At 27.0% G+C, this 461,373-nt stretch carries 386 protein-coding genes, 2 tRNA genes, 1 other RNA gene, 6 pseudogenes and 3 riboswitches (1 of these 398 only partly in view); of the genes and pseudogenes, 213 read left to right on the forward strand and 182 right to left on the reverse strand.

The window, feature by feature from the left end:
- The first annotated feature begins 44 nt into the window (after positions 1–44).
- From BRSU_RS02375 to BRSU_RS02400, 8 genes are all read left to right on the forward strand, one after another.
- Complete coding sequence (locus BRSU_RS02375; RefSeq protein ID WP_048595120.1) at positions 45–791, forward strand: MerR family transcriptional regulator; 747 nt, start codon at positions 45–47, stop codon at positions 789–791.
- A gap of 155 nt (positions 792–946) precedes the next feature.
- Positions 947–1,138 carry a hypothetical protein gene (locus BRSU_RS14760; protein ID WP_245158033.1) on the forward strand — a complete coding sequence of 64 codons (192 nt, stop codon included), beginning with the start codon at positions 947–949 and terminating at the stop codon, positions 1,136–1,138.
- A 75-nt stretch (positions 1,139–1,213) separates the two neighbouring features.
- The gene (locus tag BRSU_RS14765; RefSeq protein ID WP_245158034.1) at positions 1,214–1,474 is read left to right on the forward strand and encodes a hypothetical protein; all 261 of its coding nucleotides are present in this window, start codon (positions 1,214–1,216) and stop codon (positions 1,472–1,474) included.
- A gap of 126 nt (positions 1,475–1,600) precedes the next feature.
- Positions 1,601–1,831, forward strand: a complete 231-nt coding sequence (locus tag BRSU_RS14770; protein WP_245158035.1) for a hypothetical protein — start codon at positions 1,601–1,603, stop codon at positions 1,829–1,831.
- Between the two features lie 666 nt (positions 1,832–2,497).
- A complete protein-coding gene (locus tag BRSU_RS02385) occupies positions 2,498–3,622 on the forward strand; it encodes a chorismate mutase (RefSeq protein WP_048593619.1) in 1,125 nt (374 codons plus the stop codon).
- On the forward strand, positions 3,615–4,142 hold the full coding sequence (locus tag BRSU_RS02390) for a shikimate kinase (protein WP_048593620.1): 528 nt from the start codon (positions 3,615–3,617) through the stop codon (positions 4,140–4,142). Before BRSU_RS02385 ends, BRSU_RS02390 begins: the two co-directional genes overlap by 8 nt.
- A gap of 88 nt (positions 4,143–4,230) precedes the next feature.
- Positions 4,231–4,929: a DUF554 domain-containing protein gene (locus BRSU_RS02395; RefSeq protein WP_048593621.1), complete on the forward strand. Its 699-nt coding sequence runs from the start codon at positions 4,231–4,233 to the stop codon at positions 4,927–4,929.
- A 45-nt stretch (positions 4,930–4,974) separates the two neighbouring features.
- On the forward strand, positions 4,975–6,099 hold the full coding sequence (locus BRSU_RS02400) for a hypothetical protein (protein ID WP_048593622.1): 1,125 nt from the start codon (positions 4,975–4,977) through the stop codon (positions 6,097–6,099).
- Between the two features lie 392 nt (positions 6,100–6,491).
- On the opposite strand, the gene BRSU_RS02405 is transcribed toward BRSU_RS02400, so the two are convergent.
- From BRSU_RS02405 to fusA, 3 genes are all read right to left on the reverse strand, one after another.
- Entirely contained in the window at positions 6,492–6,902 is a 411-nt protein-coding gene (locus BRSU_RS02405) for a hypothetical protein (protein ID WP_014488657.1), read from the reverse strand.
- An 8-nt stretch (positions 6,903–6,910) separates the two neighbouring features.
- A complete protein-coding gene (locus BRSU_RS02410; RefSeq protein WP_048593623.1) occupies positions 6,911–7,729 on the reverse strand; it encodes a PTS sugar transporter subunit IIA in 819 nt (272 codons plus the stop codon).
- Between the two features lie 87 nt (positions 7,730–7,816).
- Positions 7,817–9,907 carry an elongation factor G gene (gene fusA, locus BRSU_RS02415; RefSeq protein WP_048593624.1) on the reverse strand — a complete coding sequence of 697 codons (2,091 nt, stop codon included), beginning with the start codon at positions 9,905–9,907 and terminating at the stop codon, positions 7,817–7,819.
- Between the two features lie 298 nt (positions 9,908–10,205).
- On the opposite strand from fusA, the gene BRSU_RS02420 reads away from it, so the two are divergent.
- A complete protein-coding gene (locus BRSU_RS02420; RefSeq protein ID WP_048593625.1) occupies positions 10,206–11,528 on the forward strand; it encodes an MATE family Na+-driven efflux transporter in 1,323 nt (440 codons plus the stop codon).
- 77 nt (positions 11,529–11,605) lie between these two features.
- Here the strand turns inward: BRSU_RS02420 and BRSU_RS02425 are convergent, their stop codons facing one another.
- On the reverse strand, positions 11,606–13,300 hold the full coding sequence (locus BRSU_RS02425; RefSeq protein WP_048593626.1) for an amidohydrolase: 1,695 nt from the start codon (positions 13,298–13,300) through the stop codon (positions 11,606–11,608).
- Between the two features lie 169 nt (positions 13,301–13,469).
- Here BRSU_RS02425 and pcp point away from each other — a divergent pair, with 169 nt between their 5' ends.
- The 5 genes from pcp to BRSU_RS02450 all read left to right on the forward strand — a co-directional run bounded on the left by pcp (position 13,470) and on the right by BRSU_RS02450 (position 22,098).
- The gene (gene pcp, locus BRSU_RS02430; RefSeq protein WP_048593627.1) at positions 13,470–14,075 is read left to right on the forward strand and encodes a pyroglutamyl-peptidase I; all 606 of its coding nucleotides are present in this window, start codon (positions 13,470–13,472) and stop codon (positions 14,073–14,075) included.
- 108 nt (positions 14,076–14,183) lie between these two features.
- Positions 14,184–17,930 (forward strand): phosphoribosylformylglycinamidine synthase, encoded by a 3,747-nt coding sequence (locus BRSU_RS02435; RefSeq protein WP_048593628.1) that lies wholly within the window; start codon positions 14,184–14,186, stop codon positions 17,928–17,930.
- Between the two features lie 238 nt (positions 17,931–18,168).
- A complete protein-coding gene (locus BRSU_RS02440; protein ID WP_048593629.1) occupies positions 18,169–18,984 on the forward strand; it encodes a Cof-type HAD-IIB family hydrolase in 816 nt (271 codons plus the stop codon).
- 18 nt (positions 18,985–19,002) lie between these two features.
- Positions 19,003–20,229 carry a M20 metallopeptidase family protein gene (locus BRSU_RS02445; RefSeq protein WP_048593630.1) on the forward strand — a complete coding sequence of 409 codons (1,227 nt, stop codon included), beginning with the start codon at positions 19,003–19,005 and terminating at the stop codon, positions 20,227–20,229.
- A gap of 126 nt (positions 20,230–20,355) precedes the next feature.
- A complete protein-coding gene (locus BRSU_RS02450) occupies positions 20,356–22,098 on the forward strand; it encodes an LTA synthase family protein (RefSeq protein WP_245158036.1) in 1,743 nt (580 codons plus the stop codon).
- A gap of 62 nt (positions 22,099–22,160) precedes the next feature.
- Here BRSU_RS02450 and BRSU_RS15065 read toward each other — a convergent pair.
- A pseudogene (locus BRSU_RS15065) lies at positions 22,161–22,558 on the reverse strand (PepSY-like domain-containing protein).
- 203 nt (positions 22,559–22,761) lie between these two features.
- On the reverse strand, positions 22,762–23,199 hold the full coding sequence (locus BRSU_RS02460; RefSeq protein ID WP_048593632.1) for a PepSY-like domain-containing protein: 438 nt from the start codon (positions 23,197–23,199) through the stop codon (positions 22,762–22,764).
- 208 nt (positions 23,200–23,407) lie between these two features.
- Here BRSU_RS02460 and BRSU_RS02465 point away from each other — a divergent pair, with 208 nt between their 5' ends.
- Positions 23,408–23,647 carry a hypothetical protein gene (locus tag BRSU_RS02465; RefSeq protein ID WP_012671924.1) on the forward strand — a complete coding sequence of 80 codons (240 nt, stop codon included), beginning with the start codon at positions 23,408–23,410 and terminating at the stop codon, positions 23,645–23,647.
- A 28-nt stretch (positions 23,648–23,675) separates the two neighbouring features.
- Here BRSU_RS02465 and BRSU_RS02470 read toward each other — a convergent pair whose 3' ends face one another.
- The 4 genes from BRSU_RS02470 to dhaK all read right to left on the reverse strand — a co-directional run bounded on the left by BRSU_RS02470 (position 23,676) and on the right by dhaK (position 27,328).
- Entirely contained in the window at positions 23,676–24,149 is a 474-nt protein-coding gene (locus BRSU_RS02470) for an ankyrin repeat domain-containing protein (RefSeq protein WP_048593633.1), read from the reverse strand.
- Positions 24,150–24,227: 78 nt separating this feature from the next.
- A complete protein-coding gene (gene dhaM, locus BRSU_RS02475; protein ID WP_048593634.1) occupies positions 24,228–25,673 on the reverse strand; it encodes a dihydroxyacetone kinase phosphoryl donor subunit DhaM in 1,446 nt (481 codons plus the stop codon).
- A gap of 23 nt (positions 25,674–25,696) precedes the next feature.
- Positions 25,697–26,308 (reverse strand): dihydroxyacetone kinase subunit DhaL, encoded by a 612-nt coding sequence (dhaL, locus tag BRSU_RS02480; RefSeq protein WP_048593635.1) that lies wholly within the window; start codon positions 26,306–26,308, stop codon positions 25,697–25,699.
- Between the two features lie 24 nt (positions 26,309–26,332).
- On the reverse strand, positions 26,333–27,328 hold the full coding sequence (gene dhaK, locus BRSU_RS02485; protein WP_048593636.1) for a dihydroxyacetone kinase subunit DhaK: 996 nt from the start codon (positions 27,326–27,328) through the stop codon (positions 26,333–26,335).
- A 260-nt stretch (positions 27,329–27,588) separates the two neighbouring features.
- Here dhaK and BRSU_RS02490 point away from each other — a divergent pair, with 260 nt between their 5' ends.
- The 6 genes from BRSU_RS02490 to BRSU_RS02520 all read left to right on the forward strand — a co-directional run bounded on the left by BRSU_RS02490 (position 27,589) and on the right by BRSU_RS02520 (position 33,831).
- Entirely contained in the window at positions 27,589–28,302 is a 714-nt protein-coding gene (locus BRSU_RS02490; protein WP_048593637.1) for a HEAT repeat domain-containing protein, read from the forward strand.
- Positions 28,303–28,558: 256 nt separating this feature from the next.
- Positions 28,559–29,557, forward strand: a complete 999-nt coding sequence (locus BRSU_RS02495) for an ABC transporter ATP-binding protein (protein WP_048593638.1) — start codon at positions 28,559–28,561, stop codon at positions 29,555–29,557.
- Positions 29,558–29,593: 36 nt separating this feature from the next.
- Complete coding sequence (locus BRSU_RS02500; protein WP_008732202.1) at positions 29,594–30,301, forward strand: ABC transporter permease; 708 nt, start codon at positions 29,594–29,596, stop codon at positions 30,299–30,301.
- 24 nt (positions 30,302–30,325) lie between these two features.
- Positions 30,326–30,901 (forward strand): ankyrin repeat domain-containing protein, encoded by a 576-nt coding sequence (locus BRSU_RS02505; protein WP_048593639.1) that lies wholly within the window; start codon positions 30,326–30,328, stop codon positions 30,899–30,901.
- Positions 30,902–31,387: 486 nt separating this feature from the next.
- Entirely contained in the window at positions 31,388–32,164 is a 777-nt protein-coding gene (locus BRSU_RS02515; RefSeq protein WP_048593640.1) for an ankyrin repeat domain-containing protein, read from the forward strand.
- An 83-nt stretch (positions 32,165–32,247) separates the two neighbouring features.
- Positions 32,248–33,831: a hypothetical protein gene (locus BRSU_RS02520; RefSeq protein ID WP_048593641.1), complete on the forward strand. Its 1,584-nt coding sequence runs from the start codon at positions 32,248–32,250 to the stop codon at positions 33,829–33,831.
- 71 nt (positions 33,832–33,902) lie between these two features.
- On the opposite strand, the gene BRSU_RS02525 is transcribed toward BRSU_RS02520, so the two are convergent.
- Positions 33,903–34,847 carry an alpha/beta fold hydrolase gene (locus BRSU_RS02525; RefSeq protein WP_048593642.1) on the reverse strand — a complete coding sequence of 315 codons (945 nt, stop codon included), beginning with the start codon at positions 34,845–34,847 and terminating at the stop codon, positions 33,903–33,905.
- A gap of 164 nt (positions 34,848–35,011) precedes the next feature.
- On the opposite strand from BRSU_RS02525, the gene BRSU_RS02530 reads away from it, so the two are divergent.
- From BRSU_RS02530 to BRSU_RS02545, 4 genes are read left to right on the forward strand one after another with little or no spacing between them, the layout of a single operon-like run.
- On the forward strand, positions 35,012–35,791 hold the full coding sequence (locus BRSU_RS02530; RefSeq protein WP_048593643.1) for a hypothetical protein: 780 nt from the start codon (positions 35,012–35,014) through the stop codon (positions 35,789–35,791).
- A gap of 28 nt (positions 35,792–35,819) precedes the next feature.
- The gene (locus tag BRSU_RS02535) at positions 35,820–36,590 is read left to right on the forward strand and encodes an outer membrane beta-barrel protein (RefSeq protein ID WP_048593644.1); all 771 of its coding nucleotides are present in this window, start codon (positions 35,820–35,822) and stop codon (positions 36,588–36,590) included.
- Between the two features lie 18 nt (positions 36,591–36,608).
- Positions 36,609–37,388: a hypothetical protein gene (locus BRSU_RS02540; RefSeq protein WP_048593645.1), complete on the forward strand. Its 780-nt coding sequence runs from the start codon at positions 36,609–36,611 to the stop codon at positions 37,386–37,388.
- Positions 37,389–37,413: 25 nt separating this feature from the next.
- Positions 37,414–38,259 (forward strand): hypothetical protein, encoded by an 846-nt coding sequence (locus BRSU_RS02545; protein ID WP_048593646.1) that lies wholly within the window; start codon positions 37,414–37,416, stop codon positions 38,257–38,259.
- Positions 38,260–38,381: 122 nt separating this feature from the next.
- On the opposite strand, the gene BRSU_RS02550 is transcribed toward BRSU_RS02545, so the two are convergent.
- Genes BRSU_RS02550 through pfkA form a run of 3 tightly spaced genes read right to left on the reverse strand, consistent with a single transcriptional unit; the run spans position 38,382 to position 40,918 of the window.
- The gene (locus tag BRSU_RS02550; protein WP_048593647.1) at positions 38,382–39,137 is read right to left on the reverse strand and encodes a class I SAM-dependent methyltransferase; all 756 of its coding nucleotides are present in this window, start codon (positions 39,135–39,137) and stop codon (positions 38,382–38,384) included.
- A gap of 11 nt (positions 39,138–39,148) precedes the next feature.
- The gene (locus BRSU_RS02555) at positions 39,149–39,907 is read right to left on the reverse strand and encodes a WecB/TagA/CpsF family glycosyltransferase (protein WP_048593648.1); all 759 of its coding nucleotides are present in this window, start codon (positions 39,905–39,907) and stop codon (positions 39,149–39,151) included.
- Between the two features lie 30 nt (positions 39,908–39,937).
- The gene (gene pfkA / locus BRSU_RS02560; protein ID WP_048593649.1) at positions 39,938–40,918 is read right to left on the reverse strand and encodes a 6-phosphofructokinase; all 981 of its coding nucleotides are present in this window, start codon (positions 40,916–40,918) and stop codon (positions 39,938–39,940) included.
- A gap of 138 nt (positions 40,919–41,056) precedes the next feature.
- Between pfkA and mgtE the strand changes: the two genes are divergently transcribed.
- Complete coding sequence (gene mgtE / locus BRSU_RS02565) at positions 41,057–42,421, forward strand: magnesium transporter (RefSeq protein WP_048593650.1); 1,365 nt, start codon at positions 41,057–41,059, stop codon at positions 42,419–42,421.
- Between the two features lie 107 nt (positions 42,422–42,528).
- On the opposite strand, the gene BRSU_RS02570 is transcribed toward mgtE, so the two are convergent.
- The 8 genes from BRSU_RS02570 to BRSU_RS02605 form a co-directional block, all read right to left on the reverse strand.
- Positions 42,529–43,914, reverse strand: a complete 1,386-nt coding sequence (locus tag BRSU_RS02570) for a sodium-dependent transporter (RefSeq protein WP_014487156.1) — start codon at positions 43,912–43,914, stop codon at positions 42,529–42,531.
- Positions 43,915–44,338: 424 nt separating this feature from the next.
- The gene (locus tag BRSU_RS02575; RefSeq protein WP_048593651.1) at positions 44,339–44,935 is read right to left on the reverse strand and encodes a hypothetical protein; all 597 of its coding nucleotides are present in this window, start codon (positions 44,933–44,935) and stop codon (positions 44,339–44,341) included.
- Positions 44,932–45,597, reverse strand: a complete 666-nt coding sequence (locus BRSU_RS02580) for an LOG family protein (RefSeq protein ID WP_048593652.1) — start codon at positions 45,595–45,597, stop codon at positions 44,932–44,934. Before BRSU_RS02580 ends, BRSU_RS02575 begins: the two co-directional genes overlap by 4 nt.
- A gap of 19 nt (positions 45,598–45,616) precedes the next feature.
- Positions 45,617–45,943: a YbjQ family protein gene (locus tag BRSU_RS02585; protein ID WP_048593653.1), complete on the reverse strand. Its 327-nt coding sequence runs from the start codon at positions 45,941–45,943 to the stop codon at positions 45,617–45,619.
- A gap of 16 nt (positions 45,944–45,959) precedes the next feature.
- Positions 45,960–46,286, reverse strand: a complete 327-nt coding sequence (locus tag BRSU_RS02590) for a YbjQ family protein (protein ID WP_012671948.1) — start codon at positions 46,284–46,286, stop codon at positions 45,960–45,962.
- Positions 46,287–46,482: 196 nt separating this feature from the next.
- On the reverse strand, positions 46,483–47,004 hold the full coding sequence (locus tag BRSU_RS02595) for a hypothetical protein (RefSeq protein WP_048593654.1): 522 nt from the start codon (positions 47,002–47,004) through the stop codon (positions 46,483–46,485).
- Between the two features lie 405 nt (positions 47,005–47,409).
- The gene (locus BRSU_RS02600; RefSeq protein WP_048593655.1) at positions 47,410–47,697 is read right to left on the reverse strand and encodes a hypothetical protein; all 288 of its coding nucleotides are present in this window, start codon (positions 47,695–47,697) and stop codon (positions 47,410–47,412) included.
- 237 nt (positions 47,698–47,934) lie between these two features.
- Positions 47,935–48,876, reverse strand: a complete 942-nt coding sequence (locus BRSU_RS02605) for an SMP-30/gluconolactonase/LRE family protein (protein ID WP_048593656.1) — start codon at positions 48,874–48,876, stop codon at positions 47,935–47,937.
- 709 nt (positions 48,877–49,585) lie between these two features.
- Here BRSU_RS02605 and BRSU_RS02610 point away from each other — a divergent pair.
- Positions 49,586–50,026, forward strand: coding sequence for an Rrf2 family transcriptional regulator (locus BRSU_RS02610; RefSeq protein ID WP_048593657.1), 441 nt, complete (start codon positions 49,586–49,588; stop codon positions 50,024–50,026).
- Positions 50,027–50,039: 13 nt separating this feature from the next.
- Here the strand turns inward: BRSU_RS02610 and BRSU_RS02615 are convergent, their stop codons facing one another.
- Positions 50,040–50,753: a Crp/Fnr family transcriptional regulator gene (locus tag BRSU_RS02615; RefSeq protein ID WP_083997855.1), complete on the reverse strand. Its 714-nt coding sequence runs from the start codon at positions 50,751–50,753 to the stop codon at positions 50,040–50,042.
- A gap of 240 nt (positions 50,754–50,993) precedes the next feature.
- Between BRSU_RS02615 and BRSU_RS02620 the strand changes: the two are divergent.
- Positions 50,994–52,527: pseudogene (locus tag BRSU_RS02620) on the forward strand (sodium:solute symporter family protein).
- A gap of 31 nt (positions 52,528–52,558) precedes the next feature.
- A complete protein-coding gene (locus BRSU_RS02625; RefSeq protein WP_048593658.1) occupies positions 52,559–53,716 on the forward strand; it encodes a cyclically-permuted mutarotase family protein in 1,158 nt (385 codons plus the stop codon).
- A 461-nt stretch (positions 53,717–54,177) separates the two neighbouring features.
- Here the strand turns inward: BRSU_RS02625 and BRSU_RS02630 are convergent, their stop codons facing one another.
- The 8 genes from BRSU_RS02630 to BRSU_RS02665 form a co-directional block, all read right to left on the reverse strand.
- The gene (locus BRSU_RS02630) at positions 54,178–54,396 is read right to left on the reverse strand and encodes a putative Se/S carrier-like protein (protein ID WP_008728110.1); all 219 of its coding nucleotides are present in this window, start codon (positions 54,394–54,396) and stop codon (positions 54,178–54,180) included.
- A 2-nt stretch (positions 54,397–54,398) separates the two neighbouring features.
- Positions 54,399–55,514, reverse strand: a complete 1,116-nt coding sequence (locus BRSU_RS02635) for an aminotransferase class V-fold PLP-dependent enzyme (protein ID WP_048593659.1) — start codon at positions 55,512–55,514, stop codon at positions 54,399–54,401.
- 13 nt (positions 55,515–55,527) lie between these two features.
- Positions 55,528–56,100 (reverse strand): sulfurtransferase-like selenium metabolism protein YedF, encoded by a 573-nt coding sequence (yedF, locus tag BRSU_RS02640; protein ID WP_048593660.1) that lies wholly within the window; start codon positions 56,098–56,100, stop codon positions 55,528–55,530.
- A gap of 107 nt (positions 56,101–56,207) precedes the next feature.
- Positions 56,208–56,702, reverse strand: a complete 495-nt coding sequence (locus BRSU_RS02645) for a CvpA family protein (RefSeq protein ID WP_048593661.1) — start codon at positions 56,700–56,702, stop codon at positions 56,208–56,210.
- On the reverse strand, positions 56,695–58,671 hold the full coding sequence (locus tag BRSU_RS02650) for a methyl-accepting chemotaxis protein (RefSeq protein ID WP_048593662.1): 1,977 nt from the start codon (positions 58,669–58,671) through the stop codon (positions 56,695–56,697). Before BRSU_RS02650 ends, BRSU_RS02645 begins: the two co-directional genes overlap by 8 nt.
- An 11-nt stretch (positions 58,672–58,682) precedes the next feature.
- Positions 58,683–60,617 (reverse strand): methyl-accepting chemotaxis protein, encoded by a 1,935-nt coding sequence (locus BRSU_RS02655; protein ID WP_048593663.1) that lies wholly within the window; start codon positions 60,615–60,617, stop codon positions 58,683–58,685.
- A 187-nt stretch (positions 60,618–60,804) separates the two neighbouring features.
- Complete coding sequence (locus tag BRSU_RS02660; RefSeq protein ID WP_048593664.1) at positions 60,805–62,205, reverse strand: MATE family efflux transporter; 1,401 nt, start codon at positions 62,203–62,205, stop codon at positions 60,805–60,807.
- A 158-nt stretch (positions 62,206–62,363) separates the two neighbouring features.
- Complete coding sequence (locus tag BRSU_RS02665; RefSeq protein ID WP_048593665.1) at positions 62,364–62,909, reverse strand: hypothetical protein; 546 nt, start codon at positions 62,907–62,909, stop codon at positions 62,364–62,366.
- 181 nt (positions 62,910–63,090) lie between these two features.
- On the opposite strand from BRSU_RS02665, the gene lepB reads away from it, so the two are divergent.
- The 3 genes from lepB to queA are packed head-to-tail and all read left to right on the forward strand — an operon-like array spanning position 63,091 to position 66,903.
- The gene (lepB, locus tag BRSU_RS02670; RefSeq protein WP_048593666.1) at positions 63,091–64,140 is read left to right on the forward strand and encodes a signal peptidase I; all 1,050 of its coding nucleotides are present in this window, start codon (positions 63,091–63,093) and stop codon (positions 64,138–64,140) included.
- 16 nt (positions 64,141–64,156) lie between these two features.
- Positions 64,157–65,803: a hypothetical protein gene (locus tag BRSU_RS02675; RefSeq protein ID WP_048593667.1), complete on the forward strand. Its 1,647-nt coding sequence runs from the start codon at positions 64,157–64,159 to the stop codon at positions 65,801–65,803.
- Between the two features lie 23 nt (positions 65,804–65,826).
- Entirely contained in the window at positions 65,827–66,903 is a 1,077-nt protein-coding gene (gene queA, locus BRSU_RS02680; RefSeq protein ID WP_048593668.1) for a tRNA preQ1(34) S-adenosylmethionine ribosyltransferase-isomerase QueA, read from the forward strand.
- A gap of 416 nt (positions 66,904–67,319) precedes the next feature.
- On the opposite strand, the gene BRSU_RS02685 is transcribed toward queA, so the two are convergent.
- Entirely contained in the window at positions 67,320–69,203 is a 1,884-nt protein-coding gene (locus BRSU_RS02685) for an alkyl/aryl-sulfatase (RefSeq protein WP_048593669.1), read from the reverse strand.
- 103 nt (positions 69,204–69,306) lie between these two features.
- On the opposite strand from BRSU_RS02685, the gene BRSU_RS02690 reads away from it, so the two are divergent.
- Positions 69,307–69,912 carry a TetR/AcrR family transcriptional regulator gene (locus BRSU_RS02690; RefSeq protein WP_048593670.1) on the forward strand — a complete coding sequence of 202 codons (606 nt, stop codon included), beginning with the start codon at positions 69,307–69,309 and terminating at the stop codon, positions 69,910–69,912.
- 513 nt (positions 69,913–70,425) lie between these two features.
- On the opposite strand, the gene BRSU_RS02695 is transcribed toward BRSU_RS02690, so the two are convergent.
- The 5 genes from BRSU_RS02695 to BRSU_RS02715 all read right to left on the reverse strand — a co-directional run bounded on the left by BRSU_RS02695 (position 70,426) and on the right by BRSU_RS02715 (position 75,013).
- A complete protein-coding gene (locus tag BRSU_RS02695) occupies positions 70,426–71,142 on the reverse strand; it encodes a hypothetical protein (protein ID WP_048593671.1) in 717 nt (238 codons plus the stop codon).
- 77 nt (positions 71,143–71,219) lie between these two features.
- Positions 71,220–72,170: a dipeptidase gene (locus BRSU_RS02700; RefSeq protein ID WP_048593672.1), complete on the reverse strand. Its 951-nt coding sequence runs from the start codon at positions 72,168–72,170 to the stop codon at positions 71,220–71,222.
- Positions 72,171–72,194: 24 nt separating this feature from the next.
- Positions 72,195–72,776, reverse strand: a complete 582-nt coding sequence (locus BRSU_RS02705) for a hypothetical protein (RefSeq protein ID WP_048593673.1) — start codon at positions 72,774–72,776, stop codon at positions 72,195–72,197.
- A 143-nt stretch (positions 72,777–72,919) separates the two neighbouring features.
- Entirely contained in the window at positions 72,920–73,492 is a 573-nt protein-coding gene (locus BRSU_RS02710) for an ECF transporter S component (RefSeq protein ID WP_048593674.1), read from the reverse strand.
- A 162-nt stretch (positions 73,493–73,654) separates the two neighbouring features.
- Positions 73,655–75,013 carry an FAD-dependent oxidoreductase gene (locus BRSU_RS02715; protein ID WP_048593675.1) on the reverse strand — a complete coding sequence of 453 codons (1,359 nt, stop codon included), beginning with the start codon at positions 75,011–75,013 and terminating at the stop codon, positions 73,655–73,657.
- A 465-nt stretch (positions 75,014–75,478) separates the two neighbouring features.
- Between BRSU_RS02715 and mtnK the strand changes: the two genes are divergently transcribed.
- Complete coding sequence (gene mtnK / locus BRSU_RS02720) at positions 75,479–76,693, forward strand: S-methyl-5-thioribose kinase (RefSeq protein ID WP_048593676.1); 1,215 nt, start codon at positions 75,479–75,481, stop codon at positions 76,691–76,693.
- Positions 76,694–76,778: 85 nt separating this feature from the next.
- Positions 76,779–77,834 carry an S-methyl-5-thioribose-1-phosphate isomerase gene (locus tag BRSU_RS02725; RefSeq protein ID WP_048593677.1) on the forward strand — a complete coding sequence of 352 codons (1,056 nt, stop codon included), beginning with the start codon at positions 76,779–76,781 and terminating at the stop codon, positions 77,832–77,834.
- A 4-nt stretch (positions 77,835–77,838) separates the two neighbouring features.
- Here BRSU_RS02725 and BRSU_RS02730 read toward each other — a convergent pair whose 3' ends face one another.
- Positions 77,839–79,290 carry a hypothetical protein gene (locus BRSU_RS02730; RefSeq protein ID WP_048593678.1) on the reverse strand — a complete coding sequence of 484 codons (1,452 nt, stop codon included), beginning with the start codon at positions 79,288–79,290 and terminating at the stop codon, positions 77,839–77,841.
- Between the two features lie 208 nt (positions 79,291–79,498).
- Between BRSU_RS02730 and BRSU_RS02735 the strand changes: the two genes are divergently transcribed.
- The 5 genes from BRSU_RS02735 to pth (BRSU_RS02755) all read left to right on the forward strand — a co-directional run bounded on the left by BRSU_RS02735 (position 79,499) and on the right by pth (BRSU_RS02755) (position 82,664).
- Positions 79,499–79,570: transfer RNA gene (locus tag BRSU_RS02735), tRNA-Gln, on the forward strand.
- A 23-nt stretch (positions 79,571–79,593) separates the two neighbouring features.
- Positions 79,594–80,547 (forward strand): ribose-phosphate diphosphokinase, encoded by a 954-nt coding sequence (locus BRSU_RS02740; RefSeq protein WP_048593679.1) that lies wholly within the window; start codon positions 79,594–79,596, stop codon positions 80,545–80,547.
- Between the two features lie 17 nt (positions 80,548–80,564).
- Positions 80,565–81,155: a 50S ribosomal protein L25 gene (locus BRSU_RS02745; protein ID WP_048593680.1), complete on the forward strand. Its 591-nt coding sequence runs from the start codon at positions 80,565–80,567 to the stop codon at positions 81,153–81,155.
- Positions 81,156–81,180: 25 nt separating this feature from the next.
- The gene (gene pth, locus BRSU_RS02750; RefSeq protein WP_048593681.1) at positions 81,181–81,771 is read left to right on the forward strand and encodes an aminoacyl-tRNA hydrolase; all 591 of its coding nucleotides are present in this window, start codon (positions 81,181–81,183) and stop codon (positions 81,769–81,771) included.
- Complete coding sequence (gene pth, locus BRSU_RS02755; protein ID WP_209435131.1) at positions 81,768–82,664, forward strand: aminoacyl-tRNA hydrolase; 897 nt, start codon at positions 81,768–81,770, stop codon at positions 82,662–82,664. Before pth (BRSU_RS02750) ends, pth (BRSU_RS02755) begins: the two co-directional genes overlap by 4 nt.
- Before the next feature lie 13 nt (positions 82,665–82,677).
- Here the strand turns inward: pth (BRSU_RS02755) and BRSU_RS02760 are convergent, their stop codons facing one another.
- Positions 82,678–83,766, reverse strand: coding sequence for a PP2C family protein-serine/threonine phosphatase (locus tag BRSU_RS02760; protein ID WP_048593682.1), 1,089 nt, complete (start codon positions 83,764–83,766; stop codon positions 82,678–82,680).
- A gap of 237 nt (positions 83,767–84,003) precedes the next feature.
- On the opposite strand from BRSU_RS02760, the gene BRSU_RS02765 reads away from it, so the two are divergent.
- Both BRSU_RS02765 and BRSU_RS02770 read left to right on the forward strand, forming a co-directional pair.
- Complete coding sequence (locus BRSU_RS02765) at positions 84,004–84,468, forward strand: NanQ anomerase/TabA/YiaL family protein (RefSeq protein WP_012671980.1); 465 nt, start codon at positions 84,004–84,006, stop codon at positions 84,466–84,468.
- 518 nt (positions 84,469–84,986) lie between these two features.
- On the forward strand, positions 84,987–85,937 hold the full coding sequence (locus tag BRSU_RS02770; protein ID WP_048593683.1) for a flavodoxin family protein: 951 nt from the start codon (positions 84,987–84,989) through the stop codon (positions 85,935–85,937).
- A gap of 88 nt (positions 85,938–86,025) precedes the next feature.
- Here BRSU_RS02770 and BRSU_RS02775 read toward each other — a convergent pair whose 3' ends face one another.
- The 7 genes from BRSU_RS02775 to BRSU_RS02805 all read right to left on the reverse strand — a co-directional run bounded on the left by BRSU_RS02775 (position 86,026) and on the right by BRSU_RS02805 (position 94,535).
- On the reverse strand, positions 86,026–87,774 hold the full coding sequence (locus BRSU_RS02775) for an NADH-dependent [FeFe] hydrogenase, group A6 (RefSeq protein WP_048593684.1): 1,749 nt from the start codon (positions 87,772–87,774) through the stop codon (positions 86,026–86,028).
- A gap of 14 nt (positions 87,775–87,788) precedes the next feature.
- Positions 87,789–89,477 carry a NuoF family protein gene (locus tag BRSU_RS02780; RefSeq protein WP_053082759.1) on the reverse strand — a complete coding sequence of 563 codons (1,689 nt, stop codon included), beginning with the start codon at positions 89,475–89,477 and terminating at the stop codon, positions 87,789–87,791.
- Positions 89,478–89,489: 12 nt separating this feature from the next.
- On the reverse strand, positions 89,490–89,990 hold the full coding sequence (locus BRSU_RS02785; RefSeq protein WP_048593685.1) for an NADH-quinone oxidoreductase subunit NuoE family protein: 501 nt from the start codon (positions 89,988–89,990) through the stop codon (positions 89,490–89,492).
- 222 nt (positions 89,991–90,212) lie between these two features.
- On the reverse strand, positions 90,213–91,097 hold the full coding sequence (locus tag BRSU_RS02790; protein ID WP_048593686.1) for a DUF4261 domain-containing protein: 885 nt from the start codon (positions 91,095–91,097) through the stop codon (positions 90,213–90,215).
- A 178-nt stretch (positions 91,098–91,275) separates the two neighbouring features.
- Positions 91,276–92,379, reverse strand: coding sequence for a hypothetical protein (locus tag BRSU_RS02795; RefSeq protein WP_048593687.1), 1,104 nt, complete (start codon positions 92,377–92,379; stop codon positions 91,276–91,278).
- Positions 92,380–92,698: 319 nt separating this feature from the next.
- Positions 92,699–93,190: a hypothetical protein gene (locus BRSU_RS02800; protein WP_245158039.1), complete on the reverse strand. Its 492-nt coding sequence runs from the start codon at positions 93,188–93,190 to the stop codon at positions 92,699–92,701.
- Positions 93,191–93,194: 4 nt separating this feature from the next.
- Positions 93,195–94,535, reverse strand: coding sequence for an AAA family ATPase (locus tag BRSU_RS02805; protein ID WP_048593688.1), 1,341 nt, complete (start codon positions 94,533–94,535; stop codon positions 93,195–93,197).
- Between the two features lie 149 nt (positions 94,536–94,684).
- Here BRSU_RS02805 and purH point away from each other — a divergent pair, with 149 nt between their 5' ends.
- A complete protein-coding gene (purH, locus tag BRSU_RS02810) occupies positions 94,685–96,214 on the forward strand; it encodes a bifunctional phosphoribosylaminoimidazolecarboxamide formyltransferase/IMP cyclohydrolase (RefSeq protein ID WP_048593689.1) in 1,530 nt (509 codons plus the stop codon).
- A 98-nt stretch (positions 96,215–96,312) separates the two neighbouring features.
- On the opposite strand, the gene BRSU_RS02815 is transcribed toward purH, so the two are convergent.
- The 4 genes from BRSU_RS02815 to BRSU_RS02830 form a co-directional block, all read right to left on the reverse strand.
- On the reverse strand, positions 96,313–96,723 hold the full coding sequence (locus BRSU_RS02815; protein ID WP_048593690.1) for a rhodanese-like domain-containing protein: 411 nt from the start codon (positions 96,721–96,723) through the stop codon (positions 96,313–96,315).
- A 77-nt stretch (positions 96,724–96,800) separates the two neighbouring features.
- Positions 96,801–97,460 carry a TenA family protein gene (locus BRSU_RS02820; protein ID WP_048593691.1) on the reverse strand — a complete coding sequence of 220 codons (660 nt, stop codon included), beginning with the start codon at positions 97,458–97,460 and terminating at the stop codon, positions 96,801–96,803.
- Positions 97,461–97,539: 79 nt separating this feature from the next.
- Positions 97,540–99,147, reverse strand: coding sequence for a peptide ABC transporter substrate-binding protein (locus BRSU_RS02825; protein WP_048593692.1), 1,608 nt, complete (start codon positions 99,145–99,147; stop codon positions 97,540–97,542).
- A 130-nt stretch (positions 99,148–99,277) separates the two neighbouring features.
- A riboswitch (TPP riboswitch) is annotated at positions 99,278–99,399 on the reverse strand.
- 629 nt (positions 99,400–100,028) lie between these two features.
- A complete protein-coding gene (locus tag BRSU_RS02830) occupies positions 100,029–101,720 on the reverse strand; it encodes a hypothetical protein (RefSeq protein ID WP_048593693.1) in 1,692 nt (563 codons plus the stop codon).
- A 369-nt stretch (positions 101,721–102,089) separates the two neighbouring features.
- Between BRSU_RS02830 and BRSU_RS02835 the strand changes: the two genes are divergently transcribed.
- The 6 genes from BRSU_RS02835 (at position 102,090) to BRSU_RS02860 (ending at position 108,566) form a co-directional block, all read left to right on the forward strand.
- Positions 102,090–103,565: an MBOAT family O-acyltransferase gene (locus BRSU_RS02835; protein WP_048593694.1), complete on the forward strand. Its 1,476-nt coding sequence runs from the start codon at positions 102,090–102,092 to the stop codon at positions 103,563–103,565.
- Positions 103,566–103,576: 11 nt separating this feature from the next.
- Positions 103,577–104,332 carry a class I SAM-dependent methyltransferase gene (locus BRSU_RS02840; protein WP_048593695.1) on the forward strand — a complete coding sequence of 252 codons (756 nt, stop codon included), beginning with the start codon at positions 103,577–103,579 and terminating at the stop codon, positions 104,330–104,332.
- 76 nt (positions 104,333–104,408) lie between these two features.
- The gene (locus BRSU_RS02845; protein ID WP_048593696.1) at positions 104,409–104,963 is read left to right on the forward strand and encodes a GNAT family N-acetyltransferase; all 555 of its coding nucleotides are present in this window, start codon (positions 104,409–104,411) and stop codon (positions 104,961–104,963) included.
- Between the two features lie 70 nt (positions 104,964–105,033).
- Positions 105,034–106,464, forward strand: a complete 1,431-nt coding sequence (locus BRSU_RS02850; protein WP_048593697.1) for an SGNH/GDSL hydrolase family protein — start codon at positions 105,034–105,036, stop codon at positions 106,462–106,464.
- 126 nt (positions 106,465–106,590) lie between these two features.
- Positions 106,591–107,520: a leucine-rich repeat domain-containing protein gene (locus BRSU_RS02855; protein ID WP_048593698.1), complete on the forward strand. Its 930-nt coding sequence runs from the start codon at positions 106,591–106,593 to the stop codon at positions 107,518–107,520.
- A gap of 107 nt (positions 107,521–107,627) precedes the next feature.
- Positions 107,628–108,566 carry a leucine-rich repeat domain-containing protein gene (locus tag BRSU_RS02860; protein WP_048593699.1) on the forward strand — a complete coding sequence of 313 codons (939 nt, stop codon included), beginning with the start codon at positions 107,628–107,630 and terminating at the stop codon, positions 108,564–108,566.
- A 106-nt stretch (positions 108,567–108,672) separates the two neighbouring features.
- Here BRSU_RS02860 and BRSU_RS02865 read toward each other — a convergent pair whose 3' ends face one another.
- Entirely contained in the window at positions 108,673–109,686 is a 1,014-nt protein-coding gene (locus BRSU_RS02865; protein ID WP_048593700.1) for an alpha-hydroxy-acid oxidizing protein, read from the reverse strand.
- Between the two features lie 154 nt (positions 109,687–109,840).
- Between BRSU_RS02865 and BRSU_RS02870 the strand changes: the two genes are divergently transcribed.
- From BRSU_RS02870 to BRSU_RS02925, 11 genes are all read left to right on the forward strand, one after another.
- The gene (locus BRSU_RS02870; RefSeq protein WP_048593701.1) at positions 109,841–111,694 is read left to right on the forward strand and encodes a tetratricopeptide repeat protein; all 1,854 of its coding nucleotides are present in this window, start codon (positions 109,841–109,843) and stop codon (positions 111,692–111,694) included.
- Positions 111,695–111,718: 24 nt separating this feature from the next.
- On the forward strand, positions 111,719–114,172 hold the full coding sequence (locus BRSU_RS02875; RefSeq protein ID WP_048593702.1) for a tetratricopeptide repeat protein: 2,454 nt from the start codon (positions 111,719–111,721) through the stop codon (positions 114,170–114,172).
- Positions 114,173–114,483: 311 nt separating this feature from the next.
- On the forward strand, positions 114,484–115,746 hold the full coding sequence (locus tag BRSU_RS02880) for a tetratricopeptide repeat protein (protein WP_048593703.1): 1,263 nt from the start codon (positions 114,484–114,486) through the stop codon (positions 115,744–115,746).
- A 1,248-nt stretch (positions 115,747–116,994) separates the two neighbouring features.
- Positions 116,995–119,709, forward strand: coding sequence for a magnesium-translocating P-type ATPase (mgtA, locus tag BRSU_RS02890; RefSeq protein WP_048593704.1), 2,715 nt, complete (start codon positions 116,995–116,997; stop codon positions 119,707–119,709).
- A 205-nt stretch (positions 119,710–119,914) separates the two neighbouring features.
- A complete protein-coding gene (locus BRSU_RS02895; protein ID WP_048593705.1) occupies positions 119,915–120,835 on the forward strand; it encodes an ABC transporter permease in 921 nt (306 codons plus the stop codon).
- A gap of 33 nt (positions 120,836–120,868) precedes the next feature.
- Positions 120,869–121,852, forward strand: a complete 984-nt coding sequence (locus BRSU_RS02900; protein ID WP_048593706.1) for an ABC transporter permease — start codon at positions 120,869–120,871, stop codon at positions 121,850–121,852.
- Between the two features lie 415 nt (positions 121,853–122,267).
- Entirely contained in the window at positions 122,268–123,245 is a 978-nt protein-coding gene (locus BRSU_RS02905) for an ABC transporter ATP-binding protein (protein ID WP_047117084.1), read from the forward strand.
- Positions 123,246–123,298: 53 nt separating this feature from the next.
- A complete protein-coding gene (locus BRSU_RS02910) occupies positions 123,299–124,261 on the forward strand; it encodes an ABC transporter ATP-binding protein (protein ID WP_048593707.1) in 963 nt (320 codons plus the stop codon).
- 496 nt (positions 124,262–124,757) lie between these two features.
- A complete protein-coding gene (locus tag BRSU_RS02915) occupies positions 124,758–126,362 on the forward strand; it encodes a peptide ABC transporter substrate-binding protein (protein ID WP_048593708.1) in 1,605 nt (534 codons plus the stop codon).
- Positions 126,363–126,434: 72 nt separating this feature from the next.
- A complete protein-coding gene (locus BRSU_RS02920) occupies positions 126,435–126,878 on the forward strand; it encodes a MarR family winged helix-turn-helix transcriptional regulator (RefSeq protein WP_048593709.1) in 444 nt (147 codons plus the stop codon).
- Positions 126,879–126,907: 29 nt separating this feature from the next.
- Positions 126,908–127,711: a hypothetical protein gene (locus BRSU_RS02925; protein WP_048593710.1), complete on the forward strand. Its 804-nt coding sequence runs from the start codon at positions 126,908–126,910 to the stop codon at positions 127,709–127,711.
- Here the strand turns inward: BRSU_RS02925 and BRSU_RS02930 are convergent.
- Positions 127,708–128,913 carry a hypothetical protein gene (locus BRSU_RS02930; RefSeq protein ID WP_048593711.1) on the reverse strand — a complete coding sequence of 402 codons (1,206 nt, stop codon included), beginning with the start codon at positions 128,911–128,913 and terminating at the stop codon, positions 127,708–127,710. The genes BRSU_RS02925 and BRSU_RS02930 overlap by 4 nt on opposite strands.
- A gap of 139 nt (positions 128,914–129,052) precedes the next feature.
- Here BRSU_RS02930 and BRSU_RS02935 point away from each other — a divergent pair, with 139 nt between their 5' ends.
- Positions 129,053–129,910, forward strand: a complete 858-nt coding sequence (locus BRSU_RS02935) for a D-glycero-alpha-D-manno-heptose-1,7-bisphosphate 7-phosphatase (RefSeq protein WP_048593712.1) — start codon at positions 129,053–129,055, stop codon at positions 129,908–129,910.
- A gap of 84 nt (positions 129,911–129,994) precedes the next feature.
- Here BRSU_RS02935 and BRSU_RS02940 read toward each other — a convergent pair whose 3' ends face one another.
- Positions 129,995–132,391: a chemotaxis protein CheA gene (locus tag BRSU_RS02940; RefSeq protein ID WP_048593713.1), complete on the reverse strand. Its 2,397-nt coding sequence runs from the start codon at positions 132,389–132,391 to the stop codon at positions 129,995–129,997.
- A 153-nt stretch (positions 132,392–132,544) separates the two neighbouring features.
- Here BRSU_RS02940 and BRSU_RS02945 point away from each other — a divergent pair, with 153 nt between their 5' ends.
- From BRSU_RS02945 to BRSU_RS02955, 3 genes are read left to right on the forward strand one after another with little or no spacing between them, the layout of a single operon-like run.
- Positions 132,545–133,852: a UDP-glucose dehydrogenase family protein gene (locus BRSU_RS02945; protein WP_048593714.1), complete on the forward strand. Its 1,308-nt coding sequence runs from the start codon at positions 132,545–132,547 to the stop codon at positions 133,850–133,852.
- 2 nt (positions 133,853–133,854) lie between these two features.
- Positions 133,855–134,373, forward strand: a complete 519-nt coding sequence (locus BRSU_RS02950) for a metallophosphoesterase (protein ID WP_048593715.1) — start codon at positions 133,855–133,857, stop codon at positions 134,371–134,373.
- A complete protein-coding gene (locus BRSU_RS02955; RefSeq protein WP_048593716.1) occupies positions 134,366–135,541 on the forward strand; it encodes a DUF6348 family protein in 1,176 nt (391 codons plus the stop codon). The genes BRSU_RS02950 and BRSU_RS02955 overlap by 8 nt, the downstream gene beginning before the upstream one ends.
- Before the next feature lie 3 nt (positions 135,542–135,544).
- Here BRSU_RS02955 and BRSU_RS02960 read toward each other — a convergent pair whose 3' ends face one another.
- Positions 135,545–137,545, reverse strand: a complete 2,001-nt coding sequence (locus BRSU_RS02960) for an FUSC family protein (protein WP_048593717.1) — start codon at positions 137,543–137,545, stop codon at positions 135,545–135,547.
- 144 nt (positions 137,546–137,689) lie between these two features.
- On the opposite strand from BRSU_RS02960, the gene BRSU_RS02965 reads away from it, so the two are divergent.
- Together BRSU_RS02965 and BRSU_RS02970 are read left to right on the forward strand one after the other, a co-directional pair.
- Entirely contained in the window at positions 137,690–138,193 is a 504-nt protein-coding gene (locus BRSU_RS02965; protein ID WP_048593718.1) for a hypothetical protein, read from the forward strand.
- A 2-nt stretch (positions 138,194–138,195) separates the two neighbouring features.
- Positions 138,196–138,609 carry an META domain-containing protein gene (locus BRSU_RS02970; RefSeq protein WP_209435132.1) on the forward strand — a complete coding sequence of 138 codons (414 nt, stop codon included), beginning with the start codon at positions 138,196–138,198 and terminating at the stop codon, positions 138,607–138,609.
- A 75-nt stretch (positions 138,610–138,684) separates the two neighbouring features.
- On the opposite strand, the gene BRSU_RS14580 is transcribed toward BRSU_RS02970, so the two are convergent.
- The 6 genes and pseudogenes from BRSU_RS14580 to BRSU_RS02995 form a co-directional block, all read right to left on the reverse strand.
- A complete protein-coding gene (locus BRSU_RS14580; RefSeq protein ID WP_167336122.1) occupies positions 138,685–138,840 on the reverse strand; it encodes a hypothetical protein in 156 nt (51 codons plus the stop codon).
- Positions 138,841–138,854: 14 nt separating this feature from the next.
- Entirely contained in the window at positions 138,855–139,877 is a 1,023-nt protein-coding gene (gene mglC / locus BRSU_RS02975) for a galactose/methyl galactoside ABC transporter permease MglC (RefSeq protein WP_048593719.1), read from the reverse strand.
- A 21-nt stretch (positions 139,878–139,898) separates the two neighbouring features.
- Complete coding sequence (mglA, locus tag BRSU_RS02980; RefSeq protein ID WP_048593720.1) at positions 139,899–141,404, reverse strand: galactose/methyl galactoside ABC transporter ATP-binding protein MglA; 1,506 nt, start codon at positions 141,402–141,404, stop codon at positions 139,899–139,901.
- Between the two features lie 116 nt (positions 141,405–141,520).
- Positions 141,521–142,570 (reverse strand): annotated as a pseudogene (locus tag BRSU_RS02985) (galactose ABC transporter substrate-binding protein).
- Positions 142,571–142,865: 295 nt separating this feature from the next.
- The gene (locus BRSU_RS02990; RefSeq protein WP_048593721.1) at positions 142,866–143,894 is read right to left on the reverse strand and encodes a galactose ABC transporter substrate-binding protein; all 1,029 of its coding nucleotides are present in this window, start codon (positions 143,892–143,894) and stop codon (positions 142,866–142,868) included.
- 85 nt (positions 143,895–143,979) lie between these two features.
- Positions 143,980–144,996: a galactose ABC transporter substrate-binding protein gene (locus BRSU_RS02995; RefSeq protein WP_048593722.1), complete on the reverse strand. Its 1,017-nt coding sequence runs from the start codon at positions 144,994–144,996 to the stop codon at positions 143,980–143,982.
- 219 nt (positions 144,997–145,215) lie between these two features.
- Between BRSU_RS02995 and aroB the strand changes: the two genes are divergently transcribed.
- A complete protein-coding gene (gene aroB / locus BRSU_RS03000) occupies positions 145,216–146,274 on the forward strand; it encodes a 3-dehydroquinate synthase (protein ID WP_048593723.1) in 1,059 nt (352 codons plus the stop codon).
- The gene (locus BRSU_RS03005; RefSeq protein WP_245158040.1) at positions 146,271–146,912 is read left to right on the forward strand and encodes a hypothetical protein; all 642 of its coding nucleotides are present in this window, start codon (positions 146,271–146,273) and stop codon (positions 146,910–146,912) included. Before aroB ends, BRSU_RS03005 begins: the two co-directional genes overlap by 4 nt.
- 168 nt (positions 146,913–147,080) lie before the next feature.
- Here BRSU_RS03005 and BRSU_RS03010 read toward each other — a convergent pair whose 3' ends face one another.
- Positions 147,081–147,512 carry a flavodoxin gene (locus BRSU_RS03010; RefSeq protein ID WP_048593724.1) on the reverse strand — a complete coding sequence of 144 codons (432 nt, stop codon included), beginning with the start codon at positions 147,510–147,512 and terminating at the stop codon, positions 147,081–147,083.
- 29 nt (positions 147,513–147,541) lie between these two features.
- Complete coding sequence (locus BRSU_RS03015) at positions 147,542–148,123, reverse strand: DUF3793 family protein (RefSeq protein ID WP_048593725.1); 582 nt, start codon at positions 148,121–148,123, stop codon at positions 147,542–147,544.
- Between the two features lie 349 nt (positions 148,124–148,472).
- Here BRSU_RS03015 and htpG point away from each other — a divergent pair, with 349 nt between their 5' ends.
- Entirely contained in the window at positions 148,473–150,392 is a 1,920-nt protein-coding gene (gene htpG / locus BRSU_RS03020; RefSeq protein WP_048593726.1) for a molecular chaperone HtpG, read from the forward strand.
- Positions 150,393–150,648: 256 nt separating this feature from the next.
- Here the strand turns inward: htpG and BRSU_RS03025 are convergent, their stop codons facing one another.
- Positions 150,649–151,074 carry a PepSY-like domain-containing protein gene (locus BRSU_RS03025; RefSeq protein ID WP_048593727.1) on the reverse strand — a complete coding sequence of 142 codons (426 nt, stop codon included), beginning with the start codon at positions 151,072–151,074 and terminating at the stop codon, positions 150,649–150,651.
- Between the two features lie 195 nt (positions 151,075–151,269).
- Positions 151,270–151,491, reverse strand: a complete 222-nt coding sequence (locus BRSU_RS14775) for a hypothetical protein (RefSeq protein ID WP_245158041.1) — start codon at positions 151,489–151,491, stop codon at positions 151,270–151,272.
- A 148-nt stretch (positions 151,492–151,639) separates the two neighbouring features.
- On the opposite strand from BRSU_RS14775, the gene BRSU_RS03035 reads away from it, so the two are divergent.
- The 3 genes from BRSU_RS03035 (at position 151,640) to BRSU_RS03045 (ending at position 155,050) form a co-directional block, all read left to right on the forward strand.
- On the forward strand, positions 151,640–153,076 hold the full coding sequence (locus tag BRSU_RS03035; RefSeq protein ID WP_048593728.1) for a hypothetical protein: 1,437 nt from the start codon (positions 151,640–151,642) through the stop codon (positions 153,074–153,076).
- Between the two features lie 80 nt (positions 153,077–153,156).
- Entirely contained in the window at positions 153,157–154,086 is a 930-nt protein-coding gene (locus BRSU_RS03040) for a sigma-70 family RNA polymerase sigma factor (RefSeq protein WP_048593729.1), read from the forward strand.
- A 94-nt stretch (positions 154,087–154,180) separates the two neighbouring features.
- Positions 154,181–155,050: a hypothetical protein gene (locus tag BRSU_RS03045; protein ID WP_048593730.1), complete on the forward strand. Its 870-nt coding sequence runs from the start codon at positions 154,181–154,183 to the stop codon at positions 155,048–155,050.
- A gap of 67 nt (positions 155,051–155,117) precedes the next feature.
- Here BRSU_RS03045 and BRSU_RS03050 read toward each other — a convergent pair whose 3' ends face one another.
- On the reverse strand, positions 155,118–155,564 hold the full coding sequence (locus tag BRSU_RS03050) for a GNAT family N-acetyltransferase (RefSeq protein WP_048593731.1): 447 nt from the start codon (positions 155,562–155,564) through the stop codon (positions 155,118–155,120).
- Between the two features lie 117 nt (positions 155,565–155,681).
- Positions 155,682–156,428 carry a basic amino acid ABC transporter substrate-binding protein gene (locus BRSU_RS03055; RefSeq protein WP_048593732.1) on the reverse strand — a complete coding sequence of 249 codons (747 nt, stop codon included), beginning with the start codon at positions 156,426–156,428 and terminating at the stop codon, positions 155,682–155,684.
- A 150-nt stretch (positions 156,429–156,578) separates the two neighbouring features.
- On the opposite strand from BRSU_RS03055, the gene BRSU_RS03060 reads away from it, so the two are divergent.
- Both BRSU_RS03060 and BRSU_RS03065 read left to right on the forward strand, forming a co-directional pair.
- A complete protein-coding gene (locus BRSU_RS03060) occupies positions 156,579–157,346 on the forward strand; it encodes a biotin--[acetyl-CoA-carboxylase] ligase (RefSeq protein ID WP_048593733.1) in 768 nt (255 codons plus the stop codon).
- 23 nt (positions 157,347–157,369) lie between these two features.
- Positions 157,370–157,606 carry a hypothetical protein gene (locus BRSU_RS03065; protein ID WP_048593734.1) on the forward strand — a complete coding sequence of 79 codons (237 nt, stop codon included), beginning with the start codon at positions 157,370–157,372 and terminating at the stop codon, positions 157,604–157,606.
- Positions 157,607–157,854: 248 nt separating this feature from the next.
- Here BRSU_RS03065 and BRSU_RS03070 read toward each other — a convergent pair whose 3' ends face one another.
- From BRSU_RS03070 to BRSU_RS03080, 3 genes are all read right to left on the reverse strand, one after another.
- Positions 157,855–159,519 carry an ABC transporter permease gene (locus tag BRSU_RS03070; RefSeq protein ID WP_048593735.1) on the reverse strand — a complete coding sequence of 555 codons (1,665 nt, stop codon included), beginning with the start codon at positions 159,517–159,519 and terminating at the stop codon, positions 157,855–157,857.
- Positions 159,520–159,596: 77 nt separating this feature from the next.
- A complete protein-coding gene (locus tag BRSU_RS03075) occupies positions 159,597–160,613 on the reverse strand; it encodes an extracellular solute-binding protein (protein ID WP_048593736.1) in 1,017 nt (338 codons plus the stop codon).
- 24 nt (positions 160,614–160,637) lie between these two features.
- On the reverse strand, positions 160,638–161,681 hold the full coding sequence (locus tag BRSU_RS03080) for an ABC transporter substrate-binding protein (protein ID WP_048593737.1): 1,044 nt from the start codon (positions 161,679–161,681) through the stop codon (positions 160,638–160,640).
- Positions 161,682–161,873: 192 nt separating this feature from the next.
- Between BRSU_RS03080 and BRSU_RS03085 the strand changes: the two genes are divergently transcribed.
- The 3 genes from BRSU_RS03085 (at position 161,874) to BRSU_RS03095 (ending at position 167,783) form a co-directional block, all read left to right on the forward strand.
- Positions 161,874–162,986, forward strand: coding sequence for a tetratricopeptide repeat protein (locus tag BRSU_RS03085; RefSeq protein ID WP_048593738.1), 1,113 nt, complete (start codon positions 161,874–161,876; stop codon positions 162,984–162,986).
- A 71-nt stretch (positions 162,987–163,057) separates the two neighbouring features.
- Positions 163,058–165,781 (forward strand): DEAD/DEAH box helicase family protein, encoded by a 2,724-nt coding sequence (locus BRSU_RS03090; protein WP_048593739.1) that lies wholly within the window; start codon positions 163,058–163,060, stop codon positions 165,779–165,781.
- A gap of 4 nt (positions 165,782–165,785) precedes the next feature.
- Complete coding sequence (locus tag BRSU_RS03095; RefSeq protein ID WP_053082760.1) at positions 165,786–167,783, forward strand: site-specific DNA-methyltransferase; 1,998 nt, start codon at positions 165,786–165,788, stop codon at positions 167,781–167,783.
- 404 nt (positions 167,784–168,187) lie between these two features.
- Here the strand turns inward: BRSU_RS03095 and BRSU_RS03100 are convergent, their stop codons facing one another.
- Entirely contained in the window at positions 168,188–169,162 is a 975-nt protein-coding gene (locus BRSU_RS03100) for a DNA-methyltransferase (RefSeq protein WP_048593740.1), read from the reverse strand.
- A 22-nt stretch (positions 169,163–169,184) separates the two neighbouring features.
- Complete coding sequence (gene guaA / locus BRSU_RS03105; RefSeq protein WP_048593741.1) at positions 169,185–170,729, reverse strand: glutamine-hydrolyzing GMP synthase; 1,545 nt, start codon at positions 170,727–170,729, stop codon at positions 169,185–169,187.
- A 541-nt stretch (positions 170,730–171,270) separates the two neighbouring features.
- Between guaA and BRSU_RS03110 the strand changes: the two genes are divergently transcribed.
- From BRSU_RS03110 to BRSU_RS03150, 9 genes are all read left to right on the forward strand, one after another.
- Complete coding sequence (locus BRSU_RS03110) at positions 171,271–171,492, forward strand: hypothetical protein (RefSeq protein WP_048593742.1); 222 nt, start codon at positions 171,271–171,273, stop codon at positions 171,490–171,492.
- Positions 171,473–171,889, forward strand: a complete 417-nt coding sequence (locus tag BRSU_RS03115; protein WP_048593743.1) for a PIN domain-containing protein — start codon at positions 171,473–171,475, stop codon at positions 171,887–171,889. The genes BRSU_RS03110 and BRSU_RS03115 overlap by 20 nt, the downstream gene beginning before the upstream one ends.
- Positions 171,890–171,989: 100 nt before the next feature.
- Positions 171,990–173,603, forward strand: coding sequence for a murein biosynthesis integral membrane protein MurJ (murJ, locus tag BRSU_RS03120; protein ID WP_048593744.1), 1,614 nt, complete (start codon positions 171,990–171,992; stop codon positions 173,601–173,603).
- An 80-nt stretch (positions 173,604–173,683) separates the two neighbouring features.
- Positions 173,684–176,578 carry a methyl-accepting chemotaxis protein gene (locus BRSU_RS03125; protein ID WP_048593745.1) on the forward strand — a complete coding sequence of 965 codons (2,895 nt, stop codon included), beginning with the start codon at positions 173,684–173,686 and terminating at the stop codon, positions 176,576–176,578.
- A 118-nt stretch (positions 176,579–176,696) separates the two neighbouring features.
- On the forward strand, positions 176,697–177,080 hold the full coding sequence (locus BRSU_RS03130) for a rod-binding protein (RefSeq protein WP_048593746.1): 384 nt from the start codon (positions 176,697–176,699) through the stop codon (positions 177,078–177,080).
- Positions 177,081–177,118: 38 nt separating this feature from the next.
- Positions 177,119–177,568 (forward strand): DUF2752 domain-containing protein, encoded by a 450-nt coding sequence (locus tag BRSU_RS03135; protein ID WP_048593747.1) that lies wholly within the window; start codon positions 177,119–177,121, stop codon positions 177,566–177,568.
- Positions 177,569–177,669: 101 nt separating this feature from the next.
- Positions 177,670–179,010, forward strand: coding sequence for a TonB-dependent receptor domain-containing protein (locus BRSU_RS03140; RefSeq protein WP_048593748.1), 1,341 nt, complete (start codon positions 177,670–177,672; stop codon positions 179,008–179,010).
- A 44-nt stretch (positions 179,011–179,054) separates the two neighbouring features.
- Complete coding sequence (polA, locus tag BRSU_RS03145) at positions 179,055–181,814, forward strand: DNA polymerase I (protein ID WP_048593749.1); 2,760 nt, start codon at positions 179,055–179,057, stop codon at positions 181,812–181,814.
- A 552-nt stretch (positions 181,815–182,366) separates the two neighbouring features.
- On the forward strand, positions 182,367–182,882 hold the full coding sequence (locus BRSU_RS03150; RefSeq protein WP_083997857.1) for a GrpB family protein: 516 nt from the start codon (positions 182,367–182,369) through the stop codon (positions 182,880–182,882).
- Between the two features lie 147 nt (positions 182,883–183,029).
- On the opposite strand, the gene BRSU_RS03155 is transcribed toward BRSU_RS03150, so the two are convergent.
- From BRSU_RS03155 to BRSU_RS03185, 7 genes are all read right to left on the reverse strand, one after another.
- Positions 183,030–183,629, reverse strand: a complete 600-nt coding sequence (locus tag BRSU_RS03155; protein WP_048593750.1) for a hypothetical protein — start codon at positions 183,627–183,629, stop codon at positions 183,030–183,032.
- Between the two features lie 3 nt (positions 183,630–183,632).
- On the reverse strand, positions 183,633–184,955 hold the full coding sequence (locus tag BRSU_RS03160) for an AAA family ATPase (protein ID WP_048593751.1): 1,323 nt from the start codon (positions 184,953–184,955) through the stop codon (positions 183,633–183,635).
- 345 nt (positions 184,956–185,300) lie between these two features.
- The gene (locus BRSU_RS03165; protein WP_048593752.1) at positions 185,301–186,248 is read right to left on the reverse strand and encodes an N-acetylmuramoyl-L-alanine amidase family protein; all 948 of its coding nucleotides are present in this window, start codon (positions 186,246–186,248) and stop codon (positions 185,301–185,303) included.
- A complete protein-coding gene (topA, locus tag BRSU_RS03170; RefSeq protein ID WP_048593753.1) occupies positions 186,194–188,344 on the reverse strand; it encodes a type I DNA topoisomerase in 2,151 nt (716 codons plus the stop codon). The genes BRSU_RS03165 and topA overlap by 55 nt, the downstream gene beginning before the upstream one ends.
- Before the next feature lie 42 nt (positions 188,345–188,386).
- Positions 188,387–189,661 carry a DNA-processing protein DprA gene (gene dprA / locus BRSU_RS03175; RefSeq protein WP_048593754.1) on the reverse strand — a complete coding sequence of 425 codons (1,275 nt, stop codon included), beginning with the start codon at positions 189,659–189,661 and terminating at the stop codon, positions 188,387–188,389.
- Positions 189,658–190,371, reverse strand: coding sequence for a tetratricopeptide repeat protein (locus BRSU_RS03180; protein WP_048593755.1), 714 nt, complete (start codon positions 190,369–190,371; stop codon positions 189,658–189,660). Before BRSU_RS03180 ends, dprA begins: the two co-directional genes overlap by 4 nt.
- A gap of 143 nt (positions 190,372–190,514) precedes the next feature.
- Positions 190,515–193,910: a UvrD-helicase domain-containing protein gene (locus BRSU_RS03185; RefSeq protein ID WP_048593756.1), complete on the reverse strand. Its 3,396-nt coding sequence runs from the start codon at positions 193,908–193,910 to the stop codon at positions 190,515–190,517.
- 122 nt (positions 193,911–194,032) lie between these two features.
- Between BRSU_RS03185 and BRSU_RS03190 the strand changes: the two genes are divergently transcribed.
- The 5 genes from BRSU_RS03190 to BRSU_RS03210 all read left to right on the forward strand — a co-directional run bounded on the left by BRSU_RS03190 (position 194,033) and on the right by BRSU_RS03210 (position 198,815).
- Positions 194,033–195,151, forward strand: coding sequence for an AI-2E family transporter (locus BRSU_RS03190; protein ID WP_048593757.1), 1,119 nt, complete (start codon positions 194,033–194,035; stop codon positions 195,149–195,151).
- A gap of 28 nt (positions 195,152–195,179) precedes the next feature.
- Positions 195,180–196,169, forward strand: coding sequence for a glycosyltransferase family 9 protein (locus BRSU_RS03195; protein ID WP_048593758.1), 990 nt, complete (start codon positions 195,180–195,182; stop codon positions 196,167–196,169).
- A gap of 67 nt (positions 196,170–196,236) precedes the next feature.
- Entirely contained in the window at positions 196,237–196,887 is a 651-nt protein-coding gene (catA, locus tag BRSU_RS03200; RefSeq protein ID WP_048593759.1) for a type A chloramphenicol O-acetyltransferase, read from the forward strand.
- A gap of 124 nt (positions 196,888–197,011) precedes the next feature.
- Positions 197,012–198,259, forward strand: coding sequence for a DUF6175 family protein (locus BRSU_RS03205; RefSeq protein WP_048593760.1), 1,248 nt, complete (start codon positions 197,012–197,014; stop codon positions 198,257–198,259).
- Positions 198,260–198,269: 10 nt separating this feature from the next.
- The gene (locus tag BRSU_RS03210; protein WP_048593761.1) at positions 198,270–198,815 is read left to right on the forward strand and encodes an epoxyqueuosine reductase QueH; all 546 of its coding nucleotides are present in this window, start codon (positions 198,270–198,272) and stop codon (positions 198,813–198,815) included.
- A gap of 11 nt (positions 198,816–198,826) precedes the next feature.
- On the opposite strand, the gene BRSU_RS03215 is transcribed toward BRSU_RS03210, so the two are convergent.
- From BRSU_RS03215 to BRSU_RS03225, 3 genes are all read right to left on the reverse strand, one after another.
- Positions 198,827–199,189 (reverse strand): helix-turn-helix domain-containing protein, encoded by a 363-nt coding sequence (locus BRSU_RS03215; RefSeq protein ID WP_209435133.1) that lies wholly within the window; start codon positions 199,187–199,189, stop codon positions 198,827–198,829.
- Positions 199,190–199,384: 195 nt separating this feature from the next.
- Positions 199,385–199,573, reverse strand: a complete 189-nt coding sequence (locus BRSU_RS03220) for a putative motility protein (protein ID WP_041177240.1) — start codon at positions 199,571–199,573, stop codon at positions 199,385–199,387.
- A 250-nt stretch (positions 199,574–199,823) separates the two neighbouring features.
- Positions 199,824–200,027 (reverse strand): hypothetical protein, encoded by a 204-nt coding sequence (locus BRSU_RS03225; protein WP_041177241.1) that lies wholly within the window; start codon positions 200,025–200,027, stop codon positions 199,824–199,826.
- A gap of 278 nt (positions 200,028–200,305) precedes the next feature.
- Here BRSU_RS03225 and BRSU_RS03230 point away from each other — a divergent pair, with 278 nt between their 5' ends.
- Positions 200,306–201,994, forward strand: a complete 1,689-nt coding sequence (locus BRSU_RS03230; protein WP_048593762.1) for an FAD-dependent oxidoreductase — start codon at positions 200,306–200,308, stop codon at positions 201,992–201,994.
- A 175-nt stretch (positions 201,995–202,169) separates the two neighbouring features.
- The gene (locus BRSU_RS03235) at positions 202,170–202,775 is read left to right on the forward strand and encodes a metal-sensing transcriptional repressor (RefSeq protein WP_048593763.1); all 606 of its coding nucleotides are present in this window, start codon (positions 202,170–202,172) and stop codon (positions 202,773–202,775) included.
- A 52-nt stretch (positions 202,776–202,827) separates the two neighbouring features.
- On the opposite strand, the gene pyrF is transcribed toward BRSU_RS03235, so the two are convergent.
- The 3 genes from pyrF to BRSU_RS03250 form a co-directional block, all read right to left on the reverse strand.
- Entirely contained in the window at positions 202,828–204,183 is a 1,356-nt protein-coding gene (gene pyrF, locus BRSU_RS03240; protein WP_048593764.1) for an orotidine-5'-phosphate decarboxylase, read from the reverse strand.
- A gap of 70 nt (positions 204,184–204,253) precedes the next feature.
- A complete protein-coding gene (locus tag BRSU_RS03245) occupies positions 204,254–205,165 on the reverse strand; it encodes a dihydroorotate dehydrogenase (RefSeq protein ID WP_048593765.1) in 912 nt (303 codons plus the stop codon).
- A 24-nt stretch (positions 205,166–205,189) separates the two neighbouring features.
- On the reverse strand, positions 205,190–205,957 hold the full coding sequence (locus tag BRSU_RS03250; RefSeq protein WP_048593766.1) for a dihydroorotate dehydrogenase electron transfer subunit: 768 nt from the start codon (positions 205,955–205,957) through the stop codon (positions 205,190–205,192).
- Positions 205,958–206,256: 299 nt separating this feature from the next.
- On the opposite strand from BRSU_RS03250, the gene BRSU_RS03255 reads away from it, so the two are divergent.
- Complete coding sequence (locus BRSU_RS03255) at positions 206,257–206,730, forward strand: CAP domain-containing protein (RefSeq protein ID WP_245158042.1); 474 nt, start codon at positions 206,257–206,259, stop codon at positions 206,728–206,730.
- Positions 206,731–207,339: 609 nt separating this feature from the next.
- Here the strand turns inward: BRSU_RS03255 and BRSU_RS03260 are convergent.
- On the reverse strand, positions 207,340–208,155 hold the full coding sequence (locus BRSU_RS03260; protein ID WP_048593768.1) for an ATP-binding protein: 816 nt from the start codon (positions 208,153–208,155) through the stop codon (positions 207,340–207,342).
- Between the two features lie 237 nt (positions 208,156–208,392).
- Between BRSU_RS03260 and BRSU_RS03265 the strand changes: the two genes are divergently transcribed.
- The 10 genes from BRSU_RS03265 to BRSU_RS03310 all read left to right on the forward strand — a co-directional run bounded on the left by BRSU_RS03265 (position 208,393) and on the right by BRSU_RS03310 (position 219,447).
- A complete protein-coding gene (locus BRSU_RS03265; protein WP_048593769.1) occupies positions 208,393–209,436 on the forward strand; it encodes a vWA domain-containing protein in 1,044 nt (347 codons plus the stop codon).
- Positions 209,437–209,444: 8 nt separating this feature from the next.
- Positions 209,445–210,350: a tetratricopeptide repeat protein gene (locus tag BRSU_RS03270; RefSeq protein WP_048593770.1), complete on the forward strand. Its 906-nt coding sequence runs from the start codon at positions 209,445–209,447 to the stop codon at positions 210,348–210,350.
- Complete coding sequence (locus BRSU_RS03275; protein ID WP_048593771.1) at positions 210,304–212,037, forward strand: BatD family protein; 1,734 nt, start codon at positions 210,304–210,306, stop codon at positions 212,035–212,037. The genes BRSU_RS03270 and BRSU_RS03275 overlap by 47 nt, the downstream gene beginning before the upstream one ends.
- A 26-nt stretch (positions 212,038–212,063) precedes the next feature.
- Positions 212,064–212,735, forward strand: a complete 672-nt coding sequence (locus BRSU_RS03280; RefSeq protein ID WP_048593772.1) for an SH3 domain-containing protein — start codon at positions 212,064–212,066, stop codon at positions 212,733–212,735.
- A gap of 44 nt (positions 212,736–212,779) precedes the next feature.
- Entirely contained in the window at positions 212,780–213,544 is a 765-nt protein-coding gene (locus tag BRSU_RS03285) for a hypothetical protein (protein WP_048593773.1), read from the forward strand.
- A gap of 506 nt (positions 213,545–214,050) precedes the next feature.
- The gene (mnmA, locus tag BRSU_RS03290) at positions 214,051–215,109 is read left to right on the forward strand and encodes a tRNA 2-thiouridine(34) synthase MnmA (RefSeq protein WP_048593774.1); all 1,059 of its coding nucleotides are present in this window, start codon (positions 214,051–214,053) and stop codon (positions 215,107–215,109) included.
- Positions 215,110–215,194: 85 nt separating this feature from the next.
- The gene (locus tag BRSU_RS03295; protein ID WP_048593775.1) at positions 215,195–216,007 is read left to right on the forward strand and encodes a thioredoxin fold domain-containing protein; all 813 of its coding nucleotides are present in this window, start codon (positions 215,195–215,197) and stop codon (positions 216,005–216,007) included.
- Between the two features lie 58 nt (positions 216,008–216,065).
- Positions 216,066–216,893: a thioredoxin fold domain-containing protein gene (locus BRSU_RS03300; RefSeq protein WP_048593776.1), complete on the forward strand. Its 828-nt coding sequence runs from the start codon at positions 216,066–216,068 to the stop codon at positions 216,891–216,893.
- A gap of 143 nt (positions 216,894–217,036) precedes the next feature.
- Positions 217,037–218,044 carry a glycosyltransferase family 2 protein gene (locus BRSU_RS03305; RefSeq protein ID WP_048593777.1) on the forward strand — a complete coding sequence of 336 codons (1,008 nt, stop codon included), beginning with the start codon at positions 217,037–217,039 and terminating at the stop codon, positions 218,042–218,044.
- Positions 218,045–218,316: 272 nt separating this feature from the next.
- Positions 218,317–219,447 (forward strand): DUF362 domain-containing protein, encoded by a 1,131-nt coding sequence (locus tag BRSU_RS03310; protein ID WP_048593778.1) that lies wholly within the window; start codon positions 218,317–218,319, stop codon positions 219,445–219,447.
- Positions 219,448–219,537: 90 nt separating this feature from the next.
- Here BRSU_RS03310 and BRSU_RS03315 read toward each other — a convergent pair whose 3' ends face one another.
- The 7 genes from BRSU_RS03315 to ptsP form a co-directional block, all read right to left on the reverse strand.
- Complete coding sequence (locus tag BRSU_RS03315; RefSeq protein WP_048593779.1) at positions 219,538–221,058, reverse strand: bifunctional metallophosphatase/5'-nucleotidase; 1,521 nt, start codon at positions 221,056–221,058, stop codon at positions 219,538–219,540.
- 152 nt (positions 221,059–221,210) lie between these two features.
- Positions 221,211–222,581, reverse strand: coding sequence for an 8-oxoguanine deaminase (locus tag BRSU_RS03320; protein ID WP_048593780.1), 1,371 nt, complete (start codon positions 222,579–222,581; stop codon positions 221,211–221,213).
- Positions 222,582–222,602: 21 nt separating this feature from the next.
- Positions 222,603–222,699, reverse strand: a riboswitch (purine riboswitch).
- A gap of 46 nt (positions 222,700–222,745) precedes the next feature.
- Entirely contained in the window at positions 222,746–224,020 is a 1,275-nt protein-coding gene (locus tag BRSU_RS03325; RefSeq protein ID WP_048593781.1) for a hypothetical protein, read from the reverse strand.
- A 94-nt stretch (positions 224,021–224,114) separates the two neighbouring features.
- Positions 224,115–224,393 (reverse strand): DUF4253 domain-containing protein, encoded by a 279-nt coding sequence (locus BRSU_RS14780; RefSeq protein ID WP_245158043.1) that lies wholly within the window; start codon positions 224,391–224,393, stop codon positions 224,115–224,117.
- Positions 224,394–224,511: 118 nt separating this feature from the next.
- Positions 224,512–224,880, reverse strand: coding sequence for a hypothetical protein (locus BRSU_RS14785; protein WP_245158044.1), 369 nt, complete (start codon positions 224,878–224,880; stop codon positions 224,512–224,514).
- 187 nt (positions 224,881–225,067) lie between these two features.
- On the reverse strand, positions 225,068–226,510 hold the full coding sequence (locus tag BRSU_RS03335) for a hypothetical protein (protein WP_048595128.1): 1,443 nt from the start codon (positions 226,508–226,510) through the stop codon (positions 225,068–225,070).
- 18 nt (positions 226,511–226,528) lie between these two features.
- Complete coding sequence (gene ptsP, locus BRSU_RS03340) at positions 226,529–228,280, reverse strand: phosphoenolpyruvate--protein phosphotransferase (protein WP_048593782.1); 1,752 nt, start codon at positions 228,278–228,280, stop codon at positions 226,529–226,531.
- Between the two features lie 582 nt (positions 228,281–228,862).
- Between ptsP and BRSU_RS03345 the strand changes: the two genes are divergently transcribed.
- Both BRSU_RS03345 and BRSU_RS03350 read left to right on the forward strand, forming a co-directional pair.
- Positions 228,863–229,972 (forward strand): hypothetical protein, encoded by a 1,110-nt coding sequence (locus BRSU_RS03345; protein ID WP_048593783.1) that lies wholly within the window; start codon positions 228,863–228,865, stop codon positions 229,970–229,972.
- Positions 229,973–230,044: 72 nt separating this feature from the next.
- Positions 230,045–230,230: a hypothetical protein gene (locus tag BRSU_RS03350; protein ID WP_048593784.1), complete on the forward strand. Its 186-nt coding sequence runs from the start codon at positions 230,045–230,047 to the stop codon at positions 230,228–230,230.
- 519 nt (positions 230,231–230,749) lie between these two features.
- Here BRSU_RS03350 and BRSU_RS03355 read toward each other — a convergent pair.
- Together BRSU_RS03355 and BRSU_RS03360 are read right to left on the reverse strand one after the other, a co-directional pair.
- On the reverse strand, positions 230,750–231,466 hold the full coding sequence (locus BRSU_RS03355) for a 5'-methylthioadenosine/adenosylhomocysteine nucleosidase (protein ID WP_048593785.1): 717 nt from the start codon (positions 231,464–231,466) through the stop codon (positions 230,750–230,752).
- Positions 231,467–231,558: 92 nt separating this feature from the next.
- Complete coding sequence (locus BRSU_RS03360) at positions 231,559–232,380, reverse strand: aldo/keto reductase (protein WP_048593786.1); 822 nt, start codon at positions 232,378–232,380, stop codon at positions 231,559–231,561.
- 156 nt (positions 232,381–232,536) lie between these two features.
- On the opposite strand from BRSU_RS03360, the gene fliS reads away from it, so the two are divergent.
- Together fliS and BRSU_RS03370 are read left to right on the forward strand one after the other, a co-directional pair.
- Positions 232,537–233,001, forward strand: a complete 465-nt coding sequence (gene fliS / locus BRSU_RS03365) for a flagellar export chaperone FliS (protein WP_048593787.1) — start codon at positions 232,537–232,539, stop codon at positions 232,999–233,001.
- Between the two features lie 7 nt (positions 233,002–233,008).
- Positions 233,009–233,758, forward strand: a complete 750-nt coding sequence (locus BRSU_RS03370) for an early set domain-containing protein (RefSeq protein WP_048593788.1) — start codon at positions 233,009–233,011, stop codon at positions 233,756–233,758.
- A 93-nt stretch (positions 233,759–233,851) separates the two neighbouring features.
- On the opposite strand, the gene BRSU_RS03375 is transcribed toward BRSU_RS03370, so the two are convergent.
- Both BRSU_RS03375 and BRSU_RS03380 read right to left on the reverse strand, forming a co-directional pair.
- On the reverse strand, positions 233,852–234,559 hold the full coding sequence (locus BRSU_RS03375) for a flagellar biosynthetic protein FliO (RefSeq protein WP_048593789.1): 708 nt from the start codon (positions 234,557–234,559) through the stop codon (positions 233,852–233,854).
- 13 nt (positions 234,560–234,572) lie between these two features.
- A tRNA-Ser gene (locus BRSU_RS03380) sits at positions 234,573–234,658 on the reverse strand.
- A 163-nt stretch (positions 234,659–234,821) separates the two neighbouring features.
- On the opposite strand from BRSU_RS03380, the gene BRSU_RS03385 reads away from it, so the two are divergent.
- A complete protein-coding gene (locus BRSU_RS03385; RefSeq protein ID WP_048593790.1) occupies positions 234,822–237,950 on the forward strand; it encodes a type ISP restriction/modification enzyme in 3,129 nt (1,042 codons plus the stop codon).
- A 67-nt stretch (positions 237,951–238,017) separates the two neighbouring features.
- Here BRSU_RS03385 and nagA read toward each other — a convergent pair whose 3' ends face one another.
- From nagA to BRSU_RS03405, 4 genes are read right to left on the reverse strand one after another with little or no spacing between them, the layout of a single operon-like run.
- Complete coding sequence (gene nagA / locus BRSU_RS03390; RefSeq protein ID WP_048593791.1) at positions 238,018–239,979, reverse strand: N-acetylglucosamine-6-phosphate deacetylase; 1,962 nt, start codon at positions 239,977–239,979, stop codon at positions 238,018–238,020.
- A gap of 13 nt (positions 239,980–239,992) precedes the next feature.
- Positions 239,993–240,766 carry a sugar phosphate isomerase family gene (locus BRSU_RS03395; protein WP_048593792.1) on the reverse strand — a complete coding sequence of 258 codons (774 nt, stop codon included), beginning with the start codon at positions 240,764–240,766 and terminating at the stop codon, positions 239,993–239,995.
- A gap of 27 nt (positions 240,767–240,793) precedes the next feature.
- On the reverse strand, positions 240,794–243,550 hold the full coding sequence (locus BRSU_RS03400) for a hypothetical protein (protein ID WP_048593793.1): 2,757 nt from the start codon (positions 243,548–243,550) through the stop codon (positions 240,794–240,796).
- 20 nt (positions 243,551–243,570) lie between these two features.
- Positions 243,571–245,163, reverse strand: a complete 1,593-nt coding sequence (locus tag BRSU_RS03405; protein WP_048593794.1) for a coiled-coil domain-containing protein — start codon at positions 245,161–245,163, stop codon at positions 243,571–243,573.
- A gap of 223 nt (positions 245,164–245,386) precedes the next feature.
- Between BRSU_RS03405 and BRSU_RS03410 the strand changes: the two genes are divergently transcribed.
- Positions 245,387–245,743 (forward strand): preprotein translocase subunit SecG, encoded by a 357-nt coding sequence (locus BRSU_RS03410; RefSeq protein ID WP_048593795.1) that lies wholly within the window; start codon positions 245,387–245,389, stop codon positions 245,741–245,743.
- A gap of 373 nt (positions 245,744–246,116) precedes the next feature.
- Here the strand turns inward: BRSU_RS03410 and BRSU_RS03415 are convergent, their stop codons facing one another.
- The 4 genes from BRSU_RS03415 to trxA all read right to left on the reverse strand — a co-directional run bounded on the left by BRSU_RS03415 (position 246,117) and on the right by trxA (position 250,264).
- Positions 246,117–246,668: a hypothetical protein gene (locus BRSU_RS03415; RefSeq protein WP_048593796.1), complete on the reverse strand. Its 552-nt coding sequence runs from the start codon at positions 246,666–246,668 to the stop codon at positions 246,117–246,119.
- Between the two features lie 2 nt (positions 246,669–246,670).
- Positions 246,671–248,212: an NAD(P)H-hydrate dehydratase gene (locus BRSU_RS03420; protein WP_048593797.1), complete on the reverse strand. Its 1,542-nt coding sequence runs from the start codon at positions 248,210–248,212 to the stop codon at positions 246,671–246,673.
- A complete protein-coding gene (locus tag BRSU_RS03425; protein WP_048593798.1) occupies positions 248,209–249,840 on the reverse strand; it encodes a LysM peptidoglycan-binding domain-containing protein in 1,632 nt (543 codons plus the stop codon). Before BRSU_RS03425 ends, BRSU_RS03420 begins: the two co-directional genes overlap by 4 nt.
- A 106-nt stretch (positions 249,841–249,946) precedes the next feature.
- Complete coding sequence (gene trxA / locus BRSU_RS03430; RefSeq protein WP_048593799.1) at positions 249,947–250,264, reverse strand: thioredoxin; 318 nt, start codon at positions 250,262–250,264, stop codon at positions 249,947–249,949.
- A 215-nt stretch (positions 250,265–250,479) separates the two neighbouring features.
- Here trxA and BRSU_RS03435 point away from each other — a divergent pair, with 215 nt between their 5' ends.
- Complete coding sequence (locus BRSU_RS03435) at positions 250,480–250,881, forward strand: MarR family winged helix-turn-helix transcriptional regulator (protein WP_048593800.1); 402 nt, start codon at positions 250,480–250,482, stop codon at positions 250,879–250,881.
- Positions 250,881–251,549, forward strand: coding sequence for a YczE/YyaS/YitT family protein (locus tag BRSU_RS03440; protein WP_048593801.1), 669 nt, complete (start codon positions 250,881–250,883; stop codon positions 251,547–251,549). Before BRSU_RS03435 ends, BRSU_RS03440 begins: the two co-directional genes overlap by 1 nt.
- A 130-nt stretch (positions 251,550–251,679) precedes the next feature.
- Here the strand turns inward: BRSU_RS03440 and fabF are convergent, their stop codons facing one another.
- The 12 genes from fabF to BRSU_RS03500 form a co-directional block, all read right to left on the reverse strand.
- Positions 251,680–252,933 carry a beta-ketoacyl-ACP synthase II gene (gene fabF, locus BRSU_RS03445; protein WP_048593802.1) on the reverse strand — a complete coding sequence of 418 codons (1,254 nt, stop codon included), beginning with the start codon at positions 252,931–252,933 and terminating at the stop codon, positions 251,680–251,682.
- Positions 252,934–253,022: 89 nt separating this feature from the next.
- Positions 253,023–253,259 (reverse strand): acyl carrier protein, encoded by a 237-nt coding sequence (acpP, locus tag BRSU_RS03450; RefSeq protein WP_008724300.1) that lies wholly within the window; start codon positions 253,257–253,259, stop codon positions 253,023–253,025.
- A gap of 71 nt (positions 253,260–253,330) precedes the next feature.
- The gene (gene fabG / locus BRSU_RS03455) at positions 253,331–254,080 is read right to left on the reverse strand and encodes a 3-oxoacyl-[acyl-carrier-protein] reductase (RefSeq protein WP_048593803.1); all 750 of its coding nucleotides are present in this window, start codon (positions 254,078–254,080) and stop codon (positions 253,331–253,333) included.
- Positions 254,081–254,317: 237 nt separating this feature from the next.
- Positions 254,318–255,733 carry a phosphoglucosamine mutase gene (glmM, locus tag BRSU_RS03460; RefSeq protein WP_048593804.1) on the reverse strand — a complete coding sequence of 472 codons (1,416 nt, stop codon included), beginning with the start codon at positions 255,731–255,733 and terminating at the stop codon, positions 254,318–254,320.
- Positions 255,734–255,839: 106 nt separating this feature from the next.
- Complete coding sequence (locus BRSU_RS03465) at positions 255,840–257,021, reverse strand: cyclic nucleotide-binding domain-containing protein (protein WP_048593805.1); 1,182 nt, start codon at positions 257,019–257,021, stop codon at positions 255,840–255,842.
- Between the two features lie 69 nt (positions 257,022–257,090).
- Positions 257,091–257,645: a DNA-3-methyladenine glycosylase I gene (locus BRSU_RS03470; protein WP_048593806.1), complete on the reverse strand. Its 555-nt coding sequence runs from the start codon at positions 257,643–257,645 to the stop codon at positions 257,091–257,093.
- 49 nt (positions 257,646–257,694) lie between these two features.
- Entirely contained in the window at positions 257,695–258,195 is a 501-nt protein-coding gene (locus tag BRSU_RS03475) for a hypothetical protein (RefSeq protein WP_048593807.1), read from the reverse strand.
- A 1-nt stretch (position 258,196) separates the two neighbouring features.
- Positions 258,197–259,075 carry a sigma-70 family RNA polymerase sigma factor gene (locus tag BRSU_RS03480; protein WP_048593808.1) on the reverse strand — a complete coding sequence of 293 codons (879 nt, stop codon included), beginning with the start codon at positions 259,073–259,075 and terminating at the stop codon, positions 258,197–258,199.
- Complete coding sequence (locus tag BRSU_RS03485; protein ID WP_048593809.1) at positions 259,065–259,535, reverse strand: DciA family protein; 471 nt, start codon at positions 259,533–259,535, stop codon at positions 259,065–259,067. The genes BRSU_RS03480 and BRSU_RS03485 overlap by 11 nt, the downstream gene beginning before the upstream one ends.
- 64 nt (positions 259,536–259,599) lie before the next feature.
- Positions 259,600–260,538, reverse strand: a complete 939-nt coding sequence (locus tag BRSU_RS03490; protein WP_048593810.1) for a tetratricopeptide repeat protein — start codon at positions 260,536–260,538, stop codon at positions 259,600–259,602.
- Positions 260,528–261,370, reverse strand: coding sequence for a hypothetical protein (locus BRSU_RS03495; protein WP_048593811.1), 843 nt, complete (start codon positions 261,368–261,370; stop codon positions 260,528–260,530). The genes BRSU_RS03490 and BRSU_RS03495 overlap by 11 nt, the downstream gene beginning before the upstream one ends.
- A gap of 267 nt (positions 261,371–261,637) precedes the next feature.
- Positions 261,638–262,909, reverse strand: coding sequence for an L-cysteine desulfidase family protein (locus BRSU_RS03500; protein WP_048593812.1), 1,272 nt, complete (start codon positions 262,907–262,909; stop codon positions 261,638–261,640).
- A gap of 222 nt (positions 262,910–263,131) precedes the next feature.
- Between BRSU_RS03500 and galK the strand changes: the two genes are divergently transcribed.
- The 4 genes from galK to BRSU_RS03520 all read left to right on the forward strand — a co-directional run bounded on the left by galK (position 263,132) and on the right by BRSU_RS03520 (position 267,086).
- The gene (gene galK / locus BRSU_RS03505) at positions 263,132–264,313 is read left to right on the forward strand and encodes a galactokinase (protein ID WP_048593813.1); all 1,182 of its coding nucleotides are present in this window, start codon (positions 263,132–263,134) and stop codon (positions 264,311–264,313) included.
- Between the two features lie 258 nt (positions 264,314–264,571).
- Positions 264,572–265,676, forward strand: a protein-coding gene (gene prfB, locus BRSU_RS03510; protein ID WP_157031447.1) for a peptide chain release factor 2 whose coding sequence is annotated in 2 segments (ribosomal slippage) — positions 264,572–264,643 and positions 264,645–265,676 — 1,104 coding nt in all. Because the reading frame shifts where the segments join, the coding sequence is not laid out codon by codon here.
- A gap of 140 nt (positions 265,677–265,816) precedes the next feature.
- Positions 265,817–266,386 (forward strand): hypothetical protein, encoded by a 570-nt coding sequence (locus BRSU_RS03515; protein WP_048593815.1) that lies wholly within the window; start codon positions 265,817–265,819, stop codon positions 266,384–266,386.
- 127 nt (positions 266,387–266,513) lie between these two features.
- Entirely contained in the window at positions 266,514–267,086 is a 573-nt protein-coding gene (locus tag BRSU_RS03520) for a hypothetical protein (RefSeq protein ID WP_048593816.1), read from the forward strand.
- Positions 267,087–267,145: 59 nt separating this feature from the next.
- On the opposite strand, the gene pgsA is transcribed toward BRSU_RS03520, so the two are convergent.
- From pgsA to BRSU_RS03540, 4 genes are read right to left on the reverse strand one after another with little or no spacing between them, the layout of a single operon-like run.
- On the reverse strand, positions 267,146–267,703 hold the full coding sequence (pgsA, locus tag BRSU_RS03525; RefSeq protein ID WP_048593817.1) for a CDP-diacylglycerol--glycerol-3-phosphate 3-phosphatidyltransferase: 558 nt from the start codon (positions 267,701–267,703) through the stop codon (positions 267,146–267,148).
- A gap of 40 nt (positions 267,704–267,743) precedes the next feature.
- Positions 267,744–268,766 (reverse strand): DUF4340 domain-containing protein, encoded by a 1,023-nt coding sequence (locus BRSU_RS03530; RefSeq protein WP_048593818.1) that lies wholly within the window; start codon positions 268,764–268,766, stop codon positions 267,744–267,746.
- 50 nt (positions 268,767–268,816) lie between these two features.
- Positions 268,817–269,542 carry an ABC-2 transporter permease gene (locus tag BRSU_RS03535; protein WP_048593819.1) on the reverse strand — a complete coding sequence of 242 codons (726 nt, stop codon included), beginning with the start codon at positions 269,540–269,542 and terminating at the stop codon, positions 268,817–268,819.
- A complete protein-coding gene (locus tag BRSU_RS03540; protein ID WP_048593820.1) occupies positions 269,543–270,490 on the reverse strand; it encodes an ABC transporter ATP-binding protein in 948 nt (315 codons plus the stop codon).
- 215 nt (positions 270,491–270,705) lie between these two features.
- On the opposite strand from BRSU_RS03540, the gene BRSU_RS03545 reads away from it, so the two are divergent.
- The 6 genes from BRSU_RS03545 (at position 270,706) to rarD (ending at position 278,690) form a co-directional block, all read left to right on the forward strand.
- Positions 270,706–272,379, forward strand: coding sequence for an AAA family ATPase (locus BRSU_RS03545; protein WP_048593821.1), 1,674 nt, complete (start codon positions 270,706–270,708; stop codon positions 272,377–272,379).
- An 8-nt stretch (positions 272,380–272,387) separates the two neighbouring features.
- On the forward strand, positions 272,388–273,851 hold the full coding sequence (locus BRSU_RS03550) for a VWA domain-containing protein (RefSeq protein ID WP_048593822.1): 1,464 nt from the start codon (positions 272,388–272,390) through the stop codon (positions 273,849–273,851).
- A 113-nt stretch (positions 273,852–273,964) separates the two neighbouring features.
- Positions 273,965–274,699 (forward strand): ribonuclease III, encoded by a 735-nt coding sequence (gene rnc / locus BRSU_RS03555; RefSeq protein WP_048593823.1) that lies wholly within the window; start codon positions 273,965–273,967, stop codon positions 274,697–274,699.
- A gap of 216 nt (positions 274,700–274,915) precedes the next feature.
- Positions 274,916–275,563, forward strand: coding sequence for a ribulose-phosphate 3-epimerase (rpe, locus tag BRSU_RS03560; RefSeq protein ID WP_048593824.1), 648 nt, complete (start codon positions 274,916–274,918; stop codon positions 275,561–275,563).
- Between the two features lie 85 nt (positions 275,564–275,648).
- Complete coding sequence (locus BRSU_RS03565; RefSeq protein WP_048593825.1) at positions 275,649–277,661, forward strand: tetratricopeptide repeat protein; 2,013 nt, start codon at positions 275,649–275,651, stop codon at positions 277,659–277,661.
- A 168-nt stretch (positions 277,662–277,829) separates the two neighbouring features.
- A complete protein-coding gene (gene rarD / locus BRSU_RS03570; protein ID WP_048593826.1) occupies positions 277,830–278,690 on the forward strand; it encodes an EamA family transporter RarD in 861 nt (286 codons plus the stop codon).
- Positions 278,691–278,781: 91 nt separating this feature from the next.
- On the opposite strand, the gene BRSU_RS03575 is transcribed toward rarD, so the two are convergent.
- Positions 278,782–279,528: a hypothetical protein gene (locus tag BRSU_RS03575; RefSeq protein ID WP_048593827.1), complete on the reverse strand. Its 747-nt coding sequence runs from the start codon at positions 279,526–279,528 to the stop codon at positions 278,782–278,784.
- A gap of 23 nt (positions 279,529–279,551) precedes the next feature.
- Positions 279,552–280,211, reverse strand: coding sequence for a hypothetical protein (locus BRSU_RS03580; protein ID WP_048593828.1), 660 nt, complete (start codon positions 280,209–280,211; stop codon positions 279,552–279,554).
- 213 nt (positions 280,212–280,424) lie between these two features.
- On the opposite strand from BRSU_RS03580, the gene BRSU_RS03585 reads away from it, so the two are divergent.
- The 4 genes from BRSU_RS03585 to rsmA are packed head-to-tail and all read left to right on the forward strand — an operon-like array spanning position 280,425 to position 283,734.
- Positions 280,425–280,730 (forward strand): hypothetical protein, encoded by a 306-nt coding sequence (locus BRSU_RS03585; RefSeq protein WP_012669563.1) that lies wholly within the window; start codon positions 280,425–280,427, stop codon positions 280,728–280,730.
- Between the two features lie 10 nt (positions 280,731–280,740).
- A complete protein-coding gene (locus BRSU_RS03590) occupies positions 280,741–281,175 on the forward strand; it encodes a tetratricopeptide repeat protein (RefSeq protein WP_048593829.1) in 435 nt (144 codons plus the stop codon).
- Positions 281,172–282,899 carry a hypothetical protein gene (locus BRSU_RS03595; RefSeq protein ID WP_048593830.1) on the forward strand — a complete coding sequence of 576 codons (1,728 nt, stop codon included), beginning with the start codon at positions 281,172–281,174 and terminating at the stop codon, positions 282,897–282,899. Before BRSU_RS03590 ends, BRSU_RS03595 begins: the two co-directional genes overlap by 4 nt.
- On the forward strand, positions 282,889–283,734 hold the full coding sequence (gene rsmA / locus BRSU_RS03600) for a 16S rRNA (adenine(1518)-N(6)/adenine(1519)-N(6))-dimethyltransferase RsmA (RefSeq protein WP_048593831.1): 846 nt from the start codon (positions 282,889–282,891) through the stop codon (positions 283,732–283,734). The genes BRSU_RS03595 and rsmA overlap by 11 nt, the downstream gene beginning before the upstream one ends.
- Here the strand turns inward: rsmA and BRSU_RS03605 are convergent.
- A complete protein-coding gene (locus BRSU_RS03605) occupies positions 283,731–284,294 on the reverse strand; it encodes a hypothetical protein (protein WP_245158046.1) in 564 nt (187 codons plus the stop codon). The two genes, rsmA and BRSU_RS03605, sit on opposite strands and share 4 nt — an antisense overlap.
- 162 nt (positions 284,295–284,456) lie before the next feature.
- Between BRSU_RS03605 and pyk the strand changes: the two genes are divergently transcribed.
- The 3 genes from pyk to BRSU_RS03620 all read left to right on the forward strand — a co-directional run bounded on the left by pyk (position 284,457) and on the right by BRSU_RS03620 (position 288,534).
- Complete coding sequence (gene pyk, locus BRSU_RS03610; protein ID WP_048593833.1) at positions 284,457–285,890, forward strand: pyruvate kinase; 1,434 nt, start codon at positions 284,457–284,459, stop codon at positions 285,888–285,890.
- A 228-nt stretch (positions 285,891–286,118) separates the two neighbouring features.
- Positions 286,119–287,507 carry a sodium-dependent transporter gene (locus BRSU_RS03615; protein WP_048593834.1) on the forward strand — a complete coding sequence of 463 codons (1,389 nt, stop codon included), beginning with the start codon at positions 286,119–286,121 and terminating at the stop codon, positions 287,505–287,507.
- 607 nt (positions 287,508–288,114) lie between these two features.
- Complete coding sequence (locus BRSU_RS03620) at positions 288,115–288,534, forward strand: PaaI family thioesterase (RefSeq protein ID WP_048593835.1); 420 nt, start codon at positions 288,115–288,117, stop codon at positions 288,532–288,534.
- Positions 288,535–289,139: 605 nt separating this feature from the next.
- Here BRSU_RS03620 and BRSU_RS03625 read toward each other — a convergent pair.
- Both BRSU_RS03625 and BRSU_RS03630 read right to left on the reverse strand, forming a co-directional pair.
- Positions 289,140–292,607: a DUF4132 domain-containing protein gene (locus BRSU_RS03625; protein ID WP_048595129.1), complete on the reverse strand. Its 3,468-nt coding sequence runs from the start codon at positions 292,605–292,607 to the stop codon at positions 289,140–289,142.
- 1,371 nt (positions 292,608–293,978) lie between these two features.
- The gene (locus BRSU_RS03630) at positions 293,979–295,061 is read right to left on the reverse strand and encodes a hypothetical protein (RefSeq protein ID WP_048593836.1); all 1,083 of its coding nucleotides are present in this window, start codon (positions 295,059–295,061) and stop codon (positions 293,979–293,981) included.
- A 205-nt stretch (positions 295,062–295,266) separates the two neighbouring features.
- On the opposite strand from BRSU_RS03630, the gene BRSU_RS03635 reads away from it, so the two are divergent.
- Positions 295,267–296,175, forward strand: coding sequence for a hypothetical protein (locus BRSU_RS03635; protein ID WP_048593837.1), 909 nt, complete (start codon positions 295,267–295,269; stop codon positions 296,173–296,175).
- A 94-nt stretch (positions 296,176–296,269) separates the two neighbouring features.
- On the opposite strand, the gene csrA is transcribed toward BRSU_RS03635, so the two are convergent.
- The 4 genes from csrA to BRSU_RS03660 all read right to left on the reverse strand — a co-directional run bounded on the left by csrA (position 296,270) and on the right by BRSU_RS03660 (position 299,831).
- Positions 296,270–296,515 carry a carbon storage regulator CsrA gene (csrA, locus tag BRSU_RS03640; RefSeq protein WP_008724655.1) on the reverse strand — a complete coding sequence of 82 codons (246 nt, stop codon included), beginning with the start codon at positions 296,513–296,515 and terminating at the stop codon, positions 296,270–296,272.
- A 2-nt stretch (positions 296,516–296,517) separates the two neighbouring features.
- Entirely contained in the window at positions 296,518–296,994 is a 477-nt protein-coding gene (fliW, locus tag BRSU_RS03645; protein ID WP_048593838.1) for a flagellar assembly protein FliW, read from the reverse strand.
- A gap of 70 nt (positions 296,995–297,064) precedes the next feature.
- The gene (locus BRSU_RS03650; protein ID WP_048593839.1) at positions 297,065–298,318 is read right to left on the reverse strand and encodes a flagellar hook-associated protein 3; all 1,254 of its coding nucleotides are present in this window, start codon (positions 298,316–298,318) and stop codon (positions 297,065–297,067) included.
- Positions 298,319–298,994: 676 nt separating this feature from the next.
- Entirely contained in the window at positions 298,995–299,831 is an 837-nt protein-coding gene (locus BRSU_RS03660; protein WP_048593841.1) for a class I SAM-dependent methyltransferase, read from the reverse strand.
- Positions 299,832–300,086: 255 nt separating this feature from the next.
- Between BRSU_RS03660 and BRSU_RS03665 the strand changes: the two genes are divergently transcribed.
- From BRSU_RS03665 to BRSU_RS03675, 3 genes are all read left to right on the forward strand, one after another.
- On the forward strand, positions 300,087–300,857 hold the full coding sequence (locus tag BRSU_RS03665; RefSeq protein WP_048593842.1) for a hypothetical protein: 771 nt from the start codon (positions 300,087–300,089) through the stop codon (positions 300,855–300,857).
- 107 nt (positions 300,858–300,964) lie between these two features.
- The gene (locus tag BRSU_RS03670) at positions 300,965–301,567 is read left to right on the forward strand and encodes a hypothetical protein (protein ID WP_048593843.1); all 603 of its coding nucleotides are present in this window, start codon (positions 300,965–300,967) and stop codon (positions 301,565–301,567) included.
- 66 nt (positions 301,568–301,633) lie between these two features.
- Positions 301,634–303,190 (forward strand): hypothetical protein, encoded by a 1,557-nt coding sequence (locus tag BRSU_RS03675; protein ID WP_048593844.1) that lies wholly within the window; start codon positions 301,634–301,636, stop codon positions 303,188–303,190.
- Positions 303,191–303,196: 6 nt separating this feature from the next.
- Here BRSU_RS03675 and BRSU_RS03680 read toward each other — a convergent pair whose 3' ends face one another.
- Both BRSU_RS03680 and rnpB read right to left on the reverse strand, forming a co-directional pair.
- On the reverse strand, positions 303,197–304,036 hold the full coding sequence (locus tag BRSU_RS03680) for a glycosyltransferase family 2 protein (RefSeq protein ID WP_048593845.1): 840 nt from the start codon (positions 304,034–304,036) through the stop codon (positions 303,197–303,199).
- A gap of 101 nt (positions 304,037–304,137) precedes the next feature.
- Positions 304,138–304,478: RNase P RNA component class A (gene rnpB / locus BRSU_RS14215), an RNA gene on the reverse strand.
- Between the two features lie 329 nt (positions 304,479–304,807).
- On the opposite strand from rnpB, the gene BRSU_RS03690 reads away from it, so the two are divergent.
- Positions 304,808–306,235, forward strand: coding sequence for a PDDEXK-like family protein (locus tag BRSU_RS03690; RefSeq protein ID WP_048593846.1), 1,428 nt, complete (start codon positions 304,808–304,810; stop codon positions 306,233–306,235).
- A 330-nt stretch (positions 306,236–306,565) separates the two neighbouring features.
- Here the strand turns inward: BRSU_RS03690 and BRSU_RS03695 are convergent, their stop codons facing one another.
- Entirely contained in the window at positions 306,566–307,333 is a 768-nt protein-coding gene (locus tag BRSU_RS03695; protein WP_048593847.1) for a sulfite exporter TauE/SafE family protein, read from the reverse strand.
- 235 nt (positions 307,334–307,568) lie between these two features.
- Between BRSU_RS03695 and BRSU_RS03700 the strand changes: the two genes are divergently transcribed.
- From BRSU_RS03700 to BRSU_RS03715, 4 genes are all read left to right on the forward strand, one after another.
- Positions 307,569–308,786, forward strand: coding sequence for a DegT/DnrJ/EryC1/StrS family aminotransferase (locus BRSU_RS03700; protein ID WP_048593848.1), 1,218 nt, complete (start codon positions 307,569–307,571; stop codon positions 308,784–308,786).
- Positions 308,787–309,003: 217 nt separating this feature from the next.
- Positions 309,004–309,957: an Rpn family recombination-promoting nuclease/putative transposase gene (locus tag BRSU_RS03705; protein ID WP_048595130.1), complete on the forward strand. Its 954-nt coding sequence runs from the start codon at positions 309,004–309,006 to the stop codon at positions 309,955–309,957.
- 101 nt (positions 309,958–310,058) lie between these two features.
- Positions 310,059–311,009, forward strand: coding sequence for a glycoside hydrolase family 3 N-terminal domain-containing protein (locus BRSU_RS03710; RefSeq protein ID WP_048593849.1), 951 nt, complete (start codon positions 310,059–310,061; stop codon positions 311,007–311,009).
- Positions 310,973–312,073, forward strand: coding sequence for a glycoside hydrolase family 3 N-terminal domain-containing protein (locus BRSU_RS03715; RefSeq protein WP_048593850.1), 1,101 nt, complete (start codon positions 310,973–310,975; stop codon positions 312,071–312,073). Before BRSU_RS03710 ends, BRSU_RS03715 begins: the two co-directional genes overlap by 37 nt.
- Before the next feature lie 14 nt (positions 312,074–312,087).
- Here the strand turns inward: BRSU_RS03715 and BRSU_RS03720 are convergent, their stop codons facing one another.
- A complete protein-coding gene (locus tag BRSU_RS03720; RefSeq protein ID WP_048593851.1) occupies positions 312,088–312,384 on the reverse strand; it encodes a helix-turn-helix domain-containing protein in 297 nt (98 codons plus the stop codon).
- A gap of 326 nt (positions 312,385–312,710) precedes the next feature.
- Positions 312,711–313,355 (reverse strand): cyclodeaminase/cyclohydrolase family protein, encoded by a 645-nt coding sequence (locus BRSU_RS03725; RefSeq protein WP_048593852.1) that lies wholly within the window; start codon positions 313,353–313,355, stop codon positions 312,711–312,713.
- A gap of 142 nt (positions 313,356–313,497) precedes the next feature.
- Here BRSU_RS03725 and BRSU_RS03730 point away from each other — a divergent pair, with 142 nt between their 5' ends.
- The 5 genes from BRSU_RS03730 to BRSU_RS03750 all read left to right on the forward strand — a co-directional run bounded on the left by BRSU_RS03730 (position 313,498) and on the right by BRSU_RS03750 (position 317,682).
- Entirely contained in the window at positions 313,498–314,106 is a 609-nt protein-coding gene (locus BRSU_RS03730) for a hypothetical protein (protein ID WP_048593853.1), read from the forward strand.
- 450 nt (positions 314,107–314,556) lie between these two features.
- Entirely contained in the window at positions 314,557–315,573 is a 1,017-nt protein-coding gene (locus BRSU_RS03735; protein WP_048593854.1) for a metal ABC transporter substrate-binding protein, read from the forward strand.
- On the forward strand, positions 315,573–316,265 hold the full coding sequence (locus BRSU_RS03740) for a metal ABC transporter ATP-binding protein (protein ID WP_048593855.1): 693 nt from the start codon (positions 315,573–315,575) through the stop codon (positions 316,263–316,265). Before BRSU_RS03735 ends, BRSU_RS03740 begins: the two co-directional genes overlap by 1 nt.
- The gene (locus tag BRSU_RS03745; RefSeq protein ID WP_048593856.1) at positions 316,262–317,089 is read left to right on the forward strand and encodes a metal ABC transporter permease; all 828 of its coding nucleotides are present in this window, start codon (positions 316,262–316,264) and stop codon (positions 317,087–317,089) included. The genes BRSU_RS03740 and BRSU_RS03745 overlap by 4 nt, the downstream gene beginning before the upstream one ends.
- A 17-nt stretch (positions 317,090–317,106) precedes the next feature.
- Entirely contained in the window at positions 317,107–317,682 is a 576-nt protein-coding gene (locus BRSU_RS03750; protein ID WP_048593857.1) for a TIGR03943 family putative permease subunit, read from the forward strand.
- A 100-nt stretch (positions 317,683–317,782) separates the two neighbouring features.
- Here BRSU_RS03750 and BRSU_RS03755 read toward each other — a convergent pair whose 3' ends face one another.
- The 3 genes from BRSU_RS03755 to pyrB all read right to left on the reverse strand — a co-directional run bounded on the left by BRSU_RS03755 (position 317,783) and on the right by pyrB (position 321,235).
- The gene (locus BRSU_RS03755; protein WP_048593858.1) at positions 317,783–318,829 is read right to left on the reverse strand and encodes a DUF3089 domain-containing protein; all 1,047 of its coding nucleotides are present in this window, start codon (positions 318,827–318,829) and stop codon (positions 317,783–317,785) included.
- Between the two features lie 77 nt (positions 318,830–318,906).
- Entirely contained in the window at positions 318,907–320,139 is a 1,233-nt protein-coding gene (locus BRSU_RS03760; protein WP_048593859.1) for a dihydroorotase, read from the reverse strand.
- A 16-nt stretch (positions 320,140–320,155) separates the two neighbouring features.
- A complete protein-coding gene (gene pyrB / locus BRSU_RS03765) occupies positions 320,156–321,235 on the reverse strand; it encodes an aspartate carbamoyltransferase (RefSeq protein WP_048593860.1) in 1,080 nt (359 codons plus the stop codon).
- Positions 321,236–321,564: 329 nt separating this feature from the next.
- Between pyrB and dxs the strand changes: the two genes are divergently transcribed.
- On the forward strand, positions 321,565–323,418 hold the full coding sequence (dxs, locus tag BRSU_RS03770; RefSeq protein ID WP_048593861.1) for a 1-deoxy-D-xylulose-5-phosphate synthase: 1,854 nt from the start codon (positions 321,565–321,567) through the stop codon (positions 323,416–323,418).
- Positions 323,419–323,422: 4 nt separating this feature from the next.
- Here the strand turns inward: dxs and BRSU_RS03775 are convergent, their stop codons facing one another.
- The 3 genes from BRSU_RS03775 to pbpC form a co-directional block, all read right to left on the reverse strand.
- Positions 323,423–324,562, reverse strand: a complete 1,140-nt coding sequence (locus BRSU_RS03775; RefSeq protein ID WP_048593862.1) for a hypothetical protein — start codon at positions 324,560–324,562, stop codon at positions 323,423–323,425.
- A 68-nt stretch (positions 324,563–324,630) separates the two neighbouring features.
- Positions 324,631–325,386, reverse strand: a complete 756-nt coding sequence (locus tag BRSU_RS03780; protein ID WP_048593863.1) for a FecR domain-containing protein — start codon at positions 325,384–325,386, stop codon at positions 324,631–324,633.
- Between the two features lie 79 nt (positions 325,387–325,465).
- Positions 325,466–328,054, reverse strand: a complete 2,589-nt coding sequence (gene pbpC, locus BRSU_RS03785; RefSeq protein WP_048593864.1) for a penicillin-binding protein 1C — start codon at positions 328,052–328,054, stop codon at positions 325,466–325,468.
- Between the two features lie 227 nt (positions 328,055–328,281).
- On the opposite strand from pbpC, the gene BRSU_RS03790 reads away from it, so the two are divergent.
- The 11 genes and pseudogenes from BRSU_RS03790 to yqeC all read left to right on the forward strand — a co-directional run bounded on the left by BRSU_RS03790 (position 328,282) and on the right by yqeC (position 345,234).
- The gene (locus BRSU_RS03790) at positions 328,282–330,117 is read left to right on the forward strand and encodes a methyl-accepting chemotaxis protein (RefSeq protein ID WP_048593865.1); all 1,836 of its coding nucleotides are present in this window, start codon (positions 328,282–328,284) and stop codon (positions 330,115–330,117) included.
- Positions 330,118–330,285: 168 nt separating this feature from the next.
- The gene (locus tag BRSU_RS03795) at positions 330,286–332,124 is read left to right on the forward strand and encodes a methyl-accepting chemotaxis protein (protein ID WP_048593866.1); all 1,839 of its coding nucleotides are present in this window, start codon (positions 330,286–330,288) and stop codon (positions 332,122–332,124) included.
- A gap of 527 nt (positions 332,125–332,651) precedes the next feature.
- Complete coding sequence (locus tag BRSU_RS03800) at positions 332,652–334,493, forward strand: methyl-accepting chemotaxis protein (protein ID WP_048593867.1); 1,842 nt, start codon at positions 332,652–332,654, stop codon at positions 334,491–334,493.
- Positions 334,494–334,697: 204 nt separating this feature from the next.
- Positions 334,698–336,539, forward strand: coding sequence for a methyl-accepting chemotaxis protein (locus BRSU_RS03805; RefSeq protein ID WP_048593868.1), 1,842 nt, complete (start codon positions 334,698–334,700; stop codon positions 336,537–336,539).
- 458 nt (positions 336,540–336,997) lie between these two features.
- The gene (locus BRSU_RS03810) at positions 336,998–337,249 is read left to right on the forward strand and encodes a TM1266 family iron-only hydrogenase system putative regulator (RefSeq protein ID WP_048593869.1); all 252 of its coding nucleotides are present in this window, start codon (positions 336,998–337,000) and stop codon (positions 337,247–337,249) included.
- Between the two features lie 44 nt (positions 337,250–337,293).
- A complete protein-coding gene (gene hydG / locus BRSU_RS03815) occupies positions 337,294–338,718 on the forward strand; it encodes a [FeFe] hydrogenase H-cluster radical SAM maturase HydG (protein WP_048593870.1) in 1,425 nt (474 codons plus the stop codon).
- 111 nt (positions 338,719–338,829) lie between these two features.
- Entirely contained in the window at positions 338,830–340,023 is a 1,194-nt protein-coding gene (hydF, locus tag BRSU_RS03820) for a [FeFe] hydrogenase H-cluster maturation GTPase HydF (RefSeq protein WP_048593871.1), read from the forward strand.
- Between the two features lie 107 nt (positions 340,024–340,130).
- Entirely contained in the window at positions 340,131–340,988 is an 858-nt protein-coding gene (locus tag BRSU_RS03825; protein ID WP_048593872.1) for an Rpn family recombination-promoting nuclease/putative transposase, read from the forward strand.
- 93 nt (positions 340,989–341,081) lie between these two features.
- Positions 341,082–342,203, forward strand: a complete 1,122-nt coding sequence (gene hydE, locus BRSU_RS03830; RefSeq protein WP_048593873.1) for a [FeFe] hydrogenase H-cluster radical SAM maturase HydE — start codon at positions 341,082–341,084, stop codon at positions 342,201–342,203.
- Between the two features lie 87 nt (positions 342,204–342,290).
- Entirely contained in the window at positions 342,291–344,048 is a 1,758-nt protein-coding gene (locus tag BRSU_RS03835; protein ID WP_048593874.1) for a TrkH family potassium uptake protein, read from the forward strand.
- A 2-nt stretch (positions 344,049–344,050) separates the two neighbouring features.
- A pseudogene (yqeC, locus tag BRSU_RS03840) lies at positions 344,051–345,234 on the forward strand (selenium cofactor biosynthesis protein YqeC).
- Between the two features lie 105 nt (positions 345,235–345,339).
- On the opposite strand, the gene BRSU_RS03845 reads toward yqeC, so the two are convergent.
- From BRSU_RS03845 to BRSU_RS03885, 9 genes are all read right to left on the reverse strand, one after another.
- Positions 345,340–346,725, reverse strand: a complete 1,386-nt coding sequence (locus BRSU_RS03845; RefSeq protein WP_048593875.1) for a uracil-xanthine permease family protein — start codon at positions 346,723–346,725, stop codon at positions 345,340–345,342.
- Between the two features lie 27 nt (positions 346,726–346,752).
- Positions 346,753–347,595, reverse strand: coding sequence for an FAD binding domain-containing protein (locus tag BRSU_RS03850; protein WP_048593876.1), 843 nt, complete (start codon positions 347,593–347,595; stop codon positions 346,753–346,755).
- A complete protein-coding gene (locus tag BRSU_RS03855; RefSeq protein WP_048593877.1) occupies positions 347,586–348,074 on the reverse strand; it encodes a (2Fe-2S)-binding protein in 489 nt (162 codons plus the stop codon). The genes BRSU_RS03850 and BRSU_RS03855 overlap by 10 nt, the downstream gene beginning before the upstream one ends.
- Positions 348,074–350,209 carry a xanthine dehydrogenase family protein molybdopterin-binding subunit gene (locus BRSU_RS03860; protein WP_048593878.1) on the reverse strand — a complete coding sequence of 712 codons (2,136 nt, stop codon included), beginning with the start codon at positions 350,207–350,209 and terminating at the stop codon, positions 348,074–348,076. The genes BRSU_RS03855 and BRSU_RS03860 overlap by 1 nt, the downstream gene beginning before the upstream one ends.
- Before the next feature lie 159 nt (positions 350,210–350,368).
- Positions 350,369–351,310, reverse strand: a complete 942-nt coding sequence (arcC, locus tag BRSU_RS03865) for a carbamate kinase (protein WP_048593879.1) — start codon at positions 351,308–351,310, stop codon at positions 350,369–350,371.
- Positions 351,311–351,439: 129 nt separating this feature from the next.
- Positions 351,440–352,630, reverse strand: coding sequence for a knotted carbamoyltransferase YgeW (gene ygeW, locus BRSU_RS03870; RefSeq protein ID WP_041177381.1), 1,191 nt, complete (start codon positions 352,628–352,630; stop codon positions 351,440–351,442).
- Between the two features lie 48 nt (positions 352,631–352,678).
- Positions 352,679–354,010: a YgeY family selenium metabolism-linked hydrolase gene (locus BRSU_RS03875; RefSeq protein ID WP_048593880.1), complete on the reverse strand. Its 1,332-nt coding sequence runs from the start codon at positions 354,008–354,010 to the stop codon at positions 352,679–352,681.
- Positions 354,011–354,068: 58 nt separating this feature from the next.
- Positions 354,069–355,262 (reverse strand): diaminopropionate ammonia-lyase, encoded by a 1,194-nt coding sequence (dpaL, locus tag BRSU_RS03880; RefSeq protein WP_048593881.1) that lies wholly within the window; start codon positions 355,260–355,262, stop codon positions 354,069–354,071.
- Positions 355,255–355,908, reverse strand: coding sequence for a helix-turn-helix transcriptional regulator (locus tag BRSU_RS03885; protein WP_048593882.1), 654 nt, complete (start codon positions 355,906–355,908; stop codon positions 355,255–355,257). Before BRSU_RS03885 ends, dpaL begins: the two co-directional genes overlap by 8 nt.
- A 180-nt stretch (positions 355,909–356,088) precedes the next feature.
- Between BRSU_RS03885 and ssnA the strand changes: the two genes are divergently transcribed.
- From ssnA to yqeB, 4 genes are all read left to right on the forward strand, one after another.
- Positions 356,089–357,420 carry a putative aminohydrolase SsnA gene (gene ssnA / locus BRSU_RS03890; protein WP_048593883.1) on the forward strand — a complete coding sequence of 444 codons (1,332 nt, stop codon included), beginning with the start codon at positions 356,089–356,091 and terminating at the stop codon, positions 357,418–357,420.
- 97 nt (positions 357,421–357,517) lie between these two features.
- Positions 357,518–360,487 (forward strand): putative selenate reductase subunit YgfK, encoded by a 2,970-nt coding sequence (gene ygfK, locus BRSU_RS03895; protein WP_048593884.1) that lies wholly within the window; start codon positions 357,518–357,520, stop codon positions 360,485–360,487.
- 96 nt (positions 360,488–360,583) lie between these two features.
- Positions 360,584–363,154, forward strand: a complete 2,571-nt coding sequence (gene xdh / locus BRSU_RS03900) for a selenium-dependent xanthine dehydrogenase (protein WP_048593885.1) — start codon at positions 360,584–360,586, stop codon at positions 363,152–363,154.
- A 14-nt stretch (positions 363,155–363,168) separates the two neighbouring features.
- Positions 363,169–363,996: a selenium-dependent molybdenum cofactor biosynthesis protein YqeB gene (yqeB, locus tag BRSU_RS03905; protein ID WP_048593886.1), complete on the forward strand. Its 828-nt coding sequence runs from the start codon at positions 363,169–363,171 to the stop codon at positions 363,994–363,996.
- A gap of 374 nt (positions 363,997–364,370) precedes the next feature.
- On the opposite strand, the gene BRSU_RS03910 is transcribed toward yqeB, so the two are convergent.
- On the reverse strand, positions 364,371–366,185 hold the full coding sequence (locus BRSU_RS03910) for an ankyrin repeat domain-containing protein (RefSeq protein ID WP_083997859.1): 1,815 nt from the start codon (positions 366,183–366,185) through the stop codon (positions 364,371–364,373).
- Positions 366,186–366,362: 177 nt separating this feature from the next.
- On the opposite strand from BRSU_RS03910, the gene BRSU_RS03915 reads away from it, so the two are divergent.
- Together BRSU_RS03915 and hydA are read left to right on the forward strand one after the other, a co-directional pair.
- Positions 366,363–367,280, forward strand: coding sequence for an Rpn family recombination-promoting nuclease/putative transposase (locus BRSU_RS03915; protein WP_048593887.1), 918 nt, complete (start codon positions 366,363–366,365; stop codon positions 367,278–367,280).
- A 158-nt stretch (positions 367,281–367,438) separates the two neighbouring features.
- The gene (gene hydA, locus BRSU_RS03920; RefSeq protein WP_048593888.1) at positions 367,439–368,878 is read left to right on the forward strand and encodes a dihydropyrimidinase; all 1,440 of its coding nucleotides are present in this window, start codon (positions 367,439–367,441) and stop codon (positions 368,876–368,878) included.
- An 88-nt stretch (positions 368,879–368,966) separates the two neighbouring features.
- Here the strand turns inward: hydA and BRSU_RS03925 are convergent, their stop codons facing one another.
- Complete coding sequence (locus tag BRSU_RS03925) at positions 368,967–369,962, reverse strand: LacI family DNA-binding transcriptional regulator (RefSeq protein WP_048593889.1); 996 nt, start codon at positions 369,960–369,962, stop codon at positions 368,967–368,969.
- 164 nt (positions 369,963–370,126) lie between these two features.
- Here BRSU_RS03925 and BRSU_RS03930 point away from each other — a divergent pair, with 164 nt between their 5' ends.
- From BRSU_RS03930 to BRSU_RS03975, 10 genes are all read left to right on the forward strand, one after another.
- Positions 370,127–371,548: a PTS transporter subunit EIIC gene (locus BRSU_RS03930; RefSeq protein ID WP_048593890.1), complete on the forward strand. Its 1,422-nt coding sequence runs from the start codon at positions 370,127–370,129 to the stop codon at positions 371,546–371,548.
- A 137-nt stretch (positions 371,549–371,685) separates the two neighbouring features.
- On the forward strand, positions 371,686–373,164 hold the full coding sequence (locus BRSU_RS03935) for a glycoside hydrolase family 32 protein (RefSeq protein ID WP_048593891.1): 1,479 nt from the start codon (positions 371,686–371,688) through the stop codon (positions 373,162–373,164).
- A 69-nt stretch (positions 373,165–373,233) separates the two neighbouring features.
- The gene (gene greA, locus BRSU_RS03940) at positions 373,234–373,698 is read left to right on the forward strand and encodes a transcription elongation factor GreA (protein ID WP_048593892.1); all 465 of its coding nucleotides are present in this window, start codon (positions 373,234–373,236) and stop codon (positions 373,696–373,698) included.
- A 167-nt stretch (positions 373,699–373,865) separates the two neighbouring features.
- Positions 373,866–375,359, forward strand: a complete 1,494-nt coding sequence (glgA, locus tag BRSU_RS03945) for a glycogen synthase GlgA (RefSeq protein ID WP_048593893.1) — start codon at positions 373,866–373,868, stop codon at positions 375,357–375,359.
- Between the two features lie 35 nt (positions 375,360–375,394).
- Complete coding sequence (locus BRSU_RS03950; RefSeq protein WP_048593894.1) at positions 375,395–375,919, forward strand: DJ-1/PfpI family protein; 525 nt, start codon at positions 375,395–375,397, stop codon at positions 375,917–375,919.
- Between the two features lie 142 nt (positions 375,920–376,061).
- Positions 376,062–376,859, forward strand: a complete 798-nt coding sequence (locus tag BRSU_RS03955; RefSeq protein ID WP_048593895.1) for a Cof-type HAD-IIB family hydrolase — start codon at positions 376,062–376,064, stop codon at positions 376,857–376,859.
- A 21-nt stretch (positions 376,860–376,880) separates the two neighbouring features.
- Entirely contained in the window at positions 376,881–377,669 is a 789-nt protein-coding gene (locus BRSU_RS03960) for a Cof-type HAD-IIB family hydrolase (RefSeq protein ID WP_048593896.1), read from the forward strand.
- 25 nt (positions 377,670–377,694) lie between these two features.
- A complete protein-coding gene (locus BRSU_RS03965; RefSeq protein ID WP_048593897.1) occupies positions 377,695–378,480 on the forward strand; it encodes a Cof-type HAD-IIB family hydrolase in 786 nt (261 codons plus the stop codon).
- Between the two features lie 95 nt (positions 378,481–378,575).
- On the forward strand, positions 378,576–379,862 hold the full coding sequence (locus BRSU_RS03970; RefSeq protein ID WP_048593898.1) for a glucose-1-phosphate adenylyltransferase: 1,287 nt from the start codon (positions 378,576–378,578) through the stop codon (positions 379,860–379,862).
- A gap of 191 nt (positions 379,863–380,053) precedes the next feature.
- Entirely contained in the window at positions 380,054–380,482 is a 429-nt protein-coding gene (locus BRSU_RS03975) for a PepSY-like domain-containing protein (protein ID WP_048593899.1), read from the forward strand.
- Between the two features lie 84 nt (positions 380,483–380,566).
- Here BRSU_RS03975 and BRSU_RS03980 read toward each other — a convergent pair whose 3' ends face one another.
- The 3 genes from BRSU_RS03980 to BRSU_RS03990 are packed head-to-tail and all read right to left on the reverse strand — an operon-like array spanning position 380,567 to position 384,084.
- Positions 380,567–382,942, reverse strand: coding sequence for a glycoside hydrolase family 3 C-terminal domain-containing protein (locus BRSU_RS03980; protein WP_048593901.1), 2,376 nt, complete (start codon positions 382,940–382,942; stop codon positions 380,567–380,569).
- Between the two features lie 60 nt (positions 382,943–383,002).
- A complete protein-coding gene (locus BRSU_RS03985; protein ID WP_048593902.1) occupies positions 383,003–383,530 on the reverse strand; it encodes a GNAT family N-acetyltransferase in 528 nt (175 codons plus the stop codon).
- Positions 383,521–384,084: a GNAT family N-acetyltransferase gene (locus tag BRSU_RS03990; RefSeq protein ID WP_048593904.1), complete on the reverse strand. Its 564-nt coding sequence runs from the start codon at positions 384,082–384,084 to the stop codon at positions 383,521–383,523. Before BRSU_RS03990 ends, BRSU_RS03985 begins: the two co-directional genes overlap by 10 nt.
- Positions 384,085–384,731: 647 nt before the next feature.
- On the opposite strand from BRSU_RS03990, the gene kdsA reads away from it, so the two are divergent.
- From kdsA to BRSU_RS04015, 5 genes are all read left to right on the forward strand, one after another.
- A complete protein-coding gene (kdsA, locus tag BRSU_RS03995) occupies positions 384,732–385,547 on the forward strand; it encodes a 3-deoxy-8-phosphooctulonate synthase (RefSeq protein ID WP_048593906.1) in 816 nt (271 codons plus the stop codon).
- Positions 385,548–385,931: 384 nt separating this feature from the next.
- Positions 385,932–386,612 carry a cytidylyltransferase domain-containing protein gene (locus BRSU_RS04000; RefSeq protein ID WP_048593908.1) on the forward strand — a complete coding sequence of 227 codons (681 nt, stop codon included), beginning with the start codon at positions 385,932–385,934 and terminating at the stop codon, positions 386,610–386,612.
- Positions 386,602–386,991, forward strand: coding sequence for a GIY-YIG nuclease family protein (locus tag BRSU_RS04005; protein WP_048593910.1), 390 nt, complete (start codon positions 386,602–386,604; stop codon positions 386,989–386,991). Before BRSU_RS04000 ends, BRSU_RS04005 begins: the two co-directional genes overlap by 11 nt.
- Positions 386,992–387,048: 57 nt before the next feature.
- Positions 387,049–387,846, forward strand: coding sequence for a transketolase (locus BRSU_RS04010; RefSeq protein ID WP_048593912.1), 798 nt, complete (start codon positions 387,049–387,051; stop codon positions 387,844–387,846).
- 31 nt (positions 387,847–387,877) lie between these two features.
- Positions 387,878–388,795, forward strand: a complete 918-nt coding sequence (locus BRSU_RS04015; RefSeq protein WP_048593913.1) for a transketolase family protein — start codon at positions 387,878–387,880, stop codon at positions 388,793–388,795.
- Positions 388,796–388,874: 79 nt separating this feature from the next.
- On the opposite strand, the gene BRSU_RS04020 is transcribed toward BRSU_RS04015, so the two are convergent.
- From BRSU_RS04020 to BRSU_RS04030, 3 genes are all read right to left on the reverse strand, one after another.
- Positions 388,875–389,054: a (2Fe-2S)-binding protein gene (locus BRSU_RS04020; RefSeq protein WP_048593916.1), complete on the reverse strand. Its 180-nt coding sequence runs from the start codon at positions 389,052–389,054 to the stop codon at positions 388,875–388,877.
- A gap of 20 nt (positions 389,055–389,074) precedes the next feature.
- Positions 389,075–389,293, reverse strand: a complete 219-nt coding sequence (locus BRSU_RS04025; protein ID WP_014488343.1) for a (2Fe-2S)-binding protein — start codon at positions 389,291–389,293, stop codon at positions 389,075–389,077.
- 79 nt (positions 389,294–389,372) lie between these two features.
- A complete protein-coding gene (locus tag BRSU_RS04030) occupies positions 389,373–389,903 on the reverse strand; it encodes an HdeD family acid-resistance protein (protein ID WP_048593920.1) in 531 nt (176 codons plus the stop codon).
- Between the two features lie 144 nt (positions 389,904–390,047).
- Here BRSU_RS04030 and rsmH point away from each other — a divergent pair, with 144 nt between their 5' ends.
- Complete coding sequence (gene rsmH, locus BRSU_RS04035; protein WP_048593922.1) at positions 390,048–390,950, forward strand: 16S rRNA (cytosine(1402)-N(4))-methyltransferase RsmH; 903 nt, start codon at positions 390,048–390,050, stop codon at positions 390,948–390,950.
- Between the two features lie 15 nt (positions 390,951–390,965).
- Complete coding sequence (locus BRSU_RS04040) at positions 390,966–391,301, forward strand: hypothetical protein (RefSeq protein ID WP_048593924.1); 336 nt, start codon at positions 390,966–390,968, stop codon at positions 391,299–391,301.
- On the opposite strand, the gene hprK is transcribed toward BRSU_RS04040, so the two are convergent.
- The 11 genes and pseudogenes from hprK to mutL form a co-directional block, all read right to left on the reverse strand.
- Positions 391,295–392,260 (reverse strand): HPr(Ser) kinase/phosphatase, encoded by a 966-nt coding sequence (gene hprK, locus BRSU_RS04045; protein WP_048593925.1) that lies wholly within the window; start codon positions 392,258–392,260, stop codon positions 391,295–391,297. The two genes, BRSU_RS04040 and hprK, sit on opposite strands and share 7 nt — an antisense overlap.
- Positions 392,260–392,724 (reverse strand): PTS sugar transporter subunit IIA, encoded by a 465-nt coding sequence (locus BRSU_RS04050; protein ID WP_048593927.1) that lies wholly within the window; start codon positions 392,722–392,724, stop codon positions 392,260–392,262. Before BRSU_RS04050 ends, hprK begins: the two co-directional genes overlap by 1 nt.
- Before the next feature lie 40 nt (positions 392,725–392,764).
- Positions 392,765–393,541, reverse strand: coding sequence for a ribosome hibernation-promoting factor, HPF/YfiA family (gene hpf / locus BRSU_RS04055; protein ID WP_048593929.1), 777 nt, complete (start codon positions 393,539–393,541; stop codon positions 392,765–392,767).
- Between the two features lie 16 nt (positions 393,542–393,557).
- On the reverse strand, positions 393,558–394,865 hold the full coding sequence (gene rpoN / locus BRSU_RS04060) for an RNA polymerase factor sigma-54 (RefSeq protein ID WP_048593931.1): 1,308 nt from the start codon (positions 394,863–394,865) through the stop codon (positions 393,558–393,560).
- A complete protein-coding gene (locus BRSU_RS04065; RefSeq protein WP_048593933.1) occupies positions 394,858–398,148 on the reverse strand; it encodes a DUF4132 domain-containing protein in 3,291 nt (1,096 codons plus the stop codon). The genes rpoN and BRSU_RS04065 overlap by 8 nt, the downstream gene beginning before the upstream one ends.
- A 75-nt stretch (positions 398,149–398,223) precedes the next feature.
- On the reverse strand, positions 398,224–399,060 hold the full coding sequence (locus BRSU_RS04070; protein WP_048593935.1) for a hypothetical protein: 837 nt from the start codon (positions 399,058–399,060) through the stop codon (positions 398,224–398,226).
- Positions 399,061–399,127: 67 nt separating this feature from the next.
- Positions 399,128–399,886 (reverse strand): ankyrin repeat domain-containing protein, encoded by a 759-nt coding sequence (locus BRSU_RS04075; RefSeq protein ID WP_048593937.1) that lies wholly within the window; start codon positions 399,884–399,886, stop codon positions 399,128–399,130.
- A 77-nt stretch (positions 399,887–399,963) separates the two neighbouring features.
- On the reverse strand, positions 399,964–400,722 hold the full coding sequence (locus BRSU_RS04080; protein ID WP_048593939.1) for a uracil-DNA glycosylase: 759 nt from the start codon (positions 400,720–400,722) through the stop codon (positions 399,964–399,966).
- Positions 400,723–400,857: 135 nt separating this feature from the next.
- A pseudogene (locus BRSU_RS04085) lies at positions 400,858–401,741 on the reverse strand (Rpn family recombination-promoting nuclease/putative transposase).
- Positions 401,742–401,798: 57 nt separating this feature from the next.
- Entirely contained in the window at positions 401,799–403,304 is a 1,506-nt protein-coding gene (locus BRSU_RS04090; RefSeq protein WP_048593941.1) for an ankyrin repeat domain-containing protein, read from the reverse strand.
- Between the two features lie 120 nt (positions 403,305–403,424).
- Positions 403,425–405,287: a DNA mismatch repair endonuclease MutL gene (gene mutL, locus BRSU_RS04095; protein WP_048593943.1), complete on the reverse strand. Its 1,863-nt coding sequence runs from the start codon at positions 405,285–405,287 to the stop codon at positions 403,425–403,427.
- Between the two features lie 280 nt (positions 405,288–405,567).
- Between mutL and BRSU_RS04100 the strand changes: the two genes are divergently transcribed.
- From BRSU_RS04100 to BRSU_RS04115, 4 genes are all read left to right on the forward strand, one after another.
- Positions 405,568–406,755 (forward strand): thiolase family protein, encoded by a 1,188-nt coding sequence (locus BRSU_RS04100; RefSeq protein WP_048593944.1) that lies wholly within the window; start codon positions 405,568–405,570, stop codon positions 406,753–406,755.
- Positions 406,756–406,928: 173 nt separating this feature from the next.
- On the forward strand, positions 406,929–407,705 hold the full coding sequence (locus tag BRSU_RS04105; RefSeq protein ID WP_048593946.1) for an enoyl-CoA hydratase-related protein: 777 nt from the start codon (positions 406,929–406,931) through the stop codon (positions 407,703–407,705).
- Between the two features lie 81 nt (positions 407,706–407,786).
- Positions 407,787–408,629, forward strand: a complete 843-nt coding sequence (locus BRSU_RS04110) for a 3-hydroxyacyl-CoA dehydrogenase family protein (protein ID WP_014488326.1) — start codon at positions 407,787–407,789, stop codon at positions 408,627–408,629.
- A 322-nt stretch (positions 408,630–408,951) separates the two neighbouring features.
- On the forward strand, positions 408,952–409,326 hold the full coding sequence (locus BRSU_RS04115; protein WP_048593948.1) for a group III truncated hemoglobin: 375 nt from the start codon (positions 408,952–408,954) through the stop codon (positions 409,324–409,326).
- A gap of 52 nt (positions 409,327–409,378) precedes the next feature.
- On the opposite strand, the gene BRSU_RS14305 is transcribed toward BRSU_RS04115, so the two are convergent.
- Both BRSU_RS14305 and BRSU_RS04125 read right to left on the reverse strand, forming a co-directional pair.
- Positions 409,379–409,795, reverse strand: coding sequence for a MarR family winged helix-turn-helix transcriptional regulator (locus tag BRSU_RS14305; protein WP_342446850.1), 417 nt, complete (start codon positions 409,793–409,795; stop codon positions 409,379–409,381).
- An 87-nt stretch (positions 409,796–409,882) separates the two neighbouring features.
- Entirely contained in the window at positions 409,883–410,725 is an 843-nt protein-coding gene (locus tag BRSU_RS04125; RefSeq protein WP_209435134.1) for an MBL fold metallo-hydrolase, read from the reverse strand.
- Positions 410,726–410,886: 161 nt separating this feature from the next.
- Between BRSU_RS04125 and BRSU_RS04130 the strand changes: the two genes are divergently transcribed.
- The 7 genes from BRSU_RS04130 (at position 410,887) to BRSU_RS04160 (ending at position 419,510) form a co-directional block, all read left to right on the forward strand.
- Positions 410,887–412,035 (forward strand): ankyrin repeat domain-containing protein, encoded by a 1,149-nt coding sequence (locus BRSU_RS04130; protein WP_048593954.1) that lies wholly within the window; start codon positions 410,887–410,889, stop codon positions 412,033–412,035.
- A gap of 260 nt (positions 412,036–412,295) precedes the next feature.
- Positions 412,296–413,183 (forward strand): DUF58 domain-containing protein, encoded by an 888-nt coding sequence (locus BRSU_RS04135; RefSeq protein ID WP_048593956.1) that lies wholly within the window; start codon positions 412,296–412,298, stop codon positions 413,181–413,183.
- Positions 413,184–413,198: 15 nt separating this feature from the next.
- The gene (locus tag BRSU_RS04140) at positions 413,199–414,545 is read left to right on the forward strand and encodes an MATE family efflux transporter (RefSeq protein WP_048593958.1); all 1,347 of its coding nucleotides are present in this window, start codon (positions 413,199–413,201) and stop codon (positions 414,543–414,545) included.
- A 33-nt stretch (positions 414,546–414,578) separates the two neighbouring features.
- A complete protein-coding gene (locus BRSU_RS04145; RefSeq protein WP_048593960.1) occupies positions 414,579–415,391 on the forward strand; it encodes a DUF4037 domain-containing protein in 813 nt (270 codons plus the stop codon).
- A gap of 110 nt (positions 415,392–415,501) precedes the next feature.
- On the forward strand, positions 415,502–416,521 hold the full coding sequence (gene pheS, locus BRSU_RS04150; protein WP_048593961.1) for a phenylalanine--tRNA ligase subunit alpha: 1,020 nt from the start codon (positions 415,502–415,504) through the stop codon (positions 416,519–416,521).
- A 146-nt stretch (positions 416,522–416,667) separates the two neighbouring features.
- Positions 416,668–419,091 (forward strand): phenylalanine--tRNA ligase subunit beta, encoded by a 2,424-nt coding sequence (pheT, locus tag BRSU_RS04155; protein WP_048593963.1) that lies wholly within the window; start codon positions 416,668–416,670, stop codon positions 419,089–419,091.
- A gap of 20 nt (positions 419,092–419,111) precedes the next feature.
- Entirely contained in the window at positions 419,112–419,510 is a 399-nt protein-coding gene (locus tag BRSU_RS04160; RefSeq protein WP_012669679.1) for a phosphoribosyltransferase, read from the forward strand.
- Between the two features lie 244 nt (positions 419,511–419,754).
- Here the strand turns inward: BRSU_RS04160 and BRSU_RS04165 are convergent, their stop codons facing one another.
- On the reverse strand, positions 419,755–420,699 hold the full coding sequence (locus BRSU_RS04165; RefSeq protein WP_048593966.1) for an Rpn family recombination-promoting nuclease/putative transposase: 945 nt from the start codon (positions 420,697–420,699) through the stop codon (positions 419,755–419,757).
- Positions 420,700–420,991: 292 nt separating this feature from the next.
- Between BRSU_RS04165 and uvrC the strand changes: the two genes are divergently transcribed.
- Positions 420,992–422,833 (forward strand): excinuclease ABC subunit UvrC, encoded by a 1,842-nt coding sequence (gene uvrC / locus BRSU_RS04170; protein ID WP_048593968.1) that lies wholly within the window; start codon positions 420,992–420,994, stop codon positions 422,831–422,833.
- Between the two features lie 340 nt (positions 422,834–423,173).
- Here uvrC and BRSU_RS04175 read toward each other — a convergent pair whose 3' ends face one another.
- On the reverse strand, positions 423,174–424,328 hold the full coding sequence (locus BRSU_RS04175; protein WP_245158047.1) for a radical SAM/SPASM domain-containing protein: 1,155 nt from the start codon (positions 424,326–424,328) through the stop codon (positions 423,174–423,176).
- Between the two features lie 599 nt (positions 424,329–424,927).
- Between BRSU_RS04175 and BRSU_RS04180 the strand changes: the two are divergent.
- The 5 genes and pseudogenes from BRSU_RS04180 (at position 424,928) to thiM (ending at position 430,214) form a co-directional block, all read left to right on the forward strand.
- Positions 424,928–425,827 (forward strand): annotated as a pseudogene (locus BRSU_RS04180) (Rpn family recombination-promoting nuclease/putative transposase).
- A gap of 210 nt (positions 425,828–426,037) precedes the next feature.
- On the forward strand, positions 426,038–426,961 hold the full coding sequence (locus BRSU_RS04185; protein WP_048593970.1) for a helix-turn-helix domain-containing protein: 924 nt from the start codon (positions 426,038–426,040) through the stop codon (positions 426,959–426,961).
- Positions 426,962–427,027: 66 nt separating this feature from the next.
- Positions 427,028–427,129: riboswitch (TPP riboswitch) on the forward strand.
- 96 nt (positions 427,130–427,225) lie between these two features.
- Positions 427,226–428,578, forward strand: coding sequence for a YjiH family protein (locus BRSU_RS04190; RefSeq protein ID WP_048593971.1), 1,353 nt, complete (start codon positions 427,226–427,228; stop codon positions 428,576–428,578).
- A 31-nt stretch (positions 428,579–428,609) separates the two neighbouring features.
- The gene (locus tag BRSU_RS04195) at positions 428,610–429,401 is read left to right on the forward strand and encodes a PhzF family phenazine biosynthesis protein (RefSeq protein ID WP_048593972.1); all 792 of its coding nucleotides are present in this window, start codon (positions 428,610–428,612) and stop codon (positions 429,399–429,401) included.
- Positions 429,402–429,419: 18 nt separating this feature from the next.
- The gene (gene thiM / locus BRSU_RS04200; protein WP_048593974.1) at positions 429,420–430,214 is read left to right on the forward strand and encodes a hydroxyethylthiazole kinase; all 795 of its coding nucleotides are present in this window, start codon (positions 429,420–429,422) and stop codon (positions 430,212–430,214) included.
- Between the two features lie 182 nt (positions 430,215–430,396).
- On the opposite strand, the gene BRSU_RS04205 is transcribed toward thiM, so the two are convergent.
- The 4 genes from BRSU_RS04205 to ilvD form a co-directional block, all read right to left on the reverse strand.
- Positions 430,397–431,335, reverse strand: coding sequence for a bile acid:sodium symporter family protein (locus BRSU_RS04205; RefSeq protein WP_048593975.1), 939 nt, complete (start codon positions 431,333–431,335; stop codon positions 430,397–430,399).
- Between the two features lie 24 nt (positions 431,336–431,359).
- Positions 431,360–432,448 carry an iron-containing alcohol dehydrogenase family protein gene (locus BRSU_RS04210; RefSeq protein WP_048593977.1) on the reverse strand — a complete coding sequence of 363 codons (1,089 nt, stop codon included), beginning with the start codon at positions 432,446–432,448 and terminating at the stop codon, positions 431,360–431,362.
- A gap of 99 nt (positions 432,449–432,547) precedes the next feature.
- Positions 432,548–433,486, reverse strand: coding sequence for a bile acid:sodium symporter family protein (locus BRSU_RS04215; protein WP_048593979.1), 939 nt, complete (start codon positions 433,484–433,486; stop codon positions 432,548–432,550).
- Between the two features lie 314 nt (positions 433,487–433,800).
- Positions 433,801–435,483, reverse strand: a complete 1,683-nt coding sequence (gene ilvD / locus BRSU_RS04220) for a dihydroxy-acid dehydratase (RefSeq protein WP_048593981.1) — start codon at positions 435,481–435,483, stop codon at positions 433,801–433,803.
- A 236-nt stretch (positions 435,484–435,719) separates the two neighbouring features.
- On the opposite strand from ilvD, the gene BRSU_RS04225 reads away from it, so the two are divergent.
- The 5 genes from BRSU_RS04225 to BRSU_RS04245 all read left to right on the forward strand — a co-directional run bounded on the left by BRSU_RS04225 (position 435,720) and on the right by BRSU_RS04245 (position 441,176).
- A complete protein-coding gene (locus tag BRSU_RS04225) occupies positions 435,720–437,654 on the forward strand; it encodes a methyl-accepting chemotaxis protein (protein ID WP_048593982.1) in 1,935 nt (644 codons plus the stop codon).
- A 149-nt stretch (positions 437,655–437,803) separates the two neighbouring features.
- Positions 437,804–438,319, forward strand: coding sequence for a ferritin (locus BRSU_RS04230; protein ID WP_048593984.1), 516 nt, complete (start codon positions 437,804–437,806; stop codon positions 438,317–438,319).
- 288 nt (positions 438,320–438,607) lie between these two features.
- Positions 438,608–438,955 carry an immunity 51 family protein gene (locus BRSU_RS04235; protein ID WP_083997861.1) on the forward strand — a complete coding sequence of 116 codons (348 nt, stop codon included), beginning with the start codon at positions 438,608–438,610 and terminating at the stop codon, positions 438,953–438,955.
- Positions 438,956–439,007: 52 nt separating this feature from the next.
- Positions 439,008–440,456 (forward strand): tetratricopeptide repeat protein, encoded by a 1,449-nt coding sequence (locus tag BRSU_RS04240; RefSeq protein WP_048593988.1) that lies wholly within the window; start codon positions 439,008–439,010, stop codon positions 440,454–440,456.
- Between the two features lie 216 nt (positions 440,457–440,672).
- Positions 440,673–441,176: a flavin reductase family protein gene (locus tag BRSU_RS04245; RefSeq protein ID WP_048593990.1), complete on the forward strand. Its 504-nt coding sequence runs from the start codon at positions 440,673–440,675 to the stop codon at positions 441,174–441,176.
- A gap of 114 nt (positions 441,177–441,290) precedes the next feature.
- On the opposite strand, the gene gdhA is transcribed toward BRSU_RS04245, so the two are convergent.
- The gene (gene gdhA / locus BRSU_RS04250) at positions 441,291–442,643 is read right to left on the reverse strand and encodes an NADP-specific glutamate dehydrogenase (RefSeq protein WP_048593992.1); all 1,353 of its coding nucleotides are present in this window, start codon (positions 442,641–442,643) and stop codon (positions 441,291–441,293) included.
- A 193-nt stretch (positions 442,644–442,836) separates the two neighbouring features.
- On the opposite strand from gdhA, the gene BRSU_RS04255 reads away from it, so the two are divergent.
- The 6 genes from BRSU_RS04255 to BRSU_RS04280 all read left to right on the forward strand — a co-directional run bounded on the left by BRSU_RS04255 (position 442,837) and on the right by BRSU_RS04280 (position 449,030).
- A complete protein-coding gene (locus tag BRSU_RS04255; protein WP_048593994.1) occupies positions 442,837–443,379 on the forward strand; it encodes a BspA family leucine-rich repeat surface protein in 543 nt (180 codons plus the stop codon).
- Between the two features lie 33 nt (positions 443,380–443,412).
- Positions 443,413–444,051, forward strand: coding sequence for a GNAT family N-acetyltransferase (locus BRSU_RS04260; RefSeq protein ID WP_048593996.1), 639 nt, complete (start codon positions 443,413–443,415; stop codon positions 444,049–444,051).
- Between the two features lie 234 nt (positions 444,052–444,285).
- Positions 444,286–445,956, forward strand: coding sequence for a Na/Pi cotransporter family protein (locus BRSU_RS04265; protein ID WP_048593998.1), 1,671 nt, complete (start codon positions 444,286–444,288; stop codon positions 445,954–445,956).
- Positions 445,957–445,975: 19 nt separating this feature from the next.
- On the forward strand, positions 445,976–446,908 hold the full coding sequence (locus tag BRSU_RS04270; protein WP_048594000.1) for a GDP-L-fucose synthase family protein: 933 nt from the start codon (positions 445,976–445,978) through the stop codon (positions 446,906–446,908).
- Positions 446,909–446,921: 13 nt separating this feature from the next.
- Positions 446,922–447,923 carry a GDP-mannose 4,6-dehydratase gene (gene gmd, locus BRSU_RS04275; RefSeq protein WP_048594002.1) on the forward strand — a complete coding sequence of 334 codons (1,002 nt, stop codon included), beginning with the start codon at positions 446,922–446,924 and terminating at the stop codon, positions 447,921–447,923.
- 6 nt (positions 447,924–447,929) lie between these two features.
- Positions 447,930–449,030, forward strand: coding sequence for a glycosyltransferase family 10 domain-containing protein (locus BRSU_RS04280; protein WP_048594004.1), 1,101 nt, complete (start codon positions 447,930–447,932; stop codon positions 449,028–449,030).
- A gap of 2 nt (positions 449,031–449,032) precedes the next feature.
- Here the strand turns inward: BRSU_RS04280 and BRSU_RS04285 are convergent, their stop codons facing one another.
- The 3 genes from BRSU_RS04285 to BRSU_RS14795 all read right to left on the reverse strand — a co-directional run bounded on the left by BRSU_RS04285 (position 449,033) and on the right by BRSU_RS14795 (position 451,309).
- Positions 449,033–450,376 (reverse strand): lytic transglycosylase domain-containing protein, encoded by a 1,344-nt coding sequence (locus BRSU_RS04285; RefSeq protein WP_048594007.1) that lies wholly within the window; start codon positions 450,374–450,376, stop codon positions 449,033–449,035.
- A gap of 302 nt (positions 450,377–450,678) precedes the next feature.
- Entirely contained in the window at positions 450,679–450,969 is a 291-nt protein-coding gene (locus BRSU_RS14790; RefSeq protein ID WP_245158048.1) for an NAD(P)-dependent oxidoreductase, read from the reverse strand.
- A complete protein-coding gene (locus tag BRSU_RS14795; protein WP_245158049.1) occupies positions 450,938–451,309 on the reverse strand; it encodes an NAD(P)H-binding protein in 372 nt (123 codons plus the stop codon). Before BRSU_RS14795 ends, BRSU_RS14790 begins: the two co-directional genes overlap by 32 nt.
- Positions 451,310–451,489: 180 nt before the next feature.
- Here BRSU_RS14795 and BRSU_RS04295 point away from each other — a divergent pair, with 180 nt between their 5' ends.
- From BRSU_RS04295 to BRSU_RS04325, 7 genes are all read left to right on the forward strand, one after another.
- Complete coding sequence (locus BRSU_RS04295) at positions 451,490–451,909, forward strand: Rrf2 family transcriptional regulator (protein WP_048594008.1); 420 nt, start codon at positions 451,490–451,492, stop codon at positions 451,907–451,909.
- 73 nt (positions 451,910–451,982) lie between these two features.
- Positions 451,983–453,545 carry an AbgT family transporter gene (locus tag BRSU_RS04300; RefSeq protein WP_048594010.1) on the forward strand — a complete coding sequence of 521 codons (1,563 nt, stop codon included), beginning with the start codon at positions 451,983–451,985 and terminating at the stop codon, positions 453,543–453,545.
- Positions 453,546–453,570: 25 nt separating this feature from the next.
- On the forward strand, positions 453,571–454,812 hold the full coding sequence (pepT, locus tag BRSU_RS04305; protein ID WP_048594012.1) for a peptidase T: 1,242 nt from the start codon (positions 453,571–453,573) through the stop codon (positions 454,810–454,812).
- Between the two features lie 285 nt (positions 454,813–455,097).
- A complete protein-coding gene (locus BRSU_RS04310) occupies positions 455,098–456,441 on the forward strand; it encodes an MATE family efflux transporter (protein WP_048594014.1) in 1,344 nt (447 codons plus the stop codon).
- Between the two features lie 204 nt (positions 456,442–456,645).
- A complete protein-coding gene (locus tag BRSU_RS04315) occupies positions 456,646–457,524 on the forward strand; it encodes a hypothetical protein (RefSeq protein ID WP_048594016.1) in 879 nt (292 codons plus the stop codon).
- A gap of 224 nt (positions 457,525–457,748) precedes the next feature.
- A complete protein-coding gene (locus BRSU_RS04320; RefSeq protein WP_048594017.1) occupies positions 457,749–458,030 on the forward strand; it encodes a type II toxin-antitoxin system RelB/DinJ family antitoxin in 282 nt (93 codons plus the stop codon).
- Entirely contained in the window at positions 458,023–458,289 is a 267-nt protein-coding gene (locus BRSU_RS04325) for a Txe/YoeB family addiction module toxin (protein WP_048594020.1), read from the forward strand. Before BRSU_RS04320 ends, BRSU_RS04325 begins: the two co-directional genes overlap by 8 nt.
- Before the next feature lie 210 nt (positions 458,290–458,499).
- Here the strand turns inward: BRSU_RS04325 and BRSU_RS04330 are convergent, their stop codons facing one another.
- Together BRSU_RS04330 and BRSU_RS04335 are read right to left on the reverse strand one after the other, a co-directional pair.
- Positions 458,500–459,402 carry an FRG domain-containing protein gene (locus BRSU_RS04330; protein ID WP_048594022.1) on the reverse strand — a complete coding sequence of 301 codons (903 nt, stop codon included), beginning with the start codon at positions 459,400–459,402 and terminating at the stop codon, positions 458,500–458,502.
- Between the two features lie 357 nt (positions 459,403–459,759).
- Positions 459,760–461,373 carry the 3' portion of a valine--tRNA ligase gene (locus BRSU_RS04335; protein WP_048594025.1) on the reverse strand. The gene runs 1,041 nt beyond the window's last position, so the window shows 1,614 of its 2,655 coding nt (coding positions 1,042–2,655); the start codon falls outside the window, past its right edge; the stop codon is at positions 459,760–459,762.

The raw sequence follows: 461,373 nt of genomic DNA on the forward strand, positions 1-461,373 counted from the left end.
GTAAAAATGTTCTTTCAAAATTTAATTATTGGGTAATTGACTGTATGGCTAAAAGAGATGAAAACAACAATATAGATAAAAATGCTAAGAGAGACATAAACAATTTTGATTTATATTATTTTATAAAAAATAAAAAATATTACTTGCCAAGATATTCATTTATTTTGAAAAGCAAAAAAAGATTAATGTCTATAGGAGAATTTTTAAATCTTTTGGAAGAAAATAATATAAAGAATATGAGCATTAATTTATTAAGAGAATGGGATAATAAAGAACTTCTTCTAGCATATAGAGTTGAAAAAGGAATGATTAGAACAGAAAGCAGATACTATATAGTGGAGCATATTGATATTGTAAAAGAGATAGTGAAACTAAAATCCTACGGGCTTGAAATAAGAGAGATAGAAAAGGTTATTTTTGAAAATAAATCTTTTGAAATACTTTTCCTATCAAAAATAATAAAAAATAAAGAGTTATTTATGAAGATGAAAGACATAATAAATAATATAGAAGAGATTGAAAACAAATTAGCAGTTTCGCTTTGTAATGAAATTAAAACAATTTTCAATATTAATGATGATGATTTTAAAGACACTTTTAATGATAAATATTTAAACACTATATTGAATGATTATAAAAAGAGCAATTTAAATACTGATGAATCAAGCATATTATTATTATCTTTAATACTTTTAAGTTTGTATAATTCTTATGATAATAATTCTTTTGACAAGAAAAAATTCTCTAAACAGTTTTATAAAATCATTAGTGAAAATAAAAATCATACCTAACCATACTTAGGTGCATACTTTATTGATTAATAACATTGAATAAAGAGCAAATATATTTAATATAGATAAACGCTTTAAAACATTTGATAATTTAATTAAAGATTATAAAAAATCTTTAATTGTTATAAATAAAAAATATTTAAGGAGCAACTAAAATGAAAAAACAATTATTCAAATTTCTTTTATGCCTCACAGCAGTAATATTTGCAGTAAGCTGCGGAGGAAATAATGATTCCCCTACAAATCCAACTCAAGGAGAATTTACTGTTAATTTTGAGTCTTATCCAGAACCAGCAGACAAAACAATAGGAACTTCATCAGAAAAAACTTCTTTCACAAAAGAATGAAAAATTAGATGTTATCCTGGTACAGATGCTAAAGTTGAGATAAGTAAAGTTACACCTGTTACAGCATCTGGAAGCGTGTCATTAGAGCCTGCAGATTTTGAAGTATTAACTCCTACAGTATCAGCAACAGCAAATGAAATAAGAATAGTATTATCTGCATCAGGAATTGAAAAAGTAAAAAAAGCAACAGCTGGACAAGTATCTGAATATACATTTACATTCTTATTCACAAGAACATCAGATAATAAAACAGCTACATCAGAAACTAAATTAAATATTGTTAATATAGATATAATAAATCAAACTGATATAGAAACAGCAATGAAAAATGCATAAGATGGTGATACAGGAAAAGGAAATCTAGTTGTAGGTACAGGACCTAAATGGGTATTTAGTTTATCTAGTTTTACACTAAATAAAACTTCAGGATTTACAGCTACAGCTCAAAGTACTTCTGGAAGTATGTATGTTAGTAGTGCTGAAAGTGCTATTACTTTGCAAGCTAAAGCAACAGGTTTTTTATTTAGTGCTAAAGGAAAAAAAGATACTGAAAAGCAAGCAACACTTACAATTACTGTAAAACTTAACAATAGCGGATATATGCTTGATGATGCTATAAATTATGTAGCAACAGACTGTTTCAAATTAATTTTAAGTATTGGACAAACAGACGGAACTTGGAAGCAGCTATAAATTAAATCAATCAATATTCTAATAAAAGCCTGTCTTAATATTTTATTATGATAGGTTTTTTTATATCTATAAAGTCGTATTACCACACGCTGAACTAGCTATAAAAATAAAATCAATCAATAATTAAACATTTACTATAAATTTAAATTCTGCTTACCGCGTGCTGTTAAAGCTCTCAAATTTAAAAAACGCTTGGGTGGGCATGCTTTTTCTTAATTGGCTGTAAATTCTTTACAATTTTATATCTAGTATATACTGAAACAAATATATTTTGTAAATTTTGATATTTTTTTTAGATGTATTATCAACTTTTTTGACGCACACGCTCTGCGGACTTCGTCAAAGTTTTTATCCTTCGGATACGCTTTGCCAAAAACGCAATTACTAGAACTTTATATTAAATATATACTTATTAAATATAGGATATAACCTAAATTTAGACCATAAATGCAGTTTTTCGCAAAGCGTATCCGAGCCTGTCGAGGATATAGGTTCTCGCCTGCCGAAGGCACGCACAGCGAGGTGGGCTGTGCCTTATATCAATAAAAGAACTGGGGGTTCGGTGGCTAGTCCCCGAAAATAATAAAAATATAAAAACTATTTTTTGACAAAGTATATTTGTTTAGGTATAATCTTAAATATTAAAAACTATAAAAGGACATAACTATGCTTAATGATGAATTACAGGAATTAAGAAAAGATATTGATAGAATAGATAAGCAAATAGTAAATTTGATAGATGAAAGAATGAAAGTAAGCTTGAAAGTAGGGGAGACAAAAAAGAAATATAATGCCCCTATATTCGATCCAAAAAGAGAAAAAGAAGTTATAGCAAAAAAAATAGAATTGCTTGAAAATAAAGAATTGTCTAGTTTAATTACTACTATTTATAATGATATAATGTATACATCAAAACAGCTTCAGAAACATTTGATTGATGAATGTAATAGTAAAGAAGATAAAAAAGAAGATGATAAAGAAAATATAAAATACGATGAAAAGATAGTGTATCAGGGCAGAGAGGGCGGAAACGGACATGAAGCTGCTTTAAAATTTTTCGGAGAGAATGCTAAACTAATAAAGAAAGAACATTTTGATGATGTGCTTGAGAGTATAAGAAGCGGAGAATGTTATTATGGAGTTTTGCCTTTAGAAAATTCTTCTACAGGAATGGTTAATGAAGTTTTGGATATACTTGCAGATTATAATTGTAAAATAGTAGGTGAGGTTTATCTTCCTATAGAATACGGACTTATGGCAAAAAAAAGTGCTAATATAAAGGATATTAAAAAAGTTATATCTCATCATCAGGCTTTGAAGCAATGTTCTAATTTTATAAAAGAAAATAATTTTGAAGAGATGACAGCATCTAATACAGCAGAAGCAGCATTCATAGTTTCTAATGGAGATGATAAAGAATTGGCTTCAATTTCTAATAAGCATGCTTGTAAAATTTATGATTTAGAAATGCTAGAAGAGAATGTTGAAAATATTAAAGGAAATACAACCCGTTTTATTATAGTTGCTAATTATGATAATGCTTTGAAAAAAGGCAATAAGATGACTATAAGATTCTTACTTCCTCATGAAAACGGCAGTTTGGCAGATTCTTTGAATAAATTGAAAAGTTTTAATTTAACTTCTATAGTAAGCCGTCCGCATATTGAAAGAAAATGGCAGTATTATTTTTATATTGATATGACAGGTGATTTTGAAAAAAGTAAAGAAGAATTTGAAGAGTTCAAAAACAGTGTAGAAAATTTAATTGTTTTAGGTGTGTATAATGAATAATATAAAAAATAATAATATTATATTTATCGTAGGTTTACCCGGATGCGGAAAAAGTGCATTATCAAAAATGCTTGCTGAAAAATTAAATTATGATTTGTACGATATGGATTCTTTTATAGAGCATAAAGAGGGCAGAACTATAACAAATATTTTTGCTGAAAATGGAGAGCCTTATTTTAGAAATATTGAAAGCGAAGTTCTTGAGGAATTAAGCAATTTAAATAATGCCGTTATATCCACAGGAGGCGGTATTGTTCTAGCTCAAAAAAATAGAAACATCATGAAAGATAAAGGATTAACTATTTTTATAGATAGAAATCCTGATATTATACTTGAAAATATTGACCCTAGAGAAAGACCTCTTCTAGCTAAAGATAAAAATAAATTATTAGAATTATCTAAACAAAGAGATAGTTTATACAGAGAATCAGCACATATTATATTCACACATAATACTTGGGAAGATAATATTGATAATACTTTTAAAAAATTTTATGATTGTATCATTAATTATATTTAAAAATTACTATTGATAAAAACAAAAAGAAGTATTATATTATTTTATTTATATAGCAAATTATATATTATAATAATGTTAGGATTAAAATATGATAGCCGTTTTCGTTAATATGATAGCTGTACTTGTTGGTTCTCTTATAGGTTTTGCATTCAAAAATAAATTATCAAAAAGGTATGAAGAGCCTGTTTTTATTGCTGCCGGTATAATATCTCTTACTATAGGTATAACTATGGCTATAACTACAAAGCATATATTAATATTTGCAGTGTCAATTATGCTTGGAGGAGTTACTGGTACATTTTTTAGGATAGAAGAAAAAATAGAATTATTCGGAGAGTTTTTAAAAAATAAATTTGCTTTCAAAGAGAATTCAGGAAATTTTGCTTTAGGTTTTCTTACTTCTTCAATACTTTTTTGTTCAGGTTCAATGTCTATAGTAGGTTCATTTCAGGCAGGAACTCAAGGCGTATATGATTTAATATTTACAAAAAGCGTAATAGACGGATTTGTTGCAGTATTTATGTCTACAGTTTATGGTATAGGTGTTGCTTTTTCAATAATAAGCATATTTGTTTATCAAGGAGCTTTGACTATACTTTCATCTTTTTTAGAGCCTTATGTTTCTGAAACTATGCTTAATGAAGTTTCCGCTGTAGGAGGTGCTACTGTTATGATGATAGGAATAAATTTATTGAAATTAGCCAAAATAAAAACAGGAGATTTCCTTCCTGCATTAATTTATTCTATTTTACTTGTTTTACTTATACCTTATATTCAATTTTTATGATATAATATATTAATATGATATTATAAATGTTAGGAGATATTATCAATGGAAGACATAGTAAAAGAGTATATTGACTACACTAAGCAAAAATCAAATATTGAAGAGGTAGCAAATAAAAAACTTGTATCTCAAAATGAAAAATTTTTAAAATTAAAAGAATATGTAAAAGAAAATCATGATAAAGAATTGGATATATGCAGACAAATAGCATCAGAATTTGAAAATATGGATATACTAAAATCATATTATGCTGCTAATTTTGTAGGACATTCACTTCATCATGAAGATATAATAGATGATGAAATAGGAAAAAATATTATTAATTTATTTTTTAGAAATATAGATAATGCCTGCCGTTTCATAGAAAATGCCGCTCAGCTTTATAATGTAGATGAAGATGATCTTACCGATGATGATATAGCCCGTATTAATATAGATATTATGTACAGACTTGATTATAAACCTTTAGAGGCATTTATTGGAATTGATATGATGATACCTCCTGTTATGACAGTTATATGTTCTAATCAGGATTTAAGAAAATATTTTATAAATTTAGGACTTGAGGATCATATAGAATATTTGGAAGGTTATGTTAATGCTTTATCTTATGTACATATTGGTATAGAGGCTTGCTATAAAACAAAAATTTTAGTTCTTTCTCCTAAAGTACAGAGAGGTTTTTATATAGAGGCTTCAGATATGAGCAATGGCTACTATCTTATAACTTTATTAGAAGCAGAATTATATAAAAAAGGATTATTAAAAAGATACGGTATAGATAATTATGAGTTTAATGAAACTATTTATAATATAGCCGCTGGAAATGAGCATCCTCAGGAATTAATGGAAGCAGAGGCACATCAGCAATACTATACTATATATGCACTTCAAAAAGACGGTACTTATAATATTGAAGATGAGAACGGAGAATTGGATTGCTACAAAATATTATACAGCGATATGTCTCCAGAAGAAATTCCTGATTTGGACGGCACTCATATATTGATTATGGATAGTGAAGGAATGTGGACAAAACCTGTAAAATGGGATATAAGCTACTTCACAAAACCTCATCAGAAATTGAAACCTTATGTAAAAATACTAGATGAGATATCAGATGAAGAATATAATAGTTGGATAGAAAAAATAAAGAATTCTAATTCATAAAAAATATAGTTATGTTATAACTTTTAAAGCTATAAAGGATCAGCTGATAATTTAGTTGTCAGCTGATTTTTTATTATATAAATAAAAAAATAACGGTTTATATTTTATATATACCTGAACAACTATATTTTGTCAATTTTTCTTTTTTATTAATATAAATTATTATTTTTTATAAAATAAAAGATTATCTAATATTGTTTAAATATGTTTTATCTGTAATATAAATTATTAATTTTTGTACAATAATAAGTAATCAGCCGCACGTATAGTTGGCTATCCATAATGATTTACAATACAGTGCGGAAAGACCCTATGGCGAATAGTTGACAAAGTTAAAAATTTTCAGTATAAAACTTATTTTATTATTATTTAAATTTTATATTTATTAGTTTTTATCTTATAGAAGTTTTGAATTCAGCTGTAAATGTGGAATCTTGATTATCTTTTACTGTTACTTTAGCATCATAAACAGCAGATGGAAGATATTTTCCATTTTTATCAAGTCCAGACCATATACAAGTAGCTGTTTTTTTGGAAGCGTCAATAGTTAAATCTTTTGAGTCCATTAAATCGCCGTTTTGAGAGTATATTTCTACTTTAGCACTTATAATTTCTCCACTATTAATAGAAACTTTATAAGTAGTATTCTCTTTAGACGGACTAAATGGGTTAGGATAATTATAAAACTCAGAAATGCTTGAGCTAGGTTTATTAGGCGAGCATGAAATATAAAGGAAAGCTAAAAGAAGTATTATTAAAATATTTCTTTTAGCTGTCCATATTTTTAATAAATTACTTATCATTAATGTTATCAGTCAGTAGTGAATAATATTCTTCCGCAGTGGAAACACATAATAATTTGATTTTGTCTTCTAACTTCATTAACAGTCATTTTAGGTATAGCTACATTACAAGCACTGCATTTGTAATTTTCAATTTTAGCTAAAGCCTCGCCTTTATTTTCTTTGATTCTCTTATAATTTTCTAAAACAGCTACATCAATTTTGCTAAGAATAGTATCTTTATATTTTTTATACTCTTCTAAAACAACATCAGATTTTTGCTGAGAGTGAGTAGAGCTATAAAGTTCATAAGCTTTAATTTGTATTTCAGCTCTTTCAAGTTCGATTAAGAATTTGATTTGTTTTTCAGCTTCAAATTTTTCATCTAATTTTTTGAATGATTCTAAAACGCCAGCAAGTTCATCATAGCTTTTAGTAGCCATTACTTTATCAAGTATTTCTTTTTGGTTAACTAAGAAGAAAATTTGAGAAAGATTTAAAAGGTAATCCTGAGGGTTATCAAGATCTGAAAGTATTGCAAATACAAGTTTAACAGGGCTTTTTTCATCAGAGTCTGAATCATAGTTAATTTCATTTTTTAAGAAACCAACGAATATATCAGTTCTTCCATAACCTTGTATTCTTCCATGAGGAACAGCAACCCCGTTTCCAATATTAGTAGTGTATTCATCTTCACGTTTTTTGAATGCATCAAAGATAGCATCTGCAGATGCAGAAGCAACTGGTGCAATTTTTTCACTTAACGCTCTAAAAAGTGATTCTTTGTCTTTTGATTCCAAATCTTCAAATACATGTTCTTTTGTGATTTTGTCAATTATTTTGAGCATACAATCTCCTAGTTTTATACATATTCTAATATTATATGATAGTATATAAAAAATATCAACTTTATTTTTATATACTAAACCCTAATTTTATTCTCCGCTTCCAAGCAATGCTTTTCTTTCCTCTATAACCTTATCGGCCAAAGGACCTGTAAGCTCTTGATAGTGAGAATGTTCCATTTCAAAAGTACCTCTTCCTGAAGTAGATGCTTTCATTTCTATAGAATAAGTAAGCATTTCAGATAGCGGCACTTCGGCTTTAATCATTTGTATTGTATTAGATGCTGCCTCCATACCCAAAATTTTGCCTCTTTTACCTGTAAGTTCATTCATTATAGAACCAGTAAACTCTTCAGGTACATAGACTGTAACTTTCATCACAGGCTCTAATAATACAGGGCTTGCATTTTTGAATGCTTCTTTTGCTGCCATAGAACCTGCTATTCTAAATGACAATTCGTTAGAGTCTACATCATGGTATTTACCGTCAAATAGTCTTACTTTAATATCAACCATAGGATATTTACCCAAAGGACCTTGTGCTAATGCATCCTGTATACCTTTTTCTACTCCCGGTATATACTGTTTAGGTATAGCTCCTCCAAATATATCGTTTATAAATTCAAAACCGCCGTCACGTGGCAGAGGTGAAACTTCTAAATGAACTTCTCCAAATTGTCCGCTTCCTCCGGATTGTTTTTTATGTCTATATTGAGCCTGAGCCTGTTTTCTTATAGTTTCTCTATAAGCTACTCTAGGAACACTTTGTTCTATTTCTGCTTTAGTAAGAGATACTACTCTTTCTAATGCTAATTTTACCTGTAAAGCCCCCATAGCTTTAATAATAGTTTCTTTAGTTTCGCTGTCATACTCTACATTGAATGTTAAATCTTCCTGAGCTATAGTGTCAAGAACTTCAAGAGCTTTTATATCATTTTTCAATATTTTAATAGCTGTAAAGTATATAGGCTGAGGTATTTTAAGAGGTAAGAACTGGAATGGAGCTGAAGGAGCACTTATAGTGTCTGCTGTTCGGCAGTCTGAAAGTTTTGCTAATACTCCTATATCTCCGGAAGTAATTGTATCTGCCTCAATTTGTTTTTTTCCTCTAGCTATATATATATGTGAAACTTTTTCTTTCTTTCCTGTTCTGGAATTGTATATTTCATCTCCGCTTTTTATACTTCCTGAACGAACTTTAAAGAATGATATTCTTCCTGCATATTGGTCTATTGTAGTTTTAAATACAAATGCTGCAAAAGGATTATTATCGCCTAATATAGTTCTTGTTGCAGGTTCATTAGTTAAAAGATCAGTACCGTCTGTAACAGGTACATAGGAAGGAGAAGGCATATATCTGATAATAGTATCAAGTAAAGCTCCCATACCTATATCTCTTATAGATGTACCGAAAAGTATAGGTACTACTTTATATTGAAGTATAGATTTTGTTAAAGCTTCAATATATTCTTCATCTGTAAATTTACCGCCATCTAAATACCTTTCCATAAGACTGTCATCAACTTCGCATACTAATTCTTTTAATCTGTCGCGTGTTGCTCTGTACTCTTCATAATACTCTTCAGGTATTTCTGCTTCTACAATTTTTCCATGCTCATCTCTAAAAAATGCTTTATGATAAATAACATCTATTATACCTTTAAAATCTTTACCATTACCCATAGGTATTTGTATGGGAACTACAGGCGGTTCTTTAAAGTTATTTTCGATTTTCTCCAATAAAGCTTTATGATCAACCATTTCTTTATCTATTTTATTGATAAATACTATTCTAGGTCTTCTGAAATTATTAGCCATTTGCCAATGTTTTTCAGTTTCTATTTGTATACCGAATTCTGCATCTATAACAACAATACAAGATTCAGCTACTCTTAAAGCAGGATTAATTTCACCGCTGAAATCACCAGCCCCAGGAATGTCCAGCAAATTAATTTTATGATCTTTCCATTCTATAAAACTTAAAGAAGTACGTATAGACATTTTTTGTTTAATTTCTTCGTCTGTATAGTCACTGACTGTAGTTCCTCTTTCGATTTCACCTTTTTTATCTATAGATTTAGCTCTATAGAGTAAGGCTTCATTCAAACTAGTTTTACCGCTTCCTACATGCCCTAGAAGTGCAACATTACGAATACTTTCTGGGTTATAAATTTTTCCCATAAACATTCCTCCTTTGGTAACAGAAATTGTTTTGATATAATAGATTATTTATTATATTATTTGATTTGTTTCTAAAGAAGCTTAAAGAATAAGCTGATTCATAGAAAACTAAGTAATGCATGATAACTCAAGTATAGTAAAAAAAATATCAAAAATCAAATTTTATATACTATTTTTAATATTAAACAATAATGAATAAATTGTTAATAAATACTAATTTTTATTTATTATGCTTGCTATATATTTAAAATATATTTATATATAATATAAAATCAGTAAATTAATCAGGAAATAGATTATGTATACAAATTCGTTAAGGCAAATTAATTTCAGACTTTTTATTGTTCTTATGATACAAGCTTTGATGCCTTCTATATATTCAACATTTAGAATATATTTGCTTGACAGCTATCCAAGTGCAAGTGGTATAAATATTGCATCTCAGCAAATGTGGCTTGGAATCATATATGAGGTATTTGAAGAAGCTATAATAGCACCTCTTTTTTTCTTCTTCGGTAAGATAAAAGATAAAGATTCATTAGAGCAAAAATATATATTTATAAATAAAGTCAGAAGTTCTATATTGATAATAACTTTTATATATATAATAATGGCTTTTATTATAAATGTATTTGCCGGCAATTTAGTTACTGTTATGAAGCAGCAGACAGAACTTTATGCGCAAACTACCACATATATAAGATTAGAATCTTTAGCTAATATTGCTGTTGTATTATTTCATTTGGTAATAATAGTTCATACTGCTTTGGAAAATTATAAATCTATTTTTGTAATAACTACTATAAAAATGTTTTTAACTATTATCCTTGATATAGTTTTTGTTTCTCAATATCCTATATCATTAAATTTCGGAGTTAATGGAATAGCTTATAATAATATAATATCAAATTTAATTTCTATAATAATAGCTTTAATACTATTAAGTAAATGCGGATATAATATTTTTGATAAAATAAAAGTTCAATTCTTATGGAATAAAAAAGTAAGTTCATTAAATGTAATATCAGGACTTGAATCATTTTATAGAAATTTGATTTACAGCATAGTACTTGTAAGAATGATTAATATTGTAGGAGAGCAGGGTAATTATTGGGTGGCAAATTCATTCTATTGGGCTTGGCTTTTGATACCTATAAATCAAATAGGCACATTAATAAGAACAGATTTATCTAAGGATCATAACAGAAGCTTAAAGCCTTATGTTCTTCTTACAACTATATGCGTTCTTATATGGATAGCATTAATACCTACATATAAGTATTTTATGAAGTATATAATGAATGCACAGAATCTTGAATCTGTTATGTCATTGATTATGATACTATTTCCTTTTTATATATTCTATGCATATTATAATATCATATCTAATTTATTGTACGCTATAGGACAGATTAAATATATGCTTTTTCAGTCTTTTATAGTTAATACTTTTTTCAATATACCATATTTTATTTTGTATTTAAAAGGTGCTTATGAGATTACACTTTTGAATATCACTTTAAGATTCGGGCTTGCCATTTTAATATCTACAGTGATTATATATATAATTTATTTTACTAAAATAAGAAAAATTTTAAAATTAGAAAAACATAATATTTGAATATAAAAAAATTACTGCATTTACTATCATAAAAATAATGAATGCAGTAATTTGTTATTTTTATTTTGTTTAATCATTTATAAAGCAGTATTTTTCTTATATAATGTTTTTCCTTCTTTAATAGTTTCAATTACTTCTATATCTTTTATCTTCATAGGATCGCATGTAATAGGATTATCGCTTAATATTACTAAATCAGCCAATTTTCCTTCTTCAATAGTTCCTTTTAAATCTTCTTCTTTATTTTGATAAGCTGCATTAATGGTAATAGCTTTTAAAGCTTCATAAGGCGTAACTTTTTGATTATCTCCTAGTAATACGCCGTTTTTTGTTATTCTATTAACTGCACACCAAATAGTTTCAAGCATATCCGGTTTTATTACAGGTGTGTCCTGATGATATGTGAAAGCTAGATTATTATTCAATGCTGTTTTAGAAGCACTTATTTGAGATGCTCTTTCCATTCCCAAATTTTCTATATGTACATCGCCCCAATGATAAACATGTGCTACGAATATTGAAGGTATGATATTTAGATTTGACATTGATGTATATTGTTCATCTCTTATAATTTGGCTATGAACTAAAACTGCTCTGTAATTGTTAGTGGTATTTCTTCTTTGCATAACATTGCTGAATGCATTTATATACTGATCTGCTGCTGCATCTCCGTTACAATGGGCCTGAAGCTGCATTTCATCATCTAATGCTTTTTCAACGTATTTTTCTACTGCCGCATTACTATATATTCCATATCCTCTGTATCTTGCTGGTCCGCTTACATAAGGCTGTTCTAGCCATGCAGTTTTTGCCTGAGGAGAACCGTCTAAAAATATTTTATAGCCTCCTATTTTAAATCTATTGCTGTACTTTCCTACCATTTCTTTATTAGTTTCTACTATAGAGTCAGAATTTTTTAAATCTATAAATCCTATAATATCTATTCTAAATCTATTATTCTTTATCATATTATTTACAAGAGGAAATTCAGCAGTTGATAATAAAGCATCCTGTGCTGTTGTAATACCGTATCCTAAATAAACATCTTCAGCTTGATTTACAAATCTCATTAAATCTTCATCTGTCAATTCAAAGTTAATAGTATTGGCATAATGTAAAAAAGCTGTTTCTTCCATATATCCTGTAGGCTTTCTGCTGTCAGGATATCTCTCTATTACTCCGCCTTCTATATCCGGTGTATTTTCATCAACTCCAAACTCTTCCAATGCTTTTGAATTCATTGCTCCTACATGTCCTGAAGCATGAGTTATAAATATTGGGTGGGTATCAGAAATTTTATCTAAATCATCTCTATTAGGATTTTTATTATCAGGAAGTAAATTATTATCATAACCAAATCCCACAACCCAAGCATCTTGTTTTAATTTATTTATTTCTATATAATTAGTGATCCTTTGAGCTATTTCAAGTAAATTAGTAGAGCCTGTTAAATCTACTGTAGTGAGGGCTTGAGCAAATCTAACCAAATGGCTGTGAGAATCTATAAATCCGGGCATTAAAGTTTTACCCTGCAAATCTACTACTTCGGCATATACATTGTTCAAAATACTTTTTTCATCTTCTTCTGTATAAGCTACTTTCATTATTGTATTATCTCTTACTTCTATAGCCCTAGCATAAACAGCTTCATCGCCTTTCATAGTAATTATATTTCCATTATGATAAACTTTTATTTTATGAGTAATTTTATCATAACATGAAATTGATAATACAGATAAAATCATTAATAATAAAAAATATAATTTTTTCATTTTAAAGCCTTAAATAAGTTGTGATTAATATTATAACATTAATGTAAAAATTAAAAACACTTAATTACCTTATATAATAGAAATTAATTAAAAAATTATGAACTATTTATTATTTAAGTTTTTATTTTTATATTAAAATATTATATTTTATTAATAAGGAGTTTATAAGATGAAAATATTAATAACGGGCTTTGAACCTTTTGATAAAGAAATAATTAATCCTTCTTGGGAGACAGTTAATAGTTTACATAATATTATAGAGGGTAATGAAATAATTAAATTAAAACTTCCTACTGTATTTAAAAAGTCTTATAATAAACTTTTTGGGAATTTAGAAAATATTAAACCTGATATAGTTATATGTGTGGGGCAGGCTGGCGGAAGATATGAAATATCATTGGAAAGAGTGGCTATCAATATAGATGATGCTAGAATAAAAGACAATGAAGGAAATCAGCCTATGGATGAAATTATATTTAATGACGGAGAGAATGCTTATTTTTCTACGCTTCCTATAAAAAGAATAAAAGAAGAATTAAATAAAATTTCTATACCAGCTGCTATTTCAAATACTGCAGGTACTTTTGTATGCAATCATATAATCTATTCTTTGTTATACTACATAAAAAAGAATGATTTAAATATTAAAGGCGGATTTATACATGTTCCTTATATAATAGAACAAATACTAGATAAGCCTAATACTCCATACATGACTAAAGATATGATAGTAAAAGCTCTTGAAGTAATAATAAAAACTTCTGTATTATATTAAATAAAATCTGTTATACGCTTTTCAACTTATATTATAAGAAGTATTGATATAATAACCATTGCATATATAATCATTATATTAAAAATTTAAAATTAGGAAATTATATCAATGAACTATCGTATTTTCATCGAAAAAAAAGACGGCTTTAATTTGGAAGCTAAAAGATTAGAAAATCAATTAAAAGAAAATTTCAAAATAAAATGTAATGTAAGACTTCTCAATGTTTATGATATTTTTAATATTGAAGAAAATCAGTTAAATAATTCAATTAAAGTAATATTTTCAGAACCTCCTACTGATAAAATTGTTGAAAAAAAAGATTTTGATGGTTTAAAACATTTCGCAGTTGAATATTTACCTGGACAATTCGATCAGAGAGCAGATTCAGCATTACAATGCTTGAAACTTATTTATAATGATATAGAAGATATAACTATAGTAAGCGGAAAAGTTGTCATTTTTGACGGTAATATAGATGACAGTACAATAGAAAAAATAAAAAAATTCTATATTAACCCAGTGGAAAGCAGAGAAAAAGATTTAAACAAATTAGAAATAGAACCTCATCAAAAAGCTGATGATATTAAAGATGTAGAAAATTTCATTAATTTAAATATAGATGAACTTCATAAATATAGAGATACTCTTGATTTGGCAATGACTTATAAGGATATAGAGTTCGTACAAAATTATTTCAAAAATGAAGAGAAAAGAAACCCAACAGAAACAGAAATAAAAGTACTTGATACATATTGGTCAGATCACTGCCGCCATACAACATTCATGACAAAAATCAATGATGTAAAATTAGAGAATGATAAGAGTAATTTTTCAGAAGTTATACTTAATGCCATTAATAAATATCATGATATGAGAAAAGAGCTTTACGGAGAAGATGTTGATAGTAAAAGAGATATTAATTTAATGGACATGGCAACAGTATCTGCTAAATACATAAAGAAAAAAGGAAAACTTGAAGATTTAGAAATTTCAGATGAGATAAATGCATGTTCTATTTATATAGATGTTGATGCCGTTGATGAGAACGGAAAAAACAAAACAGAAAAATATTTATTAATGTTTAAAAACGAAACTCATAATCACCCTACAGAAATAGAACCTTTCGGAGGAGCTTCTACTTGTTTGGGAGGAGCTATAAGAGACCCTCTTTCTGGAAGAAGCTATGTATATCAGGCGATAAGAGTTACAGGAAGTGCTAATCCATTAGAAAAGCTAGAAGATACTTTAGCAGGAAAACTTCCTCAAAAGAAAATCACAACAACTGCAGCATCAGGATATTCTTCTTATGGTAATCAAATAGGTCTTACAACTTGTTTAGTTAATGAAGTATATGATGAAGGATATAAAGCAAAAAGACTTGAAGTAGGTGCTGTTGTAGGTGCAGTTCCTGTAAACTATGTTCGCAGAGAAAAACCAAAAGCAGGCGATATAGTTATAGTGCTTGGAGGAAGAACAGGAAGAGACGGATGCGGCGGTGCTACAGGTTCATCAAAAAGTCATACTGATACATCTTTAAGACTTTGCGGTGCTGAAGTACAAAAAGGTAATGCCCCAGAAGAAAGAAAAATACAAAGATTATTCAGAAATAAAAAGGTTACTAAATTAATAAAAAAATGTAATGACTTCGGTGCAGGCGGTGTTTCTGTTGCTATAGGTGAATTATCAGATGGAATTGACATTAATCTTGATGTGCTGCCTGTTAAATATTTAGGATTAAACGGCACTGAACTTGCAATATCAGAATCTCAGGAAAGAATGGCTGTTGTTGTTGAAAGTAAAGATGCAGATACATTTATAAAACTTGCCAATGAAGAAAATATTGAAGCTACAAAGGTTGCCACTATAACAGATACTAACAGACTTGTAATGTATTTGAAAGGCAAAAAGATTGTAGATATAAGCCGTAAGTTTTTAGATACAAACGGAGCTAAACAAGAAACTAATGCTGTACTTAGAAATATAGATTTTGAAAATAATCCTTTCAGCACAAAGAATGCATGTTCTTTAACATCTCATTGGTTTAATATGATAGAGGATTTGAATGTAGCTTCTCAAAAAGGACTTATTGAAATGTTTGACTCATCAATAGGAGCAACAACTGTATTAATGCCTTTCGGCGGAAAATACCAAATGACCCCAAGCGATGTAAGCATTCAAAAAATACCTATATTCGATAATAATGCTAAAGAAATAAATACTGCTTCTGCTATATCTTGGGGTTATAATCCTTCTATAATGAAATGGTCAGAGTTTCATGGCGGTATATATTCTGTAATAGAATCAATGTCAAAACTTGTTTCTATTGGTGCTGATTATAAAAATATAAGATTATCATTCCAAGAATATTTTGAGAAATTAGGAAATGATGCTAAAAAATGGGGTAAAGTTTATTCTGCATTGCTTGGTACAATATATGCTCAAACAGAATTTGATATACCAGCTATAGGCGGAAAAGACTCTATGAGCGGTACTTTTAATAATATATCAGTTCCTTCAACTTTAATATCATTTGCAGTATCAACTGTAAACTCTAAAGATGTTATATCTCACGAATTCAAATCTGCTAATAATTATGTTTACTTAATAAAACATGATATGCTAGAAAATTATATGCCTAATATTTCCGAAATAAAAGAAAATTTTGAATTCATACATCAAAACATAAAAGACAAAAAAATATTATCAGCTTATACTATTAAATTCGGAGGTATTGCTGAAGCTTTAACAAAAATGTCTTTCGGTAACAGAATAGGTGTTGATATAAAAGATGAGCTTTATTTCTTTAATTTAATGCCTGCTTCATTTATAGTAGAAACTAAAAATGAATTAAATTATAAAAATGCTGTACTTATAGGAAAAACTATAAATGAATACAAAATAAAAGTATGCGGTGAAACTGTAGATTTAGAGGAAATAGAAAAATTATGGCTTGATAAATTATCTCCAGTATTCCCTTATAAAACTTATGAGGACATAGAAACTTACCAGCTAGCTGAATATAAAAGAGAAGCACCATTTATATGCAAGAATAAAACAGCTAAGCCTAATGTATTAATAGCGGCATTCTTGGGTACTAACTGCGAATATGATACTCAAAAAGCATTCTCTGATGCAGGAGCTGACACTGATATTTTTGTATTTAGAAACATTAAACCAGAATACATAAAAGAATCTATTGAAGAGATGTCTAAAAAAATAGATAATTCTCAAATATTTATGATTCCGGGAGGATTCAGTGCTGCAGATGAGCCTGACGGTTCAGGAAAGTTTATTTCTGCAATACTTACAAATGAGAAAATTAAAAATTCTATACATAAATTATTAGAACGCGATGGGCTTGTATTGGGTATATGTAATGGTTTCCAAGCATTAATAAAATCAGGACTTCTTCCCTATGGAAAAATAGGAAACATTACAGAAAACTCTCCAACTCTTACATTCAATAAAATAGGAAGACATATTTCCCAAATGGTAACAACAAAGGTAGTATCAAATAATTCTCCTTGGCTTTATAATATACCAGTAGGAAGTGAATTAGTTGTTCCTGTTTCTCATGGTGAGGGAAGATTCTTTGCTGATGAAAATACAGTAAAAGAGTTAATCAAAAAAGGACAAGTTGCTACTCAATATGTTAATTTAGAATCAAAGCCTACTAATGAGTTTAGATTCAATCCTAATGGTTCAGTTTATGCTATCGAAGGTATAATTTCAGAGGACGGAAAAGTATTGGGTAAAATGGGGCATAGTGAAAGATACGGAAACAATTTATACAAAAACATCATTACAAAGGATATTTATAACATCTTTGAAAATGGCGTAAATTATTTCAAATAAAAATATCTAAACTTATAAAAAATAAAGCTGTAGTCTTTTATAAAGATTACAGCTTTTTATTATTAATAGTGAAAATATGTGTAATTTACATAATTCAATATCAATCAATAAAAAAGTATATATAATTTAATATCTAAAATATTATCAATATATTGAATATTAATATTTTTTATTATAATATATAAGAAAGGTATTTTTTATTAATAAAAAGTTATAAATCATATTCAAGGATAGTATAATGAATATTTCAGATATATCAAAAGATAAAATTAAATTAATAGCTACAGATTTAGATGGTACTTTACTTAATGATAAAAAAGAAATTGGTGATTATACTAAAAAAATATTAAATATACTTATGAATGATTATAAAATAGAACTTGTATTATCAAGCGGCAGACCTTATGAAGGAATCATAAATTATAATAAAATTTTAGAAAATGATAATTGTTCAATAATTTTTAACGGAGCTAATATAGTTGATAAAGAAGGCAAAGTTATATATAAAAAAACTATTGAAGAAAATGCCTGCAGATCTATAATAAATATGTCAGCAAAATATGATGTATGCATACATGTTTATGATAATGGTAAATATATAGTATCAAAGGAAGATTTTCCTATAAAGTCTTATGTACAAAAAGATCAGTCTCTTCCTGCAGTTTACGGCTTAAATAATATAAATAATTATGTATTTGATAAGATGCTTATTTTGGGAGATAGGGGAATTTTAGATAATCTTAAAAGCGAAATAGATTCTCAGTTTGATGTGCATTCTTGTTTTTCTGGTCCTTTTTCTTTAGAGATAACTTCAAAAGGTACTAATAAAGGTAATGCTTTAAAATGGATTTGTAATAATAAAGGTATAGATATAAAAGACATTATTTCATTTGGAGATAATTTTAATGATGTTGAAATGGTTGAGTATGCAGGTGTTGGAGTTGCTATGGCAAATGCTGAAGAAGAGTTAAAACAAAAAGCTGATTATATTGCTCTTTCAAATGATGAAGATGGAGTAGGTAAATTTTTAAGCAATATTTTTTCAATACAATGATATGGTTATTTATATATTATGAAAGAATTAGATTTTATAAAGAATAAAATAAAAAATATAAAAGAAGAATTAATAAATATAAGACGGGATATACATTCTCATCCTGAATTATCAAATGAAGAGTTTAGAACTATGGATATAGTATCTAAATATTTGACATTTCATAATATAAAGCATAGAACAAAAATCGCAGGTACAGGTATTATAGCTGATATTGAAGGCATTGATAAAAGTTTTACCGTTGCTTTTAGAGCAGATATTGATGCTCTTCCTATAGAGGATTTAAAATATTGTGATTATTCTTCTAAAAATAAAGGTATTTGTCATGCTTGCGGACATGATGTGCATACAGCTATTAATATGGGTATAGCAAATATATTTTCAAATAATAATGAAAATAAAGAAAAAATTATACCTCCTTGTAATGTGAGATTAATATTTCAGCCTGCAGAAGAAACTACAGGCGGAGCTTTACGCATGATAAAAGAGAATGCTTTAGAAAATGTTAATGTCATATATGGGCTTCATGTTTCATCTAATGCTGATATTGGATATATACAGATAAATGATAATATAGTTAATGCAAGCTGCCTAGATTTTATAATAAAAGTTTATGGAAAAAGCAGTCATGGAGCTAATCCTTCAGGCGGTGTGGATGCTATAGTTATTGCATCAAAAATAATAAATGATTTACAAACTGTAATAAGCAGGAATATACCTGCAGAAGATAGTGCAGTCATTACAATTGGTACTATTAATGGAGGAACAGCTACAAATATAATATGTGATTATGTTGAAATTACAGGTACTATAAGAGCTTTAAAAGAAAGCATTATGGATAAAATAAAATCAAGAATAAAAAAGATAGTAAAGTTTATATCTAATTCTTTTGATGGGGATGCTGAGTTTATAGAAACCGTTTATTTTGCATCTCTTGTAAATTGGAAAGATGCATCAAGTATTGTAAGAGAGAATGCTTTGTATTCTTTAGGTGAAAATAAAGTATTGGAATTAAGTCCTTCTTTAGGTGCTGAAGATTTTTCTTTCTTTGTACAGAATAAACCAGGAGCATTTTTTTATATAGGTGCTAAAAATGAAAAGAAAGGAATAACACATAAAGCACATAATGGATTATTTGATGTAGATGAAAATTGTATAGAAATAGGATTGATGCTTCAAATAATGAATCTATATAAAAGTTATTCAAAAAAAGACTTGTTCTATATTGGAAAAGAAAGAAATTAATTAGTATTTATTTTTTATCACTAAAATATATTTATATTATATATTTTATTAAATAAAAAATAATTGTATAAAAAAAGATATATTATATAATAATTAGTCAATATTTTAGTTTTTATGGAATTATATATGAAAAATATAAAATTAAAAAATAATAGTTTTTATTTGATTTCTTTATTATTAATAATTTTGCTTTATTATTTTATTACTCAGTTACTATTTCCTATGTTTTCAGTAATGAAAATGAATTTCAGTATTATTGATATATTGTATATTTATTTATTTTCAATAATATCCTATATTCTATCGGACAAAAATAATTATATTTCTTACTTTTTTATAATAGTTGCTGTATTTTCTTTTTTTGCTATAGAACCATTAGGAATTACTATAGAGGCTAAGCCTTTATTTTTTACTGATATGCCGGATTTATATCCTTCTCTTATAGAAGTACTTCCATTATACATGAAAATCATAACAATATCTGCAACTACTTTGTATTTTGGGCTTTTATTTGCCTATGCTTTATATTTTATATATAGATTGATTAAAATGTATAAAATAAATATTAAGAAAGCTGTTATAATGACTTTAATAGTGGCAGCTGTAACTTATATATCATTTTTTAGAAATATAAAAATAGATTCTATATATGTTGATTATATTAATATAGCTAATAAGTATGGTATTATTAATACTATAAGTTATAGAATATCTTATGATAAATTTATGAAAGTAGATTCAGATATAGAAAATGTACAAGAAGCAATTAATATATTAAAAGAAGCACAGAGTAAAAGAGATATATCACATTTAATGCTTTCTTATGATACTGATAAAAAGAGAGATGTATTTGTAATATTTTTAGAATCTTTTTATGATTATGAACATTTTCTGCCTTTAATGGATAAAGATCCTTTTCCTAAAGAATATAGAGAATGGGCAAGCAATTCTACTAAAGTAGGACCTAATGATGGTTACGGAAGCTTATTTGCTAGAACTTCGGGACTCACAGGAACTTCTCCTATATTTCCTAAAAAACAAAAAACACCTATATATACAGCTTTGCCTTATTTAATGAAAGATAACGGATATTATACTATAGCTTTAGAGGAATCAGATGTAACATATTATCTTGATGCTTTATTTCCTAATATTGGTATAGATGAAGTTGTATTTAAATTGGGACTTACAAATATAAAAAATTATATAAAAACAAATGATTTTGATAAGCCTATATTTGTAACAGGATTTACATTTATGGGACATGCTGGAAGTCATGTTGAAAATGATTTAGATGTATACGAAAACAATAAAAGCTTTATGGACAAAATAGATAAAAGAGATATACCTGTATTAGTTGAAACAATGGAAAATTCTGCATTAACTGCTAAAGATATAATAGATACAAAAAACGCTATATTAGAAAAATATCCTGATGCTTTAATAATATTTAAACATGATCATTTGTATCCGTATTTAAAAACTATAATACATAATTCAAACATAGATGATTCAATAAAAGAAGATTTCTTTAATTCTTATGATATTTCTCCTTTACTAATATGGAATGGTACTAATGGATATTATAGATTTGAAGAGAATGGATTTCCTCCAGAAAATATACCTATGTTTGTTGCTGTAAATACAGGAGCTAATTATACGAATTCTATAATATCATTATTGTATAAAGATAAGACAGATGACATCATTAGATTCTATAATTCTTTTTATACTAATGATAATGGAAAGATAGTTAGATTAGAAATAGATAGGAACAGTTTATCATATAAACAGAACAATGCTCAAAGAATATTATCTCAGGATTTATTCAGAGGAAAAAAGTATTTTTATGAATGTATAAATAATTGATTCTTTATAAAAATAAGGACGGACAAATAATTGTCAGCCCTTATTATTATTTTACTTTGTTATTAGTCTAATTTATATCCTACAATTTTACCATTGTTATCAACACAAACTTCTCTGTTATTTCCCAATTTTAATTTGTAGCTTAAATATTATTTGCTTATTTCTAATACAGGTACTTGAGGGTATTTTGTATTTATCGGTTGATTATTTCCAGATACATCAGTCCAATTTCCTTGTCTATCAAAATCAATTTCTAAACAGCTAGCTAATTCTACTTTGTATGATTGTCTATCCTATTCAGCATAAACTATTTTATCATTTGAAAAATTAGCTTTTACAAATTCCTGTGCATTTTTTTGAAGCTGATTTGCTTGTATTGACATGTTAGCAGCAAAAGAACTAACTACAGACAATATTATATAGATGCCACTAAAATAATTTGTTTGAAATGTTTTCTTATAAAATAACTCCTTTTATTTTTTCGTTATACTTATATGATAGTACATAAAAAACTGATCGTTAATTTATTTTACAATATTTTCGAATAAAATTTACTTAAAGTATTAAAAAGTAAATATTTGTATATTTTGTAAATAATTTTTGATAAACAAAAAAAGCCGGCATATATGAATATACCGGCTTTTTTAATGATTTTTTATGCTATTAATCTAATTTATCGCCTGTTATTTGTCCGTTATTAGATACATAAACTTCTCTGTTATTTGCTAATTTTAATTTATAGCTATTATATTCTTTGCTTATTTCTAGAACTTCAATTTGAGGATATTTTGCTTGTACACTCTTTAATACTGCTGTAGGTATAAACTGAGTAGGTATAGGTCTGTTATTTCCAGATACATCAGTCCAATTTCCTTGTCTGTCAAAATCAATTTCTACACCACTAGCTAATTCTACTTTGTATGATTGTCTGTCCTGTTCTGCATAAACTATTTGATCATTTGGGAAATTAGTTTTCACAAAAGTTTGAGCATTTTGAGGTAATTGATTAGCTTGTATAGGCATATCCTCTGCTGTTAAAACTAAACTTGAAATCATCATTAAAGATGCTATAGAGATGAAAAGTTTTAATTTTTTTGTCATACGCTTCTCCTATTTTTGAAATCCTTTTGTAATATTAAAACTCATATATTTTTTTTATGTAAAATATTATTTATAAACAATATTATTTTTTTTACAATTTTAAATAAATTTTGATTATAATTTTATAAAAAATAATTTACAAAAAAAAATATTGACTTTTTGTAAAAAAATATTAAATTCTTTTAAGATATAGCAAAAAGGAGGAAGTATGGCTCATAACATTATAGATGGATATAGAAAAATAGAAGGTAATTATCCAACCTATAGAGAATATTTAATACATTTCTACTGTAAAGATTGTTCTAATTTTTGGGCAGTAGATGATAAAGAAATTAATATATCAGAAGATGATGATATTTCTCAAATTGATGATATAATTGAAGATTCAGTATCACATTGTCCAATATGCGGATCTACAAACATAACAAGGAGCAATAATAATAATTAATAAATAAAAAATATTAGAGAAGGTATTATTATATATCTTCTCTTTTATTTTCTATAAAGTCAACGATTTCTTTGCATCCAAGATCTTGAGCTATATTAAGTGCATCTTTATCGTCTTCATTTTTTATTCTTAAATCAGCACCGTTTTCTATAAGCATTTGAGTGGCTTTTATATTATTGTTTTTTACAGCTATTATTAAAGCAGTGTCTCCTCTCACATCTATGTCATTAATATTGGCGCCATTTTTTATTAGATAATCAATAGTTTCTATAGCCCCATCTTCAGCAGCATACATTAAAGGTGTCTTATTACTAAAATCTTTTGAATTAATATTAACTCCGGAAGCTATTAATCTTTTAATCTTTGAAAGATCTCCATATAAACAAGCTATATGTATATTTTCTGAGCTTTCTATTTTGATATTTTTAGTTATTTTTTTCATAATAGGCCATAATATAACTATGGCTACTATTACGACTATGATGATAGTGTTGAAATTCATTGTTATTTCCAATTTATATAAAATTATATACCCGTAATATGTTTATAAAACAATATAGAATTATTATAGTAAAAGCTATTATTTTTTTAAATAAATAATTTTGCCTTCCTCATTTTTAGTATCTATAACTATATCTTTTCCTTTCAACTGCATAGCAGAGTCATATATAACATAAGGTATATTTAACGATTTTAAAAGTATAGCAGCATGTGATACAGCACTTCCATTGATAGAAATTACACCTTTTATATTTTGTCCTATCTCTGTTACAATAGAAGCATATATATTATCTACCATCAATATTATATCATCTTCTTCGGGCATATTAATTTTTATATCTAATAAATATTTTAAAACTTGATGCAGTATATCTTCTATATCATATTTTCTTTCTTTTATGTATCCGTCATCTAAAGAATCAAAGCTTTTGAATATATTTCTCATTACTTTATTATATGAGTAAGCAGCTGAATATTTTTTATTATCTATTAAATCATATACTTCTTTTAAAACATAATCATCAAATAGCATTGATATATAAGTTTCAAATATTAGATATTCATTATTTTGAAGATTTTTTTCTTCTATAATGGTTTTTTGTTCTAGAAGATCTTTTTTTACATTTTCTATTGATTGATTAAATTTATCTTTTTCTGCCTGCGTATCTTTTATATATTCTTTTTTTACATTGATACCAAAATACATATATGTGGCTTTACCGCTTACATGTCCATCTGAAACTACAATGGCATTATTATCGATATTTTTTTGATGAACAGTTTTCTTTTTAGTTTCGAATTTTCCATTCACTAGATATTCAAATCTTTCTAAAACTTGATCAGCATCAGGACCTTTTGCATATATTTCCATTACATCTCCATATTCTATATTCAATAACGTTACTTTAGTGATACTATCCGCTGATACAGGCGGCTTATGCTTAGTTTTATTAGAAATATATACCTCACTTTTTGAGTTAGCTATCAAATTGATAAACATAAAAACAGGTCTGGCATGAAAACCATTTTCCAATAATATTTTATATTCTCCTTTGACATAATCTTTAAATTCTATATCATCTAATACTTCATTATTTATAGTATAATCGACTTTATCTTTAACATATGATATTTTAGGAGTAAGACTTTCTAGAGATTCATTGATAACTTCATCTATATTTTTACCTAATGAAGCTTGTATAGCGGCATTTATTCCGCCTTCTATGAAAGGTGCTGATGTAATTCTAACATTTGAAGACTTTTCTTCATCCAACATAGATATTGCAAGTTCTGAACTTATCAAAGCACTTCCCAAGTCACAAAATATTATAACTCCATCATCTGAATATACATTTTCTATTGCATTAAAAACATCAACAGCATCTGTACCAACTTCTTGATGATTATCTCCAGCTCCTCCAGAGAATGATATTTTTATATTATTAGCATTAGTAACTTCTTTTATATATTCTGCTGTAGTTCTAGCAAGTTGATAGCTATGTGAAACAAATATTAAACTAACCACATTAATTCCTTTTAATATATTTTTTATAAAATATTTATTAATTCTTTTATCATCATAAATGAAGAGGTAGCTCCAGGATCCTGATGTCCTGCACTCCTTTCAGCTAAATAACTAGCTCTTCCTTTAGTAGCAATCATATCTATAGTAGATTTCATTCCATTTTCTGCTGATATTAATACTTTACTTTTAAAATCTTCTATACTTTCATTATTTTCTTTCATAGCATTTAATGCAGGAAAGAGAGTATCAAGCATAGTTTTTTCACCTTCTTTGGATTTTCCTAATGCGGATATGGCATTTGTACCTTTATTAAATATTTCTGTTATATCTTTCAAAGTTAATTCTTCTTTATTAGTAGAAGCTATACTTGCATTAAGGAAGAATGTACCATACAAAGGTCCTGAAGCTCCGCCTACATTTTTTATGAGAAGTGTGGCAGTTTGCTTGAATATAGCTGATATTGCAGAATCATTATTTTTTAAAGCATCTCTAACACAACCAAAACCTCTGCTTATATTTATTCCATGATCAGCATCCCCTATATCTGCATCTAATTTAGTAAGATAATCTTTATTTTCATCATATACAAGAGATAGATTAATAAGCCATTCTTTTATTTTTGTATTATTGCACATAAATATCTCCTTTATAAATGATTATTAAATGCCCCATCTTAGAGCTGCAGTATATACAGGATAATCCCAAAGTTTTAATATATCATCATTAACTTTCATTAAGCTTATAGAAGCACCTGCCATATCTATAGAAGTAACATAATTACCTATTAAATTTCTTACTATTTTTATTCCTTTTTTTTCAGCTATTTTAACAACATCATTATATAATATGTAAAGTTCCATCAAAGGAGTGGCTCCCATACCATTAACCATACAAATTACTTCATCACCATTTTTATATGGTATATCAGAGCATATAGCTTCCATCATTATTTCTGCTATTTCAGAAGATGTTTTTATACTTGTTCTTTCTCTTCCAGGTTCTCCATGTATTCCGATGCCCATTTCTATTTCATTATCAGATATATCAAATGTGGGGTTTCCAACAGCAGGAACTGTACATGAAGTTAGAGCCATGCCCATAGAACGTGCATTTTTCTTACAATAATTAGCATACTCTAAAACTTTATCTATATTATCCCCTTTTTCGGCAGAAGCACCGCAAATTTTTTCAAAAAATACAGTTGCTCCGACTCCTCTTCTTCCTGTAGTATATAAACTGTTCTTTACAGATACATCATCATCTATGATAATACTTCTTGCATCAATACCTTCAGCTTTGCATAAATCTTCAGCCATTTGGAAATTCATAACATCGCCTGTGTAATTTTTAACTAAAAATATAATTCCTTTATCATTATTTATTGTTTTTGCTGCTTCTTCCATTTGATCAGGAGTAGGAGAGGTAAATATTTCTCCAGGACAAGCAGCATCAAGCATACCATATCCTACAAATCCGGCATGTAAAGGTTCATGTCCGGATCCTCCGCCTGAAATTAGGGATACTTTATTATTTTTATTGGCTCTAATTACATATATAGGATCATAATTAACTTTTAATATATTAGAATATGCTTTTTGCATACCTTGAAGTTCTTCTAATATTATGTTATCTACATTATTAATAATTTTTTTCATGAGTACCCCATTATTTTTTATTTTTATAATATATTATGTTACTTATATATTATAAAACACATAGATCTTTTTGCAATAGATATACAAAGAATTTGTTTATAATTAGTTTAAAAATTAATTATGAAGCAAGGATTTGTATTATATGAAAAATACAGTATTTTTATATATGATTATTTTTTTATAAATTTCTTAAATTTGCTTGCAATTATTGAATAATAATAGTATTATTAGTGGAAGTTAATATATTAAGGGGTTGTATAATGCTCAAGAAAATATTTATCGTAACATTAATGTTTGCATTTTCTTTATCATCTGTTTTTGCTCAAGATACTACTACCACAACTACTACTGATACAGGAACTACAGGCAATAAGCCAAGAGAACAATTAGCTCAAAATTTTGTGGATGCCTTGGCTGCTCAAGATGAAAAACTTTTAATTTCTGCTATAGAAGGCGGCAGTCCTCAAGTTAAAGCTATGTGTTTCAAAGCTTTAAGTGAAAAAGGTGCTAGTTCTGAAAATTTATTAGCAGCAATTAACAGATATGTAAGCTATGGTTTAAATGCACCATCTAGCCAGAACTCTGATTCTATGGTTCGTTATCAAGCTTTACAAGCTGCTAAATCAGCTAAATCAGAAACTTCTGTAGAATATATATCACAAATGTTATATTCTGAACAGGAAACTTCTAATATTATAGCTGCTGCTCAAGCTTTAGGAGAAATAGGAAGTTCTAAAGGTGTAGCTGCTTTACTTTTCCAATTAAGATTGGCTAAAACTCAAGCTATAGTTTATGAAGTTGTTGTTGCTTTAGGTAAAATAGGTGATCAGGCTGCTTTAAGCGATTTGATAGATTTGGCTCAAAATGACCAATATTTTATCGTTGTTAGACAAGCTGCTGTTGATGCTATAAAAAATATCAAACCTTCAACAGGTGGCGGAAACACAACTACTACTGATACTGCAGCTCAGTAATATTAGTAAATAAAAACATTAATTTAATTTTGAATAAAAAAAGTCTGTCTAATTTAGGCAGACTTTTTTATTTGTTTTTTATAAAATAAATAAAAAATAATTATTTCTAAAAATAGAATATATATTATTATTTTTTTTATTACTGAAAAAATATTATTTTGCGATAATATAATAATTAACAAATATATTGATAAATTAGAGTTTTGCTGTATAATACAGCATTCTTTTATTGTAATAAATATTTAAAGGATTTTTAATGATAAAAGTTGATAATATAGTTAAATATTATGGAGAACATATAGCATTAAAAGGGGTATCCTATACTATAAATAAGGGAGAAATAGTAGGATTTTTAGGGCCTAATGGAGCTGGTAAAAGCACTATGATGCGTATAATTACAGGTTATCTTCCAGCTACAAGCGGATACGTTTATTTAGATGATTATGAAGTTTATGATAACCCTATAGAAATTAAAAAAAGAATAGGTTATATGCCTGAAAATGTTTCGCTATATACTGAAATGACAGTTATAGATTATCTTAGATTCTGTGCCAAACTTAAAGGCATACCAAGGAAACATATAAAGACTGCATTAGAAAATACTATAGAAATAACAGGACTTACAAAATACAGAAATAGAATAATAGGACATTTATCAAAAGGTTATAAACAGCGTACAGGAATAGCACAGGCAATAATACATGATCCTGAAGTTTTAATATTAGATGAACCTACAAGCGGTTTGGATCCTAATCAGTTAATAGAAGTAAGATCATTAATAAAAAGTTTAGGCGGAACAAGAACTGTTATACTTTCTACCCATATATTGAGCGAAGTAGAAGATACTTGTGAAAGAGCTTTAATTATAGATAGCGGAGAATTAATAGCTGAAGATACTATTGAAGGTTTGAAAATGGCTATGGACAGAGAAATATTAGGCGGTAATATAGAACTTAAAGTAGCAGGAAGATATAATGATGCTCTTTTATGTGTTAGAGAAGTTAATGGAGTTGTGCAGGCAGAAGCTAATTCTTATGGTGATATTCTTATTGAGTGTGAGAGAGGAAATGATTCAAGAGCGGCAATAGTTAAGCATTTGGTTAATAATAATTTTGATGTTTTAGAGATAAGAGCTAAAGAAAGGTCATTAGAAGAGGTATTCATTTACTTTACTGATAAAAAGAAAAATGAAGATTTTGATAAATCTAAATATATCAGAGATGCCGTTTTGAGTGCAGAAAATAATGAAGAATAAATATAAAAATAAACAATTAATAAGAGGTTAATATAAATGAGAAATATATATGTTGTATTTTCAAGAGAAATTCAATCCTTTTATGTATCGCCATTATATTATATATTAGGATTTATATATCTTGCTTTGACAGGATACTTTTTTACTATAGAAATTTATTATAGCAGATTGGCTGTTATGGAAAACACTATGTATAATATTGGATTTTTTACAATATTATTTCTTTCTATTCTCTGTATGAAGCTTATAGCAGAGGAAAGAGCTTCAGGAACTTTTGAACTTATAATGACAGCGCCTATTACTTCACTTCAGTATGTTTTAGGTAAATATTTATCTGTATTGGTTGTATATGCTTCACTTCTTGTTATGACTTTTGTTTATCCTATACTTCTTATGGTATTTGGTAAACCTGATATAGGTGTAATATTCAGCGGATATTTAGGATTATTTCTTTTAGGTACTGCTATACTTGGATTAGGACTTATAGCAACAAGCATATCTAAAAGTCAGTTAGTAGCTGCTATTTTGGGCGTATCTATGGGTATATTTGCCTATATAATAAATTGGCTTAGTGAAATGTTTACAGGGGCAAGCAAGATATTGAATGCTATTTCTATAACTACATACTTTTCTGATTTTACTAAAGGTATGATAGATATACAGAATGTTATATTCTTTTTAATTTGGGCTGTTGCATGCATATCAATATCTACTATGTTTGTAGAATCTTATAAATGGCAATAATTTTATTAAAAGGGCTTTATCAAAATGGCTGATATAGTTGAGTATGTAAAAAACAATGATATAGATAATGTTAAGAAATGTTTAGAGTCTGATAATACTTTGGCGGATGCCAGAGATGAAGAATCTAAATTTACATTACTTATGATTTGTGCTAAGAAAGGTTATTTTGATATAGCCAAACTTTTAGTAGAAGAAGGTGCCAATTTAAATGCTAGAAGCAGAACTGGAATAACAGCTTTAATGTTTGCCTGTGCTGAGAAGCAAGTTAAAATAGCCGAGTATTTAATAGACAGCGGTGCTGATGTTAATTTAAAAGATAGACCATTATTTTCTGCTTTGCTTTATGCAGTACTTACAAAAGAGTACAATATAATAAAAGCATTAGTTGAAGCTGGTGCTGATGTTAATGTTAAAAATTTTAAACTTGTAACACCTTTAATGTTTGCTGCTGGAATAAATGATATAGAAACGATGAAATTATTAATAGAAAATGGTGCTGATATAGAGCATAAAAATAAAGATGGTGAAAGAGCTTTAGAATTTGCTATTCGTAAAGAGCAGAAAGAAGCAGCAGATTATTTAAAAACTGTTTCTAAATAATTTAAAAGGTATATTTCTATTACTTATAAAAATACAAATAATAGAAATAATTATACTTTCTAATATTAAAGAAAAAGTAAATATTATATTTCCAAGATACACTTGATTATCTTTATCCATAAATGTATTTAAATCTGTTCCATAAGTATTTATTCTATATAAAAGACTAATAAGAAAATAAGCACTAATTATTATATTAATAGATACAAATAAAATTATATGAAGTTTATCTAATAGTTTTTTGTCTATATTGAAGAATTTAATCAAAAAAACATTTATTATTTTTACAAAATAATATAAAAGAATAAAGAATAATAAAATTACCAAACTTTGTGCTATTAGTATGGGCTAAACATTATTAATTCAAATATAGCTGTATTCATATTTTTATTATACCTTGTATGTGTATTTTGTCAATTATAAAATATTTAACATAATTCTATATAATCCGTTATATATATTTGTAAATTTATTACGGATATTGTTATGCAAAAATATTTAATTTTAATATTTATAATATTAAGCAGTTTTTTATATTCAGAGTATATAGGAAATGTCAATGAATATGATATTAATAAAGATGAAGATAAAATTTTTATATATGTTCAGCAAGGTAATTATGATGAAGTAAAAAAATTGTTAGATGATGGAGCTGATCCTAATATATTAGATAGTCATAAAATATCACCTTTAATGATTGCTTCTTTTAATGGATTTATAGATATAGTTAATATACTTATAGAAAATGATGCTGATGTGAATATAGTTAATGATTTTGGATATAGTTCTGTTATGGCTGCTGCCGCTGCAGGGAATTATGATATTTTTAATATATTACTAAACAATGGTGCGGATGTAAAACAAATTAATAATGATGGAAATAATCTATTAATAGAGGCATGTTTTTCAAAAAATATTGATATATTAAAAAAGATATTAGAACTTAATATAGATATAAATCATCAAAATGATATGGGATATACTGCTTTAATACAGGCTGTTATCAATGATTATAAAGATGCCATTAGTATTTTATTAGATAATGATGCTGATATTAATATTTCAAGTAATGATGGTAAAAATGCCCTAATGTTTGCAATTATCAGAGAAAATATTGATATAATTGATATTTTACTTAAGAATAGTCCAAATATTAATTATGAAGATAATGATTCAAATACTGCTTTAGATTATGCTTATGATACTGGTAATGAAAAAATTATTAATATGATCAAAGAATATTACGAGAATAATAAGATTTAAAAAAATACTACTAAGTTATCATATTTATTTGTTTTTATGAAATGCAATCCGATAAATAATCTACTTAATATCGGGATTTTTGCATGGAAGAAGAGCATAATTTTATAAGAAATGAAGAAAATTATGAACCTGAAATAGAAAAATCCTCTTCAAATGGTGTTATGTTAACAGCTTTATTCCTGATTTTATTAATTGCTGGAATATGCTATTGGATATATAGCTCAAATACATATACTAAATTCTATTCATATAAAAATGATATACAAACTAATACTCAATTAAGTAATAAAAATGATATTCTAAATAGAAATAATATAAAGAAAAATTTGGATTATTTACTAGAGATAAAATATAAAGAATATATTGCTCCTCATGTTAATAGCTTCAATTCAATTATAGATAATAGCGGATTATTGAATATAGATACTAGAACTATATCTATTATATTTGCAGGTACTGTACTTACTATTATTGCTTCTATGTTTTTGTTTAGGGGGAATAATTCTAAGGTCTTGGAAAGTGAAGATTCAGATATTCGTTTTTTTGATAAGGATAATAAAAATAATGATAATGAAGATAATAAAAATGAAAGTATTAATAAATTGGATACATCAGGAATCATTAATTCTTTAGATGATGACAAAAAAATTATTGATACAAATAATGACGGAGATAAACTTGTATTAAAAAATAATTACTATAAATATAATAAAAACGCAGACAATGTATATTGGAATGTTGTAAAGAAAAATAAGAATGATGAAAATTTAAATATAAATGAACTATCTCTTATGGCTTTAAGAGAAGTTGAAAACGGAAATGATGATAATGCTATAAATATTTATACAAAAATATTGAGTTTTGATGATGATAATATAGCAGTATTAAAAAGCAGAGCATTACTATTTAATAAAAAATATGAAGAGACTTCTGAGGATAAATATTTTGATGCTGCTTTGAAAGACTATAATAAAATAATAGATATTAACAGTTTTAATGGGTACAGCAATACTGACACATTTAAAGACAGGTCTGTTCTTTATACAAAAAAATATCATTATACATCTAATGAGAATTATTTTAATTTGGCTTTAAATGATTATAATAAGGTAGTTGTTGATAATAATGATAAAGAAGATTTAAGTACATTGCTTATATATTCAGATCTTTATAATGAAAAATATAAAAATACTAAAGATAAAAAATATTTTAAAATGTCTTTAGATAATTATAATAAAGCGCTTACTATAGATGAAAATAATACTTCTATATATATAAATAGAGGATGGTTATATTTAACAGATTATAAAATTTGTAATGATATAGAAAGTTTAGATAATGCTGAAAAAGATATAAAGCATGGGCTTAATTTAGAAAAAGATAATTTTTACCTTTTAAATAACAGCGGTATAACTTCTCTTTATAAATACAAATTAGAAAAACAAGTAAAAGATTTAAAAGAATCAGAATATAGTTTTTTGAAATCTATTAAAAATAATAAATCAAATTCTGTTTTGGCTGAAAGTTATTATTATTTATCATTGGTTTATGATGAATATTCAAAACTTACAACTATTACTGCAGAGAAGATGAAAGAATATACAGAAAAAAGTAAGCGTTATTTTGAAGAATCAAGAAAATTAGGATACTCTAATGCTAATAAATAAATTTATTAAATGCCAATAAATTTTATAAGTATTAGTTAAGCAAATTATTTTTTATTTTAGAATTCATAAAGTTAAAATCCGCTTACTCTGCTGCATATACCTTCTACTATAGTATTATAATCTTTTGTATTTTCTATATTAAGTAGATGTCCTGCATTTTCTACTATAAATAAATCTTTATCCGGAGCTATTATATTTTTATAGTATTCTTTTACTACAACAGTTGGTACCTGCCAATCATTAGCACCGCATATAAAAAACATAGGTATATTAAAGTTTGTGAATTTACTTGTATCATAATTAATTAGATAATATATAATGTTTTGATTTAGCATTAGTGAATTAGTATTAAACATATCTTTAAATGAATATAGAGGGCTTTGTTTTATGATTTTATTTAATTTATTATTGCCTTCATAATATCCGGCTAATTTATATTTTACTTGTACATCTCTAAAATTTTTAAATATTTCAAATACATTATTTTTATTTATGATAAAAGGATAATTTTTTAATTTTTCTATTTTTTTAATATACTTTTGATTATTGCTTTTTTGCACAATATTATAACAGTAGTCAAATCCAGTTTTTTCACCTATTTTAAAATTTACAACCTGTCCCATACCAATATAGGCAGAAATTAAATTAGGAAATTTTTTTATGAACTCAATTCCTAAAACACTTCCCCAAGAATGCCCAAGTAAAATAATATATTTAGAATTATATTTTAGTTTGACATAATTAATTGTTTCTTTTAAATCTATGAGCAATTTTTCTATCGTTATATCTTTATCTTTTGATTTATTTTTTGCCTGAGTTTTTCCTGTACCCCTTTGATCATAGTATACTAAATTGTAGTTTTGAGTTTTTGAATGCATTTTATATAAAAAATATGATTCACTTTCTCCAGGGCCGCCATGTAAAAATAGCAAAGTCATATTTGATTTTTTTGGGTAATGTATAAAATATTGTTCTATACCATTTATATTTGCGTATTCTTCAAAAAATATATCCATAATTTATTATCTTTTTATTTATCAATATTGATTAATTTTATTATATAAAAAATATCCATTATTACAATGATAAAAATGACTAATTAATTTACTAATAATACCGTTTGATTAATATTATAATATGTGCTATTATAAAAATTAGAATTTAAAAATTAAGGGTTACAATGAAACTATGTAAAATATTAGTGGTGTTATTTGTTCTTTCTTATTCGGTATTTGCGAAAAGCGGATTAGAGTTGGGTGTTTTTGTTCCTTTAGGTTTCAATATAGGTATTCATTATTATGACAAAGCTCCTTCAGGCTTGAATAATCAGCAGGCAGCTTCATATAACAAATATGTTACAAATAATACTAGAACTTCCCATATTGGGTTTGATGCGGGGGCTTTATTTCAGGCAGGGTATAGATTAGAATTAAATAAAGAAATTAGTTTTAGTTTTATGGGAGAGCTTGGATACAGCAGAGATACTTTTAATTACAGATTAAAAGATAGTAATACAGAATCTCAGGCACTTAAATTGCAGAATTATCGTTATTATACTTTTGACAGTCTTGTTATTGGTATTTTGCCTAAAGTTAATTATAAAAGATTTTCTTTCGGTATTGGTGTAGGAATGAAAATATTTCTATCAGGTACTATTAATAATTCAAGTTATAATCCAACATTAGGTTATACAACTGAAACCATAAAGATGATTGATACAAAGAATTATAAAGATTATTTTACTTCAAATGTAATGGGGTATTTTAAATTAACTTTAGATTATTCAGTATATACATCTAATAAATTTGATATAGTTTTAGGGGCGTATATTGATTATGATTTTGCTTTGAGATATCAAGTGAAAGGATCAAAATATGAAACTATTGATACTCCTATAGAAAATATATCAAGTGTAGATTTAGGTATACAAGTAGGTACTAAGATAAGACCTATGAATTAAGAATGTTGAAATTAATAAAGAGAAAATTATGAAAAAATTATTTAATATATTTATAATAATGTTTTTAAGCTGCTTTACTCTTTTTGCTAAAAGCGGTCTTGAAATAGGCATATTTGTTCCATTAGGGTTAAGTATTGGAATAAATCAATATACTTTAACTAATAAAAATCCTACTCAGCAGCAGGAAAATGATTTAAAATCAGCAATAAAGCAGTCAGATAGAAAATCAGGTGCCGGATTTGATGCGGGTTTTTTAGTTCATATAGGATATAGATTCGATATAAATAAAGATTTTAGTATCAGTGTTTTAGGCGAATTAGGATATAATCATGATGAATTTTCATATTATAGAATAAGCAGAGATAAGAAAAATGAAAATGTTTATGATTATACATTTGAAAGTATATCATTTGGTATATATCCTAAATTTAATTGGAAGAAATTTTCATTTGGTTTGAATGTTGGAATTAAAGTACCGCTGTTTGCAAGAGCTATGTCAGCTTCTATAAATTATGATACTAAAAATATGAATAGAAATATAGAAGATTTTAATGCATTTCAGATAAAAAATTTATTTGAAGTTCCTATAATACCATATCTTAGATTTTCTGTAGATTATGAGATTTATAGTGATAAAAAATTCGGACTTGTATTGGGCGGTTATATAGGCGGAGATTTCGGTATATCTTTTAAAAATGCTATGTTAAATAATCAAAGCATAGCTAAAATAACAAGACAGACTATATCTAGTTTTGATATAGGTTTTCAAGTTGGCGTAAAAATACTGCCTTATAATTAATATAATCAAGGAAATAATATGATGAGAAAATTATTTTTATTTTGTTTGTTTTTATTATCTTTATTTATATTGAGTTGTAATAATAATACATTAAAGCCTGATGATTTTAGCAAGGAATCTATAAATAAAAAATATCCTTATTGGCAAGTTAGTGTTTCCAGATTTCAGATATCTCAAAATGAAAAAACTTATACTACTATAACTGTAGAAGAGAAGCGTTATATATTAAGAGGAATGGCTCTTTTAAGAATTGTTGTCAATTCAGAGGAATTTCCAGGTGCTGTAAAATCCAAAAAAGATGAATTAATTTCAGGAGTAAGTGATTCATATAATGGAAAAACTTTAAATGTTGGAGACAAATATGATCCTGACAGAGTAACTGAAATAATACGTACAGTAAAATATGATTTTATATATGAAAAAACAAGCGCTAATCAGGCAGGAGGAGTTGGAACTGTAGGTAACTCTAGATATTTACGTTATGGTATTCAGCCTGAAGATCAAATATTTATAGGAGATTGGGTTGGTTTTGTAAATGCTAATTGGCTACCTTGGTCATATAATAACATAGGCAACTTTGCTCCTTTAATGTTTCATGAACATATGCATAATATTGGTTTCGGACATCCTGGTGCTTATGTTCTTGATGATATAGTAAGACAGCTTGGTTATAGAATATTATCTGGGGATTTGAAAGATAAATATGCCAGACAGTTAGATGAGTTAACTGCCTATTACTATACTGAATATAAAAATTTGTTGTTAGAAGATACTATTTTTGATCCTAGTTTAAAATAATAAATAGTTGAAAGCGGAGTTGATTATGTTAAAAAAATTATTTTTATTTTGGTTGTTTTTATTATCTTTATTTGTATTAAGCTGTAATAATGGTGCATTAAAGCCGGATGTTTACAGCAAAGAAGAAATAGATAAAAAATATCCTTATTGGCAGGTTGGTATAGATAGTTTTGAGATAGACAGCAATGTTGATAAATATACCACCATTACAGTAGATGAAAAAAAATATATGTTGGTATGTATGGCACTTATTAGAGTTGCAGTTAATTCTGAGGAGTTTGTAAATCGTGTAAAGGCAGCTGATTCTCAATTAGGCTCTTCTGTAAATGACAGCTATAATGGACATAATCTTAAAGTAGGCGATAAATATGATGCTCAAAGGGTTATTGATTGTGTTCGTTCAGTTAAATATGATTTTGGATATAAAAAAAGAGTAGGAGTTGCTGCAGGAACTGGAGTTGGGCCAGTAGGTAAATCAAGATATCTTCGTTACGGACTTCAGCCGGATAATGAAATACCTATAGGTGAATGGATAGGATTCAGTACTGGTAATTGGGGCAGTTTAAATGATGTTTTATTTGGAAATTATTTTACTTATATGCAAAGTCAAACTTATGCCACTGTAGCAGGTTTAATGTTTCATGAACATATGCATAATATAGGTTTTCATCATGTAGGACAATATGCAGTTCCTTATACTCTTCAGGATGTAGTAACTGGAATTTTAAATGAAATATTGTGGAACCCTACTTGGGGCCCAGCCTTAAAAAATAAATATGAAAAACAGGTTAATGAACTTATAGCTTATTACCTTACTGAATATAAACATTTATTGAATGAAGACACTGTGTTTGACCCTAGTACAAAATAATAATTTATTGTTGTTGCTAGCAAGTTTATATATTTAAAAAGTTTGATATCATAATTGATTGTAATTAGTAATATAAAGGCTTTGATAATTGTTTTGATTATTGAAGCCTTTTTATATAAAGATTATTTCATTGATAGAGTAGCCCAAAAAGTAGGTATATTATATTCATGAAGTATGCCGTATCCGTTTGTATCTTCATATATGTCAATTAGTTTGAATCCGGCTTTTAATTGTCCTCTTATCTGTTCTTCTATTGTATGTGAAAATTGTACTCCGTCATTATTTTTTACAGCATTTTCTAATAGTTTATTATCTTTCAAAGGATTAAAAGGGAGTTTGTATTTTATTTCTTTTTCATTTTCTGAATTTTCATCAAATACAAAATTAATTCCGTTATCCAATCCGGACATAAGTATTCCGCCTTTTTTTAAAACTCTAAAGCATTCTTTCCATACATGCATAACATCTTCTATATAGCAATTAGATACAGGATGAAAAATTATATCGAAACTTTCATCATCAAATGGAAATGTTTTAGACATATCAGATTTTACTAAATTTATATTATAATTTTCTCTTTTTGACACCATTAAATCGCTGTCTATTTGTTTTTGAGAATAATCCATTAAAGTGCATATTGATCCATTAGCAGCAAAAATAGGCATCTGCTGTCCGCCTCCGGAAGCAAGCCCTAAAACTTTTTTATCTATTAAATCAGGATACCATTCTTTAGGAACAGGTTTTGTTGGGGTGAGTAGCATATTCCATTTACCATTTTTGGCATCTAAGAAAGTTTCATGCGTTATAGGTTTTCCCCATTCCCAACCTTCATCTATCCATTTATCTATTGTTTGGGAATTAATATCTGTATAATACATTTATATCCTTATTAGTTATTTGAAGGAATGCTTTGTTTATCTTTCTTAGTTGTAAGTTTTTCAAATAAAACCAATATCCAAAATCTTATATAATCAATATATAAAAATACTCTAAATATATTTTTTTTAGCGTAGAATGATTCATATTTATTTTTATTTAATATTTCCATACTAGGAGGTTTTATTTTTCCTGCAAAACTATCTAATGGTTTTTTGAATGGAATAAAGAATTTCATGTCTAAATTTTGTTTATTATTATTGAACCAATATAAAGATTTTTTAAACTCCATATACATTAAAAATACATCAGGTTCTATCTTTTTAAATCCTATGAATGCTTTATCTAATTCTTCTTTATCTTTTGTGTTTTGATAATTGCCAAGCATATAAATACCTGGATAAATCTTTTTAATTTTTTCTGAGATTGTAAAGAAATATTTTTCTTCATCTCCAAACAAAAACATAGACATCTTTTTTTGTTCTATATAATCTAGAACTTTTGAAAATAAAATAAATTCATTAATATAATTTATTTCTTCTTTATGAATAAATTTATAAGCTTTGGCTATAGATGGGTGTGCTGCAATTACCAAAGATGAATTTTTTATTATTTCTTTTAATTTTTTATTGTATCTTATTTTCAGTAATTTATGCACATCCAAAGATATTATGAGTATGTTTTTTCCATATTTAAGATAGTCAAGTATTTCTTCAAGACTAACTTGGAAACTGTCAATTCTTATTCCTAAAATGGATTTATTTTCTATCATAATAAATTATAGCCTTTATTTTTTAATTAATTATATAGCAAGAGTTCTGCATAATGCCAAGTCTATAGGATCTACTTTAGGTACCTTTTTTACAGCATCAGTTAAAGGAGTGTAAGTATATTCTCCTTTCCAAATTCCTACAGCAACATTTTTCTTTCCTTCTAATAAAGCTTTAACAGCAATATAACCAAATCTAGCAGCCATTAAACGCTCTCTTGAAGTAGGAGATCCTCCTCTTTGCATGTGTCCTAATATAGTAACACGAGTATCGAATCCTGTTTTACCTTCTATTTGTTTGGCTACTTCCATAGCTCCGCCTGATTCATCTCCTTCTGCTACAACTATAATAGAAGATTTTTTACCTCTTTTTTTAGCAATTTGTAATTCTTCTACTATTTTATCTAGATCAGTTGTTGTTTCAGGTATTAATATATCCTCGGCTCCTGAAGCTATACCTACTTCCAAAGCGATATAACCAGCATGTCTTCCCATAACTTCTACAACAAAACATCTTCCATGGCTTGTAGCTGTATCTCTTAATTTATCTATAGCATCCATTGCCACATTAACAGCAGTGTCATAACCTATAGTATAATCTGTACCGAATATATCATTATCTATTGTTCCTGGTATTGCAACTATAGGATATTCAGGATGGTGATTATAAAAGTCTAAAGCTCCTTTATAAGTTCCATCGCCTCCTATAACAATTAAAGCATCGATGCCATGATATTTCATATTATCAGCAGCTTTTTTCATACCTTCTTCTGTTTGGAATTCAGGAGATCTTGCTGAAAAGAGTATAGTGCCTCCATGATTAATGATGCCACCTACGCTTCCGGCATTCATCTGATATACATCATTATACATAAGACCTTGATATCCTTCTTTTATGCCCATTACTTCTAAACCGTTGGCTATTGCAGTTCTAACAACACTTCTTATAGCAGGGTTCATTCCAGAAGCATCTCCTCCGCTTGTTAATACCCCGATTCTTTTTATATCAGCCATATTAAAATAACTCCTTTATATTTATAATATTAAAATTACATTATTGGTTTTTTTTTATTATTAATATATAATATCTATATTATATAATAATAATAAAAGAATTGATATACATAAATATAAAAAAAATATGATAGAAGTATGGTAGAAAACAAAGAATATACTGAAATTATTAATATAATAGAAAATCAAAGATGGGATAAACTCAAATATTTACTTGCCAGCATGCATGCAGCTGAAATAGTAGATGTTATACGAATATTAGACAGCGATAAAAATAGAAGCATAGTATTCAGACTTTTATCAAGAGAAATGTCTGCTTATGTATTTTCCGAATTAGAGCCTGAAGAGCAGGAAAAAATCATAATCTCTATGAATGAGAATGAATTAAAAGAACTTATTCATGAAATGAGTCCTGATGACAGAACATCGCTTTTTGAAGAACTTCCTTCCGACATTACAAAGAAGATTTTTTCTTTGATGGGTGAGAAAGATTTAAATATTACAAGGCAGTTATTAGGATATCCTGAAGACAGTATAGGACGTATAATGACTCCTGAATATGTTGATGTGCTTCCTGACTATACTGTTAAGCAAACTTTGGAATATATTAGAAAATACGGTAAAGATTCTGAAACATTTGAAGTTATATATGTTGTTCAGAAAGATGATACTTTAATCGGTTATATTTTGCTAAAAGATTTACTATTTGCTAATCAAGATGATAAAATAGAATATCTTATGCATACAGATATAATATATTTGTCAGTATATTCGGATCAGGAAGAAGCGGTTAGGGTAGGAAGGAAATATGATTTGCTTTATATACCTGTAGTTGATTCTAAAAATGCTTTGATAGGTATTGTTACAATAGATGATATATTCGATATAGCTGAAGAAGAGGATACAGAAGACTTTCATAAATTAGGTGCTATTAGTATTGATGATGATTTCGACAGCAACATAAAACAAGCTAATCCTATTGTACTTTATAAAAGAAGAATATTTTGGCTTTTTGTTTTGGTATTTGTTAATATTATATCAGGATATGTTATAGGAATGTTTGAAGAGACTATAAGTAAATATGTTTCTTTGATATTTTTCTTACCATTACTTATAGATAGTGCAGGAAATGCTGGTGCTCAGTCTTCAACTCTCATAATAAGAAGTTTATCTGTGGGAGATGTTAAAAAAAGCGACTGGCTTTTTATGCTTGGAAAAGAGATATTAGTTTCTACTACTTTAGGGCTTACCATGAGTATTGCTGTATCTTTGATTGCTGTTTTTAGGGGAGGCTTAATCATAGCATTGGTTGTATCACTTTCTATGATATTGGTTGTTGTTATAGGTAGTTTGATAGGTTTATGTTTGCCGTTTTTATTTGTTAAGTTTAAAAAAGACCCTACCACAAGCAGTGTGCCTCTTGTTACTTCTATATGCGATATTAGCGGTACTGCTATATATTTACTGCTTGCCACTACAATACTCACTAATTTTTCTAAATAGTTTTTATAATTAAAATAGTACAATATTTTTATAGTTAATAAAAATGCATATAGTTATTAATATTTTTCTTCGTTATTAATAAACTATATGCATGTTAATATAAAAAATCATTTCAAGAAAAATCTGTTAATATATTCATATAAAAATATTGCTAATACTATAAAAGGAAGTATATAACTAATATAGAATCTTAATTGACGAGGGAATTTTATACCTTCTCCTGTATTAGCTTCTTTTAAAAAGTTATCGAATCCCCATCCGAAATCTCTTGTACAGAAGAATAGAGTTACCAAAGCACCTAAAGGAAGTATATTATTTGATACTATAAAATCTAGTAAATCCATTATAACAGTACCTTCTCCAAGCGGATTTATATTAGATAGTATATTAAATCCTAAAGTTGTAGGTAAGCTAAGTATGAATAACATTACAAATAATATAATAGAAGTTTTTTGTCTTGTAATTTTGAATTTATCCATAATAAATGAATATATATTTTCTAATACACCTATTATGGTAGTAAGTGCAGCCATTGCTAGGAATAAGAAGAATAATGCTCCCCATAATCTTCCAAGAGGCATAGAATTAAATATATTAGGTAATGTTACAAAAGCAAGTCCGGCACCTTCACCGGGATTTACACCGAAAGCAAAACATGCTGGGAATACTACAAGTCCTGCAAATAAAGCTACCATAGTATCCAATGCTATAATTATTAATGCTTCTCCTGTAAGAGATTGTTTTTTATCTATATAGCTTCCAAATATTGCCATTCCTCCTTGACCTACACTCAAAGAGAAAAATGCCTGACCAATAGCAGCATAGAATATTCCTATGAATCCTGTAAGTCCGTTTCCGAATAATTTATTTAAATCCGGTACTAAATAGAATTTTAATCCTTCTATAGCACCTTTTAAAGTTAATGCTCTGATTATAAGAAGCATTAAAAGTGCGAACAATGATATCATCATGAATTTACTTGCTCTTTCTACACCTTTCTCAAGTCCGAAAGAACATATTATTATACCTATCAATAAACTTATTCCCATCCATAATGTCAATGTAGAAGCACTTCCCAAAACTCCGTTAAAAAAATTACCAACTTCATTTGCATTAAGTCCTTCAAATCGTCCTGAAAGCATAAAGTAAAAGTATGATAGACACCATCCGCATATAGTTGTATAAAACAACATAAGAAGAACATTACCAAGTATTTGAACATATCCTATTTTATGCCAATTATGTCCTTTCTTTTCGAGTTTTTGAAAAGATGTTGCTATGTCATGTCCGCCTGCTCTTCCCACAGCGAATTCCATTACCATAGGAGCTACACCCAATATAATTATTGATATAATATATAATATTACAAAAGCACCGCCTCCGTATTGTCCTGTTATATATGGGAATCTCCAAACATTACCCATACCAACTGCACAGCCGGCAGATACTAATATAAATCCGAATCTGCTTCCTAGTTTTTCTCTTTTTTTCATCGGTATACACTCCAAATGATTATGACAATTTTTGTTTAGATTATACTATATAATATAAATTATTAAAACTTATAATAATAAAATTTTATTCACATACCCCGCCCTTTATATTTTTTAGCCTAATTTACAATTTATAATTTAAATTATATTTACTGCTTTATTATAAATTGCAGCACCCGCCCAAGTGTTAATTAGGTTTAAAAATCTATTTAACGCACGGTTAGCTTCACTGCGAATATAATTAAATTTGTATTATTAATTTATCTTTATTTTTTTATTTTGCTTAGCGTGCGTTGAGAGAATTTTTATTTTTATAGAAAACTAGGGTGGGCTGCTATATTTTATTGATAGGCTATAAGGAAGATGAAGTTAAAATTTTATATAAAGCAATAAAGAAAAAGGGTGGGGAGTTAGAGAAAAGCTGTTATTTTGATGAATATATTTCTTTTATTTTGATCTCATCATAAAAAGAAATTCTGTATGAATAATGCTTCATAACATTTTCTAAAGTATCCAAATCAGGCTTTATATATAATGATACGCTTGCAAGCTCAGATGACCACCATATTATATATTCTTCAAAAGGTTTTTTATAAAATGAATAATGCTTTACATCTGTTTTTGTTATTTGACCATATTGAAAAGTAAGTTCTTCTTTTATATTGTTAATGTCGGACATAGTTACAGGATTGTAGAATGAAGGATTATTATATATATCACCTATATGATTGCATATCTCTATTCTATAAAGTTCATTATTGTAGAAATATAGATAATATGCTAATTTTTGAGTATCATTTTTATATATATTAAGAACAGTATTATTTTTTAATTCAAATGATTCAAAAAAATCAGCATATACATTTAGATTATAATTAGTAATTTTATTATCAGCTTCTTCAATGCTCATTCCAAATTTTAAATCTTTATAACCATTTAGGTCAAAAAGCTCTGGTAATTGAGCAAATACTATATTTATGTTGATTAATAAAATTACTATTATATATCTTATATATTTCATTTTTGTTTATTTTGATGAAAAGAATTAATTATATCTAAAGCAGCCTGAGGAGTTTCAGCATATTTTATTAAATTTAAATCTTCAGGATCTATATAATTTTCTTTAATCATATCTTTTTTTATCCATTCTATTAAGTCAGTGTAATAACTAGAATTCATAACTATAAGAGGCATTCTGTCAAGAACCTTTGTCTGTATTAAAGTTAGAGTTTCAAACATTTCATCCATAGTACCGAATCCGCCAGGAAATATTATTACAGCTTTTGCATATTTTAAGAACATCACTTTTCTAGCAAAGAAATATCTAAATTTCAATTCTTCTTTAACATAAGGATTAGTTTTCTGTTCAAAAGGCAGTTCTATACATAAACCTATAGAACCAGCATTAGCATCAAAAGCACCTCTGTTACCGGCTTCCATTATACCAGGTCCTCCGCCTGTAATTATGTCATATTTATTTTCACCTAATAATTTAGCAGTTTCATAAGCTAATTTATAATGAGGATGATCTTCTGAGGTTCTTGCACTTCCAAATATAGAAACGGCATTTTTGTAGTAGGACATAGTTTCAAATCCTTCTACAAATTCTCCCATTATTCTGAATATACGCCAAGATTCATTAGGCATATCAGAATTCTGTAATTCATAAACTTCTCTTCTCATTAATAAATTTTCCTTATTATTATTTTATTATTACAGCAGTACCATAAGCAATAACTTCTGTAGTACCTTCCATTACAGATGATGAAGAATAATGTATTCCTATTATAGCATTAGCATTTAATTTTTTAGCTTCTTCTATCATTCTTTTAGTTGCTGTTTCTCTAGCTTCATTAATCATTTCAGTGTAGCCTTCAACTTCACCGCCTACAATATTTTTAAGACCTGCAAGCAAATCTTTTCCTATATGTTTAGCCTGAGCTATATTTCCTTTAACCAAACCTAATAATTCATAATTATATCCGCTAGGCAAATAATCAGATGTAAATAATTTTATATCGTTATCCATTTTTACTCCTCATAAATTATTTCAATACAATAGCAGTACCATAAGCAACAACTTCTACAGTTCCAGGAAGTACAGAAGATGAAGAAAAATTAATTCCTATTATAGCATTAGCATTTAACTTTTTTGCTTCTTCTAACATTCTTTTTGTAGCTATTTCTCTAGCTTCATTAAGCATTTCAGTGTAACTTTCAACTTCACCGCCTACAATATTTTTAAGACCTGCAAGTAAATCTTTTCCTACATGCTTAGCTAAAGATACATTTCCTTTAACTAATCCTAACATTTCATAATTATAATTGCTTGGTAAGTAATTGACAGTAAACATTTTAATATCAGCACTCATTTGTGAATCTCCTATATGTATTATAGTATATTATAAAATATTATGTTAATTTCTCGGAAAAGTATAAATATACTTAATGATTTTTTATAATAATGATTATGATTAAAAATTTTGATAATGAAGACTATAAAAAGGGTTAATGCAGTATAAACTACAATAACCCTTTCTATGTTTTATTATTCATTAATTAATATTTTTATTTCATTATACCCCATTCTTTCCATAATCCAACAGTGTAATTTTCTTCTTTCTGAGAAACATCAGTATTTATGAATTGACTATTAGAAGTAGAATTAAACAAAGATTCTTTACTATAGCCTGAATTGAACAAGAATTCACTTTGAGAAGGTGCATTGATGAATAGTTCTAATTTTTGATCATCTAATAAGATATTAATAAATAATTCTGGATTTTGATTAATAATATTAAATAGCTCAGGGTTATTTTCAAGAACTGTGAACAATTGAGGGTTTTTTTCCATATTATTAAATAATATATTTGCCTCTTTTTCAGATTTAAACAATTGACTATTATTTTCTAAAAAAGAAAATAAATATTCATTTTCATTAACTGTATTAAATGTAATAGGATGTCCTTGTTTCTTCAACCAGTCTATCACTGAGTCAGGTATATTATTTTTAGCAACACCGCTTTGAGCATAACAGAATAATGAGAATAATAAAACAAATAAAAATAAGAAAATTATAAACTTTTTCATTGTGATTCCTCCTATATGATAAAAGTTTTAATTATATTTTATAAATATTAAATAAAAAAATCAATACCAAAATATTTTGTTTATTTAAAATATTTTGATAACAATCTTCCTTGTTTATATAAAACAAAAATATAATACATTTGTCAAAAAAATAATAAATTTTTTGTATAAATTTAGTTTATTTAAAAAAAGATGATTGCAATATCTACATTCTAACCATGGTAACTACAAAAAATTGATGTTAATTAGAATAGAAATAGGAATAAAAAAAATAATTTTTTCATAGCAGTTACCTCTTAAATGAAAAATATTTTTTGTTGTTTACTAATAATAAACATAAATATTTAAATAATGTTAAATATTTCAAAAATAATAAAATAAATTTGATAATACAAATTATATTTGCTATTTCATAATTCCCCATTCTTTCCATAATTGAACCATTTCAGGATCATTTATTAAAGATTTATTTAAATTAGTATATGATATTCCTTTATATCTATCCTGTATAATTATTTTATTTGAATTTGTATTATTTATGAATGGGAAGAAGAAGCCTAATAGTTTGTTGTTATCTTTTGAATAGTCATATTCTATATCTATATTGTTAAATTTATATATTCTATTTTCTGCATAAGATATTAATGAAAATGAGAGAATGAATAAAAATAAGAAAATTATAATTTTTTTCATAATTGCATCTCCTTATTATTAAATTCATATTTAAAAGATAACAAAAAAATATAAATCTTAGTAAAACTTTAATGATAATATATAGTATATTGTTATAGTATTGTATAAAGATAATGTATCGTATATCTAATAAAAAATATTGTGATGTATAATAGTTTATGAATTTGCAATTTTAAAAAAGCATCTCCTATATTTTTATAATTTTATATAGGAGATGTATAGAAGAAGTAATTAATTTTATAGTTGTACTTTTTTTATTAAGCTAGTAGAAAGTTCAGGGATATAAATAACTTTATTAACTAAATCTATATCAGCAACACCGCTTAAAGAACCTTCAATTTTTTCTAATTGTTCTTTAGTATTTAAATCAAATACATATATGCATGCATTATTATTAGCACCATTTTCACCCCAATCAGAAACATATAATTTACCATTAGCTATAGCAATGCCGTCTAATGCACCAGCACCTAATCTTGAAGCTGTCCATTTATTTAAACCTGTACCGTCTGTTTTTAAAGTATAAATATCTCCTCCGTTAGCATCGCCTCCGAATGTACTTCCAGCTATATATAGAACTCCATTATCTAAGAATATGCCGTTAGCACCAACTACTCCTGTTACAGATGAAGTTATAGATAAAGCTGAATTATTATCTACTTTAATAAAATGAACTATTGAAGCTCCTGTATCGGTTAATGCTACAGTTGCAGGATCTATTACTACAGTATCATTTAGGAATTTAGAACCTTCTATAGGAAGTTTTGTTATTATTTTATTTTCTTTAACATTAGCTAAAACTAAATTTCCTGTTATAGAGCTATCATTTACTTGATCAGGAATAATGATAATATCATCAGTTAAAAAAGAAAAACCTTTAGGGCTGTCTAATTGTCCTTCAAAAAGTTTTTGAGGATTAGAACCGTCTTCATTAGCTAAAATTATGAATCCGTCTGCTGGAGCATTAGGATCTCCCAAGTTAGCTATATATAATTTTCCATTTCTGAATTTAATGCTTTCAGGTGCAGCTAGTCCTTCAACATTAATAGCTACTGCTTCTTTTTTAGTTGGTTCTGCTTTTGCTGTATTGTCAGTTGTTGTTGTTTTGTCTGCATTATTTGAACATGATACAGCAAATAAAAAAGCTGATAAAAGTATAGTACTCAAAAATTTACTCATTTGTAAATTCTCCTTATTAGTAAAAATTTTTATTAAGACTTTATAATATTTTTATAATTATATCAATGAAAAAGTGTAAAAAGATTGTTACCAAAATGATTACAATTATTTTTTATTCTAATATATACCTAAACAATTATATTTTGTCAAAAACAAATTTATATTTTTGTTTTTATATCTGGGCCTTTTCTGCGAAGCAGACAGTCGTGCCAGACCCTACTTCTTTTGGACGACATCCACCTATCGAAGCGTGCCTCCGGTAGGCGTGCCACATGCGAAGCCTTCCTACAGCGAGAAGCAGGTACAGTCTGCTATATTTAGCTTAAATTTAATAAATTATTTTATATTATATAATACAATTTTAGTATGATTTAATACTAATTTTATACTTGCACTTTCGCGAAGCGTGCCTGTGGCAGCAACTTTTTGCGGCGGGAAAAAGTTGAATAAAAAATATTGACAAACTTAAAAATTTTCAGTATATACCTAAACAACTATATTCTGTCAGAAATAATTTTTTTAAATTTTAAATATATACAGGGCTTTGCCCGCCGCTCTGCATGCTTACGAGCCCACTTCTTTTGCGACTGAAGGAAGTATCTTTAGGTAGGCGTGCGGCTGGAAAAAGAACAAGAATAAAATAGACAAACTTAAAAAATTTTAGTATATTTATTGATTATTATGATTTTTTGATTATATTTATAATACTATGAAAATTAATACTAAATTATCAGTTGCAGCACATATAGTTTTGTGTATAGCATTTTTTGAAAATGAAGGCACTACATCTCATTTGCTTGCCAAAAGTGTAAAAACTAATCCTTCTATAATAAGGAAGATTTTATTAAAACTTCAAGATGCAGGAATGGTTGAAACTAATAAAAAAGGCAGCAGACTCATAAAAGATGAAAAAGATATAACGCTTCTTTCTATATATGAAGCCATATTTACAGAGGATGAGAGGGGGCTTTTTAATTTTCATGAACCTAATCATGTTTGTCCTGTAGGATGTGCAATGTTTGATGTTTTGGGTGAAGAGTTTAATAATGTAAGGCTTGATTTTGAAAAGTCTATGTCTAAAATAACTATTAAACAAATAGCTGATGAAGTGAGAAAAAGAAAAAAGCATTTGGATTTTATGAATAAATAATTTTAATATTAAATTAATTTTTTATATTGATAATGCTTATTCTGTTGCCGTCTAATTCTATAATATTTTCTTTTGATAATCTGTTTAATTCTCTTGATAATGCACTTCTGTCTGCTGATATAAACTCTGCTAATTTATCTCTATTGAATGGTATAATTATATTTTGAGATTTCTGAATATTCGACATATATTTAAGGTATATTATTATTTTGCTTCTTAAACTTTTCTGACTTAGAATATCATTTTTGAAAGCTAGGAATTTATTTTTATCAGATATTACTCTTAATAAATTATGCAGAAATATATTTTTAATATTATTATCATTTGCTTTAAATATATTTTGTATATTTATTTTAATTAATTCTGTATTTTCTAATGCTAAAGCCTGTATAGATGATACTTTATTTGTAGAAAAAGCAAATGCTTCTGCAAATATATCGCCTTGATTTAGTATATTTACAATATTTTTTCTAGCATCATCATATTCTTTTGAAATTTCTATTTTTCCTTTCAATATAATGTATATATTTTCTACTATATCCCCAGTATCTATTATTATATTTGATTTTTTAAAATATTTTTTTTGTATTTTAAAATCATCTAAAATATTAATGATTTCATCTTTACTTATATTGTTAAATACTTCTGATTTTATTAAAATATCTATATAGTCATTCATCATATGTTCAATTAAAATATTAATATTATTGTTAGTTAATGCTAACATTTTTTTATAAAAAATCAATATATTTATTGTTTAATTCTAATTTTTTATATTATTATAATAATTTTTGCAACTTTAAGTAATAATAAGTAATAAATAAATGATTTTTAGTACGTTTTTTGTATAATTCTAATTTTTTTATTATAAAATTTAATTTATTTTAATATTTTATTGACAATGCAAATTTATTTGACTATACTATAATTGTTCACGTGAACAATATTATTTATAGGAGAACTAAATATGGCTTGGCATTGGTTTGACTGGGTAGTCATCGGACTATATTTCATCGTAATGTTTTTAATTGGTATGTTCTTTGCTAGAAGAACAAAATCTACAGATGATTATTTCAAAGCTGGTGGAAGAGTTCCTGCTTTGGTAACAGCTATGAGTATTTATGCTAACAGCGTTATCATCTATTTCATTTATTGCTATACCTGCTTCTGTTTATAATAATAGCTGGCTTCTTGGTATGGCTCCTCTAGGAATTATTTTAATGGTATTATGGGCTGCTTATACTTTTGTACCATTCTTTAGAAGAGTTAATGTTACTACTGCTTATGAATATTTAGGAAGAAGATTTGATAATTCTTTCAGACTTGTCGGCAGTTTAACATTCATACTTTTCCACGTTGTAAGAATGGCAATAGTTATTTATCTTCCTACTTTAGCAATACAGCAGGTACTTCCTACTCTTAACCCTGTTTTAATAACAGTTATAGTATCAATATTCTGTGTTGCTTATACATCTATGGGAGGTATAGAAGCAGTACTATGGTCTGATGCTATACAAACAGTTGTACTTCTTTTAGGTGCTTTCTTAGTAATTATAGTAGGTTTTTCATCTGCACCTGAAGGAATAGGCCAAGGCTTCAAACTTTTAGCTGATGATGGAAAAATCATAAGCCCTGATTTCTTCTCATTAGACTTAGCTAAATCAAGTATTTGGGTTATGATAGTTGGAGGATTTGTTAACTCTATTTACTCTTATGTAGGCAGCCAAGATATAGTTCAAAGATACGCTACAAACAAAGATGAAAACGAATCTAAAAAAAGTTTGTTTATGAACGTTCCTTTACTTTGTACTAGTGTAATAATATTCATAGGTATGGGTTCTGCTTTATACATATATTTCCATTTCAAAACTACATTACCAGAAAATGTTAATGGTAACGCTATACTTCCTTATTTCGTTGTAAATGCTTTACCAGTTGGTATATCCGGACTTGTAATAGCTGCTATATTTGCTGCTGCTCAATCTACAGTATCATCTAGTTTGAACTCTGTTTCTACTTGTATGACTGCTGATATATTAGAATATCTTAAACCTGGAATGGAAGATGCTTCAAAACTAAAATTTGCTAGATTATCAAGCTGGATAGTTGGTATATTCAGTACATTACTTGCTATTTACTTTATATTTAATGGTCAAGGTGATATGTTCTTGTACTTCCAAGCCATAACAGGTCTTTTAGGCGGTCCTATAGCTGCTGTATTCTTGGTAGGTATATTCTTTGATAAAGTTGAAAGTAAAGCTGTATGGGTTGGATTTGCTCTTTCTGTTATAGTGGCATTCTATGTTAGCGATCCTGCTGGTATGCTTACTAAATTTATACCTGGTTATGCTAAACCAAAAATCTTTGAATTTATGATTTCATTCATAATCATAGGTGTTGGTGTAGTGGCTTCTTTATTAGCTTCTTTTGCTTTTGGAAAACCATCTGCAGAAAAAATAAAAGGTTTAACTTATTCTACTACTATTAAAAATAAAAAATAATATAAAGTAGAATTATTATAAGGAAATAGAAATGAAAAAAATTGCTTTAATATTTATATTTACTATATTTGCTTTAAGCTGTTCAACTAATACATCATCTTCTTCATCTAATAGTAATGTATTAGATTCAAAAGTTGATAAAAAAATAGTTTGGGAAATGGGCGGACATTTGCCTGCTCAGACAGGAATGGAAAAAAACATTGGTACTGCCGGAGTTTTATATGGTTCTTTAGGCGGTAAATATATAGTTGTTGGCGGCGGTGCTAACTTCCCTGAAGAGTCTGTACTTAATGGCGGAGCTAAAAAAACTTATTCTGATATTTATATGCTTGAAGATAAAAACGGTGTATTGGAAGTTGTTGAGCATATTAATTGGGAAAACGAATTAGGATATGGTGCTTCTGTAACTGTTACAAATGGAATATACTATATCGGAGGTTCTTCTAATCCTGAAGCTGATGATGATATATTATTCATTACTTTAAAAGATAATAAATTGAATGTTGAGAAGATAGGAGATTTACCTTTCACATTACAAAATGGTGTTGCTGTTTATAAAGATAATAAATTATATGTTATTACTGGTAAACAAGCAGGTAAAGGAAGCAATAAAGTTTGCGAGTATGATTTGACTACTAAAGAAGCTAAAGAATTAGCTCCTGTACCTGGTGAGGCAAGCAGAACTCAGGCTGTTGCTCAGTTATTAAATGGAAACATATATGTATTCAGCGGCGGTGATGCTACTGCTTATACTGACGGTTACAAATATGATTTTGAAAAAAATACTTGGGAAAAAGTTGCTGATGTAGCTTTGAATAATGAAGGTATATCTTTACTTGGTGCTGTATCTGTTAAGCTTAATGAAACAGAAATGCTTGTTATAGGCGGTTTTAATAAAGCTGTTTATGATGATGCTGTTTATAATTTAGGAAATCTTAAAGATGCAGCATTAGCTGATTTCAGAGCTAAATATTTCGGTGCTGATCCTTATGAATTTAATTGGAACAGCAATATATTAATTTATAACTGTGAATCTAATACTTGGAAAACAATAGGGGAAGTTCCTTTCGATGCTCCTTGCGGAGAAGGTTTAATATTGATAGGAAACAAAATATATTCTATAAATGGTGAAATCAAACCTGGTATTAGAACTGACAAAATGTATGTTGGTACAATTATGGCTAAATAAAGACACTATCTATTATTAAAAGTTTTCCATAAATAAGGGCTTACTTAATAAAAAGTAAGCTCTTTATTTTTTTATTATTAATAATAAAAATTTATATTTTAAATCCCGCCCTCTATGCTTTTTATATTATATGCAATATAAAATTTTTATATATTTTTTGCTTAATTCATAAAAGCATGCCCGCCCAAGTTTTATTAGATTTTTTTATTTCATTTAACGCACGGTAAACTTCACTATAAATATAATTAAATTTGCATTATTAATTTATCTTTATTTTTTATTTCGTTTAACGTGCGTTGAGTAGATATTAATTCTAATCAAAACTAGGGTGGGAGTAAAAATAAAAGATGAAAGTTTTAAAATAAATATGAAACAAAAATGACATAATTGATAGAAAACCTAAAGGGTTGGATTATAAGTATAACCCAATAATGTTATTATAATTTTAAAATGTTTAAAAATTATTCCATATCTTTAATAGTTACAACTAATCCAGCAGCTTCAAGTAATGATATAATATATAATTTATCTTTATCTTCTATGTCTATAGCCATATTGCATACGCCAAATACAGGTTCAGGAGCAGGGCGAACAACAACTTCTATTCCTGCATCTAGTAAAATTTTTTCAGCCTTAATCAAATCTCTTGGTGTCTGTAAATAACAAAAACTTTTTACCATAATTATTTTCCTAATACATTTATTAAATATTCTAAATCTTCTTTCGTTGTATAAGGTGAAAAAGAAAATCGTAAAGCACCGTTATCATTTTTATAAAAGTTATGGGCTAAAAATGAACAATGAAAACCATATCGGCATTCTATATTATAATCTTCATATAACATATGAGCAAAATTAGCCATATTTACATTGTTATCAATAATTGCTATAGAAAATAAAAATCCTTGAGTATCTTTATTTTTAGACCATATAATTTTATATTTATTCATAACCTCTATTTTTTTTATTGTGTTTATTATATCATCTATATTTATATTCCAATTTGGTCTGTTTTTTAAAGCTGTTAAAAGACCTATTATTCCAACAGTATTTGGAGTACCAGATTCATATATTTCCGGTATACTGTAAGGTGTTTCATAACCGTCACCAAAACCGCCTCCGAAATATGCCGGATTTAACTTTTCAGGATTTTTAACATAAAATCCTCCAGTTCCTGTAGGTCCTAAAAGTCCTTTATGTCCTGTAAATGCTATAAAATCTATATCCCACTCATCTGCTTTTATATCATGTATGCCTACAGATTGAGTGGCATCTATAAGCAAAGGTATATATCCTATAGTTTCTTTGATTTTTTTTATAGGCTGTATAACCCCGCTTATATTACTTTCCATATTAATAATAACTAATGATATTTTTTCTTTTTTTATTATTTCATCAAGAGCATCTATATCTATTATTCCTCCGTCTAAAGAGGGTATTATTTTGTACTCTACATTTTTGTTTTTGTTCAATTTATATATGGGTCTTACTACGGCATTATGCTCCAAAGCAGATATTAATACTTTACAGTTATTCAAATCAAGACCTATAAGTATATCATTTATTGATCTTGTAGCCCCTGGTGTAAATACTATATTTGAGGCATTTTTTACTCCCAAAAATTTTTCAGCTAATAATTCTCGGCATTCTTCTATTTTTTGAGTGGTTTCTTTTCCTCTTTTAGTATTAACCCTTCCATATGTTCCACCTATGTTCATTAAGAAATTATACATTTCTTCTGCAACTTCTTTAGGCTTTGGAAAACTAGTGGTAGAGTTATCAAAATAATAATTTTTCATAATAATATTTTTGTTATGCTCTTATAACAGCAGAAGCATTAGCCATAGCTTCTATAATACCAAGCATATTAGTTTGTTCTTCAACTTTTATTTCATTTAATTCATAAAATTTAACACAAGTACCGCAGAAAAATATTTTTATTCCTGCATCTCTTAATTCTTGTAATAAAGTTTTATAAGGCTCTTCAACACCTAAATAAACCCCTCCATTATAGCAATATAATGCTTCTGGTTTTGGGTTAGCATCTTTTAATGCTCCTAAAAATGCTTTTAATAATAATTCGCCAAGTTCATCATTTCCCTGTCCCATAACCTTTTTATCTACAACAGCTATAACAGGACCTGAAGATTTTTCTTTATTAGTATCATTAGAAGATAAATCTTTATTTTTAATAATTTTGAAATTTTTACCTTCGTTTGTATATGTTATGCCGTTATTTTTTAAAAAGTCTGTAATATTGTGAAATGCCACTTCATCATCTATCAATACTTCTATTTCTTCATTTAATGCGGCATTTGTTATTGCAGTTTTTGTTAAAATTAATGGTTTTGGGCAAGGTATGCCTCTAGCGTCTACTGTTTTCATATATTTACTTCCTTATAAAAAATTTGTAATAATAGAATATATGATATATTAAAAAAAATTTATTGTCAATTATATGTACTTAAATAAGATTTAATAAACACTTTTTATTATGAAATAAAGTTAAATGTGAAATATACCATATAATGATCTTTTTCAAATGATAAAAATACATTGTGAAATAAAGCAAATATATAATTAATTACAATTGATTTTGAAAATATTTGTGTATTTTCAGGAGATAAAGTTATAATTATACCTACTATAATATAGATTATAGCAGTTGATATAAATAATAGTGCTGCTGCTCCGATTATTCTATCTACCCAAGATAGATATATTATTTTTAAAATATCTTTTATACTTTTTTCTACTTTAGAAAGTATTATTCTTATTATAGAGTAGGTAGCTATCAATGATATTATTTTTAATATTAAAGAATGATCAAAATATTTAGACATGTGATTATATATTAAAGGAGCTATTATAAATGTTATTATTATTGCTATAACAGGTATTATAATTGATATTAATCCTTTATATAATCCGTATACTAAGACAAATACTAATATAGTAATTAATAATATATCAATATTACTAAACATTTGATGATTTCTTCAATAAAGCTATTATAGGAGCAAATGTAAAGCTGCTTTTCTTCCTATGTGTATTAATAATATTTGATAATGCTTCTATATCAGTATGAGAGAATGAAGAATAATTTCCTATTTTTTTAGTTATTTCATTAAGATCATCTTTAGATTTTATTACATTATTAAAATTATTAAATATTTTGTATACATCTTGATTCTGATATTCTATTTTAGAGTTTAGATTATTTTGAACCTCAAGCATAGCGGATATATTTTCTTTTATTGATAATACTATTAAATTCTGATTTACTAATATATTTGACATTACATCATTATACTGCTCTAAAGATTTAAAGTGACTTAATTTTTTTGAGTCAGTATTTATATTATTTTCCATTTCTTCAATGAATTTATCTATAGTATCTGATATTCTATTTATTTCTTTTGCTATTATATTGCATCTGTCTTTTATATAGAATGAAGAATTTTCTATCATAACTAATCCGGCAAATATATCAGTAAGCATTTTTTCTATAGAATCAGTGCCTTTAGATATTTCAAATGATAAAGCACCTATTTCTTTAGCTACTACGGAGAAACTTTTACCATAAAATCCTGCTTTAGATGCTTGAATTCCAGCATTGATAGATAAAAGATTTGTTTTATTAGTAATAGCTTTAATATATTCTATTGTATTATATATAGATTCTGTAATGCTATTTACATCTTTAAATTGATTTGCAGATTCTATTATTGCATTTAAAAATTTATTACAAGTTTCTTTAAAACTTTCTTTTATAAGTCTTAATTCATTTTTCAATGACATTATTTGTTCATTAGAGAAATCAGATTCTTTCATATTGGAAATGGTTTGATTCAATACTCTAAAATGTTCCTGCATTTGTGATTTATATTTATCAAAGAATGTAAATATAGTATTTGTATATTTTAATCCGTCTTTTATAATATTCTTTTTGCTATTTTTTGCCTCTATTAATTTATCATTAGCTTCTAATATAGAATCTATTTTAGAACTTATTATATTATATGCATCTTTTGCTTCTTTATCTATTTCAAAAACGAACATAGATGTATCCATTAGATTTTTATCTATAATGTTTAATTGTTCAGATATTTTATCTATATTATTCAAAGTTTTAAGATTTAGATGTAATTTATTATTCAATACACTTTCTTTCTTTATTGATTCTAAAGCATTTTTAGCAAAAGATGAGAATATTGATATAGATCTAAATGATGATGATATTACTATAGCAAAACCTATTCTATCAAAACCAATGTTATCCATAGTTTTTTCTAAATATAAATATCTTACTATTAGTATTAATGCTATAACTATTGATATAATCATAAGTATATTAGATTTATAATCATAATTCATTATCATATCTGTTAAAGTAGATATAAACATAATTAAGAATACTAATAATATGATATAATTTTTAAATAAATAAAATATTCCGACTGCTTTTATATAATATGAAGTTGTGTTTGTATCTGGTTCATAGTAGTTAATTGTAGCTGTTAAAAATCTTCTCGGATATAGTATACTAGCTATTATTAGGGCAACAGATAACATAAGAACAATTACAAAGATGGCATTATTTAAAGTTATTAAATTTTTGTTTTTTGATATAAAACTTTTAGAGTTGATAGGCATTAGTACTATTGCTATCAGTATTATTATATTATTTGCTAAATATAATACTATTGCTAAATTTGGATTGGTTTTATTTGATCCATAAGTTCCCAAAAATATTATGATAAGAGATATAATATTATATATAAGTATAAATGATAAAGTAACTGAAATAGTGATATATGTAACTTTTTTAGTTTTTATAGATAATAATAAATATATCATAATAAAAACTGACATTAAAGAAATACCAATAATAGGTGCTAATAATTGTATTACTGTTATATTATATCCATATATTAAATTTGAAAATATATTCATAGCTATTCCTTTTACATAACTTTAGAATATTCATCTACTTTAGTTTCTAAATCATCTGTATATTCTAAGAATTTCTTCATTTCCTCATTAAGTTTATTAGTTATAGATTCTAAATCATCAGAGGTTGCCAAAAGCTTGTTCATATCTCTCATAAGGTTTTTTAGCTCAGTGTTTTCTATAGATGCTTTTTCTGATATATCAACTACATAGTCATTAATTTCTTCTATTCTAGTTTTAATATTTAAGAAGTCATTTTCTTCATTAATAATAATATTTGTCATATTTGATATAGAATTATGCATTTTATCAGTATTTTTTATGATATTCATATTATAATCATTTTGTCTTTCCATATTAAGATTAAATTTATTTATTCTTTCATAATGCGTAACAATTTCTTGTGATAATAAAGCTACATTATTATTAATGTTATTACTAGAATATGTATATTTTTTAAATATATCTTCTATTTGAAATAATAAATCCTGCATTCTATTGGTTGCCTGAGATGTTTCGCTAACTAGCTCTGTAACTTCTTTGGATACTACAGAGAAGTTAGTATACCATTCTCCTGCTTTTGAAGCTTGTATACTTGAATTAATTGCAAGTGTTTTAGTTTTATCAGACATGTTTGTCATAAATGATATAATTCTATTGATCTGGAAATTTAATTGTCCAAAAGTTTCTGATTTTGTAAACTCTTTAGTAAAATTACTTTTTTCCATTTCTAATTTATTTTGTAAATCTTCAAACATAGTTACTATGTATCTGCTTTGAGCTTGCAAAGCATATATTTTTTCTACAGAATCATGTAATTTTGAATTTGATTCCTCAAGTGTTTTTTTCTGTAATTCTACAGAAGCTTGTAAATTTGGGTATGTTTCTATTAATTCATTTATTTTTGTTATATTAATTTTCCCATCATTTATTTGGAAATTTTCTATAGTAATAAATTCATTAGTGTATTCTATGACTTTATTGATATCATTTTTTAAATTGTTAATAGTAGAGTATGTATTTTCTACTTTACTTACTAAATTATTAACAGATTCAGAAAAATTTAGTTTTAATTCAGATAATTTTTCAGCTGTATTTATAGCAGTGTTAATTATTATGGAATCTTGGGCTTTTATGCTTTCTAAATCATAATATTGTGTAGTTTTCTTATATATCGCTGAAATAAATCTGCTTACTGATAAATATATCATTATAATATTAAATATAGCATATACTAAAGTAATTCTACTAAATGTAGAATTATTAAAGATTAAGAAATTACTTGAATATTTTGTATATATTGATATTCCATTAAAATCATCAAAAAATGCTAATGATATTAATCCAATTAATATCAATAAAAGAATATTTTCCTTAAATTTTTTATTTACAGTCATTTCATATATAAATGAACATATAATTACAAAATAGTATATTGTAAATACAAAATCTCTTAATATATATACAGTTCCCAATTCTCCTCTGCTTTTTATACTGTATTTCATAGTTTCATTTAATGAACTTATAGGTTGCTCTGTTGATATGAAAAGCTGAGGGTATAAAAGGGCAATAGCAAATAAAAGTATTAATATAAATATAATAGCTATATATAGTTTATTTAAAATAGAATGGAAATATTCGCTTAAAGTCAGTTTATTTCGTATATACATCATCCATGGTATTATAGTTAAAGATAAAGCTAACTGTTCAAATTTATACATATTAAGTGCTAAATTATTATGAGGACTGTGTAAAGATGTTATTATATTTGCTGCTTCTAATCCTGAAAATAAAAAAGATAAAAAACCTACAAGTAATATAATAGCTTGTGATTCTTCGTATAGCTGAAAATATATGTAAGCATATAATATTATACCAACTATTGATATAATAGTTGCTATAACGGGAATTCCTAATTCTAATGTTATAAGAGAAAAATCGTAATTCATAAATCCTCTGCAATTAATCAAATATAATACTATTATAAGTTAATTTTAATATATTAAAAGTAGAAAAATAAAATTAACAAAAAATAAAATACCGTTTATATAATCGGAATTAGTTTATTAAGTATTTACTTACTTATAAGATTTTTTATATGTTCATAATTATCTTACATATAAAAACAAAACAGCATTATTCTGTAAGTTTTCTTACCCATCTTTCTTTTTTTAGCATTATAACACCAACTGCTATTTTAGCAAAATCGCTTAATTTAGCTATACCAAACATAGCAACAGGGCCTACAGTAGTAAATTTTGCTAAAATTAAAGCTAAAGGAGCAAATATTAATAATGATACAGGCACATCTACTGCAAATCCAAATACTGTATCTCCTCCAGCTCTTGAAACTGCAAATTGCGCATTAATATAAGTCCATATAGGCATATAACAGGCTACAAGTATTACTAAATTTCTTGTTATTGCCTGGGCATCTATAGTAAGTTTTGAGAATATAAAAGGTATTAGTAGGGTAGATGACATTTGCACTAATCCGACTACTAAACCTGCTATAACAGATCCATTCAATATCCATCTGGCTTTATTTTTTGCATCTTCTAATTCTCCGCGTCCTAGTGTACCTCCAACAACTACCATAGTAGATACAAATATTCCCTGAAAAACCAAATAAAATATATTGGCTATGGTAAATCCTGAAGCCATACCTGCTACTGTTTCAGCTCCACCTCGGCTATTATATAAAGCTGTCATAAACATTTCGCTTAGTCCCCAGCTTATTTCACTTAAAAATATTAAACTTGATTTTTTTAGCATAGAATAAAATACATTTAATTTTACTTTGAGTATTTCTCTAGTTCTTACATAAAATTTCTCTTTATGTATTTTTATATATACTATAAATAAAATCATTTCTATTATTCTAGCTATCAATGTTGCAATGGCAGCGCCTGTTTCTTCAAGTCTAGGAGCTCCAAAATTTCCATATATAAGTATATAATTTCCAAGAGTATTACAAAATGTAGCTATAACAGATATTATAAGAGGTATATGAGGTTTTCCTATTTCTCTGTATGAAGTACCTATAGCACCGGATATTGATATAGGTATAAAAGTAAATGCTATTATACTCATATATTTTGTACTTGATAATAGTATTTCTTCCTGAGAAGCATTTCCTCTTGTCATTAATCTTATAAATATTTCAGGATTAACAAGCATTAATATCATATATGAAATAGAAATAATAAGAGGAAGTATCACTTTAAATCTGAATGCCTGCTGCATACCTTCTTTATTATCAGCTCCATTATTTTGAGCCATATATATTCCGCCGGCACCATAACAGGTGTTAAGAAGAACTAGATATATAAAATTTAATTGATTAGATACATTTACAGCAGCCATTTTTATATCGCCAAGTTCTGCAACCATAAAGTTATCTATTAATGATACCATACCCATTATAAGCTGCTGTAGCATTACAGGTACTGCAATGGATATGCATAATTTGTAAAAATCAAAATTTCCAAAAAGAGTTTTTTTACCGCCATTAAATTTCATTGAATTGGTATTCATAGTATAATCTCTGTTATATTAATAAAATTAAAGTATAAATTCGGTCTAATGAATAAAAACGAGATGTAATATATAGCTATTTTTATATTTGTCAATATGATTTATATAATTTTTTAGTGTTTTTATAAAAATAATTATATTGAATATATTCTACATTATTATTGATTTTTTGATAATAAAGCCTGCATTTCATTATAAAGTCTAATCAAATCATTTGCGGCATTTTTTTTTACTTTCAAATTTTTGAATCCATCAGCAGTTTCTACTCTTATATCAGTTAAAACTTTCATTTCTTTTATAGTGTTTTCAGCATTTATACTGTAGCTTCTATCTACATAAGATGTATCCATAAAATATATAGAAGTTCCGTATATTATTTCGCTTTCTGTTTTAGGCATAAGAGATGTATAATGAAGAATCAAGTAAGTATTATCTTCAAATTTCAATACTATTTTACTAGTTTCTGCTATATTAAATGAACTGTCTGCTATGTACTGAACTTCTAATATTATGTTATTAGGGTCGTTTGCACTTTTAAGTCTGAATTTAATAGTTTCTGACCAATAACTCATAGAAATATAATCTGTTTGATACATTTTCTGTCCATAAAAAGTATCATTTATTAAATGTACTTTGGCAGCACATGACGATAATGTTATGATAAGTGTAAATAACAATAATATTTTTTTCAATATTATCTCCATAAGATAATCATTTTGTTCTATATTATATAACCTATTTATTTTTTGTAAATAAAAGATTAATGGTTATTAAATATTATCAATTAAATAATTTATACAATATAGTTGTAAATTATAATTGCTATTTTAATAGTTTTATTATATACTTTTACATCAATATTTATTATTGGAAGGGGTTAAATTGATGGAGAATCCTATAAAAAATATTACTGAAACAATAATAGGCGAATGCCGTAATTTTAAACATACATTAAAAGAAATATTATACGCTATAGTAATAGTGCTTCTTATAAATACATTTTTAATACAGAATTATCAAATTCCTACAGGTTCTATGATACCTATAATAATGCCTGGAGATAGGCTTTTTGCTAATAGATTTGTATACGGAGTAAAACTTCCATTTACAGATGGGCTTTTAGGTTACAGGCTTCCAAAAATAAAATCACCTCAAAGGGGAGATTTAGTGGTATTCAGAGCACCTCCTTCTGCTTCTTTCGGATGTGAATCTGCTATGCCTTATTATGAGCCTTCGCCTTTAGTGCAGATGCTCAAACTTCCTGTTATGATATTTGCTCTTACTCCTTTTACTTGGGATCCTAGATTTCTTTTTGCTGATTTTTTAGGAGAGAAACTTACAGGAGGAACTCATTTGGCTCCGGCTCCTTTATTCTTCGGACTTAAAACTGTAGATTTAGACCCTAGAAAAGAATTTGTAAAGCGTGTTATTGCTACTGCCGGTGAAACTGTAGAGATTAGAAATAAGAAAATAATTATAAATGGAAATGAAATAGAAGATAAATGGGGATATTTCTTCTATGGTGATGACAGAGAATTTGTACCTATTATAGATATTTACGGCCCTATATATGTACCTAAAAAAGGCGATGTTATAATATTTAAAAAGCTAGTTGACAGAGCTGACTATTATAATGATCTTAGTTCTTTTGAAGTGTATATTAATGATAAAGTGGTAAGCGATGATATTAAATTATGGTATTGGATGAATATATATGTTCCTAATACAAAAGATAGACCAGATGAATATATATACAATGTTCCTGAGGATTATTTCTTTGTTATGGGAGATAACAGAGATCAAAGTTGCGACAGCAGAATGTGGGGACTAGTTCCTTACAGACATATAAAAGGTCAGCCTATGATTGCTTGGATACAATCAAAAAGACCTGATGATGTGGAACAAGGCTTCTTCAAATATTTTATAATTAAATAAAAGTAAAGATAAAAATATGTATGATCAAATTTCTAAAGATACTTTAAAAGAATTATTCAAAATTTGGAAAGCTAAAAATATAGAAGATTTAGATATTAAGTCTTCAAATGTTTCATTAGTCTCTTTTAAATTTTATTCTTTATCCAAAGAAGCAAAAGATATAGTTCTTTATGTACTTAAAAATGAAAGCAAAGAATTGAACTCTATAGATATAGCATATTCACTTAAGTATAGTCAGAAGCAAGTACCTGCATTTTTTGATTATATAAATGAAATAAAAAAATCAGGGCTTTTATACTTAAAAATAAAAAGAAGAAGATTAAATTCTCATGACGATACTTTGTATTTTTTGCCGAATGTAAAATCAATAATAGAAAGTATAATTTTAAAAGATGATATTAAAATTCCTTATTATGTAGATGCTGCATATACTGCTAATGCTTATAAAAAATATCTTCACAAAATTATTCATATATATGAAAATGGTAATATTGTAGAATATAGTAAGGCAAAAATAGATGATGATGAATTATTCACTTTATGCAAATCTAATATTCTTTCTGTTTATTTTCATCAAAATGATCTCAAAGTTTATGTAGCTGTAAATAATAAAAATGTTGTAGAGAATTTAGAGAAGAGCTTGAAAGAGAATATTGAAAGTTCAGTTTTTATTTATAATCATTTTAATATATTGAATGATATTGAAACTTTTATATATGAATGCGATGTTCAGAAATTATCTACTGATGATATTAATATAAATTTTTTAACTAATAATTTAGAGCCTTCTGCTATAATAAATATATGTTTAAAATTAGATTTAATAAAATTGGATAATAAAAATTTTATATCATTAGAATATGATAATATAAAAAAATATCTTTCATCTTCTATAGAAGAGAGAATGGATTCTATAACAAAGATTGTTTATAAAAAGTATTCGGATTATTATAAGCATATTTTTTCTATTATAGAAAAAGAAAGCATATCAAAATCAGTATTATTTATGAAATTAAAAGAAAAGTATAATCTTTCTATAACAGCTGAAACATATAATAATGTTATTTATTCTATGTTTATTTTAGGAATTGCTGAAGTTTCTTTTTATGAGAATGCTGTACTTGCAATCAGAAATATAAATACTTATACAGAAGAAAATAATTTTAGAAAGTCATTCATTAATGGAAATTTTGAGCTCACATTGATAAATCATTATTTGTTTTCTAATAATTTTATTTATATGTGCAATTTATATTTTGAACTTGATAAGCAGGAAACAGTTTATACTTATACTATGACTGAAGAAAGCGTATTAAAGGGAAAAACAATTATAAGCGATGAAGGGTCAGAATATTGTTTTGATAAATTTTTGGTAGTATTAAAAAATATATTATTAGATAATAATGTAGAGATTCCAAAGCATATAGAAACTAGCATAAAGAGATGGTATGAAAGAGGAATTATTTCTTATGTATATGATAATGTTACTCTTGTTATAATAAAAGATGCAAATAAATTAGAAGAAATAATTTATGAGGCTAAAAGAAAAGGTATTATTATAACAAAGATTAATGATGAATACGCTATAGTAAAATCTAGTTCTTCAACTAAAAAAAGTCTTACTAAATTTTTAAGACAGAGAAAGATAATAGTAACATTCTAAATTTTAAAAAGTGATAAAAAGTTATGATAGATTATTTAAATAAAGAAACCTATAATTTTTATTTACCTGAAAATTTAATAGCTACAACTCCTAATTATGAAAGGGATCATTGTAAGTTAATGATATTAAATAAATTTACAGGAGAAATTGAGCATAAAATTTTTTCTGATATAATTAATTATCTTAATAAAGATGATATTTTGGTATTAAATGACAGTAAGGTAATACCTGCTAGAATATATGCTAAAAAAAATACAGGCGGTAATGTAGAAATATTGCTTCTTAATAAATTCAATAATGATGAAACTACTTGGGAATGTTTAATAAAAGGTAAGAATATAAAAGAAAAAGATATATTATATTTGAATTATTCTCATTTAGAAAATGTTGGAGATATTGAGGCATTAATAGAAAAGGATAATATATCAACTAAAATAATAAAATTTTCAAAACCATTAACAAGTGAAATTTTAGATGCTATAGGTAAAGTTCCACTTCCTCCATATATTATTCAAAGCAGAAAAAAGAAAGGCGAAGAAGAATACAATGATAAAGACAAAGAATTTTATCAGAATGTATATGCCAAAAATGAGGGAAGTATTGCTTCTCCTACATCAGGACTTCATTTTACTAAAGAACTTTTAGAGAAAATAAAGTCTATGGGAATTACTGTTTGTTATGTTACATTGCATGTAGGCTTTTCAACTTTTAATCCTTTAAAAGAAGATGATTTACGTAATCATGTTATGCATGAAGAGAAATTTATAATACCAAAAGAAAGTTATGATATAATAATCAATGCCAAGAAAGATGGTAGGAGAGTTGTGTCATGCGGAACTACTGTTGCAAGAGTTTTAGAAAGCGAATACGATAATTATTATTTTAAAAGAATGGAAGGCTCTACTGATATATTTATTTATCCGCCTTATAAGTTTAAATGCGTTGATGCTTTGATTACTAATTTTCACACACCTCATTCTACATTGCTTGCTATGGTAAGTGCTTTTGCAGGTTATGACAATATAATGAATGCCTATAAAACAGCGGTAGAAAATAATTACAGATTTTTTTCTTACGGCGACGCTATGTTTATGTATTAATAATATTAATTTTTTATTCTTTGATAATAATAAAAATAATAATTTAAGAAGTAAAAAAATATAATTGTTTAAATATACTGAAAATTTTTAAGTTTGTCAACTTATGCACTTTATATAGATATTATCAACTTTTTTGCCGCACAAAAAAGTTGCAAAAACGCAATTGCTAGAACTTTATATTGAAAATATATGTATTAAATGTAGTGTATATCCTAGATTTAGACTAAAAATGCAGTTTTTTTGGTTCTTTTATACCAATAAAAGAACTGGGGTGCAGGGCAAAGCCCTGCAAATATTTCAATTTATAAAATTCATTTTTGACAAAATATAGTTGTTTAGGTATATATTAATTTTTTTATAATAATTACGGCAGGCATTTTATATACCCGCCGCATTCATTTGAAAAAAAGATGTGATTAAGGTGTAACTATGTTAAACCAATATTGGAAAGTGTCAAAGTAGGATAAAAACTCGTTAAATGCATCTTTATTGTTAATATTTAAATCATCAGCATTCTTAGTAAATAATGCCTTTTTAAAATCTGCCATGTTAATATCTATTGTATAGTCAGTATTTTCATTATTATATTTTTTATATTTTAATACAGAGTTTTCTATTTTTACAAGATATTTATTATCATCTGTGATATTGAAAAGTATTGAAATATTTTTATCTTTTACTTTATCAGGATTCAAAGCAACTGATATATATTCAAACATGTTTTCAGCAGATAATGCATTTATCATATCTAATGATGTAGTTTGAGGAGCTTTCATATTTGGATCTATTTCATTTCTAAGTTCATAAGCACCAGTAAGTAAATAAGCCCTCCAAACAGCAGATTCACTTTGATATCCTAATTGTTCCATAGCATCTGCATTGAGTTTTCTTGCATTTTCATTATTAGGATTAGCAAAGATTACATTATTGAGTACTTCAAGAACCCATCTGTAATCGCCTTCATCATAAGATTTTTTAGCCATTTTTATTATATTATCTTCTCCGCCCATAAACTCAACATATCTTTTTGCTGATTCTTCAGGAGGAAGTTTATATAAATTAACAGGATTTCCGTCCCACCAAGCACCGAAATAAAAATCATAAACAGCTTTTACATCATGATTTATAGAACCATAATAACCTCTGTTATAGAATTCTTTTGCTAAATTGTCCGGTATCTGTATTTTTTCTGCTATCTCTATAGGAGTGTATCCCATATTGGCATATCTTAAAGTTTGATCATGAATATATTTATATAAATCTCCATGTTTATTTAGAAAATCATCTATATTGCTTTGTTCCCATATAGGCCAGTGATGCGAACCGAATAATACATCAGTTCTGTTTTTTAAGAATTCTTTTGATTTCTCTATAGCTTTAGACCATACAATAGAATCTCTTGTCTTTGCTCCTCTTAATGTTGATAAATTATGAAGTGTATGATTCATTACTTCAGCACTTGATGCAGCTCTGTATTTTGGTATATAAATCATAAACTCTGCAGGTGCTTCTGTATTTTGTGCCATTAAAAATTGAAACTCTATTCCGTCAATTGTGAATGATTCATAATCTTTAGATATTATTTTATTTGGTTTTATAATACCGGGAGTTCCAGTTGCAACTAATTTACCAAGTCCTGCATCAACTGTACCTTTTTCATCTTTTGGTAAAAGTCCTCCGTACATATAAGAAGAACGTCTGATCATAGCATTGCCTGCTAAAAGATTTTCTGATACAGCTTCTTCAAAAAATCCCTCAGGTGCCACAATAGGTATATTACTGTTTTCAATGACTCCTCTTATTCCTCCAAAATGATCAACATGAGAATGTGTAAATATTACTCCTGTTATTGGATCATTTCCTTTATACTTTCTAAATAATTCTATTGCTTTAGATGCTGATTCTTTTGTTGTCAGTACATCTATTACAATCCAACCAGTATCTCCTCTTACAAAAGTTATATTAGCTAAATCAAAACCTCTTACCTGATATATATCTGGTGTTACTTCAAATAAACCTGATATATTATTTAATTGTGCCTGCCTCCATAGGGAAGGATTAACTGTATCTGGGGCAGGCTGATTTGATATGAAGGGGAAGGATACATTACCGTCAGAAGTTTCAATGAAGCCTCTTTTAGCGTTTTCAAAATCTGTATTGTCATCAAACGGCAAATAGTTTTTTAATTTTTCATTTTCTTTTTTGGTATATTCTGTTGCATCTTTTCTTTCGGAATTGAAATTATTAGAAGAACAGGATATTAAAAAAATACAAAGTATTGAAATTAATATTTTATTCATTAGCTGCCTCCTTATTTTTATAGAATTAATTCGACGAATAAATTCAATGAATTAATTCTATAATATAATTGCAATTTGTCAAGTTATTTGTTATAATTCTTTTATGAAAAAGATGAAAAAAGTAACAAGAAAAGAACAAGCAGAGCAAACAAAGAAAAAAATAGTAGATACCACAATGAATTTATTGAAAGAACATTCATTAAATGATCTTCAAATTAAAGATATTTGTACTAATGCTGATATATCTATAGGAAATTTTTATCATTATTTCACTAATAAGCAGGAAATAATATTTTATATTTTCAATACTAATGCTGAACTATATAAAGAAAAAATATTATCAAAGGATAAAACTAATTCTTATAAAGATATATTATATGCTTTTAAAGAATTTTCTAAATTGGTTGCAGAGTTAGGCGGAGATTTAATACTTGAAATATTTAATTATAGCATTATGAATAGGAATAATGCTTTATTATCAAAAGATGCTTTTTTTTATAATCATATTTTATCTTTGGTTGATTCATTAAAAAAATCTAATTTAGTTATATATGATGATAGTGCAGAGGCTATAACTAAAAGGCTTATAGTGTTTTTTAGGGGATTTTTTTATGAATGGGCTTTATCGAATAGTAATTTTAATCTTGTTAAAGAAACTGAAAAAGAAATGAAATTATATTTATCTTTGTTTATAAAAATAGATGATTAATATTTTATTTTAAATTTTTATCTTTTGTTTCTTTATAGTATATACTAAAAATTTTTAAGTTTCTCAACTGATACACTTTATATAAAATTATCAACTTTTTTGCCGCACAAAAAAGTTGCAAAAAACGCATATGCTACAGCTTAATATTTTGAGAATATATGTTAAATGTAATATAATACCATTATTTTATATCAAAAATGTAGCCTTCGCTGTAGGTGTACGACTGAAAAGAACGACAAAAAATTGACAAACTTAAAAAATTCACTATATACTAAAAATTTTAGAGTTTGTCAAAAAACACAATTTTAAATTTAGTTTTTTGTGGGGACTAGCCCTGTAAAGCACACAGTCGTGCCGTAACACCAACAGTTCTTTTTGTGAGCAAAAGAATCAAAAAGACTACATTTTTAATCTAAAACTAAGTATTATACAATATTTAATACATAATTAATAAAATTTGCTCACCGTGCGTTTAGTGAATTTTGTATAGAAAAAGAATTTTATTTATATGTTTTAAATCTCATAAGTAATTTTTGGAAAATCTTTTTCACTTATTAAACCGTCTCTTATTAAAATAGCTCTTAGTACATCTATATCACTGTAAATATCAATCAAAGAATCAGTATTAAATTCATTAATCATTTTTTGAAATCCTAAATTTATAATGCATATAGAATTTTTTATATCTCTTTTTATTTTTTGCTTTTTGCTATTTTCCATATATGCTTCATCTAATTCTATATATCTGTTTATAAATTTTTCTATTGTTGGTATGTAATAGTCAATTATAGAGTTGTATGTTCTTTTATATGATTTATTATTACATGTTTTTTCTAAAATAAAATTAAGTTTAAATAGTACATCATTTATAATGAGTGCTAAATCAGAATCATCTATTTGGGATATTTTATTTTGAATATTTTTATCAAAGCTGTTTGTTTCATTATTGTCAGCATTTGTTTTATTATTATCAGTGTCGGTTTTATTATTTAAAGGTTCTTTTTTTTCATTTACTTCTTTTTTATTAGCTTTATTAATTTTTATGTTTTTGATATAGCTTTCTAATTTGTCTTGTACAGTATAAAATAAAACTAATAATAAAAATATAAATATTATAATAGATATTAATTTAAAAGATATCATCCAAAATATTAAGCTTGAAAATCCTAATAATGATATTGATATAATAAAATTAATATTATTTGAAAATAAGTTTTGATATTTTTTCATAATATATCCGTATAAATGTAAAAAATATTTACTTTTATATGATACAATAAAAATGAAAAATATCAATTATTAAATAATTATTTTACTATTTCTTTTATGATTCTATGGAAATTTTTATATTCTATCTTTTCTATTTCATCATCATTGAAACCAGCTTCTTTTAATTTGATTATAATATCATAAGATTTTGAGGCATTTTCTAAGCCTTTTATATAAGGAGCATCCTCATCTTCAAAATATTCATTATAATCAAAACCAATTCCTATATGATCTATGCCTATTTTATCGGCTATATATTTTATATGGTCTATACCTCTGTTTATATTCTGTTTTTCTTTGTTTTCATCGATGAAGCCTTTGTAAGAATTAAACCCTATAACACCATTTACATCTCTTATAGCTTTTAACTGCTCATCTGTAAGATTTCTCATGCTATTGCATAATACTCTGGAATTAGAATGAGATGCTATAATAGGCGAGGATGTAATATCTATAACATCAAAGAAAGATTTATCATTTAAGTGAGATACATCAACTATCATGCCTTTATCCTGCATTTTTTTTACAGCTTTTTTTCCTAATTGAGTTAATCCTCTTGAAGAATCTCCTCTAACTCCTGTAGCTAATTTATTTTCTTCATTCCAAGTAAGACTAGCATGTCTTGCTCCATAATTATAATATTCATCTATCAAATCAATATTATCATCTATAGATATAAGACCTTCAAATCCTATGAATATATATAATTTATTTTCTTTCTGTGCTTTTATAATATCATCATAGTTTTTTGCTATTAATATAATATCATTAATATACTCAAGTTCTTTATTTATTGAGTTTTGAATTTCTCTTACTCTTTCCAATGCTCTGTTATAATGTTTAGGTTCAGTCCATATTACAAATATAGACCCTCCTATTTTACCTTTTATCATATTATTATAATGATACTTTTTTATAATATTATTTTCACCTTTGAAAGTTTTTACAGCGACATCAGTCCATATATCAGAATGAGCATCGAAAATCATATTTATTAGCCTTTGTTATGTTAATTAATTTTCATTATTAGTATTTAATTCATTTATAGATTCATTTTTTTGAAAGAGAATAATCTTTTTTATTGCTACATATACAATAAAACATGATAATACTTTATCGATTATATTTGTTAATAATCTCATTAAGAAAGATGCCTGAAAGAACCCAAATCCATTTTCATTTAATAGTTTTATAAAACTGTCTATTGTTGTACCTGTGAATCCGTCAGATAAAATTATAGATATTGGAGTTCCTATTAAAGGCGATATTATTCCAATTATAATTCCTGATATAATAGCTGATATAATACCAAACTTAAATTTTTTTGCCGAAATACCAATTATAATTCCAATCAATGCATTTACTATTGCAAAATTTAAATGTGAATAACTTATAAATACTGATATTATGAGATTTGTTAATATACCTACAATAGCACCATAAATAGGTCCTAGTATAACTGCGGATAAAATAGTACCAACAGAATCTAAAAATAAAAATGGTATTTTTAGTATTAATACTATAAATGTTAAAGCAAAATTTATTACTATTCCTATAAATGCTATCAAAATATTGTATTTTAAATCATTATTCATAATACTAACCGAAAATATAATTAAGTTACTTTAATATACAATGATAAACTTTATTTTTCAATAGCTTTATTTGATATAATCATTTATTTTTATTGAATCATATGTAGTTTTCATAGTTTTGTTGAATTATAAAGCTGATTATTTTATTTATAATGATAATGATGATTATTTTCCTTGCTTAAAAAAGGTATTGATTTAATGGATGTTGTTACTAATATGGAAGATAATATCTTATCTATCATAGAGCTTGATATTGTAGTTATAGTTACAGATATAATAAAACTTTTTCCACTATTATGAATAACTTGGATAAAGTTATCTATTGGCTTATTGGTAACTCCTTTAGCGGCAATTATCACTATAGGTAATGATACAATAGCTGAAACTATTCCTATTATTATTCCTGATATAATTGCAACTTTTATTTTTGAAAAATCATATTTTCTTGCTATTACTCCAGCTGTTAAGCCTATAACAACGTTTACTATCGCAAAATGCAAATTAACATAGTCTATTGTCATGGAAATAATGAAATTTGTGGCAATACCTACAACAGCACTGTATATAGGTCCAAGCATAACAGCAGTCAATATTGTACCGGCAGAATCCATAAATAAAAATGGTATTTTTAGTATTATTATTAAATGTCCCATTATAATATTCGCTGCAATACCAATTACCATTATAGTAATATCATATGTAATCTTTTTTCTCATAAACGATCCAATATATTGTTTTTATATTATAATTTTCGTTTTTAAACTTTATAAATTTATATATATAATATGAAAAATATTTATTAGTTATAAAAAACCCTCTAATAAAATTACTTATTAGAGGGTATAATATTTTTAAACTAAATTATATTTTTGTTATAATTATTTAGCAGTATAAGCAACCATAGTCATCCAAGATAATGGTTTGTTGTAGTGAGGTAGGAAGAAGAAATCTGATAATGCAAATTGATCAACAGTCATACCATTTTGTATAGCAAGAGAGAATGCATGAATAGCTTCAGCATGATTATGTTTAGAAGCTATTTGAGCACCTAATAAACGTCTGCTGTCTTCTTCATAAATGATTTTTACTAAAACATCTTCATAAGTAGGCATGAATTCTGGTCTTTCAGCATCTTTGAAGAAATTAGATTTTACTTTTAATCCTTTTTTCTTAGCAGTTTCTTCAGACCAACCAGTAGAAGCCATATTGTATCCAAATACGCAAATAGCATTAGAACCTTGAGTACCGCAATATTCAACATGTTTTCCTAAAGCGTTATTAGCAGCAACAATACCCATTCTTACAGCATTAGTAGCTAAAGCAATATATTCTTGTTTTTCAGAAGCTCTTGAATATACAGTAGCGCAGTCACCGATAGCATAAACATCAGGATCTTTAGTAGTTTTCATAGTAGTATCTACTACTATAGCGCCATTAGGTAAAGTTTCTAAATAATCTTTATAAAGTTCATTATTAGGTCTGAAACCAACAGACATAACAACCATATCTACCTCGTAAGAACCTTTGTCAGTAACAACTTTTTTAACTCTGTCATCACCTTCAAATTTCTTAACAGTTTCACCTAAATGCATTTCTATGCCAGCTTCTTTGATTCTTTTTTCAGCTTCATCAGTGATTTCTTTATCAAAGTAATTACCCATAACTCTAGGTAAAGCTTCCATTAAGATAACTTCTTTACCATGATTTTTGAATGCTTCTATAAGTTCAACGCCTATATATCCAGCACCAACTACCATAACTTTTTTAACTTCTGGTTTAGCTATTTCATCGATAATATCTTGTCCTTGCTGGTAAAGTTTAGAGAAGAAAATACCTTTTTTAAGACCATAAGTAGTTCCTTCTTGTTTTAATCCTTCAATAGGAGGAGTTACAGGCCAAGAACCAGTAGCAAGAATAAGTTTATCGTAAGTGTCTTCAAACTCTTTTCCTGTTTTTAGCTCTTTTACGTATAATTTCTTGTTAGCCCAATCTATTTTAGTAACATCATGTCCCATATGAACCTCAATGCCTTCAGATTTCAAGCTTTCAGGACTAGCATAGAATAAACCTTTAGGATCTTTAACTACTCCTCCAACCCAAAGTGCAATACCGCAGGCTAAGAAAGATATATTATCGTTTCTATCATAAGTAACTACTTGACAATTAGGATCTGTAGCTTTTAAAGTTTTTACTGCCCATGTACCAGCATGGTTACAGCCTATTACAATAACTTTCATAATAATTTAACCCCTTACTAAAAAATTTAAAATAAAATTGGTGTTTATTATAGTACAAAAAAAATACTTAGTCAAGTTATATTATATGATTATTAGTAATTTTTAATTGTTTCAATACTCTTTTTATATAGTGCTTTCACTAATTATTGTAAAATTATAATGATTAAGATATAGATTATATTTTTATTATACTTATGTATAAAAGTTATATTTCTTTTTTTTACAATAAGATCTAATAAGGATGTTTAAATATTGTAAAAAATATTTAAATTATAATATATAAGCGTTTATATAAAAAAATATCTTGAATATATGCATTATAGTTGTGTAAACAGTGTTTATAATATAAAAATATTATGTGATATAGTAATGTTATATAATAAAAATATTATAATTATAATGTATTGATATTTATACTTTTTATGCTATATTATAAAAAATTGAAATTTATTATGGGTTTAATTTATGACAAATTTTAATGAATACTTTTTGATGGAAGAGAAGGATGTTTTACTTTATGTAAAAAATAAATTAAAATACTTTTCTCAAAATGATAATATAACTTGTAAAGAAATAGGCGATGGAAATATAAATTATGTATATAGAATAAGTAATGGTCAAGATTCCATAATACTTAAACAAGCAGGAGTACATACCAGAAGCAATTCATCAGGAAGAATACTAGATATTAACAGAAATGCAAGAGAGGCTGAGATTTTATCATTTTACGGCAGTATACTCCCTGATTTAGCTCCAAAAGTAATTTTTATAGATAAAGTTATGAATTTATTCGTAATGGAAGATTTGAAATCATTTCTAGTACTTAGAGATGCTTTGATGAAAGGGCAGATATATCATCATTTACAGGAACAGATAACAGACTTTTTAGTTGAAACTACATTATCAACAGCAGATTTTTTTATGGATCCTTTTACTAAGAAAGAAAATGTTGTAAAGTATACTAATAAAGAACTTTGTAAGATAAGTGAAGAACTTGTATTTAGAGAACCATTTTTTAATGTACTTAAAGAAAATGTTTTTTCTGAATCATTAAATAAATTTGTTGAGGATAATTTATATAATAATAAGCAGCTGCAATTAGAAGCGGCAAAATTAAAGTATGAATTTATGAATAATCCTCAGGCTTTAATACATGGAGATTTGCATACAGGTTCTATTTTTGTTGATGATAATTATATTAAAGTCATGGACTGTGAATTTGCCTTTTATGGACCTATAGGATATGACTTAGGTACTATTATGGCTAATTTTATATTTTCTTATGTTTATCATTTATATGTTACTAAAGATAGAAATTATACATCATTCCTTTTTAAAGTTATTGATGATATTTTAAGGCTCTTTAAAAATAAATTTATTGCTAAATTTTTAAATGAAAGTAATGATATCTCAGTACAAAATGATTATTTTATAGAATATTATTTACTTGAGGTACTTAAAACAGGATTTGGTATATGCGGTCTTGAATTATTGAGAAGAACTACAGGATGTGCAAGGGTAAAAGAAATAGAGTCTGTTTCTGATACTGATATAAGAGGTAAAATTGAATATACACTTTTGAATATAGGTATTGAATGTTTAGCTTATAGAGACAGACTTTCTGAAGAAGAAAAGTTTATGAAATTTGTGGATAATATAATTGATAATATTGATTTATAAATTATTATTAATTTTAAGTTATGAATGAATTGTTCATTTTGTTTATTGCTAGTAATATGAATAAATAATTATTTTGGAGTTTTTTATGATTAATAGGGTAGATAAAGAGTTAGCTTTTATGCTTCAATTTGAAAATGTAGCTTGGTATGATGAAGGATGCGTTAAAATATTAGATAGAAGAGTCTACCCTAATAAAGTTAATTTTGTAGAATGCAAAACCCATAAAGAAGTTTCAAAAGCCATAGCAGATATGGTAACTCAAAGTGCCGGCCCTTATTTAGCAGTTGCTATGGGTATGGCATTAGCTGGATATGAATCAAAGCATTTAGAAGGAAATGACAGAATAGATTATTTAACTCATGCTTGTAATACTTTGGCTAACTCCAGACCTACTACAAGCGGAAGAATGATGCTTATAACTAAATCATGTTTAGAGGCAGGTACTGATGCAATAAAATCAGGTAAAGATCCTATAGAAGCTATGTTTAACAGAGGTATAGAACTTTCTACTAAAAGATATTCAAAAATAAAAAAAATAGCAGAAAATTTAGTATCTATGTATCCTGACAAAGGAACTATACTTACTCAATGTTTCGGTGAGTCTATAGTAGGTTTTATGATACAGGAATTCCAAAAAAAGAATAAAGATATAAAGGTTGTATGTGCTGAAACAAGACCTTATTTTCAAGGTGCAAGGCTTACAGCTACAGTTGCCTATGATCAAGGGGCTGATGTTACAGTTATTACAGATAATATGGTGGCATATACTATGCAGGAAAAAAAAATAGATGTGTTTACTTCTGCTGCTGATTTAATATGTTTGAACGGTGCTGTAGTTAATAAAATAGGTACTTTCCAAATAGCAATAGTAGCAAAATATTTAGGCATACCATATTTCGTAACAGGAGCGCCAGATAAAGGCTATAATGGACTTGAAGATGTACATTTTGAATTTAGAGATGAAAAACTTGTTACTGAGGCTATGGGAGTAAAAACATCTAAGGAAGGTGTAAAAGGTTTTTATCCGGCATTTGATTATACTCCTCCTCATTTAGTTAGTGCTGTTGTAACAGATTTAGGTATTTATTCGCCTTATGATGTGTTTAAATATTATGTAGGTAATGATGAGGGAGAATATTAATAAATTAGTCTTTTAATGGGTTTTTTATATCTTCTTTTTTGATGTCTATTAAAAAATCTACAAATAATTCAAATAATATAGGGTCTAATTGAGTTTCTTTAACTATATAATTATCATATATTAATTTTATAGCATCGGCTGTATTCATATCTTTTCTGCTGTAGCTTTTTTGCGGCATTACAGTTGTATCAAATAAATCTATTATTTCTAATACTTTAGCAGGGAAAAATGCTAAGCTTTGAAGCGTTTGAATATCATCTGGAATATCTGATACAAGATATGAAGGATTTAACTCTTTATTTTCATTGAATTGTCTATTTATTATTTCTATTACACCATTTCCATAACCATAATATTCATGATGCATTCCTACAATTAATGATATATTATCATTATAATTTCTGAAAAGTTTTAAAAATTGATAACCTTTTATAGCATGAGATGTTGATTCTTTAGCATATTCTTTTGATTTATTTATATTAAGATAGTCTAATTCTTTTACTTTAACTACATCATGCCAAAATGCTCCAGCTGCAAAAGATGCTATATTTTCTATTGATATTTTTTTAAGTCCATTTTTGAAAATGTCATTAAATTTAATGTTTGATTTGTTTATTTTGTATTTTTCAAAAACATTTTCATAAAAATTTTTATATTTTTTATTGAAATTAATAATAGTTTTTAAATTTAAGTGATTATCTATTTGTTCATTATAGTAAAGCATGAATTCTATAAAAATTATAAATACTCTGTTTCCATGTCCTATAACATTTCTGCAGTTAAAATTATCAAATCCATAAAATAAACTTATATTAGGATATATTTTATCTACAAGTTTTGTTATTGATAGTATTAAATCATTTGATACTATCTGAGTGTCATAATATTCTAAATTATCAAAATATACCTGATTCATTTTATCTCTTGAGGCATTTACCAAATGAATCAAATTTATTCTTTCTATGAAAGCAAGCTGGGTTATTATATCTAATATATATTGTATAGCATCAGCATATAACTGATCATTATAATATTGATTTAATATATCAATGTAATTTTTTATAGATATAAATCTTTCTTTAGGTGTTTCTTCTAGAATTATTTCTAGTATTTTATATTCAAATATTTTTGTATTTTCAGAATCAGGCATACAATCTTTATATACTTTTAAGAATTGATTTATATTTTCAATTTGCCTGTATTGATCTTTATCATTTTTTTCTAATACTAAATCTATAATTGATTTTGAATTTTTAGTTATATAAAAATTATTGAATATGTCGTTATTTATAGAATTTTTATCAAAAAGAATATCTATTTTATAATTAGGTATAGACAAATATAAATTATCATTACTTGTACATATAATTTCCGGAGAATTAAATTTAATAATATCCAGATTATCTTTTATGAAATTTAAATCTATTGGGGTATATTTATCTAAATCAATATCCATATTCAGCCTTTAAAATTATACCAATATTAAGTATAATAATATACTTTTTTTATTTTTTATCAATAATTTTATATTATTAAATTAATTTTTTTGTTTTATAAATTAAAATTGAATAATAAAATTTAAAAAATCATATAAAGGTATTGACAAATTTTTTTTATATAGTAGAATATGAAACTCATAGAACTTAAAGTTCATTTGTTAATACTGGGGTGTCGTCAAGCGGTAAGACAATTGGTTTTGGTCCAATTATTCGAGGGTTCGAATCCTTCCACCCCAACTTTTCTCTTATATGGTACTTAAATGGGAATAACAGACGAAATATTAATTTTAAGCGGTACAGCAAATCCTCAATTGGCAGAAGATGTTGTTAAGAATCTTGGGCTTAAATTAGGTAATATGGAAATACGTAAGTTTGCTGACGGTGAAACTTTTGTTAGAGTAGAAGAAACAGTCAGAAATAAAGATACTTATGTAATACAGCCTACCGGACGTCCTTCTAGTAGTGAAAATTGGATGGAGCTTTACTGTATTATAGATGCTTTAAAAAGAGCTAGTGCTAAAAGAATTACAGCTGTTATTCCGTATTATGGTTATTCTAGACAAGATAGAAAGAATGAACCTAGGGTGCCTATAACTGCTAAATTAGTTGCTAATCTTTTATCGGAGGCTGGAGCTCATAGAGTTTTGGCTTTAGATTTGCATGCAGCACAAATACAAGGTTTTTTTGATATCCCTGTAGATCATATGCTTTCAAAACATGTTTTCTTGGATAAAATAAAAAAAGATCTTGATATGTCTAACTCTATTATTGTTTCTCCAGATATAGGAGGAGTAGGAAGAGCTAGAGCTATAGCTAAACAATTAAATCTTGATATAGCTATTATAGATAAAAGAAGAGACAGAGCTAATGAATGCGAAGTAATGAATATTATAGGCGACGTTAATGGCAAAGATGCTATTATTATAGACGATATAATAGATACAGGCGGTACTCTTATAAAAAGTATGCAGGCTTTGAAAAAAGCTGGTATGAGAAGAATATATGTGTTTATAACTCATGCCGTATGTTCTGGTGACGTTTATGAGAGAATTAATGCCAGTGATATAGAAAAGCTTTATATAACAGATAGTTTGAAAGTTATGAAAGACAGATTAGGCAGCAAAATAGAAGTTCTTTCAGTTGCTCCTGTTATTGCTGATGCTATCAGGCATATACATATGGAGCTTTCTATAAGTGTTCTATTTGATAAGTAAAATTAAAGGAAAGAAAAATGAGTGAGAATTATACTATTAAAGCTTTGCAAAGAGATACTAAATTTAAAAGTGTTGGTCGTAAATTGAGAAATGAAGGTTATGCTTTAGCTACTCTTTACGGCAGAGAAAATCAATACTCTATTGCTGTAGAGTTAAAAGAATTTGTTAAAGTTTTTTCTTTGGCAGGTCAGCATGATATAATCACTTTAGATATACAAAATGATAAAACAAGAGAAGTATTGGTTAAAGATTATCAAATAGACGGTATCAAAAGAAGTATAAGACATATAGATTTTTATGAAATAGATAGAAATAAAAAGATCAAAACTTATGTTCCTATTCACATTGAAGGTACTCCTGAAGGTGTTCGCTTAGGCGGAGGTACTTTAGAGCAGGTTGAATACGGTTTGAATATCAAAGCTTTCCCAGGTTCTATACCTAGAGAATTGGTTGTTGATGTTAGCGAATTAAAAGTAGGTGATAGTTTGCATATTAGTGATATAAAATTCCCAGAAGGTGTTGACCCTGTTGGTGATGCTTCTAAAGCTATTGTTACTGTTGTTACTACTCAAGATGATGACGCTAACAAAGGTGCAGTAGAAGTATAAAATATAGTTCTAGGATTACTACTATATGATGAAATTAGTAATGGGACTAGGCAACCCAGGAGAACAATATAAAAATCATAGACATAATGTAGGATATATGATTTTAGATAGAGTTGCTAAGAAACTTAACGTAGAACTTGACATCAAAAAGAAAAAGACAGTTTTTGGAAAAGGTAAGTCTGGAAAAATGGAGTATTTGCTCCTTAAACCTCAAACTTTTATGAATCTTTCTGGTGAAGCCGCTCTTTATATGGCAAGTTTTATGAAAATCACTGTTGAAAACATTATAGTTATATATGATGATATGGATATACCTATAGGTGAATTTAGAGTGATACCTTCAAAAAATGATGATTCTGAAGCTGAAGTTGATGATATTGAAATAGATCATAATGGTATAAAAAGCATAAGAGATTCTTTAAAAAGCTATAATTTTACTAAAATAGGTGTTGGTATAGGGGCATGTCCTGAAGATGAAGAAAAGGCTGATTTTCTTTTAGCTCCTTTCACTAAAGATGAGAGAAAAAAAATCAGAGATATATCTGATAATGTTGTAGATGCTGCTTGTATAGCTTTATTTGAATCTCCTCAGGCTGCTAAAAAGAAATATCCATGATAACTAAATTAATTATTGGTCTAGGCAATCCTGGAGATGAGTATAAGAATAACAGACATAATGTAGGCTTTATACTCATAGATAAAATAGCTGAAAATTTTAATATCAATTTTGATAATAATAAAAAGAAATCTTTATATGCAAGATCAAAAGAAAGGGATATAGAATATATACTTCTAAAGCCTCAAACTTTTATGAATCTTTCCGGAGAATCTGCAATTTATATATCCAAATTCTTTAATATAAAACCTGAAGATATAATAGTTATATATGATGATATGGATATACCTTTTGGTACTTTTAAAATAAAAAAAGGCGGAAGTTCCGGCGGTCATAATGGAATAAAAAGTCTTATTTCTCATTTACAGAGTGATGATTTTACAAGAATTAGAATAGGTATAGGCAGACCTAGTGCCGGTAAAAAAGTTAATGATTATGTGCTTTCAAATTTCAGTAAGAAAGAAAGAGAAGATTTAGATACTGTAATAGCAAATGATATAATAGATGCAGTTAAAATAGCTTTATTTGAATCTCCTGTAATAGCTCAAAATAAATACAATAAAAAAATAGGTAAAGAAAATTCTGATAAAAGCAAAGGTAATAAAAATATGATTAAAATAGTAGCTAGAAATCCTGTAAGTAGCGAAAATAAATCAAAATTCATTGAAACATCTAAAGAACTTATTGAAAAAAGCAGAAAAGAAAAAGGTTGTATTTCTTATAATTTATATGAAAGTATAGACGGAAAATATCTTACTTTTATAGAAGAATGGAAAGATGAAAAAGCTATAGAAAGTCATAATAATTCAGAACATTTCAAAGCAATAGTTCCTAAATTGGGAGAATTAACTTCCGGCGATAAAGATGTCATTTTATACAAAGAAGTAAAATAAATATTTAAATTTTTTATTTTATCTTAAATGCTGCAATAGTAAAATCATCATCAGGCGACATATATGAAAGATAATCATAAAAATCTTTTTCTATATTGCTTATAATATTTTCAGCTTTATTGTTTCTATTATTAAATAAAACCTTTTTAAATCTATCTATACCATAAAAATCATATTTATTCTTTGATCTTGATGCTTCTGTTACTCCGTCAGTATAAAATATTAATATATCATCTTTTTTTATATTTACAGTTTCTTCTTCATAATATGCCTGAGGAAAAAGTCCAACTATAGTTCCGCCTTTATTGTGTTCTTTTATTTGAGAATTTTGTATTATTAATATAGGAGTATGAGAGGCATTGGAATATTTTACTACTTTATTTTTTAAATCTATTTCTGCTACTGTCATAGTAAGATAATAATTTATAGGAATAATCTTAATTATATAATTATTAATATCATATATAAAAGAAGCAGGTGATTTGAATGATGCAGCAAAATTTCTAAAAACAGTTTTAAACATAGCTGTTATTATTGCAGCCTCAATACCATGTCCACTAATATCTGAAATTATGAAAAGTATTCTGTCATCATCAAGATATATGTAATCAAAAAAATCTCCTCCTATTGTTTCAAGAGGTTTATATAATGACGCTGAATTTATTTTTTTATTATTAGGCATTTTTTTGGGCATCATATTTTCTTGCAGTTTTCTAGCTTTTTTCATATCTTTTTTATATTGTTTTTTGATACTATCTAAAACATCATATCTACCTAATATATAACTATTTTTTTCTTTCAAATCTTTTATTGCTATTTGATAATCATTTATTATTGTACTGTTTATTTTTGAAAATCTATATATTTTTCCATCCGATGATTTTTCTTCTATTTGTTTGTAATCTTTTATTAAATAGAGATTTATTAAATTTTTATATAATATAATACCAGGAATAAAAAATAACATAAATAATATGAATATAAGTATAAAAGTAAATTTATTCTCATAATATGAGATACATGCTATATTTAGAAGTACAAATAGTATGAGAAATACTATAGAAATAAATTTAAAAAGAATTAAAACACGTTCGTTTTTCATATTAATTGTATTTTTTGTATAAAAATAGATTTACGATATAGATTATAACAAAAAGATTATAGTTTGCAAATATTTTTTATAAAATAATAATTATAGATATTGCAAAAATTACACATACTTTATACAATATCTTTATATCAGTAATAGTTAAAATGATTTTGTTATTACTTTAATATTTATACTTGTTCTCGAGTGCATAGCAGCACTTAATTATATATTAAAAACGGAGGAGTTATTATGATATTAAAACCAATAAAAAGCGAATTCAATCAGGATTTTCATGATTCTATTTGGAAGGCAAAAAATTATATAAGAGATCATTATGATGAATTGAAAAAACTTCCTAATGGTAAGCATTTATTAGACAAAGAAATTTGCGAAGGTGCTTTTATCAATGTTACAGAATATGATAATAAAGATAATCCGCCTTGGGAATCACATTTAAAATATGTTGATGTTCAGATAATATTTGAGGGAGCTGAAGATTTTATAATAGCAAATACTTCTACATTGAAACCTAAAAGTTATGATGAAGCAAGCGATTATCATGACTGGGAAGGAGAGGGAACTGTTCGCTTAACTTTATCACAAGGAGAAATTTTAATACTTCTTCCTTATGATGCTCATAGAGTAGGACTTCCTCCAAAATCAGGTAAAAACCATGTTAAAAAAGCTATAGTTAAAGTTCCTTATAAAGGTTAATAATCAATAATCAATAATTGAAATATTAAAGACTGATGCTTATTTTAAGTGTCAGTCTTTTATAATATTTACTGAAACAAATATAGTTTGTAAATTTTGAGTTATTTATAAATCTAATTTTAATTTATTAATAATATAAAATATAACTTAATATTAACAAAATACGTTTTATAAGTAATATAAACTATCTTTTTTGTGTATAATAAATAATCAGCCGCATACTTTACAGTACTTCCTTCAGTTGCGTATAGTTGTCTATCCATAATGATTTGCAATACCGTGCGGAAAGCCTCCGTGAAGCGTACCCAAGGGGTATAGGCGAATAGTTGACAAACTTAAAAATTTTAATCATATCTTGACAATAATTAAAATATATTGTATGCTATATATTAATAATAAGGTAGGGCTTGTATTAGTTCGCTGATATGAGATTTCCGATAAACTTCGATGATACCATAAATACGAAGACTGGTAGCCTATCCAGTAATTATATTTCAATAAAAGGGGAATTATATTCTATGAAAGTTATGGGAATAGTTGCTGGAAGACATAATGGAAACAGCGAAATTTTAGTGAAGCAAGCTTTAACTGCAGTAAAAGATGCAGGGGGAGAGGCTATACTTATTAATCTATTTGATTATAATATAAAACCTTGTTCCGGATGTGAATCTTGTACTATAGCTATGGGAAAGATATTTAAAGAAGGCGGAGAGTACAAAGGATGCATTTACAAAGAAAAAGATGATATGGATAAGATAGTAAATGTAATGAATCAATGTCAGGGAATAATAGTTGGATGTCCCACTTATGATTTACTTCCTTCTTCTTTATATTTATCATTTGCTCAGAGATTTTTAGCTTATGAATTATCATTTAGAATACAAATAGGGCAGGTTAAAGAAGATCCGCACACTGTAGCAGGACTTATAGGAGTAGGCGGTTCTAAACATGATTGGCAGACTATGAGTTTGGAGGGACTTGCTGCTACAATGTTTACTCAATCTATGACTGTTGTTGATATGTATTTAGCTGAAAGTGTTGGAAGACCTGGAAATGTTCTTATACATAAAGATTATTTGGACAGAGCTTATCAAATGGGTAAGAATATAGTTGAAGCAATAAATACTCCAGTCGAAGAAAGAAAATGGCTTGGAGATCCTAATTTAGGATTATGTCCTAGATGTCATTCTTCTTTAATATATCCAGGCGAGGAGCATTGGGACGGAGTGAAGTTTAATTTTGAATGTGCTGTTTGCGGGGCAGGCGGAGATTTAATTAAAGATGAAAATGGAAAATATAAATTCGTACTTGCAGAAAATGGACTTATAAGAGATAGAAATATTAATGAATCAAGAGCAGTACATTTGCAGGAGATAATACATACAAGGGATAATTTCATGTCAAGAAAATCTGAAATAGAAGAAGAATATAAAAGATTTAGAGAAATGAAATTTGAAACCATAAAATAGCCGTTAATAAAACTTTTTCTTTAAATAAAAACAGCACTATGATTAAAATTAATAATCATAGTGCTTACTACTTTTAAATATTTAGTAATTATTTATTATATTTTTCATCAGCTTTGTACGTAGTATGTAAGAAGTGATGAGATCTTTCTCCAAGAGGTTTTCCTAAGAACTCATCATAAAGTTTTTTAATATTTTCATTTTCATGAGAACATCTATGTTTTACAGTGTTTTTATCTTCATTGTATAAACCGCCTGCTCTTTGAAGTCTTACTTCGTTAGTAGGGCCATAAGGCTGACCGCCTCCTCCTACACATCCGCCTGGGCAAGCCATAACTTCTACAAAGTGATAAGGAGGATTTTCTCCTTTTTCTTTAGCGGCTCTTATTTCCTGCATTACAGGATCAACATTATGAAGTCCATTTACAACTGCCACTCTAACTTCTTTATCTAGTATTTTTATTGTTGCTTTTTTTACTCCGTCTAATCCTCTTACATCTTCAAAATCAAGATTACTCATATTAGAACCGGCTATTATATTATAAGCAGTTCTTAAAGCAGCTTCCATAACACCGCCTGTAGTACCGAATATAGTACCAGCTCCGGAATATTCTCCTAATATACTGTCTGCTTCTTCAGGTTCTATTCCGGCAACATCTATACCATAGTGCTTAATCATTCTAGCAAATTCTCTTGTAGTAAGAACAACATCAACATCTTTATATCCGCTTGAATACATAGTTTCATTTTTTCTAATCTCATTTTTCTTAGCAGTACAAGGCATTATAGATACATTGAATATATTAAAAGGATCAACATGAGCTTTATCAGAATAATAAGTTTTAGCCATAGGAGCTAGCATCATATGAGGAGATTTAGAAGTTGATATATTATCTAGTAAATCAGGATAATATTCCTCTGCATATTTTACCCAAGCAGGACAGCATGATGTAGTCATAACAGCAGTTCCATTGCTTTCAGTAAATCTTTTAACGAATTCATTTGCCTCTTCCATAATAGTTAAATCAGCACCGAAATTAGTATCGAATATAGCATTGAATCCCATCAAACGCATAGCCGCATAAATTTTGCCTGTAATATTATCGCCTGGCTTAAGTCCGAAATATTCTCCCAAAGCAACCCTTACAGCAGGAGCCATTTGAACAGCAACATAAGTATCAGCATTATCTATAGCATCTTCAACTTCTCTAGTTTGGTCTTTTTCATATATAGCTGCAACTGGGCAGTGAGCAGCACATTGTCCGCAGTCTACACAAGGAGAATCCTTTAATGAAACAGCACCTGGGGCAAAATAAGTATCAAATCCTCTATTAACAAATCCTAAAGCATGTACTTTCTGCATTTCCTGACAAACAACTACGCATCTTCCGCATTTTATACATTTTTCAGGATTAAGTACTATACTTCCGGCAGATTCATCTCTAGGGTGATTTTGTTTTATATTGTCATATTTTGAGTTTCTAACACCGAAATCAGCAGCAGCAGTTTGAAGTTCACATTCTCCGTTTCTTATACAGTTCAAACAATCATTTGGGTGTGCTGATAATACTAATTCCAAAACCCCTTTTCTTACTGTATTAATCTCAGAATCATGAGTGATAATATCCATTCCTTCTTCAACAACCATAGAACATGATCTTACATATTTATTTCCTTGATTAGCTAACTTTACTACACATATTCCGCATGCTGAAGTAGGCGGTATATCAGGGTGATAGCATAAAGATGGAATTTTTATTCCTAATTTTTTAGCAGCTTTTAAAATTGTAAGACCTTCTTCAACCTCAATTTGTTTACCATTTATTTTTATTTTAACCATTATCTATACTCCTTTTAATTTTTCTTTGGAACAGGAGGAGTAAATATTCCAGCTTTGTACTCTTCCTCAAAATGCTTTAATGTAGACATTACAGGGTTAGCAGCTGTAGAACCTAAAGCACATAATGAAGCATTTTTCATAGTTAAAGCAATATCTTTTAATTTTTGTATATCATCTTCTTTGGCTCTTCTCTTAGTGAATTTTTCTAATATTTTAAGCATTTGCATTCCGCCGACTCTGCAAGGTACGCATTTACCGCAGCTTTCATCAACGCAGAAACCAAGATAGAATTTAGCAAAATCAACCATATTGCTGTCTTCATCAATGACAATCATACCGCCTGAACCCATCATAGAACCTAATTGAACTAAATTATCAAAATCTATATGAGTACCAAATAGAGATTCAGGTAATATACCTCCTGAAGGTCCGCCTGTTTGAACGCCTTTTGCGAATTTATCATTAGGTACGCCGCCGCCAATATCAAATACTATTTCTCTAATTGTTGTTCCCATAGGTACTTCTACAAGTCCTGATACATTTACATTACCTGTCAAAGCGAATACCTTAGTACCTTTTGAATTTTCTGTACCAATAGAAGCAAACCAATCGCCTCCATTATTTATGATAGCAGTTACATTTGCAAATGTTTCAACATTATTAATAACTGTAGGATGTTCAAATAAACCTTTTATTGCTGGGAAAGGAGGTCTAGGTCTTGGAGTTCCTCTGTTTCCTTCTATTGAAGCTAAAAGGGCAGTTTCTTCGCCGCATACAAATGCACCGGCACCAAGTCTTATATCCAAATCAAATGAGAAATTACTTCCTAATATGTTATTTCCTAATAGTCCGTATTCATAAGCCTGTTTCAAAGCTATTTTTACTCTGTCAACAGCAAGACCATATTCAGCTCTTATGTATAGATATCCTTTATTTGCTCCTACAGTATATCCTGCTATAGTCATAGCTTCTATTACAGAATGAGGATCTCCCTCTAGTATACTTCTGTCCATATAAGCTCCTGGATCTCCTTCATCGGCATTGCATACTATGTATTTTTGATCATCTTTTACTGCTTTTGTGAAGCTCCATTTCTTCCAAGTAGGGAATCCTGCACCACCTCTTCCTCTAAGTTCTGAAGTTTGCATTTCTTTAATAACATCATCAGGAGTCATTTCAAATAATACTTTAGATAGAGCTTTATAACCGTCATTTCCTATATATTCATCTATATTTTCAGGGTCTATAACTCCGCAGTTTTTTAATACTATTCTTCTTTGCTTTTGATAGAAGTTAATTTCTTTAGAGAAATCTCTATGTTCTCTTTGTTCTTTATATAGTATTCTTAATAATAATTCGCCTTTCATTATATGCTTTTCTATGATATCCTGAGCATGTTCAGGTCCTACATGAGTGTAAAAAACTCTTCCAGGCATAATCTTAACTACAGGCCCCTGACTGCAGAAACCAAAACAGCCTGTTTTTACTACTAATACATCATCAGAAATACCATTTTTTTCTGCATATTCTCTTAATAATTTTACAATCTCATCACTTTTACCTGATTCACATGCTGTTCCTCCGCATACAAGTATATGAAATTTATGAGATGTAGATGATTCTCTGCCTTTCCTTAAACCTATCTCTTTTTCTTTATTAAGTCTATATTCTTCTAGTTTTTTTCTATCTAATTTTTCTGCCATTTTTATACTCCATTACTCTTTTTTAGCTTCTTCATCTTTGATAAATTTTGCTATATCATCAACTACTACTCTTCCTGAAACTTCATCATTAAAAGTTATTACAGGTGCTAAGCCGCAGCAGCCTATACATCTTACCTCTTCCAACTTATATTTTCTATCAGCCGAATATTTTTGATCGCCTTTTAGATTTAATTTTCTTTTTATTTCTTCTACTAATTGTCCGCCGCCTTTTAAATAGCAGGCAGTGCCCATACAAACGCCTATATTATTTTCAGCAGGCGGTTCCAATGTGAAATAGTTATAAAATGTAAGAATTTCATAAATTCTAGCAAGCGGTATATTGATCTCTTCTGATACGTATTTTGCAACATTTCTAGGAACATAACCATAATGTTTTTGAATTCCATGACAAATCATAATAAGATTTCCTTCAGAATCTTTCCACTTCTCAACTAGTGATTTAATTTCATCAGCAATCTCCTCCTGTGTTAATAGAGAAACATCTTCACTCATTATATACCTCCATTGATACAATAAAATTAAAATTACACTTATTATAGTATAGGAAAAAATATATTTGAATTCAATAAAAATATCACATTTATGTGATTTTTTATATACATATTTTTAGTGCACCTATTTCATAATACTACTATTAGGTATTTTATTAGTTTTATATATCGTAAATTTGTTCTTATTTAGAGCAATAAGTATTGTGTTTTTTATGTATTTTTATTAATTTTGTCTTTTTCCGGATGCATATTCAAGCATATTAATATCTAAAATTTCTCTATGAGGCTTTAGAAGAGATTTTTCATACTGACATTTCCACTGTACATTTTCAAATATGCTTTGTATGGTATCACCACTTTTTATAATATCGCCTTTATCAAATATATAAGCTGCTATATTTAGAGCATGAGATATAACATCATTAGCATTTAAATCATGGAAATGGTATTGTATATCTGGTAAACCTATAGCGTACATTCCCAAAGTATCTACTATAATATCATTAGAATCTTGAACATTAAAGAGTCTTATATTTACTCCTGAAAACATAAATCTGAAATCTTTAGGGTAGGCATTATTTAGAATTTGCTCAGGCAAAAGAAGTTTTCCACTTTGTTCATTATATACTGCTATGCAATTATCAAAAAGCTGTAATGCCGTATAAAGCCAATTGTTAAGCAGAGCTGTTCTGTCTTTATAATCAAGTCCTGCTGCCAAAAAATCACTAAGCATTATTTCATAATTACAGTTTTTTATCACTTCCTTAGGATCTTTTATATCCCACATCTGACTGTAATAATAATCACTTATTGAAGTATAATCAAATTCCATAGCATTAGGCATTAAAATTTGTGCTGGTACTTCCTTATCATCTTGATATTTAACTTTTAAATCATTTATTGCAATACTATAAATACCATTATCTGATGATATAACTTCTATATCATTATAATATTTTTTTATTTTCTGTTTAATTAACTCTATATTAGGTAGCTGCGGTTTTTCTTCAAATAAAAGTTTATAGAAATATACATGTGAGAAATTAGCCTCATCATGATTTACTATTTTATGATTAGTATTTGGATTAACTTCTTTTTTATCTTTCATATTTAAAAAACTCCTATAGATATAAATATTACTATATTTTTTAATAAAAGCAATTTATATTATATAAGTTTTTATTTTTTAATACCGTAAAATATCAAAATTAAAAATTATAAAATAATAGCGATAATCTAGATAATATATTCTAGTTTATCGCTATTGATAATAAAAAACAGATTAATTACTGTTTTATTGGTACTAGATATGTAAAGTCAAATTGTAAAGTTTGATCGTATCTTATTCCTATTTCATTTTTTTCATTTAAGAATAAGCCATTAACTAGAGCAATTCCCAATACTATACCATTATCGAATACAAAATCTTTCTTTAAGTTAAGTCCGAAATAGAAAGGTACTCTATAGAAAGGATCTCCTTCAACGCTTATGAATTTATGCTTTTTATCTATATACCAACCTGAAACAAATATTATAGGCTCTATTTCAAACCAAGTCATAACAGGTATTGTACCTCTTAAGAAAAGTCCATGTCCAAATACTCCAGGCTCATTATCTCTATCGGCAAGATTATAAGAAGCCATATAAAGTATAGACAGATAATAACTATTAATACCTATAGCACCTACATAGTTTTCCGTAATTGCAGGACTTCCAGGAACAAATGCATATTCATGTCCTCCATTATGCCAATAGTGTATGGCAGCATAAGGTGTTGCCATATCATGTACAAAATCCATAGCATAAGTAATACCTACATCGAATCTTTCTCTATGTTTAGCATTATGCTGTATTTGCCAATTCATATATACTTCTCCTTTTCCGCCTTTAAACCATTCAAAAGAAGCTCCGTATTCATAGTAGCCATGTGTGAAAGGTTCATTATATTTATATTCTTCAGGACCTTTTGCTATTAATGTATTATCAGGTGTTGATCTTACAACTGGAGTCATATCCATTAAAGGATCTCTTATAGGAGAAGGTAAATTATGTCCGCCTGTCATAGTACCTATTCTAAGAGAAATATATTCATTTGATAATTGTGTTGTAACTACAGGGAATACTCTTATACCTTGAGGAAATTCAAATGTGAAAGGAAAAAATATAGAAGCTCCGACTCTCAAAGTAATAAGGTTATTGAATTTTATATCAAAAGCTCCCTCTGTGAAATTTTCAAAATATGTTAATGTTGTTCTTGTATCCTGCCATAAAGTGTTTTCAGCATTATATGCATAAGAACTTGAAAACAATCTAAAATCTACTTTTACATCAGCATATATATTTGATATGAATACTATAAAGATAAAACAAAAAGAAAAGAAATGTTTCATAAACTAACCCTTATTTTTAATGAAATATTATATTTAAATGAATTATATAATATGAAAGTTCATTATAACATAGTTAACATAAAATTACAATTATGATAACTTTATAAAAACAATTACTTGTTTAAATAAACTTGTGTAAAGTTATCATAGTTTTAACATTTTTTACTTTTAATAGTTTTCAGTAAATTTTTGTTATTTAATAACATACCTATTATCTAAACAAAATTTAATAAATTTATGCATATTTGAAATATTTTTTACTTTTAAAAGTTTTTTATAAAATTCTTCTATTTGCTTAATATCACTTTCTATATCTTGTTTAGTAATTGGAAATATTTTTATATAATTTTTTTTTATCTTTTTTGTTTTTTATAGTATTTTTATCAATAATTTCAGCCTTAATCAATACATCTTCTAAATTTGTAATATTATATATTGGTACTATATAATCATAAGCCCAATAATTTTTAAACATATTTTTATTTATAAAGTTATTTTTTTCTTCATCATTATTACAGTCATCTGTATCCATTATTATAAAAATTTTAAAATCTTTGTCTATTATTGTTTTATGATTTTTTATTTCTAAATAGTCATTATATGTATTCTTAAAATTATCCAATGTATTAATATCTTTACCGTTTAATCTTTTCATTATGCTAGATATTTGTATAGAATGTTTTCCATTATCTTTTGATATTATATGAATATTATTTAATCTTAATTTATTTTTTATAAAATTACACATTTGTAATTCAGATTTTCCATGAACAATAACTATAGCTTTAAGATAATTTCCTATATATGACATATAGTTATTCCTCCAATATATCTTTAAAATCTATATCAGAAACAATTGGAATACCATAATATATTCCTTTCAAATATCTTTTTCTAAAATTTATATTTGGATGTTCATTTTCATAATCTGTTATAGGAACTAATATTTTTTTTCCTTCGCTGTCTATATTAAATATATATATACATTCTTTTTTTATATCTGACTCTAAAATAGTTGTATTATGAGTTGTTAATATAAATTGTCCCTTAATATCAGCAAATAATGATTTTAGTATTGATGCTGTTAAAATATCATGTATACCGCTGTCTAATTCATCTATTGCTACTACATTATTTTTTTTCGTAGATGATATTATTAATTGGAATAAATCAAGCAGTTTTTGTGTACCTCTTGATTCTAATTTAAAGTCTATATCTATAATTTTTCCGTATATTTGTTTTTTTATAAATAAATTATAATGAAGTTTATTATCTTTTATTTCTTTTTTATAATATACTTCCTTTATATCACTGTAAATAGCCGTAAAAAAATTATTTAATATTTTTTCTGTATGATTAAGCTTTTTTTCCTCATTTATTTTTATAGAACCATTATACATTCTAGGAATAAATTTTTTATCTATACTTATTTTTCCTTTTTCTATATTACTGCTATTTTTCATATAAATAGACATTGATAAAAAATATTTAATAACATCAAAAATATTTTTATTTATATTTTTTGATATATATTGTTTATTTTTCTCTTTTTTTTCAAATAAGAGAATAGATAAAAAAGAATGTTTACCCCAAAACTTATCCACTAAATCTTTTATTTCATTTAAATATTTATCAGATTTAAATAATGATGGATTTATATAATTCTCTTTATTATTATTAGATAATTCAAAATATTTTGTTTTATTTTTATCTAATACATACTCTAATTTTTCTTTTACAATACCTTTATGATCAGTTTCAATATGATATAGTCCATTTTTACCATCTAATTTAAACCCAAATTCCAAAATCATATTATCTTTAGAACCAATAGTTTTGGTTTCTTCTATTATATCAGTTATATTATCCAATATTTTTAAATTTTCTTTTAGCATTTTATTAATTAATAATTCCAATTCTTTTTCATCATCTTTATTTTTCATTTTTTCTAGCATAAACTTATCTAAGACGGTTTTGTATATTTTAGTATTTAATGTGTCAAATAAAGTAAAAAATGCATTTATAAAATTAGTCTTACCAGCACCATTTTCCCCATAAATTATAATCATTTTTTTTGGATTATTTTTTGATGATGTTAAATCTACTTCAAAATCAACTAATGATTTATAATTTTTAAGTTTTACATAAGTAAACATTGTATTTTAACCTTTATTTTATCGATTTTTATTACATTTTATCATAAAATCAACAAAAATCAACCATAAACAATAATTACTCTTTACAATAACAAGTTTTATATTATAATTGTTTCATTATTATAAAAACTATTACTAGGAGTTGTGCAATGATTAAAAGAGCATTGATATCTGTATTTTATAAAGACGGAATATTAGACTTTGCCAAGTTTTTAACTTCAAAAAATGTGGAAATAGTTTCTACAGGCGGAACTTATAAATATTTGAAAGAAAATAATATACCAGTTATAGAGGTTGCTGAAGTTACAGGAGCTAAAGAAATGCTTGACGGCAGAGTAAAAACTTTAGACCCAAAAATACATGGAGCAATACTTGCTATAAGAGATAACCCTACTCATATGGAAACTATTAAGGAAAGAGGTATAACTCCTATTGATATGGTTATAGTTAATCTTTATCCTTTCTTTGAAAAAGTACAAGATGATAATTTGAAATTTGAAGAAAAGATTGAATTTATTGATATAGGCGGCCCTACTATGCTTCGTTCTGCTGCTAAGTCTTTCAAAGATGTTGTTGTTATAAGCGATGTTAAAGATTATGATTTAGTAAAAAGTGAAATGGAAAAAGGCGAAGTTAGTTTTGAAACAAAAAAATATTTAGCTTCTAAAGTATTTAATTTGACTTCTGCTTATGATGCTGCAGTGTCAGAGTTTATGTTTAATTCATTAGAAAATAAAGAAAGCAAACAACTTAATTATTTAAATATGTCTTATGCATTAAAAGAAGAATTAAGATACGGAGAAAATCCTCATCAAGGAGCAAGCTATTATGTATCAACTACAGATAAAGGCTCTATGAAAGATTTTGAACAATTAAACGGAAAAGAACTTTCATTTAATAATATCAGAGATATGGATATAGCTTTAAAAATAGTATTAGAATTTGATGAATCTAAAAAAGAGTATGCTTGTTCTGCTATAAAACACTCTACTCCTTGCGGTGCTGCTTTGGGTTCTAATGTATTAGAGGCTTATAATAGAACTTATGAATGCGATCCTACTTCTATATTCGGCGGAATAGTAGCTTTCAATAGCACAGTAGATGAGGCAACTGCAAAAGAACTTATTAAAATATTTTTAGAAATTGTTATTGCTAAAGACTTTACTCCTGAAGCTTTGGAAGTATTAAAAAGCAAAAAGAATTTAAGAGTTATAAAATATAAAACTAATACTAATGATAAGATCAATCTTGTTAAAGTTGACGGCGGATTACTTGTTCAAGATGAAGATACTACTTTGATAGAAGATTATAAAGTTGTAACAGAGAAAAAGCCTACTGAAGAAGAAATGAAGAATTTAATATTTGGAATGAAAGTTGTAAAATATGCTAAATCAAATGCCATAGTAGTAATAAAAGACTTTATGGCTAAAGGTATAGGAAGCGGACAAACTAACAGAATTTGGGCTTGCGAAGATGCTTTAGAGAGAGCAGGAGATGGAGTTGTAATGGCATCTGATGCTTTCTTCCCATTCAGAGATGTAGTGGACGCTTGTGCCAAATACAATATTAAAGCTATAATTCAGCCAGGAGGATCTATGAGAGATCAGGAATCAATAGATGCTTGTAATGAACATGGTATAGCTATGATATTTACTGGAATAAGACATTTTAAACATTAATAAGTTATTGATTGTAATTTCAAAGCGAAGTTAATTTTCATTAGCTTCGCTTTTTTATAGATTAAAATTTTTAATAAAGGGAAAAAGATATTTTTTAATTATTTTAAACTTGATGAAAGCTGAAAATATCCAGCATGAGTAAGATTATTGATATTAGTAAATCCCAATTTATACATACGCATACAAGCTGCACCTGAACGGCTTCCGCTTGCACAATAAACTATATACTCTTTATTTTTATCTAATTTTGACATTTTTTCATTGAATTTAGAATCGTCTAAAGGAATATTTATACTGTTTTTTATGTATCCGCTTTGCTGAACTTCCATATAGCTTCTTACATCTATTAAACCTATATCTTTATTGTTTTTATAAATTGAGACAGCATCATTTAGATTTATGTTTTTAAATTTTCCTTTACTTCTTATATTGAATATAATTTTTCTTGCTGCGCTTAATATTATAAAAGTTAATATAAGACCAATTATTAAAGTTAATGTATTACTCATTTTGTAAATACTCCCTGTATGTATATTAATATTATAACATACAGGGAAGTAAATTTCAATTAATTTATTTAAAAGTTTTATACATTATGGAAATCATCTAAATCATAAGCATCATTCCAAAATTTATATTCCCAAATAAATGCTATATCAAAAACAGCTATCATTTTTTCTTTTACAGCTAAAGAAGCATTATCGTATAAATTATCTAGAATTTTAATCATATATTCTGTTGCCTTAGAGAATTCCTCATCAGCATAAGTATCAATCCATTTTCTATACGGATTATTTTCAACTTCTGCATTCGCTTTTATGTATTTGCCCAATTCATTATATATCCAAAAACAAGGCAGTATAGATGAAGCGGCAGTTTCAAAAGCTTCAGTATGAGCAGTATTAATAAGAAAACTTGTATACCCTAAATTAGCAGTTGTAATTTTATTTGTATTTTCAAATTTAAAAGTATCTCTAAAGTATTTATGCACAATTTCTTCTTCTACTATATAAGAGTTGATAGATGATTTCAAAAAAACTAATGCATAATCCACATTATGTATTTTTGAAGAAATTATAGCTAAAGCTTTAGAATAGTATTTCAAATATAAACTGTCTTGTTCTATATAGTATGAAAATTTATTTTTATCTAAACTTCCATCCATAAGCTCTTTATTGAAATTTGTATTAATTATTTTATTATATAGATCTTCATTTCTTTTCCACACTATTTCTGAAAATTTCATTTTTATTTCCTCTCATTCATTATAAAAGTATTATTTTTAAATATTATCATTTTATCATTTAAATATTATTTTTTAAATATCATTCTTCTAAATAAGCATAGTTGAATTTATATCTTCCCAAAGGCTCATCAACATAATTTTTAAGTTTAGGATTAACTATCAAAAAATCAGTTCTATATATAAATGGTATAATAGGAACTTCATCAAAAAGAATTGATTCAGCTTCTTTCAAAGCTTCCATTCTTTTTTGTGCATTTGTGGCAGTAGTGGCAAACTCTATCAAAGAATCATATCTTGCATTTGAAAATCCTCCGTAATTTATATCACTATAGCTAGTCATAATTTGAAGCATTGTAATAGGATCATTATAATCACCAGTCCAGCTTGTTCTAGCCATTTGATAATTTCCGGATTCTCTGAAAGGCAAAGTAATTTTTGATTCTTCTGTTCTAACCATTACATCTATATTAAGAGTATTTTTCCACATTTGCTGAATTGCTTCCAAAACAGTAGTATAAAATCCAGATGATACTTTTACTTCTAAAATTGGAAAATTTTCTCCATTAGGATATCCTGCTTCGGCTAATAATTTTTTTGCTTCTTCTACATTATTACTATAATTGTTTGCTATGATATAATTACTGCTTTCCTCTCTGAAGGATTTTTCAAGTCCTTTTACAACAGGAGGGACAAATGCTTCTGCTGGTATTAATTTACCGTATCCTATATTTGATACTATGTAGTTTCTATCTATTGCAAGAGATAATGCTTTTCTTACTCTTTTATCAGACAATGTTTTATCTTTATTATTTAAATCCAAATAATAAACTCCTATAATATCACTTACAGCCATTAAATTATCATTTATTAAATTTTCTATTTCACCAATAGGAGGGGCATTTATAGAAAAATCAACATCTCCTGTTCTTACGGCATTAAGTGAAATATATTCATCAGCTATCAAAACAAAATTAATTTTTTTAGCTACTTGATTAGTATAATTCCAATAATTAGTATTTATTTCAAAAGCAAGCAGTTCATCAGGTTTTCTTTCTACCATTTTGTATGCTCCGTTTCCTATATAAGTTTCAGGATTCCAAGTCCAATCATCACCGTATTTTTCTATTATATCCTTTCTTACAGGCATATAAACTCCTCCGGAAGCTAGTATATCTGTAAAGTATAGTGTAGGTGCTTCAAGTTCTATTGTAAGAGTATTTTCATCTATTGCATTTACTCCTAGATTTTCTACGGACTGTTTCCCTCTTATTATATCTTTTGCATTTTTTATATATTCCATTAAATAACTTATAGGTGATGCAGTTTTCGGATCAACAGCTCTTCTATAGGAATATACAAAATCATCGGCTGTAACTTTTTTACCGTCGCTCCATTTGGCATCATCTCTTAAATGAAATGTATATGTAAGGCTGTCATCGCTTATCTCCCATTTGTCAGAAACGCCTCCTACAATATTTCCGTTTATATCCTTATTAAGAAGTCCTTCAAATGCATGATTAATATAAATATATCCGTAAGTTTCATCATTCAAAGCCGGGTCTATAGTATTAAGTTCATAGCCGAGATTTACATTGATTTCGTCTTTGATATTTTTTGTTTGTTTTTTGCAAGATATAAAAAATGCAAATAAAATTAATAGAATAATAAATGTTTGTTTTGAAGTCATAAAAAGCTCCTTTAAATTAAAATAGAAAATAGAGATTTTTATAACACCGTTTGTCTTGTTTATTTTAGATAATTTAATAAAACAAGACCAACTTTAGAAAAGGTCTCATTTTATTAAAAGTATAAAGAAAATAATAAAAGAGATAATTCCCTACGCTGGCATTACCCAAACAGGTTATAAGGGTCGAAGTTTTTATAAAAAATAATTATGTAAACTTCCTCTCAGCCTTTTCAAGCTCCCCAAGTTGAAAAAATGATATAATATATTTTATTTTTTTCAATAACAAATTATTATTTTTTATTATTGCTAATAAAAATTGTTCGCTCTAAGGCTCTGTCAAGTAAACTTGCCAGAGGTTCACAATTTTTATAATTGGCTTTACAATATTTAAAAATTATTATTATTTATTATTGTTATGCTTATCTACGAAGTCTGCTTTTCTATGTTGCCTAAATAATATTATCAATAAAATTTATATAATGATATTGTTAAGTTTTAAAGCGATAATAAAAATTATTTGCTCTATATCGTGTATATACTAAAAATTTTAGAGTTTGTTAATTTTTTTGTTGTTCTTTTTCCCGCCGTAAAAAGAACCAAAAAGTGCAAGGATAAAATTAGTACTAAATCATACTAAAAATTGTTTTACATGTAATATAAATTATCAATTTAAGCTAAAATATAGCCCTTCGCCGCAGGCGGGCTGTGCCTGCTTCTTTGTGGCAACAAAAGAAGTGGGATATGGGGCAAAGCCCCATATATTAAAAAGAAAATATAATTTTAATTTTGACAAAATATAGTTGTAGTTGTTTAGGTATAACTTAAAAGGCTATGCCAAATAAACTTTTAAACGTTGATGATTTTATGACTAGCTTTCTACTTTATTTATCAAAATGGTATTTAAACTCTATAGTATATGATTCTACTGGTTCATCAGGCAATAAATATGTTTCAGGATTTTTCATCATCATTTGAAGCATATCAGCTTGTGCCTTATAATACATAGATTCATAATAATTACCATTACGATAGTAATTACGATAATACATCATTAATTCGTTTATTACTTGATAATATATAGTATAATTTTGTATTCTTGATTTAATTGCAGTATAATCAACTAATTGTATTATTTTATTATTAATATTAAAGAGCATAGTATCTTTTCCAGAATGCCATATTATAGATTTTTCATCATAATTTATAGGTGTTAATAGACTCCAATCACTTTCTTTAGCATATCTAGGATCAACATCTGTAACCATAAATAGATTTTTACCAGCATTTTTTACATGTTCAGGCTTTATTACAAAGTCGGTTTCTCCTCTATTTAAAGCTGCCTTTATTTCATTTATAGGCGGGATAGGCAGAAAGTATCTATTAAAATCATATGTTACCATATAAGTATTATAAGTTTGATAATATACCTTATTATAATATTCTACCCAGTTAGGAGGTGTAGGAGTTTTATCTCTTTTTTTAACTATTCCTAAATCTCCATGGAAATCATCTACATATGAGTCAATGTCTTTAGGAGTCTCTCCATTGAATTTTTGCCAATCTATAAAATTTTCTGTGACCCATTTATCATTATTTTTTATTGGTGTTAAAGTCCATACATTATTAATCTTTTTATACATACATTGCTTTCCATTTTCCAAATAAAATTTTCCATCATTATATTTAGCCTCAAAATCAGAAACATTTCCCCAAGGAGTTTTTCCTACTTCCTCCCAATTATTTGGATCAGACATATCTTTATCTCTATGTATTCTATAATATTTATCTTTGCTTACAGTATAATCAGGTAAAATTCTTGATCCATCTGGGTTTTCTTCATAAAATGTTTCTCTAAGATCATATAAATAAATATAATCACCTACTAATGCCATTTTTAAATTTGCTAATCCAAATCTTCCTTGCCAGCTTTTTGGTTTAGAACTGTCTAATTGTGTAGGTGAAGGAAGATTCATATATGTATGATATTGACCATATTTTTGCCAATTTAATAAGTCAGTAGATCTATAATAAATATCTGGATATATTAACTCCTTATAATATTCTATATTTACATCTTTATTTAAAGCTTTATCAAAATATTTATATGTTTCTTTAGAACACTTTAATTCTCCATAATTATAAGGCTCAAATATAATTTCATCATCATTTATAACATTTGCTTGATATAAATAATTCCAAGGACTAGTTTCTACAGTTCCTAAATTTTTTGCTACAATGTTTATTTTACCGTCATTATCTAATTCTAAAATTAATGTATGATCTTTATAATTAAATTGTTTCATGTTTTTATCATAGGTATATGAATATTGAGCTAATATATACCATTTTCCTCTAAAAAAGAATTTCTTTTGAAATCCTCCAAATACTAGAGACTCATCATTATTATTTTCAGATACTGTTATGCTTACAGGCTTTAATTTATCAGGTATTCTAAAATCAGTAGGCGGAGGAATTTTGTTAGGTGAAAGTATATTTATTTTTTTACATGAAATAAGAGATATTATTATAAATATTATAATAAAGATATATTTTTTATCTTTTAAATTAAACATAATTTATTTTTTTATCATACCTTTAAACAAATACAATTTATTAATTTTTTAGATTATATCTAAATAGTATTATTAAAGATATTATATTTAGAATGTTTTCTTAAAAATTAATATATATTAATGATACTAATTTTATTCTATATGTGTTGTATAAATATTTAAATTTTACTTAGATTATATTATATAAAATAAAAAAATCAAATTATGTTTTACATGTTTTAAAATTGTTTATTTTGGTATATTATTAGTCAATTATTTTTACTAAAATACTTTAAACTACCGATTAAAATTAATAAAGTTTTCTTAATTTATATTACAATTAACTGTTTTATAAGTTATAAATGTATATTTTATTATGAGTTATGTTAAATGTTATTTAATTCCAGAGATTTTTTAATATTTTTTCCTATAACATTGATTTTGTATTGGATATTTCCAAAAAAATTAAGATATATTTGTCTATTTATAGCAAGTTATATATTTTATATGTTTTGGAATCCTAAATATGCATTATTAATGGGTACTTCTACCATTGTAACTTTTTTAAGCGGCATATTAATAGAAAAATTAAAATATAAAAGAATAGTAGTGGCATTTAGTTTTATAATTAATATTGCTATACTTGTATTTTTTAAATATTTTGATTTTCTTCTATTAAATATAAATATGCTTTTATCAGCATTAAATATACAATTAATAGAGAAGCCTTTTGATATTATTTTGCCTGTAGGAATATCATTTTATACATTTCAGGCATTAAGCTATACTATAGATGTTTACAGAGGTGAAATAAAGTCAGAAAAAAACATTATTAAGTATGCTTTATTTGTGTCATTCTTTCCTCAGTTAGTGGCAGGTCCAATAGAACGTTCAAAACATTTGCTAGGTCAAATACAGAACATGGATAAAATAAAAAGATTCGATTATCATAGAATAACGGAAGGTCTTATTTTAATGCTTTTCGGTTATTTTCAGAAAATGGTAATAGCGGATAGGGCTTCTATATTGGTAGATACTGTATTTAATAGATATTATATTTATAACACTACTGAATTAGCATTGTCGGCGATTCTTTTTGCAGTACAGATATACTGTGATTTTGCAAGCTATTCTCTTATAGCAATAGGAACGGCAAAAGTTATGGGTATAGATTTAATGGAAAACTTTAATACTCCATATTTTGCAAGAAGCATAAAAGAGTTTTGGGGAAGATGGCATATATCATTATCTACTTGGTTTAGAGATTATCTTTATATACCTTTGGGAGGAAATAGATGTTCAAAGATTAGAAGAAGTTTTAACATATTAGTAACATTTTTAGTAAGCGGACTTTGGCATGGAGCTAATTTTACTTTTATAGCTTGGGGTGCTATTCATGGTGTATGCTATTTAATAGAAGATATTACATCGAAATTTAGAAATAATGTTTTAAATAAATTGGGTGTAAAAGTACAAAGTTTTAGTTTTAAATTTCTTGAAGTTATTATTACATTTATAATAGTAGATTTAGCTTGGATATTTTTCAGAGCCGAAACTATACATGATGCCTTTTACTATATACAAAGAATGTTCACTAAAATAGATTTATGGCGTTTATTTGACGGTTCATTATACAAATTAGGATTAGATAATTTTGAAATGAATATACTTATAATATCTTTGATAGTGCTTTTTTTAGTTGATTTGATAAAATATATAAAGAAAGAAACTATATATGAATTTTTAAAAAATCAATGTTTGTATTTCAGATGGGCTGTAATATTTTTCTTATTATTCTTCATTATAATATATGGAAAATACGGTGCTGGTTTTGACCCTAAGCAATTTATATATTTCCAATTTTAGGAGTTATAAAAATGAATGAAGTTAGAAAAAATTATTACGGCAGTCTTTGTACTGAAATGTATGAGATACTGCATGAAAGAGCACCTGAAGATGAATTAAACTTTTATCTATCTTATGCTGAAAAAGGTAAAAAGATTTTAGAACCTTTATGCGGAAGCGGAAGATTTCTAATTCCATTTATAGAAAGAGGGTTTGACATAACAGGAATAGATATGTCCAATGAAATGCTTAAAAAACTAAAATTAAAATTTCCTGATGCCAAAACAGTTCATACTGATATAATGAAATATGATCCGAAAGAAAAATTTGATTATATATTTATTAGTTCAGGTTCAGTATCATTGTTTACAGATATTGATATTTGCAAACAAATTCTAATAAGAATAAAGAACTGGCTTTTAAAAACTGGTAAATTTGTTTTTGCAGTTGATACAATAAAAAATATATGTATAGATGATAATGATTATAATATTGCTGTATCTGTCAAAACAAAAGAAAATTTTGAAATAGTACTTAAATCAAAAAATTATTATGAAGAAAAAACTCAAACTCAGTTCTCGCCATCAATTTATGAAATGTATAATAATACAGAATTGATTCAAAGTGAGTTTATGGATTTTCAGACACACCTTTATAAATATGGTGAAATGGAGCAGTATTTAAAAGAAGTTGGATTTACTCAAGTTAAAACTTTTTCTTCTTTTGAAAAGGAAATTGCAGTTAATGATAAATGTGATATGTTTTTATTTGAATGTAGTTTTTTATAATTATTATAATGTATAATATGATTGATTATTTGATAAATAAAAAAATTATAAATAAATATTTTTTGTGAATAAAATTATGAAGCATAAAGGAACAATACAATTAGAAAGCAAAAGATTATTATTAAGAAGATTTAAAATAGAAGATGCAAAAAACATGTATAATAATTGGGCTAGTGATGATGAAGTTACAAAATATTTAATATGGCAGACTCATGACAGTATTGATAAAACAAAACTCATTTTAACTGAATGGACTAATCAATATTGTTACAAGGATTTTTATCAGTGGGCTATTGTATTAAAAGAAAATAATTTTTTAACAGGAAGCATAGCCGTTGTTGATATGAACGATAGTATAGATATGATTAGTATTGGTTACTGCATATCTAAAAAATATTGGCATAAAGGCATTACATCGGAGGCTTTATCGATATTAATAAAATTCTTTTTTGAAGAAGTAGAAGTTAATAGAATAGAAGCCAAACATAATATTAATAATCCTAATTCCGGAAAGGTAATGCTTAAATGCGGATTGAAAAAAGAAGGAGTATTAAGAAGTATTTATAAAGATAATACAGGACTTGCTGATGCTGCAATTTACTCCATATTAAAAAATGAGTATTTTAATTAAAAAAGAGTTAAGAAAAAAGTTAAATTTTTAGTTTACATAATTTTATATAAAAATAATAGGCTTTTAGAATATGATAAGAAACACAATAAAAATTATTTGCTTTATAGCTATATTTATTACATTGCTCTGGTTTTCAAGCAGAGTTTTAAGATTTAAAAATGATAATGGTATATATCAGGGCGACAGTTTTTATGAACAGAGAACTAACAGCATAGATGTTATGTTTATGGGAAGCAGTCATGTTCATTATAATATTAATCCTGCTATACTTTATAATGAATATGGTATTGCAGCTTATAATTTCACTTCAGGAAGCCAGCCTATTTGGAGTACTTATCATTATTTAGTAGAAGTATTGAAATATCAGAAGCCTAAATTAATTGCATTAGAATCTTATATTGTTGCAGCGAGCAGAACTAATGTTGTAGATTATCAGATTGTAGCAGCCACTTATGCATTAAAATGGTCAAAGAATAGAGTTGAATCTTTAAAAATAACAGCGGCAGAGAGATTTGATGAGTTTATAAATCCTATGTACAGATATCATAACAGATATAAAGATTTAAAAGATGAAGATTTTCTGCCTTATGCTAATAACTATAATCATTATAAATATTTTAAAGGATATTCTTTTCATAATAAAACATTCCCAGTACAAAGACCGAATATAGAAAATATTAAAGATACTTTACCTTTGCTTGAAGAGCAGGAAACTTATTATAGAAAAATATTGGAATTAGCAAAGACAAATAATATACCTATTGTTGTAATAGCTTCGCCTTTTCCTATGACTGATGATGAGGCAAGACATTTTAATAGAGTAGGTGAGATTGCAAAAGAATATGGTGTTCCTTTTATGAATTTCAATCATTATTATGATGATTATGATTTGGATTTTTGGATAGACTATAATGATGCAGGACATTTGAATTATAAAGGCGTTCAGAAATATACTTCTTTTTTGGGTAAATATTTAAAAGATAATTTTGATTTGCCGGATAGAAGAGGAGATACAAATTATGACACTTGGGAGAAAAATGCTTTATATGAGTATAATAAAGTTTATGATATGGCATTAAGAGATATAGAAAATATTAATGATTATATGACAAAAATAACTAATCTTAATGATTATACTATAGTTATTAATATGCTTGGAGAATATTCTACAAATGATAATATTGTAAAAGGATTATATTCTAATTTTAATATAACCAATGAAATGTATACTAATAATGTTTCTTATGTTATAGATAAAAATAAATTAGTATTTTCTTCAATGGGGGCAACTAATTATCTTTATCATAAAGAGCTTAATAAATATAATGATTTAGTAATTGACAGCGGAAGCAGAATAATGATAAGCAGAAGCAACTTAAGAAAAACTACCAATGGAGTTAACATAGTAGTATATGATAATATAACTTCTGAAGTTGTTGATTTTTTTGATTTACCTTATACTAATGATGCTATAAGCGAAGCAATAGAGAGAGATTATTAATATTTGAAAGCACTTTTAATTTATAAATTTAATTAATTTTTCTTAATATTAAAAAGAATTAAAAAATATTAGGTTGTTTACTTTTTTGTAATTTTTATTATCATTATAAATAGAGAGAAAAATAATATGAAGAAAAAATATATATTAATATTTATGTTAGCATTGATATTTGTATCCTGTTCGGCAGTGATAATGTCGCCTAATAATAATACAGAAATTACTGATCCAATGGATCCTTCTAAACCTATAGATCCTCCAGAACCAGATTATCCCCCTTGGACTGAAATACAGCCTCCTTTGCCTGTTTTAGATGATGAGGCAATTAAATACGGAATAGATATTTCTCAAGAAGATAATATAATAAAAGAGCAAATAAAAATAAAATTAAAAGAATATAGAAACGACAAAGGTCAATATAAAGTAATATTTACAGGAAAGCCAAAAGATGATTATTTAGTTTCAGCATCTCTTACAAAATTAACATTAGAAGTTGCAAGAGATTTATCAATTAGTGAGGCAATAATAGATGTTAGTAATGTTTATTTTAATGAGAGAAAGATAAAATCTAGGATGTTTCGAGGAGGAGTTTCTTTAGGTTATTTTAATTTGAGTTTTATATTGCCTGAAAATATCATAAGAGTTATAGAAGGCAATGCTTTTTCATTTTTAAATAATTATTTGAGAGAGATAACAATACCGGATTCTGTTATTGGTATTGATGCTGCTGCTTTTCAGTTATCTGAGGTGCTTAACAAAATAACATTTAGTGAAAAAAGTAAGCTTGAATATATAGGTGAATTAGCTTTTTCTTATTCAACAGTAAAGGAAATAGTAATACCAGCATCTGTAAAATCAATAGGAAGAAAACCATTTGGAAGTTCTTTAACCACTGTTACTTATTTGGGAACTAAGCCTGATACTATAATGAATAATAAAAATGTATTTGATGACTGTGTTAATCTTAAAACTTTATTAATTCCTAATGCTGAAGATCCGGATGATCCTGCTTGGAAAACTTTTTTGGGCGGTAATTTTACTGATATAAGAAAACAGTGATTTTTTATTGAAAAGTATATAGTAAGCTAAATAATTTTAAATATTTTACTTTCTAAAATTTTTTCTTATGCTTAAAGAAATATTTATATTTAAGGATGGAAAGAGTGATGATTAAAAAAATTTTATTAGTATTTGTATCAGTGTTGGTATTTGTTTCATGTTCAAATAATACTACATCACCTAATAGCAGTAATAATTCAGGAGTTACAGATTCTACTGTAGAAGAGCAAGAATTAATAAAAAAATACGGTATAGATATAAGTCAGGAAGATGCATTAATAAGCCAGCAAATAGAACAAAATTTAAAAGCTTATTTTGCTGAAAAGAATTCATATAGAGTAATATTGACAGGAACTCCTAAAGATTACAGTAATAATGAATCTTTATATACTTTAGTTTTAAAAGCAGCATTAAAAGTTAGTTCTTCTATGAATATAGAGTTGGATATAAAAAATATTAATTTTCAAGACGGCTCTGTAAAAACAGGTATGTTTTCTGGAGAAGGTATTAAGAATTCAGAAAATATAGTTATCAATTTTACATTTCCAACAGATAAAATAAAAACTATAGAAATGATGTCTTTTGATCAACTATATAATACAAAAGAAATAACACTTCCTGATTCTATAATTACAATAAAAGAAATGGCATTTCAGAATTCTCAAAGTATAGAAAAATTAACTTTGGGTAAAAATGTTCAAACTATAGGAGATCAGGCTTTTTTTACTTTGGAATTTTTGAAAGAATTAATAATACCAAATTCTTTAAAATCAATAGGTATGGCTGCATTTGCTCAAAGTGAAACAATAGAAAAAATAACTATACCTGCTTCATTAACATCAGTAGGAATGGGAGCATTTTCAAGCTGTCCTAATTTAACTACAGTAATTTACTATGGAACTTCCCCAAGCAGTATAAATAATAATGATGCTTTAATGTATTGCAATAAACTTAAAACTTTAATACTGCCTAATGCTGACACTTTAGATGCTGGAGTTTGGTCAAGTTTCTTAGGCGGTAATTTTACTGATATAAGAAAGCAATAATATTATAAAAATTCTTGAAAGCTATTAATTAAAAAATAAACTCAATATATAGAGTGCCTGCTCTTTATATTGAGTTTTTAATTATAAAAAGTTATAGTAAAGAAAATTAAAGTCTTACTACATCTCTAGTTATTTCTTTTAAGCTGTGAACTCCACACATAGTCATAGCATCTTCAAGTTCAGCACCTAATTGAGCGGCATAAGATTTAACTCCTTCTTCTCCTCCGCCGTAAGCAGCTATTACAAATGTTCTAGCAATAACAATTCCGTCAGCACCTAAAGCAATAGCCTTTAATATATCAGTACCATTTCTAATACCGCCGTCTACTAATATTTTAATTTTGCCTTTAACAGCATCAGCAATTTCAGGTAAAACTTCAGCAGTAGAAGGACATTGATCAAGTACGCGTCCGCCATGGTTTGATACTATTATTGCATCAGCTCCAGCCTCAACAGCTTTTTTAGCTCCTTTAGTAGTCATTATTCCTTTTATTATGAATGGTCTTTTTGCAATTTCTTTTATTTGTTTTAATTCATCTACAGTTTTGCTTCCTGCTTTTGGAGTAAGATTTTTTAAGAAAGGAAGCCCGGCAGCATCAACGTCCATAGCAACAGCAAAAGCATTTGAATCTGCAACTAATTTCATTTTTTCTTTTATAACATCTATATTCCAAGGCTTAACTGTTGGCACTCCTACACCGTTTTGTTTTTTTATCATAGTAGTTGCTGCTATCATTACATTAGCATTAACTCCGTCACCAGTGAAAGCTGCAATTCCTGCTTCAGCACAAGATTTAACTAATATATCATTATATTCTTCTTCTGTGTATTTATTACCATAGTGAAGCTGAACTGCACCTACAGGACCAGCAAATATAGGATATTTAAATTTTTTTCCGAATAACTCAAAAGAAGTGTCAACATCTTCATTAGAACATATTGTGTCCATATTGAGTCTTATTTCTCTCCATTTGTCATAATTTCTAATGGCAACATCTCCTATTCCTTTAGCTCCGGGTCCTGGCATGCTATTTTTACATACTTTACCATTACATATTGGGCATGCCTTACAAAATCCCATACAGTCTTTTGCAACTTCTATAATTTCTTTATAAGTCATAAAATTCCTCCGATAATAATTCAACGCAATAATAATACTAAATATTAAAAATAAAACAAGCAGATTATTAATAATAATAATTTTATATGGTGTTAAATTATTTTTGTATTATAATAATTTATGTAAAATTAATAAACTATGATAGGAATTAAAAATGGCAAAAATATCTAATTATCTTCTTAGTAAACATATAGAAAAATGCAAAATATCATTAGAAGCTTTTGAAAAAAGAGAAATTCCAGATTTAAAAGATGATTTTAAAAAAGAAGCAGAAAAAGTTCTATATGATGCAAATAATTTTTTAAATAGCATTGATCCATTCAATTATTCTGATTTTGATGATTTTAACAGAAAGGCAGAAAAATTTAATGATGAATTAAACAAAATACTTGAAACATTTTATATAAAAGAGCCTGACGAACTTTATACTTATAACAGGTTTATTGAGTATTTTCATTATGATAAAACTATGTTTAATGATGAAAATGATGAAATTGATATTAATGATTTACATACTTTAGATGAATATTTCGATTGCAATACTAATGGAGTTGCTTTAAACAATATGGGATCATATAGATATGCTATAGATAAATATAGTGAAGCTATAGATTTAATTGATTATTATGCATTAGCTTATTATAATAGGGGACTTTCTAGAAGTAATTTAGGATTTTTTAAGAAAGCTATAAAAGATTATGACAAAGCTATAGAATTAAGTAAAAATTATAAAGATGCTTATTATAATAGAGGGTTTGCTAAAAATAATGCTGGCTTACACAAGGAAGCTATTGAAGATTATAATAAGGTTATAGAGTTAGACAATAAAAATATAGATGCATATAATAATAGAGGAGTTTCCAAAAATTACTTACAGCTTTTTGATGAGGCTATGAAAGATTTTAATAAGATTTTAGAATTAGATCCTAATAACTATTGTGCTTATAGCAACAGAGGTAATTCTAAAAATGATTTGGGACTTTATAAAGAAGCCATTGAAGATTATAACAAAGCTATAGAAATTAATCCAAATTATTCAGATGCTTATTATAATAGAGGAAATTCAAAAAAAGAGTTAGGTTTATTTAAAGAAGCTATTGAAGATTATGATAATGCTATAAAATTGAAACCTAGCGATATAAATTCCTATATGAATAGAGGAAATGCTAAATATGATTTAGAATTATATGAAGAAGCTATAAAAGATTATGACAAAATTATAAAATTGGATCATAATTATGTAGATGCTTATTATAACAGAGCAAATGCAAAAAGAGAGCTTGGTTTATATAAGGAATCTATAAAAGATTATGATAAAGCTATATATTTGAATCCTAATTATAGTGATGCATATAATAATAGAGGGCTTGCTAAAAGTGAGTTAGGAATGTATGAAGAAGCTATAAAAGATTATGAAGAATCTATAGATTTATGTGCAGATAATCCAGAAGCCTATTATAATATAGGAAGTGCTAAATATGATTTGGATCTTTTAAAAGAATCAATTAAATATTATGATAAGGCTATAGAATTAAGACCGACTTACAGTGAGGCATATAATAACAGAGGACTTTCTAAAAATGATTTGGGACTTTATAAAGAAGCTATCAAAGATTATGATAAATCTATAGAATTAAACCCTAATGACAGCAATACTTATAATAATAGAGGGCTTACTAAATATAGTTTAGGCTTGTATAAAGAAGCTATAAAAGATTATACTAAGGCTATAGAATTGACTCCTAATTATACAAATGCTTACGGCAATAGAGGAAGTGCTAAAGATGAATTAGGACAGTATCAAGAAGCTATAAAGGATTATGATAAAGCTATAGAACTAGAACCAAATACAGCTTATTTATATAATGATAGAGGATGGGTTAAGAAAAATGCAGGACTATATAAAGAGGCTTTAAAAGATTATAAAAAGGCTTTAGAATTAGATCCTAATAATGAATATGCAAAGAGCAATATTGCAAATCTTAAAAAAGAACATGGCTTGAAATAAAATTAGTTTTATAGGAATTGTATTATGAATGACAATATTAAAGAATTGCTGGATAAAGCCAAAGAAGCTTATGAAAATAAAGAGTATGAAAAGTCCATTGAATATATTGATAAGGTTATATTTTATAATGGCGATTCTTATGATCTTTATCATAACAGAGGATTATCAAAATTAAATTTGGGATTATATAAAGAAGCTATAAATGATTTTGAGAGAGCTATTGAATTGGGTGATGACGGCGAAACTGTATATTATGATAGAGGTTTGGCAAAATTATATTTAGGTAATTATGAAGAAGCTATAGAAGATTTTAACAGAGTTTTGCAAATAAATAATAATGATATTGATTCACGTGTTAATATAGGATTATGCTATCTTTATATGAAAAAATATAAAGAAGCTATAAATATTTATGATGAAGTAATAGCAGATTTTCCTGATAATATTAGTTCTTATAATAATAGGGGATTATGTAAGTTTTATTTATCTAAATTTGAAGAAGCTATAAATGATTTTAATAAAGTTATAGAATTAGATAAAAATGATACAGCAAGTTCGGCATATAATACTATTGGTTTATGTAAATACAATTTGAATGAATTTGATGAAGCTTTGAAATGTTATGAGAAGGCTATAGAGATTAATCCTAATTTAATTAATGCCTATCATAATATTGCTTTGATAAAACATTCTGTGGGATTAGATGATGAGGCTTTATCATATTTGAATAAGGCTTTAGAAATAGATCCTAGTAATATTGAAACATATTTAAAAATTTATTCTATAAAATTAGGTTTAGGTTTAGAGCATGAAGCTAATAAATATTTAAATAAAATTATAGAAATGTATCCTGATGATATTTATGTTTATGATAGAATAGGAAATATAAAAATTGATGCCGGATATATGGAGGAATCTTTAGAATATTTAAAAAAAGCATTAGAAATAAATCCTAATTTTATTGATGCATATTATGATATTGCTTTTGCTTTGCATAAATTAGATTTAAATAATGAGGCTTTGGAATATTTAGAAAAAGCACTTAAAATTTATCCTAATAGTGCAGATACTTATTTCAAAATGTTTTTAATTAAAAGAGCTTTAATAGATTACGGAGGAGCTTTATCTTGTTTAAATAAAATACTTGAAATAGATAATACTGATGTTGTTATTTATAATGAAATTGCTTTGATCAAAATAGAATTAGAATTATATGATGAGGCTTTATATTATTTGAATAAGGCTTTGGATATAGATACTAATAATGCTGAAATATATAATAGTATTGGCTTAGTATATCATTATAAAAAAGATTATGAAGAAGCTATTAAAAATTTTAATAAGGCATTGGAGTTAAATACTTCTATGGCTAGTGCTTATTATAATATTGGTTTGGCATATTATGAAATGCATGATTATGAAAACTCAATTCGATATTATAATAAGGCATTGGAGATAAATCCTCAGTATGCATCTGCCTATATTAATTTAGGACTTATTAAACATAATTTAGGAAACTATAAAGAAGCTATTGACTATTATAAAAAAGCATTAGAAATAAATCCTGATTATAGTTTGGCTTATTATAATATAGCTCTTGCTGAAATGAGTTTAGAAGATTATAAAAATTCTTTGGAAGATTTTAATAAAGCATTAGAATTAGGTTATAATGAAGCAGACATTTATATTAATATAGGACTTATATATTCAAGACAATCTATATATGATAAAGCTATAGAGTATTATAATAAAGTGTTAGAGATAAATCCTAAGAAAGTTAATGCCTATTATAATATTGCTTTTTGTTTATCTAACATGGATAAATATGAAGAAGCTTTAGAAATATATGATAAAGTTATAAGAATGTATCCTGGTAATTTTGATGTTTATTATGAAAGAGGATATACTAAATACAGGGCATTGAAGTATGAGGAGGCTATAAGAGATTTTGATATTATTATAAATGTGAATTCCAAACATTATAATGCTTATTATTATAGAGGCTGTTCTAAAAAATATTTAAAGAATTATGATGAAGCAATAAATGATTTGAATAAGGCTATAGAATATGATCCGAATAATCCTAACTATTACAGTGAAAGGGCTTCTTGTTATGATTATTTAAATAAATATAGAGAAAGTATTGAAAATTATGATAAAGCTATTGAATTAAATGATAATGATTGGTTTTTATATATTTTAAGATCTAAAGAGAAATTTCTTTTATCAAAGGAAAGTAATTTAGAAAATAAAACAAATGATAAGAAATCATTTTTTAATAAAATTATATCAAAAATTGTTTCATATAAAAGTTATACGGATTTAGAAAAGTCAGCATTAAATGATTTAGAAAAATCTTATAAGTTAGCTTTAGAAGATGAATTTTATCTTATGGTATTTAAAGATATTATAAAAGATGAATTTACCAATATAGATTTAGCAACTGAATTTTGTAAGGATAATAATATTACTTTATAAATTATAATATTAGCAGCTGTTTTATTTTTTGTTTTAATTTTGTCAACTACTAGCTGTAGTGGCAACCCGCACGGTATCGTTTATTCTTAATGAATGTCCTTTATACGTGCGGCTGATAACTTATTATTATACAAAATCAATAAATCTATATTACATGTAAAACATATTTCTTAAATATTAGATAATCTTTTATTTTATAAAAAGGTGAAAATTAACAAAATATAGTTGTTTAGGTATATACTATGATATAATTGTATCATATACAAAATTGTAACTTGTATGTTAATAATAAATAGTTATAGGAGTTAAAAATGGCAACAATGACTAATTTTCTATTCAGTCAACATTTAAAAGAATCTAAAAATAAATTAGAGAATTTGCAAAAGGAATTAAATAAATGTTTAGATGAATTTAATGATTTTTTAAATAATATTGATGCAGAAAATTATTCTGATTTTGATGATTTCAATGACAAAGCAAAAACTTTTAATGAAGAATTAAATAAAATAATGTCAGATAAACAAAATTTTATAGTCAGTTTTACAAATATAGTTGACAATAAGAAAGAAGTTGATATTGATCGTTTAAACAATCTTACTGATTATCATGATTATAATTCTAAAGGTATTTATAAAAGTGCTAATGGAGAATATGCAGAAGCTATAAAATATTATGATGAAGCTATAAAGTTAAACCCTAATATGGCAGATGCTTATTATAACAAAGCTGTTGCCAAAACTAAACTTGGACTTTTAAAAGAAGCTATAGAAGAATATGATAAGGCTATAGAGTTAAGAGCTGATTATACTTATGCTTATTATAACAGAGGACTTCTTAAAAGTGATTTAGGACTTTTAGAAGAAGCTATAAAAGATTTTGATAAAGCTTTATCAATAGATCCTAATTTATTTGATGCTTATAATAATAAAGGATTATTAGAAGATGAGTTGGGATTTTCTAAAGAAGCTATAAAAGATTTTAACAAAGCTATAAAATTAAATCCTAATTATGCTCTTGCATATAATAATAGGGGAAATGCCAAAGATAATTTAGGACTTTATGAAGAAGCTATCAAAGATTATGATAAAGCTATAAAATTAAATCCTAATTATGCTCTTGCATATAATAATAGGGGAAATGCTAAAGATAATTTAGGACTTTATGAAGAAGCTATAGAAGATTTTGATAAGGCTATAAAATTAAATCCTGATGATACAGATGCTTATAATAACAGAGGTAATGCAAAATATAATTTAGAGCTTTATGAAGAAGCTATAGAAGATTATGATAAAGCTATAAAATTAAATCCTAATTATGCTTTTGCATATAATAATAGGGGAAATGCTAAAGATAATTTAGGACTTTATGAAGAAGCTATAGAAGATTTTGATAAGGCTATAAAATTAAATCCTGATTATGCAGATGCTTATAATAACAGAGGTCTTACTAAGGAAAATTTAGGTCTTTATGAAGAGGCATTAAAAGATTATAAGAAGGCTTTAAAATTGGATCCTAATAATGAATGTGCCAGAGAAAATGTAAAACGTACTAAAGAAGAATATGGTTTGAAATGAAGTTGTAATATATTGTTTTTTTACTAAAATATAATTTTTTCAAGATGTATTTTTATGATTTTTAAAGTTATTGTTCATCAATATGAAGATGGTTTTTGGGCAGAAGTTCCAGATATAAAGTGGTGCTTTACTCAAGCTGATACTATGTAAGAATTAGAATCAAATATTAAAGAGGCTATAGAAGGTTGTCTTTCTGTTGATATTGAAGAATATTCTAAAGAAAATATGATAAAACTATTGATGTAGTATTATGAAAACTATAAGTGGTAAAAAGTTTTGCAAGTTATTAGAAACTCATGGTGAATACTCGCAAGAATTAATGTAAGTCATTATATACTGAAAATTTTTAAGTTTGTCAATTTTTTATTGTTCTTTTTCCCGCCGCACGCCACAGGCGGACAGCGTCAAAGAACCAGACGAAGTCCGCCTACGGCGAAGTGCAAGTGTAAAAATTAGTACTAAATCATACTAAAATTATTTTACATGTAAAATAATTTATTAAATTAAAGCCATAATCTAGCCTTTCGCGAAGCGTGCCGACGAAGTCCGCCTAGCGAAGCGTGCCTATGGCAGGTGTGCTGCGGGAAAAGTTGATAAAAATAAATAAAGACATTAATTACATGCCCGCCCTTTAAAATTTGAAATTTCATTTTGAATGTTAACTCAATTAACTTTAAAATATATCTAACGCACGGTAAACCAAATTTATTATATAAACAAAATTTGAATTATAAATAAATTAATATTTTTAATTTTATTCTGCGTGCGATGGATGAGATTAGAAATAAAAAAAATTAAACTAATTATATTTTTGTATTGACAATTTTTTTATATTATGCTATATTCGCAAAAATTAAAAATCTATATCATTATAAGGAGGTGGTGCTATGCTAAACAAAAACTTCTATTCTCGCTCACTACTCAGCTTCAAAAGAATCGTCTACCTGATATGTCACTTCAATTAATATATTTTCTATAATTACATTCATATATTAAAAATTATAAAACCGTTTTTGGTTTTTTGATTTGTTATTTTAGCTTTTGTAAATAACAGTATTAGAATAAATTTATTATAAAAAATAATAATTTTTAGATATTAGAATTGAAATATAAAAGCGAGTCGTAGCCAGTTAGTGAGTTTACTCACTAGCTTATTATAGGCGTAGACGAGCATAACAATAATAAAAAATAATAATTTATTAAATAATAAAAAATCGTTTTGAAAATATTATTATTGGAGTTGATATCATGAAAAAAATACTAGAAAACAAAAACAAATTAATTTTTTCAGCATTAAATAATACTGATAAAGTACTAGAAGTATTTAATTCATCATTAGAAGGCATATCAGAAAAAGAAGCAGATAAAAGATTAAAAGAATACGGATTAAATAAAATACCCCATAAAAATAAAAAAACTATTTTTAAAAGAATAACCGAAGGTTTCATAAATCCATTCACTTTAATATTATTTGCATTAGCTGTTATTTCTATTTTTACAGATATATTAATACCTTTTTTCAAGAATGAAGAAATTTCTTTTTTGACAGTAATAATCATTTCTACAATGATAACAGTATCAGGATTAATAAGATTCATTCAGGAATATAAATCAGATAATGCATCAGAAAAACTTCTTAACATGATAAAATCTTCAAGCATAGTTTTGAGAGAAAATATCAAAAAAGAAATAAACAGTGAAAATCTAACAGTAGGCGATATAGTTTTTATTAATGCCGGTAATATAATACCTGCTGATATAAGAATAATAGAATCAAATAACTTTACAGTTTCTCAATCAGTATTAACAGGAGAAAGCGAGCCTTTAGAAAAAAATAATTCTGTATGTAATGAGGAATTAGAATCAGTAACAGATTATTCAAATATTGTCTTTATGGGTTCTAATGTAATAAGCGGAGATGCTAAAGGTATAGTAATCAATATTGGAAAAGATGCATTTTTAGGAGATATCGCAAATGAACTTTCAAATATAAATGAAATAGATACAAGCTTCACTAAAGGAATAAATTCTGTATCTTGGCTATTGATAAGATTTATGTCTATAATGACTCCTGTTGTATTTTTTATTAATGGATTTACAAAAGGAAATTGGATAGAAGCATTATTATTTGCTATATCAATTGCAGTAGGTTTGACACCAGAAATGCTCCCTATGATTGTAAGTGCATGCTTGGCAAAAGGTGCAGTGTCTATGTCAAAACAAAAAACTATAATAAAAAATCTTAATTCTATACAAAGTTTCGGTGCTATGAATATATTATGTACTGATAAAACAGGCACTTTAACTATGGATAAAATTTCATTGAAACATTATTTTGATATCAATGGAAATGAAAATAAAAATGTTTTAGATTTAGCTTATTTAAATAGCTATTTTCAAAATGGTTATAGAAATGTTTTGGACAATGCTATTATTGAATATATAGAACATAATAAAAAAAATGTTAATAATAAAGAATTAGAAAATTACACAAAAATAAATGAAATTCCATTTGATTTTATAAGAAGAAGATTAAGCATATTATTAAAAGAAAATAATAATATAAAAATGATAACTAAAGGAGCCTTTGAAGAAATGATTTCAATTTGCTCTTATGTTTATGATGATGAAAAAATATCAAAAATAACAGAATTACAAAAACAAGAATTAAATAAAAAAATTAACTCTTTAAATGATAAAGGAATGAGAGTAATAGCATTAGCTGTAAAAGATATAGAAATAAATAATGAAAATCAATTAAATGATTTAGAAGAAGTTAAAAAATTAGAAAATGAAATGGTATTAGTAGGATATTTAGTATTCTTGGATCCTCCAAAAGAGTCATCTTACGAAGCTATAAAAAAATTAAATGAATATGGTGTTGATGTAAAAATACTTACTGGAGATAATGAAAAAACAACTATTAATGTATGCAATAAATTAGGAATAAATATAAACGGTATTTTGCTTGGAAATGAAATTGATAAATTAAATGATGATGAATTAAAAATAAAAGCGAAAAAAGCTAATATATTCGCTAAACTTTACCCTCATCAGAAATCAAGAATAGTATCCATATTAAAAGATGATGATAATACAGTCGGCTTTATGGGTGATGGTATTAATGATGTGCTTGCTATGAAAATGGCTGATATATCCATTTCAGTTGACAGTGCTTTTGATATAGCTAAAGAAGCTGCTGATATAATACTATTAGAAAAGGATTTAACTGTATTAGAAAAAGGCATAATAGAAGGAAGAAAAACTTATGCCAATATGATAAAGTATATAAAAATAACTGCTTCATCAAATTTTGGAAATATGTTTTCTGTATTAATGGCTTCTATACTTTTGCCATTCATACCAATGCAAAGTGTGCATTTGATCATACTAAATTTAATATATGATTTAAGCTGCACTTCAATACCTTGGGATAATGTTGATAAAGAATTTTTAAAACTTCCAAGAAAATGGGACGCTTCAAGTATAGGAAACTTTATGTGCTGGATGGGACCTGTAAGTTCTATATTTGATTGGAGCACTTATTTAATAATGTATTTTATTTTCTGTCCATTATTCGTTTCTAATGGAATATTATATAATAAATTAGGCAATTATTATAATGGTGCCGATTTAGCTAATATAAAAACAATGTATACTTCTATGTTCCAATCAGGCTGGTTTATAGAATCTATATGCACACAAGTTTTGGTTATATACATGATAAGAACTGCTAAAATTCCTTTTATAGAAAGCAGACCTTCAAAACAAGTATTTTTATTAACTTTTTCAAGCATTATAATTTTGTCTATAGTGCCTTTTACAAATTTAGGACATCATTTAGGTTTTGTATCATTGCCTAAAACTTATTTTATATTTTTAGTTCCTTGTATATTTGCTTATATATTATTAGTTACATTATTAAAGAAAGTATATATTAGAAAATTCGGTGAATTATTATAATATATTAATAATGAAGCATATACAGATTTTTTTTATTATTTCTGTATATGCTCTTACTATTAATATGTAATTTTTCATTATAAATAGTTTAGTTTATAATTTTGATATTAAATTTGGTTTATTTAAAGTTTGACAAAAGTTAATTTTTATTAGATAATATGATGTCAATAAAAATTTGTCAAAAAATTAATTAAAGGTATTGTTTATGTTTTCTTATGTTGTTAAAAGATTATTAGTATCACTTTTAACCCTTTTTGTTATAGTAACAATAACATTCTTTTTAATGCATACAGTACCGGGCGGGCCTTTTGTAGGTGAAAAACCGCTTAGTAAAGTGGCATTGGAAAACTTAAATAGAAAATACGGACTTGATAAGCCCTTAATAGTTCAGTACGGTAATTATTTAAAGAATGCTATTAAAGGGGATTTAGGTACTTCTCTTACTAAAATAGGCCAGTCAGTTTCCGGTACAATAGTAAGAGCATTTCCTGTATCTTTCAGACTTGGAATATTCAGTATGTTTATTTCTACTACTATAGGAGTTTTATTCGGTATAGTTGCGGCATTAAGGCATGGTAAGTTTGTAGATAGGGCTGTTATGGTGGCAGCTACTTTAGGTATAGCAGTACCTAGTTTCGTTGTTGCTACGGTTTCTATTATTATATTTTCTGTAAAATTAAAACTGCTTCCTGCTTATGGATTCGATTCTTTTGCTCAATATATAATGCCTGGATTTGCTTTATCTTTCAGCTCTTTAAGTTTTATGGCAAGACTTATGAGAAGTTCAATGCTCGATGTTATACACCAAGATTATATAAAAACGGCAAGGGCAAAAGGCATATCAAGAAGCATAATCATATTTAAGCATGCTTTAAGAAATGCTATTATACCAATAGTTACATATATAGGACCTCTTGCTGCAGGTATTCTTACAGGTTCATTCGTTGTAGAGAAAATATTTAATATACCAGGACTTGGAAGATATTTTGTTGAAAGCATAACTCAAAGGGATTATCCTACAATATTGGGTGTTACAATATTCTATGGGGCTTTTTTGATAGCAATGAATTTCTTGGTTGACTTATCTTATGGTATTATAGACCCTAGAATAAAAATACAGGAATAATTTTATAATTCTTATAAAGGCGGATATTAATTGATGGAACAAAGTTTAGATAAATCATTATTTGTAAAAGCAACGGATGAAGAAAAAGCTGCTGCTGAAGTAAAAAGAGAGAGTGTAACATATTGGCAGGATGCATATAGAAGATTTAAAAAAAATAGAGTGGCTTTGGTATCTATTATAGTTATAGGTATTATAGCTATTCTTTCTATTATAATACCCATGGTTTCTGAATATGGATATGCTCAAATAAACAGAGGGGTTGAAAACAGTCTTCCAACTTTAGAGCATCCATTCGGTACAGATACTTTGGGCAGAGATTTGCTTGTAAGATGTATGATTGGTGCTAGAATATCTCTTTTAATTGGTATAGTATCAGCTACTTTAGTTGTCATAATAGGTATAGTTTACGGTTCTATATCAGGATATTTCGGAGGACTTACCGACAGTATTATGATGTGTATAGTTGACATAATAAGTGCAGTACCGACACTTTTGGTAGTTGTATTATTATCTGTTGTTCTTAAGGCTCCTATGGATAAGTTATTTTTACAAAATGAATCATTGAGAGGAATAGGACTTTTAGGGCCTGGACTTTTCAGTATATTTATAGTTATATCTTTGCTTTATTGGACTAATATGGCGAGAATGACAAGAGGACAGATTTTAGCATTAAAGGGACAGGAATTTGTAACCGCAGCTAGGGCTTTAGGTACTCCTCATAGTAGGATTATTTTCAAACATTTGATACCTAATGCAATGGGAGCAATAATAGTATCAGCTATGGTTCAGATACCTAATGCTATATTTGTTGAAGCATTTTTGAGTTTCTTGGGTTTAGGAGTTAGTGCTCCTATGGTTTCTCTTGGATCTTTAACTTCAAATGCTGTAAGCGGAGTTTATTCTTATCCTTATCAATTGCTTTTCCCTGCTGCTTTGATAAGTGTTATAATACTTTGCTTTAATTTGGTTGGTGACGGATTAAGGGATGCATTAGACCCTAGAATGAAGAATAGATAATATAAATTGTGATATTGATGTATTATTGATATACAATTTTTATTAGCAATACATTATAAAAATTGATAGCGTCTGATAAGTTTGCTTGTCGTACACTATTGCCGAAGGCATGCAGAGCAGGCGAACAATTTTTATTAGCAATATATTATAAAAATTGAGAGCGTCCGATAAGTTTACTTGTCGTACACTATTGCCGAAGGCATGCAGAGCAGGCGAACAATTTTTATTAGCAATACATTATAAAAATTGAGAGCGTCCGATAAGTTTACTTGTCGTACACTATTGCCGAAGGCATGCAGAGCAGGCGAACAATTTTTATTAGCAATACATTATAAAAATTGAGAGCGTCCGATAAGTTTACTTGTCGGACACTATTAGCGAACAATTTTTATTAGCAATAAAGGAAAATTGAGTAATGGAAAATAATCATTTATTAGAAGTTAAAAATTTAAGCGTATCTTTCTTTACACCTCTTGGTGAAGTTAAAGCTGTTAATAATATTTCATATAAATTGGATAAATCAAAAGTATTGGGTATAGTAGGAGAATCTGGAAGCGGTAAAAGTGTATCTGCTTATTCTATTATGGGACTTATAGAAGAGCCTGGAAAGATTATAAATGGAGAAATACTTTTTGAAGGAACTGATTTAATCAAGCTTTCAGAACATGAAAGAAAAAAAATAAGAGGCGACTTAATATCAATGATTTTCCAAGACCCAATGACTTGTCTAAATCCCGTATATACTATAGGCGACCAATTAATGGAGGCATTGACTACTCATAGAAAAATAAGCAAAACAGATGCAATAGAGAGAATAGTAGAGCTTTTGACTTTAGTTGGTATAAATGAGCCTAGAAGAAGAATAAAACAGTATCCACATGAGCTTTCAGGAGGTATGCGCCAGCGTATAATGATAGCTATGGCACTTGCAGGAGATCCTAAAATACTTATAGCAGATGAGCCTACAACAGCATTAGATGTTACTATACAAGCACAAATACTTGAGCTTATAAAAGATATACAGAAAAAAATCAATATGGCAGTTATACTTATTACACATGACTTTGGTATAGTTGCAGATATGGCAGATGATATTATAGTTATGTACGGCGGCGGTATAGTTGAGAGGGGAACAGTTTTTGATATATTCGAACGTCCTAAACACCCTTATACTTTGGGACTTTTAAAATCACTTCCTCGTATTGATATAAAACAGGATAGACTTATTCCTATAGAAGGAACTCCTATTGATTTACTTAATATGAAGCCAGGATGTCCTTTTAGTACAAGATGTGAAGAATGTATGAAAGTATGTATTGATAATAAGCCTCCTATAACTGAATTTGAGAAGGGTCATTTTTCAGCTTGCTGGCTTCATCAAATACCTAATTAATTAATGTTTAGTGTGAAAAATAAAAATAGTATTATAGTATAGAGAGAGTTTTTATGGCACCTTTAATAGAAATACAAGATTTGAAACAACATTTTAAGATAAAAGGCGGATTTTTCGGGAGAAATATACAAACTGTAAAAGCGGTTGATGGAGTAACTTTTAGTATAAATAAAGGAGAAACTTTCGGACTTGTTGGGGAATCCGGAAGCGGTAAAACTACATTAGGAAGAACTTTACTTCATTTATATAAACCGACCAGTGGGAAAATATTTTTTAATGGCGAAGAAGTTAATAAAGAAAATTACAGAAATTATGCTAAAAAAATGCAGATAATCTTCCAAGATCCTTATGCTTCTTTAAATCCTCGTATGACAGTTGAAGATATAATAGGTGAGGCATTAGATGTGCATAAGCTTTATTCTACTAAAGATGAGAGAAGAGAAAAGGTAATAAATCTTCTTAAACTTGTAGGACTTAATGCTGAGCAGGCACAAAGATATCCTCATGAATTTTCAGGCGGACAAAGACAGCGTATAGGTATAGCCAGAGCTTTAGCAGTTAATCCAGAGTTTATAGTTTGCGATGAACCTGTATCGGCATTAGATGTATCTATTCAGGCCCAAATTATAAATATGCTTTATGATATGCAGCAGGAGATGAAGCTTACTTATCTTTTCATTGCTCATGATTTAGCAGTTGTTCGTCAGATATCTAAAAGAATAGGTGTTATGTATTTGGGAAATATTGTTGAGCTTACAGATAGTGAATCATTATACACAAAATCTTTACATCCTTATACTCAGTCTTTAATTTCAGCAATACCAATATCAGAGCCTTCAGTGGCAAAGACAAAGAAACGTATAATACTTTCAGGTGAAATACCTTCTCCAATTAATCCTCCTTCAGGATGTAAATTTAGAACTAGATGTCCTAAGGCTGAGGCTGTTTGTGCAGAAAAAGTTCCAGAGTTTAGAGAAGTAGAAAACGGACATTACTGTGCTTGTCATTTAGTATGATTATTGGCGAATTATATAATAAGATACTATATTAAATGCATTGTTTTATTGTTTATTAATATTATATTTGTGATTATACAGCTTAGAATATTTAAACTTTCAAGATATGGAAAAGTGTTGCTAAAGCATTATTATAATATTGCAAATGTAAAGAATTAGCTACTATAGATGTATAGATATATAGTTTATTCTACATATTTGTAATGTAATCAAAATAACTAATTTAATAGAATTGGTACATTGTTGATATCTAAAAATATATAGATAATGGAACTTTTACGTATATAAATATCATAGTTATGAACTATTAAAAAGCCTAGAAAAATATATTTTATTTATGAAATATTATAATGATATTATTTAAGTAATTATATAGTTTTTGTAAAATTACTTTATTTTATAGATTAAAATAATTTATATTATTAATTTTTTCTTGACAATACTTTATTATGAAATATAATTCCAATAAATAAATAACATACTAAGGTTAGGTACAATGAAAAAGTATTTTTATTTAGTTTTTATTATTTCTATTTTTATATCTTCATGTTCAAATAAGTCTAATATTGAAGATAATGTTGTATATGTAAATTTAGGTGCTGAACCTAAAACTATAGACCCTGCTTTGAATATAACATTGCAAGGTTCTACTTATGTAACACATTTATTTGAATGTTTAACTACAAAGTATAAAGATATTGCCATTCAGCCGGGAGCAGCAGAGAGTTGGGATATATCTGAAGACGGACTTACATATATATTTCATTTAAGAACTAATGGAAAATGGTCTGACGGAAAGCCTTTAACGGCACATGATTTTGAATACTCTTGGAAAAGGGTAGTTGATCCTGATACTGCAAGCGAACCTAGTTATTTATTTGAACCTATACTTAATTTCTCTAATGTTAATGGCGGATATATGCCTGTTGATGAATTTGGTATAAAAGCTATAGATGATTATACTTTAGAGGTAAAATTAGAATATCCTACAGCTTATTTTTTGGAGCTTGTTAACTTACCTGTATTTTCACCAGTAAGAAAGGATATGGTAGAGAAAGATCCTGATAATTGGACTAGAAATCCTAAAACTTGTATAGGTAACGGAGCTTTTGCTTTATATGAAAGAAAACCTGATCAAAGTATTACAGTTGTAAAAAATACTAATTATTGGGCATCTGATACTATAGTTGCTGAAAAAATTAAATTTGTTCTTATGGATAATCCTAATTCTGCAGTTGCCGGAGTGAAAGAAGGTTCTTTACATTTTTCAGATCAATTTCCTTATCAGGATATAGATACTTTAAGAGAGGAAGGCTATATTGATACTGCTACTAGAATAGGTACTCAGTATTATGCTTTGAATACAACTAATGAAACTTTAAAAGATAAAAGAGTAAGAAAGGCATTATCTCTTGCAATAGATAGAAACTATATAGTGGAAAATGTTTTAAAATCAGGTAAGCCTGCAGGAGCATTAGTTCCTTGGGGGGTTACAGATGTTGAAGGATATTTCAGAGATAATGCAGGAGAATATATAAGCACTAATAAAGAAGATTATAAAAAGAATGTAGAAGAAGCTCAGAGATTAATGGCTGAAGCAGGTTACCCTAATGGAGAAGGTTTTCCTGTTTTAGAGTTTTTCCTTACTTTCAGTAATGATATACCTATGTTTGAAGCTGTTCAGAATATGTGGAAAGTTAATCTTGGAATAGATGTTAAACTTACTCAAATGGAATTCGCTCCATTTATACATGCATTCAGAACAGAAAGAAATTACACTATGGCTGCTGCAAGCTGGACAGGAAGCTATAATGATCCTACTACTTTCTTGGGTATGTTTGTAAGCTATTCATATAAAAACCATTCTCTATTTACTAATAAAGCATTTGATGATGCAATAATTGCAGCTTCAAGAACTATAGATCAAAATATTAGAATGAGAGAATTGCATAAAGCTGAAAAAATATTGATAGATGATGAGGCGGTTATAATACCTATAGCATATTTTGAACCTGCTGTATTAAAAAGTCCGAATTTGAAAGATGTATTTTATATACCTTTTGCTCAGTATAAATTTTCATATTCTTATTTAGAAAAATAAATATTGATTTATGACAAAAAATGTATATCATGTAGTATGTGTGGAAATTTGATTGCTGGGGAACAATTTATTATGGAAGACATTTTTATAGGAAAATTAATTAAAGAACTGCATACAACTTTAGATAATAGATTTAATAGATTTTTAGATAAACATAAACTAACATCTTCGCAGATGGATATACTGATGTTTCTTTATCGCAATGAAGAAAAAGTCATAAATCAAAGGGATATAGAAAATTTTTTGGGCTTAAGTAATCCTACAATAGCAGGTACTTTATATCGTCTTGAAAAAAAGGGATTTATAAAAAGAAAAGTAAGCTTGGAAGATAAAAGGTATAAGGAAATTTATCTCACTCAAAAAAGTAAAAAATTGAAAGAAATTGTATTTGAAGATATAAAAAAAAATAATGAAGTTATGTTTTCGAACATGTCTGATGAAGAAAAAGAAACTTTAGTTTTTATAATACAAAAACTTCTTAGTAATATACAAGATAAAGATAATACTTTTAACTAGCTTTATATGAGGTAAATACAAATAAAGTTATGCATTCTATTGAAGTTGATAAAAAAGCCAAAAAAATATTATTCAATTATTTCTGGAAAAACGGCTGGATAGATGATAGTAAAATGCATATAAATGAAGAAGATTTTTTATATGCAAAAGAAAAAGGCTTGATGTTTGACTTTTCAAAAGAAATTATTAAATATAATGATCTTATAAAAAATATATTTGGTTTAATAAAAGAAATTGATTTTAATAATACAGTCAAAGCATTTTTATGCAGTTTATCGTCTAGGGCTATTCATTTAAGAAGTTTCATCTCTAGTTATTATTTATCTAAAAAAATGATGTCTTATGATTTTTCAAACACTGAAAATATAGAAAAAGAATTTTATAACAAATACAATATCATCATAGATGATTTTCATTTGGAATATCAGAATGTTTATAATTTTGAGAAGTATAAATGGGGCGGAGTGAGACTTGAACAATTATCGTATATTTATTTTGATTTAAGAGAGTTTAGTAAAATAGATTTTGAGTTTAATCCCACAAAAGAAGATATAAATATTTTTAATGCTATATTAGAAAGAATAGATTCTTATAATATAAAAAATGATTCTGCAAATAAAATGCAGGCAGTATTAAAAGATATATTAAAATCATCAAAAGATGAAAGGATTATTCTTTTAGAAATACTTGCTTATTTAGATATTTTAGAAGCCAAAGAAGAAAGAGAGTACAGAGATACTGAATTATCAGAAAAGTTAATTAATTGGAGAGGGGGAGACTCCTATAATAAAGTTAATGCTAAAAATATATTCGGTAATTATTTATTAATTTAATTTATATACATTATTGGCATTATAAAGCACACAAATACAGAAAATACTAAATATACATATACAAACATTATAGGCTTATTATCTATAACTATATTTAATGTATTATTATCCTCTCTGTTTTGAAATGAACTTATAAAAGATTTAATAGTATTTAATGAAATCAATGTTAAATGTATTAAAAATATAATATTCAAAATGATTAATGTTAATTTATTGGGTGTAAGTCCGTAATTTACTATTCTATATATAGTTGCTGTGATAGTTAATATGTCGAAAAGTAATGCAAATATTGGTACTATCAGATACATTGCTTTTATGAATATATTTGATTTCTTTTCCATTCTTGTAAACATTAAATTAATTATAGTTAATGATAGAATTATATTATATAATATGTATACGAATCTATTATCATATGGTCTTGATTCATAAGGAAGTATAAGAAACATCATTATAAATATAGTAAATAGATTAATCACCAAAATGAATCTTGAAATATACATTGATATTATAGATTTAGTATTATTATATATTTTATATGATATGAATGGTACGAATCCATACAAAAATATTATAAGACATATAACAATTTTTGCTATTGTAAATCCAATATCTGTTGATGATGAAAATAATGCTGCTATAGAAAATCCAACTATAAAAAGTCCGTAAAATAATATAGCCAAGATTGTACTGCTTCCTGTATTAAGTATTAAAAACCATGTAAAAGTATCTCCAAATAAAGTAAAAAAGTCAGATATAGAATCAGTATCCATTACATTAAATGAATTGTATGAAAGTATCATTATTACGAAAAATATAATATTAAAAAATATAATTCTATTCATTAATATTTGAAAATCTGGAGTATCGGTGGGAGGCATATAAACATAGTTAAAAAATATATTAGAAAAACTTGCAATCAAAGATATAAATAAAAATGATAAAAATGTAATTAAAATAAGTTTTTTATTTAAATTATTTAAATGAAAAATTATAGTAAAACAAAATAGATAAAAGCTAATAAAAAAATGCATATTTAAAAATATTGGAAGTATATAGTTTTCATCTATAATTTTTAATGTAATTATATAAATACATGCAGGAATAGTTGATATTGCTGATATTAATATATATTGTAATGTTTTTAAATAATTTTTCTTTTTTGTATTATTTTGAGCAGTTAAATTATTATTATTATTCATTTCATAAACTCCGTAATTTGACTAATAATATATATCATAAACAAAAAAAATCAATGTAAATAATACAATGATTTTTTATTGAAAAAACTATTTTTTTATATTAAACTTAATTAATTATAAAATATTGGGATTTGCAATTATGTATAATGATATAAAAAATTATTTTTATGAGTTTTATAAAAAGTTGGATAAAGATTCTGTATTAATGGCATTAGATTTTAATATGGATAATACATCGTCGTACAATTCTAGCTTATATACTATAGATAAAAATTATAAAGTAATAAAAAATGATATAACAAATATTCTTTCAGGATATTCATTCAATGATAATTTATTAGTTCATAATGGAAAATTGTATAATAAATCAGAAATTGATGATAATAAAGATTATATAAATAAATTGATAAATGAAGCATTCAATAAAAATATATTGTATGGTATACCTTCATATTTTATAGATAATACTAAAAAAATTAATAAGGCTTTATTTTTAGATAGAGACGGCGTTTTAATTGAAGATGTTGGATATATAGGAACTACCGACAGAGTAAAAATAAATTTAGATTTTATTGATATAGTTAAACATGCAAATGATAAAGGATATATCACAATAGTAACAACAAATCAGGCAGGAGTATCATACAATTATTATACCAATGAAGATGTGAATAATGTTCATAGATATATATACGATGAATATAAAAATAAAGGTGCGATTATAGATGATTTTTATTATTGTCCTTATCATATTAAAGGGCATGTAGAGCCTTATAATATAGTTTCTATGCTAAGAAAACCTGAATGCGGAATGCATTTGCTTGCCTCAAAGAAATACAATATAGATTTATTTAATTCTTTTATGATAGGAGACAGAGATACTGATATTGTAAAAATACCTTATCTTCGTACATTATTAGTTGCTACAGATGTTTATGATATAGAAAATAAATACAATATAGTAAAAATAGATGATATATATAATATTATTAAATGAATATCATTATATAAAAATAGACTTATTTTTAAACTAATAAATTGGTAATTAGTTTTAAATAAGTCTATTATATTTAAATCAAATTTATTGCTGTATTTCAGGTATTTCATTATTTTTTAATCTTTCAATAAAGCTTCTCAAATCGTTTTTATTACCTTGATTATTATTAACCTTTCCTCTTTCAATGATTCTCTTAGTACCAAGACTTACTATTGTTTGTATATCCAAAATGAAGCTTACAGTACCATCACCCAAAACAGTAGCACCAGCTAAACCTTCTGATTTTGTAATATTGTCTTTAAGAGTTTTAATAACTATATCTTGTTCACCTATTAAGTTATTAACAAGTAATGCTACTTTTTTACCTTCAGAAGAAAGTATAACAGCATAATAAGATTTTATATTATTGTATCTTGAAGGAAGTCTGAATAATTCTTTAATACTTAATACATTGATAACATCATCTCTAACTTTAATAACTTCTATTCCTTCCAATTCCTGAATATCTTTAACATCTATTTTTACAGTTTCTAATATACTGTTAATAGGAACTGCATAATATTCTTTTTCAGCATCAACTATAAGAGCCTGAATAATAGCAACAGTAAGAGGAATTCTTAAGAAGAAAGTAGAACCTTTTCCCCATTCTGTTTCTATACCTACAGTACCATTGATTTTCTCCAAACTTTTCTTAACAACGTCCATACCAACACCCCTTCCGGATACATTTGTAATTTTAGCAGCAGTAGAGAAACCAGGAGCAAATATATATTCAAGCATTTGTCTTTCTGAAAGTTTAGCATCAGCAGATACAAGTCCTTTTTTAACGGCACTTTCAAATATTTTCTGAGGTATCATTCCTTTACCGTCATCTGATATTTTTATGATGATCAAGTTACCTTCATGCGAAGCACTTAAAACAACCGTACCTGTTCTAGGCTTTCCAGCTTTTTCTCTATCTTCAGGAAGTTCTATACCATGGTCCATAGCATTTCTTATAATGTGTACTAATGGGTCAACTAAGACTTCAATAACGGATTTATCTAATTCAGTTTCCTCTCCATACATTTCTAATTTTACTTCTTTACCTAAATCTCTTGATAAGTCTCTTATAAGACGAGGGAATCTGTTGAAAGTTTGAGCTATAGGAAGCATCCTAATTTTCATTACAGTTTCCTGAAGTTCATTTGTTACCCTTGTAAGAAGCTGATAAGAGTTTCTAAACCTGTCTAAAGTATTTTTAAACTCTTCTTCCATTTTTACAAATTCATTTAATTTATTATTGAATCCGTCAATATATGTATTTCTAATTTCTTTAGCTTCTTTTTTCTGTAAATGCTCTTCAAATTTTCTAAGTATCTGTACAATACTATCTCTATAATATCTTTTTACTTCATTGATGCCAGTACCTATAATTTTTTGATATGAAGTAAGATCATCATCATACTGTACATAAGAACTTTTATTTGTTACAAGCTCTCCAACTTGGTTCATCATAGCATCAATTCTGTCACTTTCTACCCTTAAGAATGAGCTTTGTCTTTCTACTTTATGATCTTTACTGCCTTTAGCAGCATCAGTTTTTTTAGCGGCACCTGAAGGAGCAGAAGCTTCTTTTGCTTTTTGGGCTTCTTCCTTCTGTTTTTTCTCTTGAAGGAATTTCTCATATTCTTCAAGTATTATTTCTTCTATTGATATTTCTTTAGTAACATCTGGTAAAGTAATAGCATCTATTATAGTTTGATCTTCTTTAATAGCTGCTAGTATATAAGTTACATGTTCATAAAACTCATCACCTTCCAAAGCTTCAAGTGGAGGTATACTTCCCATTATTTCGCCTACATCTTTTAATGCAACGAATACTTGAACCCCACCTACAGTTCTCATAGGGCTTTCAGGATCAAAACTTACATGAACTAATTTTGTTTTAACATTTTCTTCTACATTATCCCTTATTATTCCTAATAAATCACTGTCATTTGGAAGAAGTTCATATTTATTTATCTTTTTTTCAGCTTCAGGAGCGGCAGGAGCATTTCCAGACGTAGCTGCAGCAGGAGCATTTCCAGAAGATGGTGCAGGACCTTGTCCCAATTTCATGTTTTTAAAATCTTCTAATTTTTTTATTTCAGCTTCTATATCGCCGGAATATTCACTTTCTTCGCTTGCGGTATTAATAAGATCTTTTAATATATCTATACCTTTTAAAAGTACATCTATAGTAGCATCATCTACTTCTATTTTATTATTTCTTATTAAATCTAATAAGTCCTCAAATCTATGGGCATATTTTTGGGTTTCAACGAGTTCTACAGCACCGGCACTTCCTTTTAAAGTATGAACGGCCCTAAATATTTCCTGTATTGCATCAACATTGTTTCTTTCATTATCCAAAATAAGAATATTTTGTTCAAGTCTATCTAGCATTTCAAATGCTTCTTCAAAGAAATCTTTAAGCAGACTTTTTATATAATCATCCATTTACACGCCCCATAAAATTGAAAATCTTATTATATATTATCGTAAAAACCTAAAAATATCTATAGCAAATAATATTTTGCTTGAAAATATACTATTTTATTATATGATAAAAACAGTTAAATGTCTACTTTTTTATTTTAAAGGGGTATAAAAATGAAAATATGTATAATAGGTACAGGGTATGTAGGACTTATTACAGGTGCTTGTTTGGCAGAAATGGGTAATTACGTTATATGCGTTGATAATGATGAAGAAAAATTAAAAAAACTTAAAAATGGTATTACACCTTTATATGAACCAGGTTTGGAAGAACTTATAATTGCTAATGTTTCTGAGGGAAGATTAGAATTTACAGATGATTTGTCTTATGCTGTAAAAGAGTCAATAGCATGCTTTATTGCTGTTGGAACTCCTTCTGGAGATGATGGAAGCTGTGATTTAAGTTTTGTGCTTTCTGTAGCTAATGATATTGGAAAGGCTATGAATGGGTATAAAGTTATAGTAGATAAATCAACTGTACCTGTTGGAACTCATAAATTAGTAGAAAATGAAATAAAAAAACATTACAGCGGTGAATTTGATGTAGTTTCTAATCCTGAGTTTTTGAAGCAAGGTGCTGCTGTTGATGACTTTTTAAAGCCTGATAGAGTAGTTATAGGCTCCAACTCTGAAAAAGCTATAGATATAATGAGAGATATTTATAATCCTTTTACTAGAACAGGAAATCCTATAATAATAATGGATGTACGTTCTGCTGAGATGACTAAATATGCTGCTAATGCTTTTCTTGCTACTAAAATATCTTTTGCCAATGAAATTGCTAATATATGTGAAAAAGTAGGTGCTAATGCTGATTTGGTAAGAATCGGTATGTCTAGTGATAAGAGGATAGGAAATCAATTTTTATTTCATGGTTTAGGATATGGCGGAAGCTGTTTTCCCAAAGATGTACAGGCTTTGATTAAAACTGCATCTGATTATGGTATAGATTCTGATTTACTTAAAGCTACTCATCAAGTTAATATTAATCAAAGAAAAATTTTTGTTAATAAGATTTTTAAATATTATAATAATGATGTTAAAGGTAAAACTTTCGGTTTATGGGGATTAGCATTTAAACCTAGAACTAATGATATGAGAGAAGCTCCTGCTATCACTATAATAAATATGCTTTTAGATGCCGGCGCTAAAATAAGAGCTTATGACCCTAAGGCTTTTGATAATGCCAAGTCTATATTCGGTGATAAAATATATTATGCTGAAAACTCTTATGATGCTTTGAAAAATGCTGATGCTTTGATTTTAGTTACAGAATGGAATGAGTTTAGAAGACCTAGTTTTGATAAGATAAAGGAACTATTAAAAGAGCCTGTAATATTTGATGGAAGAAATCAATATGATAAGAAAAGAATGAAAGAAAGAGGTATTAAATATTTTTCATTAGGTGTAGCTGATAATTAATAATGATATATTTTACTTCTGATACTCATTTTTTTTATATGCCGGCAAACAGAAAAAAATTATTTAATGATTATCAAGATATGCATGATTGTTTGATAAATAATTGGAATGGTAAAGTAAATAAAAAAGATGATGTATATATAGTTGGTGATTTTTCTAATGATAAAGGATATTTAAAAACTACTGAATTATTAAAATCATTAAATGGAAATAAATACCTTATAAAAGGCAATAATGATAAATTTTTAGATAATGATAAATTTGATAGAACATTATTTAAGTTTATTAAAGATTATTATGTTTTGGATATAAAGGAGTATAGTAATATAATAAAAAAAATAGTCTTGTTTCATTATCCTATAATGGAATGGGAAGGCTATTATAATAATACTATGCTTATACATGGACACTGGCATAAAGATAAAAAATATCATCGTTTAGCATTTAATGCGGCATGTGATATTCATAATTTTAGCCCATTGTCTATTAATGAAATATTAGAAATGGTGCTAAATGAATAATTATAAAGATATACTATTAAATAGACTTCATACTACTATAAATCATAAAAATGAAATAGAAAATGATTGTATAAAATTTTTAAGTTATGATATTACTATAGAGCCTAAAATAGTGCAGATTGAAAAGAAAAAAAGTATATTATGCACAGTATATTTTTATGTTAAAGCACCTCTTTTCGATAATGTTTTTTTTGAGTCTTCCTCTAGTATAGCTTCAGATGAATATAAGGCTATAGAGTTATCCTCTGATAATTTTGTATATTGTGCTTTGCAGGGTATATTAGATTTTCTTTCAGGCATGCATCATCATGAAATAGAAACTTCAATACTAGGTAATAAAAAGGCTTTTACTGTATGCGAAAGTCCTATATTAGGTTTAGGAAATATAGACAATAGTATAAACAATAAAGAAGATTTTTATAATGATTATATAGGTTTTGATGAAAAAAATGGATATGCTAGTTTTTTATGGAATTGTATACATAAAGAAGTTCCTTTTATACTTGCTAATAATAGAGTAAGTTTTATAAAGACTTATGCGGCCAAAATGCCTAATAATGATATTATAGTAGAATGCACAATAAATAATATTCAGAATAAAACATTAGAAAACTGCGTACAAAATGAGATTATTAAATGGGATAATAATGGAGAGTTTTTTTCTATAAAGCAATTTTTCTTTATACTTCAATCAGATACTACTTATATTAAATACCCTTATACAAAAGAAGAAATTGAGTATTTTGTTATGGAGTATGTATTAGAATTTGAGAAGTGTGATTTTGATTATGATAAGGTTATTAAGAATATAAAAAATGTAATATCTGATAATAACTTAAGAGAGGAAATAATAAATTTTGTTCCTGAGATATGTGCTGAATATGCTTTTAAAGATGCTGTTTTTAATGATAGGGTAGATGTTTATATAGAAAATAATCATTATAATGTATTGAAAACTCAGTTTACAAGTTATAAATATATTGAGGATTCTTTGATAGATGGATTTTCAAATAATATTTTTCAAAAAGAAACTTTTAATGAATTAGTTCATATTAGTAATTCTTATAATATAATATATGAGGCTATGCAAAACGATAATAATATAAAAATGAATGATATATTTGTTTCTGTTGCTTTTAATTTTACTAATCAATATCAATTTATATAAAGATTATAATATATTATCTATATTATTTTTTATTGAATCGTTGATAGAATTTATGCTGTCAAAGCAATTTTCTAATCTATAAAATATATACGAATCTGTTTTTATGATATTTTTTTCTTTTTCTTCGCTGTTAAAATCATTAATTTCATTTTTGAATAATTTAGCAGTATTTTCTAAAGTGCTTGATATATTTTCGAGGAATATCAATATATTATGTTTATCCTCAGGTCTATTATATTTTTTCATAAGATTTATTAATTGCTCTGCTTCTACTATAAATTTTCTATTGCTTTCTATTAAGGAGTCTGTTATAGGAGTACCTTTGTATCTTGTTTGATTTTTTTCATGTATTATGATGTTGTTTTTTATCATATATGCTTTTAATAGTATTTCATATAGATATTGAGAAGTTGTTTCATTATTTACAGCTTTTCTCATTTGATTTATTATTATAGTATCTATTTCTATAAGTTCGCTTATTTTGTCAACCATTCCCTTATGACTTTCAGTTCTTATGATGAAATGATCGAATACCCACACAATAGATAGGGCCATTATTATAAATCCAACTCTTGATGAAGCTGACATTAATTTAGGCATATATGGAAATGATGATATTAATGCTGATATTGTACCATATATTTTTTTTAAAAAGTCATTAATAGAGGCAAGCGATAATATGAAGCATACTCCTATAGCTGGTATAATCATATCATAAGGTATATATTTGAAGAAAACCGAAAAAATAAATACGCCTATAAAATTACCTAAAACATTTATTTTTAAATTATGTTTTTGTTCCTCATAAAAAGGATAGAGCATTATATAAGAAAGAATAGGAAGCCAATAACCTCTTATTGCTATTCCTTCAGGAAGAAAATATCTTATGGTAAATGATATGCACATTATGATGCCCATTTTTAGCGAGAATCTGAAATGGCATTTATTTATATTAAATTCTTTTCTTAATCTTATAAATTTTAAATTGAATAATCTTGTTATTTCAAATTCATCTTTCTTATTTTCAAACATATTGGATAATATATTTTTTAATTTCACAATGATATATACCCATTCATAATTACTTTTTTCATTGCTTAAAGAATAATTATCATTAAAATAATCTATATCATTTATTACATTGTTATATTCTTTTTCATGTTTTGCTATATCTTTTTTTAATAGATTGGATATTTTTTCTAGTATCTTTGAAAGCTCTATAAAATATTCTGTATCTTTATCTGTAAAATTAATAATATTCTGATGTTCTTTATCTATTAAAATATTTATTTCTTCCAAAAATAGAACTAGCTGAAAGTGATTAATATTTCTATTATTCATAGTGTTATGTCTTTTTAATGTGTCTATATATATTGCTGAGGTATATCCATTAATAATAGGAAATAGATCATCTTTTTTATTTAATGAGCATGTTTTATTATATAATGATGATATTTTCTTATTTATAGCTTCTATTCCCTTGCAGGCTAAATTATTAGATAATTTATGTCTAGTTAAAAATCTATTTAATACTAAGAATATAAAGATTATGAGTAAAGCAGTTAATATAGCTTCCATTCTTAAATGTATATCTGATATAGGTATGTTATAAGCTTGTAAAAGAACATAAGCGAAACCATATATAAAATAATTTCTAGGAACAAAATCATCTGAAAGCAAATATACTATAGAGAATGGTACTATAAAATTAAGTGTTATAGTAAGAAATAGATTTTGCTCTGCTATAGTTGCTAAAAATCCTAATAAAAGTATTCTAAAAGCTACAGCAGGAAAACTTTCTATTGTGAAACTTTGACGCATTAAAGCACATATAAATATAGAAATTACGCCTATAGTAGCATTTTCTCTGCCGAATAGGTTGGTTGATAATACCATTATAAAAAGACCTACTAATACGCTAGGCAGAAAATCTATAGCTCTTTTTATAAATGCAATTAATATTTCTTTTTGCTTTTGGTAAAAAATTTTATCTGTAAAAAACATTAGAATTAATTTATATTTTTTCTTATATTATATAGTATAGACTATATTACAAATAAAAAATAGTCAATAAAGAATTATATAATTTTTTATTATTGCCGATATTAAAAATGAGATATAATATCTTAATTTTAAGGGGATTAGACTATGCCGCCAGTAATCATAGAACATGAAGAATATCCTTCTGTAGTTGTTATAGAATATAACAGTATATACAGAAATGAATTACAAAACTTTATACATAATATAAAAATAAAAGATAATAAAGAAGAAGTTTTTGTTGAGCCTTATTTTAATAAGATTCTTCATACAAATAATACTAATATAGGACTTTTAACTATAGATGGAAGAATCAATGGATATTATTATATAAATAAAGAAGGTGTACTTAAATATATATATATGAATTATCCATATAGAAGAAATGGTTTTGCTAAATTACTTTTAACACATGCAATCAAAGCTAATCCAAATATACAGTTTGAGAAGAATGCTAATCAAGCCTATACTAGACTTATAAGTTCTCCTATATTTGAAGATGTACTTAAAGGCAACTCTTCAGGAGCATTTGATAATAGTTCAGGATCAATGGATACATTTGAAGATCTCAGCGGCGGTGGAAGTAAAGAAGGGGAGCTTACTTTATTTTAACTTTGAAAAGATTTTTATATGCAAATACTATACTGATCATATTCTTTCTTGTATCATGTGCTCATAATGCAGTTTCAATAGCAGAAGAACCTATAATTGAAGAAAAGATTAAAGTTTATCGTCTTATAAGTATGCATACAGCTATGAATATAACTATAAGTATAGATGATAATAAAATATATGGTAAATCTGCTATAAATGATTATTGGGCTAATTGTAAAATTGATGGAGAAGGCATATCAATAGATATGATAAAAACCACAAGAAAAACAGATAATGCTGAAAAGAGAAGGGCAGAAGGTGATTATTTATCAATACTTCAAACAGCATATTCGATCAAAATAGAGGGAAAAAGACTTATAATATATACAAGGTTTATAGATGAACCTCTTATCTATGAAGAAATAGAAAATTAAATATAAGATTAAAGAAATGAAAAAATAAAGGCTGTACTTAATAACAAGTACAGCCTTTTGTTATATTGCTTATTGTTAGCTATATATTAAACTAGCAATATATCTTACAAACTCAGCAATTAAAAAGATCATAACTATGAAACCCAAGAATATCCAAGATTTCAAAGTTCTTTTTCTAGTTTCCTTTTTATTAAATTCTCTTCTAAAAGGATCGTTATTATCATATTCCATAATAAAACCCTATATCATACTTTTTTCAAATACTTTTGTGTATCAACTGCAACAGCTGCAATTATGATAGCACCCTTAATTATGTATTGCATATATGGAGAAATACCAACGAATGACATACCATAGTTAATAACTTGGAATATTAATACTCCAGATACAATACCTATAATAGAACCTATACCGCCAGAGAAAGAAACTCCTCCTACAACGCAGGCAGCAATAGCATCAAGCTCATAACCGTTACCTAAGTTGTTAGTAGCAGAACCAACACGAGCAACCTCTAATGAACCAGCTATACCATATAAAGCACCAGCCATAGTATATACTATCATAAGAGTAAGAGGAATGTTTACACCAGAAACAGCAGCAGCTTCAGGGTTACCACCTACAGCAAATATATTTTTACCTAATTTAGTTTTATTCCAAATAACCCACATTATCAAGGTTATAATGACAGCAAATATGATCAAATATGATATAGTGAAACCGCCTAATTTTATACCGCCTTGAGCAAGATTAGTAAATCTAGGATCAAGTCCTCCGATAGGCTGAGCACCATAAGGAGGTCTATCAAAATAAGTACTAGTTACACCATAAAGTATAAGCTGCATACCTAAAGTAGCAATAAATGGAGTTACATAAAGTTTAGAAATTATAAAACCGTTTATAAGTCCGAATATCATAAGTATAAGCATAACTAAGAGTATAGGAAGTATAACCGGAAGCATAGGTAAATCCGGATACATTCTAGTAGGGTTAGAAGGAGATTGTAAAAGTGAAGCACTTACAACCGCAGCAAGTCCTACAGCTCTACCAGCACCTAAGTCGTTACCTTGAGTAACAAGAAGTGTTCCAATACCTACAGCTATTATCATACGAGTAGAAGCCTGAGCAAATATGTTTAAGAAGTTGCTCAATCTGAAGAAAGTAGGCTCTTTAATGATAATACCTATAAGTATTACGAGTAATGCTGCAAATATAGCATTGTTTAATATAAATGATTTAATAGTTTTAATGTTTATTTTATTTTTATCCATGATCCTTCCTTTTGATTAAAATTATAAATATTTAGCAGACAATGCCATGATTTCTTCTTGATTAGTATTTTTAGTTTCAACAATACCAGCCACTCTTCCATTACTCATAACCATGATTCTGTCAGTGATACCGAGTAATTCAGGCATTTCAGAACTAACTACTATTACAGCTTTTCCAACAGTAGCTAAATCGATAATAAGTCTGTATATATCGTATTTAGCACCAACGTCAATACCTCTTGTAGGCTCATCAAGCATAAGAATATCAGGTTTACTTAAAAGCCATCTTCCTAATATAACTTTCTGCTGGTTTCCTCCGGATAATGTTTGTATAGCTGTTTTTTCAGAAGGAGTTTTTACCTGCATACTGTCTATAACCCATTTTGTATCTTCCTGCATCTTTTTATTATCCAAGAATCCAAATTTATTTTTATAATGGTCTATATTAGCTATAGTAGAATTAAAGTTGATAGATAGCATGCCGAATATGCCTGTTTGTCTTCTTTCTTCTGTAACTAAAGCAAATCCATTTTTTATAGCTTTTCTTGTAGAAGAATTGTTAACCTCTTCAGCCATTTTAAACACATGACCTGAAGATAAAGTTCTCATACCGAATATACTTTCTAGTACTTCAGTTCTTTTTGCTCCAACAAGTCCGGCAATACCAAATACTTCTCCTTTTCTTACGCTAAAGTTAACTTCTTTAAGAGAAGGCTGATAAAATGCAGTGAAATCTTTTATTTCTAAAATATCCTCTCCAGGAACATTTGTTTTTTCAGGGAAACGATTAGTTAAATCTCTTCCTACCATCTGTTTAATAATCATATCAGTAGTTAATTCTTTAGATGGGGTAGTGGCAACATATTTACCGTCTCTCATTATAGTAACTTCATCAGATATTTGAAGTATTTCTTCCATCTTGTGAGATATGTAGATCATACCTACGCCTCTGCTTTGAAGTTTTTTAATGATTTTGAATAATTTAGCAACTTCTTTTTCAGTAAGAGAACTTGTAGGCTCATCTAGTACTAATATTTTAGAATTATAAGAAACCGCTTTTGCTATCTCTACCATTTGCATTTCAGATACAGATAATGTAGATACTTTTGTTCTAGGATCCAGAGGTATTTCCAAATCATCAAAAATTGCCTTAGTATCATCATACATCTTTTTCTCATCAATAATAACGCCGTATTTGGTAGGATATTTTCCAAGCCATATATTATCTTGTATATTTCTTTGTCTAACTTGGTTAAGTTCTTGGTGCACCATAGCTACACCATTATTCAAAGCTTGTTTGGGTGATATAAAGTTTACTTCTTTACCATCTAAGAATATATGTCCTTCATCTTTACGGTATATACCGAACAAACATTTCATCAAAGTAGATTTTCCAGCACCATTTTCACCCATAAGAGCAACTACTTCGCCCTCTCTTACGGTTAGCTGTACATCATCTAATGCTTTAACACCCGGAAAAGACTTTGAAATACCTTTCATTTCAAGAACAATTTTTTTATTATCCATATATTAAAACCTTTATTTTTCAAACTCTGCTAATATAAAATAAATTTAGATATTAGATAATTAACAAATAAGGGATATTAAAAGATTAATATCCCTTTTTCATTAAAAATTAATTATTATTTATAAGCTTCTTCAGCAACGTTTATATTATCTTTAGTTATAGGTACATAAGGAACGCGAACTGCTTTAACTTCGTCTAAAGTCCAAGTAGTACCATCTAATGGATCTTTTCCAGCAGCAACATTTAAAGTAATGTCAACTAGAGCTTGAGATTGTCCAACTGGGTCATTAAGAACAGAACCTACTATAGTTCCTTTTTTGATTTCATTGATCATATCAGGAATAGCATCAACACCTACTATAGGTATGAATTTAGTAGTATCGCCCTCTTTGTTATATCCTAAAGCTTGTACTGACTGTAAAGCACCTAAAGCCATAGCGTCATTGTTACAGAAGATATATTCAAGTTTATCGCCATATTTCTGTATCCAAGCATCAACTATATCTTTAGCTTTTGCAGTGTCCCACATAGCTGTTTGTTATTCTAATTTTTCTACTTTAAGTCCGTTGTTAGTAACGTATAAAGTAACATGGCTAGTTCTAGCTTCAGCATCTGGGTGTCCTGGTTCGCCTTTTAATAAAGCATATTGTATAATTCCGTCACCATTTTTGTCCCAAGTAGGATTAGCTTTCCAAGTATCTACAACGATTTTACCTTGCATATCGCCTGATTCTTCTGGAGTAGTTCCTACATACCAAGTTTTATCATAGCTAGCCATAGCTTCAGCACTAGGCTGTTTGTTGAAGAATACAACAGGTATATTTTTAGTTTTAGCTTTATCTATGATAGTTTGAGCAGCTTGAGGGTCTACCAAGTTAATAGCTAATGCTTTTGAGTCTTTTTGAATCATAACATCAACTTGGTCGTTTTGCTGAGCTTGGTTGTTTTGTGAGTCATTGATAATTAAATTTGCTTTTCCGCTAATTCTAGTTTCAATGTTTCTTCTGTAGAATGACATAAAGTTGTCATCGTAACGATAAATTGTTACTCCGATAGTTGGACCATCAGTAGTTGTTGTGGATGAAGAAGATCCGCCTCCGCAAGATACCACAAAAAGTGTAGACATTATAAATAATGCCACCATAACGATAAATGACTTTTTCATATTAGAAAACTCCTTAAATTAATTAATATTCTCTTAATTAATTAGTATATAAATTTATTTTATTAAATCAAGTAAAATCACTTTTTTTGATTTTTGGATATTAATATAAAACTATTATTTTAATATTTAGACAATTTTATGTAAACTTTTTGAATTTTATTTTGAAATGTAATAATTTATTAATTAAAAATTAATTGTTTTTTTATTAATAAATTATTTTTAATATTATAAAAGGTAAGATATTATTACAATAATAACATCTTACCTAATATTATAAATTTTTTAATTATTAAAATTATTTATAAGCCTCAGCAGACTCATCTATATTTTCTAATGTAATAGCTCTATAAGGTACTCTTACAGCTTTTACATCATCTAATTGATATTCTGTACCAGTTAATACATCTTTTCCGTTTGCTGCATTCATAACCATATCAACTACAGCCTTAGCCTGATCCTTAGGACTTTGTAAAACAGTTCCTACTACAGTTCCTTTTTTAATTTCTTCTATAATTTCAGGAATAGCATCTACTCCTACTATAGGTATAAATTTATTGCTGTCTCCTATGTTATAACCTTGTTTTTGAATAGATTTTAATGCTCCCAAAGCCATAGCATCATTATTAGAGAATATAAACTCTATACTATTTCCATATTTTTCTATCCAAGAATCAGTAGCTGTTTGAGCCTGAAGTATATCCCAATTTGCTGTCTGTTCATCTAATTGTTCTATATCAATTCCATTATTAGTCAAAACAGCTTTAATTCTTTCTGTTCTAGCTTCAGCATCTGGGTGTCCTGCTTCTCCTTTTAATAAAACATACTGAATTTTTCCATCTCCATTTTTATCCCAATTAGTATTTGATGTCCAAGCTTTAACTACTATATCACCCTGTATATTTCCAGATTCTTCACTCAAAGTGCCTACATACCATGCTTTATCATAAAGCATCATATCTTCCTTGCTAGGCTCTTTATTGAAAAATATTACAGGTATTCCTGTAGGTTTTATTTTATTAATCATAAAACTAGCTGATGCAGGATCTACTAAATTAATTGCTAATGCATCAACCTCTCTTTGAATAGCTGCATCTACCTGATCATTTTGCTTAACCTGATCGTTTTCTGAATCATTCATTATAAATTTTGCTTTTCCATTTAACATAGTTTCAATATTTCTTCTCATAAATGAAATAAAGGCATCATCATATCTGTAAATAGTAATACCAACTTCTATTTCATTATTAGATTGTGAAGAATTTCCGCAGCTGATTAATGATATAAACAATAAAATTGATAAGATAATAACTATTGCTTTATTCATAAAAAACTCCAATTTTTTATATAATAATATCCTAGTTTATTAAAAAAAGATATATAAGTCAAATTAAAATATGAAAAAATATAATTTATTTATATATTTTTATTGCAGTAGCTAAATTATATTTATTTACAGGTATATATGGTATAACAATATATTTATCATTATAAAAACTCACATGTAAACCATCTAAAGGAGCTTTTTTATTTATTATATTACTTGAAACAGAGCATAGAGTTTCAGCCTGTATTTGAGGATTTTGCATAACAGTTGCAAATATACCATAATTATTTATGGCTTCCAAACATTCAGGTATCCCATCTATTCCTACTATAGGTACATAATTAAGCATTCTGCTGCTGTTATTATATCCAAATTCTTTTAATGTATCCAATGCTCCCAATGCTATATTATCATTATTACATATAATATATTCTATTTTATTTCCATATTTTGATATTAAAGTTTTAGTTAGTTTTGCTGCTTCATCTCTTTTGCCCATTGCTGAAACTTCTGCTAGAATATTTAATTTTATATTATTAGAAGCTATATATTTTTTCATATATTCAGTTCTTTTTATAGTGTCATTATCGTTTACATCACCTTTTAATATAATGCATTGTATTTTACCGTCTTCATTTTTATCCCAATTCATTCTCTCTTTCCAACTCTCAACTATTACTCTCCCCTGAGCATATCCTGCTTCTTCGCTTATTCCGCCTATATACCAAGCTTTATCATAAGTTTTTAAAACTTCTAAACCAGGCTCTCTATTAAAAAATATTACAGGTTTGTTATTAATGCTTATTTTATCCAATACTTTTTGAGCCTGAGATTTATCTACCAAATTTATAGCAAGCAGATTTACATTCTTTTGTAAAAACATATCTACTTGTCCATTTTGAGTTGATTGACTGTTATAAGAGTCTACTATAAGCAGAGAAGTATTTCTATTTATATTTTTTTCTATATACTGCTTTAAAAATCTCATATAACTGTCATCATATCTATAAAGTGCTATTCCAATAGAGTTTGTTTTTCTCTGTGTATACAATAATACAGAAGAAGATAATAATACTAATAATAAAATAATAAATTTTTTCATTTATATATACTCCTAATAATGACTTTTAAATTATAGTAAAATAGTTTTTATTGTCAAGTTTATAAATATTCAAATATGATTTTTATATTATGAAAGTTTGTTTTTTATATAAAAAATATAAAACTTTTTTATTTATTAGAAAATATAATTTAATGTTTTTTTATTTTTTAAAATGATTTATAATGAATAAAAATTATAAAAATAATGGATTTTAATGCTATGAATAAAGTAGAAGTAAAAATAAAAAATGATTCAATTATCAATTATGATATTTTAGTTAAGAAAGGATTGATAAAAGATACTGGTAAATTAGTAAAAAACATATTAAGAGGAAAAAGAGCCTTAATAGTTACAGATGATATAGTAGATAAACTTTATACTAATATAGTAAAAGAAAGTTTAGAAAAGGAAGATATTATTACTTCTGTATGCGTTCTTCTAAATGGAGAGCCTAATAAGAATATAGAAAGCATTAATAATATATTTTCATCATTGGCACAAAATGAATTAAGCCGTAAGGATATAATAATTGCATTGGGAGGTGGGGTAATAGGAGATATGGCCGGATATGCTGCTGCTGTTTGGATGAGGGGCATTGATTTTGTGCAGATTCCTACTACATTGCTTGCTTGTGTTGATTCTTCTGTTGGCGGAAAGACAGGTATTAATATAAAAGAAGGTAAGAATTTAGTAGGTGCTTTTCATAGTCCTAAATTAGTTATAATAGACAGCAATACTTTATTAAGTCTTCCAAAAAGAGAGTTTAATGAAGGAATGGCTGAAGTTATAAAGCATGCATTTTTATTTGATGAGGCACTTTTGGAATTGATAGAGGCACATATTCATAATAATACCATTTTGGATATGGATTTTGTGTTAAAGAGAAATTGCGAATTAAAGGCTCATATTGTAGAAATAGATTATAAAGAGCAGAAAGAAAGAATGTTTTTAAACTTCGGACATACTATAGGACATAGTGTAGAGAATGCTGCTGGTTATGGGCTATTGCTTCATGGCGAGGCTGTTGCTATAGGTATGATTTTTGCTATAGAGTATGGTATTAGAAAAGGTATCACTAAAGATAAAAATATATTAGAAAGGGCCAAAAATATATTAAGTAAATTTTCTCTTCCAATATCAATACCTGATAACATGAATTTAAAAGACTCAATTAAACTCGATAAAAAAAGAAGCGATGATAAAATTAATTTCGTATTTTTAGAATCTATTGGAAAGCCTTGTGTTGAAAAAGTAAGTTTGGAGGATATTTTAAAATGAATAAATTTACTTTTGCACTTATGCTTTCTATAGTTATGCTGATATTATGTGCTGCTAATACAAAATCTGATAAAAAAATAAAAGTGGCAGATACCGCTTCAGTTGATATAAAAAATAATAGTTATACTAATATAGATGAATATGTTATGAAAACTTTAAATGCCTACAGAGTGCATGCTACAAATATCATTGATATAAGCGGAAATAAATATTATATTTCTAGTGTAGATATTCTTAATACTAATGATGAAAGTTTTGATGAAAAAAAAGATAAAGAGAATTATATCTATATAAGTATATGGAAATTAAATAATAATAAAGCAAACTTTGTTTCTGGTTTTTATCCGTATACTATATCTGCTGACTGGATAGGTGATATAGTTTCAGAAGTGAGTAACAATATGCTTGAATTTGTATTAGATCGTTATTCAAAGAAATATTCTTGTCTTAATTTTTATAAATTTAATATAGTAAAAAAGAATAATACAGTTAATTTTTATCTTACTAACTTTTCAGAAAGAACTTTTAAGATAAATCCTAATACAGGAGAATTGTCAGCACCTGAATATTTCTTTGATCATGACAATGTTATGATGAATGATATTGGTAAATATTATAAGTATTACAATTTTAATTAAAAAGTAATAAAAACTAAATTTGATTGATGAAAACAAAAAATTACAAAGTTAAAAATTTTTAGTATATTTTAGAAAAATAAGAATGGATATAATAATAATAATAATTAAGAGGCATTAACTTTTTTTATAAGCTAATGCCTCTTTTTTATTTTAGGATTTATTTAAAACTTATGCTTTCAATAGGGCTTCACCCAAAGACTTACATTCATCAATGGCGTCATCATCTGGAGCAAGATTTGTAATGAGTCCGTCTTTTACCAAAGAAGCACCTGTATCTTTCACATCATCTTGCCATATTCTCATCCATTCTCCATCACCCCAATCATAAGAACCGAATAAAGCTACTTTTTTACCTGATAAACTTCCTCTTATGGAATCATAGAAAGGTTGAAATTCTGATTCTTCCAAAACTTCAGCTCCCATAGCAGGACATCCTAAAGCCACTTTTGAATAGTTATTTATATTTGCAGTATCAAAACTAGATACAGGGAAAATATCAGCTTCTCCTCCGGCATTTTCAATACCTTTCTGTACATTCTGTGCCATAATTTCTGTATTTCCTGTACCGCTCCAATATATTATTGCTATTTTATTACTCATATTATTGCCTCCAATCTATATAATAATTATTAATTTTGAATATACATTTTGTAATCGTCCATTATTTCTAATATGCCCTTGCCGTTTAAAAATGTATTTATATAAAAACTTCTGCATTCATTATATCTATTGAATGTTTTTATAGCTTCATTTTTATTATGATACACTTTCCAATATCCTGTATGTAGGCTATTCTTACCGTAATTGTTTATAAAGCCGTATATGTCCATAAGAGGATAGCCTAAAAATATTCCTATCTCATGAGGAAAATCTTTACTGTTCTGCATTCTATATTTTAGCAGTTCTATACACTTATACAAATCTTTAGATTCATATCCGTAAAGCTCTAAAAAATCGAAAACATCATCATTAGAAATATATTCTTCAAGCCTTTTTTTGTTATAAACATAAACTATAACTTTATTATCATAATCTTTTATTATAGATACATTTATATTACGGCTGTTTAATATTTTATTGTATGATGCTCTTTTTTTATAAACCTCCTTTTTAGAGCCGTATTGGTATGTAAATATATTAGCTATCTTTATACCTGACAGAGCAGGGGCACAGTGATTTATAATTAACTCATCAAAACTATATTCTTTCATTGTTAGAGTATTCTAACATATAATTTTAGAATTGTCAATACTTTTGTTAGTATATTCTAACTTTTTATTAAAATTTTTAATTTTATTCTATAAACTTATAATAATATAGAGTTTAATAAACATAAAATAAAAATAATATTTTACATTATTGTCATTTGTACAATTATAATAGTTAATATATTTAATAAAAAATAGATATTATTTATTTTTTTAATATTTGATTTTTTTAATTTTTTGTTATAATATATATGCATTCAATTTTTAGACTTTATATATTCACTTTAATACTTTTATATATTTTATCTTTAACCGTAAAGAATTTTAAATTAATTAAACGAAGGAGTTTATTATGGCAGAAAAACAAATACTTAATTTTGAAGCCGAAACTAAACAAATATTAAATTTAATGGTGCATTCTATATACACTCATAAAGAAATATTTTTAAGAGAGCTTATATCAAATGCAAGCGATGCATTGGATAAAGCAAGATTTGAATCTATAACAAATACAGATAAATACACTGATATAGATAATTTAAGAATAAAAATAGAAGTAGATGAGCAGAATAGAACATTAATTATAAAAGATAACGGAATCGGTATGACAAGAGAGGACGTTATTAATAATATAGGTTCTATAGCAAGAAGCGGAACTAAAGCATTTTTGGAAAGAATACAAAAGGATAAAGAAGCATCAAAAGAAAGCGGAATAGATTTAATAGGACAATTCGGAGTAGGATTTTATTCTGCATTTATGGTTGCTGATGATATTGTAATAGAAACAAAACATGTTGATAGTGAAAAAGGCGTTCGTTGGGAGAGTAATGGAGATGGTTCTTATTCTATAGAAGATATTGATAGACAAGACAGAGGAACTACTATTACATTAAAATTAAAAGGAAAAGATGAAAAATTAGAAGAAGATGGTTTTGTTGATGATGATTACTGCAACAGATACACTTTAGAGAGTTTAATACATAAATATTCAAACTATGTTCATTATCCTATAGTTATGGATATGCCTATACCTAAAAAGGACGAAAAAGAAGTTCAGCAGTATGAAGAAAAAACTATTAACTCTATGATTAGTATTTGGCAGAAGTCAAAAAGCGATGTTAAGCCTGAAGAGTATAATGAGTTTTATAAAGAGCATTTCCATGATTATGCTGAACCTTTTGAAGTTATACATACAAAGGCTGAAGGTACTATAGAATATACAGCACTTTTATTCATACCTTCAAGAGCTCCTTTCAATTTCCTACATCCAGATTTTGAAAGAGGATTAGAACTTTATTCAAGAAATGTATTTATAATGAGCAAGTGTAAAGATTTGCTTCCTGAATATTTAAAATTTGTTAGAGGTTTGGTTGATTCTCCTGATTTCTCACTTAATATTTCAAGAGAGATTTTACAGCATAGCACTCAATTAAAAAGAATAGCTTCTAATGTTGAAAAGAAAATTTTAGATGCTTTAGAAAATATACTTAAAAATGACAGAAAGAGATATGAGAAATTCTTTAAAGAATTCGGCGAATCTATAAAAATAGGTATATATTCAGATTTCAGCAAAAAAGATAAATTAGCTAATCTTTTATTATTCCAATCTTCAAATACAGCTGATGATGAATATACAACATTAGCAGAATACAAGTCAAGAATGAAAGAAGGTCAGGAGTTTATATATTATGCTGCTGCTAAGGATAAATCTGCTATAGAAAAACTTCCTCATATGGAAGGTATGAAAGATAAAGGATATGAGGTTCTTTATTTCACTGATAGAGTAGATGAATTTATGATTACTATGATGAAAGAGTTTGACGGTACTAAACTTCATTCTATACTTCAGGCTGATAATAATGATTCTGAAAACAAAGATGAAAATAAAGAATCTGCTAATAAAGAAATACTCAATGCTATAAAAGATGTATTAGGTGCAGATAGAGTTGCTGAGGTAAGAGAAACTAACAGACTTAAAGAAAGTGTTGTATGTTTATCTAATAAAGAAGATTCTATCAGCTTTAATATGGCTAAAGTTCTTGCTGAAACAGGCAATAATATGTTTGGAATGAAGCCTGAAAGAGTATTAGAGATTAATACTTCTCATGATGTTTTCAAAGCTATGGAAAAAGAATATCAGGCTAATAAAGTTTCAGAAACATTTAAAGAATATAGTGAACTTCTTTATGATGAGGCTTGTATACTTGAAGGACTTCCTCTTGAAGATCCTAAATTATTTGCAAGCAGAATGAGTAAATTAATGCTTAAATAATTATTGTTGATATAGTTTAATTAACATAATAACGATAAAAAATTATTAAAAGGGCTGTATTAAAAATGCAGTCCTTTTTTATTTAAATTTTTATACCTAAATAAAACTTGGTGGCATGCTTTTATTAGTAAATTAAAAAATAAATGAAGTTTAAAATATGTATAGAAAGCATAAAAATCTATAGGGCGGGGAATGTATTTCTATTAAAAAACAAATTAGATTAAAATATAACATATTTTTTTATCTATATTTATTTTTAGTCATCAAATTTCTGTCCTAAGAGCTGGCCATTGCTTGCATCTATATAAAGCTCCATCATATTATTGAGTTTTACTTCATATAGATTCCATTTCTTTTTTATTTTTGTTATTACTGTATTAGGATAAGTTTTTGAAACAGTATTTGCTACAGGCTGAGGCAGTATATTTGAAGGTAATGCCGTGTAATTTCCATCTATTTCTTTTAATTCTCCGTTTCTAAAGAATTCCATTTCAACACCATTATCCAATGCGATTTCATATTTTTTTCTATCCATTTCGGCATACATTATAGAAGAATTTGGAAAGAAAGTATTTATAAATTGCAGTATATTATTTGGAAGCTGATTAGGTGCTATATACATATCATCAGCATATACAGTAATCACTGCAATAAGAAATAAAAGTATTGTTTTTTTTATCATATATCACCTTCAAATTAATTTGGTACTTTTTGTCCTATTAGCATTCCTGCAAAATCTATGAATATATTTATACAATTATCTAAACTTATTACATACATATTCCATATTTCCTTTATATTTTATAGTTGAGACATCAGGATTTATTTTCTTTACAATATTTAATGCTTTCTTATATATGAAAATCATAGGTATAGGCTATGATTTTCTTCTTACCTCCTTCCAATATCTGTTTAGATCATAATTTATTACTATATCATCATTAAATATCACTTCATAAAATTCGCTTATTTTATATATATTTATTATTGTAATTAAAATAGTCATTGATAAAATTAACTGAGTTTTTAGGAAGTACTCATTGTATGAAAATAAAGACATATAAATAAGAATAAATAATAATACTATTGTTTTGTTCATTTTACATAATTTAATACTATATTGTAAATATAACAAAAATTTTATAAATATCAATAAAAATAATTAATTAAAAAAATGAAAATTAACTAGAAATTAATGTAAAATGGTATAAAATATTAACAGGTATAATTTGTTAATGGAATGTTATATGATAGTAGATTTAAAAAAATATTCTTTAATAGATTGGCAGCAAATAAAAACTAATATTGACAGTATAAAAGATATGCAGTTGGATATTATTGTTATTAATGAAGACGGTATATTGAGTGTCATACCTTATGAAAAGATAGAAGATGTTTTGTTTCCGCTTGACGGATCAGAATATATGAGTAAATCTTCAATTTATATAGATAAATCATTAATTTCAATAATAGGAAAACAATTAACTATAGATTTAAATAAACAGCATGCAGATATACATGATATTAATATTTTTTATTCATTATATAAAAACTGCAAATTTGAAATAGATAAAGAATATTATAATAATCATTTTAATGAATTAATATCAATAAGAAATATAGAAAGAATAGATTATTTAAAAGAATTATTTAATAAATTAAAATTATTTACAACTCAGAATAAAATAGATTTAGAATTAGCAAAATTAATAGGAAATATTTTAACAGATATAGGTATAATAGAAAGATTAAATTTAATATATCATTTGAATTATATAAAACAGAATAATATATCTGACTTGAAAAATTATCAAAATGTTAAAAAAGATGATCTTCTTTTTGCTGATATTATAGGTACTATAGTTAATATATTGGAGAAAGAATATAGTGATATATCTATATTCAGTAATATTTCTTCATTTGCAGATGATAATGTAATATGTCATAGCAATAGAGTATTTGTTATGATGGTTGAGTTTTTATATTATTATAATGAGGAAATATCAAGAGGTGTGGCTTCTAAATTAAGGGTAGATTATAAAAAGAAATATTATTCATATTATAATGAAATAGGAAAAAAATATCATTTACTTACTAAGGCTGATAGAATAGAGGATATATCAAAAGTAGGATTTAGAAAAATAGAACAAAATGAAATAAAATATTATGCAAGAGCGGCTTTTTGGCATGATATAGCACTTGTTGATATACTTCCTAATATTCCTATTGTTAGTAATAATGAAGGAGATAATCATGCAGTATTAGGCTTTAATTTACTTAAATACTGTATGGCGCAGAATGAATATACATATGCTACAGTAGGACTTCATCATGAATATTATGGACATGGATATGGTATATTTACAAATATGTATAATAAGCAGTTTGCAAATAAGACTTATAATAATATAGAAAATATATTAACTTATGATTCAAATGATATTGAGAATTTAACTGCATTATCATATTTTCCTGCTAAAGCATTAGAAATAGTTGATTCTTATGATAGTTTATATACCAATATTTCTAAGAATAGCAGAGGAAATATAGCTAATGAAGTCATATCTTATATGTATGAAAACTTTTTGGGATATGATATAAAGATTGATCCTATAATTTTTTATATATTTATTAAATATTTAGAAAATGCCAGGGGAGCTTATATATTTGATTGTCCTTTATAATTAAATATTTATTATATACTTGACAATTTATAAAAATCTTATATCCTAATAGTAATGTTTTTTTGTTTTAGGGAAAGTAATTGTTAAAAAAAGATATTAATCAAGAGTATAAGGGACCTGTTAGCGTATATTTAAAGCAAATAGGTGAAATAAGAAGACTCACTAAAGAAGAAGAACTTGATTTATGGCAGCGCCTTGAAGTTTGCCGGGAGAATAGAGCAGCATTAGAAAATAATAATGATGAAGAGTCTTTAAAAAAAATAGAAGAGATAGATAAAGAAATAGATTCCATACAGCATAAGCTCGTAAAATCTAATTTAAGACTTGTTATAAGTATAGCAAAAAGATATTATAATAGCGGAGTACCTTTTATCGATATCATAGATGAAGGAAATATAGGACTTATAGAGGCTGTTAAAAGATTTGAATATAAAAAAGGATTCAAATTTTCTACTTATGGTGTTTGGTGGATAAAGCAGAGCATAGTTAAAGAAATATCAAGCAAAAGACATATCATAAGATTCCCTATGCATATAGCAAGGCTTATAAAAAAGAGTATACAAACATCAAAAACACTTACTCAGAAATTAGGCAGAGAACCTACTATAGATGAAATATCTAAAGAAATGAAAATAGACAGAAAGACTTTATCTTATATTATGATATTTACTCAGGATACTGCCAGTGTTGACTCTTTTTTCAGAAATTCAGATAATAATGATATGACTTCTATAATAGAAGATAAAAATTTCCCTTCACCTCATCAAAAGGCATTTATGGATAGTTTGAGAGATACTTTAACAGAAGCTCTTAAATGTTTAGATGAAAAAGAGAGAACAGTTATAATATCAAGATATGGTTTATATGGAAAAGAGGCTAAAACTCTTGAAGATACTGGAAAAGAATTAAATATTACCAGAGAAAGAGTAAGACAAATTCAGATAAAAGCTATAAAGAAACTTGCAGGACTTAATTTATCTAAAGAATTAAAAAGCTTCTTATGGGATTAAATAATTTTCATTTTATAATTATATTTTTTTATTAAACAATTTATATTTTTACCGAAAAATTAATATCATAAAATATAATCATGGATGGGAATTTATGTCTAACGAAATGAAAGCAAAATTAAAACCTATAATTATAATAGTAATATTACTTGTAATTTTAGTTGCAGGTTTCTTTATTACTAAGAGCATATTGAGCAGCAATAATATACCTATTTTAGATTTTGGTGCAGCCAATACAAATGATATGCCTGAAGATACTTTGACAACAGATGATATATTCGGTGAGGATATAACTCCTGAAGAAAAAGATTTCTTAGCTACAAATAACACCATATTAACAGATAATAATACAAACACTAAATCAACAAATAAAGATTCTTCTATAAATCTTACAGATAATGGGTTATATGAGGCAGGAAATAATCTTGATATACCAGATATAAAACCTCCTGTTTCTAAACCAAATAATAGCAGTTCAGCTTATACTTATAATACTGATAATACAGTTTTAGTAACAAGTTCTAATACTCTTAGACCTAATGATAATATTATGAATACAATGTCTTCTATAGAAACAAATGTTAGAATAAGTTCATTTATCATCAATTATAATGACAGATTCATTGCTACTAGAACTAACCCTGTTTTAATAACTTTAGCGGTAAAATCTCCTGCTGAAGGAAAATATGCTAAAATAAGAGTATATGCTAGAAGAGTAGATAATAATTATAATATATTAAGCAGAGATTTAGTATTCTATTTGCCTAAAATATATGTATTGGACGGACAGGCACAGACACAATTCTACTTTGCAGGAAGAACTTCTGCAGGCGGAAAGTACTTGCCTAAAGGAAGATACTTATTATATGCCGAAGCAGAAATTACAGATGCTAACGGCAGATCAGTTGGAAAAACAGGAAGATATCCTGTTCCTCAATGGAATTATGTTGTAACATTACAGTAAAAAATATTTTGCTGTGATGCCTAAAACTCCCTAGATATTTTTATAATACTGGGGAGTTTTTATTTTATTATAGATTTTTTAATTTCATATAAATAATAGGAAAATTATTTCCTAGATCATCGTATTCATTTCTTTTATAATCTTCAAAACCTATATGCTTATAAAAATTGTATGCATTTGTATTTTGTTCATTGACTGATACTTCTTCTATATCATAATTGTAAATAGCATATTGTATTAATTTTCTGCCTATGCCATTTCCTATAACTTCAGGATCTAAAAAAAGCATTTCTAATTTTTTATTTTCTGTGCCCATAAACCCTACAATATTATCTTCTATTTCAGCAATTATTAAATGCTTTATATCTATTAAATATTTTTTAATGTATTTGGATATATTTATAATATCATCTTCTTTAAGAAATAAATGAGTTGCTCTTACAGATTTTTCCCATATTATATAAAGTTTATCTATTAATTCATCATCTCTATTTTTTGCTTCATATATTGTCATAATATAAAAGTCCTAATAAAAAGTTTTAATAAAAAATTCTAATAAAAAAATATCTATGCAAATTAATTAAATTAACTTACATAGATAAAATATTTTTTAATTATAACTTATTTTTTGTTATTGGAAATTCTTTTCTATTAATTTTTCATAAGTACCATTTGTCATTATTTGAGAAAGTCCTGCATTAATTTTTTCTAAAAGAGCTGTATCTTCTTTTCTTAATGCAATTGCATAATTTTCTACTATAGCATCACTTTCTATTAATTTTATATCATCATTATATTTAGCAAAATTTTTGCAAGGTTCTTTATCAAATACAATAGCAGCGATTTTCTTTTCTTTTAATGCTAGTACAGCAGCAGCACCTGTATCAAATTTTTCATTATTTACTTCTTTGTTTTCTGTCATTATAGTATCGCCTGTTGTACCTATAACCACACCTATATTTTTGCCTGCTAAATCATCAAATGTTTTTATAGTATCATCATCTTTATGAACTAGCATAACTTGGCTTGAAACATAATAAGGTTCTGAAAAATTAACAAACTGTTTTCTTTCTTCAGTAACAGTCATACCTGCTATTATAGCATCTATTTTTTTAGCCTGAAGTGCTGGTAAAAGTCCTTTAAACTGCATATGTGTGAACTCTACATTCAAACCAGATAATTTTGCGACTTCGCTCATTATATCATAATCAAAACCGCCTATTTTTCCATCACTGTCTAAATATCCAAAAGGCGGAAAGTCAACATCTATTCCAACATATATTTTTTTATTTTCAGTTTCTGTTGTTTTTGCTGAATTACCGCATGATACAATGAGCATTGAAGAAATAATCATTATTAATGTTAGTATTTTTTTCATTTTTACCCTCTTTATAAAAGAATTTATAACTATTAATAGTATTACTATGTAATATAATACTACTAACTAATATAAAAGTCAAGAATAAAAATCATAAAATATAGTTATCATAATATTGATATAATGATTATTTAATTATATAATAAAAAAATGAAAGTTAACATATTTACAGATAATTTAAATACTAAAATATACGGTAAAAATACTTTATTATTTGAATCATTAGAAAGTACAAATAAAAAAATGATAGAAGATTTAAATAATAAAGTAAAGTTAGAAGAGGGTAGTGTATATATAGCATTGCTTCAGACATCAGGAAAGGGCAGCTATGGTAATAAATGGGAATCAAACAATAATTTAGGATTATGGTTTAGTGTTTTAGTTTATTCACCATATAAAAAAGAGGCTTTAAGTTTTTTGCCTGGCATAGCATTGAGTAAATGCTTGAGAGAAAAATATAATGTTGATGCTCATGTAAAATGGCCTAATGATGTTTTGGTTGGAAGTAAAAAGATATCGGGAACTCTTATACAAGTTACTCCTTTTGAAAATGTAAATGCATGCGTTATAGGGACTGGTGTTAATTTATATCAAAGCAAAGAAGATTTTGATTTAAGTATAAGAAATAAGGCTACTTCATTATATATTGAAACAGGAAACAAAGTAGAATTAAGTAATTTTTATAAAGATTTAATTTATTATTTTGAAGAAGTTTATACAGGAAGTACGAAATTATCAGAATATTTTAAAGAGTATAGTAAAATGATAGGAAAAACTATAAAAGCTATAAAAGATAATACTGAAATATATGCTGATGTAAAAGGAATAACAGAAGAAGGATATTTACAAGTTGAAGTTAATGGAAAAGATGAGACTTGGATATCCAGAGCTTCTTTAGATATAGATACAAGCTATTAAAAATTAATAAATGGAAGGAAATTATGAGAAAACCAATACCATACAAGAAACCAGAAGAAAAAAAACATGTGAATAAAAAGAGTATATTTTTGCTTATCATATTTGAATTAATTATTATAGTGCTTTCGATAGTTACTACAGCTATAATATCATTATTATTTGGTATAAATCCTTATATAAGTGCTGGAATAAGTGCTGCTATACTTGTAGTATTTAGTGTATTTGTGGCAAAGGAATTTTTACTTAGTATTAATAAGTGATAAAAAGGAGTAATAAAAATACCTACCATATAATAAATGGGGTTTATTATGGTAGGCTTTTTAAGAAAACATATGATAAAAAATAAAAACAATCTACAATGTATAGTATACTATATATAATTTTTGTCAATATAAATTTTTAAAATATTAAAAAAATAAATAATATAAATTTAAAAAATATGGAGTTTTATTTTACATATAATACAAATAAATAGCATGTTATATAGTTATTATAGCATGTTATATAATCATAGAGTTATTTCTTTTTTATTGCTTATTTTAAAGAATATAATAAGCGATATAATAGTTGTAAATGTAAGTATTGTAGAAAGTGCGGCTGCTGTTCCGTAACTTGCCCTTATAACTTCCTGATAAATAGCCACAGACATAGTTCTTGATTTTGTTGTATAAAGTATAACAGATGAGCTTAATTCATTAATAACAGTTATCCAGCTTAATATGGCTCCGGATAATACGCCTGAAAGCATTAATTTTGCTGTTATATAAAAGAAAGTTTTCATTTCTGAAGCTCCTAAACTTATAGATGCTTCATCTACATTCTTATCTATTTGATAAAGTATTGCAGAGCTTGATCTTAAAGTGTAGGGGAGTCTTCTTATTACCAATGATATAACAATAATTATAGAACTTCCTGTTAATATTATAGGAGGCTTATTGAATGCAGTTAAAAATGTTATTCCAAGTACAGATCCTGGTATTATATATGGAAACATTGATACTATATCTATTATATTGGTTAATATATTTTTTCTTCTGATTGTTATATATGCAGTGAGCATTCCTACAAGTATTATTATTGCTATTGTTATTATTCCATATACGTATGTATTTTTTATTGAAGATGCCAAAGAACGAAATATTGTTTCATAGCTTTCAAGAGAAAAATTACTAGTAAAAACGGATCGGTTTGTCTTTAAAAATGAAGTGTATATTACTGTAATTTGAGGAAGTATAGAAATCAAAACTAAAATATATATTATACTATGAATTAGTATAGATTTTATACCTTTTATATCTTTTGATTTTATGCTGTTCATTGAATTCATAGCATAAGATCTTTTATTTACAATATATTTTTGTGAAATAAACATTATAGTTGTAATTATTACCATTATAACAGACATTGAAGCAGAAAAGTTTGCATTGCTTCCTACTTCGCTTATGAACTCCGAGTATATCATAGTAGGCATAGTTCTGTATCCTTCACCTATAAGCATAGGAGTACCGAAATCAGCCAAAGCATTCATAAATACAATGAGTCCTGCTGAAACTATAGTGGGCTTTATTAATGGTATAGTTACTGTCATATTTCTCATAAAGCTTGAAGCACCCAAATTCTCAGAAGCCTCTAAAAGTATATTATCTATTTTACCCAAAGCTCCATAAACATACATAAATATAAATGGGTATAATTTCAAAGAAAAAACTAAAAGTATTCCATCAAAACCATATATAGTTGGTATGCTAATACCTATATATGAAAAAAATCTAGTAATAACTCCGTTTCTTCCAAGAAGAAGTATCCATGAATAGGCACCTATAAATGCTGGAGACATCATAGATATTATTATGAGAATTTCTATGATTCTTTTACCTTTAAGATTGTACATCTTCATACAGTATGCCAAAGGTGTTCCAATTAATACAGCAAGAATAGTTACAGAAGTTGTTACTATAAAACTATTTATTAAAGTGCTGTAATAATACTTTTTGGTAAAGAATCTTATAAAATTATTTAACGTCCAGGCATCTGTTTTTATATCTTTAAAACTGCTTAAAAATAATGAGAACAATGGATAAACTAAAAATAAAGCAAAAATAAATGTTATTATTATAGTAATATATGTCCAAAAGTCCATTCTTTTTAATATAGTTTTTATTATATTTTTCATAATTATTTTCTCTTTTCACTGCTGATAATTATATCTATTTTATCAGCAGGATTTTAGTAAGAAAATATATAGATATTTTAAATACCTGTAACTATATTTTTAAATCTTTCAAGCCAAGCCTCTTTATTTTTATCAACCATTTCTTCATCTTCTTTTATATCATTTATATTTTCAAGAGGCATAAGTATTTGAGAGCCTTCTAAATTTTTTATTATTGTTCTTGTGAATAATTCATCATTAATAATTTTTTGGGCATCATAGCTTGTTACAAAATCTACAAACTTTTTAGCATTTTCTAAGTTTTTAGCGCCTTTTATTATAGCCATAGAATGTGCTTTAGTTAGTACGCCCTCTTTCATATATATAACATCTATAGGAGAACCTGTATGTATATAGTTTGCAGCTGCACTTTCAAATGTAAGCCCTACAGCATATTCATTATCAGCAACACCTTTATATACTGCAGAAGAACTGCTTAAAAGTTTTCCGTCTAAATTAGCATATAATTTTTCTACATAATCCCAGCCATTTTCAGGATTTCCATTACCCATAGCATAAAGCATATTAACTAACTGTTCAAAAGATGATGATGAAGTAGTAGGATCATTAAAAGCTATTTGTCCTTTTAAAGCAGGATTAAGTAAATCAGCGTATCCTTCTACTTTTATATCTTTTATTAAATTTGTATTTATTATTAATACGCTTGGACTAAGCATAAAGCCTGTTATGTATTTTTCTTTACTTCTATAATCCTCGTATATATTGTCATAATTTGTTGTAACGTATTCTTGAAAAAGCTCTGAGTTGTATTTCAATATATTTTCATTAGCAGCAAAAAATATATCCCCTAAAGGATCATTTTTTTCAGCTTCTATTCTTTTTATTATTTCAGCAGTACCAGCTATAATAATTTCTACATTTATGTCCGGATTTTTTTTACCAAATTCTTCTACAAGTCTATCAATAAAAAATCTAGTTGCAGGAGTGTATATTACTAAACTATTTATATTCTCTTCTTCTTTTTTATTAGAACATGAAAGAATTGATGTTACTATCAATAAAGATACTAAAAATAATTTAATGGTATTTTTCATAATTTTTATCCTCGTTTTTATTTTTTATAATTTATCTGTAATTATATTTTTAAATTTTTCTAGCCAACTTTCTTGATTTTCTTTTACAAAATTATCTATATATTCTAATTCTTCATTTGAAGTTATAGCATTGATATCCTTTATATCAACTAATATAGGAGAAGCTCCTAAATCTTTTCTTACAGCTCTTGCATTAAGTTCGTCATTCATTTTCTTTTGAGTATCAAAGCTAGTCATATAATCCAAAAACTTTTTAGCATTTTCCATATTTTTAGCATTTTTGATTATATATATACCGGCAGGCTCCATTATCACGCCTTCTTTCATATATACTAATTTCACAGGAGATCCAGAAGCAGCATAATTGGCAGCAGCATTCTCAAATGTAAGTCCCACAGTATATTCATTATCAGCAACACCTTTATATACAGCAGAAGAACCTGTGAGTAATTTTCCGTCTAAATTGTCGCATAATTTATCAATATATTCCCAGCCTTTATTAATATCATCTTTTCCCATTGTATATAATATAGTAACTAAATGCTTAAAAGATGATGAAGATGTAGATGGATCATTGAATGCTATTTTTCCTTTTAATTGTTCATTAGTTAAATCAGAATAGCCTTCTATATTTATGTCGCCTACAAGATTTGTATTAACTATTAATACGCTTGGGCTAATCATAAATCTAGTCATTGTACCTTCTACATTTTTATAGCTGTCTAATATTTCATTTTCATTTGTTGTTGTATAATTTTCAAATAAATCCTGATTATTCTTTACCAGATTAATATTGGCAGCCATTAAAACATCGCATAAAGGATCATTTTTTTCTGTTTCTATTCTTTTTATCAATTCACCTGTTCCTGCGATTATTACTTCAACTTCTATATTTGGATTTTTACTTTTGAAATCTTCTATTAATGGATCAATAAAATCTCTTGATGATGGTGAGTATATTACTAATGATGAAGGTTTTGATGTATTTTCATTTTTGCTGCATGAAAATAGCATTATAGAAATTATTAAAATTACAATTATTCTTGTAAAATTGCCAAAAAATCTCATAATTTTATCCCGCAATTAATTTTGCAATAAAATATATTATATTGTGTTTTTGTCAACAAAAAAATAAACTTTTTAGTACTATAAAGTGTAAATTAGTGCAAAAAAGTTTACATAATAAAAAAATGCTAATAAAAGTTATCATAATATCGATAATTATGTTAACACTTTAACATTAGGATTATAATACATAATATGAAAAGCAAAATAGCTGAAAAAGCGTATACTCTCATAAAGAAAAAGAAATATAAAAAAGCAAAAGAGATGCTTCTTAATAATAAAGTTAGGATGTCGCACGATGCAGAAGCTCTTGCTATGCTTTCTTTTGCTGATATATTTTTAAAAGATTTCTATGGTGCTGAAGAAGTTTCAAGAAAAGCACTTAGAGAGGATAGTTTTTGCTTTAATGCTATGCTTGCAAAGGCCTATGTTAGTTTGCATAATGGACACAGAGAAAATGCTTTAAGAGAGTATTTTAGAATATTAGATTTAGATCCTGAAAATAAAGTCGCTAAAGACAATATAGAAAGAATAAGATTTTTAACTAATAATGCTAGGGGCGATGAGATTAATCCAAGAGCATATTTACTAGGCAAGAAAAAATTATCAATGTCTAGATTTTTGGTGCTTATACCTATAGCATTCATACTCACATTTTTATCATACATAACAATAGACAGAGTTTATCCTAAAATAAGATATGTACTTCTTGATAAAGAGCAAAAAGAATTAAGAGAAAAGCTTGAGAATGTATACTTATTTGAAGGCTTGGAAGATGGCAAGATTCCAGAGAGTGCCAAGAGTCCCACATACTCACCGCGTGAAGTAGCAGAGATGTTTGACAAGGCTAAAAACAATATGAGAAGTGCATCTGTTAATGAAGCTGTCATGATAATTAACGGTGCATTGAAAAGCGACATAAACGAATATTTAAAAGAGAGATTCAGAGTGCTTAAACAATTTGTAATAGCACCAGACTATAATATTTTTAGAGAGAGTCCTAACTATCTTACAGTAGTTGAAAATTATGACTTGTACAATGGCGGATATGTGAAATGGAAAGCCGATGTAAACACTGTAAGTCAAACCAATATAGACGGCATACCAAAGAAAAGAGCAAGACTTTTGATTTATGATACAGCCGACAAGAACATTGCAGGCGTTGCTGATTTAATAGTGAATGTTACTGTAACATTAGAGCCTAAAAACTATATAGAAGTGTACGGCAAGATTTTGGGCTATGATGCTAAGCAGAAATCAATACAGCTTGAAGGTCAGATTATAAAGCATTTGCCTAAGAAGAAATAAAAATTAAAATCCTAAATATATTATGTAAACTTTACGATATATTAAAATACTTTATTAATAAAGGTATTTAAATGTTATCTAATATGTTACAAAATATTATACAATCTGAAATAGGAAGAAAAACTATTGAAAAAATTGAAATACCTATTTCTATTACTAAAAATATAAAAAATACTTTAAGACCATATCAGCTAAATAGTTTACAATATTTTATAGCATATTTAAATGAATATGATAATAATAAAAATAAGCATTTAATGTTTAATATGGCTACTGGAAGCGGTAAAACATTAATAATGGCTTCTTTGATACTTTATTTATATGAAAAAGGATATAGAAATTTTTTATTTTTTGTAAATTCTGTAAATATCATAGATAAAACGAGAGAAAATTTTTTTAATATATCAAGTAATAAATATCTTTTTAATAATGAAATTATAATTGATAATAAAAATGTTGAAATAAAAGAAGTTAATAATTTTGATTATTCAGATGAATATAATATAAATATATTTGTAACTTCTATACAATATTTACATAATTTATTAAGAGAAAATAAAGAAAATGCTTTTGATATAACAAATTTACAGGATAAAAAAATTGTTATATTAGCAGATGAAGCACATCATTTTAATGCAGAAACTTCTAAAAATAAAATTCTTCAGAAAGGACTTTTTGAAGAAGAAAAATCAAATGAAAAAGAAATAATAAAAAATGATAGTTGGGAAAGTACTGTACAAACTATATTTCAATCTAACAAAGAAAATTTTTTATTTGAATTTACGGCTACTATAGATTATGAAAACAAATCTATAGTTGATAAATATTTGGATAAAACAATATTTAAATATGATTTATTAAAATTTAGACAAGATTTATATTCTAAAGAAATTGATATAATACAAAATGATGTTGATAAAAAATATTTAATGCTTGGTGCTGTTATACTTAGCGAATACAGAAGAGAAATTGCTTCAAATAATGGTGTAGATTTAAAACCAATAATTTTATTTAAAGCACATAAACTTATAAAAGAATCTCAAGCAAATCAGGAAATATTTAATGATTTAATTGATAATTTAAAAGAAAAAGATATTAATAAATTATACAAATCTAATATTAAAGAAAATGATAAAAAAAATATTATATATAAAGCTATAGAGTATTTTAAAAATAAATATGAAGATTTTGATATTTTTATAAGCAGAATAAAAGAGGCTTTTAAAATAGAATATCAATTGATAACTAATGAAAAAACTAAATCATCAGAAGAAAAGAATGATAAAGACAGTAAGGAAATGTCAAAACAAAATAAATTATTAAATACACTTGAGAATAAAGACAATCCCATAAGAGTTATTTTTAGTGTTAATAAATTAAATGAAGGCTGGGACGTTTTAAATTTATTTGATATAGTGAGATTATATGAAACAAGAGATGCTGATACAAAAAATAAAAAAGCAGGAAAAACTACAATAAGCGAGGCTCAATTAATAGGAAGAGGAGCAAGATATTATCCTTTAAAAATAGATTATTATAATGATGATGAAATATATAAAAGAAAATATGATAAAGATTTGGATAATGATAAAAGAATATTAGAAACCTTATATTATCATAGTATAAAAGACAGCAGATACATATCAGAATTAAGAACTGTATTAAGAGAGCATGGGCTTTTAGATGATGTATATTGCAGAGAAGAAGATTTTAAACTAAAAGAAAATGTAAAAAAATACGCTGATACAAATTTTATATTTTCTAATAGAAAAGAAGAAAAAGCTAGATTTTATAAAGAAGATAAAACGTTGGTAGGAAATAAAAAATCTTTTGCAGATATTAGAGCTGATCTTAATAAGTTTGAATTTCAATATTTTTGTAAAACTGGTTCAATAAAAATAGAGCATGCTATTAATGAAGAAAATAAAAATTTAACAGAAAGTGAAAAATTAAAAAACAGGGTAATAGAATCTTTGGGATGTCCTGAAGATATTGAATTTTATAAAATAAACAAATATATTAGGCTTTATGCTTGGTATAAAATGAATTACGGATTTGACAAACTTAAACAAAAATTCCCAGATTTAAAAAATATAGATGAATTATTTGATCATTTTAGTGATATAAAATTTAAATTTTTTAATTTGAATGATAAATATATAAATACAAATGATGAATATATTAACTTTCTTACAACAGACTTTTATCCGAAATTAATTAAAATAATAGATGAAAATTATAGTGAATATATAGGAACAAAAGAGTTTTACCCACAATTAATAAAAGATGTGTTCAGAGAAAAAAAGAAAAAAATATACGATGAGAAATTATGTGCTGATATGGAAAAGATAGAATATTATGCACAAAATATTTTATATGCTGACAGTAATTTAGAAATAGATTTTTCTACAAAACATATTAATGATGTTATAGAATATTTAAAAGAAAAAGGCTATAACAATATATATTTATTTAGAAATGACCAAGATTTGGCTATATATAATTTTGATAATGGAACAGCTTTTTATCCAGATTTTATTTTAATATGCGAATATAAAAAAGAACAAATTCATTATCAAGTATTTTTGGAACCAAAAGGAAATCATTTAGAATCTTCACCAGAAGAAAAAGCAAAACAAGATTTTTTGCTATCTATAAAAAATGATAGTACTTTAAATAAAGATATTTTTGAGCTTGATACAGATAAATATATTTTATTCGGTATGAGATTTTTTACTGATCAAATGGATATTCAAAAATGGAATGATGAATTGAAAAATGAGTTTAAAGGATAATTAAATGGAATATATACATAATTATTTAAAAAAGTTATTTAAGAAAAATAATAACTATATAGGAAAAGATGGGGATTTGTTAATATCAAAAATAGCTGAAGATGCAAGACTTTATAATTCAGAATTAATAAAATTTCTGCTTAATGATAAAAGATGCCAAGATTATTTTTTTGAAAAAATAGATGATGTAACTATTTTCAAATCAGAAGATTTCAGAATGTGTATAAATGATGCAAGATTTTTAGGAAATAGTTTTACAAAATACGGAAATAAAATAGGTTTGATAACTGATAAAAGTATTGTCAAAATAATGAATGAAGATTATGTGGTATTAAGTTATCCTTATAAAGACTGCACTCTTGACGGAGGAATGACAAAAACAGAGGCAAAAAGAACAAACAGAAAAGAAACGATGATAAATAATATTCTTTTCAAAGATGATATACATAAATTAAAAAGCCATAAAGCATTTAAAAATTTTAAAAAATATAGTTTTGAAAATGAAAAATTAAAAGAGCAAACACCTGAAGCTATAAAAGGCAATGAAAATATAATTATTAATGGTAATAACTTTGCAGCTTTATGCAGTTTGAAAGAAAAATTTGCTAGTAAAATAAAATTAATATATATAGACCCTCCATACAATACAGGAAGTGATACATTTTCTTATAATGATAATTTTAATCATAGTAGTTGGCTTGTATTTATGAAAGACAGACTGCAATTAGCTAGGGAATTATTAAGAGATGATGGGGCGATCTTTGTACAATGCGATGATAATGAGCAGGCCTATTTAAAAGTGTTAATGGACGAAATTTTTGGAAGAGATAATTATCTTAGAACTGTAAGTGTCAAAAAAAAACAATCTGCTGGTGTTGGTCAAGATGCTTTTATTTTAGATGTTGTTGAATTTATTTTAATATATTCAAAAAATAAAATAGACTTTCAATATTCAAAATATTATATAGATACAGAATTTGATGAAAAACAGATGGATAACTATAAAAATTATGTTGTTATAAAATCTAAAACTTTTTTAAAATCTTTTCTTGATAAAAATGATGATGAAATAGAATTATATAAACTTAATTATGAAATTAATACAGTTAAAAATAAAACTCATTCTGACTTTATAAAAAATTTTGAATTGCATTTTACTACTTATAATCCTCAAAGTACATTTGCTAAACGTATAATAAATTCAATTGATAACAATTTTTATATGGTGAAATATAAGCCATTAAGAGGTAAAAATAAAGGTAAACCAGTAGAAGTTTATTTTTATAAAAATAGAATAGTACAATTTTTGCATTCTATGGCTTATATAGAAAAAAATAATAAAATTATAAAAAAGCAAATTATAGATAATTTTTGGTCTGATATGTCATGGGATACAATAGGAAAGCAAGGAGGAATATTTTTTAACAATGGTAAAAAACCAGAAGCTTTAGTTAAGCGTATAATAGAAATGTCTACTAATGAAAATGATATTGTTCTTGATTTTTTTGCGGGTTCTGGCACTACTTTGGCTGTTGCTCATAAAATGAATAGGCGATATATAGGAGTTGAGCAGATACAAGAGCATTTTGATATTTGTGTTGAAAGGCTTAAAAAAGTTATTGAAGGTGAGAATTCTGGAATTTCTAAAAATGTTAATTGGCATGGCGGTGGAGAGTTTATTACTTTTGATATTGCTTCATATAATGCTGATTGGGATAAAAAAATTGAACAAATAAAAGATGATAAAGAGTTAAAAGAAATATTTGAAGATATGAAAAATAAATCTTTAATTAATCATAGGCTTCAAATAGATTATTTTGAGAATAAAAGTTTTGAAGATGATGAAGAATTTTTATCTTTAAAATTGGAAAGAAAAAAAGAAATTTTATTAGAACTGCTTGATAAAAATATGTTTTATGTACCTTTTTCTGAAATGAAAGATAAAACTTTTAAATTATCTGATGATGATATAAAATTATCTAAACAGTTTTATAAAAATTGATTGTAAAAATTACTCAAAAAAAGATAATTTTCTATTTGTGAATTTTTTATTATATAGTATAATATCTAAAGGACAAAGCTATATTTTAAAAGGAGTTTACAAATATGGTTACAGCTATTACGACGACTGATACAACTAATACGTATACTACGTCAATAGGCGGGGTAAATGTTACTGTCAGAAGCAATTTCTCTGACAAAACAGCTACTGTTGAAGTAGAGCCGAAAATCACGGGGGGTGCTTTAAATGTGCAAGGGTGATTTCCCCCTTATCGCATTTATATTATCGGTTCTTTAATTTAATAGTTTAATAAAAAAGTAGTTTTTTGTTCACTTATTAAAAGTAATGGAGTTGTTCGTGGGTGGCAGCTCCATTTTTTATGTGTTAAGAATAATTAATAATAGTTATTGATTGACGTTTTTTATTTTTTTCTGCATTGATATAGTGTTGCGCTCCCAAAATACACTATCTGTATAGCCCTGTATTTCTTTATTTTTTTCTGCATTTTCAATTCTTTTTTCAGCCCAAGCACAATATGTTTTATGCTGTTCTATCCCTGAATAATTTCTCCCTAATTTCTTAGCTACCACCGAAGTAGTACCGCTTCCCAAAAAAGGATCAAATATAAAATCATTGGCATTAGAGCTTGCTAATATCAATTTCGCTATTAACTTTTCAGGCTTCTGAGTAGGGTGAGCAGTGTTTTCTGACATAGACCAATAAGGAACGGATATATCGTCCCAAAAATTAGACGGACAGGTATCTCTAAAATTTCCGTCTTCTGTTTCTGTCCAATCTTTAGGCTTTCCCTCTATTCTGTATGGAGCTATTACCTTTCTCCTTATTTTTACATCATCTACATTAAAAGTGTATTTATTAGATAGGGTAGCAAACCATATATCTTCCATTCCATTCTTCCAATTATTTTTAGCCCCCCTGCCTTTCTCTCTCTGCCAAGTAATTCTGTTTTGTATGTTAAAATATTTTTCTAAAACATTGCCTATTACAAGACTAGACTTCCAATCACAGCATACATATATTGTGGCATCTTTTTTTAATATTGGAATAATGTCTTCCACCCATAGATGAGTATATTTTTCATAACTTAAATTATCTATGTCTTTGAATTTATATCCATGATAATTTTTGGATATATTATAAGGCGGATCAACTATCATTAAATCAGCTATATTTTTTTCTATTTTTTTTAATACATCAAAAGTATTGCCGTTTATAGTTTTATTTATAATATTTTCTTTTTTGTATTCTGTTATATTTTCATTGTCTATAATACATTTGTTTAGATATGATTTACCTTCTTCTGTATTTATATCAAAATCAATAGTTTTATTTTTGACTGATTTAACTTTAGTATTCATGTATTTCCCGCTATTATAAAAATTATTCCCATTCTATAGTAGCAGGCGGTTTTGAAGATATATCATAAACAACACGGTTAATACCTTTTACTTCATTTATTATTCTGTTTGATATTATACCTAAAACATTATAATCAATTTTAGCCCAGTCAGCAGTCATAGCATCAACACTTTCAACAGCCCTTACAGCACAAACTTGTTCATAAGTTCTTCCATCACCCATAACTCCGACACTTTTTACAGGAAGAAGTATAGCAAAAGACTGCCATAATTTTCTATAAAGTCCTGCTTTTTTTATCTCGCTTACAACTATATCATCAGCTTCCTGAAGTATTTTTACTCTTTCTTCTGTGATATCGCCTAATATTCTTACTGCCAAACCAGGACCAGGGAAAGGCTGTCTATATACTATATCTTCAGGTAATTTTAATTCTAAACCTATTTCTCTAACTTCATCTTTGAATAATTCTCTGAAAGGCTCTAAAAGTTCAAATTTCATGTCCTTTGGAAGTCCGCCAACATTATGATGGCTTTTTATAACCGCAGAACTTCCTCTTAAAGATACACTTTCTATAACATCAGGATAAAGCGTACCTTGTGCTAAAAATCCAACATTTTCTATCTTTTTAGCTTCATCATTAAATACGCTTACAAATTCATGTCCTATTATTTTTCTCTTTTGTTCAGGATCAGTAACACCTGCTAATTTATCTAAAAATCTCTTTGAAGCATCAACATAAATCAAATCAATATTGAAATTATCTCTGAATACTTCAACAACCTTTTTATCTTCATCTTTTCTTAATAGTCCATTATTAACAAATATACATTTTAATTGCTTTCCTATAGCTTTTTCTATTAATACTGCAGCTACAGAAGAATCAACTCCTCCGGAAAGCCCTAATATTACATTTTTATCGCCTACAGTTTCTCTTATTCTTTTTATTTCATATTCTATAAAAGAGCCCATATTCCAATTTCTTTCGCATTTACAAATATTAAATAAGAAATTTTCTATTATTTTTATACCATTTTCAGTATGAACTACTTCAGGGTGAAATTGTATAGCATAAATATTTTTTTGTTTATTTTCTATAGCAGCGAGTTCAGTATTTGGAGTTTTTGCTATAAGTTCAAAACCTTCAGGTATAGATTTAATACTGTCTCCATGACTCATCCATACTATATTATTTTTACCGAATGATTTAAATATGCTTTCATGATTAGTAATTTCAATTTCAGCTTTTCCGTATTCTCTTTTGTCAGCACTTTCAACTTTTCCGCCCATAGAATAAACTATTATCTGCATACCATAGCATATTCCAAGTATAGGCACTCCTAAATTAAATAACTCTTTATCTACTTTTGGTGCATCTTCTTCATATACGCTTGAAGGACCTCCTGAAAGTATTATAGCTTTAGGCTTAAATTCCTTTATAAAATCTATTGAAACATGAAATGGATGTATCTCTGAATACACATTCAATTCTCTTATTCTTCTTGTGATAAGCTGTGTAAATTGTGAGCCGAAATCTAGTATTAAAACCTTATCAATATTATTTTGCATATATTCCTCTTTTATAAAAAATAAACTATGAATTTTTTAATATTACATCAAAATAATAAAATTTCAATTAATAGTTATCATAATATTTTGATAATTACGCATGGTAAGTTGATTTTTATATAATGAAAATTGCTTTACTCATAACAATTATTATGTATAAAATATCAATCGTGCGTTAATTAGCATATTAAATTTAAAAAAACTCTAGGGTGGGTGTTATCATTCATATTAAAGCAATAAATATAAAGAAAATTACAAATTCAAAATTAGTCATAAAATATAAAGGGCGGGGAGTGAGAATAAAATTTAAAATCTAATTACATAATAGTTTGTAATATTATGTTAAGTAAAATATATTGATTGTTTTTTATTACTTTTTGATTTGGTTTTAGTTTTTTATTCTGTATGTTTGGTATGGGAAAGCTATATTATAAAAATATTGTAAATATTTATTATAAATCTAAAAAAATAATTTAATAAAATAAATTTTGATATATAATTATTATAGATTTAATATATAATGATTTAAAAGGATATTTAGGTGACAGAGTTAAGAGAAAAAACATTAAATTTAATTAAAGAATTACCAGAAGATAAACTTTTATCAGTAATAGATTTTATAAATAATGATTCAAATGAAAAAATAATAAATGATAAAAAACAGGCTTTAGAAAATTTAAAGAAATATCAATGCAGATTACCTGAAAATTTTGATTATAAAAAAGAACTAGAAGAATATAGAGATGAAAAGAATTTTAATTGATACTAATATAATTTTAGACTATTTAATGAACAGAGAGCCATTTTTTGAAAATTCTAAAAAAATAATAGACTTATGTGTTAATAATATTATAGAGTGTTATATAGCAGCACATACAATAACTAATTTATTTTATATACTTAGAAAATATTATTCATATAGTGAAAGAAAAGAAATTATTTTAGAATTATCTAAAATATTTACTATTATACCTATAGACAATAAAAAAATTAATTTAGTTCTGATAGATAAAGATTGTAAAGATATAGAAGATGGATTACAAATAGAATGTGCTAAAGAATATGGTTTAGATTATATAGTAACTAGGAACACACCAGATTTTTTTAATTCTAAAATAAAAGCAATAGAACCTAACATATTTATAACTATAATAGAATAAAATATTACAATATGGCTTTTATAATATGGTTTATATACTGTTATAATTAATTATATTTTAAAATAAAAACTATTAGCAGTTTATTTATAATAGAGGCAATATGTCAGAGAATAAAACAGTAAGTAAAGAAAAGATAGCTAAATCATCATTAAAAATGTCATTGGTAACTACAGTAAGCAGAGTATTCGGACTTGTAAGGGATCAAATACAGGCGGCTTTGCTTGGTACTACATTTATAGCAGATGCTTTTGCAATAGGATTCATACTTCCAAATTTATTGAGGAGATTGTTTGCTGAAGGTAATATGGTTGCAAGTTTTATACCTGTATTTACAGAGCTTGAAAAAGAAAAAGGCATTGAAGAATCAAAGAAATTTTTTAGGGCAGTTTTTACATTATTAGGATTAATACTTATAGTAGTTGTAGGTATTGGAATAATAATATCTCCTTTGCTTGTAAAAATACTTTATAAATCTGCACATAATAATATAGAAGCACTTAATTTGGCATCGGATCTATCAAGGATAATGTTTCCTTATCTTTTGTTTATATCTTTGGCTGCTTTGATGCAGGGCGTACTTAACATAAGAGGTTATTATTCTATATCTGCGGCAAGCCCTATACTTTTAAATACTGTAATTATATCTATGGCTTTGTTTTTTAAATTCTTTTTGCCTAATTTCTTTAATAATATGGCTTATGTATTTGCTTTTGCTGTACTGCTTGGAGGATTTGTACAATTTGCTTATCAAATGCCTTTTGTACATAAACAGGGTTTTAGTTTCAAGCCTTATTTTCATTTTAAAGAACCTTATGTTATAAAGATGATAAAATTATTTGCTCCCGGTATTTTTGGTGCAAGTATATATCAGATAAATTTACTTGTTTCTACTGCATTTGCCGGTGCTATTGGAGAGGGTAGGGTTTCGGCTGTAACATTTGCTACTAGAATACATGAATTTGTATTGGGGGTTTTTGCTGTAAGCGTTGCAACTGTTATGCTTCCTACTTTAAGTAAATTAATAGCTGACAATAAAAAAGATGAAGCTGTTGAAAATTTAGGATATTCTTTAAGGCTTGTTGCTTTAGTTACTATTCCTGCCACTTTCGGATTTGTGGTACTTGGCAGAGAAATTGTAAGAATGATATTTGAGTATGGAGCTTTCTCTTCAAAATCTACATATTTAGTATCAAGTGCTTTAAGATATTTATCTATATCATTATTTTTTGTGGCAAGCTATAGAATACTTGTACAGTCATTTTATGCTATGAAAGATATGAAAACTCCTGTATATGTAGCATTTTTTACCTTTATTATCAATGCTGTTAGTAATTATTTATGTGTTTACGTATTTAAATTCGATATTATAGGAATATCTATATCAAGTGTTGTTGCAAATATTGTATCTTTTTGTATACTATATACATTGCTTATAAAGAGAATGGCAGTGAAATCGATAATAAATAGAAAAATTGAGGTTGTAAAGACATTGGCTGCTAGTTTATTTATGGCGGCTTCTGTTTATGGAATGAAATATTATTTATTATCCAGCAATGCTGATTCTAGGATATTTTTTATATTAAAAGTATTTATAGTAATATTATTAGGAGTTGTTTTTTATTCTGTAATCAATATTATATTAAGGAATGATGATTTTGTTTCCTTTATTAGCATGTTTAAAGGAAGATTATCAAGAAAGTTTCTAAAAAAATAATATATATCATTCTTAATAATAAGAAAAAAGTATCCGATAATTTAAGCAGTAATTTTTTTATTTAATATAAGGTTTTTTCTATGAGTCTAAAAAATAAGGTACTTTTATTAGTTATTATAGTTGTAATTTTAGCATTATCACCAACAATTTTTATAAATACTAGAACAAATAGAGAAGCGTTATATAATTCTGCTATGAATATTTCGCAGAATTATTTCTATGATGTATCTTCTACTTTTGATAATATATTCACTTCAACGACTGTAGGTACTGTTTCCTTATCAGATATAGCTACAGTATCTTATGATTTATACTCTACAGGAAGTGTTACAGATGTTGCTACTAATTTAAGAAAAATAATATATAGATTCCATAAATCTCAATTAGGTTTGCATCATGTTATAGCAAATGGTATTTATTTTGAACCAGATATCATAAATAATAATCCTTATATGAGAGGACTTTACTCTTTATATTTGTATGATGTAGGCAACACAGGTAATATGCAGCCTAAAATAGAAACAGCTAATGATAATTATAATCAAGAGGAATTTTATTCTTTGGCTCTTCCTGAGAATTGGAATAGAGAGGCTAAAAGACCTAGAACTATTTATTATTCTTCTCCATATTTAAAGAATATTGATAAGCCTCAAAAAGTTATTTCTTTCTCATCTCCTATATATTCAAGTATTAATGATAATCTTATAGGAGTTTCTCTATCAGATGTTTCTTTAGAAATAGTTCATGAAATGTTTACAAATATAGTAAAAACAGGACCATTTAATACAGTTATATTTGATTCTAGAAATAGAAAGATAGTCTATCATGATAATCCTAACTATATATTAAGCGATTTGAAAGATATAGAATGGATAAATAATGCAATAGAAAATACAACATTCTATACTAATACTAGAATAAGAGAGAATTACAAAGTAGGAGATAATACATATACTTTATTTTTCAAACAGTTTGATAATGGTTTTTATAATATATTTATGTATGTGCCTACAAGCTTTTTCTATAATGTATTAGTTACAACAAATAATACAATATTCTTTATATTAATAGTTGCAATTATAGTTATAATAGTAGTTTTGAATATTACTATACCTATATCATTAAAACCTTTGGATAAAATATCTCAAGAATTAGAATCAGGAGTATTTGATAATAATATATTTGTTAATGTCAGTAAGATTAATTCCAGAGACTCCCTCGGAGACTTAAGTACTTGGATAAGAATATTCTTTGATATGGTTCAGCATGTATTTTCAAGCGTATCAAAAACTCTTAAAATATCAAAAGAGCAAAGTAATGCTTTAAAAGTTAAGATGGTGGATATATCTGAGGCCGCAGGTTCTATGACTGAATCTGTAGGTATGATAATAGATAATATATCATCTCAGCAAACAGAATTCAAACATGTAGAAACAAGTAATTTGGAAATATATAAAATTATAGCTTCCAGCTTGGCTGAATTAATTTCCATTGATGATATGACTAATAATCTTCAAAGTAAGATTGATGATCAGTCTGTAAGTATCAATCAAATTAATTCATTAACTATGACTATGCAAAAAGATATGCAGGAAGTATCTCTTTCTGTTGGTAAGGCTAAAGAAGAATCTGAACATGTTGTATCTTTAGCAGAGGACAGTAAAGAAAAAATAGTAAAAACTGAAAATATCACAAAATCATTAATAACTTCTATAAGAGGTATTACTGACTTCGTAAATTCTACTATAGATATATCTCAGCAGACAAACATGTTAGCGATGAATGCTGCTATTGAGGCGGCACATGCCGGTGAACAAGGTAAAGGATTTGCAGTTGTTGCTGAAGAGATCAGAAAATTAGCTACTACAACAAATTTGCAGTCTGAAAAAGCTTGGAAAATATTAAGAGATATAGAAAAAGAAATGAATCAGATTATGTCAAGTATGACTGAAAGAATAATAACTACAGAAGATATGCTAGTTAAACTTCAGAATTTTGTTAATACTATGACTAAAGTTAAAAAAGTTGCAGATGAAAAATATGATTCTACAAAAGAAATAAGTGTATCAATAGAGAGTTTATACAATGCGGTTAAAGAGATTAAAGAGCAATACACTAATTTACATGGCCGAATATCTGTAGCTAAAGATGATTTAGTTAATCTTTCTGATTTCTCTAAGAAAAATGATGAGGCTATGAAACTTGTATCTGAAAATAGTGATGACATAGTTTCTAAAACACAGGATATGGGAAATCAAATAGGAAATGTATTTGGTCTTATAAAAGAAATAGAACAGCTTTCTAATGTTGCTAGTGATTCAGTTGATATGTTAGAAAAAGAAATGTCTAACTATGTTATAAAAGATTTCGAAGATGTTATTAAAGAAAAAATAAAAATTATTAATGAGGGTGACAGAGCATACAGTAGACATGCATTTGTTCAGAGTATTTATAAATTTGTTATCGCTACTTTTGGAAAAGAGAAATTCCAAACACTTTTAGAGCAAATGCCTGATGAATGTAAAAACATATTTAGAGATGTGAAAAAGACTAAATTTAGAAAGAAATATCCTTTATCTACATCTTGTTTCATACCTATGACTTCAATAATGGATGAGTTTTATGATGGAGCAAGAGAAGGTATTAGACAAAAAGCTAGATATGATTTTAAGAAATTCAGTTTTATTAAAAAGATATTTATAAAACTTGCTAAAAAGAATGCTTTGGCTGATGTATTTGTTAATTTCACTAAGAAGATGTTCAAAAATATTCATGTAGAAGTAGTTAAAGCAGAAAAGAAACGCATTATTTATCATCTTCATTATTTCCCTAATTATGATTCTATGATAGAAACTTATTATGATGAGATGATCAAAAATATATTTAGATTCAAATATCCTAATGGTTCTAAAGTGAAAATGACTAAGTCTATAAGTAAAGGTTATATTTATACTGAATATATAGTAACTTGGTAATTTAAATAATATGTAAAATAAAAGTCTGAATCTTTAATGGTTCAGACTTTTTTATTGCTAATATAATTTTTATCATTTCCGATATAAATAATGATATAATTTTATTATGGGAAATATTATGAATATAACTGATAAATATAATTTAAGTATGGGCAGTGCTAATTTAACTAAATTAGATAATGCTAAAAAACAATATGGAAATGCTAAATTTTCTATAGATGAAACTCCAACTGAAAATCTAAATAATGCAATATCTAAATATGATAAAGATTTTGAGAAAAAACGTTTAAGACAAGTATCTGAAGATTTTGAAGCTTTGATGATTAACCAAATGCTTAAAGAAATGAGAAAAACTGTTAATAAAACTGGTTTAATAGACGGAGGTATGGCTGAGCAGATATTTGAAGATATGCTCTATGATGAATATGCAAAAGAATTCTCAAAAACAAAAACTTTTGGTCTTGCTGATATCATATATAATCAAATGGAAAAATATGTATAATATAGTTTTTAATTTATAAGCATAATAATTTTAATATTATGATAAAAATTTTAAAACTTGTATTAATATCTTTTCTAGCATTTTTTATAAATTATGACGGCAATAAACATTCTGATAAATATTCTATACCAATAGATGAATTGTGTATGATTAGAAAAGTTACAGGATATCCATGTCCTGGATGTGGAATGACAAGAGCACATATAGAGATTTTAAAATTAAATTTTAAAAAAGCATTTTATTATCATCCATTATTCATATTTCCAAGTATTATTTTCTTCATAATCATATTTAAAAAAAAGTTAAAAATAGCAAATTATATTTATCATAATAATTATATTATAATGTCTATATTATTAATTTTTATAATAGTATATATTGTCAGATTTGTATTATTATTTCCAAATGAAGAGCCTTTCACATATAATTATGATAGCGAATTTTACAAAATATTTAAAATTATAAAATATATACTTAAATATCGATAATATGTAAATTTGTTTTACAATATTGATTTTTCAAATTCTTATTTTATTGGTTTAATTTTATGCATCGTTTAACGATATAAATGAGATAGGAATTTAAAAATATGACAGCTTTATTAATGATATTGTTATATTTCTTTTTGTCTTTTCCTATTTATGCTGAAGATGAAATTCCGTTTGACTATGAAGCTATACAAGAAGAAACAAATGAAATTCAAGCATCTCATAAAGAAAAACAATTTCTTTTAGACAGATCAATATATATAAGAAAAAGTCAAATAAAATCATCTAAGTCAAGAAATATGGCAGAGCTTATAAAAGAATATTGTAATATAGATATAAAAAATAAAACAGTATATTCACAGTCTACATTTATATTAAATGGTAAAGTACTTAATAATGATGAAAAAAAAATATATTTATTTTTATATAATAAAGATGATATAGATTCAATAAATATTAATTATTATGCATCAAGAGGGAGAATAGTATATGATATTTTAAGTAAGAAGTATTCTAAATCTGAAGAGCTTTTATATACAAAATTATCAAGAGATGTTAAGATTGAGTCGGATAAAACTATTAAATATGTGAAAACTCAAACCAATGAAAGTAAATCTTCTGGTAAAATGAATTTGCTTGAATATAATATAAAAAATCAGAATAATAGTTCATTAAATTTTAATTTGGATACTTCAGGTGAGGAAAGAGGATTCAGCGGTAAAAAAAGTAAAACAGCAGATTTCAGATCTTATGTAAATGGGAATGTTAATTTTAAAGTAAATCCAGTGAAACAAATAAGTTTGACTGGTAAATATTTTGTTAATATGCAGACAGATATTGCTATGCTCAACAAAGGTTATACAAATAATATAAAAAATCAAAATCTTTATCAAGGAGGAAATATAGGACTTTCTATAAAGCCTCATGATATAGTTACATTAGAGGCTTTGTATTTCATAAGTTCAAAAAAAGATTTACTTACAAATAATAATCAATATCTTACAACTCAAGGAAGTAAAACTAGTATAATATTTAATATACCAATAAAAGATATTAGTTCAACTATAAGAATAAAAGGTAATTATTCATATTTAGTTGGTAAGAATTTATATAATGTAAGTGTAAATAATAATGATTTGCCGGGACTTCCAAGGCATCAGTTTAATACATCTTTGGAATATATATATAGCCGAAATAAGGATTTTGAATCAAGCATACTTTTTAATGTACAATATATAGGAGATCAATATAATAATACAACAAAATCTGAAGTTGATAAGGCTTATACTACATTTGATATTATAAGTTCATTTGTATTTAACAAAGATATATCATTAAAATTTGGTGTAAAGAATGTATTAGATGTTAAGTATGAAACTATTAAAGGTTATCCTATATCAAGCAGAGAATATTTTGTAAATGTTTCTGCAAAATTACGATAATAATTAAGTTATGTAATCTATTAAAAAACAATTATGGAAATATTATGAAAAAAACATTTCTTATTATCGATGCATTCGGTATACTTTACAGATACCATTTTATTTTTTTGAAAAGACCTCTTTTAAACTCTAAGGGGCAGAATGTTTCATCTATTAATGGTTTTATGAGAACTTATTTCTCACTTATAAATACATATCCTGCTGAATATGTTGCTATAGCTTTGGACAGCTCAAGAAAAACTTTTAGAAATGAAATATATAAAGAGTATAAAGAGAATAGAGAGAGCATGCCTGATGATTTAAGAAGTCAGATACCTATACTTTATAATCTTATAGATGCTTTAGGTATATCTAGAATAGTACTTGAGAATTATGAGGCTGATGATATAGTTGGTACTATTGCAGAGAAAAATAAAAAAGAGAATATAAAGACTATAATTTATTCTCCTGATAAAGATATACTTCAGCTTGTTTGCGATGATGTAAGAGTGGTTGCTAGCAATAAAGATAATGAGCTTATGGAGTATGATGCCGAGGCCGTTAAAGAAAAGAGGGGAGTTTATCCTAATCAAATAATAGATTTACTTGCCCTTATGGGCGATGCTTCAGATAATATACCAGGAGTTAAAGGAGTAGGTGAGAAGACTGCTTTAAAACTTCTTGAAGAATATAAAAGTTTAGACGGTATATATGAGAATATTGATTCTATTAAGGGTAAGATACAGGAAAAACTGTTAGAATCAAAAGATATGGCATATATGAGCTATAAGCTTGCTACCATTGAAAGAGATATTAAAGATTTTAATTTAGATTATAATGAGATAGCAAGCAGTAAAATAAATATTGATGAAGTCAATAAAATATTAGATGAATTAGAATTAAAACAGATAAGAGATAAAATCAATTCATATATATATGGTTCTTCCAAAAAAGAAGATAAAGTAAAAATATCTGATGAAAAAACAAATAATAATGAAACTGTAAAAGAAGAAAGTCCTATACTTAGTGCTAAAGATAATAAGGCTAGCTATTATTTAATAGAGAATGAAACAGAATTAGAAAATCTTTTAAAAGATATTAAAAGTAAAAAACTTGTATGTGTTGATTTTGAAACTACAGGACTTGATACTTTTAAAGATACTATTATAGGAATTTCATTTGCTATAAGATCTAATGAAGCATTTTATTTAGATTTAAGCGGAAGAACAAATATTGATAAAGATAAATGTATGAATCTTGTATTTGATACTTTAGCTAAAGAAGATATAAAGGTTATAGGTCATAATCTTAAATATGAATACAAGATGATGAGAGCTATAGGCAAAAGTTTAGGCAATATGTACTTTGATACTATGGTTGCTGCATATTTGATTAATCCTACAAGAGGAAGATATAATATGGATGATTTGGCTATGGCCTATCTTTCATACAATACAATCAAATACGGCGATTTAACTGATAATGCTAAAAAGACATTATTAGATGCACCTTTAAAAGATGTTGTTGAGTATGCTTGTGAAGATGCTGATGTAACATTTAGATTCTATGAATGTTTTGCTCCGCTTTTGAAAACTCATAATCTTGAAGAATTATTTTTCAATATAGAAATGCCTTTAGTTAGCGTACTTGCTGATATGGAATTTGACGGTGTTTATATAAGCAGTGAAAAAATGAAATCATTATCTGATGAGTATACTTCACTATTAGAAAAGACAAAAGAAAAAATATATAAAGAAGCAGGAGAAGAATTTAATTTACAATCTCCTAAACAGCTTGAATACATACTATTCGATAAAATGGGAATACCTCCTACTAAAAAAACTAAAACAGGTTTCTCAACTGATGAAGAAGTATTAACAGAGCTTTCTCAAAAATACAAAATAGCAGAATACATGCTTACATATAGAAAATATGCAAAATTAAAAAATACTTATCTTGATGTATTTCCTACTTTGATAAATGAAAAGACAGGAAGAATACATGCTTCATTCAATCAAACTGTAACAGCTACAGGACGTTTATCGTCATCAGAACCTAACTTGCAGAATATTCCTGTGAGAGGTGAAGAGGGCAGAGAGATAAGAAATACATTTATACCTGAAAAAGGCAATTTACTTATAGCAGCAGACTATTCACAAATAGAATTAAGATTATTGGCACATTTTAGTAATGATCCTGTATTAGTAGAAGCATTCAAAAATAATGATGATATTCACAGAAAAACAGCAATGAAAATATATTCTGTAAGCAAAGAGCATGTAACTGCCTCAATGAGAAATATTGCTAAGATAATAAACTTCTCTATCATTTACGGTAAAACAGCATTCGGACTTTCAAAAGAGCTTGGAATAAAAAGAAAAGAGGCAGAAGATTTTATAAAAGGATATTTTTCAACATATTCAAGAGTAAAACCTTTCTGTGAGAAAGTAGTTGAGGAAGTAAAAAATAAAGGCTTTGTAAGAACTATGTGCGGAAGGATTAGGGATTTATCAAAGACTATAAATTCTTCAAATGCTATGGCTAGAAATGAGGCCGAAAGAATGGCTTTGAATACTCTTATTCAAGGAAGTGCAGCTGACATGATAAAGGTTGCCATGGTTGCTATACATAAAGAGTTTAAAAATCATTTAAAGACTGCAAAAATAGTTATGCAAGTTCATGACGAATTAGTAGTTGAAGTTTCTGAAAAAGAGGCTGATAAAGCTATGACTATAATGAAAGAGATAATGGAGCATTCGGTAAAAACTAATGTTCCTATAACAGTTGATATACATAAAGGAAACAGCTGGGGAGAGGTTCATTAATATGTTAATTTTTTTAAGAAAAAGGGTATTTTATTTTTTATATAAAAACTCTTTTTCTTAAATAAAAATTAATAAATTATTGTTATAATTTTTTATATGTTATTAATATGAGTTTGAATTAATTATCAGTTTTGTAAAGCGTGTTCAAGTTTATATATATCTAAATAACTATATTTTGTCAAAAATAATTTTTTTAATTTAAAATATTTCCAGGCTTTGCTCTACGAAGTACACAGCGTGCAGCACCCTAGTTCTTTTACCGATGCTTTGCGTGCCGGCAAGGTACCTTTCGGTATTGGTATAAGGCGAAGCCCGCCTTCGGCGAGAACCTATATCCTCGACAGGCTCGGATACGCTTTGCGAAGAACTGCATTTTTATAGGTTATACCTTATATTTAATAGGCATGTTTGTAATATAAAGTTCTAGCAATTGCACTTTTTGCAACTTTGGCGAAGCCCACCTGCGGTGTGCGGCGGGAAAAAGTTGCAATAAAAAAATTACAAAGTTAAAAATTTTTAGTATATAATAATTTTATTATTTGGAGTTTGTTAATGAGAATAATTGAAATTGTTGATTATGATCCTAATTGGAAGAATTTATATAGAGAGGAAGAATCAAAAATAAAAAATATTATCAATGATATACTCATAATCATTCATCATATAGGAAGCACATCAATAGAAAATTTAAAAGCAAAACCTATTATAGATATATTAGCTGTAGTTGATGATATAAATAAAGTTGATAGTTATAATGATGATTTTGCTAATATTGGTTATAAAGCTATGGGAGAAAATGGAATAGAGAATAGAAGATTTTTTATGAAAGATTATATTGATGATAACAGTACACAAAAAAGATTTTCCCATATACATATATTTGATATTAATAATAAATTCGATATTGAAAGGCATTTAGCTTTCAGAGATTTTTTAAGAGCTAATAAAAATATTGCTGAAGAATATGTTAAAATAAAATTAGAAGCTTTGAAAAATTGTAATAATGATATTGAATTATATTGTAATTATAAAGATAAATTTATAAAAGACATAGAAAAAAGGCGTTAGAATTTTATAGAAAGAATTTATAAATACTATGAGATATTGTTTTATTAAATAGCTTTTAGAAAGATAACTTATTAATATACCTATATAATTTTTATATTGATTTATATAAATTGAAAAAATTTTAAATACTGATTATAAAATATCAAATCAATTTATATGCACATTAATATAATTATTTTCAAATGAACTTGCATTATATGCTGTTACATTATAAAAGAATTTATGTGAGTATTCAGTTTCTAATCTTGAAAATAAACATAGTTTTTCTAATCTATTTCTATTTTGTTCATTATATGAATAATTATTTGCACCTAATTTATCAGGTACTATTATGTAATAATTGATTTTAATAAAATTAAAATCAAATAACTGATTAAATGTATTTATCAATTGTTCTTTTTTTAATAAATTAAATAATACTATTAAACTTTCTATTCCTTGAACTTTTAATTTATTATAATAATTATCTTTTTTACTTGTAATATTTTTGAATTCTATTAAATCTATAGTATCATTTTTTATATGTATCATATCCACTGCTTTAAATTCTGTATTTCCATGAGTTTCTTCAGTGGATTTAAATTTTTTTGATAATTTTGCATCAAAGTTAATAGCTCTTTTATTATTAATTAAAAATAATATTGTTTTATTTTTATCTCTATTATCTGATGAAATTTCAGTTATAGTACTGTAGCAATCTATATAATTATTTTCTAGTATGGTTTTTATTTCATTATAATCAATCATATTTTAACTAAGCGTATCCTTATCTAAAATATTATATGCATCGTATAATGTATCATATATTGATTTTAAATTATTATTAACATTTTTTATTACAGCATAACCGTCATCTTGTTTTTCACTTAAATAAAAATTAGTTTTATCAGCAATTTTTTCTGACTTTTCAGAATATTTTTGTATAGCTTCTATAAAGTACGGGCTATGAGAATTAATTAAAATTTGTATATCCAATTCTTCAGCCATTTTAACCATAAGTTTAGCATATTCAATTTGCCATTTAGGGTGTAAATGTACTTCAGGCTCATCAAGTATTAAAATATGTTTATCATTAAAAATACCAGCTTTTAAAAGTAAATCTATTATAGCAAAAGATTTTATTCCTACAGCAGTATTTGAAAGTTCTATATAGTTATTATTTTTTTTGAAAAATATTAAATCTTTGCTACTGTCGTATTCTATACTACCATTTATATTTTTTTGTATTTCATCTGATAATTTTTTTGTTTTATTTAGTTCTTCAAAAAGAAAATAATTATTGTCTGTTATATATTTTCTTCTATTCTCAATTATTTTTTTTCCTAAATCCACTAAATGATTATCTATATTATAGTTTTTTAATTTATAACGTATAATATTATTTTCTATCATATTAAATATAAACGGTGTTTCTATATATGTTATATCAGAGGCATACACATTTCCTATTAATTCATCACCATTAAATTGATCATAGATGATATATATATTTATAATTTTATTATTATCTTCTAATATAGATATATTTGATTTTTCACAATTAAAAGATTGCACATTATTTTTTAATTCATTTGATATATGCTGTTTTATACTATAATACTTTATTTCATTAATATTTGGTTTATTACTTAATATATTAAAATATTCTTTTATATCATTTTCTATACAGTTATATAAATCATATTCCTGAAGATTTTTTTTATATTCTTTAAAAAAATTATTATTTAAATTATTTGTATCAAAAATAAAATGTTCTAATATTTCACTTATATATTGCTGAAATCCTACAAAATCTAAGTCTCTTATTCTAATTAAAGAATGTTCATCTTTGCATTTTTTTAAAAATTCGTTTTCTAATTTTCTTACTATATTTCTTAATATTGGATATATTTTTATTTCTTCAACATATTCTTTATAGTTTTTTTCAGCATTGTTTAAACCAGCAACAACAGAATACAAAGCCTTTCCTACTGTACTTTTACCTGTATCATTTTCGCCTGCTATTAAAGTAAGTCCGTCTAATATGATATCAGCCTCTTTTATCATTCCTATATTTCTTAATTGAAGTTCCATATTGATTCCAAATATATATTAAATAATTTTGAAAATTATATTCGTTTCAATTTTGTATTTTATATAAAGTTAAGATTATTTAATATGTTAATGCACAAAAATTTATGTCTGTAAAATTAATTATTTATAATTATTTTGGTATTAATAAATACACTACAAATTAATATTGAGAGTGTAAATATGCAGCCTTTTTGCTTCTTTGTGGCAACAAAATAAGTGGGGGTGTGGGGGCTAGTCCCCACAAATACATAAAAATTATAAATAAAAAATAAACTTATTAATAAAATTTAATTCTATACTTTAACTATATACAAAATTGTAACGATTATATTATATATTAAAAAATTATTTTGTAAAACCTTTAGTCTTTTCAAAAAGTTCTATGTATTGTTTTATACCTTCAGCTGTAGCTTTTACCATTTTGAGTCTTGTCTCTTTGGTATTCATAAACTTGGCATCTTCTGGGTTTGTTATGAATCCTAATTCTATTAATGTTGAAGGCATAACGGCACCTTTAAGAACATAAAATAAAGCATTCTGTACAGGTTTAGTTCTTCTTGCCACTCCTGAAACTTTAAGAACTTGTTCTGTTATTGATTCAGCTAATAATTTGCTTTCTTTCTGATACTGTTCTATAAGCATAGAGTTATGAGTTATCTGTGATGAATCTTTTTCATATTTTGAAGTGTCTATATTATCAAATTTTACCAAAGCCTCATTTTCAAACATTGATACTGCTCTTGCATATTCGCTTGACTCCTGAGCACTAACAAAATAAGCCTCAAAACCTCTAGCACTTGGACTGAATGAAGCATTGGCATGAACACTAACAAATAAGGCATTTTTTGCTTTATCAGTATTTATTTTTGCAGCATCATTAGCTATTTCAAAACGCTTTTCAAGAGTAGGGTAGGTGTCTCCTGTTCTTGTAAGTACAATTTTGACATTAGGAAGCAAATCCTCTAATTCTTCTTTTAACTCTAATGAAAAGGCTAAAACTATATCTTTTTCAAATAATTTATTTACTCCAACAGCTCCTGGGTCTTTTCCTCCATGGCCTGGATCTATAATTATTGTAGATATAGTTTTCTCGCTGAATTTACTTACAGCAGGATTAAAAGCCTCTTTCAAATCTTCTACTTTTATATTTAAATTATTTAGTTTTATCTTATCATTATTTTGCGGATAAAGTAAATAACACGTATTAAACAGAGCTAATACAGTAATTAATAGTAATGTTATTCTTCGTCCTCTTTGATTTCCTCCGAATAACCACAATCTTCCTTGATACAAACTTTAAACAATCCTTTGTTTTTAATATTCTTCTCAACCATAAGTCCTCCGCATTTAGGACAAGGTTCTTGAAGAGGTTTATCCCAACTTACAAAATCGCATTTAGGATAATTAGAACAACCATAGAATTCTCTTCCTCTTTTTGAACGTTTTAATGTTATATCGCCTCCGCATTTAGGACAAACGCCAAAAGATATTCCTTTAGTGTTTTTACATTCAGGGAATCCGGAACAAGCTATGAAATATCCATATCTTCCCAAACGCTTAATCATCTTCTTACCGCATTTTTCACATACAAAATCAGTTTCTTCATTGAAAAAATCTTTCATATTATTGATATTTTCAGTAGCTGTTTTCAATGTATCCAAAAAATGAGGATAGAATTCTTTTAATATATTATTCCATTCTATATTATCGTCTTCTATTTTATCAAGTTTACTTTCCATGTCAGCAGTAAAGTTAATATTTACAAGTTCAGGGAAATTTTCGCTTATAAGCTCATTAACAAGTTTTCCTAATTCTGTAGGTACTAATTGTTTTCCTTTTCTCTGTACATAATGCCTTGATATAATTGTTTTAATAGTTGGAGCATAAGTAGAAGGTCTTCCTATTCCTGATTCTTCTAATATTTTTACTAATGAAGCATCTGTATATCTTGGAGGAGGTGTTGTGAAATGCTGCTGAGGATTATTTTCAACAAATTCACATACATCGTCTTTTGATAAATTAGGCATTTTTGAAGCTTTTTCTTTGTCTTCTTTATCTATTGTAAGAACTTTCATAAATCCGTCAAATTCTATTTTTGAAGAAGAAAGAGAAAACTCACAATCGCCTGCAACTATTATAGCTCTTGTATTTTTCATTTTTGCAGGAAGCATTTGAGATGATACAAATCTCTCCCATATAAGTTTATACAGTTTATATTGATCTGTTTTCAAATATTCTTTTATGCTATCAGGAGTTAAAAATACATTAGTAGGTCTTATAGCTTCGTGAGCATCCTGAGCATTCTTTTTTACTGAATATGTAGGAGGTTCAGGAGGTAAATAATTACTTCCGTATTCTTTTTCTATAAACTCTTTAGCCTGTTCTTGAGCAACAGGGGATATCCTTACACTATCCGTACGCATATAAGTTATTAAACCAGTTGCCTCTCCTGCAATGTCAACACCTTCATAAAGTGATTGTGCTACCTGCATAGTTTTTGAAGCACTGTATCCTAATGCACTGCTTGCCGCCTGTTGAAGTTTACTTGTAGTATATGGAGCTGTAGGGTTTCTTAATCTGTCTTTTACCTCTATGCTTGCAACAGTATAAGTTTTGTCTTTAAGATGTTCCATTATATCTTCAACATCTTGTTTAGTTTTTAAATCAGGCTTTTCACCTTTATATTTTTGAAGTTCTGCTAAAAACTCTTTATTTTTATGCTTTAAAAATACTCCGAAAGTCCAGTATTCAACAGGTACAAAAGTTTCAATTTCATCTTCTCTATTACATATTATAAGTAAAGCTACATTCTGTACTCTTCCTGCAGAAAGCCCTCTTTTAATCTTATCCCAAAGCAAAGGGCTTAAATTATAACCTATAAGTCTGTCTAATACTCTCCTTGCTTTTTGAGCATTAACTTTTGCAATATCTATATCTCTAGGCTGATCGATAGCCTCTTTTAAAGCATCTTTTGTTATCTCATGAAATACTATTCTTTTTATAGGTACAGCAGAGTTTACGCCTCTGATTTTATTTCCTATATGCCAAGCTATACTTTCTCCCTCTCTATCATCGTCGGCAGCTAACAATACTTCTTCCGCTTTTTTTGCCTCTTTTTTCAAATCATTTAATATTTTGGCTCTTCCTCTTATAGTAATGTATTCAGGTTCAAATCCATGATCTACATCTATAGCCAGTCTACTTCTAGGCAAATCTATTAAATGCCCCATTGATGACATTACAAGATAATCAGAGCCTAAATATCTATTAATTGTTTTAGCTTTCGCCGGAGACTCCACTATAACAAGTTTTTTCTTTTTAGACTCTTTTTTATCTTTTGTCTTTTTACTTGCTGTTTTTTTTACTTTTTCCTCTGTTGTTGTAGCCATAGTTAAATCTCCTTTTATAAATCCTAAAGTTATATATATTTTTTATTTTTCTATAGTATAATATTTTCCTGAAAGCTGCTTTATAATTCCTTTTATCTCTAATTGCATCAGCATAGAAGTTACAGTCTGCACTTTCATTTTGCTTTCCTCTATAACTTCATCAATATGTATTTTATCATTTTGTTTTATTATATTATAAAGCAATGCCTCATCTTCCTGTAAAGTACTTATAATAGATTCATCATTTTGTTTTGATATTTTATTTTTTTTCTTTTCCTTTTTATCTTTTACTTCTTCTTTTTTTATTTCTTTCTTTTCTTTACTATTATTGCTTTCACTTTTTATAGAATCATTTTTTAAAGATTTAGATTTTATATCTCCGCCCTCAAAATATTTTAATTTCATCTTCACATAATCATCATCATTTGAGAATATTGAATCAAAATCTTCAAGTATATCCATATAATTATATGCTATTTTAGCACCGTCTTTATATAGTTTATGATTTCCAAAATAACAGCTTTTCTTTTCATCATAAGGTGCAATATAAACATCTCTTCCTTGATTAAGAGCATAATCAACAGTAATTAAAGCACCGGATTTGCTTGCAGCTTCAACCATAACAACTGCATAAGAAAGTCCTGATATTATTCTGTTTCTTCTAGGGAAATTCATTCTGTCAGGTTTTCTTCCCACTTCAAATTCGCTTACTATCAATCCTTTTTCTGATAATTTGTTATATATCTGCAAATTTTCAGAAGGATAAACATTATCAATTCCATTTCCTAAAACAGCCACAGTATTAATATGAGATGATATTGCCCCAAGATGTGCTTCTCTATCAACTCCTTTAGCCATTCCTGATACAACAGATATATTCAAAGATGATAATTTACTAGCAAGCTCAAAAGAATATTTATGGCTTTCATTTGTAGGCTCTCTAGTACCTACTATTGCTATAGCATTTCTTCTTAGCTTTTTTAAATCTCCCTTATAATAAAGTATATAAGGCGGATTATCTATTTGTTTTAAATTAAATGGATAATCTTCATCAAATAAACTTAATATTCCTATACCATAGTTATTTGATTTTTCTACTATTGTATTTGCTTTATCTAATATTTCATTTTTATCAAAATTACCTATTTGAGATTTAAATTTTTTTTCTAATAATTCTTTTATATTTTCTTCTTTATCATCAAAAATATTTTCTACAGATTCATAATGATTTATAAGTTCGGATATTCTTTTATCTCCTACTTTATCAATTTGATTCAAGGCAATCAAATAAGTTTTAACATCATTATTTTTATTCAATTTCTCTGTCCTATAATTTGCTCAATATTTTTTAACACTGTTTCTTTTACATTATTTTCAACAGGCAGATTGAGTATTTTTCTATAAGCTGTTACAGCTTCATTATAATTTCCCCTGCTATATTGTATTCTTGCTAATAACATTAAATAATCTGCATTATCAGGACTCATTTCAACAGCTTTTTTTATATTTTCAAATGCTTCTTCATAATTTTCTTTTTGTATTCCCTGTAATGAAGCTAAAGCAGCATAATAATTTGCATTATTAGGATCTTTACTTATAGCAAAAGTTATATTACTTTCAGCTCTTTGTATGAAATTGCTTTTTTTCTCCTGAGTATCAGCACTTTCTGCTAAATTGGCATAAGATAAACCTAATCCATATCTTAAATATGGGCTATTAGGCAGTATTTTTAAAGCCTCATTAAAATATTTTGCTGAATATCCATACTGCTGTTTTACCAAACTTCTTTCTCCCAATGTTCTATATACAGATGCTAGTCTATCCTGAGCATATATTTTCTGATTTATAATGTCATTGTAAGTGGAAGTTATTTCAAGCAGAGCTTTATCATCATCTGCATTTTTTCCTTTTTCATATAAATTATAGGCTCTATTTAAATTAAACCTATTAAAAATTACCTGTTTATCACATGATATGATAGATAAAAAACAAATTATTAATGTAAAATATTTAAAAATTACTTCCATTATTTTCCTCACAATTATAATATATACAATATAATAGAAAAAAGTAAAGAAAATTATTAATATAATAGAAATAATTAATAAAAATATATCATTATAATATAAAAATATACTGTATTTTTTATGTAAAATTTGATATTCGTAATTTATTTTAAGAATATAATATCTGTTTTTATTTTATTTTTATCTATATCAGCATTATTTGTTTTCGTAACTTCTTCAAACATAAACTTATAAATATTTAATTGATCTTGATATTTATTTATATTATATTCGCTTTCTTCTGATACTTTATAGTCTAGTATATAATATTCATCATTTTTATTTTTAGTTATGATATCAATTTTTCCAGTTATTAATTTTTTTCCGTTATCATGTTGATATGTATGCTCTCTTGATACTATTTCCTCATTTCCATTGAGTATATTTTGTATATGATGATTTTCAAATAGCTTTTTGAATGCTGTGTTCAAACTTTCTGTTAATTGCTCTTTGCTATAATGATTATTGCTTTTTATTATATATGATTTTACTTTTTCAAGATATTCTTCTTTTTCTTTTTTATATTTATCAAAATTAAAATATTCAAGCATTTTGTGTATTATTATTCCTATATCTTTATATGATATAACCTCTATATCTTCATTATATTCATTATCTGTGTTATTTATATCATTTTCTAGTTTTGATATTTTTCTATTTAGAAGATCAGATATGTTAACATAATTTTTATTAAGTTTATTATTTTTATTTAAGGACGGATTAATATTTTTTATATATTCATTATTATTTTCTTTTTTGTTTTCTTTTGAAAGGCTATTAATTTTTTGTTTTATTAATTCTGCATCTGTAATATTTGTTTCTTCTTTTGGTATTATAGAAAGACCATATAAATATGAATCAATAAACTTATTTTCTATATCATCAATTTTTATTAAGCCTTCAGTATCTTCACTTATTGCATCAGATTTATAATTTTTTATTGTATCATTGAGATATTTATTTAAATATGATCTGTAGGTCTCTCCTTTAGAATGTTCTCCTGATAGTGTTAGATTATTAGAAGCTCTAGTCAAAGCAACATATAGTAATCTTCTTTTTTCTGATATCTCACTGATTTTATTTTTTTCTGTATTTGATGCTGAGAAATCTATACTATAGTGTTTATTTTTTACAGGAAGTTTTATAAAAGATGAATCTTCTATAAAATCAAAATCTGATAAATTAGGTTTTATATAACTTCCAATTCCAGCAACAAATACATTATTAAATTCAAGTCCTTTAGATTTATGTATAGTCATTATTTTTACAGATTCAACTGATAATTTTGGTATAGCAGAATAAGGTTCATTATCATTAGTATTTTTTAGATTGAGTACAAAATCATAAATATTATTTCCGGTTTGATTTTCAAAATCATTCGCTATAGTTTTTAATTTTTCTATATTAGCATAAGAAATTTCAGCATCATTCATAGTCATTAAATAATTATAGAAATTAGTATCAATGCATATAGTTTCTATTATTTCAGCGGCATTCATCATAGGTATTTGACTTTCTATATTGTTTAATAATTCTTTAGCTGTTTTTAATTGATTATAATAGCTTTTTGATTTGGCTATATTTTCTATTTCTTTATATTTATTTTCATCATAAACCATTTTTGGGAAATAATCTTTTATATCCAAATTTTTAACATACAAGCTGAATAAAAAATCTGATAGATTGCCTATATCAATATCAAATAATTCGCTTCTAAGTATCTCAGGAAGTTTGGCATGGTCTCTTAATATTAAGTATTCTAAGAATGTTTTTATTAATACTATTTCTTCTCTTGAATAGAATTTATTTCCGCCGTCTATATAGTATGGTATTTTATAATCTGATAATGCTTTTAAATATTTATCTAATCTTTTAAATGTTTGAAGAAGTATAACAGTGTTTTTATAATCATTGCTGTAATTATTTTTTATATATTCAGCTATAGCATAGGCCTCTAATTCTGTTTTATCATCTGCATATAAATGAATATTCTCATCTTCTATATTATTATTGAATATTAGTAAAGATACAGCTTTATTCTCAGTTTTTTTATTATAATCCAAATCATCTTCATCTTTATAATTAATGTCATCATTTATAAATACTGTGCTTTTGAATAAATCATTAAAGAAATCTATAAGCATAGAATTGCTTCTGTAATTATCTTTTAAATATCTTACATAATTACTGAAATTTTCTTGTACATTAGTGAATGCATTTACATCAGCATTTCTGAATCTATATATTGATTGCTTTCTGTCTCCTACTATCATCAATTTTTTATCTGTTTTTGATTTGCTTGTTATTTCTCTTTGTCCGAATACTATTAAATTTATGAAATCAAATTGTAAAATGCTTGTGTCCTGTGCCTCATCTAGTATTAATGATGATATATTATCTCTTATTTCTTTTGATATGGCATCGTTTTCTAATGCTTCTATAGCTTTGTACATCATATCTTCATGAGAGTATATGCCTATATTAGATTTTACTTTTTCTATATGATTGTATGTTTCTTTTATAAAATCTATTACTGCTTTATAATTTTCTTCGTTATATAATATATCTATATAATTAAGCATAGAGTTAGTGCATTGTTTTAAATCTTCTAATACAGCTCTGAATTCATCATGTTTTGTATTTCCTAATTTGGCATCTGATACATTGCTTAATGCAATTCTAATATATTCATAATCTTCTGATTTTAATTCCTTTGATTTTTCTTTATTTTTTATCAAATCAATTTTTTGAAGAAGAAGAGATATTCTATTTTTACATTCTGTTATAAATTTTCCGCTTTTTAAATTATCATTTATAAGTTCTATACTATAATTATATATATTATTATATAGCTTATCATATTCTTTATCATCTATTTTTATTATTTCTAATGCTCTTTCTTCAAATCTATTTATATTTTCAAGTCTTGGCTTTATTTTTAGTAAGAAATGAAGTATTCTTTGTGCAAATTTATTTTTACTGTCTTCTGTGGATATTCTATATAGAGAGCGTATGGTTTCAGCATGTTTTGACTGTCTTAAAATATTTAAAATCTCGCTTTTTAATGTTTCCTGAATATCAATGCTATCTTCCAATATTGCCATATTAGGAGGTATGGAAAGATACATTGCATTTTCCATAGCTATAGAATTGGCAAATGCATTTATTGTTGAAATTTTAGCACTTGTTAATATATCTTTATAAATATTCTGCCAGTATTTTTTTTCTTTTAAAGATTTTTCATCATTTGCGTTTTTTATAGAATCTATTTTATTTCTTACTTTCGATCTTATTCTGAAAAGCATTTCATTAGCTGCTGCTTTTGTGAAAGTGATAACTACTATATTTGAAACTTTTTCCTTATTTTCTAATAATTTTATATATATCTCTGTTATTGTGCTTGTTTTTCCTGTTCCTGCCGATGCATTAACAAAGCATAAGCCATTATCTTCAAAACATTTTATTATATCTTTTTGCTTATCATTTAAATTGAATACCATTTTTATATGATAACATAAATATTTAATAATTCAAATTAAAATGCTTGAAAAATATATTATATATATTATTATAAAAACCTAATTAATTTTATTAATTTGGACTATTTTATTTTGGAGATTTTATGAATAAAAACAATATAGGCTATATTTTCTTTATAGCCTTTATATTCCTGTCTATATTTATAATGTATAAATTATTGAGGCCTTTCGGCATGATAATATTTTTTGCCGTTGTTTTTTATGTCATATTAAATCCACTTTTTATAAAGGCTATGGGTAATAGCTATAAAAAAACAGATAAACTTTCTATAATCAAAAAAAATACTTTAGCATTGCTTTTTTCTCTTATATCTTTAATTATATTTTTGGTTCCTACAAGTATATTAGCCTATACTATAATAGTTCAGCTTATAGATATTTCTAATATTGGTATTAAATATTTTATGAATTTAGATGTTAATGAAGTTATGAATAATTCTAACATAAATAATTTTCTTAAATCATTGCCTATAGATGTTTCTATGGAAAGTATATTAAAAAGGATACAAGATTCTTCTCTTTCAAATTTAACATTTATAAGTTCGTATCTTACTCAAAATGTAGCTAGTTTATTAAAAAGTACAGGCGGATTTGTAAGTTCATTTATATTTATGATGTTCTCATTATTTTTCTTTTTTGTAGACGGAGAATATTTAATAGGTCAGGTAAGAACATTAGTTCCTATAGATGCAAAATATCTTGACAGACTTATAAAACAGGTTTCTGAAGGTATAAAAGGAATAGTATTTGGAAATTTGTTTACAGGAATGTTTCAGGGTTTTTGTGCTTTTATAGTATATACTATATTTGGAGTTTCCAATTCATTTACATTTGCATTTCTTACTATAATAGCGTCTTTTATGCCTATAATAGGAACTACTATAATATGGATACCTTTAGGAATATTGTTTCTAATAAATGGTGAAATTATTAAAGCCATTATATTTATAGTATGTTCATGGTTCTTTATTACAATACCTGATAATTTTGTACGTCCTTTGCTTCTTGGAAACAGAATAGAGCTTCACCCATTATTTATTTTCTTTGCTATACTTGGAGGTGTATTATTCTTTGGACTTTCAGGAATCATATTGGGACCTTTGAGTTTTATACTATTCTTTGAGATTATGAAAATATACAATGAAGAAAGATTATTAGAGGCAAAAAAGGAAAGAATGTTAAAAAAACGAAGATTATCATAATGTAAGTAAAATTATTAAGAGTTTATCTATGACAAAAATATTGATTATAGGAATGAATTATATAGGGGATACTATATTTATAACTCCTCTAATAAGAGCTGTAAAAAAACATTATAATGACTGTACTATTGATGTTGTAAATGGTGCTAGAGGAATAGATATTTTAAAAGAGAATCCATATATAAATAATATTATAGTTAGAGATGATAAAGTATCAGAATATATAAAAAATCAGAATTATGATGTAGGTATTACAGCTACAACAGCATTTTACGGTGCTTCACTTTTATATAAAGCAAAAATACCAATAAGAGCAGGAGTAAACAGTGAATGCCGAGGATTCCTTCTTAATAAAAAAACTTCTTGGAAAAAGCATAAAAGACATATAGTAGATACTATACTTTCTATATTGAAGCCTATGAATATAAAAGAAGACGGTATAAATACAGAAATATTTTTATCTGAAGAAGAAAATGAATTTGGTATTGATAAAATGAAAAATTATAAAAATGCTTTGCTTGTTCATGGCGGTGCTACTAGAATAAGTAAAAGGTATGGCATAGACAATTTTTCAAAACTTATAGATATGTTTTATAAAGAAAAACAAGTACCTATAATAGTTATAGGATCTAAAGATGATTTAGATTTTTCTGATGAAATGAAAAAAAGATTAGGAAATATAATAGCTGATGATTTTACTAATAAATTAAGTATCAGAGAACTTATATCTGTAATTAAACATTCTTATGCATTGATTGGAGGCGATAGTGCCCCTCTTCATATAGCTAATGCCAGCAATATATATTCTATAGGCATATTCGGAGATACTTTGCCTTTGATTTACGGAGCCAGAGGAGATAAAGCTATAAATATAGAGGCTAGAAAAAAATATTGCACAGTATTAAAAAGTTTTCATTGTGAGTATATGAAAAGAGGATGCAAAACTATTGACTGCTTAAAAAAACTTGAGCCCGAAGAAATTCTTCCATCGCTTTTGTCTGTTTATAAAGGTATTTAAGATACATTTTATATAAAATTTATTTATTAATTATATAAATAAGAAATCTGTAATTGTAAGGATATACATGTTTAATAAAATAGATTTAAATAATTATAATAGAAAAGAGCATTATGAAATGTATATGAATAATATTCCATGTACATATAGCATAACAGTGCCTTTAAATATTACAAAATTTAAAAAAACTGTTAAAGATAAAAATATTAAATTTTATGCATCTGTTATTTACTTAATATCAAAAGTTGTAAATAAATACAAAGAATTTAAAATGGCATTGAATGATAATAAAGAACTTGGTTATTATGATATTATAAGTCCAAGTTATACTATATTTCATAATGATACAAAAACTTTTTCATCCATTCATACTGAATATAATGAAAAATTTGATTTGTTTTATAAAAATTATATTTCAGATATGGAAACTTATGGAGAAAATAAAACTTTTTTAGCTAAGCCATGCAATATAAAAAATATATTTAATATTTCATCTCTTCCATTATCAACTTTTACTAGTTTTAATCTTAATTTACCCAATAGTTTTGAATATTTAGCTCCGATATTTACTATAGGAAAATATTATACAGATGATAAAAACAATATAATGATGCCTTTATGTTTACAAATACATCATAGTGTATGTGATGGATATCATGTGGGTATTTTCTTTGAAGATTTACAGCATGAATTTGATGAATTCTATTTATTATATTGAATTCTTCCTTGAAAAAATATAACTTTATTATAAAATATATGTTAATAACATTATATTTAATTAAAAATTTGTTTTTTATTTATAATAAGAGTTTTATATAATATTAATTGAGGTTTATGATAGTATGAAATTTACATTGAATAAGTTATATTTATATTTATTTATATTTTTATCTTTATTTTTTATATCCTGTGCTACAACTTCTAAAAACACATCAAGCGGCGGCGTATATGTAGGAGAGGAAACTGGAGAGATTGGAATAGTTAATAATTGGAAGAATCCTGATTTCAAGGGTGGAAAAACCACAAAAATAGTTGCCGAAGGTTATGCATCTGCTGACGGAAGAGGAGAAGCTGATGCTATAGAAAGATCCATTGAAAGTGCTAAAAGAAATGCAGTAGAGCAGGCAGTTGGTTCTATAGTTAATGGAAGTACTTTGGTAGAAAATAACAGACTTATAAGCTCTAAAATATATGATAATACAACAGGATATATATCTGCATATAAAGTTATAAATATATCTAAATCCGGTTCTGTTTGGTATTCTAAAATAGAGGCTACAGTTGGTGTGGACATGCTTCAAGATAATCTTCAGGCTATGGGCATACTTATGGACAGAAAAAATCTTCCTCTTATAGTTGTGCTTGTTACAGATGAAACAGGAAATTTAAGCGAATCTTTTAATGTAGAATTAGAAAAAAATATGAGTGAGAAAGGATTTAAATTTGTTAGTCCTTCATCATTAGAAAATGTAATGAGAAAAGAAAATATAACTTACGAAGATACAAGAGGTTCACGTTCATCTTCTTCGATAAAAAAGATAGCCGATGCTACAGGAGCACAAATAGCTATAATAGGTAAAGCAGATGCAGCTTTCTTTACAACTATACAAGGTACTGCTATGAAAAGTTATAGAAGCGATGTTGCAATAACAGCTATTAATATATCAGATTATTCTACTATAGCCCGTGCTACACATCAGGCAGGCGGTGTTGGAGGAAGTGATAAGGATGCACATTCCATAGCTTTGGTTAAATCAGCAGATTATGTATCAGATGATTTTGTTAATCAGATAGTTAATAAATGGCAAAGCGAAGTTCAAAACGGTACAGAGTATACTATATATGTAAGCGGGCTTGATTTTAATGAATCTATAGGTTTTGAAGAAGCTATGAAAAAGAATATAGGCGGATTAAAAAATATTTATAATAGAGGAGTATCTGGAGAGTCTTCAAGATATGTAGTTACTTATGTAGGAAGCAGCAGAGATTTGGCTGTTGATATTAATTCTAAAGCTAAAAATATGGGCTATCAAATAATAATAAATAGCTTTGATGATAAAACTATCACTTTGAAGGCAAGTAAGAGGTAATTTTTCTGCTATGGATATTAAAGAAAGATTAGTTGTTCATACTTGCTGTGCTGTTTGTATGTCTTATCCTCGTACTATTTTAGAGGATTATGATACTGTGTTTTATTTTTATAATCCTAATATATATCCTATCGAAGAATATAAAAGAAGAAGGGATGAGTTTATAAATTATACAAATACTTTGGGTATAAAAACTTATATATCTGAAGAAGATGATGATGTTGCAAAATGGTACAATGATATAAAAGGTTTTGAAAATGAACCTGAAAAAGGGGCAAGATGCAGCATTTGTTTTAAGCATAGAATGAAAAAGGCTTTTGAATATGCTAAAAGTATAAATGCTAAATATGTTGCTACTGTAATGACTGTAAGCCCGCATAAAAACAGTAAAGTTATTGAGATGATAGGTAAAAGTTTAGCAGAGAATTATGAAGGAATAGAGTATTTGCATTTTGACTTTAAGAAAAAAGACGGATTTAAAAAGACTAATATAATAGCTAATGAAGCTGGACTTTATAGACAAAATTATTGCGGATGTGAATTTAGTATAAGATAATTTAATATATATTATTCGTTTTTTTCTTCGTTTTTTATTATATTGTTTAAATGATCTATCATATTTCCTATAAAATCCAATTTATTTTCTTCAAATTTTTTAAGTTTTTCTGATATTGCAAATATTTTTTCTTCTGAAGATTTTAAATTGTATGGTTTCATGTTTAATAATATATCCGGAGATGTTTCTAATGCTTTACAGATTTTATTTAGATTTTTTATTGATATATTTCTATTTCCAACTTCTACACCCTGAAGATATTTTCCGGAAAGAGAAGATTTTTCAGCTAATTCATCTATAGTCATTTTTTTGTTTTTTCTTAATTCTCTTATATTTTGACCTAAATTTTTTAATACTACTTCTGTATCCATCATAAAAAACTCCATTCATACTTATGTCTATTTATTTATGATATACAAAAATTTTAATTAAAAAAACAATTTATAATTTGATTATTAGTGAAAAAAGTATATTTTTGGTGTTTTATAGTGGGTATGTTTTGTTTATTATAAATAAAAAAGCTGCCAATAATAAATATCAGCAGCCTTATGAAAATTACTTTAATTTAATTAAGCATAAGTGCTTAATCTTTCACCTACACCAGGTCTCATAGGTGCAGAAACAGCTTGAGGCTGCATGCTAGTCATGATTTTATCAACAGCCTGAGCTTGCATGTCTGAAGTTTTTCTTATCATGCTTAAAGAAATATCTTGTTTAAGCATTCCAGTAGAATAAGAACTATAAGCTGAAAGATCCATAGTATATACCTCCATTTAAAATTATAAATTTAAAACTAATTTACTATATAATTGTAAATCAATGCTATATTAAATCAAGAAAAATATTTAAAAATGTTTAAAAATAAACTTTATAGAATGTGTTATGATAACAATATGGTTTACATAATGTATTTTTTTGTTAAAAAAGATGACCAATTATGTTTTCATTATTTTTATTTTTTATCAACTTACAGAGCAGTACTTTCACATAATTGGTCAAAACTAATAATTAAGCATATACATCCAAAGTCTTTCCAATATTGTTGTTTATAGGAGCAGATGATCCCTGAGGAGTTACCATGCTTGCAACTTTATCAGCAGACTGAGCAGAGCCGTAAGCAGAAGAGTTGTAAACATTTAATCCTGCAGAAGTCATATGTCTAGTCAATGGAAACATATCGGATGAATAAATAGAGTTAAGTGAAACACCCATTTAAAACCTCCAAAGACTTATTATACATATAATATCGGAATATTTATTATTAAAATGAACATAAATATAAAAAATGAAAGAAATGTATAAAATTTTGTATGTTTTCATAATTTAAAGTTTAAGTGAAAATACAAAGCATTATTATTACAGCAATATTATTTAATATAGTAAAATAATATTTTTTGTTATATTTTTGTTTAAAAATATTGACTTATTTTTTAATAATACATATACTAGGTATATTATTAAAATAAAATATTATCTGGGAGTTTTGTACTATGAAAAAAATATTAATAGTAGGCGGTGTTGCAGGCGGAGCTTCTGCAGCTGCAAGACTTAGAAGATTAAATGAAGAAGATAAAATAATAATGTTTGAAAAAGGTCCTCATGTATCTTTCTCTAATTGTTCTCTTCCTTATCATGTAGGAGGACTTATACCTAATGAAGAAACTTTACTTTTAATGAATCCTGAAAAGTTTTTAAAACAGTTTAATGTAGATGCAAGAGTTAATAGCGAAGTTGTTGCAATAGATAGAGAAAATAAAGAGGTTGTAGTTGTATCTGAAGGCAGAGAGTATAGAGAAAGCTATGATAAACTTATACTTTCAATGGGTGCTAAACCTATAGTACCACCTATTAAAGGAATTGAAAAAGTTAATGTATTTACTGTAAGAAATGTTGTTGATATAAGCAAAATACATAATTTCCTTAATGGAAAACCAAATGCTAAAGTGTCTGTTATAGGCGGCGGATTTATAGGTATTGAGATGGCTGAGAATTTGAAAAAAGTAGGATATGATGTAACTATAATAGAAGCATTGCCTCAAATAATGAAGCCTTTTGACTATGATATGGTTCAAATTCTTCATAGAGAAATTATGGACAATGGAGTTAATTTAATAGTTAATGATAAAGTTGACAGCTTCGATACAAATACAGTTATTTTAGCTTCAGGTAAAAAAATAGAGGCTGATGCTGTTATTCTTGCTATAGGTGTAGCTCCTGAAACTGATATTGCTGTTAAAGCTGGTATAGAATTAGGAAAAACTAAAGCTATAAAAGTAGATTCTACTTACAGAACTAATGATAAAGATATTTATGCAGTGGGAGATGCTATAGAGGTATATAGTCCTTTATTCAATGATTATTACAGACTTCCTTTAGCTGGACCTGCTCAAAAACAGGCTAGGGCAGTTGCTGATCATATCAATGGAAGAACAGTTGATAATAGAGGATTTATAAGTTCATCAGTTATTAAAGTATTCGGATATAATGGAGCTTCTACAGGACTTTCTGAAGGATTCATTAAAGCTATGAATTTGAATATAGATTATGATACTGTAGAGATTATTCCTTTTGACGGCGTATCAATTATGCCTAATGCTAGATTAATGCATTTCAAACTTATATATGAAGTACCTACAGGTAAAATATTAGGGGCTCAGGCTATAGGTAAAGGAAATGTTGATAAGAGAATAGATGTTATAGCTACTATCATAAAATTCGGCGGCACTATAGATGATCTTAAAGATTTAGAATTATGCTATGCTCCTTCATTCGGTACTGCTAAAGATGTAGTTAATTTTGCGGGTTATGTTGCTTCCAATTTAAGAAATGGAGATTATAAGCAAGTTCATTATAGTCAAGTCAGAGAATTGGTAGAAAAAGATGCTTATTTCCTAGATGTAAGAATGCCTGAAGATTTTGCAGTAGGACATTTAGAAAAAGCTGTTAATATACCTCTTGGAGCTTTAAGAAGCAGATATAATGAAATACCTAAAGACAGAACAGTATATATAACTTGTAAAACAGGCTTAACAAGCTATACAGCATGCAAAATACTTCAAAATATCGGATTCAATAATGTTGTTAATGTTTCAGGCGGATTTATCGGATTATCACAATATGAATATTTTAATGATAAAAGCACTGGAAGAAAACCTATATTAACAGGATATTTCGGATAATTTTATATTTGTATACCTTTATAATAAAAGAGCCGTTTTTTATGAAATGGCTCTTTTTATTGTTAATAATATATATAATTCAAATTTTTTCTTAAAAAAAGATTTTATAATTTTATTTTTTTTATATTTATTATATAATATAAGAAAAGATATATACTTTTAACAAGGATGAAATATGTTAATAGAAAATGATTTAAAAATATTATCTCCTTCAGAGGCTGATGAAATTATCAATAATACAGATAATATAGTAATATTGGATGTCAGAACGGAGATGGAACATAATTATGAGGGTATGATTGAAGATTCTATTTCTATGGATTTCCTTAAGCCAAGAGTGTTTAAAAGAGAAATATCTAAATTAGACAAAGAAGCTCCATATTTACTATATTGTTCCATTGGTAAGTTAAGTATAAAAGCAGCGGAATATATGAAAGAAGAGGGATTTAAGAATCTCTATATATTAGAAGGCGGATTGAAGGCTTGGAATAAACATTTTGGAGATAATAACAAAGTTTCTAAATTTGACAGAGAAGAGGCTGTTGAGAGAAGAAAAAGACTTATTATAAGATTAAACAGAATCGAAGGTCAGATTAAAGGAATGAAAAAAATGCTTGCCAAAGGAGAATATTGCGGTGATATACTTAATCAGTCTTTAGCTGTTAAAGCTGCTATGGGAAGTGTTAATCAGGAAATTATGGAAGTATTTTTGAATACATGTATGATTTCACCTAAAGAAAAAGAAGATTTCTTCAGATATATGAGAAAACTTATCAAGTAATTATTTTTTAAGCAAGGGATAATCCCTTGCTTTTATTTTCTTTAAATTTTATTTATTTACCCCAAGCATCTGGATTTTTATTCCATTCCAAAGCCTTAGATAATTCTTCTTCTGTTATGTATTTTTCATCTTTAGCTATTTCCATAAGAGATGAGAAATTAGAAAGAGATGAGAATTTAATTCCTGCTTCTTCAAAGTTTTTATATGCTTTTTCAAATTCATAAGTAAATATTGATATAATTTCAAGTCCTATAGCCCCTTCAGCTTTAGCTGCTTCAAATGCCTTTATAGAACTTCCGCCTGTAGAAATTAAATCTTCTATTAATATTAATTTTTTACCGTTACATTCAGCACCTTCAATTTGTTTTCCGCGTCCATGTTCTTTTTTCTCTGCTCTTATATAGCATAAAGGTTTATTAAGTTCATAAGCTATGAAAGAAGCCCAAGGTATTCCAGCTGTGGCAGTACCAGCTATAACATCAAAGTCTTTATCTCTCAAAATGCTCACAAAGGCATCAACTATAACCTTTCTAGCCTCAGGGAATCCTATTACATATCTATTATCGCAGTATATAGGGCTTTTTATTCCTGATACAAATGTGAAAGGCTCTTTAACATTAAGTTTAACTGCTTTAGTTTCTAATAAAGCACCTGCTATTAATTTTGATTTTGCTTTTTTATTGTTCTCCATACCTTCAGCAATTTCTTCAACAATCATTTTGCAGGCTTTTACTCTGTCTTCATTTCTTGTAATAGGTCTTCCAACAACAAGATAATCACATCCATTTTCAATAGCTTCTTTAGGAGTCATAACTCTTTCCTGATCATCAGTGCTTGCCCATTTAGGTCTTACACCCGGACAAATTGTTCTGAAATTCTCTCCGCATTCTCTTTTTATTACTGCTGCTTCTTTAGGAGAGCATACAACACCGTCAAGTCCGGATTCTTTTCCTAATTTAGCCCAATTAACTGCCAAATCTGTAAGAGGTAAATTAGAGCTGAACATATTTTTTACATCATTTTCTGAGAGGCTTGTTAATATTGTTACGCCTATTATTAAATTATCTTTATTGAGTTTTTTTATCTCTTGTACAGTTTTTTCCATCATCTTTTTACCGCCGCTTGTATGTACATTGAACATAAATACATTCTGTTTAGCAGCGAATAATGAAGCCATAGCTGTAGTATTAGGTATATCATGGAATTTTAAGTCTAAAAATACTTTTTTATTTTTACTAGCCAAATATTCTATTATTTCGCCTTTAGTGTATAAAAAGAGCTCTAGTCCTACTTTATAAAATACAGCCTCATCTCCAAGCTCATCTATAAGTTTGGTAGCCTCTCCCATAGAATTAAAATCTAATGCTATAATTAATCTTTCTTTTGGGTTTTCAGTTAATTTTGTCATAATTTATCCTTTTATATTTTTTATAATCAAATTATTTATTATATTTTAAAACTTAAATATTTTGATAAAGTTATAAATGTGCTGCACCTATTATATCTTTTATATTGCTTATTTTATTTTCTTTAAGATAATTATCTATTCCATTGATAACTTCTATAGGAAGTACAGGATTAGAGAATATTCCCGCTCCTATAGAAACCAAAGAAGCTCCTGCAAGTATAAACTCTAAAGCATCATTATAATTAGTGATACCGCCCATACCAACAATAGGCACTTTTACAGCTTTATATACTTGATAAACCATTCTTACAGCTATAGGACGTATACATGCACCGGATAATCCTCCGAATATATTTCCAAGTAATGGTTTTCTAGTTTTAGTATCTATTTTCATAGATAAGAATGTATTTACAAGTGATACACTGTCGGCACCTGCATCTTCAACTGCTTTTGCTATGCTTGCTATATCAGTAACATTCGGAGATAATTTCACTATTAAAGGCTTTTTGCTAAGAACTTTTTTTACAGCCTTTGTAGTAGACTCGGCACTTTCACAGCTTGCACCAAATGCCATTCCTCCATTTTTCACATTAGGACATGATATATTAAGCTCTATAAAATCAACTCTTTCTATTTCATTTGCTATTTCAGCTACTTTTACATATTCATCTATAGTGGCACCATTTATATTTAATATTATAGGCGTAGAATATTTTATATTTTTTATTATATTATCTTTAAAATATTCTATTCCTGGATTTTCAAGTCCTATGCAGTTTATCATACCTGAAGGAGTTTCTGCTATACGAGTACCTTTATTGCCGTCTTTTTTATTTAATGTTATGCCTTTTAAGTTCACTGCTCCAAGTTCATTAACATCAAAATAATTGCTGTATTCTTCACCGAATCCGAAACAGCCTGAAGATGTTATAACATTATTTTTTAATTCTTTTCCTAAAAAATTTATATTTAATCTGCTCATAAATTTATCCATATATTTTATAATTTAAAAGTTTAATAATTCGCCGTTGAATACAGGGCCGTCATGACAGACTTTTTTAAGTGTATATCCAGACTTTTCATCTTTTATTTCTATATTGCATCCTAAACATGCATTAACTCCGCAAGCCATTCTCTCTTCAAGTGAAGCATAGCAAAGTATATTATTTTCTTTAGCAACTTTTATTAAAGCTTTCATCATAACTGTAGGGCCGCAAGTGTATATAATATCAAAAGTTTTTTCTTTTAATAATTCTTTAGTTTTATCAACTGTATTGCATTTATCACCAACAGAACCGTCATCAGTTGTAATATGTAAATCAATATTATTGGTATTGAATCTGTCCATTATTTTTATGGCACTTGAATCAGCACCGCCCATTATTAATGTTATAGAGTTGTTGGAATTGTTTAATTTTTCTATTAAAAGTTTAATAGGAGCTATTCCCATTCCGCCTGCTACTATTAATATTTTTTTATTATTAATATTTGTATCAAATCCATTGCCTAATGGTCCTTGAATACTAATAGTATTATTTTCTTTTAATTTTGATAAATACTCTGTGCCTTCGCCTTTTACCTGATAATAAAATTCAAGTATATCATTATCAATATAATGCAGACTTATAGGGCGTCTTAAAAAAGTATTGCTTTTAAGCATGAAAAATTGTCCTGCTTTTGAATGTTTATAGCTTTCTTTTGATTGTATTCTAAGCAGATACTTATCATTTGATATTTGTATATTATTTATTATAATACCGTCTTCTAAAAACATTTTATGAACCTTTATTTTTATAAATATTTTTTATATAAAAAAAGAATACCTCTTCTTTTTATAGAAGATTGTATTCTTTGAAAATTTCTTTTTAAATATTATTATGATGTAAAAAATAAATAATATGTTTCATGAAAACTGAATATATCATATATCTATAAAAATTCAAGTATGGCATTTAAATAATTTTTGTTTTAATATTACACATTATTAATAAAATTGTTATTTTAAAAATTAAACGAATAAAACAAAGGTGTAAAATGAAAAACTATAGTTTAATTTTTTTATTGCTGATTCTAATGTCTTGTAATAACAATACTACTAATCCCGGCAATAATTCCAACAATAACTCTAATAATAATTCCAATAATAACACATCAATAAGTGCAGATGCCAAGGAAGTATTTAATTTAGTTAATCAAGAAAGAGTAAAATCAGGGCTTAAGGAATATAAATTAGATGACAAATTATGTGAAGCTGCAAACCAAAGAGCTAAAGAAATAGTAGAGAAATATGATCATGTAAGACCTGACGGAAGTGATTTTGATACTGTGCTTGATGAATACGGATTTAATTCAAAGGCTTATGTTAGAGGCGAGAATATAGTTGCTATGAGAGAAAGTGCTTCTTCAGCTATGAATGCTTGGATGAACTCTCAAGGACATAAAGATAATATTTTAGCTGATTATTATACTACTATTGGTGTTGGAGTTTATGAATATAATGGAAGTAAATATTGGGTTCAGCTTTTTTTGAGTGATTCTTTTATTTAAGTAAAAGAAAAAATAATTTGATATTAAAACTATAACAATTTGTTAGTTTAAATTTACTGTAATACAATTTTAGTATGATTGAATACTAATGCTTATTTAAAATTGACAAACTTAAAAATTTTCAGTATATAACTAAACAACTATATTTTGTCAGAAATTATTTTATTATTTGTTGGGACTAGCCCCCACACCCCCAGTTCTTTTGTTGGTATAAGGCGAAGCCCGCAGAGCGTGTGCGGCAAAAAAGTTGATAATTCTACATAAAGTGTATTGATTGACAAACTTAAAAATTTTTAGTATATACTTAAACAATTATATTTTGTCAATTTTTGCTTTTTTATGAATATAAATAATATTTTTATAATATAAAATATTATTTTGTATTGCTTAAATGTTTTACCTGTTAAAATAAATTATTAATTTTGTACAATAATAGGTAATCAACCGCACGTATAGTTAGCATTTGATAAGATGAAACTGTACCGTGCGGGAAGGTGCCGCAGCTCGCGGTTGACAAAGTATATTTGTCTCAGTATATACAAAAAAAATACTATTTTCTAGTAAAGTTAGAAAATAGTATTTTTTAATTATTTAATTAAAAATATATTATTAAATTATATTGCCGTCTATTGAAATTACATACTCTTTAATTATTATATTTTTCTTAGCAATCTCAAGAGCCTTCTGCACTATCATCTCAACTCCTCCGCAGCAAGGAACTTCCATTCTTACTATAGATATTGACTTAATATTTTTGTTTGTAAATATGTTAACTAGTTTTTCTATATAACTGTCTATATCGGTATCTAATTTTGGGCAGAACATCAAAAGAGTTTTATTTTTCAAAAATCTTGAATGAAAATTCGGATAAGAAAAAGGCACACAGTCAGCAGCTATAAGTAAATCTGCATTATCTAAATAATTAGCATTAGGATTCATTAATTTTAATTGTATAGGCCAATTTCTTAATTCTGAAGTCATTTGTACATTGTTATTATTATTTTCACCTCTGAATTGATTTCTCATATCTTTCTGCATGCTTCCCGGACAGCCGCAATGTTTATTGTCTTCCATATTAGGAACCTCCATATTATGATCTTTTAAATATTTTACAGCTTCATTAAAGAGCTTATCTTCTCCATGATCTCTTAAATGTTCAAGATGAGCCTTTATAACATTAACTCCGCCTTTTACAATGTTTTCCATTACTTTGCTTTCATTATATTCTTCAGCTTCTCTTTCTTCTATCTTCATGGCGTTTTCAGGACAAGCCTTTATACAAGCACCGAGTCCATCACAAAATAAATCGCTTATAAGTCTTGCCTTTCCGTCTATTATCTGTAAAGCTCCTTCCGGACAATCAGGTATGCATATTCCGCAGCCTGTGCATTTATCTTCATCAATTTTTATTATTCTTCTTTTCATTTATAATATCCTTTATTATATTTTATTATTTTTTGTTATCTTCTAATATCTTATGAAAATAATAATAGAATATTTATATATAAAATTCTATTGCTAAAGCAACATGTTAATTAAAATGATAATATACTTTTTAATATATTCTAAATTTAATGGTTATTATTATGAAAGATTAGCATATTGATATTATACCAAATATAGGTATAATATTAATAATATTTTATTTTTAATGGAAATGATATGTTTTTTGGAGATTTTAAATTTATAGTTTTGTATATATTTATTCCTGTACTTATAATTTTATTTATTATGTCAAGGAGAAAAGTACATAAAGTTTTATCAATATTTACTAAAAACTTGAATTTTCAAAATGATAAAAATTATAAAAGAATATCAAATTTAAGAATATTCTCTATTATATTTATGATACTTGCAGCTGCATGCTTGATATTTGCTTTGATGCAGCCTAAATGGGGAATAATAGAGCAGAAAATAAAAACAGATAATTATATGGTAACTATAGCATTAGATTTATCAAGATCAATGGATGCTGATGATGTATGGCCTTCAAGACTCGAAAGAGCTAAATTGGAAATAGAAAAATTTGTAAAAAAAACCGATAATTTATCTGTAGCATTAGTAGGTTTTGCAGGAACTAGTTTTATAGCTTCTCCTTTTACTCAGGATATGGAAACATTTACTTATATACTTGATAATTTAACAACTAAATCTGTTACGTTACAAGGTACTAGAATAGCTGATGCTTTAGTTACAGCTAAGAATACTTTTAACGTTGATGCTGTTAGTAAAAAATCTATTATATTAATAACTGACGGTGAAGATCATGGCGGTTATTTTGATGATATATTAAAGCAATTAAATGAAATGAATGTCAGTGTATATACTGTAGGTGTTGGAACTGAAGTTGGGGCTAGCATAAGCACTGATTTAGGAGTGAGAGAAAAATCTGTTATTTCAAAAAGAGATGATAATACATTGAAGTTAATAGCAGATTCTACTCATGGAAAAAGTTATATTGCAGAAAATGTTTCTCTTGAAAGCATATTTGATGATATGAAGCAGAGTATGGATAGTGTTTCAGCTGTGAGAAATAATAGAAGCTATAAAGAAAGATTTCAAATATTTTTGGCTATTTCTGCAGGTTTGATATTTTTAGCAAGCATATTTAATATATTAACTCAAATAAGGGTGAGAGAAACTATTAAAGAGAAGATAATAAAAGAAAAAATAATGAATAGAAAATCCGAAGTGAGGAATTATTAAGAGGTATTATGAAAATGAAAAAAATCAGTTTATTGATTATAATATTTTTATTCAGTTTTATTACAAATATATATGCTTTTTCATTCAATGAGTTCACAGCAAAACTTGATGTTGACAGAGCAAACAGACTTATGAAGAAAGGCGATTATGATGGAGCTGTAACTTTATATGAAAAGGCTTTAAGTAAAGTACCTAATTCACCTGAAATATTTTATAATATGGGTACTACTATGTCGTCTATAGGCGATATGAACAGTGCTCTTCAATTATTTGATATGGCTAAAAAAAGCTTTACAGATAATACAAGTAAAGAAATGAAAAGCTCAGTACATTATAATGCAGGACTCACTAGAATTGAGATGGAAGATTATCAAGGTGCTATAGATGAATTGGTTGAATCTCTTGTTAATACTCCAGATGACAGCAATTCAAAAATGGCATTAGAATATGCACAGAAAAAATTAGAAGAACAAAAACAGAATAATAATGCAGGTCCTAGTATGCAGCAGAATCAAGATCAAAATCAGCAAGGACAAAGCGATAATAATAACAGCGGTTCTGGAAATAATGATCAAAATAATCAAGATAATCAGAATAATGATAATCAGGATAATCAAAATAATCAGAACGATCAAAATCAAGATAATCAAAATAATCAGAACAATCAAAACGATCAGAATAATAATAATCAAGATAATCAAAATAATGATGGAAATAATGATAATCAGAATAACAATGGCGGAGATAATAATCAGGATGATCAAAATAATAATGGCGGAAATAATAATCAAAATGACAATCAGGACAGTAAATCAGATATAGACAGATTATTAGAGTCTTTAAGACAGTATAGAAAAGATAAAGATAATGGAGATCAATATTACGGCGGAGGCAGAATTGATAAGGATTGGTAATACAGCTTTAAAATATATATTGGCAGTATTTTTTATTGCTTGTTCATCTTTATTTTCTCAAACCAGCATCAATACAAAAATATCAGATACTAAAGTTGGTGTAGGCGAGGTGTTCACTGTTTCTGTAACTATAGATAATAGTTCAGGAAGAGTTTTAATAGATGATATTCCGGGTCTTACATTAAGAGGCACATCTCAGTCTATTAATATGATGTATTCTTCAGGAACTTTCAAATCTATAAAAACATATAATTTTACTTATGTAGCAAATAGTGAAGGTAAATATAAATTTGATCATATAACTGTTAAAATTAATAATAGAACATATATATCCAATCCTGTAGAGATAGAAGTTGTAAGTGCTCCTACTAGAAATGATGATTCTTATACACCAAGCGGAAACAGATTCAATGATTTTATGAATTATGCTGATGATATATATGTGGACAATAGCATTAATAAAAAAGAAGTATATATGTATGAGCCTATATATATAACACAAAAGGCTTATACTCATATTCCTGTTACAGTTCTTGGATTTTCTAAAATACCAGACAGAACGGATTTTATTTCATATTCTGATTCTTCAAAGTATAATACTTTTACTGAAATAATAGACGGAAAAAGAGTAAGCAGCATACCATTAAAAAGAGAAGTTCTTTATCCTGTGAAAACAGGTACTAAGGATATATTAACTACTCCTTTTGTATTTGAAAAAGACGGTATGTTTTATGATAGGGTACAATATGGAGAGGAAACTTTTTCTATAAAAGTGCTTCCGCTTCCTGATAGAAAAGGTTTTGAAAATTTTTCAGGTGCAGTTGGTAATTTTATTTTTACTACAAAAGTAAATAAAACTAATGTTGCTGTTGGAGAGGAGCTTTTAATTACAATGGAAGTTGCAGGCGAGGGTAATACTTCTATAATAACAATGCCTAATATTAATGATAATATTACAAACTATTTCTCGGTTTATCAGCCTAAAATATATGAAACTAATTGGTTTGATGATAATAAAATGCTTGGAAGAAAAGTTAAAGAATATATTTTAGTAGCTAAAAATGAGGGAGCTTCTTCTATTGATAGTATTAATTTCTGTTATTTCTCTCCTAATGATAAGGCTTATACTAATATACATTCTAATCCTATAAGCTTAACAATATCAGGAAATAAAATTAATAATAATTCATTTGTTAATAATGATGGTGAAGAAATAAATACTATATCTATAAGAAATACTAATCTTAGAGAAGATAAGAATTTCAAAGTGTTAAGCATTAATATAATTTATATTTATATATTAATATTGATAATTGCTTCTTTGTTTATTTATAATGCTAAAAGATTTAGTAATATAAAATTTTCATTTGCTAAAAAAGATAATAAAGATAATAGTATAGATGATATTTTAAATTATTATAATTCTAATAATAGAAAAGAGTATTGTAAATCTGTAGAAAATCTTTTACTTACTGCTATAAAAAATAAATTTAATATACAAGATGATAATGTTTTGTATGATAAATTAAAAGATTATATTGATTATGAAAAATCTAATGAAATAAAAAATATAATTGATAAATGTAATTTTGAATTGTATTCAGGGAAATCATCAGGAAATGAAGATTATCATACAAAATCTATGGAATTAGTAAAATATATAAAAGAATTAAAAATTAAAAAGTAATTTTATATGATAGGTTATATATTGATATGAAAAAATTAATTATAGTATTACTTTTGTTTCAATCATATTATTTATGCATTGCAGCTGATTTGGATAAATTAAATAATTTATTTGAATCTGCTAATAAACTTTATAATGACGGCAAATATTTAGAGGCTAATTATTTGTATAAAGATATTGCGGCATCTAATTTTGTTTCAAAAGATTTGTATTATAATTTAGCTTCATCTTATGCGGCTATTGGAAGCAATGGATATGCAGTTCTTTATTATGAAAAGGCTTTGAATATATCTCCTTTTGATAAGGAAACAAAAGTGATGATAAATTCATTAACAGGCAATAATGATTATGATTCTCAGCTTATAATTATAATGTATGGATTTTTAATATTGTTTTTGATATTTTTTACTTTAATGATAATAATGTTTATAAAAAGAAAAAAAATAAATAAATTTTTATTAATGCTTTCAATAGTTCTTTTAATACCTACTGCAATATTAAATAATAATATAAATTCTGATTATGTAATAACAATAGATGATGCCAATCTATACAGCGGAAGCAGTACAAAATCATCTATAGTTTCACAAATATCTGAAGGCGAGAAATTGAAAGTGCTTGAAGAATATACTAATTGGTATTATGTTAAAGGTAATTTCAAAGGCTGGATAAGTAAAAGTTCTGCTGAAAAAATATAGTTATTTAGGTATATCCTAAAGTTATAGTATAAAAGTAAATTAAAATGAAAAAAGTTTATTTTGATACCAATATATTTATTTACTTCGAAAATAAATACAAACAATATTTAAGTATTATTGATAATTCAAAACTAAATGACTATAAATATTATTATTCTTATGCTCATATAATAGATTTAGAAAATTCCACTAATAGAGAAGATGTTTTGAATATTATAGAAAATATAGCAGATAGTAATTATTTTAATGATGGATTACAAAAAGAGGAAGAAAGAAAACCAACATATTTTTTTAATCATAAAACTGATTTTAAAAAAAATTATATCAGTAATTTAAAATCAAAAGACTTTAAGGATAACTTTTTAAATAAATATAATATTACGGCAAAAGAGTTTGATGAAAACATATATAAACGGGAAAAAATAGTAGAAGATCAAAATGAACATAAAAGCTATCGAGTAAAATTAAGAAATAGTAAAAATAAGATGGGTGATAAAGAATTAATAGGATTAGTAAAATGCCTATTAGATAATAACTATAAAGAAGATAAAATAATATTATTACTTTTTAAAGATATTTTGGATATAAATAAAAATAATCAATTACAAGATAAAAATTCTAAAGATTTTAAAAATATTTCTATGGATGCTTACCATTGTTCTTTTTCAATTCAATTTGACTATTTTGTAACAGATGATGATAAAATTCATGATAAATTTAATTATATTTATAACATTATTAATAAAAGTGGAGGTTGTATAGAAACAAAATTATTAAAATTTAATGATTTTATAAATGAAATAAAATAAATATATAATTAGATTATAAAATGTATAAAGATTAATTCATATACGATTACTAGTATAATTTTAAGAAAAATATTAATGAATGTGGTGGCTGAAAGAAAAAAGAATATGATACATTCAAAAATTATATAGATTGCTTATACTGAAAATTTTTAAGTTTGTCAAATGATACACTTTATATAAATGTTATCTACTTTTTTGTCGCACACATGCAGGTGGACTTCGTCGGCACGCACAGCTAGGCGGACTGTGCCTGCTTCTCGCCGTAGGCGGGCTTCGCCTGTGGCAATACCATAGCCACTTCCTTCGGTCGCAAAAGAAGTAGGGTATGGCACGACTGTGTGCTTCGCAGGAAAGCCCCAGATATAAAAACAAAAATATAAATTTATTTTTGACAAAATATAGTTGTTTAAGTAATATAATAAAATTTAAAATGTTTTCTTATTTGTAATTTTTATTAAATTCAATATGATATAGTTATATTATATAAAGAATAAAAGGAGAGTAGTATGCAAAAAATAGCAGTTGGAATGAGTGCAGGAGTTGATTCTACTACTACAGCAAAACTTTTAAAAGAGCAGGGTAATGATGTATTCGGCGTTACTATGCTTTTATGGAATGGAGATGAAAGAGCACCTTTAAGCGGTTCTTGTTATAGTCCTTATCAGAAAAATATTGTAGAGGAATGCGAAAAATATGCAATGGCAATAGGTATAGATTATTATGCATTCGATGTAAGCGAGATGTTTCAGAAAAAAGTTATAGATTATGTTACTGAATCTTATAAAAAAGGATTCACTCCAAACCCTTGTATAATGTGTAATAGTCAGATTAAATTTATGGCTTTATTTGAGGCTATAGAAAAACAAGGTTTAGAATTTGATAAATTTGCTACAGGACATTATGCTGGTGTAAAATACGATGAAAAAACTAAAAGATATCTTCTTTTAAGAGGAAAAAATTTAATAAAAGATCAGTCATATTTTTTGTACAGACTTACTCAAGATCAATTATCTAAAATAATGTTTCCAATGCATGAAAATACAAAAGAAGATACAAGAAACATTGCAAGAGAATATAATTTAGATGTTGCAGAAAAGAGTGAGAGTCAGGATTTTTTTGCTGGCGAGTATCATAGATTATTTGACGAAGATAAAGAAGGTAACATAATAAATATAGATACTAATGAAATATTAGGACATCATAAAGGAATATGGCATTATACAGTAGGGCAGAGAAAAGGTTTGGGTATAGCCTATAAAGAACCTCTATTTATAGTAGCATTAGACAGTAAAACGAATACTGTTTATGTTGGAAATAAAAATCATACATTTGTTAATGAAGTAAAAATATATGATGTTAATTGGATAGCAGAACCTAAGCAAAAAGAATTTGAAGCATTAGTAAAAACAAGAAGTGCACATAAAGGTACTATGGCTACTGTCATTCCAATAGATGAAAATACTATTAATGTAAAATTTTATGAACCTACAGGTATTATAGCTAAAGGACAATCATGTGTATGTTATGATAATGATGTAACTTTATGCGGAGGCATTGTTTATTGATTTACATTTATAGAATTTGATTGTTTTTTATATAGAAGATTTTTTATAATTTATAAATAGTAAAAATAATTAAGGAAAATATCAGATGAATAAATTATATATACTTATTTTTAGTTTTGTATTGCTAGTATCATGTTCTAATGCTGGTAAAATAAATTGGGAAAGTGATTTTGATGTATCAGTTGAAAAATCAAAATCTGAAAATAAAATAATAATGATGGATATATATACTGATTGGTGCGGTGCATGCAAAGAAATGGATAAAACTACTTTTAAAAATAAAAGTGTAATTGATAGCAGCACAAATTTTATAGCATTAAAATTCAATCCTGAAAAAATGCCTAATGGTAAAGATATACTAAAAAAATATAATATATTAGGTTTTCCTACTATGCTTTTTATAAATAGCGACGGATTTATTTTAAAAAGAATAGTAGGCTATATTGAAAGCGATGAATTAATAAATGAAATGAATGGCATGAAGGAAAGAAATGATAGAGTGAAGACTATATTCAAAGATGATAATATTTCATTGGATAAGTTAGATATATATCTTGAGTCAGGTTATGATAATGAGGCTTTAGATATGTATAATAAATTAACATCAGAAAATAAAATACCTGAAGATAAAATGGCTAAATATATGTCAAGTATTGCTCTTTTGCTTTTAGATAACAATAAACTTGAAGAAGGAATGAAATATTTCAATGAGATAATAAGCAAATATAGTAATTATAATGAAGTTTATATAGCTCATTATTATAAAGCTTTGGATATGATAGTTAATAATGCTCAGACAAATGAAGGTATAAAATATATAGAGAATCTTACAAATCAAGTACCAGATGGGGTAAAAAGTGAATATTTAGATTTTATAGATTATTTTAGTTCTAATTAAACATATTGTTTTATTATATAAATACTTTATAATAGTATAATTACAAAAGGAGAAAACTATGAATAAAAATATATTAATGATACTTTTTATAATGTTTACATCAATTATTTCATGCAATAAAGCAAGTGCCGAAATAAAATGGGAAAAAGATTTGGCTACAGCTATGAAGAAGGCTAAAGAAAAGAATTTGCCAATAATGATAGATGTTTATACTGATTGGTGTACTTGGTGTAAAGAATTAGATAAAAATACTTATTCACATAAAGATGTTATAGATGTTGCTAAGAAGATGGTTTCTGTTAAATTAAATCCTGAGACTTCAGAAGAAGGTGCAGAAATAGCTCAAAGATATGGAGTAAACGGATTTCCTACAATACTTTTTATAAGTGCTGACGGTTTTATATTAGAAAATGTAGGAGGATATGTTGAGGGTGAAAAATTTGTACCTTATATGAAAAATGCTATAGATAAATTAGATAAAGTAAATTCAGTATTAGCAAATAAAGAACCTACTTTGGAAAAGTTAGATTTATATATGGAATCAGGTAATGAAGTAGAATCTCAAAAAATATATGATGCTTTAATTCAGAAAAAAGCTATATCTAAAGAAAAAATGCCTAAATATTTACTTGGTTTTGGTTTGATAAAGGCGCAAAAAAAAGATTATGATAATGCTAATAAATATTTTGATGATATAATAAAAAATTATCCTAATTCTGAAGAGCTTTATATAGCACATTATTACAAAGCTGTTATGATGGCTTTAGCAGGTGAAAAAGATGAGCCTAAAAAATATTTAGAAAAACTTATTAATGATCCTAAAGTTCCTGAAAACATGAAACTTCAATATGAAAATTTATTATCATATATAAATGAAACTAATTAATATTTTTTATAAAATAAAAAAATATTTTCAAAAGAGATGCTTTAATTAGTATCTCTTTTTTATTTTTAATACTTTAAAAAATAAAGTATTATAATATAATAATTTTGTATTTAAATTATTTATGAATATGGATTTAAAAAATTATGATTAGTATAATAATACCTGTTTATAATGTGTCAAAATATTTAAGAGCTTGTTTAGATAGTGTAATTAATCAGACATATAAAGATTTGGAAATAATATGTATTAATGACGGATCTACTGATGATTCTCTTGAGATATTAAAAGAATACGCTAATAAAGATAATAGAATAATTATAATAGATAAAAAAAATGCAGGAGTATCCGCTGCAAGAAATGATGGAATAGATAAAGCTAAAGGTGAATATTTATTTTGTATGGATAGTGATGATTATATAGATAATAATTTTATTGAAGTTTTTTATAATAATGCTAAAAACAATAATAGTGATTTAGTTGTATTAAGTACTTTCTGGAATTTAGATAAAAGGATTAATAAAGATTATCATTCTGCACTTCCAACTTGTTCAATGTTTATCAAAAAGTCTATATTAGATAATTATAAATATTTGAGATATCCATTGAATGTTCAGCCTGGAGAAGATGGTATATTTTCACATGAACTCTTAATGTATACTAAGAATGTTAGTTTTGAATACACTGTAAATTATTATTATGTGAAAAGGGCTGGACAGGATTCACAAAGAGCTGTTAAAGAACCTAAGATATTATTGGAAGCTATACCTAAATGGTTTGAGTTATTAGAGGATTTTTATACTAAATATAATTTTTGGGAGAGTAAGTCTTTATCATTCGCTAAATATATTGAAGGTGAGGCTTTTCTTGCATTTAGAACAAAAAATTTTACTCCTGATGATGAGAGAAAAATTTTTGATATTATAAAAAATACTTTGAATAAAGCTGTAAAAAATATTAATAAAGAAGATTACAATAAATATTTTTCTAAAGAGTTTATTATTTTCATAGAGTCTGATACAATAAAAGAGTATTATAGTAAAATAAAATACAAATATAATTATATAAGATTTAAATTATTCGGAAAAGATGTATCTATACGATACCGAGAAAACAGATACAAATATTATAAGAATGATAAAGAAAATAATTAAATAAAAAATTTAATAATATTAATAATTTTAGGTATTTACAATTACACTAATTTTTATATAATGTATACAAATAGTATTTTTTATACGAAAAATTAAACTATAAAGATTGTGAGCTTTTGATAAGTTTATTTTTACCAACAATTTTTATTAGTAATAATAAAAGTAATAGTTTTAAAGTATTAAAAGCTAATTATAAAAATTGTGAGCGTCCGGTAAGTTTACTTGTCGGAGTATCTATGCGAACAATTTTTATTAGCAATAATAGGAGTTCTATGAGTAAAGTTGCTGTAATAAAATGTGAAAATTATGATTTAGAAGAAGTTAAATCGTATATTAAAAAAGCTATAGATTTGATTGGCGGAATAGATTTATTTGTTAAAGAAAATGATAAGGTATTGCTTAAACCTAATTTTTTAGCTGCTGAAACTGCTGAAAGATCTGTAACAACTCATCCAGTAGTATTTGAGGCTATTGTATCTATACTTCAGGAAAAAACTAAAAATATTTCTTATGGGGATTCTCCTGGAATAGGTAAGGGAAGCAGTGTGGCATTGAAATCTGGTATAGATGAAATAGCCAATAAATTGAATGTTAAATACGCTGATTTTGAAGAGCCTGTAGGTGTTACTTATGAGGACGGAGTGCAGGAGAAAAGTTTTACTATAGCAAAGCCTATACAGGAAGCTGATGTAATAATAAGTTTACCGAAATTAAAATCGCATGCCCTTACAACTATGACAGGAGCAGTAAAAAATCAATTTGGATGCATACCAGGTTTTAGAAAGGCAGAATATCATTTGAAGCTTCCAGATTTTGAAGATTTTTCTACTATGCTTCTTGATTTGAATAAACTTGTTAATCCAAAACTTTATATAATGGACGGAATTCTAGCTATGGAAGGAAACGGACCTAGAAATGGAAACCCTAGAAAAGTTAATGCTTTAATAGTTTCTAATGATGCTGTAGCTTTGGATTATGTTGCTTCTCAAATAATATCATTTGATTATAATACTATACCGACTTTGAAAATGGGATTTAAACATGGATTTTCAAATAAAGAGGAAATAGAAGTTGTCGGCGATGGTATAGAAAGCGTAAAAGTAACAGATTTCAAAAAACCTCATAAAGGAATAGGTATAGGAAGAAGTTTAATGAAGTTAAGCAAATTCCCTATAATTAAAAGACTTTTTGCAACTATAATACCTAAACCTGTAATAGAAAAAAATAAATGTGTGAAATGCGGTGTTTGCGTAAAGGTTTGCCCAGTAACACCACTTGCTCTTAATTTTGATAAAAAAGGTAAAGATTATCCGCCTGAATATTATTATAAACATTGTATATCTTGCTATTGCTGTCAGGAATTATGCCCTCATAAAGCTATAGTATTAAAAAGAAAATTTTAGTATAAAAAAATTAAAGTTAAAAATTTAAAATAAAAAAATATCATACTTAATTTAAATGATCAAGTATGATATTTATATATTGTTTGTTAATTATTGAACATTAATTCTAACTGTCTTATCTATATAACTAGAAGGTATATTGTTTAGAGATTTAATTTTTGATATCATATCATCTCTGCAGTCTTTTCCTGTCATATTAATATTTTTTCCTTTCTGAGTAATATTAACATAATCACTACTACTATATATGAAAGCAGATAAAGCCACTCTGTATGATTGAGATTCATTTATATCTACATTATTTAATTTAGCTGATATTAAATCTCCATTACTGCTATATCTAACTTCCATTCCTTTTGACATCTGAAGGAAACTTCCGCCAGAATTTCCTTGAATTACTGTGCTTTTTTTACAGGCTATCTTTAGTAAATCAAGTATATCTTTTCCTGTTAATGTAACTAATATTACTTCATTATCAAATGATGAAACTGTCATTATATTTGCTAATGTTATATCGCCTTTACTAAATCCAGCCCTTATTCCTCCACTATTGATAAACACTATATCGGCCTTATCTCCTTCCTGATTAGAATCATATATCAAGTCGCATACGAAATTTCCTAAAGGTGTAGATTTAGATCTAATTTCTATAACATTATAAGTTAAATCTTCTGATAAAGTACCTATTCTTACATTAGATTCCTGTTGAACCTGAGCTTTCATTTCATTAACCAAAGCAAGCATATCAGGATCTTGTTTTATACTGCTATCCATTGGAACTAGTTTATAATTAAATTTTAACATACTTCCATTATTAGCATATAAATTGATATTTCCTAAATACTGTCCATAAGATCCAGCCTGCACTATAGGAGTACCATTTACTATATCAGCATTATAAAGTACAGTATGTGTATGTCCGCCTATTATAATATCAAAAGTGTTTGGCATAGCATTAGCAATTTCCCTATCAACATTGTATCCGGCATGGCTCAAAAGTATTGTAACATCATTAGTAGTATTTAAAGGAATTTCTGACATAAATTTTTTTAATGATTGTATTTCATCTTCAAATATTAAATTTTGAGTGTATTGAGGATTGTATCCGGAATCTGTTACAGTTACACCTATTATAGCGACTTTTACTCTATTTATATTTGTAACCATATATGGTTTAGCATAATAGCTATTGTCTGATTTATTTTTTATATTTACTGAAAGAGTAGGAAATTTTCTATCTTTTATTATTTGATTAAAATTATCAAGTCCATAATCTACAAAATGGTTTCCAACTGTTGTAGAACCTACTCCAAGCTCATTCATAATTTTAACTTCATCTTGTCCCTTGAAAACTGTGGAATAAATACTTCCTGTAATGGTATCACCTGCATGAAGAACTAAAACATTATCATTAGTTGCTTTTACTTGTTTAATATAAGCAGCTCTTCTTGCAGCTCCGTACATACCGTTTTCTTCTTCATCTTTTCCATGTGTATCATTCATATGAATTATGATAATATTTCCACTTTCTTTAGGACTTAAAATATTATTTCTTTGGCATGAGGATATTGTTATTAATATAAAAATTAAAATAAAATAAATTTTTTTCATACTATTCATTCTCCATATTGTTCTAATACTATATTATATTGAGTAATTGTCAATTATTTGAAAAGAGAAATTAATTATAAAAAAATAGAAAAACACGGCTCTATAAAATAAAACCGTGCTTATATTTTGTATATTGAACAAGGAGTCAATTATTATATTGATTTACTAAGATATTTATTTTCTGTATCATCTGCAAGTTTATATATTTTTTCTTCGTCTATAGTGATAATTTTTCCTTTTTCCACAACAATTTTTCCATTAACAACAGTATAATCAACAGTATTCTTCCAGCCTATAGTACCAAATAAAGATTTAGGATCGAAATTAGCACCTACCATTTCTAATTTTCTCATATCTATCATGAATAAGTCGCCTGCTTTTCCAACTTCCAAACTTCCTATATCATCTCTGCCTAGAACTTTTGCACCTCCATTTGTTGCAATTTTTAATATATCATAGGCACTAGGAGCTTTATCACTAGAATTGAGTCTATGAAGCAAATAGCATACTCTCATTTCCTCAAGTAAACTAGAACCGTCATTGCTTGCACTTCCATCAACTGCCAAACCAACAGGCACTCCTAATTCAAGCATTTCAGGTATTCTGCAAACTCCGGAACTTAATTTCATGTTTGATATAGGACAATGAGCTACACCTGTTTTTGTATCAGCCAAATATTTTAATTCTTTTTCATTAAAATGTATTCCATGAGCATACCATACATCTTCACCAACCCAGCCAAGAGATTCCATATATTCCAAAGGACGCATATTGAATTTTTCTCTTACAAAAACTTCTTCATCTTTAGTTTCGCATAAATGTGTATGAAGCCTTACTTTCAAATCTCTAGCCAAAACAGCAGACTGCTTTAATAATTCTCCTGTAACATTGAAAGGAGCACAAGGAGCTAATGCCACCATGTTCATAGAATATTTTGATGGGTCATGATATTTTTCAACTACTCTCTGACAGTCTTTTAGAATATCATCTATTGACTGAACCACAGAATCAGGAGGAAGTCCTCCGTCTTTTTTACTCAAATCCATACTTCCTCTTGAAGCATACATTCTTATTCCCAAATCTTTAGCAGCAGCAAATTGAGAATCCAATATTCCTTCTGCATTGTTATTAGGAAATAAATAATGATGATCAAAACATGTAGTGCAGCCTGTTTTTAGTAATTCGCCCATTGCTGTCATAGAACTATAATACACAACATCATTATTAAGATTTTTCCATATTTCGTATAGATTAGTAAGCCATTCAAATAATTCCATATTCTGAACCTGCGGAAGATTTCTAGTGAATATTTGAAATAAATGATGATGTGTATTTATAAGTCCCGGATATACAAAACAGCCTTCAGCGTCAATTACTTTATCAGCGTTTTTTTCTTCTTTCGTTTCTTTACCGATATAAGTTATAACTCCGTTTTCTATAAATAAATTACTAGAGCTATGAACCGTATCATTATTATCGCATGTAACTATAGAAGAAGCATTTTTGATAAATAGACTAGACATATATTGATACCTCCGTTAATTAAAATAAGGCACAAAACTTATAGTCAATTATTGAGGTAATTGGTAGAAACGTTCAGCCATATTATGAACTTATATAAGCTGTATAGTTATTGCCTAATTGCATTATAAAATATTTTATTTTTATGTCAATTCATAATTCATTTTTATTGAAAAAATGAAAATAATACAGGTATTATAAAACATGCTATAAAAGCCCATATACCATAAATATATATATAAAATACTGATTTAGTATCTCCAATGGTGATTTCTTTTATATTTGGAATATTATCAGATTTTTTGAATATTATTAGTATAGACTTTATATTAAAAAATGTTATGAAAATCAAATTACCTAGCATAATTAAATTTGTACCTATTAATGTTATTTTATTTGGGCTTATACCGTATTCTATTAATCTGTACAAAGAAGAAGTTAATACTAATATATCAAAAATAATAGCTATTATAGGAAGAACTAAATATACTGCTTTAGTGAATATACTTGATTTATAATCTATTCTTATAAAGAACATGTTTAATACAATTATAGCAAGCATAATATTATAAAGTATAAAACTTACTCTGTTATCATAAGGACTTATATCAGGCATTAATAGAAGAATCAAAAGTATAAATATAAATAATAAACTAAAAGGCATTAATATTCTTGATAAATATATAGAAATATTAGTTTTCATCTTCCTATAAACTATATATACTAAAAAAGGAAATATTGAACTTAAGAATGATATTGATAATAATATTAATTTAAATATAATTTTTTCATCTAAGCTGCTGATAATATCTTTTATTAAAAATATAACTATCGCTGCAAATATTCCAAATACTGTTGATACTATGCCTGCTATCAAGCCTGCAAATATTGATATATCTGCAGAGAATGTAAAGAACTCTGAAATACTTTTGGAGTTTAATACTTGAAATCCATTATATGATAAAGCTATTATTATAAAAAATATGATAACAGAAAATATATATTTAATATAATAAAACTGTGAATATAGCTCAGTATTTTCAATAGAAGCAATTGCAGCAAAAAAACCAGTACTTAAATTAATAATCAACACAAATAAGAAAGATAAAAATATTATAACAATATTTCTTAAATTAAACTTTGAATTAATATTGAATATCAAACTAAAACAGAAAAAATAAAATATATAAAAATAAAATATGTCTATAAAAAAAATATTAGAATTACTAGTTGAATAAGTACCATCAATTAATTTAGCAATATTTATAATCTTTAAATAAGAATATATAGTCATTGCTAATGATGCGATAAAACCTATAGCAATAATAATTAAATTTGATATTAAATTATTTTCTAATATTTTGCCTATTTTATTGTTTATATCATTTATTACATTTGTTTTTTCAGTTATAATATTATTTTGAATATTGTTTTCTTCCATAATTTAACCCCAAAAAATGCATACCCTATAGTAGTAAATAAAAATCAAGAAAGATTATATAATAATAAATATAAAAGTCAATGAGAAAAACGGATTAATCCCACCAGAAATACCAAACATCAGACTTTAATAATGTACCAGCCAATTTACCATGATCATAATCTTCACCAGATTGATCAACTCTGTCAAAGCAGAAATAATAATGTTCTATAGCAAGTTCTCTGGCTTCTTCTTCTGTTTGAGGCTGTTTTTCTACCCAAAGCTCCCAAGTATCATAACCTACTACAGCAGGATAGGCATTATATTTTTCATACCAATACTTGAAAATGGCAGCCTGTGTTTCAGGATTAGGACAATCATTGAAGCCGCCCATAGGAATATAACATGCCAATTCATAAGGATTAACAGTAGGAATTTTTGCTAATATTAAATCAACTGTAACAGGATTATCTAAGGTATAATCATAATAAGAAGCAAAACTATCAATTACTTCAAAACCTTCTACTATAGGGGCTGAATGATTTTTTTATTTCTTCGATATATTCTTTATCATCATAAATATCTTCAATATTCTGATGCAGATAATCTTTATAGTCTACTTCTTTGGATTTTTCTATATATTCATTTATTAATTTTTTTGAATCTTCAATATCACAGTCATTGTCTTCCAAGAACATTTCAATCGCTTCAGTAAGTATATCTGTAGGTATTATTATTAAAGGGGTATATCCTTCTTTTTTTCCTTTTTCTAAATGTTCCTTGTAGCATTCCATTATTTTAGTATCATCTTCAAGTCCGCCTTCAAGTATTTCATAATCGCATTTTAGAAAATCTGTTATAAATTTTATATTCTCATTCATATATATACCTTAAACAATTATATTTTATCAAAAATTATTTTTTTAAATTTTAAATATTTGCAGGGCTTTGCCCCACACCCCACTTCTTTTGGTGCCCCAAAGAAGCAAAAAGGCTACATTTGAACTTAAATGTAATAAATCATCTTAACATGTAAAATGATTTTAGTATGATTTAGTAATAAATAAATTAATCTACACTGTATTCCGCTTCACTGTCTCCGCTTATAACAAATCTATAAGGATTAGTAGGAAGTATTTTAACTAAATAATTATACAATAAAGTAGAGCTTTGAAGTACATTATTATTTGTATTATAATAAAAATATTTAGGATAGTCTAATACATATTTATAATAAGGATTATTTTTTGAACTTACCAATTCTCCTATTTTGTTATTAACTTTCCATAAGAAATATACTGATTTATCTGTGAAATAGTTTGTCTGCGGATCATTAAGTATATAAGAGAAGAAGTCTGATGATTTTAAATAATCATAATTCTTATATGAATTCATAGCTGCTTTATAATTTTCAAATACATCTTCCATGTTCTGAATATTATTAGTCATATATCTTAAATAACTCCATCCAACTATAGGTCCGTAATAAGTATCATATTTTACTAATGCCCAATCTTCTCTTGCTCTCTCTTTAGGATTGTATACATTTGTTTTATTAAGTACTGTTACAAAATCATAATTATATAATGTATAAAGTTGTTTTTCAGCTCCAGGAGTAATTGCAGGTATTCTATCTCTTATTATTATTCCATTTCCTATAACATAATATTCTTCTTCAAATGCTGCACTTATAGCATCGATTCTTTTTTGTACAGTTTCCATAGTATCTTTATAATTTTTATTTTCAGCTGCAGTTAAAGTAAAAGGCAGTGTATTAGGGAAATATGATTGATTATGTAATATGCTGTCTTGTAATACGCTTGTTCTGTATCTGTCTGAGAATCTTCTTAAATAAGTAATATTTGTAATGAATTTTGCCTTGTCATTTTCATTTTGTATATTGCTGAATCTATGTCTTATGCTGAAATAGTATGCAAAATCTTTTAAAGGAAAAGCACTTTCTTCATCTTGAAGTATTCTGTCAAATACATATCCGTTAAAAGAGTATTGTCCATCTTTTACTATGATGCCCATTTGACTGTATATATTTTTTAATGAAGACTGCAAATTTGTAACTGCATCATCATTATTTTCTTCACCTTCAACTATACCTTCTGATAATAATTGAGTATAAAATTCTTCTATATATGCAGGATCATTTTCAACCATATATATTAATGCTTGTCCTAAAAGATATGATGCTTCGCTTTCATAATAACTTGAAGGGTAGGTGAATAAAAATCTTGCTAAAGTTTCAAAACCTTCTTTATAGCTTGATGATAATATTTGATTTCTTCCTGTAATAAATGTTGTAAGTTCATTATATGGAGATTGTGCATTTTCTTCTTCTGTTTTAGGCAGTGTTTTTAAAAAGTCTCCTAAAGGTCCGTAATCTTCAGTACTTTCTATATCTTTTAATTTTCTATATTCATTTATTGAGTCTGCTGCTTTGCATGAACTAAGCAATACCGCAGATATTAACATAATTATACTTAATAATTTTTTATTCATATTTAAATTTACCTTCATTCATTTATTTATTTTATATGTTTTTCTTAAAAAAGTTCTTAAAATTGATCTTGAAAAATTATTATCACATTTATCAAGCATATTATTTACTAACTCTTCGCATTCTTCTATGCTTATATTTCTTATGATATTTTTTACTTTAGCCACAGATGTTACGGACATAGAAAGATCTCTTATTCCAAGTCCTAATAATACAGGAGTATATTCTGGAACCCCAGCCATTTCACCGCATAATGTTACAGGCTTATTATTTTCATTGGCTATTTTTATAACTCTTTTTAAAGTTCTCAATACTGATATATCTATTGGATTATATAAATACATCAGCTTTTCATTTGTTCTGTCGCATGCCATCATATACTGAACTAAATCATTAGAGCCTATAGATAAGAAATCAGCTTCTTTTACTATTAAATCTATAATTGCAGCAGCTGAAGGAGTTTCTATTAAAGCACCTATTTTTATTGAATCATTGAAATCTTTATTTTCATGTCTTAATTCATCTTTAACATATTCTATGAAATTTTTAGTTTCAATAAATTCTTCTAAAGTGCTTATCATAGGAATCATTATTTCAATATTTCCATAATGAGAAGCTCTAAGCAATGCCTTTATCTGATCTTTAAATAATTCTCTATTAGATAGGCAGAATCTTATAGCACGCCATCCTAAGAAAGGATTATCCTCTTTAAAATCTAATCCTAAAGCAGGTGATATTTTATCTCCTCCTATATCCAAAGTTCTTATTATTACTTTTCCTTTTATTTTAGATGCGATTTTTTTATATACTTGGAATTGTATTTCTTCGCTAGGAAGTTCAGTAGCTATTCCGTCATCTGAAAATATATATAAAAATTCTGTTCTGTATAATCCTATTGAATCTATACCGAATTTTAATAAACTTTCTGTTTCTTCCGGTATATCTATATTAGCATGTACTTTTATTTCTATGCCGTCTTTTGTTGATGCTGCTTCTTTAGCATCTAATATAGATTTTTCTTTTAATTTTTTTAAATTTTCTGACAATGCAGTATAATTTTCCACATCTCTTTTACTAGGATTCATTATAACTATATTGCTTTTGCAGTCTATTATTATTTTTTTTCCATTTTTTATTTTGCTTGATATATCTGCTATGTTGAATATAGTTGTAATACCGAAAGATTTAGCAAGTATTGCAGCATGCGAAGTATAACCTCCGCTTTCTACTATAAACCCTGAAACACCTATATTATTGAATTTTAAAACATCGCTTGGTGTTAGTGTTTTTGCTATTACGATACTGTCTTTAGGAACTTGTGAATAATCTCCTGAATCAGGCTGTATCAAATTTCTTATAAGTCTTGATTTTATATCAATAATATCTCCGCTTCTTTCGGAAAGCATTTTATTATTTATAGATGATAATTTATCGAGATATCCTGATATGATTGTATCGTATATATGTTCTATATTGAATAATTTTTCTTTAACTTCTTCTTTTACCTGTTTAGTTATTACTCTGTCTTGAAGCATTAATATATGAGTATGGAGAATATTTTTGATATTATTATCCACATGATTTTGTAATAATTCTATTTCATTTATAGATTTCTTTACAGCTTCATCAAATCTTTTATATTCTTCTTCTATATCAGATTCTTCTATTTTATATATAGGCGTACTTAAAGATGGCGTATAAAAAAATGAATTTCCTATAGCTACATCATCTCCAACCCCATTTCCATTTAATATCGTTCTTTTATCCGGCATGTATTCTCCGATATTATGTTAATTAATAGTAAAGATTATATTATAAATGTATAATATTTTCAATAGTAAATTTATTGTAAGTAGTAATATTTTTATATCATTAAAATATATGTTAATATAAAAAATGGTTGCAAAAGTATGCAAAATGTATTATACTAATAAAGATAAGTTCTTTGAGATATTTAATTATAAAGTATATAATTTGTGTAAACTTCATAATATATATTATGTTTTTATAGGTCGATGACTGTAAAATTAGCTTACAATCTGATTTGATAATTGTATATAGATATAAAAAAGATATATAATGAAGAAAGATAATAGGAATCAATGATTTGTAAATAAATATTAGATATAATTTACAATAAATTTACAGATTAAGGGACGGTTTTTAAAATCAATTCCCCCACACCGAGTAGGCACTTCGCTACGCTCGTAGGGGGACGAAAACATTTTACTTTCAAAATAATGAGCAGCAAGTCCAAGAGTTTTTAAAATCAACTCCCACACTTCGTGCCGAGTAGGTACTCGCCTAACGGCTCGTATGGGACGAAAACTTTAAGAGAAAAAGGAGAATTTAAAATGATTAAATTTTTATTAACTATAATTATAATTTTATCAATGAATATTTTTACTTTATTTGGAAAAGTATTAGATAACACTAATATAACAATAGGAGTATATAAATATGATGATGAAAAATTTATATTAGATATTAAAGAAACTCCAATTATTTATCAAAATAATACTGGACGGAGAGTTTTGACTATTAAAAATGTTAGAACATTATTTACTATAAATACCAATAATTACAAGATTATAAATACTAAAACTTTAGTAAATGCTAAAGCAAATCTTATTAATAAAGAGAGAGTTAATGTTTATGGTCAATGGTTAAGTCGTTGGAATTATCGAATAGATTGGACTATCAATAATATTTTTAATCCAATCTTTAATAAAAAATTTTCTACCAATGATAGTATTTATTTAGAAAACAGTACTTTATCAATATTGCATGAAAATATTATAAATACTTGTCTTTATCAAACTTATACAAATGAATATTACGAAATTAGAACAAATGAGATTTTATTTCATATATTGACTAATGAGGGTATTAATTTGAAAGATTATTTAGTGTCTAAAAAACATGAACAGCCATTATTTACCAAAAATGAACAAGGGATATGGGTTAAAAAAGGAAAATGGTATGATTTTTGGGAAGATGATAATGTTCTAGTAATAGGAAATAGTAGAATAAATACAAATATTTATAAAACTAGATTTATAGAAGAAATGGAAATAGTAAAAGTAGAGAATATAGAGAAATCACAATTACCGTTAAATGAAAGAGGGTATACAGATGAAAGTGGAGTATATTTTGATGAAATAGATAAAATAAATGAATTTAAAACTAAATATCATTTGGGTTTACAAATATTAAAAGATAATGATAAATGTACAACATATCATGGTTATTATTTAGATATACAACCTCATATTAATTACCCTTCTATAATTTTTACTAATAAACGTTACAGTTCACTTAATGTTTACAAACAATACTCTTATGTAACTAATTACATTAATACTAATATAATTGTAACAAATGATTTAGCTAATTTTCAAAATATTAAAGATAAATATTTTAAATTAATAAATGTGGAGGATTTAGAAAAATATTATGATTAATAATGATTATAATAAAAAACTAAAAAAGAGTCTATTAAAATTAAAACAAACTTTGGAAAACAAAGATAAAAAATGAAAAAGAAATTAGAAGATATGGGTAAAAAATATGGAAAATCAGTTTCTTTTAATGTTAATAATGAAACATATTTATCTATGTTAAAAATTGCTTATGAATTAAATCTCTCTTTTTCTGAATATATTAGAAAATGCATTCAGAGTTTTGTAAGAAAAATTTTCCTAATGAATATAATAAAATAAATATTGTTCTTCCAAATTTTAATAATAAAAATTGGAATGAAATTGAAATATCTGATGATACTATTATTAGAATAAATGGAAGAATATGATTTAAATTCTATTAGGAAAGAAATACAAAAAAGAAGAAGTTTTTAAACTCATTCCTTATGAGGGGATGAAAACGAGTTAATAGTTTGTTTTCATCAAAATGAGCTAATCTATTTATGTTTCAATTCCCACTCGTCTGCTTCTTCGGTCGCAAGTAGGGCTTTACGCAGTGGGACAGAGACTTTCTTAACAATGATATAATTGTGCCACTCGTATGCCTACTTAATATACAAGTAGGTATTTACGATGAGGGACAAATATCAAATTTATTAATACTTTATTCTTAAATATTTTTTACGGTGAAAATCGATTTATAAATTTTATGATTTTATTAAAAGAGAAAAGAATTTATTTTTGATAAAATTACTAACAATTAGCTGATAATCAAGTATATATTCATTGATTATCAGCTTCTTATTTATATTTTAAAAATTATTTCATATTTTCAAGCATTTCTACCACTATTTTCATGGAGTTCTGAGCAGATTTTACAACAAATTTAGGAAAATCCACTACAGCATCACTGTCTGCTTTGTCAGATAATGATCTTATAACTACAAAAGGTACTTTATACATTAAAGCGGCATGGGCAACAGCAGCACCTTCCATCTCTATAGCTCCGGCTTTGAATTTATTATGAATTTGCTTAACTTTATTATTATCACCAACAAACTGATCGCCTGTAGCTATTGTATCAATATATACTTTATTTTCTTTTATCACTTTTTGGGCAGATTCTTTTGCTAATTGTATCAAAGAAGCATCAGCAGGATAGTAATTTTTATCATAACCTTTAACTAGTACAGTAAGTTCATCTCCGTCTAAAGCACTTGTATCGAAGTCATGTTCTATTAAGTCTTTTGATATAACTATATCAGATATATCATAATCAGGATTGCCTGAACCTGCAACTCCTGTAAATATTATTTTTTCAACATTAAATCTTTCTATAGCTATAGTTGTAGCAATAGCAGCATTAACTTTACCAATTCCTGATTTTAATAATACTATATTTTTACCGCATAATGTTCCTTTATAATAAGTAATATTAGCTATTTCAATTTCTTCTATATTTTCTATCATACCTTTAAAATTTGTTATTTCTGAATCCATAGCACCTATTATGGCAATTCTTTTTATATCTGACATATATCAGCCTCCAAAATAAATTTAAAATAATGATGTAAAGAATTATACATTAAAAAATAATTTTTATAAACTTTTAATCATAATTTTTATAATTAAAAATCGAAAGTTAAAGGATCGTCTCCAACTCTAGATCCATTTTCTAATGAATTTATTTTTTCAATGTCATTTTTATCTAATTTAAAATCAAATATATTTATGTTTTCTTCTATTCTTTCTTTATTTGATGATTTTGGTATCACTGATATATTACTTTCTATATTCCATCTTAATATTATTTGAGCGGGAGTTTTATTGTACTTATTTGCTATATCGATTATAGTTTTATTTTCAACCATTTTTCCTCTTCCTAAAGGAGACCATGCTTCTACTACAATATTATGATCTTTACAGAATTCTATCAATTCATTTCTTAGCAAATTAGGATGTCTTTCTATTTGATTTATTACAGGAGCTATATTGCAATGTGCAAATATATCTTTTAAATGTTTTATTTCAAAGTTGCTTAACCCTATAGATTTTGCTTTTTTACTTTGGCATATATTTTCTAATGCTCTGTATGTATCTAAATATCTCTCCTTATTTTGACCAGGCCAATGTATAAGAACTAAATCTACATAATCCATATTAAGTTTTTCCAAACTTTCTTCAAATGATTTTCTTGTAGAATTGTAACCCTGTTTAGTGTTCCATATTTTAGTGGTTATAAATATTTCTTCCCTTTTTATACCCATTTCTTTTATAACTTCACCTAATTCTTTTTCATTATCATAAAACTGAGCAGTATCAAATTTTCTGTATCCAGCTTCTATTGCCCATTTTATAGTATTTGCTAATTCTTTTTTATCTGTTATTTTATATAGTCCAAGCCCTAATATAGGCATTTCTATACCGTTATTAAATTTTACATTAAACATAATTTATCCTTTATTATGGTATTAATTTTATTATATGATATAATAAATATTATTACAGCTATATTTTTATTTTATCTTAAAAAATGTTTTATGCTTTTTATGATTTTCCGATAATATTTAGTAATTAACATAATAATATAAAATGGGGGGATTCAATTGTCAAGTAATAACGGTTACGAAAAATATAAAAAAGTAGATGTGAGTACCGCTTCTCAAAATAGACTTATAGTTATGCTTTATGATGGGGCTATTAAGTTTTTGGAAACCGCTTGTGCTGCTATGGATAAAAAACATGGCACTGAAGAAGCACATAATAATATAGTAAAAGCACAGGAAATCATATATGAGCTTTTATCTTCTCTTAATTATGAGGCAGGAGATATAGCACATAGACTTGCTTCTATATATACATATATGAATCAAAAACTCACAGAGGGTAATATATCTAAAACTAAGCCGCCTTTGTTAGAAGTGATAAGATATCTTAAAGAGCTTAAAACAGCTTGGGAAGGTGTTGAAGAGCAAATGGCTAAGGCTAATAGTGAAAATAAAGCATCATCTAATAATAACAAAGATAATTCTTCATCAAATAGTGATAGTAAATTAAATATAACAGGTTGAGTAAGCAATGAAAAAAGTATATAAATCAACAATATTATTTATTATTTTTAGCATAGTTCTTTTGTCATGCGGAGAGAAAGATACTGAAACTATAGAACAGTATGAAGCTAGAATGAATAGATTGGAAATTTTGAAATATTATAATATACAAGATGTTATGGCACCAAGAGTTGTAAATGACGGAGTATTATTTACATTTGCTGAAAATTATGATTCTGTAGAAATATCTGGTGATTTTAATAATTGGGAGGATAGCATACCTCTTATAAAGAGTTCTTATGGTGTTTATTATTATCTTTGGCAGCAGCCTCTTAAAGCTGGAAAATATTCATATAGATACAGAGTAAATGGTGTTTGGATTAATGACCCTGTAAATGCTAATATCGAATATGATAATAATAATCAGGTTGTAAGCTATTTTGTTTTAACTAATGATATAGGATTCTATGAAAAAAATCCTATTTATAATTCTGATGGTACAGTTACATTCTTCTACAGTAATGATACAGCTAAAGAGGTTATGTTTACTTCTGATAAATTGGGTTTCGATAGTTTAAGATATCCTATGACTTATTCTAATAATTTATGGGTTATAACTTTGAGAGCTGAGGCTGGAAACTACTATTATAATTTTGTTGTAGACAGAATATGGGAAGTTGATCCTCTTAATATGAATGTTTATAAAGGAAGCGATGGAAGACTTCATTCATATACATTGATAAATTATAATCAAACTAATAAAAGAATGGTATATTAATAATATAATTAACTAAGATAAAATAAAAAGGATAAGCTATTTAATTGGCTATCCTTTTTTTATTGCATTTTTTTATTATTTACTCAGTTTTACTTATTTATTTTGATTATCATCATTGTTATTATTTATTGTAGGATTTTCAGCATTCAAATCATGAAGTCTTTCTCTAATTTCTGAAGTTGTTTGTAAAGGATCTTTTTCTTTCATTTTTGGCTGTTTGAATACTGATAATGTTTGATTAAAAATATTTTTAAAACTGTCATCTACAGTATTGTTTTTAGAGTTGATATACATCATTTTTATTTGATCTTTAGTTTCTTTATCTTCAATCTTTGATAATAAATTAATATTATGATCCGAAATAGAAACTAAATACATATCTTCAACAATCTCTATTATAGATATATATCTGTTTGTAGCTACAGGAGTAGTGGCAAGCACTTTAATGATATCGCTTGACCCTGAAACTTTTTTTGACTTATTTTTCAAATATATAAATACAAGATATATACCAACCAAAGTAACTATAAAACCAATTATAGCTCTTATAAACATCCAGCCATTACTTACTTCGGCTCTGTCCTGAATATTTCTAATGTCTTGTAATATAGCAGGTTCATTTGCATTATTGGTATTATCTATAGGGGCATTAAAAAAATTAGTTTCTGGTGCATTATTCGTATTTTCTTCTGTTACAGCAGCCGCATTGTTAGTATTATTTAGATTAGTATCATTTGTGTTTTCTTGAGTAAGTGCTATGCTGAAAATAATTAAGAATATGACAGAAATTTTTTTAATCATATATAAACCGATGCGGAGAGAGCGGGATTCGAACCCGCGGTAGGGGTTGCCTACGACAGTTTAGCAAACTGCTCCCTTCGGCCTCTCGGGCATCTCTCCATAACTATATATTTTTCTCAATAGTTGTATTATGATAACATAAATAAGATTTTTAGTCAAGTTTATATTTGATTAAAGTGTGTTTTTTATTAAATAATATAATGTATGTAATTTTGACAAATGGTATATTTTTTATTATAATATAAAATCAAGGGGCGGCATTATGATTAAAGAATTATCTGCATATTTAGAACGTATAAAAGATATTACCACTGAAGATAAAGAGCATACTTACAGGGGTGCTTTAGAAATTTTATTAAATAATGTAAAAAATAATCTTAATTTTAGTAAAGTAAATATAAAGCATGAACCTAATAATGATAAAGAGGGCAGAGGAGCACCTGATTTTTTAATCACTATTGATTCTCTTGTTTTGGGGTATATAGAAAATAAAAGAGTGAATGCTAATCTTGATGAAATTATTAAAAGTGATCAGATAAAAAAATATTTACTTTTAAGTGATAATATTATACTTACAGATTATTTGAGATTTATATTAATTGATGAAAATTGTAATATTATTGATGAAGTGAGAATATGCGAATTAAGCGAGATTAAAAATTATAAAAAAATTAAACTAGATGATGCAGGCACAAAGCTTTTAGATATATTTAAAATATTTTTCTCAAGAGAACCTAAACCTATAAATACAGCTTTAGAGTTTGCTGATGCTTTAGCTATGCGTACTAGAATATTGAGAGATGATTTATATGAACTTGAAAATAATAATCAGATAGAACGTTTATATCATATATTTAAAACTACAATTTATTCGCAGATAGATTTTGCCGACTTTTGCGATAACTTTGCCCAGACTCTTACTTATAGTTTATTCTTAGCCAGACTTAATACAAATGAAAAAATAGATTTATATAATGTAACTAAGTTTATACCGAAATCTTTTCCATTAATAAGAGCAATGAGTAAATTTCTTCAAGATTTGGAAGAATTAAATACTAATGATTTAAAAACTATAGAATGGCTTTTGAATGAAATAATAAATATTACAAATCATATAAATATTGTTTCTATTGTAGAAGAATTAAATAAATATGATAATACAGCAGTGCAGAAAGACCCTTATATGCATTTTTATGAAACTTTTTTGTATAAATATAATCCAGAGCTTAGAGAATTAAGAGGCGTTTATTATACTCCTCAAAGTGTGGTTAATTTTATTATTGATTCTATAGATATAGTTTTAAAAGATTATTTTCATAAAAATAAAGGCTTAGGCGAGGCATTAGAAAAAGATACTAACATAACACTTTTAGACTTTGCAACTGGTACAGGCACATTTTTGCTTGATTCTTTTAGAAAGGCTTTATCTTATTATCAAAAAAACTCTGTTAAATATAACCCTAAAGAATTAATTAATAAATTTTACGGCTTTGAGTTTATGATAGCTCCATATACAATAGCACATCTTAAAATATCTCAGACACTAAAAGAAGAATTTGATTATAGTTTACAAGATGATGAAAGATTAAATATATTTTTAACCAACACTTTAGAAAATATACATTTAGATGAAGGCAAAGAAAAAAATAATATATTTGAAGAACTTAATGAAGAGATGAATCTTGCACAAAAAACAAAAGAAAAAGAGATTCTCATAATAACAGGCAATCCGCCATATAGCGGAGCAAGTGCCAATAAAGGCATATTTGAGGAAGAAGTAAGAAAAGAATATAAAGACGGTTTAGAGTCTTCTCCTTTAGCTATAACAAGAAATGGCAAAATAGAAAAAGAAAAAAATCCTAAATGGCTTCTTGATGATTATGTGAAGTTTATAAGATTTGCACAGCAAAAAATAGATAATCAGAATGGCGGAGGAATATTTGGCTTTATTTCTAATAATTCATTTTTGGATAATCCTACTTTTAGAGGTATGCGTTATAGTTTATTAAAAAGTTTTGATGAAATATATATTGTAAATTTGCATGGCAATACCAGAAAAAAAGAAGCATGTCCAGACGGCAGCAAAGATGAAAATGTGTTTGATATAATGCAGGGTGTGAGTATAAATATATTTGTAAAGCATAGTCAAAAAATAAAAGATAAAAAAGTTGAAGATAAAAAATTAAATCCTTCATATTATAAATATGGCGGTGATTATGCTAATGTATACTATTATGATTTGTACGGTAAAAGAGAATATAAATATAAATTTCTTTTTGATAATAATATTAAAAGCATAGAGTGGAATAAATTAGAATATAAAGAGCCTTTCTTTTTATTTGTAAAACAAGATGAAAATTTACGCGAAGAATATGATAAATTTTATAGTATAAAAGATATTTTTAGAATTTATAATGTTGGTATAGTAACATCAAAAGATTCTGTGTTAATAGGTTTGAGTGAAGATAAATTGAAAGAACAAGTTAAAAATTATTATGATGAATTTGATAATTCTTTTGTAGAAATTATTAATTATCGTCCTTTTGATAAAAGGTTTGTTTATTATGATACGGATAAAATAGAAAGGGCAAGAAAAGATATTATGGAACATTTTTTAAAAGATGATAATAATATAGGAGTCATATGTGATAGAGGTACAAAATTAAAAGAAATATCGAATATTTTTATTTCTAATAATTTAATTGATTTACATCTTGTAGGTTCTGGAAGTTATATTTTTCCATTATATTTATACAATACCCCTAGTGCTAAAAAAGCTATTCAGTCTGAAAATTATAATGTTGGAGATTTATTTGAGCAGTATGAAGAAAATCCATTTGAAAATTCAGATAAGATAGAAAATTTTACTGTTAATTTTAGAAATTTCATTGATAAAAAATATGATTATAATTTCTCGCCTGAAGATGTATTAGGCTATATCTATGCAGTGCTGTTTCATAAAACTTACAGAACTAAATATATAGACTTTCTAAAAATTGATTTCCCTAAAATTCCTTTTACTGATTCCAAAGATATATTTATAAAATTAAGTGAGTTAGGTACTCAATTATACAATCTTCATCTAATGAAAGATAATAATTTAAATAATGATGTGGGTGAGGGGTTATATAAAGATGATAAGAATAACAAAATAGAAAAGCCTATTTATAATGAAAAAGAAAAAAGATTATTTATTAATAAAAGTCTATATTTTGATAATGTATCAAAAGAAGTTTGGCTCTATAAAATTGGAGGCTATCAGGTATTAGATAAATATTTAAAATCTCATAAGAGTGAAGATATTGATTACTCTTATTTTCAGAAGATTATACAGATTTTAGATAAGTCATTGAATTTAGAAAATGAAATTGCAGGTATTAATTTTTTGTAAATAAATAAGGCTTTACTTAAAAAATTAAGCAAAGCCTTATTTATTTAATGCATTGAAACTTTATAGTTTAAGCATGAGTTACCCATTCATGGTCATAATCGTATTCTTTGTAATTTCCTTTGAATACAACGCCTTTTACAACTAACTTTTCATCCAGTATAACTAAATCGGCAATATATCCTTCTTTGATTCTGCCGTATTTATCATCTATGCCCATAACCTGAGCAGGGTAGAGCGAAGCCATTTTTAAAGCCTCTTCTACTGTAGCACCAACTTCATTAACTACATTTCTTACAGACTGACTCATAGTTATAGATGATCCTCCTAAAGTTCCGTTATCATCTATAAGTCTGTTGCCGTCTCTATGTATTTTTTTACCAGCCCAAATATATTCTTTTATATCTGAAGCTGCAGGAGCTATGGCATCAGTTACTATACATATATGACCTGTTTTTAATTTGTAAGCAAGTTCTACAGAAGCAAAATCACAATGTACTCCGTCACATATTAAACCGGCATACATGTCTTTTGTTTCAAGTACAGCACCTACAGCACCCGGCTCTCTTGAACCCCAAGGACGCATAGCATTGAATAAGTGAGTGGCAAAAGTTATGCCGTAAGGTATTTTTTCTTTTATTTCTGTATAAGTACCATTAGTATGGCCTACAGATACAACCTTTCCAGCCATAGCAAATTCTTCTATAACTTCACCATCAACCATTTCCGGTGCTACTGTTACCATTACGCATTTTGAGGCATTGATTTTATCTATCATTTCCATATTAGGTTCTCTTATAAATTTATCATTATGAATACCTCTTTTTTCATGAGATATATAAGGTCCTTCAAAATGTATGCCTAATACGCCTATTACTGATAAATCTTCTATACTGTTAAACAAGTCTATTATTTTTATCATATATTCATCGCCGTTTGTAATAACAGTCGGCAAATATGAAGTACAGCCGTATCTTTGACAAACTTCATTCATATTTTTTAATGTTTCTATAGAAGGATCAGCATTAATGTCATATCCTCCTATACCATTAACCTGCAAGTCTATATATCCAGGAGCAACTATTTTTCCTCCTAAATCTATTCTTGTAATAACAGCATCAACATCAATTTCTTTTTCTACACTTTTTATAACATTATTTTCTATAACAATACAATGTCCTTCTATAAACTTTTCACCGTCAAATATTTTGATATTTGTAAGTGCATAATAAGATTTATAAAGACCTTTGATAAGTTCTTTAGGGTGTAAACTCTTGCTTTCCAAACTTTTAGCATATTTATAAGTTTTTACTCTTAAATCACTGCTTGATTCTTCATCGGCAACAATTATAAGTTTTTTATGCTCTTGCAGTACAGAAGTAGGGTAGAATTGGCTTATAGCTCCTTCAACACAATGAGCTAAAGCATCGGATACATCATATCCGTTCGCCATGACAAGTATATATTTAGCATTAAAGGCTTCTTCAAAACCTAATGTGAAACCTTCTCTTGGGAACATTTCTATAGGCATATTGAATTTTTTGGATTCATAGCTTCTTATTATTTCACTTATTTTTTTATCTCTTACGCTTCCATCTAATGATGAGCTTGGAGTATTAAGCAAGAAACTTCCATCTTCAGCTAAATTATCTATTAATAAAGTGATATTGCCTAATTCTTTTATTAGATTAGCCATTCTCCTAGCTTCTTCTTTTCTATTTGCTACACTGCTGTCAAATAAATGAACATTTTCTTTAGGTATATCTATAAATTTTAAGAAATTATCTTCTAAATATTTTTGTGATATATTTGAATCTATATATTCACCAGATGAAACTATATGAATATTTTTGAAAGATACTATATTATCATTGTAGAAAGATAATAATTTTTGATAATATGATTTATTGATATATCTTAAAGGAAAAGATAATACAAAAGGCTTGTCTTTATCTGAATAGTCTAATATACATTTTACAGTATAATAAGCAGCCCATTCATAAACGCTTTCATTTGTAATAATGATTCTCATGTATATTCTCCTTTTATTTTATATTTTTTTCTATTTTCATAAATACGGTTTGACTTGATAATCTCAAAGATGATTCATAATCAGCTATAACAGTAACATCACTATGTTTTTGCAATTTGCTTAAAGGCGAAGAGTTGCTTATACCGTATTCTAAACAATCTCTCAAAGAGCATGAATTATTTATTCCAGATGATGTTAATAAAACTGTATCAACCATATCTATAAATCCCATACCCATACTAAATACAGTTGTAGGTACTTGGCTTTCATCTTCAAATTTATATTTAATTTCATTTATGGAATGATCGCTTAAAGTTTTTATTCTAAATAATGAAGATAATGATGACATTCTTTCATTTCCTGCAGAAGTTGAATCAGCAGTAAGCGAATACCATATAACATCGAATCTTCCTATTTTGTTTATTATATCAAGCTGTCTATCCATTTGAGATTCATCGCCTTTTCCGTCAAATAAGAATACATTTTCTTCAGGTATATCTATTTTTGAAAGCAAATTTTCTTTTAAAAAATATGCCTTACTGTTTTTATCTGTCGGAGAAAGCCCGATATATTCCGATTGCTGAAATATAAATATATTTTTGAAATTAATTTTATAGTTTTTAACATTTTCTACTATTTCTTTATATATATCTTTAGTATCATCCTGACTCGAAACAGAAATATAAAGTTTTTCTTTTTTTTCCTGTTTTTTTTCTAAGAAATTTAGAATATGTTTTGCTGTGAATACGGTATAATCTCGATATGAATCAGCTATATATATATTCATTAATAAGTCCTTTATAATTAATAAAAATTAATCTGAACTTATTATAACACTTTCCCTATTTTCTGTATATAGTATATTGTTTATTTTATTTGTATTATCTGAAGTATTTATATAATCTTCTATATTTATATAGTAGTCTTTATTTCCTACTTTGAAATTCAAACTTGTACTATTAAAATTTCCAATAGTTATATTAGGATTTAAAATATTTCTTCTCATAGCTACTGGTACATTATTTTTAGGCATTGTGCTTACTATTATCCAAGGTTCAAATTTCTTAACATTTTCTCTAGTTGATACTTGTGCTGTATATAATTTATTCTGTCCTATATTGGTTTGAATAACATTATATTCTAATTCATTTGATGAAAGTATTTGTATATATGTGTAAGAGTAAGCTCCATCTATAATGAATTTATTGGACTCATTATCAAAAGTGATTGGAAGTTTTGAGTTTACATTCCATTTATATTTATATCCATAAACATGATATTCTCTTGTTATATCAGGTAATGCTTCAATATCTTCTTTTACTACTAAAATATTAGGCTTTAAATAGTAGAATCTTCTGTCATAGTTTTTAAGATTTATTGGGTATGTATATCTTTGATTTGCTTTAGAATGAGCATAGAACATCTTATAATAATTAGTGATATTTTCTATATAAGAGTAACTGCCCATATTTTCTTCTATTTTACTTCCATCTATTGATATGCCATTATGAAAATCTGCATCTTTGAAAATAGTATAATTATTAGAATCAAAGTTATAACCTAATTCATCTATTATAGAATCGCCGTAATTATAATATACAAAACTCATTCTGTCATTATGATTAAGTCCGAAAGAATCATCTGCATTTCTTCCTTTTGCATATACTGCTAAATAAGGAGCATTTAGAGCTTTTATATTTTCATTATAAATAGCTGTTTGTATTTTTTTTAAAAGTAAAGTCTCGTATTGAAAATCGACATTTGAATTTACATTATCTCTTAGATAATAATTATTCCACATCAATGCATAAGGAAGATATTTGATATCAGCAGCTTCGCTTTGGGCAAATACGGCATAATTTTTATATAAAGGATCAGCGCACATTTTACTTAAAAGTTCCATAACTGCATTTCTAGCACCTGTATCAAATCTTAATTTGCTTCTATTATATATAGCTGTATAACCTATAGGCAATGTGTAGCCTGAAGGATATCCTACTATTGATAAATATTTTCCTATATTTCTAAATGATTCTAAAGTGAAAGCATCAAATATACCTACATTTTTTAATGATAATGCATAAGTTAGTATAGGCATAATAGTATCAAATGCTTCACTTATTGAAGATTTAAAACTTCCGTCACTTTCAAACATAGAAAATACCATGCTGTTTATATAGTTCATAGAAAAATAATGCCAATTTCTAATTTGATCCTGATTAACATTTTCATTAAGCATGTTTATTGCTATTAATCCTAATGTTGTAACATATTTGATTGTGTTTTTATTTCTATATTCTGAAGGATTTTCTACTATATAATTATAAAGTGTTTCTCCGTATTTTATAAATTCCTGCTTCATTAATACTATTTCTTCAGGAGAAAACTCATCATACATTAAATCAAACGGCATAAGCAAAGAATTAGCCAATATATTAACAGCATCTATAATATTATAATTTTCTATTTTTGTTTCATCTAGGTTTACTATATCCCTTATCATCTGCTTTATTTCGTATTTTAATAAATTATTATTAGGTTCAAAAGCAGCCTTCAAAGACATAATCATAGTATGAGAAGGCAGATTTTCAAAATATAATTTATTAGTATCATCAGTTGATGAATATGCTATGTTGTTAACAGACCATTTACCCATATTTGCTGAAGTATATGATTTGAATGCATTTATATTTCTTAAAAGTACAGAAGGCTGCAGTCTATTTTGTTTGTATAATAAATTGTATAAAACTTCAAAAGTTTGTTTATCTATAAATACAAAAGGTCTTGGTATATTGAAAGTTTTATTTGTTATAGGTATGATTTTAGTACTGCTGTCATCTATAAAGAAATGATAAATTTTTCTTAAATTTGTATCTCCGTTTTCATCGAAAGCTATATACCATTTACCGTTTTCTAATGTATTAGTTATAGAGAAGAAACTATTATTTCTTAATGTATATTCATAACGTGTTGTAAATGAAAGCTCTTTAGATATTGATATTCTAGTAAGAGTTGTTCTTTTATTTATCATAACGAAAGGAGGATTGCTCTTTGCTATATGTCCGCTTTCAGGAAGTATCAATGCTATATTTTCTCTTGATTTTATTTTGTCATCATATTGATTAATTGCAATTTTTACTTTATCTTTTGTATCAACATTTCCTATTGTTTCTATACTTACGGATAATTTATCCAATTTATCTTTCTCTAATGGAGGATTGAAATTTGTAGCATATAATGTTAGGTTTATATTTCTATTAACTAATGGATTTTCTATAGAAAGTTTTTTTATTATGTTGTTTTCTTCTACTTCTATGTTTAATTGTATAGGTATATTATCAGAATCTATATTATAAGTTAATGATATTCCTTCATTTATTTTTACGCTTTTTCCATATTTTAAATTTATAAATTTAGGATACTGTTTATTATATTCAGGATATGTAATAGTATAAGAATTATCTTTTTTATCGTAAACGGCTTCTATCTCTCTATCTACTACTTTTTTTTGAGAGCATGATAATATAGGTATTATCAATAATGCTAATATAATTCTTATAAGCTTTTTCATTATTCTTTTTATCCTGTCTTTTATTCCATTCTAACTCTATGCAAGCCTCTTAAATAGTAAGTGATATCTTGTATGTTTTTATCTATCATCTGCTTATATTCATCGGGTATATTCTGATCTCTTATAAGTTTGAACATTTCAAGTCCTTCCTGTAAGTTTCCGAACAAACTTATTCTTGCGGCATTTCTTAATATTCTTTTATATTTAGAATAGTAAGTGTTTTCAGGCATATTATCAAAACCATAAGTGATTACAAGTTTCTTTTCATAATCATCTATATCATCTAAAAGCTTCATTCTCATAGTAGGTGTTTCACTGGCTGGTCTTAATTGAGATTCAGGCTTAGCCAATTTAGCACTTTCTTTAGGAGCTTCAACTTTAACAGTGATATTAGGCTGCTGTCCTTGAGGAGCTTGTCCTATTTGCTGAGTAGAGTCAGGAGAAGCCACTATAGCTTGTCCGCCTGCTGGAGGAGTATATCCTTCATTAATTTCTACGCGGCTGTTTTCTATTTTATCAATGATAGTGAAAGGTCTTTTACTTAGATTTTCATCTTTTGTACTTTCAGAATCTTCCAATCTATTTTCAACAAGAGTTTCTAATTCTTCAGAAGCTTTATTTAATCTATCTTCTCCTTCAGATAAAACAGATACAGTTTCTGATTTTTCTTCAAGTTCAGCTTCTTCTCTTTCTTTTTCTTTCTGCTCTCTGTAATCGTCCATAGCAGCACATAGTAAAGTTGCTAATTTAGTAATTCCTTCTTCTGTTTTAGCATTCATATTTGAGAAGAAATCACCGTTGTTAGAATCTTCATCTTCATCATCAGCTGTTATATAACTTTTTCTCATTGTAGAAGCTATGTCTTTAGCAGAACTTTTTATATCGCCTCTTATTTCTTTAAGTTTTTCTTCTTCTTTTTTTAGCAATTCTCTTTTTCTATCTAATGCTTTTGATTCTTTTTCTATCTGCTTTAATATTCTTAAATTTTCTTTATACTGATCTTTATCTTCTTTTGAAAGTTTATTTGTATTTTTCTTAGCATTTTTTAAATCAGCTACAGCCTCTTTTAATTTTGCTCTTAATTCTTTCTTTTCATGTTCTGATTCTAATAATTGTTCTTTTAATGCTTTAATTTCTTTTAGAGCTTCTTTATCTGTTTTGGCAGTTTTTGAAGATATTTCATTTTTTGATTTTAAAGCTTCTCTTGCTTTTTGTTTTAATTCTTCATTTTTTAATTCTATTTTTCTTTTTTCTTCTTCTAGTTTTTGATTGGTTTTTTCTAATTTTTCCAATCTTTTTTGAAGTTTATTTATTTCAGCATTACTAGTTTGAGTTCTAGCAGGTATAGATTTTTTTGATTCTAAATCTTCTATTATTTTTTTATATTTGTCTTCTATTTTTTTCTTTTGTATATCTACTACTTTTTTATATTTTTTATTTAGTTCAGCTATTTTTTCTTCTGATTGCTGCAATTTTAATTTTAATTCTTCAGACAATTCTTTGTATGAAATTCTGCCAGTAGATTTTTCTTCTGCTGTTTTGGATGCAGTTTTTTTGGTGTCTAAAGTTTTTTTAGTAGTTTGTTTTTTAATATCTTTCTTTTTTACAGCCATTATAAAGTACCTGCCATTGTATTATATATATTATAATCCTTATTAGTATTAACGGAAAAAATTTAAATTTACTAATAAAAATATTTTTTTTATTAACATAATACCATATTTCTAAAATAAATTTAAGAGTTTTATGCTTGAAAAATATTTTGTATGATGTTATAATTTTTAGCAATAAAATCGTATTTATAATATAAGAAATTAATTTTAAGGAAAAATATATATGAACGCTTTACTAACTTTAGGAATCGTAGTTTATTCTATAATATGTGTACTATTAATATTGATAATTATCATACAAGGTGGTAAAGCAGAAGGTTTATTTTCAAGTGCTCAGGCTAATGTTTTGGGCAGTCAGAGAGGAAATGCTTTAAGTAAGGCTACTACTTTTCTTTCTACTATATTTGTAGTAGGCGCATTACTTATATCTGTTGCTATAAGTACTCAAAAAACTGCTTTTGAAAATGTTACAAATACTCCTGCTAATACTACAACTACTCAGCAGCAGCCGGCAGCTCCATTAACAGCACCTACCAATGCTGCTCCTATAGAAAATACAAATACTGTTTCTAATCAATAAATATAATTATCTAATTAATTAGATTGAAAATATATAAATAAAAAGAACTGTTTATAAAATAGCAGTTCTTTTTTATTTTTGCTTATTTTTGTAGTATATAGTGAAAATTTTTAACTTTTTGTTGTCTTTTTCCCTCGACTCAAAGAACTTTATATCCTCGATAAACTTAGATACGCTTCGCGAAAGTGCAAGTATAAAATTAGTAACAAATCATATTAAAAATTGTTTTACATATAAGATAATTTATCCCATTTAAGTTCAAATGTACCCCTTCGCCGAAGGCGGGCTAAAGACCAAGGCAAGTGGTGGTGTGGTGGCTAGTTCCCACAAATAATAAAATAATTTTTGACAAAATATAGTTGTTTGCTATAGATCAATATTTTATTTTGATTTTTTTGGTATTTATACTGTTTGTTTTTACTAGATTATTATCAAATTGCAGTATTATTTCTAGTTTATTAGCTTCTTTCCAATAATTTTTATCAAAGTTAAGATTGAATCCTATCCTTTGACCTACAGGGAATCTTATATTATTAAAAGAACGGTTTCCTGAAAATATTAATTTTCTATATTTGTATAATGAGAAAGAAGTTCTTAATACTTCTACGCTTTCAGAATTAGTATAATTAGAATTTTCAAGTTCTATAGTTGTTATTATGACATCATCAATGGACTGTGCTTTATTAATTTTTACTATTATATCAGTTTTAGGCTTTAAAGCTTCAAATAGTGGTATATTATTAAAGAATCCTTTTTTATAAAGAAGCATACCAATTACAGCTAATGTGAGGAAAGTTCCGTATAAAAACATGAACCATCTTCTAGCAAATATGCTTACTTCTCTTTTAGGAGCAGGTGGCTTTACCTCTCTTTTAGCGTAGAATTCTAATTCTTTTTGTTTAGGGTCGTAAACTTCTCTAGGCAAATTTATATCCTTTTTAGTATTTTGTATGAAATATTTGCCAAATCTTTAGGCTGAATATAATCATTTCCAAATTTTTTGGATAATATATTAAAAGATTTAGACTGTATTGTCAATGCCAATTTTGAAGCCTCTAATATATTTAATTTTCTAGCAAGCAATGCCCCTATAAATCCTGCCAAAACATCCCCCATACCTGCTTTTCCCATAGATTCTCTAGGATTATAATTTATATATATATCATTTTCATACATTAAGAAACTTACAGCATCTTTTAATATTATTGAAGCATTAGTTTTTTGTCTATATCTTAATAATGCCTGATATGGATTTTCTAAAGCTTCTATATGATTGATTTGTGTAAGTTTTTCAAATTCATATATATGAGGTGTAATTATAAAATTGTTTTTAAGTTCATTAAGAGTGCTTTCAAACATTAAATATAAAGCATCAGCATCTATAATAGTAGGTATATTTATTTGCTTTAATATACTGTTTATAAAAATTTCAGTAGACATATCTCTGCCTATACCTGAACCTATTATACAAACATCGCTTTTATTTATATCATTTACTATTTCAATATCATTTTCTGTGAAGAATTTTTGATTTTCTTCTCCTATACCTATAATAACAATTTCAGGCATAGAAGACATTACAGCATCTCTAATATTTTTTACTATACCATTAGGTACATATAATCTTATATATCCTACACCTAATCTATAAGCGGCATTTGCAGCTAAAACAGCAGCCCCTATATAATTATCACTTCCTGCCACTATAGCAAGCATTCCCTGTTCTCTTTTGCTGTATAGTGAGTTTCTATTTATATGTATTTTTTCATTATAGTCTATTAATTTAGCTTTATATCCCCAACTATCTAGTATTTCATTTGGGAATATTGATTTTATTATGAATAATTTTCCTATATATTCTCTAGTTCTATATAAGAAGAACATATCTTTAGCAAAGCATATTGTATAAGTTTCATGAGCTTTAAAACATGTATGTATATTGTCATAATCATTTATCTTTGAAGCTAGCCCTGAAGGTATGTCTATTGCTATTCTAAGAACATCTAATTTATTTAAGCAGTCTATAAGAGTTTTTTGTATTCCTTCTAAAGGTCTGTTTCCGCCTGTTCCGAATAATGAATCCAATACTATAGATTTTCTTTCTATATTTTCAACAGCGGATATAGCATCTTCCTCGCTTCCTAAATAATTAATATCTACATTCATAGATTTTAATATATTAAAATTAGTATAAGTATCTTTATTAACTCTATCAAGATTTCCTGTAATATATATTTTAACATCATATCCATTTTTTATTAAATATCTGGCTATAGCGAGTCCGTCTCCGCCATTTCCTCCAACAGATGAAAAAATATAAACAGTTTTTGTATATAATAATTTTCTATGTCTTTTTACAAGCAAATAGAAAATTTCACTGGCTACATGCTCCATTAAAAGTATGGAAGGAATCTTTTCTATTGTTTTTTTATCTATATTAATTAGATCTTCTGTAGTTACAACTTTCATTTTGTTATTCCTAATGTTTCCTTTATGATCTCAAAAATGGATAAAACTACATTTTCATTTAATTGACCGTATTTTATGAGTTCATTATATGTAGTATTTATTGTATTATTATCATTTAAAATTTCCATATATGTTTCTTGAGGTATGATATTTGAATTGTTTTTAAATACATTCAAATCATAATATGCTGATAATTTTAATGCCCATAAAGCATGATTATATTTATTATCATTTGTTAGTATAGGATAAACATATATATAAGATTTTGATAATGTATTATTCAAGTATTTTATCTCTTTTACAGAGTAAAAATCAGGAATATTTCTATATGATATAGTACTTCCTTTTCTTATAACATTGCTTATTTTAAATTTGTCATTATTATATGCATATATTAAAGGCCAATATGTAGCATCTCCATATAAAGTTTTTGCTATATCCCAATAGTACATATCTTTTGAAGTTACATATGATAAATTTGCTGAATCTATTTGATTAAAATATTCATTAACTATATCATAAAGCTTTCTGTTTTCTATATTATTGCTTGATATTACTTTATTGCTGTTATAGTATATTGATGATACTATACCAATTATAAATATTACTATTACTATTATTATTACTCTTATAATACCTACAAGTAATACATTTTTTCTTTTTACATTGTTTTTATCCATTTTTTTATTTCCTGATTTTTTAATATTAGTGTTTAGTGTTTTATTATTGTTATTATTTAATAATTCTTTTTGTATATTTATTTCTAATAAATTATTATTTTCCTCTTTTTCTTCTTCTTTATCCTCCTCATTATTAGGTGGAGTATCATTACTAGATTCTAAATCTTCCTTATCAAAATGATTAATATCCAATAATTCTTCTTTAGAATATTCTTTCATTTCAGGATAATCATTGTTTTTATTATCGGATATATTATTGTTAATTTTTGATTCTTCTAATTTTTCTGATTCTTCGGATTTATTTTTTATATCTTCTTTTTCATTTAAATTTTTTATCATACTATTTAAATCTATAGAATTATAATTTTTCCATATATTTCCTACAACATTATTATCTATAGATTTATTTTCTTCTTCTTTATTTTCTTCTTCAGAAATTTCAATTATTTCTTCAATTTCTTCTTTTGTATTATAATTTACATTTTTATTTTTTATTTGACTATCTAACTCATATAATATATCTTCTACAACTTCATTATTATTTGATTCTTTTATTTTATTTTTTAGAGTATTATCAGCTTCGAAATTATTTTTTGAAAAAGTACCAAAGTTTTTTATATATACATCTTCTTCTTTTGATATATCTGCTATATTTTTAAATATACTTTTATATATTGATTTTTCCAGAAAAATATTTTTTATATTGTTATTTGTAACATTTAGAGATTCTAAAGATTCATCAAAATTTTCATCATCTTTGTTTAATATAATATTATTATTTTGATCTAAACTTAAGATACCGACTTTATGAATATAGAATCTGTTTTTATCTATAATAGAGGATGTTATTTTTGAGAATAATTTTTGAATAATGTTTTCAGCTTCATCATTTTCTATATTGAATTCATTTGATATATTTTCTAGCAATTTATTATTAGTGTTAAGCATATATTATACCCTGAATTTTTTATAATATAATTGCGAATTATATATCAATTTAGAATAAATAAAAGCCTAATTTTTAATAAAATTAGGCTAAAATAAAATATTTTATTTATAGATATTCTTTCAACCATTCTTTTAATTGAGCTTCATTTTTCATACCTTCAGCTCTTTTAACCATTTCTCCGCCTTTGAATACCATTAGAGTAGGTATAGACTGAACACCGTATTTAGCAGCCACTTCTTCAGCATCATCAACATTAACAGCACCAAAATTCATTTTATCAGAATATTGATCTGCTACTTTATGTAATACAGGAGTTTGCATTTTACAAGGTCCGCACCATTCAGCAAAAAAGTCAACTAATATAGCTTTATCTCCTTTTATAGCTGCTTCAAAATTATCTGTTTTTAATTCTTGTACTGACATATTTGTTTTACCTCGCTTATTTTATAATTTACTTTATGTAACTTAGTATACTCTAACTTTATTAAAAGTCAATAACTTTTTTAATTTTTTTATATATACCCATATATAGTATATATGGTTTGACTTTTTAATTTGTTGGTGTATAATGAGTATTGTTATTATACGTATACTTATTATAAGGATTATCACTATTGGAAAATCTGCATTATTTATTAATGAAAACCAATTCTATATTTGCCCGTAAAATAATGTACGAGGCTAATAAAATAGGACTTACATCAGGACAGCCTAAAGTTTTGTATTTTTTATCTAAATTTAAAGAAGCAGATCAAAAAACTATAGCGAATTATCTTGAAATAGAGCAAACAACTGTTGGAAGTATATTGTTAGGTATGGAAAAAGCAGGTCTTATAGAGAGAAAACAGCATGAAGGAAATAGAAGATCTCTTTATGTTTCTTTGACTAATAAAGGTAAAGAAATTTCAAAGTCTATGCTTGATATTTTTGAAAAAATAGAAAATGAAGCAATAAAAAATATACCAAAAGATAAACAGGAAGAACTTAAAAGTTTATTAGCGGAAATATGTAAATCACTTACAGATAATGGAGTCGAATGATGAAAAAAGAAATTTTCAAAAATCATTTTATTGAGAGATGTATTATATTTTTGATAGGGCTTTATTTGATGTCTTTAGGAATAGCATTTTCAATTAAGGCATCATTAGGGACTTCTCCAATTTCAAGTGTACCATATGTTACAAGTTATATATCAGGACTTTCGGTTGGAGAAACTACAATTATTATCAATATTTTATTTATAATAATGCAAATAGTTATTTTAAGAAAGAATTATGATTTATTTCAGCTTTTTCAGATACCGGCATTAATTTTATTTGGAATGATGATAGATTTTTCACAGTATTTGATAAAAGATATCACATATACAAATTATTTACAGCAATGGATTTTATGTATAATAGGAATATTAATGGTTGGCATAGGGGTAAGTATAGAAGTTATGGCTAAATTAGTTACTACTCCTGGAGAAGGATTAGTATTAGCTATATGTAAAGTCTTTCCTGTAAAATTTGGAAATACTAAAATAGCTTTTGATGTTACGTTAGTGTTAATTTCTCTAACTACTATTCTAATATATTTAGGACATTTAGAAGGGGTTAGGGAAGGTACTATTATAGCAGCAATTTTTGTAGGCTTTATAGCAAAATTAGTAAGCAAGCCTTTGAAAGTTTTGGAAGATAAATATTTAATTGAAAAAAGTGTTTAAATATAAATATTTATCAATTTATTTTTGAAATAAGTATAATATATCTCTATTATGATTTACTATTAAAAAATGTTAAAATAAAAAGCCCTATTTATAATAAATAGGGCTTTTATTTTATTAAAAATATTAATTATATTTTCTTGAATACTATAGAAGCATTATGTCCACCGAAACCGAAAGAATTGCTTATAGCATATTCTATCTTGTAATCTTGAGCAGTATTAGCAACAACATCTAAATCGCATTCAGGATCTTGTTCTTCTACATTGATAGTAGGGTGAACTTTACCTTCAATCATACTCATAATAGTTGCAATAGCTTCTATACCGCCTGCAGCACCTAATGCATGTCCTGTCATAGATTTTGTAGAGTTAATTTTTATCTTTTTAGCATGATCTTCGCCTAAAGCCTTTTTAATAGCTTTTATTTCTGCAATATCTCCAACAGGTGTAGAAGTACCGTGAGTATTAACATAGCTGATTTTATCAGGTGAAATTTTAGCACTTTCAATAGCTAAAGACATAGCTCTTGCTCCCATAGCACCATCTTCTAAAGGTGCAGTGATATGATTAGCATCAGCAGTAAATCCATAACCGCAAACTTCAGCAAGTATATTAGCATTTCTTTTCTTAGCATGTTCATACTCTTCAAGTATTAATATACCAGCTCCCTCAGCTATAACAAATCCATCTCTTCCTTTATCGAAAGGTCTTGATGCTTTAGTAGGTTCATCATTTCTAGTAGATAAAGCTCTAGCATTATTGAAACCAGCTATAGTAAGAGGATTAATAGTAGCTTCAGAACCTCCAACTACCATAATATCAGCTTCATTATCTTTAATATGTTTATAACCTAAACCTATAGAGTGGTTTGAAGAAGCACAAGCAGTAACTGTACTGTAATTAGGTCCGTTCATACCATATTCCATAGATATTAAACCAGGTGTCATATTTATTATTTGCATAGGTACAAAGAAAGGTGATACTCTGCCAGGTCCGTCATTAAGTAAAACTTGATGGTTAGATAAAAGAGTAGTCATACCGCCAATACCGCTACCAAGAACACAACCGGCTCTTAAAGGATCAAAGCCTGTTTTAGGTTCTATACCAGCCTGCTTAAATGCATGATGAGCGGCATATATTCCAAAATTAATAAAAGGGTCTAATCTTCTTAACATTTTTTTATCAGAATAATAATCGCCCTCAACTGGTAAAGCTTCAGCACCGATTTTGGTAATAAGCTGCTCTTTTTCAGGATCGAAATATTTACTTAATGTTTTTATACCTGAAACACCATTAAGTAAATTATCCCAAAATGTTTTTACATCATTTCCTAGAGAACTTACTATTCCAAGCCCTGTAATTACAACTCTACGTTCACTCATATATAAAACTCCTATGATTTTGAACTACTATATCAAAAAATTTCCCGTAAAAGACATAATTCTATTTACGGGAAATTTAAATAGTATAATTATTTTTTATGTTCTTCAATGTATTTAGCAGCATCAGCTACATTTTTAATTTTTTCTTGATCTTCTTGAGGAATTTTGATTTCATAACGTTTTTCTAATTCCATGATTAATTCTACTAAATCAAGTGAATCAGCGTTTAAATCATCTACGAAAGAAGCTGTATCAGTGATTTTACTTTTGTCTGAGATGTTTAATTGATTAGCAACAACATCTTTAATTTCATCGATTAATGCCATTTTTAATTCTCCTTAAATTGTATTGTTTATTAATAAAGTGTTTTTTAACACATTTATATACTTTTTAATTATTACATTGACATTCCGCCGTCAACTGCTATTACTTCTCCTGTGATATAATTACTCATATCAGAAGCTAAAAATAATACTAAATTAGATACATCTTCAGGTGTTCCTAATCTTTTTAAAGGCGTAATACTCATAATTCCTTTAACTGTATCTTCAGGCAATACATCTGTCATATCTGTTTGTATGAATCCTGGAGCTATTGCATTTACACATATATTTCTAGGGGCAAATTCTTTAGCCATAGATTTTGTCATTCCTATGATTCCAGCTTTAGCAGCAGAATAATTAGCCTGTCCTGCATTTCCCATTTTTCCTATAACACTGGATATATTGATTATTTTACCTTTTCTAGCTCTAAGCATATTTTTAGCGGCTTCTCTAGACATATAGAAAGTACCTGAAAGGTTAGTTGATATTACATCATTCCAAGCATTATCATCCATTTGAAGCACTAACATATCTTTAGTAATACCTGCATTATTTACAAGTATATCAATAGAGCCAAATTTTTCTATAGTTTTAGCAATAACATCTTTACAAGATTCACTTGATTTTGCATCATGGCAAATTGCCAAAGTTTCAACATTGAAAGATGATTTTATTTCTTCAGCAACTTGAGAGGCTTTTTCAAAGTTTGTAGCAGTGATTACAACATTAACTCCTTCTTTAGCAAGAGTTTCTGCTATTTTCTTTCCTATTCCTCTGCTTGAACCTGTTACTATAGCTGTTTTATTTTTAAGATTTAAGTCCATATTTACCCTTTTTGAAGTATATAAAGATATAACAAAAAAATTATTAGTTAAATATATGATATATTAAAACAAAATATATTGAATTTGTCAAGTAAAAAAGATCATTTTAAAATTTTCGACTTTTTTGGTTTAAAAGTCGAAGTGTCTATTTTATATAATAATTATTTTATGTATGAATTTATAAAAAAACTCTGGAAAATTATAATTCCAGAGTTTTATATATAAAAATAATTATTTTTATTTTTTAGTTTTTTTACTTACTTCTTTTTTCGGTTTGGCTTCTTTTGATTTAGTTTCTTTAGCAGGTTTGACTCCTTTTATCATATTCATAGCAGCAGTAATTAATTCTTTAGCTTCTTTTTTACTTTTAGCCTCAGCAATAATTCTTACTATAGGTTCTGTATTTGATGATCGTACATGAAGCCATCCTTCTTCTAAATCTATTTTTATTCCATCAATAGTTGTGATTTTAGATTTAGGATACTGTTCTTTAACTTGTTTTAAGAATTTATCTTCATCTATTTTTGATACTTCTAATTTCTCTTTCACTATTTCATATTTAGGTATTTCATTTACAAGTTCGGTAATAGTTTTTCCTGTTTTGGCCATTAATTCCAATATCAATGCTATACCCAAAAGAGAATCTCTTCCAGGAGTAACAGCAGGAACTATTATTCCTCCATTTCCCTCTCCTCCGAAATATAATCTATTTTTTACAACATGAGAAGTAACATTTATTTCTCCTATTTTGGTACGATCAACAGAATATCCTTTTTCTTTAGCTAAATCGTCTATCATTCTTGAAGTAGATAAATTTACAGCAGCATTTCCTTTTCCGGCCATCCATAAATATTTAGCACATAAAGCCAAAGTATATTCTTCACTTATGATAGTACCGTCATCAAGAACTAATGCAAGTCTGTCAGCATCAGGATCTTGAGTAAATCCTATATTAACCTTATTCTTTTTAACTAAATCAGATAAATTTTTCATACTTGCTGCGGAAGGCTCTGCAATATGCGCGAATTTTCCTGTATGTTCTTTGTTTATAGAAACTTCTTTTACTCCTAATGCTTTTAGTAGTGGCGGAGTAGCAAATAAACCTGTACCATTAACATAATCGCATGCCACTTTGAAATTAGCCTTTTTTATTTTATCAGCATCTATCCATCTCAATATTCTCTTAATATGTTCTTCTATAGCATTATCTATTTTTTCATAAGTACCTGTTTCTAATGCTTTAACAAATCTTGATGATTTTTTATCATAAAGCTTAATAACTTCATTAACTGATTTTTCATCTAAAAAAAGTCCGCCTTTTCCTATAAGTTTTAATGCATTCCATTCTATAGGATTATGACTTGCAGATATCATTATACCGCCATGTATTTTTAGTTTTTCTACCATATATAATGCTGTAGGTGTAGGTGTTATACCTATATCTATTACATTTATACCTGATGCTGTTAATGTTGCTACAACAGCATTTAATATAGATTCTCCTGTTATTCTTGTATCTCTAGCTACTACAATTTTTGCTTTTTTAGGAAAAAGACATGCAAATGCTGCAGTGTAATCTACTACAGCTTTTATATCTAAACCGTCTCCTATTATTCCTCTGATTCCTGATATACTTGTTTTTAAAGTAGGCATTTGAAACTCCTAAAATATATTCTTTAATTATAAAAATTATAAATATATAAAAAGTAAAATATTATCATTAATATTTTAACAATACTAGAATAATTTTCAATTATTTTTATGAATGATGATTCATATTAGTTACTCTGTTAATAGAATTTTTGTATTCCATTATAAAACCTTTTATATTTGTTATATTTATATAATTATTATCAGATATTGATATTGTTTTTATTTTATTTAATTCTTTTTTTATAATTTCATTATCTCTTATATTCAGCATAGTTTTTATGTCATTGATATTGTATGGAAGATCTATATGATCAATATTATTAGGCAATGTTTCTGTTTTTACAATATAATATAATGTTATTAATATTTTAGCCAACATATCATCTGTATTAATTGCTATTATTTTTAATATTGTATTTCTAATTTTCATGCTTAACATTTTGATATAATAAAGTTTAATAGAATTATCATTTTCTATTACATTTAATAATTCTTCTTTTTTTAACACTTTTATCACAGAATCTTCAAGTATAATTGCTGATGTAGATAAAGGCTGATATTCTAAAATAGGGTTATATCCATCTATTATACTGTTTTTAGAGTATATGCTTCTCGTAATCTGCTTAAGATTGACAATATTATATATTCCTATCTTACCAGATTTTATCAAATATAATTTATCACTTCCTTCTAATTCTGTATATAAACAGTATCCTTTTTTATAATGAAATACATTTTCTTTTTTTGCCAATGGTTCTTCTATAGGATTTATGTTAGATAATTTATTTTTTACATCATCAATATTTTCATTATCATTTGGGAATCTTTTTATGTATTCATTGTATAATTTATATGCGGCGTGATCAAAACCATTTTTGCTGTACACTTGAGCCATATTAAGTATTTCTTCTTGAGTTTTTCCTTTAATGATTTCTTTACTCTCTGATATAAGTAAATAATATCTTCCAAGCCAAGTTTCTAATGAAGAATTTAAATATTCATATATTTTTATTGTTAAATCTTTATTTTTAGTATTAATGATTTCATCTAAAGTTAATTCTATAACTTCCATATCCTCCAATGCTTTCATGTTATAAAAATAAGGTTCATTAAGTACAACATTTACTAATCCTAATATATCACCCTTATTGAATTCTACATTAGATTCTAAAGTTCCATAAGATATGGCTTTTCCTTTAGTTATAATATAAAAAGAATTTTTAGGACTTTGATTTTTTATAAAAATTATAGATGATTTTTTAAAATTTAAAATACTGTATTTATTCATAATTTTACCCAAATAATGCTTTATTCTAGCTTTTTTTACATTATTAGTCAATATTGTAATTAATATTTCTTATTTGTTGTGGCAACTGCAATTAATTGAATGATCATTTACAATTCCTATAGCCTGCATATAGCTGTAAATTATTATGCTCCCTGTGAATTTAAATCCTCTTTTAATCATATCTTTGCTTATAGTATCGGATAATTCACTTTTTGCTGGAAGAGGATTTTCATCATCTAATTTATTATCTATTTGTTTTCCATCAGTAAAAGACCAAATATATTTATCAAAACTTCCAAATTCTTTTTGTACTTCTATAAATTTATTTGCATTTACTATAAGAGCATTGATTTTTCTTTTATTTCTTATAATACCTTTATCATTTAAAAGTTCATCTATTTTTTTTTCATCATATTTAGATATTTTTTTATAATCAAAATTATCAAATGCCTTTCTCATATTTTCTCTTTTATCAAGTACGCATTTCCAGCTTAATCCTGCCTGCATATTTTCAAGTATCAGCATTTCAAATAATTTTCTTTCATCATGGCATACTTGGCACCATTCTTCATTATGATATTTAATTTCTATTTCACTTTTAGCCCATTTGCATATTTCTGACATAATTAAAATATTTCCTATTTTATATATGATTATTTGGTATGTATTTTATTTATTCTATATTTATTGATACTTCATCATTATCAACTTTTATATTATAGTTTCCGTTTTTTAATTCTGAAGAGTAGTTATCTCTTTGACCGAATATATTAACTATTTTTTCTCCATTATATTCTATTACACACCAATTTTTTATGTTGCTGATATTTATATAGTATTGATTGTCGCTTTTATATATTTCTATATTTTTATAAACATAAATATCTTTGATTTTATTATCTTCTTCTCCTCTTGATGCCAATGGAGTTAATTTACTAAAATAAAGCATATAATCAATTATACTGTCTTTTATATTGATGATTGGTTTTATTTTGGATTCTTTAAGCATATTAGAATCTTCTATATTTTCCATAAGAAATAAATCATTTTTAAGGGAAGTTACTTCTCTTTGCAAATCGGAATTCGATTCCAACTCTTGTAAAAAGTCATCAGATACTTTAATACCATTAACATAGTTTATAATTTCTTCTTCTGTATAATTATATTTGCTCATATTATATGTCCGATAAATTATTAAAATGTTCTTTTAAACTAGCTTTTATTTTATTTATAATTTTTGTAACTGCATTGTTCGTAATATTTAAAAGTTTTGCTATAAATTCATATGGAACATTTATCTTTATAGAATGCAGCTTCTTAATATAATTTTGTTTTTTGCTCGCTAAATGTACTGTAAAAAGTCCTCTTTTATTATTGATTTCTATTTGGGCATTTATTTTTGCTATTTTATCCTGCTGTTTTATTATTTCATTATATTTATTTATATATGTTGCTCTTGCCTTTTCTATTATTGAATATGCCTCTTCATGATTTATATTAAAATATTTCATTAGAGGCTGTATTATAAGATTGATAAATAATTCTAAATTATGTATGAAAAATGCTATGGAATCTCTATCTGTGAATTCTTTTTCTATATAATTAAACATATTAAAAGAAAGTTTTTCAATATTGCTTTCATTGTAATTATCAGTATATTCATTCATAACATAAGATTTGCTGTCATAAAGCACATCATGTAATGTTAATGCATCTTTACCGCATAATGGTGCATCTATTGATATTTCATGTTTTTTATACTTATCTTTTCTTTTTTTATGATCTATAAAATTTAAATAATGGCTTCTTAATGTATATGTAAACCAAGTAATAAATTTAGCATCAGTTTCATTATACTTTATTATTATATTATCTATTCTTTCTATATAATAAGAATAAAATTCTAAAGCATCATCATGAAATACTCCGAAAACTTTTCTAGGATAATTATAAATATAATTAGATAAATGCTCATTAATCTCTTTTAAAGCTTCAATGCTTCTGGTAGATTTATATTCTAGAATCAGCTTTTTTATAAATACATCATCTATCATCATTATCCTCGTATTTCAGTATATTAGTAAATATTTCTTTCATTCGCTCATCTTTTATGCCAGATTCTTTTATTGTATTATCTATCCATTCTTTATGTTCTTTTGTTAATTCTTTTTCTTCTTTAATATTTTTGTTATTAGTATTTTCTATTGTTCTATTATTGTTATTATTGACTTCACCGATTCTTGTTTTTAATTCTACTACTTCTATATTAGTTTCTTTCTTGATATTTTTGAATATATTATTTCTGTTCATAAATATTTCATTAGCCCATACACTATCTGTTATGGTTACAGTAAGAACAGCATTTCTATAAAATGAAGGATAGCATATTTTTGAAAGAACTTCTCCCATAATATCATCCCATTTTTGGGATATTTTTATATAATTTGCTAAATTTATATTTTGATATAATTTTCTGTCAGAATATTCTTCCAATGTGTTTTTTATAGTATGCATTATAAATCCTTATGATATAATCATACAATAATTTTTTATATAATCAATATCATTAATTATAATATTAATTATCATTTTGAGTAGCATTTGTTTGAGGAGCTGTAATATTTGTTTCTGTAGCAGCTGTATTTGTTATTATACTATTTGTATTTATTATTGTATTAGTATTTATAATATCATTTGTTATGACAGTGTTTGTATTTAAGATATTATTTGTCATAATAGTATTTGTTGCTGCTAATTCCATTATATCTATCTCTATTGGTTTAGCTTCTACATCTTCATCATAAGTTATATTGTTCTGATTTGTGTTTATTATTGGTTTATCTTCAATAGCTATATTTGTATTTCCTGATATTCTTGCTAATATATTTTTGTTTCTAATTATTGAGTCTTTTAATCCTCTGTAATTAGGATTTATTTTATATGCCTCTTCATAGGTATTAAGTGCTGAACTGAAATTTTTATCTCTTTCATAGGTAGCTGCTAGATTCACCATATAAACTACATTGTTTGGACTATATACTGTAGCTTTTAAAAATGATGATTCAGCCTGTTTATAATCTTCAACATATAAATATAAAAGCCCTAAAAAATTATTCATATAAGCATCATTAGGCTTTAAATTTAACGAATATCTTATAGAGTCTATTGCTTTATTGGTGTCTCCTAATTTGTATAGAGCATATCCTTTTTGAAAATGCAGTTTAGGTGAAAAACTATTTACTATAATACCATTTCTTGCTGCCCTAAGCATATTAGTATAATCTTTTAGGTTCATATAAGAATTGGCTAAATTTTCAAAATATTCTATTTTAAGAATAGGGGAGTATTCTATTTCATATTCAAATAATTCTGCAGCTTTTTTGTAATTTTTTGCATTATAATATCTGTATGCATTAGATAAATTTTTCCTATCATATTGGAATTTTTCATTTGTCTGACAATACAATGATAATGCAAATAATGAAAAAAGTATAAGAACTATCTTATTAACGTGCATCTTTTTTGAAACTTTGCAGCCTAAAATCGTTAATCATAGCATTAGCATAAGCTATAGTAGCATCATACATTTCTTCTTTAGTTTTTCCTTTGAAGAATTTGTATACTCTAGGTGATTGAACATTTAAATAATCAGGAAGAACTATTTCTCCGTCACTGCTTGCTTTAAGAGCTAATTGCTTTATATTATTCATTTTCTCAATGAATGCATGCAAGAAAAATCCTGATTCTTTAAGTATGAATTGTTCTGCTCTGCTTGAGTTATCTCCATTATTTAGTGCAAAAACGTAATCAGAAAATATTTGAGGTACTTTATTTTCACCTATAGGGATTATAAATTTTTGGAATTGATTATCATAATCTTTTATAGCAGTTTCTACTACATAGTCGCTTGCAGGTCCGCATGAAAAGAATCTTATAACAGAAAAACAGTTATATAATTCTTTGAAAGCACCATATAAATGGCAAATTTCCTGATCAGCTTTAGGATTCATATCTTCCAAAGGATACTTTTCTGTAGCACTTTTGAATTTTTCTATCATATTATCTACTTTACTCATAAAAGAATTTTCTTTAGCTTTTTCTTCTTCAGCTTTTTTTCTTTGACGTTCTAATTCTCTGTCTCTTAAAGTAGTTTTTATATCTTCTAGAATTTTGATCTCAACAATTAAAAAATTTGATAAGTCTTGTCTGTTTTGTAATGCTTCTCTGTATCTATCATTAAAACTATTTACATTATATATTCTACTTCCATATTTTTCAGCACCTTGTTCATATTCAGTTCTTATTTTTGTTAAAGTTGCATTAATTTCTTTGTCGCTTAAACTAGCCATTAAAAAACCTCCATTATGAAAAATATTTCTTCATATGTAAAACACTATTACAAATTATATGTTGTTAAATATATCGAAAACTACCGATAATAAATTATACAATTTTTTAAAAATAAATCTAGTATTAAAAAATATTGTTATTTTATATTCAGACACTGAAATAGATATACATATTAAATATATATTTAAAGGTAAAAACTTAAAATAATAAATACATTAATTATTATTAATTCTGTATTTTGTTTTAATGGCTTATAATATTTTATATTATTTATCTATCATTATATTAAGTATTTCAACATCTGTGCTTTTCATACCTTCTTTAGCCATTCTTCCTATACTATCAATGGTAGCTTCTATATCATTTTTTACAAGCCCGTCTCCAGCTTTAAATACTTTTCCATCTCTAGCTAAATTAAAAGCTAATATACCGCAGTCAATAGCCTCTGCAATCTTTGAAGCACATGAAGATTTAGCTCCATCGCAAACCATACCGCCTATTGTACATAGAGCATTTGTAATAGTATCGCATATAACTTGGTAATCACAATCATGTAGATATGCTATTGCTGAGGCAGAACCTGTGGCAGCACAAACAACACCACAAAATGCTGATAATTTACCTATATGTTTTTTTTGTAGTATAGCTATTAAATTTGAAAGTACTAAAGCTCTGTATAATTTTTCTTCAGATACTTTCATATGTTCTGCATATTTTATAACTGGAATTGATACTGTTATACCTTGATTACCGCTTCCTGAATTAGTTACTACAGGCATAGAACATCCTCCCATTCTAGCATCAGATCCTGCAGAAGCGTAAGCTTTAGCTTTATTTCTTATATCATCACCATAATATTTCATCAATGTTTTTCCTATGCCGGAACCATAATCATTTTTTAATCCTTCTTCGGAAATACTGTAATTAAGTTCTATTTGTCTTTTTATAATATCTTTAATATTATCTATATTAACTTCATTGGCAAAATTGAGTATATCTTTTATATTTAATGTGTCTCTAAGATCTTCTTCTTTTTTATTCGAATAGTTATTAGAATTTAATAATTCTTCACCATTTTTAGAGATTCTTGTAATATTAGTATGGGCGTTTTTTATTTCTACTAAGGCATTTGTATCTTTATATTTTGCTTCTATTATGATATGTAAATTTTCATCGCCTTCTATTAATTCGCAAGTGCAGAATTCTTTATTATTTAAAAGTTCTTTAGTTTTTTCTATATTTTCTTCTTTTATAGAAGATAAAACTTCAAGATTTTTACTGGCATCTCCGCCTATTAAACCTAAAATAGCAGCAGTATCTATTCCTTTTAATCCTCCTGAATTTGGTACAGTTACCCCTTTTACATTTTTTATTATATTTCCGCTGCATTTTACAGTGATATGTTCAGGTATATTGCCTATTATTTCTCTGACTTTTGCACCAGCAAAAGCTATTGCTATAGGTTCTGTACATCCTAAAGCTGGTATTAATTCTTCTTTTAATATATTTATGTAATTACTGTATAAAGTTCTATCCATAAAAAAATGATCCTGCTGTATTTGTATTTTGCACATTATATTATTGTTTTTTATCAAAATCAATGATTTTAACAATTATTTATTTTAGTTTTCAGAAAAATTTACGATTTATAGTTTGTATAGTTTAATTAAAATATTATTTTTTTACAATAACTGTGTTTATACTATTGATTTTTTTTTATTTTATGATATTTATAACAGATAATTTTTGAGAGATTTAGCATGATACCTAGATTACATTTAAAAATAGTAGCAAGATTTAGAGAAGTTTTCGGACATAAAGGTGATACAAAACTTTACTTTGCTCCGGGAAGGGTTACAGTTATAGGAGAACTTATAGATTATTCAGATGGAGATACTATAACTTCTGCTGTAGACAGAGGAACATATATAGTAGCTAGAAAAAGACCTGACAATAAAGTTAATATATATGCCCATTCTTTTAAAGCTAGAAAATCATTTACATTAGATGATTTAGAAAAGAATAAGGAAGATGAGTGGGCTATTTATTTTAAGGGTGTTTATTCTGTGCTTTTGGAAAAAGGCTATAAAATACATGGTATGGATATATTTGTCTATACTGATTTACCTTTTAATACATCTTTGGCTTCATCTAGTTCATTATGTGCTTGTTTGACTTTTGCCGCTTTGGACATAAATAATATTAAAGATATTGAACCTATTGAAATGGCAAAATTGTCATATGAAGGCGAAATAAAGTATGCATCACACAGAACATCTTTAAGCGATCATGTTACAATATTTTTAGCTAAAGAAAATACATTATTCTTATTTAATATGAAAACACTTAAATATGAATATTTTGATTTCAATTTAGGTGATTATTGTATGGCAGTTGTTAACAGTAATAAGAAAAGAACTTCCAGTGATGGTGAATATAATGCTAGAAAAAGAGAATGTGAGAATGCATTAAAAAAACTTAAAGAAAAGAAAAGCAACTTAAAATCATTATCTGATTTAAAAGTTAAAGATGCTGATTTTATTAAAGAAACTTTACAAAATAAAGAGCAAAGACGTGCTTTATATGTTTCAGCTGAGCAGGATAGAGTTAATCAGGCAGTTAAAGCTATTAAAAAAGGTTCTGTTAAGGACTTGGCTAATTTAATACTAAAAACACATGATGGTTTAAGTAAATTATATGAGGTTTCTACTGCAGAATTAGATATTTTAGTTGAAGAAGCTATGAATATGGACGGTGTTTTGGGTGCTAGAATGATAGGTACTGGTTTTGGAGGAGGAGTTTTATTGTTCCTTAAGAAAACTGAAGTTGAAAATGTTATAGAGAATTTATATACCCATTATAAAGAAAGAACTAGAAGAGATGCTGATGTTTATATATTAAAATTATCCAGCGGTACTAGAATTTTACCTACAGAAGAATAATTTTTAATAAAAATTTTATTATAAATAAAAAATAATTGTATTTTGGTACAATTCATTGCAAGAATTAGCTTAAATTATAAGCTAGTTTGTATTGTAATGATAACTAAGATATAAACTTGTAGATTATAATAATATTTGTAATCTAAAGTTTATAATTTTATATCATAACAATAATTCAAGATATAAATGAATAGATTATGATGTTGGTTATCATCTATAGTTAGCGAGTTTATATCGTAACAATAATAGGAACGTTTTATGACATTATCAGAAATTAAAGGTATAGTATCTAATATTAAAGAACAATCAGAAATATTAAGGGGGTATCTTTGACCCTGATTCTATTTATAAAAGGGTTAAAGAGATAGACGAAATATCAGCTAAAGATGATTTTTGGAATGATAATATAGCAGCTCAGAAACTTATGAAGGAGAGAATGCTTCTTCTTGATAAAATAGAGCCTGTTGAAAATTTGATAAAAAATTCTAATAATATATATGAATTGGTTGAAATGGCTATGGAGTCAAATGATACTGAAATGGAAAAAGAATTGGAAACAGAATGCTTAGAATTGCAGAAAGTTTTTGAGGAATTAGAAACAAAGAATTTATTTTCAGGTGAGTTTGACAGTAAGAATGCATATTTAACTTTAAATGCAGGTGCCGGCGGTACAGAGAGCTGCGATTGGGCTTCTATGCTTTCAAGAATGTATGTAAGATTCTGTGAAAGACATGGCTTTACAGTTGAAACTACAGATGAACTTCCGGGAGATGAAGCAGGGATAAAACAGATAAGTTTTTATGTTCAGGGGCTTTATGCTTATGGATATTTGCGTTCAGAAATAGGTGTTCATAGACTAGTTAGAATATCTCCTTTTGATGCTAATGCTAAAAGACATACTTCATTTGTTGCCGTTAGTGTTATGCCTGATATAGATGAAGATATTGAAATAGAAATAAACCCTGCAGACTTAAGAATAGATACTTACAGAGCTTCAGGAGCAGGCGGACAGCACGTTAATAAAACTTCATCAGCTATTAGAATAACTCATATACCAACTAATATAGTGGTTCAATGCCAGGCAGAAAGAAGCCAGCATAACAATAAAGATATGGCTATGAAAATGTTAAAGGCAAAACTTTATCAATTAGAAAAAGAGAAATTGGATAAAGAAAAGCAGAAAATAGCGGGAGAGAAAACAGATATAGCTTGGGGCAATCAGATTAGAAGTTATGTATTCCAGCCTTATCAGATGGTAAAAGATTTAAGAACAGGCTGCGAGAGTGGAAATATGAACTCTGTAATGGACGGAAATATTGATGAATTTATATCAGCGTATCTCAAACAGCAAATAAAAAAATGAGATAATAATATAATATTTGATATTTAATGTAGTTTTACTTGTGTAAAAATAAATTAAAGTTGTTAATAATATTATGTTACTTATTGACATTTTTAGACATAAATTGTATAGTGCAGATATATTAAAAAATGGAGAATATTATGTTTAAAAAAATTGCAGTTGTAATTGCTATTGCTTTAGCTTTAACAGTTGCTATGCCTAAAAAAGCTGCTGCCGCTTATTCTGATGGAGCTGCAATAGGAGCTTCTTTATTTTTTGGATATCCAAATCAAGGTTTAACATTAGTTGGTCAATTTGACGGAGTACCTTTGATGTTTGGAGTTCAAGCTGTAGCTAATATTTTTGATACTCGCTATTTATATTTTGGTGTAGGACTCACTATGGATTGGTGGGGATTAAAAATACCTTTAGGTAAGGCTGGAGCATCTGATGTTCATTTTTATTTAGGACCAGGACTTGCTGCTGATTTTGCTATTGGTTCTCATGGTTTATGGTCTGTTAATGCTGGTTTAAGAATGCCTATAGGTTTTTCATTCTTAATCAAAAATCAATGGGAGATATTCTTAGAGCCTGCTCCTGTTGTAAATGTTATACATGCTGACGGTAATGGTTTCTCTTTACTTGGTCTTCATTTCGGTGATGAGAATCATTGGTATCTTGAGCATTTCTTGCATTTGACATTCCAAGTAGGATTCAGATATTGGTTCTAATAGTATTTGTTTAGAATGTTTAGAGCTCCGTTATTTTATTAGCGGAGCTTTTATTTTTTATAATAATTTTTTTACTTTTTTATATTATTTTTTATATTTATATAAAGTAAAATTAGGTTTTGTTTATATGTTTAAAAGAGTAATCATTTATAGTTTATTTTGTATTATTTTAATTTCTTTTTTATCTATTGGATCTAAATTGTATGCTGATTATCCTAATGGTGCTGCAGCTGGACTTTTCTTTAGATTCAGTTTTCCAAGTCAGGCATCTTTGGGTGTAACAGGAAAGATTGATAATTTCCCATTGATGTTTAGCGGTATATTAAATATAGGTATATCAACTAAAGGTTGGGCTTGGTTTGGACTTAGTGCCAATGCTGATTGGTGGGGCTTAAAATATAGAATAGGAAAAGCAGGCGATTCTGATGCTTGGCTTTATTTTGGTCCCGGAGCTGAGGCTATTGCAGAATTTGGAAATAATTATTGGAATTTGGGTTTAGGTTTTAGGCTTCCTTTAGGAGTTTCTTTTATAGTTGATAGAGATTGGGAAATATTTTTACAGATTTCGCCAGGACTTAATGTTATAGCTGTGGGTAGTGATGGTTTTGGAACTTTCGGCTGGTACCCTAGCCATACAGGCTGGACTTTTACCAAATTCTTCAGATTTTCGGGAGATTTTGGATTTAGATATTGGTTCTAATAATATAATTAAAAAGGGTTATTCTAATATAAGAATAACCCTTTTATTTTTTATATATTTTATTTTTTATTTGATTTTCCTGTTATTAAAGGCATATAATCAAAGAATGAATATATCGTTATTATTGTAACAACTAATAAACTATAATATGTTATTTGCTCATAAGGAAGCAATATTTCTGTATATTTCAATATTTTTAAAAGGAATATTATAATTACAGCAGCCGCTCTTGATGCAGTTTTTAATTTACCGCTGAATTTGGCAGCTACAGCAAAACCTCTTAATCCTCCTAATATTCTTATAAACATTGAAAACATATCCCTATAAAGTGAAATTATATACATCCATATAGGCATAGAACCTTCGTAAAGAAATATTGTAAACATTGTTATATGAAATACTGTATCAGCAAAAGGATCAAGCACTTTTCCTAAATCACTTACAAGGTTAAATTTTCTAGCCATAGCACCGTCTAAAGCATCTGTTATCTCTAGTATAATAAGAAATATCAATGCCAATACTGCACTTATCATAGAATTATAAAAGTACAGAAATATAACAAGAGGTGATAAAACTATTCTACTTATACTTAGTAAATTAGGTATTTGCTGTTTCATAAATTACTTCCTTAAAAAAATTATATTAAATTTTATTAATTTATTGCTGCAAATTTTCATCTAATCTCATACTATCTTCTGCTGTATCCATATAAGGATCATTTTCATTATTTGTCTCTTTTTCATCATCTTCAGTTTTTATATAATAGCTTCTGTCACGCATAGCAGCAGAATATATATTATAATCAACTTCATATATTATACCGCTTTGAGGTTTTACATATACTCTGTTATCATTATTATCATATACTATTTGATACTGTGTTTTTGTATTATCTTCCATATATATTGTAATAACAGCATCAGGTATTCTAAATAATCTATTTAAATATTTAAGCATATTTTCATCATATACAAAACCTGTAGCTTTAACTAAAGATAATGCCTCAAAATCTCTGTAAGCTTTATCTAAACTAATTTCTTCATCTATACCATCAACAACCCAATTAGTTCTATTTTCTTTTCTTATTATGTTTGTATAATCTCTTATATTACTTTCTGTTTTTACTACAGAATCTATATATATAGTTTTATCAAATATTTGTTTATCTCTAAGCATATCAATAGTTTTCTTCAATGCTTCTATATAAACGAGTTCTACGCTGAAATATTCATCATTATATTTTACATAATATTTTTCTTCATCAGCTGTTTTATTTCCAACGAATACTTTATATTCTTTATTGCCTTCCCAAACAGTAAATTCATTGCTTGGATTTTCTAAACCGAATGAATCTAATTCAGCAAGATTTGTTATTGTGGAGTCAATATTCAAAGTATTGAAGTTTTTAACGTTTGCAAAAGCCTCTAACTGATCTATTTTATAATCATTAGATGGAGCTATTACTTTCCAAGTTTCATCTATTTTTTCTACAATTATTGGTTCTTCAGCATATTTTAATTCGTATTTTGTAACATTTGTTTCATTAAGTTCAAAAAGCTGAGTTCTAGGTTTGTTTGCCTCTATTTTTTTACGGCTTTGTTTAGTTGTTAGAAATGCTGCAACACTTATTACTGCCAATGCTATAAGCAAAACTATGATTTTTGTAACATTTTTATTCATTTTATTTATCCTATAAGTTTATAATTTCTTTTGATTTTTAATATCGTAAATTATTTTCTGTTTTCAAGCATAATATTTGCTAAATAAAGGAATATTATTGTAACTGATAAGAAGTATATAATATCTCTTAAATCCAATACTCCTCTTGCTATATTAGCAAAATGATAATCACCGCTTATAACTTCTATGAAATTAACAGAAGCAGGGAAAAGTAAGGTTAAATATCTTAAAAACATATTCAAAGATATCATAATTGCAAGCCCTACAATTAAAGCTACTATCTGATTTTTTGTAGTAGATGAAGCGAATATGCCTATAGCACATAAAGCCATAATAAGAAATATACTTCCTATATATCCGGCAATTACAGGTCCTATATCCAATCTTCCCAAAAAAGTTAATGTCATAGGGTAGAGTATAGTAGGCATTAATGCAAAAAGCATAAATATCACTGCTGAAAAGAATTTACCTAGTATAATTTCTAAAGTAGAAACTGATTGTGTGCTTATAAGCTCATAAGAACCGCTTGAAAACTCACTTGATAATAGCCCCATAGTGATAGGCGGAATTATAAGCGATAGTATTAAAGGCAGAATACTGAAAAAATCCTGCATATCATTCTGCTGAAGTATAAAGAATCTTGAGAAGAAATATACTCCGCTAACAATTAAAAATATTGCTGAAAATATATATGCTATAGGTGAAAAGAAAATATGCCTTAATTCTTTTTTTAATATAACATTAGATTTATTTATAGTATAACTTATAGACTGCACTTATTTATCTCCTTTTGTTAATGTATGGAATACTTCTTCTAGATTTTCTCTTTCTCTGAACATTTCATATATTACCCATTCTGTACTTTTGATAAATGAATAAATCTTTTCTCTAGGCTCTTCTTCATTAGAATATATTGTGATGTCTTTTAACTCTCCATTATCTTCTGCTTTAACATCATAAATATTTTCTATTTTCTTTAACTTTTCTATTATTTTATTTTTATCATCATTTGTTTTTATAGATAATTTTATTCTTACAGATGTTTTATTATTTTCTTTGTTATTCAAAGTTAAATGTTTAGGATCAGCATCTGCAATAACATTACCCTGATTGATGATTATAGCCCTTGAACAAGTAGCCTCAACTTCGCTTAATATATGTGTAGATATAAGAACAGTTTTTTCTTTGCCCAATTCTTTTATAAGCTCTCTAATCTCTACTATTTGGTTAGGGTCAAGTCCGTTAGTAGGCTCATCTAATATAAGTATTTTAGGGTCATGTATAATAGCTCCAGCAATTCCTACACGTTGTTTATAACCTTTTGAAAGCTCTCCGATTGATTTTGATATAACATCTTTAAGGCTGCATGCATCTACAACATAATGAAGTCTTTCACTTAATCTGTTTCTTTCAAGCTCCTGAATCTCAGCCATATAAACCAGATAATCAAATACGCTCATATCATCATAAAGCGGTGCTGATTCAGGTAAATATCCTATAACCTTTTTTACTTCTCTTTCATTATTTAATATACTTTTTCCGTCAATAATAGCATTTCCGCTAGTAGGAGAAAGGTAGCAAGTTAATATTCTTAAAGTAGTGGATTTTCCTGCTCCGTTTGGTCCCAATATTCCAACAATTTCACCAGCATTTATTTCAAAACTTACGCCTTTTAAGGCATGAAAATCACCATAGTATTTGTTTAAATTTTCTACTGATATCATTTTCTTCCTTTACTGTTTGATATATTTAAAAATTAATAATCTAAAAAATATATAAGTAGGAAAACATTATAATATATATAAAGTAAAAAAACAATTATAAAATTACAAAAGGTATATGTTTGAAATGTATGATTTTTGTATATGTTTAAATATTATATTGTAAATAACTATTTAATTAATTATAATATTATCATTAAATATTAAAGGCATTAAATATGGAATTAAATAAAGAAAAAATAAATTACATTATAGAAAAACTTTCAGATAGACTTTATGAAAAAGAAGATGCTATATCATTTACTTTTTTATGTGCTTTAGCTGGAAAATCAGTATTTTTATATGGCCCTCCCGGTACTGCTAAAAGTTTAATCGTAAGAAGAATAGCTTCTGCTTTTAGAGATTCCAAATATTTCGGTCAGCTTATGAATAGATTTACAACCCCCGAAGATGTATTCGGTCCTGTGAGCTTATCAAAATTAAAAGAAGATAAATTTGAAAGACAAACTGAAGGTTATTTGCCTAAGGCTGATTTTGTATTTTTAGATGAAATTTGGAAAAGCAGTCCTGCAATATTAAATACATTATTAACTATAATAAATGAAAAAATATACAGAAATGGAATCATTGAAGAAAAAGTGCCTTTAAAAATATTAGTTGCGGCAAGTAATGAAACTCCTCCCAAAGATCAGGGACTTGATGCTATGTATGATAGATTTATAATGCGTTTATTAGTTAATCCTGCTGAAGATATAGACAATTTCAAATCATTGATAGTTGATAAAGATGTTGATTTTAATGCTAATCTAAATGAGGAAGATAAAATATCAGCTGAAGATTTGGAAAGTTTAAAAAGCAATATAGAAGAAGTGGAAGTACCTTCTAATATTCTTAATATTATAATTTCAATAAAAAATGAAATAGATGAATATAATAACGGGAATAATGAACCTATTTATATTTCGGATAGAAGATGGAAGAATATCGTTTATATATTAAAAGCTTCTGCATATTTTTCAGATAGAAAAGAAATACTTCCTTCAGACTGTTTTTTAATTTCTAATTGTATTTGGACATTAGAAGAAAATATTAATGCTGTTAATAGCATAGTGAAAAAATCTATAATGCGTTTTTTGAATGATGATAATGAAGAATTTGATTATGATAAAATATACGATGAAGCAGAAGAACTTAGAACAAATATAGATAAAGATTCTATAAGTGACAGAGATGAGTATAAAAATGAAATTAATATAAATGGTAAAATGTATTTTTCTATAGATGTATTTTATGAATATAAAAATACTTATGGAAATAATAGAGTGAGTATTGTAAAACTCTATATTGAAATTAATAAAATAAATAATAATACTCAATTTAATCCTTTAATGAATATATATGATAATGATGCTTTTAATAATGCAAATGGCAGAAACCCAAAATATAATGATTATTATGATAATTATAGTAATTTAAAAAAATCTACTGATTATGTTGCAGCTGACAATGTATTTTGTTCATTTACAAATGCAAATACTATTCAAGTAAAAACTAATAATTATTATAACCGTTTTGTTGATCAAAATGGAGATATAGTATCATCATTAAATATATCTATTCCTATTAAGTTTAGAAAAGGAGATATAAAACCTATAGAATACAATAAAAGAAATAGTTATATGTATGTTTGTTCGGATTTGCTTAATGCAGTAAATAATAAAATAGAGTCTTATGAAAGTGATTTGAAATCTATGATTGAAAAATGCGACTCTGTTTTTATAAATAAAAGATATATACAAAAATTTATTTATAATAATGATTATTTATCTAGTTTGAAATCTCTTAAAATTAATATTGAGCATTGTATAGATAAATTAAAGAATAATTATTAAGGTTTTGTATGAATATTCATGATATTAACAATATTTTAAAAGAAACTAAATATATATTAAAAGAAAGATTTTCTCAGTATGATATATTTATGAGCAATAATGATATGCAAAAAGAAATTACTAAGAAAATAAATGATTTTAATTATAATTTAGAAAAACATTTAAAAGATGATAATCCATTTAAAGATTCATATTTTATTTATGAAGAAGCCAAAAATAGTTTTACAGAAAATGAAACAGATAAAGAATCACTTTTAAAATATATTGAAAATTACAGATTAATTGCAGGCGATGATAATGCTGACTTTTTCTATTCAAAAATAGATTCTTTAGAAAAAGATGAGTATAATAATGAGATAATAGCTATTAGAAAATCAGTTTTTAATAGTTGGAAAGATGAACTTGATAAACAATATATGAATTGGGTATTAAATGAAATAGATAAATACAGAAATAAATTTTTTCAAGATATGGAAAAATTTTTTGATTATTTGAATAATTTAAAGTATATACAGGATATATTTGGAGAAGATACAGAATTATTATTTGATTTGAGTATAGGAAAATTATTAAAAAAAGATATTGAATATATAAAAAGACTTTTAAATTTATTAAAAGAAAATTCATATATAAAAAGATTATGCGATATGCTCGGAAGGTTTATAAAGTCTGAAGAAACTATAAAAACAGAAAAGATTTTAAGAAAAGAAACATTCAGCAGAAAAATAAGAGATATTAATTCAGAAGAGGAGATTGTAGGAATAACTTATTCTAGAGATATACATAATATACTTCCTCAGGAGAAACTGCTTTTGGCTGAAGGCGTACTTGAAACTTTATTTGGAGTAAAATATTTTGAGAATAGACTTTTAACTTTCAAAAAAGAAGGATATATTGACTCTTATTATGACAGATATATTGAAGAAGAAATTCAAGTAAAAGAAGAAGATAAAAAGGGACCTATTATAATATGCGTTGATACAAGCAGTTCTATGAGCGGAGTGCCTGAAACTGTTTCAAAGGCTGTTACATTATATTTGGCTACTCGTGCAATGAAGCAGAAAAGAAATTGCTATATTATAAATTTTAGTACTAAAATAAAAACTATGGATTTGACATATCCTAATACTATGGATAATTTAATAGAGTTCTTGAGATTGAGTTTCAATGGAGGTACAGATCCCATTCCGGCACTGAGGCATGCTATAAAAACTATGAATACCGAGAATTATAAAAAATCTGATTTGCTTTTTATTTCTGACTTTGTATTTAATGGTTTTACAGATGAAGATTATAAATTGGCTGAAGAACAAAAGAAAAAAGAAAATAGATTTTATTCTCTTGTAATAGGAAGTACTCCTATGTTTAATGTGGAAAACAGTATATTTGATTATAATTGGTGCTATGATTCTTCAATAGGCTCAATTAAAGAGATTACAGGAAATATGTATTCAAGTATATTCGGACATTAATAATATATTAATATATAATAAAATCACAAAAAATATCAAAATTTTATATTATTTTCTTGACTGTTATTTTATTCATTGTATTATAAATACAATACTGTTAGGCAGATATGGGTATGAATATAGATAAAATCTTAAATAATTGTCAGACGGCTATAAAATATGAGTTTAGAAACAGAAATCATCTGTTAGAGGCTATAACTCATAGAACTTATGCTAATGAATCTAAAAAGAAAATGAAATATAATCAGAGATTAGAGTTTTTAGGAGACTCTGTGCTTTCTCTTATTATTTCAGATTATCTATTTAAAAAATATAATAGCAGTAAAGAAGGTTTATTATCTAAAGTAAAATCTTCTTTAGTATCGCAAAAAAGTTTGGCTGATATTTCAAAAGAGCTTAAACTCGGAGATTTTTTACTTTTAGGACATGGAGAAGAGGCTTCAGGTGGAAGGTATAGAGATAATATGCTTGAAGATTTATTCGAGGCTATAGTAGGTGCTATATATTTAGATTCAGGTATTACAAGTGCATCCAAATTTGTTATGATGGCTTATAAAGAAAGGCTTAGCAATTTGGATATTGAAAACTTTGATAAAGATTATAAAACTATATTTCAAGAGCTTATACAGAAAAAACATAAAACTAGTCCTATTTATAAATCTTATGAATATTATGATGATAATAATCATGAGATGTTTAAAGCTGAAGTTTATGTAAATGATAAAAATTTTGCTTTGGGTATAGGTAAAAGTAAGAAAGAAGCGGAAACTAATGCTGCCAAAAAAGCATTGGATAAAATAGAAATGGCTAGTATGGCAATAAAGAAAAATAAAAAAATTAATAAGTAATAATTTGAATGTTGAAATACTAAAAAATATAAATTTTAGTATTTTTGTTAAGATAGCATATCAATTAATAATGAGGCTAATTTATTTAGAAGTTTAGTTGACATCTTATTAATGCTAATGGAATATAGCAAAAGTAAATTATCTGAAATAATTGATAACTGAAGTTTTAGCTTATTAATAGTTTCAGAGAATATAAAAATAGTAAAGGAAAATTTCATGGGTAAAATTAATATAGCACCATCAATACTTACAGCATCATTTTCTAATTTGGATGCAACTATAAAAGAACTTGAAGAAGCAGGAAGTGATTATTTGCATTTAGATATAATGGACGGAGTATTTGTTCCGCAAATTACATTCGGTGCAAAAGTTCTTTCTGATATAAAAAAGGTAAGTAAAATACCTTTAGATGCACATCTAATGGTAGTAAATCCTGAAAAACATATTGATGATTTTGCTAAGGCTGGTGCAGATATTATAAGTGTTCATTTTGAGGGTAATATACATATACATAGATTAATTTATCAGATAAAAGCACATAATATAAAAGCTGGTGTTGTTCTTAATCCTCATACTAGAGTTGATGTAATAGAACCTATCATTGATGATATTGATTATTTGCTTATAATGAGTGTAAATCCGGGATTCGGGGGACAGAAATTCATTGAATCATCTTTGAATAAATTAAAGGAAGCAAAAAAATTAATAGGAAATAGAGATATAATACTTGCAGTTGACGGCGGAGTTAATTTAAAAACTTGTGATAGAGTAGTTGAGGCAGGAGCAAATTTCCTTGTGGCTGGAAGTGCAATAATAGACAGCGATAATAAAAAAGATACTATTAATAAATTGAGAGGAAATTAATTTATTATAATGCCCAATATAGATATTATAAATATTTATTAACTTAGTTTTGATATAAGTCTTATACAACATAAGAAAGGAAAAGATGGAAGAATTAGATAATAGTAACAATAATGAAAATGAAGAAGAAAAACAAAATGAAGATTCTCCAAAAGTATTTATAAATAATGCTCAAATTCTTGAATCAGGTCAAATATTAATAACTCCTCCAAAACCAGATGAAAAAACTTTTGAAGATTGGAAAAGAACGTCAGATGAATATGCTGATAAAGGCGAATATGAAAAAGCTATAGAAGCATATTTTAGAATACTTTGGACTGATCCTAATAATACAGAATATTGGGAGCATTTAAGTTATTTATATTTAAATGGCGGCAGATATAATGATGCAGTATATGCTATATCAGAATGTGTAAAATTAGATACTAATAATCATCAGTATTTATATAAGCTTGGCGGATTGTATATATTAAATGAAAATTATAAAGAAGCAGAAGATTATACATTAAAAGCTTTAAAATTAGATCCGTTAAATTATAAGTATTTTCAAAGACTTGGAATAGTTTATTATTATATTAATCAATATGATAATGCTTTAAGTTTAATTTTAAAATCTATAGAATTAGAAAGTAATGATTATAATAATTTGCTTTTATTAGCTTATATTTATGATGCTAAGAGCGAATATGATGAAGCTATAAAATCTATATTAAAATATTTAGATCATATAAAAGAAAAATCAGATAGTGAATGTTTCGTATATCAATATCTTTCTATACTATATATGAAAAATAAGCAGTATAATACGGCAATAGAAACATTATCAAAAAACTTAGATTTGTATCCTAATGATGATTTTAATTATAACTTGCTTGCAAATGTTTATATATTAATAAATCAATATAAAGAAGCTATAGATTCAGCGTTAAAAGCAGTTAATTTAAATAAAAATAATTTTTGTAATTCTTATGTATTAGCTAATGCATTTTATAAAAATAAAGATTATGATAAATCTATAGAAATATTATTGAATACATTAAAATTATTAAAAGAAAATCATAAAGAAGAAAAATTAATAAATATTAAATCTAGAAAATTAAAAAATAGAATAATCGAATTGAATGATAGATCTATAGAAGAGCTTTGTAAAAATTTAGATTTAGATGAAAAAAATTATGATTATTATCATTTATTAGGAAAATGTTATAATAAAATTGGAGAGTATAATAAATCAATATGTTTTTTCTTACTAGCGTATGAATTAGATAATGAAAATATTTACAATCTTCATTGGATTGGATCTACATACAATCAAAATAAAAATTATAATGCATCAATAAATTTTCTATTGAAAAATATAGATTTAAGCAGCGATATTATAGATAGTTATTATTGGCTTGCTGATTCATATTATAATATAGGTAAATATGATAAAGTTATAAAGAATGCGTCAAAAATAGATAATTTAAAAATAGATGATGAAAACATAGAATACTTATCAATATTAGGAAAGTCTTATTACAAATCAGAAAAATATGAAAAATCTGCTTCCATTTTATCGAAAGTGTTAGAAAAAGATGAAAACAATTTGGAGATTTTAACTTTATTAGGAAAATCATATAGTTCTGTAAATAATCATAAAAAAGCAATAGAAATGTTTGTTAAATATGATAGTTTAAATCCTAATGATACAGATAATTTAAAATCTTTATCAAAATCATATTATGATAGTGGAGAATATAATAGTGCTATAAATATTTTTTTGAAATTAACAGAATTATATCCTAATGAGGCAGAATATTGGTATTATTTAGGTAATTCATTGAAAAATACTAATCAAAATAAAGAAGCTAAAGAAGCATATAAAAAAGCTTTGAAAATAAATCCTTATAATCAAACATATAAAGAAGGCTTAAAAAGTGTAGGAGCAAATTTTTTCAAGTCTGCATATATTTGGGTAACAATTTTGTTTATTTTAGTTCTTATTGTATGCGGTATATTTTTATTCAAAACAAAAGCTAATCTTGGTATGGCATTACCTTTATTTACAGTAATTTTTGTTCTAATGTTTAAGACAGTTTCATTATTAAAAAAATAGTAAGTGATATTTGTTATTAAAAAACTTAAAAATAAACTCTTTAATCTCATATAAAGAAGTTTCATAAAGTATAAGATTGAATTTTTTATAAATATTTGAATTTAATATATTGAAAATATTTTTATTAAATTTTATTATTACCGTCAAAAAAATATGTAGGATATATTGATGTCAAATAATAATAATAATAAATCTATTTTACTAGCTTCGACAGCGTATATAATTTGGGGTCTTCTTCCTCTTTATTGGAAATCAGTTCAGAATTTTGATTCAGCTTTTGTTTTGGGTTTAAGGGTTATAACTACTTTTATATTTACTTTGATAATAATAATATATAAAAGGGCTAATTTATACAGAGGTATTAAGCCATTAATATCTATAATAATAGCGGGATTTTTTTTAGGACTTAATTGGTATTTATATATTTACACTGTTAATTCAGGACATGTTCTTGAGGCAGGGCTAGCTTATTATATAGCACCTATTTTAAGTATATTAGTAGGCATTATAGTTTTTAGAGAGAAAAAAACTCCATTAGAATATGCAGCAATTATTTTAATGTTTATAGGAATGATTTATCAAACTATCACATTAGGCAAGCCTCCTATAATGGCATTTTTTATAGGTCTTACTTTTTCAATATACGGCTTATTCAAAAAACTTACAATATATTCAAGCTGGGAAAGTTTATTTTTAGAAACAACTGCTATATTAATTCCATCAATAATTTTAAGTACAATATATTTTCCTAAAACTCCTCAGCCAATTTATTCTTGGGTATCATTAATGTTTGCAGGAGTTGCTACAGGAATACCATTATATTTATATGCCAAAGCGGCTAAAGGACTTCAAGTTTCTACTCTTGGATTTCTTCAGTTTTTACTTCCATTTTTTGCTACTTTACTTGCAATTTTTGTATATAAGGAAGAAGTTAATTTGAATAGGGCTATTACTTTGTCTATAATAATATTAGCGGCAATTCTTTATGCTATTTCTATATTTAAAAATTCTGCTAATAAAAATAATTGATATTATTATAAAAATATAAAAAAGCCTTAAGTAATTTTTATTAAAAATATTACTAAGGCTTTAATTTTTTTATAACTATTTTATATATTAATTATTTTTGTATTCTCTTTCTAAAATATCCTGATAAATCAACGGGAGTTTCCTCGAGCCATGATGACATAATGCATTCATATTTACCTTTGCTTTTGCTTAATTTGTAAATTTGATATTCAACTCTGTCGTTTCCGCCGTCAATAGTTTCTCTTGACTCAACTAGCATTTCATATATTCCGTCTCCGTCAATATCTTCAAATATATTATCCATTTGAGTTATAACAGAGCTTTTCATAGAATTAATTTCTTTATAAAAAACTACATCAGCAATAAATTTTACACTAGTACCATCTATTCTAAACATATACATGTATATATCTCTATCAGTACCGTCATCATTTATGATATAGTATTTTATTATTCCTATTTCATTTTTTTTATCATAAAAATTTTCTAAATCAATAGCAGCATTTTTTCCTAATCTGTCTGTTTTATAAGAAAATTCTTCATTGTCTTTATTGTATATGTATATTTTATCTCCCTGAGCAGAAGATACTAAAGCTATAAATTCATTACCTTCTTTAGGAAGAACATCAGCAATAACTATAGAATATACTTTATATCCTTTGCTTTGTAATTCTGATTTTAATTTTTCCGCCTGAGTATATTCAGCATTATTTATATTGTCGCTTTTATAATAAACAATTTCTCCATTGCCTGAAAGATTAAATAAACTTTGCACATCAATAGAGTAAAGAGGCATAGTTAATATTAAAGAGATTATAATTGATAATATTTTTTTCATAATTTAGCATCCGTTTTATTTTATTATTTGTAAGTTTTTATATCAACAAATTCTATTTCAGAATTCACCTTTCCGTCAGAACTTTTATATTTTATTATTTTAGGTAAAGTATAATCATCTACTTCTTCGTATGAAATATTAACATCATATATTTTAGATTTTTTATTATAATATTCTGCTCTTTCTATTATGTAAGTATCTTTGTTTACAGTGTAAGTTACACTATAATTCTCATTTTCCCCTTTTGCTCTTAGAGTTATTTTATATTCATCTTTTTTATCCTCTATATTTTCAAAGGTAATTTTTTTTGATATAGAACTATAATCATTGTTATTTCCTACTAAAGCATAAAATCCAACAGTTTCTAAAGCTCCTTCAAATACAGAAAACATATTTCTATAAAAGCTATCTACATTTTCAAGTATTAGGGTAGGCTTGTATCCTTTTTCAAAAGTGAATCTTAATTTTATATCTTCTTTAGTTTTTGTATAACTTTTTGCAGGAATAGTATCTATTTGTCTTTGTACTATTTTTCCGTCTATATAGGATTCAAATTTTCTTGGATAAATTGCAGAATATTTTTCTTTCATTTTTTCGTATATATCCTGAAAGTTTGCATCCTGAGAATATGCATAAGTATATGCAATACATATTGTGATTATTATTAATACTATTTTTCTCATACTATTACTATTCTCGTAATATTTTTAATTAGCAATAATAAAAAATAATTTTATACTTTTTGTAAATTTTATATAGAAAAATAAAATTTAAATGTTATTATTGATAAATTAATACGATTTTATACTAAAACTATTAATACATTAGAATCTTGACTTTAATTTTAAAGTTTGTTATACTTGCAGTATAAAAAATATAATTTATGGTAAGTATTTATGAGCGAAGAACAAAATGAACAATTGTCAGAAACAGGCATATATTGTGCCAATTGCAGATATTGCGTTTTATTCAGAAAAGCTAGTGGTATAGACGGTAATCAATATTTGCTAAGAGTAAAATGTGCACAAGAGCAATGGCGCAAAAAACTTGGCGAAGAAAAAATGTACAAGTATTTTACAGTTGCTAGAAGAACTGTAGAAAAATGCGATGACTATAAGGAAATGGGCGATTTAAGAAGTTTCCTTAAAACTTTGCGTAAAAGTTTGCCTGTACGTGATGAAGTATATACTATAAAGAAATAATGGATTTTTAGTGAAAAAAGGTTTGATTTTTTTAGCTGCGGTTGTTTTTTTATTAATTTCATGTGCTTCAGCGGTTAAAATTTCTGTAGAGGAAGGACAGTATCCTAAAATAATAGCTGAAAAAGGATACACTGAATTTGGTAATAAAAACTATAAAACTGCTATAGCCTATTATCAGTACATAATAGATAATTTTGATAGAGAAAATTATGCTAAAGATGTAGCCTGGGCTTATTATGAGATAGGTTTTTGTTATTATTATCAAAAAAAGTATGAAGAAGCTTTAAAGTATTTTGATATAGTTCTTAATAATTTTACTGTTTTGCCTCCTAAAATTTTAGCTCAAAAAGTTATGCAAGATATTTATGAAGAAAAACCTAAATTAAAACCTGTTGAAATTATAGAAGAGGAAATAGAAGTTATTGAAGAAAATATAGACTCATGAAAAAAGAAAATAGCATCACTAAGAGTATTATATTAAGTTTCCTATTGCTTAGTATTTTAAGTATATTTATTATCCTTTTTGTATATATTTTGTATAGCAGAGGGGAGGGAGAGGATTATTCTCTTACATCATATATATTATATAGTTTAATATTCTTTAAAAGTTATATACCTTATGTAATAGCATTATCAGTTTATTTCTCATTTTTTAAAGCTAAATATTTATATCAGGAAAGTATATCTAAGGTTATAGCTTATCCTATAGGGCTTATTGTATTACTTGTTTGCTTTTATGCTATATATGATTATTCTTTTACTAATTTCTTTATATCTAAACTTAAGGAGCATAATAGTATTAGAGATGCAAAAATATATTATGAATATGAATTAACATTAAAAAATAGAGCTTATGAAGCAGCAAAAGAAGAATTGATGGCTGGTAACTTAGATGCAGCATCTAGTTTAGCTGAGGAAGCATTATTTTATGATAAAAATGATGGAAATACTCTTTTGCTTATAAAATCAATACAAAAAGAAAAAATGATTAAAGAAGCTAAGATTCATGAGGAAAAATTTAATAATATAAATAATTTAATGAGTCTTGGTACAAGAGAATTTAGCCTATCTAATTATAATGCAGCAAATAACTATTTTAATCAAGTGTTGGAATTGGATAAAAATAATCCTATGGCACTATATTATATGAATAGAATAAGTATAGCTATGAATAGAAAACCTCTGTATTATGGTAATGCTACACCTCAGGAAGCTTCCATATATTCAAGATTATCAGAAACTATTGATATGTATGAAAGCGGATATTTATGGAAGGCTTATTATAATATTTCTGATTTGTATTTGAATTATCCTAATATTGCTGAAATAAATAACTATTATTCTATTATAAGAGATGCTATAACTAGATATGATTTCTTTATTAAGGAAGCACAAGAGGTTAGGGAAGCATATATTAATAATCCTGATTTGTTGAAATATTCTTCTGTTTTTAGTCATAATGGTATAAATATAATGTTAAGTAAGAATGTTCTCTTATCTTCATCTACAAGTGCAATGTTTAAAAATAGTTTGTATATATTTGATGTTTCACTTATGGAATTAGATGATGAATTAAAAATTGTAAGATGTGAGAATTTTTTATTCGGAAAAATAGCTGATTCTTTCAATAATACTAATAATACTAAAAATATTATATTAAAAGCTTATTTTGATACTAATAAAAATGAATATATATATGATGATGCTATTAGTAAAGTTATTCCTATTAATATATCATACAGCACATTGGATATTATTAAGAATTACACTTCTTTGAATTTAAGATATGTAAATTTATTAGAATTGTTTACTTTAAGAAAAGAAATTCAAAAATTTGGGTATTCTAATAAGGATATTAATTTTGAGCTTTTAGTGAAAAATATTGAACCCATAGCTTATTTATTATTATTTATGATAATAGCATATTATTCATTTAGATTTAGATTAGCAGCATCTACCGATAAATTCCATTTTTACAATAGAATTACAGGTGTTTTAGGTACATTATTATTTGTTATCGTTTATAAGGTTTTGATAGATTATCTTGGAATGTTGATGTTAATGGCATCGCATATTACAATAAGTGTTCTCATTGCTGTTGTGGTATTTGCATTCCTTATACTATATGTTATATTCCAAATGGCTAGAATTCCTAGAGATGTTAGATAATTTATATTCAAAAAGAGAAGTTACAGAATATTTGAAACATAAGTCCATCTTTCCAAATAAGAATAGAGGACAGAACTTTTTATGCGATAAAAATATAGCATACAATATTGCTAATACCATTCCTGATAATTTATCAAGAGATAAATATGCTTTAGAAATAGGCGGGGGGCTTGGTTCTTTAAGTAATATGCTGTATGATATATACCAAAATAATCTCACTATAGTAGAATATGATAATGCTTTATATAATCATTTAATAGAAAAATTTAATGGTATCAATATAATACATAAAGATATACTTACATTTGATATATCCAATTCAGAAAATAAATATGATGTGTATGGAAACATACCATATAATATAGCGAGCCCTATAATGGAATGGCTTTTATATGAATCATATGATAAATGGAATTATGCTGTATTTATGGTTCAAAGTGATTTTGCTCAAAGACTTATAGCTAAAGAAAATACTGAAAACTATTCTTCTTTAACCTTATTTGCTAATTTTATGTCGCATATTAAATTGGAATTCAATGTTTCAAAAGATGTTTTTTATCCTATTCCAAAGGTTACTTCATCTGTTATCAGTATAATTCCCAAAAAAGTTGATATTGATATAATTGAAATATTTAAATCTGTTTCAAAAACTTTATTTCATAATAGAAGAAAAACTATAAGAAATAATTTTATTAGTTCTCCATATTTAAATATTAACAAAGAATATGTAGATGAAATATTAAATAAAGCAAATATAGATGGAAATATAAGAGGAGAAACCTTACATATAGATAGAGTTATAGAACTTTCCAATATAGTAAAAGAATATATTTAATTATTTGTATTGTTTTGCTCTAAAATTCTTACAGAATTAATAATATTTTCTATTTCTTTATCATCTTTTTTACTGTTGGCATTATACATACATATTATTTGTAGTATTCCGTTATCATGAAGCATAAGAAAAGATTTATGGTATGTTTTATTAGGTCCGTAATAGAAACTACTTAAAACTTTATATGAATTAGACATATTTTCAGGCACTTTTTCTGATACTACTTCGAATTCTTTTATGGCAGGATGATTTCTCAGTCCGTTTATTACACTATTTTTAGCTTTTGCTAAATTTATACTTCCGCTATATGCTGGTTTATATTTTGTATATACTATAGTATATATAGCTGTATTTCTCTCTATACCATAAGATTCATTAAATGCTACGGTATCATCAATAGCTACTGTTCCATCTAAGAATCCTGGTTTGAAATCTTCAGGTACATCTACTGCTATATTTGTAAGCATTATAGTTTTATTTCTTTGAGTACAAGAAGAAATAAATAATACAATTGAAATTATTATTATAGTATTAATTAATTTTTTTAATGTTTTACTCATATTAATATTATATATCATATTATATATTTTTAAAGTAAAAATTATTATATATTCATTTTTTTTTATAAAAATAAAAAATTATTTTTAATTATTAAATTATTTTTTTATATTTAAATATATATTTGACTTTAATTTTGAAGAAATTGATAAGGATATTTAAGAATGAGAAAAACAAAAATAATAGCAACTTTAGGCCCAAGATGGTCTAGTGAAGATATGGTAAGAAAGATTATAGAGAATGGTGCTGATGTATGCAGACTAAATTTTTCTTTTGGAACTTATGATGAGCATTTAGAAAGAATTAATATAATAAGAAAAGTTTCAAATGAGCTTAAAAAACCAGTTGCAATATTAGCGGATTTACAAGGTCCTAAAATAAGAATAGGTAAATTAAAAGAGCCTATTACTGTAAAAGAAGGTGATATAGTAAAACTTAGCGGATACAAAGAAACTAATGATGATAGTATTATACCAACAACACATTCTAATATTGCTCATGATGTAAAATCAGGTTCTATGCTTTTGATAGCTGATGGTACTATACAGCTTATAGTTGAATCCAGTGATGAGGCATCAAAGCTTGTTGTATGTAAGGTTATAACAGGGGGAACTATATTAAGCAGTAAAGGAATTAATCTTCCTGGTGCACATGTTACAACAGAAGTTCTAACTGAAAAAGATGTAAGCGATGCTTTATTTGCTGCTAAGAATGGTGTTAATTATTTAGGAATGAGTTTTGTAAGAAAGGCTGAAGATGTTATAAGACTTAGAAAGATATTAGATGATAATAATCTTCAAGATGTAGGCATTGTTTCAAAGATAGAAAATACCGAATCTCTTGAGAATTTAGAGGAAATTATAAAGCATTCTGATGGTGTAATGGTGGCTAGAGGGGATTTAGGTGTTGAGATACCATTTGGAGAAGTACCTGTTTGGCAGAAAAAAATATTAAGAATGGCAAATGATATAGGAAAAATTACTATTATAGCTACTCAAATGCTTGAAAGTATGACTAAAAGCCCTGTGCCTTCAAGAGCTGAGGCTAGCGATGTTGCTAATGCTGTTTTAGATGGTACAGATGTTGTAATGATGTCTGCAGAAACTGCTTCTGGTGATTATCCTATAGAATCAGTTAAGGCTATGGTTTCAATAGTTGAGGCTGCCGAGAAATCTGTTATGAGAGCTTCACATGAAAATATGTCTTATTTGGATAGAGGTGTAAATGATGCTCTTACTGATAGTGCTTCTTATTTATCATATTGTTTAGATAATAAAGTAATAATAGCTCTTTCAAGATCAGGATATACTGTTAAAAACTTATCTAAAAAAAGACCTAAAACACCTATTGTTTTTATGTCTGCTGATACTGATTCATGTAATAGATTAGCTATATGTCATAATGTTTATACCATACTCATGCCTGAAGATTTGAATTTCAGTGCCGGTATAAGTCACGGAGGTCAGATTGATGTACTTGAAGATACATTAATCAAACATAATTTAGCTAATCATGGCGATAAAGCTATACTTGTCAGCGGAAGCAAATGGCAGGGTAGATGGCAGGAAAATAGTGTACGTGTAGTTGTTATACACTAATTTATATATTATATCTTTTATAAGGATTACTATTAAGTCGTAGTAATCCTTTTATTTTTAATACTTTCTGATATAGATGTAATTAATTTTATTATTTATAAATAGTATATTTTTATATAAAAAATAAAAAACTTAAATAAAAATTTAATATTTTGTTTATTACTTCTTGAAGTAATTTATAAATTTTGTATAATATTATAATTAATAAACTTTATGGAGTGGTTTTATATGAAAAATGATAAAAGAGAGAGATTATCTAGCAGGATTGGTTTTATTCTTGTATCAGCCGGATGTGCTATAGGTCTCGGAAATATATGGCGTTTTCCTTATATAACCGGAAAATATGGCGGAGCTCTTTTTGTTATTATATATTTAATATGTTTGGCTCTTGTAGGGCTCCCAATACTTATAATGGAATTTAGTATAGGAAGAGCCGGACAAAAAGATATAGCAGGTTCATATAAGGTGATAGAAAAAGAAGGTAGTAAATGGCATTTAATTGGTTATGTGCAAATGTTTGGCTGTTTAATATTAATGATGTTTTATACAAGTGTTACAGGATGGACTATTACTTATGCTTATTATATGGCTACAGGCGCTACTTTAGGACTTACCCCTGATGGAATAGCTGATTTCTTTGGAAAAATGCTTTCTAATCCTGCTATAATGCTTTTGAGTTTATTTATAGCTGTATTTTTTGGAACATTAATATGTTTTAAAGGTCTTCAGAAAGGTGTTGAAAGAGCATCTAAAATTATGATGTCTTCATTGTTTGTTATAGTTATAATATTAATAATGAGATCTATTACTTTAGACGGTGCTGTAGAAGGAATAAAATTCTATTTGCTTCCAGATTTATCTAAGATGTTTGATGGTGGAATAGATAATGTTTTTGAAGTAATATATGCAGCTTTAGGACAAGCGTTTTTTACATTGGGAATTGGTGTAGGAAGTATGACTATATTTGGAAGCTATATAGGAAAGGAGAGATCTTTGACTAATGAATCTATAATAATAGTAATATTAGATACTTCGATAGCTTTTCTTGCTGGGCTTGTTATATTTCCTGCTTGTTTTGCTTTTGGAGTTAATCCTGGAGAGGGTGCTGGTTTAGCATTTGTAACATTGCCTAATATATTTAATTCTATGCCTATGCCTAGAGTATGGGGAACATTGTTCTTCTTATTTTTATCTATGGCGGCATTAACTACTGTTGTTACTGTTTTTGAAAATTTAATAGCTTTTACTATGTCTGAATTTAAGATGCCTAGAAATAAAGCTGCCATATTAGTGGGAATAGTTGTATTTATATGTTCTCTTCCTACTGCTTTGGGTTTTAATGTATTATCATTCATACAGCCTATGGGAAAAAATACTAGTTTCTTAGATTTATTTGATTTTATAATAAGCTATAATTTAGTTGAGCTTGGAGGAATATATATAATAATATTTTGCGTATCTAAATATGGTTGGGGATGGGATAATTTTATTAAGGAAGTAGATTCTGGGGCTGGAATAAAATTTCCTAAATTCTCAAGAATATATGTAACTTATTTTCTTCCTCTAATATTATTTGCTATATTTATTATTAATTATATATATAAATTTTTTCTATAAAATATTAAATTAGATTTCATAGCCAAGTATAAAAATACTTGGCTTTTTTATAAAAAATTATTATATACTAAAAAATTTTTAACCTTGTAAATTTTATATTGTTCTTTTTCCCGCTGCAAAAAGAACTAAAAAGTTCAACTATAAAGTTAGTATTAAATCATATTAAAATAGTATTACATATAATATAAATTATTAATTTAAGCTAAAATATAGCTCTTTGCGAAGCGTATCCTAGCCTGTTAATGATATAGCTTCTTGCAGTAGGTGGGCTTCGCCTGTGGCAACAAAAGAAGTTGTGTGTGGTACGTCTGTGTTCTTCGCAGTAAAGCCATGCAAATATTTCAAATTTAAAAAAAATTATTTTTGACAAAATATAGTTGTTTATGTATATTATAATTGACTATAATTAATTTTTATAATTTGTAAATGTTTTAAATTATATTATATATAGAATTTGACTTTAAATGTAAATAATGATAATAATATATTAAACAAATCATAATTGTATTTCATGCTATATATAAATGAATGTTTATTGAATCAATTACTTTATAAAATATATGATTGTTTGAAATTATTATGAAATTTATTTAGAGGAGTTATTAATATGTTGGAAAAAGAAGTTTATGAAAGAATAAAAAAGAGATTTGAGTCTCAGAATTTTTTATCTTTTGTTGGGATGAAGCTTGAGCATATAGATAAAGGTAAAGCTGTTATATCATGTGAAAATAAAAAGGAGTTTTCTCAATATTTAGGCTATATGCATGGGGGTATGGTTTCAGCTATTGCAGATACTGCGGGAGGACATGCTGCCGCTACTATGCTTAAAGAGGGATATAAAACAGTAACTTCTGAATTGAAAATACATTTCTTGAAGCCGGTTGTTTCTAAGAAGGTAATAGCTACAGGTGAGGTTCTAAGTGCTGGTAAAAGATTAATTATAGTAGAAACTACTGTAAGGGATGAAGAAGATAATATGCTTGCTAAGATGATAGCTACTATGTTTGTGATAGAGCCTTCAGAATAATTGTATAAATAGGGTAGGGATAGTTAAAAAGATTTTGAAATTTATTTTCGTTCCCCGCCCATTATCCTTTATTAGTTTCATTTGCAATTTTAATTTTTCTTTCTTATTTGCTTAAAAATAATTTAAAAGCACCCGCCCTAGTTTTAATTAGATTTAAAATTTTTATACCGCACGGTAAACATATTTTTTAATATAATAAAAATTGTATTATTAATCGACTTATATTCCTATTTTTAATTTAACGTGCGTTGTATGCATTCTAAATTTAAAAAAATCTTGGGTGGGCAGCTAAAATAACAGTAGAAGTAAAAAAGAAAAATAATACAAAAATGAGAGAGAAATATTGAAAGCCTAAAGGGCGGGCATATGTAATTAGATTTTAAAACTTTTATTACAATCCCACCCATTATTCTTTATTAACTTCATTTTTAATTTTAATTTATTCTTTCTTATTTGCTTAAACAGAATTTAAAAGCCCCACCCTAATGTCATTTAAATTTTTAGCGAATAAACCGCACGTTAAATAAAAAAGTAGTTAACAATACAAATTGTATTATTAACTACTTTAAGTTTAAAATCTATTTACCGTGCGTTATGATAAAATATTAATCTCCAAAAACACTTTTTACTATGCTATAAATTGAAGAAGCAAATCTCTTATTAACTTTTAAAGGATTAATCAAAGTTTCAATGCCGTCAGTAATTTCACAGAACTCAATATCACCAAAATTAATATCTTCATTAGCATCCATTCCAAAGTACATATAGTCGAATGAGAGATGAACTGCTATGTTGAGATAAGTATCTTTTAATATGTACTCGCAGAAAGTTCCTCCGTCCATAGCTTCGCCTCTAGCCATATCGTACTTAGTAGCTAATGACATTAATACACCAGCCTTTATTGTTTTAGAATCAAGAGAATGAATCTTATCTTCTTTTATGTCTTCTTCTTTAATCTCTTCATATTTGAAATTAAGCTGTTCTATAGGCTGTGATATCTCATAATCTGATAATTGAGTTTTCCATTTCTCTATAGTGTCAGCATCTAATTCTGAAGGGTGAACTAAAGTTATTAAACTGTTCTCAGGTAAAGTGTACTCTTCTTCATCAACTGTATTGAAAGTACCGTCTTCCATGTATCTGAAACTCTGTATTAAATTGTTGTTCTCATCATAAGCACCCCAAATAAGCTTCAAAGCAAATATGTTCATTATTGGGTTCTCAACAAATACTGTTTTGAAATTATTGTAAGTCCATTTTCTGCCATTTAATAAAACTTTTTGAAGTCTTATTTTCTGATTCTGTATCAAAGTTTTTATTTCTTTCTTGAGTGTAGTACATTCTTTCTTAGCACTGTCTGCTTCTGCTTTGTCGTCTTTGCTGTTTGGTGCAGGAAGTGATTTTATTACTTTTTGTTTTTCATTATCTGTTATAGTGAGTTCAAGATTATTGTCTATTGATAATGTGAATGTTCTTCTTGCTTCTCCTCCGTAATTTAGAACTCTTTCACCTTTTTGACTAAATCCAAAATTAGGTATTATTCTGTCTGAAAGTTCATCAGCTGTCATATCAAGCATATAAGCAGCATTCTCCATAGTTTCTATTGCCACTTCTTTTATTTTTGCTGTAGGTGATTTTCTTGTTAGACCGTCTACTAATATTAATGCATAGTTCTTTCCGTTTAATGCCATACATTTTACAATAAATGCTGCCATAACAGTACGTGAACCTTTAGCAAATTCTTTTATAAGAGGATAAACTTTATCTATTTTCAAATCATCAGAATATATTAAATAAGGTATTAAAATATTCTTTTTTGTTGCTTCATAATTAGAATCTTTCCAATGGATATATAACATTTCCAAAGCATTAGTAAATGAAGTAGTATCAAGCATTTCAGCAAGCATATCGCAGTCTTTTAATCTTGCAGGCTCTACTAAATTCATATATTCCATAATAATATATTTAAATATTCTCTCATCAGCCAATGTTCCATTATTGTATAAAACTTTTGTCAAATGAACATCATCTAGGAACTTTATATTTTTTTCATAGTTTGTATTGTAGTAAGTGTCAATAAACTCCAAAGCCTCGTCGATACTTTTGAAATAGTCGCCGTATTTTTTTAAGTTCCAATTCTTAATAATATTTTTTAATGCTCCTTTAAGTTCTGATGATCTTGCTTTCTCTGACATCTTTTCGACATAAGGTCTTGTAATAGCTTCATTATCAGAAATAACTTTAATACAATGCCTTTTTACTTCGGCTCTCTTTGTATTTTCAAGAATCGTATAAACTAAATGATAATCATTATAATGACATTTATTATACAATGTTCTTAATATATCTAAGGCTGTATTTTTATTGCTTGCTATATTATCTTTTATAAACTTATCATCATTTAATATATTTACCACTTCATCAAAATAGCTTTTTAATAATTCATCTTTTACGCTATTTATAATAACATTATTATTTTCATCTACGCATCTAAGTTCTTTATATAATGTAGGAAGAGATTTTCCTCCATAGTCATAATAATAATTTGAAAGATCTCCTGCATAATCAAAATAGTATGATAATAAAATTTCTTTTAATGTAATATTCAATTCTTTATTATTTAATAAACTATCAATAACTTCTTTTAAAGTTTTACTTCCTATAGATGCCTGCACTTCTATATATTTTCTTATTCCAAGCTGAATTGGTAAATATTTAAAAATATCAAGAGCAAACTTTTTATAGTTTTTTATTTCAGGGATATCATAATTAAATAAAGAGAATAAATAATAAAGTTCTGTACTAAGACAATATTCAGGGAGAGTATTTCCCCATCTGTATGTGCTGTATAGATTGTATGTATTTTTTTTGTCTGTATAATAATCTATAAGCGTATCAAATAGTTTATTTTTATCTTTATCAAATATTTCTTCTATTTTTTCTGTAGTAGTAAAAGTAGGTCTTGGATTATATCTATTAGAGTTATCTTTTGTAAATTTATTAACTATAGTTTCTAATACAGTTATAGATTTTTTTAAATTATTTGTATCTAAATTATTATCATTATGTTCTAGTAAAACACCGCTAAGAACTATAAATATTCTTTTATTTCTATCATTATTTCTATTATTATTATACCTATCACTATTTAAACTATTTTCTACAAAATTATAAATTTTATAAAAATCTTCTTTATGATTCAAATATAAATCTCTTGCACCATAAATGAAGGCATAATGAAAATAGTCCTCAAAATGCTGTGCTATAAATGCAAAATCATTTGGATAATTTATTGCATTAAAGAATTTCTCTCTAGCTTTATAAGGATTGTTATAATCTAATGATCTTAAATGGTATCCAAGTATAATATTAATGTCAATGATATATTCTTCATTTTTATTAAGCACTTCTATAAATTTATTTTTTATAGCCTCATTTTTATCTAAGATAGCAGCAATTACATTTAAAGTGTCATAAAGATTAGGAAGAACATCGAATGATTTTATAGCTGCATTTATATATTTCTCATCACATTCTTTATTATTTTTTATAACAGAACATATTGCAATCAATGGTATTACAGCATCTCTATCCATTTTTTTTAATATTTTTTTATTATCATTGTTATTAATAATATCAATATATTTATCTGTGTATTCTTGAAACTCTTTACTGAAGTATTTATTAAAATCTTCAAAAACTGTATATATTAAAGTTTCACCATTTAAAGTTCTTGCCTGTTCTTTATATCTTTTCTCATATCCATAAACAAGATATCTGAGTGACTTTTCAAAATCTCTATTGACTATATAATCAAAAATAACATATCTAGTTCCGCCTTCTCCTTCCTTATCTTTTCCATAAATAAGTATCTTCATGAAATGTTCATATCTTTTTTTTAATTTTTCATCTTCTATAGAAAAGTAATCTTTCAAAAATTCCTCTTTATAATGGAAATAATCATAAGAATTCCTTCTTATTTTACTGAAATCATTTGTAGCTTCACATTTTGCCATATCATCTTCTATAGCAGAGCCTTGATAATATATTGCAAGTTTTTCTTCTAAGTTCATAAATTCACCTCTTATCATTTTTTAATCTATATTAATGTATAGTATATATATTTTTTTATTTATTGTCAACTTCTTTAAGTTCTATTTACCTAACATAACCCCCATCGCACGCAGTATAAATCATAAATATAATTATATTATTATACAATTTATATCATAAATTGATAATGCATTTACTGTGCGTTAAATAGATTTTAAATTTAAAAATAACTTGGGCGGGTGCCTTAATTTCTAATAAAGTATCAAAACAATTTAAATTATAATTACAGAACAAAGCAACAAAGAATTAAGGGCGGGGAATGTAAATAATACTTTAAAGTTTAATTACATCTGCCCACCCTCTTGCTTTATTATTACATTTTACATTTTAGACTTTACTTCTTTACTGCCTCAATTAAAAAAGCATGCCCACCCAAAATGTTTTTAAAGTTATTAGTTTATTTACCGCACGAAAAAATAAAACAAGAAATAAAGAATAATAAAAAATCAAATATTAATTATAAAATAGAATTGACTAACCGTGCGTAAAAAAATACAAAAAATAAAATTATAATAAAAAAACCTATGCAATAAATGCATAGGCTTATGGGAAAAAATAAAGCTTATTCTTCTACATTTTCTATTATGTCGTTATATTCGTTGATTAATAAATTATATTCTTCATCATCTAATAAAATACAATCATTATTCAAACTGTTTAATAATCTGCTCATGTAAATCTCCTTCTTTCATTCATAAATAAACCTTAATTTTTTATGTGATATATTAAGTTTATATTGTAGTTCATTATCACGATTTGTACTAATAATATAAGAAATTAATATATAAAGGCAAGAAGTTTTTTATATTGGTTTTAATAAATAATTTTATATAGATAAACAAGAATAATAAAAAAGCCTATGCATTTATCGCATAGGCTTAAGGAGAAACAAATAATATCATTCTTCTATATATTTCCTCATTATTTCATAATATTCGCTTATTAATAGCCTATAATCTTCATCATTTAAAAAGTTACATTCTTTATTTAATATGTTGAATAATTTAGTCATAATAGACCTCCTTTTTCATCATAAATAAATTTAAATTTTTATGTGATGAACAAGTTGTATCTTGTAATTAATTATCACAAGCATCTATTAATAATATAATAAATTGTGTAATAAATTCAAGAAATTTTTTTATTTAGATTTAAAGTAAATTATAAAATATGAAGTTTATGATATATTTGTTTTTAGCTATTTTAGTATTTATCAGATTTATATTGAAAAGAATAATTAATAAAAATTACATATATTTTTTATATGATATATTAAAAAAAGCAATGCATTTTATTTTTGCATTGCTTTTATTTATTTTTAATTATAACTATTAGTATCTCCAAATTCCCCAAATATCTAATCCGCCGCCGAATGCATTATTTATTTCAAAGTTGGCACTTTTTCTCATTATTCCCTGACCTTCGGCATATCCCGTCAAACCAAATGTTAGATTTTCTATTAAAGTAACTTGAAGTTCTCCTTCCACACCATAATGCAAATTGTATTCTCCATCTACTTTATATAACTGACCTTCAAACATAAGTCTAGGCATTATGTATGTATATATTGCCCCTAATTTTGCCTCAAATTTAGCTGGTAATAATATATAGAAATACATACTGTCAGTAGATCTTCCGCCTTCATCATCATATAAATAATTAATCAAAGCATCTTCTGCATATCCGGCATCTATAGTAGCAAATCTTGACCCGATACCATAATAGAAAGCTAATTTTATAGGAAGACTTATTTGTACCGGATAATTATCAAATCTTGTAAGCATTACACTTCCATATAAAGAACCTCCTATTACCATAGGTGCTATAGAAGTTCCGCCAACATCATTTATAACAGTTGAAAGCTGTATTCCATAATGAAGCGACATAGTAAATTCATCTAATAATCCGCCTCTAAACATAAAAGAAAATTTAGGTGTGGTACTAAATGCTAATTTTCCGCCATAATGATTCTGATCAGCAATATAAAATGAAAAAGGTAAAGTAAATCTATATTTCTCCATAGCTAGACCAAAAGAAAATGAATGGCTATGAGCAATAGGCATATTTTTTTCACTAAGATCATTATATAAATTAAATTGATATCCAAATCCGAATATACCATAGCTTAGTCCTACAAATCCTTTAGGTAAAAATGCTAACTTTCTTTCTCCAGCAGCATTTGTTTTATTATCTACTATATGTGATAAATCTAATATTGATACACCCAATTTTAAAGGCGTATTATGATTCATAAGCGGAGCAAAATCGTATATTGTACTTACTCTGTCAGATCCAAATCTTGTTGAAGTTACTCCTTCTATTAAATTATGCATATTATCTTTATCTAAGATATCATCTATAGCAAAAGCAAAAGAATTTAATATTAAGAGCATCAGGAATATTATTTTTTTCATTTTTTCTCCACTTATTATTAATAATTATATTACAAAACAGATGTTATTTAATAATGTAATAGTATTTTGTATAATTTAATTGCTCTAATAGTTTATAGCAGAAACACTATTATTTCAAGTGCATATTTTCTACATATTTTTTCTATTATCTTAAAAGTAAATTAAAAGGTATTTTCTTCCGATAATTTTACATACGGAATTAAAAATGATAAAAGATTTTTTTTATTTTATAGTTATTATACTATCTAAAACTATAATAGATTTATTTAGATCATTTGGAAGTATTATAATATTCGGATTTATTTTATATGTTCTTTCTTCTGTCACTAGAAGAATATTTGCTAAAACTTTAGGTTCTAAGACAGAAGTTTATATCACAGGCTGGATTGGTACTCCTATACATGAACTTTCACATGCTTTATTCTGCTTATTATTCAGACATAAAATTAATGATATAAAGTTATTTAATACAAAATCTGATACTATAGGATATGTGCTTCATAGTTATGATTCAAGAAGCTGGTATCAGCAAATGGGTAATTTTTTTATAGGGGTAGGGCCGATTATTATTGGAACTTTGATAGTTTATTTACTATTTATATTATTAGCTCCTGAATTAAAAAATAATGTATTTGAAATACCTGTCATTAAATATAAACAAGTATTTAATTCAGATATACTTTCAATATTCTACTATACAATATCAAATATATTTGTATACACTTATAATATTTTTGTGAATATAATAAAGAATGTTATAGAATATTCTTCTTTTAAAAATATTACTTTTTGGATATTTTTGTATTTCTCAATAGCAATAGCTTCTCATATGGAGTTAAGTCCTGCTGATATTTCACATGCTTCAAAAGGTATTATAGTTATATTTGCTTTATCATTGATATTAAATACTTTATTTATAATAATGAAAGTATTTTTTAAATTGGATATTCCTATTTTTATAAATCAGTTTTTTAATAGAATTTTAGAAACATATAATATGCTGTTAATATTTTCAGCCATAATATCATTATTCAATTTTCTTATATCATATATAATTTTGACGCCTATTAATTTAATAAAAAATGGCAGTTTAATTAATCCATTTACTAGCTGATTATAATATTATTTATTCTGATTTCAAAACATAAATATAATTAATATTAGATTTTAGAATAGTTTTAAGAAAAAAATAAGATTATATTTAATTATTATTTTTTACCAAATTTATTTTTAACAAAATTACTTAAAATATTCAATTTATCAGCAGTAGCTTCTTTTGATGCCTCTAAGTTTTGGCTTTCTATTTCTTCATAAACTTCTTTTCTGAATATTTTTACATTTTTAGGAGCATTAATACCTAGTTTTATTTGATCGCCTCGTATATCTACGAGCATTATTTCTATATTATCTCCTATTACTATGCTTTGATTAATTTTCCTAGAAAGTACAAGCATTGTTATGAACTCCTTTCTTCTGTATTACCATTTTCTGAAGAATCATTATCTTCTAAAAGAATTGAATGTCTGGTTGTATATTTATCACCTGAAACGGTACATTGTTTAGCTTTGTGATTTTTGATATTAAAAACTACAGGCGCCACTAGATTAGCACTCATAGATTTAAAATCACTATTAGGAATGCTGACAATAGTAAGCAGGTATAAATCTTCATTATTCTCTATACCTAAATATTTTATATCATCATCATGTACATCAGGTTCATAATTTTTAAATATCAAAAATGGATCTATAAGTATAAAGCATACATTTTTATCATCTTTAGATTGAAGTATTTTAAAAGTTCCTTCCTCGTCCATATTGAGGAGATAAAATTCATCATAGGCCTCAAATGCTAATATAGTACCATTTAAGTGGTATAATGAATCATCTGAAACTTCTATTTTTCCTAGTATCCTAGATTCTATTTCCGGCATATAATTATTTCCTTTTATACAATTAATAATATTTTATATTGTCAGCATTTTATTTCTTATCTTAATTTTATTATCTTAAATAATCCATAAGAGTTCTGCCTAATAATCTTCCTGCTGTTTGTAATGAAGCATTATGAGCATATTGCCACATATTGAAATTAACAATTTCTTCAGCATAGTCTATATTTTCATTTTTAGCCAAAGCTTCTTCAATAGCCAATTTCTGATCTTCAAAACTAGCATAACCCATATCAAGTCTTGTAACTTTAGAAGATGCATTAGCCTGAACAGTAGCAACATTATCCAAAGAACTATCTATATAACCTAAAGCTTCGCTTCCTATAGCTCTTACATCATCATTAAGCATAGCATCTCTTAAATAAATAAGAGTTTCAAATACGCTTTTTCCTGTAACTAAAGCACTAGGTTCATAGTTGTTTTCAGGATTATTAGCAGCTCCAGCTCTTACTAAACCTATATCTTGTAAAACTGTACCACCGGCTAAATCTTGTAAAAGTATTTTATGAGGAGAGCCTGTTTTTAATTGTATAACTTTTTCTCCGCCTCTTAAATCACCTATACTGGCACTTACATTTCCATTAGCATCATTTATTCTTTGAACTATAGCTTCAATATTATCGCCTTGTTTAATATTTACAACCATATCATCTATCATAATATCCTGGTCTTCAGCAGCAATATAAGTTGATGCATCAGTTGTAGATATTATTTCCATATCAGTTCCCCAGAAAGCATAATTACCTGGAGTTGCTACATTAATAACTTGTCCGTTTTCTATTTCTCTGTTCTGAGCATTTCCATCACCTTCATATATAACAGATTTTACTATAGAACGTCCTGCTTTTTCATCATGTCCATAAAGTGCTCTGAAAGGTGCTGTTTTAATGCTTGTTCCTGAGAATATATACTCGCCTTTGCTCTGAGTTTTTGATATGTCGTATATTCTCTCTATCATTTCTTCCACTTCCATAGCCATTTTTGCTCTGTCATCTGCTCCGTAAGTACTATTTGCACCTTGAACTGCTAAATCTCTTGCTCTATTCAAAGCCTGAGTGATAGCTGACATAGAATCATGTGCTACGCTCAATTTTTCTTTTCCATCAACTATATTGCTTTGATATCTGTCTACTGAAGACATTCTAGTTCTATAATATATAGAATTAATAGTTGAAGTAACATTCTGGTGAGGGTACTGCACCCTTTGACCAGTAGATAATCTAGTTTGAGAAGCTTCCATCTCATTATAGTTTCTTTTTATTGTACTAACTGTTCTATTAAATTGGGCTTGTTCAGTAACTCTCATTTTTTATCTCCTGTTTTAATATAGAAATAATTATTATATCGTTTCCATTTTCGTAATAATCTAAAATTCTTTTACTATTTTTTTAGTATTATTGCTAGCTATAAACTCGCTTTTAATAAGCTGACAACTTCCTTCGTCAGTTATCAGCTGCTCGTTTATAGCTTTAAAATTATCACTAATTATAATTTATTTATTACATATAAATAAAAACTTCTGACAAATAACCTTATCAGACACTCAAAATTTTTATTATTGCTATGTTCGCCCACCTGTATGGTGCCTACTTGGTACGCCTGCAATGAGCAAATAAATAAATTTATTTGCTGGCTTCGGCTCACTTTTTATATTTTTTATTATTGCTAGCTATAAACTCGCTTTTAATAAGCTGACAACTTCCTTCGTTAGTTATCAGCTGCTCATTTATAGCTTTAAAATTAGCATTAATTATAGCATTTAAATTTTTATTATTTTTATAACAATAATAAAAACTATTCTTATTTATCGGAATATAAATTATAAAAAACATTTATGCATATATTAAATTCATATACGAAGAAATTATATTTCTGTTAATACTATACCTAAAACGAATATAATACAGATGAAAGTATTATGAAGTATTTTGATAGTTTTGCTTATATATTGGCAAAAAGAAAAGGTAAGTGATTATTATATATTATTCTTTAGTTTTACCTATGATAGCTTGCTGACATATATCATTATATCTAGTATCTCTTTTTCTTTTTTCTATTATTACTATACCGTCATAATAATGAATAGAATATGTGCTGTCTGTAAAAGCATTTGGATATAAATCGTCTTCCTCAGTAGCCCAATAAGCATTAAGTGAGTCTATTAAATTTTTTGTGTATTCTATATATGAGTTAGGATTTTTATAACCGCCTCCGAAATTAGGCCAATATGAAGTATAAACATCTTCGCATAAATAAATTCCATCATCTTTTACATGTTCATACATCTCTTCAAAAGTAGTTATTTGCTGATTCATTCTATGTCCGCCGTCATCTATTAAAATATCTAATTTTGGAATTTGGCTTTTTACTTCTTTTAAAAATTCTCTGTCATCTTGAGAGCCTATGAATATTTTTATATTATCCTGTTCAAATTGTTTGCATTTAGGGTTTCTATCTATTGCATATATGTTGACATTGGCTTCAGGGTTATTGTTTCTAAAATATTCCCTCCACATTTTTACAGCACCACCGCTGCCAACACCGATTTCCATCATATTAATATCTTTACCTCTGTATTTAGAGAAATGTCTTTCATATATATCAAAAAAAGGTAGATGTTTGAAAATAGCTTCTCCTTTATTATCCAAAAAGTAATTATGTAAATCATATTTAGATTGATCTTCATTATCATTTATGAGTATATCTCTAATAATTTCTAATTTTTTTTTATCTTCTTCGCTGTCGCTTTTGACAAGTAAGAGGTTTTTATGTTTTTTCACTCTTAATTTTTTTATTTCATATTTTTTGCCTTTTTTCATCTATTTCCCTTAAGTTAATGAATGTAATTAATATTATGTTAATTCTTTATACTATAAAATTTTAAATTGTCAAGAATGTAAAATATTATTAAAACTGAACATCCATATAATTTGTTTTTTTATTGAATTTTTTTTATATATGCATCAATATTTCATATTTAGTATATGTAAAATAATAATTTTTGTATTGTAAAATATCTTTAAAATGTTAAAGTTTAAATATACATATTAAATTATTAAGGAGTATGAAAACTTATGAGAAAAATAGTACTTTCTATTGTAATGTTTATTTTTATTGTATCTACATCATTTGCAATTGATGGAGGTTTTGAGTTTATATTAAATGTACCTGTTGGAATGAGTGTTGGTATTTATGATTATGATTTAACTGATAGAGCTGAAAATGCTGATGTTTGGCTTAATGGTGAAATAAGAAATAATGTAGGAAGAAATAGCGGAATTGGTTTTGATATAGGTTTAACTGCTCAGCTTGGTTATATGTTTAAGTTTACTGATAATTTGGGATTAAGCGTTCTTGGTGAAGTAGGATATAGTCATGATACTTATTCTTATATTAGTAAACTTAATAAAAACATATCATATACATATTCTTTTGAAAGTATACAGTTAGGTATACTTCCTAAATTCAATTTCTTCAATTTTGCTGTAGGAATTGGAGGAGGTATTAAATTTCCTATGGCTGGAAACTATCATACAAAAGTAGGTTCGCTTACTGCTGATACAAAAATAGATTCAGATTATATGAAAAGAAATTTTAAATCAGGTGTAATTCCTTATATCAAATTTACTTTTGATTATTCTATTTTCTTTACAGAAAGAATGGCATTTAATATAGGTTTATATCTAGGATATGATTTCGGAGTAGAGCCTAATTTATATTCAATCAATGCAGATCTTCCATCAAATTGGTTAGGTAATAATGTTTTAGTAGTTGATGAAGTTAATTACTCTAGTTTTGATATAGGTTTACAATTAGGATTTAAATTCGGACCTAGAACAAAATAAAACAAAATAAAATATTATAATTATTGAATAATAAAAAGAAATAGTTTATCTTTATTAAAGATGACTATTTCTTTTTTATTTTTTAATGTTTAGAGCAGGTTTAAATTATGAATAATAATATTAATGAAATTATAGATATAGCTAATAACAATCAGAAAAAAGCATTTAGTATTATAAAAGATCTTGATATTGAGAACGTTTTCAAAAATATTGGTGCCAGAATTAATTTAGTTGGTTCATTGAGAATGGGACTTTTAATGAAAAATATAGATATTGATTTTCATGTTTATACCGCTGAATTAAATATAGAAAAAAGTTTTTCAGCAATATCAAAAATAGCTTCAAATAAAAAAATAAAAAAAGTTACTTATACAAATTTAATAGATACAGATGAGCATTGTATAGAATGGCATTTATTTTATCAAGACAATGATAAAGATGATAATGAAATTTGGCAGATTGATATTATTCATATTTTAGAAGGTTCTTATTATGACGGATATTTTGAAAAAGTTGCTTACGATATAATGAATATGCTTACAGAAGAAAAAAGAAATACAATATTAAAATTAAAATATGAAACTCCTGATGATATAAAAATAATGGGTATAGAATATTATAAAGCTGTTTTAAAATATCATATTACAACCTATAAAGATTTTATCAAATGGAGAGATAAACAATTATTTAATGGTATAATAGAATTTTAATAGTTGTATTGTAAAAATATTATTATATGATATTATAACCTATAATTTTTTTGGATTATTTTGATTATGAATAATAGTAAAACAACACTTTATATTTCTATATTTTTATTAATAATATCTATTTCTTTAACTATATTTACAAGAGTGTATTCTTTCCCAAAAGCGGGTACAGATTTTGTAGATTTTCTCACACATTTTTATGATATGAAAAGATATTATGATAATAATTCTATGCCGGTAGTAGGTGCTAGATTTCAAATGGGACCGCTTACTGAAGAAGTAGCTCCACGTGTACCGGGCGGATTTTTTTATTTACATTATTTAACTTGCTATAAATTAGCTAGTGAAAATATAGAGTTAACGAGAGTGTTTAATTTTATTACAATGTTTTTACCGGCAGTAATATTTTTATTATGGGTTTATAAAAGATTTGGTATATCTATAATGTCAATATTATCTGTATTAACATTGTTTAATATATATTTTGTATATACCAATAATATATTTTATAATCCTAATATAACGCTTTCATTATCTTTTCTTCTAATACCATTACTTGGAGAATATATTATAGGTGATAAACCATATATTCCAGCTATGATGTTTTTTCCTTTATTGGCATTAATGGGGCAGGCACACTTTGCCGTTTATTATGGAATTGTTCCTACAGTAATAGTTTATCTTATTATAAGATATAAATATACTATTAAAAATATTAAGGCTCTTGCTATGGGTGTGTTTTTAGCATTTTTGACTTATTTACCTTATTTAGTATCCGAAATAAAAAATGGTTTTTATAATACAAATAAAATGCTTAATTTTTCTGTTAATAGTGATTTAAGAAATGTATTTCCTTTTCCTCAGGTTCATTCTTTATTAATGTTTCCTACAAATGAATTTTCTGTTATGTATTCAGCTAATAATTTTGAAAAAATAATGAATTTTTATTTGCAAAATAATCCTTTTTTTGTATTTACTTTAGCTGTGCTTATAATATCTATATTAGTAATATTAACAGCCTTTCTATATTCTGTAATAACTTTTTTTAAATATAAAAGATATAAATTTGATATAAAAACTAATGATAAAACATTGATTTTAGTAAAGGAATTAATGTTAATTTTCTTATTATATTTTCCAGTAACTATAGCTGTAACATTTTTAGGCAGAGGTATAGCAGGTCAATTTAGATATCAATATGGAGCATTTGCTTTATCTTTTGTTCCTATGATGTATTTACTGTATAGCTTGAAAATCAATTTAAAATATAAATATATAAATTATCTCTCTATATTTTATATATTTAGTGCTATAGCCATGACTTTTAATATAGTGGTGTTTTATAAAAATTATCAGGAGCCATATAGATGGAAAAGTTATATTGATACAGTTCAGAATATAGCTAATGATGCTAATGGTGAAAAATTTATTATAGAAAATGGTTCACTTTATTTTAGTCAAATGGGGTTTGTTTATAATAAAAATGGATATTGGAATGAAGTTACAAATAGTGCTAATATTATTTATTATTTGGAAAATACTAAGGATAATACAAATATTATTAATCTGCCAATAATATCAAGTAATAATATTTATATTGTTTATAAAAAAGAACAAAAATAGGTATGTTTATTTTTTATTATCTTTATAAACATTTTCTTTTTTTGATATGTTAAATTTTGAAAGTATATAAACAACTCCTATCAAGAACCTTAAAAAGTACATTGATATTGAATAAATAGGGTGTAGAAGCAGTTTTTTCCATTTTCCTTTTTCTACATATACGCCTATATAACGATAAAACATACCAAATTGTTTCTTTGTTGTTTCATCATGTCCCCATTTTTTGAAGTAATTATCAAAATTAGATGCATAATAACTTTTCTTTACTATATATTGTTTTAAAGTATGATTTTCATGATGATATAATGGTGATTTTATTATGTCAACTTGTCCTATTTCTTTTATTCTTCTGTCTATATCCCAATCTTCTGTGCCATTTAAGTTTAAATCAAAGCCGCCTATTTTTATAAATGCTTCTCTTCTAAAAAACCTTACAGCATCTATAACTGTGGCATCATAAAAAGAACGTTCAAAACTTCTTACTCTATTAAAGAAACTCTCTCCGTAAATTTTTTCTGGTATATAAATAGCCTGAACATCTTTATTATTTTCAAAAATTTCCAAACATTCTGTTATAACATTTTCTGATAAAGTCATATCTACATCTAAAAATCCTATTATTTCACCGCTTGACATTTCAGCACCATAATTTCTTTGTGCAGAACGTTCTGGGCCTTTAATAAAAGTTTTTGCTCCCAATTCTTTTGCTATTTCCACAGTTTTGTCAGTTGAACTATTATCTACTAGTATTATTTCTGTGTCTTTATAATTAGAATTTTTTACTGCATTGATACAATCAGCAATGAAATTTTCTGAGTTTTTAGTTGTTATAATTATGCTTACCATTTATTTACCAATATTTATTTATGATTAATAAATAATATATTCATAATAAAAAAATAACAATATGATTTAATTATTTTAATTTTATAAATGTTTAGATTATAATAAAAAGCGGAGCTATAAGCCGTATTCTGTCATTTAAGGTAAACATTTATCTGCGCATTATATCACTACAATGCTTTAGCGAGCCACCTGAAACATAGGAAAAGGGCAATCCGTTTCTGTTTGCTCTTGCCTCTCATGGGGTTTACACTGCCATTCATGTCGCCATAAATGCGGTATGCTCTTACCATGCCTTTTCACCCTTACCAAATTGGCGGTATATTTTCTGCTGCACTTTCCATAGGCTTTCGCCTTCAAGCCGTTAGCTTGCATGAAGCCCTTTAGAGGTACGGACTTTCCTCAGTATTAGTTAATTAAATACCGCGTTTACCCACTCCGCATAGTCAATTACTCTATTATAAAACTTATAAAATGTCAATCATTATTTTTATTTAATTAAAAAATTCAATACCGCACGGTAAATAAAATAACAAATATAAATTAAGTTATAATCTGCATATTATTAATATTAAAAATACTTTCTTAATCGTGCGTTTAGTTAATTATAAATCTAATCAAAACTTGGGCGGGCATGCTTTTTTTATTTGAAGCATTAAGGAAATAAAGATTAAAATTTAAAATGAAATAATAGAGATATAGAGCGGGGTGTGTAAATAATTTTTTTAATATTAAATTAATTGATTTTTTATTTTTGTTTATTATAATCAATATATGAATAAAGAAATTATTGAAAACACATTATTAACCTTAATAAATGAATTCAAAAAAGATGAAGAAGAAAAATATAACGCTGTAAGCAATACTATATATTCTATTCATAAATCATTTTTATATGAAGAAGAATTAAAAACAAATAGATTAAATGAAATCTTCTCTAAAATTAAAATAATAATAGAAGAAGTAAAAAATGAAATGAAAAAATTTCCTCATCAATTTTGTATATTTGATGTGGTAAATTTACAAAGACATGAGAATTATAATAGTAATTTACTTGCCGAGTTTCTTAAAATAAATATAGAGAATGAAGCTACTAAATTAAGTTTTGTTAAAGATTTTCTAATTTATTTAAATGATAAATTTAAATGGGGTTATTATGGATTTAAGAGTATTGAAGAATTAGAAGAAATAAATCATTCATATATAAAAATAAAAAGAGAAGAATATGCAGGCAGCAGAAGAATAGATTTATTTATATCTTATAAAAAAGACTTTGCAATTATAATAGAAAATAAAATATACGCTGGAGAGCAAGATAATCAATTAGATGATTATTATCAGAATAAGAAAAAAGATAATTATAAAAAATTATATATGATTTTTCTCACTCCTTCAGGCTATGAACCTTATACTTTATCAGAAAAATCCAAAAAAGAACTTGGAAATAATTTTCAAACATTAAAGCATAGCGATATAGCTTTATGGCTTGAGAAAATTTTAGATAAATATAAGTCATTATTTGATGAAAATGATGATGAATCAGGTAATGATAATAAATATATAAAAGATTATAGGCTTTTGAAATCTGCTATGATACAGACTATACATAATGCCAATATGATAAGCAATAATACAAAGGAGCTTGATATGACAAAAGAAAAAATACGAACACTATTGGAAGACAATATTTTTAAAGACATACAAACTGTAGAGGAGGCGGAAGAATATAAAAAAATATTTAATAGTGTTATAGATATTATTAATGAAAAAGAAATAGATATATCACTTGAACCTATATTGTTTTTTACTGATAAAGTAATCAAATATTTAAATGAAAATTCAGATGATAAATCTTATTATTATAAAAAAATAGATGAAATTACTAAAAATATAAAAGACAATCCTTATAGTAAAGATTTTTGTCATAATATAAAATACAATTTAAATAATTATAATGCTGATATATTATTAGAATATCACTATGAATCAGGTACATTTCAGTTTTCTATTTATAGTGACTCAGATAAAAATGAAAAAAGTTATAAAAAATTAAAAAATAAAGAGTCTTCGATAAAGGAAATATTTAGTAATTTTGAAGAAGGAAATCCATATGTATACTATATAGATACAGAAAAAGACAGCCCAGAGGAAATTGCTGAGGCTATGATTAAGCTTTATAATCTTTTGAAAAATAATTTATGATTATTTGATATATACGAAAATTTTTAACTTTGTCAAAATTCGTTTTTATATTGTTATTATTTTCGGGGACTACTCCCCGAACCCCTACTTCTTTTGGTGACCCAGGCGAAGCCCGCCTACGGCGAGAAGCAAAAGGACTACGTTTTTTACTAAAATTTAAGGTATTAAACTACTTTTAATATATATTTTTAAAATATAATGCTGTAGTATATGCGTTTTTTGCAACTTTGACGAAGTCCGCAGAGCGTGTGCGACAAAAAAGTTGATAATATATTTACAAAATATAAAAATTGACAAAATATAGTTGTTTAGGTATATACTACTATATTGTTATCTAATGATATCTAATAAAATTTTTAATGTAGTTAGTAAGGAAATAGTTACGAATATTGGCTTTATAACTTTTATTCCTTTCTTTATAGCGAACTTAGCACCGAAGTAAGTTGATGTCATTATAAAAGGTATAACGAATACACCAGCCATATAGTTAACTTTTCCCTCTATAGCAAATATTATTAATGAACATAAATTACTTGTAAGATTCAAAGCCTTAGCATTACCAGAGGCAAGAAGAAAATCCATTTTATAATAAAGTACAAAAAACATTATTAAAAAACTTCCTGTACCGGGTCCGAATACTGCATCATAAAAACCCAAAAGAAAAGCAAAGAACATTCCTGTTATATAGTTTTTAGTTTTGAGATTATTTTCATCGAATTGATTTTCTGTACCGAAAGTTTTTGAAAATAAAGTGTAAATACCAACAGCTAAAATAAGTATCATTATTAAAGGCTGCAATACTTTTGCATCTATAAGTACAATAACCTGAACTCCAACAATAGAGCCTAATATTGTCATAGGTATCAAAAACTTTATTAGTTTGGTTGTGAGTTTTCCATTTTTGAAGAATGTAAAAGCAGAAACTACAGCTCCTGATGTGGAAGTGAGTTTATTTGTAGCTAAAGCCGTATGAGGAGGAATACCAGCTATCAGATATGCAGGTAAACTTATAAGTCCGCCGCCTCCTGCAGCAGCATCAACGAAACCAGCTATGGAACAGCCTATAATTATTATAATTAAATTTTCTATACTAAGCATATTTTTATCTTATAATGGATTATAAAAATTGAAGGCATCTGTAAATTTACTTAAACAGAGCTTTAAAAAACAATTTTTATTAGCAATAGATATTATATCTTTGATGATTTTTTGTCAAATAATTTATATTAATTCTTATTGATTTATTTTTTATATATTATATAGTAATTATTTAGTAAACATAATTTTTAAATATGTAAACTAAACATAATATTGTATATGAAGGATATGAAATATGAATAAGAAAATACCTTTTTCCCCTCCGGATATAACAGATAGTGAAATAGAGGCTGTAGTTAATGTATTAAAATCAGGCTGGATTACAACAGGACCGGTAAATAAAGAATTTGAAGAAGAGCTTTGTAAATATATAGATGTAAAAAGAGTAAAGTTATTATCCAGCGCTACATCAGCTATGGAATTGGCATTGAAAATATTCGGAGTAGGTGAGGGTGATGAAGTAATAGTACCTGCTTATACTTATGCTTCTACTGCAAATGTTGTAGTTCATTTGGGTGCTAAAGTGGTATTCATAGATGCAAAAGAAGATGATTTTAATATAGATTTAGAAAGACTTGAAAAAGCTATTACTAATAAAACTAAAGCTATTATTGCAGTTGATATTGGAGGAAAACCTTGCGATTATGATGCTATTATAAATATTTTAGAAAGCAACAAAGAATTATTTAAGGCATCAGAAAATAAATATCAAAAAGAATTAAAAAGACCATTATTTTTACTTGATGCAGCTCATTCAATAGGTGCCGTTTATAAAGGAAAAAGAACAGGTTCACAGGCTGATATGTCTTCTTTCTCTTTTCATGCTGTAAAAAATATAACAACTTCAGAGGGCGGCGCATTGTCTTTTAATGAAATAGGAAATATAAATGCTGATGATATATACAAAGAACTTTCTGTATTATCTTTACATGGACAAAATAAAAGTGCTTTCGATAAGAATAAAGGCGGTAAAGGAGCTTGGAGATATAATATAGAATTGCCAGGATATAAATGTAATATGAGTGATTTGCATGCCGCTATTGGTTTATCACAGTTAAGAAGATATGATTCTATGCTTAATCATAGAAAAAAAATAGTGGATATGTATAATTATATTTTAAGTAAAAATAAAAGAATAATACTCCCTAATTTTAAAGATGATTACAGTGAATCTTCATATCATTTATATTTAATAAGAATACAGGATTTTGAAGAAGAAGACAGAGATTTATTTATAGATAAAATGTCAGAATTAGGTATAACATTAAATGTTCATTATTTGCCTTTGCCTGCACATAAGGCTTATATAGATTTGGGTTACAAAATGGATTATTATAAAAATGCATTTAATTTATATAAAAATCAAATAACATTGCCTTTATACAGCATATTAAAAGAAGAAGATGCTGAGTATATAGCACTTAACATAATTAAGTATTTAAATGAATTTTGATATATGATAAAAGTTTTATAAACTATAATTAATTTATAAAATAAAAGGGCTTTAGTTAATTAAAAAACTAGAGCCTTTTATTTGTTATGAACTTTTTCTATATCAAAATCAATTAAAATTTAATATTATTTCTAATCAATTGTTATTTAACTTACATATAAAAGTAAGAAAATAATTAAAACTTTACTTTTATAATTATTTTTTGTATAATAATGTTATGAAAGATTTAGATAAATTAAAACAAATATTAAATGAACCTGTTACAATTGAAAATTTAAATAGAATCAATGATTATTTTGTACGCTATTTATTTTCACATGAAGGAAATGAAAATATAGCTTTAAATTTTATTAATGCTGTATTTAAAGATTTAAATTTTGAAACTTTTAATAAAATAGAAATATTAAATCCGTTCAATATTTCAGAAAATTATGATGAAAAAGAATCTATAGTAGATATTAAGGCTACTACAGAAACAGGAATAACTGTTTTAATAGAAATACAATCCAGAGGAAATGAAGATTTTATAAAAAGAGCTTTATATTATTGGGCTTATAATTATAGTTCTAGTTTAAATAGAGGTTCTTTTTATGATGAATTAAAGCCAACTGTAAGTATCAATATTACAAACTTTATACTAACAGATGAGGATAAGGTTCATAGCTGTTATATATTAAAAGAATTAAGTAATAATAAAATTCTAACAGATCATTGCCAATTACATTTTGTTGAACTTCCTAAATTCAATTTAAAAAATACTTCTGCAATAGAAGGTTTAGATAATATACATAAAGAATTCATTTCTTGGGTTAAATTTTTTAAGGGGGAAGATATGTCTACATTAATGAAAGAAAATACTATATTTGAAGAAGTAGAAAAAAAATGCCGTACATTTGTTAATGATAGTCCTGTAATGGATAAATATAAAAAACGAGAAGTAGATACATATTTCTTTAATAAAAGTATGGAGTTAGATATAAAGAAGGCTAAAGAAGAAGGTATTAAAGAAGGTATTAAAGAAGGTATTAAAGAAGGTATTAAAGAAGGTATTAAAGAGGGCATTAAAGAAAATCAAATATTAGTAGCTAAAAATCTCAAAAAATCTGGTTTAGATATAAAGTTCATAAGTGAAAATACAGGATTGAGTATACAAGAAATAGAAAAACTATAATAAAAAACTTGTGAGTGTCTATCAATTAATTTTCTAAATATAAACTACTAACAAATTTATTATAAAAAAATAAATATTTTTGAAAGTTGTTATAAATAATAATGTCGTATATTATCATAATCACTATAATACTATTTTTCTTATTAGTTTTTTTATTCATCACTCATTTTAATAATAATGAGGAAAAAACATATATAAATAATATTGATAATGCAAAAGAAATATTAAGTTTTATCTCTGTAAAGAATTATGATAATGAATTAATTAACATAATAAATAATACTAAAATATCAGGCATTATAATAAATATTGATAATTTAGATATTGATACACTTTCTAATATTATAAAAACTATTAAAAGAAGTATTAATAGAAAAATATTCATAACATTAGATCAGGATTATAAATCTACTTATAATATAGCATATCATCAGAAGTTTAAAGTTTATCCTAGTTATATAGGAGAGAGAGAAAGCGAAGAATATGCTTATAAAATAGCATATCAAAGAGCATTAAAATTAAAGTCTTTAGGTATTAATATGATTTTATCTCCTATATGCAATACCTATTGTAATGAAAAATCACATTTAAAAGAGAATATATTTACAAATGATAAAATACTTGCTTCAAGACTTATATATCAAACTGTAAAAGCACAAAAAGATGCAGGAATTATAACTGCATTAAAATATTTTCCAAAATACTATGATGATGAGTTATATATAGATGAAAAAATAGATAATGTAGAAAGCGTATTGGATAATAGAGAAACATTCTTAGCAGGAATAAAAGCTAATGCTGATATTATAGTGATGTCGCATATTAAAAATACTGATAAATGCAGAGATTTTCTTATTAACAATATGAAGTTTAAAGGCATTATAATGACTGATTATATTAATGATAATAAAAATATAATTGGTTATGGAATAAATGTTTTTTCCTATAATTATTATAGAAACAAAAATATAAAAAATATGATAAAAAATAATTTAAAAGAAACGGATCTGGAAGTATGCTCAAAAGTCTTAAATTTAATGAAAAAATTGTGAAAATTGTATTGTATTTAATTTTGATATTATTATTTATATATGCATGTAAAACTGCTTCAAATGCAATTGGAGATAGCATGTATATATCTGAATTGAAAAAAAATTATCCTGATTTATCTGATTATATAGATAAAGTTTCTGAAATGAGTGATAAAGAGCGAAAAGGTTTGCTTTTAATGGTAGGTATAAAAGATAAGGTGCTTTCTGAAGAAACTATTAAAACTCTTAAAGATAATCATATAATGGGTGTAATACTATTTGATTATAATATCACAGATGAAAAACAATTAAAGAAGTTAACATCAGATTTAAGAAAATATGTTAATCCAAATATGTTAATTTCTATAGATCAGGAAGGAGGAGAGGTTAATCGCATTAATTTTGATAAATTAAAAAATATATCTCCAAAGAATATAGGAGATTCAAACAGTTCAGAATATGCTTATAATATAGCTTATCAGAAATCTAAGTTCTTATTAGATTTAGGAATTAATATGATATTAGGTCCTTTATGTGATGTTCCTAATGATACAAATTCTTATCTATATAATAGAAGTTTTTCAACAAATGTTAATATAGTTGCGGAAATGGTTTCAAATACAGTGAAAGCCCAAAGGGATGCAGGAATAATAAGTGTATTAAAACATTTTCCAGGACATGGAGATACTGCTGTAAACTCTCATAATGATTTTCCAAGTATTAATAAAACTACAAATGAATTATTATTGAATGAGTTTATTCCTTTTAAAAGCGGTATAGATGCAGGAGCAGAAATGGTTTTAGTTGCTCATATAAAAAATAAATATATAGACAATAAAAATACGGCTAGTATGTCAAAAAAATATACTGATATATTAGAAAAAGACTTAGGTTTTAATGGGGTAGTTATTACAGATGATTTGGCTATGACAGGAAGCATTGATAAAGGAATTAATTTTGGTATTAATTTGATAAGCAATGTATATGAAAATGTAGAGTATATGTTTGAAGATATAGATGCTGATATCATTTCATGTGCGAGATTATTAAAGATAATTTCCGAAAATACTAAATCCCGCACATAGAAATATCATTAATTTCAATTGGCTTGTTTCTTTTTCCTATTACTGTTAGGATTTCTCTTATATGTTAGAGTTTCATCTAATCCTGATTTAACATATTCATTAATAATGTTTACTACAGTGTGGTAAGTAACATTATATTGTTTTGCTATATCAGTATGAGTAAGTCCTGTGTTTTTCTTTTCATTTAATGCCAAAATGATATTTGCTCTAGAAATGAGTCTTTTTGATTTTCCTTCCTTTTTAATAAATTCTTTGATTTTTTCTTTCTCCTCTTCACTTAAGGATATCATGTGTTTAGTTGTTATACTCATTCGAACCTCCTATTAAAAGAATACATATAACTAACATTAAGGATAGAGAGATTTTTAAGAATAAAATTATAAAAATATAGTCAAAGAATAAAATATATTTGTTAAATATCAAAAAATAATTTAGGTAAATTATGTCAAAATATATAGATAATCTAATATATTTTTATTCCAATATATATTTTATAAACCCTTGTTGTATGATAAAGATTATCATAATATGAATAAAATATCAATATGAAAAAATAAAATTAGAATTTTGTATAAAAAGTCTTATATTTATAACATAATTTTATACAAAAAGAAACATAATAAATATTATTATATTATTATATTCTAAATAATAATATTTCTTTTTCTATGTTATAAAAATTATTTTCTATAGTATTGATATATTCTTTTGTATTTATTTTTATGTTATTTAAAAATGTATTATCATCTATAAGAGGTATATTTATATTGATATTAAGTACGGAGCCTTTAGCACATGCAAATGCTAATACATAAGCTGAAGCAATATCTGTAACAACATTGCTATTTCCGTATTTAATTACTATTTCAAAAAACGGCATTAATTCATAACAAGATTTTAAAGCACTGAAAGGAATATCTATAGCTTTTTTTGCAGCTTCAGATATAGCAGTTTTTCTTTTTGCTTTTTCTTCTTCTGTATTTTTAGGGAGTTTCATAGCTTCCATAAATGCATTAAAACTTTCTGCATCTTTATCCACTATCTCCATTAATCTGCTTTTTATATTTTTTATATTTTCTATAGCATTATTAAAATTATCTTGTTCCTCTTGACTTAATTCCAAAAACTTTTTTTTATTAACTGTAAGATGTCCAACCATACCAGCTAATGCACAAGCCAAACTTCCTACAGCTCCCATAACGCTTCCACCTCCTGGAGCAGGAAGAGAACTATCAACATCATTGATATAATCTGCTAATTTTTTATCGATTAATTTTGACATATAATAACTCCGAAAATATTTGTATATTATTTTACCTGATTTTAATATATCATAAAATAAATATCAATAGTAAAAATATAATATTGTATTGTTATTTGTTATTTTTATGGTATTATATATGAAGTAAAATTAAGGATTTTTTATGAAAAATATTATACTTTCTATATTTCTTTGTCTATTTTTTGTAAGCTGTTTAGATTATACTCAGTATGTAACTGTAGATGGGAATAAAAATGTAACAGTTGTGGCAATAGTTACAGTGTCTAAATCTTTAATAGAATTGGCAGCCTATTCAGAAGGTTATGAAGAAGGAGTTCCTGATTATTATTATGAAGATATATTAAGAGATATGGAAAGTGAAGCTAGAGATTCTTATCCTAGAAATTTTAAATTCAAACATATAAATAATGATAATGAAATAGGACTTTATGTAAATGGTGTTTTGAAGGAAAGTGATATAACTGAAGATGATAATTCATTATTGCCTGTAAGAAATGGAAATAAATTTTTATTTACTCCTTTTAAAGATTCTGAAAATACATCTGAATATAAAGAATATGAATCTATGTATAGTTCTATGAAAATGAAATTAATAGTTTCAAAATCTTATATACCGACTGTAAGTTCATGCTATCTTTCTTCTTATGATGATGTAAAAGATGTTAATGTTTATGATTTAAGAGATGCATTTTTAATAGAAATTCCTATATTTTCAGGTATGAATAATCCTGTTTTATATATCGAATTATAATAAAAAATATTATTATATGTATTTCATATTGAACAATAAAAATAAATATTCATAATTGACAATTATTTATTATCTATTATAATAGCAATATTATGAGATTAGTATTAATATTACTTGTTTTTATCCTATCTGTATATGTTTTTCCAGCATTTTATGTAATTCATCATTCGCATCATCATGTACATCATTTAAGCGAAAATTGCGAAACTTGTATGGAAATATTTTCTATAGTGAAAGCGGTAAGTAAGATAATAAAATTTTATAATATATATAATTCTGTGATAATATATTTATCTATTTCATGTATATTTTTTGTAAAAATAAGAAAGTATATATTTTCTTTAAATAATAACCCCACAAGCCTGAAGGTGAAGCTGATCAATTGATTTAAGATCTTTTATATTTTAATGATTTAATTTGTTATATAATTTTAATATAAAGGATTTTTAAATGCAAAAAAAGATATTAATTTTTTTAACTTTATTATTTTCAATTATTATTGTTTCATGTAATAATGCTAATAAAAGCAGTAATGAAAATAATAAAGAAATTGATAATAGTAAATTAAAAGTAGTAACTACAATATTTCCAATATATGATTTTACAAGAAATATAGCTGGAGATAATGTAAATCTTCAAATGATAATAAAACCTGGTATAGAGATTCATTCATTTAATACTACACCTGCCGATGTAATAGATATACAAAATGCTGATGTATTTATTTATATAGGCGGTGAAAGTGAGGCTTGGGCTGAAAAAATTATATCTTCTATGAATACTAATGGTAAAAAGATAATCAGACTTATAGATTATGTAAAAGCATTAGATGAAGAGATTGTAGAAGGTATGGAGCATGACATAGATCATAATCATGAAGAAGAAGCAAATCATGAAGAGCATGAAAATCATATTGAAGAAAGTCATACTCATGAAGGAATTTACGATGAACATATATGGACTTCTCCAAAAAATGCTCAATTAATGGTTACAGCTATATGTGATGCATTATCCGAAATTGATACTAATAATGCTGATGTATATAAAGCAAATGCTGATAAATATAATCAGGAATTAACAGTTTTAGATGAAGAAATAAGAAATACAGTAAACTCATCTAAAAGAAAAAATATAGTATTTGGTGATAGATTTCCTTTCAGATATTTAGCAGAGGAATATGGATTGGAATATAGAGCACCTTTCACAGGATGCAGCAGTCAGGTAGATGCAAGCCCAAAAACTATAGCTTATTTGATGAATTATATTAAAGACAATAAAATACCTTATTTGTATTATATAGAATTAAGTAATGAAAAAATAGCAAATACTTTGATAGAACAAACAGGGGCAGAAAAATTAAAGCTTCATTCAGGACAAAATGTTACAAAAGAAGAATTTGATTCAGGTGTTACATATTTATCTATTATGAGGGATAACTTAGAGAGTTTGAAAAAGGGTTTAAATTGATGTTGAATATAAAAGATTTATCGGTATTTTATGACAGCAATGAGGTATTATCTAATATCAATTTTTCTTTGAATAAAGGAGATTATCTTTCTATAATAGGTGAGAATGGCTCTGGTAAAACCACTTTAATAAAAACAATACTAGGACTAATAAAACCTAAAAAAGGAAGCGTGTCTTTTAACAGCATAAAGAAAAATGAAATAGGATATTTACCTCAGCAGGGAATAGTTCAGAAATCATTTCCGGCAAGCGTATTTGAAGTTGTTATTTCAGGAAGATTAAATAAGAAAAAGTTTCTTCCGTTTTACACTTCTAAAGATAAAAAAATCACTTTAGATAATTTAAGAAAACTTAATATAGAAAATTTAAAAAATAAGTCATATAAAGATTTATCAGGAGGACAGCAGCAGAGAGTGGCATTAGCAAGAGCATTATGTTCTACTAAAGAATTACTTATACTTGATGAGCCTTCTACAGGACTTGATCCAATAGCTACGGCTGATTTATATAATTTAATAAAAAAATTAAATGATGAAGTAACTATTATAATGGTTTCGCATGATATATCGAATGCAGTTAAATACTCTAATAAAATACTTCATATAAATAAAAATATTCTTTTCTTTGGAAGCACAGAAGATTATACAAAAACGGATATATACAAAAGAATATCAGGGGAGGATATGAGATGATTGCTTTGATTCAGGAACTTTTTTCATATACCTTCATCGTGAGGGCTGTTATAGTCGGCATATTAGTATCATTATGTGCGGCACTTTTAGGCGTTAACTTAGTTTTAAAAAGATATTCTATGATTGGTATTGGGCTTTCTAATGTAGGATTTGGAGCATTATCTCTTTCTTTAATGTTTGGATTTTCTACTCTTCAGCTTTCAATACCTATAGTTGCTATTGCTTCAATATTGCTTTTAAGATTAAGTGAAAACAGTAAAATAAAAGGTGATGCTGCTATTGCTTTGATTTCAAGTGTATCTTTAGCGGTTGGTATTATAGCCATTACTGTGAAAACAGGTATAAATACAGATGTATGTAATTATATGTTTGGAAGTATACTTGCTATGAGCAAAAGCGATGTTTATATAAGTATTGCTGTAAGTATTGTAGTTATAGTACTTTATGTTCTTTTCTATAATAAAATATTTTTAGTAACATTCGATGAGAATTTTGCCCGTGCTGTTGGAATAAATGCTGAATTTTATAATATGCTTATATCTATACTAACATCTTTGATTATAGTATTAGGTATGAGAATGATGGGAGCTATGCTTATATCAAGTTTGATAATATTTCCGGCACTTACCTCTATGCGTGTATTTAATACTTTTAAGAGCGTGGTAATTTCATCGGCTATATTATCTGTATTATGCTTTTTTATAGGGATGATAGCTTCTTTTCAGCTTGAATATCCTACAGGAGCATGCATTGTTATGGTAAATTTAGCTATGCTTTTAATTTTTTCTATTGTAGGAAGGTTTATAAAATTAGGGGCTAAATAAAAGGAGGAATATTGTATATGAAAAAAGTATTATTTTTATTTGCTGTATTATTAGCATTTTCTTCTTGCTCAAAAAAAGAATACAATGACGGTTGGTTTGATATAGAAAAAAATTATGTAGATATACCTCAAAAAAAATATGATTACAGCGGTATAGAAAGTAAATCTGCCAATAATTCTCAAAATAATAATGAGCTTAAACAGGATAAAATAGATACATCAAAACTTGATATGAATAATGTAATAGAAATAAAAGAGAGAATGTTTATAAATCAATGCAATGATGTTTATTTGAATCCTGATGATTACAGAGGAAAGATAATAAAATTGCAAGGAATATATGACGGATTTACTGATAAAGAAACAGGTGAGAAACTTAATTTTGTATTTAGATATGGACCTGGATGCTGCGGATATGATGGTGTTGCTGGATTTGAGTTTGATTATAAAGGTAATATACCTAATCCTCAGGATTGGATAGAAGTTGTGGGTGTTGTAGAAATATTAGAGATAGATAATTATGAAACTGTAAGGCTTAATGCTATAAGTTTGAATGTTTTAGATAAAAGGGGCAAAGAATTTGTCGCTAATTAACTTTTGATAATTTCGTATATTTATATTTTATAAACCATGTTGCGGGCAGGATAATAAGGGATATATTATCCTGTCCATTTTTATGGCTTAATTTATATAATTATTTCCAAAAAGCTCCTACTCTTTTTCTTACATTTTCTTTTAAATCATAATAATAAAGAGCAATATCATAAACATGGTAAACGCCTTTTTCAAAAACTCCACCGCCTCTAACATAAAAATCATCAGGGTTTATAGTGCTGCATTTTATAACGCCTCTTGCCTTATCTACTTTAGCATCGGCTATCTTTGAAGGGCTGCCTGCATTTGTAACTATATTAGCATCAGGATTTCCATAATTATGAGATATATTAGCTCCTAAACCCTGTTCTTTAGTTGCTAAAGTTTCATCCAATGTCCAAGTTATAGGATTTATTGAAATTGCTCCTTCAAGAAGTGTAGGGTTATATCCATTAAAATCTGGTGCTTCTGTATTATAAGAAATTATTACTCCTGTATCATATTCACTGTTTGCAAATCTCAAATGAGGATTTTCATCTAAATCTTTTTGAGTAACTGAATATCCTAATATATAAGCTGCTACCATTCTGTTTTTTAAATTTTCATTTGTTTTGAAATAGTCTATTAATATTTCTTTTATCATCATAGCACCCTGAGAATGTCCTGCTAATATGAATGGCTTTCCATTATTATAATTTTTAATATAATAATCGAATGCTGCTATTGCATCTTCTTTAGGTGAAGAATAAAAATATTTATTTTGTTCTTCTTTGCTTATGTTATTATTTGTATTCATTAAATATAAAGCATCAGCCTGTCTGTAAAACGGAGCATATACATTTCCAACTTCTTCAAATATTCCTGTTTGTTCAAGCATTGAATTTGTAACAGTTTTTCTCATTGGCTCATAGTCTATTGGGCATACTATACTGTCATTGCTATTTGCTCTGCTCCATGTTGTAGGGTATAGATAAAATACATCTACTTCATTTGATGTTGAAGGTATACTAAGCCAATTATTTTTGTCTGAATAATCGGTTAATTTTGTTTCTGCTGTATTATTGTTATTTGCAGAACAGCTTAGAATTATAATACTTGATAAAATAGCAATAAAGATTTTAATTTTTATCATTTGAATTCCTCTCATTATTTTTTAATAAAATAAATATTATAATGTATAAAAATTAAAATCAATAACAAATTATTATTATTGTTATACTCGCTTTAATTATTATAAGTTATCTCTTTTCCTATATAATTGTCAGTGAATTTGCCATTATTATATACTATATTTCCGCGTACTATAGTAGTTAAAACTTTTCCGCCTCTTTTGAAACCTATATAAGGCGACCAGCCTGCTTTAGTAATTATATCTTTTTCTTCTATTTCTGAATTATCATTTAAATCTATTATTACTAAATCGGCATCGTAATTTTCTTTTAATAAACCTTTATCTTTCATAGAGAAAATTTCAGCAGATTTTTCACTCATGATTTTTGTAAGTAATTTTAAATCTATAGTATTATCATTAACTTTTTTGAGCATTAATTCAAGAGAATGTTCAACAGAAGGAACTCCGAATGTAAGTTTTTCTAATTTCTCGCTTATCAAATGAGGAGCATGATCTGTTCCTATTGTATCTATAGTGCCGTCTAATATTGCATCCCATAATGCTTTATTGTCTGATTTTTCTCTTAATTCAGGCTTCATTCTAAGCAGCATTTTATTTCTATCATTTTTATTTACATCTTCAGTATTTAAAAATAAATGATGAGGAGTAGCTTCTCCGTAAATTATCATTCCAGAGTCTTTTGCTTTCCTTAATGAATCAATTTCGCTTTCAAGTGATAAATGGCATAAATATAATGGAGTATTAGTATTTTTTGCTATTTTTATTGCCTTATCAACCATTTTATCTTCAGCATGAACAGTAACTATTTTTGATGCTTCAAATAATTTTTCTAATATTTTATCATCTTCTACAAGCATATTTCCTGTAGATGCATTAAAGAATATTTTTGTAGATGCTGCATCATTGATAATATTTTTTATATCATCGCTGTTATCTGCTTTGCTTCCTCCAAAATGAAAGCCGTAATCTACATAAGATTTTCCAATCATCATAGATTTTTTTGAAAGTAAATTTTCTTTTGAAATAGTGTTTGGTACAGTATTAGGCATATCTAAAAATACTGTAACACCTCCTCTGGCACAAGCTTTACTTCCTGAATTAAAATCTTCTTTATGTGTAAGTCCAGGATCTCTCATATGTGTATGAGGGTCTATTATTCCTGAAAGCACATAATTGTAATTAGCATCTATTATATCATCTGTTTTATTATCAGATATATATTTTTCAAAGTTATTATCATAGTCTATATTTTTTATTTTTTCATTTTCTATTATTATAGAAACTATTTTTTCATTATTTGGAATTTTAGCATTTTTGATTATCATAATTTACCTGAATAATTTATTTTCCTATTTCTCTGTTACAGTAATAACAGAAATCTCCATAACCTTTCTTTACAACTCTATTTTTTGTTTCCTCAAAATGTGTAACGCATTTATTATTAGGACAAACTATTTCTTTATTTTCTACAACTTCATAGTTCATTTCTTTTCTTTTTACCTTAGGTTTTATAGCATCTGTAGCCAAAGCCATCATAGCCATTCTTGTAGGAACACCATTTCTAGCCTGTATAAAATATTTAGCGTATTTTGTATCATCTAAATCTATATTAATTTCATCAACTCTTGGAAGAGGGTGAAGTATTATCATATCATCTTTACATTTTCCAACAATATTGTCTTTTGATATTCTGAATGCATGTTTAACTTCTTCATATTCATTGATATCATCAAATCTTTCTCTTTGTACCCTAGTCATATATAAACAGTCTATCTCTTTCAATACTTCTTCATAATTACTAAGTTTTTTATATTTTATATTTGCATTATCTAATTCTTTTAATATATAATCAGGTATTTGTATAACATCAGGAGATATAAAATAGAACTCACCATTAAACATCATTAAACCATCAACTAAAGAGTGAACAGTTCTTCCGTACCTTGTATCTCCTACAAAAGCAATTTTTTGGTTCTCTATAGTCCCTAATTCTTCTCTCAATGTATATAAATCCAATAAAGTTTGACTAGGGTGTTCGTTAGCACCATCTCCAGCGTTTATTATAGGACAGTTTGTAACTTCTTCAGCAAATTTAGCAGCCCCGTCAATACTATGCCTCATAACTATAATATCTGAATAGGCAGAAACCATAATTATAGTATCTCTTAAAGATTCTCCTTTTTTTATCGAACTTTGATCCGGGTTATCAAATCCTAACTCTTTGCATCCCAATCTGTAAGCAGCTGATGTGAATGATAATCTTGTCCTTGTAGAAGGTTCAAAGAATATACTTGTCATTATCATTCCATCCATTAATTTTCTTCTTTCTCTACTATCAGTGTTATCCAACTCCTTAGCTACATCTAATACTTCGATAACTTCCTCTTTTGATAACTCTTTAATAGATATAAAGTTCCTCATTATTTCTCCCTTAAAAAATAGTTAATTGTTTTATTGAAATTTAGCATAAAAAAAAGGAATAAAATTGTTAAAGATAACAACTTTATTCCTTTTTAAAAAATTCCAAATTATTAAATTTAAATAAATAGAATAGGCGTGCAAATAAAAAATTATCTTGTATTTAAGAAACATGTTTTTCATTTTTTATCCTATTCTTTACAAATTGAACGGATTATATCATGTATATTAAAAAAAGCAAGTATAAATTTATAATTTATATATTTTTAGTATATTGAAATAAAATGTTTTATGGTTATAATTAAATTCAAAGTTTAATTATAGGGTTATGTATGTACTTAGAATCTATCAATACTCCTTCAGATATAAAAAATTTAGATATAGAACAATTAAAATTATTAGCTTCAGAGATAAGAGAGTTTTTAATAAATAATGTATCTAATACAGGTGGACATTTGGGAAGTAATTTAGGAGTGGTAGATTTAACTTTGGTACTTCATTATTTATTTGATTCTCCTAAAGATGCATTTATATTTGATGTAGGGCATCAGTCATATACTCATAAAATTCTCACAGGAAGAAAAGATAAATTCAATACTTTGAGAACTTACGGAGGAATATCCGGTTTTCCCAAAAGAATAGAATCTGAGCATGATATTGAAGAAACAGGGCATTCATCTACTTCATTATCATTTGCCTATGGATTAGCATGTTCAAAAGAACTTTTAGAACTTAGAGGTGATGTTATAGCTATTATTGGAGATGGTGCTATGACTGGCGGAATGGCATTAGAAGCTATGAATAATATTGCACATACAAATACAGATATAATAATAGTTTTGAATAATAATGAAATGTCTATAGGTAAAAATATAGGTGCTGTATCTAAATTTTTAAATACTACATTGAATGACAGTTTAGTTCAGGAAGCATCAGAGAAGGTTAGGGGACTTGTATCTACTTTACCTTTCGGAGATATTGCTAATGAATTTATAGATAGAGGAAAAGGGGCTATTAGAACTTTTGTAGCTCCTGGAATTGCTTTTAGAGAAATGGGATTCAAATATTTTGGTCCTGTTGATGGTCATAATTTTGAAGATTTAATCAGTACTTTTCAGAAGGCAAAATCAATAAGAGGACCTAGATTAGTTCAGGTTAATACTATTAAAGGTAAAGGATACAAAGTAGCAGAAGAAAATCCATCTAAATTTCATGGTATAGGACCTTTTGATATAGAAACTGGAGAATTAAAAAGTAAATCTTCTTCAAAAACTTTTTCTAATTTAGCAGGAGAATGCATAATAAAAGTAGCCGAAGAAAATAAAAATGTTGTTGCAATAACTGCCGCTATGGAATCGGGTACAGGTTTAACTGAATATGCAAAACTTTTTAAAGATAGATTTTTTGATGTAGGTATAGCAGAACAGCATGCCATCACTTTTGCTGTTGGACTTTCTGAAAATGGTATAATACCTTTTGTATGCTTGTATTCTACATTCCTTCAAAGAGGATATGATCAGGTTATACATGATATTGGTATAATGAATGCTAATGTTAAACTTATGATAGATAGGGCAGGTCTTGTTCCTGAAGACGGAGATACTCATCAGGGTGTATTTGATGTATCTTTTTTAAGAATCATACCTAATATTACAATTATGGCTCCGGTTGGAGAAAAAGATTTTAAGGATATGGTAAAAAAATCTGTAGAATATAAAGGTCCTACAGTTATGAGATATAATAAATCGGCTGTGAGAGAATTAAAGGCTAATATTGTAGCTGATAATTTTGAGATAGGACATGCTCATATTGTAAGAGAATCTAATAAACAAAAAAATCTTATAATAAGTTACGGTCCTACGCTTATTGATATAGTTGATGCTGTTGATGAAATTAATTTTGACTCTTCAATATTAAATCTTTCTACTTTAAAGCCGCTAGATGAGGAAACTATTTTAAATATGATTAGAAAAGCGGATAAAATTTTAATAATAGAAGAAAGTATAAAAAAGGGCGGTATTGGAAGTGCTATATTAGAATTAATGTCTGATAATGAAATATATAAGAATGTTAAACTTCATGCTTTGCCTGATAAGTTTTTTGAAGTTGCTACTAGAGATGAGCTTTTAAAAATTTACAAATTAGATAAAGAAGGTATAAAAGAAACTATTAAAAGTTATTTTTAATTTATTATAGTTTTATTTTTTTTATTTCTTTTAGATATTCTATAAATATATCAGTCATTATAGGATCAAGCATTATATCTTTTTCCAAGAAATTTTCTGTCATAAAGAAAATAGCTTCTTTAGGAGTTTTTTTCATATTTTTTGTAAGAGTATCATAAACATCAATTACTTCAAGCATTTTTGCTGGAAGATATGTAAGACTTTGTAATGTTAATATATCTTTATAATCATAAGATACTATATATTCTATTTTATGATGAGGGTTTCTTCTTAATACTGCTTTATATAATTCTGTGAAAAGTCCGTATCCATGACTATAATATTCATGATGTAAAGATACTGTTAAGGCTACTCCTTCATTACCCCTCATAAAATATTTAGTAAAACCATAGTCTTTTATAGAATGATTGTCTTTTTCTTCATTTGGCATAGGTATATAATCTTTTTCTTTATCCAAGGCAATATCATGCATTAATACACCTATAGCAATTTCTGAAATAGTATTATTTTCTATTTTTCTTATGCCTAATTTTACATTTGAATCTAATGTATTTACTTCATTAATTAAATTATATCTTTGGTATATCCTTTCTGAATATTTATAATATGTTTTTTTGAAGTCAATTCTCATTTTATTGGCAGCGCCTTGATTAAGTTTATTATTAAAGAAATTTACTGCTTCAATTATCATTATAAATACTCTAATACTATGACCTATAGTAGTATCAGATTTTAAAGCACTAAAATTATTAAACATGCTATCTGTTTCATATTCTTTTGTAGATATTATAATAGCTATTTCCGATATTAGAAGCTGAAGTATTTTTGATAGATTATTTATTTCATAATCATCATTTTTTAATGTATTACTTTCTTTATCTTTTAAATAATCAATATATTGTATTCTTAATACAAAGCTTATTTCCAATAGCATTTTACATATAAGCTCTGCAGTTTCTACATCTAAGAAATTTTTACGATAATAAGTTAATTTGATAATATATTGCCTCATATAGGCTGTAATATCTTTGGTAGACATATTTATTATATTTTCTAATATTTCTTCTTCTTTTTTTGCTATTTCTTTATCGGAAGGAACACAATATCTGAATGTTTTATAAAATTCTGTTGTTTTACTGCTCAATTTTCAATCTCTTTCAATATTTCATTAATAGTATATCGGAATTAATCGATATAAAATGATTTTATAATTTATCTTTTTACTTCATTAGTAATAATGAATGTAGTTCTATTTTCATTAGTATTGCCTACATAATTTATAGATGTAATTTCTGCTACAGTATTAGTTTCAGCACTTACATGGTTTTTAATGTTATTAATATCTATTTTTTCAGGAACAACTGTTTCAATATAAGGCATTGAAGCTATTTCATTTATAGTATTAGTTAAATCTTGATTTAATTCTATATTTTTTATAGATATTTTATTTGAATTATCTATATTAGCTTCCATAAATTGATTAACTTTAGTACCGTTTATTTCTCCGTTTCCATATAAGAATTGTGCTTTTGTATTGCCATTATTATATGTTACAGCAGCTACTCCTGATATTTTAATATTAGCATTTGAAGTAGAAACTATAATAGAATCAGCTTTAGCATTAGATGAAGCTGCAATTAAGAAATCGCCTTTATTTAAATGCAATTTTGTATTGCCTGTTTTGTCATAAGATTCATCAATATTTAATGATGAGTTTCCTTTGACTTTAAATATATTATTGCTCTCTAAATATGAAGTAAGAGAAGAATTTGCTTCAGTGGAAATATTATCTTTGCTGAATAATAAATCGCCGTTTTGTGCAGGTTTTACTATAGCCTTTTGAGAAGATATTTTTACTTTTCCTTTTACATCTACTACTTTCATATATTGATTTGTTTTATAAGCTGACTGCAAACTAAAAGCTATAGAAAGCATTAACAATATAGAAATAATTTTTTTATTCAACATAAATAAAACTCCATAGAAAAATACATATTACACTATTAATATTATCGGTATTATAAAAATTATTCAATACTGTTTTTTTTTACTGTACATATATTTTAACAGGTGAACTTTTTATAGTTTCTCCTTCTTCTGTTTTTGCTTCTATATAAAAAGTGTAATCACCTTGTTTTAAATTCCATCTTATGTATTGTTTTTTTAAATCATCAATATTTGCTATTATTTCTTTATTGCAATATAGATTTGCACTTACAACATTTTTGGGTATATATGAAGATATGAATATATTTTGATATTCTATAGGAAGTGTAGAATCTATTTTATATACAGAGTTGTCTGTAGGCTCTTTTATTGATAGACGTTCTTTTATATTTATAGTTCTTTCAGGTGAGGCATAAGGAACAGCATTTAAATTCATTTGAACTCTTTCAGCTGAATCGTATGCAAAAGCATTTTCTGCATTATTAATATTTTCTGTTGTATTATCAGTATGAGTTTCTAAGCTTCTATTTTGATTATTGATAGTATTTTTCATTCTATTGTATGCATATATGTTATTAACTTTTGTCCATTCTGAAGTAGGGCGTTCTATTTGCTGTTCTCTAATCCAGCCATTATATTCACTTGGAAGGTTTACAAATACTTTTTCACTAATTGATCCGTCATAATTTGTTTTTATATATAGATTATGTACATCGCATTCTTCTTTTGGCACATTTATATGAGAAAACTCTTCCATTCTTGTTTCTTTACAGAACTCTCCTCTAAGTTTTCCGCTTATAAGACAGATTTCTCTTTTTACTATAGTATCAGGCTTATTCCATTTAGTTTCTTTCTGACTTTTATTAAGCATAGTAAATAAATCATAAAGTATAGGAACAGCACCATTACCGCCGGTTATATTTATCATCTCGCTTCCTGCAAAATCACCAAGCCAAATTCCAACTATATAGTCTTTTGTATATCCTATAGCCCAAGCATCTCTTGAACCTTTTGAAGTTCCTGTTTTTATAGCTATAGAAAATGGATAAACTATTCCTTTATAGCTTCTGAATGAACCCATTCTGGCATTTCTATCTGATAATATGCTTGTTATTAAATATGCACTCTCTTCAGATATTACTTTTCTTGTAGTTTTTTTAGGTAGAGTAATAACTTCTCCGTTGGCTTTTTTTAATGAAGTTATAGAGTAATTATTTATAAATGTTCCTGAATTTGGAAATATTGTATATGCTGAAGCTAAATCTATTAAACGCACTTCGGCACTTCCCAAAACCAAAGAATATCCGTAATAATCAGGATTTTTATCTATGGAGCTTAATCCGGATTTTAAAAGTATATTTTGAAAATCTTTTATACTGTATCTTGCCAACCATTTAACTGCAGGTATATTTAGAGAATTAGCTAATGCATCTCTTATGGTAACAGGACCTCTGTATTTATGATCGAAATTTTCCGGTATATAATCTCCGCCCGGTGAATTGATATGTGTTTTAATATCGGCTATAACTGAAGCAGGGGATTCTCCTTTATCAAATAAATATGCATACATAAAGGGTTTTAAAGTACTTCCTGCCTGCCTTAATGCAGTAGCTCCATTAACTGCTCCGTGAGTTTCAGCATCAAAGTAATCCATAGAACCTATCATTGAAAGAACTTCGCCTGTTTTGGCATTAAGTATTACACATGATATATTTCTTACATTGAAAGTATGAAGCGACTGACTGGAATTGCTTATAACTAATACTGCTTCTTTTTGCATTTTATAATCTAATGTTGTTCTTAATTCTGTTACTCCAGTATATTTTAATTGTTCCAATGATTCTTTTGCATACATTGTAAAATGAGGAGCTTTGAAAGTGTATTTTTCTTTATCATCAAAAATTTTTAATTTTTCATTTGTATATTTATTATAATTTTCTTCTGTTATGAAATTATTATTTTTCATTTCTCCAAGTACATATATCCTTCTTGATTTCAATCTTTCTTCATATTTATAAGGATTAAATTTAGTACCGGATTTTATTATAGAAGCAAGCATTGCAGATTCATTGATATTTAAATCTTTTGCTTTTTTATGAAAGTATAAATCGCTTGCAGCACCTACACCATAACAGTTATTTCCAAAGAATACTCTATTTAAATATTCTGTAATTATTTGTTCTTTTGTGAGATTTCTTTCCAATCTTATTGCATCAAGTGCTTCATAGAATTTATTTATATATGTTCTTTCGCGAGGAATAATATTTTTTGCAAGCTGCTGAGTTATAGTGCTTCCGCCTGATACTACTCTTCCGCTTATCAAATTTGATAAAAATGCTCTTATTATAGCTTTATAATCTATACCGTTATGATTGAAGAAATTTTTATCTTCAGCACTTACAACAGCATTTATTAAATTTGTTGATAAATCATTATATTTTACTTCTTCAAAGAATCCTCCATGCTTTGGAAATATTGTTGATATAAGTATTGAGTTTCTATCATATATTTTTAAAGCACGTTCTTCATTTATATTTAATTCATTTTCTGAAAAAGGTTTATTGATATATTCTTTGCAGTATTTATAAAAATTATATCCTTTTGGTATGAATATAATTGAAACTGCTATTATAGATAATAACAAAGTGTATATTATAGTTAATGCTATTCTTCTAATAATTTTTTCCATAATAAAAATATTCTATAATAAAAAAATAATTAGTCAAATTATATCGAATTTGTAGCATTTAAATGATGATTATTAAAACTTAAAACTGTAAAATATTGATAAAAAATAATTATTAATTAACTTTAAAAGTAGTAATGTAATTATATAATAAATAAATTTTTATTGACAATAATATTTTATTTTATATAATGTATATCAATTTTTTAATATATTTTAGGAGTCTTGATATGCTTAAGACAGAGAAAAGAATCAGAAGAAGCAGGATTATATTAAAATTTGTCATTCCATACTTCATATTTTTTGTATTAATTTGTGTTCCTGTATATATAACTTATTATAATCAGTATAGAGAAAATTTTTTGTATAGTATATATGATATTATGGATAATGCTTCATTAGATATATCAGGTTGGATATTAGAATACAAAATTCAATTAAAGACTGTAAGTAGTTTTTTTGAAACAGATATGACAATAAATGATATGATGTCGGCTGTTTATAAAATGAAATCATTAGATAGTGAATTGGTGGATGTTTATTTTGGAGGAGATATTCCTTATGCTAATGGCAGATTTTTTGTAACTGCCATTCCTGATACTATACCAAGTGATTATGATCAAACTACTAGAGATTGGTATGTTAATTCTATAAATACAAATGATGTTTATGTTAGTGAACCATATACAGATGCTTCAACTTCTTCTTCTGTTATTACTTTAGCAATTGCTGTTAAAAATTCATCAGTTGTTAAAGGAGTTGCTGCATTGGATGTGTATTTCTCTAAAATAGAAGAAATAATGAATAAAATAAAAAATGATAAAGGTTATGAGTTTTTTGTAATATTATCTGACGGTAGATACCTTAATCATAGCAATAAAGATTATTTGCTTAATGATAGATATTCTGCTTTTAATATGCCGGAATTTTCAGATGTTAAAAATAACATGATAAATGGAAGTGCAGTATCTATATATAAAGATCAATGGTATGGTATTAAAGAAATAAAAGGTTTTCCTTGGTACATAGTAGCTAAAGGAAATGACAAAGAGTTAAAAAATAATATATATAAATTAACTTTTTACTTATTTTTAGTTATTATTTTATCTATAGGATTGGAAGTTGTTTTAGTAACTGTTATTACTATACCTATTACAGATACTTTAAATGAAGCTATTCATCATATAGATAATATGGCTTTAGGTAATTTTGATACTAAAGAGAATGATTCTAAAAAACATAATAATATAGCTCATGCTTTATCATCTTCTATATATGATATGCAGAAAAATATTAGTTCAGTGATTTATAATTTAAAATTGGATATAGATTCTATTAATAGTGAAATGGAGAAAATATCTTTAGGAAATAATGATTTATCTGATAAAACTATTGATCAGGCATCTTCAATTAATGAATTAGCAAGTGCTATACAATTTCTTTCATCTTCTATAGCTGATACTTATAATAATACAAATAATGCTAAAGAAGTAAGTAAAAAAGCATTGGAATGCAGTATTAGAGGAGTGGAAATCGTTTCTAAAACTTCATCAAATATGGAAGAAATATCGGATGCAAGCAAGCAAATTTCAGAAATCATTAAAATGATACAATCAATAGCATTTCAAACCAATATTTTAGCACTTAATGCAGCAGTTGAAGCAGCTAGAGCTGGAGAACAGGGTAAAGGTTTTGCTGTTGTAGCTAGTGAAGTAAGAAATCTTGCTCAAACTTCTTCTAAAGCAGCAGATGATATAACATCTATAGTTGAAAGTACAATTCAAAAAATAAATTTAGGATATGAAACTGTTGCTGAATCTTCATCATTATTAAATGAAATAAATAATTTAGTAACTGATGTTTCCAATGCGTTGGTAAATATATCAAATGCAGCAGAAGAAGAAAAGGATAACATAGAGCAGATTAATGTAAGTGTTTCTTCTATTAGTAATATAACACAAAGAAATAGCTCGCTTGCAAATGATAGTGCTTTATCAAGTAAAGAAATATTAAATAAAACAGGAAATATAGCAAATAATATATCATACTTTAGATTTAAAAATTAATTATTATATTTCTTATTTTATAAAAATAACTTTTATTTCATAGCTACTATGGTATTTTATATTTTATAATATATAATAGTAATATTGTATAATTTGACAATATTGATAATTTTTACTATATTATAGAATATATCACATTGTAATCTATACTATAAATAATTATTAACTATGAAAAAATTAAATAGTTTAGCGTTTAAAATGCCTTTGTCCATTAGTTGTATAAGTAGCATAATAATAATTGTACTCTTAGTAATTTCGTTGTTTTTTTCAAGTAAAGGTATTACAGAATCAATAAATGTTGGATTTAGAAATACAGTAGAAGGATATGCTTACTTATTGGATGCTTTAACAGAAGCACAAATGTTGCTTGCAAACTCTTATGCAAGTGATGCTAATATTAGAAACTATATGATTTTTAGAGATGATGTTTATAGTGTATACAGTGGAAGAGATATGACTAATTTTATAGAAAAAAATAGCTATGTAGAAAGTCTTTATTTAACAGATATAAATGGAAATGTTTTACTTACTACATCAGAAGCTTTAAGAAATAGAAATATGGCTGATATAAGACCTGATTTATGGAGAAAACTTTCAACAGGAGAAAAAGTTGCATTTGGAAGTCCTAGAGAATCCCCAGTTTCAGGAGAAATAACATTGGGTGTTGGATCTATAGTTACAGATTTCACAAATAATACAATAGGTTATTTAGTTAGTACCATTAAAGGTTCAGTTATACATGATAATTATTTTTCAAAAGTTAGATTAGGAAGAACGGGAAGAATAGTTGCTGTTAATGAGAATTTTATAGTTACTATGGATATGGATCCTGCTAATATCAATAAACCAGCACCTGAAGCATATAAAAATATATTTAATAATGCTTCAGATGAAGGTCCTTATAGTTATAAAAATGGTAATATATTGAGAATAGGATACTATAAGAAAATGGATGTTCAGCCTTGGATAGTAACTTATGCTATGAATGAAGATGAAATATTTGAACAGATAAGAACTACTGTGTTTGTAAGTATTTTAGTTGCTGTTCTTTCTATAATTGCTTTAGTTATATTTATGTTTATGTATGCTAGAAGGATTACAAAACCTCTTCGTATAGTTGTTGAAGAAGCAAAAGAAATAGAAGAAGGCAGACTAATTATGCATGGAAGAAAAATTAATAGAAATGATGAAATTGGAGAATTATCTCGCTCTTTCCATAATATGAAATATAAGCTTATAGATATAATAGAAACTTCTTTGAATGAGTCTAGTAGAATGGCACAAGCTGCTAATAGTCTTGCAACTGGAAATAAAGATTTAGCAGAAAAAGCAGAAAGTACTGCAGGCAATCTTGAAGAAACAGGATCATTTATGGAAGAGATAGCTGCTGCAATCACCGTATCTATCAATAATTCCGTAAAAGGAAATGAAATGATGAATGATTGTAAAATAGCCATAGAAAATGCTGCATCAGTAGTTGAAGAAACTGTAAAAAGTATAAGCGAAGTTAATGCCGACAGTGAAAAAATAAAAAATATCATTAAAGTTATAGAAGGAATAGCATTCCAAACTAATATATTGGCACTTAATGCCGCAGTAGAGGCAGCTCGTGCAGGAGATCAAGGTAAAGGTTTTGCTGTAGTTGCTAGTGAAGTAAGAAGCTTAGCACAAAGCAGCCAAGATTCAGCTAAGGATATAACAGAGTTAATTAATCAGGTATATGAAAAAATTAACAGAGCAAATCAGATAGTAGGAAGTCAGGAACAATTATTTGTAGGAATAAAAGAACAAATAGAAGAAACAGCTGACACTATAAAGAGTATCACTGAAGCAGCAGTTGAACAAAAAGAAGGAGTAGCTCAAGTTAATAGGGCTGTTGAAGAAATGGATACTTTAACTCAGGAAAATGCAGCTTTGGTTGAAGAGTCTACAGCATCTTCTATGTCATTATATGATGATGCCAGACATTTGAAAGAAGTTATTAATTTCTTTAGTATAGAAAAATAAAAATTGTTAGTGTATAGTAAATTTACTGAATATATACAAAGTTATTTACTATACATTTTAAGTAAACAATTTTTATAATAATTTAATTCTAAATATAAATTTGATTATTAAAATCTCTGGCACATTTTTATATTAGTTGCTAGAGATTTTTTATCTATAAGATCTAATAAAATTATACCACAATTTATTTAGTAGATTATTATGATTTTTAAATTAATAATAAAAGAATTTTTTTAATGCTTTAACGCTAAATATAAAAATTATTATTATATTACAAATTATTTCATATAAAGTAATAATTTTGATTAGAAGTAATAAAAAATCAGTACAAAGTTTTTTATAGTATTTTGAATATGTGCTTTAATTTAATGCTTTAAAAATGTATAACAGCATAAATAATAAAAAATCAAAAATATTTTATTGTATTGACAACTATTTTTTTTTAATATACTACATATATAGGAGTTTGTTGATTTTTATCAATCTATGTCTTATATAAAATTTTATAATAATGTTAGGAGTAAATTATGAGTAGGTTTTATAGTCTATCTTTTAAACTGCCAATTACTATTAGTTTAATGTCTATAATAATGTTAGGTTTTTTATTAAGTGCTTCTGTCTTTTTTTCAAATAAGGGAATAACACAAAGTACTGATACAGGTTTTAAGAATACTGTAGAAGGATATGCCAATCTATTTGATTCTATATTAGATGCTCAAGTAATGGTAAATAAAGCTTATACGAGCAGTGCTAATATTAAGAATTTTCTTACAGATATGAGTAATTCCTATAGAAATAATGTTAATCTTGATATAACTTCATATATAGAAAACAATAATTTCATTGAAAATATTTCAATAATGAATACTAATGGTGTAATAGTTTTTGATAAAAATGAAAAATTGATAGGAAGAAATTTTATGGATTTGAGACCGGATATGATGCGAAAATTGTTAGCCGGAGAAGACTTAGCTTTTGGAAATGAAATTAAAGAATCAGCAGCTACAGGTGAACTTACAATATCTTTAGGTGTAAGAGTACTTGATTATAATAATCAATTGATAGGATATTTAGTTTCTATTATAAAAATAATGGTTATATATGATAATTATTTTAGTAATATACAATTAGGAAGAACTGGAAGAATAGTAGCCGTTAATGATCAGCTTAAAGTTGTAATGGATACAGATCCAAAAGAAATAAATAAACAAGCACCAAATGAATATGATAATATAATAAAGAGCGGATCAGTATCTGGAAATATTAGTTATGTTGCTAATAATCATATTAGAGCAGGTTTTTATAAAAAGATGACAGTTCAGCCTTGGATAGTAGCTTATGCCATGGATGAAGAAGAAATTTATGAGATTAATAAATCTATAGTTATAACAAGTGTTATTATAGGTATAATATCTATGCTTCTTATGACATTTGTAGTGTTCTTATTTACTAGAAGTATAATAAAACCTTTAAACATTGTAGTTTCAGAGGCTAAAGAAATAGCATCTGGAAGACTTATTATGCATAATAGAAAATTAAATAGAAAAGATGAACTTGGAGAATTATCTCATTCTTTCCATGATATGAAATATAAACTTATAGAAGTGATAGAAACAACTTTACATAATGCAGATAAGATGTCGCTTGCAGCAAATAATTTAGCAGCGGGTAATAAAGATTTATCAAGAAGATCAGAGAATACAGCAGCTAATCTTGAAGAAACAGCGTCATCTATGGAAGAAATATCTTCAGCAATATCTATGGCTACAAATAATTCTGTTAAAGGCAATGAAATGATGAATCATTGTAGAGAGTCTATAGATAATGCTACATCAGTTGTATCAGAAACAGTTAGAAGTATGAATGAAGTTAATGCTGATAGTGAAAAGATCAAAGATATCATTAAAGTTATAGAAGGTATAGCATTCCAAACTAATATATTAGCTTTGAATGCGGCAGTAGAAGCAGCAAGAGCAGGCGATCAAGGTAAAGGTTTCGCGGTAGTAGCTTCAGAGGTAAGAAGTTTGGCACAGAGCAGTCAGGATTCAGCTAAAGATATAACAGAATTAGTAAATCAAGTATATGAAAAAATCAATAAAGCTAATAAGATAGTAGAAAGTCAGGAAGAGCTATTTATGAATATAAAAACTGAAATAGATGAAACAGCTAATATTATTAAAGATATTAGTTCAGCAGCATTAGAACAGCAGTCAGGAGTAGCTCAGGTAAATAAAGCTGTAATGGAAATGGATTCTATAACACAAGAAAATGCTGCATTAGTGGAACAGTCTACAGCTTCATCACTAGCTTTATATGATGATGCTAAAGAACTACAATCTGTAATGAGTTTCTTTAAAATAGAAAAATAATTAAAAAAATATTATTATATAGAGTAACTTTATATTGAGTTTTCTCTATATAATAATATTAATATTTCTTTTTTATGTATGCATCAAGTGTTATTTAATTGACAAGGCTAATAGTTTTTACTATACTATTTATTATCAGAAATTCTATCATTATTTTCGTATTTATCTAAAATAAATATCTAAAATATCCAAGGAGTTTGCATAATGAGTAGATTTAGTAGTTTATCTTTTAAAATGCCTATTACTATTAGTTTAATGTCTATATTAATGTTAACTTTTTTATTAAGTGCTTCTGTATTTTTTTCAAATAAAGGAATAACAGAAAGTACAGATACTGGGTTTAAAAATACTGTAGAAGGGTATGCTAATCTATTTAATTCTATATTAAATGCTCAGGTTATGGTTTCAGTAGCTTATTCCAGCAGTGCTAATATTAGAAACTATCTTCTAATCAGAGATGAAAATTATAGAAGATTAGGTTTGATTGATTTAAATTTATTCATAAAAAGAAATGAATACTTAGAAAATATTTACGTTGTAGGTGTAGATGGTAGTATATTATTGGATAAAAAAAATGAATTGACTGGTCAGAGTATGGCAGAATTTAGACCTGGTATGTGGAATAAATTAAAGGCTGGTGAGGAATATTCTATTGGAAATAATATGAGAAAATCAGCAGATACAGGTGAGTATACTGTATCTATAGGTACTCAAATATTGGACTTTGAAAATAATATTATAGGTTATTTGGTATTGATAGTTAGATCGTCTATTATACATAAAAATTATTTTAGTAATATAAAGTTGGGAAGAAGTGGAAGAATAGTAGCAGTTAATGATCAGCTTAAAGTTGTAATGGATACTGATATAAATGAGGTGGCTAAAGATGCACCTAATGAATATGATAGCATATTTAAGTCTGGAAGTTTAGAAGGAAATGTGGAATATAGTTTCAACAATCATAAAAGATTGGGGTATTATAAAAAAATGAAAATTCATCCTTGGATAGTAGCTTATGCTATGGATGAAGAAGAAATTTATGAGATAAACAAATCTATACTTGTAACTAGTATTATTATAGGTATAATATCTATGCTTCTTATGACATTTGTAGTGTTCTTATTTACTAGAAGTATAATAAAACCTTTAAACATAATTGTTGAAGAGGCTAAAGAAATAGAAGATGGAAAACTTGTAATTAATAGAAAACCTTTAAATAGAAAAGATGAGTTAGGAATATTATCAAGATCTTTTACTTCTATGCGTACAAGACTTATAGAAGTAATAGAAACAACTTTACATAATGCAGATAAGATGTCGCTTGCAGCAAATAATTTAGCAGCGGGCAATAAAGATTTATCAAGAAGATCAGAGAATACAGCAGCTAATCTTGAAGAAACAGCGTCATCTATGGAAGAAATATCTTCAGCAATATCTATGGCTACAAATAATTCTGTTAAAGGTAATGAAATGATGAATCATTGTAGAGAGTCTATAGATAATGCTACATCTGTAGTATCAGAGACAGTTAGAAGTATGAACGAAGTTAATGCTGATAGTGAGAAGATTAAAGATATAATTAAAGTTATAGAAGGTATAGCATTTCAAACTAATATATTAGCACTTAATGCAGCAGTAGAAGCAGCAAGGGCAGGTGATCAAGGTAAAGGTTTTGCAGTAGTAGCAAGCGAGGTAAGAAGTTTGGCACAGAGTAGTCAGGATTCAGCTAAAGATATAACAGAATTAGTAAATCAAGTATATGAAAAGATTAATAAAGCTAATAAGATAGTAGAAAGTCAGGAAGAGCTATTTATGAATATAAAAACTGAAATAGATGAAACAGCTAATATTATTAAAGATATTAGTTCAGCAGCATTAGAACAGCAGTCAGGAGTAGCTCAAGTAAATAAAGCAGTAACAGAAATGGATTCTATAACACAAGAAAATGCTGCATTAGTGGAACAGTCTACAGCTTCATCACTAGCTTTATATGATGATGCTAAAGAACTTCAGTCTGTTATGAGTTTCTTTAGAATAGAAAGATAAATATTATTATTTTACTTTAAGTTAAAAAATTATTTAAAAATTGAAGTGATATTATAAAATTAAAGTGTGGGTAGACGTAATTAAATTTTTAAATTTTAATTACAACTCCCACCCTTTAAGATTTTTTTATTTAATTATAAAATTATAATTTATATTTATATTTTTACTAAATAAGTAAGTAAAGTGCCCGCCCAAGTGTTATTTAAATTTTTAGTTTTTATTAACGCACATTTAATTAAATTTTATATATAGTTAAATTTAAAATGCATCATTAAGGTATAATTATAGCTTTGCGTGCGTAATATTTTTATCTAAATACCAGTAAAAATTTGATAAACTTAGAAAATATCTATTTACAAATTAAAAATAATTATTATAATATTATTAACCTAAGTGAGTAACTATTAAGGTTTATCATAAAGGTATTTAAAATTTATATTAATCTGATTTATTAGCCTATGGAAAATAATAGAATTGCTGTTATAGGAATAATAGTAGAAAAAACAGAAAATGTTTCAAAAGTTAATGAAATTCTGCATGATTACAGTGATTTTATTATAGGAAGGATGGGAATTCCTTATAGAGAAGAGAATATAAATATAATCAGCATAGTCTTAAATGCTCCTAATGATAAAATTAATAGTTTAACAGGCAAACTTGGTATGCTTGAAGGTGTTTCTGCAAAAGCACTTTATGCAAGTAAAAAGTAAAATTAGGTTAAATATTATCAGTTTAATTATTAGGAGTTTATATCATGTCTTCTGCTACTTTGTTTAAGTACGATTCAAAATCAAGAAATGCAAATGAATTTATTAATGATGAAGAAATTTTAAAAACCATATCTCAAGTAGAAAGCGGTAATTACAATATAAGAAATATATTAGATAAGGCTAAAGAGATGAAAGGCCTTGAACCTAATGAGGCATTGGCTTTACTTCTTTGCGATGATAAAGATGCAGAAAATGAAATGTATGAAATAGCTAAGAAAATAAAATTAGAAATATATGGAAAGAGAATAGTTTTATTTGCTCCTCTTTATTTATCAAACTACTGTATTAATGGCTGTGTTTATTGTCCTTATCATGCTAAAAATAAACATATAGCTAGAAAGCAATTAACTCAAGATGAGATTAGAGCTGAAGTTATAGCATTACAAGATATGGGACATAAAAGACTTGCATTAGAAACAGGAGAAGATCCTGATTATGCTAGTATGGAATATTTACTTGAATCAATAAAAACAATATACAGTATTAAGCATAAAAACGGAGCTATTAGAAGAGTTAATGTTAATATTGCCGCAACTACAGTAGAAAATTATAAAAAGTTAAAAGATGCCGGCATTGGTACTTATGTATTATTCCAAGAAACATACCATAAACCAACTTATGAGAAAGTTCATCCAAGTGGCCCAAAAAGCAATTATGAATATCATACAGAGGCAATGGACAGAGCTATGGAAGGCGGAATTGATGATGTTGGTATAGGGGTATTATTCGGACTTTACAATTATAAATATGATTTTACTGCTATGCTTTACCATGCTAAGCATTTGGAAGATACTTTTGGATGCGGCCCTCATACTATAAGCGTACCAAGAATAAGACCTGCCGATGATGTTGATGTAAAAAGTTTTCCTAATGCTATTACTGATAGCTTATTCAAAAAGATAGTTGCTGTTTTAAGAATAGCTGTTCCTTATACTGGAATAATAGTTTCTACTAGAGAGAGTCAGAAATCAAGAGAAGAAGTTTTGGAAGTTGGAGTTTCTCAGATAAGCGGAGGATCAAGAACAAGCGTTGGAGGATATGTTGAAGAGGAAGAAGAGAATTCCAAACAGTTTGAAATTTCAGATAACCGTTCTCTTGATGATATTATAAAATGGCTTGCTGATATAGATTATCTTCCTAGTTTCTGTACTGCTTGCTATAGAGAGGGAAGAACAGGAGATAGATTCATGGCATTTGCTAAAAGCGGACAAATAAAAAATTTCTGTCAGGCTAATGCTATAATAACTTTAAAAGAATATGAGAATGATTATGCTAAAGAAGAAACTAAAAAATCTATAGATAAAGTTATAATAAATGAAATAGAAAAAGTGCCTAATGAAAATGTAAAGGCAAAATTAGTAGATTCTTTAAAAGGCATAGATGAGGGAAGGAGAGATTTCAAATTTTAATTTTTAGGGTTACTCATTTTATAATTGATTCAGTTTTCTTAATTGCATCTATTGATATATGCATTAAGAAAGCTGAATTGATTTTATTTATGAATAGGATATGTGAAAAATATGAATGATACACCGAATGCAAATAGAACTCATATTGCAATATTTGGAAGAAGAAATGCAGGTAAATCTAGTATTATAAATGCAATAGCCAATCAGGATATAGCAATAGTTTCTGATACTGCAGGAACAACTACTGATCCTGTTAAAAAAGCTATAGAAATAAATGGCATAGGTGCATGTGTTATAGTTGATACTGCAGGTTTTGATGATGAGGGAGAGCTTGGAGCTTTAAGAATAGAAAGAACAAAAAAAATAATGGAGTCATCTGATATAGCTTTACTCGTTTTTGATTCTAGTTTTGTAGATAATGATTATTCGTTAGAGCTTAAATGGAAAAATAAACTTGAAAGTTTAGAGATACCAATTATAGCAGTTTTAAATAAAATAGATTTAAATGCTGATTATAAAAATATAGAACAAAATATAAAAGAAATTTTTAATTTAGAAACTGTTTCAATAAGCGCTATAAATGCTAACAATAAAATTAATATAGATAAATTAATTGATGCTATAAAATTAACGATTCCAAAAACAGAAGAAATAAGTATAACAGGACATATAATAAAAGAGGATGATATAGTAATGCTTGTTATGCCTCAGGATATTCAAGCACCTAAAGGCAGATTGATTCTTCCTCAAGTTCAAACTATAAGAGATATTTTAGACAATAAAGCTGTGATAATGGCTTCTACTTTTGATAAATTTGAAAATGCATTAAAAGCATTAAGCAAAGCACCTAAAGTAATAATAACAGATTCTCAAGTTTTTAAAGAAGTGGAAAAATTAAAACCTAAAGAAAGTTTATTAACTTCATTTTCTGTATTATTTGCCCGTTATAAAGGAGATGAGAAAATATATAAAAAAGGTGCTGATTTTATAGATAATTTAACAAAGGACAGTAAAATATTAATAGCAGAAAGCTGCACTCATATACCATTGGAAGGAGATATAGGCAGAGTAAAAATTCCAAATTTATTAAAAAAGAAATTTGGTTTTGAATTTGATATAGATTATGTTGCAGGTAATGATTTTCCAGATGATTTGTCAAAATATGATTTGGTTATACATTGCGGAGGATGCATGGGTACTAGAAAACATATTTTAAATAGAATAAGAATATGCGAAGAACAGAATATACCTATAACTAATTACGGTATGACTATAGCAAAGATTAATGGAGTTCAATATATATAAAAGTAATTTTTAGTATTACAAATAAAATAAATTATTAATAATATATTTTATATAATTATATTTTTATTATAACTTTACATTTATGATTATTTTAGTATAATAATATTATGAGCCATAGAGATATTAATGTATTAAATGATTATTTTATGAGATATTTATTCTCATCTAAAGATAGTAATTTAATATTGCTTGATTTTATTAATTCCACAATGCTTGATGCTGGTATGAAAACTTTTAGAAGAGTTGAGATTTTGACTCCATTTAATTATAAAGAAAATTATGAGGATAAAGAGACTATTGCTGATGTAAAATGTATTACACAGAATGGAACTGTTGTTATTATAGAAATACAATTACAAGGTAATTCAAGATTTCCAGAACGAATACTTTATTATTGGGCTTCGAATTATAGTAAACTCCTAAAGCATGGAGAAAAATATGATGCCCTTACTCCTGTAATTAGTATTAATTTACTTAATTTTAATTTAGATGATAATGATAATATTCATTCATGCTACATGATTTATGATACTCTTAATCAAAGGTTATTAACTGACCATTTACAAATCCATATAATAGAATTAAAAAAGTTTAAATATAATTTACTCAAGCATGATTTGAATTGCTGGCTAAAATTTTTTACTATGAAAGAGAAAGATAATAAGGAGGTTATTATGTCAGAATTAGTAAAAGAGAAACCTATAATGGAAGAAGTACAATCACGATATAATAATTTTATAAAAAACAGACTTATGATGAATGAATATGATAAAAGAGAAGCATATCTATATGGCAACCAAATAATACTTGAAGAAGAAAGAAGATTAGGTATTGAAGAAGGTTTTAAACAAGGTATAAAAGAAAATCAAATATTAACTGTAAAAAATATGAAAAATAGAAATATGGATATAGCATTAATAAGAGATATTACTGGACTTAGTATAGAAGAAATAGAAAAATTATAATGTAAAACATTTAAAATTATATAGTGATATATTCTATAATTTATTACTCTCCATTTAGTAAAAACTATTCTAAATTATAAAGGAAATGTAAACTTGATTAATATAAATAAAGCAAAAGAAATTATTAACAAAATAGAAATAGAAGAAAAAATATCAAAAGAAGATGCTTTGACTATTTTATCATCTTTTGAATATGATAATAATATAAATATAAAAAAATTACATGATGAAGAAAAAGAAGAAGTAAAGAAATTAAAAGAATATTTAAGAGTAAAGGCAAGAGAAAAAGCTGATAAAGTATTCGGCAAATATGTTTTTATGCGCGGGCTTATAGAATTTACTAATTATTGTAAGAATGACTGTATATATTGCGGAATAAGAAAAAGCAATAAAAATGCAGAAAGATACAGACTAAATAAAGAAGATATTTTATCATGCTGCGAACTTGGTTATGAAATAGGATTTAGAACCTTTGTACTTCAGGGCGGAGAAGACCCTTATTATAATTTAGAAATTATGTCTGATATAGTAGAAGCAATTAAAACAAAATATCCGGATTGTGCTTTAACATTATCAATAGGCGAAAAAGAAGAAGAGTATTATAAAGCATTAAAAGAAAAAGATGCTAATAGATTTTTACTTAGACATGAAACTTCTGATGATATTCATTATTCAAAACTTCATCCTAATAATATGAGTTTAGAAAATAGAAAAGAATGTTTAAGAACTTTGAAAAAACTAGGCTATCAAACTGGTACAGGTATAATGGTTGGAAGCCCTTATCAAACTTTGGAGAATATTGCTGATGATTTAATTTTTATGCAGGAGATAAAACCAGAGATGATAGGTATAGGGCCTTTTCTTCCGCATAAAGATACTCCTTTTGCAAATGAAAAAAAAGGAGAATTGGAACTTACTTTAATACTTATAAGCATACTTCGTCTAATTTTTCCATTGTCTTTGATACCAGCTACTACAGCTTTAGGTACTATTAAAGAAGGCGGCAGAGAATTAGGAATACTTCATGGTGCTAATGTAGTTATGCCTAATTTATCTCCTATGAATGTAAGAAAAAAATATTTGCTTTATAATGATAAAATTGCTACAGGAAGCGAATCAGCTGAAGGTGTTAAAAGCCTTAGAAATAATATGGAAAATATTGGCTATATTCTTACTGGTATGAGAGGAGATTTTGATATTAACAGACATATTTAAACTTTATAAAAAATAAAATTATATATTTACATATAATCTATTATATATTAAAATAGTACAATTATATGATAAGAGTAAAGATTAGTTATGAAAAATATTTTTAATAATAAAGTTAATAATCAAAGTAATCCAAATAAAAGCTTAATTCAGGCTGTAGATGAGTTTTTAAGAAGAATATCAAATTTAATAGCTATAGCTGGTTCAATATTTGCAATATTTGTTCTTTTAATGCAGGTAAGGCAGATTAGTATTTACAACTTTTATATATATAATTATGATAAAATTATTAATATCATAACAATATGTTTTGTATTTATACTTATAGATCAAATAAGAATAGCACCAAGAAAACTTTATATAGTTGTGCCGATTATTCAGCTTATAGGTTTATTGCTTTTAAATTTTTTCAGCAGAAAATATTACGATGTATATGCAAACAGAATAATATGGACTATAGCAGGTTCTATACTTTTCTTTTTAGTTATAGTTATAAATTGGCTTAGGCTTTCATATTCAAAATTTACATTATATCAAATGATTATAGCTTCTTTTATATTTGTTATAACATTAGGAAGTTTACTTTTATATTTGCCTTTAAGTACTGTAACAGGTAAATTATCATTTGTAGATGCTTTATTTACTGCTACTAGTGCTGTATGTGTTACAGGGCTAAGTGTTATAGATATTTCAAAAGAGTTTACTTTATTCGGACAGATTGTATTGATTGCTCTTATTCAAATAGGAGGACTTGGTATTATGTCCATATCAGCAATAGTGCTTTTATTTTCTATAAGTAAGGGTAGTGTTCAGGATAGGGTAAGAACTTTAGAGATGTTTAATACACAGAATAAAGATATAATACAATCTACTATAAAAGTGATCTTTTTATCAACATTTTTAATAGAATTATTGGGTGCTGTTTCTTTATTTACTGTTATGGATACTAATGATAGATTGGGAATGCGTATATTTTCTTCGGTGTTTCACTCTATAAGTGCATTTTGTAATGCCGGATTCTCTCTTTATACAGATAATCTTCATCAATATTCTGATAATGTTGTAGTGAATGTTACTATTATGCTTCTTATCACTCTTGGAGGTATAGGATATCCTGTTATGCTTACTGTTACTAGGGCTATCGTTAATAAGATAAAAGGACAAAGATATGTATTTGATGTTCAGGCTAGAATAGTAATATTTACAAGTATTCTTCTTATAATAATTGGAAGTGCTTTTATATTTTTTAATGAATATTCAAATTCACTTAAAGATTTGCCTTTAAAAGAGAAGATATTGGTTTCTTTATTTCAAAGTGTAAGTCCAAGAACGGCAGGTTTTGAAACTATTGCTTATAATTCCATGAGCAGTGTTACTATAGGAGTTGTTATATTTTTAATGTTTGTAGGAGCTTCTCCAAACAGTACAGGAGGAGGAGTAAAAACTACTACTTTATTTGTATTTATATTTTCAGTAATCACAGCAATTTTTAATAGACCATATATTGTAGTTAATGGCAGAAAAATAAAAGATGATACAGTTAATAAATCCGTTGCTATAGTTACGCTTGCAATAGCTATTTCTGTATTAGCTTCATTTATTATGTTTTATATAGAAAAGTCAAATACTATGATGCCTATACTTTTTGAAGCTATATCTGCAATAAGTACAGTAGGGCTTTCTCTTGGTATAACTCCTACAGTTACAGTATGGAGTAAATTAATACTTATAGTTTTAATGTTTATAGGACGTGTTGGTTATCTTACTTTATTTATGAGTATAGGTTCTATTAATAAAGGCAAATACGGCATAATAGATTTACCTACAGGTGAGGTAACTATAGGATAATTATGTCTGAAATTATTATTGTATGCGGTGCCGGAGGTAAAACCTCATATATAAAAAAATAGCAGAAAATAATAAAGATAAAAAAATAGTAATCACAACTACTACTAAAATATTCAAACCTGATAATTATACAGAAACTATAAATAATCATTCCTTTGATAATGATAATATTATTGTATTAGGAAAAAAGTATGATGAAAAAAAATTAATATATGCAGGAGATGAACAATTAGGGAATGCAATTAAATATGCTGATATTGTTTTGATAGAGGCAGACGGTGCAAAATATCATTCTTTAAAAATACCTAATGATGAAGAGCCTGTTATACCAAGTTCTTTATATGGCAGAATATATAAAATAGTTGTTATTATGGGGCTTCATAGTTTAGGAAGAAAATTTAAAGAGACTTGTTTCAGATATAATTTATGTGATGAAATAGAGCCTGAAAGAATAGTTGATTTAGATACTATTAATTATATAGCTGATAAATATTATATTAATAAACTTAAATATAAATGCAGCAATATAAAACTATATTTAAATGATTTTACAGAGAATAATTATATTTATTATAAAAAAACATCTTTTATTATACTAGCATCTGGTAAAAGCGAACGTTTTAATGGAAACAAATTAATTCATAAATTCAAATCTCTTGATAATAAAACATTATTTGAAAAAACAATAGATAAAATATCTGATGTGAGAAAATTATTTAAAGAAGATGAAAATCTCAAAAATATAGAAACCGATGTAATAGTTGTAAGCGTATACGATGATATAATAAATAAAAAATTTGAAAATAAAGATTATTATGCTTTTTATAATGACAGACATAATGAAGGTATAAGTGCTTCTATAAAACTTGGAATTAATGAGGCATTAAAAGTAAAAGCTGATTCATTTGCTTTTTTTGTATGCGATATGCCTTTTTTAGAAAGTAATGATATATTCAATATGTTAAAATATTTTTATTATAGTCATAAAAATATAGGTGCTATGTTCACAGATAACAGACCTTCTAATCCTGCTATTTTTTCATCTAAGTATATTAATGATATTTTAAGTTTAGAAAATGATGTTGGAGCACTTAGAATTATAAAAAAGAATATAGAAGATTGTTTCTTTTATACTATAGATGAAAATAAATTAAAAGATATAGATACCAGAGAAGATTTATTTTAAATATATTTAATCAATAAAAATTAATTGAAGTTAATAAAAATTAATAAAAGAAAAAGCATAAGCTATAAATAACTTATGCTTTTATATATTAAAAGATATTTTTAATTATTTTTTAGCTTCTTCTTTAGGAAGAATAACGTTAAGTATAATAGCAACACAAGTAGCTATAACAACAGGACTGCTTCCAAATACAGTTTTAGCCCAAGCAGGGAAAGTATCTAAAGCACCGCCAACCTGAACAGTACCCATACCTAAAGCAACAGCAAGTCCAACTATTAATGTGTTTCTAGGTCCCATATTTTCAGTGAATACCAATTTAATACCAGTCATAGCGATAGAAGCAAATACCATTATAGTAGCTCCTCCTAATACACAAGAAGGTATTGTAGTAAGTAAAGCTGAGAATTTAGGGAATAAACCAGCTATTAATATTATGATAGCAGCTATACCTAAAACGATTCTGTTAATAACTTTAGTAGTAACAACTATACCTACGTTCTGACTGTAAGTAGCAGTTGGTAAACATCCGAATACAGAACATAATATATTAGTAAGACCATAAGCAGTGATACCGCATTTTAATTCTTGGTCTGTAGGCATTCTTCCTATAGGACTTCCTGAAGTAGTAGCAGAGAAGTCTCCTATTGCCTGAACAGAGTTAACTGCGAATAAAAGAGCTATAGCTATAGCAGCAGAAGGATCAAATTCTATTCCAAAAGGTATAAGTTTAGGAGCTTGGAAAATACCGGCATTAGCAACACTTGTAAAGTTAATCATACCAAAGAAGAAAGCAGCTATATATCCTACTATTAATCCGAATAATACAGAAGCTAATTTTAAGAATCCTTTAGTAAATTGGTTGAAGAAAATAACTGCAACAAGAGTTATACCAGCAACAGCCCAATACTGCCAAGAACCGAAAGGAACAACTTCACCATTTATTTTGTACAAAGTACTTCCGCCAGCCATATATCTAACAGCTGTAGGGTATAAAGAAAGACCAACAGTGAAAACAACAGTACCAGCAATTAGAGGAGGGAATAGTTTTCTTATTTTATCAACGGCAAAACCAAATATTATAGCAACTACACCACCTATGATTTGAGCTCCAAGTATTATAGCTATACCTCTAACACCAAGACCAGTACCTTCAGGACCTCTAGCAATAGATTGCATAGTAGATACATAAGCAAAACTAACACCCATTATCATAGGAAGTCTAGCACCTATGTGATAATTTTTTGTAATAGGTATTGGGAACAACATAATAATAGTTGAAATAGCAGCAAATACTAAAGATGATTGAACTAGTAATATCTGCTCTGGACTTCCGCTTTTAAGACCTGCAGCAGATGATACAATAAGTGCTGGTGTAACACAACCAACGATCATTGCTACTACGTGCTGAATAGCTAACGGAAAAGCTTGAGACATTTTGGGCATACCTTCGTACTGAAACAAAACGTCTTGAGTTTTTTCATTTGTACTCATAATTAACTCCAATTTTTTTATTATATTTTATAGATTTATATTATCTAAAAAATATTCAATTAAATTTAAAGCGCATTTCTTCCTATATAAGGCTGTTGACCTAGCACTGTTTCTAGGATTCATAATTGAAGAATATGCTTCCTGTATAGATTTAATATTATTCTTCCATTCATTGATATCTGAAGTAATAAATTTTTCCTCTATACCTTCATCTCTTGTAATTGTAATACCTAATGTACAAAAACTTATTTTGAATCTGTACTTGTCATTTTCTTTGCAAACTAATGCACATATTGCAAGTTTTGATAATGCATTAGCTTTTCTAGTTCCTATTTTTCTATAAAAAGAATATTTATAATCTTTTTTCGGTATTATAATATGGGTAAGTATTTCGTCATTTTTTAATATTGTTTTACTTACTCCTGTGATAAAGTTTTTTATTTTTACTTCTCTTTGTGAATTTTTACTTTTTAATACTAGAACAGCATCCATAGCATATAAAGAAGGAAGACTATCCGCAGAAGGAGAGGCATTGCAAATATTTCCGCCTATAGTGGCAATATTTCTAATAGGAGGTCCTGCTATTCCTGAGGCACTGTCTTTCAATACCTGAGGAGTTAAATCTGATTTAATAATTTCATCAAATGTAGTTAATGCCCCTATAATGATATTATTTTCATCTTCTTTTATGCCTTTTAATTCTTCTATATCATTTATAAATAATATAGGCTTATCAAATTTAGCTATTAAATTGCTTCCTCTAAGATGCTCTACCATTAAATCTGTACCGCCTGCAAAAATCACAGAATCATTTGAGGCTCTAAAATCTAATGCTTCATTAATATTTTTAGCTTTTAAAGTTACTGCCATAAATTTTTACCCTCCTTAAAAGCTATATCAGATGCTCTTAATACAGCACTTACTATATGATCATATCCGGTGCATCTGCATAGATTGCCAGATAATCCTTTTCTTACTTCATACTCTGTAGGTTTTCCTTTAGTATCATTCAAAATAGCTTCAGATGACATTATCATTCCCGGAGTACAGAAACCGCATTGAACAGCTCCTTCATCTATAAAAGCCTTTGTTACTATTTTACCTCTTTCAGTTTCAGAATATCCTTCTATTGTTATAATTTCTTTTCCTTCACATAAAATTATAGGTATTAAACAAGAATTAACTACTTTTCCTTCCATAAGTACGGCACAAGCTCCGCATTCTCCTTCTCCGCATCCTTCTTTAGTACCTGTAAGTTTTAATTCATCTCTTATAAAATCTATTAATCTAGTTAAAGGATCTAACTCTGTATTAATTTCATTTCCATTTACTTTAAATTTTATAGGCATTATATCACCTCCGCTATGTTTTCAGGCAGAATAGGAATTTTTGTAAAATGATGTTTCAAAGCATTTTCCATAGCAGATGCATAAGCACTTGCAGCACCGTCAAAAGTAATTTCTCCTATTCCTTTTGCACCAGAAGGACCATATTGATAAGGCTCTCCCATAATATATGTTTTTATTTCAGGCAAGTCTAAAGAAGTAGGTATCATATAATCAGACATTTTTACCTGTAAGAATCTTCCGTCTTTATTCACTATGTTTTCTAAAGCCCCCCAACCAAGTGCCTGAGCAACTCCGCCTTTTATCTGACCTTCAACTATCTTTTCATCTATAGCATATCCGCAGTCAAATACAGCCCAAACACCTACTATTTTTACTTCTAATGTAAATTTATCAATTTCAACTTCAACAACATTTATTCCAAGTCCATAAGTAGGGTAGGCATCTCCTCTTAAATTAGTACTATCCCAATCAACTAAATGCGAAGGATGTTTATAATCTTCAGTTATTTCTATTTCTTCAGATTCATTCCATCTATCTTTTAATTTTTTGCATGCTTCCTGTATTAAATATCCTACTATCATAACTGAACGTGAAGCAACAGTCGGACCTGTATTTGGTATTATATTTGTATCATATACGGATATATCTATATTTTCTAATGGTATATTCAAATTATAAGCAGCTATTTTTCTGAATGTGGTATGAAGTCCCTGACCTATTTCTGTATTTGATGTCAGTATTGTTACTTTATTTCCTTTTTTCTTTAACTTTAATTTAGCTTTGATTATATCTCTTTCTCCGCTTCCTGTGAAAGCACAGCCATGTAAGAAGCAGGAAATTCCTATTCCTCTGTACATATCATCTTTATATTTTTTTACTTTGTTTTCATAATCAGATTCTTTTAAAGCTAAATCAAGCATTTTAGGAAGTATTATATTATCATGGAATATTCCGCCTGTTATTGTAGGATCATTTTGTTTTACGAAATATTTTCTTTTAAGCTCTATAGGATCTACATTTATTTTATTAGCTATATTATCCATAGTTCTTTCTATAGCGAATATAGCCTGAGGTCCGCCGAATCCTCTGAATGCACAGCTAGGTACATTATTAGTACAGTATAATCTTCCCAAAACTCTCACATTAGGAAAATGATATACATTAGCAGCAGTGTAAGTGCATCTTTGCATAATAACTCTTGAGCTTGATTCATAGGCACCAGCATCCATATCTGAAACTACATCAAGAGCAATGATATTATTATTTTCATCAAGAGCAATTTTAGTTGTGATTTGAGCAGGCTGTCTTTTTACACTATAAGCTAAATCAAATTGTCTGTCTAATATAAGCTTAACTGTTTTTTTGAGTTTATGTACAGCAACGGCAACTGCAGCGGATAGTATATCAGGATAATGTTCTTTTCCTCCGAATCCTCCGCCTATAGTAGGTGATATTACTCTTACCTTTGAATCTTCAACACCAAGAACAGGAGCAACAGCTTTTTGTACATAATATGGACATTGTGTAGATGAATATAAAGTTACTCCGTCATTTTCCCAAACACCCACGGTTCCATTAACTTCCATATATAAATGTTCTTGATATGGTGTATGATATGTTTCTTCTATTATTGTTTTAGCTTTTTTGAAAGCTTCATCAACATCGCCGTATCCTGCTTTAAATGAAATGAATATATTATCATCTCCATATATAGGACCGCCTAATAATTTTTTGGAGTCTTCTATATTTAATACAGGTTCCAAATCTTCATATTCTATTGTAACTTTTTCAGCTATATCATATACTATATTTTTGTCAGGACCTACAATAAGAAGTATTGTTTCTCCAATATATCTAACATTATCATCAGCAAAAGGACGCCAGTCAGATATAATCATAGTAGCGGCATTTTTACCCGGAACATCTCTATAGTCTATTATAGAATAACCTTCAGGAAGTTCAGGAATATTGATTTTTAATATCTTAGCCCTGGCTTTTGTAGAATGAACAATTTTGGCATGCAGGACTTCTTTTCCAAAATCAATATCGTTTAAATACTTAGTTTTTCCTGTTATTTTATCAAGAGCATCTACTCTTGCTACAGAATTTTTCAATTCTTTAATTAGAGTTTCCATAAAATAGCCCTCAACTTATTATTTAATTTAAATATTGTTAATATCTATAATATATCAATAGTCAAATATTAATATATTATAGATATTTACAAATGATAAATAAACTAGATAATTTATAGTTTAATATAAATATCTAGTTCATTTATATACTACTAAAAATTATTTTATTACTCTAGTACCAGTTTTTCCATTGATAGCATCTTTAGCTTTTTCTAATAATGTTATCATAGCTTCTTTTCCAGTAGCTTCAACAAACTGCATACAAGCCTGTACTTTTGGAAGCATAGAACCAGGAGCAAACTGACCATCATCGCAATGTTTTTTAGCTTCTGCTATAGTCATAGAATCAAGCCATTTAACATCAGGTTTTCCGAAGTTAACAGCAACTTTTTCTACAGCAGTTAAGATGATAAGCATGTCAGCATTAAGTTCTTTAGCAAGTACAGAAGCAGCAAAGTCTTTATCTATAACAGCAGCCATACCTTTCAAGTGATTACCTATTCTTATTACAGGTATTCCGCCGCCGCCGCAGCAAATTACTAATGCTTTTTCATTAAGCATAGCATTGATTGCAGTACTTTCAGCTATAGCAACAGGTTTAGGAGAAGCAACAACTCTTCTGTATCCTCTTCCTGCATCTTCTTTTACTATCCAGCCTAATTCTTTAGCTTTTGCTTCGCCTTCTTCCTTAGTCATGAATTGACCTATAGGTTTAGTAGGGTTTTTGAAAGCAGGGTCATTTTCATCAACTACTACTTGTGTAATTAATGTAGCTATTGGCGGAACAGCAATCTTTCTATTAGAGAACTCTTCCATAATAGCATTCTGTAAGTCATAACCAATATAAGCCTGACTCATAGCAACACATACTGATAAAGGTATAGGATTTCCAGTATTATGATTGTTAGTATATTCATTCATAGCATTGTTAATGAATCCAACTTGAGGTCCATTACCATGAGCTACAATTACTTCGCATCCGCTTTCTACTAAATCTACTATATTTTTAGCAGTGATTTTTACAGCTTCCATTTGCTCAGCAAGAGTATCACCTAAAGCATTACCTCCCAAAGCAATAACAATTCTTTTCTTATTTTCCATATTTTAATATCCTAAATCAAAAATTAAATTCTTTTTATATTGTAAAAAGTGCTTTTTTTCACAATATAATAGATATAAAATGGTAAGTACTATATATATTATAGATACTTACCATCTATTTAGTTTTAATTATCCAAATATTCTTTGTTTTTTATCAGAAGCTAATTTGCTTAATACAGCTTGAGGATCTCTGAACTTAGATAAGAAGATCATAGCAGCTATAACATAAGGTTTGTAACTAGCTTGTTTGTAAAGAGGTACTCTGTATCTGTCGAATACTGAAGCTTCAACTTCACCATCTTTACAGCTAACATCATTAATATCAGCAGGTAAGCAGTGTAAGTATAAAGCTTTTCCGTCTTTAGTTTTTTTCATTTTTTCTTCAGTACAGCACCAATCTTTATAATTAGCATTTTGTTCTAATAATCTTTTTTCAAGAGCTTTGATACCGTCAGTGTCGCCTTTACCATAAAGGTCAGTTCTTTCCTGCATAGCAGCAAAAGGAGCCCAAGATTTAGGATAAACAACATCAGCATCTTCAAATGCTTCATCCATATTGTTAGTGATAGTTAATTTAACACCAGCAGCTTCAGCGTTTTTCTTAGCAATAGCTTCAACTTCAGGCATAAGTTCATAACCTTTTGGATAAGCTAAAGCAACATCCATACCTAATCTAGTGAATAAACCAGCAGCACCTTGAGGTACAGATAATGGTTTACCGTAAGAAGGGGAATAAGCCCAAGTCATAGCAACTTTTTTACCTCTTAAGTTTTCTAATCCACCTAATTCATGGATGAAGTGTAAAGAGTCAGCCATCATTTGAGTTGGGTGGTCTCTGTCACACTGTAAGTTAACTAAAGTAGGTCTTTGCTCTAATATACCGTCATTGTAACCTTGTTTTACAGATTCAGAAACTTCTTTCATATATTCGTGACCTTTACCGATGTACATATCATCTCTGATACCAATAACATCAGCCATGAAAGATACCATGTTAGCAGTTTCTCTAACTGTTTCACCATGAGCTATTTGGCTTTTACCTTCATCTAAGTCTTGTACTTCTAAACCTAAAAGGTTACAAGCAGAAGCGAAAGAGAAACGAGTTCTAGTAGAATTATCTCTGAATAAAGAGATACCTAAACCAGAATCAAATACTTTAGTAGAAATGTTGCTTTCTCTTAAGAATCTTAAAGCATCAGCAACAGTCCAAACTGCTTGTAATTCATCAAAAGTTTTGTCCCAAGTTAAAAAGAAATCATTTTGATACATTTTGCCGAATTCAAGGCTATCGAGTTTTGAAATGTATTTTTGTATACCCATATTTTTTCATCCTTTTTTATTTATTTTAATTTTTTATTATATTACAAATTATTTATTTGCACAATAGATAGTAGGTACAGCAGCGTATAAAGCAGCACAGTTTACTAAATCTTGTTTCCAAGTTTTTTCATTAGGAGCATGTGCCTGAGCTTCAGCACCAGGTCCGAAACCTATACAAGGTATTCCGTTTCTTCCCATAATAGATACGCCGTTAGTAGAGAATGTCCATTTATCAGTAAGCGGACGAGCTTTTCTTTCTTTATCTATTTCTGGAGTAGGTCCTAATCTTTCAGTACCGAATAAGCCTTTATAAGCTTCTTCTAAAGTTTTAGTAACAACATGGTCTTCAGGTATTACCCAAGTAGGGAAGTAACATTCTATTGGATAAACTAAGTTAGTCCAAGAAGGTCTGTCATAGTTATACATAGATACTTCAGCACCATATTTTTTAACGTTAGGAAGGTTTCTAATTTCTTCTAAGCAGCTTTCCCAAGTTTCGCCAGCTGTCATTCTTCTGTCTAATGAAATAGAACAAGAGTCAGCTACGGCACATCTGCTTGGAGATGTGTAGAAAATTTGAGAAACTGTTACAGTACCTCTTCCTAAGAAGTTAGCTTCTTTGTATTGAGGATTGTATTTTTCTTCTAACATTTTTACTAAACCTTTGATAGGTGTAGAATCTTTAGCATCGTTTTCGTTAAGGCTTCTGATGTCTTGAAGTATGTCAGCCATTTTGTAAATAGCGTTATCTCCTCTTTCTGGAGCAGAACCGTGACAAGAAATACCTTTAACATCTACTCTTATTTCCATTCTTCCTCTTTGACCTCTGTAGATACCGCCGTCAGTAGGTTCAGTAGAAATTACGAATTCAGGTTTAATTTTACTTTCTTTACAGATGTATTCCCAGCATAAACCATCGCAGTCTTCTTCTTGTACAGTACCAACAACAACAACTTGATATTGGTCATTTAAAAGACCTAAATCTTTCATTATTTTAGCACCATAAACACCAGAAACTATACCGCCTTCTTGGTCAGAAGTTCCTCTTCCTCCTATTTCTACATCGTTTTCATAACCTTCATAAGGGTCAAAATTCCAGTTATCTTTGTTTCCTATACCAACTGTATCTATATGAGCATCGATACCTATTAAAGTTTTACCTGTACCCATATATCCTAAAACGTTACCCATAGGATCGATATCAACTTTGTCAAATCCTACTTTTTTCATTTCTTCAGCTATTCTTTCGATTACGCCTTTTTCTTCACAAGATTCACTAGGAATTCTAATTAAATCTCTTAAGAACTTAGTCATATCAGCTTTATAGCCTTCAGCTTTTGCTTTTATTTGTTCAAATTGTTCTTTTGAAATAGCACTCATTGTTTTTATTCTCCTAAAAATTTATAATTTATTTTTTATTTCTTTATTACTTTTATAATTATCTTTCTTTAGCTTCCCAAATGATATTTTTCCATCTTTCAGGATCAGTATCACCTTCTGTGCTGAATAATAATACTTTAGAATTAGAATCAAGTTTTAATTTTTTTCTTAATTCAGCATATTCATCATTAAGCATTATAGTAGCTAAAGCACCAAATGGAGCAGCACCAGATTCACCAGATACTACTTGAGGATCTCCTTTTAATGGAGCAGATAACATTCTCATACCTCTAGCAGCAACTATGTCCTGAGCAGCTATGAAACAATCAGCATGATTTTTAAGTATATCCCAAGAAGTGATATTAGGCTCACCGCAAGCAAGACCAGCCATAATAGTGTCTAAATCACCTTCAACTATTCTTATTTTTCCGTCTCCAGCTTCAGCTCCTTTGTATAAACAAGCAGCAGCATCAGCTTCTACTACTACCATTACAGGAGGATTATCTTTATATTTGTTAGAGAAATATCCAACCATAGCACCAGCTAAAGAACCAACACCAGCCTGTACGAATACATGTGTAGGTCTTTCACCAAATTGTTCATCAGCCTCTAAAGCCATAGTACCGTAACCTTGCATAATCCAAGCAGGTATTTCTTCATATCCTTCCCAGGCAGTGTCCTGAACAACTACACCGTTTTTAACTTTAGCAGCTTCAGCAGCAGCTTTTCTAACGCATTCATCATAGTTGAATTCTTCTATTGTAGCTGTAGCACCTTCAGCCTGAATGTTTTTTAATCTAGTTTCTGTTGAACCTTTAGGCATAAAAATTACAGATTTTTGTCCTAATTTGTTAGCAGCCCAAGCAACACCTCTACCATGGTTACCGTCTGTAGCTGAGAAGAATGTAGCCTGACCGAATTCGTCTTTTAATTTTTTTGAAGTTAATACATCATAAGGGAATTCGCTTACATCTTTACCCATTTTCTGAGCTATATATCTAGCCATAGAGTAAGAACCGCCTAATACTTTAAAAGCATTAAGACCGAATCTGTATGACTCATCTTTTACTTTTATAGTTCCTAAACCCAAATATTTAGCCATTTCTTTTAAATCTGCTAATGGTGTTTCTGTATATTGAGGGAAACTTTGGTGAAAAGCTTTTGCCTTTTTTACTTCCTCAATAGACATAATTGGTAGATTTTTATCTTCTGTTTTAGGCATTTTATTTTCAGCCCATTTAAGATCACTCATTTATATCCTCCTTTTTTGAATCTATATAGTTATATAGAGTGAATTTACTTATTCCAAAATGATTAGATACTTTATCTCCAGATTTAGTTATCAAAAATACTCCAGAGTCATTTAAAAATTTTATAGCCTTTATTTTTTCATCTTTATTCATTATAGAAGCAGGCTTTCCTACTAATTCCTCACTTCTTATTATTAATTTTTCCATAAGTTCCTGAGCACTATTAGGTATTTCTTCTAATTTAGATTTATTTTCAGTTTGTAATAATGTATCTAAATCGCTTTTAAATGGTAAGAAATTAGTTATATCAAAGTTTATGGATAGTATATATTTGTATTTACCATTCATATCCTTTATGAAAACTGTTGAAGATTTCAATATTTTTCCATTTGATGCTTTTGTAAGATATGATAAATGGTCAACTATTGGTTCTCCTTTTTTTAGCTTTTCTATAGTGTTTATAACGATATTAGAGGCACCTTCTCCTGCTTGTCTTCCTGTTATACCTCCATTAATAATAAAAATAATTGTATGTTCTAAGTCATCTTCTTTTAGTTCATGTAAACAAACTTCACAATTATTTCCAAACTGTTTTGCTATACCATGAGCAACGCTTATTAATGTTTCAAGTATTATATTAGAACTCATAAATATTCCAAAATATTTTATAATGTTTAATTACTATGCTTATAGTATACTAATTTTTTTTTAGATTTTCAAGAAAAAATCTAAATTTTTTTTGAAAATTCGTTGACAAATGTACTTTTTTTAATATCCTATTAAAATGTATATAAATAATTACTAGAATATAAATTTAGGAGGCAGCTTATGTTATTAATAGGTGGGGGAAAATTAATTACTAGAGATCCTGCTAAGCCATTCATTGAAGATGGTGCAGTTCTTTGTGATGGTAGATTAATTAAAGAAATAGGTACAACTTCAGATTTGAAGGCAAAATATAAAGATGCTGAGTATATAGATGCTAAAGGAAGCATTATTATGCCAGCTTTCATAAATGTACATGAACATATTTACTCTGCTATGGCTAGAGGTTTCAGCATTAATGGTTATAATCCTAAAGGCTTTTTAGAGATATTAGACGGTATGTGGTGGACTATAGATAGAAATCTTACTTTAGAACAAACTAAACAAAGTGCTATGGCTACTTATATTGAATCTATTAAAAGCGGTGTTACTACTGTATTTGATCACCATGCTAGTTTCGGTCATATAGAAGGTTCTTTATTTGCTATAGAAGAAGCTGCTAAGACTATGGGTGTTCGTTCTTGTTTATGTTATGAAGTTTCTGATAGAGACGGAGAGGCTAAATCTAAAGTTTCAGTTAAAGAAAATCTTGATTTTATTAAACATGCTATGGCTGATAAAACTGATATGATCAAAGGTATGATGGGAATGCATGCTTCTTTCACTATTTCTGATAAAACTATGGAAGCTTGTATGAAAGATTTACCTGAAGGTATAGGCTGCCATATTCACGTTGCTGAAGGTATAGAAGATTTACATGCTTGTTTGAAAGAACATGGTAAAAGAATAGTTGACAGACTTTATGATTTCAAAGTTTTAGGTCCTAAAACTATACTTGTACACTGTATATATATTAATCCTCATGAAATGGATTTAATCAAAGAAACAGATACTATGACTTCTCATAACCCTGAATCTAATATGGGTAATGCTTGCGGCTGTCCTCCTACAATGGAATTAATGAAAAAAGGAATATTAACAGGTTTAGGTACTGACGGATATACTCATGATATGACAGAATCATACAAAGTGGCTAATGTACTTCATAAACATAGTCTTTGTGATCCAAATGCTGCTTGGGGTGAAATACCTACAATGTTATTTGAAAATAATGCTAAAATGGCTAATCGTTATTTCGATACTCCGCTTGGCGTACTTAAAGAAGGTGCTGCTGCTGATGTTATCATTGTAGATTATAAAAACTATACAGAATTAAGTGATAAAAATATCAATGGACATATATTATTCGGTATGAACGGCGGACATGTTAATACTACTGTTTGTAACGGTGAAGTATTGATGAGAGATAGAAAACTTACTAAGATTGATGAAGAAGCCGCTTATGCTAAGATAAGAGAAGAAGCTGATAAGCTTTGGAAACAAATTAATAAATAAAAAATAATATCATGAAATTCTATATAAAATTGATTTTTATATAGAATTTTTTTTGGTATTGTAATAAATTACAGTAAAATTAATTGGAGGAATTATAATGAGTGATGTAATGACACCCATACCTTTTGGAAACCTTATGAATTGGATTCTAGAAGAAAAAAAATCCGGTAAAGTATTTGGTGTTTCAAGAGCGTTTAAAGCTGATAAAGCTAAATATTACGAAATTTTTGGAAGAAAGTTGGAAACTCCTATAGGACCTGCTGCAGGACCTCATACTCAATTGGCTCAAAATATAGTTGCTGCTTATTATATAGGAAGCAGATTCTTTGAACTTAAAACTGTTCAGAAAATGGACGGAGAAGAATTAAGCAAATGTGTTGCTAAACCTTGTATTACAGCTAATGATGAATGTTATAACTGTGAATGGTCTACAGAACTTTATGTTCCTCAGGCTTTTGATGAATATATTAAGGCTTGGGTTGCTTTAAAAGTAATTGCTAAAGAATGGGATTTAGGAGATATGGACGGTTTTCAGTTCAATATGTCTGTTGGTTATGACTATGAAGGCATTAAAACTGAAAAAATTGATACTTTCATTGAAGGCATGAAAGATGCTTCTAATACTCCTATATTTAAAGAATGTAAACAATGGTTAACAGATAATATCAGCAGATTCCAAAACTTCAAGAAAGAAGATATAGATAAAATCAATGCTGATGTATGTAATTCTGTTACTTTGTCTACTCTTCATGGATGTCCTCCTACAGAAATAGAAAAAATAGCTTCATACCTAATCACAGAAAAGAAATTAAATACTTTTGTTAAATGTAATCCTACACTTTTAGGTTATGAATATGCTAGAAAAACTTTAGATGAAATGGGTTATGATTATATATCATTTACTGATTTCCACTTTAATGATGATTTACAGTACAGCGATGCAATTCCTATGCTTCAAAGACTTCAAAAATTAGCTGAAGATAATTCACTTGCATTCGGTGTAAAAATCACTAATACATTCCCTGTAGATGTTAAACAAAAAGAATTACCATCTGAAGAAATGTACATGTCTGGTAAATCTTTATTCCCACTTTCTATGACAGTTGCTTCAAGATTGAGTAAAGATTTTGACGGAAAATTGAGAATTTCATATTCAGGCGGATGTGATTATTTCAATATCAATGATGTTATAGATGCAGGAATTTGGCCTGTAACTATGGCTACTACTTTCTTAAAATCAGGCGGTTATCAAAGAGGCGAGCAAATAGCTAAAAATCTTAAAGAACCAAAAGCATTTACTAAAGTAGATGTAGCTAAAACTGAAAAAATCATTGAATGGAGCAAAAAAAGCAAACATCATATTAAACCTGTTAAGCCTCTTGCTAGCAGAAAAGTTAATAAAAAAGTACCTTTGATCGATTGTTATATAGCTCCTTGTATGGAAACTTGTCCTATTCATCAAGACCTTACTACTTATATAAGACTTAATTCTGAAGGAAAATATGAAGAGTCTTTCAAAGTTATTATAGAGAAAAATGCTCTTCCATTTGCTACAGGTATATTATGTCCTCATACTTGTATGGATAAATGTACTAGACAATTCTATGAAGAGCCTGTAAGCATTAGAGCTTGCAAATTAGAAGCTGCTAAAGCTGGATATAGTAAAGTAATAGGAACTTTAAAACCTGCTGCTTCTATAGGTAAAAAAGCTGGTATCATAGGTGCTGGTCCTGCTGGACTTTCTGCTGCATTCTTCTTGGCTCGTGCTGGTGTTGATGTTACAGTATTTGATAAGAGAGAAAAAGCTGGTGGTGTAGTTGCTAATATTATACCTAGCTTCAGAATAAGTGCTGAAGAGATTGGAAATGATGTTAGCTTATGTAAGCAAATGGGTGTTAAATTTGAATTAGGCAAAGAAATTAAAGATATGAAAGAATTTGCTAAAAATTATGATTACACTGTTGTTTGTATAGGTGCTCATAAAAATATGCCTTTAAAACTTGAAGCAGGCGAATCTATGAATGCTCTTAAATTTTTAGAAGAGTTCAATAAAACTAATGGAAACGTTGCTTTAGGTGAAGATGTAGTAGTAATCGGAGGCGGTAACACTGCTATGGATGCTGCTCGTGCTGCTAAGAAAAATAAAGGCGTTAAAAATGTTAGATTAGTTTATAGAAGAACTAAGAGATATATGCCTGCTTTAGAAGAAGAACTTCAAGAGGCTTTAGAAGATGGTGTTGAGTTCATGGAATTACTTGCACCTGTTAAATTAGAAAACGGCAAACTTCTATGTAAGAAAATGGAATTATCTGATTATGATGAAAAAGGCAGAAGAAACGTTGTTGAAACTAATGAAACAGTAGAAGTACCTGCTAGCAGTGTTATAGCTTCTATTGGTGAGCAAATTGAATCTGACTTCTACAAATCTAATGGCATAGATGTTGATGATAAAGGTAAGCCAAAATGTTCTGCTGCTAATGAATCATCTATCAAAAATGTTTATGTTGCTGGTGATGGTTTATATGGTGCTGCTACTATAGTTGAAGCTATAAGAGATGCTAAAGTTGTTGCTGAAGCTATATTAGGAAAAGCAGTTGCTCCTGATTTACCTTCTGTTTCTACTGAAGAAATATCTTATAGCAAAAAAGGTAATTTGAAAGAAGTATCAAAAGATCCTGAAGCTACTAGATGTTTAAGCTGTGATTATATCTGTGAAAGCTGTACTGAAGTTTGTCCTAACAGAGCTAATGTATCTATAAAAGTTGCAGGACATGCTAAGATATCACAAATCATACACGTTGATTATATGTGTAATGAATGCGGTAACTGTGAAACATTCTGTCCTTATAGTTCTGCTCCTTATAAAGATAAATTTACATTGTTTGCTACTGAAGATGATATGAAAAATTCTAAAAATGACGGTTTCTTATTCTTAGATAAAGAAGGAAATGCTAAACTTAGAATTGATGGTAAAGAAGAATCTTATAAAGTTGGCGGAAAGAACAATGGTGTTTACACTATAGTTGATACCGTATTTAATAACTATAAGTATTTAATATTAAAATAATTGACTTTATATTGATTATTGTATAACATAGCAAAGGGGAGATAAGTATCTTTCCCTTGTTATGTTTATTTGATTTTAATATATAAGGAGGAATATATGGGCGAGAGTGCCAAGATTATCATTAATGGTAAAGAGATGAGCTTTGACTCAGACAGAAAGTTAATGGATGTTCTTAGGAATGACTGTAAATGTAAATCGGTTAAAGACGGATGTTCTGAAGGTGCTTGCGGAACTTGTACTGTTTTGATAGATGGAAAACCTACTAAAGCATGTATACAAACTATAGGAAGATTGCAGGGTAAAAGCGTACAAACTATAGAGGGATTTACTCAAAGAGAAAAAGATGTTTATGCTCATGCTTTTGCAGTTGCAGGTGCAGTTCAATGCGGATTCTGTATACCTGGTATGGTTATATGTGCTAAAGGATTGATAGATAAAAATCCTAATCCTACAAGACTTGAAATTGTTGCTGCTATAAAAAATAATATTTGCAGATGTACAGGATACAAAAAAATCATTGATGCTATAGAATTAGCAGCTAAAATGATTAGAGAAAACATTGATGTTAAAGAATACAAAGGTAAAGTAAAATTAGGCGATAGAAATATTGCTAGAGTAGATGCTAAAGAAAAAGCTTTAGGTATTGGTGAATACTGTGATGATATAGAGTTAGAAGGTATGCTTCATGGTGTTGCTGTAAGAACTAAATATCCAAGAGCTAAAATATTAAAAATAGATATTAGCGAAGCAAAAGCTTTAAAAGGCGTAGTTGATGTAATAACTGCTAAAGATTTACCTGGTGCTAAGAAAATAGGACATATTTTCCATGACTGGGATGTACTTATTGGTGAAGGCGAGACTACAAGATTTATTGCTGACGGTTTAGCTTTAATCGTTGCTGAAGATGAAGCTACTGCTAAAAAAGCTAGAGATTTAGTAAAAATAGAATATGAAGAATTACCATTGGTAAGAAATCCTCATGAAGCTATGAAAGAGGGTGCTCCTTTAGTTCATGAAGAAAGAGAAAGTAATTTACTTACTCATGAAAGATTAGTTAAAGGTAATGCTGATGAAGTAATAGCTAAATCTAAATATAAAGTTACAAAACATTATGAACTTCCTTGGACAGAGCATGCATTTATGGAAGCAGAAGTTGCTGTTGCTATGCCTTTCAATGGAGATGGAATATTTGTATATTCAAGCGACCAAAGTGTTTATGATACAAAAAGAGAAGTATCTATGGCTTTAGGTATAGAACCTGATAAAGTTGTAGTAGAAAATAAATATGTAGGCGGCGGATTCGGTGGTAAGGAGGATATGAGTGTTCAGCATTATGCAGCTATAATGGCATATAGAACAAAAAGACCTGTTAAATTCAAACTTACAAGACAAGAAAGTATAAACTGGCACCCAAAACGTCACCCTATGAGCATAGATATGACTACTGCTTGTGATGAAAACGGTATACTTACAGCTATGAAAGCTACTTTAATTACAGATGCCGGTGCTTATGCTTCATTATCAGGTCCTGTACTTCAAAGAGCTTGTACACATGCTGCTGGTCCTTATAATTATCAAGTTATAGATATAGAGGGTAAATCTTTCTATACTAATAACCCTCCAACTGGACCATTCAGAGGATTCGGCGTACCTCAGTCTTGTTTTGCTACTGAAATGAATATAAACTTGCTTGCTGAAATGTGCGGTTTAGATCCTTGGGAAATAAGATATAGAAATGCTATACGTCCTGGTCAAGTGCTTCCTAACTATCAAATAGCTGATGAGGCTACAGGACTTGTTGAAACATTAGAAGCTGTTAAAGATATTTATTATAATAATAAAAATGTTGGTATAGCTTGTTCTTTGAAAAACTCTGGTGTAGGTGTTGGTTTGCCTGACACAGGAAGAGTTCGTTTGTTAGTAAAAGACGGAAAAGTTAATGTATACTCTGCTGCTTCTTGTATTGGACAGGGTATTGCTACTGTACTTTATCAAATAGCTGGAGAAACTCTTGATTTGAATGATGATGAAATAATAATTCATCAGCCTAATACTGCAACTTCTCCTGATTCCGGTACTACTTCAGGTTCAAGACAAACACTTATTACAGGTGAGGCTTGTAAGAGAGCTTGTGAAGACCTTAAGAAAGATTTAGCTGGTAAAACATTAAAAGATTTAGAAGGAAAAGAATATTACGGCGAATGGCTAACTATTACAGATAAAATGGGCGTTGATAAACCTCACCCTGTTTCTCACGTTGCATACAGTTATGCTACACAAGTATGTATACTTAATGATGACGGTACTATAAACAAAATAGTTGCTGCTCATGATATAGGAAAGGCTATTAACCCTATAGCTTTGGAAGGACAAATTGAAGGCGGTGTTGTTATGTCTTTAGGCTATGCTTTGACAGAAAAATTCCCGCTTGAAGATTGTGTTCCTAAAGTGAAATTCGGTACTTTAGGATTATTCAGAGCTGATAAAACTCCAGATGTTGAATCTATTATTATAGAAAAACCTGGTGTTCCTTATGGTTACGGTGCTACTGGTATAGGAGAGATTTCTAGTATACCTACTGCTCCTGCTGTTGCTTTAGCTTATTATAAGTTTAACGGTGAGTTACAAACAGAACTGCCACTTAAAAATACTCCTTATTCAAGATAATTTATTTTATTATTATGAGTTTATTTAACGATGAACTTGTAATTGTAAGAGGAGCTGGTGATTTAGCTACAGGTATTGTGTATTCATTATATAAGGCTCATTTCAAAGTTATTGTATTGGAAACACAATACCCCTCTTCTATTAGAAGAAGGGTTGCATTATCCGAAGCTGTTTATGATGGTGAAAGTAAAGTTGAGGATATTGAATCTGTATTGGTAAAAAGCTATGAAGAAGCTCTTAATATAATTGCAAATCAAAATTATGAAAAGATTCCTATTCTTATAGATCCTAATTGTGATATACTAAAAAAGATAAAACCAACATTTTTAATTGATGCTATAATAGCTAAAAAAAATCTTGGTACTAATAAATCTATGGCTAAATATACTATAGCATTAGGTCCCGGTTTTACTGCTGGTAAAGACTGCGATATTGTTATAGAAACTATGCGAGGTCATAATCTTGGAAGAATGTATTTAGAAGGCGAGGCTATACCTAATACAGGAATTCCCGGTAATATAGGCGGTAAAGAAGCTGAAAGAGTAATACATGCAAGTTCTGACGGCATTATTGAAAATGTAAAAAACATAGGCGATTTTGTCAAAGAAAAAGAAGTTATAGCATACATAAATAACAACAATGAAAAAATAGAAGTGCTTGCTACTTTTGATGGTCTTTTAAGAGGCATTATAAGAGATGGTTTTAAAGTTCATAAGGGTTTGAAAATAGCTGATATTGATCCTAGAAAATCTGAATATGATAATTGCTTTACTATTTCTGATAAGGCTAGAAATTTAGGCGGTTCTGTGCTTACTGCTATGATGTATTTATATAATAGATAATTAATTTCTATATTATATAATTAATCATATTAAAAAATCTTCATTATAAATTATACTAAAAATTTTTAAGTTTGTCATTTTTTTATTCAACTTTTTCCCGCCGCAAAAAGTTGCTGCCGCAGGCACGCTTCGCGAAAGTGCAAGTGTAAAAAATTAGTACTAAATAATACTAAAATTGTCTTATATGTAATATAGTTTATTAAATTAAAGTCTAAATATAGCCTTTTTGCTTCTTTGTGGCAACAAAAGAAGTGGGGGTGTGGGGGCTAGTCCCCACAAACAATAAAATAAAAAAACTAAAATTGACAAAATGTAGTTGTTTAGGTATATATCAATTTTATTAATGAAGATTTTAATTTATTTAAATATAAAATTTACTTTACATTTCTTGGAGCTTTTTTTAGAATATCTGCAATTTCTCTAAGTTCAAGATTCTCTGCCATATCTAAAGCAGTATCTCCATCGTCATCTTCTATATTTACATCGGCTCCTTTTTCTACTAGAAATTTAACAAATGATTCATTAGATTTTCTTGTACAAGCCCACATTAAAGAAGTGTATCCATTATAATCTTGAGCATTAATATCTGCACCTTTTTGTATTAGAAGTTCTGCCACTTTTATATTATGAAGTTTGGAAGCATACATTAAAGGTGTTTCTCCATCCTCATTTGTTACATTTATATCTGCACCATTATTTATTAAAAATTCTGCAGCAGATGAATTTTCATTTTTATAATAATAATATCTATAGTCAGGATGTTCATTATCTAATGAGAGTAATAGGGGAGTTTCTACTGAGCTATGTTCAGAATGTGTTTTGGCATTTACATCGGCACCTTTTTCAACTAAAAATTTAACCATATCATAGTCATTTCTTAAAGCTGCTATCATTAAAGGAGTATAATCATAATCAGCAGGAGAATAATACTCCCCACCCTTTATTCTTGATTCTAAGTCAAAACCATTTTCTACTAATACTTTAAACATTTCTCTATTTAGTGCCAATTCTGTTGTATAAGCTGTATCAAGAAGTGATGCTCCATAATTGTCTTTAGTATTTACATCAGCACCATATTTTATTAATAAATTAAATATTTTTTTAGCATTTTCTAGCATTTCTTCTTTTTCGTAATGATCATAGCGAATATTATAATATAATACAGTGTTTCCATCATTGTCTTTAGTATTTATATTGGCACCATTTTCTAATAAAAATTTAACCATTTCATAGTCTCCTATCATAGCAGCGTTCATTAATGCTGTAAGACCGTCTTCATCTTTTGTGTTTATATTTGCACCTTGTTGTATAAGTAATTTTGAAATATCAAATTTTCCATAATCATTAGCAATCGTTAAAGCTGTTTTGTTTTCATTATTTGCTGTATTAGGATTGGCACCTTTATCAAGTAAATATTTAACCATATCATAGTCATTTCTTAAAGCTGCTATCATTAAAGGAGTATAATCATAATCAGATCTACCCGTCTTTATTCTTGACTCTAAATCAAAACCATTTTCAACTAATATTTTAAACATTTCTTTATTTTTATCAAAAGATTCTGAAATTCTATAGGATACATCAAGGAGAGATGCTCCATCATTGTCTTTAGTATTTACATCAGCACCATATTTTATTAATAAATTAAGTATTTTTATAGCATTTTCTTGTCCGAAACTATCATGCTGAATACTATAATATAATGCAGTTTTTCCTGATGTATCTCTAATGTTTACATCAGCACCATTTTTTAATAAAAATTCAACCATTTCATAATTTGTATCTCTAGCAGCATACATTAATGCTGTAGCACCTGCATTATCTTTAATATTGACATCAGTACCTTCTTCTATAAGTAATTTTGCTATATCATCATATCCCATTAAAGCAGCGTACATTAATGCTGTAAAACCGTATTCATCTTGAGCATTTGGATTTGCTCCTTTATCTAAATATGATTTAACTTCTTCTATGTTATTATATTGTACAGCTAAAAAGAAAGTCTGAGAATACATAGGATACATTTTTGTAACTTGAACATATTCATTAGTATTTGTAGTTGTTGGATTAATATATACTTGTTCATTTGTTTGAGTTTGATTAGTTTGAGTATTTTCTGTTTGTTTAGTATTGCCGCTGCAGGAAATTATCGAAACTATTAAAACAAAAATAGAAATAATATTTTTCATATATACCCCCTAAGTATATGCTGGATTATATGTTTAAAGTTATTTTATGTCAATATAACTATAATTTATATAATATACTCATTAAAAATATATGATAATTTTATGTATTAGTTTTTTATGAATGAAAATTATATAAATATAAATTGATATTAATAAAATTTTTAGTATAATTAATCTATGAAAGAAATTAACAGACTTAATGATTTATTTGTACGATATCTAATTGGTACTGAAGGTGATGAGGATATATTAGAAAATATTGTTAATGCTGTTTTAAATGATGTAGGATTTGAGTCTGTAAGTAATCTTGAAATAATTAATCCTTATAACTTGCCTGAAAATGAGAATTTAAAAGAATCTATATTAGATGTTAAAGCAAAAACAAAAGATGGTAAAAAAATACTTATTGAAATACAGTTGATAGGAAATAATAACTTTATAAAAAGAATATTATATTATATAGCTAAAAATATAGCTTCTGAATTAAAAGAGAATGAAAACTATATTAATATAAGTCAAATGATTAGTATTAGTTTTTTAAATTTTAATTTAAACATAGGAAGTGAAACTGATATAAAAAAAGAGCATAAATGTCTTCAATTATCAGATATTAATAATCCTAGCCTTAAATTAGATGATTTTCATATACATTTTATAGAGATTAAAAGATTTGCAGAAATATTAAAAAATGCTAGTATAGATGATTATAATAAAAATAAACTTTTATCTTGGATTGATTTTTTCACTACTAAAGATTTAGAAAAAGATATTAATAAACTTATAGGAGGCAATCATATTATGAGTAAAGTAATAGATAAATATAAAAGGTTTGTAGCTGATGAAAAAGAGATGTCTGCCTATAATGAAAGAGATACTTTTCTTTATGGACAGGCTGCTATGCTTCAGTATGAGAGAGCAGAAGGAAAAAAAGAAGGTATGGAAATAGGATTTAAGCAAGGCATAGAAAAAGGTATAGAAAAGGGTTATAAAGAAAGCCAAATAAATATAGCTAAAGAAATGAAAAAAGAAAATATGAATATTGATGTTATAAGCAGAATTACAGGTTTAACTATAGAAGAAATAAAAGATTTGTGAACATATGACAACTTCACTTGACAGATATTTTTAGTGAACAGTTTTTTTATAGATAAATAAAAAAATTATAAGTTATTGAATGTTGTTTGAATATACTTTATTGAATTCATATAAATTTAGTAATTATTTTAATAAACAAATAAATATAGGATTATAAAATGAAAAAGATTATTATAAAAAATGGTACTATAGTTAATGCTTCAGAAACTTATAAGGCTGATGTATTAATAGAAGATGAAAAAATTTCTCAAATAGGTGCTGATTTAAAATGCGACGGAGCAGAAATAATTGATGCTTCAGGTAAGTATGTAATGCCTGGAGGAATTGATGTTCATACTCATATGGATATAGATGTTGGAATTGGGCGTGCTGTTGATGATTTCTATACTGGTACTATTGCTGCTGCTTGCGGCGGTACTACTACTATAGTTGATCATATGGGATTCGGACCTAAAGACTGCGATGTATTTCATCAATTAAAATATTATCATACTCTTGCTGATAATAAGGCTGTTATTGATTATAGCTTCCATGGAGTTTTACAGCATGTTGATGAATATGTACTTAAAGGACTTGAAGTATTAGCGAAAGAAGAAGGTTTGCAAAGTACAAAATTATATTTAACTTATAATTATAAAATAGAAGATGATAATGTTGTGAGAGTATTAAAGAAGATGAAAGAGATTAATGGAGTTTCTGCTTTTCATGCTGAAAACCATTATGTAGTGGAATATTTAAAGAAGAAATTTGTTGAAGAAGGCAAAACATCTGCACATTATCACCCTATAAGCAGACCTGCAGAGGCTGAAGCTGAGGCAGTTAATAGAATTATACATTTATCTGTTGTAGCTGGAAATGCTCCTGTTTATATAGTTCATACTTCAGCTTCAAAGAGTGTAGATGAAATAGTTAATGCCAGAGCTTTGGGACATAAAAATATTTTCTCTGAAACTTGCCCGCAATATTTAGTATTAACTGATAAAGAGTATGACAGAGAAGACGGACTTAAATTTATTATGTCTCCTCCTTTGAGGAAACAGGAAGACTGCGACAGATTATGGAAAGCCATTGCAGACGGACATATACAGGTAATAGCTACAGATCATTGTCCTTTCAATTATGAAACTGATAAGGTGAAAGGAAAAGATAATTTCACTAAATGCCCTAATGGTGCAGGCGGAGTAGAGGAGAGATACCCTTTGATGTTCTCTGAAGGCGTTATGAAAGGAAGAATAAGCATAAATAAATTCGTTGAAACTTTATGCTATAATCCGGCTTTAATATACGGACTTTATCCTCAAAAAGGTGCTATTATTCCAAATGCTGATGCTGATATTACTATAATAGATCCTAATAAAAAATCTGTTATAACAAAATCAAATATGCATGGTGCTTGTGATTATACTGCTTATGAAGGAATGGAACTTTTATGCTCTATTGATAGAGTTATATCAAGAGGTAAAATTGTATGTAAGGATAATAAGTTCTTAGGAAATAAAGGCGACGGTAAATTTATAAAGAGAAAAACTTTAGATCATTATGCCGATTTTACTAATCATTTCAAATTGGGCGATTATATAGATATTGACTGTAATTAATTATTAAAAATATTTATATATATAGAAAATTAAATAAAAAATAACTGGCTATAATTTTTTAGTCAGTTATTTTTATTTATTTTTTATATTATTCTTTATTGCTTACACTGTTTCTTTCTAAGAATTCATAATTAACATAAAGTACTTTTTTTACTTTTATATGATTTATTAAATCTATTAATGTATTTGCTGTGCATACTCCGGCATTAAAAGAATCAAATTTTATTGTTGAAAGTTCAGGTTCTATTATCTCATCAATATCATATCCTCCGAAAGATATTACTGATACATCATCTGGAATTTTTAGCCCCATTTCTTTTAATACTTTATATACTCCTAAAGCTTGTCTATCTGTTGAACATATTATAGCATCTATATTTTTATTTTTTAATAATTTTTCTGTTGCTATTTTTGCTTTATCATAAGAAAAATCTGCTACTTCTATAGTTATGTTTTCTATACCATAGTTTGCCAATCCGTCTAATACCCCATTTCTTCTTGTTATTCCTACAGCAATATCATTTTCATCTACTGTTATAAATCCTATATTTTTATGATTTTTGCTTCCTATATATTCTCCTATATCTATACCAGCATTATAATCATCATTAACTATGCTTATACCTTCACTGCATTCCTGACCATAAATTACTATTGGTATGTCTAATTTTTTTAATACATTTTTATGTTCTTCTGTTATATATGTTGCACTTAATACTATACCATCAACATTTAATCTCTTTAATTTTTCTATATACTGCAGTTCCAATTTATGCTGATGATTTGTATTCATTATTATAGGCATATAATGTTTTTCTCTAAGTGTTTTTTCTAAACCTGTTAATACTCTAGCTCCGACTATAGAGTCCAATGCAGGTACTATTATTCCTATAATATGACTCTTTTTTGCTTTTAATCTTGCAAATGTATTGGGTTCATAATTATACTCTGATATTATTTCTTTAATTCTTTTTTTTGTTTCTTCTTTTAAATACCCGCCGTTAAAGTATCTGGATATAGTAGTTTTTGTAACACCAGCAATTTCTGCTATTTCTTTCATTGTAATTTTTTTATTAGTAGCCATTTTTCATTATCCTGATATTAATAAAGTATATACTTTTTATAGTTAAATACAAATTTATATAATTATTTTATAAAAAAATATATAATGCTTGACAAATATTAAAATATTGCTATAATATATTATGTAACCGGTTACATATAGGTAATTTCAATAGGATTTTTATTATGGCTATTAATTATAAAAAAACTGCTGAAGAAATTATTAGAGTAGTTGATAAGGATAATATTATTTCAGCGACTTTCTGTGCCACTAGATTAAGATTAATAGTAAAAACAAGAGAAAGCATAAAAGATTCAGATGTTCAAAAAATAGAAGGTGTTAAAGGAGTATTTTTTAATTCAGGGCAATATCAAATAATATTGGGTACAGGAGTAGTAAATAAAGTATATGATGAAGTTGTTAATTTAGGTGTTACAGGAGCAGCAAAACAAAATACGCAGGAAACTAAAAAAGTGGGAGAGAAAAATAATTTTAGAAAGTTTATACGTATATTTGCTGATGTATTTGTACCAATAATGCCTGCTATGATTGCAACTGGTTTATTTTTAGGGCTTAAAGGTGCTTTAATTAATGATAGTTTTTTAGGGTTATTTAATTTGCAAATGTCTAATATACCTGTTTCTGTTATGACATTTATGAGTGTTTTAACAGAAACGACATTTGCATTTTTACCTGCTTTGGTATGCTGGTCAACATTCAGAGTATTTGGAGGATCTCCTATATTAGGTATATTATTGGGATTAATGCTTGTTTCTCCTGCTTTGCCTAATGCATATTTAGTAGCCAATCCGGACAGCGGAGTTAAGCCTATAATGTTATTCGGATTTATACCTATAGTAGGATATCAAGGAAGCATACTTCCTGCACTTATTGCCGGCATAATAGGTTCTAAAGTGGAATTAAATTTAAGAAAAGTAATACCAAATATAATAGATATATTGGCAACTCCTTTTTTAACTTTACTCATAATGCTGATATTATCTTTAGCTGTAATAGGACCTATTTTTCATATAGTTGAACAATGGATATTGATAGCTATAAATTTTTCTTTATCATTACCTTTTGGAATAGGAGGATTCATAATAGGGTTTGGAATAATATTCATAGTTGTAACAGGAGTACACCATATAATGAACTTGATAGAAATATCCTTACTTGCTGCTACTACTTTTAACCCTATCAATCCTCTTTTATCAGTTGCCAATTTGGCTGCAGGTGCTGCTTGCTTAGCTGTTACATTAAAAACTAGAAGAAAAACTGTAAAAGCTATGGGATATGGTGCTACATTATCGGCTTGGCTTGGTATAACAGAGCCCGCTATTTTCGGTATAAATATAAGATACGGAATAAAACCTATGGTATGCGGTGCTATTGCTGCTGGTATAACAGGATTGATCGCAAGATTATTGAATTTACAGGCTACTGCTAATGGAGTTACAGGAATACCTGGAGCATTACTTTATATTTATGACGGAAAGCAATTATTTGGTTATGTTATTGTTGCTTTGGTTACCGTTATTTTATCTTTTACTCTTACTTGGTTTTTTGGTGTTCCTGATGAATATATGCAGGAAGATGAGGATTAAAACAAAAAAGACGTTACATAATTTCTACATAAATCCAATAAAATAATTTATTTGCTTAATATCATGTATTAGTTTTAATACATGATATTAAGTCCATTATTTGCTTATTATAAAAATATTTGATATGAGGAAAATAAATGAGGTTGGTTAGTAAAGTATTTGAAGAGGCGATAAAACGAAAAGAAATTGAATATTTTAATGATAATAACAATAAATGGAGATTAAATTTTCATTTAATGCCTCCTGTAGGCTGGCTTAATGATCCTAATGCTTTATCATATTTCAAAGGAGAGTATCATATATTTTTTCAGTATTCTCCATTTGATGTTGATGGCGGATTAAAATTTTGGGGGCATTATATAACTAAAGACTTAATAAATCACAAATATGTGGGAGTATCAATATATCCAGATGAAAAATACGATTGCCATGGTGTGTATTCAGGTTCTGCTTTTATAGAAGATGATAAACTGTACATATATTATACAGGTAATGTAAAGCTTCTAGGAGAACATGATTACATAGAAAGCGGAAGAGAAGCTAATACCATGCTTATAGTCTCCGAAGATGGTATTAACTTCTCTGAAAAAGAATGCTTAATGGAAATGAAGGATTATCCTAAAGATATAACTAATCATATAAGAGATCCTAAAGTATGGAAAGAAAATGATTCTTATTATATGGTTCAGGGTGCTAGAAAATACGGCACAGATAGAGATAATGATATTGGAGAGGTATTAATATTTAAATCTGAAGATAAAAGAAATTGGAATCATACAAGCACTATAAATTCTAAAAATAGATTCGGCTATATGTGGGAATGTCCTGACTTATTTAATTTAGACGGACATAATATTTTAATTACTTGTCCTCAAGGTGTAGAGCAAATTGAAAATGTATATGAAAATATTTATCTTTCAGGATATTTTTTGATTAATGATGATTATAAAAATAAAGAACATATAGAAGTTAATAACTTTACTGTTCTTGACAGAGGATTTGATTTCTATGCTCCTCAGACTTTTTTAGATGAAAATGGAAATAGAATTATAATAGGCTGGATGGGAGTTCCTGATACTGAAGATACTCATAAAAACTTAACTGTTCAATATGGTTGGCAGCATTGTCTTACTGTTGCAAGGGAGTTAAGTTTAAAAAATGGAAAACTTTATCAAAAACCTCATAGAAGTTTAGAGAAATTAAGAGAGAAAAAAATATTTGTAGATAAATGTTCTTATGATTCATTATCTGATAATTTAATTTCTAAAGATATTAACTCTTATGAAGTTTTAATTGATAATATAAAAAGTTCTGAGAATTTTGAATTATTAATTTCTGAAGGTGTTTCTATTAGATATAAAAATAATAGATTCATATTAGAGTTTATAAATGATATAGGAAAGAAAATAGGCGGCGGAAGATATAAAAGAAGTTCTGATTTAGAAAAGTTAGAAAATTTAAGAATATTAATAGATACTTCAGCTATAGAAATATTTATTAATGATGGAGAGATGGTATTTTCTACTAGGTATTATCCAAATGAATATTCTTTTAAGATTATTGGAGATATGAATTTAACAATATATAAATTGTCTGATTTTAAGGTTAATCATTAATCTTTTTTATTTGTAAATATTTAAAAATAGTTTATAATATCAGAATTACTAATTTTAAGGATATTGAAAATGGCTAAACCAATAACAAAAGAAGGATATGATAAAGCTAAATCAAAACTAGCTGAATTAAAGGCTGAGTTTGAAACTTTGCCTGCTATTATTGCTGAGGCTAGAGAAAAAGGGGATTTAAAAGAAAATGCTGAGTATCATGCTGCTAAAGAGAAGCAGGGTTTATTGAATGCTCAAATATCAAAGTTGGAGAGTGATTTGGCAGGCTGCGAGATAATAGATCCCGCTAATTTGGATAAGGACACTGTAACTTTCGGTAAAAGAGTAAAAGTGAAAGATAAAACAAGAAATGCTATTTTTGAATATAGAATAGTCGGCGAATTAGAAGCAGATATGAGTAAGAATGAAATAACTATAGTAACTCCTATTGCTAAAGGATTATTAGGTAAAAAAATTGGTGATGTTGTTACTATAAAGGTACCTGCTGGTGATAAAGTTTTAGAAATATTAGAAATTAGTATTTAATTTGTAATAATTTATTTAAAAAAGGAATTCTATTTAATAAAAAATAGAATTCTTTTGTTTTTTATTAAACTTTTTATTATAATAATATTCTAAAGTCATAATTTCACTTGAAGTTTTTAAATAAAGTTATATATTTAAAAATATATTCCACATTTTAGGAGTTTTATATGTCAAAAATGAAAGTTATGATAGCATCATCTGAAGCAACACCATTTATAAAAACAGGAGGACTTGCCGATGTTGTTGGTGCTTTACCTATTTATCTAAAAAAGCTTGATGTAGAAGCTTGTGTAGTACTTCCTAAATATAGAGATATTAATTTTCAGGATTGTTATTTAGAGAATGTGCTTCCAACTATGGGAGTATGGATGGGTAATGGAGAAGAATGGTGCTCGGTATTTAAGACTGTAAAAGATGGAATTGATTTTTATTTCATAGAACATCATAATTTCTTCAGCAGAGAAGGGCTTTATCATGATGCTTCATTTAATGATTATCAGGATAATGCTTGGAGATTCGGATTCTTTTCAAGAGCTACTTTGCAGTTATGTAAAGATTTGCAATTAAATGTAGATGTTGTTCATGCTAATGATTGGCAGACAGCAGCTATTCCTGCATATATTAAAACTTGGCACTGGAATGATCCAATAGGTCATGCTGCTAGTATGCTTACTATACATAATGCAAATTATCAAGGTATATATAATGCTACTACAACTTATGATTATTTAGGTTTAGGTTGGAATAATTTCAGCCCTGATACTTTTGAAGATCATGGTAATATAAATTTCCTTAAAGGAGGAATATTCTTTTCTGATGTAGTTACTACTGTTAGCCCTACCTATGCAAGAGAAATTGCATCTCCTTACGGCGGACATGGTATGGCTCCTTATTTGCAGAATAAAACTACAAGTTTCTTCGGTATACTTAATGGTATTGATGAAGAAGTTTGGTCTCCTGAAAAAGATAAATTTATACCTGAAAATTATTCAGTAGATAAAATGGAAGGCAAAAAAGTATGTAAAAGAGAACTTCAGAAAAGATTCTTACTTGAAGAAGAAGATGATGTTGTTTTGATAGGAGCAATAGGAAGATTCGTTGATCAGAAAGGATATCATTTTATAGCATCTATAATAGATTCTTTAGTTAATAATATGAAAGTTCAGTTCTGTATACTTGGTACAGGTGATAAAAGTCTTGAAGGTTTCTTTGGTGATATACCTAAGAGATATCCTGGAAGAGTAGGTTCTTATATAGGATACAGCAATGAATTATCACATTTGATAGAAGCAGGATGCGATTTATTTGTAATGCCTTCATTATTTGAGCCTTGCGGACTTAATCAGATGTACTCTCTAAGATATGGTACTTTACCTATAGTTCATGCTACAGGAGGACTTGAAGATACTGTTGAAAATTATAATGAGCAAACAGGAGAAGGTACAGGATTTAAATTCTATGATTCTACTCCTTCGGCATTGTATAATACTATAGGTTGGGCTGTAAGTGTTTATTATGATCATAGAGATAGATTTACTGCTATGCAGAAAAGAGCTATGAAAATAGATAATTCTTGGGAGAAAAGTGCTAAAGAATATGTTAAGGCTTATGAACTTGCTATTTTGAATAAAAATAATTATGATAAAAATTGTGGTTTATAAATATTTTTGAAAATAAATATTGGAGATATAGTATAATGGGAAAAACTAATAATATATTATATGTTATGTCTGGTCAGAATTTCCAAGACGAAGAATATTTTGAGAGTAAAAAAATTTTTGAGGCTGCCGGCTACAAAACGGAAGTATCATCTACATTTATAGGTACAGCTCAGGGAAAATTAGGCGGTATGACAAACATTGATTTACTATTTAGTGAGGTTGATGCAATTGAATTTGATGCCATTGTTTTTGTAGGCGGTATAGGATGCATAACTTTATGGGATGATTGGCGCACTCAGGGACTTGCTAAATTGTTTTTGGATAATCAAAAAATAGTAGCAGGTATAGGAAGCGGTATAGTAATTATGGCTAATGCTAAAATATTAGATGGTATTAATGTTACTTGTTTACCAGCTGATGAATCGCATGTAAGACATGGTAATGCCAATGTTTTGAAAGATAATGTTGTTGTTTCTGGCAATATTATAACAGCTAATGGTCCTACTTCTTCAAAAGAATTTGCCAATGCTATTTTAGGAGTATTGAGTAATATATCTTAATTGATTTTGATAAATAAAAGACCTATAATTTATTAGGTCTTTTATTTTATTAAAGAACAAACTGCATATAATTAATAATAATTGTATTATTATTTAATTCCTAGCAGATTTCAAATTTATAAAATAAAAGATGGTACTAACAATGATAAAAGCAGTATTTTTTGATATAGATGGTACTTTGGTTAGTTTTGATACGCATAAGATTTCAGATTCTTCCAAAGAAGCTATTAGAATTTTAAAAGATAAAGGTATAAAAGTTTTCATAGCAAGCGGAAGGGCTTTATTTCAAATAGATAATTTAGATGGTTTAGAGTTTGACGGCTATGTTACAATAAATGGCGGATGTTGTTTAATCAATGATAATGGAAATCATAAAGAAATATACAGAGTTGCTATAGATAAAAATGACTTATTTTCTTTGGTTGATTACCTCAATAAAGATAAATTTCCTTGTACAGTAATAACAAGTGATGATATACTTATTAATTATACAGATGATATAATTACACATCTTTATACTATGGCTAATGTAAAAGTTCCGGATTCTGTAGATTTTAATGACTATGTAGCAAATAATTATGATAAAATCTTGCAGCTTAATATTTTTGTAGATGAAAATAAAGAAAAATATTTGATGGATAATGTATTAAAAAATTCTAAAGCAAGCAGATGGCATTTTTCATTTGCTGATGTAAATTCAAAATATAGCGGTAAAGAAGTTGGTATAGATAAAATAATAGAACATTATGGAATAGATTTATCAGAAACAATGGCTTTCGGAGACGGAGGCAATGATATAGGTATGATTAAGCATGCTGCTATCGGTGTTGCTATGGGCAATGCTAATGAAAGTGTTAAAAAAATAGCAGATTATATTACAGATGATGTTGATAATGACGGAGTATATAAGGCTTTAAAACATTTTAATTTATTAGATTAATATGTGAATAAAGGTTTTTATATGATTAAGGCTGTATTTTTTGATATAGACGGTACTTTGGTTAGTTTTAATACTCATAAAGTTTCAGATTCTTCAAAAGAAGCTATCAGAATTTTAAAGGAAAAAGGAATAAAAGTTTTTATAGCTACTGGAAGAATTAAAATGCATATAAACAATCTAGATGATTTAGAATTTGACGGATATATAACGGCTAATGGTTTTGATTGTTATATAGGTGATAAGTCTATTTACAGATGTTCCATGGCTAAAGAAGAAATATATTCATTAATAGACTATTTAAAAAATAAAGAACAATTTCCATGCTCTATTATGATGCCTAAAGGTGTATTTATTAATTATATTACTGATGAAGCTTCTAAATATTTAGAGTCTATTAATCTTAAAATAAATGTAGCAGAAAATTATTATGATTTTTTAGAAGAAAATATAGATGATATTTTGCAGATAAATTTATTTGTAGATGAGAATAAAGAAAAAGAATTAATGAGTAAAATATTCAAAAATTGTGAGTCCAGCAGATGGCATCCGGCTTTGACAGATGTTAATACTAAAGGCGGAGGCAAGCATATAGGTATAGATAAGATAATAGAATATTATGGTATAGACTTATCAGAAACAATGGCTTTCGGAGACGGAGGCAATGATGTTTCTATGATTAAGCATGCTGCTATTGGTGTTGCTATGGGCAATGCTAATGAAAGTGTTAAAAGAATAGCAGATTATGTTACAGATGATGTTGATAGTGATGGAATATATAAGGCTTTAAAACATTTTAATATATTAAATTAATGTATAATGGTAAAAGGATTTTTATATGATAAAAGCAGTATTTTTTGATATAGATGGTACTTTAGTTAGTTTTAATACTCATAAGGTTTCAGATTCTTCAAAAGAAGCTATAAGTGTTTTAAAAGAAAAAGGAATAAAAGTTTTTATAGCTACAGGAAGAATAAAAAAACATATAAATAATTTAGGCGATTTGAAGTTTGACGGATATATAACAGCTAATGGTTTTGATTGTTATATAGGAGATAAATCAATTTACAGACATGGTATAGCTAAAGAAGAAATATATTCATTAATAGATTATTTAAAAAATAAAGAACAATTTCCATGCTCTGTAATGATGAATAGCGGTATATATATTAATTATATTACAGATAAAGTTAAAAAAGTTTCTGAATCTATAAATCTTCCTATACCATCAGTTGATAATTATTATGATTTTTTGGAAGAAAATATAAATGATATTTTGCAAATAAATTTATTTGTAGATTCTAAAAAGGAAAAGGAATTGATGAGCAAAATATTTAAAAATTGCGACTCTAGCAGATGGCATCCTGATTTTACAGATGTTAATACTAAAGGCGGAGGAAAGCATATAGGTATAGATAAGATAATAGAATATTACGGTATAGACTTATCAGAGACAATGGCTTTTGGAGACGGAGGAAATGACATTACTATGATAGAGCATGCAGCTATTGGTGTTGCTATGGGTAATGCTAATGAGGAAGTAAAGTTAGTTGCCAATTATATTACAGATGATGTAGATAATAATGGTGTTTATAATGCTTTAAAACATTTTAATGTATTGTAATATATAATTGATAATTCTTGAAAAGTCAATAATTTTTTACTATACTTATAATATATGAATTATTTTAGATAATAAAAAATTATTGGAGTTTTTTTATGAGAGCATTTAATACTGTTGCCTTGATACTTGGAGGAGGTAGAGGAACAAGACTTTATCCTTTAGTAAAAGCACGTTCTAAGCCTGCCGTATCTTTGGGCGGTCAATACAGAATGATAGACATACCTGTATCTAATTGTATAAACAGCGGATTTAGAAATATATATGTTATAACACAATTCAATAGTGCATCTTTGAATAATCATATATACAATGCATACAGATTCGATAACTTTTCAGGCGGTCATGTAAGTATACTTGCTGCAGAACAGACAGATACCAACATAGATTGGTATCAGGGAACAGCTGATGCAGTTAGAAAAAATCTTCCGCATTTTGATAATGAATTTGTTAATAATGTTGTTATACTTTCAGGCGACCAGGTTTATCGTATGAATTATAATGTAATGCTTCAGCATATGCTTGAAACAGGCGCTGATATAGTAGTTGGTACAGTTCCTGTTGTTAGAGAAGATGCTAAAGGTTTCGGTGTTATGTTAGTAAATAAAAGAGGTCAGATTACTAACTTCATGGAAAAACCTAAAGAAGATGAAGAGCTTGATGCTTTAAAATTAAGCGAAGATCAAAAGAAAATGTTTAATATAGAAGATCCTAATAAAGAATATTTGGCTTCTATGGGTATTTATGTATTTAGAAGAAATGTACTTAAAGAAATTTTAGCAGATGTATCTATGATAGATTTCGGTAAAGATATTATTCCTGAAGCTATCAAAAAATATAAAGTATTCAGTTATGCTTTCCAAGGTTATTGGGAAGATGTAGGAACTATTAAAGCTTATTTTGAAGCTAATATATCTTTCGGAAGTAAAAATCCTCCTTTCGATTTCTATGATGAAAATGCTCCTATATATACTCATGTTCGTTACTTGTCTCCTTCTAAAGTTGAAAAGGCTACAGTAACATCTAGTATCATAGCAGATGGATGTAGAATAGAGAATGCTACTATAAAAGAATGTGTTATAGGTGTTCGTTCTGTAGTTCAAAGCGGTTCTACATTAGAAAGAGTAGTTATGATGGGTAGTGACTATTATGAAGATAGTGATGATATTGAGAGATTAAATGTTAAGCATATTCCTAAAATTGGTATCGGTAAGAAATGCACTCTTAAAAATGTAATTATAGATAAAAACGTAAGAATAGGTAATGATGTTGTTATTACTAATAAAAAGAAAATACAGCATCAGGACAGCGAATTCTATTGTATTAGAGATGGTATTGTAATAATTCCTAAAAATACAATAGTTAAAAGCGGTACAATTATCTAATATTTGTTAGTTTAAGTTTGTTTGTTATGGGTAGGAGTTGATCTTCTACCCATATTATTATATAATATAATTAAAAAAAATGTAAAAAAATAGTAAAAATATTGTAAATAAACTTGACAAATAATATAAAAATGCTATACTTATAATTGTAAATATAATTTACATGTATCAATATTTAAGGAGAGTAAATCATGAAAAAATTATCTATCTTTTTAGCATCATTACTTATTTTATCAGCTTCTAGTCTTTTTGCTGATATGGTAGTTCCGCCTTCAGCATTGCCTCAGCAAGCTACAGCTTTTATAAATAGAGTTTTCCCTGGTGTTCAGATTTGGAAAGTTGAAAGAGATGGAAGAAAATTTGATGTAAATTTGTCTAATGGAGTATCTATAGACTTTTTAGCTAATGGAGATTGGCAGAATATAGACAGCGAATATGCTCCTATACCAGATGCTGCTTTTCCTTCTGCTGTGTTGCAAGCTGTAAAAAAAGCATATCCTCAGGCTGCTATTATTGATGCAGAAAAAGAGTGGGGCAATTATAAATTAAAATTAAATAATATGATGGAAGTTATGGTATCTGGAAACGGACAAATAATGGGGCAGCAATTTGATGATTAATCAATAATGCAAAAATAAAAGATTAAAAAATAAAAGCGGCAGGATTAATAATTAATCTCTGTCGCTTTTTTATTTTTAAAGTAATTATTTATTTAAAGTATTTATTAAATTTTCAACATCTTCTCTTGTAATAATACCTCCGCTCATAGTGTGAAGCGAACGAAGAGGAGTTTCAAGCATCATACTTTCAAACATTTTCTTAGTGTCTGTTTTATCATCTTTAAACATATCATTAAGTCCTGATAAAAGTTTATTATAAAATTCTTTTGCTATATTATTATCAAGCAAATCTGATAAATTATTATTAAGATGATAAGGTTTAGATGCTTTTATATTTATAGGTTTTAATTTTCTTCCTAAAAGCTGCTGGAATTCATTGTCTGAAATATTTATCTCTTTAAAGTTGAAATAATTATCAATTCTTTTTTGATAATAATTTATAGAGTTTATTTCCATAGTTTTACTTAATAATAAATTTCTTGATGAATTTCCTATATATATTGTATATACTCCGCTTTCTATTTCATATTGTTTAGTATCAGCATTATAGAAAGAGAAACTTCTTTTATTTAATTTTAATATAACAGTTTTAGTTTCACCGGGTTCTAAAAATACTTTTATAAAAGACTTTAATTCTTTATGCGGTTTAAACACATTGTTTTCTGGAGCAGATATATAAACTTGAGCAACTTCGCATCCGAATACATCTCCTGTATTTTTTATATCGAATACCACATGTATATTATCAAGTCCTGCAATAGTGTTGGCATCTGAAACAATTAAATTAGAGAATTGAAATGTTGTATATGATAAACCGAATCCGAATGGGAATAAAACATTCTTTTGTGCTTTATCATAATATCTGTAGCCTACAAATATTGATTCTCTGTATTCAACAGCCTTGTTGCCTCCGGGAAAATATTTATAGCTTGGATTATCTTCTAAACTTAATGGGAAACTTTCAGCCAATTTTCCGCTAGGATTAACTACGCCGAATATTATATTAAATGCGGCACTTACAGCAGCTTCTCCTGCTAAATATAAATTAAGCACACCTTTTACTTTATCAATCCAAGGCATTAAAACAGGCGCACCTATAGAAAGTACAACTACTACATTTTTATTCACTTTTGAAATTTCTTCTATTAAATGATTATGATTTTCAGGCAAGTTTAGATGTTTTCTGTCGAATCCTTCAGATTCATAAGAGTTTATAAGTCCTGCAAATATTATTACAATATCTTTGTCTTTTGAAATATTTACTGCTTCTTCTATTAAGGCATTATCTATATCAGCTGAATTTGAATCGTATCCTTTAGCATAATCAAATTCTATATTATTTTCTTTGAAATATTCTTCTGCAGTATCTATTTTGTATGCATTTATAAGAGAGCTTCCATTACCTTGATATCTAGGCTTTTGAGCGAATTCTCCTATCACAGCAATTTTACTTTCTTTTTTGGCAGGAAGTATTTTATCTTGATTTTTTAACAATACTATAGAGTTTTCAGCGATTTTTCTAGCTATATTATGATGTTCTTCTTTATCATAATCGAAATTATCATAAATATTATCCATAGAATATAGAGAGAAATATAAAAGTCTTTCTACTGCTTTATCTAATATTTTTTCATCTATAATAGTTTCTTTTACAGCATTATAAACTTTTCTATCATCTTCACCATTAGTTGAAGGCATTTGTAAATCAAGTCCAGCCTTTAAAGCTTCAACTCTGTCATTTACAGCACCCCAATCTGAAACGACAATACCATCAAATCCCCATTCATCTCTAAGTATATCTGTAAGCAAGTATTTATTTTCTGACGCGAATGTTCCATTAACACTATTATAAGCACACATAACAGTAGAAGGTTTAGCCTCTTTCACAGCTATTTCAAATGCATATAAATATATTTCTCTCAAGGCTCTTTCATCAACAACGCTATCTATTATAAGTCTTAAAGTTTCCTGATTATTGGCAGCAAAATGTTTGAGGCTTGATTGTATTCCATTATCTTCCAAACCATTTATCCATCCGCTAGCCATTTTTCCGGCAAGATATGGGTCTTCTGAAAAATATTCAAAATTTCTTCCGCATAAAGGAGAGCGTTTTATATTTACTCCGGGTCCTAATACTACAGAAACTTTATTTGCCTTTGCTTCTCTTGATATAGCTTCACCCATTTCATACATTATATTAGGATCGAATGAACAGGCAGAGCAGCAGGCGGTAGGAAAGCAGGTTGATGAAACTGACTTTTGTAAACTTAATTCATCCGATTCAGTGCTTTGTTTTCTCACTCCATGAGGGCCGTCTGTTAAGTATACAGAGTCTATTTTCAATCTGTCTATTGCTTTTGTTGACCAAAAATCTTTACCGCTTAAAAGAGAGACTTTTTCTTCCAAAGTCATTTCTTTCATTAATTCTTTTATTTTTTGCGAGTATTTATTATCATTCATAATTCAATACCTCAAAATTTGATTATTATATTTATATGATAGTATAAATATTTTAGTAAATCAATATAAATTATATATATTCTTATGAAGAAGATTAACTATTTTTTTGTATTCATAACTTGTAAGTTCATTCGATGACATTAATCTGAAATCTATAAATGTAACTTCTCCATTATCAAGAAAATAAGGATATGGATATGTATCATTATATAAATAGAAGCCTAAAGATCTATACCAATTTACTCTCCTATATGCTAAATCATTAGTATCTTCAGGCACAACTTCAACTATTATATTATCATGCATTTTCATTAATTTTTTTAATGCAGCAGAACCATAACCCATACATCTGTATTTTCTTTCTATGGCGAAATATTCTATATATAAAAATTCTTCAAGAAGCCAAGACAAGCAAACGCCTATATGAATATTATCTTTTTTTATGTCGTAAAGATTTTGTTTGATTTTCTTCTTATTATTATTTAAAGACTCTTTTAAACTCCAATTTTCTCGGATATTAAAAGAGTCCTTTATAATTTCTTCATTATAGTTTGAAGAATCAATACTTTCTATTAATTCTATTTCCATTTATCTATTTCATCTAATCTAGGCTTGTATACCTTATTATATATTATTTTTGTGATATTGTCATGCTCTTCTTTATCCTGTATCTTTCTGCTTGTCATTATTTTCATTTTTATAGTTGATATTTCCTGATTTTCATTTATACAAGGCATATCATATTCATGATCGGCGAGTATTAGTCCGAATCTTTTATACCATTCAATGCGTTTTTGTGCGATTTCATTTAAATCATAAGGCTCTACTTCTATAACTATTAATTTGTTGCTTAATATTTCTAGTATTTTAGTAAGCACTTCAGAACCATATTTTTTGCCTCTTAAATTTTTATCTATAGCCAAATATTCACCATAATTGAAATCATCCAAATCCCAGAGCATAGTTAAGCCTATAGGAACATCATCATCTAATATAGCATAAAATTTATAATTATGATTATCTTTGTTTTCTAAAGTCATATCAAAATTCCATCTTTCTTCAGGAGGAAAAGCATCGTCATATAATTTCTTATAAAAATCTCTGTTTTCTAAATTTTCTTTCATTTCAATCAATTTAATCATAATAAAAACTCCAATATTAGATTTAGTCCGATTATATACTATTTTTAGAATTAAGTAAATATAGTATTTTTGATATTTGATTTATTTTTTATTATTTGTGAATATAGTTAAAATTTTTAAGTTTGTCAACTATTCGCCTATACCCATTGGGTACGCTTCGCGGAGGCTTTCCTCACAGTATTGCCTACTCTTATCAAACGTCCACTATACGTGCGGCTGATTACTTATTAATATACAAAAGTTAATAATTTTTATTACATATAATACAAAATTAGTATGATTTAGTATTAATTTTATACTTGCACTTTCGCTGTAGACGGGAAAAAGAACAATATAAAAATTTATAAAATATAGTTGTTTAGGTATATACTGAAAATTTTTAAGTTTGTCAATTTTTTTGTTGTTCTTTTCCTTGATGCATGCCTACCTTAGTAACGTTATGTCAAGTCGGCTGTCTAAGACTCAAATCATGATTCTAACAATATTGACAATAATACATACACTTTATATAACGTATATGTACTTAGTATTTGTTTCAATATATATTATGTAGTATATCATCGTATAATAACTAGCTAGTACATTGACTTTAAGTGTTAATATTGTATCATATAAACATAATTTTTATATTTTTAAAAGGATATAATATGATTTTTGATTATAAAGGCATTACTAATAAAAATAAAGATTTAATATTTGTTGCTGGTCCTTGTGTTATAGAAAGCGAAGAAATGACAATGACTATAGCAAAAAAATTAAAAGAGATAAAAGATAAATTAAATATACAATTAATTTTCAAAGGAAGTTTTGATAAGGCAAACAGAACATCTCTTTCATCTTTCAGAGGGCTTGGAATGAAAGAGGGACTTCAAATACTTCAGAATGTTGGTAAAGAATTTAATTTTCTTACTTTAACAGATATACATGTTCCTACAGATGCTGAAGAAGCTGCTAAATATGTTGACTTCTTACAGATACCAGCTTTTTTATGCAGACAAACTGATATGCTTAGAGCGGCATGTGAAACAGGAAAGGCTGTTAATGTTAAGAAAGGACAATTCATAAGCGGTTATGATTGTAAATATATAACTGATAAATGTACTGATGCTATAAATGAGAATAGACTTTTTTTATGTGAAAGAGGTACTATGTTCGGATATGGTAATTTAGTTGTAGATATGAAGAATTTGGAGATAATGAAAAATTATGCACCTGTTATGTATGATGCTACTCATTCGCTTCAAATGCCTTCTGCTAATAATGGACAATCCGGAGGAGCTAGAGAGTTCATACCTGCTATATTGAAATCGGCTGTCGCTTTGGGAATAGACGCTGTATTTATGGAGGTGCATCCTAATCCTGATAAAAGCCCTTCAGATTCAGGCACTATATTTGATTTGAATAAGGTTGAGGAGTTGTGGACTCAGGTTATAAAGATCAATGATTTAGTTAATAGTTTGTAATTAAAATATTGAAATGATCAGTATCATAAATGTTACCATATGAATCACACAGTTGTGTTACTTTGTAAGCATTCATAATGTAAAACTTCAAGTATAAAATTTAGTATTGAATCATACAATTTGATTTTTATAATATAAATGATGAGATTTAATATAAAATATAGCCTTTTTGCTTCTCGCCTGCCAAAGGTACGCTTCGCGAGGCGGGCTTCACCTGTGGCAACAAAAGAAGTGGGGTTACCCTACGGGTACGCTTCGCGGGGGCAAAGCCCCAATATCAAGATATAAATATTAATTTTATTTTTGACAAAATATAATAGTTTATGTATAAATTAATAGAATTATATTTAATAAAATTAGTAATTTAAAATAGGAATTTCAAATATGAAAAAGATAGTTATTGTACTTGCTTCAAGATTAGGTTCTACAAGGCTTCCTCAAAAAGCATTAAAACCTATGGCTAATTGTAATAGTATGCTTGAACTTATTATTAAAAGATTAAGAAGTTCTAAAAGGGCTAATGATGTAGTGGTGGCTACTGAAGAAAAATCTTATGAAGCTTTTAAAAATATATTTGATGAATTGAAATGCAGTTATTTTGTTGGAAGCGAAGAAGATGTACTTAACAGATATAGAAAAGCTGCTGAAGAGTTTAATGCTGATATAGTTGTGCGTGCTACAGGTGATAATCCTTTGGTGAGTGTTAAGGCTTTGGATATGATTATAGATTATCATATAGAAAAAAATGCTGATCTTAGTCATTATAATTTACTTCCTTATGGTAGCGGTGTGGAAGTGATAAATTATGAGGCTTTAAAAATTGCTGATGATAATTCTAAAGACAGTTTTGAGCATGAGCATATCACACAGTATCATTATAGAAACCCAGATAAATTCAAAATAGAAAATCCTAAAGTAAATGAAGAGTTTGCTATGCCGGAACTTAGAACTACTGTTGATACTATTGAAGATTATAATAATGTATGCAAGATTTTTGAAAAATATAATAATGATATATATGTTGATGTTGATACTATAATAAGCGATATAAGAAATGGAAGATAATAAAATTTATTATGTTTATATAATACTATGTGAAAACAATTCATACTATACAGGCATTACTAATGATCTTATAAATAGATTTAATAAGCATGCAAAGGGTAGGGGTGCTAATTATACAAAATTGCGTAAGCCTTTAAAATATTTATCTGCTTGGAAGGTTGAAAATGTTAATATTGCTTTGAGTGTAGAGCATTATATAAAAAGTGTAGATAAAAAAGTAAAAAGTATGTTTATAGAAAATAACAGACTTCTTAAAAGTTATTATATAAAAGAAATGAAAAATAAGAAGAAAGGTTTTAAGAGTAGTGTAAGTATTAGAAGCATCGGCAAAAAGAATATAGAATATGTAAATAATGTAGTTTCTAATAATATTATTTGACAATAATATTATTATATTGTATCATTAAGTAAAAATTATACTATATAAGGAATTATTATGTCTTCTTTAAATACTCAAATAAGAAAAGATATAGTAAGTATGGTTTATAATGCCAATTCAGGACACATAGGCGGTTCTTTATCATTGGTAGAAATAATGCATACTCTATATTTTAAGATTATGAATATTGATCCTAAAAATCCAAAAATGGATGGCAGGGACATACTTATAATGTCTAAAGGACATGCTTCTGCAGTGCTTTATTCTACATTAGCTCATAGAGGATATTTTTCAACAGATGAGCTTTTAACTTATAGAAAGTTGGGTTCAAGACTTCAAGGACACCCAGATAAAAAACATTTAGAAGGAGTTGAGGCATCTACAGGTTCTTTGGGACAGGGAGTTTGTATTGCTTTAGGTGTAGCTTTAGGATATAAATTGGATAAAAAAGATTCTAAAGTATTTGCTATTGCTGGTGATGGCGAAGCTCAGGAAGGTACTTTCTGGGAATCAGCTATGGCTGCTGCTAATTACAAGCTTGATAATTATACTCTTATCATAGATCATAATGGATTACAGATAGACGGTAAAAATGATGAAGTTATGAGTTTAGGTGATTTGGAAGCTAAAATGAAAGCATTTGGTTTTGAAACATTTGTTGTTGACGGACATAATGAAAAAGAACTTGAAGAAGTATTTGCTAAAAAGGTATTCGGTAAACCTAAATGCGTAATTGCTAAAACAGTTAAAGGTAAAGGAGTTTCATTTATGGAAAATGCTGTAGGCTGGCATGGAAAAGCTCCTAATAAAGAAGAATATGAAAAAGCTATGGAAGAGTTGAACAAACTTGATTAATTAAAATTATAAACATTAAGGAATAAATATTATGGAAAAAAAAGCAATAAGAAATGCTTATGGTGAGGCTTTAAAACGTCTCGGAGAAATAAATAAAAATGTTGTAGTTTTAGATGCTGATTTATCCGGTTCTACTATGACAAAACTTTTTAAATCTGCTTTCCCTGATAGATTTTTCAATATGGGAATAGCTGAACAAAATATGATAGGCGCAGCTGCCGGACTTGCTATTGAAGGTAAAATACCTTTTGCATCTACTTTCGCTATGTTTGGTGCAGGAAGAGCTTTTGAAATTATTAGAAACTCTATTTGTTATCCTAAATTAAATGTTAAAGTGGCAGTTACTCATGCTGGTATATCAGTTGGAGAAGATGGGGCAAGCCATCAAAGTATTGAAGATATATCTTTAATGCGTTCTATACCAAATATGACTGTAATTGTTCCTTGTGATGCTGTTGAGGCTGAAAAGGCTGTATTTGCTGCAGCTGAATTTGACGGACCATGTTATTTAAGAATGGCAAGACCTGCTACTAATATAATAACAAATCAAGATACTCCATTCAAAATTGGAAAAGCTAATGTATTAAGAGAAGGTAAAGATGTATGTATATTTGCATGCGGAATAGTTGTAGCAGAAGCTTTAGAAGCAGCTCAAATGGCTGAAAAAGATGGTATATCTGTAACAGTTGTTGATATTCATACTATAAAGCCTATAGACAGAGAAATCATTGTAGAAATGGCCAAGAAACATAAAAAACTTATTAGTGTTGAAGAGCATTCTATAATAGGAGGACTTGGTTCTGCTATATCAGAAGTTTTGACAGACGAATATCCTGCTAATCTTATAAGGATTGGAATGAAAGATACTTTCGGCGAATCAGGAACAGTTGAAGAACTTATTTGTAAATATGGTCTTGATGCTAAATCTATTTATAATATAGTTAAATAATTAATAAATTGATTATAATAAAAAAAAGGAGAGTATTAAAATTACTCTCCTTTTTATATATTAAATATATTACACAATATTATTTTAAATTGAATTTAAACATTTCTTTCAATTTATTTCTGCATCCGCCGCATTCTGTACCAGCTTTAGTATGTTTTACGAGTTCTTTTAGTGTTTTTATGCCATGTTCTTTTTCTAAATATTTTATTTCCTCAATGGAAAGCTCTTTACATTTGCATATAAAATCATTATTTGACAATTTAGATATCTCCGATTTTATTATTGATTTTTTATACTTAATATTTTTCCTGTTTTTTTGTATTCTTCCAATAAATCTTTGATATCTCCTCTGCAGCTCCAGCATGTAATTCCTGCTTTTGTATGATGCATAACTTCTTCAAGTGTAGTATAGTTATTTTCTTTAATTGCATCAATAACTTCTTTATATTTTATATTTTTACAAAAGCATATAGTGCTATTTAAATTCTTTTCAAACATAAATTTTCTCCCATATTAATAATTGATTTATTTTAACAATATTAGTAAATAAAATCAATACATCTTTATTAGTATAATTTCATATTTTAAAGAATTTATCGAAAGCAAACCATAATTGTAATGTTATTATACCATATAGTATTAAACCTAATCCAAGTACAACGCTAACATAAACAGCACCAAGTATAGGATTGAAAGTTAAAATTATTCCTGCGATCAAAGTAAGTATTCCGCTGAACATAGAAAGTCCCCATTGATTATATCCAAACTTTTTAAGTTCAATAGAAGAAGATATTGCTACAACACCTCTTACTATTACAAAGAAAGCAGCCATATAAGGTACAAATGCACCGCTTATTTGTAGATTAGAAATAATTATAATACCGCATATTGTTGATACTATACCATCTAATAAAATTAAAGTAGAACCTGATTTATCTCTTAAACTAAAGTAATAGAATATAGCACTTATTCCAGAGAATATTGTTAAAAATCCTATTATATAAGCTAACATTAAAACAGTTTCTATTGGATTAAATAATGTAGCTATTCCTGATATTATTAATAGAATGCCAAAAATGAGCCATAGAACTCTTCCTAATTTTCCCATATAAAAAACTCCTTTATTTTATAAATATTAATTTATATATGATAATAAAATGTATAAAAAAATCAATATAAAAATCTGCAGTATTTTTAAATTAATTTTTTATTGAAATTATTTTAATGTTAATTGTTCCGATAATATTTGCAAATGGATAATAATGAAGAATTAGAAATAGTGCATACACCTGTTATGCTTAAAGAAGTTTTGAGTTTCATACCAGAGAATGCCAAAATTGCTGTTGATGCCACATTAGGTGAGGGCGGACATACTAAGGCAATGCTTGATTTAAATCTTGAAGTTCATAGTTTTGAAAGAGATTCAGCCATTCTTGAAATAGCTAAAAAAAGACTTAAAAATTATGATAAATTCCATTACTATAATAATACTTATGATAAAATGATGGAAGAGCTTGATGATAGTATAATTGGAAATGTTAATTTTATGCTTTATGATTTGGGTGTGTCTTTATTTCATTTCAAAAAAGCTGAAAGAGGTTTTTCTTTTAAAGATAATGTAAGACTTGATATGAGGCTTGGACTAAATGAAAAAAGTGCTTATGATGTTATAAATGGATATAGTGAAGAAGAGTTGGAAAGAATATTTAGAGATTACGGAGAAATTAACAATGCCAGAAAAATGGCAAATATTATAATAAAAGAGCGAAATAGAAGAAAAATAGAGACTTCAAGAGAATTAGAAAATATAATATTTCATAATACTGATAAAGCTCAAAGATATGGCAAAATTCACCCTGCAACTTTAGTTTTTCAGGCTATAAGAATAGAAGTTAATGATGAGCTTAATATACTTGAAAAATCAATAATGAATATACCTTCTATACTCAAAGAAAATGGAGTAGTTGTTGTGATGAGCTATCATTCTTTAGAGGATAGAATAATAAAAAGATTTTTTAAAGAAAATGAGAAAACTAAGAATAAAGACGGTATATTTAAACTTCTAAATAATAAAGTTAAACTTCCGACAAATGAAGAAATAAAATCTAATCCTGCAAGCAGAAGTGCTAAGATGAGAATAGCTCAAAAGGTATAATGTGGAGATAAAAACATGAATGATAAGAATCAAAATATGGATAAAAAAGAAAGGAAAACTTATTCTATAGGTTCTCTTTTTATAGTAATAATATTATTTGTAATAGTTATAAGTATTTTTACCTTTGCAAGAAATGTTAAAGCTAATGAAATAGTTGTAGAATTATCAAAATTAGATAATGAAATAGAACGTTTGGAAAAAGAGGTTAAGGTACTTAGTGCTGAGGAAGCAGAATACTCATCTCCTAATAGGTTCATAGAAACAGCTATAATAAACGGATTTACTTCTGTAAGCGGCGATAAAAATGATATACTTTATCTAAAAATAGAAGATCAAAATAATAATCAATAATTATTTGTATTATCAGTTTTCTTTTTTTCTATTTGTGCTATTAATGCTTTATCTAATTCTTTAGCACTATTATATCCCATCTGCTTTAATCTGTAATTTTTAGCAGCGGTTTCTATAAGTATGCATACATTTCTTCCAGAACGAACAGGTATTTTTTGATAAGGTACTTCTGTATTTAATATACTGTAAGTTTTATCAAATAATCCCATTCTATCGTATTGTTCATCATCTTTCCAATGTTCAAGTTCTATTATTAAATCAAGCCTTTTTTTATCTCTTATAGCACTCATACCTGAAAGTCTGCTTATATCAACTACTCCTATTCCGCGTACTTCCATATTATGTTTTATATATTCGTTTTTTCTTCCAATTATTCTGCCATCTTTTAATTTTTTAAATTCAACTATATCATCTGATATGAGTCTATGACCTTTTGATATAAGTTCTAAAGTAGCTTCACTCTTTCCAACACCGCTTTTACCTAAAATTAAAACTCCTACTCCAAAGACTTCTACTAATCCTCCATGTATAGTGAAAGATTCAACGAATTCTTCTTCTATTAAGGCTTCTATTCCTCTAATCATATCGGATGTTTTTAATTCGCTTATTATTACGCAAATATTATTTTTTTTAGCTATTTCTATAAATGATTCAGGAGGATTTATATTGTAAGTGAATATGCATATAGGTATTTTATAACTAAGCATTTCTTCAAATACATCTATTTTATTTTCTTCATCTAAAGTGATAATATAATTAGCCTCACCTTTTCCTAATATTTGTATTCTTTGATAGGCAAAGTCTTTGAAATATTTGAATAATGCCATACCAGGTCTATTTATATCATAACCTAGTATGTCATTTTCCATTCCTATAAGACCTGTTAAACGTCTTATTTTTAGAGTATTATTTTTTAATTCATTAAGTTCTAAGAATTTAGATACGCTTATTTTAGGCATTATATTTTCATTTCCTCTTTAGCAATGAGTTCCATAATCTCTTCAGGTTTTTCAACATTTATCAGTTTTTCTAAGAAATGAGGATTGTCTCTTAATATTTTAGCTATTGCAGTAAGTACTTTTAAATTCTCGCTTGCTGAAGTTTTTGGTGCTAGAAGCATAAAGACCGCAAATACTTTTTTCTTATCTACAGATTTATAATTTATTCCGTTTTTAATGGTTGCTACACTAAGCACAATACTTTTTACGGCATCTGTTTTAGCATGAGGTATTGCTATACCATTTCCAACACCCGTACTCATTAATTGCTCTCTAGCCATAATAGCATGTTCAGCATCGTTTTTATTGAGAAGTAATTTACATTCATCTAATCGCTCAACCATTTTAGAGAGAAGACGCTCTTTCTCGGTTTCCTGAACATCTATCATTATAGAATCTTTATTTATGTAATCTATTAAACTCATTATCAAACCCTCCAAAATGGTTAATTATATAATAAATAAATTAAATATCAAACATTCTTATTAGAACAAATGAATTATCAGATTCTTTATATAAAGCCTCTGCTTGTTCTGTTATGCTGCTTATATAAACAACAAATTTTTTATCAGTGTTTTCTGTAAGATAATTTACAGCTTCACTTACATTATATTCTTTTATCAAATAGTTTTCGCTTTTACTTGCATCTATATGATTATCAGGAGTTACACTTACTTCATCGATGTTCCAATATTCTTCATCTTTATTGTATATTTCAAGTACTTTATTGTCATTGCCTTTAAACAAGAATACAGGGAATTTTCCTATTTTTATGCTGAATAAATCTTCACCCTGTTTAATAGGTAAATAAGCCATATAAGGTTTTTTATCGCTATTAAAGTGTAATACAGCATCAAGCTCATCTAAAGGTTTTTCGTATATTCCTACAGAATTGATTGAATAAGCATCATCATCATCTTCTGCCTGTACTGATTTATCTACAACAGCTCTTTGACTTCTGTCTATATTTCTTTCTTTTGATTTTCTTATTTCTCTTTCTATCTTTTGAAACATAGCATCTATTGCTACATATAAATCTTTTTCTTTTTCTTTATCATGAAATACTTTTTTACCAAAAGCTATAGTGCCTTGTACAGTATATTCACCATGCATATAGTCGCAGATAATATTGGCGTCTATTATTCTATCAGCATGTATTTTGATATTTTGCATCTTATTTGCTATATGTTCCCTAACATTTTTAGTGATTCTTACGTTCTTTCCAATGATATTTTGATGCATAAAATCTCCTTTTGTTTTATCTGTTTCTTGATGAAAAAATATTCATACTTTTTCTATATTTAGCTACGGTTCTTCTTGAAATATCAATACCTTCGCTTTTAAGTATGAGTCTGATTTTTTCATCACTTAGTTTTGCCTGAGAGTTTTCTATAATTCTTTTTATAATTTCTTTAACGCCTCTAGAACCAAGCCCGCCATTTACAGCCCTAGAGAAAAAATATTTTATAGAAAATGTACCCCAAACAGTGTTAAGATACTTGCCATTAGCTATTCTACTTATAGTGGATTCGCTTAAATTCACCTCCAAAGACATATCTTTTAAAGTTAATGGCTTCATAAACTCTTTTCCATACTCAAAGAAATTTATCTGAAATTTAAGCAAAGCTTCGCCTATTTTTAATAAAGTTTTTTTCCTATCATTAGATGCATTTATAAGGCTTTCAGCTTCTTTCTTTTTTTCTTTTAAAAAGTTTATGTTATCTTTACTTTCCTCTCTATCTAATAGTTTAATATATTTTTTGCTAATTTTCAAGTGGGGGATAAAAGTTTCATCTGTTTTTACTATCCAATGATCATTTTCTTTAAAAATAAATAGTTCAGGTACTATATACTTAACAGCTGATGTATCATATTCTCTGGCAGGGTAGGGTTCTAATGTTTGTATTAATCTTAAGGCTTTTAATACTGTATTAACTTCGATATTTAAATTTAAAGCTATTTTATCATAATTCTTTTTTGATAATTCATCTAAATAATTTTCTACAATATTTATTGCTGTATCATATATCTCTTTATCTTCAGTTTCTTTTTTTTTCATCTTTAATTGTATGGAAAGACATTCGTTAATGTTTTTAGCGGCAACTCCGTAAGGATCAAATGTTTTTATTATAGAAATTATTTTATCTATTTGCTTTATATCAGCATTTAGTATATTTGATATCTCATCACTTTCAATAGTTAAATATCCGTCTTCATTTATAAAACTGCATATTTGTTCTGCAAGCTCTATTTCTTTTTTATCATCAAAGGTAATATCTATTTGGCTTTTTAAATGAGAAAATAAACTTTCTTTATTATTTTCTACTGTGTTTTCTATTATAGAATTAATATCGCTTGATGCCGATGAAGAAGACTTTGAATAATTATCATTAAAGTCATATTCCAAAAATGGATTTTCTTCCATTGCTTTTTGTATTTTTTCTTTAAGCTCTATAGCAGGCAATGCTATAACATCAAGCCATACTCTAGTTTGATAATTGAGTCTTAAATCATTTTTTATTGCAGTTCTTATAGAAGTATTTGCTGATAAAGAATTATTAATCATAAAAACCTAAAGATAAATAATAAATCATTGTACTGATAAATCTTCTTTCTATATCAAAAGGAGAAATCACTCTTCCGAATTTATTATATTTTTCTAATTCATAAAATTTTATACTATCTATTATCATGTCTTCATCAGATATACTGCAGTTAATTTCGCATATTATTTTTAAAACATTATCTGCCATATAGTAAGATACATATTCATCATAATATTCTGTTTTCATATCCAATTCTTTAGATAATTTTTCCATATATTCTAATGATAATTTTTGACCTTTTAGAGAGATTATAGAATCATTTTCAACATCATTATCTTTTAATATATATCTTTTTATTTTTATTTGTTCTACAGGCTGATTTATTTCATAGAGCTCTAATTGATAAGTCCAAATTTTCTGATAATCTTCATCATTATCAATAGGGTGATATAAACTTATATAATATTTTATATTTTTAGGAAGCTCATATAAATCTTCATCTATTGAAATTAAAGAACCGTCTTCCATATATCTGAAGCATTCTATTAGATTATTATCTTCATCATATACTCCCCAAACAAATGCAAGAGTAAAATATTGCATTACAGGATTCTCTACAAATACTTCAAAGAAAGTTTCATAATCCCATTTTCTGCCGTTAAACATTACTTTTCTAAGTTTATCTGTTTGATATGATATAATAGCTTTTAATGAATTTCTTATATATATTAAATCTTTTTTAGCTTCTGCTACTACTCTTTCATCATCACCTTCTATAGCATCCGGAAGTTCTTTTAATATTTTATGATTTTCATTATCTATTATTTCTAAATAGGAATCGCTTAATAATTGAAGAGTTAATTTTTGTTTGCCGTAATTGATTACTTTATTTCTTTCAACATTGAATCCTAAATTAGGAAGAACTTTATCGAATAAATTATCAATAGGTATATTCAAACATTCAGCAGCTTTTTCAAAAGAACCTATTGCAGAATTTTTTACTATTTTATTATTAGATGTATATATAATATTATTTATTATCATTAAGGCAAATTTTTCACCATTCATTGCTATTGCAGGTATTATATATGCTGCCAGAGATGATTGAAAATTCTCCTGCCAATATTCTATCTTATCATATAAATTAACTATCTGACTATAATCAGCATAAATACAATAAGGCAGAATAATATTTTTTTTGCTTTCATCGCAATTATTATCATTCCAATATTTATATATATTTTCAAATGTATTTCTTATAGAATTCATATCAAATAAATCTATCATTCTGTCTATATCTTTTATTCTATAAGGTTCTTTTAGAAGCATATATTCTAATAGTATATATTTTATAATTTTTACAGGAACTTTAGTATTTTTATCATTTCTTAAAACAGCATTAGATATTAAAGATTCATCTATAAAGTCAATTAGATATTCGTAATTTTCTTCATAATAATCATCTATATACTGATTTATATCATCCAAAGTTTTAAATTTAAATCCTTTTCTTCTGTAATTCCATTTTTTTATTATCTTTTTTAATTCAAACTGCACATCCTCTCTATATGCATGTATGCTGTTTTCAACATAAGCTCTGGAATTATATTCATCTTCTTCTATTAAGTTTAAAGCACACTTTATAATTTCTTTATTTTTTAAATGAAGTACATAGCAAATTGCAGAATAGTTTGTGAATCCTGCTTTATCTTTTTTATATAGAAGTTCTAAGAAATCTATTAAAGCATAACTCTTATATGAAGCTGCTTTCAAAAATGTTTTATCATGAAACATTTCTACTGTATAATCAGAATTTTTATTAACTAGTTGTAATATATATTTTGTGCTGAAAATATAAATAGGGTAGGTATATAGATATGTTATTATTAAGTCTTTTAAATCTAAATCATACCCTTGCAAATAATCTAATATCTCTTTTAATTTAATATTATAAAATTCTTTTCTATCTTTAATCATTAATGGTATAGCTAAATTATACGGCAATGATTTTAATAAAGCTCGAACAACTTTTCTTGCTTTTTCATTATAATCATACATAAGGACTATTATTTTTGTTGTAAATATTAATGTACTGCTGAGATTAACAGATAAATCATATTTATCTATAATTTTGTTTTCCAATAATTCAAATATATTTTCAGATTTTATATCGTATATTTTTTCTAATTCTTTTTTTATATTTTCTATGAAATAATCTATGCTATTATCAAGCACTGCAGCATCAGCATTATTATCTTTAGCATTCAAAAGAACACAATTTAATACAGCCTTTATCTCTATAATATATGGTATATCAACTTCTTTTAATATATTATAAAGTTTATAAAATGATTCTTTATCATTGTTGTATAGATTTTTTATCCCTTCAAATACTTTATTTGAATTTGTTGATAAATTTGTATCTAAATATTTTATAAGAAATATTAAATATTTTGGTATATTAAAATCAGTAAGATCATGTATGAATTCATCAAAACTCTTATTTTCAAATTTTTCGCTGTAATTTTTCCTAGTTAAGAAAAATAATTTTATCATATATGCTAAGTTTATAAATAAATATTTATTTTCATTTAACATGTCATTTTCTATTAATTCTATGAATCTTTTTGATATATTATTATCTATATTTACAATAACAAAAAGCGAAAGTATAGAATCTAAGTAATTTACTTTTTTTGAATATTCTAATATTAAAGATATTTTATTGTAATCTCCAAGATATATCTTTATAGTTAAAGCCATCAAAGCTATTAATATATTATCTCCGTATTCTTCAATAATATCATATATATTTGATGAGCATATATTATCTATATATTCTTCTGTTTCTTTTGGGAAATATTTTTTTGCATAGTAATAATATATAAGAATGTTAATTTTAGCATTCATTATTTCATTTGATATATGATTTGTATTGTATGTATATTTTTTGTATTCTCTATTCCAATCATTAATTTTTTTTGTAGATACACATTTTAAGAATGCTTCTTTGATGTTCATACCGGATATTATATTAATAATAAGCATTTCAAAAATATATATATTTTCTATTTTTTGCATAGATATAACTTTAAATAATCTAATTAAACTTTCATTTTGCTTATCATTGATATATAGATCTAATAGATTTGAATATATTGAACGATTATTTGAAATAGTCAGGTTTATTTCTTCCGTATCGAAATTTATATTATCATTTTCATTATTGACATATTTTTTTATATTGTCTATATATGGATGATTTTTAAAAATATCATCTATATAACTGTCTATAATACTCATAAGAAATAACCCTAAAAAGATAATAGATACTATACCATATTTTGAAAAAAAAATGAATAATAAAAATATAATAAATTAGTCTATTATGAATATAACCTTACAGTTTTTTATAGCATTTTTTAGGTTAGGGCTGCTCATAATTATACTTGCATCCTCATTTCCTATAACTAAATCGCTTGCAAATCTTCCTCTTGATCTCCATGCTACAATGTTATATGGTTTTTTTCCTATTGTATTTGTAATATTTTGATTTGTAAGAAAAGAATTTGTAGAATATGTAATATATCCATTTGTAGAAGCAATGTTTTTATTTATATAAGCTAAACTATATATTTCATTACCATCTTCATCATATACTGTAGGAAATAATGAAGGTATGAAACCAATATTTCTTGCATCTATAACAAGACTATCATAATCTGTGCCAGCATCAAAATATGTTACTATAGGTTCAGGTTTATATATATGTATATTGTTTATCAAATCTGACATAAGATTATTTGTTATTATATCTAATGCCATAAGTACTTTAACGCTTGTTCTTGTAGGGTATGATATACCAACTAATCTAGCATTATTTATAGAATTTACTACTTTTTCTTTTAATAATCTATTTTCTTCTATTATACTGTATATATTATCTTCACTGTCTATAGGTATATTTCCCAATGTGTCGTATAAAGTTTTCATAGTTTCTTCTTCAGCCTGCTGCTGCAATATTAATAATGCTTCAGGGTGTAAGCGAGTATCTGTAACAAAATCGGCTGTTGCATCCGCATATATTGTATATGTAGTATAGTCAACTCTTCCTTCACCTATATTAACTAATATATTATTATTAGTTAAAGATAGATATTGCGGAAAAAGAAGCATATTTATAGTAATAAATAGTAAAATAACCTTGATATTCATATAAACTCCAATATACTGTAAATATTCTCGGTTTATAAAAAAAATACTTAAAGGTATTTTTTATAAGTTATCTTCTTTTTTCTAATTTTTGCAGATAATTTGATACATTTATATAGCCATTATATTTCATAACTTCATAAGGCTTTAAACCTATTGAGTTAACGTCTGTATAATTCATATCATTATAAATAAGATATCTTGCTATATCTATTTTTGTGGCATAAAACATAGCATTCTGCCCCCAATCATCTTTTTCATTAATATCAACTTTCAAATCTTCTACTAAATATTTTATTAATAAAAGATGCTCATTTTCAACAGCATACATAAGAATAGTTTTTCCTAGTATATCTCTTTTACTAATATCAGCACCATTTTTTATAAGAAGTTTTACTGAATATAAATCTCCGTACTCGCATGCATAATGAAGTGCTGTTTTACCATTATTATCAGCAATATTTACATCAGCATTGTTATTAATAAGAAGATTCATTATATATGGATAATGTGCGGAAAGTATTAAAGCATTTTCTCCATTATTATTAGTTATAGATATATCAGCTTTTTTTTCTACCAAATAATCAGCCAAATCATAATATCCTATGGCTACAGCTTCCATAAGAAGAGTATTGCCGTTTTTATTTACAGCATTAATATCTCCGTTATTATCTAAATATTTATCTATTCTTTCTATAATATCAGATAATTCATTTTTATGATTTATGTAATCAAATATAGTAGGCTTTTTTGGGATATTCGAATATTCTATATTTTCATAAGTTTCATAATCGGCAGCATCTATTATATTGTCGAATGAATTAGGCATCAGACATTTGCATATTATTAACACTAAAATAAAATATTTCTTCAATAGCAAACTCCTATTTATTAATAAAAATTATTTTAATTATTTTCAATTTTTTCTAATTCGCTAAGCATAAACTCCAAATCAGCTATAACTTTATCCTCTTCTTTTTGATTCCTTAAAATATAAGCAGGGTGATAAGTTGCTATTACAGGCACATCTTTTCCATTATTATTGTAATAATGCACTTTATTTCTAGCTTTTCCGAATGGGGTTTTTAAATCAAAATCTATTAAATTACCGAATCCATGACGTCCTAATGCACATATTATTTTAGGATTAAGTATTTTTAACTGATTTACAAAATAATCTCTGCAATTAGCTTTTTCTTCAGGCAAAGGATCTCTGTTTTCAGGAGGACGGCATTTCAAAGCATTCATAATATAATATTTTTTATTATTGATATTCATTCTTTCAATCCATTTATCCAATAATTTTCCGCCTCTTCCTACAAATGGAAGTCCTTGTTTATCCTCGTCAGCTCCAGGTGCCTCTCCGACAAATACTATATCAGGTTCTTCATATCCTCTTCCGAATACTACATTTAATCTGCTATTACATAAAGCCTCGCATTTCATACATTTTTCAACTTCGCTATATATTTTTTTTAATTCTTCATTCTTTATTTCTTTCATTGATTCTATGCCTTTATCATTAATATCTTTTTCTTCTTTTTTTACTGCTTTCACTGCTTTTTTTGGATTTCTTAATATTATTTTTTTATTATGCTGAGAGCAAACTACATTTGAGAATTTTATTTTATTCTGCTGTAAAAAATAGCTTTCCATTTTATTCATATTAATAAATCCTAAATATCATTTTTAAAACATTATTTGTATTATACAATAAAATGGAATTTATTAAAAATTTTTTATTTATTAATTAACTTATAGACTGATTATGTAGATATGACTAAAGATTTTTTATTTTTATTATAGGTTTTCTATTTCTTGTATACTTAAGCCTGTTAATTCACTGATAAGATTTAAATCCATATCTCTATCTTTCATATTCTTTGCCATAAATATTGCTTTATTTTTTTCTTCTTGTTCTATTCCTTTTTCAAGACCTTCTTTAAGACCTTCTTCTCTGCCTTTTATTCTTTCTTCATTTAATGCCAATATATCAAAATAATTCTTCTCATATTCCGCATAATTTTCAAATAAATCTTTTGTATTTACAAATTTATTATATTCATCATAAACTTCTTTCATTATAGGATTTTTTTTAACTAACATTTCCATAATTTCCTCCATTTTTTCTCTTTTTTCTTTAATTGTTAGAAAATAAAACCAAGCATATAATTCATCTGTCAATTTAGAACTTTAAGATAAATATTTAGGTAATTCTAAAAAGTGCATCTCAAGATGGTTAGTTAATATGTGATTTGTTTCAAGTTCTTTAATTACATAACAGCTATGCTCTTTGTTTATATCTTTTAACAAATTAAAGTCTAATATATTAATTACTATTACCTGTTTCAAATCATTATATTTTTCATTGTTTCTTAAATTGGATATATAGCCTTTAGCCCAATAGTATAACTTCTATAAACAAAAGATTGATTTCCAACTCTTTGTATTTCTATTAACACAGTTTCACCGCTTTTTGTAACTGCTCTTACATCAACAATAGACTGCTTATCATTAATTGTTTCTTTTAGATTAAAAGTATTAAGTACCTTCACTTCCTCAAAAGGCTCTTGATTGTAATCAGTTCTTACAGCATTAATTAAATTTAATAAAATATGCTCATGTCCTTCTTTTGCGAACATATAACGCATAAAATAGTCATTCAAAACATTAATATTTCTCATAACTTTATTATACTAAATTAACTATAAATGTAAAGTTACAAGTTTAATCATCAAAATTTACTTTCTATTTCTTTGAGCTTTTTTTAGAATACCTGCAATTTTTCTAAGTTTAAGATTCTCTGCTATATCTAAAGCAGTATCTCCATGGTCATCTTCTATATTTACATCGGCTCCTTTTTCTACTAGAAATTTAACATATGGTTCAGCAAACCTTGATCCTGATGATGCACAAGCCCAAATTAAAGAAGTGTATCCATTATAATCTTGAGCATTAATATCTGCACCTTTTTCTAATAAAACTTCAGCTAATTTTATACGATATTCCTGAAAACTTTTATTATTAAAATCACCTTCACCCATACCAAGATATATCAAAGGAGTATATTGGTCTTCATTTTTTATGTTTACATCAGCACCTTGCTCTATTAAAAAATTAGCTATTTCAAAGTCTAGTATATCAATACTTCCTTCATCTGAAGTATCAAGAGTTTTATTTAAAGCTGTGTCTCCTTTATTATCTTGTGCATTTATATTGGCTTTTTTTGAAACTAAATATTTTATTACATCCATATTTCTTTCAGGACTATAGTCACATGCTGATATTAAAGCAGTACTTCCTCCTTTATAAAAGTTTACATCTGCACCATTTTCTACTAATAATTTTACTGTTTCTAAATTATTTACACCATATATTAAGGCTGTATTTCCATAATTATTGAAAGCATTTATATTTGCCCCTTTTTGTATTAAAAGTTCTACCACTTTTATATTATGAAGTTTGGAAGCATACATTAAAGGTGTCTCTCCATGATTATTTTTTACATTTATATCTGCACCATTATTTATTAAATATTCTGCAACAGATGAATTTTCATCATATCTAGATTCAATATGTTCATAATCTAATGAGAGTAATAGAGGAGTTTCTACTGAGCTATATTCAGAATGTGTTTTGGCATTTACATCGGCACCTTTTTCAACTAAAAATTTAACCATATCATAGTCATTTCTTAAAGCTGCTATCATTAAAGGTGTATAATCATAATCTTCAGGATAATGCTCCCCAGCCTTTATTCTTGATTCTAAGTAAAAACCATTTTCTACTAATACTTTAAACATTTCTCTATTTTGTGCCAATGCTGTTGAAGCTCTATAAGATTTATTAAGAAGTGATGCTCCATCATTGTCTTTAGTATTTACATCAGCTCCATATTTTATTAATAAATTAAATATTTTTTTAGCATTTTCTAGCATTTCTTCTTTTCCATAATGATCATAGCGAATATTATAATATAATACAGTGTTTCCATCATTGTCTTTAGTATTTATATCAGCACCATTTTCTAATAAAAATTTAACCATTTCATAGTTTCCTATTAGAGCAGCTGTCATTAATGCTGTACAGCCGTATTCATCTCGAGCATTTGGATTTGCTCCTTTAGCTAAATATGATTTAACTTCTTCTATGTTATTATCTTCTACAGCGTAAAATAACGATTCATCTAAAGTCTGAGAATACAAAAAAATATTAAACAAGAATAATATAATAAATACTTTTTTCATATATACCCCCTAAGTATATACTGGATTATATATTAATTATTATGCTTTGTCAATTAAAATGACTTTATTCCTGTATAGTTTTTATTAATAGCAATAAAAGAAGAATAATAAAAAATTGTATTATCTAAAGAATTTTTTATCTAAATATTCTTTTGAGAGCCTTAATACAAAAGGTCTTCCATGAGGGCAGTTTGTAAGTATATTTTCTTCTTCAAGCAAATCAAGTAATGTCTGCATATCGCTATTTGAAAGTTTATCTCCAGCTTTTGGAGAATATTTGCATGATATAGTAGAGCAGGTATATTTTATAACTTTTTCTAAATTGTTATTGTCGCCCTTTGAAATGTATATATCCAAAATGTCTTTTATGATTTTTTCAATTTTTTGATTTCTAGGAATGTATATTGGTATATCTTCTATTATAATACTATGTTTTGAATTAGCTTCAAATTTTATTCCTAATGATTCTATAGATTCTTTTGAGGCATTTAAAATATCAATTTCATAGTCTCTGTACTCAATTTCACAAGGTATAAGGAGTTTTTCATATTCTATTTTTTTTGACATAAGAGTTTTGTATATTCTTTCATAATTGAGCCTTTCATAAGCGGCATGCTGATCTATTATATACATTTCTCCGCCTCGTTCAGCTATTATATATGATGAAAATACCTGTCCTATTGCTCTTGTGTACTCTCCAAATTCTATATTATTGTAGGTAAAATTATTGTTATTTAAATTTGTTTCCTTATTAATATTATTTTCTTCTATTATATTGTCGTTTATATTATCATTGTTTTCTACATTTGAATCATATTTATTGTAAGTATTGTTTGAATAGCTAGTATTATCATATTTTATTTCGTTTGCTGATTCAGTATTATAATTTGATATGCTAAATGTATTGTAATTATTATTCTGCTGTATAGGAAAAGTAGGGGTGATATCCTTATCAAGATCCACTTCTATATTAACAGAATCAAAATTGTTTCCAGAATTAATATTATTTACTATAGTATTATACAGTATCCCAGAAATCTCTCTTTCATTTTTTATTCTTACTTCCTTTTTACTAGGGTGGACATTTACATCTATTTTACTGCTATCTATATTTATGTATAGGAAAAAGAAAGGATATCTCTCTTTAGGTATAGCATTTGAATATGCATTTTTTATAGCATAAGCAAGAACTCTATTCTCTATAGGTCTGTTATTTAAGAATATAAAATTATTCTTTCTCATAGATTGGCTTATTTTAGAATTTGAAAATAAACCGTATATTAATACATCATCTTTTTCTATTTCAATTTCTATTAAATTTCTAAATACATTGCTGTCAGAGAGATAATTTTCTATTCTTTCTTTTAGAGTATCAACTTTTATATATGAACTTACAACCTTACCATTATTTTTAAGTTTCATAGATATTTTAGGCTGAACCAATGCTTCCATATCAAAAACTTCTTTAACTAAGAAAAACTCTCTTGAAACATGTTTTAAGAATTTATATCTAGCTGGAATATTAAAAAATAGATTTTTGGCTATGATTTTTGTACCCTGTGAAGCGGCGGCAGGTTTATGTTCTATTATTTTACCACCTTCTACTACTATTTTTCCTCCATTGCTTTCTTCTACACTCTTTGAAACTATTTCTAAATTTGTAACATCGGATATAGAAGCCAAAGCCTCACCCCTGAAGCCAAGAGTATATATAGAGTCCAAATCTTCTATAGAATGTATTTTACTTGTGGCATGATGTGTTATAGCTAAAGTAAGTTCATTAAATCTTATGCCGTTACCATCATCTTCTACTATCATAGATTTAATACCAGCTTCTTCCACAGAAACTTCTATATTTGAAGCTCCTGAATCTATGGCATTTTCTAGTAATTCTTTGAGCATAGAAGCCGGTCTTTCTATAACTTCTCCTGCAGCTATGCGATTAGCTACCGATTGCGGTAATTTTATAATATTTTTAATCATAGTTTGTATTTTATCATGAAATTTAATAAAAAGATATAATTAAATATATATAATAGGAGTATATGGTATATATGGGATTTTTTATGAAATTTTTATAATTATATACCATTTATGTGATTATTATAATTAGTTTATTAACTAAAATAAGCAAATAATATACTATAGTCAGGTATTATAAAAAAAATATAAATATTTAATTGAATTTGATAAAAAAATGTACTATACTAAAAGCAACACATCAATAGAAATGTGGAATTTAATAATTCTTTGGAGATTAAAAATGTCTAGAAAAATAGTAATAGCTAGTGCCTGCCGTACAGCAATAGGAAGTATGGGAGGATCTTTAAGTACAGTTCCAGCTGCAGAGTTGGGTGCAGTAGTAATAAAAGAAGCTTTGAATAGAGCTAAAGTTGCTCCTAATCAAGTTGATATGGTATATATGGGTTGTGTTATACAAGCATCACAAGGTCAGAACGTTGCTCGTCAAAGTTCTATAAAAGCAGGGTTACCAGTAGAAGTACCTGCTATGACAATAAATGTTGTTTGCGGTTCAGGACTTGATGCAGTAAATATAGCTGCTAATATGATAGCTGCTGGAAATGCTGATATCGTAGTAGCAGGTGGTACTGAAAATATGTCATTAGCTCCTTACGCTCTTAAAAAAGCTCGTTATGGTTACAGACTTGGTAATGATACAGTAATAGATACTATGGTTAATGATGCTTTAACAGATGCATTCAATAATTACCATATGGGTATTACAGCAGAAAACGTTTGTGATGATTGGAAACTTACTCGTGAAGAATTAGATGCATTTGCTGCTAATTCTCAGCAGAAAGCAATTAAAGCTCAGGAAGCTGGTGCTTTCAAAAAAGAAATAGTACCTGTAACTATCAAAACTAAAAAAGGTGATATAGTATTTGATAAAGATGAAGGCCCTAGAGCTGGAACTACAGTAGAAAGCTTGGCCAAATTAAAACCAGCATTCAAACCAGACGGCGGAAGAGTAACAGCAGGTAATTCTTCTAGTATTAATGACGGAGCTGCTGCAGTAGTAGTAATGAGCGAAGAAAAAGCTAAAGAATTAGGTATTAAACCTATGGCTACTTGGATTGCAGGTTGCTTAGGCGGTGTTGAACCTAGAATTATGGGTATCGGACCAGTTGCTGCTACTAAAAAATTAATGGCTAAAACAGGATTAACTATTAAAGATTTCGATATCATTGAATCTAATGAAGCTTTCGCTGCTCAATCAGTTGCAGTTGGTAAAGAATTAGGTATTGATGTAGAAAAACAACTTAACCCTAATGGCGGTGCTATAGCTTTAGGACACCCAGTAGGTGCTTCTGGATGTAGAATCCTTGTTACTTTACTTCATGAAATGGAAGCTAAAAATGCTAAGAGAGGACTTGCTACTCTTTGTATTGGCGGTGGTATGGGCTGTGCTACTATAGTAGAAAGAGAATAGTACTTTTTAATAATAGATAGTGTTTAAGTCTGATTTATTTAATGAAATAACTTTTAAAAATAAGGTTATCAAATACTAGCCTTTGTAGTGTGTATTTTCTATATACAAAGGCTAGTATATAAATATGAAATTATGCTTCATAATAATAATTTTACTGTGGTAAGGAGAAAAAAATGGAATTTATTAAATATGAAGAAAAAGGTATGATTGGTATTATTACCATAAGCAGAGAAAAAGCTCTTAATGCTCTTAACTCTGAAGTTTTAGGTGAAATTGAAAAAGCTTTTGATGCAGTAGATATTAACAATATAAGATGTTTAATATTAACAGGTGCCGGAGAGAAATCTTTTGTTGCTGGTGCTGATATAGCTGAAATGAGTACATGTACTAAAGCAGAAGGAGAAGCTTTTGGTAAAAAAGGAAATGATGTATTTAGAAAAATAGAAACTTTCCCTATTCCTGTAATAGCTGCAGTTAATGGATTTGCTTTAGGCGGCGGATGTGAAATAGCTATGAGCTGTGATATACGTATTTGTTCTGAAAATGCTATATTTGGTCAGCCTGAAGTTGGACTAGGAATTACTCCTGGTTTCGGAGGTACTCAGAGACTTCCTAGAATAGTTGGTGTTGGTATGGCTAAACAAATCATATATTCAGCTAAAAATATTAAAGCTGATGAAGCTTTAAGAATAGGTCTTGTTAATGCTGTTTATCCTCAAGCAGAACTTATGGCTCAAGCTGAAAAATTAGCTAATACTATAGCTGCTGCAGCTCCTATAGCTGTACGTAATTGTAAAAAAGCTATTAACGAAGGCTTACAAGTAGATATGGATAAAGCTATCGTTATAGAAGAAAAATTATTCGGTTCTTGTTTTGAAACTGAAGATCAAAAAGAAGGTATGAAAGCTTTCTTAGAAAAAAGAAAAGTTGAAAAATTTGTTAATAAATAATTAAATTTCAAAGCTATAAACAGTTATCTACATAAACTTGGTTTATAGCCGTAAATAATAAATAAAAAAAGGAGTTATAAAATGAAAGTAGGTGTAATTGGTGCAGGTGCTATGGGTTCTGGTATAGCACAAGCTTTTGCTCAAACAGAAGGTTATGAAGTTTATTTATGCGATATAAAAGAAGAATTTGCTGCAGGCGGTAAAGAAAAAATCGCTAAAGGTTTTGCTGGAAGAGTAGCTAAAGGTAAAATGCAGCAGGCTGATGCTGATAAAATTTTAGCTAAAATCACTACTGGTTTAAAAGAAATTTGTAAAGATGCAGATTTAATTGTTGAAGCTGCTTTTGAAAATTTAGAAGTTAAAAAAACAACATTCTCTGAATTACATAAAATTTGTAAACCTGATTGTATTTTCTCTTCTAACACTTCTTCTCTTTCTATTACAGAAATAAGTGCTGGAATAGGCAGACCAGTTGTAGGTATGCACTTCTTTAACCCAGCTCCTGTTATGAAATTGGTTGAAGTTATTTCAGGTCTTAATACTCCTAGAGATATAGTTGAAAAAATCATTAAAATATCTGAAGAAATAGGAAAAACTCCTGTAGAAGTTAAAGAAACAGCTGGTTTCGTAGTTAACCGTATACTTGTTCCTATGATCAATGAAGGTATTGAGCTATATTCTATGGGTATAGCTTCAGCTGAAGGTATTGATAATGCTATGAAATTAGGTGCTAATCACCCAATGGGACCTTTAGCTTTAGGTGATTTAATAGGACTTGATATAGTGCTTGCTATCATGGAAGTTCTACAAAAAGAAACAGGTGATCCTAAATACAGACCTAGTGCTTTACTTAAAAAAATGGTTAGAGGCGGATTACTAGGACAGAAAACTGGAAAAGGTTTCTACGATTATACTAAGAAATAATATTATTTTTACTCATTTATATCAAAAATGCGGGTAAGATATGCAAATTATCTTCCCGTATTTTTTTATTTTGATTTTTGTATGTAATATTATGTAAGAAGTGCAATATTTTATTTGTATTAATATAGTAATATCATTAACATATTAAATATGATTATATTGTTAACAATAATACTATTTTCTAAATATTTATGAAATTATAAAGAATTTAATAAGAATTATAAAAAAAATTTTATTATAATACTATTATATTCAATAATGTTTAAATTTTTTATTATATTTTATTATATTATATAATAAATAATAAAAATGGGGATAAAATATGAAATACAATGAAATAAACAACGAAGGTATAGAAAAGTTAATGGATATATTCTATGCCAGAATTAGAACACATGAACAATTAGGACCTATATTTAATGGGGCAGTTGGTATTGATGATGCTTCTTGGGAAAGACATAAAGAAAAAATAGCTAAATTTTGGAAGACTATGCTTTTGAATGAAAATTTATATATGGGAAACCCTGTACAGCCTCATATTAATTTGCTTCCTTTTGATATTAAGCTTTTTGATGTTTGGCTTGATTTATTTAAAGAATGTTTAGATCAAGTGTTTGAAGAAAAACCTGCTGAACATTTCTATGAAGTTGCTTGCAATATAGCTAAAAATTTCAAAGCAGTATTATTTCAGCAATAAATGATATTTCAAGGTGAAGGATAATTTTATAATATAGTTTTATCCTTTGCCTTTATACATCTGATATATTTTTTCTTATTTTCTCTAATATAGATGTAAATTTATTTGTATCTTCTTCGCTTAATTCTTTTACTATATTTTCTAAAACTTTACTTTCATAAGTTTCCATAATGGGAAGATTCTCTTTTGCTTTATCTGTTAGAAATAATGAAAAGGCTCTTTTATCAAGTTTATTTTCTTTTCTAATTATAAAAGATTTTGATTCCAATTTGTCTATCATAGCTTTTACTGTATTTTGATCTTTATCTAGTCTGAATGATAATTCTTTTTGAGATATTCCTTCTTCTTTGGCAAGTTCTTTTAATACTATTAACTGTTCCGGTGTAATATCAAATTCATTTATTTGTTTGCCTATATACTGATATATTTTTCTAGCAGTATAACAAACATCGTATCCTATATTTTTAATATTAAACTCCTTATATAAAAAATGCTATCATAAACTAATATTATGATAGCATATATTTTGTTTTTTGTTAATAATTGCTGTTGTTTTTTATTTATTTAATTCTTTTTCAGCTCTTTCTATTAAAGAGTTTAAATATTTTTCCATATTATCTTTTGACATAATGAATGGATTTTGTTCATTTGCTTTTAGATTGCCTGCTTTTTCTAAATTAGCATATCCATTGTCAGCGAATAAATGTGCTGTTAATGATACAGATGCATTTCTTGATATAGCTTCTTTTTTGAAATATTCAGCTGAAGTTTTATATTTTGATATTAAATCTCTATCTTTTGGAAGTCCTGTGCCTCCCCAAAGTACAGCAGTGTATTCTTTTCCTCTAAATTTTACAGGAAATATAAAAGAAGTGCATCCTGCAGTATGTCCCGGTGTTTCTAATATAGTTATGCTTGTATCTCCTAGTTTTATTATATCTTTATCTTTTGAATATATATCAACTTTTGTTTTTGGAGAACGAGGAGAATTTGCTCCAGTGTTTAAATTGTACATTAAATCTGTATCTGTTTTTGTAAGTATAACTTTAGCACCGTATTTTTCTCTTAAATATTTAGCTCCGCCGTAATGATCTCCATGTCCATGACTCAATATTATATATTTTAATTGTTTTGGGTCTAATCCGAAGCCTTTAATGCCATCTTCTATAAGTTTAGCATCCCTGTCGTCCCACATAGAATCTATCAATATTAAGCCGTCTGATGTACTTATCACCCAAGCGACAACACTCACAGTACCTATACAATATACATTATCAAATACTTTAGTTGGTTTTAAAGGAGTATTATCGTTTAGGTAATCCATCGGAGTCTTTTCAGCAGCAAACACTGAAAAAATTAATATTAAATAAATGAAAAAAGTTTTTTGCCAAAATAACATGATTTATACCTCCTTATCTATTTAAATAATAATACGTATACGTACTAATGTCAATATGAATAATTGTTTTTTATGAAAAAAATTAAAAAATTATATAATAGTGATTATAATAATATTTCATATATGTTATAATTATGCAATCTTATAGTTTGGAAAGTATTATGTTAAGAAAGTCATTAATTATAATTTTTCTTTTTATTGCTGGTATATTATATTCTCAGGAATCGCAAGACCCTCCTGTAAGCATACCAATAATAAAAGCTATAGCCAACAATGATATTAAAACTTTACAAAAATTGATAGAAGATGGGGCAGATGTAAACGTTAAAGATGCTGAAGGAAATACTCCTCTTATATGGGCTTCACTTTTGGGCTTTGACAAGATAGTAGAAGAATTATTATCAAACGGTGCTGATATTAATATGGGTAATGGTTTTGGAAATACTCCTGTAATGGCAGCGGTACTAGAGGGAAAAACTAGCACTGTAAGGATTTTAATATCGAAAGGGGCAGATTTAAATTCAAAAAATAGAGATGGATGGACTACTGTGATGTGGGCTTGTGTTAATGGGAATTTATCTATTCTAAAAATGCTAGTTAATGCAAGAGCTGAAGTGGATATAAAAGATGTTAATGGAAGTACTCCTTTAATGATAGCATCAGACAGCGGATATACTGATATAGTTAAAGAGCTTATAAAATTAGATGTTAATGTTAATGAAAAGAATAAATTTGGTGATACTGCAATAATGATGGGAGCTATTATCGGAGATGTCAGCATCGTAAGAGAATTAATAAAAGCAGGTGCAAATATAGATGAAAAAGGTTCTAACGGAGGATCTGCTTTAATATATGCTGCTAGATTTGGAAGAACAGATGTAGTAAGAGAATTATTAAAGAATAATGCTGATATTAATATAACAGCTGATGATGGTACTTCTCCTATATTAGCGGCATGTATAGATGGACACAGTGATATTGTAAGAGAATTAATAAAGAATAATGCTGATATTAATAAAGCTGATAATGTGGGATATCGTCCATTAATAGTTTCTGCTATAGAGGATCATATAGTAATAGTTGAAGCTTTATTAAAGGCTGGTGCTGATATTGAAGCTACTACTAATGAAGGATATACTGCATTAATGGGGGCAGCCATTAGAGGAAATTTGGAAATGGCGCAGGTTTTACTAGATGCCGGAGCCGATATAAATCATAAGGCAGATAATGGAAAAACAGCATTGAGCATGGCAAAAGAAAAAGATCAGGAAGAAATGGTTAATTTTTTAAAGGCTAATGGAGCAAAATAGAAAAATACTTGAAGCTCAAATATAAAAAATTTGATTAATATCTAATAAAAAATAAAAATCAAGTTAGTTTATTTATTAGCTTATTGTAGGTATACTAAAAGCATAATAATAATATATAGTAAATAATTTATTTGATGATATATATTAATATTACAGCAATTAAAATAATGATTTTAATTATTCATTATGATTAATGGGTATTGTTTTTTTACTGATTAATAATATAATACTATTCACAATAAAAAATAATTAGGGTATTAATGTTTAAAGACAGCAATATAACAACTCAGGATTTACTTAGATCCGTAAGACAAATAGAAATAAAAACTTCAAAAATAGTTAACTCTTATTTTGCAGGACAGTATCATTCTGCTTTCAAAGGTCAAGGTATAGAGTTTGATGAAGTAAGAAAATATACTATAGGCGATGATGTAAGAGCTATGGATTGGAAGGTTAGTGCTAGATACAATGAACCTTTCATTAAACGTTTCAGAGAGGAGAGAGAACTTAGCGTTGTAATACTTGCAGATTTTTCAGCCTCTACAGATTTTGGATTCACTAAAACAAAACATAATCTAATAGTAGAGCTTAGTGCATTGCTTAGCTTTTCTGCTTTAAAAAATAATGATAAAGTAGGGCTTTTAATATTTACTGATACTGTAGAGAAATTTATTCCTTTAAACAAGGGTAAGAATCATGTACTTAGAATAATAAGAGAGCTTATAGAATTTGATCCTAAAAGTACTCAGACTAATGTAGCTAATGCTTTAGAATATTTTAATAGAATACAAAAAAGAGACAGCATTACTTTTTTAATTACAGATGCCTGTTCTGAACTTCCAAAGAAGGAAATAGACATTACAAGAAAACGTCATGATTTTATAGTATGCTTAGTTAATGATAAACTAGAGTATCATCTTCCTAGTTTGGGAGGTACTTTAGTATTGTCTGATTTGGAAAATAATGATTATGTTTATTTTGATATGTCTAATAAAAAGATAAGAGAAGAATATTTTAATGAACAGAATAGAATCATGGAAGAAAGACTCAATTTTTTGAAAAGAAATTCCATAGAGCGTATAATTCTTGATACTTCCAGTGATTATGTTAATGATGTAATGAAGTTTTTTGTCAAAAGAAGAAGATAAATTTTAGGATTTATTATGACAAAAGATATGACTGTCGGAAGTCCATTCAAAACTATAATATATTTCTCTATACCAATGCTTATAGGAGGAATATTTCAGCAGTTTTACGGTGTAGCAGATACTATTATAATAGGAAAATTTGCAGGTTCCAGAGCTTTAGCTTCTATAGGGGCTACAACCTCAACTATGTTTTTCTTTTTATCATTTGCAGTAGGTTTTACTAATGCTTTTTCTATAGTTATGGGACAGTTCTTTGGTGCTAAAAATGATAATATGCTTAGAAGAACTTTTTTAAACTCTATTTATGTAACATTGGGAAGTTCTTTAATACTTTTGATATTCGGTTTATTTTTTTCAAAGCCTCTAATGATTCTTTTGAAGACTCCTGATGATATAATAGAAAATTCTATAATTTATTTGAAAATATGTGTAGGATTATCATTTGGGCAGCTTTTTTATAATGGGGCAGCTAGTATATTAAGAGCATTGGGAGATAGTAAAACTCCTTTATATTTTTTGATACTTACAACTATACTTAATATTATATTGGATTTAATTTTTGTAGTTTTATTAAATATGAATGTTACCGGTGTTGCAATAGCCACTGTAATATCTCAAATGATTTCAGCTTTTTTAAGTATACTCTATATTATAAAGAAATTTCCTATTTTGAAATTGAGTAAAAATGATATGGTATTTGATTCAGATAATTTACTTATGATAATAAAAATAGGTGTTTCTATGAGTGTGCAGGCTATATTCTTATCAATAGGTGAGATGATTATAAGCGGAGTAGTTAATACTTTCGGTACTAATGTTGTGGCATCATATACCACAGGAAACAGAATAAATCAATTTGCTTCTATGGCATTTTTTGTTATTTCGGAAGCTTTTGCCGTATACACAGCACAAAATTTCGGAGCAGATAAGATTGATAGGATAAAAGAAGGTTTTAAAAGCATAATATTACTTTCTTTATCATTGAGTATATTGGCAGCAGCAATAATATTTTTATTCGGCGATCATTTAGTGAGAATATTCATATCAAGCAAAGATGAATATATAGATATAATATCAGAAATATGTAAGGGTTATTTAAGAATATCTTCTGTGTTCTATCCATTTTTAGGTATAATAGTTTTATATAATAATTCTGTGAGAGCTATAGGAAAGGCATTGATTCCTTTAATATCTGGAATTACAGAAATTATTATTAAAATAGGAGGTTCTGTATTTTTGTCTATACCTTTTGGATATATAGGAGTATGGTTTGCAAATCCTGTAGGCTGGGCTATAGGTATAATTCCAACATGTATATATTTTCATAAATATGCTTTTAAAGTTAAAAAGACAATAGTATAGTTTCTATATTAAATATAAATTTAGGATTAATTTATGAATGCAGATGATATTAACTATATTATAGATGATTATATAAAAATAATGACTAAGAATAATAATATTGATTCTATAGTTTTATCGGGTTCAAAAACTAGTTTGATTAATGATGATATGTCTGATTATGATATTTATGTTTATTGTGCATGTTTAGCAAAAAGCAGAGAAGATATGGAATCAAGAAAAGAATTTGCTTTGAAGTATGCATCTTACTCTGAAATAGGCAATGATTATTTTGAGCATGGCGATGAGATGATACTTAAAGAAAGCGGTATATGTTTGGATTTTATGTATAGGGATTTATCTTGGATTGAAGGAGAGATGGAATATGTATGGAGAGGATGCAATTCAAAGATAGGCTATACTACTGCTTTTTTATACAATATTAAACATTCTAATATACTTTATGATAAGGAAGGAAAGTTTAAGAAATTTCAATATGAATTAAATTTGGAATATCCTGAAAAATTAAAAAATAATATAATAGAAAAGAATTTCAATGTTATGTATGGTAAAAAAACAGCATCATTCTATGAGCAATTAGAGAAAGCAGTAAAAAGAGATGATATTGTCAGTATTAATCATAGAATTAGTGCCATATTAGCATCTTATTTTGATATTTTATTTGCCTTGAATAAAGAACTTCATGTTGGAGAAAAGAAACTTGTGCAGTATGTATTAAAATTATGTAGTAAAATACCTGATAATTTTGAAAAAGATATAAAAAATGTTATATTTTATGATAAAAATAATAAGAATATTTTAGAAAAAGTTAAAATTCTTATTGAAAATATTCAGAAAATTTTGTAAATTATAACTCATAAATTTCATCAATATATTATATTATTTTTTTATTGTATTGAAAATAATTTTATGATATAATATTGTGGTATTTAATTTTGTTTTTATAGGAAAAATCAATGGAGAATCTAGAGGAGCTTCATAGCTTTTTAAAAAACAGCATAGAAAATGCTAATACTCAGGCAGAAATAGATGATATAAGAATTCGTTATTTAGGAAGAAAAGGAAAAATAACAGAGCTTTTGAAAAGTTTATCTTCTATAGATAATATTGAGGAGAAGAAAGAGTTCGGAAAAAAGATTAATGAGATAAAGAACTATTGTGAGAATGCTTTATTGGAAAAGAAAAATGCTATATCCGAACAGGAGTTTTTATCTTCTTTAGAGAAAAATAAAATAGATATAACTATGCCTGGAAGAAGACCTAAATCTGCAGGGGTTAATCTTCTTACTAGAGTAGAAGAGGAAATAGTTTCTATTTTAACAGAAATAGGTTTCAGAGTTGTGGAAGGTAATGAAATAGAAGATGATTTTCATAACTTTGAGGCATTAAATATACCTTATTATCACCCTTCAAGAGACAGTCATGACTCTTTCTTTATTTCAAAAGAGCATGTATTAAGAACTCATACATCAGGTATGCAGATAAGAACTATGCTTGAAACACCTCCTCCTATAGCGGTAGTTTCTCCTGGTAAATGTGCTAGAAGAGATGCTATAGATTCAAAACATTCTCCTGTATTCCATCAAGTTGAAGGACTTATGGTTGATAAAGGAATAAGCTTTAATGATTTAAAAGGTATATTAGAATTATTCTGTAAAAGAATGTTCGGAGATAAGACTCAAATAAGATTAAGACCGGATTTTTTCCCATTCGTAGAGCCTGGTGCAGATTTAAGTGCTACTTGTGTAATATGCGGCGGAAGCGGATGTAAAACTTGTGGAGGCGAAGGCTGGCTTGAATTAATGGGAGCCGGTATGATTCATCCTAATGTATTTAAACATGTGGGATATGATATAACTAAGTATACAGGTTTTGCCTTTGGAATGGGTATAGAAAGAGTTGCAATGATTAAATACGGTATAACTGATATAAGAATGTTCTATGAAAATGATATAGATTTCTTAAAGCAATGGTAATAGTGAGCAGCAATATTTAATTAAGTAAGCCAAGAAGGCTGATTTATATACAATAGTAAAAAGCTGGCTTGAGCCTATTATAGGTAGAGCATAGCAAAAAAGCATACTAAAATATTTATAAGTGAATTAAGTTAGAGGATATAATAATGAGAGTTCCATTAAGTTGGCTAAAAGAATTTGTTAATTTAGACGGATTTAGCGTAGAGGAAATTGCCAAACAAATAACACTTGCAGGAAGTGAGATTTCATCAATAGAAACTACTGGAGGAGATATACCAGGTGTGATTATTGGTAAAATAACATCTGTACATAAACACCCAGATGCGGATAAATTAAGTGTATGTAAAGTTGATGTCGGTGATGGAGATACACTCTCAATAGTATGCGGTGCTCCTAATGTAAAAGAAGGCATATATGTTCCTATAGCTATGATAGGTGCTAAACTTCCAAATGGTCTTACCATAAAAAAAGCTTCTATAAGAGGTTTTGAAAGCAATGGTATGATATGTTCCAGAACTGAATTAGGCTATGAAGAAGCTGAAGGTGTTTACGGAATTTGGATATTAGATGAAGATATAGAAAAAGTACATGCTGATAAAGACAGTATATTAGGTAATTCGCTTTCAACTATAGTAGGAAGCACAGATCATATATTCAATGTTGAAATCACAGCAAACAGAGGTGATTTAGTAAGTATTATAGGTTTTGCAAGAGAATGTTCTTTGGTTTTAGAAAGAAGAGTGAGCATACCTTCTGTTAATACTTATGATGCTGCAGGCGGTAATATAGATATAACAGTTGAAAATCAGGAAAGCTGCTATAAATATGTAGGAAGGCTTATAAAAGATATAACTGTTGGACCTTCTCCTGATTGGATGCAGAAAAGATTAAAAATGTGCGGAATCAATCCTATCAATAATATAGTAGACGTTACAAACTATGTTATGCTTGAATACGGACAGCCTTTGCATGCTTATGACTTTGATAAAATAAAAGATGGTAAAATAATAGTTAGAAATGCCAGAAATGGAGAAAAAATTACTTTACTTGACGGCAGAGAAATAGACCTTACAGATGATGTTTTAGTTATAGCCGACAGTGAAAAGCCTATAGGTGTTGCCGGAGTTATGGGCGGAGATAATACAAAAATTGAAAGCGAAACTAAAACTATTTTAATAGAAAGTGCATATTTTGATCATATAGCTGTGAAAAAATCTACAATAGCAACTAAGACAAAAACAGATGCTTCATACAGATTTGAAAGAGATATAGATCATACTCTTACTCTTGCAGCTTTGAATAGAGTTGTTGATTTAATAGTTACTTTAGATAATGGATGTAAAATAGCTTCAAGATCTAAAGAGGTTAATGTTAAGCAGTTTGATGCTAATATAATAGTATTTGACTGCGGACTTGTAAAAAGATATTTAGGTCTTAATATGAATAAGATGGAAATATCTTCTATATTCAAAAGATACGGATTTAAAGCTGTAGCTCTTGGAGAGAATAACCTCAAAGTTGAAATACCTTATTACAGACATGATTTATCTATAGCTGAAGATTTGATAGAAGAAATAGCTAGAGTTTATGGCTATAATAATATATCTTCAAATGTACCTCATATTAAATGTAATCCTATAAATACAGATTATTCTGAAGTGAGCTTTGTTAAGCATAGAATGGCTTCTTACGGACTTTATGAAACTAAACAGTATTCTATGGGTGATAGTAATATATTTAAATCTTTAGGAATAGAAGAAGAAAAACTAATAAAAGTAGTAAATCCATTAACTAATGAAATGGATGTTTTAAGACCTACAACTTTGGCTTCTCTTCTTAATAGTGTTGCTTATAATCAGAATCATAGACATAAAAACGGTGCTTTATTTGAAGTAGGTAATATATTTTATAAAGAAAATGAAAACTTTATGGAAGAAAAGCATTTATCTGCTGTAATGTTTGGACTTTATCAGGAAAAATTATGGAATAAAGATGCTAGAGCTTATGACTTCTTTGATATGAGCGGAGTTATTGAAGAGCTTTTAATAAGAGATTTAAAATGTACTGATTATAATTTGATACCTAAAGAGCATAAATGGTTTATACCTACTATGTCTGGTGAAATTGTTATATTTGGTGAGAAAATAGGTATCATTGGAAGACTTCATCCTAAACTTCTTAAACTTTTTGACATAAGCGGTGAGGTTTATTTCTTGGATATTGATATCAGAAAAACTTTGAAATTGGTTAAAGAGAGAGTTAAAAAACAGAAATTAAAAGATATAGGTAAATATCCTGCAGTATTCAGAGATTTAGCTTTGGTTTGCTCTAATAATATAGAGTTCAGCAAAGTTATCAAATCTATAAGTAAATTTAATAATATTATACAGAATGTTAGTGTAGTTGATAGATATGTAGGCGAACAGGTAGAAGAAGGAAAACAGTCAATTGCAATATCTATAACTTATTATGATCCTAATAAAACTTTAAGAGAAGAAGATATTAACAGTGTAGAAAAATCTTTGCTTGAAATGCTTAAAACAAGATTTGATATTAATTTAAGAGCTTAATTTGTAAAAGAGGTTTTATAATGGAATACGATATAATAACTTGGGAAAATATAGATGAAGCTATAGAAGTATTAGCTAAACAAATAGAAGATTCTAAGATTCATTATGAAGTTATTTACGGATTGGCAAGAGGCGGATTAGTACCTGCTGTTATGCTTTCTCATAGGCTTAAAATTCCTATGGTTTTAAATATGGAAGAAGTTTGGAGATTGAAAGTAAAGAATAAAGCCGCTTTAATAGTTGATGATATATCAGATACTGGTGAAACTCTAAAATATTTTGATGATCAGAAATTTGATATTGCCACTTTATTTGTAAGAGAGCATACAAGTAAAATAAAGCCTAGATATAGTTATAAAAATATTAATCATGATAATTGGCTTTTATTTCCTTGGGAGACTAAAGCATCTAGTAAATAATTATAAATTTTAATATTATAAATAAAACAAACATTTTCTTATATTTTTATAGGATATGTTTGTTTTTTATATTTAAATACAATTAATATATACTAGAGATTTTTTATTTATATATAAAAAACTTGTTCGTAAATAGCTCCTGCCATTCTAAAGAATGTCAGGCACTCACAAGTTTTTTATTTCTTTATTTATATTCATAAAAAATTATTCGCTTAAATGTATACTAGATAAATTTAATAGACTCTCATAATTTTTTTATTTCTTCTATACTTAAACCTGTATTTTCACTTATGATTTTTATATCTATACCGGATTTTTTGAAATTTCTAGCTATTGATATTGCTTTATTTTTTTCGCCTTGTTCTATACCTTGTTCTATACCTTGTTCTATACCTTCAGTTATTCCTTCTTCTTTGGCTTTTTTTAAATCTAATTCTATACTTCTATCAAAGAAATATGCATCTATTTCACGTTTTTTATATTTATCCATTACAGGAGTATTATTGACGAAAGTATGGCATTTCTTTTCTACTTCTTCAAAGATAGTATTTTCTTTTATTAAATTTGACATATTTTCTCCTTTAAAGAATTTTACCCAGGAAATGAATTCTTTATGTATATTATCAAGATTTTCTATTTTTTTATTAATATTTTTAAAATTGAATTTAGGAAGCTCAATAAAGTGCAGCTGACAATGATCTGTAAGAATTTTATTATTATTTAATTCTTTCAATACATAACAATTATGAACTTTATCCTCATCTGTTAGTATGAAGTTTGTTATATTTATGCTTACAGTTGGTTTCAATTCATCATAAAATGAACCTCTGTTTAAACTGCTGCTATAATTATAAGCCCAATAATATAAAGCTCTTTTTATAAAATCTTCATTACCTCTGGATTGAATTTCTATTAATACTGTTATTCCGCTTTCTGTGATAGCTTTAATATCGACTATAGATTCTTTTTCATTGTAATTTTCTGCTATGTTAAATGGGTTTAAAATCTCAATTTTATTAAAAGTTTCAAAGTCTAAATCTTTAAATACTGCATTAATGAAATTCAAAGCTATGTTTTCATTGCCTTCATATGAAAATAAATAGCGTATAAAATAATCATTAATTCTATTTAAATTATTTATTGTAACTGTTTCATTTAATATTTGCTTTAATTTTTCCAAATCTTTCATAGTTTTATTATACTTAAATTAATTATAAATGTAAAGCTAGTATAATTTTATTTATTAATTTTGATATGTGATAATAAAATATTAGTTATAATGCTGGCTATTTATATTAATACTATTAAAATATTAGCCTCATTACTTGTACTATTTATAATTTTTAATTAAATTTTTATTTATATTGATTAACTATATATTAACCATTATAATATTAAAAATTATATAAAGTAATATATAATATACTTTTGCTTTGACAAAGTTTTTTATTTTATGTATAATTGATAAAAAGTTGAGAATTATGAATCAAGAAGTTAAAAGTTATATACATGATAAATTAAAACGTATTCCGGATAAGTCCGGAGTATATTTTATGAAGGACTCCAAATCCGAAATAATTTATATAGGTAAAGCCAAATCTCTAAAGAAAAGAGTTTCATCATATTTTAATAATTCAAATAAAGATGCTAAAACTACAGCATTAGTTGAGCATATAAGAGATATCGAATATATACTTACAGAAAATGAAGTTGAGGCTTTGATATTAGAAGCTGAGATGATAAGAAAGCATAAGCCTCATTATAATATACTTCTTAAAGATCAGAAATCATTTCCATTTATAGCCATCACAAATGAGCATTTTCCAAGAGTTATAAAGGCCAGAAATGTAATAGATAAAGATAATGCCAGAAAATATAAAAAATATTATGGACCTTATGTCGCTGCTGAAAGGGCGGATAATATAGTAAAGTTTATAATTGATAATTTCAAATTAAGAAGATGTAAATATGATTTTCCGCTTAAAAGACCTATAAGACCATGTCTTTATCATCATATAGGAAAATGTACCGCTCCTTGTGCCGATTTAATCACCGAAGAAGAGTATGATAAAACTATAGATGATGCCGTAATGGTGCTTGAGGGCAATGTTGATGAATTGGTGGCTAGATTAAAACAGGAGATGTTTGTTCATGCCGAAAAGCTGGAGTTTGAAGCGGCTAAAGATTTAAGAGATAAAATTGACTTGCTTAAATATATAACAGTAGAGCAGAGTATTTATATTCCTGAAAGTGATGATATTGATATAATAGGAGCTTATGGAGAGAATGGCAATTATACTATAGTGATTTTATCTGTTAAAGGAGGTAAACTTGCAGACAGAAAAACTTTCAGTATGCAGTCTCCTAATGATGAAGATTATTATAATGAAAATGGTATGTCAAAATATTCAGAAATACTTTCTGCATTCTTTACTCAATATTATACTCATGCCAATTTGATACCAGCTTCTATATCTACAGATTTTCCTCTTAATGATATTGATATAATAAAAGATTATTTAAAGCAGGTTTCAGGAAGAGATGTTGATATAAAATTAGATAAAAGCAGAAAAGGTTTAATGGCAATAGCGAATGAAAATGCCAAACATTTATTCAAAGAAAAAGCATTGATAAGAGAAGTACCTTTAGGAATAACAAGACTTCAGGAAATATTTAAATTGAAAAAAGCTCCTAGCATAATAGAGTCTTTCGATATAGCACATATTCAGGGAAGCTATACTATGGCTGGTATGGTGCGATTTGTTAATGGCGTTTCTGACAATAAAAATTATAGAATATTTAATATGAAAACAGTTACAGGCATAGATGACTTCGCTTCAATAAAAGAGGCAGTTTACAGAAGATACAAAAGATTAAGAGATGAGAACCTTACTTTCCCAGACTTAATACTTATAGACGGAGGTAAAGGACAGCTTAATTCAGCTATAGAGGCATTGAAGGAACTTGATATAAAAGGTCAGCCTATAATGGCATTAGCTAAAAAGTTTGAGGAGATATATTTGCCAAATAGAAATGAACCTGTACAGCTTAGCGATAATGAGCCTGCAAGATTATTTTTACAGAAGGTAAGAGATGAAACTCACAGATGGGTTAACAGCAGTCATGGTAAGAAAAGAAGCAGAGAGATGGTTAGAAGCGAACTTGAAAGCATAGAGGGAATAGGTAAGAAAACTATAGAGAAATTATATTCTCATTTTATAAATATAGACAATATAAAAAATGCATCATTTGAAAGCATTAGAAATATACCCGGAATAAGCTATAAAGCAGCAAATAATATATATGATCATTTTCATAAATAATTTTTATCATTAGAAAATAATGCTTTTAATATAAGTTTGTTATATACTAAACATTTTTAAGTTTGTCATTTTTTTATTCAACTTTTTCCCGCCGCAAAAAGTTGCAAAAAGTGCAAGGTATAAAATTAGTACTAAATCATACTAAAATTATTTTACATGTAATATAAACTATTAATTTAAGCTAAAATATAGCCTTTCGCGAAGCGTATCCGAGTTTATCGAGGATATAGCTTATCGCCGAAGGCGGGCTGTGCCTGTGGCAACAAAAGAGGGGGGTACGAAGTACGCAGAGCGGCACGACTGTGTGCTTTGCAGGGCTAGTCCACACAAATAACCTAAATTATCTTGATATCATCTTCCATACTATAGCCATATCATTTATAGCATAGTCAAGAAAATCTTTAAATCCGCAAAACTCTCCGCTTTCATCTATATACATATTGTTTTCCATTCTCTTGCATCCAGAGCTGCATACTCTTTGATATTTGCAAGAACGGCATAATGTATGTTTATCATCATTTATTCTGTTTGATTTTTCATTTATAAAGTATTTTGCTTTACTGCTTGAATAAATCTGCATTAAATCATCTTCAGCTATATTTCCTATTTTATAATCATCTAAACAATAAAAGTCGCATGGAAAAACATCTCCATTGCTTTCTATTATTATTTGATTTGTACATTTGCCGTTTATACCGCAAGTCATAGGAGGATAGCCGCCGAAAAATAATGGAATGATATTGTCAAAGAACTGTATGCTGTAATAATTATTATTAAAAAAATCTTCTTTCCATAATGAAAATATTTCTTTATAGAAGTTTGAAAACTCTTTAGGTTTTATAGAATATTCCGTACTAGGTGAATTCATTTTGGATAGGCAAGGTATGAACTGAGTGTATTTAATATTTAGCTTCTTTATTTTTTTGTATATGTCTTTAGGATATTTTGATAATTCAGATGTAAGAACTGTAAGTATATTGTATTCTACATTAAACGCATCGAATAATTTTTTAGTTTCTAATACTCTGTTGTAAGTATCATTATTACTTTTATCTACTCTATAATTATCATGTATATCTTTTATTATGTCAAAAGAAAGCCCTACCAAAAAATTATTTTCTTTGAATAATTGGCACCATTTATCATCTATTAATAGTCCGTTAGTTTGTATGCTGTAATTTATATTGATATTTTTTTTATTGCTGATATTCACATAATCTATAAACGATTTAAAATATTCAAAACCGGCTACTGTAGGCTCTCCGCCCTGAAATGAAAACAATGCATTTTTATCAGCATTTTGAAGAACTTTGTCTATTATAGCTTTCATCACTTTTTCAGTCATAATGCCGTTATTTTCTATTTTTCTGTTTTTGGCTTCATCTATATAAAAGCAGTATTTACAATTTATATTACATAAAGATGATGATGGTTTGATTAAAACTGATACATTATTCATAGATTCAATATTAATACATAATTTTATAAATTTCAATATTTATAATGCTTATATATTATATAAAAAATATAAGAGATTATAAGAGAATATACCTAAACAACTATATTCTGTCAAAAATTATTTTATTAGTTTTATTATTTGTGGGGACTAGCCACACGCTGGGCAACTCCCACTTCTTTGACGAAGTCCGCAGAGCGTATGCGGCGGGAAAAAGAACAATAAAAAATTGACAAACTTAAAAATTTTCAGTATATACTTAAACAACTATATTTTGTCAAAAATAAATTTATATTTTTGTTTTTATATCTGGGGCTTTGCCCCATACCCTACTTCTTTTGTTGCCACAGGCGAAGCCCGCCTGCGGCGAGAAGCAAAAAGGCTATATTTGAACTTAAATGTAATAAATTATTTTACATGTAAGACAATTTTAGTATTATTTAGTACTAATTTTATACTTGCACTTTTTGGTTCTTTTTGCGGCGGGAAAAAGAACAACAAAAAATTGACAAACTTAAAAATTTTTAGTATATACTCCATAATCTTTATTTTTGTCAAAAAATCTATCTTTAATAATAAATATTTAAACTAAATTATGTAAAACTTTACATTTATAATTAATTTAGTATAATAAAGCTATGAGTGAAATAAAAAATATTAATGTTTTAAATGATTATTTTATGCGTTATATGTTTGCCAAAGAAGGACATGAGCGTATTTTACTTAATTTAATCAATGCGGTAAGAACAGATTACAATCAAGAGCCTTTTGAGGAAGTGAAAGTACTTAATACTTTTAATTTAAAAGAAACTATCAATGATAAGCAGTCAATTGCACCGAAGGTGGCACGCAAGGTGGACAGATGTCGCAGACGCCTTGATGTAAGAGCAGTTACAAAAAGCGGAGAAACTGTTTTAGTATAAATACAGAGGATAGGAAATCAATCATTTGTTTATAGAAGTTTATATTATTGGGCTAAATGTTATGTATCTAATTTAAGGAATAATGAAAAATATAATGATTTAAAACAGATAATAGTGATTAATATTTTGGACTTTAATTTGTTAAAAGATATTGACAAAGAACATAGCTGTTATGTAATAAAAGAGCTTGAAACCAATCATATACTTACTAATCATTTTGAAATGCATTTTCTTGAATTACAGAAATATTTATCTAGTAATTCAAATCTTAAAGAAGAATTAGATGCTTGGTTTTATTTTTTAACAATCAAAGAAAAAATAGAAAAAATGGAGGAAATTATGGATATATTAGTTAAAAAAAATCCTATAATGAAAGAAGTTTATGATGAGTATAATAAGTTTGCAGATACAAAAGATTTATTTGAAAATTATGCAGAATATGAGAAGAATTATTTTGACATACTTGCATTAAGTGAAGAGAGAATAAGAGGAAGAGAAGAAGGTATAAAAGAAACCCAAATATCAATGGCTAGAAATATGAAAAATAAGAATATGGATATAAAGCTTATTAGTGAATTAACAGGATTAAGTATAGAAGAAATAGAGAAGTTATAATACTAATTATTGCTAGCGATAAACTCGCTTAAATGTAGCTTAAAACTAAAATCATCAGCCATTGGCTTATCGATTAAAAAATTAATAAGATAATTTATATATAATTTTTATTGATAAAATATTATTAATAAAATCAAAAATGTATTAATATAAACTTATAATTCATTATATTTTTTGTATATAGTATAAAGTTTTTTTATAGGATTGAAAATGAAAGATAATAAAAACTATTATACTATAATACCTTCAGCCGTAAGATACGATAAAAGATTAAAGCCATTATCAAAATTAATTTATGGTGAAATTACAGCACTTACCAATGATAAAGGTTACTGCTGGGCTAATAATAATTACTTCGCTGAAATTTATTCTGTGAGTAAGGATACAATTTCAAGAGCAGTAAGACAGTTAGAAGAATATAATTATATAAAATGCATTTATGATAAAACTAAGCAGAATAATGAAAAAAGAAAAATATATTTAAATAAAAAATTAAGTATATCAAAAATGCCTATACGGTGTAGTAAAAATTCTACAGACGGTATAGACAAAAAAGTCGAAGATAATAATAAAGATAATAACTTAAATAATAAAGAAAGTGAATCAGATAATAAAAAAGATAATATAAATAAAATAGATAAAAAAATAAATTCTCTCTCTAATAGTTTTGATTCATTTGTTAATGAGCTTATTAATACTTTTAATTTTCTTACAGGAAGCAAAGCTATTAAATTGTATCAAGTACATTCTTTTAAAACTAAATACAAACAGGAAGAAATAAAATCTATTTTCGATGATAGAAAATTTGATTGGAAGGAATGTATTAATTTAGCCAAGCAAAAAGTTAAAGACAAAGATAATTTATCAGGTATATGGCTTGATTTTCTAAGCTATTTAAAAATTTACTTGATTAAAGGCGACAGAGAAAACACTATTAAAAGACATTACAGTAAAGAAGAATTGATAAAAAGAGAAGAGAAGATTAAAGAAATAGAGCTAATTAAAATGCAGAAGGAAAGGGAGGAGAAATTAAAATTGCTTGAAGAAGAAAAAAGACTAGGCTTTGATAAGATGACTGAAGATGAGATTATTGAGTTTACTAAAAGAAATTTGATGTTTTTGAAGCATGCTTGATTATAATAAAATCTAAAAAATATCATTAATAGTAATTGAAATAATTTTATTTTGTTATATAATATTATAAAAAATTAGGGGAGCTTAAAAGCTGAGAGTAAGTTTAATAACTTAGACCCTTATAACCTGTTGGATAATGCCAGTGTAGGGAAATATTTTATTATCGAATAAGTTTTCTAAAATTATTTTCTTTTTAATTCTTATACACTCATTATTTTCATTAAGGTTTCTCTAAAATATTAATTTATATTTAAGGAAATTTTTATGGATAATGTTTCAAATTCTGAAAGTGTTTTAAACAGTAATGATTTAGCTAATATTAAATTTAGTAAATCAATTTATTTAAAGTTTATCATACTTAGTTTTATTGGTATATTTATGCTATTTATACCAATTAAAATAGGCGATGTTAAATCAATACCTATAGATCATTTAGTAAGTTTTATAAGAAAAATTCCTTTTGTAGATCCTTACTATGGTATATTGATAACTATGTTCGGCGGTATATATCCTTTTATAAATAAGTCTTGGAATAAAAATAAAACTGAAATAGTATTTTCATTTATTAAACTTACATCAATACCGTTTATTATAATGGCATATTTTGGATTAGGACCTGCTGATTTTCATAAACCTAATATGCTTCTTTTTTCTTATAATCTGCTCACTCAAATAGCATTGATTAATAGTATAGGTTTTATATTCTTATCATTTTTGGTAGATTATGGGCTTATGTCATTTGCCGGTATATTTATGAGATGTATAATGAAGCCTATATGGAAAACTTCTGGAAGATCATCTTTAGATGCTATAGCTTCATTTGTAGGAAGTTATTCTATTGCTCTTTTAATGACAAGTAAAGTTTATAAGAAAGGTTTTTATTCTAAAAAAGAAGCCTGTATAATAGCTACAGGATTTTCTACAGTTTCAACTACTTTTATGATAGTTGTTGCTAAGATGTTTAATGTTATAGATAAATGGAATATATATTTTTTTGGTACTATGTTAATAACATTTATAGTAACTGCTATAACTGTAAGACTTTATCCGTTAAGAAATAAACCTAGCGACGGATATATGGATAAAGAGGTTGTGGAAGAGCCTATATATAGAGGAGGAAATATTTTTAAACTGGCATTGAATGAAGCTGCTGAAGTTGCCAGTCATTCAGATAGTGTGCTAAATAGTGTTGTTAAGAATCTTAAAGAAGGACTTATAGTTTCTATTTCAGTAATGCCTAATTTTATGGCTATAACATTTATAGGTCTTTTAATAGTTAATTATACTCCTGTGTTTGATGTTATAAGCTATATATTTTTACCTGTTACTAAATTGCTTGGACTTGGAGATGAGGCTTATATAGTGGCAAAGGCTTGTTCTGTTACATTAGTTGAAATGTCATGTTCTTCAAGTATTGTAATGTATACTAGTCAATTTGCTAAGTCTATTGTTGCTGTGGTATGCGTTGCTGAGATTTTATATTTTGCTGCACCTATTCCTGTAATATTGGCTGTAGGAATACCTATAAAGATAAGAGATATGATGATAATATGGGTTGAGAGAATAATACTTTCATTGTTATTCGCTGTGCCTTTTGCATATTTCTTTCTCAGTTGATAATTAGTATATAATAAGTGGGAGATTAATTATGAAATACTATATTATAGATTCTTTTGCTGACGAGGTTTTCAAAGGTAATCCTACAGCCGTTTGTATATTAGAAAAAAATATTTCTCATAAACTTATGCAAAATATTGCTATGGAGAATAATATTTCAGAAACGGTTTTCACTATAAAGAATGGAAATAATTATGATGTGTATTGGTTTACTCCGAAATGTGAAATAGATTTCTGCGGACATGCCGTACTTGCTGTGGCTTATGCTATATTAAATTTTGCTGAAAAAGAATCTAATGAGGTGAGTTTAAATACTAAAGAGGGTATATTAACTATTAGAAAAAAAGATGAACTATATGAGATGGATACTCCTAATTATGATTTAAAGCCTATAGAAATTACATCAGATATAATAGAAGCAATAGGAGGAATAAAACCTTTAGAGGCTTATATAGGACGTGATATTGTATGCGTATTAGAAGATGAAAATCAGGTTATAAATGTAAAACCCAATTTAGAAATTATAAAGAAATTAGACGGACTTTTATTTCATATAACATCTGATGTAAAATATAAAGAAAATAATCAATATGACAGCATCACTAGAACTTTCGGTCCGAAATTGGACGCAGATGAAGTTGATGTATGCGGATCTGGGCATTGTCATATTATACCTTTGCTTTCAAAGAAATTGAATAAAGATTATTTTACTGCATTTCAGGCTTCTCCAAGAACAGGAGTTTTATATTGCGATATTAAAAATAATAAATTAAAAATAGCCGGAAAGGCATGTTTATATTGTGTTTCAGAGATTTTTATTTAAATTATAAGGAGTTATAAAATGAGTACATTACAAGAAGAAATATTTAATTCAATAAAAGAAATGAAAAGTAAAAGTCCATTAGTTCATAATATTACTAATTTTGTAGTTATGCAAATTACAGCTAATGCATTGCTTGCTGTGGGAGCTTCTCCTGTGATGACATTCGAGAAAGAAGAGTTTGAAGATATGCTTTCTATTGCTTCATCGCTCGTTGTTAATATTGGTACATTGACTAAAACTTCTATTGAAGCTATGCATAAGGCTTGCGAAACAGCAAATAAAAAAAATGTTCCTTTCGTGCTTGACCCAGTGGGAGCAGGTGCTACAAAATTGAGAACTAAAACTGCTATTGATTTGATTAAAAATTATAATCCTAAAGTTGTCAGAGGAAATGCTTCTGAAATAATGGTGCTTGCCGGAGAGAGTATAAAAACTAAAGGTGTAGACAGTACTGCTAATGTTAATATGGCACTTGAGGCAGGTAAGCATTTAGCCAAAGAATATAATACAGTTGTAAGTATAAGCGGTGAAACTGATATTATAACAGACGGAAATAAAGTTTTATATGTTAGCGGAGGTTCTCCTTTAATGCCTGTTAATACTGGTATGGGATGTACATCTACTGCTATAACAGGTGCTATGCTTGCGGTTGCCGAGCCTTTGATTGCCGCTTCTTCAGCTATGTGCATAATGGCTTCAGCTGGTGAAAAAGCTTCGAAGAAATGTGAAGGTCCTGCTAGTTTTGCTGTTGCTTTTATAGATGAGCTTTATAAACTTGATATTAATGATGCTGCCAATAGGGTAAAGGAATAAATATAAATAATAGTGGGAGTTTTTTGATTAAGCAATGGGCTTGAATATATTATTTAAGTTCATTGCTTTTTCTTTTATAATTTATTTTAGTATATATAAATATTTAGAAATTATCATTATTAATGCATAAATATTATTTAAACAATGGAATTAATAAAATAACTCCATTGTTTATTTTTTATTTAGTCTTTAATTTTGGATGCCATTATATTAGCTACTATTGAACCAGATATATTATGCCATACACTAAATATTGCTCCGGGTACTGTTGCTAATGCCATTGAAGCAAAATGAGTTGCAGCAAGTGAAGTTGCAAGTCCTGAGTTTTGCATTCCGACTTCTATTGATACAGCTTTACATTTAGCATTATTTAATCTGAATAATTTTCCTAATAAATAACCAAGCAAATAACCCAAACAATTATGAAGTATAACTACTATTATAACTAAATATCCAACCTGCATTAATCTTTGTGAGTTTGCTGATACAACGGCAGCTACTATTGCTACAATAGCAAGTACTGATATTAAAGGAAGTATTTCTTTTATGCTGTTTGTAAACTTATAAAAGAATTTATTTATTATGAAGCCCAAAGCTATAGGAAGTATAACAACCTGTACTATTGATACAAACATACTAACAGCATTAACATCTACCTTTTGTCCTGCATATAATAAAGTGAGTAATGGAGTTGCAAAAGGTGCAAGTATAGTTGATACTGAAGTCATACCCACAGATAAAGCCACATCGCCTTTAGCTAAGTATGTCATAACATTTGATGAAGTTCCTCCAGGACAAGTACCTACAAGTATTACTCCTACAGCAAGTTCAGGAGGAAGTTTGAATGCAATAGAAAGAAGAAATGCAAGTAAAGGCATTATAGTAAATTGTGCTATAGCTCCTATTATGATATCTTTCGGTCTTGTGAATACCACTTTAAAATCTTCAAGCTTTAATGTAAGCCCCATACCGAACATTACTATCATCAAGAGATAGTTAACATAACTTGTCTTTATAAAGCTTACTGTCTTTGGAAAGAATAATGATACAGCAGCTACTATTAATACTATCACAGCCATATACTTACCAAAGAAATTACTTATTTGTTTTAATGTTTTCATTTTTTTATCCTTTTTATAAATTATTTATTGTTTATTATTAAAATCTTCTAAATCGATTATAGCCTTTAATATCATTTCTTTATCAACCTTATACGGACTCATATTCAAGTCTTTGCCGGCAAGGGCTACTTCCAAAGCATTATTAAGTTCTTCATCTTCTAAACTTGCTTTATTTATTCCTATATCTTTTAAGCATGTTGGAAGAGATATAGATTTATTGAATCTGAAAATATTCTCTCTTTCTTCATATTGTTTGTCCATAGTGAGAAGTAATAATATGCCATAAGATACCAATTCACCATGAAGCAAATTATCTCCTATTCTTTTTACTTTTGTAAGTCCATGATGCATGCCATGTGCTAAAGATATATGATAATCATCTTTAGCCATTACTGATGTTAAGCCCGTTGTATATATTATATGAAGTATTAGTCTATTCAAAACTTCAGTAACTTTTTTATTTTGAAAATCGTTTATAGCTTCTGAATAATGTTTTAATATATCATTAGAACAGTTTTTTATTATCTCTACTGCTAAGAAATTTTTATAATTTAAATTCTCATTTCTTGTTGAGAATAATGATTCATACTGTTTAGAAACTGCATTACCTATACCGGCTCTGAAATAATTTTCAGGTGAATTTAATATGATATCAGTATTTATAAATGTATGTAAAGGAGGCCTTTTATCACTAAACATTTTTTTGAAGCTTCCGTCATTATTATAAACAACAGAAAGACTAGTTACAGCAGCACAATTTGAAGCCAATGTAGGAAAAGTAAATATAGGCTTATTTATAGTATGTGCTAAAACTTTTGAGGTATCTAATGATCTTCCTCCTCCTACAGCAAATATCATATCAGCATCTATTACTGCTTTCTTCTCTTTGAGGAAATCAACATTTTCAAAAGTGGATTTATCTCCGTAATGGAACATTCCTGTTATGGTTATATCTTTTGTATTATTTAATATTGCCTCTATTGATGCTTGAATAGATTTTTTACCTGATATTATAACAGCTTTTTTACCATAATTTGAACATATACTATATATATCTTTATAAGCATCGCTTCCTATACTAAAGTTAGGCAGAAATAAATTTTCTATACTCATTTTTTTATCCTTTAATTAATATTATTTTTTATTATTGTTATTTACTTTTTAAGTGATAAATTAGCATCTATTTTTATACTAACTTATCACTAATAAATTTTATTCTCTTGTTCTTGCCGCCATTATATTAGCAACTATTGAACCTGATATACAATGCCATACGCTTCCTATAGCACCAGGTACAGCAGCCAAAGCCATATAAGCAAAATGTGTTGAAGCTAATGATGAAGCTAATCCTGCATTTTGCATACCAACTTCTATAGATATAGTTTTGCATTTAGCATTATTGAATTTGCATACCTTTCCTAAGAAATAGCCAAGCATATAACCTAAAGTATTATGTATTATTATTACTATAACTACCAAGTGACCAACCTGCATAAGTCTTTGAGAGTTTGCAGATACTACAGCAGCTACTATTGCCACAACTGCCACTACTGATATTAAAGGAAGTACATCTTTGAAGTGATCAACAAATTTATGAAAGAATTTATTTATTATAAATCCTAATACTATAGGAAGTATAACAACCTGAAGTATTGATATAAACATGCTAACTGCATTAACATCTATTTTTTCACCAGCATAGAGTAGGGTAAGAAGCGGAGTTGCTAAAGGTGCAAGTATAGTTGATACAGAAGTCATACCCACCGACAAAGGCACATCACCTTTAGCTAAATAGGTTATAACATTTGATGATATTCCTCCAGGACAAGTACCAACAAGTATTACGCCTATAGCAAGTTCAGGAGGAAGTCTGAAAGCTAAAGAAAGTAAAAATGCAAGTAATGGCATTATAGTGAATTGTGCTATTGCTCCTATTGCTATATCTTTTGGTCTTGTGAATAATACTTTAAAATCTTCAACTTTTAATGTTATACCCATGCAGAACATTGCTGTCATAAGAAGATAGTTAACATAAGTTGTTTTTATGAAGCTTACAGATTTTGGGAAGAATAAAGATACTGCTGCTACAACCAATACTATAACTGACATATATTTACCGAAGAAATTACTTATTTGTTTTAATGTTTTCATTTTTAATTATCCTTTTTTATAATTTTATTTATTGTTATTTATTTTGTTGTTTTTATTTTTAATATTGTTTTCAAAATTAATTTTTAATAATCATACTTTTCTCCTTTAAAAAATTTTATTTAAAATAAATTTAGTCTAAGCTTATATCAGCTATAAACTAAACGATTTTTATCCTGGCTTAAAAGATAGATATTCAAGCAGTCTGTAATATTAATTTTTTATAATGACTTTTAGATTATTAGATTAATAGTGCTTATTTGATGTTATAGAATTAAGAATAATATCTATAACATCAATTTATTTTTTAATTTTAATTATTTTAATACAGCACCAGTATTAGCAGACTGAACAAGTTTTCTATATCTTCCAAGCCAGCCTCTAATTTCTTCTAAAGGTTTAATAGGAATCTCTTTTCTTCTTTTGTCCATTTCTTCATCAGAGATTTCTAAATTGATTTTATGATTAGGAATGTCTATACTTATGATGTCATTTTCTTTTATGAATGCTATTTCTCCGCCGCTTGCAGCTTCAGGTGAAACGTGTCCTATAGATGCACCTCTTGAAGCTCCTGAGAATCTTCCGTCAGTTATCAAAGCAACATCTTTATCTAGTTTCATACCAGCAAGTGCAGAAGTAGGGTTTAACATCTCACGCATACCCGGTCCGCCTTTTGGACCTTCATATCTTATAACAACAACATCGCCTTTATTTATTTTACCGGCATATATAGCAGCTATTGCAGATTCTTCGCTGTCAAATACTCTTGCAGGTCCTTTATGTACAAGCATTTCATCAGCAACAGCAGAACGTTTAACAACGCATCCGTCTTTAGCTATATTTCCCCAAAGTATTGCTATACCGCCTGTTTTACTGTAAGGGTTTTCTATATTTCTTAAAACATTATTGTTTTTATTAACAGCATCTTTTATATTTTCAGCTATTGTTTTACCTGTAGCAGTTAATAGAGAAGTGTTTATAAATCCGCCTTTATCAAGCTCTTTCATAACAGCAGGTATTCCGCCGGCTTTGTATAAGTCTTCTATATAGTTATGTCCGGCAGGTGCTAAATGACAAAGATTAGGAGTGCGGTCGCTTACTTCATTTATGATTTTTAAGTCTAATTCTATTCCTGCCTCATTAGCTATAGCAAGTAAGTGAAGTACGCTATTTGTAGAACAGCCTAATGCCATATCAACAGCAAGTGCATTTTTGAAAGATTCAGGAGTTATTATATCTAAAGGTTTTATATCTTTTTTTAATAATTCCATAACCTGCATACCGGCTTTCTTAGCAAGTAATGTTCTAGCAGAATAAACAGCAGGTATTGTTCCGTTTCCAGGTAAAGCTATACCTAATGCCTCAGAAAGACAGTTCATACTATTAGCAGTGTACATACCGGCACAAGAACCGCAGCTAGGACAAGTATTTTGAGCAAAATCTTCTAATTCAGCATCATTTATAAGATTAGCTTTTTTAGCTCCAACAGCCTCGAATATATTTGATAAGCTTACTCTGTCATCTCCATGATCACCAGGAAGCATAGCACCACCGCTTATTACTATTCCAGGTATATTCATTCTCAAAAGTCCCATTATCATACCAGGAACTATTTTATCGCAGTTAGGAACAAGAACTACTCCGTCTAATCCATGAGCTATAACCATACTTTCAACAGAATCAGCTATTAATTCTCTTGAAGGAAGTGAATATTTCATTCCTAAATGTCCCATAGCTATTCCGTCGCAAACTCCTATTGCAGGTATAAGTATTGGAGTACCTCCTCCTATTAATACACCAGCTTTAACAGCCTGAGAAAGTTTATCAAGATGTATATGTCCAGGTACAATTTCACTATATGCAGAAATAATTCCAATCAGAGGTCTTTTTAATTCTTCATCTGTATATCCCATAGAATAGAATAAAGATCTGTTTGGTGCTCTTTCATCACCTTTTAAAACTCTATCGCTTCTTAAAGAACTATTTTCTCTGAAACCCATAATTATTTCTCCATTTAATAAAAATTGTTAAAAATATACCAATGCATTCTATTAGTAGAATGATAAAAAATCAAGCATTTTTTTTTGATTTTTATAATTAAATTTTTATATGCTTGTATTTTTTACTTTTTTATTATATATTATTTAACTGTAGGGTTTTATTTTGTAGCCTTATTAAAATATCTTTATAAAAATTTTTTTTTCTTCTGTATAAAGAATTTTAGTTGGAGTTATCAATGTTTAAAAAAGTCGGATTGAAATTTCAAATCACAGCCATTATATTAGTTCCTATTATAATAATTATTATATTAGCAAATACCATAATTATGTTGTATGTAGGTAGAATAACTAAAAATTTATCTTATAAAATATTAGAGGAAACTTCGTTAAAAGAAGCTAATAATATAAAATTTAATATAGAAAAACATCTATATAATGTTATGGGGCTTAAGGTTAATATAGAAAATATTTATAATAGAGGAATAAGAGATAGAGCAAGTTATAAACAGTTAACTTCAGTATTTTTTAATAGCCTTCCTGATGATATAAATGGTTTATCCATAGCTTTTGAACCTAATTCCTTAGATAATGATGCAGATTATACCAATTCAGAATATATAGCTGCTAATGGAAGATTTAATTATTATATATCGAGAAACGGAGAAGCATATTTAGGTTTAGATACTTTTAATGTAGATTATTATACAGAACCTAAAAGAACAGGGTCTGTATATGTATCTGGGGTTTATAATTCTACAGTTAATACTGATACAGTATTATTTACATTATGTATTCCTATAATGCCTAATAATAAATTTATAGGCGTTATTTATGTTGATATATTTGTTGATTCTGTTGTTGCTTTATTAGGAAATATTAATATATTTGAAGATACAACTGTTGCCTTATATGATCAAAATGGACTTGTAGTATATGATAGTTATAATATGGATAATGTATCTAAAAATGTTTATGAAGTATATCCTCATTATGAAGATTATAATGTTTTAGATAATATTAAAAATGGTAAATCATTAATGATAGAGGGATATAGTGATGTTTCTAAGGAAAGTCTTTTATATGCATTTACACCAATAGAGATATCTAAAGGTGTTTATTGGTTTTTAGAATTAGCTTCTTCAAAAAATGTAGTATTGAAGGATAGTATTGTTATGAGAAATGTTCTTCTTATAATTTTGATTTTGATAATTGTTGTACTATTCTTAATTATTCCATATATTATAGGAAGAAAGGTTTCAAATATAATAAATGAATTATCTAGAGATATTTTAGCTATGGCTGAAGGTGATTTAACTAGAGAAATACCTAAAGGATTTGAAAAAAGAAGTGATGAATGGGGCGATATAGCAAGAGGCTGGGATAAGGCTATGAAAAATTTTAATAATGTAATAAATACTGTTAAAAATTCAGCAGAGCAAGTTTCTACAGCAGCAAATGAAGTTTTAATAGGAAATAATGATTTATCACAAAGAACAGAATCTCAAGCCTCTAGTTTGGAAGAGACAGCAGCATCTATGAATGAAATGGCTAGTGCTATTAAAGAATCTGCTGAAAATGTATCTACTAGTACAAATATGGTATCAGAAGCTAAAGAACATTTAATCAAGGCTGGTAATATTGTAGAGGATAGTGTAAGCAAGATGAATGATGTTTATGAGTCTAGTAATAAAATTATGGATATTACTAAACTTATAGAAGGAATTGCATTTCAGACAAATATACTTGCTTTGAATGCCTCTGTAGAAGCAGCACGTGCCGGAGATCAGGGAAGAGGTTTTGCTGTTGTTGCAAGCGAGGTAAGAAATCTAGCACAAACTACGCAGGAATCAGTAAAAAATATTACTTCATTGATAACAGACAGTAATGAAAAAATAAATTTAGCTGCTAAGAGTGTTCAAGAGTCAAAAGAAATATTCGATGAAATTTCAGATAAAATGGACAAGGCTTCATCTTTGATGGATAGAATAAATATAGCTGCTCAGGAACAAGAAAAAGGAATAGAGCAAATCAATATAGCTATAAGTAATATGGATGGTGCTGTTCAAAAAAATGCTGCTTTAGTTACTGAGGCTACTTCTGCTTCTGAATCATTACTTAGTGAGGCTAATGAATTAGTGAGATCTATAGAGTATTTCAAATTAAAATTCTAATTTAAATATAATTGTTATATATGTTTCATAATATCCTGATGCTGTATTAAAAAATATAGTATTAGGATATTTTTATAATGTAAATATATTGTTTTAAATGTTAGAGTAGTATAAAATAATGTTAGATAAATCTAAAAAAGGAGTTTATTATGCCTATAATAAAAGAAGAAACAGTAAAATTATTAAATGATCATTTAAATGAAGAGCATTATTCAGCAAATCTTTATTTTAATATGGCTGGTTGGTGTGAGAAGCAGGGGCTTAAAGGATGCAGTAAATTTTTATATAACCATTCATCAGAAGAGCATACTCATTTAGAAAAATTTAGAGAATATATTAATAAAGCCGGAGGTCAAGCTATAATGGGAGAGATGAAAGCTCCTGAATGTAACTTTCATTCTGTGGCAGAGTTATTTGAGAAAGTAATTAAGCATGAAGAGTATATTACTAATTGCATCAATAAATTAGTTGGTATAGCAATGGATAATAAAGATTATGTAACATTGAAGTTTTTGGAATGGTTTGTTGAAGAACAGCTTGAGGAAGAAGAACTATTTAATGATATTATCAAAAAAATAAAAATCCTAGGAGATTTAGAAGGAAGAAATCTCTATACATTTGATAAGTTTGTAGGTAATTTAGATACTCAGGAACATAACTCATAAGCTTTAATATATAGCATTTTAATATACTGCCTATTTCATGATTTTTATTAATAAATTATGAAATAGGTATTTTTGATGATATTATAAATTAAAGCATTAATATAACTTCTTAATACATTATTTAAATTTGTCTTTTATTTCATAATAATATATATTATTTTCTAATAAAATTTTTTAATTCAATGAAAGCTATAATATTTTTATTTTGTATAAACTCTAATATAGTATAATCTTGTTTTTGTAAATAAGTTTATGTAATTATAATAATTTAATAAAAAGGAAATAATAGTGAGTAATAGTTTTGATGAAAAAATAAAACCTTTCTTTTTTGTAGAGCATGAAAATACTGCTTCTCTTTGTCTTAATGTAGGAGAGTATAAATCAGAAATATTTGAAGAAAGAGAAGATGAAGGATTTGAAGGCGGCGGATATGATTGGCAGTCTTTAGCTTTAGTATTTTTAAATGAAAAAGTTCCAGAATTAATAGATGTTATTGATTTTGATTCTGAAGCAAGTATGTTCTGTGCTTATAGCAGTGATATTGAAGCATTAAAGAAATTTGCTTTATCTTTTAAAGAGGCATGCGAAGACGATAAATTAATAAGAGATCTATTCTCAAGGGCTGAACTTGATTAATATAATATCTTTTATTACACTATTAACTATAAAAAATTAAAGGAACAGTATTATGAATATAATAGAAGAAATTAATGAATTACATGAAAATGATGAACATGAAAAAATTATTGATATTATAACTGAAATTCCAGAAGATGAAAGAAGTGCAGAACTTTTTAGTTTGCTTGCCAGAGCTTATAATAATATAGAAAAGTATGATAAAGCATTGGACAATTTAATGTATATAAGAGAAGAAGGCATTGATGATGCTTTATGGAATTATAGGGTAGGTTATGCTTATTATTATAAAGGCGATAAAGAAAATGCAGAGATGTATTTTAAAAAGGCTTATGATTTAAATAATGATGATACAGATGCTTATAATTTTTATGTGCTATGTTCTGAAGATAAAGATGATGGAATAAATTTTGAAGAGAGAGTTGATAGGTTTTGGAAATGGTTTGAGGAAAATGAAAAAGTTATATCTGATTTTATAGAGCAAAAATCTTATATGTCATCAGATGAAATAATTGAATTTATTTCTAATGGTGTAGCTTTAATATCAAACAATTTGCAGTTTGTTTTCGGTGGTAATTATGAGTTTACATTTACTGTAGAGGGCAAAGAATATTTATTTTATTTTACACCTAGAATAGTTGCTGCTATGCCTGAGAAATTAAAAAGTAAATGGAAGTTCTTTCCTTATATGCAAAAACAAGATATAGCTAACTCTAATTTTAGAATGTATAATAAAGATTTAAGCTTTAAAGAAATTTTGGTATATTCTGAATATGATGAAGATACCAATTTCTTCAATTTGAAATTCTATAATAAAAAATTAAATGAATTAGAAGAAGATTATGCATACAATGCTTTTTATATAATGCTTGAACATGCTGTAGGCGAGAATATATCCAAATTATATTTATTGGGAAATATTGAAAAAGCAGATAAAAAACTTAATGGTATGATAGAGCTTACAAAACTTTATGACTTTATAATGGAAACTCTAAAAAATAAAAATAAGGATATTATTCTAGACCCTATAAATAGATATACAGTTTATGAGTGTAAGCCTACAGATAATTTTTTCAGAGAAGATATATTTATGGGGAATACATGCTATATGGAACTTATAGATGATTATGTTAATTACAATATAGATGCTATTGTTAATATTTCCAAAATGGGAGCAAGGGCTGTATATTTGACTTATGCATTTTCAGATAATAAAGATAATGATTTTAATGATGAAAATATAAATCAAAAACTCTTTGATGAAAGAAATAATATTTCAGATGAGCTTGAAAGCATGATGGGTGAGAAAGGAAGTGGTAAAGAAATAGGTATTGTGTTAGGCAGTGCTTTTGGAATACTATGCGGATATATAGACTTACTTTTATACAATCAAGATGAGTTTATAAAAAGAGCTGAAGAAGTATTAAAAAAATACAATTATAAATTTAAATTATTGAGATTCAGACAATATTCGGAAGTTATAAAGACATTTAATGATTAATTAAATAAGAAATAGTAATGTGCTTTTTTAGTGCATTGCTATTTTTTTAATAATTAATTGTATATTAAAAATATATTATTTGTATATAAGTAATTTTCAAAAATCATAATTTCCAGCTTTACTAAAAGTTCATTTCTATTTTTAGTTTGTACTTGTTTTTTATTATAAATTAATTATCATGTTAAATATTTTTTAATATTTAAGGAGTATTTCATTATGGAAAAAATAAATTTGGCAAAAGCATCATTAATTACTTCTCCAAATCCTGTGGCATTAGTATGCATTAATAAACCTGATGGAGAAACTAATGTTACTGCAGTATCTTGGTATACTTATTTATCTTATAATCCAAGTATGATAGCTTATGCAATGGCTAAAGATTCTTATGGCGGCGAGTTAGTTCGTGAAAATAAAAAAGTGATAATTACGATTCCTAGTGAAAATATTAAAGAAATTGTAGTAGGATGCGGTATGTATAGCGGAAGAGATATTGATAAAATAAGAAACTTGGGGATAAAAATGCATAGTATACCTACAAGCGATATAAAAATTCCTCTTCATAGTGCTGCTGCTATACAGTGTAATTTAAAAGAATTTATTCAAACTGGAGATCATTATTTATATATATGCGATGTTGAAGAAGTATATGCAGATTATAAAGAAAAACCTGTATTTGCTTGGGAGGGCTATGCTAAAATAGCCGCTGCTAAAGAGGCATAATAATTATTTATTAAAATATTAATTATTTTATTTAGTAAGACAATAATAAAAAAGCCGTTAGCATATATTAAATAAAATATATACTAACGGCAATTATCATTTTATTAAATAAAATTAAACTAAACCGTAAGGAATCATAATATCGGCAACTTTAACAAATCCTGCTATATTAGCACCTTTCAAATAATCACCTTTGAATCCGTACTCTTCAGCAGTTTGATAACAAGTATTGTGAATATTAGTCATAATATTTTTAAGTTTGTTATCAGTATAATCAAAATCCCATCTATCCATAGAAGCATTTTGCTGCATCTCTAAAGCAGAAGTAGCAACACCTCCAGCATTTGTAGCTTTACCAGGAGCATAAAGAATACCAGCTTTTTGGAACACTTCAACAGCTTCAGGAGTAGCAGGCATATTAGCTCCTTCAGTAACAGATATACATCCGTTTTTAACTAATGTTTCAGCACTTTTAGCATCAAGCTCATTTTGAGTAGCACAAGGCAAAGCGATATCGCAAGCAATGTCCCAAATGTTTCCATTTTCCATATATTTAGCAGAAGAATGAGCATTAACATACTCTTTAATTCTTTTTCTTTCTACTTCTTTTAATCTTTTTACAGTATCTAAATTGATACCGTTTTCATCATAAATAACTCCGTTAGAGTCAGAACAAGCAACAACTTTAGCACCTAATTGAGTAGCTTTCTGCATTGCATATATAGCAACGTTACCAGAACCTGAAACTATTACTTTTTTACCTTCAAAACCATTTTTGCCGTTAGTTTTAAGCATAAGGTCAGTGAAGTATACAAGTCCGTAACCAGTAGCTTCAGTACGAGCTAAAGAACCGCCGTAACCTAAGCCTTTACCTGTTAATACGCCAGGTTCAAATCTATTTTTAAGTCTTTTGTATTGACCGAATAAATATCCAATTTCTCTAGCACCAACTCCTATATCACCAGCAGGTACGTCTATATCATATCCTATATGTCTTTGAAGCTCAGTCATGAAACTTTGGCAGAAACGCATAACTTCATTATCGCTTTTTCCTTTAGGATCAAAATCAGAACCTCCTTTACCGCCGCCTATAGGTAAACCAGTTAAAGCATTCTTAAATATTTGTTCAAAACTTAAGAATTTGATGATACCTAAATAAACAGATGGGTGAAAGCGAAGTCCTCCTTTGTATGGTCCTATAACGCTTGAGAATTGTACACGGAAACCTCTGTTTACATGTATTTCTCCTTTATCATCCATCCAAGAAACTCTGAACATAATTTGTCTTTCAGGTTCGCATATTCTTTCTATAATCTTTTGTTCAATATAATGAGGCTTTTTCTTCAATACAACTTCTAAGGTGCTTAACACTTCTTTCACTGCTTGGTGAAATTCAGCTTCACCAGGATTTCTTTTTACTATTTTGTTGTAAATGGCTTCTAATTGTTCGTTCATTTGAGAAGACATAAATTAATCTCCTTTTTTATTTTTTTAATTGTTGGAAAGTATTATATACTAAATAGTATTATTGTCAATAGTAATGTTACCGGTTTTTTGTCAATATTATTATTTTTTTTTAACAAATTTATAATTTTTATATAAAAAATTGAAATATAGTTTAAAATGTAGTATTTTTAAAGAAATAATTAAGGAATATATTATGAATAAAGAAAAATATAAACCAAAAACAAAAGATGAATTAATAGATTTGATAGAAAGAAAAATAAAGTTTGATAGAATAGATACAAGTCTTATAACAGATATGTCAGGATTATTTGAAAATTCTATATTAAGAAATTTTAAAGGCATTGAAACTTGGGACACTTCAAAAGTAACAGATATGAGTTCAATGTTTTGCAGTACTAAAAGCTTTAATCATGATATATCTAATTGGAATGTTTCTAAAGTTAAGAATATGAGTAATATGTTTTGTCTTGCGGAAAAATTTAATCAGCCTTTGAATAGCTGGGATGTTTCTAATGTTTCAAATATGGAAAATATGTTTAGGATTTCGAGAGTATTTAATCAGCCTTTAGATAATTGGAATGTGAGTAAAGTAAAAAATATTGATGGTATGTTTTGGGTTGCTGATAGTTTTAATCAGAATTTAGATTCTTGGGTTTTGGCAAAAAATGCAAATATGTATATGTCTTTCTACTGCTCTGCCATGCAGGATAATACTCCAATTTGGTATAAAAGCTAGTAATAAATAATAAGTATTGAGTTGGTATTGAAAATGGACAAAATAGAAGACTGTAATTTATTTATGATGTGCAAATCAATTAATAAAAATGCATTATCAAATATTCCTAATGGTTATCATATAAGAAATTGCAAAAGAGATGAATTAAATTTGTGGTTTGAATTCCCATTTGATAATGATGAGGATAAGAAAAATTATAGAAGTTTTATGGAGCAGTATTTCAAAGATGTGTATGGAAGTAATGAAGAATTATTTTTTGAGAAATGCTTATTTATTTGTGATGAGAAAGATACTCCTATAGGAACATGCTTTCCTTGGAAGGCTTATAATCTTATAACTACTATACATTGGTTTAAAGTAAAAAAAGAATATGAAGGGCAGGGTATAGGAAGGGCTTTAATTTCTTATGTTATTAATTCTATAGATAAAAAAGACTTTCCAATATTTCTACATACTCAGGCTGGAAGTTTTAGAGCCATTAAACTATACAGTGATTTAGGTTTTATTTTGCTTACCGATAAAAAAATAGGATATAGAGAAAATCATTTAAATATTGCATTGCCTTATTTGAAAGAGAAAATGCATTTAGAAGATTATAATAAATTAAAGTTTGATGAAGCTGATAAAGAGTTTTTATATGCTGTAAGCACTTCTGCAATAAATCAGTTTTAATTAAAAAATATTGATTCTTTATGTATTAATAAAAATAAATAAAAAAGCATTAATATGAATATTTAAACTTTCTATACTAAATATTATTAATTTGTAAATATATTGTATATTATTTTTATATAAAACGATATAAATGTTACAATTTGTTAACATAATAATTTATTTTGATTGACTTTTTAGCTATTTATGATATTCTAAGCACTCCTAGTTTTATAAAATTTATAGGATATAAATATGCTTCTAACATTATCTTTTTATTTAGTCGGCGGGTTCGGACTTTTTATGTATGGTCTTAAGGTTTTTTCAGACGGACTTCAGGAAAGTACAGAAAACGCATTAAAAGATATACTTCATAAAGTGACTCAGAATAAGATCTTAGGGATATCATTAGGATTTCTTATAACTGCTATAGTTCAGTCGAGTAGTGCTGTTACGGTAATGACGGTAAGTTTTGTAAATGCCAACTTGCTTACTTTATCGCAGGCTATTAATATAATATTAGGAGCAAATATAGGTACTACCGTTACAGGTTGGATAATATCATTAAATATAGATGTGCTTGCATTGCCTTCTCTTGGTATAGGTTCTATAATAGTAATATTCGGTTCTGAAAATAGAAAGCTAAGATTTTTCGGTGAAATACTGATGGGATTCGGTATGATATTCTATGGACTTATACTTATGAAAACAGCTTTTGAAGGCGTAAGAGGTTCAGAAGATTTTGAAAAAGTATTTTTGATGGCTAATGCTGACACTATGTATGGAAGATTCTTATGCGTAGTTATAGGTATGGTTGTAACAGCTATAATACAGTCTAGTAGTGCTGCTTTAGGTGTTACTATATCATTGGCCTCAGTTGGTTTAATAGATTATCCTACAGGTGTTGCCTTGATATTAGGACAAAACATCGGTACAACAATCACAGCAGTTTTAGCTACTCTTGGAGCTTCAACTAATGCTAAAAGAGCAGCTTTAGTACACTGTTTATTCAATATATTCGGTGTTGTATATATGTTCTTCCTATTCCCATACTATATAAAAATAGTTGACATAATTGTAGGATTTATGAATATTGGAGATCCTAATCTTGTAGTAAACAATAAATATGTAAATATATCATTCTATATAGCAGCTGCACATACTATGTTTAATATTATAAACGTTATAGTATTTTATTTCTTAACAGAAAAATTAGAGAAAATAGTTTGCATTATCATTAAAGATAAAGAAGATGAAAAACATGTCAGTGTTCTTTCTGATAAACTTCTTAATATGCCTGTTTCTGCTGAAATAGAAGTAAGAAAAGAAGTAACATATATGGGTGATATTGCTAAGAAAATGCTTGCAAGAATAGAGCAATTATTTGATAGTCCAAGCGAAAGACTTCTTACAAAGATAAGAGATCATGAAAAAATGCTGGATAATACTGATCAGGAAATTCATGCCTTTTTATTAAAATTATTGGGAAAAAACACTTTAAATTCAGCTAATATTGCTTCTCTTATAAATATAAGCACATATTATGAGAATTTAGGCGATAATTTAAAAGACTTAGGAAAAGCTATCATTAAAGGAAGCGAAAAGAAAACATTATTTAATGAAACTCAAAAAGAAGATATAATAAAAATGCTTCATAATAATAAAGATTTTATAGATTATTTATCAGGATTAATACTTCAATATTATTCTCTAAATAAAGAAAAGACTTATGATGAGGCTATGGAAAAGTATCATCAGATTAAAGGTTTTTATTATGAAGCTAGAGAAAGACATTATGATAATGTTGATAAATCATTAATACCTGCTTTAAATGCGCATTTATACGGGGATGTATTAGTGTATTTTAACCGTTCTATAGGAAACTTAGTTAATATAGTAGAGGCAATAACAGGAAAAGATAAATAAAATTTTTTTGGGGGGGATTTTGAAAAAAGTATATATTGCAGGACATAAAGGTTTAGTAGGAAGTGCTATAGACAGAGTTCTTACTAAAAATGGTTATAATAATATATTAAGAAAGACACATTCAGAATTAGATTTAAGAGACAGAGAAAAAGTATTTAATTTTTTTGAGAAAGAAAAACCTCAGTGGGTATTTTTATCAGCTGCTAAAGTAGGCGGAATATATGCCAATAATACATATCCGGTTGATTTTCTTTTATATAATCTTCAAATACAGAATAATATAATAGAAGCATCACATAAATATAATGTTGAAAAATTAATGTTCTTAGGATCAAGCTGTATATATCCTAAGGAATGTCCTCAGCCTATAAAAGAAGAATATTTACTTTCAGGATATTTAGAAAGTACAAATAGACCTTATGCTTTAGCTAAAATAGCAGGTATAGAATTATGCGATGCTTATAATAGACAATACAATACTGATTATATAGCTGTAATGCCATGTAATCTTTATGGTATAAATGATAATTATCATCCTGAAAATGCTCATGTTATACCAATGCTTATTAGAAGATTTCATGAGGCTAAAATAAATAATTTGAAAGAAACAACTATTTGGGGAAGCGGTACTCCTTTAAGAGAATTTATGTTTTCTGATGATTTAGCTGAAGCTTGTCTTTATTTGATGGAAAATAAGAGTCATAAAGATATAGGAAAGTTTATAAACATAGGTTCAGGAAAAGAAGTTACAATTAAAGAATTAGCAGAGTTAATAAAAAAAGTAATAGGCTTTGAAGGAAATATAGTATTGGACAGTTCTAAACCGGATGGTACTATGAGAAAATTACTCGATGTATCAAAAATTAATTCTTTGGGTTGGAAGTATAAAACAGAGCTTGAAGAAGGTTTAAAAATAGCTTATAACGATTTTTTAAAAAATTATAATAAATAATAGGAATATGAAGATGAAAAAAGCACTTATCACAGGAATAACAGGACAGGATGGTTCTTATTTAACAGAATTTTTATTAGAAAAAGGATATGAAGTACATGGTATTATTAGAAGAAGTTCATCTTTTAATACAGAAAGAATAGATCATTTATATAGTGATCCTCATATTAATGATGTAAAAATGTTTCTTCATTATGGAGATTTATCAGATAGCTCTAATTTATCAAGATTATTAGAGAAGATACAGCCTGATGAGATATATAATTTAGCAGCTCAAAGCCATGTAAGAGTAAGTTTTGATATGCCTGAATACACTGCTGATGTTACAGGACTTGGTACAATTAGATTATTAGATGCCATTAAAGAAACTCAGATTAAAACAAAATTTTATCAGGCATCAACTAGTGAATTATATGGAAAAGTAGTTGAAACACCTCAGACAGAAAAGACACCTTTTTATCCTAGAAGTCCTTATGCTTGTGCTAAAGTATATTCATATTGGATTACTGTTAATTATAGAGAAAGTTATGATATGTATGCTTGTAATGGTATACTATTTAATCATGAAAGTCCTAGAAGGGGAGAGACTTTTGTTACAAAGAAAATTACTCATGCTATAGCTAGAATATTAAATAAAGAACAGGATAAATTATATTTAGGTAATTTAGATTCTAAAAGAGACTGGGGATATGCTAAGGATTATGTTGAGGCTATGTGGCTTATGCTGCAGCAAGATAAAGCCGATGATTATGTTATAGCTACAGGAGAAACACATTCTGTAAGAGAATTTTTGGATGAAGCTTTCGGACTTGTTGGACTTGATTGGAAAAAATATGTAGAAATAGATCCTAGATATTACAGACCTACAGAAGTTGATCTTTTACTTGGAGATCCTACAAAAGCAAAAGAAAAATTAGGCTGGCAGCCAAAAACTACATTTAAAGAATTAGTAAAAATAATGTTAGAATATGATTTAAAAAATGTAGGTTTAAGTTTGGATAAATTCAAAAATTGATCATTTATGAATAATAAATTATTATTAAAAAAAAATTTGATTGAATATTTAGTATGGCCTATTCCTTTTAAAAAAATTAGAAATAGTATAAGAATTAATTCTATTCATTTAAAGGATTTAGGCTATAAAATAAATTATAATCATTACAAAAATAGTATAAAGGGTAAAAAAACTTTTTTTGTAAAAAATGATTGGTCTGTAAATGAAAAAGAGTTTAACAACAATTATTTTTATAATTTAATAAAAAATTATTATATTAATGATTTGGAAATAAGTTACAATCCGGACATAGAATTTTTTGGTCCTGTAGGTAAAAGGTATTTCTTAGAAAAATCTAAAGCAAAAATAAAAATATTCTATACAGGAGAATGTGTATCAAATAAGGCTATTGATAAAATATGGTCTGAATATTCTGATAATTGTATTAATGATGTTGATTTATCTCTTGGTTTTGATAGAATAGATGAAAATAAGCATGAAAATTATGTAAGATTTCCTATTTGGATATTTTATAATTTTCATGGACTTTTAGATAATAAAAACTACACTAAAGATAATATTAAGAAAATTATAGATGATATTAATAATACTAAATCCAACAAAAATAGATTTGCTTCATTAGTTGCTAGCCATGATGCTACTAATATAAGAACTCAAATGTATAATCAAATAATAAAAATAGATTCTATAAGCTGTCCTGGAAAATTATTCCATAATGATGATACATTAAAACAAAATTTTAATAATGATAAAACAGAATATTTAAAAGATTTTAAATTTAATATATGTCCTGAAAATACAATTAGTGACGGATATATAACAGAGAAACTTTTTGATGCTTTTAAATCAGGATGCATACCAATATATAATGGTGATGAGAATATAGAACTTGATTTAGTTAATAAAAATGCATTATTATTCTTTAAAAAAGATGAAGATAATACAGAACTTATAAAAGAAATAGAAAAACTTCATAAAGATGATAAATTATTTGATGCTTTTCAAAAACAAATAAAAATATATGACTCTATGGTTGATTATCTTTGGGAGAGAAGAGTAAAAATATTAAACAGATTAGAAACTCTAATAAATGAGAGACTTAAATAATATTATTTATTTACAGGTATTCTTAAAAATATTTCTGTTCCTATAGAAAGTACATTACTGTTTAATTTATTCCAAGCTTTTATTTCTGCTATATCAATATGAAATCTTCTTGCAATAATCCAAAGCGTATCACCAGCTCTAACATGATACATTATATCTTTATACTCATAATCAGGAGGAGGCAAAGATTCAAAATAAACAAATTTACCTTCTCTTATTCTTTGCTGTTCTTCTTCATATTGAGCCAAATCAACTTGTTTAGCATTATCAAGACCTTGAATAGGTATCATTACTTGCTGACCTATATTAAGACTTCTTGATTTTAATTTATTTATTTCTACTATGGCATTTATAGGTACACCATAAAATTTAGAAAGGTGAGAAAGAGTTTCATTCATTTTTACTTCATGTCTTCTGAAAGTAACCCTTTCTGAAGCTGGTATTTTGGCAAAAGTTTCATTAAATTTTTCACCTAATCCTTCAGGAACTCTTAACGGATATCTAACCATACCAGGAGGTGTTACTCCTCTAGCTAAATGAGGATTTAAAGCTTTTAAATCTTCAGTATCAACATCTATCATTTTAGCTATAACAGATAAATCAGCAGCATCATCTACATAAACTAAATCACCCTGAGGAAATACTACCTTAGGTTTATTCACTTTAAATCCAAATTTTTCAGGATTTTTTGCTATTATAACAGCAGCAACATATTTTGGTATATATTCTTCTGTTTCTTTAGGAAGTACTCCAGCTTTTAATAAATCTTCAAAATCATTACTTTTTACTTCTCTTATAGCTCTTGATATTCTTCCGCCTCCAGCATTATAAGCTATTAAAGCTATTACCCAAGATTTAAAATTTTTATCAAGTCTTACTAAGTGATCAGCAGCAGCTTTTGTAGAACGTTCAGGATCAAATCTATCATCAGACCAATAATTAACTTTAAGATTGTATATAGCACCTGTCATAGGCATAAACTGCCAAAGTCCTGCAGCACCAGCATGAGAAACTGCCTGAGGATTGAAATCGCTTTCTATTATAGGTAGATAAACTAAATCTTCAGGTACTCCTTTTTCGGCAAATACTTCTTTTATATAAGGAAGATATATTTGAGATCTGTCTATAATTTTCTGCATGTAAGGCTTCCAGCTTCCCTGATATCTATTTATATAGTATGAAACTCTATCGCTTCTAAAGTTATTTACATCAAAACCTCTAAGCTCTACAACTTTTATATCGCGTCCAAGTGATTCTCCAAAAACACTAAGTTCGTATAAATTTACTCCGTCTAATGCTTTTCTTATATACATATCAAAAGTGTCGCAAGAGTTTGCAAATAACATTATTATTATAAGGAAAATAATTACTATATTCTTTTTTATATTTCTAATAATAAACCTACCTTAAAATTATTGCTATATTTAACATTATTATTGAAAGATTTTCAAGTTATTTTTACATTTTAAAATCGGATATATTGCAAATAAATTTAATTTTATAAATATAATGATATTTTTATATTTTTGTTATACTGTATAATATTAATTTTTTTATTAGTAAATTATTCTCAAAATAGAACTTTATCTCATTAATTTGAATAGAAGTTAATAGAAAAATTATTCTCTATTAACTTCACTATTAATTATTATTTTGAACAGAATGTTATTCTTTGATTTAAATATTTTTTATTCTGTATTTCATCAACAAAAGCCATTGCATAATCGGCATAACTTATAGAACTTTCACCTTTAGAATTAACTAATAATTGATCATTACCTATACTATATTCTCCTATTTTCTCTCCATCAGCCTGAAAATCTGCAGAAGGTGATACATAAGTCCATAAAATATCTTTATTATTTTTTAAGATATCAAATGCTTTTGACATACTTTTTGCAAGAGGTTTAAATATTTCTGGAAAACTTTCGCTGTCCATTAATTGTTTTTTTGCTATCTATATATAAACTTCCTGCACCTCCTACTATCATCAATCTGATATTTGTATTTGCAAGTATTTTGTATAAATGCTTCATAACTAATGAATGCTTATCAAGTTCTTTTTCGTTCCATACTCCGAATGCACTTACTACAGTATCAAATTCTTTTAAATCATCTTTTGTCAAATCAAATAAATCTTTTTCTATAACTTTTACTTTTGAATTATTTATTTTTGTTTTATCTCTTACTATAGCTGTAACATCTAGTCCTCTTTCTAATGCCTCATTCATAATTAATTTTCCAGCTTTTCCATTTGCTGATATTATTGCGCTTTTCATTTTAATTATCCTTTTTTATATAACAATTTTCTTTAATTAAAGAGTTGTAATAGTTATTGTTACAATTATAATAACATGATTTATTTGTAATGTCAAGTATTACAACTAAGTGAATTTTTTATATTTGCATTAATGATATAAATATATTATAATTTTCAAATAGTTTTAAGGATAACTTTTATGAAAATTAGTTCAAGGTTTACAATAGCAGTTCATACATTGCTTTGCATATTAGAATTTAAAGATGAGAAAATTACATCGAATCTTATATCAGATAGTGTAAATGTTAATCCTGTAATAATAAGAAATATTTTAATACAGCTCCAAAAGGCAGATCTTATTACTGTTAAGAGAGGAACCGGTGGAATTTCATTAAATAGAAAAATAGAAAATATAAATTTACTTGATATATTCAATGCAGTAGAAAGTTTAGATAATAATAAACTTTTTGGCTTTCATGAAAATCCGAATAAAAAATGCCCTGTTGGAAGCAGAATAAATGATATACTTCAGCCTAAACTAGATGATGTGCAGCATGCTATGGAAAAGGAGCTTAAAAAAACTACATTGAAAGATATCTATAAAAGTTTTAAAAATTAGTATAGTTTTACTAAATTAAAATATTTTGGTATTTAATACACAAATAAAAAAGTATATTAAGGATATATTTATTATGGAGAAAGAAAACGTTAAAGAAAATGTGAATGGTAAATTTGAACATTTTTTAAAAGCAGTTGAATTTTTAGGGAATAAACTTCCTGATATAACAATTTTGTTTTTGATAGCATTTTTTATAATGGTTATATTGTCATGGATATTATCTCATTTCACATTTAATTATTTTCATCCTACTACAGGAGAGCAGATAAAAATTATAAATATGCTTGCTCCTAATGAATTGGCGAAGTTTATAACTAAAATGATAAGTAATTTTGTAAGTTTCCCTCCTTTAGGAATAACACTTGTAGGAACATTGGGAATAGGTGTAGCTAATGGAAGCGGATTCATTAGAATGATTATAATTAAAATATCAAGCGTGATACCAGAAAAAGCTGTAACTCCGGCTGTTATGTTTATATCTATATTAAGCCATATAAGTTCAGATTCTGCTTATGTTATATTAATGCCTGTAGCTGCCATGATGTTTTTTTCTTTCGGTAAGCATCCATTAGCAGGAATTGCTGCTTCATTTGCAGGACTTGCCGGAGGACATTCTGCAAGCTATACTCCTTCAATAATAGATCCTATAATGCAGGGATTCACTCAAAATGCAGCAAGAATGATAGATCCTACTTACACAGTTAATGTTTTATGTAATTATTTTTTAAGTTTCTCATCAACATTTGCTGTAATTTTAGTGGGATGGTTTGTAACTGATAGAATAGTAGAGCCTTTTTTATGGAGGACTATGCCTATTGATAAAGATGCTACTATAGAAAACACTGATATATCTTTGGTAACTAAAGAAGAAAATAAAGCTTTCAATGTTGCTATATTAGTTTTTATATCTATGATTATTCTTTTAATAGCTTTACTTGTACCTAAAAACTCTTTATTGAGAGCTCCGGACGGACAATTAACTACACCTGATGCTCCTATTATGCAGGCAATAGTTCCAGTGATATTTTTATTTTTGGTAATACCTGGATTTGTATACGGAAAATTAACTAATAAATTTAAAACATCAAGAGATTTTAGTGGTGCTATGGCTGATAGTATAAAAAATCTGGCATCATTTTTAACTTTTGCTTTTTTCTGTTCTCAGTTTTTATATATGTTTGGAACTTCAAATGTAGGTACATTAATGGCTATAGCAGGAGCTGAGTTTTTGAAATCTTTGAATATGCCTCCTCAAATAACAATTGCAGGTATTATTTTGCTTACAGGAGTATTAGATATATTAATAAGTTCTGCTTCATCTAAATGGGCTATAATGGCTCCGGTTCTTGTACCTATGCTTATGGCTGTAGGTATATCTCCTGAATTGACTCAAGCATCATATAGAGTAAGCGATTCTGCTATGAATATTGTAACTCCTATGTTTTCATTTTATCCTTTGATTATTTCTTACTGTCAAAAATATTGTAAGAAAACTGGAGTTGGTACATTATCTTCAATGATGATACCTTATAGTATAGGAATATTTATAGCATTGCTTATAATGCTTTATGGTTTCTGGGCATTGAATATACCTATAGGATTTAACAGCGGATATGTTTATCCTCCTGTTCATTAATATTTTTTAGTATAAAGGTTTATAAATGATTAGTGATGAAGATATTAAAAAATTTCAAATAGATAGTTTTTTTAAATATGTAAAAATAACAAGTCAGAGCAAACGAGGTTCAAACACTATACCAAGTTCTGAAGGTCAGATGAAACTTGCAGGTATTCTTGCTGATGATTTAAAAACTTTAGGTTTAAAAAATATTGTATTGAATGATAATGCTATAGTTACAGCATTGCTTCCTAAAAATAAAGATAATGTACATTCTATTGGATTTGTAGCACATCTTGATACTGTTGATATAGGACTTGACGGAAATGTTAATCCTCAGATATTAAATTTCAAAGGTGATGATTTTTATTTAAACAAAGAAAAGAATATAATATTTAAAGTATCAGAACATAATGAAATAAATAATTATATAGGTGAGGATATTATATTTTCAGATGGAACTAGCGTACTCGGTGCAGATAATAAAGCGGCAATAGCTACTATTATGTCGGCATTAAAATATATCATAGAAAATAATATAGAACATGGCGATATATACATAGCATTTGTACCCGATGAGGAGATTGGACTTTTAGGTTCTAAGGAATTGGATTTGAATGTGTTTAAACCTGATTTTGCATACACAATAGATTCATGCGAAATAGGGGAGATTGTCTACGAAACATTCAATGCTGCTACTGCCATTATCAATATAGAAGGTGTAACTGCTCATCCTATGAGTGCTAAAAATGTATTGGTTAATCCCATATTAATAGCAATAGATATAGCCAATGAATTTGATAGAAAAGAAACTCCGGAATGTACAGAAAAAAAGGAAGGTTATATTTGGGTGCAGGGTATAAGCGGTAATCAAAGAAATGCATCTTTAAGATTGAGCATAAGAGATCATAATAAGACTCTTTATGAAAATAAAAAATCAAAAGTAAGAGAATCCGTTGAAAAATATAGAAAGTTAAATCCTAGAGCTAATATAGAATTGAATCTTCAAGATGTGTACAGCAATATATCAGACTCTATAAAAGATGATAGATTTGCAATAGATGTTATGTATGAGGCTATGAAAAATCTTAATATAGAGCCTAAAACTTTATCTATGAGAGGCGGTACTGATGGTTCTGTTTTATCATCGAAAGGACTTCTTACTCCTAATTATTTTACAGGTGCTCATAATTTTCATTCTATATATGAGTTTCTGCCTATATCTTCATTTTATAAGAGTTTACAAACTACCATTGAAATAATAAAAATCATATCTTCTAAATGAGTATTAAAAATATTTTATTTATTTTTTTACTATTAAATATACTCTTGACATAAAATATAAAAGTATTATACTGTTTAGTAAAAAATCAGACTATAATTTATTTTATTAATGGGGTTAAATAAATGTTAGGCTATTTAAAAATAATTACTGTTTCAAAACTTAATATATTATTCTTTATATACAAATCACTTACAAAAGTATTCTAATTATTTTTTAATAAATCTATCAATTAAATCTATAAAAAACCATTTTATAAAAATCTATATACTATCTATGGGGTGTATTATGCAGCTTAATAATAAAGTTTTAAAAGAAAACTCTAGTAAAAAAATATTTATAAATTATGCAATTCTAAGTATGATCGGAATGATCACAGAAAGTTCAGCAGTATTTATAGACGGTTTATTCGTAGCGAATTTCATATCATCAGAAGCTTTTTCTGCAATAGGTATTGTTTGGCCAATAACAGCTTTATCATTTGCATTATACGTTATGCTTACATTAGGCTCTATTGCTATAGCGGGAAAATGCATGGGTGAAAATAATATGAGGCGTGCTAGTTTAATATTTACTCAAACTTTAATAACTGTTTTAACTTTAACTACTCCAGTACTTATATTAATTTATATATTTAGAGAAACATTGCTTCCATTATTCGGGGCACATGGAAACATATATAATTTTTCATTAGAATATATTAATGGTGTTATTGTAGCAGTATTCTTTTGGGGAATGGCTTATGTATTCAGTCAATTTATAAGGCTAAATGGTTCTCCAAAGTTTGCCTCATTAATGTTTATAACTTCATCTTTAACAAATATAATATTAGATGCTATATTTATAGCGGTATTAAAATTAGGCATTTCAGGTGCTGCTTGGGCTACAGCTTTTTCATATATTATTGCATTTGTAATAGGTCTTTCATATTTCTTTAATCCTAAATGCAAAATAAAAATCATAAAAGTATATGGAGGCTGGAATTATATATTCAAAGCTATATTAAATGGTTTTTCAGAATTTCTAAGTAATATTTCTTCTGGTATAATACCTTGGCTATTTAATATAACAGCATACAAAATATTAGGAAACAATGGAATACTTATTTATTCTGCCGCAAATTATATAATTACATTTTTCATAATGATTGCAAGCGATGTAGGAGAAATTTTATCATCTTTAATCAGTGTTTCTTACGGGGCTAAAAATAAAAACAAAATGAAAGATTTTCTAAAAATGGGAATGATATTTGTTTCATCATTATCAATATCAGCTTCTATAATATTGCTTATAAATCCAAGTATATTAGTTAATGCTTTATTAAAAAATATTGATTCAAAAACTGCTGAAGATGCTATGTTTTTTGTAAGGGCATCTATACCAATATTTATATGCGTTGGTATAAATATATTAATGAGTGCATATTATACTTCTATTCAAAAAGCTGGAGCATCTGCTTTGATTGCCGCTTTAAGAACATTAATTTTACCTGTTTTACTAGTATTAACATTACCAAATATATTCGGATTTTTAGGTCTTGTTTTGGTTCTTCCTATAAGCGAGATTATAACATTAATTGTATCAGTAGCTTTATACAAAAATAGAAGCATTGATATTTTAATCAGAAATTAATTATTATTTTTTAATGATAAAATGATTCATTTTAGTATTATTTAATTTTTTTATTCCTGAGGTTATGTAATTTTAAATACTTGTAAATTGTAGAAAAAATTATAAAATTATAAAATATTGGCTGTCAGTATATATAACAAAAACTAAAGTAAGTATTTGTATATTTATACCAAAAAATTATAATTTTTTAATAAGGAATAAAAAATGAAAAATTTTTTAACAACAACATTAATAGCTTTTATTATAATACTAACTTCAAATATAAAAGCATATTCTCAAGAGATAGGTAATTTTTATTTTCTATATGGAAATGAAAATAATGATAAAGCAATTATGTATTTATCAATATTTGAAGACGATGAAGTAAGCGGTTCTTATTATACATCTAATAATGAAAGTTTTGATTTTACAGGAAAAATGAAAGGCAATGAATTAGATATACAATTAAAAGACAAAGACTATAATGATGTAGGTACAATAAAAGGTACTTTATCTCATGATTTAAAATTTGAAGGAAATAGAAATTCTAAAAAAATAAAATTATCTTTAGCAAATACTAAGATAAATAAAGCTAGAATATATAAAACAGATACTTATATTTACGGCCCATCATTGTTATTTAAATTTGATTCTAATGTTTTAAATAAAGCAATGGGAGAATATAATTATTATGGTTTTTATAATATAACATATCTTGATGATAAGATAATAATTTTTGAAATTATAGGAGCAGGTGAAAGAAGTGCTGGTCTTGGATTTATAGCATTTTCTATTAATGATGGAAAAAAAATAGATATAGAGGATTTTCTTAATATTAAAGATCCAAATCTAATATCCAAATGTAAATATTTTTATGAGAATGGAGTAAATTTTTATGATTTATCTTATTGCTGTTCATTTAATATTACACCTCATGGAAAAATTACTTTATTATACGACCCTGGAACAACTATAATATATGATGATGCATTTGAAGGTGGAAGTTCATATGTAACTCCCGGTAAAATTACTCAAGAATATACTCTTGGAGAATTAAAAACCTATATTAAGAAAAACTCTGTTTTAGATTATTTATTTAATTGATAACCTATATATAAATATTATGAATTTTATGAAATAGTTAAAACTTTATCAATAAAAAATTAAATAAAAACAAAAAACCTAACTTATCTTTTTATATAAGTTAGGTTTTTATAATATTTGTATATTTTGTAACCTGTACTACATAAATCGTAACAAAATAATATTGTATTTAATTAGTTTATAGATATAATAACATTATACTAAATATCTATGGAGTAATATAAATGTCGGAAATAACTATTAAAATTGATGATAAATTAAAAAATGAAGCTGATAAACTTTTTAATGATCTTGGCTTGGATTTTAATACAGCTATTAATATATTTTTGAGAACCTCTATAAATACTCAATCTATTCCTTTTAAAATAGAAAAAACTAAACAGTTAGATATAAATAATAATGAAGAAGATAATTTCTACAATGAAGAAAATATAAAATTTTTAAAAGAAGGATATTTGGAATTAAAATCTGGATTAGGACATAAAAGAGAGTTATTAAATGAATAAAATTTTTTATGATAAAGCTTGGGAAGATTATCTTTATTTTCAAAAGAATGACAAAAAAATATTACAGAAAATTAATGATCTTATAAAGGATATAGAAAGAAATGGCTTATTAATTGGTATAGGAAAACCAGAAAGATTAAAAGGTGAATTAAACGGATTGTATTCAAGACGGATAAATCATGAGCATAGATTAGTATATTATATTGAAGATAATAATTTATTTATAGTTGGATGTAAAACACATTATAAAAATAATTAAAATATTTCATCATTTCAATAATAAAAATTCCATAACATCAAGTACTTTATAAAAAGATTAGAAATTTCTTAATAAAAAACTCATTATGAAATTTGTATGATTAGTATTTGACTTTTTTGTCAATGCTTAATTAGTTAAAATAAAAAACTTGACTTACATTAACAAACATAAGCCAAGTTTTTTGTTCTTTATAAAGCTATTAACATTATTCTATCTGTCAATTCCTTTATCATCAAGAATATTGTTAGATAAATGCTGAAAATCAGGAAATATATAACTATCTGTGATACCCATTATTTTCAAATCATTAAGCAATATTTTCTTTTTACTTGATGGTATTATAATTTTATCTAAAAAGCCTTTACTATCATTATTAATTAATTCATTATTAATATTTTCTAATTTCTTCATAGTATTATGAACTGTAAATGCTGAATATTGATTGTATACTCTGCCATCATAATGAGTAGGATAACATGCTGCTATTTTATCATATAATTTACAGTAACGATAATTAAATTTATAATCTTCAGGAGTCCTTATACTTATATTGGAACTCAATTCCCATCTTTTAAAAGCTGAATAAACCATTGTATATATAGTATTATGATACATATTGTAAACAAAATCATTTTGAAGTTTTCTGCCATTTGAATCTGTATAATCTTCTAGTTGTTGATTTTTATTCAATTCATAAGGATTTAGTAAAAATATAATAGCATCTTTTTTCTCTTCTTTTCTGTATGAAATTGCAAAATATAATGCCACTAATGGAGATTCTGTCCAATCTAATAATCTAGTAGGCATGCCATAATGCTGCATAAGAGTTAACCAAGATGCATAATCATTTATATTTGGTTTTTTATGGTCTAGCATAACAGCCTTAGACATAAAAGTATTTACAAATTCCCTTTCTTTACGAAATAGTTCTTCATTATCTAAGTATTCTTTATCATTGTTAAATTTAGCTCTTTGTATACTTGGTATTAATTCCCATTCTTTATCAGCATGTCCTCTATACCAAACTAATTTTTTATCTTTATACTCAAATTTATTTTGAAACTCTTCAATATAATCTAAATATTCTTTTATATCATTTATTTCTTTACACATAATTAATATTTCCTTATATGTTATTTAGTTATGTTAAAATAATTTTATATATTTGTCAAGTAATAAATTTCTTAAAATAAAAACTTGACTTACATTAATAAACATAAGCCAAGTTTTTAATTACTATTTGTAATCCAAACAATTATATTTTTTAATCTCTTTCTCAACTTTTTCCCGCCGCACACCGCAGGTGGGCTTCGCCAAAGTTGCTGCCGCAGGCACGCTTCGCGAAAGTGCAAGTGTATATCCCAATATTTAATAGATATGTATAAAATATAAAAATAGGGCTTTACCATACGTATACTATTCACGTTGATAAAACCCTAATTATAAAATACTATTTTTAATTATTAAAAATTATAGAGATGATAAAACTTCCTCTATACCTTTTAATTTATCTTCAAACTCTTTTTTCTTTCTGTTTTCTGTGTCAATAGCTTCCTGTTTAGCTTTCTTCATAAAGTTTTCATTAGAAAGTTTTTTGTTTACAGCTTCCAAATCTTTTTTGTATCCTGCTGCTTCTTTTTCTAATCTTTTCTTCTCTGCCTCTAAATCTATTATGCCTACAAGATTAACATTGATTTCACCGCCTTCAAATACTTTAACAAATGAACCTTTATTTCTCTCACTTTCTGCTGAAGAAACTATATTCAATGATTCTGTAAGTGAAAGTGCTGATATAATATCCTTATAGCTTTCTGCAGTATTTTTGAAATAATCTGAAGTATAGCGAATTATTACATCAAGTTTTTTATTTGGTGGCAAATTAAATGATGAACGTGAATTTCTTATTCCTGAAACAATATCCTGAATCAAGTTGAAATCTTTTTCTATATCTTCAAATATATATTTAGCATTAGATTTAGGATACTCTCTAATCATCAATGCTTTTGAATCAATATTATGCTTTGGTAAATTAGAGTAAATTTCTTCTGTTATGAATGGCATAAATGGGTGAATCATAGCCATTGATTCTTCAAGTACATATAATAATACAGCAATAGTTTTTTCTTTTTTGCTTTCATCTTTCAAATCGAATTTACTTATTTCTATGTACCAATCACAGAATTCATTCCAATAGAATTTATAAATTGTTTGAGAAGCTTCATCGAATCTATACTCTTTTAATTTTTGAGTAGTTGATTCTATAGCTTTCTGAAGTCTTGATAATATCCATTTATCTTTATTTTCAAGAGTGTAACTGTCTAAATCTTTTATATTAGCATTATCATCAATATTACCAAAAATATATTTAGCACTGTTGTAGATTTTATTAGCAAACTTTCCGCCCATTTTGAAAAGTTCTCTGTCAAGCCAAATATCCTGACCGCCTAATGAAGTTATGAATGATAAAGTGAATCTGAATGCATCAGCTCCATGCTCATCAATAATTTCTATTGGGTCAATACCATTTCCTAAACTCTTAGACATTTTTCTTCCGATTTTATCTCTTATAAGTCCGTTAAGATAAACATCTTTGAAAGGCACATCATTCATAAAATGAGTTCCTGCCATAATCATTCTAGCAACCCAGAAGAACAATATATCATAACCTGTAACAAGCGCAGTAGTAGGATAGAAGTATTTTAATTCTTCATTAACTTCAGGCCATCCAAAAGTAGAGAAAGGCCATAACCAAGAAGAGAACCAAGTATCAAGTACATCTTCATCCTGATGGATATTTTTAGATTTACACTTAGTACATTCTGTAATATCTGTTTTTGATACCATCATCTCGCCGCAGTCATCGCAGTACCAAACAGGAATTCTATGTCCCCACCATAATTGTCTGCTTATACACCAATCTCTGATATCAGTCATCCAGTGATTATAAGTGTTAATCCATCTTTCAGGATATATTTTTGTATTTCCGTCATTAACAGCCTTGTATGCTTTTTCTGCTAAAGGCTTCATTTTTACAAACCATTGATCGCTGTAATAAGGCTCTACAACATTATGACATCTATAACA

This window comes from Brachyspira suanatina (assembly GCF_001049755.1).
GTDB lineage: Bacteria > Spirochaetota > Brachyspiria > Brachyspirales > Brachyspiraceae > Brachyspira > Brachyspira suanatina.

Excerpts from the sequence above, each read along its gene's own strand:
- BRSU_RS02375 (WP_048595120.1), top strand. The coding sequence starts at position 45 with ATGGCTAAAAGAGATGAAAACAACAATATAGATAAAAATGCTAAGAGA.
- BRSU_RS14760 (WP_245158033.1), top strand. The coding sequence starts at position 947 with ATGAAAAAACAATTATTCAAATTTCTTTTATGCCTCACAGCAGTAATA.
- BRSU_RS14770 (WP_245158035.1), top strand. The coding sequence starts at position 1,601 with ATGTATGTTAGTAGTGCTGAAAGTGCTATTACTTTGCAAGCTAAAGCA.
- BRSU_RS02385 (WP_048593619.1), top strand. The coding sequence starts at position 2,498 with ATGCTTAATGATGAATTACAGGAATTAAGAAAAGATATTGATAGAATA.
- BRSU_RS02390 (WP_048593620.1), top strand. The coding sequence starts at position 3,615 with ATGAATAATATAAAAAATAATAATATTATATTTATCGTAGGTTTACCC.
- BRSU_RS02395 (WP_048593621.1), top strand. The coding sequence starts at position 4,231 with ATGATAGCCGTTTTCGTTAATATGATAGCTGTACTTGTTGGTTCTCTT.
- BRSU_RS02400 (WP_048593622.1), top strand. The coding sequence starts at position 4,975 with ATGGAAGACATAGTAAAAGAGTATATTGACTACACTAAGCAAAAATCA.
- BRSU_RS02405 (WP_014488657.1), bottom strand. The coding sequence starts at position 6,902 with ATGATAAGTAATTTATTAAAAATATGGACAGCTAAAAGAAATATTTTA.
- BRSU_RS02410 (WP_048593623.1), bottom strand. The coding sequence starts at position 7,729 with ATGCTCAAAATAATTGACAAAATCACAAAAGAACATGTATTTGAAGAT.
- fusA (WP_048593624.1), bottom strand. The coding sequence starts at position 9,907 with ATGGGAAAAATTTATAACCCAGAAAGTATTCGTAATGTTGCACTTCTA.
- BRSU_RS02420 (WP_048593625.1), top strand. The coding sequence starts at position 10,206 with ATGTATACAAATTCGTTAAGGCAAATTAATTTCAGACTTTTTATTGTT.
- BRSU_RS02425 (WP_048593626.1), bottom strand. The coding sequence starts at position 13,300 with ATGAAAAAATTATATTTTTTATTATTAATGATTTTATCTGTATTATCA.
- pcp (WP_048593627.1), top strand. The coding sequence starts at position 13,470 with ATGAAAATATTAATAACGGGCTTTGAACCTTTTGATAAAGAAATAATT.
- BRSU_RS02435 (WP_048593628.1), top strand. The coding sequence starts at position 14,184 with ATGAACTATCGTATTTTCATCGAAAAAAAAGACGGCTTTAATTTGGAA.
- BRSU_RS02440 (WP_048593629.1), top strand. The coding sequence starts at position 18,169 with ATGAATATTTCAGATATATCAAAAGATAAAATTAAATTAATAGCTACA.
- BRSU_RS02445 (WP_048593630.1), top strand. The coding sequence starts at position 19,003 with ATGAAAGAATTAGATTTTATAAAGAATAAAATAAAAAATATAAAAGAA.
- BRSU_RS02450 (WP_245158036.1), top strand. The coding sequence starts at position 20,356 with ATGAAAAATATAAAATTAAAAAATAATAGTTTTTATTTGATTTCTTTA.
- BRSU_RS02460 (WP_048593632.1), bottom strand. The coding sequence starts at position 23,199 with ATGACAAAAAAATTAAAACTTTTCATCTCTATAGCATCTTTAATGATG.
- BRSU_RS02465 (WP_012671924.1), top strand. The coding sequence starts at position 23,408 with ATGGCTCATAACATTATAGATGGATATAGAAAAATAGAAGGTAATTAT.
- BRSU_RS02470 (WP_048593633.1), bottom strand. The coding sequence starts at position 24,149 with ATGAATTTCAACACTATCATCATAGTCGTAATAGTAGCCATAGTTATA.
- dhaL (WP_048593635.1), bottom strand. The coding sequence starts at position 26,308 with ATGTGCAATAATACAAAAATAAAAGAATGGCTTATTAATCTATCTCTT.
- dhaK (WP_048593636.1), bottom strand. The coding sequence starts at position 27,328 with ATGAAAAAAATTATTAATAATGTAGATAACATAATATTAGAAGAACTT.
- BRSU_RS02490 (WP_048593637.1), top strand. The coding sequence starts at position 27,589 with ATGCTCAAGAAAATATTTATCGTAACATTAATGTTTGCATTTTCTTTA.
- BRSU_RS02495 (WP_048593638.1), top strand. The coding sequence starts at position 28,559 with ATGATAAAAGTTGATAATATAGTTAAATATTATGGAGAACATATAGCA.
- BRSU_RS02500 (WP_008732202.1), top strand. The coding sequence starts at position 29,594 with ATGAGAAATATATATGTTGTATTTTCAAGAGAAATTCAATCCTTTTAT.
- BRSU_RS02505 (WP_048593639.1), top strand. The coding sequence starts at position 30,326 with ATGGCTGATATAGTTGAGTATGTAAAAAACAATGATATAGATAATGTT.
- BRSU_RS02515 (WP_048593640.1), top strand. The coding sequence starts at position 31,388 with ATGCAAAAATATTTAATTTTAATATTTATAATATTAAGCAGTTTTTTA.
- BRSU_RS02520 (WP_048593641.1), top strand. The coding sequence starts at position 32,248 with ATGGAAGAAGAGCATAATTTTATAAGAAATGAAGAAAATTATGAACCT.
- BRSU_RS02525 (WP_048593642.1), bottom strand. The coding sequence starts at position 34,847 with ATGGATATATTTTTTGAAGAATACGCAAATATAAATGGTATAGAACAA.
- BRSU_RS02530 (WP_048593643.1), top strand. The coding sequence starts at position 35,012 with ATGAAACTATGTAAAATATTAGTGGTGTTATTTGTTCTTTCTTATTCG.
- BRSU_RS02535 (WP_048593644.1), top strand. The coding sequence starts at position 35,820 with ATGAAAAAATTATTTAATATATTTATAATAATGTTTTTAAGCTGCTTT.
- BRSU_RS02540 (WP_048593645.1), top strand. The coding sequence starts at position 36,609 with ATGATGAGAAAATTATTTTTATTTTGTTTGTTTTTATTATCTTTATTT.
- BRSU_RS02545 (WP_048593646.1), top strand. The coding sequence starts at position 37,414 with ATGTTAAAAAAATTATTTTTATTTTGGTTGTTTTTATTATCTTTATTT.
- BRSU_RS02550 (WP_048593647.1), bottom strand. The coding sequence starts at position 39,137 with ATGTATTATACAGATATTAATTCCCAAACAATAGATAAATGGATAGAT.
- BRSU_RS02555 (WP_048593648.1), bottom strand. The coding sequence starts at position 39,907 with ATGATAGAAAATAAATCCATTTTAGGAATAAGAATTGACAGTTTCCAA.
- pfkA (WP_048593649.1), bottom strand. The coding sequence starts at position 40,918 with ATGGCTGATATAAAAAGAATCGGGGTATTAACAAGCGGAGGAGATGCT.
- mgtE (WP_048593650.1), top strand. The coding sequence starts at position 41,057 with ATGGTAGAAAACAAAGAATATACTGAAATTATTAATATAATAGAAAAT.
- BRSU_RS02570 (WP_014487156.1), bottom strand. The coding sequence starts at position 43,914 with ATGAAAAAAAGAGAAAAACTAGGAAGCAGATTCGGATTTATATTAGTA.
- BRSU_RS02575 (WP_048593651.1), bottom strand. The coding sequence starts at position 44,935 with ATGAAATATATAAGATATATAATAGTAATTTTATTAATCAACATAAAT.
- BRSU_RS02580 (WP_048593652.1), bottom strand. The coding sequence starts at position 45,597 with ATGAGAAGAGAAGTTTATGAATTACAGAATTCTGATATGCCTAATGAA.
- BRSU_RS02585 (WP_048593653.1), bottom strand. The coding sequence starts at position 45,943 with ATGGATAACGATATAAAATTATTTACATCTGATTATTTGCCTAGCGGA.
- BRSU_RS02590 (WP_012671948.1), bottom strand. The coding sequence starts at position 46,286 with ATGAGTGCTGATATTAAAATGTTTACTGTCAATTACTTACCAAGCAAT.
- BRSU_RS02595 (WP_048593654.1), bottom strand. The coding sequence starts at position 47,004 with ATGAAAAAGTTTATAATTTTCTTATTTTTATTTGTTTTATTATTCTCA.
- BRSU_RS02600 (WP_048593655.1), bottom strand. The coding sequence starts at position 47,697 with ATGAAAAAAATTATAATTTTCTTATTTTTATTCATTCTCTCATTTTCA.
- BRSU_RS02605 (WP_048593656.1), bottom strand. The coding sequence starts at position 48,876 with ATGAGTAAATTTTTGAGTACTATACTTTTATCAGCTTTTTTATTTGCT.
- BRSU_RS02610 (WP_048593657.1), top strand. The coding sequence starts at position 49,586 with ATGAAAATTAATACTAAATTATCAGTTGCAGCACATATAGTTTTGTGT.
- BRSU_RS02615 (WP_083997855.1), bottom strand. The coding sequence starts at position 50,753 with ATGTTAGCATTAACTAACAATAATATTAATATTTTAATTGAACATATG.
- BRSU_RS02625 (WP_048593658.1), top strand. The coding sequence starts at position 52,559 with ATGAAAAAAATTGCTTTAATATTTATATTTACTATATTTGCTTTAAGC.
- BRSU_RS02630 (WP_008728110.1), bottom strand. The coding sequence starts at position 54,396 with ATGGTAAAAAGTTTTTGTTATTTACAGACACCAAGAGATTTGATTAAG.
- BRSU_RS02635 (WP_048593659.1), bottom strand. The coding sequence starts at position 55,514 with ATGAAAAATTATTATTTTGATAACTCTACCACTAGTTTTCCAAAGCCT.
- yedF (WP_048593660.1), bottom strand. The coding sequence starts at position 56,100 with ATGAAAACAGTAGACGCTAGAGGCATACCTTGCCCAAAACCATTAATT.
- BRSU_RS02645 (WP_048593661.1), bottom strand. The coding sequence starts at position 56,702 with ATGTTTAGTAATATTGATATATTATTAATTACTATATTAGTATTTGTC.
- BRSU_RS02650 (WP_048593662.1), bottom strand. The coding sequence starts at position 58,671 with ATGAATATATTTTCAAATTTAATATATGGATATAATATAACAGTAATA.
- BRSU_RS02655 (WP_048593663.1), bottom strand. The coding sequence starts at position 60,617 with ATGAATTACGATTTTTCTCTTATAACATTAGAATTAGGAATTCCCGTT.
- BRSU_RS02660 (WP_048593664.1), bottom strand. The coding sequence starts at position 62,205 with ATGAATACCAATTCAATGAAATTTAATGGCGGTAAAAAAACTCTTTTT.
- BRSU_RS02665 (WP_048593665.1), bottom strand. The coding sequence starts at position 62,909 with ATGGAGATAATATTGAAAAAAATATTATTGTTATTTACACTTATCATA.
- lepB (WP_048593666.1), top strand. The coding sequence starts at position 63,091 with ATGGAGAATCCTATAAAAAATATTACTGAAACAATAATAGGCGAATGC.
- BRSU_RS02675 (WP_048593667.1), top strand. The coding sequence starts at position 64,157 with ATGTATGATCAAATTTCTAAAGATACTTTAAAAGAATTATTCAAAATT.
- queA (WP_048593668.1), top strand. The coding sequence starts at position 65,827 with ATGATAGATTATTTAAATAAAGAAACCTATAATTTTTATTTACCTGAA.
- BRSU_RS02685 (WP_048593669.1), bottom strand. The coding sequence starts at position 69,203 with ATGAATAAAATATTAATTTCAATACTTTGTATTTTTTTAATATCCTGT.
- BRSU_RS02690 (WP_048593670.1), top strand. The coding sequence starts at position 69,307 with ATGAAAAAGATGAAAAAAGTAACAAGAAAAGAACAAGCAGAGCAAACA.
- BRSU_RS02695 (WP_048593671.1), bottom strand. The coding sequence starts at position 71,142 with ATGAAAAAATATCAAAACTTATTTTCAAATAATATTAATTTTATTATA.
- BRSU_RS02700 (WP_048593672.1), bottom strand. The coding sequence starts at position 72,170 with ATGATTTTCGATGCTCATTCTGATATATGGACTGATGTCGCTGTAAAA.
- BRSU_RS02705 (WP_048593673.1), bottom strand. The coding sequence starts at position 72,776 with ATGAATAATGATTTAAAATACAATATTTTGATAGCATTTATAGGAATA.
- BRSU_RS02710 (WP_048593674.1), bottom strand. The coding sequence starts at position 73,492 with ATGAGAAAAAAGATTACATATGATATTACTATAATGGTAATTGGTATT.
- BRSU_RS02715 (WP_048593675.1), bottom strand. The coding sequence starts at position 75,013 with ATGAAAGTTATTGTAATAGGCTGTAACCATGCTGGTACATGGGCAGTA.
- mtnK (WP_048593676.1), top strand. The coding sequence starts at position 75,479 with ATGACAAATTTTAATGAATACTTTTTGATGGAAGAGAAGGATGTTTTA.
- BRSU_RS02725 (WP_048593677.1), top strand. The coding sequence starts at position 76,779 with ATGATTAATAGGGTAGATAAAGAGTTAGCTTTTATGCTTCAATTTGAA.
- BRSU_RS02730 (WP_048593678.1), bottom strand. The coding sequence starts at position 79,290 with ATGGATATTGATTTAGATAAATATACCCCAATAGATTTAAATTTCATA.
- BRSU_RS02740 (WP_048593679.1), top strand. The coding sequence starts at position 79,594 with ATGGGAATAACAGACGAAATATTAATTTTAAGCGGTACAGCAAATCCT.
- BRSU_RS02745 (WP_048593680.1), top strand. The coding sequence starts at position 80,565 with ATGAGTGAGAATTATACTATTAAAGCTTTGCAAAGAGATACTAAATTT.
- pth (WP_048593681.1), top strand. The coding sequence starts at position 81,181 with ATGATGAAATTAGTAATGGGACTAGGCAACCCAGGAGAACAATATAAA.
- pth (WP_209435131.1), top strand. The coding sequence starts at position 81,768 with ATGATAACTAAATTAATTATTGGTCTAGGCAATCCTGGAGATGAGTAT.
- BRSU_RS02760 (WP_048593682.1), bottom strand. The coding sequence starts at position 83,766 with ATGAAAAACGAACGTGTTTTAATTCTTTTTAAATTTATTTCTATAGTA.
- BRSU_RS02765 (WP_012671980.1), top strand. The coding sequence starts at position 84,004 with ATGATATTAAAACCAATAAAAAGCGAATTCAATCAGGATTTTCATGAT.
- BRSU_RS02770 (WP_048593683.1), top strand. The coding sequence starts at position 84,987 with ATGAAAGTTATGGGAATAGTTGCTGGAAGACATAATGGAAACAGCGAA.
- BRSU_RS02775 (WP_048593684.1), bottom strand. The coding sequence starts at position 87,774 with ATGGTTAAAATAAAAATAAATGGTAAACAAATTGAGGTTGAAGAAGGT.
- BRSU_RS02780 (WP_053082759.1), bottom strand. The coding sequence starts at position 89,477 with ATGGCAGAAAAATTAGATAGAAAAAAACTAGAAGAATATAGACTTAAT.
- BRSU_RS02785 (WP_048593685.1), bottom strand. The coding sequence starts at position 89,990 with ATGAGTGAAGATGTTTCTCTATTAACACAGGAGGAGATTGCTGATGAA.
- BRSU_RS02790 (WP_048593686.1), bottom strand. The coding sequence starts at position 91,097 with ATGAAAGATAAAAAAGAAGTTAATCCAAATACTAATCATAAAATAGTA.
- BRSU_RS02795 (WP_048593687.1), bottom strand. The coding sequence starts at position 92,379 with ATGAAACATTTCTTTTCTTTTTGTTTTATCTTTATAGTATTCATATCA.
- BRSU_RS02800 (WP_245158039.1), bottom strand. The coding sequence starts at position 93,190 with ATGTCATATATAGGAAATTATCTTAAAGCTATAGTTATTGTTCATGGA.
- BRSU_RS02805 (WP_048593688.1), bottom strand. The coding sequence starts at position 94,535 with ATGTTTACTTATGTAAAACTTAAAAATTATAAATCATTAGTTGATTTT.
- purH (WP_048593689.1), top strand. The coding sequence starts at position 94,685 with ATGATTAAAAGAGCATTGATATCTGTATTTTATAAAGACGGAATATTA.
- BRSU_RS02815 (WP_048593690.1), bottom strand. The coding sequence starts at position 96,723 with ATGAGTAATACATTAACTTTAATAATTGGTCTTATATTAACTTTTATA.
- BRSU_RS02820 (WP_048593691.1), bottom strand. The coding sequence starts at position 97,460 with ATGAAATTTTCAGAAATAGTGTGGAAAAGAAATGAAGATCTATATAAT.
- BRSU_RS02825 (WP_048593692.1), bottom strand. The coding sequence starts at position 99,147 with ATGACTTCAAAACAAACATTTATTATTCTATTAATTTTATTTGCATTT.
- BRSU_RS02830 (WP_048593693.1), bottom strand. The coding sequence starts at position 101,720 with ATGTTTAATTTAAAAGATAAAAAATATATCTTTATTATAATATTTATA.
- BRSU_RS02835 (WP_048593694.1), top strand. The coding sequence starts at position 102,090 with ATGTTATTTAATTCCAGAGATTTTTTAATATTTTTTCCTATAACATTG.
- BRSU_RS02840 (WP_048593695.1), top strand. The coding sequence starts at position 103,577 with ATGAATGAAGTTAGAAAAAATTATTACGGCAGTCTTTGTACTGAAATG.
- BRSU_RS02845 (WP_048593696.1), top strand. The coding sequence starts at position 104,409 with ATGAAGCATAAAGGAACAATACAATTAGAAAGCAAAAGATTATTATTA.
- BRSU_RS02850 (WP_048593697.1), top strand. The coding sequence starts at position 105,034 with ATGATAAGAAACACAATAAAAATTATTTGCTTTATAGCTATATTTATT.
- BRSU_RS02855 (WP_048593698.1), top strand. The coding sequence starts at position 106,591 with ATGAAGAAAAAATATATATTAATATTTATGTTAGCATTGATATTTGTA.
- BRSU_RS02860 (WP_048593699.1), top strand. The coding sequence starts at position 107,628 with ATGATTAAAAAAATTTTATTAGTATTTGTATCAGTGTTGGTATTTGTT.
- BRSU_RS02865 (WP_048593700.1), bottom strand. The coding sequence starts at position 109,686 with ATGACTTATAAAGAAATTATAGAAGTTGCAAAAGACTGTATGGGATTT.
- BRSU_RS02870 (WP_048593701.1), top strand. The coding sequence starts at position 109,841 with ATGGCAAAAATATCTAATTATCTTCTTAGTAAACATATAGAAAAATGC.
- BRSU_RS02875 (WP_048593702.1), top strand. The coding sequence starts at position 111,719 with ATGAATGACAATATTAAAGAATTGCTGGATAAAGCCAAAGAAGCTTAT.
- BRSU_RS02880 (WP_048593703.1), top strand. The coding sequence starts at position 114,484 with ATGGCAACAATGACTAATTTTCTATTCAGTCAACATTTAAAAGAATCT.
- mgtA (WP_048593704.1), top strand. The coding sequence starts at position 116,995 with ATGAAAAAAATACTAGAAAACAAAAACAAATTAATTTTTTCAGCATTA.
- BRSU_RS02895 (WP_048593705.1), top strand. The coding sequence starts at position 119,915 with ATGTTTTCTTATGTTGTTAAAAGATTATTAGTATCACTTTTAACCCTT.
- BRSU_RS02900 (WP_048593706.1), top strand. The coding sequence starts at position 120,869 with ATGGAACAAAGTTTAGATAAATCATTATTTGTAAAAGCAACGGATGAA.
- BRSU_RS02905 (WP_047117084.1), top strand. The coding sequence starts at position 122,268 with ATGGAAAATAATCATTTATTAGAAGTTAAAAATTTAAGCGTATCTTTC.
- BRSU_RS02910 (WP_048593707.1), top strand. The coding sequence starts at position 123,299 with ATGGCACCTTTAATAGAAATACAAGATTTGAAACAACATTTTAAGATA.
- BRSU_RS02915 (WP_048593708.1), top strand. The coding sequence starts at position 124,758 with ATGAAAAAGTATTTTTATTTAGTTTTTATTATTTCTATTTTTATATCT.
- BRSU_RS02920 (WP_048593709.1), top strand. The coding sequence starts at position 126,435 with ATGGAAGACATTTTTATAGGAAAATTAATTAAAGAACTGCATACAACT.
- BRSU_RS02925 (WP_048593710.1), top strand. The coding sequence starts at position 126,908 with ATGCATTCTATTGAAGTTGATAAAAAAGCCAAAAAAATATTATTCAAT.
- BRSU_RS02930 (WP_048593711.1), bottom strand. The coding sequence starts at position 128,913 with ATGAATAATAATAATAATTTAACTGCTCAAAATAATACAAAAAAGAAA.
- BRSU_RS02935 (WP_048593712.1), top strand. The coding sequence starts at position 129,053 with ATGTATAATGATATAAAAAATTATTTTTATGAGTTTTATAAAAAGTTG.
- BRSU_RS02940 (WP_048593713.1), bottom strand. The coding sequence starts at position 132,391 with ATGGATGATTATATAAAAAGTCTGCTTAAAGATTTCTTTGAAGAAGCA.
- BRSU_RS02945 (WP_048593714.1), top strand. The coding sequence starts at position 132,545 with ATGAAAATATGTATAATAGGTACAGGGTATGTAGGACTTATTACAGGT.
- BRSU_RS02950 (WP_048593715.1), top strand. The coding sequence starts at position 133,855 with ATGATATATTTTACTTCTGATACTCATTTTTTTTATATGCCGGCAAAC.
- BRSU_RS02955 (WP_048593716.1), top strand. The coding sequence starts at position 134,366 with ATGAATAATTATAAAGATATACTATTAAATAGACTTCATACTACTATA.
- BRSU_RS02960 (WP_048593717.1), bottom strand. The coding sequence starts at position 137,545 with ATGTTTTTTACAGATAAAATTTTTTACCAAAAGCAAAAAGAAATATTA.
- BRSU_RS02965 (WP_048593718.1), top strand. The coding sequence starts at position 137,690 with ATGCCGCCAGTAATCATAGAACATGAAGAATATCCTTCTGTAGTTGTT.
- BRSU_RS14580 (WP_167336122.1), bottom strand. The coding sequence starts at position 138,840 with ATGGAATATGATAATAACGATCCTTTTAGAAGAGAATTTAATAAAAAG.
- mglC (WP_048593719.1), bottom strand. The coding sequence starts at position 139,877 with ATGGATAAAAATAAAATAAACATTAAAACTATTAAATCATTTATATTA.
- mglA (WP_048593720.1), bottom strand. The coding sequence starts at position 141,404 with ATGGATAATAAAAAAATTGTTCTTGAAATGAAAGGTATTTCAAAGTCT.
- BRSU_RS02990 (WP_048593721.1), bottom strand. The coding sequence starts at position 143,894 with ATGAATAAAGCAATAGTTATTATCTTATCAATTTTATTGTTTATATCA.
- BRSU_RS02995 (WP_048593722.1), bottom strand. The coding sequence starts at position 144,996 with ATGAAAAAATTTATTATTTTATTATTAGTATTATTATCTTCTTCTGTA.
- aroB (WP_048593723.1), top strand. The coding sequence starts at position 145,216 with ATGAATAAAGTAGAAGTAAAAATAAAAAATGATTCAATTATCAATTAT.
- BRSU_RS03005 (WP_245158040.1), top strand. The coding sequence starts at position 146,271 with ATGAATAAATTTACTTTTGCACTTATGCTTTCTATAGTTATGCTGATA.
- BRSU_RS03010 (WP_048593724.1), bottom strand. The coding sequence starts at position 147,512 with ATGAGTAATAAAATAGCAATAATATATTGGAGCGGTACAGGAAATACA.
- BRSU_RS03015 (WP_048593725.1), bottom strand. The coding sequence starts at position 148,123 with ATGAAAGAATATAGTTTTGATGAGTTAATTATAAATCACTGTGCCCCT.
- htpG (WP_048593726.1), top strand. The coding sequence starts at position 148,473 with ATGGCAGAAAAACAAATACTTAATTTTGAAGCCGAAACTAAACAAATA.
- BRSU_RS03025 (WP_048593727.1), bottom strand. The coding sequence starts at position 151,074 with ATGATAAAAAAAACAATACTTTTATTTCTTATTGCAGTGATTACTGTA.
- BRSU_RS14775 (WP_245158041.1), bottom strand. The coding sequence starts at position 151,491 with ATGAACAAAACAATAGTATTATTATTTATTCTTATTTATATGTCTTTA.
- BRSU_RS03035 (WP_048593728.1), top strand. The coding sequence starts at position 151,640 with ATGATAGTAGATTTAAAAAAATATTCTTTAATAGATTGGCAGCAAATA.
- BRSU_RS03045 (WP_048593730.1), top strand. The coding sequence starts at position 154,181 with ATGTCTAACGAAATGAAAGCAAAATTAAAACCTATAATTATAATAGTA.
- BRSU_RS03050 (WP_048593731.1), bottom strand. The coding sequence starts at position 155,564 with ATGACAATATATGAAGCAAAAAATAGAGATGATGAATTAATAGATAAA.
- BRSU_RS03055 (WP_048593732.1), bottom strand. The coding sequence starts at position 156,428 with ATGAAAAAAATACTAACATTAATAATGATTATTTCTTCAATGCTCATT.
- BRSU_RS03060 (WP_048593733.1), top strand. The coding sequence starts at position 156,579 with ATGAAAGTTAACATATTTACAGATAATTTAAATACTAAAATATACGGT.
- BRSU_RS03065 (WP_048593734.1), top strand. The coding sequence starts at position 157,370 with ATGAGAAAACCAATACCATACAAGAAACCAGAAGAAAAAAAACATGTG.
- BRSU_RS03070 (WP_048593735.1), bottom strand. The coding sequence starts at position 159,519 with ATGAAAAATATAATAAAAACTATATTAAAAAGAATGGACTTTTGGACA.
- BRSU_RS03075 (WP_048593736.1), bottom strand. The coding sequence starts at position 160,613 with ATGAAAAATACCATTAAATTATTTTTAGTATCTTTATTGATAGTAACA.
- BRSU_RS03080 (WP_048593737.1), bottom strand. The coding sequence starts at position 161,681 with ATGAGATTTTTTGGCAATTTTACAAGAATAATTGTAATTTTAATAATT.
- BRSU_RS03085 (WP_048593738.1), top strand. The coding sequence starts at position 161,874 with ATGAAAAGCAAAATAGCTGAAAAAGCGTATACTCTCATAAAGAAAAAG.
- BRSU_RS03090 (WP_048593739.1), top strand. The coding sequence starts at position 163,058 with ATGTTATCTAATATGTTACAAAATATTATACAATCTGAAATAGGAAGA.
- BRSU_RS03095 (WP_053082760.1), top strand. The coding sequence starts at position 165,786 with ATGGAATATATACATAATTATTTAAAAAAGTTATTTAAGAAAAATAAT.
- BRSU_RS03100 (WP_048593740.1), bottom strand. The coding sequence starts at position 169,162 with ATGAATACTAAAGTTAAATCAGTCAAAAATAAAACTATTGATTTTGAT.
- guaA (WP_048593741.1), bottom strand. The coding sequence starts at position 170,729 with ATGCAAAATAATATTGATAAGGTTTTAATACTAGATTTCGGCTCACAA.
- BRSU_RS03115 (WP_048593743.1), top strand. The coding sequence starts at position 171,473 with ATGAAAAGAATTTTAATTGATACTAATATAATTTTAGACTATTTAATG.
- murJ (WP_048593744.1), top strand. The coding sequence starts at position 171,990 with ATGTCAGAGAATAAAACAGTAAGTAAAGAAAAGATAGCTAAATCATCA.
- BRSU_RS03125 (WP_048593745.1), top strand. The coding sequence starts at position 173,684 with ATGAGTCTAAAAAATAAGGTACTTTTATTAGTTATTATAGTTGTAATT.
- BRSU_RS03130 (WP_048593746.1), top strand. The coding sequence starts at position 176,697 with ATGAATATAACTGATAAATATAATTTAAGTATGGGCAGTGCTAATTTA.
- BRSU_RS03135 (WP_048593747.1), top strand. The coding sequence starts at position 177,119 with ATGATAAAAATTTTAAAACTTGTATTAATATCTTTTCTAGCATTTTTT.
- BRSU_RS03140 (WP_048593748.1), top strand. The coding sequence starts at position 177,670 with ATGACAGCTTTATTAATGATATTGTTATATTTCTTTTTGTCTTTTCCT.
- polA (WP_048593749.1), top strand. The coding sequence starts at position 179,055 with ATGAAAAAAACATTTCTTATTATCGATGCATTCGGTATACTTTACAGA.
- BRSU_RS03150 (WP_083997857.1), top strand. The coding sequence starts at position 182,367 with ATGAGAATAATTGAAATTGTTGATTATGATCCTAATTGGAAGAATTTA.
- BRSU_RS03155 (WP_048593750.1), bottom strand. The coding sequence starts at position 183,629 with ATGATTGATTATAATGAAATAAAAACCATACTAGAAAATAATTATATA.
- BRSU_RS03160 (WP_048593751.1), bottom strand. The coding sequence starts at position 184,955 with ATGGAACTTCAATTAAGAAATATAGGAATGATAAAAGAGGCTGATATC.
- topA (WP_048593753.1), bottom strand. The coding sequence starts at position 188,344 with ATGGCTACAACAACAGAGGAAAAAGTAAAAAAAACAGCAAGTAAAAAG.
- BRSU_RS03180 (WP_048593755.1), bottom strand. The coding sequence starts at position 190,371 with ATGGAAGTAATTTTTAAATATTTTACATTAATAATTTGTTTTTTATCT.
- BRSU_RS03185 (WP_048593756.1), bottom strand. The coding sequence starts at position 193,910 with ATGGTATTCAATTTAAATGATAAGCAAAAAGATATAATAAAATGTTTT.
- BRSU_RS03190 (WP_048593757.1), top strand. The coding sequence starts at position 194,033 with ATGAATAAAAACAATATAGGCTATATTTTCTTTATAGCCTTTATATTC.
- BRSU_RS03195 (WP_048593758.1), top strand. The coding sequence starts at position 195,180 with ATGACAAAAATATTGATTATAGGAATGAATTATATAGGGGATACTATA.
- catA (WP_048593759.1), top strand. The coding sequence starts at position 196,237 with ATGTTTAATAAAATAGATTTAAATAATTATAATAGAAAAGAGCATTAT.
- BRSU_RS03205 (WP_048593760.1), top strand. The coding sequence starts at position 197,012 with ATGAAATTTACATTGAATAAGTTATATTTATATTTATTTATATTTTTA.
- BRSU_RS03210 (WP_048593761.1), top strand. The coding sequence starts at position 198,270 with ATGGATATTAAAGAAAGATTAGTTGTTCATACTTGCTGTGCTGTTTGT.
- BRSU_RS03215 (WP_209435133.1), bottom strand. The coding sequence starts at position 199,189 with ATGATGGATACAGAAGTAGTATTAAAAAATTTAGGTCAAAATATAAGA.
- BRSU_RS03220 (WP_041177240.1), bottom strand. The coding sequence starts at position 199,573 with ATGGATCTTTCAGCTTATAGTTCTTATTCTACTGGAATGCTTAAACAA.
- BRSU_RS03225 (WP_041177241.1), bottom strand. The coding sequence starts at position 200,027 with ATGGGTGTTTCACTTAACTCTATTTATTCATCCGATATGTTTCCATTG.
- BRSU_RS03230 (WP_048593762.1), top strand. The coding sequence starts at position 200,306 with ATGAAAAAAATATTAATAGTAGGCGGTGTTGCAGGCGGAGCTTCTGCA.
- BRSU_RS03235 (WP_048593763.1), top strand. The coding sequence starts at position 202,170 with ATGTTAATAGAAAATGATTTAAAAATATTATCTCCTTCAGAGGCTGAT.
- pyrF (WP_048593764.1), bottom strand. The coding sequence starts at position 204,183 with ATGACAAAATTAACTGAAAACCCAAAAGAAAGATTAATTATAGCATTA.
- BRSU_RS03245 (WP_048593765.1), bottom strand. The coding sequence starts at position 205,165 with ATGAGCAGATTAAATATAAATTTTTTAGGAAAAGAATTAAAAAATAAT.
- BRSU_RS03250 (WP_048593766.1), bottom strand. The coding sequence starts at position 205,957 with ATGTTTTTAGAAGACGGTATTATAATAAATAATATACAAATATCAAAT.
- BRSU_RS03255 (WP_245158042.1), top strand. The coding sequence starts at position 206,257 with ATGTCTTGTAATAACAATACTACTAATCCCGGCAATAATTCCAACAAT.
- BRSU_RS03260 (WP_048593768.1), bottom strand. The coding sequence starts at position 208,155 with ATGAAAAGAAGAATAATAAAAATTGATGAAGATAAATGCACAGGCTGC.
- BRSU_RS03265 (WP_048593769.1), top strand. The coding sequence starts at position 208,393 with ATGTTTTTTGGAGATTTTAAATTTATAGTTTTGTATATATTTATTCCT.
- BRSU_RS03270 (WP_048593770.1), top strand. The coding sequence starts at position 209,445 with ATGAAAATGAAAAAAATCAGTTTATTGATTATAATATTTTTATTCAGT.
- BRSU_RS03275 (WP_048593771.1), top strand. The coding sequence starts at position 210,304 with ATGGAGATCAATATTACGGCGGAGGCAGAATTGATAAGGATTGGTAAT.
- BRSU_RS03280 (WP_048593772.1), top strand. The coding sequence starts at position 212,064 with ATGAAAAAATTAATTATAGTATTACTTTTGTTTCAATCATATTATTTA.
- BRSU_RS03285 (WP_048593773.1), top strand. The coding sequence starts at position 212,780 with ATGAAAAAAGTTTATTTTGATACCAATATATTTATTTACTTCGAAAAT.
- mnmA (WP_048593774.1), top strand. The coding sequence starts at position 214,051 with ATGCAAAAAATAGCAGTTGGAATGAGTGCAGGAGTTGATTCTACTACT.
- BRSU_RS03295 (WP_048593775.1), top strand. The coding sequence starts at position 215,195 with ATGAATAAATTATATATACTTATTTTTAGTTTTGTATTGCTAGTATCA.
- BRSU_RS03300 (WP_048593776.1), top strand. The coding sequence starts at position 216,066 with ATGAATAAAAATATATTAATGATACTTTTTATAATGTTTACATCAATT.
- BRSU_RS03305 (WP_048593777.1), top strand. The coding sequence starts at position 217,037 with ATGATTAGTATAATAATACCTGTTTATAATGTGTCAAAATATTTAAGA.
- BRSU_RS03310 (WP_048593778.1), top strand. The coding sequence starts at position 218,317 with ATGAGTAAAGTTGCTGTAATAAAATGTGAAAATTATGATTTAGAAGAA.
- BRSU_RS03315 (WP_048593779.1), bottom strand. The coding sequence starts at position 221,058 with ATGAAAAAAATTTATTTTATTTTAATTTTTATATTAATAACAATATCC.
- BRSU_RS03320 (WP_048593780.1), bottom strand. The coding sequence starts at position 222,581 with ATGTCTAGTCTATTTATCAAAAATGCTTCTTCTATAGTTACATGCGAT.
- BRSU_RS03325 (WP_048593781.1), bottom strand. The coding sequence starts at position 224,020 with ATGGAAGAAAACAATATTCAAAATAATATTATAACTGAAAAAACAAAT.
- BRSU_RS14780 (WP_245158043.1), bottom strand. The coding sequence starts at position 224,393 with ATGGGCGGCTTCAATGATTGTCCTAATCCTGAAACACAGGCTGCCATT.
- BRSU_RS14785 (WP_245158044.1), bottom strand. The coding sequence starts at position 224,880 with ATGAATGAGAATATAAAATTTATAACAGATTTTCTAAAATGCGATTAT.
- BRSU_RS03335 (WP_048595128.1), bottom strand. The coding sequence starts at position 226,510 with ATGAATAAAAAATTATTAAGTATAATTATGTTAATATCTGCGGTATTG.
- ptsP (WP_048593782.1), bottom strand. The coding sequence starts at position 228,280 with ATGCCGGATAAAAGAACGATATTAAATGGAAATGGGGTTGGAGATGAT.
- BRSU_RS03345 (WP_048593783.1), top strand. The coding sequence starts at position 228,863 with ATGATTAAATTTTTATTAACTATAATTATAATTTTATCAATGAATATT.
- BRSU_RS03350 (WP_048593784.1), top strand. The coding sequence starts at position 230,045 with ATGAAAAAGAAATTAGAAGATATGGGTAAAAAATATGGAAAATCAGTT.
- BRSU_RS03355 (WP_048593785.1), bottom strand. The coding sequence starts at position 231,466 with ATGTCAGATATAAAAAGAATTGCCATAATAGGTGCTATGGATTCAGAA.
- BRSU_RS03360 (WP_048593786.1), bottom strand. The coding sequence starts at position 232,380 with ATGTTTAATGTAAAATTTAATAACGGTATAGAAATGCCTATATTAGGG.
- BRSU_RS03370 (WP_048593788.1), top strand. The coding sequence starts at position 233,009 with ATGAAAAAAGTATATAAATCAACAATATTATTTATTATTTTTAGCATA.
- BRSU_RS03375 (WP_048593789.1), bottom strand. The coding sequence starts at position 234,559 with ATGATTAAAAAAATTTCTGTCATATTCTTAATTATTTTCAGCATAGCA.
- BRSU_RS03385 (WP_048593790.1), top strand. The coding sequence starts at position 234,822 with ATGATTAAAGAATTATCTGCATATTTAGAACGTATAAAAGATATTACC.
- nagA (WP_048593791.1), bottom strand. The coding sequence starts at position 239,979 with ATGAGAATCATTATTACAAATGAAAGCGTTTATGAATGGGCTGCTTAT.
- BRSU_RS03395 (WP_048593792.1), bottom strand. The coding sequence starts at position 240,766 with ATGAATATATATATAGCTGATTCATATCGAGATTATACCGTATTCACA.
- BRSU_RS03400 (WP_048593793.1), bottom strand. The coding sequence starts at position 243,550 with ATGAAAAAGCTTATAAGAATTATATTAGCATTATTGATAATACCTATA.
- BRSU_RS03405 (WP_048593794.1), bottom strand. The coding sequence starts at position 245,163 with ATGGCTGTAAAAAAGAAAGATATTAAAAAACAAACTACTAAAAAAACT.
- BRSU_RS03410 (WP_048593795.1), top strand. The coding sequence starts at position 245,387 with ATGAACGCTTTACTAACTTTAGGAATCGTAGTTTATTCTATAATATGT.
- BRSU_RS03420 (WP_048593797.1), bottom strand. The coding sequence starts at position 248,212 with ATGAAAGTTGTAACTACAGAAGATCTAATTAATATAGATAAAAAAACA.
- BRSU_RS03425 (WP_048593798.1), bottom strand. The coding sequence starts at position 249,840 with ATGCTTAACACTAATAATAAATTGCTAGAAAATATATCAAATGAATTC.
- trxA (WP_048593799.1), bottom strand. The coding sequence starts at position 250,264 with ATGTCAGTACAAGAATTAAAAACAGATAATTTTGAAGCAGCTATAAAA.
- BRSU_RS03435 (WP_048593800.1), top strand. The coding sequence starts at position 250,480 with ATGAAAACCAATTCTATATTTGCCCGTAAAATAATGTACGAGGCTAAT.
- BRSU_RS03440 (WP_048593801.1), top strand. The coding sequence starts at position 250,881 with ATGAAAAAAGAAATTTTCAAAAATCATTTTATTGAGAGATGTATTATA.
- fabF (WP_048593802.1), bottom strand. The coding sequence starts at position 252,933 with ATGAGTGAACGTAGAGTTGTAATTACAGGGCTTGGAATAGTAAGTTCT.
- acpP (WP_008724300.1), bottom strand. The coding sequence starts at position 253,259 with ATGGCATTAATCGATGAAATTAAAGATGTTGTTGCTAATCAATTAAAC.
- fabG (WP_048593803.1), bottom strand. The coding sequence starts at position 254,080 with ATGGACTTAAATCTTAAAAATAAAACAGCTATAGTAACAGGTTCAAGC.
- glmM (WP_048593804.1), bottom strand. The coding sequence starts at position 255,733 with ATGCCTACTTTAAAAACAAGTATATCAGGAATCAGAGGAATAATAGGA.
- BRSU_RS03465 (WP_048593805.1), bottom strand. The coding sequence starts at position 257,021 with ATGAATAAATACAGTATTTTAAATTTTAAAAAATCATCTATAATTTTT.
- BRSU_RS03470 (WP_048593806.1), bottom strand. The coding sequence starts at position 257,645 with ATGTCAGAAATATGCAAATGGGCTAAAAGTGAAATAGAAATTAAATAT.
- BRSU_RS03475 (WP_048593807.1), bottom strand. The coding sequence starts at position 258,195 with ATGAGCAAATATAATTATACAGAAGAAGAAATTATAAACTATGTTAAT.
- BRSU_RS03480 (WP_048593808.1), bottom strand. The coding sequence starts at position 259,075 with ATGATAGATGATGTATTTATAAAAAAGCTGATTCTAGAATATAAATCT.
- BRSU_RS03485 (WP_048593809.1), bottom strand. The coding sequence starts at position 259,535 with ATGCATACTATAAAAAACACATTGGAAGAATATTCTGACAGAAAATTA.
- BRSU_RS03490 (WP_048593810.1), bottom strand. The coding sequence starts at position 260,538 with ATGCACGTTAATAAGATAGTTCTTATACTTTTTTCATTATTTGCATTA.
- BRSU_RS03495 (WP_048593811.1), bottom strand. The coding sequence starts at position 261,370 with ATGGCTAGTTTAAGCGACAAAGAAATTAATGCAACTTTAACAAAAATA.
- BRSU_RS03500 (WP_048593812.1), bottom strand. The coding sequence starts at position 262,909 with ATGGATAGAACTTTATACAGTAATTACATAAATATATTAAAAGAAGAA.
- galK (WP_048593813.1), top strand. The coding sequence starts at position 263,132 with ATGATACCTAGATTACATTTAAAAATAGTAGCAAGATTTAGAGAAGTT.
- BRSU_RS03515 (WP_048593815.1), top strand. The coding sequence starts at position 265,817 with ATGTTTAAAAAAATTGCAGTTGTAATTGCTATTGCTTTAGCTTTAACA.
- BRSU_RS03520 (WP_048593816.1), top strand. The coding sequence starts at position 266,514 with ATGTTTAAAAGAGTAATCATTTATAGTTTATTTTGTATTATTTTAATT.
- pgsA (WP_048593817.1), bottom strand. The coding sequence starts at position 267,703 with ATGAAACAGCAAATACCTAATTTACTAAGTATAAGTAGAATAGTTTTA.
- BRSU_RS03530 (WP_048593818.1), bottom strand. The coding sequence starts at position 268,766 with ATGAATAAAAATGTTACAAAAATCATAGTTTTGCTTATAGCATTGGCA.
- BRSU_RS03540 (WP_048593820.1), bottom strand. The coding sequence starts at position 270,490 with ATGATATCAGTAGAAAATTTAAACAAATACTATGGTGATTTTCATGCC.
- BRSU_RS03545 (WP_048593821.1), top strand. The coding sequence starts at position 270,706 with ATGGAATTAAATAAAGAAAAAATAAATTACATTATAGAAAAACTTTCA.
- BRSU_RS03550 (WP_048593822.1), top strand. The coding sequence starts at position 272,388 with ATGAATATTCATGATATTAACAATATTTTAAAAGAAACTAAATATATA.
- rnc (WP_048593823.1), top strand. The coding sequence starts at position 273,965 with ATGAATATAGATAAAATCTTAAATAATTGTCAGACGGCTATAAAATAT.
- rpe (WP_048593824.1), top strand. The coding sequence starts at position 274,916 with ATGGGTAAAATTAATATAGCACCATCAATACTTACAGCATCATTTTCT.
- BRSU_RS03565 (WP_048593825.1), top strand. The coding sequence starts at position 275,649 with ATGGAAGAATTAGATAATAGTAACAATAATGAAAATGAAGAAGAAAAA.
- rarD (WP_048593826.1), top strand. The coding sequence starts at position 277,830 with ATGTCAAATAATAATAATAATAAATCTATTTTACTAGCTTCGACAGCG.
- BRSU_RS03575 (WP_048593827.1), bottom strand. The coding sequence starts at position 279,528 with ATGAAAAAAATATTATCAATTATAATCTCTTTAATATTAACTATGCCT.
- BRSU_RS03580 (WP_048593828.1), bottom strand. The coding sequence starts at position 280,211 with ATGAGAAAAATAGTATTAATAATAATCACAATATGTATTGCATATACT.
- BRSU_RS03585 (WP_012669563.1), top strand. The coding sequence starts at position 280,425 with ATGAGCGAAGAACAAAATGAACAATTGTCAGAAACAGGCATATATTGT.
- BRSU_RS03595 (WP_048593830.1), top strand. The coding sequence starts at position 281,172 with ATGAAAAAAGAAAATAGCATCACTAAGAGTATTATATTAAGTTTCCTA.
- rsmA (WP_048593831.1), top strand. The coding sequence starts at position 282,889 with ATGTTAGATAATTTATATTCAAAAAGAGAAGTTACAGAATATTTGAAA.
- BRSU_RS03605 (WP_245158046.1), bottom strand. The coding sequence starts at position 284,294 with ATGAGTAAAACATTAAAAAAATTAATTAATACTATAATAATAATTTCA.
- pyk (WP_048593833.1), top strand. The coding sequence starts at position 284,457 with ATGAGAAAAACAAAAATAATAGCAACTTTAGGCCCAAGATGGTCTAGT.
- BRSU_RS03615 (WP_048593834.1), top strand. The coding sequence starts at position 286,119 with ATGAAAAATGATAAAAGAGAGAGATTATCTAGCAGGATTGGTTTTATT.
- BRSU_RS03620 (WP_048593835.1), top strand. The coding sequence starts at position 288,115 with ATGTTGGAAAAAGAAGTTTATGAAAGAATAAAAAAGAGATTTGAGTCT.
- BRSU_RS03625 (WP_048595129.1), bottom strand. The coding sequence starts at position 292,607 with ATGAACTTAGAAGAAAAACTTGCAATATATTATCAAGGCTCTGCTATA.
- BRSU_RS03630 (WP_048593836.1), bottom strand. The coding sequence starts at position 295,061 with ATGAAAAAAATAATATTCCTGATGCTCTTAATATTAAATTCTTTTGCT.
- BRSU_RS03635 (WP_048593837.1), top strand. The coding sequence starts at position 295,267 with ATGATAAAAGATTTTTTTTATTTTATAGTTATTATACTATCTAAAACT.
- csrA (WP_008724655.1), bottom strand. The coding sequence starts at position 296,515 with ATGCTTGTACTTTCTAGGAAAATTAATCAAAGCATAGTAATAGGAGAT.
- fliW (WP_048593838.1), bottom strand. The coding sequence starts at position 296,994 with ATGCCGGAAATAGAATCTAGGATACTAGGAAAAATAGAAGTTTCAGAT.
- BRSU_RS03650 (WP_048593839.1), bottom strand. The coding sequence starts at position 298,318 with ATGAGAGTTACTGAACAAGCCCAATTTAATAGAACAGTTAGTACAATA.
- BRSU_RS03660 (WP_048593841.1), bottom strand. The coding sequence starts at position 299,831 with ATGAAAAAAGGCAAAAAATATGAAATAAAAAAATTAAGAGTGAAAAAA.
- BRSU_RS03665 (WP_048593842.1), top strand. The coding sequence starts at position 300,087 with ATGAGAAAAATAGTACTTTCTATTGTAATGTTTATTTTTATTGTATCT.
- BRSU_RS03670 (WP_048593843.1), top strand. The coding sequence starts at position 300,965 with ATGAATAATAATATTAATGAAATTATAGATATAGCTAATAACAATCAG.
- BRSU_RS03675 (WP_048593844.1), top strand. The coding sequence starts at position 301,634 with ATGAATAATAGTAAAACAACACTTTATATTTCTATATTTTTATTAATA.
- BRSU_RS03680 (WP_048593845.1), bottom strand. The coding sequence starts at position 304,036 with ATGGTAAGCATAATTATAACAACTAAAAACTCAGAAAATTTCATTGCT.
- BRSU_RS03690 (WP_048593846.1), top strand. The coding sequence starts at position 304,808 with ATGAATAAAGAAATTATTGAAAACACATTATTAACCTTAATAAATGAA.
- BRSU_RS03695 (WP_048593847.1), bottom strand. The coding sequence starts at position 307,333 with ATGCTTAGTATAGAAAATTTAATTATAATAATTATAGGCTGTTCCATA.
- BRSU_RS03700 (WP_048593848.1), top strand. The coding sequence starts at position 307,569 with ATGAATAAGAAAATACCTTTTTCCCCTCCGGATATAACAGATAGTGAA.
- BRSU_RS03705 (WP_048595130.1), top strand. The coding sequence starts at position 309,004 with ATGAAAGATTTAGATAAATTAAAACAAATATTAAATGAACCTGTTACA.
- BRSU_RS03710 (WP_048593849.1), top strand. The coding sequence starts at position 310,059 with ATGTCGTATATTATCATAATCACTATAATACTATTTTTCTTATTAGTT.
- BRSU_RS03715 (WP_048593850.1), top strand. The coding sequence starts at position 310,973 with ATGCTCAAAAGTCTTAAATTTAATGAAAAAATTGTGAAAATTGTATTG.
- BRSU_RS03720 (WP_048593851.1), bottom strand. The coding sequence starts at position 312,384 with ATGAGTATAACAACTAAACACATGATATCCTTAAGTGAAGAGGAGAAA.
- BRSU_RS03725 (WP_048593852.1), bottom strand. The coding sequence starts at position 313,355 with ATGTCAAAATTAATCGATAAAAAATTAGCAGATTATATCAATGATGTT.
- BRSU_RS03730 (WP_048593853.1), top strand. The coding sequence starts at position 313,498 with ATGAAAAATATTATACTTTCTATATTTCTTTGTCTATTTTTTGTAAGC.
- BRSU_RS03735 (WP_048593854.1), top strand. The coding sequence starts at position 314,557 with ATGCAAAAAAAGATATTAATTTTTTTAACTTTATTATTTTCAATTATT.
- BRSU_RS03740 (WP_048593855.1), top strand. The coding sequence starts at position 315,573 with ATGTTGAATATAAAAGATTTATCGGTATTTTATGACAGCAATGAGGTA.
- BRSU_RS03745 (WP_048593856.1), top strand. The coding sequence starts at position 316,262 with ATGATTGCTTTGATTCAGGAACTTTTTTCATATACCTTCATCGTGAGG.
- BRSU_RS03750 (WP_048593857.1), top strand. The coding sequence starts at position 317,107 with ATGAAAAAAGTATTATTTTTATTTGCTGTATTATTAGCATTTTCTTCT.
- BRSU_RS03755 (WP_048593858.1), bottom strand. The coding sequence starts at position 318,829 with ATGAGAGGAATTCAAATGATAAAAATTAAAATCTTTATTGCTATTTTA.
- BRSU_RS03760 (WP_048593859.1), bottom strand. The coding sequence starts at position 320,139 with ATGATAATCAAAAATGCTAAAATTCCAAATAATGAAAAAATAGTTTCT.
- pyrB (WP_048593860.1), bottom strand. The coding sequence starts at position 321,235 with ATGAGGAACTTTATATCTATTAAAGAGTTATCAAAAGAGGAAGTTATC.
- dxs (WP_048593861.1), top strand. The coding sequence starts at position 321,565 with ATGTACTTAGAATCTATCAATACTCCTTCAGATATAAAAAATTTAGAT.
- BRSU_RS03780 (WP_048593863.1), bottom strand. The coding sequence starts at position 325,386 with ATGTTGAATAAAAAAATTATTTCTATATTGTTAATGCTTTCTATAGCT.
- pbpC (WP_048593864.1), bottom strand. The coding sequence starts at position 328,054 with ATGGAAAAAATTATTAGAAGAATAGCATTAACTATAATATACACTTTG.
- BRSU_RS03790 (WP_048593865.1), top strand. The coding sequence starts at position 328,282 with ATGCTTAAGACAGAGAAAAGAATCAGAAGAAGCAGGATTATATTAAAA.
- BRSU_RS03795 (WP_048593866.1), top strand. The coding sequence starts at position 330,286 with ATGAAAAAATTAAATAGTTTAGCGTTTAAAATGCCTTTGTCCATTAGT.
- BRSU_RS03800 (WP_048593867.1), top strand. The coding sequence starts at position 332,652 with ATGAGTAGGTTTTATAGTCTATCTTTTAAACTGCCAATTACTATTAGT.
- BRSU_RS03805 (WP_048593868.1), top strand. The coding sequence starts at position 334,698 with ATGAGTAGATTTAGTAGTTTATCTTTTAAAATGCCTATTACTATTAGT.
- BRSU_RS03810 (WP_048593869.1), top strand. The coding sequence starts at position 336,998 with ATGGAAAATAATAGAATTGCTGTTATAGGAATAATAGTAGAAAAAACA.
- hydG (WP_048593870.1), top strand. The coding sequence starts at position 337,294 with ATGTCTTCTGCTACTTTGTTTAAGTACGATTCAAAATCAAGAAATGCA.
- hydF (WP_048593871.1), top strand. The coding sequence starts at position 338,830 with ATGAATGATACACCGAATGCAAATAGAACTCATATTGCAATATTTGGA.
- BRSU_RS03825 (WP_048593872.1), top strand. The coding sequence starts at position 340,131 with ATGAGCCATAGAGATATTAATGTATTAAATGATTATTTTATGAGATAT.
- BRSU_RS03835 (WP_048593874.1), top strand. The coding sequence starts at position 342,291 with ATGAAAAATATTTTTAATAATAAAGTTAATAATCAAAGTAATCCAAAT.
- BRSU_RS03845 (WP_048593875.1), bottom strand. The coding sequence starts at position 346,725 with ATGAGTACAAATGAAAAAACTCAAGACGTTTTGTTTCAGTACGAAGGT.
- BRSU_RS03850 (WP_048593876.1), bottom strand. The coding sequence starts at position 347,595 with ATGGCAGTAACTTTAAAAGCTAAAAATATTAATGAAGCATTAGATTTT.
- BRSU_RS03855 (WP_048593877.1), bottom strand. The coding sequence starts at position 348,074 with ATGCCTATAAAATTTAAAGTAAATGGAAATGAAATTAATACAGAGTTA.
- BRSU_RS03860 (WP_048593878.1), bottom strand. The coding sequence starts at position 350,209 with ATGGAAACTCTAATTAAAGAATTGAAAAATTCTGTAGCAAGAGTAGAT.
- arcC (WP_048593879.1), bottom strand. The coding sequence starts at position 351,310 with ATGGAAAATAAGAAAAGAATTGTTATTGCTTTGGGAGGTAATGCTTTA.
- ygeW (WP_041177381.1), bottom strand. The coding sequence starts at position 352,630 with ATGGGTATACAAAAATACATTTCAAAACTCGATAGCCTTGAATTCGGC.
- BRSU_RS03875 (WP_048593880.1), bottom strand. The coding sequence starts at position 354,010 with ATGAGTGCTATTTCAAAAGAACAATTTGAACAAATAAAAGCAAAAGCT.
- dpaL (WP_048593881.1), bottom strand. The coding sequence starts at position 355,262 with ATGAGTGATCTTAAATGGGCTGAAAATAAAATGCCTAAAACAGAAGAT.
- BRSU_RS03885 (WP_048593882.1), bottom strand. The coding sequence starts at position 355,908 with ATGAGTTCTAATATAATACTTGAAACATTAATAAGCGTTGCTCATGGT.
- ssnA (WP_048593883.1), top strand. The coding sequence starts at position 356,089 with ATGTTATTAATAGGTGGGGGAAAATTAATTACTAGAGATCCTGCTAAG.
- ygfK (WP_048593884.1), top strand. The coding sequence starts at position 357,518 with ATGAGTGATGTAATGACACCCATACCTTTTGGAAACCTTATGAATTGG.
- xdh (WP_048593885.1), top strand. The coding sequence starts at position 360,584 with ATGGGCGAGAGTGCCAAGATTATCATTAATGGTAAAGAGATGAGCTTT.
- yqeB (WP_048593886.1), top strand. The coding sequence starts at position 363,169 with ATGAGTTTATTTAACGATGAACTTGTAATTGTAAGAGGAGCTGGTGAT.
- BRSU_RS03910 (WP_083997859.1), bottom strand. The coding sequence starts at position 366,185 with ATGAAAAATATTATTTCTATTTTTGTTTTAATAGTTTCGATAATTTCC.
- BRSU_RS03915 (WP_048593887.1), top strand. The coding sequence starts at position 366,363 with ATGAAAGAAATTAACAGACTTAATGATTTATTTGTACGATATCTAATT.
- hydA (WP_048593888.1), top strand. The coding sequence starts at position 367,439 with ATGAAAAAGATTATTATAAAAAATGGTACTATAGTTAATGCTTCAGAA.
- BRSU_RS03925 (WP_048593889.1), bottom strand. The coding sequence starts at position 369,962 with ATGGCTACTAATAAAAAAATTACAATGAAAGAAATAGCAGAAATTGCT.
- BRSU_RS03930 (WP_048593890.1), top strand. The coding sequence starts at position 370,127 with ATGGCTATTAATTATAAAAAAACTGCTGAAGAAATTATTAGAGTAGTT.
- BRSU_RS03935 (WP_048593891.1), top strand. The coding sequence starts at position 371,686 with ATGAGGTTGGTTAGTAAAGTATTTGAAGAGGCGATAAAACGAAAAGAA.
- greA (WP_048593892.1), top strand. The coding sequence starts at position 373,234 with ATGGCTAAACCAATAACAAAAGAAGGATATGATAAAGCTAAATCAAAA.
- glgA (WP_048593893.1), top strand. The coding sequence starts at position 373,866 with ATGTCAAAAATGAAAGTTATGATAGCATCATCTGAAGCAACACCATTT.
- BRSU_RS03950 (WP_048593894.1), top strand. The coding sequence starts at position 375,395 with ATGGGAAAAACTAATAATATATTATATGTTATGTCTGGTCAGAATTTC.
- BRSU_RS03955 (WP_048593895.1), top strand. The coding sequence starts at position 376,062 with ATGATAAAAGCAGTATTTTTTGATATAGATGGTACTTTGGTTAGTTTT.
- BRSU_RS03960 (WP_048593896.1), top strand. The coding sequence starts at position 376,881 with ATGATTAAGGCTGTATTTTTTGATATAGACGGTACTTTGGTTAGTTTT.
- BRSU_RS03965 (WP_048593897.1), top strand. The coding sequence starts at position 377,695 with ATGATAAAAGCAGTATTTTTTGATATAGATGGTACTTTAGTTAGTTTT.
- BRSU_RS03970 (WP_048593898.1), top strand. The coding sequence starts at position 378,576 with ATGAGAGCATTTAATACTGTTGCCTTGATACTTGGAGGAGGTAGAGGA.
- BRSU_RS03975 (WP_048593899.1), top strand. The coding sequence starts at position 380,054 with ATGAAAAAATTATCTATCTTTTTAGCATCATTACTTATTTTATCAGCT.
- BRSU_RS03980 (WP_048593901.1), bottom strand. The coding sequence starts at position 382,942 with ATGAATGATAATAAATACTCGCAAAAAATAAAAGAATTAATGAAAGAA.
- BRSU_RS03985 (WP_048593902.1), bottom strand. The coding sequence starts at position 383,530 with ATGGAAATAGAATTAATAGAAAGTATTGATTCTTCAAACTATAATGAA.
- BRSU_RS03990 (WP_048593904.1), bottom strand. The coding sequence starts at position 384,084 with ATGATTAAATTGATTGAAATGAAAGAAAATTTAGAAAACAGAGATTTT.
- kdsA (WP_048593906.1), top strand. The coding sequence starts at position 384,732 with ATGATTTTTGATTATAAAGGCATTACTAATAAAAATAAAGATTTAATA.
- BRSU_RS04000 (WP_048593908.1), top strand. The coding sequence starts at position 385,932 with ATGAAAAAGATAGTTATTGTACTTGCTTCAAGATTAGGTTCTACAAGG.
- BRSU_RS04005 (WP_048593910.1), top strand. The coding sequence starts at position 386,602 with ATGGAAGATAATAAAATTTATTATGTTTATATAATACTATGTGAAAAC.
- BRSU_RS04010 (WP_048593912.1), top strand. The coding sequence starts at position 387,049 with ATGTCTTCTTTAAATACTCAAATAAGAAAAGATATAGTAAGTATGGTT.
- BRSU_RS04015 (WP_048593913.1), top strand. The coding sequence starts at position 387,878 with ATGGAAAAAAAAGCAATAAGAAATGCTTATGGTGAGGCTTTAAAACGT.
- BRSU_RS04025 (WP_014488343.1), bottom strand. The coding sequence starts at position 389,293 with ATGTTTGAAAAGAATTTAAATAGCACTATATGCTTTTGTAAAAATATA.
- BRSU_RS04030 (WP_048593920.1), bottom strand. The coding sequence starts at position 389,903 with ATGGGAAAATTAGGAAGAGTTCTATGGCTCATTTTTGGCATTCTATTA.
- rsmH (WP_048593922.1), top strand. The coding sequence starts at position 390,048 with ATGGATAATAATGAAGAATTAGAAATAGTGCATACACCTGTTATGCTT.
- BRSU_RS04040 (WP_048593924.1), top strand. The coding sequence starts at position 390,966 with ATGAATGATAAGAATCAAAATATGGATAAAAAAGAAAGGAAAACTTAT.
- hprK (WP_048593925.1), bottom strand. The coding sequence starts at position 392,260 with ATGCCTAAAATAAGCGTATCTAAATTCTTAGAACTTAATGAATTAAAA.
- BRSU_RS04050 (WP_048593927.1), bottom strand. The coding sequence starts at position 392,724 with ATGAGTTTAATAGATTACATAAATAAAGATTCTATAATGATAGATGTT.
- hpf (WP_048593929.1), bottom strand. The coding sequence starts at position 393,541 with ATGCATCAAAATATCATTGGAAAGAACGTAAGAATCACTAAAAATGTT.
- rpoN (WP_048593931.1), bottom strand. The coding sequence starts at position 394,865 with ATGATTAATAATTCTTTATCAGCAAATACTTCTATAAGAACTGCAATA.
- BRSU_RS04065 (WP_048593933.1), bottom strand. The coding sequence starts at position 398,148 with ATGAGTATTATAGACAGTTATATAGATGATATTTTTAAAAATCATCCA.
- BRSU_RS04070 (WP_048593935.1), bottom strand. The coding sequence starts at position 399,060 with ATGAATATCAAGGTTATTTTACTATTTATTACTATAAATATGCTTCTT.
- BRSU_RS04075 (WP_048593937.1), bottom strand. The coding sequence starts at position 399,886 with ATGCCTAATTCATTCGACAATATAATAGATGCTGCCGATTATGAAACT.
- BRSU_RS04080 (WP_048593939.1), bottom strand. The coding sequence starts at position 400,722 with ATGAATAAAATGGAAAGCTATTTTTTACAGCAGAATAAAATAAAATTC.
- BRSU_RS04090 (WP_048593941.1), bottom strand. The coding sequence starts at position 403,304 with ATGAAAAAAGTATTTATTATATTATTCTTGTTTAATATTTTTTTGTAT.
- mutL (WP_048593943.1), bottom strand. The coding sequence starts at position 405,287 with ATGATTAAAAATATTATAAAATTACCGCAATCGGTAGCTAATCGCATA.
- BRSU_RS04100 (WP_048593944.1), top strand. The coding sequence starts at position 405,568 with ATGTCTAGAAAAATAGTAATAGCTAGTGCCTGCCGTACAGCAATAGGA.
- BRSU_RS04105 (WP_048593946.1), top strand. The coding sequence starts at position 406,929 with ATGGAATTTATTAAATATGAAGAAAAAGGTATGATTGGTATTATTACC.
- BRSU_RS04110 (WP_014488326.1), top strand. The coding sequence starts at position 407,787 with ATGAAAGTAGGTGTAATTGGTGCAGGTGCTATGGGTTCTGGTATAGCA.
- BRSU_RS04115 (WP_048593948.1), top strand. The coding sequence starts at position 408,952 with ATGAAATACAATGAAATAAACAACGAAGGTATAGAAAAGTTAATGGAT.
- BRSU_RS04125 (WP_209435134.1), bottom strand. The coding sequence starts at position 410,725 with ATGTTATTTTGGCAAAAAACTTTTTTCATTTATTTAATATTAATTTTT.
- BRSU_RS04130 (WP_048593954.1), top strand. The coding sequence starts at position 410,887 with ATGTTAAGAAAGTCATTAATTATAATTTTTCTTTTTATTGCTGGTATA.
- BRSU_RS04135 (WP_048593956.1), top strand. The coding sequence starts at position 412,296 with ATGTTTAAAGACAGCAATATAACAACTCAGGATTTACTTAGATCCGTA.
- BRSU_RS04140 (WP_048593958.1), top strand. The coding sequence starts at position 413,199 with ATGACAAAAGATATGACTGTCGGAAGTCCATTCAAAACTATAATATAT.
- BRSU_RS04145 (WP_048593960.1), top strand. The coding sequence starts at position 414,579 with ATGAATGCAGATGATATTAACTATATTATAGATGATTATATAAAAATA.
- pheS (WP_048593961.1), top strand. The coding sequence starts at position 415,502 with ATGGAGAATCTAGAGGAGCTTCATAGCTTTTTAAAAAACAGCATAGAA.
- pheT (WP_048593963.1), top strand. The coding sequence starts at position 416,668 with ATGAGAGTTCCATTAAGTTGGCTAAAAGAATTTGTTAATTTAGACGGA.
- BRSU_RS04160 (WP_012669679.1), top strand. The coding sequence starts at position 419,112 with ATGGAATACGATATAATAACTTGGGAAAATATAGATGAAGCTATAGAA.
- BRSU_RS04165 (WP_048593966.1), bottom strand. The coding sequence starts at position 420,699 with ATGAAAGATTTGGAAAAATTAAAGCAAATATTAAATGAAACAGTTACA.
- uvrC (WP_048593968.1), top strand. The coding sequence starts at position 420,992 with ATGAATCAAGAAGTTAAAAGTTATATACATGATAAATTAAAACGTATT.
- BRSU_RS04185 (WP_048593970.1), top strand. The coding sequence starts at position 426,038 with ATGAAAGATAATAAAAACTATTATACTATAATACCTTCAGCCGTAAGA.
- BRSU_RS04190 (WP_048593971.1), top strand. The coding sequence starts at position 427,226 with ATGGATAATGTTTCAAATTCTGAAAGTGTTTTAAACAGTAATGATTTA.
- BRSU_RS04195 (WP_048593972.1), top strand. The coding sequence starts at position 428,610 with ATGAAATACTATATTATAGATTCTTTTGCTGACGAGGTTTTCAAAGGT.
- thiM (WP_048593974.1), top strand. The coding sequence starts at position 429,420 with ATGAGTACATTACAAGAAGAAATATTTAATTCAATAAAAGAAATGAAA.
- BRSU_RS04205 (WP_048593975.1), bottom strand. The coding sequence starts at position 431,335 with ATGAAAACATTAAAACAAATAAGTAATTTCTTTGGTAAGTATATGGCT.
- BRSU_RS04210 (WP_048593977.1), bottom strand. The coding sequence starts at position 432,448 with ATGAGTATAGAAAATTTATTTCTGCCTAACTTTAGTATAGGAAGCGAT.
- BRSU_RS04215 (WP_048593979.1), bottom strand. The coding sequence starts at position 433,486 with ATGAAAACATTAAAACAAATAAGTAATTTCTTCGGTAAATATATGTCA.
- ilvD (WP_048593981.1), bottom strand. The coding sequence starts at position 435,483 with ATGGGTTTCAGAGAAAATAGTTCTTTAAGAAGCGATAGAGTTTTAAAA.
- BRSU_RS04225 (WP_048593982.1), top strand. The coding sequence starts at position 435,720 with ATGTTTAAAAAAGTCGGATTGAAATTTCAAATCACAGCCATTATATTA.
- BRSU_RS04230 (WP_048593984.1), top strand. The coding sequence starts at position 437,804 with ATGCCTATAATAAAAGAAGAAACAGTAAAATTATTAAATGATCATTTA.
- BRSU_RS04240 (WP_048593988.1), top strand. The coding sequence starts at position 439,008 with ATGAATATAATAGAAGAAATTAATGAATTACATGAAAATGATGAACAT.
- BRSU_RS04245 (WP_048593990.1), top strand. The coding sequence starts at position 440,673 with ATGGAAAAAATAAATTTGGCAAAAGCATCATTAATTACTTCTCCAAAT.
- gdhA (WP_048593992.1), bottom strand. The coding sequence starts at position 442,643 with ATGTCTTCTCAAATGAACGAACAATTAGAAGCCATTTACAACAAAATA.
- BRSU_RS04255 (WP_048593994.1), top strand. The coding sequence starts at position 442,837 with ATGAATAAAGAAAAATATAAACCAAAAACAAAAGATGAATTAATAGAT.
- BRSU_RS04260 (WP_048593996.1), top strand. The coding sequence starts at position 443,413 with ATGGACAAAATAGAAGACTGTAATTTATTTATGATGTGCAAATCAATT.
- BRSU_RS04265 (WP_048593998.1), top strand. The coding sequence starts at position 444,286 with ATGCTTCTAACATTATCTTTTTATTTAGTCGGCGGGTTCGGACTTTTT.
- gmd (WP_048594002.1), top strand. The coding sequence starts at position 446,922 with ATGAAAAAAGCACTTATCACAGGAATAACAGGACAGGATGGTTCTTAT.
- BRSU_RS04280 (WP_048594004.1), top strand. The coding sequence starts at position 447,930 with ATGAATAATAAATTATTATTAAAAAAAAATTTGATTGAATATTTAGTA.
- BRSU_RS04285 (WP_048594007.1), bottom strand. The coding sequence starts at position 450,376 with ATGTTATTTGCAAACTCTTGCGACACTTTTGATATGTATATAAGAAAA.
- BRSU_RS14790 (WP_245158048.1), bottom strand. The coding sequence starts at position 450,969 with ATGGACAGCGAAAGTTTTCCAGAAATATTTAAACCTCTTGCAAAAAGT.
- BRSU_RS14795 (WP_245158049.1), bottom strand. The coding sequence starts at position 451,309 with ATGAAAAGCGCAATAATATCAGCAAATGGAAAAGCTGGAAAATTAATT.
- BRSU_RS04295 (WP_048594008.1), top strand. The coding sequence starts at position 451,490 with ATGAAAATTAGTTCAAGGTTTACAATAGCAGTTCATACATTGCTTTGC.
- BRSU_RS04300 (WP_048594010.1), top strand. The coding sequence starts at position 451,983 with ATGGAGAAAGAAAACGTTAAAGAAAATGTGAATGGTAAATTTGAACAT.
- pepT (WP_048594012.1), top strand. The coding sequence starts at position 453,571 with ATGATTAGTGATGAAGATATTAAAAAATTTCAAATAGATAGTTTTTTT.
- BRSU_RS04310 (WP_048594014.1), top strand. The coding sequence starts at position 455,098 with ATGCAGCTTAATAATAAAGTTTTAAAAGAAAACTCTAGTAAAAAAATA.
- BRSU_RS04315 (WP_048594016.1), top strand. The coding sequence starts at position 456,646 with ATGAAAAATTTTTTAACAACAACATTAATAGCTTTTATTATAATACTA.
- BRSU_RS04320 (WP_048594017.1), top strand. The coding sequence starts at position 457,749 with ATGTCGGAAATAACTATTAAAATTGATGATAAATTAAAAAATGAAGCT.
- BRSU_RS04325 (WP_048594020.1), top strand. The coding sequence starts at position 458,023 with ATGAATAAAATTTTTTATGATAAAGCTTGGGAAGATTATCTTTATTTT.
- BRSU_RS04330 (WP_048594022.1), bottom strand. The coding sequence starts at position 459,402 with ATGTGTAAAGAAATAAATGATATAAAAGAATATTTAGATTATATTGAA.